The sequence below is a fragment of the Streptomyces sp. WAC00040 genome, from assembly GCF_056835925.1.
In genome coordinates this window covers 2,606,702-3,053,429 of the sequence record NZ_JAKQZE010000001.1, presented here as the reverse complement: position 1 = coordinate 3,053,429, position 446,728 = coordinate 2,606,702, and the positions used below count along the sequence as shown (strand labels likewise).

Below are 446,728 nucleotides of genomic sequence, written 5' to 3'. Positions count from 1 at the left end.
CACCAAGGCCGTCGCCAGGGGCAGATCCGGCACCAGCAGATAGGCGAGGCAGCCGACCGCCACCGTCGCGAACAGGACATAGCCCACGGACAGCAGCGCGATGGGACGGATGTTGGCCCGCAGGTCGAGGTACGAACTGTCCAGCGCGGCGAGATGCAGCAGCGGCGGCAGTACAAGCGGCAGCACGATGTGCGGGTCGAGGTGGTACTCGGGAACTCCCGGCACGTACGAGGCGGCCAGCCCGGCCGCCACCAGCAGCAGCGGCGCCGGGACCGGTGTCCTGCGCGCCGCCCCGGCCACCGCCGCGCTCACCGCGATCAGTCCGACCAGCGGCAATGCTTCCATCACACCGACCTCACGTCCGTCGTCCCCGTCGTAATCTGGCAATCATGAGCGAGTGCCCCCACGTAGCAGAACTGCCGCGCCCCGAACCGGCGCCGCTGACCGACACGTGTCCGGAATGCCTGGCCGTCGGTAGCCACCCGGTCCAGCTCAGACTCTGCCTGTCTTGTGGGCACGTCGGCTGCTGCGACTCCTCACCGATGCGGCACGCGAGCGCGCACTTCCGCGAGACGGGGCACGCGGTCATGCGCAGTTTCGAGCCGGGACAGGTGTGGCGGTGGTGCTTCGTCGACGGTTCGATCGTCTGACGCCTGGGTACGTCAACCATCCGCCGCCCCCTCTCAATTGGGCGGCGCAGACCTCTAGCCACTGTGCGTGCTCATGGGCTTACATTGAGTGACACTGTCGGCAGGGGGTCCTGGCGACACGGCACCATGGATCGCGATAGCGTCGCCAGGCCAGACCTGGCTGCGTGACCGACCGCGTAACGCACGGCCGCGGGGCCTCTGCCCCCGGCCCGGAAAGAGCTTGTGCCACCTTGGAGGTGAGGGTGTCCCATATTGCAGGCGAGCCCGGGACCCAGGACTTCGTCGAAGTCCGGCTGCCCGCTGCGGGTGCCTACCTGTCCGTACTGCGAACGGCCACCGCCGGCCTCGCAGCGCGCTTGGACTTCACCCTCGACGAGATCGAGGACTTGCGGATCGCGGTGGACGAGGCGTGCGCGATCCTGTTGCAGCAAGCCGTCCCGGGGTCCGTCCTGAGCTGTGTGTTCCGGCTCGTGGACGACTCGCTGGAGGTGACGGTCTCCGCGCCGACCACCGACGGCCGGGCGCCGGAGCGTGACACGTTCGCCTGGACGGTGCTCTCCGCACTGGCCGGCAAGGTCGACTCGTCGGTCGCCGACGACCGCACGGTCGCCATCAGTCTGTACAAGCAGCGCGGCGCGGGACCCGGGCCGGCGTGAGCAGCGGAAACGGGGACGGTTCGATGCGGGAGGACGAGGAGCGAGGCCCGAGGGTGCTGAGCGCGTCAGCCGGCATCCCTGAGCAGCAGGCGCGGCCGCACCCGGTGGTGGACGAACCTGATGGCCGTACGGCCTCGGCAGAGCGGGCGGACCGTATGAGCGAGCACCAGCAGGATCATCACCCCCATGACCGCAGCGGCGCTCGGGCGATGTTCATCGAACTGCGCAGGCTGCCCGACGGGTCGCCCGAGCGGGCCGAGCTGCGCAACCAGCTGGTCCGGATGCATCTGCCGCTGGTCGAGCACCTGGCGCGACGGTTCCGTAACCGCGGCGAGCCGTTGGACGACCTCACCCAGGTCGCGACGATCGGCCTGATCAAGTCGGTGGACCGGTTCGATCCGGATCGCGGTGTCGAGTTCTCGACCTACGCGACCCCGACGGTTGTCGGCGAGATCAAGCGCCATTTCCGCGACAAGGGCTGGGCGGTGCGGGTGCCGCGCCGTCTGCAGGAGTTGCGGCTCTCGCTCACGACCGCGACGGCCGAACTCTCCCAGCAGCACGGCCGGTCCCCGACCGTGCACGAGCTGGCGGAGCGCCTCGGCATCTCGGAGGAGGAGGTCCTGGAGGGCCTGGAGTCCGCGAACGCGTACTCCACGCTGTCCCTTGACGTCCCCGACACGGACGACGAGTCCCCGGCGGTGGCGGACACCCTCGGCGCCGAGGACGAGGCCCTGGAGGGCGTCGAGTACCGCGAGTCCCTCAAGCCGCTCCTGGAGGGCCTGCCGCCGCGGGAGAAGCGGATCTTGCTGCTGCGCTTCTTCGGGAACATGACCCAGTCGCAGATCGCGCAGGAGGTCGGCATCTCCCAGATGCACGTCTCCCGCCTCCTCGCCCGCACCTTGGCGCAACTCCGCGAACGGCTCCTGGTCGAGGAGTGACCCTCGCGGCCTCCGTCCAATGCCGGACCGCCCTCCCGCAGGGAGCAGCCACCGGCCTGACGGCCCCGCACACCGAGACGCGCCCCTGCGGGACCACCAGCCGGCGGGGCGGCACCGGGCGGGAGGGGGTGGGGTCGTAGGAGGGTGCCCGGAAGTGAAGCGTCGCAACTCGCGCGAAGCACGGTGAGGACAGCAATTCCGGAGGCCCCTCGCCCCGCCCATGCCGCAGGCCACGCCCCGCACGGGGCACGCGCCACGGGCGGGCCGGGCGGGTGCAGCCACGCCCCGCAGGGCGAAACACCCGGCCGGGGCGACGCCCGAACGCGCCGCCCGCCCAAGGGCTATGCGCGGCTACGGATCCCCAGCGCCTGCGCCGTCGTCGGGTTCACCAGCAGCACCAGGCCCGTCACGACGACCGCCGCCAGCACCACGCCCAGCGGAATCAGCGCGCCGGACGCCCGCAGCAGCGTCCATGCGGGGATCATCCCGATCAGCTGGGTGATGATCGCCGGTCCGCGGCTCCAGCTGCGCTGCCGCAGCAGCCCTCGCGCCGCCGCCAGCGGGATCGCCCCGAGGGCCATCAGCGTCAGGCCGCCCATCTCCGCCTGGGACGGGCTGTCGGGCCGGCCGAGCAGACCCATCACGAGCATGTACACGCCGCCCGCGACCAGCGCCAGCCCTTCGGCGGCGCACACCGCTGCCGCGGCGGTCAGTCGGGTGGGGCGGCCGGGGGCGGAGGTCTGGTCGTCGCTGCTCACCCATGCAGGGTAGCCGCGACCCGAGCGAGGGCGACCGCCCACGGGCAGGCCACCTGACCCGCGGCTCGTCCGCCGTCGTCCCACGCCCCCGGCACCCGGCCCCCGAAACCCGGACTGGGCCAGGTACCCCCCAGTAGGTACCCTGCATCGCATGCGCGCACTTCTCGTGGTCAATCCGGCAGCAACCACCACCAGTGCCCGCACGCGCGACGTACTGATCCACGCACTCGCGAGCGAGATGAAGATCGAGGCGGTCACCACCGAGTACCGCGGCCACGCCCGCGACCTGGGACGCCGGGCCGCGGAGTCCAGCGACATAGACCTGGTCGTCGCCCTCGGCGGCGACGGCACGGTCAACGAGGTGGTCAACGGCCTGCTGCACAACGGCCCCGACCCGGAGGGGCTCCCCCGCCTCGCGGTCGTCCCCGGCGGCTCCACGAACGTCTTCGCCCGCGCTCTGGGACTGCCGAACGACGCCGTCGAGGCGACCGGCGCGATCCTGGACGCGCTCCGCGACCGGACGGAGCAGACGGTCGGCCTGGGCCTCGCGGCCGGCACGCCGGGCACGGACGACGAGAGCGTCCCGCAGCGCTGGTTCACCTTCTGTGCCGGACTGGGGTTCGACGCCGGCGTGGTCGGCCGGGTCGAACAGCACCGTGAACGCGGCAAGCGGTCGACGCACGCCCTTTACGTCCGCCAGGTGCTGCGCCAGTTCCTGGACGACCCGCACCGCAGACGCGGCACCATCACGCTGGAGCGGCCCGGCGCGGCCCCGGTGGAGGACCTGGTGCTGTCCATAGTCTGTAACACCTCACCGTGGACCTACCTGGGCAATCGTCCGGTGTACGCGTCCCCGAAGGCCTCCTTCGACACCGCCCTCGACGTGCTGGGACTGTCGAAGCTGTCGACCCCCGCGGTGGCGCGTTACGGCACTCAGCTGCTGACCTCGAGCCCGGAGCGCGGACCGCACGGAAAGCACGCACTCACACTTCACGACCAGACCGACTTCACCTTGCATTCAAAGGTCCCGCTGCCCTTCCAGATGGACGGTGACCACCTGGGGCTGCGCACGAGCGTGACGTTCACAGGCGTTCGCCGTGCACTGCGTGTGATTGTGTGACCGGAAGGACCGAAAGTCCTTTATCTCGAACGTACGGGCTGGGATCCACCCCATAGAAGTACGGCTGTGACCTAGTCGACACCGAGGAATCAAAAAAAACTTTCCGGAAGGGGTTGTATCCGCCGCCGAGGTTTGCGAATCTCTACATGGCGATCGGGACGGCCCGCAACATCGGCCCCACAGACCGCCGGAACCCCTCCACGAATCCAGGACCCAACGCCGGGCAAGCTGGCGATCGGCCCTTCCCTTGCGGGGGGATTCGTGAAAGCGTTCACATTCACAAGCAACCCGCACGTAATACCAAGGAGAGGTAGCAGCCATGGACTGGCGTCACAACGCCGTTTGCCGCGAGGAAGACCCCGAGCTGTTCTTCCCCATCGGCAACACCGGTCCTGCGCTGCTGCAGATCGAAGAAGCCAAGGCCGTCTGCCGTCGCTGCCCCGTCATGGAGCAGTGCCTGCAGTGGGCGCTCGAGTCCGGCCAGGACTCCGGCGTCTGGGGTGGCCTCAGCGAGGACGAGCGCCGCGCGATGAAGCGCCGTGCCGCTCGCAACCGGGCGCGTAACGCCAGCGCCTGACGCCCCCTGCTACCGGCCTCCCGGCGGCGCGTACAGCGAGTACGCACTCACCGCCTTCGAGCCGCAGCGCGCAGTACCCCCGATGCGCATCGCACATGCAGCACATGAGCTTCGAGCCCCGGACCGTGTCACACGGCCCGGGGCTCTTCGCTGTGCACTCTCGGGCCGCACGCCGTCGGCGCGGCCGGAGCGAGGGCCGGCCCGGCAACCAGTCCCTGAGCGGCGCCCTAACGCCGGTCCGGCACCGGGATGTCGAGAACGACCCTGGTGCCGCGCCCCGGCGCGGGGACCGGGACCATGTCGAACGTCCCGCCCAACTCTCCCTCGACCAGGGTCCGTACGATCTGCAATCCCAGGTTCCCGGTCCGCTGCGGGTCGAAGCCCTCCGGCAGACCGCGGCCGTCGTCCTGAACGGTGATCAGCAGCCGGGCGTTCTCCGTGCGCGCGTCACCCCGGACGGCCGCCACCTCCACCGAACCCTGCTCCCCTTGCGAGAAGGCGTGTTCCAGGGCGTTCTGGAGCACCTCGGTGAGCACCATGGACAGCGGTGTGGCGATCTCGGCGTCGAGGATGCCGAAGCGACCGGTGCGCCGGCAGTCGACCTTGCCGGGTGAGATTTCCGCGACCATCGCGATCACGCGGTCGGCGATGTCGTCGAACTCCACACGCTCGTCCAGATTCTGGGACAGCGTCTCATGCACGATCGCGATCGAACCCACACGCCGTACAGCCTCGTTGAGCGCCTCGCGGCCGCGCACGGAGTCCATCCGGCGCGCCTGGAGGCGCAGCAGCGCGGCCACCGTCTGGAGATTGTTCTTCACCCGGTGGTGGATCTCCCGGATGGTCGCGTCCTTGGTGATCAACTCCCGCTCGCGGCGGCGCAGTTCGGTCACGTCCCGCAGGAGCACCAGGGAGCCGATGCGCACCCCCTTGGGCTTGAGGGGGATGGCCCTCAGCTGGATGACTCCGCCGTTGCCCTCCACTTCGGTCTCGCGGGGCGCATATCCGCTGGCGATCTTGACGAGGGCCTCGTCGACCGGCCCGCGGGAGGGGGCGAGTTCGGCGGTGACCTGGCCCAGATGCTGGCCGACGAGGTCGGAGGCCAGGCCGAGACGGTGGTACGCCGAGAGCCCGTTGGGGCTGGCGTACTGGACGATGCCGTCCGCGTCGAGCCTGATCAGCCCGTCACCGGCACGCGGCGAGGAATCCATCTCTACCTGCTCCCCGGGGAAGGGGAACGTGCCGGCGGCGATCATCTGCGCCAGGTCGGAGGCGGACTGGAGGTAGGTGAGCTCCAGCCGCGACGGGGTGCGCACGGTGAGCAGGTTGGTGTTGCGCGCGATGACGCCGAGCACACGGCCCTCGCGGCGTACGGGGATGGACTCGACCCGGACCGGCACCTCCTCGCGCCACTCCGGGTCGCCCTCGCGCACGATCCGCCCCTCGTCCAGAGCGGCGTCCAGCAGCGGGCGCCGCCCTCGCGGCACCAGGTGGCCGACCATGTCGTCCTGGTACGAGGTGGGGCCGGTGTTCGGCCGCATCTGGGCGACGGAGACGTACCGCGTGCCGTCACGGGTGGGCACCCACAGCACGAGGTCGGCGAAGGAGAGGTCGGAGAGCAGCTGCCACTCCGAGACCAGCAGATGGAGCCACTCGAGGTCCGACTCACTCAGAGCGGTGTGCTGGCGGACGAGTTCGTTCATGGAGGGCACGTCAGCGAGGGTACCCGCGGGCCGCGGCGCCGCGACGGGACCCTCGACCCGTCCGGCACCGCAGCCCGGAGTTGCGCGGCCGAAGGGTGTGCGGTCCCGGTCGGCCGTGGGAGGTCTCGGCGCAGTCAGGGCAGAGAGCGCCGGGGACCTCGTTCCACCCTCCTGTGCGGGGAGGGCGGAGGCTTGTGCAGTATCGATTGCGGACTAGACCATTCGGCGCTGTCCATGCCTGGGGCGCTTTAAGTTCCGCCACCATACTTATACACCGTCGTGGACGACGGGCGGGCCCCTCATCCACACCCGCCCGTCGCGATCACGGCCCCGCCGCACGATCCGGCTCAGCGTGTCTCCGTCACCTTCGCCAGCGCCCGCGGCGCGTCGGGGTCCTGCCCTCGGGCAATGGTCACCTCGTACGCGAGCAGTTGCAGCGGAAGGATCTCCAGAATCGGCTGGAGCTCTTCCGGCACGCCCTCCGTGGGCAGTACGAAGCCGGCGGACGCGGCCTCGACCTGGGTTGCCGGGCCCACCACGAAGAGGTCCGCACCCCGGCCGCGGAGCCGGTCGAGCACCGGCTGGAGCGCCTCGCCGCCCTTGCCGTCCGGCACCACCGCGATCACCGGGGAGACGTTGTCGACCATGGCGAGCGGCCCGTGCAGCAGGTCCGCGCCGGAGTACGCCAGCGCGGGGATGTAGCTCGTCTCCATGAGCTTGAGCGCCGCTTCCCTCGCCGTCGGGTAGCCGTAGCCCCGCGACGTGATCACCATGCGCTCGGCGAAGCGGTAGCGCGATGCCAGCGCCCGCACCTCGTCCTGCCGGCCGAGGATCTGTCCGGCCAGCTCCGGCAGCCGTCCGGCCGCCGGGGCCTCACCACCGCGCAGGCCCTCCACCAGCAGGTGGAGGGCCAGCAGGGAGGCGGTATAGGTCTTGGTGGCCGGAAGGGCCCTCTCCGGGCCGGCCATGATGTCGATCGAGAACTCGGAGACCGCGGCCAGCGGCGAGTCCGGGTTGTTGGTCACCGCCAGGGTCACCGCGCCGGCCTCCCGCGCCGCCTTCGTCGACGCCACCAGGTCGGGCGAACCGCCGGACTGGCTGACCGTGATCACCAGGACGTCGGCGAGCGAGGGACGGGCGCCGTAGGCGGTGGTGGTGGACATGGAGGTCAGTCCGCACGGCAGGCCGAGCCGGATCTCGATCAGGTACTTCGCGTACAGCGCGGCGTTGTCGGAAGAGCCGCGCGCCGTCAGCAGGACGAAGCGCGGCTTCTTCGCCGCGATCGCCGACGCCACCTCCCTGATCCGCTGCGCGCCCTCGTCCAGGACGCGCCGCAGGACCGCCGGCTGCTGCGCCATCTCGCCGGACATGATCCGGCCCGGGTGCTCCTCGTGCTCGGCCGACGTCGTGGCGGACATGCCCGTTGCCTCCAGATGGCGCTCAGGGTGCCGGGCGCGACGCAGACGGCGCCCGCCCGGCACTGCACGGTCCACGCAGGTCCACTCCCGGCTCAGCGGCCGGTGATGACCTCCGCGGCGGCGCGCCCGCAGACGCGGGCGGCACCATGGGTAGCGATGTGCAGGGCCCCCGCGGGCGCCGCCCGGTTCAGTCCCATCTCGACCACGACCGCGTCGGGACGGGCCGCGAGGAGCGCCTCAAGGGCATTCGCCATCCACGGGTGGCGGTGGACGTCGCGAACCACAGCGACGATCCTACGGTCCGCCGCCGCCTCCAGCACATTTGCCACCAACCCGGGCGTATCACCCTCCTCGGCATAGGTGCCGGTCTCCGTACCGGGCAGCAGAGCCGTCAGCTCGGCGGCGACGCCCCACGGAGTCTCGTCCCCGACAGCGATGTTGGCGACGGGGGTGAAGGCCGCCACGTACGGGGCCTCCGTGACCGGCTCGTACGGCCGTCCGCCCGGAGTGACCCGGACCGCGCGGCGCGCCGCGACAAGACCGATATCGGAGTCGGAGCCGGGCGCGGTCCCCTCCTGTGAAGCCGCGCCCGGCTCTGCTGCTGCCCCCCTGGCCCGCCGCGTCCAGTCCGCGAGGGCACGTACACGTGCCGCCGCGTCGGCCAGCCGCTCCTCGGGCAGGTCGCCCTTCCGCACCGCATCGACCAGCGCGTCGCGCAGTCGCAGTACGGTCTCCTCGTCGGCCAGGCCGCCACCGACGCAGATGGCGTCGGCACCGGCGGCGATCGCGAGGACCGAGCCGCGCTCGATGCCGTACGTGGACGAGATGGCCTGCATCTCCATGCCGTCCGTGACGATCAGGCCCTGGTAGCCCAGCTCCTCGCGCAGCAGACCGGTGAGGATCTGCGGGCTCAGCGTCGCGGGACGGTCGGGGTCGAGCGCGGGAAGTAGGATATGCGCGCTCATCACCGCTTTGGAACCCGCTGCTATGGCCGCCCTGAAAGGCACCAGCTCACGGGCGTGCAACGTGTCGAGGTCCACATCGATGCGCGGCGCCGCGTGGTGCGAGTCCACGTTGGTGTCGCCGTGCCCCGGGAAGTGCTTGGTGCATGCGGCCACGCCGGCGGCCTGCAGGCCCTCGACATAGGCGACGGTGTGGCGGGCGGCCAGTGCGGTGTCGGCGCCGAACGAACGCACCCCGATGACGGGATTGTCCGGGTTGGAGTTGACGTCCGCGGACGGCGCCCAGTTGAGGTCCACCCCGCACGCGGCCAGCCGGCGCCCCAACTCGTGCGCCACGGCGCGGGTGAGGTCCACGTCGTCGACCGAGCCCAGCGCGTAGTTGCCGGGGAACGAGGAGCCGCCTCGCACCTCGAGCCGGGTGACGTCACCGCCCTCCTCGTCGATGGCGACAAGGACGTCGTCGCGTTCCGCCCGCAACCGGGCGGTGAGCGCGGTGAGCTGGCCGGGTGAGGTGATGTTGCGGCCGAACAGGCCGACGGCGCAGAGCCCTTCGCCGATCCGCCGCAGCAGCCAGTCGGGCGCGGTGGTGCCGACGAAGCCGGGCTGGAGGATTGTGAGCGCGTCGCGGGTCAGGGTGCCTGACGAGCCACGTACCAGAGTCGTCATGAGGTGGCGTTATCCCTTCACTGCGCCCGAGGTGAGCCCTGCGGCCATCTTGTTCTGGATGATCATGAAGAAGACGACGACGGGCAGTGCGATGAGTGTGGAGGCCGCCATCAGTGCGCCGTAGTCCGTTCCACGCTCGGTGGTGAACGTCATCAGCCAGACGTTGAGCGTGTACTTGGAGTTGTCGTTGATCAGGATGTACGCGAAGAGGTACTCGTTCCACGCGTTGACCAGGGCGAAGATGGAGGCCGCGGCGAGGCCGGGGGCGAGCAGCGGGAAGATCACGCGGCGGAAGGCCCCCATGCGGGTACAGCCGTCGACCATCGCGGACTCCTCGAGCTCCACGGGGATGTTCACCACGAACCCGCGGATCATGACGATCGCGAACGGCAGCGTGGAGACGAGGTAGACGACGATCAGGCCCCAGTACTCGTCGAGCCCGCCGATGGCGTTGAGCTGCGCGTAGATGGGGATGAGCATCGCGGTCGGCGGCAGCATCTGGACCAGGATCAGCACCATGAGCAGCGCCTTGCGGCCGAAGAAGCGGAACCGGCCGATGGCCAGGGCGGCCAGGGTGGCGATGATCATTCCGCCGACGACCGCGGTGACGGAGACGATGAGGCTCGACTGGACGGCGGTGGCGAAGTTCTCCTGCTTCACCGCGCGCGCGAAGTTGTCGAAGGTCAGCGACGAGGGCCAGAGCGTCTGGTTGTAGGACCGGATCTCATGGTTGGGCCGCAGGGCGCTGATGACGAGCCAGTACACCGGAAAGGCCATCAGGACGGCGGTGATCAGGCCGATGAGGTCGTAGTGCCGGCGGGACTTCTTGCGGTCGGGCCGCAGGTCCTGTCCGGCGCCGGCCGGGGAGGGAGCGGTGGAGGTGCTCATTCGACCTCTCCTGTCTTCATCAGCTGACGCAGGTAGTAGACGGCCACACCGGACAGCAGCAGAACAGTGATCAGGGCGATCGCGGTGCCCTGGCTGAACGACGTGGACTCGAAGGCCTTGGAGAACGAATAGAGGCCGAGGGTCTCGTACTCGGGCTCCGGCTTGTTGCCGCGCAGCAGCCAGATCTGCCCGAAGACGTTGAAGTCCCAGATCACCGAGAGGGTGGCGACCATGGTGAAGACGGGCCGGATCACCGGCCAGGTGACGAAGCGGAACACGGCGGGCGCGTTCGCGCCGTCGAGGGACGCGGCCTCCTCGAGCTCCTTGGGCACCTGGGTGAGGGCCGCGTACAAGGTGATGACAACGAAGGGGATGGCGCCCCAGACGACCAGCAGGGCGATGATGGCGAAGCCCTGCTTCGGGTCGAGGAACCAGTTGTGGCCGAGGAAGTCCTCGCCCGCGACCTTCGCTATCAGGGTGTTGATGAGGCCGTAGTCGGAGTCGGAGAGCCACCGGAAGATGGAGGCGGCGACCATCAGGGGCATCGACCAGGCAGCGACGAGCGCCGCCGTCAGCACCAGTCGCACCCATGTCGTCAGCCGGGTCATCAGCAGGGCGAGCAGCAGGCCGATGCCCATGGTCAGGCCCACGCAGACGGCCATGAAGACGACGGTGCGACCGGTGACCGACCAGAACTCGCCGTCGGCCAGGATGTTGGTGAACTGCTCGAAGCCGACCCAGGGCGGCGATTCGCCCGTCCACAGCTCCTTGCGCCCCATGTCCTGGAAGGACATGATCACGGTCTTCGCCAGCGGGAAGGCGTAGACCGCGGCGACCGCTACGAGCGCCGGGAGGATCAGCAGGTACGGGAGAAGCTCTCCCTTCTTCCGCTTCTTCCGGCCGGAGCCGCTGATCCCTTTGTCGGGCGCCGGCCTGGGGCCGGTGCCTTTCGGGGCACGTGGTAGGGGTACCGGCGGGCCGGCGGCCTTGGTGTCGGCGGCAGTCACGTGGCTGACCTTCCGTTTGTTCTTCTGCACCGAAAAGGGCGGGGGCGGGAGCCGCGTGGTGCGGTTCCCGCCCACCGCCTGGAGAGCCCGTCGGGCGTCCTCGGCGGGGCGCCGGGACGCCCGAGGCCCGTCAGGACTCCTGGTTGATCAGCTCGTTGATCTTGGCGTCGGCCGCCTTGGTGGCCGCTTCCACGGAGTCACCCTTGAGGATGGCCAGGAGCATGTTCTCCAGGACCTCCTCCTTCTCGATCGAGGTCCAGCCCGGGGCGATCGGGGTGAACCACGCGTCCGGGACCGCGTTGGCGATCGGAGCTGTCTCCGGCTTCGCCTTCAGCGGCTCCAGCTGCTTGGTGTTGTTCGGAAGGATGTTCTTGGCCGCCAGGACCTCCATGGACTTCTCGTTGGTGAAGAGCGAGATCCACTCCTCACCCAGGTCCGCGACCTTCGACTTGCTGGTCACCGCGAGGTCGGAACCGCCGATGAAGGAGGGCAGCGCCTTGCCGTTCGGGCCGGGCATGCCGGCCGTGAGGATCTTGCCCTCGAGCTTCGGGTTGCCGTTGTTCTTGCCGTCGATGACGGAGCCGGACTCCCAGCCGTTGCCGTAGAGAAGTGCGGCCTTCTCGTTGGCCATCACGTTGGCGTGGTCCTGCTCGTCCTTGGTCTGGTCGGCCTTGTTGTACTTCTTGACCAGGTCGATGAAGTGCTGGATGCCCTTCTGCGACTCCGGCGAGGACAGAGAGGCCTTCCACTCCTTCGCGCCCTCGTCGTACTCGGCGATCTTGCCGTCGTAGGCGGCCACGTAGGACATGGCGGCGTACCAGTAGCGGCCCGGCAGGTAGAGGGACGAGAAGCGCTTGTCCTTCTTGCCGTACTCGGCCGAGACCTTGTCCATCGCCGCCAGGAGCTCGTCCTCGGTCTCGGGCAGCTTGTCGACGCCCGCGCCCTTCTTGAGCATCTCGGTGTTGTAGATGGCGACACGGGCGCCGGCGTAGTAAGGCACGCAGAACTGCTTGCCCTCGAAGGAGCAGGTGTCCTTCAGGCCCTGGATCCAGGTGTCGGAGTTCTCGTACTTCTTCGGGTCGATCTCCGCGAGGGCGCCGTTGAGGATGTACTGCATCGTCTCGGTGTTGCCGAGCTCGACGACGTCGGGGAACTTGTCGCCACCGAGGGCCGTGTCGAGCTTCTTGGCCTTGTCCGCCCACTGCTGGTACTGGACGTCGACCTTCACACCGGGGTACTTCTTGTTGAACTGCGCGTTGACGTCCTTGACCAGCTCGGGCCAGGTCGACTGGGCGTCGACCATCAGCCAGACGGTCAACGTCTCCTTGCGGTCCTTCGGGCTCTTCGCCGATTCACTGCCGCCGTCGGAACCACAGGCCGCGACCGAGGCCATCATGGCCACCGCACCCACCGCTGCTACGAGCTTGCGCTTCACGCCACCCTCCTCAAAGGGATGCAAGAGTTACCCCCCACCACCCGGGAGTCGCGCAGCACTTGACGGGACGCGCGCCAGATTCTGCCGTGGGGCTGGGACCTGATCCTTAATGGTTTAGACCAGTACCGGGAGCTTGGCCTAGACCTTTAGGGGTGTCAAGGGTGTATAAGAAGGGCTGTCGTGTCCGTTATCGGACCGACACCTGAGGGAGGGCGACGACCCGTTACCGGTCCGTGCCACCATGTGAGCCGCAGCAGACGGAGGAGCCGGTGACGGCAGGAGCACAGCAGTCGGGAAGGCGGGCCATGACCATGGACGGGGGCGGCACCGAAGCCGAGGGCGGGGCACAGACCCGCACCGCGCGCGTGCCCAAGTACTACCGGCTCAAGCGCCACTTGCTCGACATGACGGAGACCCTGCCGCCGGGCACCCCCGTGCCCCCGGAAAGGACGCTGGCCGCGGAGTTCGACACCTCCCGCACCACCGTCCGCCAGGCGCTCCAGGAACTGGTCGTCGAAGGCCGGCTCGAACGCATTCAGGGCAAGGGCACGTTCGTCGCCAAGCCCAAGGTCTCCCAGGCGCTCCAGCTCACCTCGTACACCGAGGACATGCGCGCACAGGGACTGGAGCCCACGTCTCAGTTGCTGGACATCGGATACGTCACAGCCGACGACACCCTGGCCGGACTGCTGGACATCGCGGCCGGCGGCCGGGTGCTGCGTATCGAGCGGCTGCGTCTGGCGAGCGGCGAGCCCATGGCCATCGAGACCACGCACCTGTCCGCCAAGCGCTTCCCGGCGCTTCGCCGCAGCCTGGTCAAGTACACCTCGCTCTACACCGCTCTGGCCGAGGTCTACGACGTCCATCTCGCGGAGGCCGAGGAGACCATCGAGACCTCGCTGGCCACCCCGCGCGAAGCCGGCCTGCTCGGCACGGACGTCGGCCTGCCGATGCTGATGCTCTCCCGCCACTCGCTGGACGCTCAGGGAGAGCCGGTGGAGTGGGTCCGCTCCGTGTACCGCGGCGACCGCTACAAGTTCGTCGCGAGGCTCCAGCGCCCCAACGACTGACTTCGCTCCCCCTTTCGGCCGCATGGCACCGCAACTTGTTGCGGTGCCATGTCATGTTTTGCCCCCGCCGGCCGTAAGTCGTTGCCGTACCGATATGCGGACCGGGGGTGACTCCGCGCGAACGGCTCGCCTAGATTTCCTGCCCATTACACAGGTGACGCAAGGGGACGGAGCCGCATGTCAGCAGTGCCCGAGGTACCAGAGGCGCCTGAAGCGCCCGAAGCGAAAGCACCGGTCGTCACGCCGGTGCGCGTGATCATCGCCCTCTGCCTCGTCGCCCCGTTCGTGGCGATGCTCTGGGTCGGTTCGTACGCGAAGCTCGAACCCACGGTCATAGGCATGCCGTTCTTCTACTGGTACCAGATGCTCTGGGTCCTGATCTCGACGGCCCTGACGATGATCGCCTACAAGCTGTGGCAGCGTGACCAGCGCGCCCGCAAGGGGGGTGCGTCCCGATGAAGGACGGCGTGAACGGCGTCGCACTCGCCGTCTTCATCTTCTTCTTCCTGGCCGTGACGGTCATGGGCTTCCTGGCCTCGCGCTGGCGCAAGGCCGAGAACGAGCACAGCCTCGATGAATGGGGCCTCGGCGGACGGTCGTTCGGCACCTGGGTGACCTGGTTCCTGCTCGGAGGCGACCTCTACACCGCGTACACCTTCGTCGCCGTCCCGGCGGCGATCTACGCGGCGGGGGCGGCGGGCTTCTTCGCCGTGCCGTACACGATCCTCGTCTACCCGCTGATCTTCACCTTCCTGCCACGGCTGTGGTCGGTGTCGCACAAGCACGGATACGTCACCACCTCGGACTTCGTCCGCGGACGCTTCGGCTCCAGGGGCCTGTCGCTGGCGGTCGCCGTCACCGGCATCCTCGCCACCATGCCGTACATCGCGCTCCAACTGGTCGGCATCCAGGCCGTGCTGGACGTCATGGGCGTGGGCGGCGGTGAAACCACGCACTGGTTCGTCAAGGACCTGCCGCTCCTGATCGCCTTCGGTGTCCTCGCGGCCTACACGTACTCCTCCGGACTGCGTGCCCCGGCACTGATCGCCTTCGTCAAGGACACCCTGATCTACATCGTCATCGCGGTGGCGATCATCTACATCCCGATCAAGCTCGGCGGCTTCGACGAGATCTTCGCCAGCGCCGGCGAGAAGTTCGCCCAGATCAACCCGGCCACCGACAAGCCCAACGGCGCTCTGGTGCCCGGCGAGCTGGGCCAGTGGGGCTACGCCACGCTGGCGCTCGGTTCGGCGCTCGCGCTCTTCATGTATCCGCACTCGATCACGGCCACGCTCTCCTCGCGCAGCCGTGAGGTGATCCGCCGCAACACCACCATCCTGCCGCTGTACTCGCTGATGCTGGGCCTGCTGGCGCTGCTCGGCTTCATGGCGATCGCGGCCGGGGTGAACGTCAAGAACGGCCAGCTGGCGATCCCTCAGCTGTTCGAGAACATGTTCCCCGACTGGTTCGCGGGCGTCGCCTTCGCCGCCATCGGCATCGGCGCACTCGTCCCGGCGGCCATCATGTCGATCGCCGCGGCGAACCTGTTCACCCGCAACATCTACAAGGACTTCCTCAAGCCCGACGCGACGCCGGCGCAGGAGACCAAGGTCTCCAAGCTGGTCTCGCTGCTGGTGAAGGTCGGCGCGCTCGCCTTCGTCCTCACCATGGACAAGACGGTCGCAATCAACTTCCAGCTGCTGGGCGGCATCTGGATCCTCCAGACCTTCCCGGCGCTGGTGGGCGGTCTGTTCACCCGCTGGTTCCACCGGTGGGCGCTCATCGGCGGTTGGGCGGTCGGCATGATCTACGGCACCGCCGCCGCGTACGGCGTGGCCAGCCCGACCCAGAAGCACTTCGGCGGCTCGTCCGCGGAGATCCCGGGCATCGGCGAGATCGGCTACATCGGTCTCACCGCGTTCGTGCTGAACGTCGTCGTCACCGTCGTTCTCACCTTCGTCCTGCGGGCGGCCAAGGCCCCCGACGGCATCGACGAGACCAGCCCGTCCGACTACACGGCGGACGCGGGCGACCCGGGCGTGAAGGTGGAGCTGCCGCCGGCCACGGCGGGCGCTCCCGGCGGTCACTGACCGGTCGCGCGCACAAGGGCCGTCGCGCCTCCCGTCCGGGCACTTCCCCGGCCGGGAAATGCGGCGGCCCTTCGTCGTGCCCTGATACACACTGCCGGGCATGGACATCACGATCAGAAGAGTCGAACCCGAGGAGCACACGGCCCTCGGCGAGTTGACCGCCCGCGCCTACCTCGACGGCGGGCTGCTGGCCCTCGGCGAACAGGACCCGTACCTCGAGGTGCTCCGCGACGTCGCGGGCCGCGACGCGCAGGCGGAGGTGTACGTCGCCGTCGACGACCAGGGCACGCTGCTCGGCCAGGTGGCGTTCGTCCCGGCCGGCGGACCGTTCGCCGACATCGCGGGACCCGGCGAGGCCGAGTTCCGGATGCTCGCCGTGGGCGCCGAGGCACGCGGCCGCGGTGCGGGCGAGGCGCTGGTGCGCACTTGCGTGGAACGGGCGAGAGCCACCCCGGGGTGCGTACGGCTGGTGCTCTCCACACAGCCCACGATGTACGCGGCGCACCGCATCTACGGCCGGATGGGCTTCGTGCGCACCCCGGAGCGGGACTGGGAACCCGTCCCGGGCCTCGTTTCGCTGCTGACGTACGCACTGGAGCTCTCCGGACCTGCCGTCACGATATGACCTCCCGACACAACATGTAGGGGCAGGCGCAGCACCCCGCCCCCACATGTATGCTCATCTCGCTGTCGCCACAGGGGAATCCGGTGCGAGTCCGGAACTGTCCCGCAACGGTGTGATCCGGTGCGCTCTGCCGTACCCGTTCAAGTCCGAGGACCTGTCGACGGCGCATCCGGTTCGACCGATCCGGATGCCCAGACGTCCGGGCCTCGCGGTTGGGCCGGTGGACGCCGTGCGCCGTGCTGCCCCGTCACACGTGCCACGGCCCGCCCCCTCCGCCGGCCCAGAGCCGAGCGAGGGAGAGCATCACATGACCATCGCGCCAGCCGATCCGGTCTCAGCGACGGAGAACGACGGCCCCGGGACCGCGCTGCTGCGGACCTTGACGGACCTGACGGCGGACCTGCCCGACACCGACCCGGGCAAGGTCGCCGCGGCCGCGCTGCGCGGCCGCAACGCCGGGTCCGACGCTGCGGAGCTGCACTCCCTCGCCGCCGAAGCGGCCGCCGGCCTCATCTCGGACGACCCCGCCTACTCCCGGCTCGCCGCGCGTCTGCTGACCCGCACCATCGCCGAAGAGGCGGCCGGGCAGGGCGCTTCCTCGTTCACCGCCTCGGTCGCCACCGGTCACCGCGAGGGGCTGATCGCCGACCGCACGGCCGCCTTCGTGGCACTGCACGCCGCGCGGCTCGACGCGCTGATCGACCTCGAGGCGGACGACCGCTTCGGCTACTTCGGCCTGCGCACCCTCTACAGCCGCTACCTGCTGCGTCACCCGATCACCCGCCAGGTCGTCGAGACGCCCCAGCACTTCATGCTCCGCGTCGCCTGCGGGCTCGCCGAGGACGACTCGCCGCGCGCCCTTGAGGAGGTCGCGGCGCTGTACCGGCTGATGAGCCGGCTGGACTACCTCCCCTCCTCCCCCACCCTCTTCAACTCCGGCACCCGCCACCCCCAGATGTCGTCCTGCTACCTGCTGGACTCGCCGCTCGACGAGCTCGACTCGATCTACGACCGCTACCACCAGGTCGCGCGCCTCTCCAAGCACGCGGGCGGCATCGGGCTCTCCTACTCCCGTGTCCGCGCCCGCGGTTCACTGATCCGCGGCACCAACGGGCACTCCAACGGCATCGTCCCGTTCCTGAAGACCCTTGACGCCTCGGTCGCCGCGGTGAACCAGGGCGGCCGCCGCAAGGGCGCAGCCGCCGTCTACCTGGAGACCTGGCACGCGGACATCGAGGAGTTCCTCGAGCTGCGCGACAACACCGGTGAGGACGCCCGCCGTACGCACAACCTGAACCTGGCCCACTGGATCCCGGACGAGTTCATGCGCCGCGTCGAGGCGGACGCCGAGTGGTCGCTGTTCTCCCCGGTCGACGTCCCGGAGCTGGTCGACCTGTGGGGCGAGGCCTTCGACACGGCCTACCGCCGGGCGGAAGCCGCGGGACTGGCCCGCCGGTCCGTCCCCGCGCGCGACCTCTACGGCCGGATGATGCGCACCCTCGCCCAGACCGGCAACGGCTGGATGACCTTCAAGGACGCGTCCAACCGCACCGCCAACCAGACCGCGGAGCCGGGACGGGTCGTGCACTCCTCCAACCTGTGCACGGAGATCCTCGAGGTCACGGACGACGGCGAGACGGCCGTGTGCAATCTCGGCTCGGTGAACCTCGGCGCGTTCGTCAGCGGCGACGACATCGACTGGGAGCGGCTGGACGCCACCGTCCGCACCGCCGTCACCTTCCTGGACCGCGTCGTCGACATCAACTTCTATCCGACGGAGCAGGCAGGGCGGTCCAACGCCAGGTGGCGCCCGGTGGGCCTGGGCGCGATGGGCCTGCAGGACGTCTTCTTCAAGCTGCGGCTGCCCTTCGACTCGGCGGAGGCCCGGGCCCTTTCGACGAGGATCGCCGAGCGGATCATGCTGGCGGCCTACGAGGCCTCGTGCGACCTCGCGGAGCGCAACGGGCCCCTGCCGGCCTGGGCCGAGACGCGCGCGGCACGCGGCGTGCTGCATCCCGACCACTACGACACGACGCTGACCTGGCCGGAGCGCTGGGAGGCGCTGCGTGCCCGGATCGCCGACGTCGGCATGCGCAACTCGCTGCTGCTCGCCATCGCGCCGACCGCGACCATCGCCTCGATCGCCGGTGTCTACGAGTGCATCGAGCCGCAGGTCTCCAACCTGTTCAAGCGCGAGACACTCAGCGGCGAGTTCCTCCAGGTCAACTCCTATCTGGTGGAGGACCTCAAGCGGCTCGGCGTCTGGGACGCGCAGACGCGGGAGGCGCTGCGCGAGGCGAGCGGCTCGGTGCAGGGCTTCACCTGGGTGCCCGAGGAGATCCGCGCGCTGTACCGCACCGCCTGGGAGATCCCGCAGCGCGGTCTGATCGACATGGCGGCCGCCCGTACGCCGTTCCTGGACCAGAGCCAGTCGCTGAACCTGTTCCTCGAGACGCCGACGATCGGCAAGCTCAGCTCGATGTACGCGTACGCGTGGAAGCAGGGCCTCAAGACCACGTACTACCTGCGCTCGCGCCCCGCGACCCGGATCGCGCGCGCCGCGTCGGCGGCCGTCCCGGTCCCCGCACAGGTGACGCCCGAGGATGCCGTCGCCTGTTCCCTGGAAAACCCCGAGTCCTGCGAGGCCTGCCAGTAATGAGCTCCACCACCAAGAACCTTCTCGACCCCGGCTTCGAGCTCACTCTGCGGCCCATGCGCTACCCGGACTTCTACGAGCGCTACCGGGACGCGATCAAGAACACCTGGACGGTGGAGGAGGTCGACCTGCACTCGGACGTGGCCGACCTGGCCAAGCTCTCCCCGGGTGAGCAGCACATGATCGGCCGGCTGGTCGCGTTCTTCGCGACGGGCGACTCGATCGTGGCGAACAACCTGGTGCTGACCCTCTACAAGCACATCAACTCCCCCGAGGCGCGGCTGTATCTGTCGCGGCAGCTGTTCGAGGAGGCCGTGCACGTCCAGTTCTATCTGACGCTGCTCGACACCTACCTTCCCGACCCCGAGGACCGGGCGGCCGCCTTCTCTGCGGTCGAGAACATCCCCTCCATCAGGGAGAAGGCCGCGTTCTGCTTCAAGTGGATGGACTCGGTCGAGAGCATCGACCGTCTCGAGTCACGGGCGGACCGCCGCCGCTTCCTGCTCAACCTGATCTGCTTCGCGGCGTGCATCGAGGGCCTGTTCTTCTACGGCGCCTTCGCGTACGTCTACTGGTTCCGCTCCCGTGGTCTGCTGCACGGTCTGGCCACCGGCACCAACTGGGTGTTCAGGGACGAGACGATGCACATGAACTTCGCCTTCGAGGTCGTGGACACGGTCCGTAAGGAGGAGCCGGAGCTCTTCGACGACGAACTGCGGCAGCAGGTCACCGACATGCTGAAGGAAGCGGTCGAGGCGGAGCTCCAGTTCGGCCGTGACCTGTGCGGCGACGGACTGCCGGGCATGAACACCGAGTCGATGCGCGAGTACCTCCAGTGCGTCGCCGACCAGCGGCTCACCCGCCTCGGTTTCGCTCCGGTGTACGGCTCGCAGAACCCGTTCTCCTTCATGGAGTTGCAGGGGGTCCAGGAGCTGACGAACTTCTTCGAGCGCCGCCCGTCCGCCTACCAGGTGGCGGTCGAGGGGTCGGTCGCCTTCGACGACGACTTCTGACCGTACTCAGCGGCGCTCGAGAAAGCAGCGGCCCGCGCCTCTCACGGGGGGAGGCACGGGCCGCTTCGGCTTCGGGTGCCTCAGATGCCGCAGCTTGGGGCGGACCAGTAACGGCTGCCCCGATGGTCGACGTGCGTGTGGTCGTTGTGGCCGGGGTAGCCCGGGCCGAGGATCCCGTTGAAGCCGTGGTGGCGGGCCTGCTGGGCCAGCTTGCACAGCGAGTGCGGTCCGGCGCCCAGATCGGCCGCGTCGCCGTAGAGGTGCCGGCTGCTGGACGCGCCGCCGACTGCGCTGTTGCACGAGTACGACCGGAAGCCGCTGGTCACGGTGATGGGCTGGTCGCCCAGGGCGTGCCGCAGGGCCTCCAGCTTCCACATGGTCCGCAGCGCGTTGGCCTTGGCGGTCGCCGCGCTCACCGCGCCGCCGGACCAGGTGGAGTTGCAGCGGTTGAGTTCGGCGTAGCTGAAGTGGGCCGGTGTGCAGTCGCTGTCCTGGAGGGCGTAGATCTTGCTGAAGGTGGCGGAACCCGCGACGCCGTCGGCGGTGAGGCCGTAGGCGGACTGGAAGCGCTTGACGGCGGCCGTGGTGGCCGGCCCGTAGGAGCCGTCGACGGCGAGCACGGCTCCGTAGCCCGGGTAGCCGGACATGCGGATCTGGAGCTGGCTGACGTCCGAGCCGGAAGCCCCCTGGGAAAGGGTGCGTGACCAGGTGTAGCAGTCGTCGGCCTGGGCGCTCCCGGCGGTCGCGACGACCCCGCCGAGACCTGCGATCATGAGCATGACAATAGAGAGCAGGAGTCGTGCGGTGCGTCTGAACATCGAGCCTCCATACCGGGTGGGGACGGTGCAACCACTGAGACTGGCGGGCCGTTCCACGCGCGTCAACCATGCCTGAGCAGGCGTCATTTGTCCGCCCAATGACGCCTGCGTGAACAGCGACGGCCCCGCTCGGTGAGCAGGGCCGTCGGACGGTGCGTGCGATCAGTCGTTCGGGACGACCTCGTAACGCGGGGTGCCCTCCGCCATCTGCCGCAGCGCGTCCTTGCGCTCACGCTTGGAGAGACGGTCGATGTACAGGTACCCGTACAGGTGATCGGTCTCGTGCTGGAGGCAGCGGGCGAAGTAGCCCGTGCCCCGCACCTTGACCGGATTGCCCTGCGCGTCCTGGCCGCGGACCACCGCGTAGTCGGGGCGGGCCAGCGAGGCGTACGCCGTCGGCACGGACAGGCAGCCCTCGTTGGAGTCGTCGAGGACGCGCTCCTCCGGCGGCAGCTCCTCCAGGACCGGGTTGCAGACCACGCCCGTGTGCCGCACGCCGTCGTCGTCGGGGCAGTCGTAGACGAACACCTTCAAATCGACACCGATCTGGTTGGCGGCCAACCCCACGCCCTCAGCCGTCTTCTGGCTGGCAAACATGTCGTCGATGAGGGCGGCGAGCTTGTCGTCGAACTCCGTGACGTCCTTGCACTCCTTGTGGAGCACGGGGTTCCCCACGACCGTGATCGGACGCGACGTGCCGCGCTCGCGGTACGCCAGTTCCCGCTCCTCGCAGTTCTCCGTGTCCACGAGGAAACCCTCCTCGTCGACCCGCTGGTCCGTCCCCTGCTCCGACTGCTGCGACGCCATGTCAGCCTCTGCGCCCTTCTCAGTACCCGACCATGGCCCGATGCCCGGTCACTCACGTGTCCGTACAGCCTACGGGCAGGCGTCAGCAGACTTCCTCGAGATCCCGCCACTCCCGGGAGTCCGGGCTGTCGGCGACCCAGCCGTCGAGCAGGCCCCGCACCAGCCCGGCGGGCGCCGCTATGCCGCACTCGCGTTCCGGCGACCAGAGATCGCCGCCCGTACGGTGTCCGAGCGGCCCGGGATGGCCCGGCTCGCTGTGGTCGTGCGGATCGAGGTGCTCCCCCTCGCCCTCCGCGCTCGGCATGCTCCCCTCGGAACAGGCCCGGCACAGCAGCCGCACCGAGGAGGACCAGTCCTCCGCGGCGAATCCGGCGTCCGCCGCCAGCCGCTCAAGAGCGTCCCGGTCGGCCTCCGTCGCCGCCTCCAGCAGGACCACCCAGGTCGGGACGGGAGAGGGGGCCCAGAGCTCGATCTCGTCGAAGACCGGGAAGGACGGACCGGCGGTCGTGGTGCGCTCGCCGTTCGGGACGCCGTCGTGCAGCACGACCTCGCCCCAGCGCCGCCCGGACGACGGCAGTGGGATGGAGAGCACCTCTATCCGGGCCGGGTCGAGCCTGCGGCCCCACACCACCTCGGCCTCGCCCTCAGGGGAGAGCCGCACCGCGGCGCTGCCCAGGTCCATGCCGACGGGCTCGCCGTTCGCCGCGGCCGCTCCCGGGACCTTCAGGCCGTACGCCTGCCAGGCCCGGCGGGCCAGCGGCCAGTCCTGGAGGGCGGTGGCGGCGATGCCGACGTTCCACCAGTCCGGGGCGCCCGTCTCCTTGTCCAGCAGCGCGACCGCCCGCAGCCCCGCGGCGCGGGCCTGCTCCCAGTCGTGCCGGAACTTGTGCAGCAGCGCCAGGTTGAACCAGGACTCCGAGAGCCAGGGCTCAAGATCCGCCGCCCGCGTCAGCAACGCGCCCGCGTCCTCGTACCGGCCGTCGCCGATCAGCGTGAACGCGCGGTCCGTGGCCTGCCGCCAAGAGGCGGAGGGCCGATGCCGTACCTTCCCGAAGATCCTCACGATTCCCGCCTGCCGGTCGCTCGGGGCACTGCCCGGACGCATGACTGCCTGCCTGCTTCTGTGCCTTCTTTCGCATCCAACCATGCCCGGTCGCAGGCTCGCTCATTACCCATGGGTTACCCCGTGGGAACAGGGGCCTGGCCGCTTCACACAAGGACTCTGCCCAGGACCCTGGCCAGGGATTCGACCACCTCGGGCTGGTAGTCGCGCCCTGTGCCCAGCCTCAGCTGCTCCAGTGCGGCCAGCGCCCCGCCCGCTCTGCCTCCGCTTCCCCCGGCGAGGTCGTCGTATGCGTTGACGGCCCGCACGATCCTGGCGGCCAGGGGCTGGTCCCGGTACGGGTCGGCCTGCTGTTCCACGACGGCGGCCACGGCCGCCGGGACGCCGGTGCGCCGGACCACGGCACCGCCGAGCAGCGCGATACGGCGCTGCTCGGCCGGCGGCAGCGACGCGGTGGCACCGTCCGGTACGGGGTCGACGAGGGACAGCTGCCCGATGTCGTGCATCAGCGCCGCGTACTCCAGCAAGGTCAGGTCGGGCCCGGACAGACCCATCTCCCGTCCGACGGCCGTGCTGAGCTCCGCGACCCGGCGGGCGTGGCCCTGCCGTGTGTAGCCGGCGATCTCGGTGGCGCGGGCGAGGGAGGCGATCGTCTGGCCGTAGGTGGCGCGCACGGCCGCGTACCGGCGGAAGGACAGCTGGGTGAGCAGCAGCGGCACACAGAACACCGGCAGGGCCCACAGTCCCGCGACGGCCACTGCCAGGGCCATGACCGCGCCGCTCGCGCCGACGGCGGAGCCGATGCCCGGCAGTGTCCGCAGCTCGTCCCGCAGCAGCGGCCCGAAGGGGTGGCCGGTGTGGGCGCGCAGCATGACGGCGGCCAGCACGGCGTCGCACAGCGCGGTCAGCACCAGCAGGAGAAGCAGGAAGAGGGCGTAATAGGGACCCTCGCCGAGCCACAGGCCCAACTCGCCGGAGGTGTACAGCGGCTGGAAGCACACCGCTGTGAATCCGACGGTCAGCACCCGCCGCGCCACATGGTCGAGCGCGGGCCCCTGACCGCGTGCGACGTGCGGCACGGCGCCGACTAGTGCGCCCGCGACGACGACGGCGACGACCTGGAAGGCCCCGTGCCCCGTCGGCTGCCCGGCGCACTCGCCGAGCAGGGCGTACGCCAGTGCGCCCGCGGCCCCCAGCGGGGCGGGCTCCCTCTCCCCGGGGACCGCTCCCCACCGGGCGAGCTCCCCGACGGCGATGAACGCGCCGAAGGCGAGGGCGTTCGCGGGCTGTGCCACCCCGTGGGTCACGACCCAGGCGAGGGCGGCCGCGGTCACGGCGACCGCGGCCGTGTGGATGACATGGAGAACGTGTGCGGGCCGGCGTGCGCGGGGGCCTTTCTCGCCCGCCTCCGCCGGGGTGGGCCGCTCACCCTGTCCGTATCTGATGCGAAGCCCCCGTTCCCGGCGTCCGCGGCGGCACCGTCGGCAGCGCCGCCTCGTCCGAGGTCACCGATGTCTGCCACCCGTGCCGCTCCAGCGCGCGCACCAGGGCGCGCACCATGCGCGGGTCGAACTGCGTACCGGCGCACCGCTCCAGCTCGCGCAGGGCTACCGCCACCGGCCGGGCGCGCCGGTAGGAGCGGGTGGACGTCATCGCGTCGAACGCGTCGGCCACGGCCACCACCCGGGCGAACTCGGGGATCTGGTGACCGACGAGTCCGTACGGGTATCCGCTGCCGTCCATGCGTTCGTGGTGGTGCAGAATCGCCGCCCGGGCCTCCCCCAGGAAGCCGATGCCGCGCACCATCTCGTGCCCGTACTCCGGGTGGAGCTCGATCACCCGCCGTTCCTCCGGCGTCAGCGGCCCCTCCTTGCGGAGGACCCTCGTCGGCACCCCCAGCTTGCCCACGTCGTGCAGGATGCCGGCGATCCGGACGACCTCGAGGCGCTCCTCCTCCATGCTCAGTTCCCTGGCGATCAGCACCGAGGCCCGGCCGACGCGTTCGCTGTGCCCGCGTGTGTACCGGTCCTTGATGTCGACGGCCTGCACCAGGGCCCGGATCGTCGCCTGATGGGCGGCGCGCTCCCGGTGGTACTGGGCGAAGATCCAGCAGGAGATGTACATGGGCAGCAGCACGAACAGGGCGGAGAGCGGCCCGTACGAGCTGCCCCACAGGACCGCCATCATGAGCCCGGCGAGCCCGTGCACACAGTGCGGTGCCGCCGAACCGGAGAGATCCCGCCGGACGGCGGGCGGGGGAACCCTTCCCCACCGCGCACCGCGCGAAGGAGGCACCCCGACCGCCGTGGTGCGGATGCCGCCGTCGAGGACCGTCAGCAGCAGACAGCAGGCGAGCGATCCGGCGAGGGCCGGCACGAGAGCGTACGGGAAGTCCGGTGCCCGCGGCGCCTGTTCGCCGCCGAACAGCAGATACGCGTGGGCGGCGCCCCAGGTGGCGAGGGCCAGCCGGGCCGCGCGCCACGTCCGCCGGACCCCGGCCGGCGGGCCGTCCACCCGCCCGAGCAGCGCGCCCGGCACGGGGACCAGAGCGGCCGCGGCGGGCGGCAGCAGGAAGGCGGCCGCCAGCAGCACGGGGAAGAAGGTGCCGGCGCCGACGGGGGCGGAGTCGTCGCCGCGACGGCGGGCGGGCAGCTCGCCCACGGCGTACAGGGCGGCGAGCAGCAATACGGTCGGCCAGGGCACAACGACTGCGGGGAGGACCACCGGAGCGGCGGCGACCGCGGCACAGAGGATCACGGCGAGGATGTACGCGCGCGCCGCCGCCGGTATGGCCGTCACTGCTCACGCCCTCCTCACCGACCTCCTCGAGCAGCGCCACGCTAACGACTTGCAGAGTGACAGGAGGACGTACGGCGAGCATTCGCACGTACGGGTGACATGGCCGACAACGCACAGGGTGCGCCGCGATGTTCGCGGCGCACCCTGTGCGCACGGCCGGTGTGTGCGGCGGCCCTCAGTCCTGGGCGGTCGCCACGTCCTTGTCGGGGACGGCCTGCCCCGAGCGGATCAGGTCGATGCGCCCCATGACCTTGGCCCGCAGGTCGCTGGGCACGTCGTCCTGCCCGCAACACCGCTTGACCAGCTTCTTCACCGCTTGCTCCAGGCCGTACTTCTCCAGGCACGGGGAGCACTCCTCGAAGTGGACCTCGAACTTGGTGCAGTCACTGTCCGGCATCTCGTGGTCGAGGAACTCATAGAGATGGTCCAGGACCTCCGAGCAGTCCGTCTCGTGCGGCTCTCCGCAGCTCATGAGCCCGAGCCTTTCGCGTCGTTCGACTCCCCCGCACCGGCCGGGACGAGCCCGCGCTCGCGGGCGTAGTCCTCGAGCATGCCGCGCAGTTGGCGGCGGCCGCGGTGCAGGCGGGACATCACCGTACCGATGGGTGTTCCCATGATGTCCGCGATCTCCTTGTACGCAAAGCCCTCGACGTCCGCGAGATAGACCGCGATCCGGAACTCCTCGGGGATCGCCTGCAGGGCTTCCTTGACGTCCGAGTCCGGCAGGTGGTCGAGCGCCTGCGACTCCGCGGAGCGCAGCCCGGTCGACATGTGCGACTCGGCGCGCGCGAGCTGCCAGTCCTCGATCTCCTCCGCCGCGCTGCGCTGGGGCTCGCGCTGCTTCTTGCGGTAGGAGTTGATGAAGGTGTTCGTGAGGATCCGGTACATCCACGCCTTGAGGTTCGTGCCCTCACGGAACTGGTGGAAGGACCCGTACGCCTTCGCGTACGTCTCCTGCACAAGATCCTCGGCATCGGCGGGATTGCGCGTCATGCGCAGCGCAGCCGAATACATCTGGTCCAGGTAGCCGAGAGCATCCCGCTCGAAGCGGGCATTGCGCTCGAGCGTCGTCTCCTCGGACGTCTGCGCCTGACCGTCGTCGGTCCCTGCGTCGGTCCCAGTGACCGGACCCACCTCCTCCAACGCTGTGGCGGGGCCGAATGCCGACCCGCTCGAATCGGAGAATAGTCGACCTTGGTCCGCCGGGCCCTGCCGATTCACGTCACCCGCCGCAGGAACCGGCCCGCTCTTGCCCTGCGACAGCACCGTCCACTCCAACCCGTTGGCGCGCTCGGCTGTCGGGCAGAAGGTCGTACCCATGCGGCGGACTCCCTACTCCATGCTCTGTGTTCTGACGTTCGCCTCAACAGCCACGGCCGGTGTCTCATTCCCGCAAGGACCCGGTCCACCCGATCACGGCGTCCGTGATGGTGAGAAGGGTCTCTTCCTCGGTGATCCCGGCACGCTTGGGCACGGCGAACCCGTGGTCCCCGTGTGCCACTTCCACCAGCTCGTAGGGCCCCTCGGGGAACTCGCCGGGCCTGCCGAAGGGGTCACTGCCGCCCTGAACCACGAGCGTCGGCACGCCCGCGCCGAGCAGCTCGTCCGCGCGGGACTTCTCCGGCCGCCCCGGCGGGTGCAGCGGGAAACTCAGCGCGAGGACGGCTGCCGCACCCAGCTCCGCGGCGGTCCTGCACGCCACGCGCGCGCCGGCACTGCGTCCGCCGGCGACGACCGGCAGCCCCTTCTTCGCGAGCGTCGGCCAGAGGTCCCGCCAGGCGGCGTCCAGGGTCCGCGGCGCGGGAGCGACCTTCTTGCCCGCCACCCGCCAGGGCTGCTCCACGAGTGCGACGGTGACGCCGTGCGCGGGCAGGACGCGCGAGATCGCCTGCAGATCGCGGGCTTCGATCCCGCCGCCGGCACCGTGCCCCAGCGCCAGCACCAGCTGCGCGCGCTTCCCGCCGAACCAGGTGATCCGGGCGTCCCCGCCGGCGACCTCGACGATCTCTTTCCGCTCCATCCGGCCATTCTGGCGCGGGGCCGCCGGACGCGCCGTTCCCGTGCCTGGCCCTGTCGGCGTGCGAGGCGTCGGAGGCCGTCTCCTTGACGGCGGGCGCCGCGGGTCCTCCGTGGAGGCCAGGAGGACGTCCGGGTCAGAACAACGTCGCTTCTTCCGGCGCGGGGAGCTCCTCCAGCAGCTCCGGCCCGTTGTTCCGCACGTTGCTCACGGCCGTCGTCACGGGATAGGCCCGCATGAGCCCGCCGGGCGGCGGCTCCAGCAGCGACCGCAGCTCCTCCGGGTCGGTCCGGGCCGGGTCGAGCCACGCGTCCCAGCGTTCCGGCGTCAGCATCAGCGGCATCCGGGGGTGGATGTCCGCCAGCGAATGCGGTCCCTCCGCCGGCGCGACCCCCAGCGGACCGGTCTCCGCCTCCGTCGTGATCACGGAGCAGGTCACCCACCACGCCTGCGGATGGTCGTCCGGCAGTGTGCGGTCGCGCCAGAACTCGTAGAGCCCCGCCATCGCGAACACCGACCCGTCGGCGGGCGTGACGAAGTACGGCTGCTTCCGCGGCCGCTTCTTCTTCCCCTCCACCTCCAGCCGGCGTTCACCGGATCCGGTCACCCACTCGTAATAGCCGTCGGCGGGCACGATGCAGCGTCGGGTGAGGAAGGGCCTGCGGAACGACGGCTTGTCGTGCACCGTCTCCGCCCGCGCGTTGATCATCCGCGCCGCGCCTTCCGGGGTCTTGGCCCACGAGGGCACCAGACCCCACTTCAGCGTGCGCAGCTGGCGAACCGGAGCCCGGTCGCCTGCGTCCTTGAGAGGGCGTTCGAGAATCGCGTAGACCTCTTTGGTGGGCGCCACGTTCCAGTCGGGTTCCAGAGTCTCCTTCGGCTCCCACTTCTCGACCTCGAAGATTCCTACGAGGTCCTCCGGCCTACGACTCGCTGCATACCGTCCGCACATAAGTGCCACACTGCCACTTCCGTACGCCGTCCGAGGGAGCCGCCCGCGAAATGGTCACCACATACGCCGGCGCCGCGAGCGCGTCACTCACCGACCTGTGGGACCGCCTCTTCGGCACCCAGACCGCTCCGGAGCCGTGGCTCGTCGCCGTCACCGGGCTGGTGTCGCTCGCCGCGGTCATGCCGAACTTCCTGTGGCGTCTGACACGCAACGCCGTCACGATCGCCCACGAAGGCGGCCACGGTCTCGTGGCCCTGGCCACGGGACGCCGGCTGCAGAGCATCCGGCTGCACTCCGACACCAGCGGTCTGACCGTCAGTCGCGGCAGACCGACCGGCATCGGAATGATCCTCACGGCCGCCGCGGGCTACACGGCGGCCCCGCTGCTCGGCCTGGGCGGCGCCTGGCTGCTCGCCGCGCACCACATCACACTGCTGCTGTGGCTGGCGACCGCGCTGCTGCTGGCGCTGCTCGTCATGGTGCGCAACGCGTACGGGGTGCTGACGGTCACGGTCACCGGGGCGGCGTTCCTGCTGGTCTCGTGGCTGACGGGGCCGGCCGTACAGTCCGTCTTCGCGTACACGGCCGTCTGGTTCATGCTGCTCGGCGGAGTGCGGCCGGTCTTCGAGCTCCAGTCCAAGCGGCGCTACGGAGGTGCGCCGGACTCGGACGCCGATCAGCTCGCGAGACTCACCCATGTGCCACCGGCGATCTGGTTGTTCTTCTTCCACGCGGTGTCGGTCTGCTCGCTGATCGGCGGGGGCCGCTGGCTGCTCGGTCTGTGAGACAGCGGCCGTCACACCGCCTACCACCTCTCCGTTACGCCCCGGTTTCCACATTTTTGATCAAGATCTGGGCTCGCTCGGAACCACTAAAGTGAGGTCCATGACCGAAAGCGCCGTGCAGCCCGCCCTCTGGCCCGCCCCCCTTGCGACCGGAGCCGTCGAAGCGACGGTCACCGTGCCCGGTTCGAAATCCGTCACCAATCGTGCCCTCGTCCTGGCGGCGCTGGCCGCCGAGCCCGGCTGGCTGCGCCGGCCGCTGCGCTCGCGCGACACCCTGCTGATGTCCGCGGCCCTTCAGGCGATGGGCGTGGGCATCGAGGAGACGGTCTCTTCGAGCACCGCGGGCGGCTCGGCCGACGAGGCCGCAGGCGGTGCCGGCGAGGCATGGCGCGTGATCCCCTCCGGCCTGAACGGACCCGCCACCGTCGACGTCGGCAACGCGGGCACCGTGATGCGTTTCCTGCCGCCGGTGGCCGCGCTGGCCGACGGTCCGATCCGCTTCGACGGCGACCCTCGTTCCTACGAGCGCCCGCTGAACGGCGTCATCGACGCGCTGCGGACGCTCGGCGCCCGGATCGACGACGACGGCCGAGGCTCGCTGCCCATGACCGTGCACGGCGGCGGCGCCCTGGAAGGCGGGCCGGTCCGGATCGACGCCTCCTCGTCGTCCCAGTTCGTCTCCGCGCTGCTGCTGTCCGCCCCGCGCTTCAACCAGGGCGTGGAAGTGCGGCACGTCGGCGGCCGGCTCCCGTCCATGCCCCACATCCGGATGACCGTGGACATGCTGCGTGCCGTGGGCGCCCAGGTCGACGAGCCGGAGACCGGCGGCGAGCCGGATGTGTGGCGGGTGTCGCACAGCGCACTGCTCGGTCGCGACCTGACGATCGAACCGGATCTGTCCAACGCCCAGCCGTTCCTGGCGGCGGCACTGGTGACCGGCGGCCGGGTGACGATCCCCGACTGGCCCGAGCGCACCACCCAGCCCGGTGACGCGCTGCGCGAGATCTTCACCGAGATGGGCGGTTCCTGCGAGCTGACGACGACGCCGAACGGCACGGCCCTTGTCTTCACCGGCAGCGGCCGTATCCACGGCATCGACGTGGACCTCGGCGAGGTCGGTGAGCTGACCCCCGGCATCGCGGCGGTCGCGGCGCTCGCCGACTCGCCTTCGACACTTCGCGGTGTGGCCCATCTGCGTCTGCACGAGACGGACCGGCTGGCGGCACTCACCAAGGAGATCAACGAGCTCGGCGGTGACGTGACCGAGACGGAGGACGGCCTCCACATCCGCCCGCGTCCTCTCCACGGCGGGGTCTTCCGCACCTACGACGACCACCGGATGGCGACGGCGGGCTCGGTGATCGGTCTCGCCGTCGACGGCGTGCAGATCGAGAACGTGGCGACGACCGCCAAGACCTTGCCCGACTTCCCGCGGATGTGGGCCGAAATGCTCGAGGCCTGACAGCATGCGGCGCTACGGCAAGCACACCGACGAGGACGACATCCGGTCCCGGCCCAACCGCAAGGGCAACCGGCCGCGCACCAACATCCGTCCCAAGCACGAGGACGCCATGGAGGGCATGGTCCTCACCGTCGACCGCGGCAGGCTGACCTGCTTGGTCGGTGACCGGATCATCACCGCGATGAAGGCCCGGGAACTGGGCCGCAAGGCGGCCGTCGTCGGTGACCGGGTGGGGATCGTCGGCGACCTCTCGGGCGACAAGGACACCCTCGCGAGGATCGTCCGCATCGAGAAGCGCGCGTCCGTACTGCGCCGTACCGCCGACGACGACGATCCGTTCGAGCGGGTCGTCGTCGCGAACGCCGACCAGCTCGCCATCGTCACCGCCCTCGCCGACCCCGAGCCGCGCCCCCGCCTGATCGACCGCTGTCTGGTCGCGGCGTACGACGGCGGGCTGGAACCGCTGCTGGTGCTGACGAAGTCGGACCTGGCGTCGCCCGACGAACTGCTGGAGATGTACGGCGCGCTGGGCGTCCCGCACGTGGTGACCACACGGGACGAGTTCGTCGACGGGCGTGCCGCGGAGCGGGTGCGCGAGCACTTGGTCGGACGTACGACCGCGTTCGTCGGGCACTCCGGCGTCGGCAAGACGACCCTCGTCAACGCCCTCGTCCCGGACGAGATGCGGCGCAGCACCGGTCTGGTCAACGCGGTGACGGGCCGTGGCCGGCACACCACGACCTCCGCACTCGCCCTCCCGCTCGCGGACGAGAAGGGCGGCTGGGTGGTCGACACCCCCGGGGTGCGCTCCTTCGGACTGCACCATGTCGACCCGTCCCGGGTCATCAACGCCTTCCCCGAGCTGGTGCCGGGCACCGAGGGCTGCCCGCGCGCCTGCTCGCACGACGAGCCGGACTGCGCTCTGGACGACTGGGTGGCGGAGGGCCACGCTGATCCCGCGCGGCTCTATTCGCTGCGGCGGCTGCTGGCCACCCGTGAGCGACGCGAAGGCGACTGAGTCATCCGTGTTTGCCGTCCCCGACACCTGGTAAGTGCATAATCGCACCAGGTCGGACCGGCCGGTCATGACCGATCGGTCCGCAGCCCGGTCGGTCCCGGACCAGGCAGTCGTCGACTACGCGGGAGGCCCAGTACTCATGGCGTGGCTGCTGGTGGTGGTTGCGGGGTTCCTCGAAACGGGCTTCGCCGTGTGTCTCAAGCTGTCGCACGGCTTCACGAGGTTGTGGCCGACGGTCGCCTTCGCCGCGTTCGCGCTGGGCAGCTTCGGTCTGCTGACGCTGTCGCTGAAGAAGCTCGACGTGGGCCCGGCCTACGCGGTGTGGACGGGGATCGGCGCTGCCGGCACCGCCATCTACGGCATGGTCTTCCTCGACGACCTGGTCTCCACCCTCAAGATCGTCTCCATCACCCTGGTGATCGTCGGGATCGTCGGTCTCCAGCTCTCGGGCTCGTCGAACTGAGTCCGTCGCCCAACGCCGCCCGCACCAGCGGGGCGACACTCGCGCCGGCGGGCGCGACGACGAAGGAGAGCGCGAGCCGCACCGCGAGTTCGCAGCACCGGGACAGGTCGCCCGGTTCGCCGTCGCCGTCCCAGGACCGGCGACCGTGCCCCGGCGCGGCGAGCGAACGGTCCCGCACGGCCGCGACCAGCTCCGCCGGACCGGGCAGCCGCGCGTCCGCGCGACGCTGGGCGGGGACCCGCGAGAGCACGGTCCCGCGGACCGGGCGCGGCACCGGCAGCCGTTCGCCCCAGCAGCCGGTGAGCAGCGCGCGCAGCACAGGTCTCGCACGCGCCTCCCCGACGGTCCACTCGGCGAGGGACACGAGCCGGTCGGCAACCGGGGCATCGTGCGCCATCAGCCGCTCCACCCCGCGCAGGTAGGCGTCGGCCTCGCGCCGCGCGAGGGCTCGGGCGAGGCCGTCCTTGCTGCCGAACTCGTTGTAGAGGGTCTGGCGGGAGACGCCCGCGGCGGAGGCGACGTCGACCATCCGTATCGCCGACCAGGGCAGGTCGCGCAGCGCCGCAAGAGCGGCGTTCAGCAGTGACTCCCGCGCTGCAGGCATGGTCGCCTCCCCGGCCGAGCAACTCCGGTCTCAGAGTTGACGGGCCGCGTTCCCCTGTCAATACAGACGGCAGGAGGCCGCCGCCCCGGCCGGCCCGGGAACCATCGGGCCTGCACGGATAGAGTGGCGACCATGCCCGACTACCACGATGATCTGCGGCTTGCCCACGTCCTCGCGGACGCCGCCGATGCCACCACCATGGACCGGTTCAAGGCTCTCGATCTCAAGGTCGAGACGAAACCGGACATGACGCCGGTGAGCGAGGCCGACAAGGCGGCGGAGGAACTCATCCGCGGGCATCTGCAACGGGCACGGCCACGCGACGCGATCCTCGGTGAGGAGTTCGGCATCGAGGGCACCGGGCCACGGCGCTGGGTCGTCGACCCGATCGACGGCACGAAGAACTATGTGCGCGGCGTGCCGGTCTGGGCGACGCTGATCTCGCTGATGGAGGCGGGAGAGGGCGGCTACCAGCCGGTCGTCGGTGTGGTGTCGGCGCCGGCGCTCGGCAGGCGCTGGTGGGCGGCGAAGGGCGGGGGCGCGTACACGGGCCGCAGCCTGACGTCCGCGACGCGCCTGCACGTCTCGAAGGTCGAGCGCATGGAGGATGCCTCCTTCGCGTACTCGTCACTGACCGGCTGGGAGGCCCAGGGCCGTCTCGACGGGTTCATGGACCTGACGCGCGCGGTCTGGCGCACCCGGGGCTACGGCGACTTCTGGCCTTACATGATGGTCGCCGAGGGCTCGGTCGACATCTGCGCGGAGCCGGAGCTGTCCCTGTGGGACATGGCCGCGCCGGCGATCGTCGTCCAGGAGGCGGGCGGCGTCTTCACGGGCCTCGACGGACGACAGGGACCGCACAGCGGAAACGCCGCGGCGTCCAACGGGCTGCTCCACGAGGAACTGCTGGGTTACCTCAACCAGCAGTACTGAGGTCCACGACGGCGGCGACATCAGCGCCGGCGGACCGGCGTACGCCCTTGCACGACCGGCGTACGCCGGTCCGCCGGCGGCTCAGGCGCGGGCCGGAGAGGCCGCGCACGCCCTCTTGCTGCCGTCCCGGAGGGCTGCAACTCTGAGAGTCCCCACACTTGTGAACTTGTGAATCGGTTCTCTAACGGCCGATCACCAAGGAGGTGGCTCTCTTCATGCTCGTCCGTGACGCCATGAGCACGGTGGTTCTCACCATCGGACCCGCACACACACTCCGCCAGGCGGCCAGACTGATGGCCACACGCCGCGTAGGCGCGGCAGTGGTCCTCGACTCCGACTCGAGCTTCGGCATCCTCACAGAACGGGACATCCTGAACTCGGTCGGTCTGGGGCAGGACCCCGACCTGGAGACCGCCGGAACCCACACCACCACCGACGTCGTCTTCGCCGCGCCTTCCTGGACCCTGGAGGAGGCGGCCGCGGCCATGAGTCACGGCGGGTTCCGCCATCTGATCGTGACGGACGGGGACGGGCCGATCGGCGTGGTCTCCGTCCGCGACATCATCCGCTGCTGGGCTCCGGCCAGGAGCCAGGTGGTCGCCTAGGAGCCTTCGCCGGCACCCGGCCCGGCCGTAGGAACGGCGCACCGAACCATGCTCCTCCGTGCACGCGGAAGGGGCCGGATCCTTCCCGGGATCCGGCCCCTTCCTCTCGACAAGCCGTGCCGTCAGCCGCGCAGGGCCTGGACCGCGGCCTCGAGCCGCTTGCCGAAGTCGCCGTCCGCCCGGCGGAAGTTGTTGATCGCGCGCTCGGCGATGTCGTCACGCGACACCTTGGCGATGAAGCCCGCCAGGTTGTCGATCAGACGGCCCTTCTCCTCCTCGGACATCAGGCGGTAGAGGTTGCCCGCCTGGACGAAGTCGTTGTCCTCGGAGTGGACCGGGGCCGCGTGGTCACCGGTCACGCCGGTCACCGGGATCGGCTGCCACAGCGGGCGGTCCGTCTGATGCGGGCCGCCGAAGCTGTTCGGCTCGTAGTTCTTCGCGCCCTTGTGACGGCCGTCGTACAGGAAGCCGTCACGGGAGTTGGTGCGCGCCTCGGTGGCGTGCGGGCGGTTCACCGGCAGGTGGTCGGCGTTGATGCCGACGCGGTAGCGGTGGGCGTCGCCGTACGCGAAGAGACGGCCCTGGAGCATCTTGTCCGGGGAGGGACCGATGCCCGGCACGAAGTGGGCGGGGCTGAAGATGGACTGCTCGACCTCGGCGAAGATGTTCTCCGGGTTGCGGTTGAGCTCCAGCTTGCCGATCTCGATCGGCGGGTAGTCCGCGTGCGGCCACACCTTCGTGAGGTCGAACGGGTTGAAGCGGTAGGTCGCCGCCTCGGCCGCAGGCATGATCTGGACCTGCACGGTCCACGTCGGGAAGTCGCCGCGCTCGATGGCCTCACGCAGGTCGCGCTGGTGCGAGTCGGGGTCCTCGCCGGCGAGCTTGTTGGCCTCCGCCTGGGTGAGGTTCTTGATGCCTTGGTCGGTCTTGAAGTGGTACTTGACCCAGAAGACCTCGCCGGCCTCGTTGTTCCACTGGTAGGTGTGGGAGCCGAAGCCGTCCATGTGGCGGTACGAGGCGGGGATGCCACGGTCGCCGAACAGCCAGGTCACCTGGTGGGTGGACTCGGGCGAGAGCCCCCAGAAGTCCCAGACGTTGTCCGCTTCCTGGGATCCGGTGTAAGGGTCGCGCTTCTGGGTGTGGATGAAGTCGGGGAACTTGATGGCGTCCTTGATGAAGAACACCGGGGTGTTGTTGCCGACGAGGTCGTAGTTGCCCTCTTCGGTGTAGAACTTCAGCGCCCAGCCGCGCGGGTCGCGCACCGCGTCCGCCGCGCCCAGGTTGCCTGCGACGGTCGAGAACCGCAGGAAGGTCTCGGTCTGCTTGCCGACCTCGGAGAGGAACTTGGCACGGGTCCACTGCGAGACGTCGCGGGTCAGCGTGAAGGTGCCGTAGGCGCCCGCGCCGCGCGCGTGGACGACACGCTCCGGGATGCGCTCGCGGTTGAAGTGCGCGAGCTTCTCCAGCAGCAACTGGTCCTGGACAAGCACCGGCCCGCCGACGCCCGCGGTCTCGCTGTTCTGGTTGTCGGCGACCGGAGCTCCGGTCGCCGTGGTGAGCGGTCCCTGCGTCACGTGCGCCTCCTGCGTCATGTACTGCCCAGTCGTTCGTGCACACGACCTGTCCTTGGCGTGTGCTGGCCCCGATCCTACAATAGACATTGTCTAAGTCAAGCAACCATCCAGAGTCACACTTGTTCGGGACACGGCTCCCACCACTGTTAGGCTGGTGCTCATGAGTGACCTGTTGGAACGACTTCGCGGACGCGGCTGGCGTATGACCGCCCAGCGGCGTGTCGTGGCCGAGGTCCTCGACGGCGAACACGTGCATCTGACCGCCGACGAGGTGCACGCCCGAGCGGTGAGGCTGCTGCCCGAGATCTCCCGGGCGACCGTCTACAACACCCTGGGCGAACTGGTGAGCCTCGGAGAGGTGCTCGAGGTGTCGACCGACCGCCGCGCCAAGCGGTACGACCCGAACGCCCACCGCCCCCATCAGCACCTGGTCTGCGCCCGCTGCGGCGCGATCCGCGACGTGCATCCGGTGGGCAACCCGCTGGCCGACCTTCCGGACACGGAGCGCTTCGGCTTCACCATCTCCGACGTCGAGGTGACGTACCGCGGCACATGTCCGAACTGCGCCGCCGGGTGACGTAGGCGACAAAGGCACAGGCGCCAAAGACACACAGGCAACGAAGAGGCCCCCGATGTGCTTATCGGGGGCCTCTTCCGCGCCCGGGCCGGCAGAACACAAAACACCGAAGGCACACAAAACACCGAAGGCCCGGATCCAAGGATCCGGGCCTTCGGTTTCAGTAGCGGGGACAGGATTTGAACCTGCGACCTCTGGGTTATGAGCCCAGCGAGCTACCGAGCTGCTCCACCCCGCGGCGATGAACACAACATTACGTCACCCCGCCGACCAGCGCAAATCCCTTAACGTCCTGTCCGGGCGATCAAGAAGACCGCCCGGACAGGCCTTAAGCGGTGAGTTCCTGGAGCAGTGCCTCGCGCAGGCGTGCGGCCCGCTCCGTGACCTCCGCGGGGCCCAGCTCCACTGCCCTGGCGCACCACCGCTGGCCGTCGGCCAGTTCTCCCCGGCGGGCGGCGAGCAGCGCAAGCCGCAGTGCGGCCCTGCCGTGCCCGGCCCGCGCGGCCCGCGTCCACCACAGCGATGCCTCGCGTTCGCTGCCCTCGCGGGCGAGGAGGAGCCCCAGGTTGAACGCGCCGCTGCGGCTGCCCGCCTCCGCCGCCTCGCGGTACCAGCGGGCGGCGTCGGTCATGTCACCGCGGGCGGCGGCCAGCATGCCCACTCGTACCTGGGCGCGACGGTGGCCCTGCTCGGCGGCCCTCTCGTACCACTCCTCGCACTCGCTCTTCTCAGCCACCGGCTCGCCGAGGGCCGGCGGACCGGGCGGCGGGCGGCGGGCGTCCAGCACAGTGGCGAGCCGGAACGCCGCCTCCGCGCTGCCGCCGCCCGCGGCGCAGCGCAAATGACGCTCCGCGCCGTGCTCGTCACCGTCCCTGAGCAGGGCGATGCCGACCTGGAGCGCCGCCTCGGTGTGCCCGGCCGCCGCGGCGCGCTCGTACCAGGCGAGAGCGGTACGGTCGTCGTCGCGGCCGGCGTGGAGAATGCCCAGGTTGAAGGCGGCGTCGACGCTGCCTGCCTCCGCCGCCTTGGAGAACCACGGCTCGGCGCCGACCGGGTCGCCCGCCTGGAGCAGCAGGACGGCGAGGGCGTTGGCGGCCTCACGGTGTCCGGCGTAGGCGGCGCGGCGGTACCACTGCTCGGCCTGGGCCGTACGTTCCTGGGCAGCGCAGAGCAGACCCAGGTTGTACGCGCCGTTGACGTCGCCCGCGTCCATGGCGGCGCGGTACCAGCGCTCCGCCGTCTGCGGCTCACCCCTGGCAGCATGCAGCGCACCGAGGGCGTTGGCCGCGTTGCCGTCGCCCTCCTGGGCCGCTCGCAGCCACCACACGGCGGCGCTCTCCTCGTCGCCCGCGTCGCGCAGCAGGAAGGCGAGCGCGCAGGCGGCGCGGGCCTCGCCGTCCTTGGCGGCCGTGAGGTACCAGCGCCCGGCCTCCTTCAGCCGGCCGCGCCTCTCGAGGATCGCCCCCAGGTGCAGGGCGGCCCGCCGGTGACCTCGCGCGGCGGCCTGCCGGTACCACTGGGCGGCCTCGTCGAGCAGGGCCCCGCCCTGATCCGCGGACTGCTCCTGCGCGCCGGGGGCGCTCGCACGGAGACGGCCGTCGCGTGTACGGCGTCCGGCGGGGTGCTCGCCGGCTGCCACTTCCGCGTCGACGAGCACGCGCAGCGCCGGGTCGGTCGTGCCGACGGCACCCGGGCCCGTCGGCACGGACGCCGGCTCGTCGCGACGCGCCCCGGGCCGTCCCGCACCGCCCTTGGACACACCGGCGGACCGTGCTCCGTCCTCGCCGCGACGGGCCCGCCTCACCACGTCCCTCGCGGGACCCGGCTCCGCGGGGCCGGCGCCGACCAGCCTGCCGACGCCGTCGGTCTTGCGGCACTCCTCCACCGCCCGGCGTTCCAGGGCGCGGGCGAGCCGGTAGGCCGCCTCGCGGTGGCCCTGCTCCGCGGCCGTGCGCAGCCAGCGCTCGGCGCCCACGTCGCTGCGGTGCTCCAGCAGGTCGGCGAGTGCGTAAGCGCCGAGGGCGTGGCCCTGCTCCGCGGACTGGCGCAGCCAGTACTCGGCGGCCGGCTCGTCGCCCCGCTCACGGAAGTGACGTCCCAGCGCGTGCGCGGCGGCGGCGGATCCGGCCACGGCAGCGATCCGCCACCAGCCGGCCGCCTCGTCCGCGTAGCCCCGCTGATGAAGGAGCACGCCCAGGTTGTTGGCCGCGGCGCGGTCGCCGTCGGCGGTGGCGCCCCGAAGGTAGGGCTCCGCCCCGTCGAGGTCCCCGCGGCGCAGCAGCAGCGCGCCGAGGACGCTCATCGCCGCGGTGTCACCGGCGTCGGCGGCGCTCCGATGGCGCGCCTCCGCGCCGGCGGTCTCCACGGTGTCGGCGCTGCTGTCGTCCGTGTCGTCGTGGCCGGTGCCGCTCCGGCCCTTGCCCGTGTGGTCGGCACGGACCGCGACGTCGATCGCGTCCGCCGCGTTTCCAGCATGCGGCTGCACAAACCGCCCTGTCTCCAACAGAGTTGCCCTGTCCCCCATAAATTCCATCGTCGCACCACCTGCAACCCGCGTACACCTGGTATACCGCAGCCAGTGAGGTCACTTCAGCGTTTTGTCGACATGCCCACAGATGGATAAGTCAAACACGTTCGGGACCAACTCACCGCCCACGGCGCGCACTTCGGCGTCACAAGATGCGTGCGAACATGAAGAGGGCCCGGATCCTGAAGGATCCGGGCCCTCTTCTTCAGTAGCGGGGACAGGATTTGAACCTGCGACCTCTGGGTTATGAGCCCAGCGAGCTACCGAGCTGCTCCACCCCGCGTCGTTGTGTTGCAACCGTACCACGACGCGGGATGGTGCCTGCTCAGCCCGGTGGTCCTCAGTCCCCCGGCGCCCCTTCGTCCGGTTTCGCGTCCGGTTCGGCGCCTGGGGTCGCCTCCGCACCCGGCGCGGACTCCGGTTGCGCCTTCTGCGCGTCGGCCGCCCGCTGCAGGGCGGCCTCCAGGGCTGCCTGCGCCTTGCCGTACGCGGCCCAGTCCGTCGGGTTCTTCTCGAGGGCCGCCCTGGCGTCGTCGTATGCCTTCTGGGCGTCCGCGATGGCGTCCTGGAGCGCAGCGTCACCGGTGGCCGGCGGTTCGGTGGGCTCGGTGGGCGGCTCGTCCGGATCGGCCGGCGGGGTCTCCTCGTCCGGCGCCCCCTCCGCGCCGAAGACCTGACCGAGCGCGCCGGAGAGGTCGTCGGCGAAACCGATCTTCTGGCCGTAGACGACCGCGACCTTGCTCAGGAGCGGGAACTCGGATCCGCGTCCCTGGGCGTAGATGGGTTCGACGTACAGGAAGCCTCTGTCGAGCGGAACCGTCAGCAGATTGCCGTACTTGATCGTCGAATCCGCACCCTTGAGGTCACGGACATATGTGGCGATGGGCCCGTGCCGGTTGAGCCGGCTCTGCACCTGCTCGGGTCCGTCGACATTGTCGTCCGTCACCCGCAGCAGTTGGATGCGGCCGTAGTCGCTGCTCTTGGCGTCGGCGTCGACCGCCATGAACGCCCGCAGGTTGGGCCGTCCACTGGGGGTGAAGGTCGTCGTCAGCGAGAACTGCTGCGCCTTGTCACCCGGCAGCTTCATCGACAGGTAGTACGGCGGAACCGCGTTGCTGTCCGACTTGGTCGGGTCGTTGGGCACCTGCCAGGCGTCACTCGCGTTGTAGAACTGGCCCGCGTCCGTGACGTGGTAGAGGGCCAGCAGCTCGCGCTGCACCTTGAACATGTCCTGCGGGTAGCGCAGGTGCTCCCTCAGCTCGGCCGGGATGTCGCCCTTGGCCTTCACCGTGCCGGGGAAGGCCTTCTTCCAGGTCTTCAGCACCGGGTCGTTCTCGTCCCACTCGTACAGCGTGACGGTGCCGTCGTAGGCGTCGACGGTGGCCTTCACCGAGTTGCGGATGTAGTTGACCTGGTTCTGCTGCGCGACCACCGCGCGCTGCCGGTCGGTCAGCGAGTCTGCCGTGGTGTCACCCAGCGTCGTACGCGAGGCGTAGGGGTAGCCGTTGGTGGTGGTGTAGGCGTCGATGACCCACTGGATCCGCTTGCCGATCACGGCGGGGTACGCGTCGCCGTCGATCGTCAGCCACGGGGCCACCGCCTCGACGCGCTCCTTGGGCGTGCGGTTGTAGAGGATCTTGGAACCGTCGCCGATGGCGCCCGAGTACATGATCTGCGGCTCGCTGAAGGCGACGGCGTACGCGGCGCGGTTGAGCGGGCCCGAGACGTCGATGCCGCCCTTGCCCTTGTAGCTCGTGGTGACCTGGCCGCCGCCGTCCCGCTCGTAGTCCAGCTCCTTCTGGGGGCCGCCCACGATCGAGTACTGCGTGGTCTTCTCGCCGTAGTAGATCCGCTGCTCGTAGTCGCCGAGCATGCCCTTGGTCGGCAGACCGGAATCCGTGAAGTCCGGGGCGCCGCTCGTGCCCGCGGCGGTGTCGGTGCCCTTGGCCGTGACAGCGCCGAAGCCGTGGGTGTAGGTGAAGTGGTCGTTGATCCAGTTGCGCTTGTCGACGCCTGCGAGGTTGAGCTCGCGCAGACCGATGACCGTGTCCTGACCCTTGTAGCGGTCGACGTCCAGGGTCGCCGGGAACTGGTAGTACTTCCGCTCCTGCTCCAGCTGCTGGAACGTCGGCGACACGATGTTCGGGTCGTTTATGCGGTAGCTGGCGGCGTCGTCGGCGTTCTTCCGCTGCTGCTCGGGGTCCCTCAGCTGGCCCTTGCCCAGGTAGTCCGTGGGCTTGACGCCGTCGATCCCGTAGGCCTTGCGGGTCGCGTCGATGTTCTTCTCGATGTACGGCGCTTCCTTGGCCTGCTCGTTCGGCTGGACCTGGAACTTCTGAACTATGGCCGGGTACAGGCCGCCGATCAGGATCGCCGAGAGCACCATCAGGCCGAAGCCGATCACCGGCAGCTGCCATGTGCGGCGCCACAGCGTCGCGAAGAACAGCAGCGCGCAGATGACGGCGATGCAGAAGAGGATCGTCTTCGCCGGAAGGTAGGCGTTGGCGTCGACGTAGCGCAGTCCCGTCCAGTTGTCGGTCGCCTTGAAGTCACTGGACTTCACGGCGAGCCCGTAGCGGTCCAGCCAGTACGCAACGGCCTTCAGGGCGACGAACAGGCCGAGCAGCACCGACAGATGGCCGGTGGCCGCGGCAGTCGCACGGGCGCCGGGGCTGGTGATGCGCAGCCCGCCGTACAGATAGTGGGTCAGCGCGGCGGCGATCACCGACAGCACGACGGCCGCGAAGCCGAAGCCGAGCAGGAACCGGTACCAGGGGAGGTCGAACGCGTAGAACGCGACATCCATCCGGAACTGCGGGTCCTTCTGTCCGAAGGGGACTCCGTTGACCCACATCAGCCACGTACGCCACTGGCTCGTGGCGGAGGCACCGGCGATGAGCCCGACCAGAGCGGTGATCGCGAGCAGCACCCACTTCTTGTACGGGGCGATGCCCATGCGGTACCGGTCGAGGCTCTGCTGCTCCAGCGACATCGCGCTGAGCGGCGGCCGCAGCCGGTGGGCCAGCCAGATGTTCACCCCGACGGCGGTCGCCATCAGCAGACCGAAGACGGCGAACAGGCCGATCTTGGTCCACAGGGTGGTGGTGAACACGGACGAGTAGTCGACCGAGCGGTACCAGAGCCAGTCGGTCCAGAACCCGGAGAACATGACGAAGACCATGGCCAGGACGGCCAGGACACCCAGTGTCATGAGCAGGGTGCGGACGCGCCGGGAGGGCCGGCCCATTCTGATCCGTGGCCCTGTCGGGCCTCCGCCGCGGTCCGGCATCTGGAAAGCCAACGTGCGCCCCTCGAAGTTCGCGGTTGTGTGAATCGGGCCCCGCGATCGTAGAGCCCACTCATGCAACTTACTGAGGCTTTACCTAGTTCCCGTCGCGGGGCAGGAAGGAGGCAGGATATTGACCATGCCCAACGATTCCTCTTCCGGCCCCCCGATGGCCGCGAGCCCGCTCACCCGCGCCGTGCTCGAGATCGACGAGTACGCCTCCGGTCTCGGCTGGGACCAGCCGGCCCGGCTCTTCGCCCTCGTCGACACCCATCAGCTGCGTTCCCAGGAGCCGGGCCTCGCCCGCCAGCTCGGTCTGGACGGCGCCGACGACACTGCCGCGCCCCTCACCCCCGTCGAGCAGGACGAGATCCCTGCCGGCACCCCGCTCGACGAGTTCCTCGGCACCCTCGCCTGGCCCGATGCGGTGGCCGGCTGCGCCCTGACCGTGGAGCGCCTGATGCTGCCGCCCTCCGCGGAGGCCTCCGTACCGGTCGGCCTCGACGACGCGGCGCTCACCAAGTGGGTCGCCGAGCATCCGGACCGCCAGGAGGTCCGGATGACGGTCGCCGTGCTGCGCGACGGCACACGGGAGTCGGCACTGCGACTGCGGGAGAAGGACTCCCCGACCGAGGTGCTGACCGGGGCCGGGCTGGTGCCGGGACTGGCCGAGGCGCTGGCCGCCACCTTCGAGGCGTAGGACCTCCCCCTCTTTCGGGGTGGGGTGGTCCACCCGGCCCTCCGGGGGGCGCCCGGCCCCGGAGGGCCGCCCGTCCTTGCACCGTCCGACGCGTGCGGCAGAGCGCATGACAGCGGACTGCACCGGGTCATCCCGCGGCGGTACCTGGCCGAGCGGCGCTTCGACCGCGCACCGGTGGGCGGGTGTCAGCTCGCCGAGCAGCTCGGCAGGTCCGCCGTGGCGCCCGAAGTGATCTTGGCCAGTGACTGCCGCGCGTCCTGGATGGTGTCCACCTTCACCAGCGTCAGTCCGTCCGGGATGTCGGAGACCGCGGAGGCGCAGTTGTCGCTGGGGGTGAGGAAGTACTCGGCGCCCGCGTTGCGCGCGCCGACGAGCTTCATCTCGATGCCGCCGATCGGCCCGACCTTGCCGGACTCGTCGATGGTGCCCGTGCCGGCGACGAACTTGCCACCGGTCAGATCGTCGGAGGTGAGCTTGTCGACGATGCCGAGCGCGAACATCAGCCCGGCGCTCGGTCCGCCGACGTCGGCCAGATTGATGTCGATCTCGAACGGGAACGTGTGGTCGGTGCCTGCCTGGATCCCGACGATCGCCCGGCCGTCGTCCTCCGCCTTCACCGTCGGGACGGTGACCTTCTTGGTCCGTGTCGGCTCCTTGCCCGCCTTCTCGGCGGCGGCCGCCTCGTCCGCGGGCACCACGGTGAAGACGACGTCCTCACCGGGCTTGTGCTTCACGACGAGCTCGGCGACGTCCTCCGGCTGCTTGATCGCGGTGCCGTCGACGGCACGGATCACGTCGCCGGCGTGGAGCCGGTTCTGCGACGGCGATCCCTTGACCACGGAGGAGACGACGACGCGGGCCTTGACCGGCATCTTCAGCTCACGCAGGGCGGCGACCTTGGCGCTCTCCTGGGACTGGCTGAACTCCTCGGCGTTCTCCTGCGTCGACTCCTCCTCCGTCTTCCCGTTGGGGTAGAGGGTGTCGTGCGGCACGACGACATTGTCGTGTGCCACCCAGCCGTAGACCGCCTCGAGGAGGTTCATCTGGTAGTCGGCGCCGGTGACCCTGACCGTCGTCATGTTGAGGTGGCCGGTCGTCGGATACGTCTTGTGGCCCGAGATGTCGAGTACCGGCTCGCCGTCCGCGGACCCGAGAGTGTTCACCGTCGGTCCGGGTGACATCTCCGCGTAGGGAACCTTGAGAAACACGCCTGCGCAGAGCAGCGCAATGAAGATGAGGGTGGAGGCGAGCATCGTCGCGGTGCGGCGTGGCATGGAACGACAGTACGGGACATGCCTGTGGACGCACCGTCGGGGCCGGGCCGTCCGGGGCCGCTGGGCGGCAGCGGATGGGGGCGGTCAGGAGCGTACGGCGTCGGTGCCGGAGGCGGTCTTGTCCATCGCGTCACGGAAGCGGGCATAGCCTGCGAGTTCCGCCACGTCACCGCTCGTACGGTCTCGCGAAGCCCAGCTCGCCCATATCGCCGCACCGACAGCAGCGAACAGCGGGATCAGCAACCAAGCCAGAACTGCCATCGCGACCTCCCTACCCCATGAGCACACACAACCGAGTGATCAGCAGATTAGTCATCTGCCGGTTCAACGCTCACGGCAGGGGTGGGGTTACGCAAATCGGGCGGATGGCTACTGACCGCGTTTCAGCGGACAGACACCGAAAAACCATTCCCGCCGACCGCCCTCAGCACGCGCCCACCCACTCCTCCGTGCCGTCGGAGAACCGCTGGTGCTTCCAGATCGGCACCTCGTGCTTGAGGTCGTCGATCAGCTTCCGGCAGGCCTCGAACGCCTCACCCCGGTGCGGGCAGGAAACGGCGACGACCACCGCGAGATCCCCGACCGCGAGGTCACCCACACGGTGGACAGCGGCGAGCGCCCGGACGGGATAGCCGGCGGCGACCTTCTCCGCGATGCGGCGCATCTCCGCCTCCGCCGTGGGATGGCAGGAGTAGCCGAGGGTGTCGACATCGGCGCCACCGTCGTGGTTGCGCACGGTGCCGACGAACAGCGCTGTGCCACCCGTCGCGTCGTCGCCGACCGCCGCGAAGACCTCGTCGAGGGAGAGCGGCGTGTCGCGGATCGCCAGCAGACGGATCGGGTCCTGCGCCGCCTGCTCACCTGGGTGGTCGTTCGTGCTTGCCATGCCGTCCATCGTGCCGTACGGCACCCACAACGAGGAACAGCCGGTTCGACCGTTAGGGGACGATCCTGTTTGGAGCCTCCTACAGCCTCCCTCGCCCGCCGCCTCAGATCCTCCGCCGTGCCTTGCGCGCCCGGCGGACCAGAGCCGCCGTGCCGAGCAGCGCGACCGTCGCGCCCGCCGCGCCCGCAGCCGTGGCGTCCTTGCGGCCGAGGCGGCGGCCGGCCACCGTGTGCCGGCCCTCCACCTCCTCCAGGAGCGCGGCCAGCACCTCCTCGTTGGTCCACTGAGGACGCCAGCCGGCATCGTGCAGGCCGCTGACGCTCACCACCCAGGGATGCATCGTGTAGGCGAGGTCCCCGGCGGGCGAGGGCGTGAGCCCGATCCGGTGGAGCCGGGCCGCGGCGCCCAGGGCGACCGCCGAGGGCAGCTCCATGCGCCGGATGCCGCTGAGCTCCTCGATCTCCTCCTGCTCCAGCCACCCGTCGCAGCCGACGGCGAGCTCGCCCTCGACCTTCTCGAGGGCGGCGTACTCGAGCGCGCTCACCAGGTCCTCCACGTGGCAGAACTGCCAGGTGGGCCGTGATCCGGCGACCACGAGCAGCCGCGGCGACTCGAAGTAGCGGGTGAGTGCGGTGTCGGTGCCTCCCACCAGGACGGCGGGCCTGACCACGGTGACGTTGAGACCGGGGTGGGCGCGCGGAGCCCGGCGGGCCAGCCGCTCGATCTCAAGGAGGTCGCCGACACCCGTCGCCTCCGCTGTCGCGCGCAGCTCCGCGTCCTCCGCGAGAGGTACGTCATTGTCGGGATGCGCCCCGTAGACCATGGCGGAGGTGCACAGGACGACACGGCGGACCCCGGCGGCAGCGGCGGCCGTCAGTACCGTCTGGGTGCCGCGCACGTTGTAGGCCGTCCGTGCGGCGGGATCGGACTCCAGGTCGAGGTCGAGCGCCAGATGCACCACGACGTCGACGCCGCGCAGCTTCTCGGCGATGGCCGGGTCCCGCACATCGAGAATGTGCCACTGGGCCTCGGACACCTCGCCCCGGCGTTCGTCCAGGGCAACGACCTGCTTGACCTCCTCCGACGAGGCCAGACGCCTCGTAAGGAGGTCGCCCACGCCGGTGGCGGCACCGGTGACGGCGACGACGGGACCACGGCCCGACGGCCCGCGGCCCCCGGCCGGGGTTGAGTGGTTTCGCGCTGCGCGAACCTGCGGATCTGGGGAACTCACCAGGCGTCTCCAGCGGTTGTCTTCAGTACGTGAGCGAATGACGCATACGCACCAGGTGGCGTCCATCCTGCCGCAGGCCCAGTGTCGGCGGAGCATCGAGCCCATAAGCGGTTCGGATGTCTACGCTGGATGGTGTTGTCGGGCAGTCGCCGCCGGCAGGAAGCCGGCGGCCCTACGAGCCGAGGAAACCCGTGAGTGACACCCCATTCGGATTCGGCCTTCCGCCGGAGGAGCCGGAGAACGGCGACGAGGGCAAGAAGAAGGATCCCGCAGGAGGTGGCCAGGGCTCCGGCGGGTCCTCCCCCGCAGACCCCTTCGGGTTCGGCTTCGGGGAGAGCGGCGGGGACAACCCCTTCGCGGCCATGTTCGGCTCCCTGAACCCGAACGACCTGGGCGCTGCCTTCCAGCAGCTCGGCCAGATGCTCAGCTACGAGGGCGGGCCGGTCAACTGGGACATGGCGAAGCAGATCGCGCGCCAGACCGTCGCCCAGGGCACACCGGACGGCACCAAGGACGCGAGTGTCGGCCCCGTCGAGCGGACCGCTGTCGAGGAAGCCGTGCGACTGGCCGACCTGTGGCTGGACGGCGTGACGTCGCTGCCCTCCGGCGCGAGCACGGCCGTCGCCTGGAGCCGCGCGGAGTGGGTCGAGGCGACGCTGCCCGCGTGGCAGCAGCTCGTGGACCCGGTCGCCGAGCGCGTAGGCCTCGCCATGGGCGATGTGCTGCCCGAGGAGATGCAGGCCATGGCCGGGCCGCTGATCGGGATGATGCGCTCCATGGGCGGCGCGATGTTCGGGCAGCAGATCGGCCAGGCCGTCGGTGTGCTGGCGGGCGAGGTGGTCGGCTCGACCGACATCGGTCTGCCGCTCGGCCCGGCCGGCAAGGCCGCGCTGCTCCCGCTGAACGTGGAGGCGCTCGGCAAGGACCTCGGCGTGCCGCGCGAGGAGGTCCGGCTGTACCTTGCCCTGCGGGAAGCCGCCCACCAGCGGCTCTTCGCCCACGTGCCGTGGCTGCGGTCGCACCTGTTCGGCGCGGTCGAGGGCTACGCCCGCGGTATCAAGGTGGACACCTCCAAGCTGGAGGACGTGGTCGGCCAGTTCGACCCCACGCACCCCGAGCAGCTTCAGGAAGCACTCCAGCAGGGCATGTTCCAGCCGGAGGACACCGCCGAGCAGAAGGCCGCCCTGGCCCGCCTGGAGACCGCTCTCGCGCTCGTCGAGGGCTGGGTGGACGCGGTGGTCCACGAGGCGGCCTCGTCGCGTCTGACGTCCGCGGGCGCGCTCCGTGAGACGCTGCGCCGGCGCCGCGCCTCCGGCGGACCCGCCGAGCAGACGTTCGCCACCCTGATCGGCCTTCAGCTGCGCCCGCGCAGGCTGCGGGACGCGGCCCGGCTGTGGGCGTCGCTGACCGACGCCCGTGGCATGGACGGGCGGGACGCCCTGTGGGAGCACCCCGACATGCTGCCGACGGCAACCGACCTCGACGACCCGGACGGCTTCGTCCACCGTGAGCAGCTGGACTTCTCCGAGCTGGACAAGATGCTCGGCGAAGCGGCCGGCGGCCAAGGGCAGAAGCCCGGCACGGAGAAGGCCGACGACTCCGGGACGGACGAGGACGAGACCGACAAGTGAGCCTCCACGAAGACGCGCTCCTCGTCCTGAAGGGCTACGCCGGACAAGGGGGCCAGGCCGAGCTGCGCCAGACGTACCTGGACCACCTGCAGGCCCATCCGGACGGCATGTGGAAGTCCTGCGGGGCGGGACACCTGACGGCGAGCGCCCTGGTGATCGATGCCGAGCGCGGGCGGGTGCTACTGACACTGCACAGGAAGCTCGGCATGTGGCTGCAGATGGGCGGCCACTGCGAGCCGGGCGACACGTCCCTGGCCGCGGCGGCGCTGCGCGAGGCGACGGAGGAGTCCGGGATTGCGGGGCTGTCGCTGCTGCCCGGCGGTCCGGTCACCCTGGACCGGCACGCCATTCCGGCACCGTGCCACTGGCATCTGGACGTGCAGTACGCGGCCCTCGCCCCGGCGGAAGCGGTCGAGGCCATCAGCGACGAGTCACTGGACCTGCGCTGGTTCCACTACGACGAGGTGGCCGGCGTGGCCGACACCTCCGTCGTCCGGCTCATGGAGCACACGCGGGAAGCTCTCCGGCGCCGGTGAGGGCACGGGTAAGGGGCGGTCGCCTCGGTGACCGCCCCTTACCCGTGCTGCGCTACCGCGCTAGTTCCAGGCGTTGTTCTGGTTCTGGGCATGGGAGCCCTGCTGGCCGACTCCGAACTGGGCGCGTACGCCCTGCCCGAGATCGGCGTTCTGCGGCGGCATGACCTCGCTGGGCTGGACCAGGGCGAAGCCCTGGCCGAGGAAGCTGAGCTCCCAGCCCTCTCCGGTGTTGCCGCGGCGCCGGCGGACACCGGAGGAGTGCGTCTGCGCCTGCATCTGTACCCGTAGGGCCGAGGACCAGGCGACGATGGCGTCCGCGTCGACGTTGACGTACTTGTCCGGGGTTACCTGCATCATCAGCGGCTGGCCGGAGGTCATCAGCGCGACCTTGCCCCGGCCCGAGATGTTGAGCTGGTACTTCCCCGACCCGGAGATGCCGTACTGGCTGTCCACCGCGATCACCTCGGTGTGCAGCGTGGAGTCGAGCGCCAGGACGTAGGAGCTGTCGACCGTCATGCCCTCCTGGTCGACGTCCACCACGTGGACGTACTGCGCGAGGTTGGCGAAGTAGACCGTGCCCTGCCCGGAGCAGCGCATCAGGTCGAGACCCTCACCGGTGTTGGCGCGGGCCCTGCGCTGGCTGCTCGTCTGGTATTCGCCGTCGAAGTCGACGAGCCCCTGGTAGGCAACCATGGCGCCCTTGCGGGCCAGGATGTCGTCGTGGCCGGTCAGCGAGACCCGCAGGAGCTGCGGGTTCTGGACGACGTACCGGTCCTGGCTCTGCTGTTCTGTGTTGCTGAAAAGAGGACTCTGCATGATGTGTTCCCGCTCCCCCTCAGCCCCGGATCCGCAGGCGGTCGGTGCTGTCCTCGCTCGGCTGTACGACGACGATGCCCTGGCCGGAGAAGGCCATCTGGTAGGCCTCTCCGCTGCCCCGCCCGATCAGCGAGGACGCCTTGAAGCTGCGCTTGCCCTTCACCTTCAGGTTCGGGGACCAGGCGACGAGCGCGTCGGGGTCGACGTACGTCTCGTCCTCGCCGCGGCCGCAGTCGACGACGATGGGCGTGCCGCGTGAGGTCAGGGCGACCCAGCCGGTGCCCGCGATCTCCACGTTCCACAGGCCCTGGCCGGCGAACTTGGCCAGGCCCTTGACCTTCTCGACGCCCCACTGGAGGTGCGCGTCGAAGGCGAGGACGTTCGTGCCGTTGACCGACAGGGAGTCGTTGTTGAGGTTGATGACGACGACGTCGGCGCCGTAGTCGGCGAGGTAGAGCAGGCCGTCACCGGAGCACTTCATGATGGGCGCGCCCTCGCCGGTGACCCACTGCGCCGCGACCTGGCGGACGGCGGGCGGGTTGGGCTCGTACTGGACGAAGCCCTCGTAGGCGACCATCGAGCCGGTGCGCGCGTACAGGTCCTGGCCGGTGGCCATGGCGACCTTGAGCATGGTGCGGCCGTGGTTCTCCATCCGGGCCACCATGGGGGTCGGGGCGAAGCCCGCGAGTTGCTGGTTCATTGACAGGGCTCCCTCAGACCTCGTACGGCTGGACGACGATGAAGTTGCCGGGGGCGCCCCGGAACTGGAGGTTCACGGTCTCTCCGCTGTGTCCCGGGTAGGCGTTGCGGCGCAGGCGGACCTGGCTGGAGAGGATCACCTGCGAGGCGGCCGACCAGGCGACGACCGCGTTGCAGTCGGCGAACGTGGTCGGCGTGACCGGCAGGACCACGGGGATGCCGTGCGTCTTGACGACGACCGTGCCCGTGCCCTGGAACATCATCGTGAACAGCGCGCCGCCCGGAATGCCGTGGCCCTCGATGCGGCGGACCTCGTGCTGAAGGGACTCGTCGAAGGCGAGGACGTTCTCTGCGGAGACGCAGATCCCGTCGCCCTGGAGCTCGATGGGGTGCAGGTGCGAGCCGTCCTCGGCGAGGAACACCTGGCCGCGTCCGGTGCAGCGCATCAACTGCATCTCCTGGCCGGTGGCGTTACCGACGACCCGGCCGGCGAAGCCGGCGCCCTTGTAGCTGAAGTCGACCTTGCCCTGGTACATGACCATGCTGCCCTGGCGTGCCAGCACGGGCATGCCGCCCATGGTCAGGTCGACCCGCATGAGCTGCTGGTTCTGCGGGGTCCACCGCTGGCCGGTGGCCGTCTCACGGTACGGCTGAAGGGCCGCCTGCAGGCCGGCGCCGGCCTGGGGCACGCCCTGCGGAACGCCTTGCGGCATCCCGCCCTGTGGCATGCCGGAGGGCTGCTGACCGTACGGGGCGGGAGCCTGCTGGCCGTATGGCGACGGCATGCCGGGCTGCTGCATCTGCCCTGGGACCTGTCCGGGCATCTGCCCGGGAACCTGCCCGTACTGAGGCTGCTGCGGCGGTTGCCCGTACGGGGACGGAGCGGGCGGGGGGACGGTCCCGGCCGGCGGCGTCATCGGCGCCGCCATGGTCGGGGCGCTGTGCATCTGGGGCTGCGGGGCCGCGGGGGCCTGACCCGCCGGCGCGCCGAAGGCCGGCGCGGGCTGCGGCGTCTGGGGAGCCTGCGGCGCCTGAGGTGCGGGCGCGCCGAAGGCCGGGGCCGGGGCCGCCGCCTGCGGGGGCGGGGCGAACGACGGCGCGGCGCCCTGCGGTTGCTGAGCCGCGGGCGGCTCCTCCTCCGCGACCTCGCCGCCGAAGTTCTTCAGCAGAGCCTCGAGACCACCGTCGAACCCCTGGCCGACGGCGGCGAAACGCCAGACGTCCTTGAGGTAGAAGTCACCCAGCATCACGGCGCGCTCGGTGGTGAACTCGGAGCCGGTGAAGGCGTACCGGACGACCTCCTCGCCGCCGGCGACGATGCGGATGTACCCAGGGCCGATCTGCGACATCTGACCGGCACCGTCGATCGTTGCGGTGAAGGACAGCCTGTGGATGTTCGCCGGGATGCGGTCGAGCGTGACGCGGAACGACTCGGTGTCGCCGGACTGCGCGCCGAGCAGCTGGATGGACTCCTCGGGCGACTTCGGCTGATTGAAGAAGATGAAGTACCGGTCGTCGGAGAGCTGCTCGTTGGCATCAAGTCCGAAGCAGCTGATGTCGAAGGTCAGACCAGGAGCCGCGATCTGCACGCCTACGTACAGATCCGTTCCCGGAGTGAGATCACTGATCTTGGCCTTGTGGCCGCGTTGGAATTCCCTGGCCATGCGTTACGACCGTCCCCCATCCCGAATTGAATGCGTCGCGTCAGGCTAACCGCTGGGCGTGAGATTGAGCCAAGCCGGTACACATTCGGTACAGGACCGTCGACAGTCACTCTCCGCGATCCGCGGGCAGGTGCGGCAGCCGGCCGGCGGCGACGACGCCCTCCAGGTAGCCACGGGCCCGCTCGGTGCGGGGATAGGCCTCAAGCAGCCGCCAGAACCGGGGTCCGTGACCGGGAACGAGCAGGTGGGCCAGCTCGTGGAGGAGCACGTAGTCCACCACGTACTCCGGCATGCCCTGCAGGCGGTGGGAGAGCCGGATGCTGCCCTCGGCCGGAGTGCAGGAGCCCCAGCGGGTGTTCTGGTTCGTCACCCAGCGCACGGACGCGGGCCGGGCACGCCCGTCGAAATACTGGGCGGACAACCGTTCCGCACGCTCCGTCAGTTCGGCGTCACCGAGTACCCGCTTGCTCTCCTGCGCCGCCAGCTTGTCGAGCATCACGCCCACCCAGCGCCGCTCCTCCGCCTCCGACATCCTCGCGGGGATCAGGACGATGGTGCGGTCCCCCTCGCGGTAGGCGGAGACCGTTCTGCTGCGCCGGGCGCTGCGGCGGACCTCGACCGCGCTCGTCCCCGTTCCGCGGGGCGCGGGACGCTGCGCGCTGCGCTGCTGACCTCCCGCGCCGTGCGGTGAGGTCTCCCCAGCGAGGCGAGCGGGTGGGTCGACGGGCACGGCCCCGACGTTACCCGCTGTCCCCGGGAGAAGTCGTGTCCCCGGACGCCGCACTCCTGATCCGCCCGATGGCTGCACCATTTGAACGACTAATACCCCGGACCTGTGGACAACTTTTCACACGTCCCGCCGCGGCCCCGCATTCTGACAACGGCTCGGAGCCGGTCCGAGCACAAATCCGACGGGGGAAGCGGAATGCATCCGATGATGAAGCCTGCCTTGCGGCGGGCATGGCGGGACCGCCAGTCCGTGCAGTTCGGGGTGACGCCCGCGCATGCGGTGACCCTCGGGCCGGTCGACACAGCGACCGGTGCTCTGATGGAACTGCTGGACGGAACCCGGGGCCTGCCTCTGCTGCTCGAGGAGGCTCGGGCGATGGGTCTGCCGGACGGCCGGGCGGAGGCCCTGGTGCACCGACTGAGCGCCGCGGGACTGCTGGACGACCCGACGGCCGGAGGTCCCGCGGCCGCCGCGCTGCGCAAGCGGGCGGCGGCCCATGACCGGCTGCGGCCGGACATCGCCGCTTTGTCCGTGATCCATCCCGAACCGGGCGGCGCGGCGGGTCTCGTGGCGGCCAGGCGGGCCATACGGGTCCAGGTCCGCGGAGCCGGGAGGGTCGGTGCGTCGATCGCCGCCACGCTGTCGGCCGCGGGCGTGGGGCGGGTCGAGGTACTGGACGGTGGAGTCGCGGAGCCGGGTGATGTGGCTCCGGGTGGCCTGCCCGCGGAGGCGGTCGGCGAGCGCAGGGACGCGGCGGCCAGGCGGCTCGTCCGGCGGGCGGCCCCCGACCGGCCTCCGCGTGCCGCGGAGACCCAGGACCCGGACGGCGGGCCCGGCCTCAGTCTGATCGTCGTGGCGCCGCGCGACGGGCTGGCAGCCTACGCCCCTGCCGCGAGCGACGCCGAGGGGTGGATCGCGACCGGCACACCCCATCTCTATACGGGCGTTGTGGAGGCAACCGGCGTCGTCGGTCCTCTCGTGCTGCCGGGATGTACGGCGTGCGCGGGCTGCATGGAGCGGGGACAGGCAGAGCTCGACCCGGGAAGGGGGAGGCTGCTGGCACAGTGGCGCTCGGGGCGGCGCCGGACCGTGCCCGCCTGCGATGTCGCGCTGGCCACGGCCGTGGCGGGGACGGCCGCGTGCCACGCTCTGTCCTTCCTCGACGGCGGGGCACCCGTGAGCACCGGGGCCCGATGGGAGATTTCTCTGCCGCAGCTGTCCTGGCGGTCGGAACGGATCGCACCCGACCTCGACTGTGCCTGCAGTGCGGCGGGGAAAACTGAGAGGAGGCACACCTCAGAAACAGCTCCGACACAAGACACAATGAACGGGTACACGCGGTCGGCGGAATGATGCCGTCGGCAAACGCGGCACGCTGTCTGGGATTTGGAGGGGCGCATGTCTGATCTTCCCCGGAAGGCGGTCACCCGGACCGCCAAGCTGGCAGCGCTGCCACTGGGATTCGCCGGCCGCGCCACGTGGGGGCTGGGAAAGCGGATCGGCGGCAAGTCCGCCGAGATCGTGGCCCGGGAGCTGCAACAGCGCACGGCCGAGCAGTTGTTCAAGGTGCTGGGGGAACTCAAGGGTGGTGCGATGAAGTTCGGGCAGGCGTTGTCCGTCTTCGAATCGGCCCTGCCGGAGGAGATCGCCGGTCCTTACCGAGCCGCTCTGACCAAACTTCAGGAGGCTGCGCCTCCGATGCCGACACGGACCGTCCACTCGGTGCTCGAGGAGCGTCTCGGGGAGGACTGGCGTGAACTGTTCCTGAGCTTCGAGGACAAGCCGTCCGCCGCCGCGTCCATCGGGCAGGTGCACCGTGCGGTGTGGCACGACGGGCGCGAGGTCGCCGTCAAGGTGCAGTACCCGGGGGCAGGAGACGCACTTCTGTCCGACCTGGCGCAACTGAGCCGTTTCGCGAAGCTGTTGGGGCCGCTCATTCCGGGCATGGACATCAAGCCCCTCATCTCCGAACTGCGTGACCGCGTCTCGGAGGAGCTCGATTACGCGCTGGAGGCCCAGGCCCAGCGGGAACACGCCGCCGAGTTCGCGGACGATCCCGGCGTGCTGGTGCCGGACGTGGTCCACCAGAGCGACCAGGTCCTGGTGACCGAGTGGATCGACGGCATACCGCTGGCCGAGGTGATCTCCGGCGGCACCCCCGAGGAACGGGACCGGGCGGGCCAGTTGCTGGCGCGGTTCCTCTTCTCCGGCCCGGCACGCACGGGACTTCTCCACGCCGACCCGCATCCCGGGAACTTCCGCCTGCTTCCCGACGACGACGGCGAGGACTGGCGTCTGGGTGTCCTCGACTTCGGCACGGTGGACCGGCTGCCGGACGGGCTACCGGAAACCATCGGCGCCTGTCTGCGCATGACCCTCGAAGGCGAGGCGGAGGCCGTCTACGGACTTCTGTGCGAAGAGGGGTTCGTCAAGGAGTCGATCGACCTCGACCCCGAAGCGGTGCTCGACTATCTGCTGCCGATCATCGAGCCTGCGCAGGTGGAGGAATTCACCTTCACCCGCGGCTGGATGCGCACACAGGCCGCCCGGATCGCCGATGTCCGCTCCCCCGCGCACCAGCTCGGCAAGAAGCTCAACCTGCCGCCCGCGTATCTGCTGATACACCGTGTGACATTGAGCACTATCGGCGTGCTGTGCCAGCTGAACGCGACGGTGCGGCTCCGGGGGGAGCTCGAGGAGTGGCTGCCCGGCTTCGTTTTGGAGGACGCCGCGGAGGCGGAGAAGGAGAGCGCGGACGGCGCCGCCGTACTGGAGGCAGGAGCCTGACGCCACCCGGAGCGGCTCCGGCGGGGGGACACCAAACGGACGGCGGTCACCACCACTGCGGGTCGAGCCGGCTCTCGATCGCCCGGAGGTTGTCACGGGCGCAGTCCTCGCAGAGGTAATGGCGGACGCCGTCCTCCACGGAGCAGGTCCAAGTCACCGGCGGCCCCTCGGCGACCTTGCCGCAGCCGGCGCACACGATGCCCTTGTCCCCCGGCTGCTCGGGGTGGGGAGCCCTGTCCTGGTCCACCTAGTGACGATATCGCCGCCCGGCGGCGAGTGCGCGTCACCACGCACCGCGGGGGCCGGTCCGTATGGACCGGCCCCCGCGTGGACGGCTTCGCCGTCAGTGCATGACGGCCATGGCCAGTGCGCGGCGCGCGCGCATCGACACGCGCTCGGCGCGGCGCTGCATGCGTCGGGCGGCGACCAGGCGCACGGCCTGGCGTTCCGCGTCGACTTCACGCAGGCGCTCATGCATATGCGCACGAGCCAGGGCTTCTGGGATGAGTTGCATTTCGCGGGTCCTGTTCTGACGCGAGGCGTTCGCGCCGATGGTGGTGACAGCTCGGGTGGCGGAGCCCTGGGGCTCGCTCGTGGAAGAGGTCATAGGGGCCTGCTTCTGGGGGTCGTGCGTGACGGGTCGATCGATGGTTCCGATGGCGTTCATGCCGCAACCGGGTTCTTGCGCGGGCGACCACGCGGCCGCTTGCGGGCAACGACGACACCCTGGACGAAGAGCTCTCCGCCCCAGACGCCCCACGGCTCACGCCGCTCCTTGGCGCCCGCGAGGCAGGCCTCCATCAGCGGGCAGGTGCGGCAGAGGGACTTGGCGTACTCGACGTCGGCCGGCGACTCGGCGAAGAAGACCTCCGGGTCGTAGGAACGGCACGGGACGGGCACGCCCAGGTTCTCGATGGCGTCGTCGAGCGCGGAGAGCGCGGTGAGGGGAGTCAAGGTGGAGTCCTCGGTACGGACGGGCGGGGAGGTGGTCTCGGAAGGCGGTACGGACGGGGCGTGCGCTTCGAGTTGCACGGTGTGTGATTCCTCGTCTGGTCGTTCCGGCCGGTCGGCCGGGTGGCAGTTGGTACCGGGTGCTTCTGGTCCCGAGGCCCCTTCGCGCTGTTCTCCCGTTGGGGAAAACAGAAGGGCCGCGGATCCCGGGTGGGGTTCCGCGGCCCTGAAGGCGCCGGCCTGATGCCGTATCAGGCTGGATCACTCCAGGGTTCGAGCCCGCGGAAGGCCCACTTCGTGTGGTGCTGCGTCGTCTTCTGCTCGGTCTCGGCACTGGCCGCCGCAAAGGCATAGGCCTGAGCCTCTGCCGCTGCCACTCCTGCTTCCAGTGCCTTGGTCGGTCGCTCATTGCGCTCCAGGACGGGCAGGCCGCCCAGACCGGACACGGGAAGCACGGCGGAGATGCCGGGCATACCGGTGCCGAGGAACGCGGAGGAGAAGCCGAGCGAGCAGGCGGAGACGACCGAGCGATCGGTCATTTTGGCGGTGCTGATGAAGCTGGTCTTGATGCTGATCACTGGAATCGCCTCCTCTCGGCGTCTCGAGGACCGGACAGGCCGGTCACGCTATTCGGATAAGTACAGCACGAGGACAGGGCTTCAGAGAAGCCGCTGTTCTTCGTGGTTAAGAACCTATGGGTCTTGGCCGGGCGCGCGCAAACCATTTTTTCGACGAGTTTGTATCAGTCCTCCTCGTCGGCCTCGCCCGGCTCCTCACCTGCGCAGATGGCCAGGACATCGGCCCCGAACCGATCGAGCTTGCGGCCGCCGACACCTGAGATCCCGGCCAACTCCGCCTCGTCGACCGGCACGGCCTCCGCGATCGCCATCAGCGTCTTGTCCGTGAAGACGCAGTACGCGGGCTGGCCCAGCTCCTTGGCCTGCACCGAGCGCCAATCGCGCAGCCGCTCGTACAGCGCCTCGTCCATGTCCGAAGGGCAGTCCTCGCAGCGCATCAGCTTCATCTCGCCCGCGTCGGTCAGGGTCTTGCCGCAGACCCGGCACAGCACCGGGCCTCGCCGCTTGCGGCGTCCGCCGCCCCGCTCGACACCGCCCGCGCCGCCGGCGGTCCGCGGTCCGGTCGCGGCGGAGCCCGGGCGGATGCCGTTCAGGAAACGGGTCGGACGCCGGGAGGCACGGCCGCCCGGCGCACGCGACAGGGCCCACGACAGGGACAGGTGCAGCCGCGCACGGGTCACGCCCACATAGAGGAGCCGGCGCTCCTCCTCCACCTGCTCGTCCGTCTTGGCGTAGGTGATCGGCATCATGCCCTCGGTGAGCCCGACCAGGAAGACGGCGTCCCACTCCAGGCCCTTCGCCGAATGCAGGGAGGCGAGTGTGACGCCCTGGACGGTGGGCGCGTGCTGGGCGGCCGCCCGCTCGTCCAGCTCGGCCACCAGATCGGCGAGCGTGGCCTGCGGCCTGACCCGCACGAAGTCCTCCGCGAGGCGGACCAGCGCCGCCAGCGACTCCCAGCGGTCGCGCACGGCACCGGATCCGGCGGGCGGCTCCGTGGTCCACCCCTTGGTGGACAGCACGGCCCGCACCTGGGAGGGCAGGTCCTCCACGTCGTCGAGCAGTGCGTCGTTGCCGCCGGCGCGGGCCGCGCCGCGCAGGGCGATGCCCGCCTCGCGTACCTCCTGCCGCTCGAAGAACCGCTCGGCCCCGCGCAGCTGGTAGGGGACGCCCGCGTCGGCCAGAGCCTGCTCGTAGACCTCCGACTGGGCGTTGATCCGGTACAGCACGGCGATCTCACCGGCCGGGACACCCGCGTCGATCAGCTCGCGGATTCGGCGGGCGGTGCCCTCCGCCTCCGCGGGCTCGTCCGCGTACTCCACGTACGAGGGCTCGGGGCCCGGCTCACGCTGGGAGATCAGTTCGAGGCGGTGCTCGGCGGCCCGTCCGCGGGCCTGGCCGAGCAGGCCGTTGGCGAGGTGGACGACCTGGGGGGTGGAGCGGTAGTCGCGGACCAGCTTGACCACCGTCGCGCCGGGGTGCCGGGTGCGGAAGTTCAGCAGGTGATCGGGGGTGGCGCCGGTGAAGGAGTAGATCGTCTGGCTGGCGTCACCGACGACGCACAGGCTTTCCCGGTCGCCGAGCCACAGATCCAGCAGGCGCTGCTGGAGGGGGCTGACGTCCTGGTACTCGTCGACGACGAAGTGCTGGTACTGACGGCGGACATGGTCGGCGATGTCGTGCCGGTCCTGCAGGATGCCGACCGTGAGGAGCAGCACATCCTCGAAATCGATCACCGAGCGGTCGCGCTTGAGCTGCTCGTACATGGCGTAGACCTGGCTGATCTCGGCCGGGTCACGGGGCGCGTCGCGAAGCGACTTGGCGACGGCTGCCGGGTAGTCGGCGGGCACGGTCTGGGTGACCTTGGCCCACTCGATCTCTCCCGTCACGTCCCGCAGCTCGTTGCGGTCGAGGCGGATCCGGCAGCGGGCGGCGGCCTCGGCCACCAGCTGGATCTTGCGCTCGAGCAGTCGCGGCATCTCACCGCCGACCGCCTTCGGCCAGAAGTACTGCAGCTGGCGGAGGGCGGCGGAGTGGAACGTACGCGCCTGGACGCCGCCCGCGCCGAGCTGGCGCAGCCGTCCGCGCATCTCACCGGCGGCGCGGTTGGTGAACGTGACGGCCAGCACACTGGCGGGCTGGAGTATGCCCGCCCGCACCCCGTACGCGATGCGGTGGGTGATCGCGCGGGTCTTGCCCGTGCCGGCTCCTGCCAGCACGCACACCGGACCGTGCAGGGAGGTCGCCACCTCGCGCTGCTCGGGATCGAGCCCTTCGAGCACGGCGTCCGCCGACTCGGGGACCTGCGGGAAAAGAGAGGAGTGCGTTGCTGCTGTCACCCCGCCATGCTGCCAGGTCGCCGGGGGCGGATGCGGCGGTTGTCCACAGGGCTGCCCTATCAGTCGTACGAACTGGCCGCCGGCCGTACGGATCCGCGTCCGACGGGGCGCGGGAATCGATACCGCGTCACGTACGTTCTAGCGCGAGGTGATGACACCCGCCCCCGAGACCCAGGAGCAAGAGACGATGCAGGGCACTGTGACGATGTACAGCACCACGTGGTGCGGATACTGCCGTCGGCTGAAGAGCCAGATGGACCGCGAGGGCATCGCGTACACCGAGATCAACATCGAGCAGGACCCCGAGTCGGCGGCCTTCGTCGAGAAGGCCAACGGGGGCAACCAGACGGTGCCCACCGTGCTCTTCTCCGACGGTTCGACGCTGACGAACCCGTCTCTCGCCCAGGTCAAGCAGAAGGTGGGCGTCTGACCCTCGAGGCTGTACCGGGCGTCGGCCCCGGCATTCCGGTTCGACCGAGCGACAGGCGGGTCGACCGGACCGGCCGGGGCCGTCGTGCGTCTGGCCGGGGCCGTCATACGTCTACCGGTGGCCGCGCGGCCGTGACAGGCCCGGAGCAGGTCCGGACCTCGGAGCAGGTCCGGACCTCGGAGCAGGTCCGGACCTCGGAGCAGGTCCGGACCTCGGAGCAGGTCCGGACCTCAAGAAAGCGTTCAGGGCCTCAGACCACGTCGCCGGGCTTCGGCAGCGGCTTGCCGTACCAGAGCTCGATCAGTCGGGCCGCGATGGAGATCCCATAGGGAGGCAGCACCTCTCCGGACTCGAACGCGGCCCGCAGGTCCTCCCGGGAGAACCAGCGCGCCTCGTGGATCTCCTCGCCGTCGACCTCGATCCGCGACGTCGTGGCGCGGGCCATGAACCCGAGCATCAGGCTCGAGGGGAACGGCCACGGCTGGCTGGCGACGTACTCCACCTCGCCCACGCCGACGCCCACCTCTTCACGGACCTCGCGGCGCACCGACTCCTCGATGGACTCCCCCGGCTCCACGAAGCCCGCGAGCGTCGAGAAGCGGCCCTCCGGCCAGTGCACCTGACGGCCGAGGAGAGCGCGGTCCTTGTCGTCGGTGACGAGCATGATCACGGCAGGGTCGGTGCGGGGATAGTGCTCGGCGCCACAGGCCTGGCAGCGGCGGATGTGTCCCGCGGCGGCGATGACGGTGCGCTCGCCGCAGCGGGAGCAGAAGCGGTGCAGCCGCTGCCAGTTCTCCAGGGCGACCGCGTGCACCAGCAGCCCCGCGTCGCGCGGCGACAGCAGGAGCCCGGCCTCGCGAAGCCCGGCGGGCCTCGCCGACTGGTCCATGCGGCCCGGCAGGGCGTCCTTCTGGAGGGCGAAGTACCGGACACCTTCCTCGTCGGAGCCGAGGAAGTAGCGGTGGGTCTCGGTGACCGGGGCCTCGAAGGCCGGGGTCATGACCAGCTCGGTGCGGCCGTCGGGGGTGTCGTCGATCAGGGCCTGGCCACCGGAGACGACGAACACACGGGTCGTGGGATGGCTCCACGCGGCCGCGAGCCATGCCTCGTCGAGACGGTTGTGCGCCTCGCGGTCGATGCCGCTGGGCGCGGTGAGACCGATGGGACGGCCTGCGGCATCGGCGTAGCTCTGGGTACTCACGGTTCTTCCAACTCCCCCGGGGCGGATCGGGACATCGGTTCAGCGAAGGGTGCGGGCCATGTCGTCCCACAGATGGGCGGTCGTCTCCACTCCCTTGAGGAGCAGTTCGAGCTCGACCTTCTCGTTCGGTGCGTGCCAGCCGTCGGACGGTACGGAGATGCCCAGGAACAGCACGGGCGCCGCGAGGACGTCCTGGAGGTCGGCCGCCGGTCCCGAACCGCCCTCGCGGGTGAAGCGGATCTTGTGACCGTCGAAGGCACGGCCCATGGCGCGTACGACCGACCGAAGGGCCGGATGGTCGAGCGGCGTCAGGCAGGGCCGGGTGGCGGCCCCGAAGACGATCTCGTGCCGGATGCCGGCCGGGATCCGGGAGTCGACCCAGTCCGTGACGGCGCGTTCGATCTTGTCGGGTTCCTGACCGGCGACCAGCCGGAAGGACAGTTTCAGCTCCGCGGACGACGGGACGATCGTCTTGCCGCCGGGGCCCTGGTAGCCGCCCCCGATGCCGTTCAGCTCGGCCGTCGGGCGGGCCCAGACACGCTCGAGCGTGGAGTATCCGGCTTCGCCGAGCGTCCCGTGCGACTTGGCGGTGCGCAGCCAGGTCTCCTCGTCGAACGGCAGCTCGGCGAACAGCTCGCGCTCCTCGTCGGTGAGCGGTGCGACGCCTTCGTAGAAGCCGGGGATCGTGACCTGCTCGTTCTCGTCGTGCAGCGCGGCGACCAGGCGGGCGGCGACGGTCGCGGGGTTGGGGACGGCGCCGCCGAACGAGCCGGAGTGGATGTCCTGGTCGGGGCCGTACAGCGTGATCTCGCAGTCGGCCAGGCCGCGCATGCCGGTGCAGACGGTCGGGGTGGTCTCCGACCACATGCCCGTGTCGGAGACGATCACGGCGTCGGCGGCGAGACGGTGCGCCTGCTGTTCCACGAGTGCGCGGAAGTGCGGAGAGCCGGACTCCTCCTCGCCCTCGATCAGCAGCTTGAGGTTGACGGCGGGGGCGGTGCGGCCGGTGACCGCGAGGTGGGCGCGCACGCCGAGTGTGTGGAAGAACACCTGCCCCTTGTCGTCGGCGGCGCCGCGGCCGTACATCCGTCCGTCGGCGATCAGGGGCTCGAACGGGTCGGTGTGCCAGCCGTCCTCACGCGCGGCGGGCTGCACGTCGTGGTGGCCGTAGACCAGCACGGTGGGGGCGTCCGGGTCGCCGGACGGCCACTCGGCGAAGACCGCCGGGGCACCGGGTGTGGGCCAGATCTCGGCGACCGGGAAGCCGGTCTCCGACAGCTTGCCCGCGAGCCACTCGGCGCTGCGCCGTACGTCCCCTTCGTGCTCCGGCTGCGCCGACACCGACGGGATGCGCAGCCACTCGGCGAGGTCGTCGAGGAAGGCGGCGCGGTGCTGCTGTATGTACGTACGGACGGCGTTGTCCGGGGTCTCGCTCATGCTCTTGAGCCTAACGGGCACCGGCACCGGATTCGTCGGCCGTCCCGCCCAGCAGGATGCGCTCCAGTCCGGCGCGGTCGGGGAGGCCGTCGGGATGCACGATCTCGCCGGTGCGTACGAACACGAAGGTGGCGGTCACCGCCTCGAGCGGTATGCCGTGCTGTTCGGCCCACGCGAGGCGGTAGACGGCGAGCTGGAGGGGGTCCGCGACGCCGCTGCGCGCGGTCTTCCAGTCGACGATCTCGTACGTGCCCTCACCGGTCCGGTACACGGCATCGATCCGGCCCCGCACGACCCGGCCGGCCAGCGTGAACTGGAACGGCGCCTCGACGCGGTACGGGGTGCGGCGGGCGTACGGCGTGCGCTCGAAGGCCTCCTTGAGCGCGGCGAGGTCCTGCTCGTCCGCGATGTCGTGCTCGTCGGCGCCGCCCGGCAGCTCGTCCGGGCCGAGCATGGGAAGGGCGAGCTCCTCGAAGCGCGACTCCACCCAGGCATGGAACCGGGTGCCCCTGCGGGCCGCGGGCTGCGGCGGACGGGGCATGGGGCGGGCGAGCTCTTGGGCGAAGCCGTCGGGGTCGGCGGCGAGGCGCAGCAGCTGGGAGGCGGAGAGGGAGGCCGGCAAGAGCACCTCGCGGACGGTCGCGCGGGTACGGCGCAGTTCGCCGGTGAGCGCGTCGAGGTCGCGGTCCCATGACGCGACGGTGCGGGCCTCCTCGGGAGTGAGTGCCTCCGGCCTCCCGTTCCCTCCCGAGGTCCGGTGCGGGCCTTCGGCGCTCCGGTCGGCAGCGGGGTACGCGGCGGCTTCAGCGTCTCCCGGGGCGGCGACTGCGCGCTCGGAGTGCGGGGACGGCTGATGCGGAACGGTCGGCACCGGCGGCGGGGGCGCGAACGGGTCGTCCTGCGGGGGCTCGGTCGGCCAGTCCCATTCCTCCGGGTCGGCAAAGGGAGCCGGCACGGGACCGCGCTCGGCGGACGGCACCGTCACGGGTGCCGGCCCGGACCCTGAACCGGGCCCGAATTCGAGGTCGGCCTCGAACTCGGGCGCAGAGCCGAACTCGGCCTCGAACCCCCGCTCAGGCTCGGGCCCTGAGGCGAACTCGGCCTCGAACCCCGGCTCAGGCTCGGGCCCTGAGCCGAACTCGGAGTCGTACGCGGGCCCGGAGCCGGAGTCGAACTCCGGCTCCCGCCAGGACTCGGGCCCGATGTCCGGATCCGGCTCGGATCCGCGCACGTGGTCGGCTCCGGCCGACGCACCCGACGCGGCCCCGCCCGGTACTGCCGTCAGCGCCTCGAGGTGTGCCATGACCGTGTCCGCCGCTGCCCGGCGGCGAGACAGGGAGACGGGGTCCAGAGGCAGCGGCCAGGCGTGGTCCGCGGTGGCCGTGCCGAGCACCGGATTCTCCGCGTCCTCCTCGGGCTCGTCGGCCCAGACCTCGATCTCGCCGTGGCCCTGCTCGCAGTGGTCGTACAGGGCCATCAGGAACGCGGACGGGCCGCGCCGCCGCTTCTGGCTGGGCCCCCACCAGTGCGCGGAGCCGAGGAGGAGCGAGCGGGGGCGGGTGAAGGTCACGTAGCCCAGGCGCAGTTCCTCCGTGTGCTGGTGGTCCTTCATCGCCTCCTTGAAGGCCTTCAGCCCCCCGGCGTCCCACGACTCGACGGCCGGCAGTGTGTCCGCGTCGCCGCGCAGGGCGTGCGGAAGGACCTTGGACTGGGACGTCCATGCCTCTCTGGCCTGGTCGTTCGGGAAGTGCTTGGCGACGAGCCCCGGTACGGCGACGACGTCCCACTCGAGGCCCTTGGACTTGTGCGCGGTGAGCACCTTGACCGTGTTCTCACCGCCCGGAAGGGCGTTGTCGAGCCCCTTCTCGTATTGCGCCGCGGTACGCAGGAAGCCGAGGAACGCCAGCAGTGTCGCCTCCCCGTCCAGCGCGGCGAAGCCGGCGGCGACGTCGAGGAAGTTGGCGAGGGTCTCCCGTCGGCGGGCGGCCAGCGCGTGCGGCGAGGCGGACAGCTCGACCTCGAGGCCGGTGGTGGAGAGCACCCGGTGCAGGACGTCCATCAGCGGGTCGGCCAGCGAGCGGCGCAGATCACGCAGTTCGGCGGCGAGGCGGGCGAAGCGGACTCGTGCCTCCGCGGAGAAGGGAAGTCCGTCGTCCTCGCCCACGGCCGACTCCAGGAACGTGTCGAGCGCGTCGGCGAGCGAGATGATCTCCGCCGGGTCGGTGCCCTCCACCGCCGCGGCGAGCCGCCGCTCCGGATCGTCGTCCGCGGAGGCATGGTGGACGAGCAGCCGCGCCCGGCGGCCGAGCAGCGCCAGGTCGCGCGGCCCGATCCGCCACCGGGGGCCGGTGAGGATGCGAACGAGTGAGGCGTTGGCGCCGGGGTCCTGGAGCACCTCGCACGTCGCCACCAGGTCGGCGACCTCCGGCAGGTGCAGCAGCCCGGAGAGGCCGACGACCTCCACCGGGACGTCGCGGGCGACCAGGGCGCCCTGGATCTCGGGGAAGTCGCCCGCGGTACGGCACAGCACCGCGATCTCGCCCGGCTCCTTGCCGGTGCGGACGAGGTGGGCGATGGAGTCGGCGAGCCACTCGATCTCCTCCGCGTGCGTCGGCAGCAGCGCGCAGCGCACGATGCCGTCCCGCTCCGCACCGGGTGCGGGCCGCAGTGCCTCGACCCCCTCGTGCATGGCGCGCAGCGGCGTCGCGAGGCCGTTGGCGAGGTGCAGCAGACGCCCGCCGCTGCGGCGGTTCTCGCTGAGCGAATAGCGGTCGGCGGGACGGCCGTCGGAGTGGGGGAAGTGGACGGGGAAGTCGTCGAGGTTGGCGACGGACGCCCCGCGCCAGCCGTAGATCGCCTGACATGGGTCGCCGACCGCGGTGACGGCGTGGCCCGTGCCCTGCCCGAACAGTCCGGACAGCAGCAGCCGCTGGGCCACAGACGTGTCCTGGTACTCGTCGAGCAGGACGACCCTGAACTCGTCGCGAAGGAGGGTGCCCACCTCGGGGCGGGTGAGTGCGAGCTCGGCGGAGAGCGCGATCTGGTCGCCGAAGTCGAGCAGGTCCCGCTGCCGCTTCGCAGCGCGGTAACGCAGGGTCAGGTCGAGCAGCTCGCGGCGCGCCTCTGCTGCCTCCGGGACCTTGCGGAGGTCCGCGTTGGTCAGCCGGGCGCCTTCGAGGGTGCGGAGCAGCTCCGTGTCGTACTCCTTCAGGCGCTCAGCGGGCACGAGGTGCTCGGCGAGCTCCGCGTCGAGCGCGAGCAGGTCGCTCACGAGGGAGGGGAAGGAGCGGGTGAGCGCGGGGTACGGTCCCGGGGCCTCGCGCAGCACACGAGCGGCGAGTTGGTAGCGGGTGGCGTCGGCGAGCAGCCGGGCGGTCGGCTCGAGTCCGATGCGCAGGCCGTGGTCCTTGAGGAGCTGGCCGGCGAAGGCGTGGTACGTGGAGATGCGCGGCTCGCCGACCGGCGTGTCGCCGCGGAAGACCGAGGAAGGGTCGCCCGGGTCGATGGCGTCGGGGTCGGTGACGCCGGCACGGACGAGGGCGGTGCGGACGCGCTCGGCGAGCTCGCCGGCGGCCTTGTTGGTGAAGGTGAGTCCGAGGACCTGGTCGGGTGCCACCTGGCCGGTGCCGACGAGCCAGACCACCCGGGCCGCCATGACCGTCGTCTTCCCCGAGCCGGCCCCGGCCACGATGACCTGCGGGGCGGGCGGCGCGGTGATGCAGGCCGTCTGCTCCGGGGTGAAGGGGATACCGAGGAGCTCTTTGAGCTCTTCGGGGTCGGTGATGCGTGCGGTCACCCCGTAGAGGCTAACGGGGACCACTGACAGCAGTGGTCCCCGTTCGTCCGCGGGACCTGACCCGAACCCGGCCCGGTCCCGGCCCCTTCCCGGTCCGTCTCCGGTCTGGGCCCGGCCCGGTCCGGCATGCCGGACCGGGGCGCCACGGCGGCCCGGCCCGCGAGGGCGCGCAGCAGTGGCTCAGAGGGAGCGGGGCGCCGTGCCACAGCCGGCAGCGCGCGAGCGCGGGGCCGTACCCCCGGGGCCGCCGCCTGTTCCGGTCTCTAGGACGCGCTTTCACCGTCCGCGGCCGTCCCCGCGCCGGAGCCGGCGTCCCCGCCGGACTCCGTGCCGGTCCCCTCGTCGCCGGCAAAGCCTTCGCCGGAACCCGGTCCGTCACCGATGTCCGTGCCGGCATCGGTGTCCTGGTCCGAACCGGAGCCCTCGGCGGAGCCGGTGCCCCCGTCCGCCTCCGGGTCCTCACCAGGTTCAGTGCCGACTCCGGCGCCGAAGTCCTCTTCCGTGTCCGACTCCCCGTCCGTGCCGCTCCCGTCGCCGGACTGCGTGGGGCCCGCCTCGAAGCCGAGGCCCGCGCCCCCGGTCAGGTTGTCCAGGTCGACCACTTCCCCGGCCGGCGGCACCTCGACCTCGACCGGCTCGTCGTAGCGGGAGAGAACGATGGTGCCGGTCTCGTTGCCACCGGCCTTGACGATCTTGAGGACATAGGGCTTGCCCTCCTTCGCGACATGGACCGTCGTCGTCCTGTCCTGCTCCTTCTTCACGAGGGTCACCGTCGGTACGCCCTCGACCTCGGAGTCCGGTCCCTTGGTCATCTGCTTCCGGGCCGCCTCGTCCACGTCCATCTGCGCGAACATCGCCTTGAGATCGCAGACGCGGTCCAGGTCCTTGACGGTCCCGGTGGGCATCTTGACCCACCGGCCCTGCATGAGTTCCCCGACGGCGTCGTTGCCCACTCCGGGCGACTCGGTGGAACGCTCGCGCAGTGCGGCGCTCCAGAACTGCTCGTCGCCCTTGAGGTACATCACCTCGGACACCTGGCGGATTTCCGCCCTGCCTCCCTTGACTCCGAGCAGGCCGCTGCATTTGTCGCCGGAGTCGAGGGCCAGGTCGATGGAGACCGGCTCGCCGTCCTTCTCGATCCGGCCCGCCATGGTCAGGGACTTGGCGGCACTGGTGGCCGCGACCGCCTTGTCGGCGATCTGCCCGGCGTCCAGGCCCTCCAGCGATTCGCCGTCACCGCTGGTCACGGCCGCAGGCCCTCTTCGCTCGCCGGAGGCCCCCTTGGCCTTGATGTCACCGTCCTGGGAACAGCCCGCCAGCACGATGACGGCACTCGCACAGACCGCCGCCGTCACCAGGGACTTCCGCTTGGCCGTCATGTTGTCTCTCCTCGCAGATCCGGATGGGCCCGCCACGACGGGTCGCGGTGGCCGGGAACTCCATTGGATCTGCGCAAATGTGACATTGCATGACAAAACACCGGTCATTCCACTATTTGGCGGCCCTCCGGCTGCGCGCTGCACGACGCGCGGAACGCGCAATGGGCGCAGTGCTGCCCGGTGGAGGGCGTGAAGCGCTCGTCGAGGACCCGGCCGGCCGCGGTGGCGAGCAGGTCCCCGACCCATTCGCCGGTGAGCGCCTCCTGCGCCTGGACCTTCGGCAGGGGGTCGCCGCCCTCCTTCTTCGCGGCCGGCTGCCGCAGCTGTACGAGCTCGGCGCCGCCCGGCTCGGGGCGGTTCCCGCCGAAGACCTCGTCGACCGCGCCCTCACGGACGGCCAGCTGGTACACGGCGAGCTGGGGATGGCGGGCGACCTCGTCCTTCGTGGGCGTCTGCTTGCCCGTCTTGAAGTCGACGACATAGGCGCGGCCCTGCTCGTCCTGCTCGACGCGGTCCATGGAGCCCCGGATGCGCACCTCGAACCCGCCCGCCTCCAGCGTGACGTCGAAGTCGTGCTCGGTGGCGGCGGGGCGGCGTCCGCCCCGGTCCATGACGTGCCAGCGCAGGAAACGCTCGAGCGCGGCGCGCGCGTGCCCCTTCTCCTGCTGCGACTTCCAGGGGGCGTCGAAGACGAGCGCGTCCCACACCGAGTCGAGACGTTCCATGAGGACGGTCAGGTCGGCGGGGGTGCGGCCGGAGGCGACCTCGTCGGCGAGCACGTGTACCACGTTGCCGAAGCCCTGGGCGGCGGTCGCGGGCGCGTCGGCCTTCACCTCCCGGCCCAAGAACCACTGGAGCGCGCAGCTGTTGGCCAGCTGGTCGAGTGCGCTGCCGGAGAGCGTGACAGGCTGGTCCCGGTCGCGCAGCGGCTTCGCGCTGTGGGTGGCGTCGTACAGCCCCCACCAGCGGTACGGGTGCGCGGAAGGCACCAGCGGCTGTCCCTCCTCGTCGGTCAGCGCCGCGAGCCGGGCCAGCCGGCGGGCGGCGGCCTCCCGCAAGCGGGGGGAGGCCGCCGGGTCGACGGTGGTGGCGCGCAGTTCGGCCACGAGGGGCGCGACGGCCAGTGGGCGGCGCGGACGGCCGGTCACATCACGCGGCTCCACGCCCAGTTCGGCCAGGAAGCGGGAGGGCTGGTCGCCGTCGTCGGCCGGGGCCTTGACCGCGGTGACGACGAGACGGCTCCGCGCGCGGGTGGCCGCCACGTAGAACAGCCTGCGCTCCTCCGCCAGCAGGGCGCCGGGGGTGAGCGGCTCGGCGAGGCCGTCCCGTCCGATGCGGTCGGCCTCCAGGAGGGAGCCACGGCGCCGGAGGTCGGGCCACAGGCCCTCCTGCACACCGGCGACCACGACGAGGCTCCACTCCAGGCCCTTGGAGCGGTGCGCCGTCATCAGCCGCACGGCCTCCGGGCGGGCCTCGCGCCTGGAGAGGGTGTCGGCGGCGATGTCCTGCGCTTCGAGCTCCTCGATGAAGTTGAGCGCGCCGCGGCCGCCTGTGCGTTCCTCCGCGCGCGCCGCCGTCTCGAAGAGCGCGCAGACGGCGTCGAGATCACGGTCTGCGTTCCGGCCGGCCGTGCCGCCGCGGAACGCCGCACGCTCCAGGCGCTGCGGCCACGGGGTGCCGTCCCACAGCAGCCACAGGGCCTCTTCCGCGGTGCCACCGCCCTCCAGGAGTTCGCGCGCCTTGCGCAGCAGGGCGCCCAGCCGCTGGGCGCCGCGGGCGTACGACGGATCGTGGGCGACAAGGCGCTCGGGCTCGGCGAGCGCGCGGGCGAGAAGCTGGTCGGACGGCGGCGGCAGGGCGTTGCCCCCGGCCCGCTCCTCGTCCCGCAGCGCCCGGCCGAGACGGCGCAGGTCCGCGGTGTCCATGCCGCCGAGCGGCGAGGTCAGGAGAGTGAGCGCGGTCTCGGTGTCGATCCAGACGGCGGGCCCGGGCCCGGACTCCCGCTCCACGCCCGCCTCCTCCGGAACCCCGGAGCCCTCGGCCGCGCCGCCACCGGCATCCCCCCGCTCGACCGCTTCCTCCGGCGCCCCGGAGCCCTCAGCCGCCCCGCCACCGGCATCCCCCCGCTCGACCGCTTCCTCCGGCGCCCCGGAGCCCTCAGCCGCCCCGCCACCGGCGCCGGGCTCCTCGCCCGCTCCCCCGGCAACAGGCACGGGCGCGGGTGCGGGCGGCGTGTCCGCCGGGCGGCCGGCGGCCGCCGTCGCGACCGTGCGCAGGGCGGTCAGCAGCGGCGCCACCGCCGGTTCATGGCGCAGGGCCACGTCGTCGCCGTCGATCTCGAGGGGTACGCCCGCCGATGTCAGGGCGCGCCGCATGGAGGGGATGGTGCGGCCGCCGGCCCGGACGAGCACCGCCATCTCGTGCCAGGGGACGCCGTCCTCGAGATGGGCGCGGCGCAGGATGTCCGCGATGTTGTCCAGCTCCGTGGAGGCCGTCGGATAGGTGTACGCCTCGACGCGGCCGCCCTCGTGGACCGCCGCCAGTTCGCGGTGGGCTCGGACCTTGCCGGCCGGCAGCCGTGTCAGCGGCATCCGGCGGGTCAGCAGCCGGGTCGCCGCCAGGAGGGTGGCTCCGCTGCGCCGGGACGTGGTCAGCACGGCGACGCCGGCGGGAGTGCCGTCGGCACGGGGGAAGGCGTCGGGGAAGTCGAGGATGCCGTTCACGTCCGCGCCGCGGAACGCGTAGATCGACTGGTCGGGGTCGCCGAAGGCGACGAGTGTCCGCCCGCCGCCCGCCAGGGCGCGCAGCAGCCGCACCTGGGCCGGGTCGGTGTCCTGGTACTCGTCCACGAAGACCGCGTCGTAGGCGGGCAGCGCCACCTCCTCGGCCAGCAGGACGGCCCGGTGCACCAGTTCCGCGTAGTCGAGCACGCCCTGGAGGTCGAGGACGTCCAGGTATTCGGCGAGGAACGAGGCGGCCGCTCCCCAGTCGGGCCGGCCGATGCGGGCGGCGAAGCGGGCGAGGGAGTCCGGGCCGAGGCCCAGCTCGCGGCTCCGGGCCAGCACGGCACGGACCTCGTCGGCGAAGCCGCGGGTGGTCAGGCACGCCCGCAGCTCGTCGGGCCAGCGGACGCCGGGCAGGCCGATCTGGCCGGCGAGGAGTTCCCGCACGGTGACGTCCTGCTCCGGACCCGACAGCAGGCGCAGCGGTTCGGCGAACAGGTCGGCGTCCTGATGTGAGCGGACGAGCGCGTAGCAGTAGGAGTGGAACGTCGTGGCCTGCGGTCCGCGGGCGCCGCCGAGCCGCAGCGCCATCCGGTCGCGCAGTTCCACCGCCGCTTTGCGGCTGAAGGTGAGGACAAGGATGCGAGAAGGGTCCGTGCCCGCCGCGATTCGGCCCGCGACGGCCTCGACGAGCGTGGTCGTCTTGCCGGTGCCCGGTCCGGCGAGTACGAGAAGCGGTCCGCTTCCATGGTCAACCACCGCGCGCTGGGCTGCGTCCAGGAGAGGGGGAGTCACGGGGCCCGGCGGGGTTCGCACCAGCCGGTACGCGCCCGGGGACCTTCCGCCCCGCCCGTGCGGGCGCGGGAGAACCCCCTGCCGTACCTGCTGCGGGTACGGCACATGCCCGGTGGTGGAGGAGGAGCTCACGTGGATCGCCGGTCCTGGTGGGTGTGCTGGTGGTGAGAGTGCGGTTCGAGCTGCGCGCTGAAGACGCTACGCCAGGCGCCCGGGTCCGGACGGCGGAGCCGTCCCCTACCCCGTACGGTCCTCGGAGTCCCCGCCCTGTCGCCGCTTGGCGGAAGCTGTCATATGTGAGCTTCGTCGCTGTGCGCCCCGGCGCCGTCCCATCGCGCGCGTTTCATGTCGAGGCGCGGCACATGCCCTTCCGCGGCGCGGGACGCTTCACGCAACGGGGTCCCCTCCTCGCGGTACCGCTCAAGGGCGCGCAGTTCGTGGCCCGCGAGCAGGACGCCGTCGGAGCGCACCACCCGCCACCACGGCACGGCGCCGCCGTACAGCGCCATGACGCGGCCGACCTGGCGGGGTCCGCCGTCGCCGAGCCACTCCGCGACGTCCCCGTAGGTCATGACCCGACCGGGCGGGATGCGCTCGGCGACCTCCAGAACCCGCTCGGCGTACTCAGGCAGCTCGTCCATCCGACCCATCCTGCCGCACGGCACCGACAACGCCGCGGCCATGACGCCCCCGGCGGGGACCGCTCCGGCCGAAAGCGGCGTGAAGGACGGCGGCGCGGCATGAAGACGCACGGCGTGAAGACGCACGGCCGGACCGGCCCTGGGCGAGAAGGCCGCGATGCGGAGAGGGAGAATCGGCACATGGGAGGCAAAGAGGGGTACCGTTCGCGCCTCGCGACCCCGCATTGCACCCTGATGCCCCCCTCTGTCGTCCGGTCGTGCCACCATCGTGCGGGCGGTGACTGGTGATACGAGATCAAGAAGAGACAGAGACGGCGAAGGAGCAGGGCGTGCGGCCGAAGGCAGCAGGCACCCCTGATTCCGAGCCGCACCCGGAGAAGGCTGTTCCCGGCAAGAAGACGCCGGCGGCCGGGGTACCGGAGGCCGAGGTGGCCCACGCGGACCAGGTCTCCGGGGACGAACCGCTGCTCGCCGCCCGTGTGCACCGCCCGTCGGACCTGATGCGGCTGCTGATCGGCATTCTGGTCATCGCGGTCGTACTTGCCGTCGCCGCCTTCGCGCAGGGCACCACGAGCGGCCTCGAACAGGACATCAACAAGGGCACCGGGCAGGCACCCGACCTGCTGGTCAAGATCGCCGGCCTGGTGTCGAGCATCGCCGTGCTGCTCGTGCCGGTGGCGTTCGCCATCGAGCGGCTGATCAAGCGGGACGGTCTGCGGATCGCGGACGGCGTGCTCGCCGCGGTCCTCGCCCACGGAGTCACCCTCGCCACCGACCTCTGGGTCGCCAAGAGCGCCCCCGGCTCGCTCCAGGACGCGCTGACCCAGCAGCAGACCGGCGGCGAGCTGACGGATCCGGTGCACGGATACCTGGCGCCGGTCATCGCCTACATGACGGCGGTGGGCATGGCCCGCAGGCCCCGCTGGCGCGTGGTCCTGTGGATGGTGCTGATGCTCGACGCCTTCGCGATGCTCGTCGCCGGCTACACCACCCCGTTCTCGGTGCTGCTGACCGTACTGCTGGGCTGGACCGTCGCGTACGGCACCCTCTACGCCGTCGGCTCACCGAACGTCCGCCCCACCGGCCAGAACCTGCTCGCCGGCCTGCGCCACGTCGGTTTCCGCCCGGTGACCGCCATGCGTGCGGAGGACGACGCCCCGGAGAGTGCGGACCAGGACCGCGGCCGTCGGTATCTGGTGTCGCTGGAGGACGGCCCGCCACTGGACGTCACCGTCGTCGACCGCGAACAGCAGGCGCAGGGCTTCTTCTACCGCGTGTGGCGCCGGCTGACACTGCGCTCGATCACGACCCGCCGTTCCATCCAGTCGCTGCGTCAGGCGCTGGAGCAGGAGGCCCTGCTCGCGTACGCGGCGATCGCCGCCGGCGCCAACGCCCCCAAGCTGATCGCCACGTCGGAACTCGGCCCCGACGCGGTGATGCTCGTGTACGAGCACTCCGGGGGGCGTTCCCTGGACTCCCTGGCGGACGTGGAGATCACGGACGACGTGGTGCGCGGCGCCTGGCGCCAGGTGAAGGCGCTCCAGTCGCGCCGCATCGCGCACCGCCGGCTCGCCGGCGACGCCATCCTGGTCGCCCCGGACGGCCAGGTGATCATCACGGATCTGCGCGGTGGAGAGATCGCCGCCGGCGACATGGTGCTCCGGATGGACATCGCCCAGCTGCTGACGACCCTGGGCCTGCGGGTGGGCGCCGAACGGGCCGTGGCCGCGGCGGTCGAGGTGCTCGGCCCCGACAAGGTCGCCGACTGCCTGCCGCTCCTCCAGCCGATCGCCCTGAGCCGCTCGACCAGGGCCACCCTGCGCCATCAGGCACGCGAGCGTGCCCAGCGCGAGCGGGATGCGGTGCTGGAGGCGTCGGAGGCGGCGAAGCGGGCCCGTACGGAGGAGCCCTCCGCCGACGACCGCAAGGCGGCCCGCAAGGTGGAGCGCGCGGAGAAGCAGGCGGACAAGCGCGCCATGGACGAGGCCATGGACGAGGTGCGCGAGGAGGACCTGCTCTCCCAGATCCGGCGGCAGGTCCTGCTGATCAGACCGCAGGCCCCCGTGGAGCCCGTCCGTCTGGAGCGGATCAGGCCCCGCACGCTCGTCAGCTTCATCGCCGGCGCGGTCGCCGCGTACTTCCTGCTGTCGCAGATCGCCGGCATCGACTTCGGCACCGTCTTCGCCAACGCCCACTGGGGCTGGGTGGCGGCGGCCCTGCTGTTCTCCGCACTCAGTTACTTCGCGGCGGCGATGAGCCTGCTGGGATTCGTCCCGGAGCGGGTCGGCTTCCTGCGGACGGTGCTGGCGCAGGTCGCCGGGTCGTTCGTCAAGATCGTCGCCCCCGCGGCGGTCGGCGGCGTGGCGCTGAACACCCGGTTCCTCCAGCGCTCCGGTGTCCGGCCGGGGCTCGCCGTGGCCAGTGTCGGCGCCTCACAGCTGTTCGGACTCGGCGCGCACATCATGCTGCTGCTGTCCTTCGGCTATCTGACCGGCACTGAGAAGACGGCGTCGCTCACCCCGTCCAGGACGGTGATCGCCGGGCTGCTGACGGTCGCCGTGCTGGTGCTGGTGGTGACGGCGATCCCGTTCCTGCGGAAGTTCGTAGTGACCCGGCTGCGGTCGCTGTTCGCGGGCGTGGTGCCGCGCATGCTGGACGTGCTGCAGAGGCCGGGGAAGCTGATCACCGGCATCGGCGGGATGCTGCTGCTGACGGGTGTGTTCGTGCTCTGTCTGGACGCGTCGGTCCGGGCGTTCGACGGCGGGCACCAGCCGGTGAGCTACGCCAGCATCGCCGTGGTGTTCCTCGCCGGGAACGCACTGGGATCGGCGGCGCCGACTCCCGGCGGTGTGGGTGCCGTCGAAGGCGCGCTGCTCGGCGGTCTGGTGCTGGTGGGCGTACCGGGAGACATCGCCGCGCCGGCGGTGCTGCTCTACCGGACGATGACGCTGTGGCTGCCGGTCCTGCCGGGCTGGTTCGCCTTCACGCACCTCACCCGACAGGGCTCCCTCTGACGGGCCGGGGGCTCGCCCGACAGGACGCCCCCGGCCCGCCGGAAGTCACCCGTCCGGCGCAGCGCGGCGGCCTCCACCCACATGGGCCTTCGCCCGTGCGGGGTACGCGGTGGCGGCGCACGATGGCGGCATGCCGATAACTTCCTCCGCCGCGCGCGCCGCGGCCGCCGCCACCGTGACAGCCGCACTGCTGGCCGCCGCCGGGTGCTCCGACGAGGGGAACGGCGGCGAGGACCGGCCGAAGGACCTCGCCTCCCAGCGGCTGGAATGGCGGCCCTGCCCCGCACCCTCGGAGGCGGAGGGCGGCGGTCCGGCGCCGTCGCCGCTGCCGGGCGGGACGAAGTGGGAGTGCTCCTTCATGGACGTCCCACTGGACTACGCGAAACCGGACGGAGAGACGATCGAGCTGGCCCTGATCCGGGCCCCGGCCCGTGACACCGCGAACCGCATCGGCTCGCTCGTCTTCAACTTCGGCGGACCGGGCGCCTCCGGGGTCCACACCCTGCCGTCGCTCGCCTCCGATTACGAGGGTCTCCGGGCCCGCTACGACCTGGTGAGCTTCGATCCGCGGGGAGTCGGCCGCAGCGTTCCCGTGGAGTGCCTCGACGACAGGGAGATGGACGAGTACGCGGCCGAAGACCCGACGCCCGACGACGCGGCCGAGGAGAAGACCTTCCTGGAAGGCATCGAGGACTTCACCAAGGCCTGCGAGGAGAACTCCGGTGACGAACTCCCGTACGTCGGCACCGTCAACGCCGCACGGGACCTGGACCTGATGCGCCAGGTCCTCGGCGACGACAAGCTCCACTACTTCGGCATCTCGTACGGCACCGAGCTGGGCGGCGTCTACGCCCACCTGTACCCGAAGAACATCGGCCGGGCCGTCTTCGACGCCGTCGTCGACCCGACGCTGGACACCGTCCAGAGCGCGCTCGGGCAAGTCAGAGGCTTCCAGCAGGCCCTCACCAACTTCGCGGAGGACTGCCTGGAGCGCGGTGACGCGTGCCGGCTCCCCGGCTCGTCCGTGCGGGAGATCGAAGACTGGATCATCAGTCTGCTGGACCGACTCGACAAGAAGCCGATCCGGGGGATCGGGGAGCGGATGCTCACCGAGGGGCAGGCGGCGAACGGCATCATCCAGACGCTCTACTCCAAGGAGTACTGGAAGCTCCTGGAGGAGGGCCTCGACGAGGCGGACGGCGGCAACGGGGCTCTGCTGATGGCGTTCTCCGACGCGCTGAACGGACGCTCCGAGAACGGCACCTACAGCAACATCCAGGCGGCGGGCACGGCCATCGGCTGTGTCGACACCAAGGCCCGCTACACCGTCGGCCAGGCCAAGGCCGTGGTGCCCGAGTTCCGCGAGGCCTCCCCGGTCTTCGGCGAGTACCTCGCCTGGGGACAGGCGAGCTGCAGCAAGTGGCCCGTACCGGGCACGTGGGACCACCCGGACGTCTCGGCGCCCGGCGCGCCGCCCATCGTGGTGGTCGGCAACACAGGCGACCCGGCGACCCCCTACGAGGGCACGAGGGCGATGGCTCAGGCGCTGGGCAAGGGCGTCGCGGTCCAGGTCACCTACGAGGGAGAGGGGCACGGTTCGTACAGCAGCAGCCCCTGCGTCAAGAAGGCCGTGAACGGCTACCTGCTGAACGGCCGGGTCCCCTCCGACGGCACGGTGTGCAGGTAGTGCCGGCGCGCGCCTTGCCTAGGATGCCGAATCTGTCTTCGACGACCGTTGGGATGTGTGGGATGAGACATCGGGTGCGAGCAGTGGCCCTGGCAACGGCGACGATCCTCGTGGCGGTCGGCGCGGCCGGATGCAGCGGGGACGGGACCGGCGACGCGCGCAACGGCGAATCCCCGTCCTCCGCCGGCTCCTCACCCGCGGCGAGCCCTGCCGGTGATCCTGCCCTGCCGGCCGGGCTGACCGGGCAGAAGCCCGACTGGAAGCGCTGCGAGGCCCCGACCAAGGCGCACGGCAGCTCCGCGCAGGCGCCCGGCGGCCAGTGGCAGTGCGCCACGGTCGAGGCCCCGCTGGACTACGGCGACCCGGCCGGGGAGACCATCGGCATCGCGCTGATCCGTTCCAAGGCCAAGGACCCCGAGAAGCGCATCGGCTCGCTGCTCTTCAACTTCGGCGGCCCCGGCGGCTCCGGCGTGGCGGCGCTGCCGCAGGCGGCCGAGGGCTACGGCAGCCTGCACAGCCGCTACGACCTGGTCGGCTTCGACCCGCGTGGTGTGGCGGAGAGCTCCGCGGTCGTGTGCCGTGGCGACAAGGAGACGGCGAGGTCGCTGGGCCTGGACGCCACTCCGGACACCGCGACGGAGGAGAAGACCTACATGACCGACGCGGCGGCCTTCGGCAAGGGCTGCGCCGAACGGTCCGGCCGGGTCGTCCCCCACGTCGGCACGGCGAACGCCGCACGCGACATGGACCTGATACGCCACGTCCTCGGCGACGACAAGCTCCACTATCTGGGCTTCTCCTACGGCACCGAGCTGGGTGGCGTCTACGCCCACCTGTACCCGAAGAACGTCGGGCGGCTGGTCCTCGACGCCGTGGTCGACCCGTCCGCCGACTACGCCGGGCACTCACGCAACCAGGCCCGCGGATTCCAGCGCGCGCTGGAGAACTACTTCAAGAGCCGGGGCATCAGCGCGGAAGAAGGCACCGGGCGCGTCGTGAAACTGCTGCGGCAGCTCGACCGCAAGCCGATACCCGCGGCCGACGGCCGACGGCTCACCGAGAGCCTCGCGCTGACCGGGATCATCCAGCCGCTGTACTCGCAGAGCAGCTGGAAGTACCTGACCCAGGCGCTGGACGCGGCGGAGAAGGGCGACGGCACGGGGCTGCTGCTGATGGCCGACTCGTACAACGACCGTGACGCGAGCGGTCGTTACGGCACCCAGAGCCATGCGCAGCGCGCCATTTCGTGCGCCGACGCCAAGGGCCGGGTGCTGCCCGCAGAGGTGCGTTCGCGTCACCTCGCCGAGTTCACCGACGTGTCCCCGGTCTTCGGCCCGTATCTGGCGTGGGACCTGGCCGGCTGGTGCGCCCAGTGGCCGGTGCCCGGCGAGTGGGAGACGCCGGAGGTCTCCGCCGAGGGTGCGGCGCCCATCCTGGTGATCGGTACGACGGGCGACCCGGCGACCCCGTACGAGGGTGCGCAGAAGATGGCCGACGAGCTCGGCAAGGGCGTCGGCGTACTGCTCACCAACAAGGGTGAAGGCCACGGCGCCTACGGAAGCGGGACGTGCGTGACGAAGACCGTGGACGCCTATCTGCTCGCTGGCAAGGTCCCGCAGACCGGCAGTACCTGCACCTCCTGAGGTGCCCCGGTGCCCGCAGCCGGCACGAGGAAGGCCCCGGACCGCTCGCCGCGGTCCGGGGCCTGTCTGTCGTCCGCGCAAGGCGCGGGCGCGCGCCGTACCTGCGGTGCGGCCGCCGGCGCGTCGCCGTCGGAGTACAGCAGTCCCGTCTTGGCTCCCAAAGCCCCTCCCCAGCGTTGCCGTCCATGGCGAGCGCACTATAGCCGCATGCGCCGACAAGGGGTTGGCTCAGTCAGCTGCCCGGCTGGGCCGTCCCTGGGCCGTGCGAGGCCGTCCAGTGCCGACCGACAACGACAGAAGCCCACGGCATCCGAGCTGTTCAGAGCCGTGGGCTTCCTCAGCCTCGCCGGTGAGCGAGACCCTTGATCAGTAGACCGGCTTCTCCGGCTCGATCTGGTTGACCCAGCCGATGACGCCGCCGCCGACGTGCACCGCGTCGGCGAAGCCCGCCGACTTCAGCACGGCGAGGACTTCCGCACTGCGGACACCCGTCTTGCAATGCAGGACGATCTTCTTGTCCTGGGGAAGGTCCTGGAGAGCGGTGCCCATCAGGAACTCGTTCTTCGGGATCAGCCGGGCACCCGGGATCGAGACGATCTCGTACTCGTTGACCTCGCGGACATCGATGATGTCGATGTTCTCGCCGTCCTCGATCCACTCCTTGAGCTGCTTGGGAGTGATCGTCGCGCCGGCCGCCGCCTCTTGGGCCTCCTCGGACACGACGCCGCAGAAGGCCTCGTAGTCGATGAGCTCGGTGACTGTGGGGTTCTCGCCGCAGACCGCGCAGTTCGGGTCCTTGCGGACCTTCACCTGGCGGTACTGCATCTCGAGGGCGTCATAGATCATGAGCCGGCCGACCAGCGGCTCACCGATGCCGGCGAGCAGCTTGATGGCCTCGTTCACCTGGATCGAGCCGATGGACGCGCAGAGCACGCCGAGCACGCCGCCCTCGGCGCAGCTCGGGACCATGCCCGGCGGCGGGGGCTCCGGGTAGAGGCAGCGGTAGCAGGGCCCGTGCTCGGACCAGAAGACGGAGGCCTGGCCGTCGAAGCGGTAGATCGAACCCCACACGTACGGCTTGTTCAGCAGCACACAGGCGTCGTTGACCAGGTAGCGCGTGGCGAAGTTGTCCGTGCCGTCGACGATCAGGTCGTACTGGCTGAAGATCTCCATCACGTTCTCGGCCTCGAGCCGCTCTTCGTGGAGGACGACGTTCACGTACGGGTTGATGCCCTTGACGCTGTCACGGGCGGATTCGGCCTTGGAACGGCCGATGTCGGCCTGGCTGTGGATGATCTGGCGTTGCAGGTTCGACTCGTCGACCTCGTCGAACTCCACGATGCCGAGCGTGCCGACACCGGCGGCCGCCAGGTACATCAGGGCCGGCGAGCCGAGTCCGCCCGCACCCACGGCGAGCACCTTGGCGTTCTTCAGCCGCTTCTGCCCGTCCATCCCGACATCCGGGATGATCAGGTGGCGGGAGTACCTGCGGACCTCGTCTACGGTGAGCTCGGCTGCGGGCTCGACCAGGGGTGGCAGCGACACGGGGGCTCCGTCGGTCGTTATGTCAGTACGGTTGTTCTCCTCGTAACACTGCCACGGCCCTCCTCATTCCGAGACACCACGTCCGATCTGCGAGACGATTTCGTCCCAGTAACCGGGCAGTGTCTCGAATGGCCCGATATGACCCTTTCCCTCCCATCGGCCGCCCCGGTCGGTGAAGAAGATCGTGCCCGCACCCTGCCACCGGGCGATGCGGGTGGCCTCCTCCAGGTGAGTACGGGGCACGCCGTGGACGAAGTGGACGAACCGTTCCGGCGGATACTCGGCCGTCCACTCCGCCACCTGTGACCAGCGGTACTCCGCCCAGGGCCCGGAGAAGGTGACCAGCTGGTCCGCGGCCTCCGCGTAGCCGGGGTACGGATGCGAACCGTGCCCCAGTACCAGGTGCCCGCCGTCCACCACGGCGTCCAGAGTGGCTGTGGTCCGGCGCACGTTCGCCAGATCGGCCCGCTCCGTGGGACAGCGGTCCAGCAGGAAGCCGTCGACCTTGTACCAGTCGAAGAAGTGCCGGGCGTCACGCACCACGTCGCCGAAGGCCCGCGACCCGTGGGACATGTCCAGGTGCCCCAGGACCCGCACGCCGGCATTGCGCAGCCGGCCGACGGCGTCCAGACAGTGAGGGTCGGGCCGGTCGCCCGGCCCTGCCGCGACGTTGAGGACGACCCAGTGCAGCGGTGTCCCCGGCCGGATCAGCTCGGCCCACTCGGTGGGAGCGAGCAAGGGGTGCGCGTAGCCGGGGACACCGAACCCCAGCCTTTCCGCTCCCGTGGCGGACAGCGGTGTGTCCGTAGTGGTCAGATGCGGCATGCCGCCTCCATCCAGATGTCGGCGAGGGACTCCTCGAGATTGATACGGGGACGCCAGCCGAGCCGGTCGCGGGCGGTGCGCACGTCCGCCTGCTGCCACGTTCCGCAACCGTCCGGATAAGGGGAGGGGGTCGCGGCGAGGTGCTCCACGATCGACTCGGAGCGCGGGCTGCCGATGACCGGGCGGCCGGGCGGCGCGTCCAGCTCGTGCAGGGCGCCCGCGTAACCGGCGACCCTGGCGAGGATCGAGGCGGCGTCCCTGAGCTTCACGGCACGGCCCGTGCCGATGTTGACGACGCCCTGCGCGGCCGAGAGCGAGGCGGCGTGCACCGCGCGCGCCACGTCACGCACGTCGACGAAGTCGCGCTGCACACCGAGTCCGCTGAGCTTGAGCTCCCCGTCGCCGGACTGCATGGCGCGCCGCATGGCTTCGGCGAGCCGACCGAGCGGGGAGCCGGCCGGTGTGCCGGGGCCGACGGGAGAGAAGACGCGCAGGACGACGGCATCCAGACCCGAGCCGAGCACCAGCTCGGTGGCGGCGAGCTTGCTCACCCCGTAGGGGCCGCCGGGGCGGGGGACGGCGTCCTCCGCGGTCGAAGAGCCCTGCTGCGAGGGGCCGTACTCGGACGCACAGCCGACCTGGACCAGCCGGGCGCCGCAGCCGCTGCGGCGCAGCGCCTCGCAGACGGTCGCGACAGCGACAGTGTTGTGCCTGGTCAGTTCGCGGGCGCCGCCGCGGGTGGCGCCCGCGCAGTTGATGACGACACCGGGGTGCACAGCGCCCAGGAAACGGGTCAGCGCTCCCGGGCTGCCGCCGGAGAGGTCGAAACGGACATCGGCGTCGTCGCCGCGGCCAAGGGCTGTGAGGTGCACGGCCGGGTCGGCGAGCAGCCGGTCGGCGACGAATCGGCCGAGGAATCCATTGGCACCGAGCAGGAGCACCCTCATCGCGCGGCTCCCCGGGGCCGACGGACCGGAGCTGGGTGTTTCGGTGTCATGTGGCTTTCTCCTTAGGGATGTTGCTGTCGGTGCCATGGCGGCCGGCTGCTCAGAGGCGTCGGCTCCGCGGAGTGCGGCGGATGCGACGGCGGCGTTCGGAGCAGGTCAGTGGGTGTGTGCCGAGGCCCGGGACAGTGCCGGTACGGCGTGGGCGAGCAGTCCGAGAGCGGCGACGCCACAGGCGAGAGCCGGTACGGCCGCGACGCCCCAGGCGGCGACGATCGCCTCCACGGGACGGGCCAGGGCTTCGAGACCGGGCAGGCGTCCCGCCAGCAGCAGGGCCGAGGCGGCCGCTTCGGCGGCGCACGCGGCGGCCAGGGCGTTCGCCGCGGGTCCCGCGAAGCCATGGACGATGAGCAGACGAGCGAGGAACAGCAGCGTGCCGAGCGCGGCCGTCGGGGCGAGTGCGGCGCCGGGGAGCACCAGCCCGGTCGCCGCGAGCAGCGCCATGAGCGTGCCCGCGTACAGGACGAGCGCCGCGAGGAGCAGCGGCCGCGCCCCGGCGGCGAACTCGTCGAGGCCCCGGCTCCGTTCGAGCCTGCGCCGGGCGAGCACGGAGAAGACGTGGGCGCACCAGGCGGCCGGGGCGACGGCCAGCGCGAGGCCCACGAGTGGCGCGGGGTCCATGGGCCAGGCGCCTTCGGGGCCGCCGGTGGTCACCTCGCGCAGGAGCCCCTGACCGTAGGCGGCGTGGGCGAGCAGGCACAGCGTCCACATCCGTACGGAGGCGATGCGACGGCCCTTCGCGCGCAGGGGCCCTCGGCGCAGGCACAGCGCGACCGTGACGACCACCGCGGCGGCGCCGGCCACGCCGACCACGGGCCGCAGCGCCCCTCCGGTGGCCGCGGCGCCGGCGACCGTGAGGGCGCACACGGCGCCCGGCAGCAGTGCCAGGAGGAGCCCGGGGGCGAGGAAGGCCCGGCCGGCGCGCGGATCGGCGGCGCGCGCCGGCTGGACCGGGGCGTCGGTGTGCTCCTTGCCTCGAGGCACACGCGCGTACATCTCCTCGGCGAGAGCGAAGACATCGCGGTGGCGGAAGCGTGCCGCGGTGCGGTCCGTGACTCCGTGCGCCTCGAGGCCCGCCGCGATCTCCAGCGGGTCGACGGCCTGCTCGCACAGTTCGCGGTGGCGGTGCATGAGCGCCTTGACCGGATCGGCAGGTCCCCGGCGTCCTTGCCGCGCACCGCTGTGGTCGCCGTCCGCGGCGACCGGGGCGGCGGCGGATGACCGCGACTGCCCCGGGCATACGGCGCCCGTCTCCTCATCGTCCGTCCGCGGCGCGCTGCCGGCCTCCGCTGACGGCTCTGCCGCCGCGGACGGCCGGTGGCCCGCGTCGGCGGCGGTCGCGGCGGCCAGTTCCTCGTGGAGCCGGGTGAGGTCCGCGAGGGCCAGGGCCGGGTCCGTGGCCCGCCCGGCGCCGGCCGGGTCCGCGTGCGCCGTGCTCCCGGTGACTCTGGGGGCCGTCATGGCTGTGTCTCCTTCGCCGTCTCCGGTGGGGCTCCGGCCGCGACGAGACGCGGCTCCTCGGCCCAACCGGGGGTGCGGGGGCGGGACGTCGCGCCGGTCCAGGGGGCCGAGACGTGACACTCGGCCGGGTGCGCGAAGGGCAGCGGCCCGCCGTCTGCGTCGACGACGTCCCGCTGGACCGGCGAATGCGACATCAGCTCCAGATAGATGCCGCGAAATGCCGTCAGATTCTGTTCAACAGTGAAGAGTTCGAGTGCGCGGGCGCGCGCCGCGGCGCCGAGTCGCTCCCGCCGTGCGCCGTCACGCAGTAGGGAGACGCAGGCGTCGGCGAGCGCCCGCGGATTGCGCGGGGGCACGACGAGCCCGGTGCCGCCGATGACCTCCACAACCGCGCCCACGTCCGTGGACACGGTGGCGCGACCACAGAACATCGCCTCCACGAGGCTGATCGGGAAGCCTTCGACGACGCTGGACAGGACGACCACTCCCCCTGCCGCGTAGGCGTCGACGAGCTCCGGCGCCTCGGGGCCCCCGATCTCCTCGAAGGAGACCGGGTTGTCGCCGACGGCATGGGCGCCGGCGGCCTCGTCGGGGAAGAGCTGGGCGGCGAGCGCCTTGCAGTGGGCGAGATAGGTGACCGCCTCCGGGCTCTGCGCGGGCGCGCCGAACAGCCGGAGCCTGGCGAGCGGTTCCGCCTTGCGGATCTCGGCGAAGGCGTGGAGCAGGGAGATGAGGTCCTTTGACGGCTCGATCCGTCCGACCCAGACGAGGGTGTGCGGATCGCCGGTGTCGGCGCTCTCGCCGACGGCCGCGAAACGATCCTCCTCCATGCCGGGATAGACCGTGCGCAGCTTCTCGCGGGCCGCGCCGCACCTCTCCTGCCAGCGCCGTGCGTGGGTGTTGCCGGGCGTGATGACGGACGCCTGCCGGTAGACCTCCGCGGCCAGCCGGCCGTGGAAGGAGGCGAGAAGGGCCCGGACCGGTGCGCTCAGCCCGGCGTCGGTGGCAGCAAGGTAGTGGGCGCGCAGCTGGACTCCGTACTCCGTGACCAGCAGCGGGACTCCGCAGAAGCGTTTGGCCAACAGGCCGGGCAGGGCTGCCGGTCCACCGGCAGCCGCGTGGCAGAGGTCCACCGCGCCGAGGCCGTCTTCGTCGTACCAACCGAGGATGAGGGGGCGCAGGGCTCGTTCGAGCCGGTCGGCGAAGGCCAGATGGTCCACCACCGTCGCCCCGTGGACGGTGCGGCGTGTGCCGGGCGCCCGGCAGGCCGACTCGAGGGCACGCACGGCCATCTCCGAGCGGAGGGCGGCGTACAGCCCGCCGTGCTCACGGGCGAGTTCCGCCAGTCCGTACAGCCCCTCGGCGAAACCGTCGCCGTCGGCGCACACAGCGGCGGCGAGGTCCTTGAAATGGCCGACGAAGCGCCGGCGTTCACGCCGCCCGTAGGTCCGACCGTCGTCCGCCGGCGCCCACAGGGCCGCCGTACGGACCCTGCGAACCTGCGGGGGGAGCTGGACGCAGCCCTGCTTCTCCTGCTGAGCGCTCCGGCTGAGGGCGTACAGGTCGAACTCGTGCTGCTCGAGCCCGCGCACCAGCCGGTCGCACCAGAGCCTGGACTCACCGGTCGCGTACGGGTAACCACCCTCCGTGATCAATCCGATCCGCACAGTCGCACCCCCGATCTCCCGTTGTGGGCGGCCGCCGTCGATTTCCGGCGACTCACAGCGGAACGACGTTAAGCGGACATGCCGGTGGCGCGACGGACGGTTGTCCGTCGCGCCACCGGAAGGGGTGAATGCACGTAACTTTCGCTGCCGGGGGGCGTTCCGTCGCGCTACGGCGCGACTCGCCTACAGAGGGTCAGGCTGCGGCCATTGCGCGGAAGGCGACTCAATCGCCGGGGTGCACCCATGGGTTGGCCCGGCACTTGATGCCGCCGACCTCCAGCGTCTTGGTCTGCTGCTGCATCACGGGCGCGAGAGCACCCTGGGTGGAGCAGTTCACGTGGTTGTAGCCGAGGCGGTGCCCGACCTCGTGATTGATGAGCATCTGGCGATACGCCAGCATCGCGTCGTCGCCGTAGGTCTCCGCGCCCTGCGCCCACCGGAACGCGTTGATCATCACGCGCTCGGTCGAGGCGGAGTCGCAGGAGACGTTGTCCACGGTCGTGTCGAGCCCCGACTTGGCGCACCAGACGGCGGTGGTCCCCGGGCTCGCCAGCGTGATGACGAACTCGGCCTCGCCCGACGAGATCCGCTCGAAGGTCATGGCCCCGCCGTGCGCCCAGCTGCGGTCGTCGTTCAGCGTCTCCTGGACGGCCCTGGCGAAGAGGCCGGCGTCCAGGCCGAGGCCCTTCTCGACATCGATGCGGTAGCTGACCTTGCGGCCCTTGCCGGGCGCCTTGTCGAAGCCGGGAACGGCCTCGAAGTCACCGGAGGCCTTGAGTTCCGGGTCGATCGGGAACTGCCGCGTCATCAGCTGCTGGTACGTGGGGGGCGCGGCCGGGGGTTTCGCGGCCTGGGGCGGGGTGGGCCTGCCCTCAGAGCGGTCGGGCCGCTGCTGCGCCTCCCGCTCCTCACCGGACGCCTGCGAGCCGATCTCGCCCGACCGGTCCATCGCGACCTGTCCGGCCACCACCACGGCGAGCACGGTGGTCACCGCGGCGGCCGCGATGCCCGTGAACGTACGGCCCTTGCCGCCCTTGGCGGGCGGTTCCCCGGCCGGCGCGGCGTCCGGGTCCGGAACGTCCTCGGCCTCGGTGTCCGCGGCGATCTCGGGCGGCCGCCCGTGCCCCGCTTCCCGGTCGGTGAACGAGTCGTAGGGGTAGTCGGGCGAGTACCGGTCAGGGCGCGGCGGGCGCGGGTCGGGGGCCCGGTCGAAGGCCTCGACGTACTCCCGGCGCGGGCCCGGTATCCGCGGCCCGGTGGTCATGGTGCGCGACTGGGGGGGCTGGACGCGCTGCGCGCCCTGCTCCGGCGGCGTTCCCTGCCAGTCCCCCCACGCGCCGCCGGGCTCCCGGTGCTCCGGGTGCTCTCCACGGGCGTGCGGCACCCCGTGGTCGGTGCCGTGACCGGGAGTGCTCCACCCGGGAGCGGGAGCGGGACCGGGCCCTGGCGCGAGCCTGCGGCGGCCGATGCCGGGTACGGCGGTCACGGCCTCCCGTTCACCGGAGTCCGGTCCACCGTCCGCGCCGGTGCGGGCTCCCTTCGGAAGAGGGCCCTTGCGGCTGTGTCGTCCCACGCCCCGGATCAGCTCCTACCGCAGTCGTCGAGCAGCTCCCGGAAGGCCTGGGCGACCGCTTCCGGGTACTCCATCATCGCAACGTGCCCGGCGTCCGGGAGCGTCAGCAGCCGGGAACCCCGGAACGCCGCTGCCGCCTTGCGCGCCATACGGTACGAGATCAGCAGGTCCTTGCGCCCGTAGACGAGGAGGGTCGGGGCGAGCACACGCTCCGCCTGACGCCACAGTCCCTGCTGTCCGCCGAGGGTGTAGGCGTCCACGATGCCACGCGCCGACCTGGTCATCGCGTCCCAGAAGTAAGGAAGGCTCATCCGCCGTTCCATCTCCTCGACGGCGTGGCGGAGGGCTTCGTCCGTCACCCGCGAGGGGTCTCCGTAACAGAGCGCCAGCACCCCGCGCGTGCGGCGCTCAGCGGTCCAGTCCTTGGTCATCCGCGCGAAGAGGCCGGTGATTCCCGGCACCGCGAGCAACGCGGTCGGCACGGCGGAGCGCTGCACACGGAGCTCGGGAAGGGCGGGCGAGACGAGGGTCAGCGTGCGCACCAGGTCGGGCCTGGCGGCCGCGACGCGGGTGCAGACGGCGCCGCCGAGGGAGTTGGCCAGCAGATGCACGGGGCCGCGGGCGCTCGCGTCGAGGAAACGGATCACCGCCCTGGCGTGACCGGTGACCGAGTAGTTGCCGTCGTCCGGCGGCGGGGAGTCCCCGAAGCCGGGCAGGTCGATCGCCTCACCGTCCACGACGTCCTCGAGCTGCGCCATCAGCGCCGACCAGTTCTGCGAGGACCCGCCCAGTCCGTGCACGTACAGCGCGGGCGGCAGTCCGGTGCGCGCCGGAGGGCGGGAGCGGACCGTCAGGGTGAGCCCAGGCAGGGACACGGAACGGAGCTTCTCGCCGTCGGCGACGCGCACCGTCGCGACCTTCGGGGCCATCGCGGCACTGAGGGCACGGGCTCCCGGCAGCTCGGTCGAAGACATGCGGCAATGTTACGAGACGATCACGCAGTGCTTGATGTGTTCGGTGTCACACATCACTTGCGTCCCGCCGGGCACCCGGACCTCGTCAACGAATCACCACGTAGCGACATGAATCAGTACCTCATAGGCTCGTATCAAAAGCGCGCTCTCCATTGAAAGCGGTGCCGCATGTCAGTCGATCCGACCGATCCCGAGACCTTCGAGGAAGACGACAACGAGAACAGTGCGACGCACGCCGCGGAGGTCCCCGAGGCCGATGCCGCCGAGCAGCACACCGACGTGCGCGCCGAGCGCGACGACCCGATGAATCACGTCGACCCGGCCGCCGCGAACGAGGCGGACGCCGTAGAACAGACCCGCGTGGTCAAACTCGATGAGGACGACTACCGGTGACCTGCCGCCCGTTGCCCCGGTATGTCCGGGGAAGGGGCGCGAACCGGCAGCTACCGAGACTGTCCGGTCCGTGAAATCCTGCGTCCGCACGACGCACAGCCGGGTTACCCAAAAGTACGATGGCGGGCGCGGCGCACAGCGCGCGCGGAGCCCCGCGCCTGGCCGGACAACTCTTGGTCGAAGAAGAGTCTGCCCGAACTGTGCTTGTCAGAACTGTGCTTGTTCTTACATTGGGAGGCGGCGTGACAGCCATCGAGCAGACAGAGGCGGCGCGCCCGCGGGGCACACGCCTGCCACGCCGAGCCCGCAGAAACCAGCTCCTGGGCGCCGCCCAGGAAGTTTTCGTGGCTCAGGGATACCACTCGGCGGCGATGGACGACATCGCCGAGCGTGCGGGGGTCAGCAAGCCCGTGCTCTACCAGCACTTCCCGGGCAAGCTCGAGCTCTACCTCGCGCTCCTGGACCAGCACTGCGAATCGCTGCTCCAGGCCGTCCGCGGCGCGCTCGCCTCGACGACGGACAACAAGCTCCGCGTCGCCGCCACCATGGACGCCTACTTCGCCTACGTAGAGGACGAGGGCGGTGCGTTCCGGCTGGTCTTCGAGTCGGACCTGACCAACGAGCCCGCGGTCCGCGAGCGGGTGGACCGGGTGTCGTTGCAGTGCGCCGAGGCCATCTCCGACGTGATCGCGGAGGACACGGGCCTGTCCAAGGACGAGTCGATGCTGCTGGCGGTGGGTCTGGGCGGCGTCTCCCAGGTCGTCGCCAGGTACTGGCTCTCCAGCGGCTCGGCCATCCCGCGCGACACCGCGGTCCAGCTGCTCACGTCGCTGGCCTGGCGCGGTATCGCCGGCTTCCCGCTGCACGGCACCGAGCAGCAGCACTGAGACCCGGGCCCCCGGCCGGGGTCCGGCGTCAGGGCTGTTCGCTCCTGGCGTTTCCGGGCGGCGCCTGACGGCTGCCGCCTTGGGGCTAATGTGTGCTGCGTACGGCGCGGTGACCGCGCAACGCACTGACCGTTCGGAGGGACATAGCCGTGGAGGTCAAGATCGGCGTGCAGCACGCGCCCCGGGAGCTCGTTCTGGAGAGCGGGGAGTCCGCCGAGGAGGTCGAGCGCGTCGTGGCAGAGGCGCTGGCCGGCAAGTCGCAGCTGCTCAGCCTCACGGACGAGAAGGGCCGCAGGGTCCTGGTGCCGGTCGACAGGCTCGCCTACGTCGACATCGGCGAGTCGACGACGCGGCGCGTGGGGTTCGGCGCGCTGTAGCGCGACGGCGGCGCACGCCACGGGCTGTGTCCGGGCGAGCGTGGTGAAGCATGTTCGCAAGAGGGCCCGGCGGGACGACCGCCGGGCCCTCTTCGCTGCTCAGGGCTGCCCGAACCGCCGAAGGAGGGTTGCGTTCCGTGCCCGCCGGGTAGTACGGGCTACGACCGTCCAGCCCAGCCCGGCGTCCGTGAGGAGATCAGCAGTGCTCTTGGAATCGCTCGGTTCAGTCCTGCTCGGGCTCGCACTCTCCTGGGCGGCGGTCCATCACCTCGGCGACCGGCTTCCCTCCCGCAGGGCGGTCTTCGCCACCGGTGCGGTGGGGGCACTCTTCGGCGCGTACGTGACACACGTGGCGCTCGGGCCCGGCCACAGTCTCGCGACCTTGCTGGGGGCCGTGGCGATCGGGGCGGTGCTGCTCTCACTGCTGATCCGCCCGTCGACCCGCAGACTGCGCCGCGCGTTCCCTTTCTGAGCCCGCACGATGTCCGGCCGCCCCAAGGACGGCCGGAGGACGAGACCGGCGACGCACCGGACGGCGGACCGGGCGAGGCACCGGGCAGGCGCCCCGGCGACGGACCGGACCCCGGCGACGACGCCGGGACTCAGGGCCCCGGGGAGCGCATTTTATGCCCCTTCCCGAAGCCGTTCCCCGCCCGGTGAAGCCGTTTCCTATGCCGCCAGGCCCAGTGCGGCCATCCGCTTGGTGTGAGCCTTGGTGATCCGGGAGAACATCTCACCGACCGCTGCCAGGTCGAAGCCGTCCGCCACACCGCCCACGAGCATCGTGGACAGCGCGTCCCGCTCCGCCACGACACGCTGCGCCTGGGACAGGGCCTCTCCCATCAGCCGCCGCGCCCACAGGGCAAGCCGGCCACCGACCCGCGGGTCCGCCTCGATCGCGGCACGCACCTTCTCCACGGCGAAGTTCCCGTGGCCGGTGTCGTCGAGCACGGCGAGCACCAGGGCGCGGGTGTCGCTGTCCAGGCGGGCGGCCACCTCGCGGTAGAAGTCACTGGCGATCGAGTCGCCCACGTAGGCCTTGACCAGGCCCTCCAGCCAGTCGGACGGCGCGGTCAGCCGGTGGAAGTCGTCCAGGGCCTGGGCAAACGGCTCCATCGCGGCCGTCGGCTCCGCGTCGATGGCCGTGAGCCGGTCACGCAGCCGCTCGAAGTGGTGGAATTCGGCGGAGGCCATCTTCGCCAGCTCGGCCTTGTCGCCGAGCGACGGCGCCAGCTTGGCGTCCTCCGCGAGCCGCTCGAATGCCGCCAGCTCGCCGTACGCGAGTGCCCCGAGCAGGTCCACGACGGCGGCACGATACTGCGGTTCCGCGGACGCCGCAGCCCAGTCCAGGGCGGCGATCCCGGTGTGACCGGTGGATTCAGTGGCGTTGTCAGGCGTCTCCATGAACGGCACAATAGCCCGCCCGCCGCACGGGGGAAGGGCCTGGTCAGCAACGCCGCAAACACAGTCCTCGTGAATTCACCCAACACACATGCGCGAATCCGGGGTACAGTGGTAATGCGCCTGCTGAGCGTTCAGAGTATTTCTGTGCCCTCGGTAGGCCGTCTGATGAATGAGGATGCCCGGTCGGTGGCCCGATCGGCTCCGACCCCGACCGCCCTCCACGCGGATCATGCGCACAGTTGCGCAAGACCGCAGATGAGGGGCCCCCTCAGCGGTACGAGCGCTCGAGCGACGGCAGTGGTCCCGCGCCATCCGGCCGATGCACGGCCGGTCCAGTACCCAGGTGCGGTACGACCCCCAGCGTTCGCCTCGCGCCGCGTCTCACAGAAGAGGCAACACCCTGACTACGCAGACTTTCCGGGACCTCGGGATCCTCCCCGAGACCGCCGAAGCCCTCGAGGCCGTCGGCATCGTTTCCCCCTTCCCCATCCAGGAGATGACGCTCCCCGTCGCGCTCTCCGGTTCCGACGTCATCGGCCAGGCCAAGACCGGCACCGGCAAGACCCTCGGATTCGGCCTGCCGCTGCTGGAGCGCGTCACCGTCCCCGCGGACGTCGAGGCCGGCCGGGCGAAGCCCGAGCAGCTGACCGACGCCCCCCAGGCCCTGGTCGTCGTCCCCACCCGCGAGCTGTGCACCCAGGTCACCAACGACCTGCTGACCGCCGGCAAGGTCCGTAACGTCCGTGTGCTCGCCATCTACGGCGGCCGGGCGTACGAGCCCCAGGTCGAGGCGCTCAAGAAGGGCGTCGACGTGATCGTCGGCACGCCCGGGCGCCTGCTGGACCTGGCGGGCCAGAGGAAGCTCGACCTCTCGCACGTGCGCGCCCTGGTCCTCGACGAGGCCGACGAGATGCTCGACCTGGGCTTCCTGCCGGACGTCGAGAAGATCATCCAGCAGCTGCCCGCCAAGCGGCAGACCATGCTTTTCTCCGCGACCATGCCGGGCGCCGTCATCGGTCTCGCCCGCCGCTACATGTCGCAGCCCACGCACATCAGCGCCACCTCGCCCGACGACGAGGGCGCGACCGTGCGCAACACCACGCAGCGCGTCTACCGCGCGCACTCCATGGACAAGCCCGAGATGGTCTCGCGCATCCTGCAGGCCGAAGGCCGCGGACTCGCGATGATCTTCTGCCGTACGAAGCGCACCGCGGCGGACATCGCCGACCAGCTCGCACGCCGCGGTTTCGCCTCCGGAGCCGTGCACGGCGACCTGGGCCAGGGCGCCCGTGAGCAGGCGCTGCGGGCGTTCCGCAACGGCAAGGTGGACGTGCTCGTGTGCACCGACGTCGCCGCGCGAGGCATCGACGTCGAGGGTGTCACGCACGTCATCAACTACCAGTCGCCCGAGGACGAGAAGACCTACCTCCACCGCATCGGCCGCACGGGCCGCGCGGGAGCGTCCGGCACCGCCGTGACACTGGTCGACTGGGACGACATCCCGCGCTGGCAGCTCATCAACAAGACACTGGACCTGGGCTTCCCGGACCCGCCGGAGACGTACTCCACGTCGCCGCACCTGTTCGAGGAGCTGAACATCCCGGCCGGCACCAAGGGCGTCCTGCCGCGTGCCGAGCGCACGCGCGCCGGTCTGTCCGCGGAGGAGGTCGAGGACCTCGGCGAGACCGGTGGCCGCGGCCGCCGGACCGCGTCGGCCCCGGCGGCCCGCGAGGAGCGCCCGGCCCGTACGCGTGCGCCGCGCCAGCGTCGCCGCACCCGCGGCGGGGAGACGACGGCCGGGACGGCCGTGGCCGAGGCAGCCGTTCCCGAGCAGGCCGCCGGCGAAGCGTCCGTCGAGCCGCGCACGCCCCGCCGACGGCGTCGCACCCGGGTGGGCGCGCAGGCGTCCGCCGAGGCGACGGCCGTCGTCGAGACGGTCGAGCAGACCGCTGCCGTCGTCGAGGCGGAGACTGAGGCGGAGACGGAGACGGCCAAGCCGCGCCGCCGCCGTACGCGCGGCGCCGCGCAGGCCGTCGTCGCCGAGGCCGAGGCGGTCGTGGAGACCGCGGCCGAGTCCGAGCCCGAGGTCAAGCCCCGTCGCCGCACCCGTGCCACGAAGGCCGTCGACGCTGTCGACACCGTCGAGGCCGTCGAGGCCGTCGAGGCCGGCATCGCAACGGTGGAGCCGGAGGCGGTCGTCGAGACCAAGCCGCGCCGGACCCGGACGCGTGCGGCCAAGGCGGTCGACACCGCCGAAGCCACCGCCGCCGAGGCGAAGCCCCGACGGACGCGTGCGGCCAAGGCCGTCGACACCGCCGAGGCGGCAGTGACCACCGAGGCCGACACCGAGACGAAGCCGCGCCGGTCCCGCGCCCGCAAGGCCGTCGACACGGCAGAGGCCGTCAAGACCGACGCAGAGGCGAAGCCCCGGCGGACGCGTGCGGCCAAGGCCGTCGACACCGCCGAGGCGGCAGTGACCGCCGAGGCCGACACCGAGGCCAAGCCCCGCCGGACCCGCGCCCGCAAGGCCGCGGAGCCCAAGGCTGCGGTGGCGGCCGAGACCACAGTGAGCGCCGAGACCGGCGTGGAGCCGGAGGCGAAGCCGCGTCGGACGCGTGCGCGCAAGGCTGTGGCGCAGCCGGAGAGCTGACGCCCACGCACCTCATCACGGCCCGGCCCCGGGAAGGGGCCGGGCCGTTGTGTTCCCCCGCCTTCCCGGTGCCGGCTCCGCCCGGAGCCGGTACCGTCTTGCGCCACGGGAGGCGCCCGAGCCGGACCGGAGTCGCCTCGCGACTCCGGTCCCGCGGCGTTCGAGGCGGGGGTGAAGGGGCGGGATGGGAGAACACGCCCGGCGCATCGGCGCCGCCCGCCCCCGTTCGGCCTCCCCCGGGTTAGCCTCGTCCGCATGAGCCGGCCGCCCACCTTCGTTCCGCCCGCCTGCGCACGTTCCTGCGCGCTCCCCACCTCGCGCGGCGCGTTCGCCGTGCTCGACGCGCGGCCGTCCGGGGACGTGCGCGGCACCGCGCTGCTGCTGCCCGGGTACACCGGCAGCAAGGAGGACTTCATCGCGCTGCTCGAGCCGCTGACCGCGGCCGGCTATCGCGCCGTCGCGGTCGACGGCCGCGGCCAGTACGAGACGGCCGGCCCTGCCGATCAAGCCGCCTACGGCCAGGACGAGTTGGCGCGGGACGTACTGGCCCAGGCGGCGGCGCTGGGCGGTCGGCTGCACCTCGTGGGGCACTCGCTCGGCGGCCAGATCGCCCGCGCCGCCGTCCTCATGGACGCTTCGCCGTTCGTGACGCTGACACTGATGTCGTCCGGGCCGGCGCAGATCAGTCCGGCCCAGCAGCAGCGGGTGAAGCTGCTGAGCGACGCGCTCGCGGTGATGCCGATGGACCAGGTGTGGGAGGCGATCCTCGCCTTCGACGCGCCGGAGGACGCGGCGGAGGAAGCCACGGAGGACCGTGAGGACCTGCGGCGCCGATGGCTGCTGCACAATCCGGCCCAACTTCTCGCCACGGGAAGGCAGTTGCGAAACGAACCGGACAGGGTCGCCGAACTCGCCGCCGTACGGCCGCCGCACACGCATGTGCTGTCGGGCGAGCGCGACGACACCTGGCCGGTGCCGCTGCTGGACGCGATGGCAAAAGCGCTGGGGGCGCACCGGACGGTGATCGCCGGTGCGGAGCACTCCCCGAACACCGACCGCCCCGCGGAGACCGCCGCCGCGCTCGTCCGGTTCTGGGCTCAGCACTGAGTCGATCCGGGGGCCGGATCGTACGGCTCCCGGAGGAGCAGTCAGTACTGGGACTGGAGGTGCTGCCAGAAGCCGTCACGCAGCGCGCGCCGGAGCAGCGCGTGCCCGCGCAGCGAGCGCTGGAGCCGCCGTTCCGCCTCGATGAGCAGGTCCTGGTCGACGGACCCGGGCAGGTAGGGGTGGCCGGGAAGCAGTTCGGCCAGCTCGGCGCGACCGCGCTCGCCCAGCCAGGTCGCGGCGATCTGCGCGCCCACGAAACGCACTTCGTCACGGGAGGGCGGCGGTGAGCCCTCGTTCTCGTAGGTCGTCACCGGCCTGCGGGTGATGTAGGGACGGCAGAAGTCGAGGTCGAAGGTGCGCTGGCTGTCCACCTCCCACAGCAGCGGCTCGGCCTGGTTGCGGCCCTCTCCCGCCTCGATGCCCCAGAGGTGGACCCGTGCGCCGTACCCCTGGGCCGCCTCGACCGCGGAGACCAGGTCCTCGTCGCCGCCGACGAGCGCCGCGTCACTGATGGCGCGGTGCCGGGCGAGGGACTCCAGGTCGGTGCGGATGAGGGAGTCGACGCCCTTCTGCTGGTTGTTGGCGTTGAGGTTGCCGAGGCGCACCTTGACGTCGGGCAGCTCCGCGATCGCCTGCTGCTCGGAGGTGTGGATGCGGCGCCTGGCGCCGTCGTACCAGTAGACCCGCAGCAGCCGGCTGTCGGCGAAGATCGTGCGCGCCTTGTCGATAAAGGCTTCGATCAGACCTTCCGCGTCGAGGTCGAAGGAGCGCCGGTCCTCCGTGCCCGCCACAAGCAACCCGGCCGCAGCATAGACGTAACCGGCGTCGACGAAGATGGCATGGGTGGAGGGGGTCTTCGCGACCTCGGCGAGCATCCGCTGCAGGAGCTCATTGGTGCGCTCCAGGCGGCCGGCGATCTGGTTGATCTCTGCGTCGTTCATACGGGGCTCATTGTCCGTGTCCGGAGCGCTACCCGCCAGTAGTTAGGCATCCGAAAAATTTCCTTAGCGTAGGGAATGTTTGCAGGATGCATCCCGTTGACACCCGTATACACGGACGGGGACTTCCGTCTGTGAGCCACTCAGTTCTCCTGCAGGAGGATCAGACGAAGGGAGAAGCGCTTGCGCTTCGAGATCATGCGACTGGACGACATCGACGGCACGGCTGTCGACAGTACGGTCGTGGACGCCGCCTCCGTCAATCGGATCGTGCAGCAGGCCGCCTACACCGGCCAGCGCATCTACATCCGGCCCGCCGACACCGACGTTGCTTCATAACGCCTGACCAGCTCGACGACGCGCGACGCCCCCGTACGGACGAACCGTACGGGGGCGTGCTGCGTCCCGGCGCCGGTCAGGCGCCCTGGACGACCTGGGTCACGCCGTTGATGATCTGCTGCACCGCTATCGCGGAGAGCATCATGCCGGCGAGCCGGGTCACCAGGACGACGCCGCCGTCCTTGATCAGGCGGATGATCACCAGTGAGTAGCGCATGGTCAGCCAGAGCACGACATGCATGGCGACGATCGCCGCCCACACGGAGACCTGCTCGCCCGCCCCGTCCGCGTGCTGCACGGCGAGGATCACGGAGACGATGGCGCCGGGCCCCGCCAGCAGCGGCATGCCCAGCGGCACCAGCGCCACGTTGACGTCCTTGGTCTGCTTGGGCTCGTCGGTCTTGCCGGTGAGCAGGTCCAGGGCTATCAGCAGCAGCAGCAGTCCGCCGGCGATCATCAGCGCGGGGACGGAGACATGCAGATAGTCGAGGATCTGCTGGCCGAGTATGCCGAAGACGGTGATGACACCGAAGGCGACGGCCACGGCCTGCCACGCCATGCGGCGCTGCACCTTGGTGGCGCGGCCTGAGGTGAGGGCGAGAAATATGGGCGTGATCCCGGGGGGATCCATGATGACGAAGAGGGTCAGGAACAGGGAGCCGAAAACGGCAGCGTCGAACACAGTGAGGGCCTTGCGGAAGAGGGTTGTACGAGGTGGGCAAGCGTGGGTGAGGGCGCGTCCCGTGTGATCGAGGACGTCAGGACGCCAGGTACGGGGACGCCCTAGGAAACGGCTCCGCCCGTGCCCGGCACCGGGAACGCCCCGGTGGCGCGGCGAGTGATCTCGCCGTAGATCTCGGGATCGGTGGTGTATTCGCCGAGCCGGCAGGTCTTGCGGCTGCCGTGGTAGTCGCTGGAGCCGGTCGTCAGCAGACCGAGGTCCCGGGCGAGGCCGCGCAGCCGGTCGCGGGTCTTCTGGTCGTGGTCCATGTGGTCGACCTCGATGCCGTCGAGGCCGCACGCGGCGAGCTCCGCGATCGCGGCGTCGGGGACCACCCGGCCTCGCTTCACGGCGAGCGGGTGGGCGAGGACCGTGACCCCGCCGGCGGCCTTGACCAGTCGGATCGCCGTGAAGGGATCGAGCTCGTGCTTCTCCACGTACGCACGGCCGCCGTCGGCCAGCCACTGGGGCGTGAAGGCGTCGGAGACGCAGGACACGACGCCCAGCTCGACGAGGGCCTCCGCCACGTGGGGCCTGCCGACGGAGCCGTCCCCGGCGATACGGGCGACCTGCTCCCACTCGACGGGCACACCGAGGTCCCGGAGCTTGCCGACCATCGCCCGGGCGCGCGGCACCCGGTCGTCGCGCACGAGCTCCCGCTCGCGCAGCAGGTCGGGCTCCTCGGCGTCGAAGAGGTACGCCAGCATGTGGACACTGATGCCGTCGAGGCGGCAGGAGAGTTCGGCGCCGGTGACGAGAGTCACTCCCGCGGGGACGGCCGCTGTGGCCTCCGCGTGGCCGCGAGTGGTGTCGTGGTCCGTGAGCGCGACGACGTCCAGACCGGCGGCCGCCGCGTTACGCACCAGCTCGGCCGGGGTGTCCGTGCCGTCCGAGGCCGTGGAGTGGGTGTGCAGGTCGATGCGCACGACGCGTGACTCCGGGGCTCGGGGCGGACAGGGGACACCTCAGGATAACTGCCGCACCAGCACGCCCCGGCCGCCCTCGGAGCGCACCCCGACCGCCCTCCGGCGGCCGACGGGAACGGTCCGCTACGACAGGAGTCGCGGCGACAGGGCACCGCACGGCAGCAGTTCGACCTCCGCGCCCGCGTCCCGCAGGTCCGTGAGCACCAGCTCGTCGTACATCAGCAGCCCGGACTGCTCCGGCCAGACCACGGCCCACAGCCACAGGCCCCGCGCTTCGCCGGCGAACACCGCCCGGTCGTCGGGGGCACCCTTGACATGCCACAGCGGGGTGGGCCGGCCGGCCGCGAGCACCTTGGCCTGCGACGGCTTGTCCACTTCGATGTGCGGCCCGGGGTCGGGACCGTCGATACCGGCGTAACGGGATCCGAGGCCGACGCCCAGCTCCTCGGCGATCAGCAGCAGCTCCCCGATGCCGCCGAGCGGCCCCGGGCCGGAACACGCGACGGCCGTCGCCCGGCCGCCGCTGCGGTCGTCGCCCGCATAGGCGACGCCGGTGTAGAGCCAGCCGACCGGAAGGGGCCAGGGCATCCACACGGGGACCTGCGCGCGGTGCACGACGACACCGAGGGCCTCGACACTGGGCGGGATCACCGGCTGCAGCGGGTGCACGGCGCCGTGCACATCGCACTGCCAGGAGTCGGCAAAGAGACCGGGCGCCCTCACCCGGCCACCGCACTTCGGGCAACTGGGTTCGCCCCTCATAAGGGTCAACGGTCCTCTCCGGTGGACGCCGCGTCAAGGACGATCACCCGTCCGGAGCGCGCCTCCGTCCCGGTGAAAGTAGATGCATCGATCACTTATCAGGTCATGTGACGTCCGGCCCGGCATCGAACGGTCCGAACCGCACGAAGCCACCCGATCGGATCAACGGCCTGCTCCGGGAGACGCGGCCGCCCAGGTGCGGACGACAGGCCTCGGCCCGCACCCTGGAGGCCCGGGCTGAAACCGCGTCACATTCCGCGTCCCGGCCAACATCCTTGAACCGGGCCGTGGTTCAGTCCAGCGTCACGGACCGGCGCAGCGGATCGCGCAGGTCCGTCCCGTGCGTCAGCCAGCGTTCCTGGAGTTCCGCCGCGCCGTGCACCCTCTTCCAGGCCGCCTCGTTCGACGTCATGGGCAGCAGGGGCAGGAAGCGCACAGGGTCCATCGGGTCGCCCAGCTCCAGGTCCTCCACCAGCCCGCCGGGCTCCGCGACGAGCACGGAGCTGAACGGCGCGGAGGGCCACAGCGCGTCCCCCACGTCGAGCGACGCACCCGGCGCCACGACCACCCCCTCCACCTGCGGGGAAGCGGCCAGGACCGCGAGCGGCCGCAGCACCTTGTCGGTGTCCGCGAGGCCGGCCCGTACGGTCAGCACAAGCTCCGCGCGCGGGCCCTTCACCGGATCGGCGAGGGCCGCGGTGGGGTCGGTCATCGGGTGGGCGGACATGCCGAGAGTGGCGTAGCGCACGATGTCCTTGTCGCCGTCACGGTCCCGGAAGCGCAGCACCTCGATGCGGTCGGTGCCCAGGAAGGTCACCGCGGCACGGGCGTCCGGTTCCCCAAGGGCGCTGCGCAGCCGGGCTTCGACAAGAGCAAGAACGTCTTCCATGTCGCGAGCATAAAACGCGTAAGGAGCGGGCAAACACAGGGATTGACCCGTAGTCGGCTGATAGGCTTGGCCGCTGGTCGGGACGGACACAGAAGTGTTGCCTTCAAGTCCTGACGACACGTCGTCCCTCACGGGGGACCGGCCGGAGGAGGTGAGGCTGCGGTGGATCGAAGTCGATCGTGCAGTACCAGCAGCTCTTCCGCACGGCACCGTTCCCTTCGCCGGTCCTGACCCGACGAACCGGAATCCGGTGTACTGAGGCCTTTCCCGCACGGGGCCCCACGGCTTTTCGCACGACGGAAGAGCGCGAGCACTTCGTTTTTGCCTGTCTGTAGCGAACGCCGTCACCGCGCTCCCGCGGTGCCGCCCGCTTTGCGGACGTACGACTCACGTCCCCATTCCGGGCTGTGCCACGCCACCGCCGACGGCCTCTCCGTGAAGGAGCCAGCCATGTCGATGATCCGTGACCTGCGCGCAGCGGTCCGCCCCTCGCTGCGCAAGAGCAGCACCCCGTACAACGGCTACGACACCACCCGTGACCCCTCCGCCTCCAGCGCGGTCGTCGACTGCGCCGTCTACCGTGACGGCCGGCGCCTCGAGAGCACCGCGTGCCTGACGCCCCACGAGGCGATGCTGCGGGTGCGGGAGGGCGGCGGCTTCGCCTGGATCGGACTGCACGAGCCGACTGAGGCCGAATTCGCCGGTATCGCCGCCGAGTTCGGACTCCACCCGCTCGCCGTCGAGGACGCCGTCCACGCCCACCAGCGGCCCAAGCTGGAGCGGTACGACGACACTCTGTTCACCGTCTTCAAGACGATCCACTACGTCGAGCACGCGGAGCTCACCGCCACCAGCGAGGTCGTTGAGACCGGCGAGGTGATGTGCTTCACCGGCCGGGACTTCGTCATCACGGTGAGGCACGGCGGCAAGGGCTCGTTGCGCGCACTGCGGCACGGCCTCCAGAAGGACGCCGAGCTCCTCTCCAAGGGTCCCTCCGCGGTGCTTCACGCCATCGCCGACCATGTGGTCGACGGCTACATCGCGGTCGCGGAGGCCGTGCAGGACGACATCGACGAGGTGGAGATCGACGTCTTCTCCGCGCCGGCCAAGGGCAGCCCGCGCGGTGGCGACGCGGGGCGGATCTACCAGCTCAAGCGCGAGGTGCTGGAGTTCAAGCGGGCCGTCTCCCCGCTGCTGCGTCCGATGCAGCTGCTGAGCGAGCGGCCCATGCGGCTCGTGGACCCCGACATCCAGAAGTACTTCCGCGACGTCGCCGACCACCTCGCACGGGTGCAGGAAGAGGTCATCGGCTTCGACGAGCTGCTGAACTCCATCCTCCAGGCCAACCTGGCCCAGGCGACCGTCGCCCAGAACGAGGACATGCGCAAGATCACCTCCTGGGCGGCGATCATCGCCGTCCCGACGGCGGTCTGCGGCATCTACGGCATGAACTTCGACCACATGCCGGAGCTGAAGTGGAAGTACGGCTACCCCTTGGTGCTCACGGGCATCGCGGTGGTCTGTTTCGCCATCCACCGCACGCTCAAGCGCAACGGCTGGCTGTAGTACGAGAGCCGGTCGATAGGCTGCGCGCATGACATCGCATCTGCTCGGCCGGGCGCTCGTCGAGGAGGCCACCAAGAAGTCGGGCCTCATCTGGGTGCGTGGCGACGGCCCCGCGCGTGCCCTGTGGCACGTCTGGCACGAGGGCGCCGCGTGCATCGTCGGCGACGGGCCCGGCGAGCAGCCGCTGCCGGGCCTCGTGGACGGCGCGGACGCGGAGGTCACCGTACGCAGCAAGGACAAGGGCGGCCGGCTCGTCGCCTGGTCGGCCCGGGTGAGCGAGCTCGCCCCGCACTCCGAGGCGTGGGAGGCGGCCGTCGGCGAGCTCAAGGGCAAGCGGCTGAACGCCCCGGACGCGGAGCGGATGACCGAGCGCTGGGCGCGTGAATGCCGGGTGCTGCGCCTCGAGCCGCGGGACGCGGTCACCGACCTGCCCGACGGCTCGCTGGCGGCCGCGCCTCTTCCGACCGCCGCGACGACCCGTCGGCCTGTTCCGGCGGCACTGCCGAGGCTCCTGCTGAAGCGGCGCAAGCGTCGCGGCTGATCCGGCTGCGGCGGCTCAGGGCGCCCGGAGGGAAGCAGCAGGGCGGTAAGGGGGCCTGCCCGTTTTCGGGAAGTGGGGACCCCACGGCCGCCGGGGGCCGCCCCCGGCGGAGGCAGGGGAAACGCCCCGGGCGGCGGCCCCGCGCCCCAGCGCGAGTCAGGAGCCCTGCGCGCAGCTCACGGGCTCAGCGCGCAGGTCAAGAGCTCTGCTCGGATGTCAGGAGCTCTGCTCGGAGGACTTCGGGAGCTGCTTGCCGTAGTCGACCGTCTCGTCCTTCGACGGCTCGGCCAGCGGGAAGTCCTTGTCCCAGTCGCCCAGCGTGAGCACCCCCGCGCCGCCGGCCCGGGTGAACTGCAGCGGATACGGCTTGCCCTCCAGGGACACGTCGAGGACACCACCCCTGCCGCCGTCGCCCGCCGTGACCTTGATGGTGCGCACCCCGCCGACGCGGGTCCGGTCTCCCTTGCTGAGCTTGCCCTCCATCCCGAGCAGCCCGTCGAGCAGCACGTCCATGTCGGTGAAGCCGCGGAACTGCTTGTACGAGGGGTCGCCCTTGGGGACCTTCACGTACTTGTCGGCGAGCTTCTTCGCCGCCTCGAGGTCCGATTCGCTCGGCTGCTTCTCCTCGTCGCCGTCCGCGTGGCTCCAGAAACCGGCGTCGGCCTTCAGGAAGAGGGTGTCGCCGATCCTCAGCAGCTCGAAGGCGTTCTCCTTGGACGTGAGCGAGCCGGTGCCGCCGTCGTGCTTGAGCCGCATGTTCAGCTTGTAGGTGCCGCCCTTGCTGACGAGGGTGCCGGAGAGGCGCACCGAGGCCGCGGCGTCGGCCGCCGTCCGCGCCTTGGTCTCGATCTCCTCCGCCGACAGCTTCCCGATCCCGTTCGTCCCCGCGTCGGGGTCCTCACCGCACGCACCGAGGGCGATGGTCAGCCCGGCACACAGCACCGCGGAGAGCCCGGCCCGGCGTGTTCGGCCGGCCGGAGGGAGGGGAGTCACCAGCGCACTGCCTCTCATCTGTGGGGAATGGCAGACCGCAGCGTACCTGTGCGGGGTGCACGGTCGAGCAGGCAGCCGTACGGCCGTCGGCCGGGAGCGGCCCGGATCGGTACCGGCTAGCCTGAAACGGTCCGGAACCAGCATTCCGGGGCAGAAGTGACCGGTAGGAGGAGGGGCGAACATGGCGGCAGGCGCCCCGCGGGTCTTCGTCTCGCACCTCGCCGGCGTGCCCGTCTTCGACCCCAACGGTGACCAGGTGGGTCGCGTACGCGACCTGGTCGCGATGCTGCGCGTCGGCCGCCGCCCGCCACGGCTGCTGGGCCTGGTGGTCGAAGTGATCAGCCGCCGTCGGATCTTCCTCCCCATGACGCGGGTGACGGGCATCGAGTCGGGCCAGGTCATCACCACCGGTGTCCTCAACGTGCGCCGCTTCGAGCAGCGTCCCACCGAGCGGCTGGTGCTGGGCGAGCTGCTGGACCGGCGGGTACGACTCGTGGAGAGCGGCGAGGAGGTCACGGTGCTCGACGTGGCGATCCAGCAGCTGCCGGCCCGCCGCGACTGGGAGATCGACAAGGTCTTCGTGCGCCGGGGCAAGGGCGGGGCACTGCGCCGCAGGGGAGAGACGCTGACCCTCGAGTGGTCCGCCGTCACCGGCTTCTCGCTCGAGGAGCACGGTCAGGGCGCGGAGAACCTGCTGGCCACTTTCGAGCAGCTTCGTCCGGCCGACCTGGCCAACGTGCTGCACCATCTGTCTCCCAAGCGTCGTGCCGAGGTGGCCGCGGCGCTCGACGACGACCGGCTCGCAGACGTGCTGGAGGAGCTGCCCGACGACGACCAGGTGGAGATCCTCGGCAAGCTCAAGGAGGAGCGGGCGGCCGACGTCCTGGAGGCCATGGACCCGGACGACGCCGCCGACCTGCTGTCCGAGCTGCCGGAGGCGGACAAGGAACGGCTGCTGGCCCTGATGCGGCCCGACGACGCGGCGGACGTACGGCGGCTGATGGCGTACGAGGAGCGCACCGCGGGCGGTCTGATGACGACCGAGCCGATCGTGCTGCGTCCCGACGCCACCGTGGCCGACGCGCTGGCCCGGGTGCGCCAGCAGGACCTCTCCCCCGCGCTCGCCGCGCAGGTGTACGTGTGCCGGCCTCCCGACGAGACGCCGACGGGGAAGTACCTGGGCACGGTGCACTTCCAGCGGCTGCTGCGGGACCCGCCGTTCGCGCTGGTCAGCTCGATCGTGGACAGCGACCTGCCGCCGCTGTCGCCGGACACCCCGCTGCGGACCGTCACCCAGCACCTCGCCGCCTACAACATGGTGGCGGCACCGGTCGTCGACGAGGGCGGGTCGCTGCTGGGCGCCGTGACCGTCGACGATGTGCTGGACCACCTGCTGCCCGACGACTGGCGCGAGACCGAGTTCGAGGAATCCGCCCATGGGTAGCGGCGAGACGGGTCCGCCCGACCGGTTCGAGCAGCCGGGGCGCATGCCGGCGGGCGCGAGCGCCGCCTCGCGGCCGCGGGTGCGGTTGGACCTGCCGCGGGCCCCGCGCCGCAGCCTGCTGCCCGACTACGACCCGGAGGCCTTCGGCCGTCTCTCCGAGAAGATCGCACGGTTCCTCGGGACGGGCCGGTTCCTCGTCTGGATGACCCTGACGATCATCGCCTGGGTGGTGTGGAACGTCAGCGCCCCTGCCCCGCTGCGCTTCGACGAGTACCCGTTCATCTTCCTGACCCTCGCGCTGTCGCTCCAGGCGTCGTACGCGGCGCCGCTGATCCTGCTGGCGCAGAACCGGCAGGACGACCGCGACCGGGTCAACCTGGAGCAGGACCGCAAGCAGAACGAGCGCTCGATCGCCGACACGGAGTATCTGACCCGGGAGGTCGCGGCGCTGCGGATGGGCCTCGGCGAGGTGCCGACGCGGGACTGGATCCGCTCGGAGCTGGTGGATCTGGTGCGGGCGATGGACGAGCAGCGGGTCCTGTCCCCGCACGAGCGCACGCGCGGTAGTGACGAAGACGACCGCTGACGGCCTTTCCGCAGGCGGTGGCCGGAGCCGTACCATCTCCGTATGGCTACGGAAGACGCGGTGCTTGAGGCACTGGCGACGGTGAACGACCCCGAGATCAACCGACCGATCACCGACCTGGGCATGGTGAAGTCGATCCACATCGGGGACGACGGCACGGTCGCCGTCACGGTGTACCTCACCGTCTCGGGCTGCCCGATGCGCGAGACGATCACCAAGAACGTGACCGATGCGGTCGCACGCGTCGACGGCGTCTCGCGGGTCGAGGTCACGCTGGACGTGATGAGCGACGAGCAGCGCAAGGACCTCGCGGCGTCGCTGCGGGGCACCACCGCCGAGCGCGAGGTGCCGTTCGCCAAGCCCGGTTCGCTGACACGCGTGTACGCGGTGGCGTCCGGAAAGGGCGGCGTCGGCAAGTCCTCCGTGACCGTGAACCTGGCGGCGGCCATGGCGGCGGACGGTCTGAAGGTCGGCGTCGTCGACGCGGACATCTACGGCCACAGCGTGCCGCGCATGCTGGGTGCGGACGGGCGTCCGACCCAGGTCGAGAACATGATCATGCCGCCCTCCGCGAACGGCGTGAAGGTCATCTCCATCGGCATGTTCACGCCCGGCAACGCGCCGGTGGTGTGGCGCGGCCCCATGCTCCACCGGGCGCTGCAGCAGTTCCTCGCCGACGTGTACTGGGGCGACCTGGACGTCCTGCTGCTCGACCTCCCGCCGGGCACGGGCGACATCGCGATCTCCGTCGCGCAGCTCGTCCCGAACGCGGAGATCCTCGTCGTGACCACCCCGCAGCAGGCCGCCGCGGAGGTGGCCGAGCGGGCCGGCTCCATCGCGGTGCAGACGCACCAGAAGATCGTGGGTGTCGTCGAGAACATGTCGGGCCTGCCCTGCCCGCACTGCGACGAGATGGTCGACGTCTTCGGCAGCGGCGGCGGCCAGCGGGTCGCGGAGGGCCTGACGAAGACGACCGGCGCGACCGTGCCGGTGCTGGGCTCGATCCCGATCGACGTGCGGCTCCGCGAGGGCGGCGACGAGGGCAAGCCGGTCGTCATCACGGACCCGGACTCCCCCGCGGGCTCGGCGCTGCGGGCGATCGCGGGCAAGCTCGGGGGCCGTCAGCGCGGTCTGTCGGGCATGTCGCTGGGCATCACCCCGCGCAACAAGTTCTGACCGGAGGGGCACCCGCCCTCACCGGCACCGAAGGGCGCCGCTCGGCTCGAGCGGCGCCCTTCGGTCCGTCTTCGGGTCCGTACCCGCCCCGCGGAGCAGGTACGGCGGTCGTCCCGCCTGCGGATCAGCGCACGTACGCGGCCGGGTTGGCGACCACCGCGAACCCCAGACCGTACGCGCTCATCCCGCGCCCGTACGCGCCGATGTGGACTCCCGCCCCGGTCGTGCCGGCCAGTACCCAGCCGAACTCCGACTCGCGGTAGTGGAAGGACGTCGGGACCCCGTCCACCGGCAGCGAGAGGGTCGACCACTCGGGGCCGGTCAGATCGTCCGCCAGCTCGAACGCGGTCTCCGTCTGCTGGTCGAGCCAGTCGTCACGCAGCGAGTGGTCGAGCTTCTCCGGCCAGGTGTGGGCCAGCAGGCCGGAGCCGGCCAGCCAGGCGGCCGACGAGACGGTGGTGGCCTCCAGCACGCCCGTGCCGTCGCCGGTGCGCCTGACCGGGTTCGCCGCGACGGTCACCACGACGGCGAAACGCTCCTTCTCGGCACCTGCCGTCTCGGACCGTATCGTCGGCTCGTCGCCGTGACCGATCGCGCCGTGCTGGACCGTCCCGTCCGCGGCGGTGCCCACCTGCATCAGGCGCCGGGGACCGGTGAAGGCCTCGTCCAGCGCGTACCAGGGGAAGGCGGCGTTCTTGAATCCCTCCGCCGCACGCCGGGCAGCCGTGTCCCCCTGCGCCGTGCGGGATCTGTAGCCGCTCTGGTCCGGCGTTTCGCCCGCCGTCCCCTGCTGCTCCGTCACCCGGCTCGTCGTCGACATGTACCCGGCCGCCTCTCCGTCTTTCACACCTGCAGCGGACCCGCCCCCCTCGGGCGTCCTCACTGCCGGACAGATGGAGAATAGCCACCCTCTCCCCGCTCGCAGGGATTGACAGTCCTCAGGTGGCGTCTGCGTCGAACGGCGGACGTGTGCCGCCGGCAGGCGTGTCGCCCTTCTTGAGCAGGTCGGGGCCGCCTGAGGAGGAACCGTTCACCGCGGCGGGCACGGAAGTGTCCGACACACCGGAATGCTCCGTTCCGTTGACGGCGTCGGCGACCTCGTTGATCTCCTTCTTGAGATCGAAGCTGCTTCGGAGCTCCTTGAGGTCCTTCAGATCCTCGTTCTCCGCGAGCTGCTTGCGGATGAACGCCTTCGGGTTCAGGTCCTCGAACTCGAAGTCCTTGAACTCGGGCCCGAGCTCGCTTCGGATGTCCTCCTTCGCGCTCTCGGAGAACGCGCGGACCTTCCGGATGAAGCGGCTGGCGTCCTGGATGACCTTCGGTAGCTTGTCGGGGCCGAAGATGAGCACGGCGAGAACCACGAGCGCCACCAGCTCCAGTGCGCCTATGTCATTGAACACCTTGCTGCTCCTCGTGTTCTCCGTGCTCGCTGCGTGCCCCGTGCCCGCCGCGGTCCGCGGACCGGCCGGTATCCGGGTCCGGTCCACGGTACCCGGCGAAACTGTCGGCCCGGTACCTTCCGGGCAGCGCCGAGATGGTCATGAGCTGTCCGCGGAACCGAGCACGAGCGTCACCGTCCGCTCGTCCCCACCGCGACGCAGCGTCAGCTCCAGCTTGTCACCGGGGCGGTGTGCGCGGATCTTCACGATCAGCTCCTCGCCGCTGTGCACCCGCCGGCCGTCCACCTCGGTGATGACATCGCCGGACCTGACACCCGCCTCGGCGGCGGGACCCCCCGGGGTGACGGCGGGGGAGTCGTCCTGGCCCTTGTCGCCGACTCGCGCCCCGTCACCGGCGAACTTCATGTCGAGGCTGACCCCGATCACCGGGTGCGTTGCCTTGCCGGTGTTGATCAGCTCCTCCGCGACGCGCTTGCCCTGGTTGATGGGAATCGCGAAGCCGAGCCCGATGGAGCCCGCCTGGGCCCCGTCGGTCCCCGCACCGGTGTCCGCGGCACGGATGGCGCTGTTGATGCCGATGACCCGGGCCTTGCCGTCCACGAGCGGGCCGCCCGAATTGCCGGGGTTTATCGGTGCGTCGGTCTGCAGGGCGTCGACGTAGCTGATGTCGCTGCCGTCGCCCTTGTTGCCGCCGGCGGTGATCGGCCGCTCCTTGGCGCTGATGATTCCCGAGGTGACCGTGTTCTGGAGGTCGAACGGTGCGCCGATGGCGACGACGGGATCGCCGACCCGGACGTTGTCGGAGTTGCCCAACGGCAGCGGCTTCAGGCCGCTGACCCCGGTCACCTTGACCACGGCGAGGTCGTAGCCGCTGTCCTTGCCGACGAGGGTGGCCTTGGCCGTCTCGCCGCCGCTGAAGGTGATCGAGATGTCACCGGAGGCGCCGGCCGGGTCGACGACATGGTGGTTGGTGAGGATGTGGCCCTGCTCGTCGAGCACGAAGCCGGTTCCGGTGCCCTGTTCCGCGTCGCCGCTGACATGCAGGGTGACAACGCTGGGCAGGGCGCTCGCGGCGATGCCGGCGACGCTGTCCGGCGCCCGGTCGGCGCTCTCGCGACCGGCCTGGGGAAGCTCGATGCGGGTCACACCGCCGTTGCGCTCCACATAAGCGCCTATGACACCGCCCGTACCGCCCGCGACGAGCGCGACGACGAGCGCCCCGATCAGCAGCGGGCCGCGCCGCCGCCTGCGGGGGGCGGCCGGCTCCCCCGACTGGGTGAGCGGCGCTCCCGGCGCACTCCAGGGGTCGTACTGGAGCCAGACGGAGGACAGCGGCTGCGGTCGCTCCGGGGCGGGCGGCGGACCGGTCAGGGCGGGCGCCGGCGGAACTGCGGGGCCGGAGTGCGGATGCTGCGGCGCGTGCGGATGCGGGAGCAAGGGCTGGGGCTGTGGCTGCGGGTGCTGTTCCGGGTGCGGCTGCGCGTAGCCTCCGCTCCCTGCGCCCGCCGCCGTGTACTGGGCGGGAAGCGGCGTGCCGTGGGCCGGCGTCGCCACCGGGCGCTGCACGGGAGGGGCGGGCGCCCACGGGCCGGGTCCGCCGTACGGCGGGGTGCTGTAGGGATCGGGGTCGTGCAGCGGCTGGGGCCTCTGCGGCACGGTGCCCGCCGGGGCCGCCGCCGCGGGCACAGTGGCGTCCACCGGCGCGGGTGCCTCCGAGTGGGCGGGCGCGGGCACCTCCGAGTGGGCCGGCGCCGGCGCCTGCGAGGGCACCTCGGCGGCAGCCGGCGCAGGCGCCTCCGCAGGGGCGGGGACCGCTGCCCGGTCCGGCTGTGCGTGCGTCCGGGCGTCCACCCGGTTCGTTTCCGGTGCCGCTGACGCGTCCACCGATGAAGCGTCCTGGGCCCCGGGAGCCTCCTCCGGCGCGGGTGCCTCCTGCCCGGAGGGGACCTCGCGCCCCTTGTCGGGGCGGCTCCACCACTTCGCCTTGGGTCCGGTGGGCTTCCCGTCGTTCATGCTCTCCCCGCAAACTGCCGGCCGCTGCGGCGCCCCCGCGGGCACCCGCTGAGATTCAACCAGGTTTGCGAATCCGCGCGCAGGGTCCTGGTCGGGTCCTGCTCAGGTGCCCGGTGCCGGTCAGCGCGAAGGCGGCGGGGCGGACTGCGACGGGGCAGCCAGATACCTGGGCACGGGAGTGGACACAGGACCGATCGTCGCGGCGGCGGCCAGGTGCAGCGCCGCTGCCGTGGGGCGTATCAGCGGCGTCGTCGACGAGGCGTGGGCCAGCGGCGAGACACCGAGGTGGCGGTTGAGCGCCTGACCACCCGGCTCGCCCGGCACCGCGGCGATCACCGGCCCGGAGCCCGGCCTGGTCTGGCCACTCCCGCCGCGGCGCCGGTCGCCGTCCGTGCCGCGGTACACGGTGGCACCGCCACCGGATCCCGGGGTCGTGGTGTTCGCGGCGGTCGTCGGCGTCGCGGTGCGCAGCGGCGTCACCTTGTTGCCGCCGCCCTGCCCGCGCGCACCGGAGTCGCCGGAGGCGTCGAGCGGGACGGCACCGCCCAGGGCGATGGCCGCGAAGGACACGGCGCTGGCCGCCGCGAAGGCGAACCGCCTGCCGCGCCACGGCGAGCGCTCAGCTTCCGCGCGGCCGACCTCGTGGATCCGGAAGCCGCTGCCGCCACCGGGCAGAACGGCCGCGTGGGCCCCGCCGGGGACGTAGCCGAACGTCTCCGCGCGAGGATCGCGCGGTCTTCCCGCGGACGGGTTCAGCGCTCCGAACACCCCGCCGGCGGCACGTCCGCCACCGAAGGGGCCGGGCTCGTCGTCGTCGCCGGTGCCGGGACCCGCGGGCAGGCCCTGGAGCCGCGCCAGCAGCCCCTCGGAGAGCGGCGGCGGTGCGGCCTGGGCGAAGACGTTCTTGAGGCGGCGCTGGGCATCGGCCTCGGCCTTGCACCTCGGACAGGTCGCCAGATGCGCGAGAACCCGGTCCCGGGCGTCGTGCTCCAGCTCACCGTCGACGAGTGCGGCCAGCCGGTCCCCCAGATGCTGTTCCGCAGGAGTCGGACCTGTGCCGCTCACGCCGGTCCACCCTCCCCCGCGAGACTCACAGCACCCGCCAGCGAGCGCTGCTGCTCGGCACGCGCCTCCGGGGAACGGTGCTGCAGTGCCTTGCGCAGGTGGGAGCGGCCGCGGTGGATGCGGCTGCGGACGGTGCCGAGCTTCACGCCCAGGGTCGCGGCGATCTCCTCGTACGACAGGCCCTCGATGTCACAGAGCACCACGGCGGCGCGGAACTCGGGCGCGAGGGTGTCCAGCGCCTGCTGCACATCCGCGTCGAAGTGGCTGTCGTTGAAGACCTGCTGCGGCGACGGCTCCCGGCTGGGAAGACGCTCTGCCGCGTCGTCGCCGAGGGCGTCGAAGCGGATCCGCTGCTTGCGGCGGACCATGTCCAGGAAGAGATTCGTGGTGATCCTGTGGAGCCAGCCCTCGAAGGTGCCGGGCGTGTACGTCGACAAGGAGCGGAACACGCGGACGAAGACCTCTTGGGTGAGGTCCTCCGCGTCGTGCTGGTTACCCGTCAGGCGGTACGCGAGGCGGTAGACCCGTGCGCTGTGCGTGCTGACGATCTCCTCCCACGTGGGAGGAGTCCAGGCCTGCGATTCCGCATCCGATGCGAAGGTCGCCGTGGTGACGGAGTCGGAGGGCGTAGAACGGTCAGCAGTGTTGGTCACGGATTTCGGCTCACCCACCGACCTGAGAAGGCGCCTCAGCACCCCTCCCCGATCCGCAGGTGCAGCCGCACCTCCCCTGTCGGCTCTGGTGGTGTCCAGCGGAGCCCCTACCATAGCCACCTCGCCCGTTAGCTCCGGATAAGAATCTTTACGTGGATTTGGAACCCGGCATCCGGGCCCCTCTCCACGCTCTTCCCTCTGCCTCGACAACGACCGGTCCCATCTGCGGGTTCCCGGGTGCAGCCGATACAGTCAGCGTCGCGCCAACTATGGGGACAGGAGAGGGTCATAACCGCCAACCAGCAGACGAGCTGGGCGTTCGCCGACGCCTTTGTCGCCGAGGACGACGCTCTGCGCTGGGCCCGGGACCGGGCCCGGGAGTCAGGGCTGCCCTCGGTGTCCCCCGGCACCGGCGCCGCCCTGCGACTGCTGGCCGCCACCGCCGACGCGAAAGCGGTGGCCGAGATCGGGACCGGGACGGGAGTCTCGGGCATCTACCTGCTGCACGGCATGCGCCCGGACGGCGTCCTGACGACGGTGGACCTCGAGCCGGAACGCCAGCAGTTCGCCCGGGAGGCCTTCCGCGCGGCGGGCTTCGCCGGGAACCGCGCCCGCTTCATCCCCGGCCGCGCGCTCGACGTCCTGCCTCGGCTCGCTGACGGCGGATACGACCTCGTCTTCTGCGACGGCGACCGCACCGAGTCCCTCGACTACCTCGCTGAATCGTTGCGCCTGCTGAGGCCGGGCGGACTCGTCTGCTTCGAGGGCGTGTTCGCCGACGGCCGTACGGTCGACTCCGCCGCGCAGCCGGCGGAGGTTCTCCGGGTGCGTGAGCTGCTGCGGGCGGTCCGCGAGAGCCATGAACTCCTGCCGACGCTGCTGCCGGTGGGCGACGGGCTCCTCTGCGCGGTCCGCCGCGCCTGAGCCGGCTCCGGGGCGAGGCTCTGCGGGGCCCCGCACGTCCCCACACCGACGGGGCCGGGACCGGCGGCACCCCTGAAACACACGGGCCCGGTCTGCCGACCGGGCCCGGAACACACACTGCCCCGGCACGAACCGTGCCGGGGCAGTGGAAAATCAGGGCGCGTCAGCCGACGACCTTCTTCAGGGCGTCACCGAGTGCATCGGCTTCGTCCGGAGTCAGTTCGACGACAAGCCGACCGCCGCCTTCGAGCGGAACGCGCATGACGATGCCCCGCCCCTCCTTTGTCACCTCGAGCGGGCCGTCGCCCGTCCGCGGCTTCATGGCCGCCATGCTCGTTCCCCTTCCTGAAACCAGCTCATCGCAGCCGGCGGCCCCGTGAGAGGTGCTGTGTCACCGGCATCGAACACATTGCTTCCAGGTCATTATCCCGCATGGCGGGACCCAAAGACCAACATCAGTCGGCATCGCTTGCGCAACGCGCTCTCTCAAAACCACTCAATTCGGCGATGTGCCTGCGATACTTCGCCGCCGCTCCCCAGGCGCCCCACGGAGTTTGTTTGATGCAGGTCACATGTGCACACCCGATGATCTCCGTCATGCTGGGCTCGACACTGCCGTCAGAACCACTAAGGGGACCCGCCATGGCCGACTCCGTGCTGTACGACGTGAACGACGGACTCGCGACGATCACGATCAACCGGCCCGAGGCCATGAACGCGATGAACGTCGACGCGAAGGTAGCCCTGCGGGACGCCGTACAGGCCGCGGCCGCCGACCCGGCGGTGCGTGCGGTGCTGCTGACCGCCACCGGGAAGGCGTTCTGCGTCGGCCAGGACCTCAAGGAGCATGTGTCCCTGCTCGCCGCCGACCGGGAATCCGGCAGCGGCGGGACCATGACCACCGTGCGCGAGCACTACAACCCGATCGTCCGTGCGCTGACCGGGATGCAGAAGCCCGTCGTCGCCGGGGTCAACGGTGTGGCCGCCGGTGCCGGTCTCGGGTTCGCGCTGGCCGCCGACTACCGGGTCGTCGCCGACACGGCCAAGTTCACGACGTCGTTCGCGGGTGTGGCGCTCACCGCCGACTCCGGTGTGTCCTGGACGCTGCCCCGCCTGATCGGGCAGAGCCGCGCCGCCGACCTGCTGCTGTTCCCCCGCTCGTTCTCCGCGCAGGAGGCGTACGACTGGGGCATCGCGAACAAGCTCGTCCCGGCGGACGAGCTGGCCGCGGAGGCCGCGGCCGTGGCCCGCGCGCTGGCCGACGGGCCCACGCTCGCCTACGCGGCGCTGAAGGAGTCGATGGCCTACGGCGCGGACCGTTCGCTGAGCGAGGCGCTGGACAAGGAGGAGGAGCTGCAGGCGAAGGCGGGCGCCTCGGAGGACCACGCGATCGCGGTGCAGGCGTTCCTGGCCAAGGAGACGCCCAAGTACCTCGGCCGCTGAGCCGTCCGGTACGGCGTGGCGTCAGCGGCCGCCGCCGCGCGCCACGCAGTCGGCGAGGTGGTCGTCGACGAGCCCGCAGGCCTGCATCAGGGCGTAAGCCGTCGTCGGGCCCACGAAGCGCAGTCCGCGCTTCTTGAGCGCCTTGGCCAGAGCGGTGGAGGCGTCGGTGACGGCCGGTACGTCGGCGATCGTGCGGGGTGCCGACCGCGCCGGGCCGGGCGCGTACGACCAGATCAGGTCGTCGAGCTCGCCGCCGGGCCAGTCGGCGAGCACCTGCGCGTTGGCGAGGGTCGCCCTGATCTTGGCGCGGTTGCGGATGATGCCGGGGTCGGCGAGCAGGCGCTCCTCGTCGGCTTCGGTGAATGCGGCCACTGAGGCGATCTTGAAGCCGTCGAACGCGCTGCGGAAGCCTTCCCTGCGGCGCAGGATCGTGATCCAGGACAGCCCGGACTGAAAGGCCTCCAGGCAGAGCCGTTCGAACAGGGCGTCGTCGCCGTGGACCGGGCGGCCCCACTCCTCGTCGTGGTACGCAACGTAATCGGCGGTGGACAGTCCCCAGGGGCAGCGGAGCCTGCCGTCCGGGCCCGGCACAGCGGCGCCGGTCACGACGGTCACCGGTCCGACTCCTCGCCGGGCTTGGTGAACATGTCCTGCCGGCCCACCGCGGTGGCCTGGGCCCCGGCGAGCGCGGACTCCAGTTCGGCGATGCGCGCATCCCGCTCGGAGAGCTCCGCGCCGAGGCGGTCGAGCACCTCGTCCACGTCCATCATCCGGTAGCCGCGCAGGCCGACGGGGAGGCGGAGGGCCTCGATGTCGGCGCGGCCGACGGGGCGGCCGGGCGGCAGCGGGTCCACCAGCTGCTCCGGCGGGGCCTCCGGCAGTGCCGCACTGTCACTGCCGCCGACCACCACGAGCGTGACCGCCGCGATGACCACGACCATCGCGATCAGCAAGAACCAGAACACGAGCGACCCTCTCCCCGAACTTCCCGTACGTCCCCGGGGAACTTACCCGAGCGGAAAACCGTCCACCGCTGATCGTGCCACGGGGCACCGACAGCTAGGGTCGCAGGCGAACGACCTGAGGAGGAAACAGCGGATGCTGCGGCTGGGACGGCGCGAGTTCTACGCGCACGAGCCGGTGATCATGGCGATCGTGAACCGGACGCCCGACTCCTTCTACGACCAGGGCGCGACGTTCCGGGACGAGCCGGCCCTGTCCCGCGTCGAGCAGGCGGTGGCCGAGGGCGCCGCCATCATCGACATCGGCGGGGTGAAGGCCGGTCCCGGCGAGGAGGTGTCCGCCGAGGAGGAGGCACGGCGCACGGTCGGCTTCGTGGCAGAGGTGCGACGACGCCACCCGGACGTGGTGATCAGTGTCGACACCTGGCGCCACGACGTGGGCGCGGCGGTCTGCGAGGCGGGCGCCGACGTACTGAACGACGCGTGGGGCGGCGTGGACCCGAAGCTGGCGGAGGTCGCCGCACGGTACGGGGCCGGTCTGGTGTGCACGCACGCGGGCGGAGCCGAACCGCGCACGCGTCCGCACCGGGTCGCTTACGACGACGTCATGGCGGACATTCTCCGCGTGACGCTCGCGCTGGCGGAGCGGGCGGTCGGACTCGGCGTCCGCAGGGACGGGATCATGATCGATCCCGGGCACGACTTCGGCAAGAACACCCGGCACAGCCTGGAGGCGACCCGTCGGCTCGGGGAGATGACGGAGACCGGCTGGCCGGTGCTGGTGTCGTTGTCCAACAAGGACTTCGTCGGCGAGACCCTCGACAAGCCGGTCAAGGAACGGGTGCTCGGGACCCTCGCGACCACGGCGGTGTCCGCCTGGCTGGGCGCTCAGGTCTACCGCGTGCACGAGGTGGCGGAGACCAAGCAGGTCCTGGACATGGTGGCCTCGATCGCGGGCCGTCGTCCGCCGGCGGTCGCCCGCCGCGGTCTCGCCTGAGAAGCGGAGCCGCACGCGCGGGCGCCGCCGGCCGGGAATCTTGGGACGGCGCCGCCAGGGCGGCCCGGAGGGCGCGGCCAGGCCCCGCGTTGCCAGGACGGGCCCCGGACGCCCGTCCGGGGCCCCTGCGCGGCCGCCTGCGGCTACCTGCCCGTCTCCTTGGAGACCAGGGCCACCGCCTCCTCCACGTCGTCCGTGACGTGGAAGAGCAGCAGATCCCTCTCCGACGCCTTGCCCTGGGCGATGACGGTGTTGCGCAGCCATTCGACCAGGCCGCTCCAATAGTCCGTACCGAAGAGCACGATCGGAAAACGCGTCACCTTACGTGTCTGCACGAGCGTCAGCGCCTCGAACAGTTCGTCCAGCGTGCCGAGTCCGCCCGGCAGCACGACGAAGCCCTGCGCGTACTTCACGAACATCGTCTTGCGGACGAAGAAGTAGCGGAAGTTCACCCCGATGTCGACGTGCGCGTTGATGCCCTGCTCGAAGGGCAGCTCGATGCCGAGGCCGACCGAGATGCCCTTGGCCTCGCTCGCACCCTTGTTCGCGGCCTCCATCACTCCGGGACCGCCGCCGGTGATCACCGCGAAGCCCGCCTTGGCCAGCGCTCTGCCGAGTGCGACGCCCACCTCGTACTCGGGTGTGCCGGCCGGGGTGCGGGCGGAACCGAAGACGCTGATGGCACTGGGCAGTTCGGCGAGGGCGCCGAAGCCCTCGACGAACTCGGACTGGATGCGCATGACCCGCCACGGGTCGGTGTGCACCCACTGGGAGTCGCCCTCGGTGTCGAGCAGCCGCTGATCGGTGGTGCCCGGCCTGATCTGTTCCCTGCGGCGCAGTACCGGTCCCAGCCGCTGCTCCTCCAGCGCCCGCAATCCCTCGGGGTTGCTCATGACCTGCTCCCTCCGCCGAACATCATTCGCTTTGGCTCAGGGTAGGGCGGCCGACGTTACGAATGGCGAAATCGGGGCGATCCACCAGGATGCGATGTCAGGAAGTGAGCCACTCGCGCAGCCGGTCCTCGCAGTGCGTGATCTTGTCCACGGCGACGTGTTCGTCCCGCTTGTGGGCAAAGAGCGCGTCGCCGGGGCCGTAGTTGACCGCGGGCACCCCCAGGGCGCTGAAGCGTGAGACGTCCGTCCAGCCGAACTTGGGCTGCGCCGTGCCGCCCACCGCCTCCATGAACGCGGCAGCGGCAGGGTGCGACAGGCCGGGCAGGGCCCCGCCCGTGTGGTCGTCCACCACGATCTCGCTCACACCGCAGTCGGCGAACACCTCGCGGACGTGCGCCTCGGCCTCGGCCATGCTGCGGTCGGGGGCGTACCGGTAGTTGACCACCACGGTGCACTCGTCGGGGATGACGTTGGTGGCCACGCCTCCTTCGATGCCGACGGCGTTGAGGCCCTCCCGGTACTCCAGTCCGTCGATGACCGGCCGCCGCGGCTCGTACGACGCGAGGCGGGCCAGGATCGGTCCGGCGGCGTGAATGGCGTTGGACCCCATCCAGCTGCGCGCGGAGTGTGCCCGCTCCCCCTTCGTGCGCAGGTGGACCCGGAGCGTCCCCTGGCAGCCGCCCTCGACCTGGGCGTCGGAGGGCTCCAGCAGGACCGCGAAGTCGCCCACGAGCCAGTCCGGGTGGGCCTCGGCCACATGCCCCAGTCCGTTGAGATGTGCGGCCACCTCTTCGTTGTCGTAGAAGACGAAGGTCAGGTCGCGGTTGGGCTCCGGAACGGTGGCGGCGATCCGCAGCTGGACGGCGACGCCCGACTTCATGTCGCTGGTGCCGCAGCCCCACAGGATGCCGTCGGCGTCGAGCCGCGAGGGCACGTTGCCGGCGATCGGGACCGTGTCGATGTGCCCCGCCAGCACGACCCGCTCCGGGCGGCCGAGGCGGGTCCTCGCCACCACGTTGTTTCCGTGCCGGTCGACGGTGAGGTGCGGCAGCTCGCGCAGCGCTTCCTCGATGGCGTCGGCGAGGGGCTTCTCCGTGCCACTGACCGACGGGAAGTCGACCAGGGCTGCGGTGAGCGCGGGGGCGTCGAGGGTGAGGTCAAGCGCGGTCTCAGGCATGGCTCCGACGATATGCGGTCACCGGCGGGTCATGACCGGCACACCCCCCGGGTCGCTCCGGGCGCTCCAGTACGGTGGGCGGGTGTCCGAGACCGCCTCTCCCGTCCGGCGCGGCCGCCTCTTGCGCTTCGCGGCCGCGTCCCTCGTGCTGCTGGCCCTCATCGGTTACGTCGCGGTGCAGTACGTCACCAGCGGCGGGCCGTCGCGCTGTGTCGTCCGTACCGCCGAGGGCGACGGCCCGTCGTACGAGCTCACACCCGAGATGGCGGGGAACGCGGCGACGATCTCCGCGGTGGGCACGACCCGCGGGATGCCGGAGCGGGCCGTGACGATCGCGCTGGCGACCGCGCTCCAGGAGTCGGCGCTGCGCAACATCGAGCACGGCGACCGGGACTCCCTCGGCCTGTTCCAGCAGCGCCCTTCGCAGGGTTGGGGGACGCCCGAGCAGATCATGGACCCGGTCTACTCCTCGGGGAAGTTCTACGACGGCCTTGCCGAGGTCCCCGGCTACTCACGGCTGCCGCTCACGGTGGCCGCGCAGCGCGTCCAGCGCAGCGGTTTCCCGCAGGCGTACGCCAAGCACGAGCCGGACGCCGCGCTGCTGGCCGCGGCCCTCACGGGCAGGGCCTCCGCGACCCTGACCTGCCCCGTCAAGAGCGGCGGCGGGCCGGGCGACCCGACGCGGATCCGGACGGAGCTGACGCGGGCGTTCGGGCCCGAGGTGCTGCCGAAGGGAGGCAGCGGCCGGGGCCGCGCGGGCGACGCCGGTGCGCGGGAGGTGTCCGTTCCGGTGCAGTCGACGGCCGGTTCGGCGGAGACGGGTACCGGCGCGCACGGCGGCGGCAGCGGCCGGGGCGGCGAGCGCGGCTGGGAACTCGCGCACTGGGCGGTGGCCCGGGCCGACGAGCTGCGCATCGAAGAGGTCTCGTACGCGGGCCGGGTGTGGAGCGCCGAGGAGTCGGAAGAGGGCTGGCGTCCGGCGGGCGGCGGGGACAGCGCCACGGACGACGTACGCATCCGCATCGCACGCTAGTTCAGAACCCCCCTCGAAGGAGGCAGCCCGTTCCCCTCCGGGACACGCTCTTCCGGGCAGCGGGCCGTCCCCGGGCGGGTGCCGCCATTTCCCTTGAGAGCAATAGGAAGTGACGGTTCGCCAGGTGACTCCACCGTGTAGCGTTTGACCGCTTTCACCCGAGAACGATAATGCGACGCGTTACCAATTCTTTACCTTGAATCACCGCAACTTCCCCCCCGCTCCACCCGGTTGTCAGGACGTCCGAACGCCGGACACGCAGCATTCCGAACGTCCTCTCGTCTCAAGGAGCATCATGTCCCTCCCCCTGACCCGTCGGATCGCCCGTGCCGCGCTGCTCATCGCGGCGGGAGCAGCTCCCGTGGTCGGTGCGGCCGGCTCCGCAGGCGCCGTTGAACTCCCGCACGCCCCGGTCCGCGGCCTCTCGGCCCTCGACGCGGACAACGTCGACTCCACGGTCGAAGGCGTCTCGAAGGAGACCACCAAGGTGGCCGGCCAGGTCGGCGGCAAGACCGCGGAGAAGGCCGCCCCTGTGGCGGCCAAGACCGTCGGCAAGGCGGCCAAGACGGCCACCCCGGTCGCCGCGAAGGCCGCCCCTGTGGCGGCCAAGACCGTCGGCAAGGCGGCCAAGACGGCCGCCCCGGTCGCCGCGAAGACCGCCGGTGACACCGCCGGGCAGGCGGGCGACCTGGTCGGCGTCGGCAAGGGCGGGCTTCCGACCGACTCGCTGGCCGGCGGCATGCCCACCGGTGCGCTCGGCGGCGGCGGCCTGCCGATCGGCTGACAGCACGGCGCGCCCGCGCGAGAAGGGCCCGGGAGCCGCTGCTCCCGGGCCCTTCCCGTGCGGTGACCGGATCGTGCAGCGACCGGATCACGCATCGACCGCATTGCGGTCCTGTGCTCAGGGCATGACCGGATCACACCGTGACCGCATGAGGTCCTGAGCTCATCCGAGGCGCTTGACCGCCGCCTCGACGCGCTCGTCGGTCGCGGTGAAGGCCACGCGCACGAAACGCTCGCCCGCCTCGCCGTAGAAGTCGCCGGGCGCGACCAGGATGCCCAGGCCGGCCAGGTACGCGACCGTGTCCCAGCACGGCTCGTCGCGGGTGACCCACAGGTAGAGGCTGGCCTCGCTGTGCTCGATCCGGAAACCGTGCGACTCCAGCGCCGTCCGCAGAGCCGTGCGCCGGGCCGCGTACCTGGCGCGCTGTTCGGTGACGTGCGTGTCGTCGCCGAGCGCGGCGACGGTGGCGGCCTGGACGGGTCCGGGGGTCATCATGCCGCCGTGCTTGCGGATCTTCAGCAGCTCCCCGAGCACGTCCGCGTCGCCCGCGACGAAGGCAGCGCGGTAGCCGGCCAGGTTGGAGCGCTTGGAGAGCGAGTGGACGGCCACCACGCCCGTGTACGAGCCGCCGCAGACATCCGGATGGAGCACGGAGACCGGCTCGGCCTCCCAGCCCAGCTCGAGGTAGCACTCGTCGCTGAAGACCAGCACGCCGTGCTCGCGCGCCCAGGCGACGATCCGCGTCAACTCGTCCTTGTCCAGCACCCGGCCGGTGGGGTTGGACGGCGAGTTGAGCCAGAGCAGCCGCAGGCCCGCCGGGTCGAGCTCGGTGGGGTCGTCGTAGACGACGGGGGTCGCGCCGCAGAGCCTCGCGCCGACCTCGTACGTGGGGTAGGCGAGACGCGGGTAGGCGATCCGGTCACCGGCGCCCAGGCCCAGCTGCGTCGGCAGCCAGGCCACCAGCTCCTTCGAGCCGACGACGGGCAGGACGTTGGTGTGCGCCACGTTCGCCGCGCCGAGCCGGCGCTCGACCCAGGACACGAGCGCGTCGCGCAGCGCCGGCGTGCCCCAGACCGTCGGGTAGCCCGGCGAGTCGGCGGCGGCGACGAGAGCCTTCCTGATCAGCTCGGGCACCGGATCGACCGGGGTGCCGACGGAGAGGTCCACGATGCCGTCGGGGTGGGCAGCGGCCGTGGCCTTGTAGGGCTCGAGCTTGTCCCAGGGGAAGACGGGGAGTCGCGAGGAGACTGCGGGCACGGCGGCGCTCACTTTCGGGTACGGGCGTCGTTTCGGGCTGTGTCGGTCACGGCGTCGGACGGCGGAGCGCCCACGGGCCTCGGCGACGGCCGGGCGTGCCGGACGCGTCAAACGCCCCGGTCCCGTACGGACGACGAACCGTACGGGACCGGGGACATGCGGACGGGATCAGCCGTTCTGCGGCGGCAGGGCGGCGATGAAGGGGTGGTCCCGCTCGATCAGGCCGAGCTTGGAGGCACCACCGGGCGAGCCGAGCTCGTCGAAGAACTCGACGTTCGCCTTGTAGTAGTCCTTCCACTCCTCGGGAGTGTCGTCCTCGTAGAAGATCGCCTCGACCGGGCAGACCGGCTCACAAGCACCACAGTCGACGCATTCGTCCGGGTGGATGTACAAGGACCGGGAGCCCTCGTAGATGCAGTCGACGGGGCACTCCTCGATGCACGCCTTGTCCTTGACGTCGACACAAGGCTGCGCGATGACGTAGGTCACGCTGTCGTTCCTCCTCGATAAGGGCTGGCTTGCGCGGGAGCGCGGCGTCGTCGATGCCCGCCCCTAGTATCTCCGTTCTTGGTAACGATCCGAACAGGAGGGGCTCACAGAGCTGTGGAATTCACTGCGGGCGGACGGCTCGAGATCAGGATCAGCCCTGCTGACGTGGGCAAACGCGTCTCGGTGCGACGCTTGAGCAACACTGAAGCACCAGTCGCGAAGTTCACCGACACGGTCGGTGTTCTCACATCATGGACCGGGGGTGTGCTGGTGATCACACGCCGGACGGGTGAGAGCGTCCGCATCCAGGAGTCCTCGCTGGTCGCGGGAAAGGTCGTCCCCGCGGAGCCTGCCCGGCGCCGGGGCCCCGCGGCCGATTTCCAGGAGCTGGCCAGGGTCACGGCATGTGCCTGGCAGCCGGTGGAGAGCGAGCGGCTCGGTGAATGGGAACTGCGGGCGTCGGCGGGTTTCACCAGACGGGCGAACTCGGTCCTCCCTCTGGGTGACCCGGGCATGCCGCTGGACGACGCGCTGACGCGGGTGCGGGACTGGTACGCGGCTCGCGGCCTTCCGGCGTACGTGCAGACCGCGACAGGCGCCGCCGGCACACAGGAGGAACTCTGCGCCGGGTTGGAGGCGCGGGGCTGGCGCGCCGAGGTCTCGGCGGAGGTGCAGGTCGGGGGCCTGGCGGCGGTGGGCGACCTGGACGCGGACGTTTCCCGTGTCATGTTGTCCCGCTCCTTCGACGAGGCGTGGCTACGGCGCTACCAACGGTCCGGTGTGCCAGGACCACATGTGCTCAAGGTCCTCGGCAGCGGCCCTTCCGTATGGTTCGCCTCCATACCCGGCGAAGGCCGGATCCCTGCGGCGATCGGCCGCTGTGTGGTCGACGCACGCTGGGCGGGCTTCATGGCCGTGGAAGTGGACCCGGCGTACCGGCGCCAGGGGCTCGCGAAGGCGATCATGGCCGCTCTGGCGCGCCGGGCCCTCGAGGAGGGCGCCTCGGCTGCCTGGCTCCAGGTCGAGTCGGACAATGACGGGGGGCGTGCCCTGTACGCCGGTATGGGCTTCCGGGTCCATCACCACTACCACCACTACCGGGCGACGTAGGCCGGGGGTACGAGCCGATGCACCAGAACGACCGGAGGTCCCGCTTCGCGCAGGAGGCCCGCTCGCAGCGACCGGACGTGGCCCTGCTCTGCCTGCTCATCGGCGCGGAGGCCGACCCGTCACTGGACGAGGCCGGCATGGACGCGGCCCAGATCGAACTCGACCGCCTGGCCGGGATGCTCCCGTACGGGCTGCGGGACCCGCATGCGTGGGCGGTGGCCGTCGCCGGCCTGCTGGGCGGCCGGGAGGGCTTCCACGGCACGGCCGACGACTACCAGCACCTGGAGTCCTCGCTGCTCCATGAGGTCCTGCGCCGCCGCCGTGGCCTGCCGATCCTGCTCTCCGTCGTCTGGACGGAGGTCGCCCGCCGCGCGGGCGCCCATGTCTACGGAGTGGCCCTGCCGGGCCACTTCGTCGTCGGCTTCGGCGACCCGGAGGATCCGGCCGGGCAGGTGCTGGCCGACCCGTTCGCGGCCGGGCGGGTGCTCTCCGGCGCGGAGGCCGACCTCCTCGTCACCGGCGCCGTCGGCACGCCGGTGACCCCGTCCATGCTGACGCCCGCGGATCCGCTCGCGGTGGTCTCCCGCATCCTCAACAACATCCGCGCCTGGGCGGCCCAGCGCCCGGAACACTCGGCGGTCGCCCTCTGGGCGCTCGACCTCCTTCTCCTCCTCCCTTCCCACCCGGCCCGCCTCCGCTTCGAGCGCGCCCAACTGCTCGTCCAGCGGGGCGACTTCCTGACAGGCGCGGCTGAGATGGACGCGTACGCGGAGGTCGTGGACGCGGTCGAGCCGACGGCGGCGGAGGAGATCCGGGGGCGGGCCAGGGCAGCCCGGGCCATGCTCAACTGAGCCTGCGCCCGGCGTGCCGGGGCCACGCCGGACCGGGCCTGCTCACGGACCGGCCGAGGCCGCGGCGAACGGAGCCTGCCTCCGGGGCCACGCCTGAGCTGCTTGAGCGCCGGGTCGAGCGACCCGGCGGCATCACCTAGTCGACCGACCCCGCCTTGGTCGCGATCGATGTGAAGGCGCACCCCCCGGAACCGATGACCGACAGCACGTGCCTCGGTTGCAGGATGACGGGGAACCCGGCGGCCAGTATCCGTTCGCCCGACACCAACAGCCCGGAGGTCGGATCGGTCAGGCTGGCTCCAGGAACGACTTGCGGTCCTCGCCTTCAGTGGCGAATCCCCCTGCCAGACCCGACAAGGGGATTCGTGAGGCCGTCGTGAGGCGCGCTCAGCTCGGGTCGAGCTCGATGACCGCCGTGCGTTCCGCCGGGGTCTTGCCGCGCAGCGCCGGGCCCATCGCCTGGGCCACGTCGTCCGCCGAGACCTCGTGCTTCTTGCCGTCACCCTTGGTGATCATGATGCCGTCGAAGACGCCCTCGAGCAGCTGCTCGATCGCCTTCTTGTCGTAGACCTCGACCAGCCTGCCGTCGATCGGCTTCATGGAGAGGATCTTCGGCAGCGACTTCGCGGGGCCGAACTGGATCGACTTGCCGCCCGCCTTGATCGTGATCAGGTCGGACATCGCGGGCTCCGCGAACTCCTTCATCGCCCGGTCCAGCTCGGCCTGGGTGATGGTCGGCTGCCGGGTGGCGACCGGGAGTTCGACCAGGTCCGGCTTGCCGGTCTGCACCTGGGCGCGGTACGCGTCCTTGACCGAGATCATGGAGCGGCCGACGTCCAGAGTCTTCCCGGGCTTCCCGGGCACGGCGACGGCCTTGTTGGGCTCGAAACGGATCGTGCCGTCGCTGGAGGACCCCGCGGTGCCCGCGAGGTCGGCGAGGGCGACGCTCAGCTTCTCCTCGTCGACGACGATCACCGGCTCCGCGACCCGCTCGCCTCCGAAGAGCGAGCCGATGACCGAGACCGGGTTGTAGTCGCTGCCCGCGGCGGCGCGGACGGTGGCCTGGCTGTCCAGGGACAGGCCGGCCTTGTCGGGGTGGAGTTCGGCCTTCTTGCCGCCCACGGAGAGCTGCAACGGCGCCTTGGCCCGCTCGCCCAGGGTGGCGTCGAGCTTGTTGACGGCCTCGTCCCTGGTGCCTCCGCCGATGTCGACGCCGAGGACCGTGGTGCTCTTCGGCACGTCGGAGTGGTTCAGCAGCAGCCCGGCGCCGTAGGCGATGCCCAGCAGGCCGACCACGGCGGCGCCGACGAGCACCAGCTTGGAGCGGCCCTTCTTGGCCGGCGCCGGCGCGGGCCGGGGAGCGGGCCGGGGAGCGGGCCGGGCAGCCGGATCGGCCGAGAGGCCGGGCACGACAGGGCCGCCGGAGCCGCCCGGACCGGCCGGGAACTCCGGGACGGAGAAGTCACCGTCACCGGCCTGCGGGCCGGGCCGGGACAGGATCGGATTGGGACCCGTTCCCGGACCCGTCTGCAGTCCGCCCGGCGGCGGGAAGGGCGAGCGGTGCCCGCCGCCCGGGACCACCGGGATGCCGCTGGTGAGCGTGTCACCGGAGACATGGCCGTGACCGCCGTCGCCTTCGGGCGAGGGCCTCTGCGGGGTGAGCACCGCCGTGTCGTCGGACATCCGGGGCGGGTTGATGCCGGGCACCGGTGCGCCGGGGCGCGCGCCGAGCGGCATGCTGCCCGTGGCCGGGCCGGACGTCGGGCCCGTGGGTCCACCGTCCCGGTCCGGCGCGCCGGGGGGACGCACGCCCGAGGGCGGAGTGTTGCGGCCAGGGGCGAACCCGTTGCCCTGGCCGGGCGCGCCGGGGCCGCCGGACGTGCCGGGACGAGGGACCGGGGGTCCGGAGGGGGCGCCGGGGGAATCCGCCTGCTCCGCGAGGGCGGCGAGGCCCGAACGCGGACCGGAACCGGCGCCGCCCGGACCGGAAGCGCCCGCACCGCCGCTGCCGGCGGGGCCGCTGCCCGGCGCCGACGACTGTCCCGGTACGCCGCCCGCACCCGGCGTACCTTGCGCGGCCGCGCCCGGCGTCGGCGTACCGGCCGCCGGTGTCGCACCCGCGGCCGACTTGCGTGGGGCGAACCAGTCGCTGGTGGCGGGCTTCTCATCGGCCGCCGGTCCCGACGGCCCTGACGTCTCGCGAGCAGACCCGGGGCGCGGTGTGCTGCCCGTGCGCTCGCTCTCCCGCTCCGCGGTACCCGCGCCGCCCGAACCGCGCGACGTATTGGGCGAACCGGACGAACCGGTCCCGCCGGACGTACGGGAGCCGGCCGACGTGCCGGTCCCGCCGGAGGCGGGCCGGGCGTCGACGTCGCTCATCGGCGTACGCATCACGACCGGAGGGATCGGCCGGGAACCCGGGATGTTGATCCGGATGCGCGTGGTCAGCGTCGTCTCGGTCCTGGGCTCTTCCGGCTGCTGCTCGGGGGCTTCCGCGGCCTCTTCCGGAGCGTCCTGCGGGTGCAGCGACGGATACTGGCGCGATCCGTACGGCGGTGTCCCGGAGGGGTACGCGGCTCCACCGCGCCCCTGGGGGCCGGAGGACGAACTGTCAGTTTCACGACTCAAAGCAGGTTCTCCCGGTTGGCTTCGCCGCCCGTTTCTTACTGGATAGCTACTGCTGCGGGCGGCTCGGCGGCGCGCACCACCATACTGGCCGCCGCCGACGAACACCCCGGGACTGTGGGAAGCGGCCTTCCGCCGACCGTACGGGCATGGTCAGTTCGACAGCTCCCACTCCGTGGGTCGACCCACCCTAGGGGGCGGGTCGTACCGGGTGCTTGCTGGGGTCCTGTGTTGTCCTACCCGCCAAGTCGGCCGGAGCCGCCGCCCGGTTGCGGCGCCCGCGACATGGTGGCACACATCACAGCGACCGCCATGCCGCCGAGCATGAAGACGAGCGGGCCCATCCCGGCCCCGAACATGGCGTCTCCTTCGGGGCGTCCGGTGCTGAGCACGACGATCGCCGCGAGCCAGCCCACGGCGGCGCAGGCCGCGCCGAGCTGGGAGCCGGTCACCCGCCGCGAGCCGATGAACAGGCCGGCGGAGGCGAGCAGAGCCAGCACCAATCCGCCTGGGAGCCATGCCGCTTGGACGAGTGAGCCGGCCGTGCCGACGACCGCTCCGAGGATCACCAGGCCGAGGTACGCCACGAGGCGGCCGGGCCTCGGGGGCTTCGCGGAACGGGTGAGCCAGGACCCGGGCGCGCTCCCGCCACCGGCGCCACCGCTGCTCCCGCCGGCCCCGCCGACGACACCGCCGTGGGCACGGCTCCCACCGGCCCGGCTGCTACCGCTCATGACGAAACCCCCGCGAAAAGGTCGTGTTCGCGCTCCCCGGGCTCCGCTCCCGGCTCCCCGGCCACCAACTGGTAGTACTCGGTGGAGAAGAGAGGTTGCCCCAGTTCGTTGGAGAGTGCGAAGAATGGTCCGTCCACCACGATCTGGGTGGCATGCGCCCGCATCGCGGCCGCCTTGCGGTCCGCGTACGCGGTGCCGTCGATCTCGGTCGTGATCTCCGCGTCGTCCACGACACCGGGGACGTCACCGATCTCGGCGACACCGGGGAAGTCCACCCCGGCGGCACGCAGCCGGGAGAAGCCCTCCTCGGCGACCGAGCGAGGGACGCGGTTCCAGTAGATCTTGGCGATCGAGTGGGGCGCTCCGAGGTCCGGCCGGAAGCCGGGATCGGCGGCGAGGGCGGCGCCGCGCATGGCCACCCGATGGGCCTGGATGTGGTCGGGGTGCCCGTATCCCCCGTCGGGGTCGTACGTCACCAGCACCTGCGGACGCACCGAACGGACGACCTCGACGAGATGCGCGGCTGCCTCGTCCACGTCCGCGCTCCAGAACGCACCTTCTCGGTGGTTCTGCTCGAGCCCCATCATCCCGGAGTCGCGGAAGCGCCCCTGTCCGCCGAGGAAGCGGTGGTCGCTGACGCCGAGCTCCTTCATCGCCGCGGCCAGCTCCCCGGCCCGGTAGGGGCCGAGCCGGTCCTCCCGGTCGGGGGCGAGATGGGCGAGATCGGCCGGAATGACCTCGCCCTCCTCTCCCAGGGTGCAGGTCACCAGCGTGACCCGGGCACCGGCCGCCGCGTACAGGGCCATGGTGGCGCCGTTGTTGATCGACTCGTCGTCCGGATGCGCGTGCACGAGGAGCAGACGGCGGTCGGGGAGATCCTTCATACAGGACACCCTAGAACGGGCGGTCAGAACTTGATGCCCCCCAGCATCCCCGCGACGTTGGTCGTCAGCTCGGTGATGGTCGGCGCGACCGACGAGCTGGCGAGGTAGAACCCGAGCAACACACAGACCGCCGCATGTCCCCCCTTCAGCCCGGCTTTCCGGATCAGCAGGAAGACGACGATCGCCAGCAGCACCACCGCCGAAATCGAGAGTGCCACGGCGGTTCACCTCCACAGATATTCGGCCGGGACGGGCCGGTTGCATGTGCCAGGACATGTGCCAGGAGGTTCATACCCACCTTGCGCTACGGATCATAACTATCCGTGCCTGCGCATCGATCGGTGCACGGCAGCACATGGGGGCGCACACCCCCTAAGGTTCGGTCGCATGACGTCGACGCAACCGCTCTCCTTCCCGCGTCAGTCCGCGCGGACGCAGCGCTTCACGCTGGGCGCCCCCCGCGCCTTCACGGTGTCGCCGGACGGTTCACGCGTGGTGTTTCTGCGCTCGGCCTCCGGAACGGACCGTTCGGGACTGCTGTGGGTGCTCGATCTCGAGGGCCACGGCCCACCGCAGGAGCGGCCGGCCGCCGATCCGCGGGAGTTGCTGGGTGGCTCGGCCGAGGAGCTCTCCGCCGAGGAGCGGGCACGGCGCGAACGCAGCAGGGAAGGATCGGCCGGGATCGTCGCCTACGCCGTCGACCGGGCGGTCGAGTTGGCGGCGTTCACCCTGTCGGGGCGGCTGTTCACCGCGGAGCTGCGGGCCGGGACCGCGTGTGAACTCCCCACGCCGGGGCCGGTGCTCGACCCGCGGCCGTCGCCGGACGGCCGGCTCGTCGCCTACGTGACCGGCGGCGCGCTGCGCGTGACGGGCGCGGAGGGCGACGGCGACCGTGCCCTCGCGGAGCCGGAGGACGCGCACACCGCCTACGGGCTGGCGGAGTTCATCGCGGCCGAGGAGATGGGCCGTTCACGCGGATTCTGGTGGTCACCGGATTCGGACAGGCTGCTGGTCGCCCGCACCGACGAGCGGGACGTGCGGCGCTGGTGGATCCCGGATCCGGCGCATCCGGACCGGGAGCCCTCGAAGGTCGCCTACCCGGCCGCGGGGACGCCCAACGCCGACGTCCGGCTGTTCTTCGTCGCGCTGGACGGGAACCGCACGGAGGTGACCTGGGACCGTGGGCGCTACCCCTATCTGGCACGGGTGCACTGGTCCTCCGCCGGTCCTCCGCTGCTGCTCGTGCAGTCCCGGGACCAGCGCACCCAGCTGTATCTGGCCGTGGACCCGGAGTCCGGCACGACCCGCACGGTGCACGTGGACGAGGACGACGCCTGGCTGGAACTCTTCTCCGGCGTCCCCGCCTGGGCCCCGGAGTCGTCCTACGAGCAGCGCTTCGGCGGCGGACGGCTGGTGCGCATCGCGGACGAGGGCGGAGCGCGGGTGCTCGCCGTCGGCGACCGGGTGCTGACCGGCCCGCAACTGCACCTGCGCGCGGTGGTCGACATCAGCGAGAGCGATGTACTGGTCTCGGCGTCGGCGGGTGCGGACTCCGCGGAGCCGGAGACCGGCGAGGTCCATGTGTACCGGGTGAACGAGCTGGGCATCGAGCGTGTCTCCGACGGCCCCGGGGTGCACGCGGCGGTCCGCGGCGGCGGGGTGACGGTACTGGCCTCGTCGCGTACGGACGTCAGCGGCGCCCTCGTCCAGGTGCTCAGGGACGGCAAGCAGATCGCGGTGGTGGCCTCGCACGCCGAGCAGCCGGTGCTGCGTGCCCGGCCGACGCTTACCGAGGCGGGTGCCCGCCGGATCCCGTGCGCGGTGCTGCTGCCGTCGGGCCACCGGGAGTCGGACGGTCCGCTGCCGGTGCTGATGGACCCGTACGGGGGCCCTCATGGCCAGCGTGTGCTCGCGGCGCACAATCCGTATCTGACCTCACAGTGGTTCGCCGATCAGGGTTTCGCCGTGGTCGTGGCCGACGGCCGGGGCACTCCGGGGCGCTCCCCCGGCTGGGAGAAGGCCGTCGTGGGCGACTTCACGCCGACGCTGGACGACCAGGTCGAAGCGTTGCGGTCATTGGCCGGATCCTTCCCGCTCGACCTCGGCCGCGTGGCGATCCGCGGCTGGTCGTACGGCGGTTATCTGGCCGCGATGGCGGTGCTGCGCCGTCCCGACGTCTTCCATGCGGCGGTGGCCGGCGCCCCGGTGACCGACTGGCGGCTCTACGACACCCATTACACGGAGCGGTATCTGGGTGACCCGGGCGCGCAGTCCACGGCGTACGCGGCGAACTCGCTGGTCACCGACGCCGGGTTGACGTCCGCGACGGGCCCGGCGCGGCCGTTGATGATCGTCCACGGGCTGGCGGACGACAATGTGGTGATGGCCCACACACTGCGGCTGTCGTCGGCGCTGCTGGCCGCCGGCCGGGCGCACGAGGTGCTGCCACTGACCGGTGTGACGCACATGACACCGCAGGAGCAGATCGCGGAGAACCTGCTGCTGCTCCAGGTCGACTTCCTCAAGCGCTCGCTCGGCCTTGGGTGAAGCAGGGCTACCAGTTCGGAGGCGGTGACGACGGCGGCGGCGGGCCGAACCCGCCGCCGGGCGGTGAACCGGGTGGTGCGGCCGGCCCGGGGTAGCCGTACCCCGGCGGCGCGGAGGGCGGGTAGCCGTAACCGGTAGCGGTCTGCGGGTACCCGTAACCCGACGGGGGCCCGTACGCGCCGTCCGGCCCGCCCGCCGGGCCGCCCACGCCGCGGCGTGTCAGCAGGACGATCAGCAGGAGTCCGGCCACCAGCTCGAACAGCGAGGTCGCGGCGAGAAGTTGGTGCTCCAGCGGCGCCTGCCCGAAGTGCTCCAGGATCCGCAGCCGGACGGCGGCGTCCACGCCGACCGCTCCGGAGGCGGTCACGGCCACGGCGAGGACGGCTCCCAACGGGCGGGAGAACACGGCCCTGGCGAGCAGGCCCACGCCCGCCGTGAGGCCGAGGACGACGGTCGTGGCGGCCAGCCAGCCCGAGGGCGGCGCCAGCAGCCGCTGCCCGACCCGTTCGCCGCCGACCAGGCTGTCGAGGTACACCTCTGCCCCGACCTGGTAGCCGAAGCGGAACTGCCAGGCCGTGACCAGGGCGGCGTCCAGGAGCAGGAACGCGGCGGAGAGCCAGGCCACCACGACGGTCGGCCTGGTGGGCGTCCGGCGGTGCCGTGCGGCGCGCGGGCCGCCGTCTTGGCCCGCCTCGGCCGGACGCCGTCCCGCCACGGCCGTGATGACGAGCCCGACGGCCAGCCCCAGCGCGGCGAAGGTGCCGAACAGCGCCCGGGTGCGTATCAAGTCGGTGGGCTGGAGGTACGCCCAGGAGGCGGTCAGGACCCACAGGCTGGGCAACCGGACGGCGAGGGTGAACACCGCGGCGGCGACCAGCGCGGAGGCGGCCACCGACGAGCGCAGCACGGCGACACCGACACCCGCGTACACCGCGAAGAGCGTGCCGTCGAGGGGCGAGGTGGCCTGCGGGGCGATCCTCCACTCCCGCCGCGGGTCTGCGGCCCAGTGGCGCCACAGGCCCTCGAGCCCGCCGGACACCGAGATGTCCCTGACGATCCACGCTCCAGTGATCAGGGCGAGCACGCCGCAGAGCGCCGCTCCCGTGATCCTGGCCCCCCGCGTAAGAGTCACATCGACGATCCTGCATCGGGGCCAGGGGCCGGACAAGGCGGGGACCGGACAGTTCCGGACAACCGGCGCCACGGCGCGGGAGGACCGGCCGGGTCCGCATGGCGCGGTCCCGGCCGGTCTACGGCACCCGCACGGCCGTACGTTCCTCAGTGTGAGGCGTCCGTATATCGGACCTGCGACGCCCGAGTTGCGCCGGTGTTAAATGAACTGGCTGCCTCTCACAGGGACTTCGCACTCCCGGCGCCGCCGTCACCGGGTGCAGGGCCGCTCGGCACCACATGCTTCTCCTCCGCGAAATGGCATGCCGACGGGTGCCGCGCCGGCCCTTCGGCCTGCTCCAGGTGCGGTGGCACGGCCAGCAGCGGAACCTCCCGCGCGCACCGTTCCTGAGCCTTCCAGCAGCGGGTGCGGAAGCGGCAGCCCGAAGGGATGTTGGTGGGCGACGGCACGTCCCCGGTGAGGATGATCCTCTCCCGGTGCTCGCGCGCCTCCGGGTCGGGCACCGGCACCGCGGAGAGCAGGGCCTGGGTGTAGGGGTGCGTGGGGTGGTCGTAGATCTCGGCGTCCCGGCCGATCTCCACGATCCGTCCCAGATACATGACGCCGACCCGGTCCGAGATGTGCCGGACGATCGACAGGTCATGGGCGATGAACACATAGCTGAGCGAGAACTCGCTCTGAAGTGTGTCGAGCAGGTTGATGACCTGTGCCTGGACGGACACGTCGAGAGCGGAGACCGGCTCGTCGGCCACGATGACCTCGGGCCGCAGGGCGAGCCCGCGAGCGATGCCGATGCGCTGGCGCTGGCCACCGGAGAACTGGTGCGGATAGCGGTTGATGTACTCGGGATTGAGCCCGACGACGTCCAGCAGCTCCTGGACCTTCTGCCTGCGGGAGCCCTTGGGAGCCACCTCGGGGTGGATCTCGTACGGCTCACCGATGATGTCGCCGACGGTCATCCGTGGGTTGAGCGAGGTGTACGGGTCCTGGAACACCATCTGGATGTTGCGGCGCACGGCCTTGAGCGCACGCCCCGACAGCTTGGTGATGTCCTCGCCCTTGTACCGGATGGCGCCCGCCGTGGGCCGCTCCAGGTGGACCAGCATCTTGGCGAGCGTGGACTTGCCGCAGCCCGACTCCCCCACGATGCCGAGGGTCTCCCCCGCGAACAGGTCGACGTCGACGCCGTCGACCGCTTTGACCGCGCCGACGTGCTTCTTGAAGAGGATGCCGCGGGTGAGCGGGTAGTGCTTGACCAGGTCGCGCACCTCGAGGATCGCCTCAGCCATGGATCGCCGCCTCCCAGAAGTGGCACGCGCTGCCGCGCTGCTCGTTCACCTCGTACAGCGGCGGTACGTCGGTCCGGCACACGTCCTGGGCCATCGGGCAGCGCGGATTGAAGGCGCAGCCGGGCGGGATGTGCATGAGGTTGGGCGGCAGGCCCTTGATGGCGTAGAGCTCCTGCCCCTTCTGGTCCAGGCGCGGGATCGATTCGAGCAGGCCCTTGGTGTAGGGGTGTGCGGGCGCCCGGTAGATGTCGTGGACGGGCGCGGTCTCCACGATCCGCCCGGCGTACATCACCGCGATCTTGTCCGCGACGTCGGCGACGACGCCGAGGTCGTGGGTGATCAGGATCAGGCCCATGTCCAGTTCGCGCTGGAGCTCGGCCAGCAGGTCCATGACCTGTGCCTGGACGGTCACGTCGAGGGCGGTGGTCGGCTCGTCGGCGATGATCAGGTCCGGCTCCAGCGAGAGGGCCATCGCGATCATGATGCGCTGGCGCATCCCGCCCGAGAACTGGTGCGGGTACTGGCCGACGCGCTCCTTGGCCGCGGGGATGCGGACCCGGTCCATCAGCTCGACAGCCCTGGCCTTCGCGTCCTTGCGGGACAGGCCCTGGTGGACGATGAACATCTCCCCGAGCTGGTCCCCCACGCTCAGCACGGGGTTGAGCGAGGACAGGGCGTCCTGGAAGATCATGGCCATTCCCGCGCCCCTGATCTTCCTCCGTTCGTCCTCCCGCATCTTCAGCAGGTCCTGGCCCTTGAACAGGATCTCGCCACCGGTGATCCTGCCGGGCGGCATGTCGAGGATGCCCATGACGGCCTGGGCGGTGACGGACTTGCCCGACCCCGACTCGCCCAGCACCGCGAGCGTCTCGCCCGCGTCGACGGTGTAGTTCACGCCGTTGACGGCTCTGGCCACGCCGTCGCGGGTGCGGAACTCCACGTGCAGGTCGCGTACATCGAGCAGACGGCCTGGCGTGTCCGGTTCCGCGGACATCACGGCTTCGTAGGACGTGGCGGGCATGGCGCCTCCTCGGGCGGTCAGCGCAGCTTGGGGTCGAGGGCGTCGCGTACCGCGTCGCCGAGCATGATGAACGCCAGCACCGTGATCGCCAGCGCTCCGGCGGGCCACAGCAGCATGTGCGGGGCGTTGCGGATGTACGGGGAGGCCGACGAGATGTCGATCCCCCAGGAGACGGTCGGCGGCTTGAGCCCGACGCCCAGGAAGGACAGCGTCGCCTCCAGCGAGATGTAGGTGCCCAGGGCGATGGTGGCCACGACGATGACCGGTGCGACGGCGTTGGGGGCGATGTGCCGCAGCAGCATCCGTGAACTGGAGGCGCCGAGGGCGCGGGCGGCCTGCACGTAGTCGTTCTGTTTGGCGGTGATGACGGAACCGCGTGCGATGCGGGAGATCTGAGGCCAGCCGAGCAGCACCATGAAGCCGACCACGGGCCAGACCGTGCTGCTGGTGATGACGGACAGCAGCACCAGGCCGCCGAGCACCACGGGGATGCCGAAGAACACGTCGGTGACCCGGGACAGGACGGCGTCCCAGGCCCCGCCGAAGAAGCCGGCGAGTCCACCGAGTACGGAGCCGAGCAGCGCCACACCGAGGGTGGCGCACACGCCGACGGTGACCGAGGCCCGGGCGCCGTAGACCGTACGGGTGTAGACGTCGCAGCCCTGCCCGTTGAAGCCGAAGGGATGGCCGGGCTGGGAGCCCTGCTGTGCCTTGGCGAGATCGCAGCTCTGTGGGTTGCCGGAGGCGATCAGCGAGGGCCACAGGGAGATGACGACCAGGAAGAGGATGACGAGCGCGGAGACGATGAAGACGGGGTTGCGTCGCAGGTCCCGCCAGGCGTCCGACCAGAGGCTGCGCGGTTTGGCGGCGGGGCCGGTGCCGTCGGGCCCCGGGGCCTTCTCCAGCGTCTCTCCCTCCGCCATCGCGAGATTGGCCGCCCCGCCCGCTCCGGTGGCCGCGACGGCGGAGTGCGCCGGGTCGTCGAAGTGCGGATTCTGCCGCGGCTCAGGCATACCGGATCCTCGGGTCCAGGACGGCGTACAGGAGGTCCACCAGCAGGTTCGCCACCAGGAAGACGATGACGAGAACGCTGACGAAGCCGACGACGGTCTGCGTGTTCTGGCGCAGGATGCCCTGGTAGAGCTGGTAGCCGACGCCGTGGATGTTGAAGATCCGCTCGGTGACGATCGCACCGCCCATGAGGGCGCCGACGTCGGTCCCGATGAAGGTGACCACCGGGATGAGGGAGTTGCGCAGGAGGTGCTTGCGGATGACCCGGCTCCTGGGCAGGCCCTTGGCCTTGGCGGTGCGGACGTAGTCGGCGCGGCTGTTCTCCGCGATGGAGGTGCGGGTCAGCCGGGTGACGTAGGCCAGCGAGACGGAGGCGAGCACCAGGCCGGGGACGATCAGCTCGTCGAGCCGTGCGTCGGTGGAGACCGACGGGTCGATGATGTCCCACTTGTAGCCGAGCAGCAGTTGGAGCAGCAGGCCGGTGACGAACGTCGGCACCGAGATGACCACGAGGGTGAGCACCAGCACGCCGCTGTCCACCGGCCGGCCGCGGCGCAGGCCGGTGACGACGCCGAGGGCGATGCCGATGACGATCTCGAAGAAGACGGCCACCAGGGTGAGCCTGATGGTGACGGGGAAGGCCTCGCCCATCAGCTCGGTGACCTCCTGCCCGTTGAAGGCGGTGCCGAAGTCCCCGGTGAAGACATTGCCCATGTAGGTCGCGTATTGCTGCCACACGGGCTTGTCGAGCCCGAATTCCTTGCGCAGCTGCGCGGCCGTCGAGGGGTCGCACCGCCGCTCGCCGCACAGGCCGGCGATGGGGTCGCCCATCACGTTGACCATGAGGAAGATCAGCAGTGTGGCGCCGAAGAAGACGGGGACCATCTGCAGCAGACGCCGGATCACATAACGTCCCATGAAGGGCTCCGGGGGTCGTGGAAGGAGTGTGGCCCGGCGCTGCGGGCGCGCCGGGCCGGGTGCCTTCGGCCGTCAGTCGACCTTGATCTCTTCGTAGACGGGGACGCTGAACGGGTTCAGCGCGACGTTCGAGATGCGCTCCGAGTAGCCGGCGCTGCCGTTCTGGTACCAGAGCGGGATGGCGGCCATCTCGTCCCGGACGACCTTCTCCGCGTCCTTGAACGCCGCGACGGCCGCGGCCGGGTCGCTCTCCGCGTTGGCCTTGTCGACGAGGTCGTCGAACTTCTTGTTGCTCCACTTGCCGTCGTTGGAGGAGGCGTTGGTGTAGTAGAGCGGTTGGAGGAAGTTCTGGATCAGTGGGTAGTCCATCTGCCAGCCGGCCCGGAAGGGGCCCGACATCTTGGACTGGGTGATCTGGTTGCGGAAGTCGGCGAAGGTGCCGACCGGGTTGCCGACGCAGGCCCTGTCGTCGCCCAGAGCGTTGTTGATGGAGTTGCAGACGGCGTCGATCCAGTCCTTGTGCGACCCGGTGTCCGCGTTGTACGTGAGGGTGATCCGGCCGCCCGGCAGGCCGCCGCCCTCGGCGATCAGCCGCTTCGCCTCCGCGGGGTCGTATTCGCAGGCCTTGCCGCACAGCGTCGGGTCGAAGCCGCCCTCCTCGCCGAGCACGGGTGAGGTCCAGTCCTTCGCCGGGGTGCGGGTCTGCTGGAAGATGGTGTCGGTGATCTGCTTGCGGTTGATCGCCATCGACAGACCGGTGCGGAGCTTCGCCCCGTCCGGCGTGTTCCACGCCTTGTCGTAGTAGGGGAAGGCGAGGGTCTGGATGATGCCGGCGGGGGTGTTGATGTACCGGTCGCCGAGGTCCGCCTTCACGTTCCGCAGCTGGGAGGCGGGCACGTCGTCGACCAGGTCGAGGTTGCCGGCGATCAGGTCGGTGTAGGCCGTGTTGTTGTCGGTGTAGACCTTGAGGTCGATGCCGCCGTTCTGTGCCTTGTCGGGCCCGTTGTACTCGTCCCAGCGGCGCAGGGACATCTGGGAGCCCCTCGCGTAGGAGTCGACGAGGTAGGGGCCGTTGCCGACGGGCTTGGCGAGCCAGGCGTCGTGGTCGTCGAAGAAGGCCCTGGGCAGCGGGGCGAAGGCCGCGTAGCCGAGGGTGTCGGGCCAGGTGGAGAACTTCTGCGACAGCTTGACGGTGAAGGTGCGGTCGCCGGTGACCTTGAGTCCGGACATCGTCTGTGCGCTCGCCCGGCCCTCCTCGGGGTGGACCTGCTCGTACCCCTCGATGTAACCGAAGAAGTAGGCGTTGCGCTGGTTGTTCCTCAGGTGGGCGCCGTAGTTCCAGGCGTCCACGAAGGACCTGGCCGTGACGTCCTCGCCGTTGCTGAACTTCCAGCCCGGTTTGACGGTGATGGTGAAGTTGATGGAGTCCTTGGTCTCGATGCGCTCGGCGAGCATGTCCTGGGCCTCGCCGGTCCTGGGGTCGTACCGCTTGAGCCCGCGGAAGATCATGTCGAGGACCTTGCCGCCCTGCACCTCGTTGGTGTTGGCGGGCTCCAGGGGGTTCTGCGGGTCGCCCCAGGAGGAGCTCACGATCCCGTCGGCACCACTGCCGCCGCTGTCGCTTCCGCCGCCGCAGGCCGCCGTCGTGAGGGCGACGGCGATCGCGCATGCGGCCCACTTCGCGTGGGTGGCTCCGCGCATGGAGTGCCTCCTAGATCCCAAGTCAGACTTGGGCCCAATATCACCCCATGAAGGACCTAACGCATTTTCAGCACACCCGGGCGGAGGCCCGAGGCACCGTCAGGACCAACTCCCAGGTGTCGATCGCATAGGACAAGGACATCCCGTGCGCCTCGTAGAGACGAAGGGCGCGGCTCTCGTTCTGCGTGTCCACGGCCAGGCCGATGGTGTCCCGGCCGCGGGCGGCGTACGTGCCGAACGCGTGGCGCAGCAGATGGCTGCCGAGGCCACGGCCGCGCGCCTGCTTCCGTACGCCGAGGTTCCCGATCCACCCCATGGCGTCCTTGTCGTTCCTCGTCAGCAGGACGGCCACGTCGCCTTCGCCCTCGATGCTCGCGATCCACATGAGGGACCGGTCCCGTGGCCCGGTGTCGGCCAGCCACTGCTCGTAGGTCCGCGGGTGGTGGTCGAAGTGCTCCGCGAAGGTCTCCTCCACCAGGGCGTGGGCGATCCGGTGGTCGGCGTCGGCGGCGCAGTCGCGCAGTCTCACACCGGCGGGCGGCTCCGGCATCCGGTCCGCCTCGCTCAGCGGCCGGGTCATGACCTGGTGGCGGCGCACGGTGCGCCAGCCGCGGGCGTCGAGGAGCGCGGTGTCCAGCGTGGTCCGGACAGTGAGGTTCAGATGGAGCACGGCCCGTGCCGCGCCGGCCGCGGCCGCCTTGGCGGCCGCGCGCTCCTCGATGCGCTCCAGCACGAGCACGGCCGCGTCCGGCCGGCCGGGGAGCACATAGTGGTCGACGCCGATGTCACCGTCGCCGGAATCGCTCCAGAGGATCCCGTACGCCACGAGGTCACCGTCCTCGTGCACCAGCCAGGAGTCCTGGGCAAGGTCCACCTCGGGGTGGGCGAGGTCGGTCTCGACCGTGTGCAGTTCGGTGTCCGCCCGGCCGATCTCCTCGATGTCGACGGCGTTCAGCAGGGCGCATATGAAGGGTGCGTCCGCGAGGGTCGCGGGCCGGACGGCGAGTGGCATGCCGCCACTGTTCGCGCCCCGGCCCCGCCTCGCAACGGATTTTCGCCGCCGCGGCGCCCGATCGGTGGGGCGGCTCAGTGGGCGGGGCTCTGTCGGACCGCGAGGCCGACAACGGTCTCGTCGTCCTCGAACGCCCCTGTCGGAGTGAAGCCGAGGGCGCTGTAGAGCTTCGCCGCGCCGGTGTTGCGGGGGTGGTAGGACAGCCGTATCTCCCGGCAGTCCGGACGCTCGGACAGCATCCTGATCAGCGCGGTCATCGCCTGCCGGCCCACGCCCCTGCCCTGCTCGTCCGCGTCGACGATCAGGCCCCCGACCCAGTGGGTCCCGTCCTCGTCGTCGTACGCCCACATGACATGGCCGACCACCGTGTCGTCGGCGAGGACACCGAGCGAGGTCCAGACGCCGCCGCGCATCGACAGCAGGAGGTACCGGGCGGCGAGGGCCGCCACGAAGGTCCGCTGCTCGTCACGCGGCGCGACGTCCGCGACGGCCCGCCAGTTGGCGTCGTCGACCGGGCACAGCGTGATGCGGCGTCCGGTCCGGTCGGTCAAGTGGTCCATCGGGACACCTTCCGGTGCCGGCCCCCGCGGGCGCAAAGTCTTTTCCACCGCGTTCCCCCGGGCACGGCGAAGGCGCCCGCTCCCCGGAGGGAACGGGCGCCTCGCGCCGACCGGATGGGGACTACGCCGCGTGGACGACGTCCTTCTCCTCGGCGAAGTGGCACGCCGACTCGTGCGCGGCCGGGGTGTCCTGGCCCTTGAAGCGCTCCGGGACCGCGAGCAGCGGCACCTCGGTGGCGCACTTGTCCTCCGCCTTCCAGCAGCGGGTGCGGAAGCGGCAGCCTGAGGGCGGGTTCGCAGGCGACGGGACGTCACCGGTGAGGATGATCCGCTCACGGCCCTCGCGCATCGCCGGGTCGGGGACCGGGACGGCCGACAGCAGCGCCTGGGTGTAGGGGTGCGTCGGGTGGTCGTAGATCTGCACGTCGGTGCCGATCTCCGCCATCTTGCCGAGGTACATGACGCCGACGCGGTCCGAGATGTGACGGACGATCGACAGGTCGTGGGCGATGAAGACGTAGGAGAGGTTGAACTCGTCCTGGAGCTTCTCCATCAGGTTGACGACCTGCGCCTGGACGGACACGTCCAGCGCCGAGACCGGCTCGTCGCAGATGATGATCTCCGGGTTGAGCGCGAGGCCGCGGGCGATGCCGATGCGCTGGCGCTGACCGCCGGAGAACTGGTGCGGGTAGCGGTGGATGTACTCCGGGTTGAGACCGACGACGTCCAGCAGCTCCTGCACCTTGCGGCGCCGGTCACCCTTCGGGGCCACCTCGGGGTGGATGTCGAAGGGCTCGCCGATGATGTCGCCGACCGTCATACGCGGGTTGAGCGAGGTGTACGGGTCCTGGAACACCATCTGGATGTTGCGACGCACGGCCTTCAGCGCGCGCCCCGACAGCTTGGTGATGTCCTGGCCCTTGTAGAAGACCTCGCCGGCGGTCGCCTTCTCCAGCGTCATCAGCAGCTTGGCGACGGTGGACTTGCCACAGCCGGACTCGCCGACGATACCGAGCGTCTCGCCCTGGTAGAGGTCGAAGGAGATCCCGTCCACGGCCTTGACCGCGCCGACGTGACGCTTGAACAGGATGCCCTGGGTCAGCGGGAAGTGCTTGACCAGGTTGCGCACCTGAAGGATCGGCTCACCGCGCTCGACGGTCGCGTCGAGCGCCGCGACGGCAGCCTCCTCCGAGGTGACCTCGACGGTCTCCACCTCGGTCACGTTCGGGGTCGCGTCCACGGCCTCGTTCGTCTTCTTGAGCTCAGCCATGGATCGTCTCCTTCCAGAAGTGGCACGCGCTGCCGCGGCCGGGCAGATCGGTGCCGTCCTGCTCGGTCACCGGAGCCAGCGCCGGGATCTCCGTACGGCAGATGTCGTCCGCCTTGGGGCAGCGCGGGTTGAAGGCGCAACCGGTGGGGATCTTCAGCAGGTTGGGCGGCAGACCCTTGATCGCGTACAGCTCCTGGCCCTTCTGGTCCAGGCGCGGGATCGAGTCGAGCAGACCCCGGGTGTACGGATGCGCCGGCCGCTTGTACAGCTCGTGCACGGGGGCGGTCTCGACGATCCGGCCCGCGTACATCACGGCGATCTTGTCCGCGACGTCGGCGACGACGCCGAGGTCGTGGGTGATCAGGATCAGGCCCATGTTGTACTCGCGCTGGAGCTCCGCGAGCAGGTCCATGACCTGTGCCTGGACGGTCACGTCGAGCGCGGTGGTCGGCTCGTCCGCGATGATCAGGTCCGGCTCGAGAGCCAGGGCCATGGCGATCATGATGCGCTGGCGCATACCGCCGGAGAACTGGTGCGGGTAGTCGCCGACCCGGGCCTTGGCGGCCGGGATCTTCACCTTGTCCATCAGCTCGATGGACTTGAGCTTGGCGTCCTTCTTGGACAGGCCCTGGTGGACCCGGAACATCTCGCCGAGCTGGTAGCCCACGGAGAGGACCGGGTTGAGGGAGGACAGCGCGTCCTGGAAGATCATCGCGATCTTCCGCCCGCGGATGTTCCGCCGCTCCTCGTTGCTCATGGTGAGCATGTCCTGGCCGCGGAAGAGGATCTGACCGTGCGGGATCTTGCCGGGCGGCATGTCGAGGATGCCCATGATGGCCTGGGCCGTGACCGACTTGCCGGAGCCCGACTCGCCGAGGACGGCCAGCGTCTCACCGGAGTCGACGCTGTAGTTGACCCCGTTGACTGCCTTGGCGACACCGTCACGGGTGTGGAACTCGACATGCAGGTCGCGCACTTCGAGCAGCGGACCGGAGGCCTCGCCGCCCGCGCGGGGCGCCGGGACGCCTGCTGTTTCTTCGATGATGGTCACGTCGTACGCCCTCCTCAGCGCAGCTTGGGGTCGAGGGCGTTGCGAACCGCATCGCCGAACATCAGGAACGAGAGCACCGTGATCGAGACCATCACCGACGGGATGATCAGCACGTGGGGTGCGTTGCGCAGCTGCTCACGTCCACTGGACACGTCGACGCCCCAGGAGACCGTCGGCTCGGCGAGACCGACGCCGAGGAACGACAGCGTCGCCTCCGCGGCGATGTAGCCGCCGAGGGCGATGGTCGCGACGACGATGATCGGCGCGAGCGCGTTGGGCAGGACGTGCCGGGTCAGGATGCGGGTGGTCGAGGCGCCGAGCGCCTTGGCCGCCACCACGTAGTCCGCCTGCTTGATGGTGATGACCGAACCGCGGGCGACACGGGCGATCTGGGTCCAGCCCAGGAACACCAGGGCGAGGATGACGACCCAGATGGCGCGCTTCTCGAAGCTGGTGAGGACGACGAGGGCGCCCAGCAGGAACGGGATGCCCATGAAGATGTCGGTGAGGCGGGACAGCAGGGTGTCGATCCAGCCGCCGAAGTAACCGGCGATCATGCCGACCAGGGTGCCGAGGATCGTCACCAGGGCGGTGACGCCGACGCCGACGATGATCGAGGCGCGGGCGCCGTAGACGACACGGGCGTAGATCGAGCGGCCCTGGCCGTCGTAGCCGAACCAGTCCGGCTGGAAGAAGTGGGTCCAGTTCGGCTGGCCGAGGTAGTGGTTCGCCAGGTCGGCGTCGCGCGGCGAGGCGCTGGTGAACAGGCCCGGGAACGCGGAGATGACGATCAGAAGGACGATCAGCCCCGCCGAGATCAGGAACAGCGGGTTGCGGCGAAGGTCGTGCCAGGCGTCGGACCACAGGCTGCGTGCCTTGTCCGGCTTGGGCGCCTTGGTGACCAGTGCGGTGTCGGGAGCGGCAGCGGTGCTGGTGACCTTCTCGGCCGCGGTGGACGCCGCGGTGGCTGCGGTCTTCTCAGGCATACCGGATCCTCGGGTCCAGGACCGCGTAAAGCAGGTCGACGAGCAGGCTGGCGAGCAGGTAGACGAGGACGATCAGGGAGGCGATGCCGACGACGGTCGCGCCCTCGCGGCGGAAGAGTGCCTCGTAGATCGCGTCACCGACGCCCTGGACGTTGAAGATGCCCTCGGTGACGATGGCGCCGGTCATCAAGTTGCCGATGTCGGTGCCGAGGAAGGTGACCACCGGGACGAGCGAGTTGCGCATCAGGTGGACACCGATGATCCGGCGGCGCGGCAGGCCCTTGGCGACCGCCGTGCGCATGTAGTCGGCGCGCAGGTTCTCCGCCATCGAGGTACGGGTCAGTCGTGCCACGTAGGCGAGCGACAGCGAACCGAGGACGATAGCCGGCAGGAGGAGGTCTCCGAAGCTCTCGGAGTCCTGCACGGTCGGGGTGGTCACCCCCCACTTGAAGGCGAACAGGTACTGCATCAGGTAGCCCAGCACGAAGGAGGGCATCGAGATCAGCACGAGGGTGAGGGCGAGGAGCCCCCGGTCCCTCACGGACTCGGGACGCAGACCCGCGATGATGCCGAGGCCGATGCCGACGATCACCGTGAAGGTGAACGCGAAGAGCGTGAGCCGGATGGTGACCGGGAACGCCTGCGCGATGATGTCGGCGATGGGACGCTGGCTCGCGATCTCCGTGCCGAAGTTCCCCTGAACCAGCTCGAAGAGGTACTTCAGGTACTGCTGCCACAGCGGCAGGTCGAGACCGCGGTCATGGCGAATGGCCTCGACCACGGCGGGGTCGAAAGCCTGGTCCCCCATGAGCGCTCTGACGGGGTCGCCGGGCAGCGCGAACATCATGGCGAAGATCAAAAAGGTTGACCCGATGAACACCGGGATCATCTGGAGCAGTCGTCGTGCGACGTAGCGCCCCATGGGTGCCTCCGTGAGGGGTTAACTGGGTCCGGGGGCCGTCCGCACGGGACGGCCCCCGGACCACCGCCGCCGCCGGATGTCCGACGGCGGCGGGTGACGGCCGAGTGGGGATGAGGCCCGCAGGCGCTTACTTGACGGTGACTCCGGTGAGCTCGAGGTCACCGTGGAAGTCGACCGCGACGTTCTCGACGCCCTTACCGTGGCCACCGTTGATGCGGTAGTACCACAGCGGGATGGCCGGCATCTTCTCGAGAAGCTTCTTCTCGACCGCCTGGTAGCCCTTCACGGCGTCTTCCAGCGAGCTGGCCTTGTCCGCGTCCTCCATCATCTTGTCGATCTCCTTGTCGGAGAAACGACCGTTGTTGGACTCGGCGTTGGTGTGGTACAGCTCCTTGAGGAAGTTCACGTTGACGGGGTAGTCGGCCACCCAGCCACCGCGGTACATCGACTTCACCTGGTCGTTGTCACGGGCCTCGAGGTCCGTGGGGAAGTCCGGCTTGGCGTCGCCGACACAGTCGACACCGGTCGACTTGCGGATGGACTCGCAGACCGCGGTCACCCACTCCTTGTGGCCGCCGTCGCTGTTGTACTGGATGAACAGCTTGTTCTCCGGGACGCCGCCGCCCTCGGTGATGAGCTGCTTGGCCTTCGCCGGGTTGAACGTGAAGACGTCCGTGCCCAGGTCCTGGTTGCCCTTGACCTGCGGCGGCGTGAAGCTCGTCGCGGGGGTACGGGTGTTGTTCAGGACGGTCTTGGTGATCGTCTCACGGTCGATCGCCATGGACAGACCCTGGATGACCTTGGGGTCGATGCCCTTGAACGTCTTGCTGTAGAACGCCGGGACCAGCGACTGGATGGCCGCGTACGGCTGCTCGATGGCGCCGTCACCCAGGTCCTGCTTGTACTTCGGCAGGTCCGTCGGGCCGACCTGGCGGATGATGTCCAGGTTGCCGGAGACGACGTCCTGGTACGCGGCCTCGAGGGTCGCGTAGTTCTTGAACTGGATGCCCTTGTTCTGCGCCTTGTTGGGGCCCTGGTAGTCAGGGTTGGCCGCAACCTGGATCAGCTTCTTGTGGGTCCACTTCTCGAACTTGTACGGACCGTTGCCGACCGGCTTCTGGCCGAACGCCTTCGGGTCGTCGAAGAAGACCTTCGGCAGCGGCGCGAACGTCGCGTAGCCGAGCTTGTAGTTGAAGTACGGGACCTTGTCCTTCAGCTCGATCGTGAAGGTGGTGTCGTCCACGACCTTCAGACCGGACATCTTGTCGGCCTTCGGGTCACCCTTCTCGGGGTGCACGTCGTCGTAGCCGGCGATGTCCGCAAACCAGAAGCTGTTCTGCTGGTTGTTCTTGATGTTCGCGTACCAGTTCCACGCGTCGACGTACGACTGCGCGGTGACGGCCTCGCCGTTGTGGAACTTCCAACCGGACTTCAGCTTGACGGTCCAGGTCTTGGAGTCCGTCGTCTCCACCGACTCGGCGTTGGTGTAGACGATCTCGCCCTTGGCGTCGAAGTCCAGCAGCTGCGTGAAGAGCGACTGGATCACGTACGAGCCGTTGGTCTCGTTCGTGTCGGCCGGGATCAGCGGCTTCTGCGGCTCGCCGACGTCGATCGAGACATAACCGGCAGGCTTGCCGGCCGGGTTCTTCTTGCCCTCTTCGCCGCTGCCGCCACCACAGGCAGTGGCCGCCAGGGCGACAACGATCGCTCCCGCGACCCACTTGGCGCTCTTGGCACCACGCATGGGTTCCTCCTCATGAGTCCACTTGTCACTACAAGAGGGGCACCGTTCTACGCGCGCTGACACCCCTGACAGCGCTCGTCAAGTACCCCGAGTGTGCTCGTGAGTCGGCGCTCCCCACAGCGCATGACCCATTGACCCGAGCTCAATGGAGCCAACTATTAAGTAGGACAGGCTTGTAAACCACACCTAAAGGGTCTCGTTTTGACAACATCAGAGAGGGGCTCCAGCCCGAAATCCGGACAAAGCGATCCCAGACAGACACCCGCGAAACGGACCGTTAACACATGTTCCGGAGTGCGACGGCCGATATCCGGACACTCGGACCATGAAAAGGAGTTGACGAACGGCCCGGCCCTCCACAGTCTCTGCGGAGGGCCGGGCCGTGCGTTCAGCGGTTTTCCAGAGCTTTACGGTCAGCCGTGCTTGGCACGCGAAGCCGCGCGGCCGCGCTCCTTCTGGTCCAGGACGACCTTGCGGATGCGCACCGCCTCCGGGGTCACCTCGACGCACTCGTCGTCACGGCAGAACTCGAGCGACTGCTCCAGCGAGAGCTTGCGCGGCGGGACGATCGCCTCGAACGAATCGGCCGAGGAGGAGCGCATGTTGGTGAGCTTCTTCTCCTTGGTGATGTTCACGTCCATGTCGTCGGAGCGGGAGTTCTCGCCGACGATCATGCCCTCGTACACCTCGGTGCCGGGCTCGGTGAACAGCACGCCGCGCTCCTGAAGGTTCGTCATCGCGAACGCGGTGACGGCGCCGGAGCGGTCCGCGACGAGCGAGCCGTTGTTCCGGGTCTGCAGGGGACCGAACCAGGGCTCGTGGCCCTCGTGGATGGAGTGCGCGATACCGGTGCCGCGGGTGTTCGTCAGGAACTCCGTGCGGAAGCCGATCAGGCCGCGGGACGGGACCACGAACTCCATGCGGACCCAGCCGGAGCCGTGGTTCGACATGTTGTCCATGCGGCCCTTGCGGACGCCCATGAGCTGAGTGACGGCGCCCATGTGCTCCTCGGGCACGTCGATCGTCATGCGCTCGACCGGCTCGTGGACCTTGCCGTCGACCAGCTTGGTGACGACCTGCGGCTTGCCGATCGTCAGCTCGAAGCCCTCACGGCGCATCTGCTCGACCAGGATCGCCAGCGCCAGCTCACCGCGGCCCTGCACCTCCCAGGCGTCGGGACGCTCGGTGTCCAGCACGCGCAGGGAGACGTTACCGATCAGCTCGCGGTCCAGCCGGTCCTTTACCTGACGGGCCGTCACCTTACGGTCCTTGACCGCGGACTTCGCGTCCGCGCCCTTGCCGGTGCCGCCCCGGCCGACGAGCGGCGAGGTGTTGGTGCCCACCGTCATCGAGATCGCCGGCTCGTCGACCGTGATCAGCGGCAGCGCGATCGGGTTCTCCGGGTCGGCCAGCGTCTCGCCGATCATGATGTCCGGGATACCGGCGACGGCGCAGATGTCACCGGGACCGGCCACCTCGGCCGGCTTGCGGGTGAGCGCCTCAGTCATCATCAGCTCGCTGATGCGGACGTTGGAGATCGTGCCGTCGCGCTTGATCCAGGCCACGGTCTGGCCCTTGCGCAGCTCGCCCTGCTCGACGCGGAGCAGCGCGATACGGCCGAGGAAGTTGTCGGCGTCCAGGTTCGTGACGTGAGCCTGCAGCGGCGCGGACTCGTCGTACTCCGGGGCCGGGACGGTCTCGAGCAGCGTGCTGAAGAACGGCTCCAGGCTGGTGCTGTCGGCCGGGACGGTGCCGTCCTCCGGCTTGGTCAGCGAGGCGACGCCGTCACGGGCGCAGGCGTAGACGATCGGGAACTCGATCTGCTCCTCGGTCGCGTCCAGGTCCAGGAACAGGTCGTACGTCTCGTCGACGACCTCGGCGATCCGGGAGTCCGGGCGGTCCGTCTTGTTGATGCAGAGAATGACCGGCATCTTCGCGGCGAGCGCCTTGCGCAGCACGAAGCGGGTCTGCGGCAGCGGGCCCTCGGAGGCGTCGACGAGGAGGACGACCGCGTCCACCATCGAAAGACCGCGCTCCACCTCGCCACCGAAGTCGGCGTGGCCGGGAGTGTCGATGATGTTGATGGTGACCGGGGCCCCGCCGTCCTTGGGGTGGTACTTCACGGCGGTGTTCTTGGCCAGGATCGTGATGCCCTTCTCACGCTCCAGGTCGTTCGAGTCCATCATGCGGTCGTCGAGCTGTTCCGCGGCGTGCGCGGCGAAGGCACCGGCCTGCTTCAGCATGGCGTCGACCAAGGTGGTCTTGCCGTGGTCGACGTGGGCGACGATGGCAACGTTACGGATGTCGTGGCGCGTGGGCATGCTGGCTGGCGCTTCTCTCGATCGTGGGATCGGGCGTTGGATGTGATCCTCGTCCGCCCGCCGGGCGGACACGCCACGGCTTGTCCCATGGTACGGGGCCGCCGGGACCCGGGCCTCCCGGAACGATCGGGTCCGGGACGAACGAGGCGGGGATCACGCCGCGGCAGGGGCTCCGGGCGGTGCCGGCGGGCCCGGCAGAGGCGGCGCACACGGGCAGGTGGGGAGGCTGCCGGTACGAGGGTGGTGCAGGGGAATGCGTGGGGCGAGCCTGGGTCGAAGAATCGGCACGAGCTTGCCCGCCGGCGCTGCCGGCGGGCAAGGCAATTGAGCCAGTTCTGAGGTTGTGACCTGCGATTTCTCGTGACCGACGGCCTCTGCGGCTGTTACCTGGGGGCGACTGCGGCCGTCTTGAAACCAATGTCCTGGTATCGGGGCTCGGCGAATCCGAAGGCGCCCGCGTTGACCACCTGCTTGCGTGCCGCGACCAGCTGCGGGCGCTGGTAGAGCGGAACGGAGCCCGCCGCCGCCCAGATCCTGGCGTCGGCCCTGCGCATCAGGTCACGCGCGGCCTCCGCGTCGAGCTCGCCGGCGGCCTGGTCGAAGAGCTGGTCGATGTAGTCCGTACCCACCCTTGTGTAGTTCTGCTCGACGAGGAGCGAGCCGTCGGAGGCCGGCCTCGGCTTGGCGTAGATCGGCCGGGCGTCGGTCGCCGGGAAGGGGCTGGAGGGCCAGGAGTAGAGGGCCAGGTCGTAGTCGCCCGACGCGATGTGGTCCTTGAAGAAGTTCGCGTCCTCCACCTTGATGATCTCCGTGGCCACCCCGACCCGGTCCAGCATCTGCGCGATCTTGTCGCCGACCGTGCGCAGCACCTCCGAGCCCGCGCCCGAGGGGAGGACGAAGCGGAGGCTGAGCGGCTTCCCGTCCTTGCCGAGGGCGCCGCCGACGGGCGCGGCACCGGGTGCCGCCGTACCGCGCGGTGCGTAGGCGCCGGGCACGTCGCCCTTGTCACCGGCCTTCGTGGCCGCCTCGTCCGTGGCGCCGGCACCGTCGGCGGCGAGCGACGCGGCCTGCCGGCGGACGGCGGCACTCCGGAGCGCGGCGCCGGGGGCCGGGGCAAGGATGTGCGTGACGCGGGAACCGGACCTCGGGTCATGGGCCGCGGGCTTGTCGTCGCCGACGATGTAGAGCCCGTCGTCGGAGGCGGCGTCGTTCTTCTTCTCCGACGCCCCGCCCGACGGGCTCGAGGACGGCTCGGCGGAAGCCTTGCCCGTCGTCCTCTTACCGTCCTCCTCCTTGCCGCCCTGACCGCCCTTGCCCTTCCCGTCCGGTTTCCCGGCCTCGCCGCCCGCCTTGGCCGGCTCCTCGCGGAGCCCACCGGGCGTCCAGCCGGCGTCGGCGAGCAGCGCCTGCGCCTCCTGGGTGTCCTGCTCCCCGAGTGCGGCGCTGTTGTCGGTGTACGCGGCCTGCCCGGCCAGCGCGAGGTGGTTGCCGGGCGGCTCCGCGGGCAGGCCGAGCGGCGTGAGCACGGCATCGGCGATCTCCTTGCGGTTCAGCGCCCGGGCGATCGCGCGACGCACCCGGTCGTCGGCCAGCGGTCCGGACTCGCCGTTCAGCGCGAGCTGGGTGTACGCGGGCTCCAGCGACTTGCGGACCTCGTACTTACTGAGGGCGGACTGCTCCTGCGCGTACTTCTTCTCCGCCTCCGCCGCCCGCTTGCGGGCCTGCTGTGCGACCTCGGCCAGCTCCTCGTCGGAGCCGTGGGCCATCGCCCACGACTTCAGGGCGGCGGACGGAGTCCTGGCGGCGCCGGGACCGTAGGCCAGCGGGCGTCCGCCGCGTCCGGCGTCCTTTACGGCGTAGGCGATACGTTCCGCCGCCGACGGGTCGACGTCGGCCAGGTCGAGGCTTCCGGCGGCGAGCGCGGCGATCCGCTTCTCGCGCGGTACGGCCGACAGCACCAGCTTGTCGAGCTTGGGGCGGTCACCCCACCAGCGCGGGTTCGGCACGAGCGTGGTGGTGTCGGCCGCCTGGTCGATCTTGGAGATCCGGAACGGTCCCGCCGTCACCTTGAGCTTCGTGCGGGCCCCGTCGTTGAAGGCCGCCGGAGTCCCGGTCACGTCCTTGGGGTAGAGCGGCGTGAAGAGCGACTTCCAGTCCGCGTAGGGCTTGGTGAAGGTGACCTTGACCTCCAGGTCGTTCTCGCCGCGCTCGACCTTCTGGATCCGCTCGTACCCGGCGTTGCGCGCCGTCCAGTACGAGGAATCCTTTCCGCTCAGCGCCCGCCACTGGGCGAGGAAGTCCGGGGCGCCGATCTCGCGGCCGTCGCTCCACACGGCCTGCTGGTTGAGCTTGTAGAGCACGACCTGCTTGGGCTCCCGCTCGACGATCTCCGCCGATTCGAGATAGTCGGGATTCCGCTGCGGCCGCCCGTCGGCGTCCAGGGTGAACAGGGCCGGCAGCACGGCGCCGGCGATCCGGCCGGTCGTGGCGTCCGCGTCGGCCTGGAAGGAGTTGAGCGTGGCGGGCATCGCGTCGACGGCCCAGCGCAGCGTCCCTCCGTCGGCGACGAGCTCACGGTCGGCGGGCGAGATGTCCTGAGCAGGGGGCTTCCCCCTGCTCTGCTCGTCGCCCGAGCTGCATCCTGCGAGAACGGGGAGTACCAGCACTCCGCTCGCGAGCAGTGCGACGGGCCGGAGCCTTCGGGAGCATGTCCGCCCGCGGGGGGCTTCGACCTGGGACATGGCTTGTACCTCTTCGTCCTGTTTCGTCGAATTTAGAGATGATCACACCGATTCCACTCACTGAAGTGGATGGATTGCCGCGCCGGAGGGAGACACGGCGGCGCTTCCGTGAAGGCCACCCGTGCGGAGGAACCACGAACGCCGCCAACGGGAACAAAAAGGGTGAATATGGGGGGAGTGAGGCTCCGACCATGAGGGGCGCGCTGGCAGCGCATCCGCCGGGAATCCCCGTACGTCCCCTTCACAAGCGGGGATGTGACGCGCGACACTCGCAGGCGCATGAACGACGCCACCGCACCCCGCGGAAGTGAGGGCAAGTCATGTCACAGGAAGATCTCGCGGCCGTCCAGCGCCGCCTCGATGAGTTGGTCCGGCGTGTCGGCGAGCTTGAACAGACCGTCGACCGACTGAGCGGCTCCCGCCCGCTCGCGGGCTCCGCGGCACCGGCCGCCAAGGTCCGGACCGAGCTGGTCACCATCCCCGACGCCCCGTACGACAACGCGCTGTGGACCGATTCGGACGACGAGGGACTGGGCGTCCGCGACCGGCACGCACCCTGACCGGCCCGGACAGCAGGAGTCGGCCCGCAGAAAGGGCCGGCGAACCGGAGCCCATCCCTGATCCCACTCCACCCGGAGCCTTCGTTGGCCACTGGTACCGAACCACCACAAGTCCATAAGGGCGTGCACGAGGCCACGCGTGCCGCCATCGGCCCCCGCCACCTGCGAACCGACCGCTGGTGGCTGGCCCCGGCCATGACGGCCGCCGGCCTGCTCGCCTTCATCGTGTACTCGACCTGGCGCGCGTTCGCCGGCGCCGACTACTACGCGGCGCCGTACGTCTCGCCCTTCTACTCACCCTGCCTGGCCGAGAACTGCGAACCGATGCGGTCCGGCCCCAACTGGGAGATCTTCGGCAGCTGGTGGGGCCTGTCGCCCGCGCTGCTCATCCTGATCTTCCCGCTCGGCTTCCGGCTGACCTGCTACTACTACCGCAAGGCCTACTACCGGGGCTTCTGGGCCTCTCCCCCGGCCTGCGCCGTCGCCGAGCCGCACAAGAAGTACTCCGGCGAGACCCGCTTCCCGCTGATCATGCAGAACATCCACCGGTACTTCTTCTACGCCGCCGTGCCGGTCGCCGGGATCCTCACGTACGACACGGTGCTCGCCTTCCGTGACGAGCACTACGAGTGGGGCCACATGGGCCTCGGCACGCTCGTGTTCCTGGTCAACATCGTGCTGATCTGGGCGTACACCATCTCGTGCCACTCGTGCCGGCACATCGTCGGCGGCCGGCTGCGGCACTTCTCCAAGCATCCCGTGCGCTACCGCCTCTGGGGCTGGGTCGGCAAGCTGAACGCCCGTCATATGCAGCTCGCGTGGGCTTCGCTGTTCAGCGTCGCGCTCGCCGACTTCTACGTGTACCTCGTCGCGTCCGGCGCCTTCGACGATCCGAGGCTGTTCTGATGGAAGGTGCTTGATGACCGAGCTCGAACGGCAGCAGTGGGACGTCGTGGTGGTGGGTGCGGGCGGCGCGGGCCTGCGCGCCGCCATCGAGGCGCGTGAGCGGGGCGCGCGTACGGCGGTGATCTGCAAGTCCCTGTTCGGCAAGGCCCACACGGTCATGGCGGAGGGCGGCATCGCCGCCTCCATGGGCAACGCGAACCCCGGCGACAACTGGCAGGTGCACTTCCGCGACACCATGCGCGGCGGGAAGTTCCTGAACCAGTGGCGGATGGCCGAGCTGCACGCCCGCGAGGCGCCCGACCGGGTCTGGGAGCTGGAGACCTGGGGCGCGCTCTTCGACCGCACCGCCGACGGCAGGATCTCGCAGCGCAACTTCGGCGGCCACGAGTACCCGCGCCTCGCCCACGTCGGCGACCGCACCGGGCTCGAACTGATCCGCACCCTCCAGCAGAAGATCGTCTCCCTCCAGCAGGAGGACAAACGGGAGCTCGGTGACTACGAGGCCGGGCTGAAGGTCTTCCAGGAGTGCACGGTGACCCGCGTCCTGAAGAAGGACGGCAGGGTCTCAGGAGTCTTCTGCTACGAGCGGGAGTCCGGCCGCTTCTTCGTCCTCGAGGCCCCCTCCGTCATCCTGGCCACGGGCGGCATCGGCAAGTCCTTCAAGGTGACCTCCAACTCCTGGGAGTACACCGGGGACGGGCACGCCCTCGCGCTGCTTGCCGGCGCCCCGCTGGTGAACATGGAGTTCGTCCAGTTCCATCCCACGGGGATGGTCTGGCCACCGTCGGTGAAGGGCATCCTCGTCACCGAGTCGGTGCGCGGCGACGGCGGGGTGCTGCGCAACTCCGAGGGCAAGCGGTTCATGTTCGACTACGTGCCCGATGTCTTCAAGGAGAAGTACGCGCAGTCCGAGGACGAGGGCGACCGCTGGTACGAGGACCCGGACAACAACCGGCGTCCCCCCGAGCTGCTGCCGCGCGACGAGGTCGCGCGGGCGATCAACTCCGAGGTCAAGGCGGGCCGCGGCTCCCCGCACGGCGGTGTGTTCCTCGACGTGTCCACCCGGATGCCGGCGGACGTGATCCGGCGCAGGCTGCCGTCGATGTACCACCAGTTCAAGGAACTCGCGGACGTGGACATCACGGCGGAGGCCATGGAGGTCGGGCCCACCTGCCACTACGTGATGGGCGGAATCGCCGTCGAGTCCGACACCGCGGGAGCGCTCGGCGTCCCCGGGCTGTTCGCCGCCGGAGAGGTGGCGGGCGGTATGCACGGCTCCAACCGCCTCGGCGGCAACTCCCTCTCCGACCTCCTCGTCTTCGGACGCCGGGCCGGGCTCCACGCGGCCGAGTACGTCCAGCGGCTCCCCGCACGGCCGGCCGTCGACGAGGTACAGATCGACGCCGCGGCGGCGGAGGCGCTGCGCCCCTTCAGCGCCGAGGGTCCGGAGGCCGGGACGACGCCCGAGAACCCGTACACGCTCCACCAGGAGCTTCAGCAGACGATGAACGACCTGGTCGGCATCATCCGCCGGGCGGGCGAGATGGAACAGGCCCTGGCGAAGCTCGCCGAACTGCGCGAACGGGCGAGCCGCGCCGGGGTCGAAGGGCACCGGCAGTTCAACCCCGGCTGGCACCTCTCCCTGGACCTGCGGAACATGCTGCTGGTCAGCGAGTGCATCGCGCGGGCCGCCCTGGAGCGGACCGAGAGCCGCGGCGGCCACACCCGGGAGGACTGCCCCGGCATGGACCGCGAATGGCGCCGGGTGAACCTGGTGTGCCGGCTCCGGAAGGAGGACGACGCCACCGCGGCCGCCGGAGCCACCGGCAGGATCCGGCTCGAGCGGAGAACGACCGAGCCCATCCGTGCCGACCTGCTCGCGCTGTTCGAGAAGGAAGAACTGATCAAGTACCTCGCCGAGGAGGAGCTGACCGAGTGAGCGCCTACCAAGCCCGCTTCAAGGTCTGGCGGGGCGACCGGAGCGGCGGCGGTCTCGAGGACTTCACCGTCGAGGTCAACGACGGAGAAGTCGTCCTCGACATCATCCACCGCCTCCAGGCCACCCAGGCGTCCGACCTCGCGGTCCGCTGGAACTGCAAGGCCGGCAAGTGCGGTTCCTGCAGCGCCGAGATCAACGGCCGGCCCCGGCTGATGTGCATGACCCGGATGTCCGTCTTCACGAGGGACGAGACGATCACGGTCACACCGCTGCGGGCGTTCCCCGTGGTGCGGGACCTGGTCACCGACGTCTCGTTCAACTACGAGAAGGCCAGGGAGATCCCGTCGTTCGTGCCGCCCCCGGGTGTCGCGGCCGGCGACTACCGGATGCAGCAGATGGACGTGGAGCGGTCGCAGGAGTTCCGCAAGTGCATCGAGTGCTTCCTGTGCCAGGACACCTGCCATGTGGTGCGCGACCACGAGGAGAACAAGGAGGCGTTCGCCGGCCCGCGGTTCCTGATGCGCATCGCCGAACTGGACATGCATCCGCTGGACTCGGCCGCAGGAGCCGGACTGGACCGCAGGACGACGGCACAGGACGAACACGGACTGGGCTACTGCAACATCACCAAGTGCTGCACGGAGGTCTGCCCCGAAGGCATCAAGATCACGGACAACGCGCTGATCCCGATGAAGGAACGGGCCGCGGACCGCAAGTACGACCCGCTGGTGTGGCTGGGCAACAAGATCAGGCGCCGGGAGGGCTGACGGCCGCGCGGCCCGGGAGCGGGCGCGGGTCCCGCGCCCGCTCCCGGGCTGTCAGCACCACCCTTCGCGGTAGGCCTTCCAGTCGCCCTCCTCCGCCGCGAAGTCCACGTACAGCGCGACACCGAAGGCCTTTCTGTCGCGGTCCGTGCGCCCGAGGCCCAGCCGGGTGCCGCGGACCGCCGCCGCGACCGTCTCCGCGTTCTCGTGGTGGCCGAGATCGTCCTCGTGGAAGAACGGCAGCCCCATCAGCAGGTCGGTGCCCGGTGGCGTCACTTCGAGCGCGAGGGCGGTCTGCTGCGCGACGTAACCGCCGTACATGCCCTCCAGCGGCATCCACGTGTCGTACGACATGACGGCTATCTGGTCGACCCGCCGCGCGACCTCGCCGAAGAACTTCTGCGACCACCACTTCTCCCGGCCCGTGACCGCCGCGTTCACACGGTGCGCGGCGGGCAGGGGGTCGATCTGGTGGGCCGCAACCGACAACTGCGCCTTGCGGTCGCGCGTCAGTTCGCGCAGCGCGTCGAGCAGGGACAGGTAGTCGCGGTCCCCGGAGAGCAGCGGTTCCAGGTCGAAGTGGACCCCCTCGAACCCGGCGCCGAGAATCTGCCGGGCGGAGCCCACCACCGCGTCGCGGGACCGTTCGTCCAGGCGCAGACCGTTTGGTCCGTCGTTGGCGAGCACGTCGCCCAGCCACGCCTGGACCCGGATGCCCGGCATCTCCCGGTGCACGGCGTCCATGAGCCACCGGGCACGGGGGTAGCGGTCGGCGGGCAGGGTGCCGTCGTGCTCGAGGGGACCGGCGTGCACGTACAGGTCCCTGATGCCGGTGCCGCGGATCCGCTCGGCGAAGGCCCTGACGTCGGCGTCCTTCTTACGGCCGTCCACCCAGGCGTGGCCGAGCCAGATCGCGTCCTTGCCGCGGGTGCGGGTGCCGTCCTGGAGGTCCCCCGCGTAGTTGATGCGCAGAGCCACCGCACCGGTGAGCAGCGGGACGAGCAGGGCCAGCGCCAGGGCCAGCGCGATCCTCCTCGGCCACTTCAGCCGCGGACTGCGCCATGCCCGTACGAACGCGCCCGTCCTGCCCTTCGGCCGTGGGGCCGTTCCCGTTCCCTCGTTGGTTCCCATGGGATGCAGGACTGATCACCGGGTACCCGCGGTTCCTGAGGCGTCCGGTCGCGGCGGAACAGAGGCGGACTTAGCCTCCGAAATGTGATGCGAACAGCCGCCCGGATCCTCGTCGCCCTGCTCACGGCGGCATGGTGGGTGGTCGCGCCCGCCGCGCAAGGGGCCACGGCCGACGACCCCGTCGACCTCTCCCGGCAGGGACAGATCACCGACCGCACAGAGGCCCTGGGTGACCGCGAGGGGCGGGTGTCCCGGGCGCTCGACCGCTTGTACGACGAACAGCGGCTCCAGCTGTTCGTCGTCTACGTCACCGACTTCTCCGGCCGCTCCGCGCAGGACTGGACGGCGGAGACCGCCGCGAAGAACGGGCTCGGCACCAGCGACGTCCTGCTGGCCGTCGCCACCCGCGACCGGCAGTACGCCTACTGGGTCGACGCCGCCTCCCGCCTCACCGACGCACAGCTCGCCGAGGTCGCCCGGACGGCGGTGGAGCCCGCGCTGCGGGAGAACGACTGGGCGGGCGCCGCGATCGGCGCCGCCGACGGCTACGGCGCGGTGCTGTCCGGCGAACCGGTCCCCACGGTGAACATCACACCCGGCGAGGCCGAGCCCGGTGGCGGCGGCGCGGGTACCGGCGCGGGCGACCTCGTGCTCCCCATCGCGGTCGTCGGCGGCGCCGCCGCCCTCGCCGCGTACACCTACGCGAAGCGCAAGCGGCGCACGGCCACCCGCACCACTCCGCGCGGCGCCCAGGAGGGCTGGGGCACGGCGGAGCAGCCACCGCTGCCTGAGCTGGACGCCAGGGCCAGGGCGACGCTGGTGGAGACCGATGACGCGGTGCGCACCAGTCAGGAGGAACTCGGGTTCGCCACCGCCCAGTTCGGTGAGGAGGCGGCGAAGCCGTTCCAGGAGGCCGTGGCGCACGCGCGGCAGGAGCTGGCCGCCGCGTTCAGGCTGCGCCAGCAGTTGGACGACGCCTACCCGGAGGACGACGCCACCCGCCGCAGGATGCTCGAAGAGATCCTCGCCCGCTGCTCAGAGGCCGACCGCCGGCTCGACGCCGAGGCCGAGGACTTCGACCGGCTGCGCGCGCTGGAACGCAACGCGCCGCAGGCGCTGGACACGGCGGAGGCCGCCTACCAGGACGTGAACGGCCGTGTCGTCAGCGCGGAAGCCACGCTGGGCGTCATGCGCGAGCGGTACGCGCCGTCGGCGGCGGCCCCCGTCGCGAGCGACGTGGAACAGGCGAAGGACCGGCTCGAGTTCGCGACGACCGCCCTGGACCGGGCCCGGCAGGCCGTCGGGGCCGATGACAACGGGTCCGCCGCGGTCCAGGTGCGGGCCGCGGAAGGGGCCGTCGCCCAGGCCGCCCGCCTGATCGAGGCCGTCGACCGCCGGGCGCGGGATCTGGCGGAAGCGGCCGGAAAGCTGCCGAGCGCGCTGACCGAGACGGAAACCGATCTGGCGGAGGCACGCGGACTGCTCAAGGGGACGGAGGAAGGCACGTCGACCGCCGGGCTCCAGGGGCGGATCGCCCGCGCGGAGAGGGTCGCCGCGGAGGTGCGCACGGCGACGGAGTCCGGGCGGTACGACCCCATCGACGCACTGCGCCGTGTCGAGGAGGCCGACGCCGCCCTGGACGAGGCGCTGGCCGGTATCCGGGAACAGGAGCAGGGGACGAGGCGCGCGCGGGCGCTGCTGGACAGGGCCCTGCTCGGCGCGCGCTCGGGTATCGGGGCCGCCGCCGACTACATCACCACGCACCGCGGCGCCGTCGGCAGCGAGGCCAGGACCAGGCTGGCGGAGGCCCAGCGCCGGCTGGAGCGGGCGGAGACCCTGGCCGGCGCGGACGGTACGGGCGGGAACGGCACCGGTGGTGATCCCCAGGCGGCTCTGGCCGAGGCACAGCGGGCGGACTGGCTGGCGCAGCAGGCGCAGAGCCTCGCGGAGAACGACGTGCGCGACTTCCGGAACCCGTTCGGGCCGGGCGGTGCGCCAGGGACCCGGGGCTTCGGAGGGGGGCCCGGCAGCTTCGGCGGTGGTGGCACGCGGGGCCGGATGGGCGGTGGCCGTTTCTGACGTCGGCCGGCTGGTGGCGTGTACGCCGGCCCGTATTCCGTTTGGCGTTCAAGGAGCCGTTCAAGGAGCAGTGGCATGACCAAGCAGACCGTTCTCGGGCGGGTCACCCAGCTGGCCAGGGCGAACATCAACGCACTGCTGGACCAGGCGGAGGACCCGCAGAAGATGCTCGACCAGCTGATCCGCGACTACACGAACAACATCGTGGAGGCCGAGCAGGCGGTGGCGAGCACCATCGGCAACCTGCGCCTCATGGAACAGGACCACCAGGAGGACGTCGAGGCCGCCCAGGAATGGGGCGCCAAGGCGCTGGCTGCCAGCAGGAAGGCGGACGAGCTCCGCGGGGCGGGGCGGACGGCGGACGCCGACAAGTTCGACAACCTCGCGAAGGTCGCCCTCGGCAGACAACTCCGGGCCGAGCAGGAGGCGAAGACGGCGGAGCCGACGATCGCCTCCCAGACCGCGGTCGTCGACAGGCTCAAGTCGGGCCTGGAACAGATGAAGACGAGGCTGGAGCAGCTCCGGGCGAAGCGGGACGAGCTGGTGGCCAGGGCGAAGTCCGCGGAAGCGCAGAACCGGATGATGGACGCCGTGAAGAGCGTCGACGTGCTCGACCCGACGAGCGAACTCCACCGCTTCGAGGACAAGGTCCGACGGGAGGAGGCGAGGGCGCTCGGGGAGCAGGAACTGGCGGCGTCGTCGCTGGACGCGCAGTTCGAGCAACTGGAGAGCGTGGGGGAGGAAGCGGAGATCGAGGCGAGGTTGGCGGCGCTGAAGTCCGCTTAGGGGGTGGGCGGGGGTTGGCCCCTGCCCGGGGCCGTTCCCCTACCCGCCTCTTCCCGCCGTACCGATGCGCGGCTCCGCCGCGTGACGGGGCAGGTCCCGGACCCCGCACCGTGCTTTACGCGGTGCCCTCAAGTGCCGGGCAGGCTGGATTTCGCCGCGCGGAATCAGCCTCGCCCGGGGCACCTCACACGGCCGCCGGGCCGCAGGGGGAGTTCGAGGCGCGGGGTCCGGTGGGGGTTCCCCACGCCGCCAGGGGCAGGGGGAAGAGCCCCGATTCGGGAAGGCGCGGGGTGGGGACAAGCCCGCCGCGGGCGACCCACGCACGCCCTCAGAACATGCTCAGCAACTGCTCCACCGTCGGCTCCGCCGACCCCTCGCCGTCCGGGAGGGCCAGTTCGAACCACACCGTCTTGCCGCGCGGCGTCCGCCGGGAGCCCCACGCCGCGCTCAGGAGTCCGACGAGTTGGAGGCCGCGGCCGCCCTCGTCGGTGTCGCGGGCACGACGGCGGCGGGGCTGGACGAGGCCGGCGTCCCAGACCTCGCAGACCAGGGTCCGGTCCCTGAGCAGCCGCAGCCGGATCTCGCCCTCGCCGTAGCGCAGGGCGTTGGTGACCAGTTCGCTGACGAGGAGTTCGACCGTGTCGACGAGGGACTCGAGGTCCCACGCCGTCAGCTGCGCGCGGGCCAGTTCGCGGGCCCGGCCCACGGAGCGGGGCTCGCGGGGCAGCTGCCAGTCACCCACGGCTTCGGTCGGCAGACCCTGTATACGGGCCATCAGCAGCGCGATGTCGTCCTCGCCGTGCCGGGTGTCGAGGGCGCCGAGCACGTGGTCGCAGACGTCCTCGAGGGGGCGCACGGGATCGGCGAGGGCGGCGCGGAAGGCGCGCAGGCCTTCTTCGAGCGGGTGGTCGCGGGACTCGACCAGCCCGTCGGTGTAGAGGGCGAGGAGGGAACCTTCCGGTACTTCGATCTCGACCTCCTCGAAGGGTTCGCCCCCCACGCCGAGCGGCATGCCCGGCGGCACGTCGAGCAGCAGGGCCTCTTCGCCCGGTTCGACCAGAACGGGCGGCAGATGGCCCGCGTTGGCGAAGGTGCAGCGTCGGGTGACCGGGTCGTACACGGCGTACACGCAGGTGGCGAGATAGACCTCGGAGAGGTCCGCGTCGCGGGAGGTGTGGGCCACGCGGGAGGGGACCTGGGCGCCGCCCGAGGTGCGGCCGCCCTTGGCGGGACTGCCGAGCCCGCGGGCGATCTCGTCGAGCGCGGAGAGCACTTCGGCGGGCTCCAGATCGAGCAGTGCCAAGGTCCTTACGGCGGTGCGCAGTTCACCCATGGCGACGGCGGCCCGCAGTCCGCGGCCCATCACGTCCCCGACGACCAGGGCGGTGCGGTGGCCGGGGAGTTCTATGACGTCGAACCAGTCGCCGCCGACTTCGGTGGCGGTGGTGCCGGGCAGATAGCGGCAGGCGATGTCGAGACCGGCCGCCTCCGGGTCGCCGGGGGGCAGCAGACTGCGCTGGAGGATGAGGGCTCGTTCGTGTTCCCTGCGGTACAGGCGGGCGTTGTCGATGCAGACGGCGGCCCGCGCCGCGAGTTCGACCGCGAGGGCCCGGTCCCGCTCCCCGAAGGGCTCGCTTCCCTTGGTCCGGGAGAACTGCACCAGTCCGACGACGGTGTCGTGCGCCACCATCGGTACGGCCAGCGTCGACTGGACGAGGCTGCCTTCCTCGCCGGGGATCGACCGGACGGCGGCCGTGCGCAGGGCCCCGGCGCACGGCGAGTTGAACGGGTAGCGGTGGACCTCGCCGACCGCGGTGGGGCCGCTGCCTTCGGGCGCGCAGCCCGGGGTGGTCATCAGCGGGGCGTCGGACACGGCGCTGGCGAAGGCGACCCTGCGCAGTTCTGCGCTGCCTCCTCCGAAGCCTTCGGACCGGGCGGAGCCCCACTGGCCGGGCGGGGCCTCGTCGCCGGTGAGCAGTCCTTGGTACAGGTCGACGGAGGCAAGGTCGCAGAAGCCGGGGACAGCGACGTCGAGCAGTTCGCGGGCGGTGGTCTCCAGGTCGAGGGAGTTGCCGATCCGGGCGCTCGCCTCGTTGAGGAGGGCGAGGTTCCGGCGGGCGTTCGCGGCTTCGCGGGCGGCGATATGACGGCGCGTCACATCCGTGCCGACCCCGGCGACGCCGACGGGCCGGCCCGATCCGCCGTGCACCCGGTAGAGGTTGATCGACCAGTGCCTGCGGTCGGTGCTGCCGGGCGCCGTGCCGACGATCTGGAGGTCGGTGACCGGCTCGCCGGTCTCCAGGACCCTGCGCAGGGAGGCGTTCATCCGCTCCGCCTCGGGGCGGGAGAGGTAGTCGTGGACGGTGCGCCCGCGGTGGTCCTCCGCGGCGCCGCCGAAGACCGTGGCGAAACGCTGGTTGGCACGCTGCACGGTGAGGTCGGTACCGAAGAGCAGGAACCCGAACGGAGATTGGCCGAAAATGGCCTGCGATGCGGCGAGGTCCGTCTCTATCCGGCGTAGTGCGCGGACGTCGAGGACGATGCAGAGCGCGCCCTGTTCTCCCTGCGCCGTCTCACTGGGCATCACATACACCTCGGCGAGACCGTGCGCCCGGCTGCCGCCCGGCACCCGGAAGGGGACGAGTCCCGTCCACTCCTTGCCGTCGAGGATCTCGGCCAGTCTGCGGCGTCCTCGGGGCCGGAGCTCCGCCGGCATGAAGACCTCGACCGGGTCCTTGCCCCTGGCCTCGTCGGCAGCGATGCCGAACAGGTCCACGGCCCGGTCGCTCCACTGCTCGACCAGACCGTCGTGGCCGATCGAGAAGGAGGCCACCTTGATGTAGTCATAGATCGAGCCAGGCGGGCTGCTCTGCCATACGACATCGCTCGCCGTCTCAGGTATTTCGCTCACGCGACCGTCCCCTCCAGCTCACCGCACCGGACCGGCCATGACCGCAGTATTCAGCACTACGGCTCCCACCGACACGGCGTTCACGATCACAGAGCGGTCTCGTTCGTTTTGAGCCGACTCCGGCGTGATCGTCTTCCCTGAAGACTTCTAACCAGCGAGAGCCAGCTCGAACCACACGGTCTTGCCGGTCCTGCCCCGGCGCGTACCCCAGCGAACGGCGGAACAGGCCACGAGTTGCAGCCCCCGACCGCTCTCGTCCTCACTGCGCGCCGGCCTTTTCACCGGCGGATCCGGAAGGGGATCGGAGACCTCCACCAGCAGGACCGGGGCCGCGCCGGACGGGTTCCGGCGGCTCATGCGAAGGTTGATCGGGCCAGGGGTGTAACGCTGGGAATTGGTCACCAGTTCACTGACCAGGAGCACCGTCAGATCGCCGACAGCGGCGTCGATTCCCCACAGCCGGAGGGTGTCGCGGACCGCGTGCCGGGCCGCGCGCACCACGTTCGGTTCGGCCGGAAAAGTCCACTCGGCGCATTCGCCTCGGGTGCCGACCACGCCGATCACTTCCCCGGATCACCAGCGGAACTGTCCTGTTTCAGGGGGTTAATCAGCACATACCCTCTTTGCCGCCCTCATTACCGCCCAGGGACCGCAATGGCCGCACCCGTTGCACCGGGGCGGCGGGTGATTCAGCGGTGCGCATCCTCCCCGGCCCCTCCGGTGCGTGCGCGCCGGTGTCGGGCGCAGGCGGCGACCGCGGGCACGTCCTGGTCGAGCCAGTCGACGGCGTCGAGCTCGTCGGGCGCGAGCCAGCGCAGGGCGTCGTGGTCCTGGAGCGGCCTGGGGTCACCGGACAGCAGCCGGACCGTCCACACCTGGAGCACATGGCCCGCTCGCAGCGGCCATTCGCCGGGGACCCGGTCCACCGGCTCCGTCTCGATGCCCAGCTCCTCGCGCAGTTCTCGCACGAGTGCCTGCTCGGGACTCTCCCCCGACTCCAACTTTCCGCCGGGCAGCTCCCAGCGGCCGGCCAGTTCGGCGGGAGCGCTGCGCCGCGCGGCGAGGAGCCGCCCCTCGACGTACACGGCCCCGGCCACGACCACCACGCGATCAGTCATGCGGCGGAGCGTACTGGGCCCGAGCATCAAGGTGTGCGCTCCGGCGGCGCCGTCAGCGGGCCGGCCGGCCGACCCGTTCGACCCAGTAGAGCCGCTGGTGGCCGCGCCCGTCGAGCGCGTCCGCGATCTTCTGCGCCTCCGCCTCGGTCGCGTACCGGCCGACGCGGTAGCAGTTGCCGTTGCCGTCCTGCCGTATGACGAGCCAGGGCAGGACAGCCCCGCTGTCGGTCATCGCGCCCCTCCCTCGGTCGGCCCGCTTGTCCGTAACGATCGCCAGGAAACCGCAGTACGCATATGCCCAACCCTACGCCTGACGTTCACTGAGCGGATACGGGTTTTCACAAAGAGACAGGAAGAGGGGCGCATCCGACTGGATACGCCCCCTGCCTCCGCGCCGGAGGCCGATGCGGCGCCCGCCCGGGCGCCGCGGAAAGGTCACCTCACAGGCAGGTGGTAGGCGATGCGGTAACGGTCCGCGGGCACGACGACGTCGGCGGTCTCCACCGCACGACCCGAGGCGTAATACGTGCGTTCGACGACCATCACCACATGGCCGGGCACGCCACCGAGGGCCAGCAGCTCCTCCGCGAGGCCGGGCCGGGCGCCGACCTCCTCCACGACGTTGTCCACCACGATGTCGATGGCGGCCATCCGCTCGACGACTCCGCAGCCGCCGAGCGGGCCCTCCTCGGGCAGCATGACCGGCGTGCGGCCGGTGACCTCGAGCGGCTCCCAGGATGTGGAGAGCATCATCGCCTCACCGGCGTCCCGGAAGAGGTAGCGCGTGCGCATCACTCGCGCACCGAGCTCGATCCCGAGCCGCCCGGCCACCTCCGGGGTCGCCGCCTCCTGTTCACTGCTGGACTCCCACGTCCCCCGGGCACCCTCCTCCGCCTGCTCCTGCCTGAAGGGGCTGGCACCCGACGGCGGCCGGAAGCCGGACCGGGCGACCCGGCGCGGCACGGGCCGCTCACGCACATACGTACCGGAGCCCGAGCGGCCCTCGACCAGCCCTTCCGCCATCAGCACCTTGCGTGCCTCGAGGGCGACGGTGTCCGAAACGCCGTACTCCTCGCGGATGCGGGCCTGCGAGGGGAGACGGGTGTGCGGCGGCAGCGAGCCGTTCACGATCTTCTCGCGGAGATCGCTCGCAACGCGCAGGTAGGCGGGCTGCTCACCGAATGTCACTGGCCACTCCCCAACAGGTTGACAGACTGCAACAGAGTGGCAACGTTCGGTTGCCGACCGCAAGTATGGGCCAACGTTTCACCCGAAGTGATGATTTGCCGCTGAGCAGAGGTTTACCGCGAGTACACGCCATCCGATGGCGGCACCCCTTGACCGCAATGGTCCATACCAATACGTTCCTGCGCACACGACACCGTTCTCGGAACCCGTTTCCGGCACGCGCACAGGAATGAGCCCGATGCGTCGAAGAACCTTTGTCCGGGCGGCCGTTGCCGTCTGCTCGCTCTCGCTCGTCGCCACCCTCGCCCCCACCGCCGTCGCCACCTCGGCCCAGGACGGCGACCGGGGCAGCGGCCACCGCCACCACAAGCAGTCGTACAAACGTGTCGGCTACTTCACCCAATGGGGCGTCTACGGCCGGGACTTCCAGGTCAAGGACATGGACACCAGCGGCCAGGCCGCCAGACTCACCCACATCAACTACGCCTTCGGCAACGTGAACGCCGACGGCAAGTGCTTCACCGGGAACATCCCCGGCGAGGCCGACGCCTGGGCGGACTACGTCCGGCCGCTGGAGGCCGCGGACTCGGTGGACGGCGTCGCCGACACCGCGGAGCAGCCGCTCGCCGGCAACTTCAACCAGCTGCGCGAGCTCAAGGCCGAGCACCCGGGCCTCAAAGTCATGATCTCGCTGGGCGGCTGGAGCTGGTCCACCCACTTCTCGGACGCGGCCCGGACGCCCGAGTCCCGCAAGGCGCTCGTCTCCTCGTGCATCGACCTCTACATCAAGGGCAACCTGCCGGCCGACGGGGCGCGCGGCGGCGAAGGCGCGGCGGCCGGCCTGTTCGACGGCATCGACATCGACTGGGAGTGGCCGGGCTCCGAGGGCGACGCCGACACCGTGTACCGGCCGGAGGACAAGCAGAACTTCACGGCGCTGGTCCGCGAGTTCCGCACCCAGCTGGACGCGTACGCCAAGTCCCGGCACAAGGCCGAGGGCGGCAAGCGCAAGCACTACGAGCTGTCCGCCTTCGTGCCGACCGCGCCGGCCAAGATCGATGCCGGCTTCGAGGTCCGCAAGATCATGCGGGACTTCGACTTCGTCAATCTCCAGGGCTACGACTTCCACGTCTCGGGTGAGAAGACCACCGCCCAGCAGTCGGCGCTGTACGCCCGCGGGGACTTCAGCGTCGACCAGACCGTCCGAGACTGGCTGCGGCGCGGCGCGCCGGCACGCAAGCTGGTGGTCGGGATGCCCTTCTACGGGCAGGGGTGGACCGGAGTGACCGGCGGGGGCGACGGCATGGGGCAGCCGGCGACGGCACCCGCTCCGGCGACCTGGGCGGCCGGCTACGAGGACTACAAGGCCCTCAAGAAGCTCGCGGACTCCGGTGCCTACAAGGTCCACCGCGACCGGCGCAACGGGCACGCGTGGCTCTTCGACGGCACGACCCTGTGGACGTACGACGATCCCGCCGTGCTGCGCGCCAAGACCTCGTACATCCGCGACCGTGGCCTCGGCGGCGCGATGTTCTGGTCGCTCGACGGTGACACCGCCGACGGCGAACTGACGGCCGCGGTCGACGGCGGGCTGAGCCGCCGCTGATCCGGGCGGCCCCGTACGGATCCGGGTCCGTACGGGGCCACCCGGCCCGGGACAGGCGCCCGCGGGGCGGTCGGGGGGTCACGCGCCGGTTGCGTACTCCTCGTCCGGCGGCGGGGTGGTGCTCAGTCCCAGGGCGTCCCGGGCGGCGATCCGCGTCTCGGTGGTCAGCGCCCACTCCGCGGCCGTCACATGCGCCCAGAAGGCGTCCTCGTCCGCCGCCTTCGCGGCCGCGGCCCATTCCCTGCCGGAGGCCTCGAACTGCCTGGCTCTCGCCGACAGCGAAGGTGACGCCTCCTCGGGCCAGGAACGGCCGCGCAGCGCCGTCGCCTGCTCGGCCAGGACGGTGGACATCTCCTGCGCCCAACTCCGGTACGGCGTCGGGTCGTCGGAGAACTCCGCGTCCGGCTCCCCGTAGGCCGCGCTCTCCACGGCGTGCTCGGCGTTGATGTAGGAGAGCTGGTCGGGGTCGTGGGTCTCGGGGCCCACGCGGAGCGACCGGGTCAGCCCGTCACCCGTGAGCGCGCAGGTGACCTCGCGGTCGCCGCGCGCCCAGCTCTCCCTGGTCGGGATGTAGTAGTACATCTCCACGTCGTCCGGGAACGCCCAGGAGTCCGGGACGTACGCGTCGTTGAGATCGAGGCAGCGGTCCTCCGCGAACGCCTCCCCCGCCGGGCTGCCGGGTGCCGGGTCGGACCGCTGGAACCGGTAGGTCCCGGTCACCTCGGCGTCGTGCCGCTCGCCGCAGGGGACGACGTCGACGTTCACGACCTCCCGTTCCAGGTCGCCTCCCGGCACGTTGAAGCACTCGCCCTCGCGCAGGTTCTGGGTGCTCTTGGAGCGGGAGGCGCCCTCGACGCCCTCGCGGAACCCGTTCCAGGCATCGCCTGCCGCGCCCGTCACCACCATGAGCAGGACGAGCAGCGTGCTGATCGACGACAGGACGATGCCGGCGATCGCCATCCCCTTGCCGCGGCCGCCCTTTCGGCTGATCTGCCCCAGCGCGACGGCGCCGAGGACCAGTCCGAGCGGCGGCAGGCAGCAGACGACGCCGACGACCAGCGAGGTGATGGCGAGGCCGTTCACGGGCTCGGGCCGCGGGAGCGGCGGGTACGGCAACGGCTGCTGGTACGTCGGGTGTTGCGGGTAGGGCGGCCCGCCCTGTGCGGATGGGTCCACGGTGCGGGTGCTCCTCGTCGGTCCGGTGTTCGCGCTCACCGATGTGAACAGGCGCGCGAATGATACGACGCGGCACCGACACCGTCGCGAGTGGCCGTGACACGGCGAAGGGGCGGCCGCTCACGCGACCGCCCCTCGACTGCTCAGCCTGTTACCGGCTCATGGCCTCGCGGCGCATGGGCTGTGCGGGCTCGATTCACTCAGAACTGGAGCGCCCAGGAGTCGATCTTCCCGGTGTCGTACGACGCGTTGTCGCTGACCCGCAGCTTCCAGGTGCCGTTGGCCACCTCGGACGACGCGTTCACCGTGTAGGTGGTGATCACGTTGTCCAGGCTGCCGCCGGACCCGTAGGCCTTGAGGTTGTACACGGAACCGTCGGGAGCGACCAGGTCGATCCGCAGGTCACCGATGTAGGTGTGCTTGATGTCGACCGGCACGCGGAGGCCGGTCGGCGCGTTGCCGGCGACACCGCTGACGGTGATCGGCGACTCGACGGTGGATCGGTCGCTGATCGTGTAGTCCGTGAGGTTCTCGAACCGGTCACCGGTGGGCGGCTCGGTGCCGCCGCCGTCGCCGACGAAGAGCAGACGGTTCGGCGAGCCGGTGCCCGGGCTGGTCACGACACCGCTGGTGGCGGCGGTGGTCAGGGCCGTGGACACCTGGGCAGGGGTCGCCGTCTTGTTCTGCGCCAGGTACAGCGCCGCGGCGCCGGCGACGTGCGGGGTGGCCATCGAGGTGCCGGAGATGGTGTTCGTCGCCGTGTCACCGGTGTTCCACGCCGACTTGATCGACGAACCGGGGGCGAAGATGTCCAGCACGCTGCCGTAGTTGGAGAAGCTGGAGCGGGCGTCGGAGCTGGTGGTGGAGCCGACGGTGATGGCCTCCGCGACGCGCGCGGGCGAGTAGTTGGAGGCGTTGGAACCGTCGTTGCCCGCCGCCACCGCGTAGGTGACGCCGGAGGCGATGGAGTTGCGCACGGCGGTGTCGAGGGCCGTGTCGATGCCGCCGCCGAGGCTCATGTTGGCGACGGCCGGCTTGACGGCGTTCCGCGTCACCCAGTCGATACCGGCGACGACCTGAGCGGTGGTGCCGGAGCCGGCGTTGTTGAGCACGCGGACGCCGACGATCTTGGCCTTCTTGGCCACACCGTAGGAGGATCCCGCGACGGTACCGGCGACGTGGGTGCCGTGGCCGTTGCCGTCCTGCGCCGTGTTGTCGTTGTCGATGGCGTCGTAGCCGTTGAAGGCACGGCCACCGAAGTCGCTGTGGGTGATGCGCACACCGGTGTCGATGATGTACGCGGTGACCCCCTCACCGGCGGTGTCGGGGTAGGTGTAGCTCTGGTTCAGCGGCAGCGCCTTCTGGTCGATCCGGTCGAGGCCCCACGACGGCGGGCTCGGCTGGGTGCCAGAGATCGTGAAGACACGGTTCTGCACGACGGACTCGACGGCCGGGTCCGCGGCGAACTTCTTCGCCTGCGCCTCGGAGACCTTGACGGCGTAACCGTTCAGTGCGGCGTTGTACGTCTTCTCGATCTTCGCGCCGTACTTCGCCGCAAGGCGCTTGCCCGCCCTGGAACCGGCGTCACCCGCGGACTCCTCGAGGGTGACGATGTAGCTGCCCTCGATGGCTCCCGGCGCACCCGCGTTCTCGATGACGCCCGTGGGTGCGGGCAGGGCGGCAGAGGCCGGAAGGGCGGAGACCGTGCCGAGTGCGAGCGCGGCGACGGATATGGCGCTGGCCGCGGCGAGTCTTCGCCGCGAGTCACGCATCACAGACATGTGAGGGGTCCTCCTCATTGGTGGTGCGTTGCTGTGGGGGATTGCGACAGGAGCATGCCAATGACGTGGCCCCAAATCCGCGTCATGTGCGTACGCCTGCCGAGCGAAAGATTGACCGATCCATAGGAATCCCACAAGAGGCCCGACCGCCAGGTAACAAGCGCGCCACACAACTGACATGCTGGCGAACCATGACGATGTACCGCTGCCCCGACTGCGGAATCAGTTCGCCGGTCGATTCTGCCACCTGGTGCTGCCCGGACTGCCGCGGGCCCTGGGACCTGGACTTCCTTGCGGCGCCGGTCCCCCTCACCGAACTCTCCGGTCGGGTGAACTCACTGTGGCGTTACGCGGAGGCGCTGCCGCTGACCGCACCCGTCACCTCCCTCGGGGAGGGCCGCACCCCGCTCGTCCCACTGACCGCCACCGTCTCGGTGAAGCTCGACTTCCTCACGCCGACCCTGTCCTTCAAGGACCGCGGCGCGGTGATGCTGGCCGAGCTGGCCCGGCGCCTGCCCGGAGCGCCGCGCCGCGTGATCGCCGACAGCAGCGGCAACGCGGGGACAGCAGTCGCCGCGTACTGCGCGCGGGCCGGACTGGACTGCACGGTCTTCGTCCCCGAGGCGACCTCCGCCAAGAAGGTCGAGCAGATCCGGGCGCACGGCGCACGGCTGGAACTCGTCCCCGGCGACCGGGAGGCCACGGCCGGGGCGGCCCGCGCGGCGGCGGGCGGTGAAGGGGTCTTCTACGCGAGCCATGTGTACAACCCCTACTTCCTGCACGGCACCAAGACGTACGTGTACGAGCTGTGGGAGGACCTCGGCGGCCGTCTGCCGGAGGCGATCGTCGTCCCCGTCGGCAACGGCACGCTGCTGCTGGGCGCGGCCCAGGCGCTGACCGAGCTCCACTCGCACGGCCTGATCGACTCCCGTCCGGCGCTGATCGCCGTTCAGGCGGAGGCCGTCTCGCCGCTGGCCGCGGCGTTCCACGCGGGCGCCGACGGCCTGTTGGAGCGCTCCCCCGCCCGCCCGACGCTCGCCGAGGGCATCGCCATCCCGAACCCGCCGCGGGCACGGCAGATCCTGCGGGCGGTACGGGAGTGGGGAGGGACGTTCCTGACCGTCACGGAGGACCAGATCCGGCATGCCCAACGCGACCTCGCGGGGCGGGGTCTGTTCGTCGAGTCGACGGGTGTGGCCTGCTGGGCGGCGGCCGGCGGCTGGACCGACCGCACGGCGGTCGTGCCGCTGTGCGGAGCGGGGCTGAAGACGGGGACGGCCGCGGCCTGACGCGGTCCCCCACGGAATCCGGCCCGCTCGGTGACGGGACCCCGCCCGTGCGGCCCGGCGGAAGGGGGCGGTGTTCCCGGAGCGCCCGGAGGGGGCCCGTTCTCCTGGAGCGCCCGGCCGGACCGCTGCGGCGCTACGATCGGCCGGTCGGCAAGGGGGCGTGGATGCGGAACGTGTCACGGCGGGCCTTACTGGTCCTGGCGGCCGGGGCGGTCGCGTCCGCCTGCTCCGGAACGGAACCGCAGGACGGTGTGGACGAGGGACCGGTCCGCACGGAGACGGAGCCGCTGGAGAAGAGGTTCGCGCTCCTCGGGCCGTTGAGCGACGCGCACTGGCTCGGCTACGACCGGGTGAAGAACAACGACGGCAGGTCGGTGCCCGGTCCGTCCGACATCCGGCTCGTCGGCTTCGCCCGGCTCCTGGACGGCAAGGCGGCCGAGCTGGCGTCGGTCGCGGAGCGCGGGTTCGGGCCGGAGCCGCTGGGGGAACTGCCGGATCGGCTTGCCGCGTTCGCGCCGAAGAACGCCCGGTGGCAGCACAGCGATGCCTTCGACGACGAGATGACCGGCGGCGCGTACTCCGGCCGTTTCCTCCTGTCGCCGGCCACTGGAACGGTCTGTTTCGACGTGCAGAACGTGCCGTAGGGCGGCGGCCGCGGCACGAGGAGTGGCGTGGCCGGGCCGTGGGCCTGGCGCCGGTCAGTCCGAGGGCTTCCCCAGCGGCACGCCCGCCGGCTCGGCGTCACCAGCATCCACTCGGCACCGTCCACGGCACCGCCTCGGTGGTAGAAGCGGTCTCCTTCCTCCACGCCTTGCTGCCACAGCTCGGTGATCCGGTCCGGCGGCAGCCTCTCGAGGAGAAACCCGGCATCACGGCGGACCAGCAGGACCGCCTCCGGCTCGAGCTCCTCCACGAACTGATCGGCCACGGCCGCCGCTGCCGTGGAGGCGCTCAATGTCCAGTCCTGGTGGAAGAAACTCATGATCCAGGGGACGCCGAACGTGAACTCCGTGGACCGATCCATCGAAGCAGCCAGCCTCCTTGCACCGGGGGCCGGCATGCACGTGCTGAGCCGAACCTGTGCCCGGTGCGTGCTCCAGGGGGTCACCTCCGGAAGTCCCCTCACGACGGTTCCATGGGCACCCGGTCGTCGATGTGGTCGTCGCTGTAGCCGAGCCGCTCGGCGATCACCTTGCCGCGAAGCAGCGTCGCACGCCGGCCAACCACAGGGCTTGGATGTCCACGGCAAGCAGTGGGGAGTTCATCAGCACCTGCACATCCCTGCCGAACTGGTCGTCCTCTTCTTCGGCGGTCGCGTGCCGGGCAAGGGCGAACACAGTGGCTTCGTCGAGGCGAAGCATCGAACGGGAGCACACCGTCCCGGTCGGTCCACTGAGACCGAAGTCGTCCACGTGGTCCACGTAGTACACCTCGCGTTGCCTTGCCATCAGGGAACCTCCGGTGCGGCACGGGCACCCCTCGCCGTGAGGGGTGCCCGTGTCCGTCGGCATGGTGGTCCAACGGCTGTCAGCCGTGGCTGATCAGATCTTCCACCTGGAAGACGTGATATTCGCCGTAGCCGAGTCGTGCACCGATGTTCACATACCGCGTGTACTGCTCCTCGGTCAGCGGTACGGACAGCACCGTCAGCACTCGCAGGAACAGCCTGAATCCGAGGTCGGGGTCGACCCGTGCAACAACCTGCTCCAGTGATGCAAGGCATGTCGTTGCGGGAATGGGACGCCAGTCGGGACTGACCGCCTTGCCCGCGCACGACGGCATCACCTCCCGGAGCTCACGCAGCACCTCCTGTGCCAGTTCCGTCCGGGCCGGTGGGACGACGGGGATGTACGACGGGGCGACGTGGCGCAGACGCTCCTTGCACACCTCCGCGATCTGCCGCAGCCATTCCCGTCCGCCAATGGCGAAGTGGTCGATGCTGTAGCCCCGGCATGTTGCCGCCAGCCACAAGGTGGTGATCGTGTCCGTGGACAACTCGGACTCCAACAGCCTCAGCGTGTCCTCGAGCATGATGGCCGCCTCGGAGCCCGGAGTCCGTTCGGGACCGTCACCAGCGGCGGCGTCCCGTACGTGTTTCCGCGCACCCGTGGTGTGCCATCCCGCCACGAACAGACCAGTGAGCCGGGAGAGTCCGAAGTCCCACGTGGCGTCGCGCCGGGTCGTGTCGATCGGCGGCCAGAGCACGTTCAAGCCGTCGTGCACCACTGCGGCGGGAAGGCCGCAGCGTTCCCCCAGCCCGAGGAACCGGTCGTAGCTCTCCTTCTCGATCCGGATGGAGCACACCTTCAGCACTCGGAGGAAGAGACGGAAGCCGAGATCGGCGTCGACCCGTGCAACGGCCTGCTCCAAGCAGGCGGCGAGGTCCGAAGGTGCGTCGGTACGGTCCAGGGCCGGGGCAAGGGCCCGGATCTCCGCCGCAACGGACCGGCGCAGTTCCTCGTCCCGTACCGGCTGGACCGGCGGCGGCGCATAGGACCTCTTGTCCTGCCGAAGCCGCTCGGTGGACAGTTCCGAGATCTCCTCCAGCCAGGCACGGCTGGTCATGCCGTGATCGGCCGGATCGAACCACTGGCCGACGGCAGCGAGCCACACCGTGTGGAGAATCCTGTCGGGGAGGGAGGACGCCAGCAGACGGCGGGCATCCTCTCCCAACTCGACCGCTTCCTCACCGTCGGACTGATCCGCCAGCCAGGCCACTACCTCAAGAGCATTCGCCCGATCGGAACGGCGGCCCAGGGAGCACAGAACTTCCGCCAGGCCGGTGAGCCCGAAGTCCTCGGAGCGGCCGAGCTCGGCGTACGTGGAGTGCATCTCAGGCATGTATCACGTCCTACACCGGGTAGGCGGTCTTGACGACGTATCCGCCACCGCCACGCTTGTGCCCCTTGACCTTCATCAGGATCACTACGACCTCATTCCCGGCGTTCGTCACCGTCACGCCGTCGGGGTGATATGCCTTGCCGAGGGAGGGATACTTGTCCCACCTTCCCGTGATGGTCACCGGGTACTGCTCTCCGTCCCTGGCCTTGCTCAGCCACTTCTCGAACGCATCCCACTTCCTCTGGTCCAGTATCTTCTGGCCGTGCTTGTTGGTGGTGTGGAAGAAGTCGGACACGACCCGGTCCACGGCCTGCTGCGCGATCTCCTGACTGGTCCAGACCGTGTTGGGCTTCCCCTTCTTCTTGGCGAACTCGAATGCCCTGGCCGCATCCGGGTTGACGTGCTCCTTGAGGGTGTGGATGACGTCTTCGTAGGCCCGAAGGCTCGGTAGCAGTTCGTCGCCCAGGTTCATGCAGTTGTGCACCAGCACGTCCGTGGCCCGCGGCCCTTCGGTGCTCACGTAGAACGTGTGCGGCCCGTCGACGGTGAGGTCGTACACCGTGCGTGGTGCCAGAGCGCGCCTGTCACGCAGCGCTGTGACGGTCTGCTCGGTGCCGTCCGGGGTAAGCAGCCGGTCTCCCACCCGCAGGTCGACGACCTTGGTCCAGCCGCGGTCGACGACGAAGAAGCGGTGGCCGGGCGTGCTGCTCAACCGACCCTTGCCGACGCTGATGTCCACCAGGTGCTCGGTGTCGTGGCGGAAGGTGTCCGTCACACGCTCCGCCCGGTGCCGGCCGGTGCCGGCGTCGGCTGCCTGCACCAGGTCGCCCTCGCGCATGTCGCGGATCGGCTTCCGGGAGCCGTCCGCCATAAGGACCTGTGTGCCCCCCGGGAAGCTGTTGATCCTGCAGGCAACGGCGACATCCTCGTAGGCGTTCACCGTGCGTTCGAGCTTGGCCAGCGTCGCCGGGTCCACGTCCAGGGCCTTCAGGGCCTTGAACGCGTCCGCGACGCCGACGCCGGTCTTCATGGCGGCGTCCAGAGCTCGGATGCCCTCAGCAATCTTGGCGAAGGCCTTGCCGGGGATGAAGTTGGACGCGGCCCAGGCGCAGCCGCTGACGCTGCCGTGCCAGCAGTCGACGAAGTCCTGGACCAGGACCGCCTTGAGGAGCTGGTAGACGACGGTCTGCTGGATGAGTTCCAGCTTGGTGAAGTGCCGGGTGACCTCCTTCTTCAAACCCGTGAGGCGCTGGGTGTCCAGGAGCAGCGTGGCTTCCGACGAGCAGCCGGACGCCGTGGCCGGCATGTCCGGGTCGGTGCACAGGAAGAACTCGACCGTGGCGCTGAACGTCACGTCGAAGTTGACGGTGCAGCCTTCGAAGCCGACCTCGATGACGCAGTCGTTCAGTTGCTTGGCGTCGGTGACCTTGATGGTGTCCTCGTCGACGACGTACCAGGTGCCGCCGATGCCGGTGCCGGCGCCCGTCGAGATCTGCTGGTTGGCCTGCTTCCGCTCGGCGGACTCGGCGGCCTGCTGTGCGGACTCGGCGTACTTCTGGGCGTCCTTCGCCGCCTGTTCGGCCGCGGTGGCGGCCTCGGCCGCGCGGGTGGCGGCGGCGCGGGCGTCCTTGGCCGCCTGCTCCGCGGTGGCCGCGGCGGTGCGGGCTGCGTCGGCGTCCAGCGCGGCCGCGTCGGCTGATGCGCGGGCGTCCTTGGCGTGCCCCTCGGCGCGGCCTGCCGCCGTGTCCGCGGCTGCGGCGTCCGCGGTGGCCTGGCGGTCGTACTCGATCGTGCGGGCCAGCGACGCCGCCGCCTTGGAAGCGGCTGCAGCGGCGCCGGCCGCGTAGCCGAGAGCCTCCTTGGAGTAGGTACGGGCACGGACCGCGTGGGCCGCGGCGTTCGCGGCATGCTGGTAGGCGATCTTTACGTCGCCCTTCGCCTGGGCGGCGAGATTCTCGGCCGCGGCAGCCTCGGCCTGCGCGTTCTTGGCGTGCGCCTCGGCGACGGCCTGCTGCTGCTCGGCGATCGACTTCGACGCCTGTCCGGTCAGCACGACCAGGCTCGCCGCCGAGTCGGTCGTGACATAGGGGGAGCCGAGCTGGATGGCGTCGTTGGCGGGCTTGGCGACCTGCGCGGCGGCGTTCCCGGCGTCGACGGCGGCCTGGGCGGTGACGTGGGCGAAGCCCGCCGCCTTCGCCGACGCGGCCAGTGCCTTGCCGGCCTCCTTGCTCGCCTCGTCCGCGTGGGACTTGGCGGCCTTGGCCTCCTTCTCGGCCTCGTCGGCCAGCTTGACCGCCGTCGCAGCCTCCGTGGAGGCGTGCTCGGAGGCGTCGATCGCGTCCGCTGCGGCGCTGGTCGCTGTCCGCACCGCGGCGTCGGCCTTCAGCTTCGCCGCCTGCGCGGCATCCGCGTCGGAACGCGCCCGCTTCGCCGCCGCTTCGGCGCGGGTGGCCGCGGCGTCCGCGTCGGCCGCCGCCTGGGTCGCGGCGTCGGCCGCCGTACGGGCCCGGCCCGCCGCCGCCTCGGCGTCGTCCGCGTGTGCCGCGGCCGCGTCGGCCGCCGCCCTTGACTCCTTGGCGTTGGCATCGGACTCATGGGCCTGCGCGAACGCTTCCTTCGCCGCGGCCTTCGCACGCGCCGCGTTCGCCTTCTGCTCCGCGTCCCATGCGTCGTCCCGCAGATCACGCGCCTTGTCGCGGGCCTTCTCCGCCGCGTTCTTCCTCTCGACCGCAGTGCCCTCGGCCGACTCCGCCGCCTCCTTGGCCGACTGCGCCTTCGACGCCTCGGCCTCGGCGGTCTTACGGTGCTGCGCCGCCTCGCCCTGCTTGGCCGCCGCGGTCGCCTTCTCCGCCTTGGCCGTCTTCTCCTCGGCCTCGGCCGCGAGCCGCTTGGCGTGCGCGTCGGCGGCGGCCGCCTTCGCGTCGGCCTCCGCCTTCAGCGTGACCGCGAGCTTGGCCTCGGCCGTCTCCTTGTCCTTCTTGGCGTTGTCCCGGTGCACCTTGGCAGCGTCCGCTGCCGCCTTCGCCTGCAACTCCGCCTTGTGCGCGGCCTCCTTGCGGAACTCCGCGTTGACCTGTGCGGCCTGCGCCAGCGCACGCTGCGCGATGGTCTTGCTGTCACCTGCGGCGGCACGGGTGGCGGCCTCGGCGGTCTCGCCGGCCTTCACCATCGCCGTCAGCGCGGCCACGGCCCCCTTGGTGACCTGCGCCTTCTGCTGACCGACGAGAAGACCACGACCCCGCGGCGCACCAGCGGCATCCGCGATCCCGTAGGCGGCCTGCTCGGCGGCGTCCGACGTGGTGGCCGACTTCTTGGCGCTCTCCAGCCGGGTCTTGAGCACGGCCAGCTGCTTCTTCGCCTCCACCTGGGTGTCGGCGATGCTCTTCTTCGCCCGGTCGAACTCCGCCTTCTTCGGGTACGACAGGCTGTCGGTGCCCTTGTGGCCGGACGGCTTGATCAGGAACTTCTGCGCACCGGCGTCCTTGCAGTCCCACAGCCGCGCGTCCGTACTCTTCGTGAACGCGGACAGATCCAGACACTTGCCCGTGGACACGCTCTTCAGCGGCGAAGTGGCGCGGACGTCGCCCTCCCACGACTGGCCCTTGGACTCGTAGCAGTCCGAGATCTGGATCTTCGTGCCGTTCGCCGACGCGTTCCCCGCCACGTCCAGGCACTTCTGCGAGCCGACGTTGCGCAGATGGAGGTCGTCCTCACTGCCCTCGAGCGTCCACTGCTGCGCCGCGCCGCCGTTGCAGGTGTAGATCTGCACCGGCGTGCCGTTGGTCTTGCCACCACCCTGAACATCCAGGCAACTGCCCCTCGCGCCCGGCACCTCGATCGTCACAGGGCTGTCGCCGATCCAGCCCACACCACCGGCGGCCCAGTAGTCCTGCCAGCGGGTGTAGTAGTCCGCGAGCCACGACTGGCCCACGATCTGCCCCAGGGTGAACGTGCCGTCCTGCAACGCCTTCGTGGCCGTCGCGCCGGCCGCGAGGATCTGCTGCCGCTGCGTGGCCTGCGAGGCGATCTCCTGCTGCCACTCGGCGGACGCCTGCGCCACCTCCTTGCCGAGAACCCGGTTCGGGTCGATCGGATCGTGCCACGCGCACGACGCGAAGCGGGCCTTCAGATCCTCCACCGCGATACGGAACTCCGGCGTACCCGGAGCCGTTGCCGTGCGGGGGAAGCCACCGGAGGCAAGGAAGATCCGGGCGTCATCGGCGAACACCCGGGGAACGAAGAACTGATTGGGCTCGACCTTCCCGGAGTTCTTCTTCCACAGCGCCCACGCCTCCCGCTCCTGCGGCGTCCCTCCGGTGGTGTACAGCGGATCGCCGATCGCCAGCGCGGCGGCCTTCGTCTTGTCGTCAGCGGTGGGCGAGGGGTCCCAGAACGGGTTGAGAACCCCCAACTCCGGACTGGAGTACGACTGCCACAGCCACGGCAACAGCCCGATCCGGTCGTAGATCTTGTTCGCGTCGCGCGGCTCGCCCGGGTAGGACTCCAACCCGCTCGTGGCACTCGACCACGCGTACCCCTGCTTCTGGACCTTGTCGACCCACTGGTCCTTGCCGGCGCTGTCCGCCCTGTAGGCCACATGCAGCGGCGTCTTGTCGCTGAAGATGTCCCGCTCGAGCTTCTTGTGAAGCTGATCGGGCGGCAGCGCGAGGGCCTCCTGCGCGAGGGCGAACATGCTCGGTCCGCCCGTGCGCAGGGCTTCGCCGGCCAGGCACTGGTCCTCACGCAGCCGTTCGGCCGCCTTGGTGTCATAACCGTCGTACGAGTCGGCCACCAGGTCCACGGGCACTTCGGCGCCTTGGCCGAGCGGACCCGGCTGGACGGCCAGGCCACCGAGGACGGCCAAGGCGGTGACGGACGTGACGGCAGAGGCGAGGGTCGCGGATATTCGGGATCTGGGGTTGAACAACCCCGGTCTGAGACGCAAAGGAGCATCCTTCGTAGCGAGCGAAGGCAGGCGGGGGGCGACCGACCAAGGAGGCGGTGGTGATGAGCCGGGTCAGCCCGCTGTCCCGGCGCGGGGACGGCGGATGCAGTCAGCGGCGACCAAGGCGGCGTTCACAGCGAGCCGGTATCGCGGCATGACGATTCATCCCTCCCCCATGGCGGCACTGTTCCCCCGGCCGCCTACTGATGTGTGCGCGCTGGTGGAGTGGTCAAGATCCACCGCGTGCGGGAGCACCATAGACATAGGCCAACTGGTCAGTACAAGAGGAGATTTCGGCGAAGAGGCCCATTGGCGCGAACATGAATGCGGTAGATGTGCTGATATTGCGCTCCGGCCCCTGTGTTCAGGGTTGGGACAGTCTGTGTGCTCGCTGTGAAGGTGGCGGGCGGGGTGGTGAACGTTGGCCGGAAATCGCCCAGATGACCCCCAACTCTCCCGGAGGAGTGGCATCGCCCTGCCGGCACCGCTCTCGACTCGCCCTCGTCGTCACGCCGGGTGACGCGTGCCGTCCACCGTCCGTCCGCGTACGCCGACTGGACGTACGCGCGTTTCCCCTGGTGAACGCACGGCTCGGCCATCAGATTTGGGCGTATGACACCGCCACACACGCCTGCGTTCCGTCAAGATCCCATCACCGTACGTGTGTTCACCCAGCGCTTCAGCTCCACCCCGCGCGGCGCCCGCCTCGCCCGACGGCTCGCTCAGCACCAGCTCGACTCCTGGGGCGTGCCCCTCGATAGCGAGGCGTCCGGCACCGCCGCCCTGCTCGTCGCCGAGCTCGCCGCCAATGCCGTCACGCACGGCCGCGTCCCCGGCCGGGACTTCGAGGTCACCGTCGAGCTCCTCGGCCGGACCCTGCGCATCGAGGTGTCCGACACCCGGGGCGAGCTCCGGCCCCTGGCCCCCGGCGCGCCCCGCCCCGCGCCCCGGCCACTCGCCGAGACCGGCCGGGGCATGCTCCTCGTGGAGGCGCTCGCCGACCGGTGGGACGTGCTCGACCGCGGCCCTGGCGGCAAGACGGTCGTCGCCGAGCTGGACCTGCCGGACGCTGCCGACGGCCCCGGGGGTAGCGCTGACAGGCCGTAAGACCCGTCTATAGGCGGCTGGACCCGGACGGGTCACCCTCATCTCCGTGGATCTTGGAATAGGGGCAGCGGTTCGACCATCGGGGACCCGTGATGGCTCACTCGGTCCGCACCACCGACGCGAATGATGTACACATGCGTCGGAAGCTCCCATGCCCCGTCCGGCCGGTGTGGCTCATGCACTCGACGTCCACGGCCACGCCCTCCAACGACGGCTGCGCCGACCACCCGCACTCGTAGGCCAAGCCTTCCGCCTCGAACGTCACGTCCATGCCCCGGTGCTGAGTAATCCGGTGCTCTACGTAGCGCAGGACAGAGCGGCTCACGGCCTCCTCCGACCATGTGTCCGGTGCGGGTGTCCGTACGGAGGGGCGCCGTCGCCGTCCATGCGGTCGCGCGAATATTCGCGTTGTCGCAAAAAGAGGGCTTCCCCAACCGCCGACCGATGGCCGCGAGGAACCCGCAGAACAAGTCCAGTCGCTCCTGCCCCTGGAGTTCCCGCAGGTCGACATCAAAGTCGATCTCGTCCGACGAACAGAAGCGGAAGATCACCAGCACATCGGCAGCCCGCCAGACCCTCAACTGCGGGCACTCAGCGCCGGCCGGGCGGGACAGCAGCGTCTCCGCCCGGGGCACCGGAATTACCGACTCTCCTTCGGAGTACTGGTACTTCCATCCGCTCACGTCAACAAGGTCGAGGACAGCCTGCCAGTCCTCGACCGAGGTGCCAGGAACGAGCACGTCCGGCAGCGCACCCATCAGATCAGGGTCGAAGATGGTCGAAGACCCCAGCTCGAAGCACGTACAGACCCGCCCCGACAGTCAGCACACGGCCAGGAAACAGGCTGATCCAGCCGGCGAGAACAGGAAGGGGCCAGACCCGAAGATCTGGCCCCTGAGCTGGTGTTTTACCGTCTGACCAGCGCCTCGGCCGATCATGGCGTCAGCCCGTCACACGTTGAAGCGGAACTCCACCACGTCCCCGTCCTGCATCACGTAGTCCTTGCCCTCCATGCGCGCCTTGCCCTTCGCACGGGCCTCGGCGACCGAGCCGGTCTCCACCAGGTCGGCGAAGGAGATGACCTCGGCCTTGATGAAGCCCTTCTGGAAGTCGGTGTGGATCACACCGGCCGCCTCGGGGGCCGTGGCGCCCTTCTTGATGGTCCAGGCGCGGGTCTCCTTGGGGCCTGCCGTGAGGTAGGTCTGCAGGCCCAGGGTGTCGAAGCCGACGCGACCGAGGGTCGCGAGGCCCGGCTCGTCCTGGCCCATGGACTGGAGGAGCTCGAGCGCCTCGTCGTCGTCCAGCTCGATCAGCTCGGACTCGATCTTCGCGTTGAGGAAGATCGCCTCCGCCGGGGCGACCAGGGCGCGCTGCTCGTTCTTGAAGTCCTCGTCCACGAGCTCGTCCTCGTCGACGTTGAAGACGTAGAGGAAGGGCTTCGTGGTCAGCAGGTGCAGCTCGTGGAGCAGGTCGCCCTGCTCGCTGCCCTTGGTGATGCCCGCGGAGAACAGCGTCTGGCCGGACTCGAGGATCTTCTGCGCGGACTCGACCGCGGCGAGGACGGCGACCTTGTCCTTCTGGAGGCGGGACTCCTTCGTCAGGCGCGGGACCGCCTTCTCCACCGACTGGAGGTCAGCGAGGATCAGCTCGGTGTTGATCGTCTCGATGTCGTCCTTCGGCGAGACCTTGCCGTCGACGTGCACGACGTTCTCGTCCTTGAAGGCACGGATGACCTGGCAGATCGCGTCCGACTCGCGGATGTTCGCCAGGAACTTGTTGCCAAGGCCCTCGCCCTCGCTGGCGCCGCGCACGATGCCCGCGATGTCGACGAAGTCGACCGTCGCGGGGAGGATGCGCTGCGAACCGAAGATCTCCGCGAGCACGGCGAGGCGGGAGTCGGGGACGCCGACGACGCCCACGTTCGGCTCGATGGTGGCGAACGGGTAGTTGGCCGCCAGCACGTCGTTCTTGGTCAGGGCGTTGAACAGGGTCGACTTGCCGACATTCGGCAGACCGACGATTCCGATCGTGAGCGACACGTTGGCGACTTCCTGACGTGGAGGGTGATGACTGGCGGGGCCTTGCGGCCCGCGGTGAGTGGGGCCGATCCACCAGTTTACGGGCGCGGCGGACGGACCAGCGACGGCCTGCCACGGCCCTCGGGGGCCCACCCGGAGTCGAACGCAGCCCCAAGGTCGTCCAAAGGGCGTGTCTAGTGACGGTTTCGTACCTCTTGGCGACCTAGTTTGTGCGGGTGGAGCAGCACAGGACAGGTCGCCCCCAGCCGCGGCAGCAGCCGCCGGCTCCCCTCCCGGCACCGGGCACGCTCGCCGACGCCACCGTGTATCCGGTGCCGGCCCGCCCGCCGCGCCCGGTTCCTCCCCTGGTGCTCGCGCTGCGCCGGCTGCCGAACCCCCGGCTGACCGGTCTCGGCGCGGGCCTGTTCGCCGCCGCCACGATGCTGGCACTGGGCGCTCTTGACGAGTTGCTGTTCGACGGTTCAGCGATCCTCTACGGGTTGCTGTTCCTGCCCGTGAGCGCGCTCACCGCGCTGTGGGTGCGGGAGGCAGACCTGGTCAGCGCGCCGATCATCGTGCCGATCGCGTTCACCGTCGGGATCGTGCCCCTCTCCGGCGGCAGCGGCGGGTTCGGCGGGCAGACGATGGCGGTGGTGACGGCGCTCGCCGTGCACGCGGGGTGGCTGTACGGCGGAACGCTGGTCGCCGGCGTGATCACCTGCGTACGGAAGGTGCGGACCATGACGCGGCGGCACCGCCGCGGGCGCGGGCCCAACGGCCCGACCGGCCCCGCCCGCCGCGGCTGAGGCCCGCTCGCACGTTCCTCGCCACGGCCGGGGGCCCGCCTCCTGGTACGGCTCACCTGCCGGCGGCCGCCATCGCCGCGCCCACGATTCCCGCGTTGTTCTGCAGTTCCGCCGGGACCATCTCGGCGCGCACGCCCTCGATCAGCGGCAGGAACTTGTCGGCCTTGCGGCTCACCCCGCCGCCGATGATGAACAGCTCCGGCGAGAACAGCATCTCCACGTGCGCCAGATACTTCTGCACCCGGCGAGCCCAGTGCTGCCAGGTGAGGTCGGCGTCTTCCTTGGCCTTCGTCGAAGCGCGCTTCTCCGCGTCGTGGCCACCCAGCTCGAGGTGGCCGAGCTCGGTGTTCGGGACAAGCCGGCCGTCGACGAAGAGCGCGCTGCCGATGCCGGTGCCGAACGTGAGCATGATGACGGTGCCCTTACGGCCGCGCCCGGCCCCGAAGGTCATCTCCGCCACACCGGCCGCATCCGCGTCGTTCAGGATCGTGACGGGCAGACCGCCGAGGCGGCCGCTGAGGAGCGAGGCCGCGTCCTTGTCGACCCAGCCCTTGTCCACGTTGGCCGCGGTGCGTGTGACGCCGCTGGTGACCACGCCGGGGAAGGTGATGCCGACCGGGCCGGTCCAGCCGAAGTGGCCGACGACCTCCGCGACGCCGTCGGCGACGGCGTCCGGCGTCGACGGGCGCGGTGTCAGGACCTTGTGGCGCTCCTGCGCCAGATCGCCGCGGTCCAGATCCACGGGAGCGCCCTTGATCCCGGACCCGCCGATGTCAACTCCGAAGACGTTCATGGACACAACGTTAAGGGGCGGAGCTGACGGTCACTGCCCGGACGGGTCGGCCGACATCGCGGCGGCCTCGGCGCGCAGGTCCCTGCGGAGCTCCTTCGGCAGCGAGAAGGTGATCGACTCCTCGGCCGCCTTCACGATCTCGACGTCCTCGAAGCCGCGCTGCGACAGCCACTCCAGTACGCCCTCGACCAGCACCTCCGGCACGGACGCGCCCGAGGTGACACCGACGGTGGAGACACCGTCCAGCCAGGCCTCGTCGATCTCGTCGGCGAAGTCGACGAGGTGGGCGTCGCGGGCGCCGGCGCCGAGGGCGACCTCGACGAGGCGGACCGAGTTCGACGAGTTCTTCGAGCCGACGACGATGACCAGGTCGGCCTCCGCGCCCATCTGCTTGACGGCGATCTGGCGGTTCTGCGTGGCGTAGCAGATGTCGTCGCTGGGCGGCGAGATCAGGCCGGGGAACTTGGTCTTCAGGGCGTCGACCGTCTCCATCGTCTCATCGACGGAGAGCGTGGTCTGGGACAGCCAGACGACCTTGTCGGGGTTGCGGACCTCGACGTTCGCCACGTCTTCCGGGCCGTCGACCAGGGTGATGTGGTCGGGCGCCTCGCCGGACGTGCCGATGACCTCCTCGTGGCCCTCGTGGCCGATCAGGAGGATGTCGTAGTCCTCCTGGGCGAACCGCACGGCCTCCTTGTGGACCTTGGTGACCAGCGGGCACGTGGCGTCGATCGTCGCGAGCTTGCGCTCCGCCGCCTCCTCATGGACGGTCGGGGCCACTCCGTGCGCCGAGAACATCACGATGGATCCCTCGGGAACCTCCGCCGTCTCGTCGACGAAGATCGCGCCCTTCTTCTCGAGTGTCTGTACGACGTACTTGTTGTGGACGATCTCGTGGCGGACGTAGATGGGTGACCCGTACTGCTCCAGGGCCTTCTCCACGGCGATCACGGCACGGTCCACACCTGCGCAGTAGCCGCGGGGAGCGGCGAGGAGGACGCGTCGGGCAGGAGGCGTAGCAGTCATGTGCCCCATCGTAAGGGCCACGCGATGAAGGCTCTGATCGGACACCGGCAGCCGACCGCCGGTACCCGAGTGGCTGTTTTTCCACTCCGGCGGTGAGCGGGGAGTTCGGTCGGTGGCATCGAGAACGCCCTGGCGGTCCCGGCGTGTCACGGGCGGCGTGGGAGCGGGGCGGGTGCGGTGGTGGTCATGGTCGTCAGGCCATCCTGGTTCGGATGAGCGCAAGCGGGCAAGGAGAGCCGTGGTTCACCCCCGGCCGGAACTGCGGGAGTGGTCCGGCTTCAGTGATGGCGTTGCTGTCGCGCGGACGCGACCGCGCAGCAGGTGGATGCCGGTTCCGGCGGCGGCGAGCAGAGCGATGAGGGCCGCGGCGACGAGGGCGCGGCGGTATCCGTGCGCCAGGGCGGCGGGTCCAGGGGCGGCCCGGCCGACAGCGGGGTTCGCGAGGGTGGTGAGGATCGCGAGCCCGAGGGCGCCTCCGACCTGCCGCGAGGTGTTGATCAGTCCGCCCGCGATGCCGGCGTGCCGGGGCTCCACCTCGGCGATGCCCAGCGCTGTCAGGGGCACGAAGGCAAGGCCCAGGCCCGCGCCGATCAGTACGGACGGGCCGAGCAGGTCGGTGAGGAAAGCGCCGTCGACCGGCAGCCGGGCCAGCCAGAGCAGCCCGGTGGCGAGCGCGATCAGGCCGGGCAGGAGCGTGCCCCGCAGCCGCCCCGCACCCCAGGATGCCGCCATGAGAGCCGCGGCGAGCGGGACTTGAGTGAGACCCGCTTCGAGGGGCGAGTAGCCGAGGACCTTCTGCTGGTAGAGCGGGAGGAAGAAGAACGTGGCGACCCACACCGCTCCGAGCAGCAGCATCAAAAGGTTGCCCGTCACCGCCGAACGGTTGCGCAGCAGCGCCGGGGGCAGCAGCGGGTCCCTCGCGCGTCGCTCGATCGGCATCAGCGCGAGAAGCAGCAGCACTCCTGCTGCCGGAACGACGAAGTCCGGCAACGGCGTCTCACCCTTGGTGCCCAGGCCGTGGACGAGGAGAGTCAGGCCGGCCGTCACGACGAGCGCGCCGGGCACATCGAGGCGTGCGGTGCGCCGCCGTTCGCTCCGGCCCAGGAGAAGAGGGGTGGCCACGAGGCCGGGAAGGGCGACGACGGCACTGACGGCGAAGACCGCCCACCAGCCCAGGGCACTGGTGAGTACTCCCCCGAGCAGGACACCTGCGGCTCCGCCCGCTGCGGAGGCCGCTCCCCAGATGCCCAGGGCCCTTCCACGGCCGGCCCCCGCAGGCCGGTGGGCCAACAGGATCGCCAGGCCGGCCGGAGACAGCAGGGCTGCTCCGATGCCCTGGACCGCTCGGGCCGCGACGAGCAGCCCGGCACCAGAGGGAACGCTCGCGGCTGCGGAGCCGGCCGCGAAGACGAGGAGACCCGCCAGGAAGGCGGTGCGGTGGCCGAGCACATCGGTCAGGCGGCCGCCGACGGGCAGCAGGGCCCCGAAGGCGATGAGGTAGGCGTTGACGATCCAGGCCATGCCTGACGGCGTGAGACGGAGGTCCTGTCCGACGGCGGGCAGTGCGACGTTCACGATGGAGGTGTTGAGCACGACGAGGAACTGCGCACCGGCCAGCAGGATGAGGACGGCGCCCGGGCGGTGCGGGGGCGGTGCGGGCGTCTGGATGGACATGATGCCTTTCGGGGCTGGTCGGGGGCGGATCACCGCCCTGGGGGCACGGCGCTATGGGTCGGCCGAGCCGCCGGCCGCCGCCAGGCGGCAGGCGGCAGGCGGCAGGCGGCAGGCGGCAGGCGGCAGGCGGCAGGCGGCAGGCGGCAGGCGGCAGGCGGCAGGCAAGGGAAGACGGCCTTGAGGCCGCCGGCGAGGGCCTGCGGCACGGCGCCGACGATGGACTCCGGTGGCGGTGGCCGGTGGCAGAGCCCCCGTGGCGGGCGCCGGTTGCGGGACCGATGGCCCCCGTGGCGCCGGGGCAGGGCCGCCGGAGCATCCCCGCGCGGGGTCCGGGGCCGAGGGCGCGGCCGGGCGTGTGCGGCGTTCCGTCCGGCGGTACTTCTGGGCGACCGGCGCTCGGACGCTCGGACCACATGTCGTCTGCCGCCCGGCGCTGTTCGCCAGGTGCTCACTCGCGCTGCCGGGCCGCTCACCTCGGGCAGGGCACGTCCCGCCTGGGGTCGAGGGCCGGACCGGCAGACAGGGGGCCGGTCGCGCCCGCGGTCAGGGGCGCGTGCCGCTCTTGGCGGGTTCGGGGTGGCGTCGCTCCTCGGCCCGCTGCTTGAGGTTGTCCAGCCAGTGGTCCAGAGAGGCGTCCAGCGCTTCCTGGAGGTAGGCGGTATGGGCCGTGACGGGGTCGCCGGTCCAGGATTCCTCGGTGTGGACGTGGACTCCGTCCTCGGTCCGGGTGAAGGTCCACACGTGGACGGCGGTGATGCCCTGGGCGGGCCCGCCCCAGACGATCCGGCGCCCGGGCTGCACCTGCTTGACCGTGGAGGTGATGTCGTCGAGGCCCTCGGTGGACCACACCCATGAGGAGCCCGGCCGCAGCGGTCCCGGGGTCTGCGTGACCGAGGAGCTGACACCCGGCTGCCAGTCGGGCCACCCCTCGACGTCCGTCTGGATGCGCCACACGCGCTCCAGCGGCGCGTGGATGACGATGTCGTCCCGGGTGATCACCGGTGCCTTCTCGTCGATCCCGACCGGCGCGGGACCGCCGCTCCCGAAGGCCAGAGGCAACGCGGCAAGGAGCGCGGTGGCGAGGGCAAGCATGATGGTTCCTCCAACAGATGAGGGGATGAGGCCGGACGCGAGGCGCCGCATAGTGTGGTCACTCACTCACTCGACACGTCCCCGAGCGCTTCGATCGACCAGAGCACCGAAGGAGAATGCGGGAACGCCCAAGAAAGTCGAGAGGGCGAAGATGACCAGCCGCCCTCTCGGAGTATGAGTAGTCAACCACTCTCTTCCTTGTGGCGTCAACACTTCCCGCCAAGACGGCGGCGCACCGCCGCCAGGGTCGGCGATTGACACGGAAAAGCATGAGTGATTGAGTACTCACATGAAGACGGAGCGGCGCCAACTGTCCACAGCCGAAGAACGCCGGGAGACGGTGCTGCGCACCGCCATCGGGGCCTTCGCGGCCCGGGGGTACTTCGGGACCACCACCACGGAGGTGGGCAAGGCCGCCGGCATCTCGCAGGCCTACGTCTACCGCCTCTTCCCGAACAAGGAAGCCCTGTTCACCGCGGTCGTTGAGCACTGCTTCGTCAAGGTCCGCGCAGCGCTCGAAGGTGGCGCGGCGAACGCGGGGAGCAGCTCACCCGAAGCGGTACTCAGCTCGATGGGCGACGCCTACGCCCGACTGATCAGCGACAACGACCTCATGCTCGTCCAGCTGCACGCCCAGGCCGCCGCGGTCTCCGAGCCGGCGATCAGGGAGGCGGTCCGGGCCGGGTACGCCCGCACGGTCGAGTACGTCCGCAGCGCGTCGGGGGGCAGCGAGCAGCAGGTACAGCAGTTCTTCGCCACCGGCATGCTCTGCCACCTCCTGGTCTCCATCGACGCCGAGGCGATCTCCGCACCCTGGACCCGCACCCTGACCGCCGGGATCACGCACTACTGACACGCCCCTCGGCCGGCGGCCGCACGCCCGCGGACCCCAGCGGCCGCCTATTTTTCCGCCCCATTAGTGAGTGTTCAACCACACACATCTCTACAGGCCCTACTTCGAGATCGAGGTTCAATCATGGCTGCCAAGCCCTATCTGACCGGTCACTACGCCCCCGTCGCCGACGAGATCACCGCGACCGAACTGACCGTGGAAGGCACACTGCCGCCCGAACTGACCGGCCGCCTGATCCGCAACAGCCACAACCCCAAGCCGGGTATCACACCCACCCACTGGTTCAAGGGCAGCGGCATGGTGCACGGCGTCCGGCTGAACCGGGGCCGCGCCGAGTGGTACCGCAACCGGTGGGTTCACACACCCGCCCTGGACGGCGCCCCCTATATGACCGACCGGGGACCCGCCCTGACGGCCAGTACGGCCGGAACGCACGTCATCGAACACGGCGGACGGCTGCTCGCCCTCTCGGAGGCGGCGCTGCCCTTCGAGTTGACGGCCGACCTGGAGACGGTGGGCGCCTACGACTTCGGCGGCAGGCTCACCTCCGCCATGACCGCCCATCCCAAGGAGGACCCGGCCACCGGCGAGCTGCACTTCTTCGCCTCCTCCCCGTTCCCGCCGTTCCTGATCCACCATGTAGCCTCCGCCGACGGTCAGGTGCTGGACAGCCAGGAAGTGCCCGGCGCGAGCGCCGCGCTGAAGCACGACTTCGCGATCACCGAGCACCACGTGGTCTTCCTGGAGGGCTCGGTCGTCTTCGATCCCGCCGAACACTCCGGAATTCCGTACAGCTGGAGCGACGCGCACGCCTCGCGGATCGGGGTCATGCCGCGCGGGACGGGCGGCGCACGGCAGATCCGCTGGTTCGAGATCGGCCAGGGGTACGGCATGCACTTCGCCAACGCCTACGAGGACGCCCGCGGGCACATCGTCGTCGAAGGCCCCACCGTGGGTCGCGAGGGCTGGCAGCGCTCCTGGAACTGGTGGGTCGGCGCCGCCGACCGCGGCGCCGAGCCGAACTCCGGCTCCCGCAGCCGCCGGTGGACCGTCGATCTGGGCGCCGGCACCGTTACGGAGCAGCAGACCGACGACCTGACGGTGGAGTTCCCCACCATCAACGACAACTTCACCGGAAGCGAGCACCGCTTCCAGTACGCGCTGTCGTTCCCCGACGACCTGGGGATCGGCAACCACACCCTGGTGAAGTACGACCGCACCACCGGCGCCCGTCAGCTGCTGCCGTTCGGCACCGGCCAACTGCCCAGCGAGGCGGTGTTCGTGCAGGCGGAAGGCACCGACGGTGAGGACGAGGGGTACCTGCTGAGCATCGTGAGCGACCTGAACGCCGACGCGTCCAAGATGATCGTCCTCGACGCCTCCGACCTCACTGTGCCCCCGGTCGCCACGATCCATCTCCCCCGGCGGGTGCCGGCGATGATCCACGGCTCGTGGATCCCCGACACCGCCCTCTGACGGGCGCCCGGACGTCCGGTACCACCACCTCCACTTCCTGGCCTTCCCCGTCTCACCGCACCACGACAAGCCATCAGCCACCGCTCATTCGTGATGAGGAGCATTTCCATGACCGACTCCCAAGGCCGCACCACCGCCGCCGTTTCCCGGCCCCGGGCAACAGCTGTCTCCCCGCTCGCGCCGTCCACCGTCACCGAAGCGGTGCTGCCCGGCGTCGTCGACCCGGACGGCATCCAGGTGCGTACCCGGCCCGCCCGGCCGGCCGGCCCCGGACAGGTGGTGCTGGCGATGGAGGCCGCCGGGGTCTCCTTCGCAGAACAGCAGATGCGCCGCGGCAAGTACTACGACCAGCCGCCCTTCCCCTTCGTGCCCGGCTACGACCTCGTCGGGCGGGCCGTCGATGCGGGAGAGGGTGTACCGGGCGACGTGCTGGGGCGGCGCTTCGCGGTCCTGACCAAGACCGGCGCCTGGGCCAGCCATGTAACCGTCGACGCCGGTGACCTGACCGAGGTACCCGAGGCGGTCGCCTCCGCCGATGCGGAGACCTTCGTGGTCAACGGCATCACCGCCTGGCAGATGCTCCACCGCCTCGCGGGGATCCGCCCCGGACAGACCGTCCTCGTGCACGGCGCGAACGGCGGCGTCGGCTCCACCCTCGTACAACTGGCGCGCATCGCCGGCGTCCGGGTCGTCGGCACGGCCTCGGCCAAGCACCACGACGCCGTGCGGGCCCTGGGCGCCACTCCGATCGACTACCGGGCCCCCGACCTGTACGAACAGCTGCGCGCACACGCGCCGCGGGGGTACGACGCGGTGTTCGATCACGTGGGCGGCGAGGGCATCGTCGCCTCCTATCGCCTTCTCGCCGCCAAGGGCACCCTCGTCTCCTACGGCACCGCCTCGACCCGCGACGTCCAAGGTTCCTCGAAGGCCCCGGTCCTCAAGCTGTTCGCCCGCCTGATGCTCTGGAACGCGCTGCCCAACGGCAAGAACGCCCACTTCTTCAACATCTGGGCCGGCCGGCGCAGGCTCGGTACCTTCCGCGCCGCGCTGCGCGGCGACCTGACCCAGGTCCTCACGCTGCTCGCCGACGGCGCTCTCACCCCGCAGGTCGCCGCCCGCGTCCCGCTCGCCGAGGTCGGCGAAGCGGTGCGGCTGGCCGAATCCGGCACCGTGGTCGGCAAGGTCGTCCTGGTGCCGTAGGCGACCACGGGCGAAGAACGGCGCGGCACCGGCATCCAGCGTGCTTCGGACCGGTCCCGGCTCGCGGAGTGTGACGTACGTCTCGGGAACCCGGCTCCATGGATCGACAGCTGACTGAGGTGACAACAACCATGCGCGCGCGCATTCGAGCGGGGGATCAACAGGCCTTCGCGGAGCTCTTCGACCAATACGCGAAGACCGTCTACAACCACGCCTACCGGCTGACCGCCGACTGGTCGGCCGCCGAGGACATCGTCTCGGCGACGTTCATGGAAGCCTGGCGCGGTCGCGGGCGCCTCGAGGCGGAAGGCGGGAGCGTACGCCCGTGGCTGCTGGGCATCGCCACGAACCTCGTGCGCGCACAGTCGCGCGGCAACCGGCGCTACAAGGCCGCCGCCGCCGCGGCCGCCCACGCCACGGGCGCCGGAGAGGCGGCGGTGGCCGATCACGCCGAGGAAGTCGCCGGCCGTCTGGACGACCGTCACCGCCTGGCCGCCACCGCGAGCGCACTCGCGGAACTGCGGCGCGCCGAACGGGAAGTACTGAGCCTGTGCCTGTGGCAGGGCCTGGACTACGCCACCGCGGCACAGGTCCTCGGCGTGCCGGTGGGCACGGTGCGTTCCCGGCTCTCCCGGGCCCGCAAGAAGCTGCGGAAACTCGCCGACGCCCAACTCCCCGACGCCTTTCGGGAACCCCGGCCGGTGAATCGACAGACAAGAGGGGACCGCACGATCGCGGCCCGGCCCGCACAGGAAGGAACCCGGTGAACATGCGTCAGTCCCGTCCGAGTCACTCCCGCCTCACGCCTGATGAATGGCTCGAGAGCGAGCACCTGCTGTCCCCCGAGGAAGCCGACCTCCCCGCAGGCCGCCATGCCTTTCACAAGGAAGCACTCATGACCTTCATCCAGCAGGACGCCCGATCCACGACCGCCGCCTCCGCCGCTCCGCCGGCCGCGGCGCCGGTGCGCCGCAGGCTTCTGCGCCCTCTGATCGTCCTGCCCGTCGCCGCGTGCTCGCTGGCACTCGTGGCCGCGGGCGTCCTCACCGTCACCGCCGGCGGCGAGGCCGGCAACGGATCGGTCGCCGGGCCGGCCCTCACCGCCACGGTCGGTGCGGGCACCAGCGCGGGCGTCCCGCAGCTCCTGGACCGGATCTCCCTCGCATCCGCCGAGAGCCCGCAGGTCGAGGTCCGGGCGGGCCAGTACGTGTACGTCGAGAGCAAGGTCGCCACGACCTACGAGAAGACGGTCGGCGAAAAGACGACTCTCGCCAGCGACGGGATCCACCGCCGCCAGGTGTGGAACTCCACCGACGGCACCAAGGGCTGGCTGATCGACCCGGCCGTCTCCCCGCCCGGCGGCGAGAAGCTCGACCGGACCAACGAGAAGGGTGGGAGCGAACCGGCCCGCCTCAACGCGCCCACCTACGACTACCTCGCCACCCTGCCCACCGACCCCGACATTCTCCTCGCGAAGATCTACAAGGAGACCAAGGGCATGGGCAACAGCCCCGACCAGCAGGCCTTCACCACCATCGGCGACCTGCTGCACGAGTCCCTGCCGCCCGCCGAGCTGAACGCCGCCCTGTACAAGGCGGCCGCCAAGATCCCCGGCGTCGTCCACGTCGAGGACGCGGCCGACGCGATCGGCCGCCGCGGGGTAGCCGTGGCGCGCCTGGACGAGACGTCCGGCGCCCGCACCGAATGGATCTTCGACGCCAAGACCTTCACCTACCTCGGCGAGCGCACGATCCAGGTCCGCCCCGACGGCGGCGACTCCGGGCTCATCAAGCCCGGCACCGTCCTCTACACCGAGGCCGTCACTCTCCGCCAGGTCGTCGACGAGCTCAAGGAGACCCCCTCCTCCGGCGCGTGAGCAGGTGTTCTTGATCCCCGGCCGTGACGCGGGTACGGCCGGGGATCCGGAGGTGCTCGAAGGGTGTGGCCGGCTGACGCCGCTGACCGGTGACAGCGGGTTCTCCGTGGCGGCGGTGCTCGGGGCGGTGTCCGTGGCGGTCCGGCTCGTTCCTCGGCTTCGACGCGATCGCGTCGTAGCGGAGGAGGGGACCGGAGGCTCCTGGAAGGTGCGTGGGCGGTCTCCTTCCGCTCGGCGCTCGCGGGTGTGCTGTTCGTCGCCCAGACGTATCTGGTGGCGCTGCTCGAACCGGTGCCCTCCACGCAGACCGCCGCGGAGCCCGCCCGGCAGGGGTCGGCCTTCTACGCCGCGGTGGACGCGTAGGTGGGCACCTGGCTCGACCTGGTGGCGGTGAGCAAGGAGTCCGGTCCGGGGCGCCGGCGTTGTCCGACGCGGCCGTTACGCTCGGCGCATGGCTATCGACACGTCCGCGGAATCCCCTCTGCCGGTCGGCGAGGTGTCACGGCTCATCGGCGGCTGGATCGACCGGCTCGGGGCGGTCTGGGTGGAGGGACAGATCACCCAGCTGTCGCGGCGTCCGGGCGCCGGTGTCGTCTTCCTGACGCTGCGCGACCCGTCGTACGACATCTCGGTGGGCGTCACCTGCTTCCGGCAGGTCTTCGACGCCGTCGCCGACGTGGTGGCCGAGGGCGCCCGGGTCGTCGTGCACGCCAAGCCGGAGTGGTACGCGCCGAGGGGGCAGCTGTCGCTGCGGGCGGTCGAGATAAGGCCGGTCGGCATCGGTGAACTGCTGGCCAGGCTGGAGCAGTTGAAGCGGTCACTCGGCGCGGAGGGGCTGTTCGCGCCGGACCGTAAGAAGGCCCTGCCGTTCCTGCCGCACCGGGTGGGACTGGTCTGCGGCCGGGCGTCCGCCGCCGAGCGGGACGTGCTGGAGAACGCGCGCAGGCGTTGGCCGCACGTCCGCTTCGAGGTGCGCAACGTGGCCGTGCAGGGGGTGCACGCCGTGGCGCAGGTGGTCCAGGCAGTGAAGGAGTTGGACGCGCTGGACGACGTGGACGTGATCATCGTGGCGCGCGGCGGGGGCAGCGTGGAGGACCTGCTGCCGTTCTCGGACGAGCAGTTGGTACGCGCGGTGGCGGCGTGCTCGACGCCGGTCGTGTCGGCGATCGGTCACGAGCCCGACTCACCGCTGCTGGACCTGGTCGCCGACCTGCGCGCCTCCACACCGACCGACGCGGCGAAGAAGGTCGTCCCGGACGTGGGCGAGGAGCTGGTCCGGGTGCGGCAGCTGCGGGACCGGGCGCTGCGCACCGTGCAGGGGCTGCTGGACAGGGAGGAGCGCGGTCTCGCGCACGCGCTGGCCAGGCCGTGCATGGAGCATCCGCAGCGGATGGTGGACGAGCGCGCGGCCGAGGTCGACGCTCTGGTCGCCCGGAGCCGGCGGGTCCTCGGCCATCTGCTGGACCGCGCGGACTCGGAGCTGTCCCACACCCGGGCGCGGGTCGTCTCGCTGTCGCCCGCCGCGACGCTGGAGCGGGGATACGCGGTGCTCCAGCGCGCCGACGGGGCGGTGGTGCGCTCGCCGGACGAGGTGACCGCGGGGGAGCCGCTGCGGGCACGCGTCGCTGAGGGCGAGTTCCCTGTGCGGGTCGGCGAGTGACGCGCGCGGTGTGCGCCGGTTCTGTTGTCGTAACTCATACATAGGGTGGATCGCATGGCTGCCAAGACGGAAGAGGCCGCGCTCGGATACGAGCAGGCCCGTGACGAGCTGATCGAGGTCGTGCGCCGGCTGGAGGCCGGCGGCACCACGCTCGAGGAGTCGCTGGCGCTGTGGGAGCGCGGCGAGGAGCTGGCGAAGGTGTGCCGTCACTGGCTCGAAGGCGCGCGGGCACGCCTGGACGCGGCGCTGGCGAAGCCGGAGGAGGACGGGACGGCCGACGGCGGGTGAGCGTGCCGTCGTCGGTGCGTGGGCGTACCGGGGAGACGGACACAGGGCCCCCTGGGCGTGTGGGCGCCGCCGGGAGGCGGACGCGGGGCCGCAGGGACCGTGGGCGGTGAGCCCCCGCTGTGGCGGGGCAGAGCCGTCCGTGCCGAGGCGGAGGGACCGCCCAGGGAGTCAGTGTGAGGACGGTCACATTCCGCATGTAGTTGAAATTTAATTCAACCCGGCGCGGTTGGCAGCCCCCGTAAGGCTTTTTCACGCACGCGGAAGGTACGCCCCATGTCCCTCGTTCTTGACCCCGTCGCCCAGGACCTCCTCTTCCGTGAGGCCCGTACGGCCAACACGTTCACCGACGAGCCGGTGACCGAGGAGCAGGTCCAGGCGATCTACGACCTGGTCAAGTTCGGCCCGACCGCCTTCAACCAGAGCCCGCTGCGCGTGGTGCTGGTCCGCTCCGCCGAGGCCCGCGAGCGCCTCGTCGGCCACATGGCGGAGGGCAACCAGGCGAAGACCGCTTCCGCCCCGCTGGTCGCGATCCTGGCGGCCGACAACGAGTTCCACGAGGAGCTGCCGTCGCTGCTGCCGCACTTCCCGCAGGCCAAGGACATGTTCTTCAGCGAGCGCCCGGTCCGTGAGCAGGCCGCCGGTCTGAACGCCGCCCTCCAGGCCGCGTACTTCATCGTCGGCGTCCGCGCCGCCGGCCTCGCCGCCGGTCCGATGACGGGCTACGACGCCGCCGGCATCCAGAAGGAGTTCCTGGACGACGACCACACCCCCCTGATGGTCGTGAACATCGGCAAGCCGGGTGACGACGCCTGGTTCCCGCGCTCCCCGCGCCTGTCGTACGAGGACGTCGTCACCACCGTCTGAGCGACGCGTCCCACGGCGCCGCAGCGTCCGGGCCCCGCACGCATACGAAGGCCGCCGCACCCACACGGGTGCGGCGGCCTTCGCCGTAAGGGGGCGGGCCCGCGCGGCGCGGGTTCCCGGGGGTCAGGAGCCGGCGGAGGGCTTCGCCGACGGGGTGGGCGACGCCGTGCCGGCGGGCTCCCCGGCCTTGAGGGCCGCGGCCATCTCGGCGAGCCGCTCCGGCCCCGCCGTGCCGGTGACAACGGTCGTCGCGCGGTCGTCGGTCAGCACAAGGGCGTCGTACTTCGGACCGTCCCAGAACTGCCAGGTCCGTCCGGCCACCTGCTGGGTCCGCTCCGTCTTGACGGCGTCGTGCGTGACCTCACGGACGTACTTGTCGGCGGGCCGGGCCGTGGACTGCTCCACTGCCACGTACTGGTCCCGGGGGTCGAGGAAGCCGAGGTGCCAGGCGTGGGCCTTGTCCCGCTCGAACGTCACCGAGGTGGCCCGCCATCCCTTGTCCAGCCCGTCGGGCGCCGCCACCGGGTACGGGGCGGCGCGCTGCGCCGTCACCAGTTCGACGCGGTAGTCGACCGTCCTGATCGGGTCGGCGTTCTCGTCGTGGGGAACGAGCATGTAGATGCCCGCCACGACGACCCCGATCACCGCCATGGACTGGAACATGCCCCGGATAGTCTGCTTGCCTCGCATACCTGCCACGTCCACCATGTTCGCATCCGGCAGGTCTGCTCATCCGTGGGCCCCTCTGCTCAATATGTCGACGTACCGATAGAGTCGCACCACCCTCTTTATATACGGCCGTCGTCGTACAGAAAGGTGCGCTCCGATGACCGAGAATCATCTGCCGTCCCAGCTCGAGGTCTCCCCCGAGGCCCCCGACCGCAACCTCGCCCTGGAGCTCGTCCGGGTCACCGAGGCCGCCGCCATGGCCGCCGGCCGCTGGGTCGGGCGTGGTGAGAAGAACGGCGCCGACGGCGCCGCGGTCAAGGCCATGCGGACCCTCGTCTCCACCGTCTCGATGAACGGCGTCGTCGTCATCGGAGAAGGCGAGAAGGACGAGGCCCCGATGCTGTTCAACGGCGAGCGGATCGGCGACGGGACCGGTGCCGAGTGCGACATCGCCGTCGACCCGATCGACGGCACCACGCTGACGGCCAAGGGCATGCCCAACGCCATCGCCGTCCTCGCCGCCGCCGACCGCGGCACCATGTTCGACCCGTCCGCCGTCTTCTACATGGACAAGCTGGTCACCGGCCCCGAGGCCGCCGACTACGTCGACATCAACGCCCCCGTGTCCGTGAACATCCGGCGGGTCGCCAAGGCGAAGCACTCCTCGCCCGAGGACGTCACGGTCGTCATCCTCGACCGTCCCCGGCACGAGGGGATCGTCAGGGAGATCCGCGAGACCGGGGCGCGGATCAAGTTCATCTCGGACGGCGACGTCGCCGGTTCGATCATGGCTGTCAAGGAGGGCACCGGCGTCGACCTGCTGCTGGGCATCGGCGGTACGCCCGAGGGCATCATCTCGGCGTGTGCCATCAAGTGCCTGGGCGGCGTGATCCAGGGCAAGCTGTGGCCGAAGGACGACGACGAGCGCCGGCGCGCGATCGACGCGGGCCACGACCTGGACCGCGTCCTGAGCACCGACGACCTGGTCTCCGGCGAGAACGTCTTCTTCGTCGCCACCGGCATCACGGACGGCGAGCTCCTGCGCGGCGTCCGCTACCGCGCGGAGACCGCGATCACCCAGTCCCTGGTGATGCGCTCCAAGTCGGGCACCATCCGGCAGATCGACTCCACCCACCGGCTGTCGAAGCTCCGGGCGTACAGCCAGATCGACTTCGACCGCGCGCAGTAGCATGCGGGCCGGCAGCGCCGGCCCGCATGCGGAGCAGACAAGCGGAAGGGGCGCCCTATGTGCGGGGGCGCCCCGTTTCCCGTGCCGTCTTCCAGGGTCAGGCCGCTGAGGCCGACTTCTTCACCTCGACGTCGCGGCGCCTGCGCCGGGCCAGCACGACGCGGCGCTCCGCGGCGGTGAGGCCGCCCCACACGCCGTACGGCTCGGGCTGGAGCAGTGCGTGCTCCCGGCACTCCACCATCACCGGGCAGCGGGCGCAGACCCTCTTCGCCGCCTCCTCCCGCGACAGCCGCTCGGCCGTCGGCTCCTTGGAGGGCGCGAAGAACAGTCCCGCCTCGTCCCGGCGGCACACCGCCTCCGCGTGCCAGGGACCTGCCTGGTCCTCCCGGGCAGGAATGCGCTGGTGCGGCACGGCGGCCACCTGCAGGGACTGATGCGGCAGTTGCAGCACGGTCTACTCCTGACGACGGGATTCGCGAGCGAGAGACGATGCAGCAGTCCCTACCCGCTGTGCGCGCGCCTATGCACTGAGTGGCACTGAGTTCCGACGTACGAAATTGCGGATCGGCGCGTGCGGCGCGAAAGCGCCCCCGGCGCCGGGCCGCGCCCGGCCGTGTCCGGCCGTCGGCCGCGGATCCGTCAGTGCAGGTGTTTGCGGAGCCGGTCGTGGAGGTCGGAGATCCGCCGGCCGCGCTTCGGCTTCGCCTCGACATTGCCGAAAATCGTGTAGCCGTTGACGACGACCACCGGCGCCTCGGGGTCGGCGGCCTCCAGCGTCACGACCTCGAAGTTCCCGAAGATGCCGGTTCCGCTGCCGCGCAGGGAGATGTTCTCGGGGACGCGCACCTCGACGTTGCCGAAGATCGAGGTCGCGTTGATCACCGACAGGCGCTGCCCGTAGAGCGCCTCGGTGAGGTCGATCTCGATGCTCCCGAAGAGCGAGAAGGCGTTCGTCCTGCGGCCCACGCGCCAACGGCCCTTTCGGGTCGAGCTGGAGAAGACCGCGACGAGGCTCTCGGCCGGGCCGCCCGGGTCCACCGAGTCGTCGTAGGCGTGAGCGGCGGCCGCGGCGGACCGCCGGCCGGCGGCGGGCAGGTCCCGCACGATCGGTTCCAGCTCGCCCACGGTCTTGGCCCGGTAGACCGCGTCGATGCGCTCCGAATGCTCCTCGGCGTCCAGCCGGCCCTCGGCCAGGGCGTCGCGGAGGATGTCCGCGATCCGGTCGCGGTCGGCGTCGGAGGCACGGATGGCGCCGCCGGGGTCCAGCGGGACGGCCGGCTTCTGGGGCTCCCCGCGCCCGGAGGCCGCTGAATCATGCTTGTCGAGGTCCACGGCACCAGCCTAGCGAAACGCGATAGATCGCGACTAGTGGCCCACGCCGTTCCGGCCGAGGCGGCCACCCGCCCGGACGCGGGCCGACGCCCAAGATCTGGCGGAAACCGGCCTGGCGGGAACCCGCCGCGCGTTCCGGAGTCACCGCCGGATCCGCCTCTGGCATGGTCCCGGACGGGCCCGCCGTACACAGGACCGCCGGATGCCGGCGTGCGAGGGGCGAGCCGTCGGGCCCCTCGGTGCGAGCACCGGGCAGGACGGGTCACGAGGAGGCGGGGCGATGCTCGAAAGTCTGGGACTCGACGCCGTGCAGGAGCAGGTCTACGTCTGCCTGCTCAGAGCTCCGGCAGCCGACGCGACGGCCGTGGCGGCCCGCACCGGGATCGCCGCCGAGGAGGTGGTCCCGGCACTCGCCCGGCTGGAGGCGAAGGGGCTGGTGACCCGGCGCCCGGGCCGGCCTGCCGGCTACCACGCGGCGCCGCCCGAGGTCACGTTGAACCTGATGGTGCTTCAACGTATGGACGAGGTGCGCCGGGTGCAGCTCGCCGTCGAACGCCTCGCCGCCGAGCACCGCGCACACGGACAGGGCGGATCGGGCGCCGAGCCGGTGGAGGCTTTGGAAGGGGCCGCCGCCATCGCGGACCGCTACCGCCAGATCCAGCGCGGCGCCAAGGAGGTGTCCAGCCTGGTCGCCGGCCCGGCCGTGGTGGTGACCGCCTCGGACAACACCGGGCAACGGGACGCCCTGCGTGCCGGGGTGCGCTACCGGGCGGCGTACGAGCGGGCCACGCTCGAACTCGACAGCGCGGACAACCCGTTGCTGCTGGAGGAGTGGGCCGCCCTGGGCGAGGAGATGCGCGTCACGCCGGAGGTCCCCCTGAAGCTGGTCATCGCCGACCGGCGGATCGCCCTGGCGCTCCCCCGCCGGCAGGCGCCGGGGGCGCCGGTCGGGCTGGTGGTGCGCACCGGCATCCTCCTGGAGGCCCTCAACTGGCTCTTCGACCGGATCTGGGCAACGGCCCTGCCCGTGCCCGCGGCCCTGGCGGGCGTGCCTGAAGGGCCGCTGTCGGCCTCCGACCGGCGACTGCTGTCGCTGCTCCTGACGGGCTGCACCGACCAGGCCATTGCCTCGCAGTGGGGCGTGAGCATGCGCACGGTGCAGCGGCGCGTACAGCGCCTCATCGCTCTGGCAGGGGTGCAGACACGCCTCCAACTCGGCTGGCAGGCCGCCCGTCTGGGCTGGATCGAACCGTAGTCCCGGGACGGGGAGAGAGGGCGCGCGACGGCGTGCGGCCCGGCCGCACGAGGCGACGGGGACGGCGCCGGACGGGCTGTCGCATTTGTGACAGGACGCCAACGCGACAGCCGCGAGGGCTGATGAAAGGCAGTCACCACCTGCCAGTGTGACGGCCGTTCACAGCCCTCCAGTGCTGAAGGATGACCATGTCCCGTCCCCGCTCCACCGCCACGAACCCAAGAGCCGGGCGCAGCGCCGTCGCGATCGCGACGGCGCTGCTCGCCGCCGGGAGCCTTGCCCTCACCGCTCTGCCCGCGCAGGCGACCCCTGCCACCGCCGAGCCCGACGTGTCCGTCGCCGCGACGCAGTCCGCCGACAAGCTCGGCAGCCACGACCGCGCGCTCCTCGCGAACTACCGCAAGCAGCACCTTGCCCGCACCACCATGAAGAACGCCGACCGGGCGGTCCCGGACTTCGCGACATTGCTGATCGCCGTCCGGGAGGGCCGGACCGCCGAGGCGGAGCGAGCGCTCGCGGCCCTCGGGATCGAGAGCGCCCGTACCGAGTCGGCCGTCGGCTACATCAAGGCCAACGTGCCGTTCGGCATGGTGGACCGGGTCGCCGCCATCGAGGACGTCGCCGCCGTCGACGTGGACGAGCTGCTGAGGATCGACGAGGTCCGCCCGGGCGGGTCGGACGCCGTGGCCGCCGGCGGGCAGGGGCCGGAGGCACCCTCCGCGAAGACCCCCGACAGCAACGCCTACATGCCGACCCGGGAGACCGGCTCTGTTCGGTTCAAGGAGGGCAACCCCTCCTACGACGGCCGCGGCGTCACCATCGGCATCATGGACACCGGAGTCGATCCGACCCATCCGGCGCTCGCGACCACCACCACCGGGGAGCGCAAGCTCGTCGACACGGTCGCCGGGACCGACCCGCGGAACTTGATCGACCTGCTCTTCGATGCGACCTGGCAGAACCTGTCGGCGACGGCCAAGGTGTCCGGGCCGGTCTTCACCGACCAGGTCCGCGGCGAGACGTGGAAGGCGCCGGACTCGGCCGACCTGCGCATCGGCCTGCGTCCGATCCAGCTGCCCCAGGGAGCGACCGTCGTACCGACGCTGTTCCGCGAGTCGGACTCCGCGGTGTGGGTCGACACCGACCTCGACCACGACTTCACCGACGAGGAACTGCTGCGCCCGTACAAGGACAAGCAGCAGATCGCCCACTTCGGGACCGATGACCCGTCGACGCCGGTCAACGAGCGGATACCGTTCACCGTCCAGGTCAGGAACGACTTCTTCCCCGACACCATCAGCGTCAACGTGAACGTCATCACCGAGGCGCACGGCACCCATGTCGCGGGCATCACGGCGGCCAACGGCATGTTCGGCGGCCGGGCGGACGGCCAGGCGCCCGGTGCGAAGCTGGTCTCGATGCGTGCCTGCCACTCCTTCGGGTGCTCCAGCGCCGCCCTGACCGACGGCATGATCGATCTCGCCACCAAGCACGGTGTCGACGTGATCAACATGTCCATCGGCTCCTCGCCCGAGTTCAACGACGGGCAGAGCGCCCGTGCCCTCGTCTACAACCGGCTGATCGACGAGTCCGGGGTCCAGCTCTTCATCTCCGCCGGCAACTCGGGTGCCGGTGCGAACACCGTCGGCGATCCGACGGCCGCCGACAAGGTCGTCAGCGTCGGCGCGTCCGTCTCCCGGGCGACGTGGTGGGCGAACTACGGGTCGCAGGTGCGTGACGAGCTGGGCGTCTTCCCGTTCTCGTCGCGCGGACCGCGTGAGGACGGCGGCTTCAAGCCGGACCTGACCGCTCCCGGCGCGGCCGTGTCCACCGTCCCCGACTGGCTGCCCAACTCCTCCGTCCCCGAGACCGGCTACACCCTGCCCGTCGGCTACTCGATGATGAACGGGACCTCGATGGCGTCCCCGCAGGCCGCCGGCGCGGCGGCCCTGCTGCTGTCGGCCGCGAAGCAGCGTGACGTCAGCGCCACCCCGGCCGAGCTCCGCAGCGCTCTCTACTCGTCGGCCCGTTACAACGACGAGGTTCCCGCCGTCGCCCAGGGCCGCGGCGGCCTCGACGTCCCGGGCGCATGGAGGTACCTCTCCGGTGAGGACACCGCGGTCGAGGCGGTGAGCGTCGTCGCACCCGTGTGCACTCCGCTCTCCGGCAGGCTGCTCACCCCGCACACCGGCAGCGGCGTGTTCAACAGCTGCGCCCCGGGCAACGGCGGCCAGGGCATCGGCGAGTCGCGTACGTACGACGTGACCGTGACGCGCACGTCGGGCCCGGCCCGGGCGGTGCCCTATCTCCTGGCGCTGACGGGTGACGACGGGACCTTCTCGGTGCCGCCCACGGTCATGCTCGGCCTGAACGAACCGACCGTCGTGAAGGTCGTCGCCGAGCCGGCCACGCAGGGCGTCCACAGCGCGGTCCTGACCATCGACAACCCGGCGACCGAGGCGGTCGAGCAGTCCGCGATGCTGGCCGTCGAGGCGGCGACGCCGCTGGCGGAGGGCACCACGTACGAGGTGACCGGCGTCGCCGAGCGCAACGGCACGGTCCACTACACCGTCGCCGTACCGGCGGGCACCACGGCGCTGAACGTGAAGCTCGACGGCCTTGCCGACGGCAGCCACACCCGCTGGTGGGCGTTCCGGCCGACCGGTGTCAGCGGCGAGTCCGCCACGCCCGGCTCGCTGTCCTGCTACTCCGGCTACCTCGGCGGGAACGGCTGTGACCCGTCCGCCCGCACCTACAAGGCGCCGGCGGCGGGCGTCTGGGAGCTGGTCGTGGAGTCCCGGCGCACGTCCCCGCTCCTCGACAACCCGTACCGGCTGACGGCGACCGTCACCCGGTAGCGCCACCCCCTGCCCCGCCCGCGCGGCCCCGGTCCGGCCATGATCCCGGCCAGTGAGCCTTACCTCACAGGATCGGGTCCGCGCGGGCGTCTTACATTGGATGGTGCTGCCAACGAAGGCACGCTGCTGTCTGCGAAATGAGGAATGGGCGAAATGCCGGAGTTCGCGTATACGGATCTGCTGCCGCTCGGCGAGGACGCCACGCCGTACCGTCTGGTGACGGCCGAGGGCGTCTCCACCTTCGAGGCCGACGGCCGCACTTTCCTCAAGGTCGAGCCGGAGGCACTGCGCAAGCTGGCCTCCGAGGCGATCCACGACATCCAGCACTTCCTGCGTCCGGCCCACCTCGCGCAGCTGCGGCGGATCATCGACGACCCGGAGGCGTCGTCGAACGACAAGTTCGTCGCGCTCGACCTGCTGAAGAACGCGAACATCGCCGCCGCCGGCGTGCTCCCGATGTGCCAGGACACCGGCACCGCGATCGTCATGGGCAAGCGCGGCCAGAACGTGCTCACCGAGGGCGGCGACGAGGAGGCCCTGTCGCGCGGCATCTACGACGCGTACACCGAGCTGAACCTCCGGTACTCGCAGATGGCCCCGATCACCATGTGGGAGGAGAAGAACACCGGCTCCAACCTTCCGGCGCAGATCGAGCTGTACGCGACCGACGGCGGCGCCTACAAGTTCCTCTTCATGGCCAAGGGCGGCGGCAGCGCCAACAAGTCCTTCCTCTACCAGGAGACCAAGGCGGTCCTCAACGAGGCCTCCATGATGAAGTTCCTGGAGGAGAAGATCCGCTCGCTGGGCACGGCCGCGTGCCCGCCGTACCACCTGGCGATCGTCGTCGGCGGCACCAGTGCCGAGTTCGCGCTGAAGACCGCGAAGTACGCGTCCGCGCACTACCTGGACGAGCTGCCGTCCGAGGGGTCGGAGCTCGGCCACGGCTTCCGTGACGAGGAGCTGGAGAAGAAGGTCTTCGAGCTCACCCAGAAGATCGGCATCGGCGCGCAGTTCGGTGGCAAGTACTTCTGCCACGACGTGCGTGTGGTGCGCCTGCCGCGGCACGGCGCCTCGCTGCCCGTCGCCATCGCCGTCTCCTGCTCCGCCGACCGCCAGGCCGTCGCCAAGATCACGGCGGAGGGCGTCTTCCTGGAGCAGCTGGAGACCGACCCGGCGCGCTTCCTGCCGGACACGACGGACGAGCACCTGGACGAGGCCGGTGACGTCGTGAGGATCGACCTCAACCGGCCGATGGACGAGATGCTGGCCGAGCTCTCCAAGTACCCGGTCAAGACCCGCCTTTCGCTGACCGGCCCGCTCGTCGTCGCCCGCGACATCGCGCACGCGAAGATCAAGGAGCGCCTCGATGCGGGTGAGGAGATGCCGCAGTACCTGAAGGACCACCCGGTCTACTACGCGGGTCCGGCGAAGACCCCCGAGGGTTACGCCTCCGGCTCCTTCGGACCGACGACGGCCGGCCGGATGGACTCCTACGTCGAGCAGTTCCAGGCCGCCGGCGGCTCCAAGATCATGCTGGCCAAGGGCAACCGCTCCAAGCAGGTCACCGACGCGTGCGGCACGCACGGCGGCTTCTACCTCGGCTCCATCGGCGGCCCGGCGGCCCGGCTCGCGCAGGACTGCATCAAGAAGGTCGAGGTCGTCGAGTACGAGGAGCTCGGCATGGAGGCCGTCTGGAAGATCGAGGTCGAGGACTTCCCGGCGTTCATCGTCGTGGACGACAAGGGCAACGACTTCTTCCAGGACCCGGCGCCCGCCCCGACGTTCACGTCGATCCCGGTGCGCGGGCCGGGCCTGGCGTAGCTCCGCACACGACGGCTCGGCCCCTCCCGCAGGCTGCGGGAGGGGCCGAGCCGTCGGGGGCAGCCGCATTCCTCGCACGGGGTGACGGCCGGGGGCGCCCGAACGAGAATGCGGCAGGGCCCGCCAGTCACATCGCTCTTGTCAGGCGCTCGGGCGCGCCTCGTGGCCCCGGTCCGCGACGGTCAGTCTGCACCCGCCGTCCTCGCAGGTGCGCCGGAGACGGCCCCGCGAGACGGTCTGCATCAGGCCCAGGGTCCAGCACATCGGGCAACCGCGCAGTGCCAGTACCCCGATCGGCAGGAGCAGCAGGCTGACCGGGCCGGCGGTCGAAAGGAACGCCACCGAGCCGATCAGGCCGCCGAAGCCGATCAGGCCCCGGACGAGGTGGCGGGGCAGGGACGAACTGGAGAAGTCAGGGCCGTCGGCGTCGGTCGTCGTCATAAGTGTCTCCAGGCGGAGGTTCGGGTCTGGCACGGAGGGACTGCTGCACCGCACCGCGTGCGCGGTGCAGACGCGATTTCATCGCTGCGGTACTGAGGCCGAGCGCCTCGGCGGCCGTTCGCCCGCTGTAGCCCTGGAGGTCCCGCATGATCAGCACGCGTCGCTGGTCGGCCGGCAGGGCGGCGACGGCCGCCGCCACCCTGCCCGCCTCAATGCGCTGGAGAGCCACTTCCTCTGCCGAGCGCACGGTGGCCTCGGGCAGGGGCGCATGGGCCCGCATCGTCCGCGCGCGCCGCAGGCACTCGTTGCGGACGATGCGAAACATCCATGACGCCAACGCGCCGGACGCCCTGAGCATCCCGATCTTGCGATAGAGGATGATCAGGGCCTCCTGCGCCGCGTCCTCGGCATCCTCGGGTGTGGCGCAGAGCGAGCGGGCGAATCGCTGCACGTTCGGGTGCGAACCCGACACCAGGGCGGTGATCGCGTCGACGTCGCCGCGCTGGGCCGCGACGATCAACTGTTCACCGGGCCAGGACGAGTCAGCCACGGGCTTGCTTTCGCTTGCGCAGGGCGAAGTAGCCGCACGTGCAGAGGAGCACGGCTCCGGCGGCGACGGCGATTCCTATGATCATGAAGACCTCCCGATCCTGTCCGACGTTCGTCGGCATCTGTAGGAGGCACGGGCCCGCCGAAAGGATTCCGCCTTCGCACGGAAAAGTTGATCGCGCCGGTGGGGCATCACCTCAGTACAGGGGCGCCGTCGGGTCAAGTGCGCTTCTCGGGCAGGGTCTTGGCCGGGATGTGGCAGTCGCAGGCGCACACCAGGTGCCGCACCCCGGGTACGCCGCTGCCGCATGGCACATGATCGCGGCAGCGGTCGTGACGGCCGACGATGCAGCGCGGCGACCGGAACGCGGGCTCGGGCGCCGCCTCGCCGGTCACCGCTCCCCCTGCCGCCGCGCCGGCGCGTTCGCCGGAGCACGGGCGAGCAGGGAGACACTGACGGCGTCGGCGATCTCCGGGGTCACCCACCAGGCGTCCCCCGCCCGGTCGTGATGCGGACCGTCGTGCCCCACGGCCAGGACGCAGACCGAGCCGCCGCACACCGGCCGCACCACGGCCGCGACGGCGAACACCGACCGCCGCGCCCGGCAGCGGCCGGCCACGCCCCGGCTCACCAGGCACCGCCGGCGGCATGGATGTTCCGCTGGTCGATGTCCACCCCTACGGTGGCCGGCGACAACGTCCGCCGCCGCCTGCGCTGCGCGGCCGGGCAGGAGTACACCTCGAGGTACGGGCGGGCGATTGGCGAGCGGGCGCCGTCGAGGAACGTGGACTGCTCGCGGGCGTACGGCGAACGCCGCCGGACGGGAACACGGGGCGGCCGGGATGTCGGGCCGTTCAGTCGGCGGCGCTGCGCCGCCGGCGCCTCGCGGTGCCTGCCGGTGGGCGGCAGTCATCGCGGCCTGATCTTCACCGTCCCGGGAAAGGGCTCCTTCGTCAGCCCCGACGCCGGAAAGAACGGCGCCGCGTCCGACGCGTAGCGTCGTCCGCGGCGCCGTGCTCCCCGGTCAGGCGAAGCGCTGGTTCATCGAGCCGTCGCAGGCCCGGAGCCGGACCGGCTCGTTCGCCGCGCCGTGGGTCAGGCAGACCCCGGTCGCGGACGCCGGCCGGATCGTGGCTCCGTCGCGGACGAACTTCTGGTTGGAGCCGCCGTGGCAGTCCCAGACGGTCAGGGCCGTACCCGGCCGGTAGTCGCCGGCGGGCACGTCCAGGCAGCGGTCCTGGGACAGCTCCGTGTGGACGGCACCCCGGGCAAAGTCGTGCCACCAGCCCTGGTTACGGCCGCCGTGACAGTCCCAACCGAGCACACCGGTGCCGTTCGCGCTCGTGGCTCCACCGACGTCCAGGCAGTCGCCGGTCGCCTCGTTCCGCAGCGGCTTGAAGGCGTCGTCCCAGGCGTACGGGACCAGGGCCGGCTTCCCCGTCGAGTCGACGTCCGCACAACTTGCCTCCCGCAGACCGGAGTTGTAGAGCTGGGTCAGGCAGGACGCGAAGGCGGCGTGCCCGCGGATGTTGGGGTGGAAGGACTGCCGCACGGAGTTGGCGTCCGGGGGGAAGTGCCCGAGGTCGATGTACAGGCCGCGGGCCCAGGCGTCCTGGTAGCAGACCTCATGGCCGTGGAAGAGGCGGGAGTTGTCCAGGTACACGGCCCCGGTCGCGCGTGCCGCCTCACGCATGCCCCGTTCGAAGGCGGGGACGGCGGCGTTGCGGCCCCACACGGTGTCGGAGTCGTAACCCATCCCACCGCAGGCCAGTTTGCCCGGGAAATCGGGGTTGTCACGGAAGTCGGGTCCGATCGGGCTCGGGTAGCCCATGACGACCAGCTTGTAGTCGCCGTCCCGGTAACCGGCGTCGCGCATCACGGTGCGCAGGTCGCGCACGGTCTGCTCGACCTTGGGGACGAGACCGTCGACGCGGGCCTGCCAGCCCGGTGCGTACTTGGGCTCGCACGGTCCTTGGATCAGGATGTAGCGGGTGACGCAGTCGGTCATGACGGGACCGAACTGGAGGTCGTCGTTGGCACCGGCGACCAGTAACACCATCTTGACGCGGGTGTTGCGGGCCTTGACGGCGAGGTTGTCACTCTGGACCAGCTCGTCGGCGTACTGCTTGCTACCGCCGATGCGGATGTTGGGGGTGGACGCACCGGAGCAGGACACGTTGTACGTGACGTCCGCGGGGATTTTGGTGCGGTGGATGGCGGCGTCCGGCGATCGGTGGCACCAGTTGTCGGGCCCGTTCGTACCGGGCTCGTAGGTGCCGGTGCCCTCGCCCGAGATCTCACTGTCGCCGAGCGAGACGAGGGAGGTGCTGCGTTCGGCGGGCGGCCGCTCCTCGGGGCTGCCGTAGAGCGCGGTCGCCTCGGCGGCCCGGACGGCCTCGAGTTCGGGCGGCAGGGGTACGGTCGCGGAGCCGGCGGGCTTCGCTGCCGCGGGAGCGGCCACCGCCAGGCCGCTCAGAACGGTGACGAGCGCGGCGGCGGCCGCCACGGTGCGACGGAGTCGAAGTCTGGGAACGGTGCCTTTCATTGCGCCTCCCCGGGTTGTGGTTACCCGGGGTATTTACTGGCGGGTAGCGCAGTTGGGAACAGGTAGAACAAGACAAGTGCTCAACTTTTTCAGGAGGTACGACACGATGAGCGACGCCGACGAGTACCGGACCGAGCACGATTCGATGGGTGAGGTGCGGGTTCCCGTGCACGCCAAGTGGCGGGCGCAGACCCAGCGGGCCGTGGAGAACTTCCCCGTCTCCGGTCAGCGTCTGGAGCGTTCGCACATCGAGGCGCTGGCCCGTATCAAGGCCGCCGCCGCCCAGGTCAACGCCCAACTCGGCGTCTTGGAAGCGGATGTCGCGGAGGCGATCGCCGCCGCCGCGACCGAGGTGGCGCAGGGGCGCTGGGACGAGCACTTCCCGGTCGACGTCTTCCAGACCGGCTCCGGCACCTCCTCCAACATGAACACCAACGAGGTCGTGGCAACCCTCGCCACCGAGCGCCTCGGCCGCGATGTGCACCCCAACGACCATGTGAACGCGTCCCAGTCGTCCAACGACGTCTTCCCCTCCTCCATCCACATCGCGGCGACCGCGGCCGTCACCCGTGACCTGATCCCCGCCCTGGACCACCTCGCCTCCTCCCTGGAGCGGAAGGCCACCGAGTTCGCGGCGGTCGTCAAGGCGGGCCGTACGCATCTGATGGACGCGACGCCCGTCACCCTCGGCCAGGAGTTCGGCGGCTACGCGGCCCAGGTCCGGTACGGGATCGAACGGCTGAAGGCCTCGCTGCCCCGCCTCGCGGAACTGCCCCTGGGCGGCACGGCCGTGGGCACCGGGATCAACACCCCGCCCGGCTTCTCCGCCGCCGTCATCGCCGAGGTGGCCCGCGCGACCGGGCTGCCCCTGACGGAGGCGCGCGACCACTTCGAGGCGCAGGGGGCCCGCGACGGCCTCGTGGAGACCTCGGGACAGCTCCGCACGGTCGCGGTCTCGCTCACCAAGATCTGCAACGACCTGCGCTGGATGGCTTCGGGTCCGCGCACCGGTCTCGCCGAGATCGCCCTCCCCGACCTCCAGCCCGGCTCGTCGATCATGCCGGGCAAGGTGAACCCGGTGATCCCCGAGGCGGTCCTGATGGTGGCCGCTCAGGTCACCGGCAACGACGCGACCGTCGCGGCGGCCGGCGCGGCCGGCAACTTCGAGCTCAACGTCATGCTGCCGGTGATCGCCAAGAACCTGCTGGAATCGGTCAGACTTCTGGCCAACGCCTCGCGCCTGCTGGCGGACCGCACCGTGGACGGCATCACGGCCGACGCGGAACGGGCCCGCGAGTACGCCGAGTCCTCCCCCTCGGTCGTCACCCCGCTCAACAAGTACATCGGCTACGAGGAGGCGGCGAAGGTGGCCAAGAAGTCGCTCGCGGAACGCCGGACGATCCGTGAAGTGGTTCTCGAGTCCGGCTATGTGGAGCGGGGAGACCTGACCGTGGAGCAGCTGGACGAGGCGCTTGACGTGCTGCGCATGACCCACCCGTGACGCCATGGCCTGACACGGCCCGTGACACGGCTCGCAGCGTTGCCCGTTCCGTACTCCTAAGATCTGCTCATGACAGGCACGGGAGGCCCGGCACACGGAACGGGCAGGACGGAACCGCACAGGACCGACGCGGAGAGCCCCGCGCGCTGGGAGCCGGGGGACCACATCCTGTGGCGCTACCGCGGGCATACCCCGGATCGCGCCGGCCGCTCGTTCCACATCTGCCGGCCCGTGACCGTCGTCCAGGACACCGACGAGCTGCTCGCCGTCTGGATGGCCCCCGGCACCGAGTGCGTGAAGCCGGTGATCGCGGACGGCACCCCGGTGCACGAGGAGCCGCTCGCCACCCGCTACACCGCGCCCCGCACCACCGCCCGCGCCCGCTGGAGCGGAAACGGCGTGCTGAAGCTGGCACAGCCCGGCCTGCCCTGGTCGGTATGGCTGTTCTGGGAGCACGACTGGCAGTTCCGCAGCTGGTACGTCAACCTCGAGGAGCCGCGTACCCGCTGGTCGGGCGGCGTCGACTCGGAGGACCACTACCTCGACATCTCCGTCTACCCGGACCGCAGTTGGCTGTGGCGGGACGAGGACGAGTTCGAACAGGCGCAGCGCGTCGGCCTGATGGACGCCCGGACGGCCAGGGGCGTACGGGAGGCGGGCCGGGCGGCGGTCGAGGTGATCCGTGCCTGGGGTGCGCCGTTCTCCGAGGGCTGGGAGGGCTGGCGGCCCGACCCTGCCTGGCGTGTACCGGCCCTTCCGGCCGACTGGGACCGGCTGCCGACGCGGCAGGCGGCCTGATCCGGGCGCTCCGGCCGGTTCCCGACGGGAACGCGCTCCGGCGTATACGACCTCGTGAGACTCTTGATGCGCCCCCTGGGGTCAACCGTAGGATCGTCGTCCGCAAGGCTGCGCCGTACGAGGGAGCAGGAGCACAGGGCCCGACCGTTCAGTCATCAGCAGTCACAGAGCGTCCAGTCACCGAGCGTCTCGCAAGAGGCAGCACGAGTCACTCACCACAGGGGGTTGAGCTGTGCCGGAAGCCCGCCACCCTGTCGACGTCACCCCCAGAGCGGGTATACCGCCCCACGAGGCGATTGCAGCGCACCACCGGCCCGGATGGACGGAATCCCACGCGTGACGGAGCATCCCACCTCCCACGAAGGCCGGCAGCCCCTGGCTGCCCGGTCCCAGGAACGCACCCGGCCGCGGGCGCAGGCGGCCGGGGCATCACCCGCGCCCGCCGGGCCGCCGCCCAAGCCCCAGCCCCAGCCGCAGCCGCAGGTGCACACGGCGCCGCTGCAGGCCCAGGACATCGCGGGGACCGCGAGACGGGAGGGTGACCGGCTGCGGTTCGTAGGAGCCGCCACCCGGCGGATCGCGCGCGGCATCGACCTGGACGAGATCGTCCTCGGTCTGTGCCGGGCGACCGTTCCGACCTTCTCCGACGCGATCCTCGTCTACCTCCGCGACCCGCTGCCTGTCGGCGACGAACGGCCGGTGTCCCCGTTCGTGCTGCGGCTCCGGCGCACCGACAGGCTGCGCTCCAGCGCCGACGACACCGATCAGAGCGGCGTCGGCGCCATGCCGCTGCTGGACGCAGGGAGCGATCCCACACCCGCCGCCGAGCTGTGTGAAGTCCGGTCCGGTGGGGCCCTTTCCGAGGTGCTGCGCGGCGTGCGACCCGTCTTCGGCGACTCGGCGGCGGCCCGCGCCGCGCTGCCCGAGCTGCTCGGCGACGGACGTTCCGTACCGACCGGCCACCGCGCGATACTCGCGCCGCTGCGCGGCCGCCGCCGGGTGATCGGCGCCGCCGTCTTCCTGCGCCGCCCCGACCGGCCCGCCTTCGAGCCGAACGACCTGCTGGTCGCCGCGCAGCTGGCGACCCACACGGCGCTCGGCATCGACAAGGCGGTGCTCTACGGCCGCGAGGCGTACATCGCCGACGAGCTCCAGCGCACGATGCTGCCCGACTCGCTGCCCCAGCCCACCGGCGTACGGCTCGCCTCGCGCTATCTCCCGGCGGCGGAGACCGCACGCGTGGGCGGCGACTGGTACGACGCCATCCCGCTTCCCGGCAGCCGCGTGGCGCTGGTCGTCGGTGACGTCATGGGCCACTCGATGACCTCCGCCGCGATCATGGGCCAGCTGCGGACGACCGCGCAGACCCTGGCCGGCCTCGACCTGCCGCCCCAGGAGGTCCTGCACCACCTGGACGAGCAGGCCCAGCGCCTCGGCACCGACCGTATGGCCACCTGCCTCTACGCGGTGTACGACCCCGTCTCGCACCGGATCACCATCGCCAACGCCGGTCATCCGCCGCCCATCCTGCTGCACCTGGGCGGGCGCGCCGAGGTGCTGCGCGTGCCGCCCGGCGCCCCTATCGGCGTCGGCGGTGTCGACTTCGAGGCCGTGGAGCTGGACGCCCCGGCCGGCGCGACGCTGCTGCTCTACACCGACGGGCTGGTCGAATCGCGGCTGCGTGACGTGTGGACGGGCATCGAGCAGCTCCGGGAGCGGCTCGCGGACACCGCGCAGCTCACCGGACCCGACCACTCGCCGCCGCTCGAGGCCCTCTGCGACGACGTGCTCGACATGCTGGGTCCCGGTGACCGCGACGACGACATCGCCCTGCTCGCGGCCCGCTTCGACGGGATCGCGCCGAGCGACGTTGCGTACTGGTTCCTCGAGCCGGAGGACGCGGCCCCGGGCAGGGCCCGCCGCCTCGCCCGGCGCGCACTGGCCCGCTGGGGCCTCGAGGAGCTGTCCGACTCGGTGGAGTTGCTGGTCAGCGAGGTCGTCACCAATGCCGTGCGGTACGCGGAGCGGCCGGTGACCTTGCGGCTGCTGCGCACCGATGTGCTGCGCTGCGAGGTCGGCGACGACTCGCCGCAGCTGCCCCGGCAGCGGCGGGCACGGGACACGGACGAGGGCGGACGCGGTCTGTTCCTGGTGAACCGGCTCGCGAGGCGCTGGGGGGCGACCCGGCTGTCGACCGGCAAGGTCGTCTGGTTCGAGCTGCCCACTCGGGCCTGACAGACATACGCAGGCGCCCGCACCCCGAGGACCGGGGTGCGGGCGCCTGCGTCGTGTCCGGGCCCGTCAGGGCTGGGGCGGGCGGCGGTCGGTGTCGCCGTCCGGGTCGCCGTCACCCGGTTCGACGGGAGGCGTGAACGTCCCTGTCGGCGGTGTGATCGTCGTCGTCGGCGTCGGGAACTCGTCCGTCGGCGTCGGGTCCGCGGTACCGGTGTCCGTGGGCGTGGGAGTGGGGTCCTCGGTCGCCGTCTCCGTCTCCGTGGGGGTCGGGGTCGGGTCCTCGGTCTCCGTCTCCGTCTCCGTGGGGGTCGGGTCCGGGCTCGCGATCTCCGCGACGTCGAGGTCGAACTCGGCGTCGGAGCCGCCGTTCAGCGCGCCGAGCGTGTAGTCGGCCCAGATCCTGGCGGGGAAGCCACCGCCGTTGGCGCGACCGGCCTGTGCGGTGCCCGTGAGGGACACCTGGCCGCCGCCCTCCTTGGGCGACTCGCCGAACAGGGCCACCACGGTGGTGAGTTCGGGGGTGTAGCCCGCGAACCAGGCGGACCGGTTCTTCTCCGAGGTGCCCGTCTTGCCCGCCGCTTCGTAGAAGCTCGACTTCGCGGCGATGCCGGAGCCGTTCTTCACCACGCCCGTGAGGCCCGCGGTGACCGTGTCGGCCGTCTCACGGCTGATCACCTGACTGCCGATCGGGTCCTGGACCTCGAACTCGCGGTCCTTGTGCTCGGCCTTGGCGACGATCGTCGGGGTGACCTTCTTGCCATGGTTGTCCAGGGTGGCGTAGACGCCGGCCATGTCCCAGGTGGAGGCGCCCATCACGCCCAGCGAGATCGCGGGACGCTCTGGGAAGTTGACGTCCGGCATGCCCAGGTCGAGCGCCGTCTCCTTCACCTTGTCCAGGCCGACGTCGACGGCCATCTGCGCGAAGGTTGAGTTGATGGACCTGTTCAGCGACGTCTGGACGCTGACGGGGCCGTAGCTCTTGTTGAGGTCGTTCTGCGGGTTGAACGGGGTGTCGCTGCCCTCGACCGGGCGCTTGCTGGTGCCGTCGTAGACCGTGTTGAGGCCGATCGGGTCGCCGTCCTGGGTCTCGGAGCCGTTCTCCAGAGCGGAGGCGAACACGACGGGCTTGAAGGTGGAGGCGGGCTGGTAGTCGCGGCGGGTGGCGTTCGACAGCCAGTGCTCGGTGGCGTCCACGCCGCCGTAGAGGGCGACGACCTTGCCGGTCTTCGGGTCGACGGAGGTGGCGCCGGCCTGCACGGTGGCGTCCACGGTGTTCCCCTTCCGGTCGAGCTCGTCCTCGAGCTGCTTCTTGACCGCGCTCTCCAGCTCCTTCTGGCGCTTGGAGTCGATGTTCAGGGTGATCGTCCAGCCGCCGGCGTCGAGGTCGGCCTTGTCGATGCCCTGGCGGGACAGCTCCTGCTTGGCGGCATCGACGATGTACCCGGCCTGGCCGCTCAGGCCCGCCGCCGCCTTCGGGGCCTGCGGGACGGGGAACTTCAGGCTGTCGCGGGTGCTCTTGTCGAGCCAGCTCTCCTCGACCATGTTGTTGAGCACGTAGTTCCAGCGGTTGGTGACCGTCTCCTTGGTCTCGTCGGAGGCGACGGCCCAGTCGTAACTGCTGGGGGCCTGGACGAGAGCCGCCAGGTAGGCGCCCTGGGCGACGGTCAGCTTCTCGGCGTCGACGCCGTAGTACGCCTGGGCGGCGGCCTGGATTCCGTACGCGCCGCGGCCGAAGTAGCTGGTGTTGAGGTAACCGGCGAGGATCTCGCTCTTCTCCTTCTTCCGGTCCACCTTGAGCGAGATCACCAGCTCCTTGAGCTTGCGGCTGACCGTCCGGTCCTGGTTCAGGTAGTAGTTCTTGACGTACTGCTGGGTGATGGTCGAGCCACCCTGCTTGCCCTGCCCGGTGAGGGTGTTCTTCAGACCGCGGAGCGTGCCCTTGATGTCGACGCCCGAGTCCTGGAAGAAGGTCTTGTTCTCGGCGGCGACGAAGGCGTACTGGACGTCCTGGGGGATCTTGTCCAGGCCGACGATCTCCCGGTTGACCTCGCCGGTACGGGCCAGGAGCTTGCCGTCGCTGTACTTGTAGACGTTGCTCTGCAGCTTGGCCTCTGCGTTGGCCTCGGGGACCGGGACGAGCAGGTAGGCCACGAAGAACGCGCCCATCGCCAGCAGGCAGAGGCCCAGGAACGTGCCGAGCATCTTCTTGAACGTGAAGAAGCGGCGTATGCCCGAGGGCCTGGTTTTTCTCGCCCGGCGCGCACCGCGCTGCCGGGCCTGTCGCGCTTCCGCTCGGCCCATCGCTCCGTCGCTCCCGCTCTGTCGGCCAGCCGGCTCACTCGTCCGGCGTTCTGGTCACCGGTGTCTGCCCGGAATCAGCTCAGAAAGCTAACACCGGTCACCCAGACAAAGAGGAGCTGATCCCCCCTTTTCCGGACGTGAGAATGAGCACCCCGTCTCAAGGAACCGACTCACGAAAGGGCCGCAGGGTTGCCACATACGATAAAGTGATATCAGTTTGCTAGATCGACGAACCGGCGCACGGCACTGCCGTGCGCGGAAACGGGGACGACCATGCCCGCCACCTCCAGCCACGACGCAGCCTCCGGCGTCAGGAACGGCGCAGCCGACACACCGGAAGTACCGGAGATGCCCCAGCCGCGGGTGCGTGAGTTCGCGGCCCACAGCATCGGGGGCGGCCTGGCGCTGCTGCTCGGCCTCCTCGGGCTGGCGGCGGGGGCGGCGTTCGTCGTCGCCGCCACGGCGACCGACTCGGCCGGCGCCAAGGCCGTACTGATCATCGGTGGCATCGTGATCGGCATCGCCGCCTTCCTCGCCATGTGCGGCCTGAACATGGTCGCCCCGGGCGAGGCACGCGTCGTCCAGCTCTTCGGCCGCTACCGGGGCACGATCCGAACGGACGGACTGCGCTGGGTCAACCCGCTCACGTCCCGGACCAAGATCTCCACCCGGGTGCGCAACCACGAGACGGCCGTCCTGAAGGTCAACGACGCGTACGGCAACCCCATCGAGCTCGCCGCGGTGGTCGTGTGGAAGGTCGAGGACACCGCCCAGGCGATGTTCGAGGTCGACGACTTCCTCGAGTTCGTCTCCACCCAGACCGAGGCCGCGGTCCGCCACATCGCCATCGAGTACCCCTACGACGCCCACGACGAGGAGGGCCTCTCGCTGCGCGGCAACGCGGAGGAGATCACGGAGAAGCTCGCCGTGGAACTGCACGCACGCGTCGAGGCGGCCGGCGTCCACATCATCGAGTCCCGCTTCACCCACCTCGCCTACGCACCCGAGATCGCCTCCGCGATGCTCCAGCGCCAGCAGGCCGGCGCGGTCGTGGCAGCGCGGCGCCAGATCGTCGACGGCGCGGTCGGTATGGTCGAGGCGGCCCTGGCCCGCATCGCCGAACAGGGCATCGTCGAGCTGGACTCCGAGCGCAAGGCGGCCATGGTCTCCAACCTGATGGTGGTGCTGTGCGGCGACCGCGCCGCCCAGCCGGTCCTCAACACGGGCACCCTCTACCAGTGACGCCTCCCTCCGAACGCAAGCAGGTGCTCCTGCGGCTCGACCCGGCGGTGTACGAGGCACTCGCCAGGTGGGCCGGGGACGAGCTGCGCAGCGCGAACGCGCAGATCGAGTTCCTGCTGAGACGTGCGCTGGCGGACGCCGGCCGGCTGCCCTCCTCCACGGGCCCGATCGCCCGGCGCGGCCGGCCGCCCAAGGCGCAGCCGGGGACGTCGGGGGACGCCGGGAGCGGGGCTCCGTAGCGGCCCGGTCGGGAGCGGGAGCATCCGCTCCCGACCGGGCCTTCCCCGGCGCCGGCAGGCCGGGGAACCCGAGGAACCCCGCTATACACACTGCGTATACACCCTGAGTACAGTGATCCTCATGTCCATCGGTCACACTCTCCTCGGCCTCCTCGAGGCCGGCCCCCGCCACGGCTACGACCTGAAGCGTGCCTTCGACGAGCGGTTCGGGCAGGACCGCCCGCTGCATTACGGACAGGTCTACTCGACCATGTCCCGGCTCCTGAAGAACGGTCTCGTCGAGGTCGACGGCGTCGAGTCCGGCGGCGGGCCGGAGCGGAAGCGGTACGCCATCACGGACGCCGGGATCACCGATGTCGAGCAGTGGCTCGCCCGGCCCGAGAAGCCCGAGCCGTACCTTCAGTCGACGCTCTACACCAAGGTCGTCCTCGCCCTGCTCACCGGCCGCAGCGCCGCCGAACTGGTCGACGGCCAGCGCGCGGAGCATCTGCGGCTGATGCGGGTCCTCACCGACCGCAAGCGCCGCGGCGACCTCGCCGACCAACTGATCTGCGACCACGCCCTGTTCCACCTGGAAGCCGACCTCCGGTGGCTTGAACTGACCGCCGCGCACCTCGACCGGCTCGCCTCGGATCTCCGTGCGTGATTCCCGCCGGTTCCCTGCTCGTCGCCGACGGCCTGCGCGAGACCTTCGGGTCCACCACCGCCCTGGACGATGCCTCGTTCTCCGTCCATTCCGGCGAGGTCGTCGCCGGCCGACAAAATGATCAGTGAACCCACGGTGACGGCACGCCCCGACCAGGTGGGCGAGGAGCACACCGGACCGGGGCGTCGATCCGCGCCGCGGCACGGCGCACGAACGGCATGGGCGCGGGCCTGATCCTCGTCGTGACGCTGCCGAGCCCGCCGGTGCCGGTCCGGCTGATGCGCCCGGGTGGCCTCGGGACGGAGTGATGCCCGCCCGGTGCGGGTCGTCCCTCAGGGCGCGGCCCGCACCAGGTCCGTCCCCGAAGACGCGGCGCGGGCCCGGGTCCGTCCCTCATGGCGCGACCCGCACCGGCAGGACGCCCATCGCCTCCCGCAGCGCCTCTGCGAACTCCTCGAACTCGCCGCCCCGGGCTGCGCCCGACCGCATCGCCAGCGCGATCCGGCGCGACGGCGCGGGATCGGCGAACCAGCCGGTCTGGAGGCGGCCCGCGCGGCCGGTCTCCACATCGACGGCCGTCCGCGGCAGCAGGGTGACGCCGAGGCCGCCCGCGACCAGCTGGACGAGCGTGGCGAGGCCCGCGGCGGTCGTGGTCACGGGCGCGCCCTCGGTGCGGCCGGCCTCGCGGCAGATGTCGAGGGCCTGGTCCCGCAGGCAGTGCCCCTCGTCGAGGAGGAGCAGATGCAGCTCGCGCAGCGCCTCGCGCGGGATGTCCTGGCGCCCGCCGAGCCAGTGGTCCTCGGGGGTGACCAGGACGAAGTCCTCGTCGAACAAAGGAAGTTCGGTGACTCCGGGCACTCCGAGCGGCACGGCAAGCAGCAGCAGGTCCAGCCGCCCCGCACCGAGCCCCTCCAGCAGTGACGAGGTCTGCTCCTCGTGCACCTGGAGATCCAGCTCCGGGTACCGCTCATGGACCAGCTTCAGCACCGTCGGCAGCAGATAGGGTGCGACCGTCGGGATCACGCCCAGCCGGAGCACGCCCGTGAACGGCGCCCTCACCGCCTCCGCCTCGTCCATGAGGGCGCCGACGGCCTCCAGCACGGTCCTGGCCCGGACCGCGAGCCTCTCCCCGGCCGGGGAGAGGAGCACCTTGCGCGTCGTACGCTCGAGGAGCTGGACACCGAGTGCCTCCTCGAGCGCCGAGACGGCGCCGGACAGTGCGGGCTGACTCGTCCCGATCGCCGCCGCCGCGTCCCGGAAGTGCAGATGTTCGGCCACGGCCGCGAAGGCGCGCAGCTGTGCGAGGCTCGGCTGTTTGCCCCTGTTTGTTGCGGCCACTGATAAGTTCCTCCGATCGCGATGACCGAGTCTAGCTATTTCCGCGATCAATGCACTCTGTGCCACTATCAAGATCCGTCCAACCCCACCGGATGCCCCCAAAAGGGAAATCCTGTTTGCAAGGAGAGCGCGTGCTCACTGTCGGTGACCAGTTCCCCACGTTCGAGCTGACCGCCTGCGTCTCGCTGGAGAGCGGCAAGGAGTTCGAGCAGATCAACCACAAGTCCTACGAGGGCAAGTGGAAGGTCGTGTTCGCGTGGCCCAAGGACTTCACCTTCGTCTGCCCGACCGAGATCGCCGCGTTCGGCAAGCTGAACGACGAGTTCGCCGACCGTGACGCCCAGATCCTCGGCTTCTCCGGCGACTCCGAGTTCGTCCACCACGCCTGGCGCAAGGACCACGCCGACCTGCGTGACCTGCCCTTCCCGATGATGGCCGACTCGAAGCACGAGCTCATGCGCGACCTCGGCATCGAGGGCGAGGACGGCTTCGCGCAGCGCGCCGTCTTCATCGTCGACCCGAACAACGAGATCCAGTTCACCATGGTGACCGCCGGGTCCGTCGGCCGTAACCCCAAGGAGGTCCTGCGGGTGCTGGACGCCCTGCAGACCGACGAGCTGTGCCCGTGCAACTGGACCAAGGGCGAGAACACCCTCGACCCCGCCGCACTGCTGTCGGGCGAGTGATCCGCTATGGCTCTCGATGAACTGAAGGCCGCCGTACCGGACTACGCCAAGGACCTGAGGCTGAACCTCGGCTCGGTCATCGGCAACAGCGAGCTTCCCCAGCAGCAGCTGTGGGGCACCGTGCTGGCCTGCGCGATCGCCTCGCGGTCGCCGCGGGTGCTGCGTGAGCTGGCGCCGGAGGCGAAGGCCAACCTCAAGCCCGAGGCGTACGCCGCCGCCAAGTCGGCCGCCGCGGTCATGGCGATGAACAACGTCTTCTACCGGACCCGGCACCTGCTGTCGGACCCGGAGTACGGGACGCTCCGTGCCGGTCTGCGGATGAACGTCATCGGCAACCCTGGTGTGGAGAAGGTCGACTTCGAGCTGTGGTCGCTCGCCGTCTCCGCCATCAACGGCTGCGGCCAGTGCCTCGACTCGCACGAGCAGGTGCTGCGCAAGGCCGGAGTGGACCGCGAGACGATCCAGGAGGCCTTCAAGATCGCCGCGGTGATCCAGGCCGTGGGTACGACGCTCGACGCAGAGGCCGTCATGGCCGAGTAGTCCTCGCACACGCGGAAGGGCCCCGCCGAACCGTTTCCGTTCGGCGGGGCCCTTCCGCGTGCCGTCAGTTCTTCAGCCGGGCCATCAACGCCCTCATGTCCTCGATCATCAGCGGCTCGAAGTCGCTCACGTCGGTGAGCGGCTCGCCGGATTCCGCGTCCCAGTCGCTGCTGGTCGACATGGAGAGCACCGCCTGGCCGTCCAGCACCTCCAGAGTGATGCCACCGCTGTCCTGGACGAAGAAGGCCAGTTCACCGAGACCGTCGACGCGCCGCAGTCCCGTCGTGTCGTCCACCGCCGCGTCGTCCACCGCCGCGTCGTCGACGGCCGTGTCCTCGACGGCTGAGTGCCGGGCCGCCATCATGCCCTCGAACTCCGGGCCGGGGTCGGTCTTCTTGTGCAGGGTGTAACCCACGGAGACGCTCGGCAGCGTGCCCAGCTCGTTCCCGTCCTCGTCGGTCGGGATTTCGTACCCCTGCGGCCTCATCTCGATGTAGCACGAAACGTCATCGAGGCTCTCGTGCGTACTGCGCCATGCCGAGCCCTTGTCCACCCGCTCGCCCAGCGCGGCCGCCAGCGCGCCCAACTCCGCGTCCAGGCAGAGGTTTCGGCTCGCGCGGTATCCCCCCAGGTCCGGTTCCGCGGTGGTGTACGCGTACAGGCCGCCCGCCCACACCGCCGACGCGACGACCGCACCGCCGAGTGCCCACAGCCAGCCGGGACGGGCGCGGCGCGGACCGCCGGGGCCCTGGTCCTCCGCCACCACGTCATCGGCGTTGACGCGTTGTCCGGGGAGCTCGGCCGCGCCGAAGTACCCCTCCGGTACGAGCTCCGGTTCCGAGATCATTCCTGCTCCTCAGGTGTGCGGCCCTGGGCCGGCGGGGACTCCTCCGCGGCGGCCGTCGCCGCCGCCGCGTCGAGGGACGTCGAGCCGTGCGGCGGCGGGGAGTGGCGCAGCGCCTGTTCCCTGCCGTACACCCGCAGATAGCCGACGACCGTGTTGGTCACTGCGACGAGCGGGACCGCCACGACCGCGCCGCCGATGCCGGCGGTCAGACCGCCGCAGGCAACGGCGAGCACCACGGCGAGCGGGTGCACACGCACCGCGCGGCCCAGGATGAACGGCTGCAGCACGTGGCCCTCGATCTGCTGGACGGCGAGGACGACGAGCAGCACCATGAGCGCCGTGAACACGCCCTGGGTGACCAGCGCGACGACCACGGCGAGAGCACCGGAGACCACCGCGCCGACCAGAGGGATGAAGGCGAAGAGGAAGATGAACACGGCGAGCGGCACGGCCAGCGGCACGTCGAGGAAGTAGATGCCGAGGCCGATGAAGATGGCGTCGATCAGTGCCACTATCACCGTGCCGCGGACGTACGCGGTCAGGGTGCGCCAGGCACGCGGTCCGGCACCGGCGACCCCCTGCCGCGCCTGCGCGGGGACGAGTCTGAGCACCCACTCCCAGATGCGCCTGCCGTCGTACAGCAGGAACAGCGTGGAGAACATCGCCAGCAGTATCCCGGTGAGCACCTCGACCATCACGCTCACACCCTCGAGACCCGCCGAGGTGATCTCCTCGGTGTTGGTGCCGATGGTGTCGCTGAGGTTCTCCGCGATGTCGTTGATCTGGCTCTCCGTCACATGGAACGGACTGTCGAGGAGCCAGCGCTTCAGCTCGTCGATGCCGTCCCTGACACGGTCGGAGAGGTTGTCCAGGTTGTCCATCACCTGCCACACCACGAACCAGCCGACCAGGCCCATGATGACGAAGCCGAGGATCGCCGTCACTGCGGTGGCGAAGCCCCGCGGGAGGCCCAGTCTGCACAGCCGGGCGACGGTCGGCTGAAGCATCGCGGTGACGAGCAGGGCAGCCACGAACGCCAGCACCACCAGCTGCACGGCGCTGATCGCCCGCATCAACACCCAGAGGGTGCCCGCCAGTACCAGCAGCCGCCAGCCCGCCTCCGCCGCGACGCGCATCCCCCAGGGGATGGCGGCGACCGGGTCGGGCTTCGCGGCCACGGCCGGCGCGTAGGCCGGCGGCGGGGGAACGCTCTCGGGGAGCTGCGGGACCCCGGGCAGCTCGTCGTCGGCGTCCGGGGCGCCCGCGTTACGGCGCTCCTCCAGACGCTCCCCCATCCGGGTCAGCCCGGCGCCCACCCGGCCGAGCCATCCTGGAACCTTCGACATGACGCTTCCTCTTTCCCCCGCCCACTCTCCCCCTGAGCCCTCAAGGCACGGGTGTCCCCCGCCCGGGAGTACCGGATTGAGACCGTACACGCACGGAGCCCCTCACCGTAGGACGGTGAGGGGCTCCGGAAAGTTGAGCGACCGGCGGGCCGGAAGCCGACTAGTACCAGTGGTTCGCCTGCCAGAACGACCAGGCGCCGCACGGGCTGCCGTAGCGGCTGTCCATGTAGTTCAGGCCCCACTTGATCTGGGTGGCCGGGTTGGTCTGCCAGTCCGCGCCCGCGGTCGACATCTTGGAGCCCGGCAGTGCCTGGACGAGGCCGTACGCACCGGAAGACGGGTTCTGCGCGCGGTAGTTCCAGCTGGACTCGTGGTCCACGATGTTGCTGAAGCACTGGAACTGGTCGGCGGGCACCATCTGGCGCGCCATCGCCTGGACCTCGGCGATGGTGTAGGACGCCTGGGCGGAGAAGCTCGACGCGTCGCGGACGGCATCGCGGTTGGCGCGGGCCTCCGCGGCCGCGGCCTCCTCGCGCTCCTTCCTCGCCTGCTCCTCGGCGGCTTCCTTCTTCGCCTTGGCGGTTTCGGCCGCCTGGATGCGTGCCGATTCCTCGGCGGACTTCTTCGCAGCCGCGTCCGCGGCAGCGGCCTGTGCATCGGCCTGCTGCGTCAGGGACGACACCTGGATCTGGGCCTGCTCGCCCATGGGAATGTCCGCGAGGAGCGTCGTGTCGGCGGCAGCCGCCTCGAGGTTGTCGCCCGAGGTCTGGGTGTTGCCCGACGCGACGCCGACGACGGCGCCGACGGTGGTGACCGCAGTAGCCGAAGCCACTGCGAATCCCCGGACCGAGATCCGGCTCACACGGTTTCCTTCCAGCATCGCCCGCACAGGTGACCCCGCGAGCGAAATCTTGCCCCTGACGCTGGCCTCCCCACTGATCGGGTCACGGGAGGCGCGGGCCCGGTGGGCAACTCCCGGGGGAGCTGCCGCATTGTGCTCGCGGGCGGCATGCGACTGACATGTCTTGAATTGTGTGCTGCTGTGCACCAACCGTGGTGCGGATGTGTCGCATGCGGGGCCTGACGGAAGCAAGACTCTGCCGCAGGGCGATGCCGCAAGGCAATTATTCGTTGCGTGTGAAAGCTCACACCCCGTTTGAGCCAGGGCTTTTGAAGGAATCGGCGGACAGCGCGACGCCGCCCGGCTACGCTCTTGCGCTTCGCCGGGCGGCGTCAAGTGACTTGCCCCATATGCCGGACAGGCCCCTGGGACCTATCGGATCAGATGTGCCCGTCCTCCAGCATTTCGGTCACCAGGGCGGCGATCTGTGAACGCTCCGAGCGGGTGAGGGTGACATGCGCGAACAGCGGATGCCCCTTCAGTTTCTCCACCACCGCGACCACTCCGTCGTAGCGGCCGACCCGGAGGTTGTCCCGCTGGGCCACGTCATGCGTGAGGACGACCCGGGAATTCGCCCCGATACGGGACAGAACCGTCAACAGGACGTTCCGTTCCAGCGACTGGGCCTCGTCGACGATGACGAACGCGTCATGAAGGGAACGGCCCCGGATGTGCGTCAGCGGCAGGACCTCCAGCATGCCGCGGTTCAGGACCTCCTCGATGACCTCACGGCCCGCGACGGCGGACAGCGTGTCGAAGACCGCCTGCGCCCACGGGCTCATCTTCTCGGCCTCGGTGCCCGGCAGATAGCCGAGCTCCTGCCCGCCCACCGCGTAGAGCGGTCTGAAGACCATCACCTTCTGGTGCTGCCTGCGCTCGAGGACCGCTTCGAGACCCGCGCACAGCGCCAGCGCCGACTTGCCGGTGCCGGCCCGGCCGCCGAGCGAGACGATGCCGACCTCCTGGTCGAGGAGCAGATCCAGGGCGATGCGCTGCTCGGCGCTGCGCCCGTGGATGCCGAACACCTCGCGGTCGCCCCGCACCAGGCGGACGTTGCCCTCGGCGGTCACCCGCCCCAGCGCCTTGCCGCGCTCGGACTGCAGCACCAGACCGGTGTGCACGGGCAGATCCGCCGCCTCCGGTACGTACAGCGTCTCCTCCCCGTACAGGAGGTCGACCTGCTCCGCCGTCAGGGCCAGGTCGGTCATGCCCGTCCAGCCCGTGTCGGTGATGGCGAGCTCCGCGCGGTACTCCTCCGCGAGCAGGCCGACCGACGACGCCTTGATGCGCAGCGGCAGGTCCTTGGAGACGACCGTGACGTCGTACCCCTCTGCCTGGAGGTTTCGCGCGACGGCCAGAATCCGTGAGTCGTTGTCCCCCAGCCTGAAACCGGCCGGCAGTACGCCGGGATCCGAGTGGTTGAGCTCGACACGCAGCGTGCCACCGAGGTCCCCGATGGGCAGCGGAGAGTCGAGGCGGCCGTACCGGACCCGGAAGTCGTCCAGCAGGCGCAGCGCCTGGCGGGCGAAGTAACCGAGCTCCGGATGGTGCCTCTTGGCCTCCAGCTCCGTCACCACGACGACGGGGAGCACGACCTCGTGCTCGTCGAAGCGGCTCATGGCTTTCGGGTCCGCCAGCAGGACGCTGGTGTCGAGAACGTAGGTGCGCCGGTCGTTCATACGGCGCTTTGTGCTGTTCACCACGGAAGGACGTACCCCCTCGGACGAGGTCGGGGTGCGACGGCGTCGCGGGCCATGGGTCCTCCCGCCGGAGCGGGGGACGGGCCGGGCTCAGGCCACGATGCGCGGGCCGAGCGCCGGCCCTCCGCGTGGTCCGCACCGCTGGTGCAGTCCTTCGTGCGCAAAGGGCCTCCCGGGTGGGCGGCGTGAGCCGCTCACTGAGATCCGACGTTCGTGGATCGGACGTCGACCTGCAAGAGGTATGCCCTCGAACAACTCCGGCCATGCCAGGAGGCCGGGCGTCCGCCGGATGAACGTGCGGTGACGAGGCGCGTCGAGGGGGCGTGTGGCTGACGCGCCGCGCCGGGCCGGCGACGTGACGGCTCCGGGCGGAAGGTGAAAGGGGCCGGGGCGGGGCCCGGTTCAGGCAGAGGCAGCCGGTCGGGCAGAGGCGCCCGGTTCAGGCAGACGCTGCCGGTTCAGGCAGAGGCGGCGGTCAGGCGCCGTAGCGGCGGTGACGGGCCGCGTAGTCGCGCAGTGCGCGCAGGAAGTCGACCTTACGGAACGCCGGCCAGAAGACTTCGCAGAAGTAGTACTCGGAGTGCGCGCTCTGCCAGAGCATGAACCCGGAGAGCCGCTGCTCCCCGCTGGTGCGGATCACCAGGTCGGGATCCGGCTGCCCGCGGGTGTACAGGTGTTCGGAGATGTGCTCGACGTCGACGATCTCGGCGAGCTCCTCGAAGCTCGTGCCCTTCTCCGCGTGCTCCAGCAGCAGCGAACGGACCGCGTCCGCGATCTCCTGGCGGCCGCCGTAGCCGACGGCGACGTTGACCAGTATTCCCTTCACGTCCGCCGTGGCCTGCTCGGCCTCCTTCAGCACCCGCTGCGTGTGGTCGGGCAGCAGGTCCAGGGTGCCCACGTGGTGCACCCGCCAGCGCCCGTCGGCGGCGAGGTTGCGCACCGTGTTCTCGATGATGCCGAGAAGCGGCTTGAGCTCCTCTTCGGGGCGGTCGAAGTTGTCCGTGGACAGGAGCCACAGGGTGACGACCTCGACATCGGTCTCCGCGCACCAGCCGAGCAGCTCGGAGATCTTGTCGGCGCCTGCCTGGTGCCCCTGTGCGGCCGTGCCGCCGGATGCCTTCGCCCAGCGGCGGTTGCCGTCGAGGATGACACCGATGTGCTTGGGCACCTGGGCATGGTCGAGGCGGCCTTCCACCCGGCGTGCGTAGAGCCTGTACACCAGGTCGCGCAGGTTCACAGTTCTTACACCCCTCCATGCGGCAGTCCCCGAAGGCGCAACCCTACTGCGGGCCGGGCACGGCGGCCCAACCCGGTGTGTCACAAGTCCGTGATAAGGAGGGAAGCGTGACTGATTCCCCTTATTACCTCGCCGACGCCGACCGCTACGGGGCCATGGAGTACCGCCGCAGTGGCCGCTCCGGCCTCAAGCTGCCCGCGATCTCCCTCGGCCTCTGGCACAACTTCGGCGACGACCGCACGCTGAGCTCACAGCGCACGATCCTGCGCCGCGCGTTCGACCTGGGCGTCACCCACTTCGACCTCGCGAACAACTACGGACCGCCGCCCGGGTCCGCCGAGCTGAACTTCGGGAAGGTCTTCGCGCAGGACTTCGCCCGCTACCGGGACGAGATCGTCGTCTCCACCAAGGCCGGCTATCTCATGCACCCCGGCCCGTACGGCGAGTGGGGTTCGCGCAAGTATCTGCTGTCGTCGCTGGACGCCTCCCTGAAGCGGATGGGCCTCGACCACGTCGACATCTTCTATTCCCACCGCTTCGACCCGGAGACTCCGCTCGAGGAGACGATGGGAGCGCTCGCATCCGCCGTGCAGCAGGGCAAGGCGCTGTACGTGGGCGTGTCCTCCTACAACGCGGAGCAGACCGCGGAGGCGGCCGGGCTGCTGAAGGAGATGGGTGTCCCCGCGCTCATCCACCAGCCCTCGTACTCGATGATCAACCGCTGGATCGAGGACGACGACCTGCTGGACACCCTGGAGGACGCCGGTATGGGCTGCATCTCCTTCGTGCCGCTCGCACAGGGCCTGCTCACCGGCAAGTACCTGAAGGGCATCCCGGAGGGGTCGCGCGCCACGCAGGGCAAGTCGCTCGACCCGAACCTGCTGTCCGACGAGGTGGTGCGACGGCTGCACGGCCTCAACGACATCGCCGCGCGCCGTGGCCAGTCGCTGGCCCAGCTGGCGATCTCGTGGGTGCTGCGCGACCCGCGGATGACGTCCGCGCTCATCGGCGCGTCCAGCGTGAAGCAGCTCGAAGAGAACGTCGCGGCGCTGGCCGGGGCGCCTCTGACGCAGGCGGAGCTGGAGGAGATCGACACCTTCGCGGTGGACACGAAGGGCACGAACATCTGGGCCGACCGGGGCTGACCCGCCGGGAGGAAACATAAAACGGGCCGGTCCGTGGGGGGGGATACGGACCGGCCCGAGGGGGGGTTTCCACCATAACCCTTCGTAAGCGGTGCGCGGTGCCACGCCATGCCGGAAGTGGCGCCGGAATTCGCGGGGGAAGGCGCGGGGCCGTGCGGCAGCGCTCCGGGAGCGGCCGGGGCCGTACCTCCCACGGGGGACCCCGGCCGTGAGGCGCCGCATTGACGAACGGACCCGCGTACGGTCGAGCGATCGAACGGGACGGGCCCCATCGGGCACAGAGGACGGCATCTGACCTGTATGGGTCCTAGCGTCGCCGGTATGACGAAGAAGACCGCCGAGGTGACCTGGCCGCCGGCGAACGCCCGGCGGCTGGCCCGTCAGGGGCTGGCCGTTCCCGGGTCCCCGCGCCTCACCTCCCCGACGGCCGTCGCCGGCGCGATGCTCGGGGCCCACGCGCAGGTGCTGTCCGCCGGGGAGCTGTCCATCGCCCTGCGGCTGCCGCCCGGCGCCACCCGGGCGGACGTGCGCCACGCGCTGTGGACGGACCGGACGCTGGTGAAGACATACGGCCCGCGCGGCACCGTCCATCTGCTGCCCACGGCGGACCTGCCGATGTGGACGGGCGCCCTGTCGGCGGTGCCCGCCGGAAAGAACCCGTGGCCGGACGGCGTACGGATGACACCGGAGCAGACCGACGAGGTCGTCGCGGCAGTCCGTGACGCGCTGGCCGGCGAGCCGCTCACCGTCGATGAACCGACGGAGGCGATCGTCGACCGCACCGGGTCGTGGGCGGGCGAGCGGGTGATGGACGCCTTCCAGGACAAGTGGCCGCGCTGGCGGCAGATCACGCACATGGCCGCGCATCGCGGCGCGCTCGCCTTCGGTCCGAACCGCGGCCGCAACGTCACCTACACCGGCCCCGGAGTCACGCCGATGGACGGGCGGGACGCTCTGCCCGAACTCGTGCGCCGTTATCTGCGCGCGTACGGCCCCGCCACACCCGCGGACTTCGCCCGGTGGTTCGGAGCGCCGCCCGCCTGGGCGGGCGGACTCTTCACGGACCTGGCGGCCGGGCGGCGGATCGCGGAGGTCAGCTTCGAGGGCGCCCCAGCGTGGGTCGCCCGGGGCGACGCCGCGTTTCCGGACCGGGAGCCGGCACGGGGCGTCCGCCTCCTGCCCTACTTCGACGCGTACGCCATCGCCTGCCGGCCACGGGACCGGCTGTTCCCGGGGGCGGCTCGCACCCGGGCTCTGGCCGGGGGCCAGGCCGGCAACTACCCGGTGGTGCTGGTGGACGGGGTCGTGGCCGGAGTCTGGCACCAGCGTCGCTCGGGCCGACGTGTCGCGGTGACGGTGGAACCGGTCGGCGAGGCGCTGGAGCGGGCGGCGGCCCGCGATGAACTGGCCCGGGAGGTCGAGCGGGTGGGCGCGGCTCTGGAGGGCCGCGCCGAGCTGACCGTCGGCACCGTGTCGGTCGGGCCGCACGCGTGACGCGTCGCCCGCCTCGTCAGGTCAGCTCGTGGCCGGTCGTGCTGTCGACGTTGCCGGGAAGCTCGCCCTCGTGCCGGTCACCGGTCGAGTTCGTACCGGACGGCTCGAACATCAGGACGGAGCCGCCGGTGGAGGTGGGCCGGTGCTCGGTGCCCTTGGGGACGACGAAGGTGTCGCCCTTGCGCAGCTCCACGGTGGACTCGGTGCCGTCGGCGGCGCGCAGGGCGATGTCGAACCGTCCGTCGAGGACGAGGAAGAACTCGTCCGTGTCCTCGTGCACGTGCCACACATGGTCGCCCAGGGTGTGCGCGATGCGGACGTCGTAGTCGTTCATACGGGCGACGATGCGGGGGCTGTAGACGTCGTCGAAGGAGGCGAGAGCTTCGGTGATGTTGACGGGCTTCTTCGCGATGGCATCCATGGACCGATTCTGCGCGCCGACGGGCCGCCGTGTCGCGCGTATTCGCATTGGCTCAGACCGCCGCGAGCGCCCCCAGGACGACACCGGCCAGCGCCCCCGCGATCATGAACGGCCCGAAGGGGATCGTGCTCCTGCGGCTCGCGCGGCGCAGGGCGACCAGCCCGAGCCCGTACAGAGAGCCGAACAGGAAGCCGGCGAACGCGCCCGCGAAGAGCACGCCCCAGCCGTACCAGCCGAGCACGACCCCCAGCGCGAGCGCGAGTTTCACGTCCCCGAACCCCATGCCCCCGGGGTGGATCAGGAACAGCACGAAGTACGCGCCGCCCAGCACGAGTCCGCCCAGCAGGGCCGTGGCCCACGCCCCGCCTGCCCGCGGCGACAGCGCGGCCACCCCGAGCAGGGCGGCGGCCGCGCCGGCCAGCGGCAGCGTCAGCCGGTCCGGCAGCCGGCGCACCCTCAGATCGACCAGGGCCAGCAACACGGCGAACGGCGCCAGCGCCAGCCAGGCCGCCAACTCCGGCCGCGCGCCCGTCGCCGCGGCGAGAACGGCGCAGGCCGCCGCGGTGACGAGCGGCGCCGCGAGCCGCGCCGGGACGGGAGCCGTGCAGCAGGCGCCACCGAGCCACCCGCGCCCCGGCCCCGCGTACCTGTGCCCCGCCGGGCAGGCGTGCCGCCATGGCTCACCCGCCCCCACGGACAGTCGGTACGCCGCCCGCGGGCACAGCAGGCCGGTGCCCGCACCCCAGAGGGCGGCGACGACGATCAGCGCTGCGTCCACGCCCCGAGCGTAAGCCGGACCGCGCACTACGGTGGAGGCCATGCGACGAGGACCCCGATGGCGTGACGCAACAGGGACGTTGACGGTCGACGGCCGCCCTGTCGCCGAGGTCGAGATAGCCGCCACGTACCGGACCCGGCGCCGCGGCCTCCTCGGTCGCGACGGCATCGAGGGCGCGATGCTCCTGACCCCCTGTGGCAGCGTCCACTCGGTGGGGATGCGCTTCACCATCGATGTGGCCTACCTCGACCGTGACCTGCGCGTCCTCAGCGTGCGCACCATGCCCCCAGGCCGCGTGGGCCTGCCGCGACCGCGGGCCCGCCACGTGCTCGAGGCGGCGGCGGGGGCGCTGGCGGAGTGGGGGGTACGGCGGGGCGTCACGCTCACGATCGGGCCCTGACACCTCGGCTCCTGCGCGAAACGCACGGGCCCGTACCGTGGTCCTTCACCCGTGCGACCAGCGAGGAGAGCGATGCACTCCGCCGTCACCCCGTTCCTGCTCCATCACTGGAAGGAAGGCGCCCGCCGCGAGAAGCTGACCGGCTGGCGTGGGACGTCACCGGAGTTCGGGGACATCACAGTCACCAGCCCCTTGAACCGGACGCGTTCAGAGGTCGTCGTCGCCGAGGTGCGCGGCGGGTCCATACCGACGGCGACCTTCGAATCCCGCGGGATCCACACGGAAGTCCTCAGCCGGCCGACACTGAACCGCATCACGCTCCGCCTCGGGGACGCCATGGTCCACACGTCGAGGAACCACTTGGCCCTGACCCACCGCGGGCGCGCACTGCACATGAGGTACGGCGGGGATCGATACCGGCTGTGGGCTGTCAACCACCGCCGCTACGTGCTCGCCCGGCAGCCGGACAGCGAGGACCCGGGCGTCCGGATCACGGTGACGCAGTCCGGCGGCGGCCGGCGCCGGCAGATCACGGTGACCGCCGCGGGCCGCGCTGTCGCCGCGGACATCGCGCTCGCCACGCTCTTCACGGGCGTCGACCGCTCCGTCCTGACGCGCCGGGGCACCGTACGGGCGTTCATCTCACGGGTGTTCGGACTGTACGCGGAGTCCCAGTACTGAGCGTGATGGTCACTCGCCCGTGATCGTCACTCCCTGGGGAACGACACCTCGACACGGCGGTTCTTCCGGCGGCCCTCCTCCGACGTGTTGCTCGCGATCGGATAGTCCTCGCCGTAGCCGCGGATCTCGTACGTGATCCCCTCGACGCTCAACTGCTGCGACAGCACGCTGTGCACGGCGTCGGCGCGCTCCTTCGACAGCTTGTCGCCGTGCGCCTCGGTGCCGAGGTCGTCCGTGAAGCCGAACACCCGGATCTTCTTGGCGTTCTGCTTCTTGATCTCGCCTGCGATCGCCGAGATGCGGGAGGTCGCCTCGCCGGAGAGCTCGGCGCTGTCCTTGCCGAAGAGGACCTCGGCCTGGAGGGCGAACTTGATGTCCGAGTTCGTCTCCTCGCGGCGCTCCTCACCACTGATGTCCTCGACGACGGACTTGATGTCGATGACCTTCGGGTCGGCGAGCGTCGCGCCCTCGGGGAGCTTCAGGTCCGAGTCGTTGGCGTCGACCTTGACGGGCGCCTCGGCAGGCGGCGCCGCGTAGGGGCCGTCGTCGGCGAAGGCGCTGCCGCCGGCGAGCAGGCCGGCGGAAAGCGCACCCGCGAGGACGGCGGCGGTCACGGTGATCCTGGTCGCGGGGCGCATCACGACAGCTCGATCGTGGTGCTGGGGAAGCCGGGGAACTGGAGCGCGAGCTGGGTGGTCGTCGCCGGCGGGGCAGGGAACTGGGCGAAGAAGGTCAGAGTCTCGCCAGCTTTGATGAAGGGGGCATAGGCATAAGTCGTCAGCGGCCGATTGTCTGTGTCACGCAGCACGTAGTAGCGCTTCTTGCCCTTGGAGTCGACCAGCGTCATTCCGGCGAAAGAACGGCCCGTGGCTGCGACAGACTGCTCCATTCCATTCCAGCGCACGGGCGTGGTGAACCCTCCGGATCCGGTGTTCTTGATCTCCCCGTCAACGGTGAGGAACCCGCCTTCATCTCGCCTTGCTGAGAAGATGGACATCACCACCCCCTCCTCGCCCTTGACCATCGCGATGGGTTCGGTGGGCGTACTGGGTGCGGCTTCGGGCTCAGCGCCGTCCTTGCCGCCGTCGCTGGACTGGGCAGGGGCTGAGGACGAGGGCCGGCTCCGATCCGGCTTCTCCCCGTCACCACCACACGCCGACAGAGTGAGGATCAAGGCGGACGACAGCGTGGTTGCCACACCTGCCCGGCGCATGGTCCTCATGTGCCGCATGCTCATCAATCCTGTTCCTTTGCGCTCATCGGCTAGTCCTCGGTCAATCGGACGGTGAAAAGGTCTGCCATGTCGGGCAGCAGATCAGGTTCTTCGGGGTCGACGACCCATTCGTCGGAGTCACAGAGCAGCTTGCCCGGCGAAGGCTTCTGCTCGTCCTCCTCATCCCCGTCACCCGGCTCGGGCTCCGCCGTCTCCCCGGGCGTGAAGGTGCAGCGTGGTTCGACCACGGCAGTGGCACTCGCTGTGGCGTGCTTGCTGCCGGTTCCCTCGATGATGCTGTCGCCCATCGAGTTCTGGGACTCGACGTTCACGGTGAAGCCCCATCGCCCATCGTTCAACGGCGTGCAGCCGTCGGCTACGGCTTCGTTCCGGGCGGCGAAGTCAGAAGCCCGCGCGCAGCCGTCCGGGGTAGGCGTCGGCAACCGGCCGTCAAGGATGAGCTCCAGGTCGTCGATGACGTCCGCCAAATCAAGCTGATCCCGGGAGTCCTGGGCCGCTGCCAAGGCGGCGGCGTCGGCTGCGGTCTGCGTACCGTTGCGGGCCACGTCTGCCTGCCCGAAGGCCAGGTAAACGAGTACCAGAAAAAGCAGCCCGACCACTGCCGCCATGTACAACGGTGTTGCCTGACCACGGTCGTCCGCCGCCGGGGTGATCAGCCGCCTCCCCCACCGTTGAGAACGGAATTGATCTTCTCGGTGAAGGTGTCGGCAATCGAGCTGCCCATGTTCGTGTTCAGCAGCAGCACCACGATCGCCACCACCAGAATCGTGATCCCGACGTACTCGATCGACCCCTGCCCCCGATCGTCGCGGAGTCCGTCCCAACGGAGTCTCATCGCAGCCGCGACCTTGTGCAGGCCGAAGTCCCTCATGGCGTACCCCTCGTTCCCCTTCGACGGACCGCTGGTTCATGTCGGTCCGGCCTCCCTCGCCGCTGATCACTCCATGGAGTCTCCCGGCTACGCCGGGCCTCCGAGGAGAATCTCCCACATTCGCTTGCGTGAGCGAAGACCGTTGGTCGAATCGCTCGTGAACCCTTCATCGTGGCAACCTCACCCGTCAGCCTCCGAAGATCGCGCCGAAGTCCACGTCGGCCGCGTAGTAGAAGCCCGCCACGATGAGGATCATCGTGCCGGGCAGCATGAAGCTCGTGACGATCAGCGTCGCCTTCGGGACCGCCTTCGCCGCCTTCCGCCTCGCGTTCTGGGCGTCCGTCCTGCGCATGTCGTTGGCGATCTGGATCAGGGTCTCGACGATCGGGGCGCCCAGTTCCTCGCCCTGCTGGAGCGCAGAGACGAACATGGAGACCTGCTCCGACTCGTTGCGGCGGCGCAGCTGTTCGAAGGCCTCGCGCCGGCCCATGCCCATGTCCATCTGCCGAAGCGTGATGCGCAGTTCGTCCGACCAGGGGCCCTCGTACTTCTCCGCGACGCGCTCCAGGGCCTGGCGGAAGCCGAGGCCGGCGGAGACGACGACGGCCAGTACGTCGAGGAAGTCCGGCAGGGTGCGTTCGATGTCGTCCCGGCGGCGGGCGATGGCCGCCCGGAGCAGGACATCCGTCCAGAACAGGCCGTAGAGCAGGAACAGGACGGCGAGGACGACCTGCCCGTTCATGAGCATCCCGAAGGCGACGAGCCCGCCGAGGACCCCGTAGACGGCGCGGCGGGCCGCGTACCGGTCGACCGTCAGGCCACCGGGGTTGCCGGCCATGTCGAGCCTGCGGCGGACGCGGTCGACGTGGCGCGGGCCCATGAGGCGCTGGACCGAGGGGGCCCAGCGCATGCCGAGGCGGTCGATGGCCATGCCCGGATAGCTGGTGCGGGTGGAACCGACCTCCAGGGCGATGGCGAGGTCGCCGGGGAGCTTGGCCTCCGCCCGGTACATGCGTATGCCGAAGAAGACACCGACGACGGCGACGCCGGTCACGGCGGCCAGGGCCAGTCCGAGCATATGGCTCTCCTCCCTTCTGGTCAGGTCTCAGATGCGGACGCGGGTGAGCCGGTTGATGAGGATGAAGCCGAGTGCGTACAGCCCGGCCGCGATCAGTACGGCGATGCGGCCGCCGAGTGCGCCGGTCATGTCCTCCAGTGCCCCGTCCCGCATGCCGTTGATGACGAGCAGGAAGCCGAGGCCCAGCACCGGGACGGCCACCGCCGTGACCTTGACCTGCGAGAGGAGGGTGGTGACTTCCCGCCGGGTCTCCTTGCGCTCCTCCAGGGTCTCTGTGAGGTTGCGCAGCGAGGTGACGATGGTGCCGCCCGCCCGGTTGGACAGGATCAGGGTGGACACGAGCACGGTGAGTTCGCGTGACGGGAGGCGTTCGACGAGGTCGCCGAGCGCGTCGTCGAGGGAGCGGCCGAGAGCCAGTTGATCGGCGACGCGGCGCAGCTCCTCTCGAGCCGGGTCGTCCAGCTCCTCCACGGCCATGCCGATCGCGGTGCGCAGGGCGAGCCCGGCCTGAGTGGCGTTGGCGAGCACCCGGGTGAGTTCGGGGAGCTGGCTGATGAACGCCTCGGTGCGTTTGGCCCGCTGCCAGTTGAGGAAGCCGTTCGCGCCCCAGACACCGATCAGGACGGCGAGCAGGCCGAAGAAGGGCGCGAAGACCGAGCCGACGACGAAGTAGAGCGCCAGCAGGGCGGCCACGACGTAGACGGCGTACTCCCCGGCGGTCAGTTCCAGGCCGGTCGCGGAGATGTTCCGCTCGATGCGCCGGCCGAGCCGGGTGCCGCGCAGCCTGCGGTCCACTCCCGCGAAGCGGCGCCGGCGGCCGCTCTCGAGGGCGAGCGGTCCGGACTGCGACATGCGGTCGACGAGGGCCTGGTGTTGTGCCTGGCCCACCGACCAGGAGCGCACGCCGAGGACGGCGAGTACGCAGCCGAGCACCGTGACGCCGAGGGTCACCAGGGGCAGGTTCATATCGGGCGGTGCCCTTCCGGTGAGTGGCCGGCACGTGGGTCGGGGACCGGGCTCAGGCCCGGTGGCACCCGGGTGGCGAGTTCCAGTTGCGACTCGCCGACGCCGAAGGCGGGCGGGATCGCCTCGCCCGCCATGTAGAGGCGTTCCGCGACCCGCCGCGGCAGCGGGAAGTACCGGAACCTGCCGTGCACGCGCCCGTCCCCGGCCGGCGGTTCCGCCTCGAAGCGGCACACGGTGACGAAGCGGTAGTCCTCGCGGCCGTACGAGTCGACGACGGCGATCTCGGTGATCCGGCGTGCCCCGTCCGCGTGCCGGGTGAGCTGGACGATGACGTCGACGGCGCTGTTGATCTGGTCGTGGATGGCCACGAACGGGAGCTCGACCTCGGACATGGAACTCAGCGTCTGGAGCCGCATCAGCGCGTCCTCCGCGCTGTTGGCGTGGACCGTGGCGAGCGAGCCGTCGTGGCCGGTCGACATGGCCTGGAGCATGTCGAGGGTCTCCCCGCCGCGGACCTCGCCGACGATGATGCGGTCGGGTCGCATGCGCAGGGAGTTGCGTACGAGGTCTCGGATGGTGATCCGGCCCTTGCCCTCGACGTTGGCGGGGCGGGACTCCAGGGTGATCACATGGGTCTGCTGGAGCCGGAGTTCGGCGGAGTCCTCGATGGTGACGATGCGTTCGCCGTCCGGGATGAGGCCGGACAGCGCGTTGAGGAGGGTGGTCTTGCCGGTGCCGGTCGCGCCGGAGACGATCACGTTGAACTTGGCGCGCACCAGGCCCGCGAGCAGCATCAGGATGTGCTCGTCGAGGGACCCGAGGCCGATCATCTCCTGGAGGGTGAAGGCGCGCGGGAAGCGGCGGATGGTCAGCACCGGGCCGGTCAGGGAGAGCGGCGGGATGATGACGTTGACGCGCTCCCCGCTGGGGAGCCGGGCGTCGACCATGGGGTTAGCCTCGTCGACGCGGCGGTTGACGGTGGAGACGATGCGCTCGATGGTCTGCATCAGCTGCTCGGTGGAGGAGAACCGCAGCGGGAGCTGCTCGAGCCGGCCGTCGCGTTCGACGAAGACCTGTTCGGGGCCGTTCACCATGATCTCGCTGATGGACGCGTCCTCGAGGAGCGGTTCGAGGATGCCGAGGCCGAGCGCCTCGTCGACGACCCGCCTGATGAGGTGGGAGCGCTCGCCGGTCGACAGGACGGGGCCCTCGCGGCTGATGATGTGGCCGAGTACGCGCTCCAGGCGGACGCGGCGTTCGGCGGCGGCGAGGGTGGACATCTCTGCGAGGTCGATCTCCTCGAGGAGCTTGGCCCGGTAGACGCCGACGAGTCGGCTCTCCTCGCTCTGGCCGTTCGCCGGCGCGGGGCCGTCGATGCGCTGGATGCGGGCGCGCAGGCTCATCGTGTCGACTCCCTGTCGAGGGGCATGGTGGCGGACTTGGTGACGGTGCCGAAACTGATGCCGGGGACCACGCCGGGAATGGTGACCGTCACGTCGGCGGTGACCGCGTCGCCGTCCTGGCCGGTGGCGACGGAGGCGTCGAGCCAGGAGCTGAGCGCTCGCTGCCCCGCGGCCTGGGGACTGGTCGTCGCCTCGTCCTGCGCGGCCACCCGCGCCGCCGCGCGGGCCGCGGTGCCCGCCTGCTGGGCCGCGTACACGGCGAGGCCCACCTGCACCGCGATCGTCATCACGAAGAGCAGCAGAAACAGCCAGCCGCCGTATTCGACGGCGCTCTGGCCGCGGTCGTCACGAAGGTCCCGTCGTCTCATGGCTCGGCCCTCCACTCGGCCGCCGCACCCGCCCGGCCCTTGACCGTGATCGGGAGGTTGACGCCGGGGAACAGCAGCGGCACCTCCAAGGAGACCTCCGCCTTGTACAGGTCGCCGTCCGGCCCGCAGGTGACGGCCGCCGACCAACCGCCGGTCAGGTCCTCCTCCGCGGCCGCCGCGCAGGCCCCCGCTCCGCCTCCCTCCGCCCGCGTCCCCGCGGCAACCGCCTTGTCCGCCGCGTTGCCCGCGAGCACGAACGTGTAGCCGACGAGAGCCGACTGCCACAGGACGGCCAGTGTCACCAGGATGATCGGCACCATGCCGGTGAACTCGATCACCGACTGGCCCCGGTCGTCGCGTATGCGCGGGGCTGACGTCCTCATTTCGTGCGCCCGTGCCGGCGTCCGGCCCCGAAGCGGCTCTGCTTCGCGTCCCCCTGCACGTCCTTCACCAGCCCGAGCTCGCCCGCGAGGGCCCACATGGCTTGTTTGACGGAGGACTTGGCCTCGAGGTCCTGCATACGGCCCGCGTCGACGGCGCCTTGGAGCTCCTTGAAATTGGCGGGGATCGCCGTGCGCGCCACCCTCGTGGAGGTGATCCTCGAGACGAGCGGCGGCTGGATCTCCGTGGTCCGCGTGTGGCGGTTGACGACGGTGATCGTCTCCTCCGCCTTGCGGATCTGGAGCCGTTCCCAGAGCCGCACCATCCGCTTGGTGGCCCGTACGGTCACCACGTCCGGCAGCGTCACCAGCAGGGTGGTGTCGGCCGACTCGATGGCGGCGGCGTTGGCGGTGTTGACCTGCGTGCCGCAGTCGACGACCACCGTCTCGTAACGCTGCCGCAGGGCGCCGAGGGTCTGCCGGACGAGGCGGTCGCTGACGTCCTCCGCGCGTTCGCCCTCCGCGGGGGCGAGGAGGAGGGCCACGCCCGTCTCGTGGTTGAAGACGGCGTCCTGGAGGACGCGGGCGCCGATGTCCCGGATGGCGGCGAGATCCACGATGGAGCGGCGGAACTGGACGTCCAGGTACGAGGCGACGTCACCGCCCTGGAGGTCGAGGTCGACGAGGGCGACGGAGTGACCGGAGGCAGCCGACGCCAGGGCGAGCTGGATCGCCGTGACGGTCGTGCCGACGCCGCCCTTGGCGCCGCTCACCGTGACGACGGTGCCGCCCGGACCGCCGAACGCAGCCTCGGGACCGTGGCCGAGGTGCCGGCGTACGCCCGCGGCCCAGCCGGCCGCCGCCTGCACGCGCTGCGCCAGTTCCTCGTGGACGAGAGGAAGGGCGACGAGGCCGCGGGCGCCGGAGTCCATGGCCGCCGAGTACAGGCCCGGGCTGGTGTCGGCGGTGACGAGCACGACGCCGACGGCCGGGAAGCGCAGGGCGACGTCCCGGATCAGCTCGAGGGCGGGCAGCGGCCCGATGCGTTCGTGGACCAGGACGACTTCCGGGAGTTCGTCGAGCGACTCGGCGGCGAGCCGGGCCAGCATGTCGACGAGCGAGGTGGAGTCGCCGACCGGCGGTGCCGGTTCCGCGTCAGGGAGCCGGCCCAGCAGGCTCACGACGGACCGGGCGGCGTCGGGGTCGCCGACGGCGGGGAGGATACGCGTCGTCATCCGGCCCTCACTTGTTCTTGTCTTCTGAGAGGTCGTAACTGCCGTCGCCGGGCCGCAGGGTGGTGGGGCTCCCGTCGGGCAGCAGGGCCAGGCGCACATGTTCGGCGAAGGACTCGGCGTAGGCGACGCGCTGGGCATCGGCGGTGTTCAGCGCGAAGGTGATGGGCACCGCCTCGCGGGGGGTGTTGGTACGGTCGCCGCTCCTGCGTTCGAGGGCGGTGAGCTCCCCGACGTCGATGACCTTGGCGTTCGCGACGATGAGCCGGGACTGGTCGGTGCCGGAGTCGTTCTTTGCGGCGAAGGTGGCGAAGATGTTGACCAGGTTCCCCGGCCGGATCTTTCCGGCCACGCCGGTCGCCGCGTCGATCATGATGGCGATCTCCTGCTGGCCGCTCTCCAGCTCCGGCTTCTGCACGATCATGTCGCTCTGGAGCAGGGATCCGCTGCGCAGTTCCGTCACGGCGATCTTGCCCCGCAGTACGCCGAGGTCGGTCACCGCGCTCCGGGACAGCCAGCGTTCGGGTATCGAGACCTTCTCGAACTGCCCGGCGTCGAGCGGTGTGTAGGGGGCTATGTCGCTCTTGACGCGGTAGGCGGTGGCCTCGGGTCCGACCTTCGAGTTCACGTCGGCGATCACGGTGAGCACGCCGGCGAACGCGGCGATGCCGCAGACGACCGAGAGCAGAATCAGGAGAACGCCGCGGCGCTGCCGTGAATTCATGGGTGGGACGACCTCGTTCGATGACGTGTGACGAATGGGGCGGACGTTGCGGATGCAACAGGCACGGCGAGGACGACGAAGGCGGTCGGCGCGGTGGGCGACACGGCGGGAGCGACTGAGGCGGCCGCCGCGGTGGTCACGGCAGGCAGCCGGTCGTGGCCGTTCATGACCCCGTGGTCAGCGCCCTGGTCGCCCCGGTGCGGCTCGAGGCGGCCGTGAGCGGGGCGGAGCAGAAGCCGCAGCGGTCACCGATGAGTTGGATGCCGCACCATGTGCACACCTCTCGCCGTACGGATGAGACCAGTTGGTAGAGGACCGAGATGTCCGGGAGGAACGCGGCGAACTCGATCAGCCGCCCCGTCCCCCACCAGCGTGCCGAATCCTGCGGCAGCGGGACCTCGTGGAGCTGCTGCACGCGCCAGGCCGGGGCGAGGGTGCCGGTCACCCACTCCGACTGGAGCTGCCCTCTGGCGAGGATCAGCTGCGTGGCGAAGTCGGGACCTGCCAGGTGGCCGCCCCCGCCGACCTTGACCATCTGGGGCCGGGGACCGGCCAGCACACCGAACTGGGTGCCCGGCATCCACGACCTGGCGTGGGAGGTGAGGCTCACCGGGATGCGGTCGAGCCTGGCGACGGAGCCGAGCAGGGCGCCGGCGTAGATGTAGTGGGAGAGCAGCCGGGCGGCGGAGGCGATGACCCCGGCGCCGAAGTCGCAGATCGACAGCTGCCGTAGCTGCCGGGCGAGTACGGCGACGCCGAGGGGCGGCAGGTCGAGCCCCAGCAGGGCGATGCGGTCGCTCTCCAGCACGGCGCGGACCGTGTGCAGGCGGCGCTGGTGGGCGGCGGGGAGCGAGGCGGGGTAGAGGCCGACGACGTAGCCGTGCTGCTCGAGCAGGACGCTCATGTCGCTGACTGCGGCGTCGAGGGGCACCTCGTCCGGGGGGTGGAGCAGGGCGGCGGTCGGCGTCTGTTGATCGGTGGGCGGTAGCACCAGGTCGGCGCTGGTGACTGCTATTGCGGTCGGCACGCTCGTTCCCCGTTCAGCTCCGGACACCGGGGTGTCCGGCGGCCGCAGATCCCTACTGCTCCGTGTTCCTGCTGCTGGTGCTCGCTACTCCGTGTTCCTGCATGAGCACTCTAGCCACCACCACCCGGGCAGTGAACACCGTTCCGGGGACCAATCATCGCCAGAGGTCTTGACAACCCGATTGGTCTGGACCAGTTTGTACGCCCAACGGTGGCCACCGTCCGCAAGCCCCATCCCCACCCCCCAACTCCCCCACCGGAGGCCGCAAGTGGACCGCACCACACGCTCACGGAGATGGCCATGGCCAGGACCGTCCTGGAACCGCCCGGCGCGATCCGGCAGGAGGGCCCTGGGCGCCGGCCTGGCGCTCGCGGTCGGCACCGGGCTGACGCTCATGGGCACCGCCGGGACCGCGCAGGCCGCCGACGTCAATGTCGCGAAGAACGCGGGCTTCGAGTCGGGCCTCACCAACTGGTCCTGCTCCGGCGGCAGCGGCGCCGCCGTCTCCTCCCCGGTGCACAGCGGCGCCTCCGCGCTGAAGGCGACGCCTGCCGGCCAGGACAACGCCAAGTGCTCGCAGAGCGTCGCGGTCCGGCCGAACTCGACGTACTCGCTGAGCGCGTGGGTGCAGGGCAGCTACGTGTACCTGGGGGCGAGCGGCACCGGGACGACGGACGTGTCCACCTGGACCCCGGGCGGCAGCAGCTGGACCAAGCTCACCACGTCCTTCACCACGGGCGCCAACACCACGTCGGTCACCGTCTACACCCACGGCTGGTACGGCCAGGCCGCCTACTACGCCGACGATGTGAACGTCTTCGGCCCCGACGGCGGTGGCGGCACCGACCCCGACCCGGTGGTCCCGTCGGCGCCCGCGGCCCCCACGGTCGGCGCGGTGACGTCGTCCTCCGTGGCCCTCAGCTGGGGCGGCGTCTCCGGCGCGACCGGCTACAACGTCTACCGTGACGGCGCCAGGGTCCAGTCCGTCTCCGGTACGTCTGCGACGGTGACCGGCCTCTCCGCGGACACCTCGTACCAGTTCCAGGTCACGGCCACGAACTCGGCGGGCGAATCGGCCAAGTCGGCCGCGGTCACCGGCAGGACAGGTCCGACGGGCGGCAACCCGGGCAACCCCGCGGTGCCGAAGCACGCGCTGACGGGCTACTGGCAGAACTTCAACAACGGCGCCACCGTGCAGAAACTGCGCGACGTACAGGCGCAGTACGACATCATCGCGGTGTCGTTCGCCGACTCCACCACCACACCGGGCCAGATCGTCTTCAACCTCGACCCGGCCGTGGGATACGCCTCCGTCGCCGACTTCAAGGCGGACATCGCCGCGAAGAAGGCCGCGGGCAAGTCCGTGATCATCTCGGTCGGCGGCGAGAAGGGCAACGTCACCATCAACAGTGACGCGTCCGCCACGGCCTTCGCGAACAGCGCCTACACGCTGATGCAGGAGTACGGCTTCAGCGGGGTCGACATCGACCTGGAGCACGGCATCAACTCGACGTACCTGACCAAGGCGCTGCGCCAGCTGTCGCAGAAGGCGGGTTCGTCGCTGGTGCTGACGATGGCGCCGCAGACCATCGACATGCAGAACACCGGCACGGAGTACTTCAGGACCGCGCTGGCCGTGAAGGACATCCTCACCGTCGTCAACATGCAGTACTACAACAGCGGCTCGATGCTCGGCTGCGACGGCAAGGTGTACTCGCAGGGCTCGGTCGACTTCCTGACCGCGCTGGCCTGCATCCAGCTCGAGGGCGGCCTCGACGCCTCCCAGGTCGGCCTCGGCGTCCCGGCCTCCACCCGCGGCGCGGGAAGCGGCTACGTCGACCCGTCGATCGTGAAGAACGCGCTCGACTGCCTCACCCGCGGCACGAACTGCGGTTCGTTCAAGCCCTCGAAGACCTACCCCGGTCTGCGGGGCGCGATGACCTGGTCCACCAACTGGGACGCGACGGCGGGCAACGCCTGGTCCAACGCGGTCGGACCGCACGTCCACAACCTGCCGTAACCCATGGTCCCCGTACCGGTCCGTTCCGCCGCTCCCCCGGCGGAACGGCCCGGTCGGTGCTTCACCGCCTCCCTGGGGACGGGTACGTCACCAGGGCAGGTCCCGCACCTGCTGGACGCACAGCACGACGAACAGCAGGCCCGCCGCGGCCAGCATCACGTTGCTGAGGATGCCGTTCCGCCACTCGGCGGGAGTGCGTGAGGAGTTGAGCAGCCAGATCAGGGTGAGCGCCAGGAACGGCATGAAGAACGCGCCCAGCACGCCGTAGGCGACGACGAGGCCGAACGGCTGGTCCAGGAAGAGCAGCGCGATCGGCGGGAACGTCAACCAGAGCAGATACGCCCTGAACGGCAGCGAGCGCTCCTTCCGGCCGGCCGCCACCTCCTCGACCGTGCCCTTGTCGACGGGAACGCCCTTGCGGTCGAGCTGGAGCCGCTCGACGAAGTCGGCGAACATCAGGCTGACGCCGTGCCACACGCCGATCAGGGACGAGAACGAGGTGGCGAAGAAGCCGACCAGGAACAGCTTGGCCGTCACCGCGCCGTACTTGTCCTCCAGAATCGTCCCGAGGTCGATCAGCCCCCTGTCGCCCTTGGTGAGGGCGAGGTGCGAGGCGTGCAGCAGCTCGGCGCCGACGATGAGCATCGCGACGACGAAGATGCCGGTGGTGATGTAGGCGACCCGGTTGTCCAGGCGCATGACCTTCATCCAGCCGGTGTTGGTCCAGCCCTTGGCGTTGACCCAATAGCCGTACGCGGCCATGGTGATCGTGCCGCCGACGCCGCCGATCAGACCGAGGGTGTAGAGCAGCGACCCGTCGGGCAGCACCGGGGCCAGGCCCGCGAACGCGGCGCCGATGTCCGGCGCGACGCGGATCGCGACGTACACCACGACCACGAACATGATGCCGATGAGCACCGTCATGACCTTCTCGAAGACGGCGTACCGGTTGAACCAGACGAAGACCAGGCCGATCAGGCCCGTGAGGACCGCCCACACCTTGAGGCCCGGGCCGTCCGGGAACAGGGCGACGATGGGCAGGGCGCTGGAGGACATCGCGGTGGCCCCGTAGACGAACCCCCAGACGACCACATAGATGGCGAAGTAGACGGTGGTCCACTTCCCGAGGGACCGCCAGCCCTCGAAGAGGGTGCGCCCGGTCGCCAGGTGCCAGCGTCCGCACGCCTCTGCCAGCGAGATCTTGACGAGGCAGCCGATGACGGCGGCCCACATCAGTGTGTATCCGAACTTGCTGCCCGCGATGAGCGTCGCGACCAGGTCTCCGGCCCCGACGCCGGTCGCCGCGACGACGATCCCGGGCCCGATGTACTTCCAGCTCGACTTGCGCGGTACGGACAGGGTCCCGTCCGCGTCCTGCTCGGTGGTGCCTGCCATGGCACAGCCGCCTTCCACTCGTCCCAGGTGATCGCTGTCACAAAAGCGCCGCGCGGGTGATCACGCAAGGGGCAGTGCCGATCCGGCGGTTGCGAGGAACGGCCGAAGCTCTCCTTGACCCGAGCATGTCACACCGACACGATGTGCTCGAACACCGGCACAGACCCGCACGTCGCACCGGAGCACCCCCCACAACTCCCCACCCAGGAGACAGCATGCGACTTCGCATACGTGCGAACCGGAGGAAGGCCGCCACCCTCGCGGCCGCCCTCGCTCTCGCGGTGGCCGCGCCCATCAGCGCCGGCGCCGCACCGTCACCGGACCGGCCTGCACCCGCCGCCGCCGAGGACGAGCGGATCAGGCAGTACCAGATCCACGGACCGGACACCGTCGCCGACCGCACCGCCATCGCCCGCACCGGTGTGTCGATCGACGAGGCCGACGACCACACGGTCGTGGTCAGCGCCACCGCCGCGGAGGCACGGCGGCTGCGCGCCCTCGGACACACCCTCGAGGCACTGCCCGCGCCGCCGCGGCACCGCACGGCGGCGGACGTGAAGCCGTTCGACTTCCCGTCGGCCGACTCCCGCTACCACAACTACGCGGAGATGACGGCCGAGATCAACCAGCGCGTGGCGCAGCACCCGAACATCATGAGCAAGCGGGTCATCGGCAAGAGCTACCAGGGCCGGGACATCGTCGCCATCAAGATCAGCGACAACGTGGCCACGGACGAGAACGAGCCGGAGGTCCTCTTCACCCACCACCAGCATGCCCGCGAGCACCTCACCGTCGAAATGGCGCTCTACCTGCTGCGCGAGTTCGGGGAGGACTACGGCAGCGACCCCCGGATCACGGGCGCCGTGAACAGCCGCGAGATCTGGATCGTCCCGGACCTCAACCCGGACGGCGGCGAGTACGACATCGCCACCGGTTCCTACCGCAGCTGGCGCAAGAACCGGCAGCCCAACTCCGGCTCCTCGTACGTCGGCACGGACATGAACCGCAACTGGAACTACAAGTGGGGCTGCTGCGGCGGCTCCTCGGGCTCGACCAGCTCGGAGACCTACCGCGGCAGGGCCGCCGAGTCCGCTCCCGAGGTGAAGGTCGTCGCCGACTTCGTCCGCAGCCGCGTGGTCGGCGGCAAGCAGCAGATCGCCACGGGCATCGACTTCCACACGTACAGCGAGCTGGTGCTCTGGCCGTTCGGCTGGACCAACGCCGACACCGCCCCCGGCATGACCCAGGACGACCGTGACGCCTTCGCCGCGGTCGGACGGAAGATGGCCGCGAGCAACGGCTACACCGCGGAGCAGTCGAGCGACCTCTACATCACCGACGGGTCGATCGACGACTGGCTGTGGGGCAGTCAGAAGATCTTCGGGTACACCTTCGAGATGTACCCGGCCGGCTTCGGCGGCGGCGGCTTCTACCCGCCCGACGAGGTGATCGAGCGCGAGACGGGACGCAACCGCGACGCGGTGCTCCAACTGCTCGAGAACTCGGACTGCATGTACCGCTCCATCGGCAAGGAGCAGCAGTACTGCGCCTGACCGTTCGACGACCGGTGCCGCGCGGGACGCCTCCCGCGCGGCACCGGTACGTGCGGGCGCGAGTCCGTCCGGGGAGCGCACTCCCCCGGACCGGCGAAAGGCAACCTTTCCAAAAGCGTCACAGCTGCTGCGCACCGCCTCCCGGAGCCGCCGTTAGCGTTGCTCGCCGACCGGCCCAAGCACGCTCACGTGAACAGGTCGCCGATGTCCTTGGCGGCGTAGTCAGCACAGGAAGAAGCACATGGACTACTGCTCCTCATGCCGTCGGCACCTCAACGGAGCCCTGGTGTGCCCTGGCTGCGGCGCGTACGCCCCCGACATAGCCCCGCCCGCGCACCCCGCGGGGACCACGGCGGCAGCCGCCGCCACGACCTGGGAGCCGTACGGGGCGGAGGAGTTCCCCGCCCGGCCGGAGGCCGCCCCGGTCACGGGCGGAGACAGCGCGACGGCCGCCGGCACGTCCACCGGACAGGGCCGTGCCGCCCGGCGGCGGCAACTGGCCCGCTGGAAGAAGAACAAGCGGCGCGTTGCCGCGGGCACGGCGCTCGCGATCGTCGGCGGCGCGCTGACGATCGCCGCGCTGCCCACCGACTCCGGGAAGGGCGGCGCGAGCGCGGCCGCCGCGCCGGACCCGGTGGCCCCCGACGAGGCCAGGGAGAGCCGGCCCGCCGCGGCCCCTGCACAACCGGGAGAAAGCGCCACGAGGTCTCCCGAGCCACGGCCGTCCGGGACCGCCGCCTTTGCCCCGCGGACCGCGCCGACTTCGTCGGCTCCCACCGCGGCGCCCGACCGGGCCGTGCCGGCGCACACCGTGTCCGCCGCCCCCGCGGCACCGCAGGCCCGTCCCACCAAGGCCCCCGCCTCGCCGGACACCGAGCCGGCGACCACGGCCCCCACCGTCCGGCCGACCCCCACCGCGCCCGCCACATCGGGCTCCGCGGCCGACGAGCCGCAGACCCGGCCGGCCGATACGGCGACGGCCTCCCCGAGCCAGGTGTGCCTGCTCGTCCTCTGCCTCGGCTGATCCGGAGCCCTCCGCCGGGCGTCACATGCCGGGGCTGCCGCCTCGGTAGTGACCAAGGGTCAGGGCGAGCTGCTGCGACCATTCCCGGAGCCTCTTCTGACGGCCGGCGCCGACCCGGCACTCAAAGAACCCACCGTTCCGGTGCGTCACTCCGACCAGCAGGCACAGACCGCGGACGGTGTGGTGGACGGCGTGCACGTCCTGCCAGGCGAAGTCGGTGACGACGTCCCGCTGGTCGAATGAGACACCCACCGCGTCGACGAGAACAGCGTTGTCCGCGTCGGCGGCGACGAACTCGGGCCCCTGGGGCGCCGCCGGGTAGGCGGGCGGGGCGGGCGCCGGGTGGGCGGGCGGCCCCATGGGGTACGCAGTCGGAGCGGCCGGGTGCGCGGGCGGGGCCGGCGGGCCCCCGGGGTAGGCGGGCGGAGCAGCCGGGTACGCAGGCGGGCCCGCGGGATACGCGGGCGCCACCGGCGGGAACCCCGGCTGTGCCTGCGTCAGCGGCACCGTCGCGTGCGGCTGGTCCGGGTCCCATCCGGGAAGCAGGGCCGCCATCGCCCGGCGCAGCTCGTCCTCGGAACGGACGTCGTACAGCGGCATCAGCGCGGGGCCGGACCCGAACTGCCAGACGGCCCCGGTCCGCTTCACGACGAGGTCGGGCCCGTTGCCGTACGTCATCGCGGACGTGTCCCCGTCCAGGTACGCGTCCGGCTGGGTGCTGACCGAATAGGCGTACCCGATGTCAGTGATCCGCCGCTCCGCATGCCGTGGACCGTACCTGCCGCGGACCCAGTCACGCACCTGTTCGTATGTCAGCACGCGCCGACTCTAGTCCCGGCGGCGCGGCGACGGCGAAGCCCGTCCTCGAGGCACCGGCCCGAGGGTCTCCGCACGGCAGGGCAACGAGGGCGGCCCGCCGAACCGGCCGTCGGCCGGGGCCGATCGGTGGAACAGTCGGATGCGGTGACGCACACTTCCGCCGTCGCGACGGAAAGCACCCCGCTGCCCGTCAGGGTCGACTGCGACGCCGGTGACGCGTACGTGCGCGTCGACCCGGTCACCGACTCGGTGAGCGACTGACCCGGAGGCCGGGCCGGCACCTGTGGGCCCGCTTCCCGCAGGTACAACGAGGTGCTCCGGATCACCGGCTACTACAAGAAGACGTCCAACTGCCGCGAGGGCGCCTACGACCGGAACATCCACTGGTCGAGGGACGTCGACGAGGGCAGGAGCACGATCTGCGTGACCAGCGCCCGACCCGCGCACGCAGGCGGGGCCGGACGGCCGGACGCGATTCTCCCCGCACGTCCGCCACTCCGGCCCCGCCGCACCGTTCCGGTGCCGGCTAGACGACCAGACTCAGCGCCGCGGCGACCGCGAAGCCCGCCACCGACAGCACCGACTCGAGGACCGTCCACGACTTGAGCGTGTCCCGTTCCGAGATGCCGAAGTACTTGGCGACGATCCAGAATCCGCCGTCGTTGACGTGCGAGGCGAAGATCGAGCCCGCGGAGATCGCCATGATGACGAGCGCGAGGAACGCCTGCGAGTGGCCGCCGTTCTCGACGAGGGGCAGCACGATGCCGGCCGTGGTGACGATCGCGACCGTCGCGGAGCCTTGCGCCACACGCAGCACCAGGGAGATCAGGTAGGCCAGCACGATGATCGGCAGGCCGACGTCGTTGAAGGTGTCGGAAAGGGCCTGGGCGACACCGCTCGCCTTCAGGACCGCGCCGAACACACCGCCCGCGCCGACGACGAGCAGGATGTTGCCGACCGGCTTGAGGGACTGGGTGGACACCGACTCGAGCGACTTTCGCGACCAGCCGCGCCGGATGCCGAGCAGCCAGTACGCCAGGACCAGCGCGATCGTCAGGGCGACGAACGGGTTGCCGAAGAACTCGACGACCGAGCGGAGCGTGGACTCCTCGAGCGCGATGGAGGAGAACGTCGCGGCGAGGATCAGCACCAGCGGCGTACCGATGATGGCGAGGACTGTCCCGAGCGCGACCGGTGCCTCCTGCGGCTGCCGGCCCCTCGCCGCCTGCTCGGCGGCGACGGCGGCCTTGGCGTCCTCCGCGGCCTCCAACATGTCCTGTGGGACCTCGACGAACAGCCGCTTGCCGATCCAGGCGGCGTAGCCCCAGGCGGCGATGACGGCGGGGATGCCGACGACGATGCCCATCAGGATGACCCAGCCGAGGGAGACGTCGAACAGGCCGGCGGCGGCGACCGGACCGGGGTGCGGCGGGAGGAAGGCGTGGGTCATCGACAGACCGGCCAGCAGCGGCATGGCGTAGAGGATGATCGACTTGCCGGAGCGCTTGGCGGCCGCGTAGACGATCGGTGCGAGGACGAAGATGCCGACGTCGAAGAAGACCGGGATGCCGAAGATCAGGCCGGTGAGGCCCATGGCGAGCGGTGCCCGCTTCTCGCCGAAGAGATTCAGCAGGCGGGACGACAGCACCTCGGCCCCGCCGCTGACTTCGAGGATCGCGCCGAGCATCGTGCCCAGACCGATGATGATGGCGACGTGGCCGAGGATGCCGCCCATGCCGGACTCGATGACCGAGACGGCCGCGGACTTCTGCACCGTGCCGAAGAGTTCGGTGACCGATAGGCCCGCCGCGAGGCCGACGGATATGGAGACCGCGAGCAGCGCGACGAACGGCTGCAGCCGGACCTTGATGATCAGGACGAGGAGCAGCGCGATACCGAGCGCGGCGACGGTCAGCAGACCGGCGGTGCCGTCGATGAGGGTGAGCAGTCCCCCTGTGTGCGGTGTGGGTGGCGGGGGTGCGTCAGCGGCGAGGAACATGGGAGCGTCCATTCAGGGGATTTCGGGCGGATCCAGGCGCTTTCTGCCTGTTTTCGGCAAGGGGGGAGCGCGGCACGGCGCTTCGGGGAGCTGCGCCGTGCCGTGGTGGAGCGGGGGGTTCAGGAAGATCAGCCCAGGACGGCCAGGGCGTCGATCTCGATGAGCAGGCCGGCGGGGAGGCCGACGTAGACGGTCGTACGGGCGGCGGGGGCGACCGTCAGATCCTTGAAGTACTCGTTGTAGATCTCGTTCATCTCGGCGAAGTGCGCCGTGTCCGTGAGGTAGACGCGGATCATCATCACGTCGTCCCAGCTCGCGCCGCCCTCCTCGAGGATCGCCTTGACGTTGGCGAAGGTCTGGAGGGTCTGCTCACGCAGGGTGGGGCCGGCGGGGGTGGGGGCCTTGCCCTCCTCGGCCGGCAGGAAGCCGACCTGACCGGCGACCTGGAGGAAGTTGCCCTTGCGCACGCCGTGGGAGAACCTGGCGGGCGGCGCGGTGTGGGTGCTCGGGGTGAGGGCGGTCTTCTCGGTCATGGGCGTTCTTCCTGTCGGGGTGCTTGTCCTGAGTACTCCCGGCTGATGGCGTCGGCGGTGCGGCGCACCAGCGGGAGGAGGGTGAGGAGTTCGTCGGCCGTCACGACGACGTTCGGTGCGGACACCGACATGGCGGCGACGACCCGGCCGTCCGCACCTCGGATGGGGGCCCCGATGCAGTTGATGGACTCCTCGTGGCCACCCAGGTCGGTGGCCCAGCCCTGTTCGCGCACGGTCGCCAGTTCCTTGAGGAAGGCGCCGGCGTTCGGGATCGAACGGGACGTGTACATGGGGAAGTCGAGCTTCTCGGCGAGTGCGCGCCGCTCGGCCTCCGGCAGATCGGCCAGCAGCAGCTTCGCCACGGCCGCGACGGTGATCGCGACAGGCTTGCCGATACGGGAGTACATCCGCACCGGGTAGCGGCTCTCGACCTTGTCGATGTAGAGGACCTCGCTCTCCTCGTACACGGCGAGATGGACGGTGTGTCCGATCTGCTCGTTGAGGGCGACGAGATGCGGATGGGCGATCTCGCGTACGTCGAGGTTCTCCACGGCCTCCTGCGCCAGCGCGAACAAGCGGGCGCCGAGACGGTAGCGCTGGTCCTGCTGGCGGTGGACGAGGCCGTGCTCGTGGAGTGTGCGCAGCAGCCGCAGCGCGGTGGACTTGTGCACGCCGAGGCGGTCGGCGACCTGCCCGAGGTCGGCCGGCCCCTCCGCGAGCAGCGGAAGGATGCTCAGCGCGCGGTCGACGGTCTGGCTCATGGTGTACGTACCTCCTGGTTCTCCCCCGTCCACCCGGGGCCGAGGTGCAGTCTCCCCCAGGCCTCGTCGTCCAGGGCGGCGAGCTTGTCGGCCTGGCCGGCGGCGGGCGGCGGCGCCAGGTCCCCGGGGACGGTGAGTGCGGCCGCGGCCCACAGGTGCCCGTGCCGCAGGCGCTGCCGCGCCGTGAGCCCGCGGAGCGTGGCGGACAGGAACCCGGCGGCGAAGGCGTCACCGGCGCCGACGGGGGCGGCGACGGTGACGCGGGGGGCGGGGACGGTGGTGACGACGTCGGCGCCGGGGTCTGTGGCGGTGGCAGGCTCCGCGCTGGTAGGAGGCTCCGTGCCGGCGCCGAGGGCGGGGAGCCGCTCCGGGGGACGCGTGAAGGACACCGCTCCCGCCGCGCCCCGCTTCACGACCACCACCGACGGCTGCGGCAGCGCCGCGCGGATCGCGTCCGCGCCCCGCACACCCCACGCCTCCTCGGCCTCGTCCTCACCGACGAACACGATGTCCGCCCCGCGGGCCAGCTCCAGCAGGACGTCCGCGGCGGACGGATCGCGCCACAGGCCGGGCCGGTGGTTCACGTCGAAGGAGACGAGCGGGCCGCCGTCCCGCCGGGCCGCGAGGTCGCGCATCAGGGCGAGGCAGTCGGGCGAGAGGGCCGCCGTGATGCCGGAGAGGTGCAGCACTCGGCCGGATCGCACGGCACCGAACGGCACGGTGTGCGGGGACATCGCCGACGCGGCGGAGCCGGCCCGGTAGTAGACGACCTCGTGCGCGTCCGTGGCCCGGTCGGTCGCCGTGCGGAAGTAGACGCCGGTCGGGCGTTCCCGATCGCGGGCCACCGCCGAGGTGTCCACTCCGTAGGCGGCGATCGCCGACACGAGGTGGTCGCCGAAGCCGTCGGCGCCGACCCGGCCGACCCAGCGCGTGCGGTGTCCCGCCGCGGCGAGCGCGCATGCCACATTGGACTCGGCGCCCCCGATGCCCCGGACGAAGGACGGCACATCGGCGAGACGTCCTGCCCGAGTGGGCAGGAACGTGACCATGGACTCGCCGAGGCAGACGACGTCCACGGGTCCGTGCACGCTCGCGGTCATGATCGCGTGGGCTCCTCGCTGATCGGTCGCCGGGCCCATTGACCCCGCGTCGGCTCGGATGTTAGACAGCCTCAAGCGAAATACGCAATGGTCGTTGCATATGTTGCAACGCAATGAGGAGGCTCCCATGACTGCCGACAACGCCGTCGCACGGCTCGCCGACGAACCGGCCGATCACCGGTTCAAGGCGCTCCCGCCCGACGCCGAAGGGCTCACCGTCGGGGAGTTGGCGGCGTCCCGCCGCAATCTCTTCACCGGCGGCTTCACCACCCCCGTCCTCGCGCTCTCCGCCGAGTCCGTCGAGCACAACCTCACCCTGCTCGAGACGTACTCGGAGCGCCACGGCCTCGCCTTCGCCCCGCACGGCAAGACCTCGATGTCACCGCAGCTCTTCGCACGCCAGTTGGAGCGCGGCGCCTGGGGCATCACCGCGGCCGTCCCCCACCAGGCCCGGGTCTACCGCGCCTACGGGATCCGGCGGATCTTCCTCGCCAACGAGGTCGTCGACGCGGCCGCCCTGCGCTGGATCGCCGGCGAACTCGACACCGACCCGGACTTCCGCCTCATCTGCTACGTCGACTCCGTCCGCGGCGTCGAGCTCATGGACGAAGCCCTGCGGGGCGTCTCGCGCCCCCTCGACGTCGTGGTCGAACTCGGTGCCGGCGACGGCGCCCGCACCGGTGCCCGTACGGAGGCGGACTGCGCCGCGGTCGCCGACGCGGTGGCTGCCACGGGGACGCTGCGCCTCGTCGGCGTGGCCGGTTACGAAGGTGAGGTCCCCAAGGCCGACGGCGACCGGGTACGCGCCTGGCTGCGACGGCTGGTGGCGATCGCCGCGGACTTCGACGGCTTCGGCCGTTTCGCCGGCACCGACGAGATCGTGATCAGCGCGGGCGGAAGCGCGTGGTTCGACGCGGTCGCCGATGTCTTCGCCGAGATCCCCGAACTGTCCCGCCCCGTGCTGAAGCTGCTGCGTTCCGGCGCGTACGTCTCGCACGACGACGGCCACTACCGGCACCTCACGCCCTTCAACCGGGTCCCCGAGGAAGGCGCGCTGCAGCCCGCGTTCCGCCTGTGGGCCCAGGTCGTCTCCCGGCCCGCCCCCGACCAGGCCTTCGTCAACGCGGGCAAGCGGGACGCGGCGTACGACCTGGACCTCCCGAACGCCCAGGTCGTCCGCGACGCCCGCACCGGCGGCATCCGCCCCGCCGACGGCATCACCGTCACCGGCCTCTCCGACCAGCACGGCTGGCTCGCCACCACCCCGGAGGCGGACCTGGAGGTCGGCGACTGGGTGGGGATGGGGCTGTCCCATCCGTGCACGTCGTTCGACAAGTGGCAGCTGATTCCGGTGGTGGAGCGGGACGGCACGGTGACGGACTTCATCCGCACGTTCTTCTGACCCTGCGGGGCCGTTTCCCCTCCCCGCCCCTTCCCGCTGTACCCATGTGCGGCTCCGCCGCGTGGCGGGCAAGCCCCGGACCCCGAAAGGCACCCCCATGCACCTCGTAATCCGCGACGCCCGCGTCATCGACGGCACCGGCGGTGCCTCCTTCCGCGCCGACGTCGGCATCCGCGACGGCCGCATCGCCGAGATACGCGAAGAGGGCACCGGCCCCCGCCCCACCGCCCCCCGCGTCCTCGACGCGGAGGGTCTGGCCCTGTCCCCCGGCTTCATCGACATGCACGCGCACTCCGATCTGGCGGTGCTGCGCGACCCCGACCATTCCGCGAAGGCCGCCCAGGGCGTGACCCTGGAGGTGCTGGGACAGGACGGGCTCTCGTACGCGCCCGTCGACGACGACACCCTCGCCGCGGTGCGCAAGGCCATCACGGGCTGGAACGGCGACGGCTCCGACATCGACTTCGACTGGCGGTCGGTCGGCGAGTACCTGGACCGCCTCGATCGGAACTTCGGCGGCCAGGGCATCGCGGTGAACGCCGCGTACCTGATCCCCCAGGGCACCGTGCGGATGCACGTGATGGGCTGGGAGGACCGCCCGGCGACCGAGGCCGAACTCACCCGCATGAAGCAGCTGGTGGCCGAGGGCATGGCGCAGGGCGCGGTCGGCATGTCGTCCGGTCTGACGTACACGCCGGGGATGTACGCGAACGACTCGGAGCTGGCGGAGCTGTGCCGGGTCGTGGCCTCGTACGACGGCTACTACTGCCCTCATCACCGCTCCTACGGCGCGGGTGCGCTCAAGGCGTACGAGGAGATGGTGAACCTGACCCGCGAGGCGGGATGTGCCCTGCATCTCGCGCACGCCACCATGAACTTCGGAGTGAACAAGGGCAAGGCGCCCGATCTGCTCGCGCTGCTGGACGGCGCGCTGGACGCCGGCGCGGACATCTCCCTGGACACCTATCCGTACACCCCCGGCTGCACCACGCTCGTGGCGATGCTGCCGAGCTGGGCGGGCGAGGGCGGTCCCGACGCGGTGCTGGCGCGGCTGCGGGACGACGCAACGGCCGAAAGGATCCGGCACCACCTGGAGGTCGTCGGCTCCGACGGCTGCCACGGCGTCCCGATCGAGTGGGACACCATCGAGATCTCCGGAGTGAGCGACCCGGCTGCCGCGGGCCACGTCGGCCGGACGATCCAGCAGTCGGCCGAGGAGCGCGGCGAGGCTCCTTGGACGACCGCCCGGCGGCTGCTGATCGAGGACCGGCTCGGCTCGACGATCCTCCAGCACGTCGGCCACGAGGAGAACGTGCGTCAGATCATGCGCCACCGGGTCCACACCGGCGGGAGCGACGGCATCCTCCAGGGTGACAAGCCGCATCCGCGGGCCTACGGCACGTTCCCGCAGTACCTCGGCCGGTACGCGCTCGAGTTGGGCATCCTGTCGCTGGAGGAGACCGTCGCCCATCTGACGTCCCGCCCGGCCGCCCGGCTGCGGCTGCCCGACCGGGGTCTGGTGCGTGAGGGGTACCGCGCCGACCTGGTGCTGTTCGACCCGGACACGGTGGCGGCGGGTTCGACCTTCGAGGAACCGCGCACGCTGCCCATCGGCATCCCGCACGTACTGATCGGCGGCCGGTTCGTCATCGAGGACGGCGCCCGCACGGACGTACTCGCCGGCCGGTCCGTACGCCGCACGACCTCCGCATAGCCGCGCACACTGGTCCGGGCCCGAGCCGCTCCGGGCCCGAGCCGCGCCGCCGTCGACCGTTCCCGGCCCGACGGAAGCAGGGGCTCGTAATTACTTTTTCGCCGTGCTCAACGGCTGCACACATCACTGCGCGTCGCGCCAGATCCACCCCATTCACCACAGTTCAACTATGGTGACGCCATGCGAGGAATTCTGCTGGCCGGCGGCACCGGCTCGCGACTCTGGCCATTGACGCGGGCTGTATCGAAACAATTGCTGCCGGTTTTCGATAAACCCATGGTCTACTACCCGCTTTCCACATTGGTGATGGCGGGTATCAGGGAAATTCTGATCATCACCACCCCCGATGACCGTTCTCAGTTCCGCCAGTTGCTCGGCACCGGTGGTGAACTCGGACTGCGACTGGAATACGTCACGCAGGAGCGACCGGCGGGCATCGCTCAAGCCTTCCTCCTGGGCGCCGACTTCATCGGGAACGAGCCGGTCGCCCTGATCCTGGGCGACAACATCTTCCACGGCACCGGCCTCGGCACACAGTTGGCCAACCACGACGACGTCAAGGGCGGCAGGGTATTCGCCTACCAAGTGGCCAACCCCGAGGCCTACGGCGTGGTCGAGTTCGACGAGTTCGGTCGAGCGCTGTCCATCGAGGAGAAACCGGCCCGGCCCAGGTCCCGGTACGCCGTACCCGGACTGTACTTCTATGACAACCACGTCGTGGCCATCGCTCGAGACCTGCGCCCCAGCGCCCGGGGCGAATTGGAGATCACGGACATCAACCGCGCCTACCTCGACTCCGGTGCGCTGCACGTGACCCGGCTCGATCGAGGCACAGCCTGGCTGGACACCGGAACCTTCAGCTCCATGATTCAGGCCTCCGAGTTCGTCCGGGTGATCGAAGAGCGCCAGGGCTTCAAGATCGGCTGCATCGAGGAGGCGGTCTGGCGGGCCGGCCTGATCGACGACGACGGACTCCGGGCACTGGCCCGGCCACTGCTCAAGAGCGGGTACGGCCACTATCTGCTGGGACTCCTGGAAGACTCCCGACCTGCCGTCATGCGCCAGAGAAACAGCGCACTGCAGGACGTGCGGACAGGACCGGCCGCGCCGGTGTGATCCTCGAACCGGCACGAGACCCGCCGGCTTCCGCACGTCTGCCCGCGGACCCGATGCCGTGCCCGCTGACAATCCGCGGAAGGGCTGAAAGTAAATCGCACGGCAATCAGTGCGGTCAGAAATTACCGACGGGCCTACGCCGATCAGAACAAGCAAATGGGTCGAAGTCCGCCGCATTGATCCGGAAGTCTTCGGCAGGACCGTTTTTCCTCCTCCGGTATTCCCATTGGTCGGCGTGTGGAGAGTTCGCGGCCGCTCGGGTGATGTTCAGGCACGACACGGGCCAACTCGTGAACATTCGGTGACCGGATGGGAAGGATGGTGCTGTCCGTAGCCAACGTGACACGCAGGCGAGGCAAGCACACTGCGAAGTGGGCGCGCTTGCGGTGTGATCAACCCAGTTCAGCGAGAAAGGTTCCCTTGTGAGCCGTAAAACGATCCGCAGTTCCCGCATGAAGTCTGCCACCCTGGTTTCGGCGGGCACCCTTGCCGTTGTGCTCAATGTCGTCCCGAGCACAACCGCCGTCGCCGACGCGATCCAGCGCTCCGGCACCGAGCACAGCATGGGGCTCCCGGGCCCCAACGGCGCCACCAGTGCCGACCGCGACCGCGGCCCGAAGGGCGACCGTGGTCAGAAGGGCGACCGTGGCCCGAAGGGCGACCGTGGCCCGCAGGGCCCGCAGGGCTTCCAGGGCGCGCCGGGCCCGCAGGGCCCGCGGGGTGTCCCGGGCGTGCAGGGCCCGCAGGGCTTCCAGGGTGCGCCGGGAGTGGACGGCGCGGATGGCGCGCAGGGCCCGCAGGGCTTCCAGGGCGCCACGGGCGCGCAGGGCCCGCAGGGCTTCCAGGGCGCGACCGGCGCGCAGGGCCCGCAGGGCTTCCAGGGCGCGCAGGGCGCCGCGGAGCTCGAGACCTTCGTCGTGACCGGAGTCCAGGGGCCGCAGTCGACCGCCCTCTGCCCCGCTGACGACGTCGCCACCGGCGGTGGATACCAGGGCTTCACGGACCTCCTCGGGGCCATCAACGTCTCGCAGAGTGCGCCGGTCGGCGACCCGGCCACCGGATGGCAGGCCACCGCCACCCTCGGCGAGGTCGTCGCCTTCGCCATCTGCCACGACGCGTAGGACGCACCGGGACCAACTCTGCGGTGCCCCGGAGGCCTCGGCCTCCGGGGCACCGTCCGCATTCCGCGGGCGCCACGGATCGAGAGCATGTGCCCCGGCCATCCGGGGCTTCGCCCCCCCGCACGTCGCAGTGGCCCCGCCGATGGCGGGGCCACTGCCTTGTGGCGGTGACGGTGCGTCGGCATCGCCGGTGAGCCGTCCCGTGGTTCCCCGCCCACATTACGTTCGCTCGGACAGGGAGTTTCGCCGGTCCACGCGAATCGCAGGCTCCCCCACAGTCCCGAGTCCACGGCCGACTGCTTGAACAGTGAAGCAAGTGACCCGATCGCCGCCGCGCCTCTCGCCGTCCAGGAAGGAAGGCGCCCGGCGGGAGCTGACAGCCGCCGGGCGCCTTGCCGAGATGTCCGGGGAGACCTCAGACCCGCAGCGGTCCGCCGCACCGGGCGGCGCCTTCCTTCACGGCGATGAGGTTGGCCACGACGTAGGAGATGTTGTTCTTGGAGTGCCAGTCGGTCGGGTAGTAGGTGACCAGCCGTGAATTCTGGAACCGGGCCTGGATCTCGGGCACGAAGGTCCGGTACTGGTTGTCCGTGTAGTACCAGAAGGAGTTCTCGTTGTAGTAGGCGACGTGCGTCGGATCCTGGTACGCGCCGCGGCCGTCGGCGCTGGGTGTCATGGTGAGGAGCATTCCCCCGGGTGCCAGCAGCCGGTACAGCTCGTTGATCAGCGGCACCTTCGCGGGGACGTGCTCGAGGAAGTCCACCGCCCGCAGAAGACCGACGGAGCCGTCCGGCAGGTCCAGCTTCCCGGGCAGGGTAGCGACGATGTCGACGCCCTCTCCCGGATACTGGTCGACCCCCAGATAGCCGGGCGGCTTCCGGTGGGCTGCGCCCAGATCCAGTGCGTACAGGCCGCGACGGTGGGTCCAGGCCAGGGCGTTGGCCTCGATGTACTTGTCGTACAGGGCAACCGTCTCACGCTGGATGTGTGCGTTGATCTCCGGGTCGCGCTGCGTGTTCGCGGTGTGGATCCGCTGGAGGTACAGGCAGCGGGGAATGTGGTGGAAGTCGCCGGCCTGGAAGAGGCGGCACATCAGGTCCTGGTCGTCCAGGACCGTACGGGTGGCGTCGTATCCGCCGACCTTTTCGTAGACATCCTTGCGGAACGCCCGCACGTGGTTGGGCGCGTACCAGATGTACGAGACGTTGTGCGGCGTCGGAGCCATGGAGATGGCTTGCATCAGCCGGCGGCCGTCGACGTCCACATCTTCGTACTGCCAGCCGTGAGCCTCGTTGAAGCGAGTCTCGTCGCGCTTTCCGTCCTCGGTGATCTGCGCGGTGTTGCTGTAGGCCAGAACGGCGTCGGGATGGGTGTCGAATGCCTCGGCGAGCTCCGCCAGGCATTCCTTCGCCAGAAGATCGTCGTGGTCGAGTTCTACAAGAATCTCTCCACGCGCCAGTTCACAGGCCCTGCGTTTGGCCGCCCCGACACCGTGGATTTCGTCCGCGATCTCCACGCGGACACGCTCGTCGGCGCGCTCCGGTCGCCACCGGGCGCCGTTGTTCAGCAGGACGATCCACTCCCAGTCCGCGCAGGTCTGCGCCTGCAGGGACGCCAGGCACTCATCAAGGAAACGCGGCCTGTGGCTGGGAGTGAAGACGGAGAACCTCGGTGTCGCAGTCGACGTCATCTGGTGGCACCTGCCTGGCTCGTTGACGGTGATGGGCGTACGGAATCGTGGAAGGATTCCGGAACGAGAGAATGCAGCTCGGGATCGATCGCAACAGCACGACGGAATGCGTCCTCGGCCTCGTCGTCGCGGCCCTTCTTCGCCAGGACCCGCCCGAGGTGCAGGTAGGCCGTGGAGGCCTTCGGGTCGGCGGCAACAGCACGCTTCAGGAGCGCGACAGCCTGGTCGGGATCGCTCGACTCGAGCAGCACTGCCTCATTGAAAAGGGCAGACGCATAAGTCGGATCGATCTTCAAGGCCTCGTCATAGGCCTTACGGGCATCAGCCGTCCTGCCGTCACGCTGTGCGATGACACCCAGGTTGTACCAGGCCAGCTTGTTGTCCGGATCCAGCTCCAGAACGCGCCTGAAGGTGCGGGCCGCCCCGGAAAAGTCCTGGGACTGCGCCTGCATAAGACCGGCCTGCACCAGTGCTTGCGCCTCCGAAACGGTCCGGCTCGCTGCTTTGCCCTCGGATTCCGGGTTCGCGGCCGGCCGGGAAAGAATCGCCCATGCCGTTACCCCAACGGCGACCATCGCCATCACGGCGAAACCTGTCCACAATCGCCTACGTTTCACTGGTCACATCTCATGGAGTTGGTGGGGGAAGGGATGGATCCGGCCGATGTCAGCCGGCTGACAAGCAGTCCCAATGTCGGCGCCGACGAGACCGGGAGCCCGAACCCCCGCCATTGTCACCAAAGTTACGAGGCGACCGTTATGACATCACCCGTTGTCGGGCACTTGAGCCCCACATACCACCCGAACGTACGCATCAGAGAAGCCCTCGTCCGACCCCGATGTCACGAATCCTGGCGAATCGCAGGGCGTTTGGGCCGACCTGTGCCCTATTAGTCCGCTGATAATCCAGCACCGTGATTCGGATCGATGCGGCCGTGATCGTCCGCTGCCACATGAGCCGACGGTGAAATCCGCTGAGGCCCCGGCCAGTTCGACGGCCCGGGTGTCCGGCCGGATGGGCGCGTCCTTGCGACATGGTGTCGGCGACTTCGAAGGAGTGCGTTCCCCAACCATGCTGCGGAAAACCGGGGGTTACAGAGGAAGCGGCACACGCACACCTACTCCGACTGCTCTCCGCAGCCCTGGGGTTCCCTGTCGCTGTGCCGCACGGGCCCTCGGCCCTCACGACCGAGATCATGCCCCCTGAAGCTTCATGGACCACGCTCGCCATGGACTGCGGGAGCGCCTCAGTGCCTGCGCCGCCGGGCCGATGCGGCCCTCGACGCTGTTCCTGTTCGGTCTCCTGTGACCCCGGCGCGCGAGAGGGCAGAGAATCCGTTGGTGTCTGACTTTGCGGTGATCCGTTACCAGTGTCGGCCTTCCGCGTTGAACGGGACGTCAAGGCCGCAACACCTGCGGCCGTCTCTTCATCTTGCAAGGAGAAGTTGATGTCGCGTATCGCGAAGGCCGCCGCCGTTGTGGCCGGCACGGGTGCCATCCTCGTCGGCGGTGCCGGCATGGCCGCCGCCGACGCCGGAGCGCTCGGTACGGCCGCCGGTTCCCCGGGTGTCGCCTCGGGCAGTGTCGCCCAGGTCCCGGTCCACGTGCCGGTCAACCTCTGCGGCAACACGGCGGACGTCATCGGGCTGCTCAACCCGGCCTTCGGCAACGGGTGCGCCATCTCCGACGGCGCCTGAGCACCGAACCGCGGATGACCGCTGCGGCCTCCCCTGCACCACGCAGGGGAGGCCGCAGCCCGTAGGAGCGCAGGCCGCGCAGAAGGGGCCGGCCGGTGTTTCCGGCCCTTGCGACCTTGCCCGGGCGCAGCCGTAGTGGTCTGTCATCCGACGGCGCCGACGGCTGCGTACAGGGCCGTCGGCGGTGTCAGCGTCGCAACTGGGACACCGGGAGCAGCACGTGGGCGGTGGCCTCGAGCGCGTCTTCGTCGCCGAGGTGGGCCCGCAGGGTCTCTTCGGTGACGGGCACGCCGGGCTTGGCCTCCGGCCACGGACGTCCGGAGATCATGAAGTGCACATGCCCTCTCCGTTCGGCGGCTGCCAGCCACTCGGCCGGGACGCGGCACTGGGCGTTCAAGTAGCTCATGTTGACGACGGCCTGGCCACCCTGGACGAGCAGCTGGATCGGGGAGACAACTTCGCCGGTGTGGTCGTACATGACGCCCGGGGTGAGACCGAGCTCCTCGATCATCGCCAGTGAGGCGGCGGCCGCCGCCTTGGCCCCGCCAGTGCCGTCCCCGAGGGAGTACGCGATCAGATACGGCGTGTCGTGGCCCTGGGCCGGGTCACCGGTCCAGGCGAGCAGGGCGAGGGTACCCAACTCGCCCCGGTCTACGGTCGTTCGGGTCGGTTTGACAGTGGTCATGGTTCGGCACCCTAGTACCCTGCGGCCTCCCGGCCGCTGGCTGTTCACCTGCCCGGGTGAACGGGGCTCCGCGCCGGAACCTCAGGGGGCCGGCCGCGTTCGACGGTGCAGTACTGGCGGTACGGGACCGCGCCGTGCGGGCTCTCGAACGTCCCTCGGATGTCGCTGTGTTCGCCAACGCCCGTGCGGCGAACGGCGAACCGGCAACGCTCGCCGAAGCCGGTGCCACCGACGTCGCCGTGTTCTTGACGCCTTCGCCGGGCCCCGCTTCGCCGAGCGACGGGCTCGAAAGGCAGTTCCTCCCGTACCCCGGCGTCTCCGCGCGGCAGTGACCTCCGGTGCCCCGTGCGCGTTGGCCGCGGCATGGCAAGGACTACCGCTCCGGCTCGTTGGCAGCGTGTGCAGACGAGAACGGATCCCGCACCGTCGGCACCGCCGCCCGGGAACAGCCCGATCTACGACCAGCTGACACGCGAGTGGGCGGCAGCGGGCCGGACCATGCCGGGTCGGCCGGACGGGGAGTGGAGACGGCTCGTGCTGTTCCCGCCCCCGTCGATGGAGGAACAGCAGGTCCGTCCCCCGTCGCCGCGTCGGGGCTGGCTCCAGGACCGGCACACCGGGTGGGTTTCGCCCGACGCCGGGCGCCGGCCACGGCCGGCCACGGCCAACATCCCTGGCCCGGGCGGACCATGGTCGGGCAGCACCTGACACCACCCGTCAACGAGAAGGTGAGTGCCGCGTCACGCCCCGCAATGCGGCGAGGAGTACGGCACGTGGACGGTGGCAGACCTGCGGCGACGCCGTCCGGCCCCCGGCGGGTCGGGCCGCTGCGTCGTTCGCATGGGCGTGACGGAACGAGCGACGGGGTATCCCGCACGAGCACGGCTCGTTACGCCTGTCGACGGCGGAGAACACCGCCGGGATCAGGGAGACGAAACATGAAGTACTCGAGGGCTGCTGTCATCCTTGCCGGTTCCGTGGCGGCGCTGGGGGTGGCCGCTCCCGCGTTCGCCGCCGACTCGGCGGGCATGCCTCCCATGAGCCTGAACGGCGGTCTCGGCGAGGTCGTCTCCTCCGTCCCGCAGATGGAGGACGGCACCCATGCCGTGACCGGGCTCGACCAGGTGGGCGACGTCGCCACCGACCTGAAGAACGTCAAGGGCAAAGCGCCCGAGCAGGTGCTCGAGACTGCCGCCGCGACCACCCCGATGTTGGGCGGTGTCTCGCTCGGCGGCTGATCCGCCCCTGCGCAACGCCTCGGATCCGCCGAGCAATTCGCTCCCGTACGGCCGCCGGAGTGGGTCGAGATGTGCGTCGAGAACTCCACAGGCCAAGGGTGACAAGCCCTGTCGCACATCGTCAGCGGCATCCCGTCCTCTCGGAGAACGGCACCGCCACCCACTGATCGAAGCAGGAGCCCCGGCGCAGTGACGTTGCCGGGGCTCCTTTGCGTCGCGTGCCGTCGGCGCCCATGCACGAGGATCAACTGGTCCAGAAATCCCACCAGCGGGTCAGGATCAGCACGCCGATGATCCCGATGTGCAGCACGGGGAGCACCCAGGTGAACTCGCCGAAGAAGCCGCGCAGCGCGGCGGGGGCGGGCAGGATGCCGTTGCGGACGTTGTGCGAGGTCACGTACCAGAACATGGTGATCGTGGCGACCCACGCCAGCGAGCACCACAGACACAGCGCGTTGATCTCGTACAGCGACTGGTACTGCAGCCACGTGGAGAAGATGACGCCGAACCCCGTGCCGGCGTTCACGCCGAGCCAGAACCACCTTCGGTAGCGCGCTCCCGCAAGCACCGCCACCCCGATCGCGATCACCATGCCGTAGGCGACGAGCCCCAGCATCGGGTTGGGGAAGCCGAAGGCCGCCGCCTGTTCGCTCTGCATGATGTTGCCGCACGACACCACCGGGTTGAGGCTGCAGCCCGGTGTGAAGCTCGGGTCCTCCAACAGCTTGAACTTGTCGATCGTGATGACCCACGCCGCCAGCAGCCCTGCTGCACCGTTGGACACCAGCATCCAGGCGAAGGCCCGACTCGCGCCGACCGCCCCCCGGCCGGGTTCCCTGACGGCCCGCCGCCTCCCTTTCCGGTCGGCGGACAGATACCCGGTAGACGTAATTGTCATATTGAATTCACCGCTCGTTCGGCCCGATGGACTCGCCTATTGTGCCGCAACCGAAAGCGGCCCCGGGGGTGGGTAATTCATTCGACAAGACGGGTGAACGCGACACGCCAATGGCGCACATCGGCCACACGCGGCATTCGAGTGAACAGCCGAAACCAAACCTCCCGGGTTCCGTTGACCAGACTGCACCGCGTTCGCCGTTCAGACGAAAAGGAACAAGTAAGTGATCAAGAAGATTCTGACGACAGCCATGGTCACCGCTTCCATGGTGGGCGCCGGCGCGGCGATGGCCCCGCAGGCACTGGCTGTCGGCGACGACCAGAGCACCACCACCGCGAGCGGTGTCGGCGCCATGCAGCACTACGGCAACGCCGCCACCTACGGCACCATGAGCCCGCAGATGAGCCTGATCCAGGGCTCGCTCAACAAGCCCTGCCTCGGCATGCCCGCCAAGGCCAACCTCGGCTCGCTCGCCGGCGTCGTTCCGGTCGGCGTCGAGGACGTCCCGGTCCTGTCGGCCCCGCAGAACCAGCAGTGCGTCGAGAACTCGACCCAGGCCAAGGGTGACGAGCCCCTGTCGCACATCCTCAGCGACATCCCGGTCCTCTCGGAGAACGGCACCTCCACCCGCTGATCACCGGGCCGAAGGGCTGCCCCGTCCGTGTCGCACGGAGCAGCTACGCGCCGGAGGTAACTCCCGGAAGGGGAAATTCCTCCGCGAATCCCGTGCATGGGTTCGACAGTTGCATGAGACATACGAGTGACTTTCCGACCCCGTGGTCGCGCGTCGGCCACCCGGCGGGGAATCGATTCGTTACTAGTACTGCGGAGGCGCATGTCTGCATGGCTGAAATGCAGCTTCGCGACACGAAAGCCGTACCGCGTACAGCGCCCTGCTGAAAGGATCAAAATGAAGTACACAAAGGTTGCAGCCGTTGCCGCCGGTCTTGTCGTGGCGCTCGGCAGCGCCGCGCCCGCCATGGCCGACGCGGGTGCCGAGGGCATTGCCGCCGGTTCCCCCGGCGTCCTGTCCGGCAATGTCATCCAGCTGCCGGTCAGCGTTCCGCTGAACCTCACCGGTAACTCGGTGAACGTGCTGGGCCTGCTGAATCCGGCGAGCGGCAATACCTCCGTCATCGGCTGACACTCCGTCCGGCGCCCCTCGGGCGCGGTGACGGAACGGCCCCGGGGAGCGATCGCTCCCCGGGGCCGTTCCGCTGTTTCGACTTCTCGGCTATCGGGGCCTGGTACCGATCACCACGGTGGCGTCCGACTCCTCGTGAACGGCGATATGTGGGCAGAGACCGTGATCGGCGAACGCGGCAGCGGTTCGCGGGGCCTGCCGCTCGCTCGTTTCGACGAGCAGCGCCCCGCCGGGCGCCAGCCACCGGCCGGCCCCCGCGGTCACCCGCCGCTGGATGTCGAGCCCGTCGGCGCCGCCGTCGAGAGCCACCAGCGGCTCGAAGTCACGGGCCTCCGGAGGCAGCAGCCCGATCTCGCCGGTGGGTACGTACGGGGCGTTGGCGATGAGCACGTCGACCCGGCCGGCCAGCGCGGGCGGCAACGGATCGTAGAGGTCCCCCTGGTGGACCCGGCCGCCGACGGGTTCGACGTTGCGCCGGGCGCACCGCACGGCGGCGGGCTCGATGTCGGCGGCGTGCAGCTCACCGGCGCCGACGGCGCGCAGCACCGCCGCCCCCAGCGCTCCGGAACCGCAGCACAGGTCGACGACGACGGGGCGGGGCGGGGCCAGGGCGATCGCCCGGCCGACGAGGAACTCACTGCGGCGACGCGGCACGAAGACCCCGGGGTCGACGGCCACGCGCTCGCCGCGGAACTCGGCCCAGCCGAGCACGTGCTCCAGAGGGAGACCGAGGACGCGCCGCTCGACCATGGCGGCGAGTTCGCGGTGGTCGCGGGCGGCGGAGATCAACAGATCCGCCTCGTCCTCGGCGAACACGCAGCCCGCGGAGCGGAGCGCGGAGACCACGGAGGAGACGGAGGAAGGGGACGGGTACAGCTCGAAGACCGACATGAAAGCCTTTCGGGGGCACCGATGGGGGCGCCCTCGCGGTCACCTGTGCCCGGTGGACCGTACGGCTGTGGGAGAGAGCGCCCAGCCTGCTGCTGCGGGAATGGGACTCACCTCCTCGGTCGTGGCACCGCTCCCGGATCGCCGGAAGCACTGCTCGGGCGAGCCACCTTACCGGAAGGTGACGAGGGCAACACCCACGCCGCCGACCGCCGGTTTCACAGGCGTCCGGCCTTCTTCGCCCCGGTTTCGAAGGGTCCGCGACCGTGCCACCCGGTGAGCAACAAAGCAGACATTCATGCCGCGCTCCCGGTGGCCCAAAACATGGAGCGATCAGCGTTATGCGCCCGTAAGCTCACAGACATGCAGGTGATCCAGTCCACGAAGCTCGCGAACGTCTGTTACGAAATCCGGGGCCCGGTCCTCGAGGAGGCGATGCGGCTCGAGGCAGCAGGTCATCGCATCCTCAAGCTGAACACGGGCAACCCGGCCGCCTTCGGGTTCGAGTGCCCGCCGGAGATCCTCGAGGACATCCTCCGCAACCTCAGCACCGCCCATGGTTACGGCGACGCGAAGGGACTGCTGTCCGCCCGGCGGGCGGTGATGCAGCACTACCAGACCAAGGGCATCGAGCTCGGCGTCGAGGACATCTATCTGGGCAACGGCGTCTCCGAGCTGATCCAGATGTCGATGCAGGCGCTGCTCGACGACGGCGACGAGGTACTCGTACCGGCGCCCGACTATCCGCTGTGGACGGCGTCGGTGTCGCTGTCCGGCGGCACGGCCGTGCACTACCGGTGCGACGAGCAGTCCGACTGGATGCCCGACCTCGCGGACATCGAGCGCAAGATCACCGACCGCACCAAGGCGATCGTGATCATCAATCCGAACAACCCGACGGGCGCCGTCTACGACGACGAGATGCTGCGCAGCCTCACCGAGATCGCCCGGCGCCACAACCTGGTCGTGTGCTCCGACGAGATCTACGACCGGATCCTGTACGACGGCGCGACCCACACCCCCACCGCCGCACTCGCCCCGGACCTGATGGTTCTCACCTTCAACGGGCTGTCCAAGAACTACCGGGTGGCCGGCTACCGGGCCGGCTGGATGGCGGTCTGCGGTCCCAAGGCGCACGCATCCTCGTACATCGAGGGGCTGACGATCCTCGCCAACATGCGGCTGTGCGCCAACATGCCCTCGCAGCACGCGGTGGCCACGGCGCTCGGCGGGAGGCAGTCGATCGAGGAGCTTGTGCTGCCGGGCGGCCGGATCCTCGAGCAGCGGGACGTCGCGTACGACCTGCTGACACAGATCCCCGGGGTGACCTGCGTGAAGCCCAAGGGGGCGCTCTACCTGTTCCCTCGGCTCGACCCGAAGGTCTACAAGATCAAGGACGACCGGCAGATGGTGCTGGACCTGCTGCGGGCCGAGAAGATCATGGTCGTCCACGGCACGGGATTCAACTGGCCGGAGCCGGACCACTTCCGGATCGTGACCCTGCCGACGGCGAAGGACCTGGCGGACGCCGTGACCCGGATCGGCACGTTCCTGGACGGATACGGACAGCCGTAGGGCGCCGCCCACGGGACTCCCAAAGGCACTCAACTTTAGACTCGATCCAATGTAGGATGGTCTCCTGACTGTGAGCAGGAGGCCATCCCCATGTACGAGCCGATCCGCACCAAGTCGGTCCACTCGATGGCCGACGAGGCGCAGTACCCCCACCGCAGCCGTGAGGAAGAGCTGGACATCCAGTTGGCCGGGCATCTCGCCGCACTGCTGGCGGTGACCGACGAACTGGGCCTCGACCGGGCGGCGGACGCCATCGCCGAGCAGGTCTCGAGGCTCCGTGGCGCACCGCCGGCCCGCCACGCGGGGCGCAGCGGCGCCGACCGGGCCGACCTGCACCGGCGCGCTCACTCCCTCGCCGGCCGCGCCCTCGTCGTCGCCGCCTCGCGCGCCGACACCGCCGCCGCGATCCTCGCCGCGGAGCGGATGGACGCGCACAGTGCGGCGCTCGCCGACCAGCATCTGGTCGGCGCCCCCTGACGGCCCCGGTCCGCGGCCGGGGAGGCTGCGGACCGGGTGCCACGACCTCCGGCCGCACGGTCGGCAGGCCGGTCCGCCGGCCCTTCGAGGGACCGGCGGACCGTGGCTCAGCGGGTGACGAACACCGTCGCAGACGCCTCGCTGCCGGTGTGCAGGTCGTCGCCCCCGTACGACACCGTGTACGTCACGTCGCGCCGTGCGCGCGGCAGGTCCTTGATCGTGAACGTGCCGTCGGCCGCGACCGGCACCGAGGACAGGGTGCCCGTGCCCAGTCGGTCGGTGCGCTCGACCGCGAGCGTCACGCCGGCGGGGAGCGCCCGGCCCTGGGCGGTCAGCCTGCCGGTGATCTCGACGCCGGCGGCCATCGACGCCTCCGCCGGCGCCGTGAGCGAGATCGACGTCGGCGCCTTCGCGACGTCGACGGTGAGGGAGATGTCCTCGGCCGGGCGGTGGGTGAGGTCGCCGAGGAACGAGACCGTGTAGGTCGCGCTGCCGACGGCGTCCGGCACGTCAAGCACCGTGAAGGTCCCGTCCGCCGCGACCTCCGCCTCGGCGAGCTTGCGCGTGCCGTCGGCCGTGGTGCGTACGGCGCTGACCCTGACGGGCTCGGCGGGCGCGGTGCCGTCGAGTTCGAGGCGGCCGCGGATGCCGACCGGTTCGCCGACGACGGCCTGTCCCGGGGTGTGGGTCAGCGCGCCGGAGAAGCGGGAGTCGTACTGGGCTGCCGGGGGCTGCACGATGTGCAGCCAGAAGGCGTTGCCGTACGCGTTGGTGGTGACGGCGAACAGTCGGGAGCCGTCCTTGGACCACTCAAGGCCGCGCGGGACGACACGGCTTCCGTCGAGGTCGCCCTCGAAGGCGAACTCCATCGCCGTCGTGCCGTTCGCCGGGTCGGCCGGCTGGATCAGCAGGTCGGGGGTGCTGCCCATGGCCGAGGCTCCGCGCGCCACGTACTTCCCGTCGCCGCTGAAGGCGACGGCGGACGCCGTTGCGCCCGTGGGCAGCGGCTGGTAGCCGGGGCCGGCGTCGCTCAGGTCGCCGGAGTTCAACAGGCGCGTGCCGTACGCGGCGTCGGCGACCGCGAGCCGGCTGCCGTCCGCGCTGACGGCGATGTCCTTCAGGTCCAGCGCGCCCTTGCCCTCGGCGTCCGCGAAACGGCGGGAGTCACCGCGTACCGGGGAGTCGCCGGCGGTGTCGAACGAGGTGAGGAACGGGTCGGGGGCCACCGGCCCCTTGGTCTGGCCCATGAACAGCCGGTCCGCCGCCCCGTCACCGGTCGACAGCAGCAGCTTGCCCGCGGCGTTCCAGTTGGTGCGTGTGTGCACCCCGCCCACCACCGAGTCCAGGTCGGTCCGGTTCTGGTCGCAGTAGGAGTCGTTGGACGCGGGGGTGGTGGTGTGCCAGCGCTTGGTTCCGGTGACCGCGAGTTCCCGGCCGCAGGAGTCCTGGTAGGCGGCGGTGCGGCCGGTCTCCCGAAGGGTCAGGGTGTCGTAGGCGAAGACGCCTTCGCGCTGGCCCACGTACAGGGTTGCCGCGTCCTCGCTCAGCGCGAGACCGGAGGCGCGGCTCTCGGTGGTGAACGAACCGACCCGGTGGCCCTCGAAGTCGTAGGCGACGACCACGCCCCCGTACAGGGCGGCCGTCGACTTGTCGGAGATGAAGACGCGCTGGTTCCGCGAGTCGACCACCATGTCCGAGAACGAGGAAGCGGGCAGCTTCGCCACCACGTCGGACGCTTCCGCCGCGTGTGCGGCGGGAGCCGCGAGGACGAGCCCCGTACCGCCGACCGCGAATGCGGCCACCATCGCGGCAAGACGTCTCGCGTTGTACTGAAAAGCGCTCAACTGTGCCCCCCACAGGCTCAATTCACGTTCGTCGTCGAACATGAAGATCCCATGGAACATGTGAGCGAGGTGTGTACGCAAGACGCCGCGCCTGAGCACCGAGAGACTTCGGCCCCCGGAGCCTGAGGGGGCTCCGGGGGCCGTTCACGCGTGACGGGTCGTTCGTGACCCCCACTGGTCAGGGCGGATGTCGGGGCGCCCCGCCACGCGGCCTACGGGGTGGCTCAGCCGAGGCGGGCCACCAGCGCGCGGTACTCGTCCCACAGTTCCTTGGGCGTGTGGTCACCGAAGGTGTTGAGGTGCTCGGGAACCAGAGCGGCCTCCTCGCGCCAGACCTCGGCGTCGACCTTGAGCAGGAAGTCGAGGTCCTCCTCCGGCATGTCCAGGCCCGCGGTGTCGAGCGCGTCGCGCGTCGGCAGGATGCCGATCGGCGTCTCGACACCCTCGGCCTTGCCCTCGAGACGCTCCACGATCCACTTCAGCACGCGGCTGTTCTCGCCGAAGCCGGGCCAGACGAACTTGCCGGCGTCGTTCTTGCGGAACCAGTTCACGTAGTAGATCTTCGGCAGCTTGGAGGCGTCCGCATCGGCTCCGACCTTGAGCCAATGGGCCATGTAGTCGCCCATGTTGTAGCCGCAGAACGGCAGCATGGCGAACGGGTCGCGGCGCAGCTCACCGACCTTGCCCTCGGCGGCGGCGGTCTTCTCGGAGGCGACGTTCGCGCCCAGGAAGACGCCGTGCTGCCAGTTGAAGGACTCGGTCACCAGCGGGACCGCGGAGGCGCGGCGGCCGCCGAAGAGGATCGCCGAGATCGGCACGCCCTTGGGGTCCTCCCACTCCGGCGCGGCGATCGGGCACTGCGAGGCCGGGACGGTGAAGCGGGCGTTGGGGTGGGCGGCCGGAGTCGGGGACTCGGGCGTCCAGTCGTTGCCCTTCCAGTCCGTGAGGTGGGCCGGGGGCTCCTCGGTCATGCCCTCCCACCACACGTCGCCGTCGTCGGTGAGCGCGACGTTGGTGAAGACGGCGTTGCCCCAGAGCGTCTTCATGGCGTTGGCGTTGGTGTGCTCACCGGTGCCGGGCGCGACGCCGAAGAAGCCCGCCTCGGGGTTGATCGCGTAGAGGCGGCCGTCCTCGCCGAAGCGCATCCAGGCGATGTCGTCGCCGATGGTCTCGACCGTCCAGCCGGAGATCGTGGGCTCCAGCATGGCGAGGTTGGTCTTGCCGCAGGCGGACGGGAACGCGGCGGCCACGTACTTGGACTCGCCCTGCGGCGGGGTGAGCTTGAGGATCAGCATGTGCTCGGCGAGCCAGCCCTCGTCGCGTGCCATGACGGACGCGATGCGCAGCGCGTAGCACTTCTTCCCGAGCAGGGCGTTGCCGCCGTAGCCGGAGCCGTAGGACCAGATCTCACGGGTCTCGGGGAAGTGCGAGATGTACTTGGTGGAGTTGCACGGCCACGGGACGTCGGCCTCGCCCTCCGCCAGGGGCGCGCCCAGCGTGTGGACGGCCTTGACGAAGAAGCCGTCCTCGCCCAGTTCGTCGAGGACGGCCTGCCCCATGCGCGTCATGGTGCGCATGGACACGGCGACGTAAGCCGAGTCGGTGATCTCGACGCCGATCGCGGACAGCGGCGAGCCGAGCGGGCCCATGCAGAAGGGCACGACGTACATCGTGCGGCCCTTCATCGAGCCGCGGAAGATCCCCTTGTCACCGGCGAAGATGTCCTTCATCTCCGCGGGCGCCTTCCAGTGGTTCGTCGGGCCGGCGTCCTCCTCCTTCTCGGAGCAGATGAAGGTGCGGTCCTCGACGCGGGCGACGTCGGAGGGGTCGGACGCGGCGTAGTAGGAGTTCGGGCGCTTGATCGGGTCCAGTTTCTTGAACGTGCCCTTGGCCACCAGCTCCTCGGCCAGCCGCTCGTACTCGGCCTCCGAGCCGTCGCACCAGACGATGTTGTCCGGCTGCGTGAGAGCTGCGATCTCGTCGACCCAGGAGATGAGCTCCTGGTGATTGGTGGGGACGCTGGGAGCCGCGATGTCGCGCGCCACGATCGCTCCTAAGTGAGGGTTTGTTTGGTTTGTGCCCCGTGGGGGCCGCGACCCGGATGCTTCGTACCTAACTTTTGGCTGGCGCTCATCCGGTGCCGACCGCACTCATCTGATCATCGATGCCGAATGCCCATATGTCCAGAGGCCCTCTCACGTGAGCATCGCCACTCGTCATTGTTACCTACGGTTGCGTAGGTAGCATTCGGGCATGACTGCAGCCATGCCCGACGTGACCGAGATCGACCCGCCCCCGGTGAAACCGCGGCTGCGCGGGTGGCTGCACGCAGGAATGTTCCCCGCCGTGGTGATCGCGGGAATCACCCTCACCGCACTCGCGGACTCGACCAAGGCCAAGATCGCCTGCGGCGTCTACGTGGCGACCGCCTGCCTCCTCTTCGGCGTCAGCGCGCTCTACCACCGCGGCGACTGGGGCCCGCGCGCCACGGCCGTGCTGCGCCGACTGGACCACGCCAACATCTTCCTGATCATCGCGGGCACCTACACGCCGCTCACGCTGCTCCTGCTCCCCTCGTCCACCGGACGGGTACTGCTGTGGGCGGTCTGGGTGGCCGCGGTGGCCGGGATCGCCTTCCGGGTGTTCTGGGTGGGCGCACCGCGCTGGCTGTACACGCCCTGCTACATAGCGATGGGCTGGGCCGCGGTGTTCTTCCTGCCCGACTTCCTGCGCGAGGGCGGCATCGCCGTACTCGTGCTGGTGGTCGTCGGCGGACTGCTCTACAGCGCGGGCGGCGTGATCTACGGGCTCAAGCGGCCGAACCCGTCACCGCGCTGGTTCGGCTTCCACGAGGTCTTCCACTCCCTCACGCTCGCGGCGTTCATCGTCCACTACGTGGGGATCTCCCTGGTGGCGTACCAGCACTCCTGAGCCGGCGCGCCCGGCTCAGGACCACAATCAAATATTGACGCTCCCCTCTTTTTGAGAGTTACTGTCACTCGACACTCACTCTCCGAAGGAGGTGCGTCATGTCCGTACCCGACCCCCGGCGCTGGTGGGCCCTGGCGGCGATGGTCGCGAGCCTGCTCGTCCTGGGCTTCGACATGACCATCCTGAACGTGGCCCTGCCCGCCATGGCGGAACAGCTCGGCGCCACCACAGGGGAGCAGCAGTGGATGGCGGACGGCTACGTCGTGGTCTTCGCCGCCCTGATGCTCCCGGCCGGGCTGATCGGCGACCGGTTCGGCCGCCGGCGGATGCTGGTGACGGGCCTGGGCGTCTTCCTGGCCGGCTCCGTCGTCGGCGCACTCGCCGGCGACGTCACCACCGTCATCGCCGCACGCGCCGCCATGGGCGTCGGCGCCGCCTTCGTGATGCCGCTCGGCATGGCTGTCGTGCCGTCGCTTTTCGCCGGCCGGGAGCGTGCCAAGGCTGTCGGCGTCGTCACCGCCGCCTCCGCGCTAGGACTGCCGCTCGGGCCGGTCGTCGGCGGGTGGCTGCTCGACCACTTCTGGTGGGGCTCCGTCTTCGTCGTCAACATCCCGATGGTCGCGATCGGGATCACCGCCTGCATGTTCCTGCTGCCGGAGACCCGCGACCCCGCGGCGCCCCGGGTCGGCGTCCTGTCCACGGCGCTGACGGCAACCGGTCTCGGCGCACTGATCTACGGGATCATCGAGGCGCCCGTCCGCGGCTGGACGGACCCGGCGGTCCTCGGCGCCCTCGCCACCGCCGCGGTGCTGATCGCGGCCCTCGTCGTCCGGGAGAGTCGCGCCGCGCGGCCCATGCTCGACATGGCTCTCCTCGCCGACCGCTCGTTCCTGCTCAACACCCTGACCGTGACCCTGGCGATGTTCGTGCTCTCCGGGCTGATGTTCGTGCTCCCGCCGTACCTCCAGGCCGTCCTCGGGAACGACGCCTTCGGCACCGGGGTGCGGATGCTGCCGCTGATGGGCGGGCTGATCGTCGCCGCCAAGGGCAGCGCCCCGCTGGCCGAGCGCTTCGGCGCCCGTGCGGTGATCACCGCCGGGCTCGTCGTCCTCGCCTTCGCGGGCTTCCTCGGCAGCCGCGTCACCCCCGAGAGCGGCTACGGCTTCACCGCGCTGTGGCTGTCGGTCGCCGGGCTCGGCTTCGGCTTCTCGATGGTGCCCGCGATGACGGCCGCCATCGACACCCTGCCGCCGGACCGCGCGGGCTCCGGCTCCGGGTTGCTGACGACCGTACGCCAGGTCGGCAGCGCGATCGGGATCGCGCTCATCGGGTCGCTGCTGGCGGCCGTCTACGAAAGCCGGCTGCCGGCCGGCGCTCCCGACGCGGCCGGGGACTCCGTGGTCGCCGCGCATCTGCTGGGCGACCCGGTGCTCACCGCGGCGGCGGACGCCGCGTACGCGAGGGGCGTGGGTGTGGTGCTGCTGGTCTCCGGGATCGCCGCGCTGATCACGGCGCTCCTCGCGGCGGCGCTGCTGCCGAGGACGGGGAGCACCGTGGCCGCCGTGACCCCGGGCGTGGCCGGGGCGGCGGCGGATGCCCGACAATGACGACCATGGCCGCCACCGCACCTCTCCCGTTCGAACAGCACCAGCCCCCGATGGGGCTGCGGGAGCGCAAGAAGCTCAAGACCCGTATCGCGATCCGCAAGGCCACCTACCGGCTGATCGCCGAGCAGGGGTACGACGCGACCACGGTCGAGCAGATCGCGGCGGCGGCGGAGGTCTCTCCCTCCACGGTCTTCCGCTACTTCCCCACCAAGGAAGACATCGTCCTCACCGACGAGTTCGACCCGGTCATGGAAGCGGTACTGCGGACGCGGCCTGCGGATGAACCACCGCTCGAGTCCCTGCGGGTCATCCTGACCGGCGCCGTCGCCGCGATCCTCGAGAACGAACCCGAGGAGATGCGGCTGCGCACCCGGCTCATGCTCGAGGTCCCCGCCGTGCGGGCCCGGATGACGGAGACGATGGCCGAGACCTCTCAGCTGCTTGCCCGCCCGATCGCCGACCGGGCGGGCCGGGAACCGGACGACCTGGAGGTACGGGTCTTCACCGCCGCCGTCATGGCCGCGCTGCGCGAGGCGCTGATCCACTGGGGCGAGCGCGGCCAGCAGGACGACCTGGTCGCTCTCGTGGACCGCACGCTGGACGTGCTGGAGGGCGGCCTGCGGCTGTGACTGCCCGGTGACACCGGGAGGTTCGCCCTGCGGGGGTGCCGTACGGGGCGGCGATCCGCTGCCCTACCATGACGCGCCGACTTCCACGAGTCCATGAACCTCGGCCGGCACCGCATCTGACGCCGCGCCGACACCCTCGCCGACCAGGGGAGGGCGTCGGTCCGGCCCCGGTCGAACCGGGCCGAGCCCTGTCCGCCGGCCGGCGGACAGGGCTCGCACACACGCGGCTCACCGGCCGTCACCTTCTGCGCACGTCCCCCTTCCCGCACGCCACGCCGTCCCGGTTCGGGTCGAGCCGCAGGGGGTCGTCCCCGCCGTTGACCTTCAGGCGGCCGTAGTCGTGCGCGGCGAGCCAGGCGCAGCGGCCCGCGGTGGTCGGCTTCACGGTTTTCGGGAAGGTGGTGGGGACGCAGACGCCCGCGTTGCCGTAATGCCGGTCGCAGCCCGCGATCCGCGGGTCGACGGGCACCGAACTCCGCTTCTTGAGCGCCTTCTTCGGTGCCCGGGTCAGATCGTCCGCGAAGTCGTGGACATGGGCGGAGGGATGGTCCGCCGCTGCCCGAGCCATGGTCGGCGGACCGCCGAGGTGCACCCACCGGGCCACCGACGGCACGCCGTTGGCGTCGACCGCGAAGAGCATGTACCAGCCCGGTGGCGCGAGGTTCGGGTTGCTCGTGACGTTCAGGTCGACGTTGTTGCCGTCGACCGTCATCGGCAGGTCCACGAACCGCTGGTTGGGGTCGGACGAGTGCGTGACCGCCGCCGGGCGGATCAACTCCGCCTTCGCGATCGGCCGGTCGACGGTGATCCGCTGGGTGTCGCCGTACGTCCACTGCCCGTCGATCACCGAAGTGATCTGCGGCCGGGCACCCTTGAGCAGGTACGGCGGCGTGTAGATGGACACGTTGTGGTTGTAGGTGCCGTTGCCGGGGTTGTCGCCGACGGACATGACGCGGCCGTCGGGCAGCAGGAAGGACGAGGAGTGGTAGCCGCGCGGGATCGGGTCGGTCGCGAGCCCCGCCTCGTAGGTGTTGGTCACCGGGTCGAAGAACGACGCCTCGTACACCGGGTCGGCCCGGTCGTGCAGGGCGCCGCCGGTCTCGAAGACCTTTCCGTCCGGGAGCAGGACGGCCGAGACGTACATCTTGCCCTCGGCGCCGGTCTGGGGCCGGCGGCCCTGACCCTGGTCGACCTCGCCCTGCGGCAGCAGCGGGCCGTGCACGTAAGCCGGGTTCGGCTGCTTGAGGTCGATGATGTCGGTGAAGCGGTTGGCGACCGGATTGGTCTCGTTGTTGCCGCCGCCGATCGTCAGCACCCGCTGGTCCTGCGCCGGCGGCAGCAGCACGCTCGCCGACTCGTCGCGTTCGTCCTTGGCCCGCAGGCCGGGGACGTCGGTGATGGTGTTGGCCTCGTAGTCGTAGATCGAGGCGCCGGTGCCGGGGGTGCCGTTGCCGAAGGTGTGGCTGCCGGAGTAGAAGAGGCGGCCGTCCTGCATGAGGATCATCGACGGGTACAGGCCCCAGTACGACCAGGTCTGGTTGACCTCGTTCATCGGGAGCCACTTGTTCTGTGCGGCGGAGAACTTCTCCGCGGTCACATTGCCGGTCGAGTCCTCCTTCAGGCCGCCGAAGGAGATGACGTCACCGTTGCCGAGGATGGTGGCCGACGGGTACCAGTGGCCGCCGTTCATGTCGTTGGTGCGCGTGTAGGTCTCGGTCTCCGGGTCGAAGACGAACGAGTCCTTCAGGCCCTGATAGCCGATCGAGCCGTCCGCCGACGGGTAGCCCTTGTTGCCCGACATGATCAGGATCTTGCCGTCCTGGAGCTGCACATGGCCCGCGCAGAACATGTCGACCGGCGTGGGAATCGTCTTGAAGGTGCCGGTCGCCGGATCGTAGACGGCCGAGGTGAAGGTGCCCGCCTCGAAGAGTGCCTCGTCGTTGCCCGAACCGGCGATGACGAGGACCTTGCCGTTGTGCATGACCACCGAGTGCATGGAGCGCACCGGGTTCTGCACCGGAAGGACGTCCCAGCGGCCCTTGAGGCACTCCTGCGGCGTTCCGGTGCAGGTGGGCTCCGGAGGCGGGACCGAGACCTCCTCCATCACGTAGTCGTCGGTGGTGACCGAGCCCGTGCCGTACACGGACACGCCCCACGCGATCCGGTCGGTGCCCGGCGGGACGGCCGGGGTGCGGACCTCGGCCCGCTGGTAACCGGCGCTCATCTCCAGGGTCTTCAGGTCCGTCCAGTACTGCCAGCCGGCCGTGGTGTCGTGCCGGAAGAGCGTGACGGAGGTGTCCGGGGTGGTCGACTTGTACCAGAGCGAGAGGTCGTACTGCCGGTCCGGCGTCACCTGCGGCGCGCAGGCCGTGGTCTCGGTGATCAGTGCCTTGCGGTCGCCGTCGACACGGCGGGTCAGCGAGACCTTCATCGCCTTGGTGCCGGAGTGGGCGTCGGCGACCGTCTCGAACGTGAAGTCGTTGTCACCCCAGCCGGACTTGGACCAGCAGGCCGGCATGTCACCCGTGCCCGCCGTCTCGAAGCCCGGGTTGGAGACCAGGTTGGGCGGACCGGCCTGGGCCGTCTGCGGGACGGACATCAGCAGCGCCGTGGTCATGGCGCCGACGGCGAGCAGGGCGGTTCTGCGTCTGCGTCGGCGGGAGATCCGGAGCGGTGGCGGCATGAGCGGGTTCCCTTCGTGCGGCTCTCTTCCGGGGTGATGACGGTGGGGGGTGGATCAGGAGCCGGCGACCCGCGCGTCCGGCCGGACGGCGTGCGGGGCGCCTTTCCTGCGCGGCAGATAGACCAGGGCCTCCGTCGCGGCGAAGCGCACGACGAACGTGGTCAGCAGCGCGAGCGCCGTCGCCGGAAGCACCGCCATGTCCAGCCAGGACACGAACAGCGCGATCAGCGGGATCCGCAGCAGCAGGTCGGCGTTGGCCAGCAGTGCGAAGCGGCCGGCCCGGTCCGCCCAGTGCCGGTGGCGTCTGCGGTCGCGGAACAGCAGCACCTCGATGAGCAGGAAGTTCCAGGCCACACCGAACTGGTTGGCCACGACCTCGGCCGGCAGGTAGTGCATGCCGGCGCCGGTCAGCACATGCAGCGCCAAGAGGTTCGGTACGAACCCGGTCAGCCCGATCAGACCGAACGCGACCATCCTGGCCATCGCGGACGCGGTGCGCAGCCCGCTGAGATGACCGAGGAACCGCATGCCCTCCTTCGCCGTCGACTTCGACTCGCCGGCGAACCGGTCCTGGAAGACGAACGGCACCTCGGCGACCGTCTCCGGGCGGCAGCGCACCGCCAGTTCCAGCAGGATCTTGTAGCCGAGCGGCTTCAGCGCGTCGGCCGTCACCACACTGCGCCGGATCGCGAAGAAACCGCTCATCGGATCGCTGATGCCGCGCAGCCGCCGCGGGAACAGTGCCTTGGTCAGCCACGTCGCGCCGCGCGAGACGGCGATACGGTAACCGCCGGCGAGGCCCTCGCGGCTGCCGCCGCGGATGTAGCGGCTGGCGACGACCAGGTCCGCGCCCGCGCGTTCGCCCGCCGCGACCAGGTCCGGTACCAGGGCGGGGGGATGCTGGAGGTCGGCGTCCATGACGACGATCCAGTCGGAGCCCGCCCTCCGCATTCCTTCGACGACGGCCCCGCCGAGGCCGCCGTCCGGAGTGTCCCGGTGCAGCACGTCGACCGGGAACGGGCAGTCCTGGGCGGCGCTGCGGATCACGTCCGGGGTGTCGTCGGTCGAGTCGTCGACGAACAGCACCTCGCAGGGCAGCCGGGACGGCACCGAGTCGGTGAGTCTGCGCAGCAGTTCACGGATGTTGCCGGACTCGTTGTAGGTGGGGACGACGATGGTGACGGCGCCGGGTTCGGCGACCTGGGTAGCACTCAGCTCCGGATCGCCGAGTTCCTCGGCGCCCGTACGGGGGGTGGTCACAGTTCGCCTCCAGCGATCCTGCGGATCTCGATACGGTCCTCGCCCGTGCCGAAGACGGCGACCGGCGTCGAGTGTTCGAGCGCGGACTTGACGTTGGGCAGGTCGACGGCGTCACGCCGTACGGTCGGTGACGACACGACGTAGTCGAGGTCGCGCCAGCCGCGCGGCATCGTCTTCGCCACCGCCGGGTCGAGGTCCGCCTTGTAGAACCAGATCGCCCCGGTGCCGGGCTCGAAACCGTCGTGCACGAGATCCAGCCAGAGGGCGTCGTCGACGAGCACGCGGGTGCCGGCCGGGTCGTCGACCTCGTTCTGCATCCACGCGGCCGCGGCGCGATAGGGGGCGTTGGCGTCGACGGTGAGCGCGGTCCGGTTGCCGTCGTACCAGCGGGGAGCGACGTACCCGGCCGCCGCCACGGCCAGCAGGGCCGCCGCGGTGAGGCGTGCGGCGCGCGCCCGGGCGAGCGGGGTGGACAGGCCGGGCCGGGCGGGCGCCGCGCCCGGGTTGCCGCGGCCGAGCACGGCGTGGGCCACGCCGGCCGCCGCTGCCGCAAGCACCAGCGCGAGGAACGGCAGCGCCTGGATCACGTACATCGCCGGGAGGTAGCCCGAGGGCCGCATCGCGACGACCGCGAGGATCGCCACCACCAGCGCCGGGCCGGCGAGTGCCCGTGCCGTGACCGACCAGCGGACCGTGACGAGTAGGAACACCGCGCCGGCCAGTCCGCCCAGCGGCAGAACGGTGTCGTAGTAGAGCCAGGAGGTGAGGACCCCGTGGGAGCCGGTGCCCTCGTCGAGGATGAACCCGGAACCGGGCCGGCTCATCTGGTAAGTGATGCCGTCGATCAGAGACACATGGCCGGCGCCGGGGAACAGTTCGCTGTTCAGCAGCGCGTACAGCGGATACGACAGGCCGATCAGCGCGCAGGCCGTGATCGCTCCGGTCACCGCGAACTTACGGGTGTCGCGGTGGCTGTGCCGCCACATAGTCACCAGCAGCGCGGGCAGCACCACCAGCATGGTCTCCTTGGTCAGCACGGAGACGGCGGCGGTGAGCCCCGCGGCGAAGTGGTGCCACAGGTGCCGGCTGGGCGACGCGGCCAGGCAGAACGCCAGCAGCATCCACATCACGGCGATGTTGTCGAGGAAGATCTCGCGCTGCAGCACGACGGACAGCGGCGAGAGACCGAAGAGGGCCATCGCCAGCCCGGCCGCCCATCGCGGCAGGAACAGCCGGCGCGCCAGCACGTACAGCAGCACCGCGCACGCCGCGCTGACCGCCAGCATCGCGAACCGCATGGAGGCGACGCTCATCGTCTCCGGGGCGATCAGCGAGGGTATCCAGGTCAGGAACGCTATCTGTATCCAGCCGAGCGGCGGATGGTCGTACCAGTACGTGTAGTGGGCGAGCCCTTCGCCCTGCTGGACCGCCCACGCCTGGGCGAGGTAGGTGCCCTCGTCGTCGCTGAGCGTAGGGAACTGGGTGATGTTCCAGCCCTGCACGAGCAGGATCACGCACAGGAGCGCGCCGCACAGCAACAGGTCGGGCCGCGATGTGCGGAACCGTACGACCGGGCGGACGTACGCGGGCGCGGTGGTGGCCTTCGCCTTCGCGGGTGCGGCGGATACCGGCTCGGTGGCTTCAGGGGCCGGAGGCAGTGTGGTCGTCACCGCAGGGCGTCCTCTCTGGTCCCGGACACCTCGGTGAGGTGCGCGCCTACATGGCTGGTGAGTTCCCACTCGTTACGGCCGCGCTGCTCCCGCCAGACCGCGCGCACGGCGGCGCCGGCGAGGAGGATCTGGTAGAAGGGGCCGCCGACGACGAGCTTGACGTAGTGGATCGCACGGACCCGCAGGCCGTACTGCTTGCCGAAGTCGTGCAGTCCGACGATCTCGAAGACGAAGGTGACCATCGCCGTGATCAGCGGCAGGAAGGTCACGATGGCGACCCCCACCGGCACGTCGAGGAAGAGCGCGATCGCGACGTTGACCGGGATGACCACACCCGAGTACGCCTGGAGGAACGGCGTCATCAGGGTGTAGCGGGCCAGCATGCGCTGCCCGCGCCCGGGCAGTTGCTTCCAGTCCTTCTTCCGGTAGACCTGAAGGAACCCCTGGTTCCAGCGGGTGCGCTGCTTGAGCAGGCTCATCAAAGTGCCCGGGGTCTCCTCCCGGGTGACCATGTCGCTGTCGTACGCGACGACGACCTTCTTGCCGACGGACGACAGCCGCACGCCCAGGTCGCAGTCCTCCGCGAGGCAGTTCGGGTCCCAGCCGCCGGCCTCGCGCAGCACCGGGGTGCGTACGAAGACGGTGTTGCCGCCGAGCGGGATGAAGCCCTTCTGCGCGTGCAGGTGGAGCCTGCTGCGGAACCAGAAGAAGTACTCCAGGCAGTTGCGCAGGCTGTACCAGCTGGAGTGGAAGTTGATCAGCTGGACCCCGCCCTGCACCACGTCGGCGCCGGTGGAGGTGAAGGCGTGGTCGACGTGGGCCAGCAGCTCCGGGTGAACCTGGTCCTCGGCGTCGAACACCCCGACGATGTCGCCGCGGCAGTGCGGCAGTGCCGTGTTGAGCGCTTTCGGTTTGTTCTTGGTCTCGTGCGTGTCGGTGATGACCCGCACCCGCACGGGATCGCGGGCGGCGGCGCGTTCGGCGACCGCCGCGGTCTCCGGGTCGTCGTGTCCGACGATCACGATGATCTCGAAGTTGGAGTGGCTGGACTCCAGCAGCCGCTCGATGGTGTGCTCCAGCACCGCCTGCTCGTGGCGGGCCGGCAGCAGCAGCGAGAAGGAGAGACCGACCCCTCCGTCGGGCCGGTCGAACCGTGTCGCCGCGAGAGTCTCCGGCGTACGCCAGGCGTGCATCTGCCACCACAGCGTGAACGCCGCCATCCAGAAGAGCGCCACGGAAATGGCAGCAATGAACAGCGATATGAGCATTAATGGCCCCCCTGCCACTGTGCCGCGGCAGGACCCCCCTGGCCGTCGGCACGTACTTCCCCCACGCGCGTCACTCCCCAGTACGCGCGCCAACTCATCTGCGTTCAGGACAATAGAGGCGGAGGATTTCGTTCCGGGGCCCGACGGATAAATTCAGCTGTTCTCGTCTCAGTCGGTGAGTTTCCGGGCAAGTTCTGTTGCGTTTGTGGTCGGTGAATCGCACACGAAACCACGGCAGACGTAAGCGGCCGAACTGCCGTTCACCAAAGGACGGTCCCGCAGCAACGGAAACTCGTCGCTGCCCGGCTCCCCCACCGCGACCGCCGCCCCCGGCGCCGTGCCCATCAGTGCCGTCAGATGCAGCTCCCGCGTCGCCGGGTCGCCCTGGGGGCCGACGACCGCCACCTCGCGCGGTCCGTCCAGCAGCGCCTCCGCGACGGCGAGACCCCAGCCGACGAACCGCGGGGCACGCGGACCGAGCCCCTTCACCACGCCCAGCGCCCCTTCCGCCGCGGTGCGATGGCCCTCCGAGCCGGTGTGCGCGGCGTACGTCAGCAGCGCGCCGGCCGCCGCCGACCAGCCCGAGGGAGCAGCGTTGTCCGTGGGGTCCTGCGGGCGGCGGATCAGGGGCTCCGCGTCGTGGGCGGTGTCGTACAGCTGGCCGCCCTCTCCCGTGAACCGGTCCATGACCATGTCCAGCAGGAAGCCCGCGAACTCCAGCCAGCTGCCCTCGCCGCCGACCGCCGCGAGCGCCAAGAAGCCCTCCGCGACGTCCGCGTAGTCCTCCAGCACACCGGCGTTCGCCCCGGCCGTGCCGTCCTTGGACGTGCGGTGCAGGCGGATTCCACCCGCCTCGAAGTCCATGTGCACCCGCACCAGCAGGTCCGCGGCCTCCGTGGCGCGCTCGACGAGGTCCGGCCGGCCGAAGAACGCGCCGGTCTCGGCGAGCGCGGCGATCGCGAGCCCGTTCCAGGCGGCCACCACCTTGTCGTCGCGTCCCGGGCGCGGCCGCTCCTCACGGGCCGCGAGGAGCCGGGCGCGCAGGTCCGCGTCCGGTTCGCCGACGGGCAGTCGCAGCACCGACGAACCCTCCTCGAAGGTGCCCTCCTCGGTCACCGCGAAGAGCTCCGCCGCCCGTGCACCGTCCTCGTCGCCGAGCACCTCGCGCAGCTCCGCGGGTGTCCACACGTAGAAGGCGCCCTCGGCGTGGCCGCCGTCCGCCGTGTCGCTGTCCGCGTCCAGCGCGGAGGCGAAGCCGCCCTCCGACGTCCGCATCTCGCGCACCAGGAAGTCGGCGGTCTCCAGCGCGACCCGCTTGGCCAGATCGCTGCCCGTGGCACGCCACAGGTGGGCGTAGACCCGGCACAGCAGGGCGTTGTCGTACAGCATCTTCTCGAAGTGCGGGACGACCCACTCGCGGTCCACCGAGTAGCGGGCGAACCCGCCGCCGAGCTGGTCGTAGATGCCGCCGCGGGCCATCGCCTCGCAGGTGTCGGCGGCCATCTGCAGCGCACCCTCGGCGCCCGTGCGCGCGTGGTGCCGCAGCAGGAACTCCAGGACCATCGACGGCGGGAACTTCGGCGCACCGCCGAAGCCGCCGTGCCGCTCGTCGTAGTCACGGGTCAGTCCGAGCAGGCCCTGTGCCAGTTCCTCCTCGCCGGGCACCCCGTCGCCGCCGACCACCAGCGACCGCGCGGCCAGATCGGAGGCGATCCGCTGCGCGACCTCCCCGACCTCGTCCCGTCGGCCGGTCCAGGCGTCGCTGACGCCCTCCAGCACCTGCCGGAAGGACGGCATGCCGTGGCGGGGCTCGGGCGGGAAGTAGGTCCCGAAGTAGAAGGGCTTCCCGTCGGCCGTCATCCACACGGACATCGGCCAGCCGCCCTGCCCGGTAGCGGCCTGCACGGCCTCCATGTAGACGGCGTCGACGTCCGGCCGCTCCTCGCGGTCGACCTTGATGTTGACGAAGTGCTCGTTCATGTACGCGGCGGTCCCCGCGTCCTCGAAGCTCTCGTGCGCGAGGACATGGCACCAGTGGCAGCTGCTGTACCCGACGCTCAGGAAGACCGGCACGCCGCGCCGCCTCGCCTCCTCGAAGGCAGCGGGCTCCCACTGCCACCAGTGGACGGGGTTGTCGGCGTGCTGGAGGAGGTAGGGGGACGTGGCCTGCGCAAGTCGGTTCGCCATACCTCCATCCTTGCGCACGGCGACCGGGGACGCGGCGCGGCACCTCGGGGCGTGGCGCCGGCCGTCACCGCCGGCGGTCCGGTCAGGGGCGCCGGTGTCGTCCCAGCCCCCCGGCCCGGAAGGTCAGCGCCGGCCGGTACGCGCGACGAAGGCGGTCCACGCGTCCCGGCCGAGGGTGAGGGCGGGCAGTGACGTGTCCTTGGAGTCGCGGACGTGGACGGCGAGGGGGGTGGTGGCGACCTCGACGCAACTGGAGTCCGGTTCGCTGCTGCTGTAGCTGCTCTTCGACCACCGCAACGAGGGTGCGGGTGTGTCGGTCATGTCTCCCCCAGCACTTTTTCGATGAAGGCCAGAGACTCATGAGGAGTCAGCGCCTGTGCCCGGATGATTCCATACTGGATTTCGAGCGGCTGCACCTCCTGCGGGTGCGAGACCAGGCGCGAGAACCGCTGTACGTCGACATGACCGACCGTCGATCCGTCCTTGATCTTGAGCAGCTGGAAGGGCCCTGCCATTCCTGCGTGATCGCGCCTCTCGGTCGGCATGACCTGGATCTCGACATGCCGAAGGCTGCCGATCTCCAGCAGTCGCTCCAACTGTCGACGCCATACCGCCTGGCCTCCGAGAGGGCGGCGGAGCGTCACTTCCTCCTGCACGAAGCTGATGATCGGCGCAGGGTGGTTGGTATAGACGGACTGCCGAGCGATGCGCGCCGCCACGCCTTGCTCCACCACTTCATCGCTGAGGACCGGGCGACGCATGTGGAACAGTGCGCGGGCGTACTCCTCGGTCTGCAACAAGCCGTGCACGTTATGGCTTTCGTACGCCCCCAACTCGACCGCTTCGTTCTCCAGCCTGGCCAGATCACGGACCCTTTTCGGATAGCGGGCCTCGGCGACGTCCTGCTTCATCGCCGCGATGATGCCGCCCGCGTCCAGCACCTCGTCCGCCTTGTCGAGGAACTCGGGCTTCGGCACGCGTCGTCCGCGCTCTACGGACGACACCTGTTCCTCGCCGTAGCCGATCGCCGCGCCGAGTTCGCTCTGGCGGAGTCCGGCTCGCTCACGCCACGCCTTGATCTGGCGGCCCACGGCCTTCAGGACGGCAACGGACTCGTCATCGGCGGCGTGGCTGGTCACATCCTCCATGGGCATGGCCTTTCGCAGTGGGCACTTGACCGGCGTACAGCCCGGACAGCACCCGCCCGCCCCCGGACAGAAGCGGCACGTCCTGCCGCCGAGACTGTTCAGCCTATGCACGGGCGACCACGCTGAGTGACGTGAACCAGGAAATCACCCGAACCGGCACCTCCGCTCCCGAGGCCGTCCCCGTTCCCGTCCGACACGTCACCATGATGCTGTCCGCCACCCACCGAGGCGCACACCTCGCCCGGCGGCTGGCCGTCGCGCATCTCGCGGACTGGGGGCGGCCGTGCGATTCGGCCGCCCAGATCGTCGCCGAGCTGGCCGCCAACGCGATCACCCTCGGGCGCGCCCCGGGGCGGGACTTCCGCATGAGCCTGACGCTGGCCGCCGACGGCACCGTACGGATCGAGGTGACGGATGCGCGCGGTGAACGGCTGCCCGTCACCACCGCGCCCGCCCCGCACGCGGAGTCGGGGCGCGGACTGCTGCTCGTAGCGGCGCTGGCGGACCGGTGGGGCGTCACGGAGGGTCCTGCGCCGTGCAAGACGGTCTGGGCCGAATTGAACCAACTCGCCCCGGTCGAACCGGAACAGGGGTGCCGCGTCGCGGTGGAGCGCGACCCGGTCTCCCGCGCGGTCAAGGAGTAAAGAATCTGGGAGAGAACCCTCCCTACCCACCCCCGCCCCCTGCGTCACCCGCTCGGGTGATTGAGGCCAACCCGGCTGGCGCATATGCCCGTTCGCGGTGCACGCTCGGCACACAACCTCACAAACGCAACGGCCCCCGGCCGGGACGGGCATCCCGATCGAGGGCCTCACCACCCAGGAAGTCGAGCCTTCCCGATGGCTGATCCGCAGCTTAACGCGCTCCCGCGCGCCCTGTCCCTCGTTCCCACCTCCGGTGTCCGGCACGTCAACGTCCGCCACCCGGAGCGCTTCACCGTGGTCGGGAACCACCTCGCGCAGCACGAGAACCTGTCCCTCACGGCCATCGGACTGGCCACCCACGTCCAGTCCCTCAAGGCCGGGACGGTCATCTCCATCCGGGCCCTCGCCCAGCGTTTCCCCGAGAGCGAGAAGCGCATCGGCGACGCCTTCAACGAACTGGAGGCGGAGGGGTACATCGCCCGGATCCGTGTCCGGCTCCCGTCCGGCGCTCTGGTGACCGTCACCGTCTCGTACAACAACCCGCCCGCGATGCGGGACCGGGTGCCGGCCGACGACGCGCCCGCCCGGCCGGAACCGGTCACGGAGCCGCCCCCGGCAGCGGCCCCCGCTCCGGCCCCGGTTCCCGCCCGGGCATCTGCCCCACCTGCGCCCGTGCCGACGCCGCCGGTACCCGAACCGGTGAGCCCGGCGGCCCACCGCCTGCTCGCCGGGCTGCGCGCCACCGACCCCCGCCTGCTGCTCTCCGTCCCGGACATCCGCCGTCTCGCGCCGGGCGTGGACCGCTGGCTGGATCGCGGCATCGACCCCAAGGCCGTCCACCGCACGCTCACCGCCGCCCTTCCGGACGGGCCGATCTTCCGCCCGGCGGGGCTGCTCGCCCACCGCCTCACGACCCTCCTCCCACCCCCGCTCCCGGCGGCGGCACCGGCCGCGCCGCGCCCCGACCCCCTCCAGAACTGCGACGACTGCGACCGGGCCTTCCGCGCGCCCGGACCCGGCCGTTGCCGCGCCTGCGAGCCCACGCCGCACGCCATCGGCGCGGCGGCGTGAAGAGACGCCCAACCGGGACGGGGACGTGTTCACCGGCGTGGTGAGGGCCGTCGCGCCCTTCACCGTCGAGGTCGACCTCGACGCGCTCTGAGTGCGCGCCGGCGAACCCGCCCGCCCGGCCCGCGCCCGGTCAGCGCACCGGGCGGTAGGTCGCGATGATCACACCGCTGCTCGTCGGCTCGGCGCTCACCAGCTCGAGCTTCTTCATCGCGGCGTCGTCGGCGAACAGCTTCTTGCGCCCCTCTCCGGCCACCACCGGGTGGATCAGCAGGACCAGCTCGTCCAGCAGGTCCTGCTCCAGCAGCGAGCGCACCAGCGTCGGGCTGCCGGCGACGGTGATGTCCTTGCCCTCGCCCGACTTGAGTTCCTCGACCGCAGCCGCGAGATCCCCCTTGACCAGCGTGCTGTTCGACCAGTCGTCGACGCCGTCAAGCGTCGAGGAGAACACGTACTTCGGCGATTCGTTGATCCACTTGGCGAAGCCGGCGTCCTCGCCGCTGGTCACGGTGGGCCAGTACCCGGCCCATTCGGTGAACGTCACCCGGCCCAGCAGGATCGTGTCGGCCGTCTCCAGCGTGTTGGCCATCGCCGCGCCCATCTGCTCGTCGAACGCGAACTGCCACTCGTTGGGGGCCTGTGCGACACCGTCGAGCGAGATGAACAGACCCGAGACAACCTTGCGCATGATTCCTCCATGATGAGTGCGGAGTCCGCCTCCGTGCCGGCCCTGACGGCGCTCCGGCCGGGACGGGCCGGCCCCTTCGGCCACGTCGTGAACACTAGGCCGGGGCCGCGGCTCAGGTCTTGTACAGAAGCGACAGCGGCTCCGCGTGGTCCGGGACACTCAGCCGAGTGGCGCTCCGGCCGATGTACCGACTCAAGGACCGTGCCAGGTGCGGCTGGTCGAAGAACCCCAGCCGGTGGACGACGTCCTGGGCCGGCACCCCCTCCTGGACCAGTACCGCGGCCTGCCGTGCGCGCTGGATCTGCCGGACGGCGCCCTGTGTCAGGCCCGTCGCCGCGACGAAACGCCGCTGCAGGGTGCGGTCGGAGACGTCCGGACGGGCGCCGCCGAGCACAGCGGGCACGATCGGGTCCTGGTCCACGATCCCCTCCCGCACCATCCGCAGGACGAACGCCTCCGCGTTGTCGTAGTCCGGCACGTGCCAGGCCGAACCCTTCAGCCAGAGCGAACGTCGCGTCACGTCGGGGATCTCCGCGTTGCCGCCCACGAGACTGCTCACAGGGAGGTGCGGCATCGAGGTACCCAGCGCGAAACTGATCCCGAAGAAGACCGCGTCATCCGGCACCGGCGCCTGGGACGCCCTCGGCTCCGGGCCCAGCACGGCGGCCTGTGCCCGGCCCTGGTGCTCCCAGAACACCAGCTCCCAGTGGGCCGTCGCGACCGACATCATCCGGGCGACGTCGTCGCTCCGGCTGCGCCACACCCGCTCGATGTACGGCAGCTCCGACGTCCGGCTCTCGATCACCAGACTCATCCCGGTCCCTTTCGCACGGCCCGGACCCCGAAATCCCGGAATCCCGGAAGAGCTGCCAGTCTGACACCCCCGCTCACCCCCTCCCCCGCCGGAACCCCTCGCACTTCCTCCCCACGCCGACGACACTTGACGGGCCGATGGATGGGTAGCGACACGAAATCCGGGTCTTCTAGGGGGACGCACATGCGGGACAGCCACCGGGCTGAAGCGGAACGGCTGCTGGCACGAGCGGTGGAGGAGGAGGTGCGGCGCTCGGGCGGCAGCTCGGACGCCGGGACGCTGCTCGCGCGAGGGCGTGCCGCTCTCGACTCGATGGCGGCCGGCGCGAGCGAGGAGTACGCGGCCTACGAACAGGCGCTCACCGAGGCCGAAGCCGGGCAGCAGCCGCTGTCGCAGCGCTTCAGCCGCGAAGCGCTCGGCGCTCCGGTGCTGGTCACCGCCGTCGCCGCCGTCGCGGCGATCGGCGCCGACGTGGCCCTCGGCACGGCGACGGGCACCGCGCTCGGGGCGGGTGCCGTCGTGGCCGTCGCCGGTGCGGCGACCACCGTCGCCAAAGTGACCGCCGCGCACTGGCCCGCGGCGCACCGCAGGGCGGGAGCACTCGCGCAGCCCGGCGGCGTGGAGCAGCTGCGGCTCCAGTGGCTGACGGCGCTGGAGGTACGGGGCATCCGCCCGTTCCTGGACCAGCAGCGGATGCTGGCCGCGTCGGCCCGGCCCGCGAAGAAGGCTTCCGTCGTGCCGCAGTTGCGCGGCGCCGACCGGTCGGCGGCGGCACGGCGCAGGTCCGTGCTGGAGCAGTCGTTCGGTCATCTGCCCGATCCAGGGGGCCCGTTCGCCGGGCGCCGCTCGCAGATGGCGCAGATCACCCAGTGGGTGCACGCGGCCCGCGCGGCGACGCGGACCCTTCCGGTGGTGGTGGTGCTCCACGGCGATCCGGGCTCGGGACGCACGACGCTCGCGGTGCGCGCCGCCCACCACCTCAAGGACCTGTTCCGCGGCGCGTGCGTGGTCGACCTCCGGGGCGACGGCGAGCAGCCGCTGCCGACCCGTGACGCGCTGCTGCACCTGCTGAACCGGCTCGGTGCGCCGCGCGAGCAACTGCTCTTCCGTGAAAGCGCCTCCGCGGAGCAGCAGGTGCGGAGGCTGAGCGAGCTGTACCACCAGTATCTGACCGGGCTGCCGGTGACGGTGGTACTCGACGACGCGAGCGACCCGGACCAGGTGCGCACGCTGCTGCCGGAGCGGTCGGACAGCCTGGTGCTGGTGACGACCCGCGCGCCGCTCGACCTGCCCGACGACATCCCGGCCCGGGTGCACCAGTTGCCGGTCGAGGCGCTGGACGCAGCGGGCGCGGAGGAACTGCTGCGGTCCGCGGCGGCCGGGTCCGCACCGGGGCCGTACGACGTCCGGTCCGCGGACGAGGTCCGCGAGCTGTGCGGCGGACTGCCGCTGGCGCTGCGGACGGCCGGCTCCTCGCTGGGCGAGCGTTCCGCGGACGCTCTGGCCGCCGACCTCCGTGCCCTGGGGCCGCTTGACCCGGTCGAGCGGGCGCTGCGGCTGCGCTACACCGACCAGCCGGAGCAGGCGCGGCGACTGCTGCGCCGGCTGGCGCTGGCGGGCCGGGCCTCGCTCGGCCCGGCGGCGGCCGCGGCGCTGCTGGCCACCGACGAGAAGGAGGCGAAGCGGCTGCTGGCGGCGCTCGCCGAGGCGGGGCTGATCGACCATGTGCGCTCGGGGCGCTACCGGCTGCACGACGCGGTGCGCAGCTTCGCCAGGAACCGGCTCATGGACGAGGAGGACGCCGCCGACCGCGGCGCGGCGCAGGAGCGGCTGATCCGGAACTACGCGGAGCTGGCGGGCGCGGTGATCCGGATGGTCGACGGCAAGATGTCGACGCGGGCCGGGCAGTTCGGGGCGTACGGCTTCCCCTCGCTGGACGCGGCGCTCCGCTGGCTCGACGACGAGTCGAGCTTCATCACCTCGGCGCTGCGGCACGCGGAGGGTGTGGACCAGCAGGCCGTGCTCGGGCTGCTGGGCGCGCTGTGCGACTACTGCCTGCTTCGCGGGGACCTGTACCGGCTGGGCGAGATCAGCGAGCTCACCCAGGCCGTCGACCAGGGTCTGCTGGAGCGCTCCGTGCGCTGGCGTACCGGCATCGCGGCCCGGCAGCTCGGCGAGCTGGACAAGGCGCGTACGACGCTGTCGTCGGTGGTGGGCCTGTACCGGGAGGCGCACCACGACGCCGGTGCGGCGCTCGCGCTGTGCTCGCTCGGGATCACCCTGCACCACCAGGGCAACCTCACGGAGGCGGCGGCGAAGCTGCACGAGGCGATCGCGCTGCAGGACTCGCAGGAGCAGGCGGAGGACCGTGCCTGGTCGCTGCACGCGCTGGCCGCCGTGGAGCGCGACCGGGCGAATCTCGCCGAGGCGCTGCGGCTGCTGGAGACGGCGCTGGCGCTGCACCGGGAGGGGGAGTCCCTGCACGGCGAGGCGTGGTCGCAGTTCCAGCTGGGCCAGGTGTTCCTGCGCACGGGCGACGTGCCCGCCGCCCGGACGGCGCTGGAGGTGGCCCTCGACCTGTACGGCCGTACCCGGGACGGCCGCGGTGAGGCATGGGCGCTGACCCAGCTGGCACGTGCCCTGCTCGTCGACGGCGACCCGGCACCCGCGGTGGACGACCTGCGCCGGGCGCTGGCCAGGCACCGCGAGAACGAGGACGCCCGCGGTGAGGCGTGGACGCTGTACTACCTGGGCCAGGCCCTGGAGGAGTCCGGCGACCGCGACCAGGCGGTACGGGAGCTGGAGCGGGCGCGGACGATGTTCTCCCGGATGCGGGACGTGTACGGGCTGGCCTGCGCCCGGCACCATTCGGGCCGGGTCACCCGCGACCAGCTCGCGGCCAGGACGGGCAGCCTGCGCAACTCGGGCTTCGCCCGCCAGCTCCTCGTCGACGCCCGCGCGGACTTCGCCCGGATCGGCGTCGCGCACGGCGAGGCGTGGACGTGCCTGGAGCTGGCGATGATCGACGCCGGGAACAGCCGCGCGCCGCAGGCGCTGGAGCTGTGCGACGAGGCGGCGGCCCTGTTCGCCTCGTACGGCGACGAGCGCGGCGGCGACTGGGCCCGTTTCCTGCGCTGCACGCTGTTGCCGTACGCCTCGCCCGGCGGCATCGAGGTCGGCACGGTCGTGGCCCAGGAGGAGCTGTCGCTTCTGATGGCGGCCGGGCACGCGTCGCGTGACGCGAAGCTGGAGGACTGCGCGGAGGCGCTGGCGGTGCTGCTGGAACGCGGGGTGCGCCTGGAGGACGGCTGGCAGGCGTGGCAGCTGGGCCTGGTCCCGAACCGGCACGCGCGGGAGGTCATGGGGGTGCCGGTGGAGGCGGGCCGCTAGCTGTTATTGATCACGAGCGGCGGAACGGGGCGGCCTGCGGCCCGTTCAGGGCGACGCCAGGCGCAGGGCCAGAGATGCCGCTGCCAACAGGAGGAACGGCAGCGGGGCGGGCAGATGGGCCCAGCGGCCCGAGCGTGCGATCACGATCACTGCACCCACGTAGTAGAGGATCAGCCCGACCGACGCCGCGACGGCGATCGGGACCCACCCGATGCCGATCAGCAGCCCCAGAACACCCGCCCCTTTCAGCATGCCCAGTACGGGCACCCAGGTGAGCGGCACTCCGTAACTCGCCAGGTTGTCGAGCATCCACCGGGGTCGGATCAGGTGATTGGCGGCGGAGTAGCCGCTGGTCGCGGCGGCGAGAAGGGTGACGACGAGGTAGGCCGTGAACATGACCGGGCTCCAGGCAGACGGAACGATGACGACCGGGCCGCGCTGACGCCCCGTGACTTCAACCCTGGCGAGTGGGCCACCGGCGCGTCCAATAGCCGTTTCCATAACCTGGCGGCATGGACATCGACACCCGGTTGCTGCGTTCCTTCGACGCCGTGGCAGAGGAGGGGAACCTGACGCGCGCCGCACAGCGGCTCTTCGTGGCGCAGCCGACCCTGACCAAGCAGATCAAGCAGCTGGAGAACCAGCTCGGTGTGCCGCTGTTCATCCGCTCCCGGGCAGGAATGGAGCTCACGGCGGCGGGCCGTGCCCTGGCCGGCGCGGCGGCCGGGGTGCTGTCCCACTGGGACCGGGCGGTACGGGAGGCACGGGGTGCGGCCGGGCGGGAGGCCCGTGTCCTGCGGGTCGGGTTCGTCGCCAGCGCGGCCAACGAGGCGACGCAGCGCATCCTTACGGAGTTCGCACGCCTACGCCCGGACTGGCAGGTCTCCCTGCGGCACACCGACTGGACCGACCCGTCCGCGGGCCTCGCCGACGGAGAGGTGGACACCGCACTGGTCCGCCTGCCGTTCCCCGGCGAGGACGCCTTCCGCGTCGAAGTCCTCTTCACCGAACCCCGCTGGGTCGCCCTGTGGGACGCCCATCCGCTGGCCGCGCTGGACGAGGTCCCGTTCGACCGGCTGCGCGACGAGCCCTTTGTGGCGGCGCCCCTCGAAACCGGGCCCTGGCGGGACTTCTGGGTCGGCGACGACGCTGACGACGGCCGCACCGCACCGATCGGGGCCGTCGCCCGCAACACGGACGAATGGCTGGCGGCGATCGCGGGCGGCCAGGGCATCAGCCTCACGCCTGCGGCCTCCGCCCGCTTCTACCCCCGCCCCGGCGTCACCTATCGCCCGGTCAGCGGCCTCACCCCCACCCGCGTCGGCGTCGCCTGGAACCCGGCCGCGACCACCGACCCGGCAGTCCAGGACTTCGTCCGCTCCTGCCTCACGGAAGCCGGTGGCGGCCCGCCCGCCTCCCGGGCCGGTGCGGGGCGCGGGGATGTGGCCGAGGAGGGGCCGGTGGTGCTCCCGGTGCACCTGCCGTCCGCGCCCGGCCACGCCGAGGTCACGAGACAGCACAAAGCGTGATTCCACGGCACCATTCGGTGCGTGGAATCACGCCGGCAACGATGTACGGCCGGTCAGGCCGCCGAGCCGCGGGCCTGCTTCTCCGTGGCCCCGGCCGTCTCCGGGTCGGGGGCCTCCTCGAAGTTCACCCGGCCCATGTGGCGGTTCATGGACTTCATCAGGGCCCACACGCCCACGGCCAGTGCCGCGAAGACGAGAAAGCCGAGGACACCTGGGGTGACCTTGTTCTCGTCGAGCTCCTTGGCGAGGGTGGCCATGTGCGTCATTGCGAGGTGTGCGCTTGCGCTCATGTCAGGCATTGTCCCGGATGCCCGCGAAGAGGTCGTCCTCGGGGAGGGAGGTTTCGACGAGCGACTTCGCGAGCTCGTACTCCTCCGTCGGCCAGACCTCCTTCTGGATCTCCATGGGGACGCGGAACCAGCCGCCCTCCGGGTCGATCTGCGTGGCGTGCGCGATCAGCGCCCGGTCACGGGTCTCGAAGAAGTCGGCGCAGGGAACGTACGTGGTCAGCGTCCGCTCCGCGCGCTGGAACTCCTTCCAGCGCTCGAGCCACTCGCCGTACGGCGACTCGAGACCGCGCTCGAGCAGTGCCTCGTGGAGGGCGACGGTGCGGGGACGGTTGAAGCCCTGGTTGTAGTAGAGCTTCTGGGGCTGGAAGGCCGGCCCGTACTCGGACTCGGGGAACTTCTCCGCGTCGGCAGCGCCCTCGAAGGCCACCATCGTGATCTTGTGGGTCATGATGTGGTCGGGGTGCGGGTAGCCGCCGTTCTCGTCGTAGGTCGTGATGACCTGGGGACGGAAGTCGCGGATCCTGCGGACCAGCTCACCGGCCGCCTTGTCGACGTCCTCGAGGGCGAAGCACCCCTGCGGGAGCGGCGGCAGCGGGTCGCCCTCCGGCAGCCCGGAGTCGACGAAGCCGAGCCAGTCCTGCTTCACCCCGAGGATCTCGCGGGCCTCGTCCATCTCCTTCCTGCGTACCTCGTGGATGTTCTCCTCGATATAGGCGTCGCCCTGGAGCTTGGGATTGAGGATGGAGCCGCGCTCGCCTCCCGTGCAGGTCACGACCAGCACGTCCACCCCCTCGGACACATACTTGGCCATCGTCGCCGCGCCCTTGCTCGACTCGTCGTCGGGGTGGGCGTGCACGGCCATCAGTCGCAGCTGCTCAGTCAAGACTCGATCCTCAATGAATAGTCGCGTCGTGCAACTTCTATAGTGACCGAATCGGCGGACGGAAAATTCCTGCCTCCGGCTCTCGAGAGGAACGATCATGGCGGCTGTCGGCGAAAAGCTTCCGCAGGGGCGCTACGGGCGCACGGCGGACGAGCGCGCGGACCGCAAGCTGAGGATCGTGGGGGCCGTCCTCGGCGCCTGCATGCTCGCTGTCGTCGGCTGGTTCGGCTACGACTACGTCTCCGGTACGCGCATCAGCGCCGAGGTGATCAAGTTCGACGTCATGGAGGGCGCCGACGAGGTCCAGGTCCATCTCGAGGTCCGCAAGGACGCGGGGACCGCCGGCAGCTGCACGGTGCGGGCCCTCGCGGAGGACGGCGCCGAGGTCGGCCGGCTGGACGTGGCGATCGGCCGGGAGGGTGAGAACCGCATCGACGAGGTCGTGAAGATCCGTACGACGCGGCAGGCGACGAGCGCCGAGCTGATGGGCTGCAACGCCGCGTGACACCCCGGCCCCCGCACCGAGCAGGGGGCTGAGCAGGGGTTCTGCATTTCACGAGGCCTTTGTCCTCCCCCTTTCCCGCCGGAATTGTTAGGCTCGTGGTTTCGCCCGCCCATGGGGGTACATCTTTGTGGGTAGGGCGATGCTTTGTATTCCCAGTACCTACGAGGAGCACCTGTGACCCAGACCAGCGACAACGTCACCTGGCTTACCCAGGAGGCGTACAACCAGCTCAAGGCCGAGCTGGAGTACCTGTCTGGTCCCGCGCGCACCGAGATCGCCAAGAAGATCGAGGCGGCGCGCGAGGAGGGCGACCTGCGGGAGAACGGCGGGTACCACGCGGCCAAGGAGGAGCAGGGCAAGCAGGAGCTCCGTGTGCGCCAGCTGACCCAGCTCCTGGACAACGCCAAGGTCGGCGAGGCCCCGGCGGACGACGGCGTCGTCGAGCCCGGCATGGTCGTCACGATCGCCTTCGACGGCGACGAGGACGACACCCTGACGTTCCTGATGGCCTCGCGCGAGTACGCGAGCGCGGCCATCGAGACGTATTCGCCGCAGTCGCCGCTGGGCGTCGGCGTGAACGGCAAGAAGGTCGGCGACGACGCCGAGTACGAACTGCCGAACGGCAAGAAGGCCGCGGTGAAGATCCTCGCGGCGAAGCCCTACTCGGGCTGAGCAGGACGCAGACGACGAAGGGGCCGGACCGCGGAAGCGGTCCGGCCCCTTCGTGTGCCGGTCAGGCGGCGGAGCGGTATTTGCGGACCGCCAGGGTGCGGAAGACGACCAGGATCAGCAGCGACCACAGCGCCGAGGCCAGTACCGGGTGCTGCATGGGCCAGGCGTCGGGCGCCTTGAAGCCGGGCGGCAGATTGCCGAACAGCTCGCGGCATGCCTGCACGGTCGCGCTGAACGGGTTCCACTCGGCGATGGTCTGCAGGAAGCCCGGCATGTTGTTGGCGTCCACGAAGGCATTCGAGATGAACGTCAGCGGGAACAGCCAGATCAGTCCGCCGGAGGTGGCGGCCTCCGGCGTGCGGACCGAGAGGCCGATCAGCGCGCCGATCCAGGAGAACGCGTATCCGAGGAAGAGCAGCAGCAGGAAGCCGAGCAGCACCTTGCCGATGTTCTCGTGGACCCGCCAGCCGAGGATCAGAGCGACGACCGCGAGCACGACGAGCGTGAACGCCGTCTGCACGAGGTCGGCGAGGGTGCGGCCGGTGAGAACCGCGCCGCGCGCCATGGGCAGCGAACGGAAGCGGTCGATGAGGCCCTTGTGCATGTCGTCGGCGATGCCGGCGCCGGCGCCCGCCGTGGCGAAGGTGACGGTCTGGGCGAAGATGCCCGCCATCAGGAACTCGCGGTAGTCCTGCGGCGAGATGGAGCCGCCGACCTGGATGGAGCCGCCGAAGACGTACGTGAAGAGCACCACGAACATGATCGGCTGGAAAAGTCCGAAGATGATCATCTCGGGGATGCGCATCATCCGGATCAGGTTGCGCTTGGCCACCACCAGGGAGTCCCTGACGGACTGGCCGACGCCGCCACGGGGGCGGGGAGCCGCGAGCGGCGGCGCGGTCTGCGTGGTGGCGCTCACTTGGCGCCCTCCTTCCTGGCGCTGCGGCCGGCGGCGTCTTCCGAGTCCGCGCCGCCGTTGGCCTCTTCCGCCTCCGCCGCGTGGCCGGTGAGCGAGATGAAGACGTCGTCGAGGGTGGGGCGGCGCAGGCCGATGTCATCGATCTCCACGCCTCGGGCGTCGAGGTCGCGGATGACCTCGGCGAGCAGCTTGGCGCCGCCGGTGACGGGGACGGTGAGCTTGCGGGTGTGCTCGGCCACGGTGACCTCGCCCTTGCCGTAGCCGAGGAGGACCTCGCGGGCGGGCACGATCTGTTCGGGCTCGTGGACGACGACCTCGACACGCTCGCCGCCCGTGCGTGCCTTGAGCTGGTCGGACGTACCGCGGGCGATGACCTTGCCGTGGTCGACGACGCAGATGTCGTCGGCGAGGTGGTCGGCCTCCTCCAGGTACTGCGTGGTCAGCAGCAGCGTCGTACCGCCGCCGACGAGTTCCTGTATGACCTCCCACAACTGCTGCCGGTTGCGCGGGTCGAGGCCGGTCGTCGGCTCGTCCATGAACATCACGGGCGGCGACACGACCAGCGCCGCGGCCAGGTCGAGCCGGCGGCGCATACCGCCGGAGTAGGTCTTGGCGGGGCGGTCGGCGGCGTCGGCCAGATTGAACCGCTCGAGCAGCTGACCTGCCCTCTTCTTCGCGTCCCTGGAGCTCATCTGGTACAGCTGCCCGACCATCTGGAGGTTCTCCCGGCCGGTCAGGTACTCGTCGACGGCGGCGAACTGGCCGGAGAGGCCGATGGACCTGCGAACCTCGTTGGGGTGCTTGAGCACATCGATGCCGGCGACGACCGCGGAGCCGCTGTCCGGCTGAAGGAGAGTGGTCAGTACGCGCACGGTGGTGGTCTTGCCGGCGCCGTTCGGGCCGAGAAGTCCGAGGACCGTGCCTTCGGGGACGTCGAGATCGACGCCGTCCAGTGCCTTTACGTCGCCGAAGGTCTTGACCAGACCTTCGGCGTAGATGGCGCCTGGCATAAGAGGTCTCCCAGGGTGACTGGTGGAGTGGATGAATGCTTGCGCGCGACGGGCCGACTCGGCCGCTCCCTTGGCGGGAGCATGGCAGGGCCCAAACCATAACGCGATACATCGCGTCTCTCAAGAGGGTGTCGCGTCATGGCCCGCGCCGGGTATCGCGATACAGGCGCCTCGCCCCTCCCGCCGGCGCGGAAGCGCTCAGACCATCACCGTGTAACCCGCGGCGCGCAGGGTCGCCGCGACCTCCTCGCAGTGCTCGGGCCCCTTCGTCTCCAGGTGCAGCTCCACCTCCACCTCCGTGAGCCCGAGCCGCGGGTCGGTCCGTACATGGCTCACATCGAGAACATTGGCATCCGCCACTGACAACAGGCCGAGAAGACCGGCGAGCGCACCCGGCCGGTCCGTCAGCCGCAGCCGCAGCGACAGGTACCTGCCCGCCGCGGCCATGCCGTGCCGGAGGATGCGCTGCATCAGCAGCGGGTCCACGTTGCCGCCCGACAGCAGGGCCACGACCGGGCCCTCGAACGACCTCGGATCGCTCAGCAGTGCCGCCACCGTGCTCGCCCCGGCCGGTTCGACCACCATCTTCATCCGCTCGAGGCAGAGCAGCAGCGCACTGGAAAGCGCGTCCTCGGAGACCGTACGAACCTCCTCGACAAGATCGCCAATGATTTTGAAGGGCACATCGCCCGGCCGCCCCACCCTGATCCCGTCCGCCATCGTCGTCGGCTCGTCGACGGACACCGGATGCCCGGCCGCCAGCGAGGGCGGATAGGCGGCGGCGCCCTCGGCCTGCACGCCGATCAGCTTCACGTCCGGCCGCAGCGCCTGCACCGCGACCGCGATCCCGGCCAGCAGCCCGCCCCCGCCGACACCGACGAGGATCGTCCGCACCTCCGGGCACTGCTCGAGGATCTCCAGCCCCACCGTGCCCTGCCCGGCGATGATGTCCGGGTGGTCGAAGGGGTGGATGAAGACGGCGCCCGTCTCCCGCGCGTACTCCTGCGCCGCGGCCAGCGTCTCGTCGACGACCTGCCCCTGCAGACGCACATCGGCCCCGTACTCCCTGGTCGCAGCGACCTTCGGCAGCGGGGCCCCGACCGGCATGAAGACCGTCGAGCGCACCCCCAGCAGCGACGACGCCAGCGCCACGCCCTGGGCGTGGTTGCCCGCGGAGGCGGCGACGACGCCCGCCGCCCGCTCCTCCTGCCTGAGGCCGGCGATCCGCACGTACGCGCCGCGCAGCTTGAAGGACCCGGTGCGCTGAAGGTTCTCGCACTTGAGATGGACCGGCGCTCCCACCAGCTGCGACAGATGCCTGCTGCCCTCCATCGCCGTGACCCTGGCGACACCGGACAGCATCTTCTGCGCTCCCCGGATGTCGTCGAGGATCACGGAGGGAATCTCGGGCGTACGGAAGCTCATGCGGCCAAGTCTGGCAGTTCGGGCTTCGACGGGCGGCGCCGTCCGCATCCCGGTCCGGCGCCCGCCGGAGCCACCCGGCAGCGGCCCGCGGCAGGGCGGGCGCACCGGCCCGGACTCCGGCCGCGTAAGGCGCCCGTACCGGATTGTGCAGCGCAGGTACGCCGGGACCCGGGGCCGCGTACTCTGTCCCCCACCAACCGACCACCGCACAAGAGAGCCCCCGCAGCCATGCCCACTTCTCAGGACATGACGACCACTGCGTCTGCCTCTCGGGGGACCTCCCCCGAACCTCCCGGCGGCCCCGGTCTCCTCGATGCCCTCCAGCACCAGGTGGCCGTGTTCGCACGCCGCGCGGAACAGACACGGCTCGGCGGAGTCGGCCAGGTCCGCAACTCGATGGACCGTGCCGCGTACCTGCTGCTCAACCGCCTGGACCTGGAAGGTCCGATGGGCGTCAAGGCACTGGCCGCCGGGATGGGCATCGACTCCTCGACCGTCACCCGGCAGGTGGCGCCGCTCGTCGACACCGGCCTGGTCAAACGCACCTCGCACCCGGAGGACGGCCGTGCGGTCGTGCTCCAGCTGTCCCCGCGCGGCCTGGCCAAACTCGAAGAGGTCCGCGCCTCACGCCGTGAACTGATGGCCCAGGTGACGGACGGCTGGACGGAGAGCGAGCGGGAATCGTTCTGCACTCTGCTCACCCGTTTCAACACGGCCCTCTCCGCCCGCCAGGCCGGTCTTCCCGCCGGTGAGACGGAGACGCCGCCGACCTCTTGACCCAGGGCCGTCACCGGGCTCTATATGAGGACGTGACCGAGCGGAATTCAGCCATGGACCGCCGTCGCGCCCGTGAGTTCGAGGCCTTCGTGGCGGGCGCGTCGAGCCGGCTGCTGCACGCCGCGACCCTGCTCACCGCCGAGCCCCCCACGGCCAACCCGCTCGCACAGCGGCTGCTGACCGGCGCCCTGGCCCGCACCTACGCGCACTGGGACCGGCTGCGCGGCGAGGACCCGTACAACCGCACCCGCCAGGAACTCGCCCTCCGCTTCGCCCGCAGCGCCTGGCGCTACCACCGGGTGCGGGGCGGGGTACTGGACCGCCTCACCCCGCAGGAACGCCTGATCCTGGTGCTGCGCCTGTACGAGGGGGTCGAGGAGGAGCAGACGGCCGCGATCATCGGGCTTCCCGCGGACCGGGTGCGGGCCGTCTGCAGCCGGGCGGTCTCCACCATGCGCAGCGCCCGCCGGGCTCCGGGCCGTCCACTGCTGAGGACCGCCTCGTGAACGGCCCGGAACGCAAGGAGGACGAGGTCAGGCGGATGATGGACGCCCCCCATCCCGTGGTCCCCGCCGACCTCGGCCCACGCGCCGCGGAGCAGGGCGCACGACTGCTGCGCCGCCACCGGGCCGTACGCCTGGCGTGGATCGGGCTGCTGGTCGTGCTGGTGATCGCATGCGCGGTGTGGGCGACGGTCACCGAACCGTGGGCGGTTCCTCCGTCGGTCACGACGCCGCCGCTCGAAGGCTGGTAGCGGCGGCTGGTGGCGGCCGCTCATCGCGGATCTACCCTGAAAAGAGGGGCGCGACGAACGAGCCCAGGAGGCCGTGATGACCAGGAAAGTCGCCGACTGCCGCAACACGCCCAGCGTCTCCGGATGCACCCTCACCATCAGCGGTGAGGAGGAGGAAGTCGTGCGGGCGGCCGTGGAGCACGCCATCTCCGTGCACGAGCACACCGACAGCCCCGAGCTGAGGCAGATGGTGCGCGAATCCCTGCAGGACGAGAAGGCCCCCGTCTGACCGGATCGCGGTCCTGCTCCGTCGGCCCCGGCGCGTTCGCCGGGGCCCACGGAGCACCGGGGCACGTCAGCCCAGCGCCTGCTGGAGATCGGCGAGCAGGTCGTCCGCCGCCTCGATGCCCACGGAGAGACGGACCAGATCCGCCGGCACCTCCAGGGCGGAGCCCACGACGGACGCGTGCGTCATCCGGCCCGGGTGCTCGATCAGCGACTCCACACCGCCCAGCGACTCACCCAGCGTGAACAGCTTCGCCCGGTTGCAGACCTCGACCGCCGCCTGCTCGCCGCCCTGCACACGGAACGAGACCATGCCGCCGAACGCCCGCATCTGCTTCGCCGCGATCTCATGGCCGGGGTGCTCCGGCAGCCCCGGGTAGAGGACCTGCGTGACCTTCGGGTGGCTGGTGAGCATCTCCGCGACCCGCGTCGCGTTCTCGCTGTGCCGGTCCATGCGCACCGGCAGCGTCTTGATGCCGCGCAGCACCAGCCACGCGTCGAACGGTCCGGCGACCGCGCCCATAGCGTTCTGGTGGTACGCCAGCTCCTCGCCCAGCTCGGCGTCCGCGGCGATCAGCCCACCGCCCACGACGTCCGAGTGGCCGCCCATGTACTTGGTCAGCGAGTGCACGACGACATCAGCGCCGAGCGCGATCGGCTGCTGGAGGTAGGGGCTGGCGAAAGTGTTGTCGACGACGAGCTTCGCGCCCGCCGTGCGGGCGATGTCCGCGACGGCCGCGATGTCGGTGATGCCGAGCAGCGGGTTCGAGGGCGTCTCGACCCAGATCACCTTCGTGCGATCGGTGACCGAGGAACGCACGGCCGCCGGGTCGGAGGTGTCGGCCACGGAGAAGTCGACACCCCACCGCTCGACCACCTTCGCGAAGAGCCGGAAGGTGCCGCCGTACGCGTCGTTCGGGATCACGACGTGGTCGCCGGGGCGCAGCAGCGTACGCAGCAGGCAGTCCTCGGCGGCGAGCCCGGAGGCGAAGGCCAGACCCCGGCGTCCGCCCTCGATCGCGGCGAGGTTCTCCTCCAGCGCGGTGCGCGTCGGGTTGGCGCTGCGGCTGTACTCGTAACCCCCGCGCAGGCCGCCCACGCCGTCCTGCTTGTACGTGGACACCTGATAGATGGGCGGTACGACCGCGCCGGTCAGCGGGTCCGCGGTGTTGCCCGCATGGATGGCGCGGGTCTCGAAGCTGTGGAAGCTGTGCTGGTCGCTCATGAGGCCCGAGCGTAGTCCGGTGCGGGACCGGCCGTGGCCGCAAGGCGCAGCCGTCCGGGACAATGGGCTCATGGAGATTCTCTGGTTCCTGATCGCACTGTGCATGCTGACCGCGATCATCGGCCCCGTCGTGCTGCGCCGCCGGAACGGCATCCGCCTCGCCCGGCCCGGCTCGCCCGACGCCGCCGACCCGGACACGTACGGATTCGTACGCCAGGAGCAGCTGGACGTCCGGATGCCCGGACCGGACCAGGACCTCCTCGACGTACTGGACGTCGTCCAGCGGACCCAGGACTGGCAGGCCGCCTCCCAGCTGCTCGCCGGTACGCCGAAGGAGGGCGAGCGGCGCTGGCAGCGCGTCCAGGCCTTCGCCGGGGCCGCGTCCCTGGAACTGGCGCAGCAGCCCGGCGTCGGCGGCGCGTGGCTGCGCAAGTGGCGCTCGGAGGCGCCGAAGGACGCCGGCGCGGCGCAGGTGCACGCCGAGTTCCTGGTGCAGCAGGCGTGGCGCTCTTCGGCCGTCGGCGCGGACGACTTCCGGATCATCCTGGAGGAGGCCCGGACCGTCTGCGGCGAGGCCGCGCTGCTCGCGCCCGGCGACCCCGTCCCGTACATCATCGAGCTGGCCGTCGCCCGCGGACTCGGCTACAGCCACGAGCAGTTCGACCAGCTCTGGGCGAAGGTCATCGACCGCGCGCCCGACCACATGGGCGCCCACCTGGCCGCGCTGCACCACCTGTGCGAGAAGTGGCACGGCTCCCGCGAGGAGGCCGACCACTTCGCCACGACGGCCGCGGCCCGTGCCCCGCACGGGTCGCTGCTGGCGGCGCTCCCCCTCTTCGCGGTCTACGAGCACCTGCCCGAGGTGAACCTCGTGCGCTCCTTCTACCAGAGCGCGGTGGTCACCAAGGCCATGGAGGGCGCGCTGTTCGCCGTGCACTCCGCCCGCCCGGACGACCCGATGCTCGCTCACGTACGCCACCTGCTCGTCGTCTTCCTGGTGAACTCCGAGCGGTGGGCCGAGGCGATGCACCAGCTCGTGCAGATCGACGGCCACGTGGGCGCGCTGCCCTGGACGACGGAGCCCGACCCGGCGGCGGCCTACACGGTGTACCGCAACCTGGCGGTCGCCGGATACGAGGCGAACGGCGGCAGCCCGGCGACACTGCTGCGCTGAACCGCACCCGCGCGGCGGCCGCCATGGCGCCGGTGGAATTCCGGACGGCACCGGGACGTTGTTCCGGTGCCGTCACCGTGAAGGAGAACCAGCCATGCTCTTCGGCCGTACCCCCGTGCTGCCCACCCCCGAGCAGGCCCTCAAGGGCCGCCCGGAACCGACCTTCACGGTCCCCGACCGCCACACCGTCCTCGGCAACCCCCTCCTCGGCCCCTATCCGGAGCACCTGGAGACCGCCGACTTCGCGCTCGGCTGCTTCTGGGGCGCGGAGCGCAAGTTCTGGCAGACGCCGGGCGTGTGGACGACTCTCGTGGGCTACCAGGGCGGCCACACGCCGAACCCCACGTACGAAGAGGCCTGCTCGGGCCTGACCGGCCACACGGAAGCGGTCCGCGTCGTCTTCGACCCGTCGCAGGTCACGTACGAGTCGCTGCTGAAGCTCTTCTGGGAGTCCCACAACCCGACCCAGGGCTTCCGCCAGGGCAACGACGTGGGCACCCAGTACCGCTCGGCGATCTACACCCACTCCCCCGCCCAGGCCGCCGCGGCAGCGTCGTCCCGCGACGCCTACCAGAAGGTCCTGACGGGCTCCGGGTACGGCACGATCACCACGGAGATCCTCCCGGCGGAGGGCCGGCCCTTCTACCCGGCCGAGGCCTACCACCAGCAGTACCTGGACAAGAACCCGGCGGGCTACTGCGGCATCGGTGGCACGGGAGTCAAGCTGAGTACCCCGTTCGAGACGAACTGGGGATCGTCCTGCCCGACGGGCATCGCACCGGCCCCCCACGATGACTGACCGGACACCGCTGTCCGCCTTTGGGGATCGTCGTCGATCTCCTTCGTGGGCGCGACGCGGACCGCATCGATCAGCGGCGACGAACACTGACGGCACGGTACTGCCTGACGGGGATCCCGGTGCCACTGCCACGGCGGTGCCCTGACGCGCATGCGACGGCCAAGGGGCCTACGGAGTGAACAAGTCCGTCAGATACGTCGGATTGATCTCTATCTCGGCATAGCGCCCGGTCTCCTTCGACCAGGCGACGTTCCCGGCGGTGAGCGCCTGGAAGTCCCGGACGCAGCGGAGCGCGCCGACGATGACGTCGTCGGCGAGGCCGGAACGGGCAAGCCGCCCGGGCAGGACCCGTTCGAGATCGAGGATGCGCTGGACGTATCCCGTCTGCATCACGGCCACTCGCTCCACCGCCTCCTGGAGGCTGCACCGGTGATGGTGGCAGATCACCGTGACGGCGTTGAACGCATAGTCATGGGCGAGTTCCTTGCGCAGCGAGTAGAGATCGTTGATGCAGGCATTCGCGTAGATCACTGCCTCTCGCATGTCGGCGAAGGCCGGATTCGCATGCAGTTGATCGGGCAAGTCCACACCGGAACCGATTTCCATCAGGTCCAGGACCGCGTCGAATGCGAATGAGGCGCGGCGGTGGGCGAGATATTGCTGCAGGCCGGGTACGCGTCCGGCCTCCCGATAATGCATATCGGCCCGGTAGCTGTCGAAATACCACAACAGGTGCGGGACAAACCTGCGTTGCCACACGGAAGAACGGACGGCCGTCGTACGGCGCCACAGATCGGCCAGGGAACGCGCCAGTCGCCCATCCGTGACCTTTCCGTCAAATACCGCGAACAACGGCCCGAACGCCTCCTGCCACTGCTCGGGCCGGTAACCGCGCACCGGATCGTCGTCGAACTGGTCGTCCAACTGGAACAGCCACGCGTTCCATTGCGTGATCAGGATCAGCGCTTCCTGTGACGCCTTCGGGCACAGCCACGCGGTGAGCCGGTCCACACGAGTGCGCTGCACATGCCGACGAGCCTCCTCGGTGGGCACCAGACCGAACTCGTCCAACCACGCCTCAACGGCCGTCGTCGCCTCCTGAAGTTCAGGATTGAGCGCTGCTGGTACGGGTACGTAAAGGTCCGGCATACGGAAATTTTCCATGCGTCAGCTCGCATCTCGGTAATCCTCTGCCATTGGCGACATCCGGCGACATCGCCGCTGCGGCATGCCAAGGCCGCATGGAGCATGACCAGGCAACCAACCACCGATGTAAAGTACCCCGCCCGCCGCTGGCGTTGGGCAGGGGTCTCGTCATTGTGGAGTTCTTCACCCTGCGCCGGACAGCACTGCAGACCGGCAAATTCGGTTGATCGCGAATGCAAGTGCCTTGCGATCCGGACTAGTTGAGGACAGACCGCGTGAGGCCCGGGTGAGCCGCAGCGGCCCGGCGGCCGGGCTTGTTCAGACGAGCCAGGAGCAGTGCAACGTCGTCGCCCAGGCCGTGAGCCTTCTGCGTACCGGCGAGGAGGTCGTCGACAACGGTCTCCAGGTTCGCCTTGGGAGCCCCTCGCAGACCCTGGAGAAACCTCTCGATGCCCTGGTCGATGTCCTTGTTCACGGCCTCGAGCAGTCCGTCGGTGGTCAGGGCGAGCACACTGCCCGGAGCGATGCGCAGGCGGGTGGTCGGGTACCGCTGCTCCCGGTCGATCCCGAGGGGGAGGCCGCCGGGGACGTCCAGGAGGCGCGGCGGCTTACGGGGCGTGATCAGCGCCGGGGCCGGATGGCCCGCCCGGCACACCTGGAGCGTTCCGTCGGAGGGGGTGAGTGCGATGTAGCAGCACGTGGCGAAAAGGGCCCTGTCCGGGTCGGTGTTCAGCTCGGTCAGCAGACGGTTGGTGCGTTCCAGGACGGCCGCGGGCGGGTGTCCTTCGTTCGCGTAGGCGTGCACGGCGGTGCGCAGCCGCCCCATGAGAGACGCGGCGTGAACACTGTGTCCCTGCACATCTCCGATGACCAGAGCCACGCCGCCATCGGGCAGGCTGATGGCGTCGTACCAGTCGCCACCGATCCACATGCCCGAGGTGGCGGCCTGGTAGCGAGCGGCGATGGTCACACCTGGCACCGTGAGCGGCCCGCGCGGCAGCATTCCGCGCTGGAGCTCGGTCGCGAGCGCGTGTTCCGACTCGTACATACCGGCCCGCTCCAGTGACTGGGCGAGCAGTCCGGTGGCGGCAACCAGGAGGGCCCGCTCCTCGAGCAGGAATTCCTGCGGCTCGGGGAAACTGACGAGGCAGGAACTGACGCGGCCGCGCGAGTCCGTGAGCGGCAGTGCCGCCCACGCCTGTTGCGTGGACTGCGCGAGCGGTGCCAGGTGCGGATAACCGGTGATCAGCGCGTCCCTGGAGCCGATGAGGACGGGCGCCCTACGATCGAGTGACTCCTCCACGAGTGTGCGCGCCGTGGTGTCGAGGGCCCGTATGGAGTCGTCGCCCTGCTCGTCGTCGGCGCACGAAGCGATGACGGTCAACCGGCCCCCCTCCGGGGCGATCACCGCGAGCGCGTCCGCTCCGAAGGTACGCAATCCCGCCTGTGCGGCGGCCATGATGTCCTTGACCGTCACCGCGGCGGCCAGAGCCGCGGTCAGCTCCTGCATCCAGCGGTCACGGGTGGCGCGCTCGTACAGCCGCTGTCTCTCCGCTTCGTGGCGTTCATGGACGGCCGTGGTGTCCATGACGACTCCGACCATCCGGGCCGGCAGCCCGTCGGCGTCGGGCAGGACGCGGCCGCGGGCTTCCAGGGACCGGTGCCGGCCCTCGTCGGAGGTGACGCGGTACTCGATCTGGTAGTTTCCGCAGGATTCCGCAATCAGTGCCAAGGCATCGCGCACATCGGCCAGATCGGACTCGTGAACTGCGGCCAGGAAGCTCGAGATGTCCGACGGGCCGTTCTCGGGCATGCCGTGCAGCCCCAGGGTGACCGGGTCGCAGCTCACCTCGCCGGTGGCGATCTCCCAGCAGAAGAAACCCGCCTGCACGATGCTGGCGCTGGCCTGAAATGTTCCCGGATTGGACTCGTTCTCCCGGGTTACGGCAGTAGGCATCGACCCGACGTCTTTCACTGGATCTCCCTGCCGCGGTGTGAACCACTTCTCTCCGAGGAGCCGAGCGTGCTCAACCGGATGGGCCACGCAAAGCCCTGGGTGGCCGATGAAAACAAGCCACTGAGGCGACTCGAGAACCTGCGGGACTGCGACACCGTTCCTCCTAGATGCGAACGGGGCTCTTGCAGCGGAGTGTGCTCCCGCCCTTCCGGGGAGATCGCCCGACCGACCCGGCAGTGGCCGGATCGTGCGCATGCTAGCGATTTCCTGGATCTTGCGCCAGACGTCCCGCCGGGCAGACCGGCAGCCGGGCGAGCGAAGGCGTTCTCAGGTCCTCACCACGTCCCGGGCCTACTCGAATCCGTGCGCGAACCTGCGCGCCGACGTGCCCGACACGCATCGCGGCTGACGAGTCGCTCACTGCTGTCCCGGGCCAACTGTTCAAGTTCTTCCTCATCTGCCCGGATCTCGTCGTACGGATCGCGACCGGTGCGCTCCTCGCGGCGCGGCCGCTCCACGAACGCCGGCGACGCAAAGCACCATGTCCTGAACATGCTCGTCCGTCCGCTCAGCATCGGTCACGCACCGCGCACGTGTGCGTGCCCGGGTGCGGGGCACACATAGTGCGGAACCCCGCTCATGGCCGGCCGTTCATCCGCCACCCGCGAGCCTTGCGGTCCGCCTCGGCTTCCCTCATCGCGCGCCGTCCCGCGACGCGTACCAGAAAGCCCTGTCCGACTCGGGTACGGGCGGACCACCACGGAGATCCTCCCGGCCGGGAGCCTCCGTTCTTCCCGGCACGGGCAACCCACCAGCAGTATCCGGCCCGGAAGCCGGCGGGCTACTGCGGCACCGGGGGACGGGAGTCGAGCCGTCCGCCCCTGTGTTCCCCTGACGGCACGACACCTCCGTGCGGCACGGGCCGGGACGGACCGCCTGAGGCATCGGCGCCGCCCGCCCGTTCAGCCCTGGACCGTGACCGGACGGTCCGCGCGCAGTTCGGCGAAGAGCCTGGCCGACTTCTCCTTGTCCCAGACGACGACGCTGCCCTTGGAGGTGGCCAGGCCGGTGGTTCCGACGGGGACGTTGAGCTGTTTCCCGTTGCCCGCGGACACCGAGCGCATCGCCTTGAACAGACGGGACAGCTCGGGCAGTCCGGTGGACTTGTCCACGATGAGTGTCTCCAGGCCCGCGCCGGCCGTCCCGAACACGGCGGACGGGCTGAACAGGACGTCCCGGGAAGCGGCCTTCGTGGCCAGGGCGGCGAGGAACTTCTGCTGGTTGCGGGAGCGGCCGAGGTCGCCCTCCTTCTCCTGGTGGCGCTGTCGTACGAAGGCCAGCGCATCACGGCCGTCAAGGATGTGACAGCCCTTGGTGAGGTCGAGCCCGGACTTCGCGTCGACGATGCGCCGGTCCACGCACATGCGCACGCCGCCGACCGCGTCCACGATGCCGACGAAGCCGGCGAAACCGATCTCGGTGTAGTGGTCGATGCGCAGGCCGGTGTTGGACTCCACGGTGCGGACGAGGAGCTCGGGGCCGCCGAGGGAGAATGCCGCGTTGAGCTTGTTCTTCTCCCGCTTGTGGTGGACGCCGGTGTTCGGGTCGACGTAGGAGGGGATCGTGACCCAGGAGTCGCGCGGCAGGCTGGTCAACGTCGTACCGTGGGCGCCGGTGTGCAGCACCATCATCGAGTCGGTGCGACGGCCCTCGGAACCGATCGAGGAGCCGGTGTGCAGGTCTCTTGACTGCTGCTCGCTCAGGCCCTCGCGGCTGTCGGAGCCCACGATCAGGTAGTTGGTGCCCCTGCCGGTGGCGGGCCTGTCCGGCAGCGCGGACAGGTCGACCTCGCTGTCGAGGCGGGAGTCCGCCCACACGTAGGTGCTCGCGCCGCCGAGCAGGCCCAGCAGGACCAGCAGACAGAACGCGCGCAGAACGCGGCGGAAGCGCGAGCGCGGCTGCCTCGGCCGACGATCACTGCGCTTGTATCCGCCGCCGTCGGCCGGCGGCGCCGGCTCGTACGGGTCGGACGGCATCGGCACGTACGGCTCGTAAGGCGTCGGCGTGTACACGTGGTGCAATTCCTCGTGACCGTGGGGTGTGGGCGTCAGTGGGCCGGGATTCAGGGTCGTCACCTCGTAACCGGCAGGCCGCGGTCGCCGGCCGTCCTGCCGATGTGCTGGGCCGCCGCGGCGGCCGTACCGGAACGGTGCATGCGCTGCCACTTCAACCGGCTGCCGCCCAGGAAGGCGACCACCGACTGGATGACCACGAGATACATCAACTGCCGGTAGACCAGCAGCTGGAAGGGCAGCGCCCACAGCGTGCGGCGGCGTTCTCCGTCGAGTCGCAGAGCATACGCCGCCACGGCCATCTGCACGGCCAGAAAACCGATCCACGTCGCCATCGACTTCACCGGCGAGCTGGTGAACAGGGCGCTGTAGAGCATGAAGACGTCGATGACCGGTGCGAGGAGCGGCAGCACCACCTGGAAGAGGAAGAGGTACGACAGGCCGCGCCGCCCGAAGCGCCCGGCGGGCCCGACCTCCAGTACGGCCCTGCGGTGCTTCCACATCGCCTGCAGGGTTCCGTAGCACCAGCGGTAGCGCTGGCGCCACAACTGCCTTAGGGAAGTTGGCACTTCGGTCCAGGCGATGGCCGTCTCCTCGTACACGACCCGCCAGCCGGCCCGCCACAGCGCCATCGTGAGGTCTGTGTCCTCGGCGAGGGTGTCCTCACTGAGGCCGCCCACGCCTAGGAGCGCGTCGAGCCGGAACGCGCCGATGGCGCCCGGAACCGTCGTCATGCACTCCAGGACCTCGAACATCCGGCGGTCCAGGTTGAAGCCGAAGACGTACTCCAGGTGCTGCCAACGCCCGAGGAGGCGCTTGCGATTGCCCACCTTGGTGTTGCCGCTGACCGCGCCGACCGCCGGATGGGCGAGCGGCTGGACGAGGCGCTGAATGGCGTCAGCCTCGAAGACGGTGTCCGAGTCGACCATCACGATGTACGGGCAACGGGCATATCGCAGGCCGTGGTTGAGGGCAGCAGCCTTGCCCGCGTTGGACTGGCACACCACCTGCACCCGCGGGTCCCGGTGTGCGTACTCGTTCGCGATCTCCACGGTGCGGTCCGACGATCCGTCGTCGATCACGATGATCTGCAGCCGCTGGTGAGTGGAGGCGAGCAGCGAGCGCAGGGTGCCGCCGATCCCGGCCTCCTCGTTGTACGCGGGGACGAGCACGGTCACCGGGTCGCGGATCTCACGCAGCCAGGGCGCGCCAGGGCGGTACCGCTCCAGGCGTTTGACGTGCGCGCGGGCGAAAAGGACCAGGACGAACAGACGCAGGAGGCCGAGCCCGGCCGCGACGGTCAGCACCCAGGTGAGGGCGGCGACGAAGCTGCGGCCCAGCTTCTGGAACCAGATGAGACCGGTGCCCGACCACCGTTCGATCGTGCCGACTTCCGTCATGGCGGGCGCCTCGGCGCGGACGCCCTCGGAGATCGTGGTGAACCGCCGGGCGTTCGGATCGGTGAGCAGTTTCCCCGTCTCGCGGTGGGCGACGGAGGTCTGGCTGAACTGGCGGACGACCCCGTCGGCGGGCTTGCGCCCGGACCGGTCCGCGGCGACCAGGAGGTAGCCGTCGGCCGAGACGCTCCGCGCGACAGGCCACTCGGCACCGCACAGGGTGGGAACGGTGGTGGTCGACGGCATCCGCAGCAGCGAGGTCCGGAAACCGTCGGCGCCTGCGAACGCACTCTGCGTGAGGCCAAGTTCAAGAGTCCTGCGCGCTGCGGAGGCGGCGCCGAGGTCGGCACCGGTGTAGGTGTTGGAGCCGATCTCGTGCCCTTCCACCCTGATCTGCCGGACGAGCTCGGGGTACTGGGCTGCCTCGGCGCCACTGAGGAAGAACGTGGCGTGCGCGTCGTGCTTCTTGAGCAGGGCCAGCAGTCGCGGGGTCCAGTACGGGTCGGGGCCGCCGTCGTAGGTGAGGGCGACGGTGCCCGCGGGCATCGAGGCCGACTTCACACGGTCTCCGTGCACCGCGAGGACGGGGCCGGCGTCGGTGGCGGCCTGGGGCACCGGCTCGGTGCAGGCCTGTTTGGTCGGGGAGCCGTCGACCTCGTTCTGCGTCCAGCCCTGGAAGAGCAGGGCCCCGAAGAGGACGGGCAGGGTGAGGATGAGGAGCAGCCAATGCGCCCTCGGATCCCTCGCTTGCTTGTGCCGTGCCGCCATCAGGCGGCGCGCTCGGCATGGTTGTCCGGTTGGTTCAGACCTCGACGCGGAGGCCGCGTCGACCACCCGCTCTTCACGTACCACTCACACATGGGAGGCGAGTGTATTGACGTCGCGCCCTGCGATTTGGGGCATTGCGAAACAACTGGGACCGATGCGGGACGTGATAAACGGCACACCTTCGGCGTTGAGTACAACCATTTGCCGTCCTGGCGACCTGCCGGCGGTCGTCCGTATCACCGCCGTCCGGAGCGCGATGGGGTGGGCACGCATGGCCGTCCCTCCCGCCCCCACTCACGGACCGTGCTTCCCGTAGTAGGCGAGCCGAACGTCCGGCTCCCATCGATCCGGGTGGGGGTGGCCGCCACCTTCGCCCTGCGTCTGGCCGAGGTGTCAGCCGGTACGTGGCGTCGCCGACCGGCCTTGAGCGCCTTGCCCCGAGCAGCGGGGCGGTCATCCTGCCGGGCGGCCGGTGAGGGGCCCGCCGGGACGAGGCACCGGGTCAGGACCGAGAGCCAGAGGCCGATCGTCACGCGGCGAGGCGCACGTCGCCCTGCCGTGCCGCCCCCACGCTCCGGCCGAACCGGACCGTGGTGGAGCGGACCGGGCGGACGAGTTCGCGGTGGGACAGGGCGAGCAGGTCCGCGAGGCCGAGGCCCAGGGCGTGCGCGGCGGCGGCGAGGATCTCCGAGGAGGCCTCCTTGCGGCCGCGTTCGAGCTCGGAGAGGTAGGGCACGGAAATCCTGGCGGCGTCCGCCACGTCCTTCAGTGTGCGCTCCTGCGCCAGCCTCTCGCGCCGCAGGACCCCGCCGACGACCTCCCGCCAGAGCGGCTCTCCGGGCGCCCGCCCCGGTGCCGGCGCCGGCCCGTCGGGGGTCGGCGCCACGGCCGGGCGCAGGGGAACGACACGGGCTCGGTTCGTCTCGTGGCTGCTCACCCGCCCAGCGTAGAAGCGCCGCAACGGGCTGTGGAGCGGAAGCGGTTGCGCCGGGGGCGAACGTCTTCCCGTGGCCGCGGCTCGACGCGCCCCGGTCCTGGGACGGGAGCAGGCCTGCCTGGCGGTCACCTGCCGGGCACGGGGCCGAGCGGGGGACGGCTCACAACTTGATCTGGAAGTACCCGATCTCGCGTTCGCGCCGGTAGCCGAGTTGTTCGTTGACGGCCAGCATCGGGCCGTTCTCGTCGGCGACGGTCGTGGCCGTCTCGCGTACGCCCGGGCACTCGGTGGCCACGACGCCCATCATGTGGCGCTTGACGGCGAGGCCGAGGCGGAGGCCGCGGTGGGCGGGTACGACGGCCGTGTCGTACTGCATGGCCCGGACGTCGGACGGGTCGCGCAGGACGAGTTCGGTGTAGGCGGCGACGGTGTCGGCGCCGTCGGCCGTGTGCACGACGGCCGAGGAGAGTATGACGCCGCCGCGGTCCTCGATCACGCGGGCGGCCGCCCGTACCCGTGCCGCGTCCCACTTCGGCACGGAGCTGTCCACGTCCCCCATGGGAGCGTCCTCCATGGCGTTGTGGGCCTCGGCGAAGGCGTCGGCGAGCCCGTCGGGCACGACACCGGTCCAGTGGGCGTAGGCGTACCCGTCGGGGAGCGCGAGGGGCACCGGGTGGGCGGCGAGCGCTTCCTGGAGGTTCTGCACGTACCAGGCCAGCGGGAGGGCGTTGTCGAAGCCACGGCGAGAGGCGAACTCCGCACCCGGGCCGCCGAGTTCGAGCACCGTCGAGACGGACGTGCGGCCGTCCGCGGCGAGCTCGTCCCGTACGGCCGCCCAGAGCCGGCTCCCGACGCCGCGGCGCCTGGCCCTCGGGTGGACGGTCAACTGGTCGAGGAACGCGGTGTGCAGGTTGTTCTCGTCGGTGAAGAGCACCACCGATGCCACGCCGTCGTACGAGCCGTCGGCCGCCACGGCCGCGTGATGGACGGTCCGGCCGTTCACCGACGACGTCCGCAGCTTCCCCTCGGTCTCCACCCGGCCCGGCGCGGGCACGTGTCCGGGCAGGTCGTGGAGGTGCGCGGCACGGACGACTGTGTGCCAGGCATCCACGGCGGAGTCGGAGGGCGGCGCGGGGAGGGTGGTGATCGTCATGCCGGGGACAGTACGTCCCCCTCCCCGGCGGCCGCTCGGAATTACGGCCGCCGCTGCCCGCGCCGGGGCCCGGAACGACGACGGTGGCGGCACCCGCGAAGGGTGCCGCCACCGTCAGGTGTCACGGGCGGGTCAGACGGCCGAGCCGGCCTTCCACTGCGCCCAGTCCATGTTCCAGCCGTTCAGGCCGTTCTCCGGCTTGATGGTGGTGTCCTTGGAGTTCTTGACGATGACGACGTCACCGACGATCGAGCTGTTGTAGAACCAGGCGGCGGGCTGCTTCGGGTCGCCGGCGCCCTTGACGTCGTTCAGGCCCACGCAGCCGTGGCTGGTGTTGGCGCTGCCGAAGACGGAGTCCGGTCCCCAGTAGTTGCCGTGGATGAACGTGCCCGACGTGGACAGCCGCATGGCGTGCGGCACGTCCTTGATGTCGTACTCGCCCTTGCCGTCGTCGTCGGTGAAGCCGACCGTCGCACCGTTCATCCGGGTCTCCTTGAACTTCTCGGAGATCACCATCTGACCGTTGTACGTCGGGTTCTCGGAGGAGCCGGCGGAGATCGGGATGGTCTTGATCGTCTTGCCGTCCTGGGTGACCGTCATGATCTTGCTGGAGGCGTCGACGGTGGAGACCTGGTTGCGGCCGATCTTGAAGGTGACCGTCTTCTGCTGGACGCCGTAGACACCGTCGGCGCCCTCGACGCCGTCGAGCTCGAGCTTCATGGTGACGGTCGAGCCCTCCGCCCAGTACTGCTCGGGGCGGAAGTCGAGGCGCTGGCTGTTGAACCAGTGGCCGACGACCTCCTGGCCGCTGCTGGACGTCACGGTGATCCCGGACTGGACGGCCTTGCGGTCCGTGATCGCCTTGTTGAAGTTGATCGACACGGGCATACCGACGCCGACGGTGGAACCGTCCTCCGGCGTGAAGTTGCCGATGAAGCTGTTGGCCGGCGAGACGGTCGTGAACGACGCGTTCTCGTGGGCCTCCAGACCGTCCGCGTCCTTGGCCGTGGCAGCGATCTTGTACGTGGTCGAGCGCTCGAGTTGGGCGTCGGGCTTCCAGCTCTTGCCGTCGGCGGCGAGGGTGCCGGGCACGGCGGTGCCGTCCGCGGTCGTCATCGTGACCTCGGACAGGGTGCCGTCGGTGACGGTGACCTTGGCCGCGTTGTTGATGCTCGCGTTGGTCGAGCCGTTCTTCGGCGAAATCGCTATTCGCGCCTTCGAGACCGCCTTCGCCGCAGCCTCGTCGATCTGCGCCTGTGACGTCTTCGAGGCCTCGGCAGCCGCGTCCTGACCGTCCCCGCCGCTGCAGGCCGACAGGGCCAGCACACCCCCGAGCAGCACGGATGCGACCTTCCATCCGCTGCGCCGCTTGCTGTCCGTCATCACACGCGTCTCCATCGTTGCCGAGTCCCCTGATCAACCACTGTGGACAACCCCATTTCAGGTCATCCGGTTCCACATCGGTACACGATGTGGGGAACAACACCTCACCGGGTGCGCCCGTCGGGCTCCTCGCCCGCCTGGTACACCTCCCACCGAACTGATCGACGCTGCATCCGCCTCATCGGTTGCACCATCCGGCTTCGTCATTCGATTGTCGCCCCCGCGCTCCTGACCGGGAAAGCCCGTTCGGAAGTGCGGGGGACGCCTGCCCCGGCGATCCGGGCCCGAAGCGTGTAACAGGTCACCTCCCGGTCCCGTTACGGCCAACGGCCGGTATCACCGTCGCCGTCATCCTCGACGCCGTGGTCGTTCTCCAGCAGCGGGTAACCGTCCGGGCCCGGTTCGTAACCATCGACTTCGTCCTCGTCGATGTCGAACTCCCAGTCTGCGGAGTCCGGGTCGTACTCGATCTGCTCGCAGCTCCACGATGCCTGCGCGAGCTCGATCCCCGGCACCTCGCTGACCAGGTCGAAGGGATCGACCAGATACGCCAGGGCTTCCGCCTCCTCCTCGCGCACCGCGGACTGGGCATGCGTCCGCTCGTCGTCAGGCATGAACTCGTCGTCCGCGATCCGTTCGAGCGCCGCTCCGGTCAGGGCGCCGGAGTCCTCGACCTCGATCACCAATTCCACTCGCAGCCGCACATAGCGTGATGTCTCAGGGGTGGTCATACGACGGAGGGTATGGCCCTTCGGGCCGGGACTTTCCCACGACCCGCTGCTTTCACTAGCATCGCCCCACCGGCCAATTCGAGGATGCCTCAAGGGGGATCGACTTCGTGTCCGTCGCACGTCGACCGCTGCTCACCGCCACAGCCGCAGGGACCCTTCTGTGTGCGCTGTGGTTCGTCCCCTCGGCGAATGCCACCGCCGAGAGACAGGCCGCGCAGGAGTCCGGAGACTCGCGTTCCGGGGCGGCGGCGCAGGCGGCCGGCGAGGAGCTCCTGCTGGCGCAGACAGGCAGCGTGGACACCACCCCGTACGTGATCGGCGGCACGGTGTCCCTCGGTATCGGGGCGGGTTTCGTCGCGTACTCGATGCGGCGGCACCCCGGCACCGCCTGACCGGCCACCGACACCGAGGCCGCCCCCGCCGTGACGGTGGGGGCGGCCTCGGTGTCGCGGGGGGTCAGGCGAGCGGCCCGGTCACCTTCTCCACGGCGGCGACGAGCTGTCCCTCCCGTACGAACGTGTCCGCCGCGGCCAGGTCCGGGGCGAGGAACCGGTCCGGGCCGGGGCCCTCGACGCCCGCCGCACGCAGCGCCTCGATGGCGGCGCGCGAGGCCGGGGCCGGGGTGAGGTGGCGGCGCAGCTCTATGGCGCGGGTCGCCGCGTACAGCTCGACCGCGATGACGCGCGTCAGGTTGTCGACGGCGGTGCGCAGTTTGCGGGCGGCCGACCAGCCCATGGAGACGTGGTCCTCCTGCATGGCGGAGGACGGGATGGAGTCGGCGGAGGCGGGGACGGCGAGCCGCTTCAGCTCGCTGACCAGCGCGGCCTGCGTGTACTGGGCGATCATCAGGCCCGAGTCGACCCCGGCGTCATCGGCGAGGAACGGCGGCAGCCCGTGACTGCGGTTCTTGTCGAGGAGCCGATCGGTGCGGCGCTCCGCGATGGAGCCCAGGTCGGCGGCGGCGATGGCGAGGAAGTCCAGGACGTAGGCGACGGGCGCGCCGTGGAAGTTGCCGTTGGACTCGACGCGGCCGTCGGGGAGCACGACCGGGTTGTCGACGGCGGAGGCGAGCTCGCGGTCGGCGACCAGGCGGGCGTGGGCCATGGTGTCGCGGCCGGCGCCGGCGACCTGCGGGGCGCAGCGCACCGAGTACGCGTCCTGGACGCGGGGCGCTTCTTCCTCCTGGAAGTGGCCGGTGAGGCCCGAGCCCTCGAGGACGGCGAGCATGTTGGCGGCGGCGGCGCCCTGGCCCGGGTGGGGGCGAATGGCGTGCAGCTCGGGGGCGAGGACCTTCTCGGTGCCGAGCAGCGCCTCGAGCGTCAGGGCGGCGGTGATGTCGGCCGACTTGTAGAGGCGGTCGAGGTCGGCGAGCGCCATGACGAGCATGCCGAGCATGCCGTCGGTGCCGTTGAGGAGGGCGAGGCCCTCCTTCTCGCGGAGCTCGACGGGCGCGATGCCGTGTGCCGCGAGCAGCTCGCCCGCGGGGCGCACGGAGCCGTCGGGGCCCTCCGCGTCGCCTTCGCCCATGAGGGCAAGGGCGCAGTGGGACAGTGGTGCGAGGTCGCCGGAGCAGCCGAGGGAGCCGTACTCGTGGACGACGGGCGTGATGCCGGCGTTCAGTACGTCGGCCATCGTCTGCGCCACTTCGGGGCGGACGCCGGTGCGGCCGGAGCACACGGTCTTCAGGCGCAGGAACATCAGCGCGCGCACGACCTCACGCTCGACGCGCGGGCCCATGCCCGCGGCGTGGGAGCGCACGATGTTGCGCTGCAACTGGGCACGGAGTTCGGGGCTGATGTGGCGGGTGGCGAGGGCGCCGAATCCGGTGGAGACGCCGTAGACGGGCTCGGGCTTGGCGGCCAGCGCGTCCACGATCCCGCGGGCCGCGGCGAGGGCGGCGACGGCCTCGGCGGAGAGCTCGATCCGGGCGCCGTGGCGGGCCACGGCGATGACGTCATCGGCGGTGGTACCGGACGTCCCCACCACGACTGTTTGCATATCCATATTCAGCAGCGTACGGATTGAATCCAAACCTGTCACCACCGGTACGCGGTCCGGCCCCTTACAAGCTGGTCACGGCGCGCGGCCGTCAGGGCTCGCTCCACGGCTCGTCATCCTCCACTTCCGGGCGGGCGTCCCGGAAGCGACGGCGGTCCTGCGCCGACCGGGGCGGGGAGTCCGCAAGCCGCATCACCGTGCCGTCCCGTCCGGCCACCACCGGCTTCGGGGAGCGCGCGGCCTTGGCCCGGTACTGCGCCGCGTCCGCCAGCCGGAAGAGCCGCCGGGCCGACGGCACCTCCCCGATCGGGTCACCGGTCGACGCGACGCCGCACGCGACGCCCTCGCCGAGCTCCAGCTCCTTCGCCCGTACGCACAGATCCTCGGAGACGCCGACCACCTCGTCGGCACTCGGCCCCAGCGTGACCAGACAGAACTCGTCCCCGCCGAGCCGGGCCGCCAAAGTTCCCGGCAGCATCGCCCCGCACAGGGACAGGACGGAGCCGAATCGTTCCAGCAGCCGGTCGCCGACCGCGTGCCCCCGGGTGTCGTTCACCTGCTTGAGCCCGTTGACGTCGCACACCACCAGGCTGACCACGGAACCGTCCGCCCGGTGCCGCTCGAGCGCCTCGTCGAGCCGGGTGTCGACGGCGCGACGGTTGGCGAGGCCCGTGAGCGGATCGGTGAACGCGAGCCTGCGAACCTCCTCCAGCCGCTCGGTCTGCGCGATGCCCGCGGCCACGACCGAGGCCAGGACGGTCGCGAAATCGGCGTCCTCCCTGTCGAACACGGGCGCCGCTTCCGGCCTGGCCACGTACAGCTCGCCCCATGCCCTGCCGTGCAGCACGATCGGCGCGACGACGCAGCAGCCCCGGCGGCGCCGGCGCAGCGCCGCCACCCTCTGGTGGCAGTAGCCGTGGCCGGGCGTCGCGGGCCCCTGGGCGGTCTCCACCCACGCGTCCGGCTCGCCCCCGCCCGCCCAGCGCTCGTGCAGGAACTCGGTGATCTCCGGGAAACGGTTCACCGGATAGGTCTCGGACTCCGGGAACTCATCCTCGTCCGGCGCGCGTTCACCCGCGTTCACGAGCACCCTGAGCCGCCCCCGCTCGCGCTCCCACACGGACAGGGCGGCGAACGACCCGGAGAGCGCGCCGCACGCACCGAGGGCCGCCGCCCGCCAGGACTCACGCGGGGTCGTCGCCGCGGCCATCGCCTGCGCCAGCGCCACCACGGCTCGCAACCGCCCATCCACAGCCATCCCCCCAGCTTAGGGAGGTTTCTGCCGATTTGATCAGATCTGCTGACCCGGGACGTGGACCGGCCAGGAAACCGGTCCCCCGCTCACTCCCCCGGCCACTGCGGCTTCCGCTTCTCGTTGAAGGCCGCGACGCCCTCCGCACGGTCCCCGGAGAACGCGGTGGCCCGCCACGCCGCGTCCTCGACCTCGAGCCCGGCGCGCAGATCGAGCCCCTGCCCGAGCCGCATGGCCTTCTTCGCGTTGCGCAGCCCGACCGGGGAGTTCATCGCGATACGGGCGGCGAGCGCCAGCGCCTCGGAGCGTGCGTCCTCGGCGAGGACGTCGACGAGCCCCAACTCCCTCGCCTCCGCCGCCTCCACGCGCCGGGCCGTGAAGACGAGCTCGGCGGCGCGGGCGGCCCCGACCCTGCGGGGCAGCAGCTGCGTACCGCCACCGCCGGGGATGACACCGACGGACACCTCGGGCAGCCCCACGACCGCGGTCGCGTCGGCGACGATCACATCGCAGGACAGCGCCAGCTCGAAGCCACCGCCGAGCGCGAAGCCGTGCACGGCTGCGACGGTCGGCATCGGGAGCTCCAGCACACCGGTGTACGCGCGCCGGGCGGTGGGCCGCTGCCGCACCAACTCGGCGTCGGAGAAGGAGTTGCGCTCCTTCAGGTCGGCGCCCACACAGAAGGCGCGCTCACTGCTCGACGCGACCACGGTCACCCGCACGTCCCGGTCCGCCGCGAGCGCGTCACAGGCTTCACCGATGGAACGGGCCATCTCGGTGGAGACCGCGTTCATGGCCTTGGGGCGGTCGAGGACGAGCTCGGCGACGTGGCCCTGCTCATGCCTGCGCACGACGACGAACTCGCCGAACCGCTGCTCGGACTCGGACATGGGGCACCCTCCCGGTTAACGATGGTTCACCGGGATCATAGGCGCGCCTTGGCTCCCCGGGGCCGTTTCCCCCACCCCGCCCCTTCCCGAACAGGGCTCCACCCGGACCCCGCACCCCACTCGCCCCGGCGCCCTGGTGGCCGCGGACCCCCGTCGTGCCGTACGGATCCTCGGCTCCACCGCTGGGGGGCTCCCCGCGGACCCGGCCCCGCGCTCCGCGAGCTGTCACGGGGCTCATCCCGCTGCGCCCGGCGGCCCGCGGGAGGTGCCCCCGGCCGGGCTGGACATCGCTTCGCGAGTCATCTCTCGGCGGAAGCCTTTGAAGCCTCGCCGGCGCTTGAGGCGCTGGGCCCCGGGCGGGCCGGATCTCGCTCCGCGGAACCCGTCGGCGGGGCTTGCAAGGCCCCGCCGACGATTGAGGCCGCCGGGGTTCGGAGGCAGAGCCCCCGAAACGCCGCGCGGAGCGCGGTGCGGGGTCCTGGGCCTGACCCGTTCGGGGGAAGGGGCGGGGCAGGGAAAGGCCGCCGGAGGTGACGGGACCGCGGCGTCAGGACGGGCGGCGCGAGAGGAGCCACGGCTCCACCACGCCGAGACCTCGCACCGGCCGCTGCCACATCGGCTGGAGCGCGAAGCGGTACGTGGGGACCTCGCGCCCCTCCTTCTCCGCCTTGACCGCTTCCTCCGCCGCCTCCGCCTCCGAGGCCGGCGCGTCCCCTGTCCTGATCACTTCCTCGGCGAACGCCCCGTCGACCAGTACGGCGTCCTTCGGAGCTATCGACGTCAGCCGGCTCGCCAGGTTCACCGTCGTGCCGAAGACGTCGCCCATGCGTGTGGTGACCGTGCCGAAGGCGATGCCGACCCGCAGCGCCGGCATCGACTCGTCGTCCGTCATCGTCTCGATGAGCCGCAGGGCGATCTCGGCGGCCGTGCCGGCGTCGTCCGCGGCGTACAGCACCTCGTCGCCGAGGGTCTTGATGAGCCGGCCGCTGTGGGCGGCGACCAGGTCCGCGCACGTGGTCTCGAAGGATTCGACGAGCTCGCCGAGCTCCTCTTCCTCCAGGCGGCGGGTCAGCCGCGTGAAGCCGACCAGGTCGGCGAAGCCGACGGCGAGACGGCGGTCGACCATCTCCTCGTCGTCCGCGGCCTGGACGACACGGCCGGTCGCCGCCGCCAGCTGCCGTCGCCACACGTAGACGAGGAACTCCTCGAGTTCCGGCAGCAGCAGCTCGACCAGCGGATAGGTCACTTCGGTGCGGGTCATGCCGGGCTCGGGCGGCTCGGTGAGCCCTTCGAGGAAGGAGTCGATCTGCCAGTCGGCCAGCCGCGCGGTGGTCTGCCCGGTGGATCGGGCGACCTGGACCGCCATGGGTTCGCTGAGCAGGCCGGCCTCGACCAGGCCGGCGAGCCGGCGCAGGGCCAGCACGTCCGCCTCGGTGAGGGCCTTGGCCTGTCCGATGTCGGCGAAGCCCATGGCCCGCCAGAAGCGGGCGGCGAGCTCCATGGAAACGCCGGCGGTGCGGGCCGCCTGGAAGGCGGTGTAGCGGCGCTCGGCGCCGAGGATCAGGTGTTCCAGCCGTATGGCCAGCGGGTCGTCCGACGGCTCCGCCGTGTGGTCGACCTCGTGGTGGGGCTTCGGGTGCACCGACCCGGAGGACCCGGACCCGGCTCCCGAGGACCCCGATGACGAGGCGGACGCGCCGGAAGAGCCGTCCGACGGCGGCTGCGCGCCCGCGCCGGAAGTGGTGTCGTCGACGGTCACCAGCCGCCTCCTGCCCGTTCCCTGCGCAATGCCCTGCCGATCTGTCGCGCGATCGCCTCAACGATACGGCAGGTGTGCCCCAGCTCACGTCCCGGCGGCCGAGGAGGTTCTTCCACGGCCGCCGGGGACGGCGCGGTGGCCGTCAGCGCGCCGGCCGCAGGTGCACGATGTCGCCCGCGCTCACCGAGTGCCGTTCGCCGTCCGCGGTGGCAAGGACCAGCCTGCCGTCGCCGTCCAGGGCGACCGCCTCGCCGGTGAGGGCCATGCCGCCCGGCAGCTCGGCCCGCACGTCGCGGCCGAGGGTGGCGCAGCCGGCCGCGTATGCCTCCTGGAGCCCGCAGGCGGCCGGGTCGCCGCCGGCGGTGCGCCAGGCGGTGTACCACTTCTCCAGGGAGCGCAGGACGGCCCGCAGCAGGGGGTCACGGTCGGTGGACACGGCGTCGGCGAGGGCCAGGGAACCCGAGGTGGGGACGGGCAGCTCGTCGGCGTGGAGGGAGACGTTGATGCCGAGTCCGAGCACCACGCCGTCGTCCCCGGCGCGCTCCGCGAGGATGCCGCCGGCCTTGCGTTCCTCGCCGTCGACGACGACCAGCAGGTCATTGGGCCATTTGAGGGACATGTCCGTGCCCGCGGCCCGCGCGAGCGCGAGCGCGGCCGCGACACCGGCGAGCAGCGGCAGCCAGCCCCAGCGCGTCACGGGCACGTCGGGGCCGGGCCGCAGGAGTACGGAGAAGAAGAGGCCGGAACGGGCAGGAGCACTCCAGGTGCGGTCCAGCCGGCCCCGTCCCGCGGTCTGCTCCTCCGCCACGAGCACCGCCCCCTCCGGCAGGGAGACGGCCCGTGCGGCCAGGTCGGTGTTGGTGGAGCCGGTGGACGCCACCACGTCCAGCGAGGTCCACAGGCCGCCGGGCACGATGACGGCGCGGCGCAGGACGGAGGCGTTCAGAGGAGGCCGCTCGAGGTCGGACCAGCGGCTCTCGGGCGCATTCGGAGGCGTCATGCAAGCCAGGTTAGGTGTGGCCAACGCCGCACTGCTGAACGGTATCCGCGCCGATACGCTACGAGTCAGTAGCAACCGATCGTTAACACGTCCCGGTTACCCAGTCCCCGTAAGCCGTCCCCGTGACCAGCCAGGGAGCCGCATCCCGATGTCCGAGCCGGAAAACGCCCTCTCCCAGAATCCGAGCAGCCACACCACCGCGGGAAAGATCGCGGATCTTCAGCGCCGTATCGAAGAGGCGACACATGCCGGCTCCGCGCGTGCGGTGGAAAAGCAGCACGCGAAGGGCAAGTTGACGGCCCGCGAGCGGATCGATCTGCTGCTGGACGAGAACTCCTTCGTGGAGCTCGACGAGTTCGCCCGCCACCGCTCGACCAATTTCGGGCTGGAGAAGACACGGCCGTACGGGGACGGTGTCGTCACCGGCTACGGCACGGTCGACGGCCGCCCGGTCGCGGTCTTCTCGCAGGACTTCACCGTCTTCGGCGGCGCTCTCGGCGAGGTGTTCGGACAGAAGATCATCAAGGTGATGGACTTCGCGCTGAAGACCGGCTGCCCGGTCATCGGCATCAACGACTCGGGCGGCGCCCGCATCCAGGAAGGCGTCAGCGCGCTGGGCATGTACGGCGAGATCTTCCGCCGCAACACCCACGCCTCCGGCGTCATCCCGCAGATCTCGCTGGTCGTCGGCCCCTGCGCGGGCGGCGCGGTCTACTCGCCGGCCATCACCGACTTCACGGTGATGGTCGACCAGACCTCGCACATGTTCATCACCGGCCCCGACGTCATCAAGACCGTCACCGGCGAGGACGTCGGCTTCGAGGAACTGGGCGGCGCCCGCACCCACAACACCACCTCCGGTGTCGCGCACCACATGTCGGGCGACGAGAAGGACGCGATCGAGTACGTCAAGTCCCTCCTGTCGTACCTGCCGTCCAACAACCTCTCAGAGCCGCCGTCCTTCCCCGAGGAGGCGGACACCGCGGTCAGCGAAGAGGACCGCGAGCTGGACACACTGATCCCGGACTCGGCGAACCAGCCGTACGACATCCGCACCGTCATCGAGCACGTCCTCGACGAGGCCGAGTTCCTCGAGACCCAGTCGATGTTCGCCCCGAACATCGTCACCGGTTTCGGCCGGGTCGAGGGCTTCCCGGTCGGCATCGTCGCCAACCAGCCGATGCAGTTCGCCGGCTGCCTGGACATCAACGCCTCCGAGAAGGCCGCACGCTTCGTGCGCACCTGCGACGCGTTCAACGTCCCCGTGCTGACCTTCGTCGACGTCCCCGGCTTCCTGCCGGGCGTGGACCAGGAGTACGGCGGCATCATCCGCCGCGGCGCCAAGCTGATCTACGCCTACGCCGAGGCCACCGTCCCGCTGATCACGGTCATCACCCGCAAGGCGTTCGGCGGCGCCTACGACGTCATGGGTTCCAAGCACCTGGGCGCCGACCTCAACCTCGCCTGGCCCACCGCCCAGATCGCCGTCATGGGGGCCCAGGGCGCGGTGAACATCCTGCACCGCCGCACCATCGCCGCCGTCGAGGGCGCCGAGGAGCAGGAAGCGACGAGGGCACGGCTCATCGAGGAGTACGAGGACGCGCTGCTCAACCCGTACACGGCGGCCGAACGCGGCTACATCGACGCCGTGATCATGCCCTCGGAGACCCGGGCACAGATCGTCAAGGGCCTGCGCCAGCTCCGCACCAAGCGGGAAAGTCTGCCTCCCAAGAAGCACGGGAACATCCCCCTGTAGGGGCTCCGGGGACACGAGGAAGGGACGCGACGATGATCAGGGTCGTACGAGGAAACCCGACTCCCGAGGAGCTGGCCGCCGCACTGGCGGTGGTCCAGGCCCGCGCCGCGGCGAGCGCCGGTGCCGCGGCCGGGGAACCGCGGATGCCGGAGGGATGGTCGGATCCGGCGCGCATCGCCCGCAGCAGCCGGCCACTGCCCGGCCCGCGGGCGTGGGCACGCAGCTACTGGCCGGTGTGACAGCGCGGTGAGCGGAGGCCGGGCCCTGCACGGGGCCCGGCCTGCGCGCTGTTCAGAGCACCTCGGCCAGCAGTTCGGCCATGACCTGGTAGCCCTTGTCGCCGGGGTGCAGGCGGTCGCCGAAGTCGTAGGCGGGGTGCAGACGCCCCGGGTCGGCGGGGTCGGCGAGAGCGCGGTCGAAGTCGACGACGGCGTCGTACTCGCCGCCCGTGCGGATCCACCGGTTGATCTCCGGGCCGACGCGCGCGGAGTGCGCGCCCCAGTGGTCGGACCCGGCCAGCGGCAGGAGTGTCGCGCCGACTATCCGGACACCCGCGGCGCGGGCCTGCCGGATCAGCTCCCGGTGGCCCGCGACGACTTCCGCCGAGCTGACGACGGGGGCGGGTTTGTACGTCGGCTCACCAGGGGCCTCGCTGAAGCCGATGTCGTTGAGCCCCTCGAGGACGACGACGGTGGAGACGCCGGCTGGCGCGAGGGCGTCGCGACGGAAACGCGCGGTTCCCCTCTCGCCGTACCAGGCCGAGTCGTTGAGCAGGAGATTGCCGCCGATGCCGGCGTTGAGGACGGGCCGGCCGGTGAGTTCGGCGAGCGCGTCGGACCAGCGGCGGTTCGCTCCGGGCGTCGAGCCGAAGCCGTCCGTGACGGAGTCGCCGAAGAGGACGATCCCGTCCGCGCGTCCGGCGGCGACCTCCACACCGGCGAGGTGGTACCAGGACGCGGTGACGTCGGTGAACGCCGTTCCCGACAGCTCACCGCGCCGGTCGCCGCCGGCCCGGTAGGAGTCCGCCCAGGCCTGGGAGTGGAACGTCACGGGGCCGGTGGTGCCGGTGAAGTACAGCGTGACCGTCACGGACCCGAGCCGCTCGACGGGCAGGCCGGCCGGATCGCTGCGCAGTTCGGCCCGCGGGGGGACCACGGCGGACCGCGCTCCGCCGAAGGTGAGCTCCCGGACGGACCCCTCCTCGATCGCGGCGCCGCCGGCGGAGCGGGCGACGGTGGCCCCGGTGAGGTGCAGCGGGGACGTGCCGTAGGCGTTGGAGAGACGGACGCGCAGGCGCTCGCCGGCGGCGGTGACGCGCACGACCTGGCGGACGGTCTGGTGCGAGAAGCCTTCCTGGGACCAGTTCGGGGTGAAGCCGGTGCTGGGCATCTGGGGAGAGGCGGCCCAGGCCGCGGTCCATTCGCTCATGACGTACCCCTCTTCCCGCCACTAATGGGCGGAGAGTTCCATTAGGATGAAGGCACGCTAACAGAGTTCGCGCCACTAATGGAACGGGAGACCCGTTTGGAAGCCACCCCAGGTACGGTCCGCCCCGGCGGCCGCACCGCGAAGGTCCGCGCGGCCGTTCTCGCCGCCACCCAGGAAGCACTGGTCGACGGCGGGTTCCACGCCTTGAGCCCGGACCGGGTCGCGGCAGCCGCGGGCGTCGGAAAGACCACCGTCTACCGGCGCTGGCGGTCACCGGCCGGCCTGCTCGCGGACCTGCTGCGCGACATGGCCGAGCAGTCCCTGCCCGCCGCGGACACGGGATCTCTGGAAGGTGACCTGCGCGCCAACGCCGCGCTCGTGCGCGACACGCTCGCCGATCCCCGCATGGGCCCCGTATTCGCCGCCGTCATCGCGGCGGCCGCGTGCCACGAGGAGTGCGCGGACGCCCTCCACGGCTTCTACGCGACCCGGCTCACGGAATGGGTGCCGGCGGTCGAACGGGGCCTCGGCCGCGGCGAGATCCCGGCCGGCACCGACCCGCTGGAGGTCCTGCGGGCGGTTTCAGCGCCCCTGTACTACCGCTTCGCCGTCAGCCACGAGCCCCTGACGGCCGACACCGCGGAGCGAGCGGCGTCGGCGGCGCTGGCGGCAGCGCGGGCGGGTGCCTTCGTGGTTTGAGTACGCATACTCAGGCGCCGGGCCGCCTGCATCAGCACCATCGAAGGCATGCTGTGGTCCGACCCTGAGAACGAACCGCCCAAGGAACTGCGCGACATGCAGACGATGCTGCGTCGCGCGGGGCTGGTGCTGGCGCTGGCGATGGTGGTGGCGATGTTCGCGGCGGGCCTGCGTTGAGCGGGGGCACGCGAGCCGCCTGCGGCGGGCTGGTTCCCCGACCCGCCCCTTCCCGAAACCGGGGGCTCCGCCACCTACGCCTGCGGCGTGGGGGGACCCTCACCGGACCCCCGCACCTCGAACGCCGGCGAGGCTCGAGTGGCCGGGCAACTTCAGCCCGCCCGGGGGCACCTCCCACGGCCCCCAGGCCGTAGGGCGAGCTCGAGGGCACCGTACGAAGCGCGGCTCGGGGTCTCGGGCCTGCCCCGCCACACGGCGGAGCCGCACATCGGCACAGCGGGAAAGGGCGGGTGGTGGAACGGCCCCGCGTAGCGGTCACGCCCCGGCGGCCGCGGCCTCCCCGAGCAACCCGCCCGGCGGCCACGCCCCGCCACCTACCATGTCCCCCATGACCACCCCGTCACCCCACCGCCCCCGTCTCGTCCTCGCCTCCGCCTCCCCCGCGCGGCTGAATCTGCTGCGGCAGGCCGGGCTCGCGCCGGAAGTGATAGTCAGCGGCGTCGACGAGGACGCGCTCACCGCGACGACCCCCGCCGAGCTCGCGCTCGTGCTGGCGGAGGCGAAGGCCGCGGCCGTCGCAGCGCGACCGCAGGCGGCCGGGGCGTTGCTGATCGGGTGCGACTCGGTCCTGGAGCTCGACGGCGAGGCGCTCGGCAAGCCCGCCGACGCCGAGGAGGCGACCGCCCGCTGGAAGGCGATGCGCGGCAGGGCGGGCGTCCTGCAGACGGGGCACTGCGTGATCGACACGGTGACCGGACGCCGTGCTTCCGCGACCGCGTCGACGACCGTGCGGTTCGGCGAGCCGACGGACGCCGAGATCGCCGCGTATGTCGCGAGCGGCGAACCGCTGCACGTCGCGGGGGCGTTCACGCTGGACGGCCGCTCGGCCCCGTTCATCGACGGCATCGACGGCGACCCGGGCAACGTCATCGGGCTGTCGCTGCCACTGCTCCGCCGGCTCCTGGCGGAGTTGGGCGTCTCGATCACGGACCTCTGGACCGCCTGAGCGGACGGCGGGTCAGGCGGGTGCCGGACCGCCGACGGGTGCCACCGGGTCGTCACCGTCGGCCGGGCCGGCCGACGCGGGAGGCGCGGGAGACGCCGTCGGGGGCTGCTCCTTGCCGTACACGATCAAGGACGCGACGAGCAGGCCCAGCACCGTCATCAGGAACGCGAAAGCGCTCCATCCGACGAGGCCGACCGCCACCGCTCCCAGCACCCCGTGCACGACGGCGAGCGTGATGAGGGCGATGCGGGCGAAACGGCCCGGCGCCCGGTCGCGTATGCCCGCAATGAGGAGCAGCACGCCGCACAGGGCGAGGAAGAGACCGGACCCTATGCCCAGTCCCCACGTCGCGGTCACCATCACGTCCGGGTCCATGCCGTCCAGGGACATCCGCTGAGCGCCGACGAACGTGGCCATGACTCCGTTGAGCACCACGATGCCGACGGCCTCGATCAGCAGGACAAGCGCAGCCACCACGGCCACCGGTCTGCGCACCACGGCGCCCCCAACCCTTTGTGTACCGGAAGTACGTACGACAGCCGCGAGGCTACTGACCGGTAAACGCGGGGACAAGGGTTCCGGCACGCTCGGTCCCGGGGCAAAGAATCGTTGGGCCATTCGTAGGGACTCCACAAAGAAACGTGTCGCGCCGCTGCCCCCGCAGACAGAGACCTTGACCACACCAGAGGGCTACTGTGCTCGGGAGGAACCCGTCGTACCGTGGTGCGACAAGGGATTTCGCGATCGAGCGAGCCTCGAATCACGCTCCGTGTGGGCAAGCTCACCATTGGGGACGGGTCGAAAGGCCGTGTCGGCAGTCCCTAAACTCAGCTTGTTTCAAGGAGGGAGCCATCGTGCGCAAGGTGCTCATCGCCAACCGTGGCGAAATCGCTGTCCGCGTTGCCCGTGCCTGCCGGGACGCCGGGATCGCAAGCGTAGCCGTCTACGCCGATCCGGACCGGGACGCATTGCATGTCCGCGCGGCCGACGAAGCGTTCGCCCTGGGCGGTGACACCCCGGCCGCCAGTTACCTGGACATGGCCAAGGTGCTCCAGGCCGCGGCCGATTCGGGGGCGGACGCCATCCACCCCGGATACGGATTCCTGTCCGAGAACGCGGACTTCGCCCAAGCGGTCATCGACGCCGGCCTGACCTGGATCGGCCCGCCCCCGCAGGCCATCCGTGACCTCGGTGACAAGGTCGCCGCCCGTCACATCGCCCAGCGCGCCGGCGCGCCGCTGGTCGCCGGCACCCCCGACCCGGTCTCCGGCGCCGACGAGGTCGTCGCCTTCGCCCGGGAACACGGGCTGCCGATCGCCATCAAGGCCGCCTTCGGCGGCGGCGGACGCGGCCTGAAGGTCGCCCGCACCCTCGAAGAGGTCCCGGAGCTGTACGACTCCGCCGTCCGCGAGGCGGTCGCCGCCTTCGGGCGGGGCGAGTGCTTCGTCGAGCGCTACCTCGACAAGCCCCGTCACGTGGAGACCCAGTGCCTGGCCGACTCCCACGGCAACGTGGTCGTCGTCTCCACCCGCGACTGCTCGCTCCAGCGCCGCCACCAGAAGCTGGTGGAGGAGGCCCCGGCGCCGTTCCTGTCACAGGCTCAGAACGCGGAGCTGTACCGCGCCTCGAAGGCCATCCTCAAGGAAGCCGGCTACGTCGGCGCCGGCACCGTCGAGTTCCTCGTCGGCACCGACGGCACCATCTCCTTCCTCGAGGTCAACACCCGCCTCCAGGTCGAGCACCCGGTCACCGAAGAGGTCACCGGCATCGACCTGGTCCGCGAGATGTTCCGTATCGCCGACGGCGAGGAACTCGGCTACGACGACCCCGCGGTGCGCGGCCACTCCTTCGAGTTCCGCATCAACGGCGAGGACCCCGGCCGGGGCTTCCTGCCCGCGCCCGGCACCGTCACCTCGTTCAACCCGCCCACCGGCCCCGGTGTCCGCCTCGACGCCGGTGTCGAGTCCGGTTCCGTCATCGGCCCGGCGTGGGACTCGCTCCTCGCCAAGCTGATCGTCAGCGGCGCCACCCGCGAGCAGGCCCTTCAGCGCGCCGCGCGTGCGCTGGCCGAGTTCGAGGTCGAAGGCATGGCCACCGCCATTCCCTTCCACCGCGCGGTCGTCGCCGACCCGGCGTTCACGGCGGACCCCTTCCGGGTCCACACCCGCTGGATCGAGACCGAGTTCGTCAACGACATCAAGCCGTTCGCCCCGGCCGGCACCGACGCGGACGAGGACGAGGCGGGCCGCGAGACCATCGTGGTCGAGGTCGGCGGCAAGCGCCTCGAGGTGTCGCTGCCGTCCTCGCTCGGCATGACCCTCGCACGCACCGGCCTCGCCGCCGGCGCCAAGCCCAAGCGCAGGGCCGCGAAGAAGTCGTCCTCGGCCGCCTCCGGTGACACCCTCACCTCCCCGATGCAGGGCACCATCGTCAAGGTCGCCGTCGAGGAGGGCCAGGAGGTCAAGGAGGGCGACCTCGTCGTCGTCCTGGAGGCCATGAAGATGGAGCAGCCGCTCAACGCGCACCGCTCCGGCACCATCAAGGGCCTGGCCGCCGAGGTCGGCGCCTCCCTCACCTCCGGTGCCACCATCTGCGAGATCAAGGACTGACACGTCCGACCGACTGCTGAAGGGCCCCCGGCACCCGTGCCGGGGGCCCTTCGTGCCGGGCGCGTCCTATGCTGCTCGGGCCACGCGATGTCGATCGACCGGGGGACGCGTATGGAGATCCGGCTGAAGGTTGTGGACGCCAACCTCGCCATCGAGCACGCCCGTTCACTGCACCACTGGCTTCGTGGACAGACCGGCGGCGGGTGGGAGACCGCGCTGGAGTACGGCACGGACACAGTGGCCGTACTGCTCCCGGACGAAGGGGCGGCGGCGCACCTGGCCCGGTCGGTCGTGGAGTGGCGCGGCCGGCGCACCGGCACGCCGGTGGTCGTGGCCGGGACCGCCGGCGGCGCGCCCGTACCGGAGGAACTCGTCCGGATCCTGGCCGAGGACCTGCTGCCGCACGAGGGCGGCACCGTCACGGTGCTCGAACCCGAGGACGACCGTATGCCCGGAGCCGTCCACCAAGACGTGCAGCTCGCCGGCCGCGACGTCGGCTTCGGCGGCCCGCCCGGTCCGGTCCTCGACCCGGACGACGACTGGGACCGGGAGTGACACCTTGGGGGACATCGCCAAGGGCGTACTCGGGGGTGGCTGGTCGCTCGTCGTCGGCTGGGTGCTGCCCGCCGCGCTCAATCTCGCCGTGTTCCTCTTCACCGTGGCGCCGAGCCTGCGCGGCACGGCCCTGATCGAACGGATCCGGCCGGAGTCGTCGGCCAACACCGCCGTGCTGCTACTCGTGGCCTCGGTCATGTTCGGGCTGCTCCTCAACTCCCTCCAGGCGCCGCTGTACCGGCTGCTGGAGGGCTACCTGCTGTGGCCCCGCCGGGCGTACGACAGGGGCTGCCGGATCCAGCGTGCGCGCAGGCAGCGGATCGCCGACCGAATCGCCGGGGCGGACACCCGGGCCCCGATCCAGGCCGCCCTGCTCCAGGAACGCCTCGCCCGCTATCCCGCAGCCGACGAACAGATCGCCCCGACCCGGCTCGGCAACGCCATCCGCCGTTTCGAGGAGTACGGGTACGACCGCTACCGGCTCGACACGCAGGTGCTCTGGAACGAGCTGACCGGCACCGCCCCGAAAGAGCTCGGCCGCCAGGTCGACACGGCCCGCAGCAGCGCCGACTTCTTCGTGGCACTGCTGTACGGGCACGCCGTCATCGCCGCCGCGTCGCTCGCCTCGCTCCCCTTCGAAGGGGCCGATGTGCCCCTGCTGGCCTCACGGCCACGGCGCTGGCCGTGCTGATCCCGGCCTGGTACCGCGCGGCGGTGACCGCCACGGACGAGTGGGCCGCCGCGGTACGCGCCCTCGTCAACGCGGGCCGCAAGCCGCTGGCGGACGCACTTGGGCTCGTACTGCCGCAGGAGCTCGGCAAGGAACGCGAGATGTGGCTGCTCGTGACGCGGATGTCCCGGCGGCCCTACCGTCCCGCCGCGGACGCCGCCCTCGCCCCCTACCGGGCCGCGCCCGCCCAGCCGGGCTGCTGCTGTACTCCCCCGCCGCCCGCACCCTGACGTCCGGCATCCTTGAGGTGTGACGGACACCAGGCCCAAGCGCGCCGACGCGCGCCGCAACTACGACCGGCTGCTGACCGAGGCTCGGGCCGCGTTCGCCGAGCGCGGCACCGACGCCTCGCTCGAGGAGATCGCCCGCAGCGCCGGCGTCGGCATCGGCACGCTGTACCGCCACTTCCCGAACCGTCACGCCATGATGAACGCGGTCTTCCAGGAGGCCGTCGCCGCCCTGCTGGAACGCTCACGCGAACTGGCGGGCGCGGAGCAGCCGTGCACGGCGCTGGTGGAGTGGCTGCGCGCCCTCATCACCCACGCGGGTGAGTACCGCGGCCTCGCCCGTGCGCTTCTGGCCGCGTCCCACGACAGGAACTCGGCCCTGTCTGCGTGCAGCGTCCCCCTGCGCGACGCGGGCGAGCGCCTGCTCTCCCGGGCACAGGAGGCGGGGTCGGTCCGTACGGACGTCTCGATCGGCGACCTGATGCAGCTGACCAACGCCATCGCGCTGGCGGCGGAACAGGACCCGGCCGACCCGGAGTTGGCGGACCGCCTCCTGACGCTGACCCTGCGGGGCCTGCGGCCGGACCAGGGACCGGGTCGGTGAAATGACTTTGGGGTCAAGGGTGTTGATCGCTACATGACTCAACGACCGGCACCTCGCCCGCTGTCCGACGAAGCCCTCTCGCAGCTGCTCGGCCGACAGCAGTTCGGCACGCTCGCCACGGTGAAGCGCAGCGGCCGTCCCCACCTGACCACCATGCTCTACCGCTGGGACCCCGAGGCCCGCGTCGCGCGGTTCTCCACGACGGCCGACCGGGTCAAGGTCGGCCACCTGCGGCGCAGCCCGCACGCCGCGCTGCATGTGCAGGGCGGTGACGTGTGGTCGTTCGCCGTCGCCGAAGGCGAGGCCGAGGTCTCCGAGATCACGACGGTCCCCGGCGATGCGGTCGGACGGGAACTGCTCGGGATGATCCCGGAGGCGGCGCAGCCCGAGGACGAAGACGCGTTCCTGGAGCAGCTGGTCGCAGAGCAGCGGGTGGTCGTCCGTTTGAAGGTCGACCGGCTCTACGGAACGGCACTCGACATCGAGGGCTAGGGGTTCCGGGGAGCGACGCCCAGGAGGGCGAGTGTGGCGGTACGCAGCCATGTTGCCGCCTCCTCGACCGACATGCGTCCTGCCCCGACCTCGTCGCCTGCCGCGTGACCGAGAGCGGTCACCGCGGCCACCAGCCAGGTGGCCGGTGGCGCGGGGTCGAACTCGCCCGACGCCTGGCCCTTCTCGATCAGCCGGGTGAGGCGGGCGGCGACCGGCTCGTGCCGGGCCTGGTCGGCGGCGCCGCGGCTGCTCCCCAGCTGGAGCAGCACCGGGTTGCGTTCGAACAGCCGCCAGCCGATGCCCTGAAGCCGCAGCAGCGCGTCCAGGGCCGGAGCGCCGCTCTCTTCCGCCTCGTCCATCGCGGCCATGGCCTGGCCGGTGATCCGGTCGCCGACAGCGTCCAGCAGCGCGTCACGGGTGCCGAAGTGCGCGTACACGGTCTGGCGGGTCACGCCTGCCGCGGCGGCGATGGCGGCCATTCCGGCGTCGGGCCGCTCGGCCAGCAGTCGCACCGCGGCGTCCAACACTGCGGTGCGACTGCGCTCGGCGTCGGCGCGACGGCCACGCCGAGCGCGGGACCCGTCGCCCGGGGACTCGGAAACATTCAACTCTTACACCCTTGTCAGACTTAGCATCCTCGCGATATCTTACAAGTATGTAAGAGATCGCTGCGGCGTGCAGCCGCGCCACGCCTGGCAGGAGCAATGATGAACCCTCTCCGCGCGAAGCCTCCCGAGCAGTTCGTCGCCGACTTCTTCACGAGCTTCACCGACGCCGTGGTCCATGGCTCGGAAGATACCGCCGACCTCATGGCCAGGTACTACACCCGTGACGTGGTTCAAGTCGCTGACGGCGTACCACTCGACTGGGACCGCCTCCGCGCTCACCTCCGCCCGGTGCGCAAGAATCTGCGGCAGTTCCGGTTCGAGGTCCACGAAGCGTTCCTGGACGGATACCGGATGGCGACCCGCTTCACGATCCACGCCCGGATGCGTAAAGGCGGACCCGTTGCCACGCGGGTCCACATGTTCGCCGAGTTCACACCCGACGGGCGCCTGCGACGAGCCGAGCAGCTGACGCGGCCCGTCACCGCCGCCGATCAGCAGACGGGAGAGTGATCCGCATGCGCATTCGGCTCGTCCAGGGCCTCGCGCTGCTCTCCACCGGCGCTCTCGCCGGCGCCTTCGGCTACGGAGCGGCCAACCTGGTCCCCACGTTCAACGCGGTACCGCTCGACATGAGGCTGTCCTTCCATGCCCAGTTGATGCAGATGAACGGGATCACCATGCAAGGTGCCATGGGCATGTCGGCGCTCAGCGCGCTGACACTGGCCGCCATGACGCGTGGCACCGCACGGTGGCTCGCCGGCGGGGCCGGGCTCCTCGCCGTCGCGTCCTTCCTGATCACCCGTCTCGGAAACGTCCCCATCAACGGCCGTATCAAGCAGTGGGCGGCCACCTCGGCCCCCGCCGATCACGCCGAGATACTGGCTCGCTGGGAGGCGTTCAACTATGCACGCACAGCTGCCGCGTTCGCCGCTTTCGGGCTGCTGATCCTTCTCTCCATGCGACCCTCCGCGTATGAACGACGAGCACTGGCGGACGTGGACACGCCTCTTCCTGTCCCTTCTCGCGGCTGACCGACGGGATCAGCTCACGTGGCTGGGCGAGCGCGAGCTGACGACGGACCTGGTCGTCGACGACGTCGAGTTCGCCTGCCTCACAGGGAAAGGACTCACGGACCGCGGAGCCTTCGAACCCGAGAACCTGCGCGATCTTCAGGCCGTCGGCCGCCGCGTCGCCGAGATCGACGCCGACGGTCGGACCGCCAAGTGGGCCGACGCCCTGGCGACGGATCCCGCCTGGGACGAGGTCCGGACTCTCGCCCGCCGCTTCCTCGTCACACTGCTGGGCGACTGGCGCCGGCCACTCCCCCGCCCGGTACGTCCGCACGCTGCGCCGCCCTGTGAGAGCACGGGCCCACCGGCCGGTACGGGCGGCACCGGGCGGATCGGGGTCGGAAGAGGGTCCGGAAGCAGGGCGTCGCAACTCGCGCGAAGCGCGGTGAGGTCAGCCGTTCCGGACCCCCCTCCGGAGGCCCCGACACCTCGCACCCACTCCTGAGGCCACGCCCCGCGAGGGGCGCAGCGCGACCGGACCGGACCACTCCCACCGGCGGAACACGCCACCGAACCGGGCGCACCCGAGGAACGCGACGCCCCGCAGGGGCGCAACGCACCCGCACCCGGCCGGGGACGGCGCGCCCCCAGCCAACCGCACGGGGGCCGAGAGAGACCTGCCCATCCGAGGAGTCCGCGTCAGCGACGACGGAGGTCCGCCACGCGGGCCGACCGTTCCGGAAGGGCCTCCGGCCCCAGCGCGCCCGCCGCGCTGCGCAGGCCCGCCCTGGTGCGGCGCTGGCCGGGCAGCGGCACCTCAGGGCGCGGCGCGGGCGCCGCCCCCGCTCCGGCGACCGCGATCTGCACACCCTGGTCCGCGAGCGCCTGAAGCTCCGTCGCCGCCCGGTCGTCGTGCGCCGGCGGCTCGTCCGTCACCAGGCGGGTGATCACATCCGTCGGCACGGTCTGGAACATCGTGTCCGTACCGAGCTTGGTGTGGTCGGCCAGCACCACGACCTCCGCCGCGGCCTGGACGAGCGCGCGGTCGACGCTCGCGGAGAGCATGTTGGAGGTGGACAGACCCCGCTCGGCGGTCAGCCCGCTCCCGGACAGGAACGCGCGGGAGACCCGCAGCCCTTGGAGGGACTGCTCCGCGCCGCTCCCGACCAGCGCATAGTTGGAGCCGCGCAGCGTGCCGCCGGTCATGACGACTTCGACCCGGTTGGCATGGGCGAGCGCCTGGGCGACCAGGAGCGAGTTGGTGACGACGGTCAGTCCGGGGACGCGTGCGAGCCGGCGGGCCAGCTCCTGCGTCGTGGTACCGGCGCCGACGACGATGGCCTCACCCTCTTCGACGAGGGCGGCCGCGAGGTCGGCGATGGCCGTCTTCTCCGCGGTGGCGGACAGGGATTTCTGCGGGAAGCCGGACTCGCGGGTGAATCCGCCCGGCAGTACCGCACCGCCGTGCCGGCGGTCGAGGAGTCCTTCTGCCTCCAGTGCCCGCACGTCACGCCGTACGGTCACTTCGGAGGTCTGGACGACGCGGGCGAGCTCACGGAGCGACACGGCACCGTTGGCACGCACCATTTCGAGGATCAACTGACGACGTTCTGCAGCGAACACGAAACTGACAGTAACCCCACCGCCCGTCGGTTTTCAGCTCTATGCGCCGGATACCGGAAAATGTGCACTTAAGAGGCCGCCAAGTGGTATAGACGGCCCCCAAGTTGATCGCGCGACGAGTGAAGTGCCCAGGGTTTGCCGGGTTTCTTCCGCGTCCGGCCGCGGTCAGCCCTCGCCCGACGTCTTCCGGGTGTGCAACTGGCGTGCCACCTCCGCGATCGACCCGGACAGAGACGGGTACACGGTGAAAGCGTTTGCGATCTGTTCGACCGTCAGGTTGTTGTCGACAGCGATCGAGATGGGGTGGATCAGTTCCGAGGCACGCGGCGAGACGACCACGCCGCCGACCACGATCCCGGTCCCCGGACGGCAGAAGATCTTGACGAAGCCGTCCCTGATGCCCTGCATCTTGGCGCGGGGGTTGCGCAGCAGCGGCAGCTTGACCACGCGGGCGTCGATCTTGCCTGCGTCGACGTCGGCCTGGCTGTAGCCGACGGTCGCGATCTCCGGGTCGGTGAAGACGTTGGAGGAGACGGTCTTCAGGTTCAGCGGGGCGACCGCGTCGCCGAGGAAGTGGTACATCGCGATCCGGCCCTGCATGGCGGCGACGGAAGCGAGGGCGAAGATGCCGGTGACGTCACCGGCCGCGTACACGCCGGGTGCCGATGTACGGGACACCCTGTCGGTCCAGATGTGACCGGAGTCCTTGAGCCGGACACCGGCCTCCTCGAGGCCCATGCCCGCCGTGTTGGGGATCGCGCCGACGGCCATCAGGCAGTGCGTGCCGCTGATGACGCGGCCGTCGGAGAGCGTGACCTCGACCCGGTCTCCGACGCGCTTGGCGGACTCGGCGCGGGAGCGGGCCATGACGTTCATGCCACGGCGGCGGAAGACGTCCTCGAGGACCGCGGCGGCGTCCGGGTCCTCGCCGGGCAGCACGCGGTCACGGGAGGAGACGAGGGTGACGCGCGAGCCGAGCGCCTGGTACGCGCCGGCGAACTCGGCGCCGGTGACACCGGAACCGACGACGATGAGCTCCTCGGGAAGCTCGTCCAGGTCGTACACCTGCGTCCAGTTGAGGATGCGCTCGCCGTCGGGCCTGGCGTCGGGGATCTCGCGCGGGTGACCGCCGGTGGCGATCAGCACGGCGTCCGCGGTGAGCGTCTCCTCGGTACCGTCGGCCGCGCGCACGACGACCTTGCGGGAGCCGTCCATCGCCTGCTGCCCGTCGAGCCGGCCGCGGCCGCGCATGACGCGCGCGCCGGCCCGCGTGACGGAGGCCGTGATGTCGTGGGACTGGGCGAGCGCGAGGCGCTTGACACGCCGGTTGACCTTGCCGAGGTCCACACCGACGACGCGGGCGGCCTGCTCGATGTGCGGGGTGTCGTCGGCCACGATGATGCCGAGCTCCTCGTAGGAGGAGTCGAAGGTCGTCATGACTTCGGCGGTGGCGATCAGGGTCTTCGAGGGTACGCAGTCGGTCAGCACCGACGCCCCGCCCAGACCGTCGCAGTCGACGACGGTCACCTCCGCGCCGAGCTGAGCGCCGACAAGGGCCGCCTCATATCCGCCGGGTCCGCCACCGATGATCACGATCCGGGTCACGAAAAAGTCCGCCTCGCATTGTCGTTCCCGGCCCGCCTGCCCGCTCTGCCGGGGTCCGGGGGTGCCCCCGGTGGAATGCAGTACGTACTTCATTGTCCCGCATCGTTCAGGCGTTCTCCCCCCGGGGCCTCCATAGCGCCGCGACCACCACGGCCCTCCTGCTCGACCGCCGGACGGGCCCCGCCGTACCCCGTGGCGGCGGCGGCCGCTCGTTCGCCTCCCGTACCCTCGACCCCATGTCGCTCTACGCCGCGTACGCCGGCAACCTCGACGCGCGGCTGATGACCCGCCGCGCACCGCACTCACCGCTGCGTGGCACGGGCTGGCTCAACGGCTGGCGGTTGACCTTCGGCGGCGAGCAGATGGGCTGGGAGGGGGCGCTGGCCACGATCGTGGAGGCCCCGCGCTCGCAGGTCTTCGTCGCGCTGTACGACATCGCGCCCATGGACGAGGACTCCATGGACCGCTGGGAGGGTGTCGGCCTCGACATATACCGGCGCATGCGGGTCCGTGTGGACACCCTGGACGGCGAGGAGCCGGCCTGGGTGTACGTCCTGAACGGCTACGAGGGCGGCCTGCCGTCCGCCCGTTACCTGGGCGAACTCGCCGACGCGGCGGAGTCGGCGGGCGCGCCGCACGACTACGTGATGGAGCTGCGCAAGCGCCCCTGCTGACGGCCGCCCGCCCCGCCCCGTCCGCCGGGTCCGGGCCTGTCGCCGGCGCGCGTCCGGCGTGGTTCGTCGGAAACGACAAGACAACGATCCGAAGACCGTCGGCTGCGTCATCTACGCGCGTAGGAATTTGCGGGTTACCCTCATCCGCGTGAACGCATCTGTGAATCCGGACCTCGTCGGCGCTCTCGCCGACCCCCACGCCGCGGCCGACGCCGCCGCCGCCCGCCTGCGCGAGCTGACCGGCACCGAGACCCACGACGTCGCACTGGTGATGGGTTCCGGCTGGGCTCCGGCCGTCGACGCGCTCGGCACCCCCGAGGCCGAGTTCCCCGTCACGGAACTGCCCGGCTTCCCGCCCCCGGCGGTCGAGGGCCACGGCGGCAAGATCCGCTCGTACCGCATCGGCCAGAAGCGCGCGCTGGTCTTCCTCGGCCGTACGCACTTCTACGAGGGTCGCGGCGTCTCCGCCGTCGCCCACGGCGTGCGCACCGCCGTCGCGGCCGGCTGCAAGACCGTGGTGCTGACCAACGGCTGCGGCGGCCTGCGCGACGGCATGCGTCCGGGGCAGCCGGTGCTGATCAGCGACCACATCAACCTCACGGCGGCGTCGCCGATCATCGGCGCGAACTTCGTCGACCTGACCGACCTCTACTCCCCGCGGCTGCGGGCGCTGTGCAAGGAGGTGGACGCGACGCTCGAGGAGGGCGTGTACGTCCAGTTCCCCGGCCCCCACTACGAGACCCCGGCCGAGATCAACATGGTCCGCGTGCTCGGCGGCGACCTGGTGGGCATGTCCACCGTCCTCGAGGCCATCGCGGCCCGCGAGGCCGGCGCGGAGGTGCTGGGCATCTCGCTGGTCACGAACCTGGCGGCGGGGCTCTCCGGCGAGCCGCTGAACCACGAGGAAGTGCTGCAGGCGGGACGGGATTCCGCGGCGCGGATGGGCGAGCTGCTGACGCGGGTGCTGGCACGCATCTGAGGTGGAGTGGGGCGTGGCGGCCGCGCGGGCGTGTTCCCCTGCCCGCCCCTTCCCGAAACCGGGGCACGCCCCTGACCCCGCACGGCCCTCGGTCGCGGAAGGCGCCGTCCTCGGCGGGCCCGAACTGCCGCAGCGCCTGCACTCCGCCCCGCCGACAGACACGCCTCGCGTGCACGCACCCTCGGGAGCGGCGCATCCGCCGGCAATCGATGCGCGGGCACCCGGTGACAGCGCCCCGGACCGACAACGCCCGAAGGACGGTCCGGGGCCCGTCGGAGCATTCGTACCGGGTCCGGGGCCCGGTCAGGGGCAGGGCAGAGCCTGATCCGGGAAGCGGACCCAGGCAGCACCGGCCCCGGGAAATGGGGCTCACGGCCCCGTCACCACTTGAAGGACGGTCCGGAGCCCGGGCGGAGCCGACTGCCCGGCCGGGCGGAGCCCGATCCGGGAAGTCGGCCCCCGCGGCCGCCGGGCCGTAGGGGAGGGGAACAACGCCCGCCGCGGGCGTTGCGACTCGCGGGCCCCGGCCCGCCCCGCGCAGACTCGACACAGCGAAGACGAGAGGCGGACAACCGTGCAGCAGGAGCAGGACCTGATCGCCCGGGCCGAGGCGTGGCTCGCGGAGGACCCGGACGCGGAGACGCGGGACGAGCTCGCGCGGCTCATCGAGGCGCGTGATCTCGGCGAACTGGCGGACCGGTTCGGCGGGACGCTCCAGTTCGGCACCGCCGGGCTCCGTGGTGAGCTCGGGGCCGGACCGATGCGGATGAACCGGGCCGTCGTGATCCGGGCGGCGGCCGGACTCGCGGCCTATCTGAAGGCCAAGGGGCAGACGGACGGGCCGGTCGTCGTCGGCTACGACGCCCGCTACAAGTCCGCGGACTTCGCGCGGGACACCGCCGCGGTGATGGTCGCCGCGGGCCTGCGAGCAGCGGTGCTGCCGCGCCCGCTTCCCACGCCCGTGCTGGCCTTCGCCATAAGGCACCTGGGCGCTGTCGCCGGCGTCGAGGTGACCGCGAGCCACAATCCTCCCCGTGACAACGGCTACAAGGTCTACCTGGGCGATGGTTCGCAGATCGTGCCACCGGCCGACGCGGACATCGCCGCCGAGATCGACGCGATCCGCGGCCTCGCCGACGTCCCGCGCGCGGAAGAGGGCTGGGAGACGCTCGGTGACGAGGTGCTCGAGGCGTACCTGGCGCGTACGGACGCCGTCCTGACCGCCGGCTCCCCCCGAACCGCCCGGGTCGTCTACACGGCCATGCACGGCGTCGGCAAGGACGTGGTGACGGCCGCCTTCGCGCGTGCCGGTTTCCCGGCACCGGTCCTGGTGGCGGAGCAGGCGGAGCCGGATCCCGCGTTCCCGACGGTCGCGTTCCCGAACCCGGAGGAGCCGGGGGCGATGGACCTCGCCTTCGAGACGGCTCGCCGTACCGGGCCCGACGTGGTCATCGCCAACGACCCGGACGCGGACCGCTGCGCCGTCGCCGTACCCGACGAGGCGGCGGACGGCGGCTGGCGGATGCTGCGCGGCGACGAGGTCGGCGCCCTGCTCGCGGAGCACCTCGTCCACAAGGGCGCCACCGGCGTCTTCGCCGAGTCGATCGTGTCGTCGTCGCTGCTGGGCCGGATCGCGGCCGCCGCCGGGCTCGGGTACGAGGAGACGCTGACCGGGTTCAAGTGGATCGCCCGCGTCGAGGGTCTTCGGTACGGCTACGAGGAGGCGCTCGGCTACTGCGTCGACCCGGAGGGCGTACGTGACAAGGACGGCATCACGGCGGCGCTGCTCGTGGCCGAGCTGATCTCGGAGCTGAAGGAGCAGGGCCGTACGCTCGGCGACCTGCTGGACGACCTCGCCGTCGAGCACGGTCTGCACGCCACCGACCAGCTGTCGGTGCGGGTGAAGGACCTGGGCATCATCGCGAACGCCATGAGGGCGCTGCGCGAGCAGCCGCCGACAGCCCTGGCGGGCCTGAGGGTCACGACGGCGGAGGATCTGGCCGTCGGGACGGACAGGCTCCCGCCGACGGACGGTCTGCGCTACTACCTCGACGGGGAGTTCAAGGCCCGGGTCATCGTCCGCCCGAGCGGTACGGAGCCCAAGCTGAAGTGCTATCTCGAGGTGGTCGTCCCGGTCGCCGACGCGAGCGCGCTGGCCGGGTCCAGGGCGCGCGCCTCGCAGGTGCTCGACGGCATCAAGCGGGACCTGTCCGCCGCCGCCGGTATCTGACATCCGCCCACGAAACGGCGCCCGCCGCGGTCCGGTCCGACCGCGGCGGGCGCCGTTCTGTGAGGTCCACGCGACCGCTCGTTGCCGATGCCGCGGGTCGCACCGCGGCGGCGTGGACGGAGAGTCCTCGCGCGCCGCTCACACGGCCGGCCTCGTGACCGGCGGGGTGTCAGCCGGTCGCGAGGAGGACCGCGAGGAGGACCGCGCCCGCGGCCGCCGGCGCCAGCAGTTCGTACGCCCAGCGGATCTGGGGCTCGCCCTGGGCCTCCGCCGCGGAGGACCGCCGTTCCGCCAGTTCCCGCAGGTCGGCGATGGTCTGGTCGGCGGGGGCGACCCGGGACTTGGCGTCGCGCACGTCGGCGTGCACGGACGTCGTACCGTGCGGGTCGTCGTAGGCGGCCTGCGCCTGCCGCCGGGCCGCGGCCTTGCGCTTGCGCAGCGAGACCGGAATGGCCCAGAGCTGGTACTTCGCGCCGCCCTGCGTGAAGATCTCGCTGGAGTACGAGGCCCGCAGGTCGGCCACGCTGCCCCACGGCAGCACGATCGTCCGGAACGGGTTCCTGATCCGGATCCGGTCCTCGCCGGCGAAGACGGCCGGGCGGAAGGTGAAGGCGACGACGACCGGCACCGCGAGCAGACCGCCGGCGAGAGCGAGCCACGGCGTGCGGCCCTGACCGCGGACGACGGCGTCGACCACGATCCAGGCGATGAGCCCGAGCAGTACGGCACCACCCGCCATTCCGGCGGCCGATCGGAAGACCCGGTCGCTGTCGGTGGAGGGCTCGGGCTGCTGGGGGCTCGTCATGGTTCCGATTCTGCCGCACGCCGGTTCCGGGTCCCCGGGCACGGGGTGGCCCTGCGGAGGCCACGGCTTCTGTCCTGTTTCGGGCAGCGTTTCTGCGCACCCTCTGTACAGGTCGCTACGCGCGTAGATATGCTCATCTGGTGACCATGCCCACCACCGCACCCGCATTCGCCGACGTGACCGCGTCCGACAGCACTCTGCGCCGCTTCCTGCACGGGCTGCCCGGCGTCGACGCCGTCGGCCTCGAAGGTCGCGCGGCGTCCCTCGGCACGCGTTCCATCAAGACCACGGCCAAGGCGTACGCCATCGATCTGGCCATCTCCATGATCGACCTGACGACGCTCGAAGGCGCGGACACCCCGGGCAAGGTCCGGGCGCTCGCCGCCAAGGCCGTCAACCCCGATCCGACCGACCGCACCACGCCGACGACCGCCGCGGTCTGCGTCTACCCCGACATGGTGGCGACCGCCAAGGAGGCCCTGAAGGGCTCCGAGGTCAAGGTCGCCTCCGTGGCGACCGCCTTCCCGGCCGGCCGTGCCGCCCTGCCCGTGAAGATCGCGGACGTCCGTGACGCGGTCGCCGCCGGGGCGGACGAGATCGACATGGTGATCGACCGCGGCGCCTTCCTCGCCGGCGACTACATGAAGGTGTACGAGGAGATCCGCGCCGTGAAGGAGGCCTCCGGCAGCGCCCGGCTCAAGGTCATCTTCGAGACCGGCGAGCTCTCCACGTACGACAACATCCGCCGTGCCTCCTGGCTCGGCATGATCGCCGGCGCGGACTTCATCAAGACGTCGACAGGCAAGGTCGCGGTGAACGCCACCCCGGCGAACACCCTGCTGATGCTTCAGGCCGTCCGCGACTTCAGGGAGCAGACTGGGGTACAGGTGGGCGTGAAGCCCGCCGGCGGTATCCGCACGGCCAAGGACGCGATCAAGTTCCTCGTCCTGGTCAACGAGACCGCGGGCGAGGACTGGCTGGACAGTCACTGGTTCCGCTTCGGCGCGTCGAGCCTGCTCAACGACCTGCTGATGCAGCGGCAGAAGCTGGCGACCGGCCGCTACTCCGGCCCCGACTACGTGACGGTGGACTGATCAACATGGCTTCCGTATTCGAATACGCACCCGCACCCGAGTCGCGGTCGATCGTCGACATCGCCCCGTCCTACGGGCTGTTCATCGACGGCGAGTTCTCCGACGCCGCCGACGGCAAGGTCTTCAAGACCGTGTCCCCGTCGAGCGAGGAGGTCCTGGCCGAGGTCGCCCGGGCGGGCGCCGAGGACGTGGACCGTGCGGTGAAGGCCGCCCGTAAGGCCTTCGGGAAGTGGTCGGCGCTGCCCGGCAAGGAGCGCGCCAAGTACCTGTTCCGTATCGCGCGGATCATCCAGGAGCGCAGCCGCGAGCTGGCCGTCCTGGAGACCCTGGACAACGGCAAGCCGATCAAGGAGACCCGCGACGCGGACCTCCCGCTGGTCGCCGCGCACTTCTTCTACTACGCGGGCTGGGCCGACAAGCTCGACCACGCGGGCTACGGCGCGAACCCGCGCCCGCTCGGCGTCGCCGGCCAGGTCATCCCCTGGAACTTCCCCCTCCTGATGCTCGCGTGGAAGATCGCCCCGGCGCTCGCCACCGGCAACACGGTCGTCCTCAAGCCCGCGGAGACGACGCCGCTGTCCGCCCTGTTCTTCGCGGACATCTGCCGCCAGGCCGGCCTGCCGAACGGCGTGGTCAACATCCTGCCCGGCTACGGGGACACCGGCGCCGCCCTGGTCGAGCACCCGGACGTGAACAAGGTCGCCTTCACCGGCTCGACCGCTGTCGGCAAGGCCATCGCCCGCCAGATCGCCGGCACGAAGAAGAAGGTCACCCTCGAGCTCGGCGGCAAGGGCGCCAACATCGTCTTCGACGACGCCCCCATCGACCAGGCCGTCGAGGGCATCGTCAACGGCATCTTCTTCAACCAGGGACAGGTCTGCTGCGCGGGCTCGCGCCTGCTGGTCCAGGAGTCGATCCAGGACGAGCTGCTGGACTCCCTCAAGCGCCGCCTGTCCACGCTGCGCCTCGGCGACCCGCTGGACAAGAACACCGACATCGGGGCGATCAACTCCGAGGAGCAGCTGTCCCGGATCACGACCCTGGTCGAGGCGGGCGAGGCGGAGGGCGCCGAGCGCTGGTCGCCCGCGTGCGAGCTGCCCGCCTCCGGCTACTGGTTCGCGCCGACGCTGTTCACGAACGTCACGCAGGCGCACACCATCGCCCGCGACGAGATCTTCGGCCCGGTGCTGTCCGTGCTGACGTTCCGCACGCCGGACGAGGCCGTCGCCAAGGCGAACAACAGCCAGTACGGCCTGTCCGCCGGCATCTGGACGGAGAAGGGCTCCCGCATCCTCGCGGTGGCCAACAAGCTCCGCGCGGGTGTGGTGTGGGCCAACACATTCAACAAGTTCGACCCGACCTCGCCGTTCGGCGGCTACAAGGAGTCGGGCTTCGGCCGCGAGGGCGGCCGTCACGGTCTGGAGGCCTACCTCGATGTCTGACGGGCGACTCAGCGTCTTCAAGACCTACAAGCTGTACGTCGGGGGCAAGTTCCCCCGCTCCGAGAGCGGCCGGGTGTACGAGGTGACGACAAGGACATCGGCCACTGCCGCGGCGGGCAAGGGCAAGTGGCTGGCCAACGTGCCGCTCTCCTCCCGCAAGGACGCGCGGGACGCGGTGGTCGCCGCCCGCAAGGCGTTCGGCGGCTGGTCGGGCGCGACCGCGTACAACCGCGGCCAGATCCTCTACCGCGTCGCCGAGATGCTGGAGGGCCGCAAGGACCAGTTCGTCCGCGAGGTCGCGCGGTCGGAGGGCCTGTCCAAGTCGAAGGCGGCCGACGTCGTCGACGCGGCGATCGACCGCTGGGTCTGGTACGCGGGCTGGACGGACAAGATCGCCCAGGTCGTGGGCGGGGCGAACCCGGTCGCGGGTCCGTTCTTCAACCTCTCCACCCCCGAGCCGACGGGCGTGGTGACGGTCCTCGCGCCGCAGGAATCGTCGTTCCTCGGCCTGGTCTCGGTGATCGCCCCGGTGATCGCGACCGGCAACACGGTCGTCGTCGTGGCCTCCGAGCAGGCCCCGCTCCCGGCGCTCTCCCTCGGCGAGGTGCTCGCCACGTCCGACCTGCCCGGCGGCGTGGTCAACGTCCTCTCCGGGCGTACGGCGGAGATCGCGGCCCCGCTCGCCGCGCACCAGGACGTCAACGGGATCGACCTGACCGGCGCGGACGAGGTCCTGGCGAAGGAGCTCGAGGTCGCGGCGGCGGACAACCTGAAGCGCGTCTTCCGTCCACAGGCTGTGGATTTCTCGGTGGACCCCGGCACGCACCGGCTGACCGCGTTCCTCGAGACGAAAACGGTCTGGCACCCGACCGGTTCGCTGGGCGCCTCCGGCTCGGCGTACTGACGCCGCCGGCACGGGCCGAAGCCCCCCGCCTCTCCGTCCGGAGGCGGGGGGCTTCCCCGTGCGTCCGCCCGTTGCGGACGAAATGCCCTACGGCAGCAGCGAGGCGGCGACCGGCCCCGCCCCCGGGAGGTCCTCGATCGCCTGGCCCTTGGTGATGTTGTCCGTCGCCACCGCCGTGCTGACCGGCTTGAAGTCGGCGACCTGGGTGCGGATCTCGTTGTCGAGCGGGTCCGCACCGGTGTTGGCCAGCGGGTGCAGCTGAAGGCTCTTGACCTCGCTCACACCGCTCACCGAGTTCGTGACGAGCCCGGTGGCCGTCTCCACCGGCACGGCCGCGTTGGCCGCCGCCGTGCCCGCGCCGAGCGCGGCTCCCGCCGCGGCGACGGTCAGTCCGGCGCGCAGCACTGCGCGGTGCTTGTTCCTGGAAGCTGCGTGACGAGCCATGGATTCCATCCCATCAAGTGATCGTGCGTGTACGGTGAGTGGTCGGTGGTGTGATGCTCGTACCAACCGGACCTCGAGGGGGTTCGGGAGCCGCTGGATGCGTCACACTTGTCTCCCGTGAGTTCCCAACCCATCCCGACCCGCGTCGTGCTGCTCGCGGGCCCCTCAGGCTCCGGAAAGTCCTCTCTCGCCGCCCGTACCGGCCTGCCGGTCCTGCGCTTGGACGACTTCTACAAAGAGGGCAACGACCCGACGCTTCCCCTGGTGACGGGCAGCACCGACATCGACTGGGACTCGCCCTCGTCCTGGGACGCGGACGCCGCGGTGGCGGCGATAGCGGAGCTGTGCCGCAGCGGCCGGACCGCTGTACCGGTTTACGACATCGCCACCAGCTCCCGCACCGGGACCGAGACGCTGGACATCGACCGCACACCGCTGTTCGTCGCCGAAGGCATCTTCGCGGCCGACATCGTGCGGCGCTGTGAGGAGTTGGGCGTCCTCGCAGACGCGCTGTGCCTGCGCGGCCGGCCCTCCACGACGTTCCGCCGCCGGCTCGCGCGCGATCTGCGCGAGGGGCGCAAGTCCGTGCCGTTCCTGCTGCGGCGCGGGTGGCGTCTGATGCGCGCGGAGCGCGGCATCGTGGCGCGCCAGGCGGGCCTGGGCGCGCACCCCTGCGGCAAGGCCGAGGCCCTCGGCCGGCTCGCGGCCGCAGCGGCCGGCCACTGCCGGCTGCCCTCGGCGCGGCAGCCCGTCTAGCTGCCAGGACATGGGAGTGGGGCCGGACAGAACCCCCCGGCCTGCCCGGCCCCACTCCGTTTTCCCCCGTGGATCCCCGTGTCCCCCGTGGATCCTTCCTTCCTGTGGATCCCCGTGTCCCCCGCGGATCCTGCCCGCCGTCTCCCCCGAAACAGCGGTCTCTGCCGTCTCCCCCGAAACGGCAGCCCCCGTACTTCCCCCGTGTTTCCCCCGTTGCCTTCAGGCCACCAGCTCGCCGAAGGACTCCTCTTCGTCACGGCCGAAGCTGAGGACCTCGTCCTCGCGCAGCCGGCGGAGCGACCGCCAGATGCTCGACTTCACCGTGCCGACGCTGATGTCCAGGATCTCCGCGATCTCCGGGTCGGTGCGGCCCTCGTAGTAGCGAAGGACCAGCATCGTCCGCTGGAGTTCGGGAAGCCTGGCGAGCGCCTGCCACAGGACGGCGCGCAGCTCGGTGCCCCGCATAGCGTCGGTGTCGCCCGCCGTCTCCGGCAGCTCCTCCGTGGGGTACTCGTTGAGCTTGCGCCGGCGCCAGGCGCTGATGTGCAGGTTGGTCATCGTGCGGCGCAGATAACCGCCGACCGCGGCCTTGTCGCTGATCCGCTCCCAGGCCCGGTACGTGGAGAACAGTGCGCTCTGGAGCAGATCCTCCGCCTCGTACCGGTCACCGGTCAGGTGGTACGCGGTCGCGTACAGGGACGCTCGGCGCTCCTGTACGTAGGCCGTGAACTCGGCCTCGGAGCAGGATGCCCGCTCCCCCGCCGGCTTCGGCTCACCGTAGGCGGCGCCGCTTCCTCCCTTGGGTGCGTCAACCACAGCCATGAACGGCGGCTTGTGCTGACGCCCGGCGCCGCGAACGCACCCCCGCCCGTTCACGGCGCCGGACTTCTCGGTGCTCCGCGCGACGTCGTGGAGACGCGTCACAACTGCGCTTGAGGTGGTGCTGTGCAGTGCGTTCATCTCGCGCCCCCCGTCGAGTGGAGTCTGTTTCCGTTCGTGTGAGAAGAAGCTTGCCAAGGCTCCTTCATCGCGGTGTCCGCCGACTGTCACAGGCGCGTCACAAGGAAAGAAGTGGTGTGAGTACGGGCCTGCGGGGTACGGGGAGTCGAACTGGGGCTCCCCATGGGCCAGAATGACCCCCGTGCCTTTCCTGTTGCTGATCGAGGACGACGACGCCATCCGCACGGCCCTCGAACTCTCGCTGTCACGCCAGGGCCACCGAGTGGCCACCGCGGCGACGGGCGAGGACGGCCTGAAACTGCTGCGTGAGCAGCGGCCCGACCTGATCGTGCTGGACGTGATGCTGCCCGGGATCGACGGTTTCGAGGTCTGCCGCCGTATCCGGCGCACCGACCAGTTGCCGATCATCCTGCTGACCGCCCGCAGTGACGACATCGACGTCGTCGTCGGGCTCGAGTCCGGCGCCGACGACTACGTCGTCAAGCCGGTGCAGGGCCGGGTCCTCGACGCCCGTATCCGCGCCGTACTGCGCCGCGGCGAGCGGGAGTCCACCGACTCGGCGACGTTCGGCTCGCTGGTGATCGACCGTTCCGCGATGACGGTCACCAAGAACGGGGAGGACCTCCAGCTCACGCCCACCGAGTTGCGTCTCCTCCTGGAGTTGAGCCGGCGCCCCGGTCAGGCCCTGTCCCGCCAGCAGCTGCTGCGGCTGGTGTGGGAGCACGACTACCTCGGCGACTCGCGTCTGGTCGACGCGTGTGTGCAGCGGCTGAGGGCGAAGGTGGAGGACGTGCCGTCCTCACCGACACTGATCCGTACGGTGCGTGGCGTCGGCTACCGGCTGGACGTCCCGCAGTGACCGGAACGCACAGGGCGGGCGGGACCGTTCGGTGAGCGACGGGACGAACGGCGACGGCGCTCCACGACGCGGCATACTCACCGGAATCCGCCTGACGAGCCTGCGGCTGCGTCTGGTGGTGGTGTTCGCGCTCGTCGCGCTCACGGCCGCCGTGTCCGCGTCCGGCATCGCGTACTGGCTCAACCGCGAAGCGGTGCTGACGCGTACGCAGGACGCGGCCCTCGACGACTTCCGGCAGGACATGCAGAACCGTGCCGCGACGCTGCCGCTGCGGCCCACACAGGACGAGTTGCAGCGCGTCGCCGAGCAGATGGGGAACAGCAGCAACGGTTACAGCGTGCTCCTCATCGGTGAGCGCGCGGAGGGCAAGCCGATCGTCGGCGCGTCCGACCCCGACATGTTCACCAAGGAGGACGTGCCGCAGTCGCTCCAGGACGCGGTGGACGAACGGCAGGAGATCGGCGCCGGCAACACGGTGCCCTACCACCTCTACTGGCAGCGGACCGAGCGCGGCGGCAAGCCGTATCTGGTCGGCGGCACCCGGATCGTCGGCGGCGGGCCGACCGGTTACATGTTCAAGTCCCTCGACCAGGAGCGGCAGGACCTCAATTCGCTCGCCTGGTCGCTCGGCATCGCGACCCTGCTGGCCCTTGTCGGCTCCGCCCTGCTCGCGCAGGCGGCCGCGACGACCGTGCTGCGGCCGGTGCACCGGCTGGGCGAGGCCGCCAGGCAGCTCGGGGAGGGCAAGCTCGACACCCGGCTGCGTGTCTCCGGCACGGACGAACTGGCCGAACTGGCAAGGACGTTCAACAAGACCGCCGCGTCGCTGGAGAAGAAGGTCGCCGACATGAGCGCCCGCGACGAGTCCAGCCGCCGCTTCGTCGCCGACATGTCGCACGAGCTGCGCACGCCACTGACCGCGCTCACCGCGGTCACCGAGGTGCTCGAGGACGAGGCGGACAGCCTCGACCCCATGATCGCGCCCGCCGTGAACCTCGTGGTCAGCGAGACCCGTCGGCTTTACGACCTGGTGGAGAACCTGATGGAGGTCACCCGCTTCGACGCCGGCACCGCGAGACTCGTGCTGGACACGGTGGACGTCGCCGACCAGGTCACCGCCTGCATCGACGCCCGTGCCTGGCTGGACGCCGTGGAGCTGGACGCGGAGCGGGGCATCATGGCGCGGCTGGACCCGCGCCGGCTCGACGTGATCCTCGCCAACCTGATCGGCAACGCGCTCAAGCACGGCGGCTCGCCGGTGCGGGTCTGTGTCCGGCCCCTCGACGGCGAGCTGGTCATCGAGGTGCGCGACCACGGACCCGGCATCCCCGAGGAGGTCCTGCCGCACGTGTTCGACCGCTTCTACAAGGCGAGCGCCTCACGGCCGCGTTCGGAGGGCAGTGGACTCGGCCTGTCCATCGCCATGGAGAACGCCCATATCCACGGCGGTGACATCACCGCGGCCAACCTGCCCGAGGGCGGCGCGGTCTTCGTGCTGACGCTGCCGCGCGACGCGTCCTCGATCGCGGACTGCGAGGCGGTCGGCACGGGCGACGCGGACGCTCCCGGGGCAACGGGCGCCGACGGCCGCGCGGCGGACGACAACCGCCCGCGGGGAGAGGAAGACACCCTGTGACAGCGGTCGGCGGTGAAGCGGTAGGCGTCAGGGCACGAACGGGAATCCGGGAACGCGTCATGGCACGTACGGGAAACCAGGAGCACGGCGGGAACCGCGCGCGTCCGGTGAGGGGTACGGGCACCCGCGCCCGCAGGGCCGTCTCGGCGCTGGTCGTGCTCGTCGGCTCCCTGGCGCTCGCGGGCTGCGGCATCAGGACCACCCAGGTGCCTGTCGACGCCGGGGCCGCGCCTTCGCGGGTGCCGTGCGAGGTGTCCGGCGGCAGCATCGCCCCGCAGGCACAGGAGCAGGGCGTACCCGTCCGCGTCTACCTGGTCTGCGCCTCGCAGCTGGATGCCGTGGACCGCACGGCGAGGATCTCCGAGAGCAAGGCTGCCGACAGCGCGCCCGAGTTCGCCCAGGCGCTCATCGACGAACTGCTGAGGGACCCGTCCGCGCCGGAGCAGGAAGCGGGCTTCACCACGTACGTGCGGGGGCCGCTGCTGGTGAACGGCGCCAGGGAGGGTGATCCGGAAGGCACCCTGCGGCTGAGCCGCCAGCCGGAGGACCTGCCGACACCGGCCCTCGCCCAGATCGTGTGCACCCTGGCGGAGAGCAGAGCCGCGGAGGCCGGCGGGGCCGTGGTGCTCGGCGGTCCCGGGGACTACGCGCCGCACGCCTATGTGTGCACGACGCGGACGAAGGAACGGCCGGAGGGTGCGGTGCCGACGCTCGACGCCCTGCCCTCACCGGGCTCGCCCGCACGGTAGGAAGTCCGGCCCGGGAACCCCTCCCGCGACGCGGGCCCGACCCGGACCCGGCAGGAGGCTCCGCTCACCCTCTCGGAACAACGGCGGAACCGATTCCCGCCGGGCGTGCGTCTTGGGGTGCGTGCAGCGTCAAGGTTCGGGCGGCAGTGCCGCCATTCGCTTCCGCGTGGCGGGCGTCGTCCTCAGCCTCGCCCATCTGCTGCTCGTCTCGTGGCTGACGCTGCGACCACTCGACGTGATGTGGGTGACGGCGGCGAACCTGGAACCCCTGGCCGGGATCAAGGCCGCTCTGGAGCAAGGACCCGTCGAAGCCGCACGGCACATCGGCGGCGGACTGCTCCTGCTGGCGCCGCTCGGGGTCCTGCTGCCGATGGCGAGCGGCCGTCTCGCCGTGTCCCCGTGGGCTTCCCTCGCCCGTACGGTCGCGACCGGCGCCCTGCTGTCGCTCGGCATCGAGCTGTTGCAGACCGGGGTGCCCGGTCAGGTCGTCGACATCGACTCGCTCCTGCTGAACACCACCGGTGTGGCACTCGCCCACCTCGTGGTCGTGCCCGCGGGCCGTGCCCGGCTGCGCCGCAGGCTGCTGCGTGCGAACGGCGGTACCGCGCTGCGCGGCCAGGGACGCGAGGTACGACGCGGGGCCGTGCTCAGGGACGAGGGCTCTCAGGGGGCGACCCCGACGATTCCCAGGGTCGGGATCGCCCCGTAGAGCGACGCTTCGTCCCCCTTCGCGAAGCCACCATGGAGTCATCGGGAGCACACAGAGAGGCTCCCGGCGACAGCTCTCGTGAAGGAGCCCACCATGGCCGCAATCGCCCGCCCCCGTGACGGACGCATGATCGGCGGAGTGTGCGCAGCGCTGGCCCGGCGCTTCGGTACGTCCGCCACCACGATGCGCGTGATCTTCGTGGCCTCCTGCCTGCTGCCGGGCCCGCAGTTCCTGCTCTACCTGGCGCTGTGGATGCTGCTGCCCGCCGAGAAGCCGGCCGCCGGCGCCTGGTGACCCGCTTCCCGGAAGTCGTGGGCCGTCAGCCTGCGAGCACCTGCGCGACCTTCGCCAGCTGCTTGTCCGCGACGGCCCCGGGGACCCGTGGCGGCTTCCGGCCCGCGAGGTCGAACGCCATGAAGCGGGCCACCGTCGCGCCCTTGCGGACGACGACGAGATGGACGAGCGACGCGCCGTGCTCTCCGGTGGCGACCGTGGTCCAGCCGACCGTCTCGTCACCGCCCCGGACGGCGAGCGGCGCGGCCTTCACCTCACGGTAGGAGGCGCCGCGGCCGTCGAGCGTCGCCTCGAAGCCGGCACCGCAGGCGGCGAGTGCCGCTTCGAGGCCGTTCATCAGCTTCTTCGCGTCGGTCTCGCTGTACGAACTGAGCGACGCGGAGATCGCGAGGCCGAGGTCGTCGAGCGACCCGAGGCCACGGTTGACGGTACGCAGGGCGCGCCCGTCCGGCTCGTCGCCCATGGCGTCGGCCAGCGGCTGACACGGTGCCTTGTCGGCCGTCGGCTGCCCCGAGGCGGCCAGGGCGCTCTTACCGGTGGAGACCTGGAAGCCGGTCAGGTCTTGGTGGTCAGTGCCGCACGCTCCAGCTGGGGCGCGGTGAGCGGTACGGAGGCGTCACCGTCGATGCCGCCGCCCTTGCCGGTGTCGGTCGCGGCGCCGGGCGCGGTGCTCGCTGCCGAGGGTGGTGCCCCCCGGGACCCGCCGGGCCCCTCGTCGTCGCCGCTCGTGCAGGCGGCCGTGGTCAGGAGCAGCGCGCAGACGGCGCCGAACGCGGTGATCTGGCCGGTCTTGGCTCGCATGGCGGCGATCCTGGCACAAACGCCATGGGACGCACACCCGGTTCCGGAGTGCGCCCCACGGACGTCAGCCGGTCCCTGGGCCGGCTGTGTGCACGTCAGATGCCGAGCGGCAGGCCACCGGTCGGCAGACCACCGGTGAGATCACCGAGGGCGCCACCGGTCACCGGGAGGCCGCCGAGCAGACCGGCGACCGGGTCGGTCGCACCCGGGAACGGCCTCCCCGACAGCGCCCTGCGCGGTGGCGGGCACCGCGGCCGCGCCCGCCGGCAGCGTTTGGGTGACCGCGTTGAGCGGCAGCGTCGTGGAGAGGTTGCCGAGCGCACCCGTGGGGCCGGGTACGGCGGGGGCCGCGGCAGTACCTGCGGCGGCAGCGGCAAAGGCGGCACCGAGAGCGGCGAACCGAGGGTCTTCGCAGCAGACCCCTTCATCAGGAACGAATCCTTGGGGAAGGGGGACATGAGCGGCTCCGCAAGCCGGTCAGGCTTGCACATTCCCCGCAAACACCCCGAAGCAGCCGGATATTGACGGCTCCGGCCGCTTCGGTGCAGATGCCGTCCGGTGACGGCGAGGGGTCAGTTGCCCCCTGTGGCGGTCTGCCGGAACAGCCATTCGGACTTGAGTTCGGCGTAGCCCGGCTTGATGACGTCGTTGATCATCGCCAGTCGTTCATCGAAGGGGATGAAGGCGGACTTCATCGCGTTGACGGTGAACCACTGCATGTCGTCGAGCGTGTATCCGAACGCCTCGGTCAGCAGCTCGAACTCACGGCTCATGCTGGTGCCGCTCATCAGCCGGTTGTCGGTGTTGACAGACTACCCGCCAGGAAGTGCACATCGCCATCCTGTCGCTGACCTGCGGAGATCGACCGCGCGTCAGGCAGGGGGATGTCGAAGGCGACGCGGATCATGTCGGCTTCAAGATCGTCAGCGTCGCCGAGGGCCGCCGCGAGACGAGCGACGAGTGCGGGAGTCAGACGCCCGACGACAACCCCGGCCGACTCCACCGAAGGCGCCCCGTCTCCCGGCTGCTCCCTGCCGTCCGCGATCCGCACCTGGCGCATGCGGTCCGCGAACCGCTCCGCCGCACTCTTGCTGCGGTCCTTCTCCATGAGCAGCTCAAGCGGTGACAGCTCCGCCGACATGACCCCTCCCCCCACCCCGCGATTGCGGGCGTTTGTGCCGTCTTCAGGGTTGAGAGCATATCCCAAGAAAAACTACAACCGTCACTCGAACGGGTGAGCGCAGAGCACAACCAACGGCCGGTCACCTAGCCTGCTGCGCATGGAACTTGACGACGCGATGGCCACTGTCAGGGCGCTGGCCGGCGGGCCTGTACGGAAGCCTGATCCGAGGAAACTCGACGAGCTTTACCGCTCGCTACCGCACATGAAGTGCGTGGGTGAATGCGCCTCGGCGTGCGGCCCTGTACGGCTAAGCCCGCTGGAGCGGGATCGAATTAACCGGCGGGGTTTCCCCTGGGTGGATGGGCAGATTATTCCGATGCCGGGCGGGCGGACTGCCGGCACGGTGTGCTCGGCACTGGATCAATCGCGGCTGGTCTGCCGGGTATACGAGGACCGCCCGATGGTGTGTCGAATTTGGGGGCTCATCGAAGCCCTCGCGTGCCCGTGGGGCTGTCGGCCGGAGGGGGGCTTCCTCGACGATATCGAGGGGCTGCGGCTGATGAACGCGGCGCTGTGGTGGGGCGGTGCCGCGACGGCTGTCGAGCCGGATCTATACGACGAGCTGGTTCAAGACCCGGCCAAGCGAGAGGCTCTTCTCGCGTTTTTGGCGCGGAGCCGGCCTGTGCGGGAGGAGACGGTGATCCTCCAGGCGACAATCGAGCGCCGGCCGGGTCTGTAGAAAAAATTGCAGGGCCCCCGCCTGACGATCTGTGGTGGGGGCCCTGCGGATTTTCGGTGCTACGCGGCCGACGCGTCAGCGTACGGGAGGGTTTCTGCTGTGTCCTTGGGAGGGCGCTTCGCTTCTTCCCAGCCGGCTTCTTCGGCCTTGCGCCGGTGGAGTTTGAGTCCGGCCTCGTTCTTGAACCCGTACCCTCCGCTTTCGGCGCACACCTTGTGGTCGAAGCACTTCACGGGAAGGGTGAGACTCTTCCCAGACGCATCGGCGTCAGGCAGTTCGTACGGGACCTGGGGGCCGAACAGGTGGTGGCTCCCCTTGGCGTGGCTGCCTCGGTCGCGCATTCTGACCCAGTAGGGGTCTGCGCTGCCGGCGCGGTGCTGGAGGGGGCAGCGAACCTGATCCTCACCGTCAATCCACACTCCGCGCTTATTCGTTGTAGCCGGCTTAGCTTCATCCTGCGGCTCCTTGGGCGCCGGCTTCGCCTTTTTCGCGGTGCGTTCCGGCGGGCGGGGGGTGTCCTGGAGGGCGAGCTGTGCGGGGCTGCGCGACTCGGGGATGGCGGTGCTGCGGGCGGAGCGGATGAGGTCCTGGATGACCTCGGGCCGAATCATCTGGGTCACTTCGTCCATGCGGGGTGCGACGAGGTCCCAGACGAGGGCGCAGAATCCACAGAGGTCGATCTCCTTGCCCGGCGCAACTGTGCGCTCGGCGGTGGCTGCTACTTCCTCGGGCCTGGGGAAGGCTGCATGCCAGTCGCAGTAGGTCTCGGAGGTTTGCCGCAGGTGGCGTGCCACTACGCGACCTTGCCCTTGAGGGCGCGCCTGGTGGTGCCGGTGGGCGCGAGCTGGATGTGGGTTCCGATGATGCGGCGGTAGAGGTTCTGGCCGGCGGCCAGCTTGCGGACGCTCAGGCCCGTGGCGGAGACCCCGTAGGGGCTGGTGATCTCCTCGTTGCGCTCGCTGTAGGTGTACGGGCTCTGGTCGACAACGCGGTCGCCGTGGACGGCGAAGGAGAAGTGCCGCTTGAGGTAGCAGCGCTTGCACTGTTCGGTTACGTCGAAGTTGGTGGCCAGGTGGAGCTGGGCCTGACTTTTGACCGCCGCGCCGTTGGGCTTGTAGCCGGTCCAGTCGTGGGCTGCCCAGTCGTGCTTGGCCTCCAGGCACTTGCGGAGCTTAGCGGGGACGGAGTCGAGGTAGGCGAACACGTCTTCTTCGGTGGGGGGTGTGAAGTCTTCGTGCTCTACAGCCATCGTTACTCCCGGTGGTGATCGGTTAGTGACGGATGACAAGCTAGCTGGAAAGTCCGTGTGGCCGGAACGTGGTTGAGTGAATTGTTTGACCGTCACTCGAATGGGTGAATACTCACCAGTCGAGGTGTGGGGCCCGGCGTAGGTGGTCTGCGCCGGGATGCCCGCTTCTGTCGGTCTGTCAGGCGAGGCTGGCGATGGTGATGGCGTGGCGGCCGAAGCGGGTGATGGACCAGCCGTACGGGGAGTCGGCGTCCTCGACGATCACTTCAAGGTTCTCCAGGCGTTCGACGGAGGACTTCAGGTAGCTGATCTTGCCGGGACCGTCGGGCGCGAGGATGCCGGCGAGCTTGTTGAGGAGGGTGAGATTGCGGTCGGTGAGGATGCTCATGCGCTCTGCGAGGGTCATCTTCTCGACCTTGTCGGTGCGGTCCAGGCCGCCGGCGGTGCGACGCTCCCAGTACCCCTCGGTCGAGGCGCGCTCGCTGAGCTTGCCGGCCGCTTTCAGGTCGACGTAGTACTTGCGGGCCTCGGCTTCGGAGTGGTCGTCGGTGTTGCCGGCCGGGGTGGCGGCGGCTTCGCTGGCGGCGTTGGCGAACTCGGTCACGGGGTCCTTGAGCGCGGGGGTCTCCCGGGGCTTCGGCTCCTCGCCGTGCTGCGCGGCCTCCGTCTCGTTGCTGCTGCCGTTGTGGGCGGCTTGGTATGCCTCCGTGATCTTGGCGGGGACCTTCCCGCGCCCTCCGGCCGGCATGAGGCCTTGTTCGACGGCCCACGCCCGGACGGTGGCGGGGCTGTTGGGGTCCTGGGTCTGCTTGGCGGAGTTGCGGCGGGTGGCGGCCTCGCTGACGTAGCGGTTGCCGTACTTGGTGCGGCGGATGACGCGGCCGGCCTGCGTGTACGGCCGGAGCCAGGTGCGCAGGGCCTCGGCGTTGGCCGCGTTGAGGTCGATCTCGTACTCCACGCCGTCGAGTGCGAACTTGACGGTTTCGGCGGCTTTGGTCTTTCCATCGTTGATGAGGTCATCGAGCAGAATGACGATGCGCTTCTGGGCCATGGTTTCCTCCGGCAGGGACGAGTGGGCTGGGTGCGGTGTTTACGTACAGGCATGCGAAAGCCCGCCAGCGGTCGGCGTGCTGGCGGGCTTCGGTTTGTTGGTGGTTGTTTTTGTGGGGCTGCTGGGGCTCAGGCGGTGGGGCTGATGCCATGCACCTCGAACCACAGGCGCCCAGCGACGGTGATCTCGTAGAGATCTTCTTCGTCTTCGAGGTTCCGCATCAACCCCCGGTTGCGGAGCGCTTCGTAGGAGGTTGCATCGGAGTGGCCGTTCGAGACAGCGATCCCGCGTGCGTCGGCATATGCCAATCGGAGCCTGTTGAGTTGGGCTTTACTCAGCTTGCCTGCCTGCCTCGCAGTGAGGCGTGCGCGGTCCTTCGCAGTGGGAGCCGCAGGAATCTCCGGTGCCGGAGAGATTACTTCCTCGGCGGGAGCCTTGTGGGGGTCGAGTCCGTTGGTGGTGAGCAGCTCCTGGAGGGGCTTCTCATCTCCCCGCCTGGCTGCTTCGTAGGCTTCGCGGACCTTGCCGGAAACACGGCCTCGCTCGTTGACCGGGAGGTCGTAGCGGGCGGCCCAGGCGCGGATCTCAGCGCTGTCATCGGCCCTGATGGTCAGCCTCTGGCTTCCACGGGTACTACGGAGGCCACGAGGGACGGTCACTCCCCTGGCGCGTAGGTTGTTGGTGCCGGCTGGCCGCGCTTTGGCTCGGAACTCTTCGAGCATGCCCCGGAGGCGCTGAGCGTTGCGGTCGCAGAGGTCGATCTCGTAGAACTTCCCGTCCAGGGCGAACGTGACGGTCTCTTCCGCTTCACATCCTTCCAGATCGTCAACCAGCAGGACCTGGACCTTTTGCGCCATGGCTGTTCCTCCATGCGTTTACTGCGGTGTGACGTGGTCGGCGAAACTCTATACGCCGCCATGCGTGTGAGGCAGCAGTCATGGGGTAGGTGGAACAATTTTCGTCAGCCAAATGACCAACTCATTGATCTTCGGCCTCTTTGCGACTTTAACCGCGCAGGGGGCGCATACGCCGAGCGCATACGCACACCTCCGGCGCAAACTCAGGCCAGACCGTGACGTGTTGCTCCCAACGAGCGCCCCTTGCGTTGGTGGATTCGCCAAGGGCGGGGTCCTGCACCCTTGGGCCGTTCGGCTGGCGGGAGCCGGTACTACAAGCTGGCGTTGTTGCCAGGCGGCAAGTAAAGGTGTCGCCCGTCGAGCGCCAGTGTGTCGTGGAATTCCAGCCGTACGATCTCGTCCTCGGGGTTCACCTGATCGGGGAAAAGGGCCCGGTCGAGGCAGTCCTTGCTGACCTCGTCCTCGGCGTCCTCGGCCACCGCGTAGCTCGTGAAGACGCGACCGCCGGCATCGACGACCTCGCCGAGCTGCTGGTGCGTGCCGATGGCAGCGACCTCGACGGCATCCCGGAAGGTGGCGTCCTTCTCCCAAGCGGAGTGCCGCACCAAGGTGTACCAGGGGTTCTTCAGCTTGCTCATCAGACGTCTTCCGTTCAGTCAGTGTTCGTCGGGTGACGGCGGTTCCACTCGGCGAGGAGGTTGCGGCCTTTGGTGGTGAGGCCTGTGATGACCCACCCGCCCTCTCGGCTGTCGTCCCCGGGCTCCACCCAGATGACCCTCCACAGGTCCTGATCCTGGAAGTCGCGGATTCCGCTGACGTGCCAGGTCTCGGGGGTCTGCAAACGGCCGACGGGCTCCCTGACGGCGGCGATGTGGGCGAGTTTGGCGGCGCCGGATTCGTAGAGAGTGCGGCGGGTTCCGTCGGCGTCGACGTAGTTCATCTTGATGCGCGCCCCACTCAAAATTCGTACTTCCTTTCCATTTGCGCCGATGACCAAGCCGCCCGGCGGGCGGGGTACTTTCGGCTGACAACCACTCCAACCCGCCCTCATGCGGTCACCCGTTCGAGTGACGGGCTGGCGAAGTCATCAGCAGTCCGTGAGCAGCCCCGGCATCGACACCGTCCGCTTCTGTGCACGCACCCCGTGTGGAGGCGGCCAGCTCATGGTGACATCCGTGTGCCGGCTGTCTTCCCCGGGTTGCTGCGGTGTCCCTGCTCGGCGGCTAGTTGTTCTCGAACAGGTGCGGGAACATGATGCTGGCGAGGTCGTGATGGCCCGTGCAGAACGCCGCCCCCTCGACCACTTCCTTCCCGCACGGCACCGCGTACTCGCCCGCCGGGTCGCCGCCCTCCAGGTACTTGCAGGTGTTGTCCCTTGCCGCGTCCCACTCCGACTCGAACGTGTCCTCGTCGATCTTCTTCGCCGTCTGGCCGGGGCGGGCGTTGAGGATGGTGAGGCCGGGGAAGTGGGTGTCGTCCTTGTCGGTCTCGCCCGTGCCGACCGTGTTGTCCTCGACCCACAGGTGCCGGCCGTCCAGGAGTACCTCGACGCGGCGCAGCTCCGAGTGCGTCTTGTCGTCGATCTCCAGGTAGAGGTCGGTGGGCTGGCCGGGCATCGGGGTGTGCTTGCGGATGTGGACGTACGAGACGCGGCGCTTGCCGGTCTGGGAGGCGATGATGTCGAGCAGGTGGTCGTCGAACGAGGCCGGGGAGTGCATCCCGGGGTGGGGCTCCTGCCCCTCGTGCTGGGCGATCAGCTCGGGGGTGACGTCGTCCTCGGTAAAGGCGCTGCCATCCCCCTTGGTGAGCAGGGTGACGCCCAGTTCGCGGTAGGTCTTGAACAGCGCCTTGGCCCGGCGCAGGTTCTCCTCAGCGTCCTGGGCGTACCAGACGGGGATGCCCAGGTGGAGGGCGATGGGCAGGTAGCTCAGCGGGTAGCGCGGGTCCATGTCCGGCCACAGCTTGACGGACAGCGTCTCGCCTTCGGGCTGCTCGGGCTGGGCGGAATCGGGGGTCTCGTTGTTCATGGGGTCATCCTTCCAAAGAGGTACGACACGCTTGGGGGAATGCGGAAGGGCCCGGCATCGCGTCAGGAGCACGCGGGCGCCGGGCCCTTTCCGGGAGGTCGAGCGGATCAGTGGGGAAGCGCCGTCCTGCGGGACGCAGGGGGCTGGAGGTGGGCCGGGTCGTCGGTGGAGACCAGGCGGACGTTCGTGAGGTCGAGGGCGAGGGACACCTTGCCCGGGAGGTTCGGGAAGAGGACCCGCACCGGCTGTCCGGTCTGCACTCCGGCGCTCCGGAGGGAGTCGCAGACGGCCTCCCAGGAGACGGCGTTGACGGTGAGCTGGGCACCGGCGGGGACGGTCAGGGTGTACTCGTGGGTGGGGATCTTGGGCTGGGTCGCCTGGTACGCCGCCAGCTCCTTCTCGTGCGTCCCCAGGGCGTTCACGAACTCGTCCAGCTCGGCGGCGGTGTCGGGGGCCATGGTGCGGTACTCCCGCATCGTGAACCACTCGTTCGGCCGCATGGGGTCCGTCGCGGGGATCTGGTAGAGCGCGTCGATGGGGGCCTTGGCGCTCGCGGCCTCGGCGCAGGAGCGCAGGACGTAGGCGCGGCTGACTCCGGCGATGTCCATGGTCCAGGCCACCATGTGCCGGAAGCCGTGGTGCTCGACGTCACCGACGGCGGCCGTGGGGAACGTCTTCCCCTGGAAGTGGAAGACGGGGGGATGGGTGCTCACTTCTGGTTCTCCTTCACGTAGAGGGCGGGGGGTTGAAATGCGGCGACGGCAGCCTCGGTGAGCAGGTGCGAGAAGACGTCCGGCAGGCTCGCCTCGTAGGTGCTGAGCGCCTCGTCGTACTCGTACTGAGTGACGCCGTCCCGCCGCTCGCCATCCGCGCCGAGGAGCGCCTCCCGCTCCTTCTCCCAGGCGCGCTCCAGGGTGAGGGCGTTCGCGAGGGCCGGCCGCGCCGGCGTGCCCGGAGCGATCTCGTAGCGGGTGCCGGGCAGCACCGGGTAGGTGACGTGCTCGACCTGGTCGGGGCGGAAGAGGTACACGACGCCGTCGAGGACGTGGAGCAGCAGGCCCGTGGTGGCCGCGCGTCCGTGGAAGACGGTGATCATGGTGCCGGTCAGGGCGCTGTGCTGCTGGGGGGTGAGGTCGGCCAGCCGCCCGAAGGCGGGCGCGGCGGGGGCGGTCGCGGTGCTCATGCGGTGATTTCCTTCGGGTCGATGGTGGTGCCGTCCTCGAAGCCGTAGCTGTCGAGCAGCGGCAGGTGGGCGCCGAGCCGCTTGTGCAGCTTGATCATCAGGACGGTGACCGCCTTGTCGATCTCGATGGAGTCCTCGACCTCGGCGCCGCACTTCTTGCAGGCCAGGCGAAGGTTCTCGTGGCTGAAGGCGTCCAGGTCGACCGCGTGGTCCTCAGGGCTGCCGGACAGGTCGACGGTGAGCATCGCGGATGCGACGAGATCGAAATCCTCGTTGCCGCACTCGCCCAGTTCGTCGCCGGAGTGGTCGAAGTTGGTGCAGTGCACGGTGGTCCTCCAGGTGGTGTGAGGTGGCGCCGGAAGAAGGCTCGGCAGGGACCGCAACGCCCCCGAGGGGGCGCCACGGAAACGGCCGGGTCAGCGGGCGCGGCCCAGCTCGATGTCGACGGTCCACTGCTTGGTGACCACGCCGTAGTCGGCCGGGTCGAGGCGGCACCCGCCGAGGTAGTGGGTGAGGTCTTCGTCGTCCTCGTAGCGGACCTGGAAGTGGCCGACGGAGGACATGACCAGGACGGTGGCGGGCCGGTTGTCGCGCTTGCGGTCGTAGACGACGTCACGGCCGGGCATGAGTTCGCGGCCGGTCTTCGCGTCGTAGGGGGTCCAGTAGGACTCAGTGAAGTCGTAGATGTGGCCGTTGGAGTAGCGCAGGGCGAGGCCGACGCGGGAGGGGTAGCAGCGCGCGGTGGTTCCGTCCGCTCGGCGGATCTCGACGAGCTGCGTGATTTCTGCCGTGTCCGGGTTCCACGGCAGGGCGACGACGGTGACTTCGTCGCGGGTGCGGCGACCGATGAGCGTGCGGGTGAAGGGCTCGAATCCGGGGCCGGTGGCCAGGGTCTGGTGGGTGAACCGGTCGATCAGCTCGACGGTGCCGCCGCCGTGCCAGAACACCGAGCCGGCCTTCCGCTCCTCGGTCAGCAGGCGCAGGCGCTCGGTTCCGAACTCCTCCTCGCAGGTGCACTCGTCCTCGCAGTCGCAGGCGTCCTCCTCCGCGATGCACTCGGAGCACTTCGTCGCGGAGTCGTCGGCGCCGGGGGTGTGGTGGTCGACGCCGTCGGGGTACTGCTCGGGGTCGGCCTCGATGACGTACTCGGCGCAGCCGGGGCACCGGAGGTGACCTTCTCGGACGATGGCCATGCGTTTCACTCCTCGTAATCGTGGTCGGTGCGGCGGCACTCTTGTTTCAACGAGCGCCGCCACAATCGGTCCGGTCACCCATTCGAGTGACGGGATTGTTTATGCGCCGGGCGCATTTTCTTGTTCAGCGGACTCCGACGGCTTCCAGCAGCTCGACCATCCGCATGGCCACGCCGGGGTCGTCCCACCCGCCAACCTGGCCGGTGTCCTCCTGGAGGCCCACGACCTGCGCGAGGCGCAGCAACTCGTGGATCGGGTGCTTCTTCACGATCTCGTCGGCCGTGGCCCACAGCTTCGCGGCCACCTTGCGCAGCCGGTCGTCCTTGATGTCCTGGGGGTTGCGGTAGACGCCCTCGATGTACAGCGGCGCTCGGAGGCGGGTCCGCTTGATCGGCTTCCAGCCGCCCGGCACGCACATCTGGTGCGTCACCTCGTAGATCGTCTCGCCCTCGATCGGGCGGGCGTCGGGGATCTGCTCGATGACCATGCGGCGCTCCCCCAGGACGGGGCGGCGGGCCGGGGTGGGCTCGACGTCCCGGATGATCGGCCGGGAGAACTCGCCGGTGGCGTCGCACATGACCAGCCGATCGCCCTCGACTCGGACGAACGTCACCAGGTACTCCGCCAAGGGCTCGAACGTCTCGCCCTGCTGGACCAGACGGCCCTCGTAGTTGATGTTCTCCACTGTGCTGCCCCTTTCAGGCATGAAAAAGGCGGCCCCCCCCATGTGGGTGAGCCGCCGGAATTGCTGATGCGTCCTTAGTTCTGGTTCCAGGGGTAGTGCGCTGTGTCCGAGGTGAGGATTCCCCACGGCTCGGGCTTGAGTTCCGAGGCGTACTGCTGGAAGTACACGTCGTCGATGACGCCGGTGATGCGCTCGATGGACATCAGGCTGTACTCCGTGAGCGCCGGCAGCTCGCGTGCCCACCGAGAGAGCCTCTCGATCGCGGGCAGGAGGTAGACCGCGTCCTTCGGCATCCGGCGGGCTTCCTGAGCGCAGACGCTGAGGCGGGTCTCGAAGGCGTGTACCTTGTGCATCGTCCAGCCTTCCGGCGGAACGAACGGGGTGACGGACAGCGGGCGCGGGATCGTTTCTCCGCTCACTGGTGGCTGTACCGGTTCCGCACGAGCGTCAGAAAGTCGACGCTGAGGGTGTTGCGCACCGTGCCGAGGATCTCGCCGTCCTGTCGGTCGATGATCGACTCGTAGCCGCTGCGGCTCGTGGACATCATGAGGTAGAAGCGCTTGCCACTATGCGTGGCGTACGTGCAGCTCGTCGGGTCGAGGTCGAGCGTGCAGTTGCACAGCGGGACAACGTCCTCCAGGACGACGTTCTCCGGCGCCGTCTCACCAGGCGGCAGGAAGCGGAGCCCGATCATCCTGCGCAGCAGCTCGTCGCGCTCCGCCGGGTCGCTGGGGCGGGCCATGTCGGCGTCGCTGACACGGCACTCGGCGGTGCGGGACTTGTCCGTGCCCTTCCGCGTCCAGGTGACGCGGTAGCGGGTGCGCACCGTGTCGGTCTCGTCGTCCTCGGCCGGCGGAGACGGCTCGGTCGTTGCCGGCTGGTCGGCGGGCAGCGGCTTCGTGGCCGGCTCGGTCTGCTTGTTCGAGCCGTCGACCGGGGCGGCCCAGACCGTGGTGCCAGTCTTGTTCACGTGGAAGATGCCGCCCTGCTCGTCGTACCACTCGACGCGGCCGTGGCCGGTGTGGACCGGCTTGGCCTTGATCCCGGGCTTCGGCTTCTTCAGACGGTTCAGGCCGCCGTACATGACCCATCCGTTGGGGTCGGCAAGGGCCATGGCGTCGTTCGTCTTGATCAGTTCCATGTTGGTTCCCACTTTCCGGAGAAGAGGCGGAGTGCGGTCTCGGGGTGCTCGCGGTTCCAGTTCTTCAGGAGCCAGTGCGCGTTGCCGTTGGCGTTTACCGGCCGGACCGGACGCTCCTTCTGCACGAACTCGTCCCACTGCCAGTGCTTCCCGGCGAGGCCGTAGGCGCGGGCGAAGTCGGCGAACCACGTCTCGCACGCGCCGTTGTGGACCGCGTAGAACAGCTCGCGGTGACGCTCCTCGGTCCACCCCTCGACATCGACGACGTCGTGCACGATGGGGCCCGGCCACCCGCCGTGGACCTCGCCGCGATCCCTGCTGACGGTGGACCCCCAGATGGTGCGCACGTGCCGGTCGGCCGGAATGACGACCAGGTTGCGTCCCAGGTCGAGGACGGTGCGCTGGTAGGGGTCCTGGTCGACGATGTCTCCGTGGGCCACGGCCGGCCCCGGTGCGAGGTGGCCAGCCCGGACGCGGCGCTCGGTCATGTAGATCACGGTGGCCGGCCGGCGCGTGCGCTCCAGCTCGGCGATGGCGGCCTCCAGCGTGGCCTGCCGCGTGTCGGGCTCGAAGTTGCGTTCGTACGTGCCTCGGTTGTCGTCGCGGATGGCGAGTGCGCGCGGGACGTGGTTCTCGTGGAAGAAGGTGTGGATGGAGTAGCGCGGGTGAATTACGCGCGGGGGCGGCGGAAGAAGCATTCGATTCCTCGGTCAGCGGCTGTGTTTCTGCGGCGTCCTTGCGTACCCCGTCCCGGAATCGAACCGGGCAAAGATCTCGTTCACGGGGCCCGGCCGTATTCCGGCCTATTCAGTTTTGGGTGGGGCGGTTACTCGGTGTCGGTCGGCGCGCCCTGGTACGGCTCGAAGTGCTCCAGGAGCCGCGTGTAGCTCTTGGTGGCGGTGTGGGCGCGGAAGCACGCCCACATGCCGACCTCCGGGGTGGCCGCGATGCCGAGCGACTTGTGGCCCACGCGAACGTCGTACCGCCCGTCGTCGCGGCGCTGGAGGTAGCCGATGCCGGTGCCGAGACCACGGGTGTTGAGGTCCACGAGGAAGTCGTGGCTGTCCTTCAGCGGCATCAGGGACACGAGCACGCCGGTCTCGGGGATGATCGACGGGCTGACCTCGTAGGACTGGGTCGTGCCGAACCGCTCGGAGATGCGGTCGAGTCCCTCGCACTCGCAGCCGTTGCTGACGCAGCAGCCACACTGCGACATATCGATCTTGCGCTCGTCGACTCCCCCGAGCTGCTTGCCGGCCGGCCGGCTGCGGAAGGACTGGGCCGGCGGGGCGAACCAGTACAGAGCCTCAGCCGCGCTCTGCTTGGACCCGAAGCCGGGCATTGCGATGGCGGGGGCATCGTTGCGCTTGCTCCAGTCGGCCACCCACTCGCCACCGGCGGTCAGGTAGACCTTGCCGAGGTAGGCGTCGTCGAAGTCCGCCACCCCCTTGTTGAAGACGTCGAAACGCGTCGGCTCCTCACCGGGCGGATTGGTCGAGAGGTAGGTGAACTTGGGCGTGGGCATGGTCACTCTCCGTAGATGGTGGTCTTGAAGGTGATGTCGCTGAGGGCGCCGAACGCGTCGCACACCGCGTCGGTGACCTGGGCCAGATGCGTGGAGGCGGGGTCGTTCAGGCCGGTGATGCGCAGCACGGCGGCGATGGCGCCCTCGGGGGCGTGGAGGACGACGTCTTCGTGGCCGGGGGTGTACGTGCAGAAGTACGTGGACCCGTACTGGTTGGTCATGTTGTCGAAGTGGAAGACGACCTGCTTGTAGTCGTCGCGGTGCTCGGGGTTGATCTCGTCCGGGCGCAGCCGGCCCCGGTTCGGCGCTTTCTCGGCCCAGATGTGCGCGGTCGAGGTGTACCGCAGCAGGTACTCGCGGTCACGGAAGGTGAAGGTGGCCACGCAGCCGGCGTGGGGGCTCTTCACGAGGCGCCAGTCCTCGATGTGCAGCCCGATGTCGTTGACGGCGTAGTCGTACCACTTCAGGGCGACCGCCTTGTACGTCTCCCGGTCGCCGTCGCCGATCTCTTCGCGGGTCAGGTAGAGGTGGTCGATGGACTCGGGCCGCGCCGGGCAGCCGCACAGCATCGAGAACCGGAAGACCGAGACGTGGCCCGTGGCGCCGCAGTCGTAGCACCGCGCGCCGTGCTCCGCGTCCTCGACCAGGCGGTGGCCCTCGACGATGTCGATGAAGGCCGGGGTCGGGGTGTGGACGTGAAGCGGAACGATGCGGGCCCGAAGCGCCGGCCGCCGTACGAAGGACTCACCGCAGGGCTCGCACACAGGGTCGCTGAACGGCTCCCGGGTCTCCTCCTCACGGATGGAACCGAGCAGCATGTGCGTCGCGGTGCCCTGGCACGGATCGTCGCCGGGGACGAGGGTGGATCGAACAGTGGAACAGCGCATGACACTCCTAGGAGGAAGGGCCGTTGTGTGTGGCGGGAGTTGCGGCGGAGTCCTCGGCCGATGCCTCGGCGTCGTGGGATTCGGCGCACAGCTCGCAGATGAAGCCCCCGGGCACCCGGTACTTGCGGGTGCACGGGTGGTCGTCGTAGTGACTGGGGCAGTCCGCGTTGGCGCACCGGAAGTGGCAGCACGCTTCGGGCTCGTGTCCGCCGTCGGGCCAGTCGGGGCCGACGTAGACGGTGCGGGTCACTCGTCGGCCGCGAGCCAGTAGGTGTTGTAGCCCATCTCGAACCGGACCGGGCCGGTCGCGTCGCGGGCCGTGGTGACGGCCTCGTGACGGCTGAGCGTGATGCCCTTGGTGAGGTGCGCCATGGCGTTGCGTCGCGTGGACCAGAGGAGGAACCACAGCAGCTTGTACTTCGCGTCGTGGAACGGCAGCTCGATCGTGCTGCTGGTCACCGGGATGCCGGACAGCACCTCGGTCTGCTTCCAGCCGGCCACGAGCTTGGGCCGGCCGGGCTCCTCGGGGCCGGCGAGGAACCGGCACAGCGTCTCGGCCGCCTGCTGTTCGAACAGCCGGTGCCAGACGTCGGCCTTCTCGGCGCGCTTCGGGTACGCCTCCAGGGCGGCGATCATGTTCTCCGTCGGGTCGTCCAGGTCGAAGTAGCTGCCCTGCCACCACTCGCCGGTCTCGGAGAAACCGGTCGATCCCTTCGGTCCGTCGAACTGGCGGCCCGCGACCCAGTGGGGTCCGTTCGTGGCGAGGAACACGCCCTGCATGTGGCCGGGCGACACCTCCTGGCGTCGCTGGGTGACGATGGTCCACGGGTGCGCGATCGAGTGATTCATGGGGTGTCCTCCTGCTGGGTGGGCGAGTTGCTGCTGTGTCCGCTGGTGAGCGCGAGAAGCGGGCGGGCGGATTCGACACGGACGCCGACCAGGCCGGGGGTGCCGTTCAGGTGGCGGCAGATCAGCCACCCGGAGTGGTAGCCGCTCTCGTCGTCCCAGCCGTCGACCAGGAGCAGGGCGACGACGCCCATGCCCTGGCCGTCGTGCTGGACGACGTCGCCGATCCGGTGCCCGACCGCGTACGCCCACATGTCCTGTGCGTAGTAGGTCAGGTACGGGTCGGGGATCATCTGCGGGTTCGGGTAGAGGCCCTTGCACCCGGGCGCCCCGAGGTAGTTCACGCCGGAGTCGAGCGTCGTCCAGTGCAGCGGGTTCGACGCGTCACGGTCGGTGCGCTCGGCGATGACCGCGACGTCGTAGAGGCGCCGCGCGCCGGAGTCCAGCAGCGCGAGCACCTCGTCCTCGAACTCCGTCCGGTTCACGTGGGCGACCGGGGTGATCCAGATTTCAGGCAGCGATGTCGGCACGGGGCTGCTCCTTGATCAGGCTGACGGCCGCCACGTAGTCGCGCCTGTCGTAGGGGTTGGGGTACTGGCGCCGGTTCTTCTCGACGGTGGCGATGCGGCCGGCCCATGCGCCGACGTGCCGGAGGCACTTCAGGTACGCGGTCAGCGAGTGCCAGCCCTGCGGGTCGAAGCTGGTGCCCCCGTCCCACGTGCGCTGGTACGCGGCCCACAGGGCGCGGAGCTCCAGGCACTTGGTCGAGACCCACCCGGAGTCGAAGTGGATCGCGGCGTAGCTTCCGGCGGGGGCGTAGACGTAGATCTCGCAGCCGCAGGGCAACAGGTGCGTGCCGGTAGTCGGGGTGAGGGTGTTCTCGGTGATCGTGCGGATGTTGGGGGAGGGCATCGGGCTCCTTCCGAAGGGGATGGGGTGGGACTGAGTGCCCGGGGCGGGGCTCGAACCCGCCGCGTGTGGGGGATGTCCGGTGGCACCGTTCACCGGCCGGGCAGGTCTTCAGCCGGCGAGCTTCTGGACGTCTCGCCGGTAGAGGTAGAGGGCTTCAGCGGCCTCGATGTCGGTCGCGTAATGGCCGATGAACGTGTCGCACCACCAGGCGGCCCACCGCTGCTCGGGCTCACCGACCCAGGTGCGGGAGATCTTGTATCGGCCGTCCAGGAGCAGGGCCACCCCGCGCGGGACGCGCAGGACGCTACGCAGGCTGCTGTGGGTGCTCTGGACGGCAACCCGCACGTGGTCGCGGTACGTCTGCCAGTCGACCACCCAGTCCGAGCTGGAGCGCCAGGCGTCGTACGTCGACAGGAGGTTGAGGCCGTTCATCACGCCCATGCGCGTGGGCGTCGACCTGGTGGGGTTCGCGAGGCCCAGCAGTACACAGGCGTTCGTGGGGGACGTTACGGCGGCGTCCGTGCCGGCCGGCGTCGAGTCCAAGGTCACCATCCGCGTCCCTCCTCGATGGCCTCGATCTGGTCGAAGGCGGCTTCGATGCTGAAGCGGGCCGGGCCGAACCACTTCCGGCCCTGGTCCCAGCGGCAGATCCGCATGTCGCCGTGCTGGCCTCGCAGGAGCCGGTAGACCCGGCCGTCGTCCGCCGTGTGCTGCTGGACCAGGCGGCTGTGCGAGTACCACTCCCGGTCGGTCGTCACGCCGGGCGTGCGGTCGTGGAAGCCGAACGGCTCGTGCGTGATCCACGTGCCCTCGTGCGGCGGCCGGTTCTCCGCGATGATCTCCGGGTCCGCGTACAGCCGGTCGTTGGACTGCGCGGTGCGCAGCTCGCCGGTCATGAGGCGGAAGAAGTAACGGAGGCCGCCGCCACCGCCACTCGTGGAGTTGACGCCGATGTCCCACACAGGGGTGAGTTCCACGCAGCTCTTCATCGTGCCGCCGGGTCCGATCGGCTTGTCCACCCAGCGCCCCAGGCGCATTCCGGCCTTGATCTCGGCCGGGTGCAGGAGCAGAAGGCCCGCTGCGACGTCGGTCATTTCCATGTCAGTTCTCCTTCGGGAGCGCGTCGGTGACCCTCTTCTTCGCGGCCGTCAAGGACGTCGCGCAGCCCAGGAACCGCTCGTCGTTGCCCGTGCCGACGAAGCAGGAGAAGAGGACACCGGCGAAGTCGGAGCGGAGCACCCGGCCGACCTGTACGCCGCCCTGCTTGAGCAGGGCTCCGGGGGTATGCGGGTTGCGGTTCGTGAACCAGCGGGGACGCGGCTTGGTGGGGGCGGTCTCCATGCTCATGCGACATCACCCGACCAGCCGCTCATCCGCCGGCCCAGGCTCTCGACCAGGGCGTCCGGGAGACCGGGGCGCACCTGGTAGCAGCGCACCTCGGCTTCCAGGATGCGCAGCCGTGCGTTGCCGGGCAGGTCGGTGAAGGTGGCGTTCTCCCACGCGCTCGGCAGCGCGAACTCGGCTCCGGTCAGGCGGAGGCCGGAGCCCTCGCGCCGGAACTCGCGCAGCGCCGCCAGGTGCGCCCATCCGTAGCGGGCCACGAGGGTCTGCCTGTCCGTGCCAACGGAGATGATGGTGGGCGGGAACGGGATACGGAGCAGCGTGGACTCCACCACGCGAGCCGCGTACGTGGGGGTCATGTCCACGGCCGGGAGTTCGGGCAGCAGGCGATCCGTCTTTTCCACGGTGAGCTGCCGGTCGTGCAGGTTGAAGTCGGTGGGGAAGCCCGGGGTGTACGCGGTCATGTTCAGCTCTCCTGGGTGTCGGTCGAGAAGGCGAACCAGCGGCCCTGGAGGCGGCCGTAGCCGTCGGGGCGGACGCGGATGGTGCCCTCGACCCCGGCGACGAGCCACCCCACGTGCCGGGTGCCGTGCTCCTCGGTGGTCTCGATCAGCCGGTGGTAGCCGATCAGCTTCCCGATCCGGAAGAACTTGGCCTCCTTGATCAGCAGGGCCTCGTCGACCGCCGGGAAGACGTCGCGCTCCAGGTGCTGCATGATCGCCTTGGTCAGCGGGCCCATCGAGTCGTACGAGTCCTCCGGCGTCTCGAACCCGCAGGCGCACATCCCGGCGTAGCCCTCGTACGAGGGCAGCCGCTGGAACAGGTGGTAGCCCGGCTCGACTCCGGCCGTGTTGAGCTGCTTCTGCATCTCCCGGGCGTACTGCGCTCCGGGGAGACTGTCGTCCAGGCCCAGCTCGGTGATTCGCGCCATGTCAGGCACCGATCCTTTCGGCGTTGTAGGTGTACGGCTTGCTCGTGGTCGAGTCGGTGTAGATCCCGGCCTCGCCCCACGTGATCGGCGAGGAGTACGGGTCGCCGTCCTTGTAGAGCTGGGCACCGCGCTCCCTGACCTCGACCTCGAAGACCAGGCCCGCGATCCGCATGTGCACGCACACCTCGGAGTAGGGCATTTCCAGGTGCACCCGGTCGCCGATCTCCAGGTCAATTCGCTGCTGCTGCAATTTCCCTCCCTAATAGCTGCTGACATTCGAGGGCCCAGGACGCGACCGCGAGTTGCTGCCGCGTCCTTGGCCCTCGGTAGCTCAGTCGCCGATTGGTGTGCGGGTGCCGTCGATGTGCACCACGAATCGGCCCACGTACGTGCGACCGTTGAATTCCTTGACCACGACGCGGTGTGGGCCGTCGCGGCAGCCTTTCAGGTGGCGCACTGCCCACGCGGCAACCGGATCGGGTTCGCCTGATTTCCGGCGGGGCTTGAGTTCGACGTACCGCGTCGCGGTGTCAGCCCATTTCGGCGGCGAATTCGCGGCAGGCGGTACGTATCGCTGGAGCATGAAGAACCAGAGAGAGCCGGTCGGCTCAGGTCGGTTCACCGGGCTCGATCTCCCGGCCGACCCGCATGCGGTACGACGAGTGGCGGATCACCGTGTCCTGGTCGCCGACCACGTTGTACAGGCTGATCCGGTCCTTCTTCTCGGCCCACTCCACGGCCTTTTCGACCGTCGGGAAGACCAGGAGACCGGGCGGGCCGTGGGTGTGGCCACGTACCAGCGTTCCGCCGACGCGCATGATGCGGAAGCGTTCGCCTTCCGGCGGCATGGTGCCCTCGAAGAGGTAGCCGGTCAGGCTGTCCCAGCCGAGCGTCTGCGCGTACTCGGGCTCGGCCGCCTCCCGGGTCTCGTGCTCGGTCACGGTGAGCACCAGCTTGTGCTTGTGCTGGCACTTCTCCCCCGACCAGGCGCCGGGCGTGCGGACGTAGAAGGGCTTGGGCGGCGGCACGTAGCCGGGGGCCGTCTTCGCGCAGCACGGGTGAAGGATGACGACGGTGTAGGTCATGCGCGGCGCTCCAGCGTCAGCAGCTTGCGGAGCGCGGCCGGCCCCTCGTCGTCCGGCTTCTGGGCGGGCTGGTCGGCCGGCGGCTTGAGGCGGGGCTTGTGCCCGACTCCGGATTCCAGCTCCCACCCCGCGTGACGTCGCAGGCGCAGCACGTCCCGACCGAACTTGGTCAGGCGGCACGCGACCCCGGAGGTGAGTTCCAGGAGCCCGTCACGCACCAGCTTCTGGCCCGTCGCGCTGCTCACGTTGATCCGAAGGCCGTTTCCCCTGCCCGGACTGACGCGCCAGCTCGTCACCCCGTCCAGGTGCATCACCCATCCCCGGTCGGCGCATTCCAGCACCAGGTGCGCGCGGCTCGAAAGCTGGTACTCCTCGGGTTGCTTCGAAGCGTTGTTGTCCATTTCGAAATCCCCTCCCATTCTCAATGCGTGTGGACGCGGGCGAGATACCGCCGGTGGGGGCGGCATCCGCGTTTCGATTTCCTGGCCGCGCATGTCGCGGCGGGTCAGCCCGTCCCGGATTCCGGCTCGCAGTTCTCGCACGGGATGTGGTGGCGGTCGTGGCACTCCTCGTCGTACGGGATGTGCTCGTCGCGGAGGAGGTCGGCCGGCTCGTGGTAGCCGAACGTCCGCAGCAGCTTCTCGGCGGCCTCGGCCTCCGTGCAGTCGAGGCCGCATCCGTACTCCTTGGGGAGAACTGGGAACGTCGCGGCCCAGACCTTTACGAACTCCTCGGTGGCCTGACGCTGTTTCCTCACCGCCTCCGCCAACTGCTTTCGGCGGGCACCACGAACCTTGGCCATTCCACTACCTCCCTTAGCCCATTCGATGGATGGGCTTTTAAATTCAGCATGCGCAGCAGAAAGGGAGCCGACCGGCACCACACGCGTGGACCGAGGCTCCCTTTCACCTGCTTGGTTCAGTTGTCGTACCGGTCGCTTACGCCCGGGAGATCCAGTCGGAATGCCAGCGGCCCTCGCGCGTCCAGCCGTCAGGGAACTTGACCTCGACTCGCCACTCCCACGTCCACAGGGGCGGGAGCTGGTGGTGCGCCTGCATCGGGCGGCGCTTCCACTCGATCGACAGCACCTCGGCCGTGCCGAGGCTGTAGCCGTCCGGCATCGCCGAGACCTGGTCGCCGACCTTGACCGGCTGATGGGTGGGCTTCGGCGTCTGGTACTCACCGCGCTCCAGCCAGTCCAGCTCGTGTACCGGCTTGCCGGTCACGGCCTGTTCGTAGATCTCCCACACCACGCGCGGCCCGTGCAACTGGTGCTTGCCGCTGAGCTGGGTTCGGGCCACGATCCGCAGGGGGTTGCCCTTCCGGTCGGGCACCTCGTACGTCCACAGCTCGTCGGCCATGCTGTTGACGACCAGGCCCCGGATGCGGATGTTCGCCTCCTCACCGGTGAGGGGCTCCGTCGGGGCGCTGCCCGGTCGGGGGTAGAGGTGGTGCAGGAGTACGCCGAAATCCATGGGCTGCCTTCCTGATTCGTATCGTCGGCGGCTAGTTCTTGCGGTCGTCCTGCCGGAGCTTGTGGCGCATGTCGGCCTCGTACACGTCGGCCTGACGGCCGTGGACCTTCTCGTACGACGCCAGGTCGAGCGGCAGCGCGGCCGTGGCGAGCTGGGGCACCGATCGGGCCATGAGCCGCAGGTAGAGGCACGCGGCGGCGGACGTCATCGGCGCGACCAAGCTCGCCTTGTAGAGGACGGTGAGCATCTCCGCGTCCGTGCCGGGCCGGGTGTCGGCCCCATTGACCACGCGCTTCAAGATCTCCCGGCAGTGGGCCCGGTAGAGCGGTTCGAGGAGCAGCCTCTCGTTGCCGTAGTTCTTGAGCAGGCGGAAGCTGTTCCAGATCGGGCCCGTACCCTTCTTGCCGGTCTCCGGCATGGGCTCGTCGTGGCGGCGCATCGCCTGCTCGATCTCCTCATCGGCCCACACCATCGCCTCGAAGAGGTCCGCAATGGCGGGCATTTCCGGGAGTATCGATTCGATGGTCACGGTGTCGGGCATATCCGTGCCCCCTTTCACTGCTGAATTTCGGGCATACGAAAGGGCCCCGACGCGGGTGCGTGAGGCCCCGTTGCTGCTGTGTCCCTCCCCGCCAGCGGCTTGATCAGGCGGCCGACTCCTCGCCGGCCGTCTCCGGCATGTCGCCGGTGAGCATGGCCTGGACGTCATGGATCGACTTGATCGCCGAGTCCAGGGAGACGGCCGTCAGGTGGCCCCTCTCGTGGTTGTCGAGCGCCTCCTGGAGCGTCTCGATGACGAACCGCAGCTCGCTCGGCACGGTCATCGCCTCACGCACCAACGCGCCCCGCGTCCACTGCCTCGGGTCGACCCCCGGTCGGAACCACAACGGACTCATCAGGTTCGGCATCGCCACGATGTCGCCGTTGCGCTGCGTGATCTGGTCGGTGAAGCGAGACGGCTTGACCCGGGCCCGGTCCTCCAGGGTCATGACCGCCGCCCGATGCTCCGGCCGGAAGTCGGCCGCCGTCGGCTGGTCGGTCTCACGCTCGCGCACCTCCAGGCCGTCGACCTCCAGGCCGCTGACACCCTGGAAAAGGCTCCGATTGAAAAGGCGCATGCTCAGTTCTCCTCTTTCGGTTCGATCATCCGAATGGCCGACTTCGCGGCGCGGGTGAAATCCGCGCGCTTACGTCCTCGGCGCGTCTTGCCGTACAACGGGAAGAGCAGGTTCAGCCGGTCCGGCTGGTCCGGAACCTGCACTGCAAGAGTCAGGGTGGTGCACGCGACCATGGCGAAATAAGCCCCTCTCACACGAATGGGTTAACGGCCGGACGCGGGACTCCGTCAGCGATGCGCATTGACAGGAACTTCCGCCGTGCACCCGCGAGTCGAGCGCACAGGTACGGGAGAGTCCGATTGCAGGCGAGGGCCAGACTGCCCACGCCGGCCGTTGCGGTGGCGTCCCCGAGTTGGGAGCCACCAGCGCCCCGAGCTGGATTCGAACCAGCCACGAACCACGACCCGGACAGGCCGGGCGGGGCGAGTTGATCAGTGGCAGCCGCAGGTGCGCCACATGCCGCGTCCGTAGATGACGATGGGCACGACACGATGCCCCCACCGCGCGGCCATCGCCGCCCAGTTCGGGCAGTCCCCGAGCCACTCCGTGCCGTCGGACCAGACCACCTTGTAGCCGCGCCGCCGCTTCACGACGTCACCCGAATTCCGCCGAGGCACTGCGCGGTGTCCTGGACCGACTGCCGCAGGGCCCGGCGCTCGCCGTGCATCCGGGCGAGCGCGGCCCGGCAACCGGCCTTCGGGTACAGGTGGGTGCCGTTGACGAGCGAGTCCCGGACCGCCCGCACGTCCCCCGGCACGCGCCGCACCTGCCGGACCCATGCGCGGTCATCCCGTCGCCACACGCGCCGTGCCGCACCGCGACGAAGTTGCGCCATGGTCATCTATGCCTCCCAGGGCATGGAAAAGGGCCCCGGCCGAATCGCCAGGGCCCTATGAATTTCGTGGTGGATTACGCGGCGGTGGAGTAGCGGACCGACGTGCCGTGCTTGCGGGCGTAGACGTCGACCGTGGTGCCGTCGGGCCGGTCGATGATGCCGACCGGGAACCACTCGGCGGACAGGTCGCCGTCGGCCAGGTGCTTGCGTGTGACGGCCGTGATGTCCGCCGCGAGTTCGGCCGCCTTGATCGGCGTGTGCTTCAGGGCGGTGGGCTTGGGCTTGACCGGTGCGGTGGTGGTCGCCGCGCGCACCACGCGCCGCCGCTGCGGCCGGTCGGCCTTGAAGGTCAGCGGCACGTCCGGGGCGGTCACGGGCTCGGCGTAGGCCGGGGTGGCACGCCGGGCGTCCGCCGCCGCGCGGGCCCGGTGCTCTGCGGCCAGGCGCTCACGCTTCGTCTTGACGTTGCTCGCGCCGAGTTCGCGGAGCGTCAAACGTCCGGCCTGTCGCTGGTTCGCGCGAGCGGTCATGATCGCGAGGCGGTCACGGTTGGTCATCTGCATGGCTAGTTCCCCTTGTAGGTCGAGAGCTTGCGGTACTTGCGGACGTCCGCGCGGGCAGACTGTGCGGCGACGGAGTCGCCCCGTGTGAGCGCGTCACGTTCGCGCCCGATCGCGTCGGCGAGGAGCTTTTTGGCGTCCGCGCGTTCGGCCGCCGCCGATTCCTCCCGCGCGATTACGCGCGCTTTGACGCTTTCGACATTTCGCGCCATCGACGCGGCATCCAATTCGGCGCGCTGTTCATCGGTCATGCGCCGCTGCGCCGTCATCCCGGTACGTCCGCTGTAAATCACGGTGTCAACGGATCGCGGACGTGCCTTACCGGCCGCGCGACGCTTGCGGGTTCCGGTCTTGTTGACGCGCTCAATCTTGGCCGTGCCGGACGTGCGTCCGTCGCGGAGAGGCGTACCGGCATCCGTGCGCACGCGCGGCATTCCGTCCGCCGCCTTACGCGGGGCAGGCTTGCGCTCCTGTACGTGCTCCGGGGCAATTCCCAGATTGCGCGCACCCTCAGCGCGCGTGAGCGGCCGGAACTCGCGCGGCTCGGGCCCGTCGGAAAACGGGGCCATGAGGTGAAAGGCGCTTTTCGTGCGCTTCGCCGTTTCGTCCGCGTCATCCTCACCATGGGCGAGACGACGCGACTCGATACGGAAACTGGGCTTTGTGGTCGGGGCGGTGAGAGCGGCACGCTTGGGCACAGGGGTGCCCTTTTCGGCCGCGAGCTTCAATTCAGCGGCGAGCCCCGTGGTGAACTCAAAATCGGGCGCCTCAATCTCGGGGAACTCCCCCGTTTCAGGGTCGCGCAAAGACAGTCCTGCAAAAAGCGGTTTCTTGGGCATGGTTCCCCCTTGTTGTACGGAGAGCGTGGACAGTTGGTACCTACGTCTGATCTGACGGGAAGCTACGACGGGGGGAGTTTCAACGGCATGTTTCAGCCGCTTTCCCAAACTCCCCCCGCCCGTAGGCTTGTGCGCCCGTTCGCTAAGCGTCCGGACGGTTGGGAGCGCTGCGCTTGCTAGGCGCACCACACCCCTTGAACTGGTCTTACTTTGATTCAGCCCGCAGCAAAACATTCCCTTTGTGTTACAGAAAAGGCTTATTCGGCGCTTACGCACAAGTGGGGGACATGAGCGCCGGAAAACTCACGGCTGAAACTCTGTCCGTCACCTAGCGGCCATTTTTCGCGCGGGATTCTCAGAGATCCCGGGATCATGGCGTTCGGTGCCCTTTTGGCGTAACTGCGCGCGTCACTTGCGCTTTTCGCTACGTCTGACATATTCGCGCACCCCACCGTACGGATCGCTTCACAGCGACCGGACGCGAAATGACACGCTCGGCCCTTTGCGCTCTCACGCAAAGGCACTTGTCGCCAAAGGGTCCGGGTAAACCCCTTGGGGGACTCGCGCGGCCCAATTCGGGCGCACTCCTCCCTAGGTCCATGCGCTCACCCACCGTGTGCAGGGGCGCTATCGCGAGTCGTCGTTGCTCGCGTCCCGTCCTCTCCGCCCCCGCGCTCCGGGCCCTTTCGGGTCCGTCCCTCGGTGGCGACATGGAAGACATTAGGGGTTCAACGTGCCCTGTTGAACCCCTAATGAGTGACTGCACATTGGCGTTGAGTGATGTATGCAGGTCAGGCCCCCTGAAGTGCCCGGAAAAAAGAATCTGAATTGGGGGTAAATCTCAGCATGTGGACAATCTCGGTGTCCGTATTGCCCCGCCAAAAGGGCACATGACATGCGTTGCCGTCTAGTTCCTTACTAGGCATGCGGTGTCGGCATTAGGTGACCCAAAATGGCCCCCTAGATCACAAGCGCGCATGATTATCACGGAACCCTAAAAAAGGGCCCCTGACCTGCGGCGATGCCAATTTACTGACGTGCCGTCAGAATTCTGGGTGGACGGCCGCCGCGAGGGGCGAAGTCACGCAGCGTGGCGAAATTGGCGGAAATTCGGGGGAAGAATGACGCTACGTGTTCGCGCCCCTGTACGGCCCTCTCCGGCCCTCCCCCCGCCCCCGGGCGCCCGTCGGCCCGCCCCTCCCCCGGGACCCCGCGCGCGGCCGGTGACGTGCGCGCACGCCCCGCCGGGGGGTGGCCGGACGGCCGGAACGGGGTCACCCGCGCGGCTGTGTGCCCGCGTGAGCGTCTATCTCGCGCCCGGGGTCGCTCGGTACCCTCACGTGGTCCGGCGCGTCAGAATGGATCTCAGTGCTTCGCCTCTACATACCAGGGCATGACGGACACGCCCCGGAAAATGCTGGGACGCGAAAATTCGGGGGTTCTAAAGCATCTGCCCTCTTGCTCTATGTATGAGAGGTACAGGAGGGATGCAAGGACTGCCCCGCTGCGTGGCGTATGCCGTGGATGTCCGGCTTGCCCCTGCCGACGGCCGTCGGCGCGGCCCCGGCTCCGGCGCGGCACTCGCGGGCCGCGTATGCGAACTATGAGGTGGTAACTACCCCTCGCCCCGTGCTGGTGCGTATGCCAGGGGTGCGAAGTATATGCCGGTACGCGCTATTTAGGCAGTACCTCACCACATGCTGCGCCATTTATAGACAAGAAACGCCTTGTCGTATGGTGTCGGACATGCCCCATTTGCTGAGCAAAGCGGAGAGAATCCCTCCACTAGCATCACGGGGCGCGCATGGCTGGTGACGGCGCGTCTATGATTACTTGACGTAAGGGATCTTACGCCAAGTGACTGTCCGGGAATGTCCGCCATGGGGCCAAAAGGTAGGCACGTCGCCTTTTGTCGCCTACGGCATGACAGGAGCAACATAGGGGGCATGGGGGCCGTATCCTCGTAAAGGATGACATACAGGCACCCCCCACCATTAAACGGGCGAAACGGACGGCCGGGCCCCCTGATCCGTCAGACGCGAATCGCCTCCTGAGCCAGGGGCAGTGTCACGGCCGGCGGCAGTGGCCTCGGGCCCGGGGTCGACCGCTCCAAGCTGGTAACAAGGAGCGACCGACGACACGCGAGCCTAGCAAAATGCCCGAGGAAATCGCGGCGGACTCAGGTCCCCGGATCGGGTGATGCGATTGCACCTGCGCGCGCACTTGCGTACGCACAGGCTAGGGTGCCGCGCATGAACGAGACTCCACAACAGCGCATCTCCACAGAGCAGTTGGGCGGCGCGCTCGACCTGCTTGGCTTCCGGCCGGCGCCCTCTAATAAGCGGGCTCTCACCAGGGCGGAGATGCTCGGAATCCTGAGTTTCATCGTGGACGCGGAGCTGCAAGCGGCCGAGGAAGATGTCCCCTTCGGTGACGAGGTCCAGCACGGCTACGGAATCGGCGCCTACGCGCGCACAGCGCCTGGGTCTCGGACACCGCAGCAGCACGCGGAGCGCCAGCTAGAACTCATGGTGAACCTGGTCGCCTACAACGCGGCTCACGCCGGCTCCCAGGTGCGCACGCTGGTGGAACTGGCGGACCCTACCTACGGGCTCGCAAGGGCCTGTGCTCCCCTCACGAACGCACTCTCGCTGATGCTGATCTCCGCAGAACGGACCCCTCGCGCGGGGGAACCTGCCGATCCCGGCGCGGTACGCCGAGCAGTCGCGGGGGTCCGTCCACACCTCCGGGAAGCGCGGGAGGCAGTGGAAGCCGTGCGGAAGCAGGTGCGGGCGTAGCGGCGACCTGCGGCTGAGCTACGCCCCGGTACGTGCTCGGGCCGGCCACTTCGCCTGGGCCGCTTGCTTACAGGAAAAACAGAGGGGATTTCCTCCGACTCCGTACCTGTGGCACGGCTCGTGGCAGCGCGCGCAGGTGCCGGCCTGGTCGGACGAGCAGGTCAGAGGGGGGTTCTTCGTCGGCGTAGGGGTGCTCACGCGCCGAGGATAGCCCTGGGTTAGGACGGCTCGGCCGGCGGCTCATCGCCCGTGTCTTCGCTCATGGCCTTCCCGAGCTTCTGGAGCTGCCGGCGGCGGAATTCGGTGAGGGTACGCGGGGGCCCGCCTGCCGTCGGCTCCTGCTCCAGGTGGACCGCGTCCGCCGTCACGCCGGTGGCCCCCTCGGGGAATTCCAGCGACAGGGAGAGGCCGGCCGCAGCGAGCGCCTCGGGCAGAAGGTGGTGCTGCGCGTATTCGCTCAGGCCACTGAACCGGGTGTCGAGGTACCAGTCGGCCGGCAGCTCGGCGTCGTGGGCGTACTCCCGTGAGCCGGGGAAGGACAGCAGCAGGCGGATGGGCGTGGGCTGTTCGTCGCTCATGGCGGGAGCGTAGCGGCACGGGAGGCGCATTTTTCGACGTCCGGACCTCGCCCGCTGGTCGAGGCCGGCAGAGGTCGCGTCAGGAGCGAAGTTGCGCGACGACCTTCTCGTGGGCGGTCAGGGCTTCGTCCTGGGTGCAGGGCCAATAGCCCTTCCAGACGGTCTTCAGCGCTTCGGCGGTACCGATGCCGGTAGCCCACATACATGCCACTTGAACGCCGTCGTCGATGCCCTCCCAGATGGTGCGTACAAGCGTGTCGCCCACCCGGGTCTCCGCGACGCGCTTGTAGTCGAGGTTCTGGAACAGGTCGGACCACTCCAGCGGCGTCAGGGGCCGGCCGTCCTTATCGCGGTGGGTGACGTGGTCGGCGGACGAATCGTGCGGCATTGTTCCCTCTTTCGTCGATGCAATCGCAGGTGCGATTGCATCCGGCTATCTTCGTGGGGTCGGCTCGCGCCGGCCTGGCTCAACGGTATGCGTGGGAGGGGTAGTTAGGGTGCCGCAGCTTCAGATGACGTGCGAATGGCGGGGCGGGACGGCGGTCATCGGCCTGGCCGGGGAGATCGACGTGTACGAGTTCCCCTTGGTCCGGAAGTGGGCGCGGGAGGTGGTCGAGGACCCGCTGTTCGAGTATCTGGTGTTCGACATGTCGGAGCTGGCGTGGATCGACTCGTGCGGGGTGGGGGCCTTCGTCGACGCCTTGAAGCGGGCGCGACAGAAGGAGGGGGGTGTCATCTTGGCCGGCGGCGACGAGCGCGTCACCAAGATTTTCAAGGTCACGGGGCTGGTCAAAGTCTTCCCGCTGGTGGCCACGGTCGAGGCGGCCCTGGAGTTCGTCGAGAAGGACCGGGAGGCGCGGCGGCTCGCCAAGTTGGGTGACATGGCGGGCACACAGGGTGCGGACTGAGGGTGGGTTGTGCCATAGTAGTGCCGCGCCCGGCCCCGCCAACGCGGGGATGGCCCAGTTGCTGGGGACTTGGCGCAGCGCTCCCCGCCCACGCGGGGTTGGTCCTCTTCTCTGTTTTGCAGAGTTAGGTGACTGCAAGTAGTCCCCGCAAACGCGGGGGTGACCCCAGAGTGCATAGTTTCTGGAATTTGGCCCCGCCCACGCGGGGGTGCTCCGCCCTCGCGGCGGATGAGGATCGCAACGACGACTCGTTGCGACGTCAGTGGAACATCGCTCGCGAATGCGTGAGCGCGGCGAAAGGCCCGTCTCTGTGGAGATGGGCCTTTCGAGTTTTCTCCCGCAGGGCGGGGGCGTTCTTCTCTTGAAAATGCTCGCGGCGTATCGCGGCGGCGGTGCCGTCGGCCTCTCGGTGGTTGGGTGCGTCGTGGCGCAGGCGGGGCGCGATCTACGCGCGTAGGGGCTAGAGTGCCGAAATGACGAGCCAGACTCCCAGCGTTCCCAGCGCGGACCAGATCCGGCGCGCCCCGAAGGTGCTGCTCCACGACCACCTCGACGGCGGACTGCGCCCCGGCACGATCATCGAACTCGCCCGGAAGCAGGGCTACGGGCAGCTCCCCGAGACGGATCCCGACAAGCTAGGCATCTGGTTCCGCGAAGCCGCCGACTCCGGTTCCCTGGAGCGGTATCTGGAGACCTTCGCGCACACCTGTGCCGTCATGCAGACCCGTGAGGCCCTCTTCCGCGTCGCCGCCGAGTGCGCCGTCGACCTCGCCGAGGACGGCGTCGTGTACGCGGAGGTGCGCTACGCGCCCGAGCAGCACCTGGAGGGCGGCCTCACCCTGGAGGAGGTCGTGGAGGCCGTCAACGAGGGCTTCCGGGAGGGCGAGCGGCAGGCCAGGGCGAACGGGCACCGCATCAGGGTCGGTGCCCTGCTCACCGCGATGCGGCACGCCGCCCGCGCCCTGGAGATCGCCGAGCTCGCCAACCGCTACCGCGACACGGGCGTCGTCGGCTTCGACATCGCGGGCGCCGAGGCGGGATACCCGCCCACCCGCCACCTCGACGCCTTCGAGTACCTCAAGCGGGAGAACAACCACTTCACGATCCACGCGGGCGAGGCCTTCGGACTGCCCTCGATCTGGCAGGCGCTCCAGTGGTGCGGCGCCGACCGGCTCGGTCACGGCGTCCGGATCATCGACGACATCGAGGTCGCCGACGACGGCTCCGTGACCCTGGGCCGGCTGGCCTCCTATGTCCGCGACAAGCGCATCCCGCTGGAGATGTGTCCCTCCTCGAACCTCCAGACGGGCGCCGCCGCCTCCATCGCCGAGCACCCCATCGGTCTGCTGCGGGAGTTGAAGTTTCGCTGCACTGTCAACACAGACAACCGTCTCATGAGTGGTACCAGCATGAGCCGTGAGTTCGAGCTGCTGGTTGAGGCGTTTGGGTATTCGCTCGCGGAGCTGGAGTGGTTCACGGTCAACGCCATGAAGTCGGCGTTCATCCCGTTCGATGAGCGGCTGGCCATGATCAACGAGGTCATCAAGCCCGGGTATTCGGAGCTGCGCTCTGCCTGGCTGTTCTCGCAGCCTCCGTCGACGGGCTGAAGGGCCTGGCGGTTGGGCCATCATGGGTTCATGATGCAATCGCAGGTGCAATTGCGCCTTCCGGTGGTGCGAGGTCTTCCCCTGGTAGATCGAGGGGTAGCCGCGTCTGAGGTCATGCGGGCCTCTGTGGAGCAGGTGGAGGGGCTCCTGGTCAAAGAGGGCTGGGTCTGTGCGAGTTCCGCTTCGGGGACGACGCGGTCGATCGAGTCGGAGTGGGTGAGCGTGCATCCGGTGCGCGAGCGGGACTGGCCGGTGGGGGCTGGCCTGTGCGTGGAGGTCTGGTACTTCTTGCCGGCGGAGTTCCGTGAGGGCGGGAAGGCGTTGGTCGGCGAACCTCTGGAGGCTGCGGAGTGCCGGGTGGAGCGGCTGGCGGCGCTCGTGGAGTCTTTGCGGCGCGGTGGTTTTGCGGTGGCCTTGGTTGACCGAGGGTGGTTGGGGCTGAATCTGCTCGCGTCGTGGTGATGTCTCGGTCGTGGGGTAGTCGGTTGGCATATTTCTGGCGATGTTGGCACCCATTTGCGGACATCTTGGACATGCCCACCGGCGGGCGCTTACGCGGAGAGTTATCCCGTCACCCATTCGAGTGATGCAATAAGAAATTCAACAGTCGGGCGTGACTCCCGGGGCGGGCTGTGAGTTGATGCTGCTGCGTGCCCATGCGACGGGGTTCCGGGGGACGGACTTCGCCTTCCGGAACCCCTGTCGGGCCGCACCCAGAACGGTCCGGTGCAGCCGCCAGCACGACGCCTCTCCCCCCCCCTGGTGTCGTCCTCTTCAACGGCTGCGCCGGGCCTTCCGTTTTCGCAGGGAAAGGGACGCCCGTGTACACCGAGGAAAACCCTGACGTAATCAGGCTGGGGCCGGCTGGCCTTCCGTACACATACGGCCTGAACGCCCAGCCCATCACCACCCGGGAGGCGGAGGAGCTGTTCGATGACGTGGAGCGCCGGACGCTGCACGGCACGGACATCACCCTCCCCGACGGGCGGCCGGCCCGCGTCGTCACCGTGTGCCGGGTCTACGAGGAGCGGCTGGCGACGTCGTCGGGCGTGCCGAAGAACTACGTCCCGCAGGTTTTCGCGTCGGCGCTCATCTTGACGGAGCCGCTCCCCCGGTTCGTGCGGACGCTGTGGACGTACGGGCTGCCGGCCGAAGCGAAGGCGGGGCACAGCGAGGCAGTGGATGAGTTCCGTTCCGGGCGGGCGGCTGCCGTACAGGAGCGGTGGCTGGAAGAGGACGCGGCTTGATAGGCGGGGGTGGTGGACCGTGGCGCATCTGGCCCTTCAGGGGACGATCCGCACCAGGATGCTGAACGATATTCGGGGGCTCTCCGAGTTCCGGATTTCGCGCAGCGGGCAGCGTTTTTGGCTGCTTGCCGTGTACAGCGACCCGGAGACCCGTATTGCCTGGGTCGAGGGCGAGCGGGGCACCTGGAGGCTGCCGTCCAGGATGTTCGAGTGGGCGGCGACCGTCGAGGAATACGCCGCGCAGACCCTGGGTGTTGAGCAGCTCTTTCCCTGCTGGACGGAGTGGGACATGCTCCCCACGGGGGAGATCACCGTGGACTTCTTCCCCGAGGAGCGAAAGTCTGTGGTCCGGGACTGAAAGGGCCTCACCCCCTTCGTGGCGGGTGAGGCCCATCGGCTACCTGGACGTACGGGCGCTGGCCGGCCTCATACCGTGCCGGCCGGCTGGGGGAGCTGGGCGAGGTCTTCGGGCTGGTTGGACCAGCGCCACTGGCGGCCGTCCCACACGATCATCTGGCCGTGGTTGCGGCAGACGAAGTACCGGCCCGGTTCGTTCCGGGGGTCCGGCGCCATCGCCACCAGGGCCCTGACGACACAGCAGCAGGTGTCCGTGTCACTCACCGGCCGGGTCCTTCGGCTGCTCGTCGCACAGAGCTTTGCACCAGTGCCAGTAGCCGCAGGAGCAGTACCTCATCGCGTGCAGGAACTTGTCGGCGCTGAACACGCACCGCACCACCATGCCGGCCTCCCACGGAGCCGGGTGGTAGACCGCCCACGCCCGCAGAGAGTCTCCGCAGCAGCGCATCCACCCGCCACCCAGGGTTCGCGGGGAGGTGTACCGCTCGGAGTCGTAGTCGGCCTGCGCGGCGTGAAAATCACGGCACACCTCGCAGTATCCATAACCCATTCGAGTGACGTCCATTTGATTCTGACACTGCGGACACAAGGCCCGCGTTTCAGGAGCGTGAGTCATGGCGGGAGCGTAATGGCTAACATGCCGAGCATGAAGCACGAGATGACCGACGACGAGTTGCGCCTCCTCTCGATTTCCTACCTCGAATTCCTGCTGAAGGGAGACGGGGAGAGCCGGTGGCTGATCGAGCGGGACAGCCGCAGAGTCTCGCGGGCTATCGGAGGGCTCGCGTTCTTCCTGATGGACACGACGGTCATCCCCGTGGTGCACGGCGTCTCCTGGAATGAGAGCTGGGTGGCGGTCGACCTGCAACGACGCCGTGACCCGGAGTTCGCCACCACCCTGATCAGGCGGTCGCGGTACCGCCGGCAGGCCCAGGGCGTCACGCTGTTTCCCCGGTACCGCTTGAGGAAAACCGCTGCTGACATTGTGGGGATGCTGTCCATGGTCCCGACGTTCGACGAGGAGACCGGTGAGCGCCTGGAGCCTCTGGAAGGCGTCCTGCGCACCCTCAGGGAAATGAGCAAGATGTGGGGCCATTCGAGTGACGCGCAAAGAAATGCGTAACCCTTCGCCTCCCTGACCGTTCTCCTGTGTGAGAGCCGGGGCGAAGCGCCCAGACGTGGGTGTCCCTGAATCGGTGAGGTGACACGGACGCAGCCCCGGCTCCCTCAGGACAAGAACCCCCCAACTGCTGTTCCCAGGTGGGGGGTTCTTGCTGTGTCGGGCCCACACGGGGCGTGCTGAAGTGGAAAACTCAGGTGTCATGACCGAGAACATGCGGGTGCTGAAATACCTCGATGAGCATGGAGAGTGCACGTTGCTCCAAGTGGTGGACGGCACGGATATTCCGTCGGGCCGCGCCATCGCCGCGCTGCACGCCCTTGTCCGCTCCGAGGACGCCGTCAAAACGCACCGCGACCGTTTCCATCGCTTCACCATCACCGAGGCCGGCAGCGAGAAGGTCACGCGCTGGGACCTCCCCCCGGCTGCTACCTCCAGGGAGATCCGCCATGCCGGTTGAGCCGACCACCGTCCGCCAGGCCGCCGAGCTGCTGCACGATCTGGCGCGGAGCCTGTACCTGTCCTCCGCGTGCGCGTCCGACAACCACCTCGCGTGCCCCCAGGTCGACGCTCACCGAGGCCTGCCGTGCTGCTGCACGGTGTGTGAGCACACCACCCTCACCGGCTCCCCTCCCCCGGCCTGCGTGCCGCTGCTGCACTACGCCGAGGACCGCCAGTTCGCCTGGTACACCTACGCCGACGCCACCGGGAAGCTGGGAGTGCGGACCGATCTCGTCGAGGCCATGAGCCGGGTACTGGAGAATCACGTCCACGAACCGCGCCGGCCGCCCATCGCGCACGAACTCGCAGTGGCGGCGGCGCTCTTCTTCGCCCCGAGGAGTGGCGCCTGATGTTCATGCTCACGATGCCCGGGGACTTCGTCCCGGAGAACCATGGCTGGGTCTCAAGGAACCCGGTAGTGCCGCACCAGCAGCTCCAGACCGCGATGATGGAGCTGCACCGGTTCGGGTTCGTCTCCACCCACTACGTGCGGGACGCGGCCGGCTCGGACTTCCCGGCCGGCCTGTGCGTGATCGGGTACACGCGCGAGACCGACCGGTACCGATGCATGTACCTTCCCCCATCCGAGTGGCGGGACAAAGAATTCACGGCCCCGGAGCTGCGGGCCGAAATCTACGACGGTGTGGGCCAGTCGGGGTTTTCTGGCTGACACCCATTCGTGTTGCGGCCGACAAAGTCCTTCCGCGTTGCAGGGTGATGTCACCCCCTCCCCTGCACCGGAAGGACTTCCCGTGTCCGAGAAGCCAGAGCTGGACATCTACACCGAGCGCGCCTACCTCCTGGCCGTGATGGTCGCCCTGTTCGGCGGCGCGCTCTCCTACACCGACCCGCTCACCCCCGGATGGCCCGTGCTCTACGTGGAGGCCCCTACCGGCCAGCTCTCGTGGCACATCCACCCGGACGACGTCTGGCTGTTCCCCGGCGTGCCCGTTGTCGAGGACTACCCCTGGGACGGGCACAGCACCGAGCGGAAGTACATCCGCGTCCTGGCGCTCGCGCAACGCCTGCCGAAGATGACGTACGCGAACCCCGAGTACGGGACCCCCTGAATTACCCCGGCCGAATTCTCGGCCGGCACCTTGGAGGGATACCCGCCCCGGACCGAGGTGATCGACATGCCCCTCGTACGACGCCCTAACCCCGCGTGGGACCCCGTACTGCCCGGCACCCCCACGGGCGGCCCCAGGAGCCAGCTCGCCGCCGACTGGCCCTCGGAACTCCCCGACCCCCGCCCCGGTGCCACTCCCGCGTTCTCAGCGGCCACCCTGCCTCGCCTGAGCGCGCAGCCCGGCACCTCCCCCGTACGCGGCCGGCCCACCCGTCAGCAGCTCGGCCTCGGCTCCCCCGGGGCCGCGCCGACAGGAGCACCGTCCATGGGTCAGGGCCGCAGCTCGATCTTCATGGCGCCGTCGTACTGACCCCATGACGAAGGCCCGCTCCCGGACTCGAAGCCGGGGGCGGGCCTTCACTGTGCTCAGGTCAGGCGTTGAATCCGGTGCCCTTGACCTCGCCGAGGAAGGCGGCCATGGCGGAGGCCTGGAACCGCAGCACGCCGGCGGACGGGTCCTTGGAGTCGCGGACCGCCTGGCCGCCGACGAGCGCGGCCAGCTCGACGCAGTCGCTGCCGGTGCCGCCTCCGGAGTAGGAGGACTTGGCCCACGCACCCTCGGGGATGTCCTGGGTGCTCAGCTCGGGGGAGGTGTAGTTACGCATGGGCGAGTTCCTTCTTAATCGTCTTGATCAGTTCCACGGTCTCCGTGTCGGAGAGCGCCAGGTTCCGCATGGCTTCGATGTAGTGGTGGGCTTCGCGGACTTCCTTCTGGTGTGACTGGAAAGTCATTCCGCTCTGGGAGTCGAGCACCGCGATGGGCTTCTCCTCTCTGGCCGGGAACTCCAGGAGGTGCTGCATGTGCATCACCGTGGCCGGTGCGGTGAACGGAATCACTCGCAGGGTCACGGGAAGCTCCGCAGCGTCAGCGAGAAGCCCGTCAAGCTGCTCAGCCAGCACCTCTCGATCGCCGATCTGCTGGCGCAAGGCGCCTTCGCTGAAGACGAACTCCACCGGAGTCGGCTTCTCGAAGATGACGCGCCGTCGCCGACGGAATTCTACGGACCGCTCGACGCTGCTCGGTGACAGTAGCGCGCCCGCTACTCCGGACGTCACCGCTTGCGCGTAAGCCTCGGTCTGGAGCAGTGCGGGCAGGACGTTGATGGCGCAGGTGGTGATGCGTTCGGCCGCCGACTCGTAGGCGACGAATTGCAGCAACGTCTCGGGGAACTCGTCGGCGTACTCCGACCACCAGTCCACGCCGACGGCCTGGCCCTCGGTGAGCATGGTGCGCAGGCGCGTGCTGGCTTCCAGGTCGGCCGCGTAGAGCGCGAGTAGCGCTTCCAGCTCGTCCGGCTCCGGCCAGGCCGCACCGCGTTCTATGCGTGAGACACGGTCGATGGTCGGCCGGCCGATCGCCTTGGCCGCGTCGGTCTGTTTGATCGGCTTGCCGTCGGGCGTGCGGGCCTGTTCTCGCTGGCTTTTGAGTGCCTGTCCGAATCGCCGTCGCGCGACCATGCCTGCGGTGCTGACCGCCACTACGGCCCTCCGTTCTGCGGTTTTTGGGTCTCGGCGAGGGTAGCGCGCGGGGGCGCACAACGGCACGTCTGAGGGTTTTTCAGCTGAAGGACTTGCGACCGCAGGTGCAATCGCACCACACTCGGACTCACGCACCGAATGGGGCTTGTGACGGTGTGTGCTCACTCTACGCGGCTGCCCGCAGCCACGTTGCTGGAGGCTGCCATGCGCACAGAACAGCAAGACGAGAGAACAGCAGCGACGACACTCTTCCCCCGCCGGCCGGAGTCCGTCGCGTGCGCCCGTCACTGGGCCACGAGCATCTACACGGCCGGCGGGGGTGCGTTACCGGAACTGGTCGAGCTGCTGGTCAGTGAATTGGCTACCAACGCCGTGATTCACGGCGGTGGGGCGGACTACCGGGTGACGGTGAACCCGGACCTCTCGATCGAGGTGTGGGACGCCTCCCCTGTCTTGCCCGTGCGGCGGGTGGCAGGCGGGGACGCCGTGGACGGCCGGGGGATGGAGTTGCTGGACGCGTGCGCGTCGTACTCCATCACGCCCGATCTGGACATGGGTGGCAAGACTGTTCGGTTCGAGCCGAAGGGCTGGTGAAAGCGGTGCATGAGGCGAGGTCAGGGCTCTTACTCTCGGCGGTGGACGAGAGCGTGTCACCTGACGACCCCTTGGCGGGTCTCCCCGTACGGCTGGACGTCCGTGGCGTGTTCGCGGAGCCGGTCGAAGGTGTCGAGCAGGCCGATGTCCAGGTCTGGATCAGCGGAGAGACCCTGGCTGACCTCCTGGACCAGGGGCGGGCGCTTCAACTGACGCTGATGCAGCGCGCTCGCCGCGCCGCCGAGGCTGAATCCGAGGTAGTACGCGACGCGACCCTCGTGGCCTGGAGCACTCCGTCGGAGCCGGACCCGCGCCTGTCCCGCGCGCTGCTGGAACGCGTCGCGCTGAGTCTGCGCCAGCTCCCTGATGTCGCGCCGCCGATAGGCGCACACGTCTCCCCGGGCAACGGCGGTACGTAGTCCCGGGGTCGCGCGCGCTTCCAGCCTCCCTGGCGCGCGCGTACAGGTCCAGCCGGTGCACTGCGCCGTGCCGGCTGGACCTTGTAGGTTTCTGCCCCTTCTCCTTATGCGGGGACGGTCGGGGCAGAAAAGGCGCTCGCGTCGCGGCGACGACCGGCGCGGGCGCCGCCTTAACTTTGAGCGCAATATTCCCGGAAATGCGATTCGGCATTTCCGGGTTTAGGCATGCTCGAATTCTTTTCGGGCGAAAACGCATATGCCACTTTTCATTCTCGACGCTTTTCGCTTCCTTTCGCGGTGCGGAGACCCTAGTTTTCTCGTCGAGAGAAATCCTCTCTCCGCTCGCAGACCGCGAGCTGTTTTTCTACGGAGGTACACCCTTGTCTCCTCAGACCGCTCCCGCCCTGACCGACGTCACGATGCCCGGCATCGACGAGGACTGGCAGCTCGACATCAGCATCACCAGCTCGCCCACGCCCATGCCCGTCGACTGCGGCAGCGGTGACGGCTGTGGCAGCACCTGCGCCTCGGCCTGCGCGAGCTGACACCTGAGCTGAGCCGAGGTCTGTGCGGGGCGGCGACCCCGCCCCGCACGGGCCCGGCGAAAGGGGAACCCATGACAACGCGGGCCAAAATCCTGCGCAGCGGTGACGTGCTTCTCGTAAGAGCTGCCGTGCTTCCGCTGGCCTCTCAGAACGTCCGCTGGCCCCTGGAGGACGAGCCGGACGACTGCCGACGCTGGCTGACGGAAGTGTGGGCCATCCCCGACTTCTCCGACGCCGCCCGATCGGCAACCCCCCGACTGGCAGACGCTGCCGACCGCGTCCTGCGGGGCGAGGACAGCTCGCCGAAGCAGCTCCGGAAAGTCGTTAGCGCTACCGCCCGGTACTTCCTGCGGGCGGGTGGCCGGCCGACACCGTTCGGCCTTTTCGCTGGCGTTGCTACCGCCGAGTACGGTCCTTGTGTCGGAGCGATCGGCTCGGCCCATACGCCCCTCGCACGTCCGGACACCCTGTGGCTGGACCACGTGCGCCGAGACCTTTCGGTCCGCCCGGATGTGCTGCCCCATCTGTCATTTCACGTGGACCCGCTGGCCGTCAGGCACGGCGATGTACTGGACAGGCCTCTTTCCGGAGGCCGTGTTGCAAGCGTGCAGATCAGCCGGCCGCTCGCCGTCGTACTCCAGCTCGCCGCCACGCCGGTCCTCGGCCGCGACATCCTGCACCGCCTCTCGGCGCTCGGAGCCACCCCCGGCCAGGCCGCACAACTCCTCGGCCAAGCACTGGAGGCCGGCGCCCTCGCAAGCTCACTGGCTGCGCCCATGACCGACCCCGACCCTCTCGGGCACATTCTTCGTCTGCTGCTCCCCCTGTCACCGCTTCTGGAGCCCCAAACCGCCTCCGTGGTCAGTGAGCTGGCCGCAGTGCACCGTCTGCTCGACGAGCACAACTCCGCCAGGTCCCCCGGCACGGCCCGAGGCCTCCGCCACGCCGCCGCGTCCAGGATGACCGGCATCTGCGACCAGGGCAGGACGCGGCTCAGCATCGACCTGCGGCTGGACGCCTCGGTGCGCATCCCCCCCGCCGTCGTACAGGAGGCCGAACGCGCCGGGGAGGCGCTGCTGCGGCTGACCAGGAACCTGAAGGAACAGCCGGCGTGGTCCGCGTACCACGAAGTGTTCTGGGAGCGGTACGGCGCCCACAGTCTCGTTCCTGTGCGTGAGGCTGCTGACCTGGCTGCCGGAGCCGGCCTGCCGGCGGACTTCCCCATGTCCCTCTGTGCTGACCCGCCGGTGCGGGTGCTTCCGCGTGACGAGCTGCTGATGCGCATGGCGTGGAAAGCCGCCGTGCAGGGGGACGACGAGATCCGGCTCACGGACTCCGACATCGACGAGCTGTGCACCGTGGACCTCGACGATGTGCCGGTGGTTCCGCATATGGAGATGGCGGTGCGGCTGCACGCCGCGACACCCCAAGCCGTAGACCACGGTGACTTCACTCTGTCCGTACGCCCGGCGTGGAGCACCGGAACGCTGTCCGGCCGTTTCGCCGCGACGCTCGACGAAAGCGCCATCGGAACGGCTTACCGGAACCTGCCGACCCTGGTGGACGGCGCTCTGCCGGCGCAGCTCTCCTTCGCCACGCCCCACCCGCACGCGGAGAACATCGCGCGCATTCCCCAGCTCCTGCCGTACGTCATTCCCGTCGGCGAGCACCGGCTACCGGCCGACGACGTGATCCCGCTCGATGATCTCGCGGTGCTGTCCACCAGCAGGCGAATGCACCTGGTGAGCCTTTCCCTCCGCCGTGTGGTCGAGCCCGTCGTGCTGCACCCCCTGGCTCTGGAGAAGCAGGCTCCTCCGATCGCCCGGTTCGTAGCCATGCTCTCGCGCAGCTTCGCCGCTGCGTGGACTCGCTTCGACTGGGGGCCGCTCGCGCCCGGGTTGCCGTACCTGCCGAGGGTTCGCTATGGCCGCTCCGTCCTCTCGCCTGCCCGCTGGCGGCTGACCTCCGGCGACCTTCCGGCCGGCACGTTCACGAGCGCCTGGCACAAGGCGCTGTCCGAGTGGGTCCGGGAGTGGAAGTGCCCCCGCCACCTGGAGCTGTTCTCTGACGACCGGTACCTGCGCCTGGACCTCACCGAACCGGTGCACGCACGGCTGCTGCACGCCCACCTGCAACGCCACGGGAGTGCCGAGCTGGCGGAGACTCCGGGTGACGACGACACGGGCTGGATCGGGCATGCCCACGAACTCACGCTGTCCATGACATCCGCGCGCACGCCACTGCCGCACCCGGATCTCGCGGCGGCTCCTGTGGTCCGTAACCGGGCGTTGCTTCCGCCCGGCGGTGCCTGCCAGCGGTGGGTGCAGGCCAAGATCTTCACGCATCCGATGGTGATGGATCAGCTCCTGACCCGGCGGGTCCCGGAGCTGCTCGCTTCTCTGGACATCCCGGATCTGTGGTTCATCCGGTACCGCACCTCGCAGGAGGATGATCACTTGCGTCTGCGGATCAGGTGCCACGAGCGGTGGGACGAGATGATGCGGGGTCTGGCCGACTGGTTCGAGCAGCTCCAGGACGACTCACTGGCGTCCAGGCTCGTGATCGACGGCTACCGGCCCGAGTTCGGCCGCTACGGCACGGGGGCGGCTCTGGAAGCTGCTGAAGAGGTGTTCGTCGCCGACAGCGACGTGGTCCGCTCCCTGCTCACCGACACCCCCAAGGCGGATCGGCTCGTCATGTGCGCTCTCGGCATGATCGACATGTCGCGCGGACTGCTGGGCGACGAAGAGGGGGTCCGCTGGCTGGCCAGCACCGCTGCCCCGGCTGCCGGCCAACAGGCGGTCACCCGGGCGACTCTGGACGAGGTGCGGGTGAGTGCTGCCGGCCGCCGCGCAGGGTGGACCGAGTTCACGGGTGCAGCAAGGGGCCGGCGCTTCGAGGCTCTTCGCGCGTACCGCACGCAGCTCGGCGACCGCCCGCTCGGCCCGATCCTGGAGTCGCTGCTCCACATGCACCACAACCGGGTGATGGGCCCGGACCGCGAGGCGGAGGCGGCAAGCCGTCATGCGGCCCGCCAGGCGTGCCGGTCGCTGGCGGCGAGGGGGGTTTTCGGTGGATGACCTCATGCACGACTTGGGACGAGGGCTTCCCGGTCTCGTGATCCGCGAAGGGCTCCTCGCCCAGCGCAGCGGCGAGTGGGCGAACGCGCACCGCGCGGCCTGGGCGATGGCCAAGCAGCCGGCCATCGTTCATCCGGACAGCGCGGGGCTGTTCTTCGGTGCTCCTGCCGTGGCATTCGCCCTTCACACGGTGGGGCACCGGGCGTACCGGCCCGCGCTCGCCGGCCTGGAGCGGGCTTTGGCCACCATGGTCGCGGGACGCCTGGCGGCGGCGTACAGCCGGATGGACTCCGGTCGGCCCGCGCGGATGCGCGAGTTCGACCTGATCTCCGGCCTGACCGGTCTGGGTGCCTACCTCCTGCACCGGGAGGCGAGCCCCGAGCTGTTTCGCGGTGTGCTGAGCTACCTGGTCCGGCTGCTCCAGGAGCCCGTCGTCGTCGAGGGCCACAAGGTGCCGGGCTGGTGGACCTCCGACAGCCCTACGGGGCAGCCCAGCCCCGGCATGCCGACCGGGCACGCGAACTTCGGGATGGCGCACGGCGTCGCCGGCCCCGTTGCCCTTCTCGCGTCGGCACGCCTCGCCGGCTATCGCGTGCCGGGGCATGACGCGGCTCTGTCCACTGCGTGTCAGCTCCTGGACGAGTGGGCGCAGCCCTTCGGGGACGGGGGTGCCGCCTGGCCTGAAACCCTGCCTCTCGACGCGTGGCTGGCCGGCCCTCTCCCACTGAACCGCGCGGGCAGGCCCTCGTGGTGCTACGGCACTCCAGGGATCGCCCGCGCCTTCCAACTGGCTGCCTCTGCGGTCAGGTTGGAGCACAGCCGCGTCCGGGCGGAGGACCTCCTGGCGGCCTGCCTGAGCGACCCCGCTCAACTCCTACGTGTCACCGACCCCACGGTCTGCCACGGCTGGGCGGGGCTGCTCTTGACGGCGCACCGAGCCGCCGCCGATGCCTCCGCCACCAGCTCGCTGCGCCGTATGCTGCCGAGCCTCCGCAACACGCTCACCGAGCGGCTGATGCGTGACCCCGTGCCTGTGCATGCCGGCCTGCTCACAGGTTCCGACGGAGTGATCCTGACGCGCCATACCTTCGCGACCTCCCACCCCGTTAATCCGGGTTGGGCAGCCTGTCTCCTCCTGAACTGAAAGGGCACCCTGTGACCGACACACCCACGCTCGACGAACGGCGTAACCAGCTTGTCGAGCAGATCAAGGCCGACCGGGCTCTTCCGGCGGCGGTGGAGCGCGCCATGCGCACCGTCCCGCGCGACCAGTTCCTGCCCGGCCTCGACCCCACCCGGGCGTACAACGACGAGGCGGTGAGCATCAAGGACAACCCCGACGGCCCGCTGCCGCTGTCGCTCGCGTCCGTCCCCTCCATCGTGGCGATGATGCTGACCCAGCTCGACGCCAAGCCCGGAGACCGGATTCTGGAGGTCGGCGCCGGCACCGGCTACAACGCCGCACTACTGGCGGAGATCGTCGGCCCGGACGGCGCCGTCACGACCGTGGACATCGACAGCGACGCGGCCCTGCATGCCCGGACCATGCTCGACAAGACGGGATACAGGCGCGTCACGGTGATCGAGCGCACCGGCCTGAAGGGGGCGCCGGAGAACGCTCCGTACAACCGGATGACCGCGACCGTCGGGCTCTGGGACATCCCCCAGGCCTGGTGGGAGCAGCTCGCTGACGGCGGCCGGCTGGTGTTGCCCTTCCGGTGGCGCGGACAGACCCAGTCCGTGGCTCTGACTCGCCAGGGCGACACCCTCGTCTCCGACTCCATGGAGCTGTGCGGCTTCGTGCCCATCATCGGCCAGGACGGTGAGCTGACCGTCACGCTCTCCGACGGGACGGTCCGCCTGCATCACGACCAGGACCAGGTGGTCGACGGCGGTCTCCTCGACGGGGTGTTCTCCACACCGTTGAGGGAGGTACGGACGCAGACCCGTGTCGGCAGTGAGGAGCCGTTCTACGGGATCTGGCTGCGGGCCACCGTCGATGACGACGCCGTGTGTCGGCTGGAGGTCACCGACGAGGCGATGCAGGCGGGAGTGCGGAAGCCCGCGATCCCGATCCGGACGCCTGCGCTCGTGGTGGCCGGCTCTCTCGCCTACATGACCTTGATCCGGGAGGACGTGGACCCGGACTATCCCTGGCGGGTCGGCGTTGCCGGTTACGGTCCTGACGCGCTGAGTCTGGCCAACAGGCTGGCAGAGCACATCGACGCCTGGGGCGCGGACCGCACGGCCGTGCCGAGCATGACGATCTACCCGGCCGGGAAGAGCCGGGACGGTCTCGTCGAGGGGCGCGTCATCACGAAGGCGGAGAGCCTGGTCGTGCTGTCCTTCTAGCCCCTGCACTGTGTGAGAGGCCCCCCCTTGAGGGGGGCCTCTGTCATGCCCGGGGGGCGAGGCGCTCGCGGACGGCCTGGAGGACAGCGAGAGCCATGTCCCACTCGCCGAGGTCGTCGGCGAGTTGCTCGCCGGGGTTTTCAGCGACGCGCATGCCGTAGGCCCAGACGGTGACGCTGTACTCGCGGGCCTGCTCGCGGGTCATCTTGGCGATCCGCCGGCGGGCGGTGGTCAGGTGCTGGTCTTCGGCAGCTCGTCGGCTGAACACGGGGTCTCCGGGCGGTGGCGGCGGTAGTTGGGCAGCAGGTGGCCCTGAGAGCTGAGAAGGGCCGCTGGGCGGGCGCGCAGGGCCTCGGTGAGGGCCTGGTGCTCGTCGTCGGCCTGGGAGGTCCAGCGGCCGATGACGATGCCGAGGGTGCCGATGCGGTAGACGGTGGCGGGGTCGGCCCGGCGGTAGGGCGGGGCGGTTTCCTGGTGGTAGGTGCGGTAGCGCCGGGGCCAGGTGCGCTGGCAGCGGGTGGTGGTGATCAGGGGCATGAGTGTCACCAGGTGGCTCGGGTGTAGGGCTTGCCGTTGAATACGCGGTTGATCTCGCGGCCGGGGGACTCGGAGTTGCGGAATCGGTCCCATTCGCGGCGGCTGACGTTGTAGTACTCGTAGCTGGCGCCGTCGCGGTAGATCCCGGGGGCGATCTTGTCGCCCCGGAAGCGGACGAACATCGTGCGGGACTTGTAGTCGTAGCCGGCGGCCATGGTGCGCGGCCTCGGTGGGTTGCTGGTGTTGGTGGGGCGTTCGGTGAGCAGGGCCTGGTCGTCGCCCAGGTGGAAAGCGCGCAGGAGCGCCGCCGTCTTGCGGGGGCCCAGATCCTCGCGGGACTGGAGGATGTACTCGCGCAGTTCTTCGGGGGTGTACCCGCCGCCTGGCCGCATTCCTCGGGGCATGGGAAAACCCTCCCTTCCAGTCGATGTCTCGACGGTAGGAGGGGAGGGTTTTTCGTTGATATTCGTCAGGTGGCCAGGCGCCAGAAGTCGCGGCCCTGGCAGGGGTTGTAGATGGGGTTCTTGAAGGCCGCCTGGGCGAACGCGTCGTACTTTTGGTGGTCCTTGAGTGTCGCGTGTCCGTAGAACGTCATCGTCTTCTCCAGGAGGAGGCCGGGGAGGGTGCGTGCCATGGTGATGGACGTCTTGCGGCCGAGGTGGCTGTAGAAGTCGTGGGGTCTCACGTTGGTGCGGGTGACCAGGCGCTTGAGAATGTCGTCGATCCCCGCGTCCGTGAGGTGGGCCTTCTCCCGAATGCCGGCGTCGGTGACGGTCCAGCGCGGGGAGGGCAGCAACGGGCCGGACTCGCGGTCTCCGGTCTGGAGGCGGATAGCTGCCGCTGACGGGGCGGGCAGGTTGATCGTCTGCCATTTGCGGCGCTTCACGCGCCAGAACCGCAAGGTGGGACCGAACTCGTTCTCGTCGAGATTCTCGACTCTCACCAGTCGGGCTTCTTCCTTGCGCATGCCGCAGCCGAAGAGGAGCGCAATCAGGGCGCCCTCGCGGTGGGAGCTGTTCCGGGCGCCGTCCCACAGGTCGTGGAGCTCCCACTCGGTGAGGTGGTCGATGGTCTCTGCGGCGGGGACGGGTACGGAGAGGCCTGCGCAGGGGTTCGCGGCGATGCCGAGGCCGTTGGCGATGGCGTACTCGTAGAAGGCGCGCAGGACATCGAGGCGGTGCTGGCGGGAGCTGGGGGCGTAGGGCAGGTGCCGGCATTCGTCCCAGCACGGTCCGGGGTGGTCGGGGTGCTTGGGTGTGGCGAGGTAGTCGAGGTAGCGCAGGACGTGAGGCTGAGTGCAGGCGGCGGGGTCCGCGCCGAAGCGGCGCATGAAGTCGAAGAAGAAGCCGGCCTCGGCGCGGTAACGGGCAGCGGTTTCCGGGTGCTTGAGGGCTTTGAGGTCGCGAAAGCTGTCGGCTAGCTGGTCGATGGTGCGTCGTTCGAGGCGGTCCGCGTTGAGGGCCGAAAGATCGAAGAAGTCCGTGCCGGTCATGGGCTGAACCTACCGCGTACTTGGCGTTAGGTCCGACGAACTGCCAAGTAGCTTCGAAGCGACTGGCAGTGATGTCATTATCTGTCCATATTTATGCCGCTCTAGCTTCGCCGGCATGGGGACACCGGTCGATGCCACGGAACGGGAACTGACCCTCGGCATGCCCGAGGAGCAGGAACCTGCCGCGCCCGCCGGCGCCGACCAGGCCATGGTCGAGGACATCATCGACAAGATCATCCTGGTAATCGACGAGCTGTCCGGCCACCCGCTGCGCCCCTACCAGCTCCCCTTCGCCAGGCGCGTCCTGGAGTCCCTCATCACCGAGGACTCCGCGAAGATCACCGCGCTCTGGTCCCGGCAGTCCGGGAAGAGCGAGACGGTCGCGGACACGGTCGCTGGCGCGTGCATCATGCTCCCCCGGCTCGCCAAAATCTTTCCCGACCTCCTGGGGAAGTTCAAAGAGGGTTTGTGGGTCGGCGTATTCGCCCCGACCGACGAAATGAGCGAGACGCTTTTCACGCGCATCGTAGGCCGGCTCACCTCTGAGCGGGCCCAGGAGATTCTCGCAGACCCCGAGATCGACGAGAAGCTGGTCGCCCGGGGAAAAGTGCTGCACCTCAAGCGCTGCGGAAGTCTCATCCGGAAGCAGACAGCGCACCCGAAAGCGATGATCGAAGGCCAGACCTACCACCTTGTCGTCATCGACGAGGCCCAGGCGGCTGACGACAAGGTGCTGAACAAGTCGATCACGCCGATGCTGGCGAGCACGGCCGGAACGACCGTTATGACGGGCACCCCCACCTACACCAAGTCCGGATTTTACGAGCAAATCCAAAAGAATCGTCGCGAGGCCAACCGCAAGGGGCAGAAGCCGCAGCACTTCCAGGTCGACTGGAAAGAGGTCGCCAAGCACGTCCCCCGCTACAAGAAATTCGTCCAGTCCGAGATGGACCGTCTCGGTGAGGACTCCGACGAATTCAAATTGAGCTATCGCCTCATCTGGCTGCTCGACAAGGGCATGCTCGTCACGTCCGACCGGTTCGACGCGCTCGGCGACGTCTCCATGCGCGTCGTTCAGGAATGGCACCGGTCCCCCGTCGTCGTCGGAATCGACCCCGCCCGGAAAACAGACTCCACCGTCGTCACCGTCTGCTGGGTCAACTGGGACTACCCCGACGAGTACGGAAACTACGAGCACCGCGTGCTGAACTGGCTCGACCTCCAAGGGCTGGACTGGGAAACCCAGTACTACCGAATCGTCGAATTCCTGAGCCACTACAACGTATTCGCCATCGGCATCGACGTCGGCGGCCTCGGCGATGTCGTGGCATCCCGCCTGAAAGTCCTCATGCCCTACGCCCAGATCGTCGACCTCAAGTCCGACCGGACCAATCAGACCCGGCGCTGGGCGCACATGATGGACCTCATGTCCAAGTCGCTCGTCATCTGGCCGGCGCACGCCAAGACGCGTTCCACGAAGAACTGGCGGAAGTTCCGTCAGCAGATGGAAGACGCCGAGCTGACCTACACGGGCCCCCACATCATCGTCGCCGCTCCCGAGGTCGACGCGGCCCATGACGACTACGTGGACTCCCTCGCGAATGCGCTCTTCCTGACCGCCGACATAGCCATGCCGGAAGTCGAAATGCACCACGCCCCCTGGTAGCCATTACCGCCCGCAAAAATGCCGCACCTAGCGTCCTGGTGAGACGTCTCAAACTGGAGGCCCACCATGGCGCAGAGCCCTATCGCCCCGGACCCGAATTTCCGCGAATCGTCCGACCGCTTCTACGAGCGCAAGGCGGCGAACAACCCCACCCGGCGCGGCCCCCTCCGTTTCCAGGAAGGCGTCGCCAGCGACGCCGATGTCCCCCGCGAATTCAGCGAGGGCGTCATGCAGGGCTACCGCACCCCGCCCGGCCGCTCGAACCACAACGCCAATGTGTTCACGAAGCCGCCGGAGGAGACGATGCGCGAGCGCGCGCACGTCGGCTCCGCGTCCTGGCCGGAGGCCCCCACCTTCATCTCGGCGATGGCCGAGGGCGCGAGCGAGCGCGAGCTGAGCTACTCCAGCGTCGACCGGGGAGAGGGCCGGCACCAGCGGCGTAACTACGCGCGGGTGGACTGACACGTGACGAACCCCGGACAGAGCACCCCGTGGGCTCATCTGCCCATCCCGAGTGAAGGCAAGACCCCCGACATCCCCGTGGACCTTGCCTCCGTCGTCGACCCCATCGACACGCTGCTCAAAAACGTGATCGGCGGGGTCGCGGCGCCCCCGGGGCCTCTCTCCCCCACCCTGATCGAGGCCTCCGCCTCCATCGGCTCCCTCAACGCCACCCAGAGCACCCAGCAGGGCCAGATCACGACCATGCAGGGCCAGATCAGCGCCCTGAACGCGACGCCCTGGGCGGCCACCACCACGCGTGAGTCCATGTGGAGCATCGCCGGCAACAAGACGACACCCACGGCGCTGCTGTCGTACCAGATCCCGGCGCAGACCTCGACGTGCCTGCTGCTGCTGTGGAGCGCCCTGTCGCTCGGCTGGACGGACAACGTCACCACCGTCCCGTGCCGCGCTCGCCTCCAGATCCGGCCTGACGGTTCGAGCACCTACACCGACCGTATCCAGGACATCAGCAGCGGCGTCGCGCAGACGCTCCAGTGCTTCCACATGGAGACGGTGCCGGCCGGCGCGTCCCACCGCGTCCAGCTCACCATCGAGGTCTACGGCGCCGCCGCGTCGACCAAGTTCGTCGAGGCGCAGGAGTTCAGCCCCCGGATCTTCATGGTCATGCTCCCCTGGCGCGGCCCCGCCGTCACCAACCCGGGTCTGTAGGGGGCATCGCCGTGTCCATCGCCTTCGTCAGCCCCTCGATGCGGGCCTCCGCGTCCGACCTCACCATCTCCATCAGCCCCCTCGGCCTGGTCGAACTGGCCGACGAAGAGTTTGAGGTGCACGGGCCTCGCCTCACGAGGTACAGCAACCACTGGGCGTGGTACCTCGGGCATCACTGGAGCCACAAGCGCGAGGCCGGCGAGCCCGCGCTCACCATCAACTACGTCGGGGCCCTCAGCCGGTACATCACGAACTTCTGCTTCGGCAGGGGGGTCCATTTCCAGAGCGAGAAACGGTATGAGCACATCGTGCCCGCCCTTCTCGAACGTGCGTGGACAGTCGACAACGACAAGAAAACCGTCCTCTGGCAGATGGGCGAGAACGGCTCTGTCAGCGGCGACTGCTTCGTCAAGGTCGCCTACGAGCCGGCCTGGACTGACGCGGCTGGCAACTTGCACCCCGGACGGGTCCGCATTCTCCCGCTCAACGGCGCGCAGTGCTTTCCCGAGTACCACCCGCACGACCGCGACCGCCTGCTCAGGATGAAGATCAAATACAAGTTCTGGGGCACCTCCCTGGAGGGGACCAGGGCCGTCTACAGCTACACCGAACTCATCACGGCCGATCTTATTGAGGAGTACGTCAATGACGAACTTCTCGACGCCCGGGAGAACCCGCTCGGTCAGATCCCGATCGTGCACATCCGGAACATCGAAGTCTCCGGCTCCCCGTGGGGTCTCGCCGACATCGTGGATCTCATCCCGCTGAACCGGGAGTACAACGAGAAGGCGACCGAAGTCTCCGACATCATTAACTACCACTCGGCGCCGGTCACTATCATCACCGGTGCGAAGGCAAGCAATCTGGAGAAAGGCCCCAGGAAAATCTGGGGCGGCTTGCCGAAGGACGCCTCGGTCTTCAATCTGGAAAACGGCGTCGACCTCAGCGGCCCGCTGGCCTACATGGACCTGATCAAGCGGTCCATGCACGAACTGACCGGCGTTCCGGAGTCCGCTCTGGGGCAGTCTCAGGCGATCTCGAATACGTCGGGCGTGGCCCTTTCGATTCAGTTCTTCCCGCTGATGCAGCGGTACTCCCTGAAGCAGACCAACTACACATTGGGGCTCAAGCGGATCAACGAGCTGGTGCTCAGGACCCTCTTTCTGTACGAGCCGCAGACCCGTATCTACAACGAGGCCACGCAGGGAATCCGTACGTCGGAGGAACAGCCCCTGTTCATCGACCTGCGCGACCCCGAGGTCTACAACACCACCTGCGAGTGGCCACCCCCGCTCCCAGTCGATGTCCTCGTGAAGCTCAACGAAGTCCAGGCGAAGTTGGCGCTGGGCCTGGAATCCAAGCGCGGAGCCCTGCGGGATCTCGGCGAGACCTTCGTCGACGAGAAGATGCGGGAAATCTTCGAGGAGCAGCTCCAGGAGTCCCGCGAAGAAGGCGCACTGGAACTTATTAAGGCCCAAATCGCCAGCGCTATCTTGCAGGCAACGGGATTGCCGCCCACAGGCGTGGAAAGCCCGCCGCCGGCCCCGGCAAGCGGAACCTCTTCGGAGGGACCGAAGTCCGGGGCGACAAGCGCCGGACCTCTGCCAGGACTTCCTGGCACGGGCAGTGGCAAGGACATCGAATCGGTTCTCAGCGAACTCGTGACGCTCTCCAAGGGGACGAAACTCGCCCAGCGGAGAAACCCGGAAAACGACTGAACCGCCCGCCTCTCATTACTACTCATTCCGGCGGCTACCCCAGCCTGGAGTGTAGAAAGTGCCCGAAAACCCGAACCCCGCCGACAACCCCGCGCCGACGCCGAACCCCGGCAGCGGCGTTCCGACCAACCCTGACGGCACCGTGACCGTCCGCCCTGCTTCCCCTCCGGCACCGTCGGCCGGCGAAGGCCGCACCTTCACGGCGGCCGACCTGGAGAAGGCCCGCCAGGAGGAGAAGGAGAAGCTGTACGGCCGCCTGAGCAAGGGCGACGAACGGCTTCAGAGCATGGAGGCCGAGCTGGCAGCCCTGCGCGCCGAGCGCGAGCAGCGCGAGCAGGCCGAGGCGGAGCGCCAGGCCGCCGAGGAGAAGGCCGCGAAGGAGAAGTCGGAGGCGGAGATGTCCGCCAAGCGGCTGGTCGAGGAACGCACCACGGAGTGGGAGCGGCGGTTCGAGGAGATCCAGCGGGAGCGCGAGCAGGAGCGCGCGGCCCTCGCGAAGGAGGCCGAGTTCAACGCTCTTCGCGCGTACGTTCAGGAGCGCCTCAACGCCGAGAGCGGTGCCATCGCTCCGGAGCTGCGTGACCTCGTCTCCGGCAACACTCAGGAAGAGGTCGATCAGTCGATCGAGATGCTGAAGGCGAAGACGGATCAGATCTTCACTTCGATGCAGGCCGCACAGCAGGCCGCCCGGTCGCAGATGCGCGGTGTCGCATCGACTGGATACACCGGAAACGGCCCCATGGATGGAGACGCCGGCACCCGCCAGCTTTCTGTCGATGACATCAAGAACATGCCGATGAGCGAGTTCGCGAAGTACCGCGCGCAGCTCCTCGGTGCGGCGGCCAACAACAACAGTCAGCGCGGACTGTTCGACTAGTCCACCACCAAGCCCGTCCGCCTCTCATTCCTACTCATTCCGGCGGCCCCTTCACGGAATGAGAGGTTCCCGTGGCAAGCGGAATCACCGGGACTCCGGTCCTTTCCCCCACGCCGACCGCATACGCGGCGGCGAACTCCAGCATGCTCACGCCGGCCATTCAGACGCTCTGGAGCAAGGAAATTCTGTTCCAGGCGATGCCGGTGCTGCGTTTCGAGCAGTTCATGGTCAAGAAGACTGAGCTTGGGACCGCCCCCGGCCTCACCGTGAATTTCCTCCGATACCGCTCGCTCGACGGGGCTCAGCAGCTCGTCGAGGGCGTGCGGATGGAAACTCACTCGCTGTCCGCCGAGCAGATCACCATCACGGTCGCGGAGCACGGCTTCGCAATCGCCGTGACGGAGCTTCTGCTCAACGCGAGCTTCGACGACGTAATGGCGTCGGGCGCTCGACTCCTGGGCCGGAACATGGCTCAGTACCTGGATGCGCTCTGCCGAGACACCCTCCTCGGCGCCCCGTCGGTCCTTTACGGATACGACAAGCTCGCCTCCTGGTCGGCCGGCGCCGCGCGCACCCCGCTTTCCCCGTACGACCGGGGAATGTTCGCCGATTCCGAGGCAACCATGGCGACCAACGGCGGGTTCTTCTTCACATCCGCCCTGGTCAAGGACGCCGTGGAGACCCTCGCGACCAAGAACGTCCCACGCCTCGGCGAGACCTACGTCGCGTTCGTCCACCCCCACCAGAGCCGCCGACTTCGCGACGACCCGGAATTCATCGAGGTCACAAAATATGCCGCTCCGGGCAACTTCATGCTCGGAGAAATCGGCCGACTGAACGACGTCGTGTTCATCGAAACGACTCAGGTATTCCAGGGGAATACGTCGCAGCCGCCGACCCAGCAGCTCGGGACCAACATCCCCACTAACACCGCCCAGACGTGGGGCGGGCAGCCGTCGCGAAGCGCCTCGGGATCGACGCCGGCAATTCCCGCCGTCACTTCGGTTCCGTCGAACCCGAACGCCCCGACCAACCCCATCTATAGGGCGCTGGTAATCGGGGACAATGCGGCGGGTCACGCCATCTCCCTTCCCGTGGAGCTGCGCGACGGCGGCGTGCTCGACTTCGGTTTCTCTGCGAAGCCCTCCAGCTTCGCTCTGGCCGCCTGACAGGGCAACCTGTCAGTGACAAACCCGAGAATTGCTGGGACGTCCTGATAGACCTCGGCACCACAACGTGGGGCGAAAGCCCGAGCGTGACGGTTCGAAAAGCCGAGGGTAGGGAAAATCAGCAGCCGAGCCCACCTGGATTCGCCCCGATGGGAAGGTTCACAGACTATGCACGGGTCACCCCACTGGGGTGAAGATATAGTCGGATCTCACGTGAGAGCGTGAGAGGTTGGCAGAAATGACCAACCCGCCCCGGAGGCACTTCTCCGAGGAGGTAACAGAATGCGTGAACACGCCCTTGCTTGGTACTCGATCTTCGGTCTTGGACTCATCACGGACTACGCGGTGGTGCAGTGCGCGACCAACTGATCGACCTCGCTCAGTGCCCTTAGGGGCCCCCTTCTCCGGGGCGGTGGTAATCGACTCTCGCCGCCCCGGAATTCCTCATCCGATTCGATAGGAGAACGCCCATGCCCGCGAACCCGCGTACCAAGCCGAATCCCAAGGATTTCACCGGCAACAAGAAGCGTCAGCTCGCCGAGGAGCATGCCGAAGAACTCACCCGCCGCAAGGGCGAGCTGGCGATGCACCACGCCGAAAAGGCCGCCGGCCTCGACCAGCCGATCCAGCTCGACGAGAAGGGTCGCACGCTCCAGTCCGTGGACGAGGAAAGCGTCCCGGAGGGTCCGGTCGAGCTGCCGCCGGAGAACGTGAACATCCGGATCGCGTGCGACCTGGAGAAAGTGACGATCGGCCAGGGCACGGAATTCGATTTCAAGGAGGGGCAGGTTTACACCGTCCCTCTGCACGTCGCGCTGCACCTGGACCGCCTCGGCTACGTCTGGCAGTGGCTCTGACCGGAGGAGAGGCCGAGCAATGGCGGACATCAAGCCGCTGAAGGAAACCGGGGACACCCCGGAACGGTGGAGTTGGTACACGCTCCTTGCCGACTTCGGGGAGGGCGTCGGCATGCTTACCCAGAAACGCCGGCCGCAGATCGGGGAGGCGTCCGAGGAGGTACCTGACCGGCAGCTCCGGGTCCTGGAGATCCTGGAGCCGGCCACCTACGGCGTCGGGTACAGCTCGGAGGAGACCGTGCTGTGCATGTGGCTGGAGTCGAGCGCGCCCGGCCGGCTCTCCCAGCACCACATCAGCTTCCCCCTGTCCCAGTTTGTCGAACTCGTCGGGCCGGGCGAGGAGCCGCCGGAGTGGCAGACGTTCCTGGCGCAGGCCTCCTTCGGTGGTGAGTGATGGCCGCCAACGGGTTCATCGCGGTGCAGGGGGCAGTGTCGGCGCTGGACTACCTCACCGGCCGGTCGACGGCGCTGGAGGCCGAGTGGGCGGCCAAGACGGCGGGTGGTGATCCGCAGCCGAAAACGACGTACCTGATGTTGCTGACGCAGGTCGTGACGGACGCCCAGACCGACATGACGACGCTCCTCGGTATCGAGGCCGCCGGCACCGGTTACGCCCGTCAGCCCATCCCCTGGGGCGCGGCCTCGACGAGCACCAGGACGTGCTCGACAACCGACCTGGTCCAGTTCGGGCCGTTCTCCGATGCCACTGGCCTCGCGGCCCCGGTGACAGGGGCGGCCCTGGTGACCCGGATGACGTCCTCGGTGGGCCAGCCCGCCGGCCTGTGCCTGATGTCCTGGAACTTGGCGACGGCCATCACGACCCAGCAGAACCAGGCCCTCCAGCTCGCGGTCGGAGCGCTGTCGATGACGCTGGCGGTGACCTGAGATGGCGACGCTCGCGGAGATCATCAAGCGGATTCGGTCCGAGATCGGCGATTTCGCGGCGCCCTTCGTGGACGCCTTCGTCGGCGGGGACGAGCTGTCGTCGTATGACCTCAGCGAGGTCAACGTGGTCTCGGTGCAGGCCAAGGTCGTCACGGCTACTCCCGCGAGCACCGTCGAGCTGGTGGCGGACACCGACTATGTCCTCAACCCGGCCGAGGGCTCCATTCTCCTGATCAACGCGGCGTACTCACCGCTCAAGCACGGCCAGACTCTGATCGTGCGCGGTGTCTCGCACGGGATGTTCTCCGACGCGGATCTGGAGATGTACGTCCAGGACGCGCTCAACCAGCACGCGCACGGGCGGAGTCTGCGCACTCGGTACCGCGATGCCCATGGGCACATCCGGTACGACCTGGAGCCGATCAGCCTGGAGAATCTACCGGCGGTCGAGGAGCCGCTGGTGGCGTACCTGGCGGTGATCAACGTCCTGTGGACGCTGGCGACCGACGCGTCCACGGACATCGACGTCAACACGAGCGAGGGCACCTACGTACCCCGGTCGCAGCGGTACCGGCAGCTCATGGATCACCTGATGCGGGTGCAGGACCGGTACAGCACGCTCGCGCAACAGCTCAACGTCGGTCTCGCCCGGATCGAGCAGTTCCAGCTCCGTAGGGTGTCGCGGACCACGAACAGGCTCGTGCCGCTGTTCCAGCCCCGCGAGTACGACGACACCGGCAAGCCCGAGCGTCTGCTGCCGCCGATCGACGGCGACACCTACGACGACGAGTCCGGTATCCCGAGCCCGCTCTACCCGGGCACGTGGGGGTGACCGTGCAGGGGCGAGCGGATTGGAAGCGCGGGCGGTTCGGGGTCAATACCGAAACGACGCTGATTCACCGGGCGCTGCGCGGCTGGCAGGCCCGCACCGGTGACTCGGTGACCTATTTCCGTTTCCAGCACGGCGAGTCCGAGATGCACGACGTGTACGACGAGGCGACGGGTGCCGGCCGTGTCTTCTACGGCCGGTGGCAGCTTCCGGCCCTGCACGTGACGCACGAGGAGTCGGCGAACACCGATCCGCATGACAGTGGCCTGTACGTGACGGACACCCTGCGCGTGGTCCTGGAGTACGACCAGCTCACCAAATTCGGCCTCACCGAGATGGACATCAAGCACGGCAGCTTCCAGCGCGACCGCATCGCCTACGACAACGCCCTGTATGCCGTGCAGCGGGTCAACATCCTCGGCCAGATCCGCCGGCGGGATGTGGTGGTCGTGATCGAGGCGGAGCAGCTCCAGAACGACGAGCTGGTCAACGACCCGCAGTTCCAGCAGTACCTCGTCGATCCGACCGAGCTGCCGGCGGTGAGTCCGCAGCAGATGGCGCAGACCGTGATCCACCCGGAGGAAGGCGGGGATGATGACCTCTACGCCTGATGTGCCCATTCCCCTGACGCGGCTGACGGGCCGGTATGTCGCCCCGGACGGCACCCCGCTGGCCGGGACAGTGGCCTTCGCGGCGCCGTCGGTGGTGTCCTTGCCGGCATCAGACGTCATCACCACGACGGCCGCCACGGTCACCCTGGATCAGACCGGCCGGTTCCAGATCGATCTGATCCCCACGGACACCCCGGGCATGACGCCGTACGGGTGGCCGTACGAGGTGACGGAGAAGGTGGCGGGCAAGCCTCGCCGTGTCTTCCACATCCTGCTGCCGGCCTCCCCTGACCCGGTCGACCTGGCGGACATCACACCTGTCTCCCCGTACGCGGGGAACTTCAGGGCAGTGGCGGGTCCGCCTGGTCCGCAGGGCGTTCAGGGCGTTCCCGGGCCGCAGGGCGAGAAGGGGGAGCCGGGGGACAGTGCCAGCTCGGCCGAGCTGGAGGCACACGAGGCCTCGACGACCGGTGTGCACGGCATTGCCGACACGGCGGTCCTGGAGACTCAGGCGGGGGCGCAGGGCAGGGCGGATGCGGCTCAGGCGGCGGCGGAGGCGGACGCGGCGTCGCGGTACACGCCCTTGGATGACGCCCGGCTGACCGATGCGCGTCCTCCGACGGGCCCGGCCGGCGGGGCACTGACCGGTACGTACCCCAACCCCACGTTGGGTGCCTCGGCAGTGGCCCTTTTCGATGCGGCTGGCAGTGCGAGTGCGGCGCAGACGGCTGCGGCCACCGACGCGAGCGGCAAGGTCGCCGCGCATGTCGCGGCCTCCGATCCGCATGGGGACCGGTCCTGGGCGGACGGTCGGTTCGTTCCGCTCGGGGATACCCGGCTGACGGATGGACGTACCCCGCTCGGCCCGGCCGGCGGGGCGCTCACCGGCAGCTACCCCAACCCCACTCTTGCCGCTGCGACAGTGGCCTCGTTCGACGCGGCCGGGTCGGCGAGCACAGCGCAGGGCGCCGCCGTCTCTGCGGCTGCGACCGATGCGACGAGCAAGGTCGCCGCACACGCGGGTGCGGCCGACCCGCATGGTGATCGGGCGTGGGCGGACGGGAAGTTCGCCACCATCACGGTCGTCGACACCCTCACGGGGCAGGTCACCACGCTCCAGGGGTCGGTCACCAGCCTCGACGGGTTCGTGAGCGACTGTCTGACGCGGGTCGCCGCGATCGAGCAGGGCACCGCGTGGCTCGCCGGTCTGAACTCCACCGGACTGCTCCAGGTCGTCGGCAGCAGCATGGTTGTGCGCCGCATGGACGGCACCGGTGTGCAGGAGATCGACCCCGCGACCGGCGTTGCGGCTCTCGGTGTCAAGAACGGTCTTCAGCCGCTGCGTTTCTGTGGTCGGCGAAGTTCTGCGGGGGCTCCAGATTCCGGTACGTGGGCGGAGGGGGACCTGGTTATGGATTCCGCCGGTGTCTGGCATTTGTGCACGGCTGCGGGCACTCCGGGGACATGGGCTACGGCTCCGTAAGAACGCACTAGTAAGGGCTGTAGGGCGTTCTGGAATTACCTCTGCCTAATCCTGCCATGCGACCCTCGGCGCAGAATGCCCACCCCTCTCGAAGGAGAATTTCATGGCCCGCTATGTCCTCGTCGCCGCCGACGGTTACAGCAAGGAGATCATGGGTGGCCCGCTGGAGCTGGACGACCCGGAGCAGTACGCGGCCCCCGAGGGCCAGCGACTGATGCTGGAGGAGACGGCCCTGTCGGAGGGCTACTACTACTCGGGGGGCGGCGCCGGCTTCTCGGAGGACGGACACGACCACGGCCGTGACGAGGAAGCCCGCGCGGAGCACGGTCGTGACGAGGAAGCCCGCGCGGAGCACGGTCGTGACGAGGAAGCCCGCGCGGAGCACGGTCGTCACGCCCGCGTGGTCTTCGAGCCGCTTGGCGAGGGGGACGGCGTCCAGGGCGAGGAGGGCGGCCAGGGGGCGGCCCGCCAGCCGAACACGGACGAGCAGTAACCGGCCTGGGGCCCGTCGTTCTCGGGCGGCGGGCCCGACTTCCCTTAGGAGCCATCATGACTGTCGGTCAGATCGTCGCCCTGGTCCTCATCGTCCTTCTCGTCATCGTCATTCTGCATGTGGCGGGCCTTCTCTGACCTGCGACGCCATCGCATTAACCTGCGTCAAATCGACGCCAGCATTCTGGTGGGGCGAATAACAACCGCCCATACCGGAGTGTCACGTGCCGTTTCTCCTTAACGAGGACAAGGCGCTGAAGCTAAAACTTCAGGGCCTGATGGTGCATGACGCGACTTCCGGTACGGGCCGTAAGGTCACCGTCCGCTACAGGAATCCCGAGTACGAGCTGGCGGACGCGGTCTATCCGCTCGCGCTCATCTCGCACTCCCGTATCTCGCGTGACGAGGACCGGGAGCACCGGGGCATGGTGCACCTCCACTACGCGCCCGAGGGCTACGAGCCGTGGGCCGACATGACGGACCCCACGCAGTCTCCGTACGCGGCGGAGATGCCGGTCCCGCTGAACGTCGACTACCAGGTGGATGTCTACGCACGTAAAGAGACGCACATCATCGAGATGACCGGTGCGCTCATGGGTTTCCACTTCCTACCGCCCCGCTTCGGGTACCTCGCGGTCCCGGAGGACGGGACGGTCCGGCGGCTCGACCTCCTGGGCGGCCCCGACTACTCGGAGACGAAGGACGACCGGGGAAAGCGGCTCTTTATCGCGTCCTGGGTTATCCGCGTCTCCAGCGAGATTTTCCTGAGCGAGATCCGTACCCTGACGCCCGCTCAGCGGGTCCTTATCGACTGGCTCGACAAGGATGCCTGGGACGAGGGCCACACGATCCCGGTCAGTCCCCAGCAGACGGTCACCAAGACCCGGCTCACCGTCTCTTCGACCACGCTGGCCGACGCCCTGGTCGGCCGCGCCTACCGGCAGATCCTGGAGGCCCTCGGGGGGTCAGGCCAGGTCACCTGGGCGCTGGCCGAGGGCTCACGCCTTCCTCAGGGGCTCTCCCTGACCACCACCGGCGTCCTGCACGGGACCCCGGCCGCCGCGACGACCGCACCGGCCTCATTCCAGGTCATCCTCCGGGACTCGGACGTCACCCCGCAGGTAGCGCAGGCATCCCTGGCGCTGACCGTACTGCCCACACCCCCCGGAGGCTGATGCCCGATGACCACGCCCACAGCTTTCCCGTACCGCCGGCCCGGGGTGTACATCTCCGAGTCGCTCAAGGCACTCCCGCAGCAGGTCAGCGCGCCCGGAGTGGCGGTCGCCACGTTCGTCGGCACTCACGACGCCGGGCCGACGACTCCCACGAAGGTCAATTCCTGGGAGCAGTTCGTCAACCTCTACGGTGGTTTCGGCAACGGCCTGTCGTACCTCCCGTTCCAGGTGTACGCGTACTTTGCCAACGGTGGCCGGAGCGCCTGGATTCTGCGGGCGACGCCGTCGGATTCCGTGGCGGCCCGGCTGGTGGTGAAGAACAGGCCGCTCCCGCCGACCGAGATGATCGTGGAGACGCCGGACGGCACCGCGCCCACGGGCAGTGGCACGAAGCCGGCCACGAAGGCCTCGGGTGTCTCTCTGGTCAGCCCGTCGGGTCCGGTGACCGCGAATCCCGAGCAGACGGCCTTCTGGATCGAGTGGACGGCGATCACACCGCTGGCGAGCGTGGACGCCTACCTCGTCGAGGTCACGCAGCCGGACGAGGGCAGCTTCTCGAAGAGCGTGTGGGTCGCCCAGCCGTCCTCGGGCAAGCCCCAGGCTGCTTTCACCGGGCTGGCGCCGGGCACGGAGTACGCCGTGCAGATCACGCCCTACAAGGGCGCGACCGCCGGCGACCCGATGGACACCGCCGCCACCTTCACCACCGCAGCGGGCTACACGCCGGTGGATGCTCTCCAGGTCACCGCGCGAGGCCGGGGCGCGTACGGCAACCAGCTCTACGTCACCACGACCCCGTCGTGGACCACTGGCCACTTCCACATGCACATCAAGTTCGGCGGCACCAACCAGGGCCAGCTCGTGGAGACCTGGCAGGATCTCTCCCTCCACCCGGGCGACCCTCGCTACGCGGTCAGCGTGGTCAATTCCGCCGCGTCGGGCTCGAACTACGTCCAGCTCACCAACATGCTCCCGCCGTCCTCGGCCACTCCGGGGACCGGCGCCACCCCTGACGGGTCCTGGCAGCCGGAGTTCGTCACCGACGCGCCTCTGGCCACGGGCGCCGACGGGGTCCAGGCCGTCAACCTCGCCCAGCAGCTCAGCGACCAGTTCACGGCGGTTGAGGATGTCCTGCTGGTCAACCTGTGCGGTAACACCTCGATGCCCGACCACGTGCCGCCGGCTACTCAGGTCAACGCAGCACTCACGTGGGCGGAGGACCGGCGCTCCGCGTTCGTCGTCCTCGACGCACCCCGGCAGCCGGCGCCTATCGCGTCGGATGTCGCCACCAACAAGTACGTGGAGACAGCGGGTAGTTACGCGCCCACGACGTCGTACGCGGCGCTGTACGGACCGTGGCTCCAGGTGGCCGACCCTGCGGGGGTATCGGTGTCCGCGACGCGGATGCTGCCGCCGGCCGGTGCGGTGATGGGGCAGTACTCGCAGGCGGACGCGGCGGTGGGACCCAACCGGTCGCCGGCCGGTGTTGCCTACCGGCTGGTCGGAACCGTCGGGGTCGAGCAGTCCTTCACGCTCAGCCAGCTCGACACGCTCAACGAGGCCGGGGTCAACGTGATCAGGCCGGTGCCGCAGTCCGGGCACTGCATCATGGGCGCCCGCACGCTCAAGGCCGGCATGCCGGACCGGTACATCAGTGTGCGGCGCATGCTGATGTACATCGAGCACCTGCTGGAGAACGTGACTCGCTTCGCGATCTTCGAGCCCAACTCGCCGGAACTCTGGCAGACGATTTCGGCGCTGGTCAATCAGCAGCTTCTGACCCTCACGCAGGCCGGGCAGCTCCAGTCGAGCATCCCGGAAGAGGCTTTCTTCGTCGTCTGTGACGAGACCAACAACACGCCGCAGACCGTCGCTCTGGGCGAGATCCGTATCGCGGTCGGTGTGGCTCTGTCCTCGCCGGCGGAGTTCATCCTGATCGAGATCAGCCAGTATCAGGGCGGGATCTCCACAGTGAGGGATTCCACGGATCAGACGAGTGCAGTCTGATCACCAGCGTTTCACCGCCTCTCATTTCTGTTCACTCCGGCGGCCCAGACATCGGGAAATGAGAGGTGACCTGTGGCAACCGTAAGCACCACGCAGAAGCCGAGTCTCGCGCAGCTCCAGACAGACCCCCTGAGGAATTTCAAGTTCCAGGTCCAGATTCACCTCGCGGGGTCCACTCTGGACAGCTCGAAGCGCTCGAACCAACTCGGTTTCATGTCCGTCTCCGGCCTGTCGATCACCACGGACGTGGTGGTCTACCGGCAGGGCGGGCACAACACCACGACCCAGAAAATGCCTGGTCAGAGTGACTTCGCACCCATCACGCTCTCGCGCGGACTCATCTGCGGAGACAGCGACATCTACGCGTGGCTGAAGCAGCTATTCATGGTCATGCAGGGCAGTGGCGGAAATGACGGAAGCTACAACTTCCGCGCCATCATGGACATCTACCTGCTCGACCACCCGGTCACCACCAAGAACGTGTACTACAAGGCCGGCTGGCGGGTCTACAACTGCTGGCCCACGTCCATCGCATTCGGCGACCTCGACGCCGGCGCGAACGGCATCGAACTCCAGCAGATCACCCTCGCCCACGAGGGCTGGGACTTCAAGATCGCCAGCAAGTACGGGCCCGGCAGCGGCGTCTCGATGTCGTAACTCGAAAACAACTCGAAGGAACCCTCATGACCGAACCCATCACGCTCCCCGATTTCGACAGCTTCGGCGACCAGACCATCAACGGACTGGAAAAGCCCGAGGAAGCATCGGCCGCCAGCCAGGCGGTCCTGCGGGAATCCCGCACCTCCGGCCGCCCGCGCATCGACAACCCGGGCAGCAATCAGGCCACCCTCGCACGCGGGATCTGCCGTGACGGCGTCTGGTACCGCGACGCGGAGGTACGTGAACTCACCGGGGCCGACGAGGAGGCCATCGCCGCCGCCGGGACCGCCAGCGCCTACAAGGTGTTCGAGACCCTCCTGCTGCGCGGCACGGTGGCGGTCGGCGGCGAGCCGATGACCTCGAAGCTGGGCGCCGAGCTGCTGATCGGCGACCGCGAGATCCTCATCCTCGCCATCCGCCGCGCCTCCTTCGGGGACACCATCGAATTCGAGCGGCTGCCCTGCCCGCACTGCGGGGAACTGGTCGACCTCACCGTCCCGCTCGACGCCCTGCCCGCCGTCGAACTCGACGACCCCGAGCAGCTCGACTACGAAGTGCCCCTGCGGCGCGGCGCCACGGCCACGGTCCGGCTGCCCACCGGCGCCGACCAGGCCGCCGTCCTCGCCATCAAGAACAACTCCGCCCGCCAGGACAGCGAGATCCTCGGCCGCTGCGTGCAGGCCGTCACCCAGCCCGACGGCACCGTGGTCCGCCGACCCCCGCCCCAGACCCTCGGCATGGCCGACCGCCAGGCCGTCCTGCGCTTCCTCGGGGAGACCCAGCCCGGCCCCCGTCTCGCCGACTTCAGCTTCACCCACGACACGTGCGGACAGGAGGTCCCGCTGCCAATCAATCTGGCCGTGCTCTTTCGCGGACTGTGACTACCAGCGGGCCTTCGCCGAGATCGAGATCCTCGCCCAGGTCCACCCAGGCTGGTCCCTGCGGGAGATCAAGAACCTGTCCATCCGTGAGCGGCACCACTGGGTCCGCCACGCCGCCTGGGACGTAGAGAGGAGGCAGTAGATGGGTACTCCCCCGCCGCCGCCCGGCCCGCCGCAGCCGAATCCCGGCGCGGGCCGGTTGCTGGGCACCAACCAGCTCGGGTCGCAACTCGACGCACTGACGCGGGCCTTCACGACCTTCACGACCCGTTTCGCGTCGAGCGCGGGAATGTCCACCATGGGCATGCAGGCTTCGAACTTCGGCCAGAGCCAGCGTACGGGGGAAAACGCCGCCCGCCTCCAGCAGCGCTACGGGCAAACGCACGACGCCCATAACGCGGCCCGGCTGCGGATGCAGGAGGAACTGGAACGCCAGCAGCTCCAGTGGGACCGCCAGCTCCGCGTGGGCACGCGTACGGTCAACAACGGCCGGCTGCCGGCGTGGCAGCGGCAGGAGGCCCGAGACCGTCTCGACGAGCAGGTCGTCCTCTTCTCCAACGCGCAGGCCCGCACACGGCGGGAGTGGAGCCTCCAGGAGAACCAGCACTCGGCCGGCATGGCGCAGATGGCCAACGACATGCAGCGCATGGCCGCCCAGCAGCGCATGCAGACGACCATGAACCGGATGGCCGTGGCCGGCCAGGTCGGGGGAGCCATCGTCGGGGCCGCCCGCAGCTACTACAGCGGCGGCGAAGAGGAGATGGCCGGCCAGTACGAGCGGCGCATGTCGATGCTCAACCCCGATTTCTCGGGGACTCACGGCAGCCGGGCGATGGGCTACTTCCGCACCATGAAGCGGGCGGGCACCGTCATGTGGGGCACGTCCAACGAGGACGCCTTCGGGGGCCAGACGGCGATCTCCCTGCAAAACCCCCGGGATCAGTGGGATATCCAGTCACGGCGTGCCGCCTCGGCCGCGTTCTTGACGCCGGGGCTCGGCATTCAAGGCGCCGCGCAGCAGCAGCAGGAGCTGGGCACCGCGCAGGCCTTCTACGCGTCGCAGGTTTTCGGCATGGCGCCTACGCGGTTTGCCGGCGGCGTACAGAACTCGCCGGCGGCCATGGCCCTGAGCCTCGCGCAGCGGGTGAACAACGGTGGTTTCTCGAAGGTCAGCGGCACGCAGCTCACGGCGCAGCTCGCGCAGGGCGGGTCCCTGTCGATGTCTATGGCCAACTACGGCCGTATGGCCGGGCTTTCGGGGCAGTCCATGGAGGCGATGCGTAACCAGACGGAGATCCTCCGGGATCTGATCAATCCGTCGAAGAAGGGACTGAAAGGGCTGAGTGAGGGGGAAGCGCTCAAGCTCCTGGAGGACGTCGGCGGCAGGGACACGGACGCGGCCGAGAAGGCGTTCAACAAGGTCAAGGAATACGCACCTTCGGTCGGCGACTCGTACCAGGACTCCCAGCGCTACCTCCAGGGCCTGTCCCGGGAGGGCCACCTGCCAGGGTCCGCGAGTTTCCTGGACGCCGCCAAGGCGAGCGCTAACAGCCTGGCGGACATCCACACCCTGCTCCAGAAGACGCTGGAGCCGATGGCCGACGCGATCGGCACCGTGGCCGGCTCCGCGAAGGGCGGCGGTGTCTGGGGCTCTGCTTCCGCAGGCTTCAAGTCCGGGTGGAACTCCGGGGACAACGTGTTCTTCGGCGACTGGGGTGAGGGGACCGACCAGTCGTCCTGGGCTAAGTCGACCTGGAATTGGGCCAAGGGTCTCTTCGGCGGTGACCGGGGTACTCCGGAGTCCAAGCAGGACGGGAAGAAAAAGAAGAAGGCGGAAACGCCGAGTGCACCCGGCGGGGGTATCGGCGCCGCGATCAGCTTCGCCCGTGCCCAGCTCGGCGACAAGTACGCCATGGGGGCCGAAGGGCCGGACGTCTGGGACTGCTCCAGCCTGATGCAGCAGGCGTTCCAGAAGGCCGGCGTCAACCTTCCGCGCGTGACGTACGAGCAGATCGGCCGGGGCAAGGAAGTGCCCATCGATGAGGTCCAGCCCGGTGACCTGGTCTTCTACAAGGACGTGAGCCACGTCGGTATGTACACCGGCGGCGGGCGCGTCATCGAGGCCGCGAACCCGGGGCGCGGGGTTGTGGAAGGCCCCATGTACGACAAGTTCGTCCGGGCTCGGCGCATCATGACCGGCGGCATGGCTGCCGTCGAGAACCTGTCGGAGAAGGGGAAGGAGGAGGGCACCGAGGGAGCAAGTTCCCCGGCCGGCTCCTCTGCTGGCGGGGCGCCCGGTGGCGCGTACGGGTCGATCGACGAGGTCGACGCCCTGGCCGCCGCGCTCAGCGGTGGCGGTGGCGGGCCGAGCAGTGTGCAGAGCGTCTCGCGGACCCCGTCGGCCACCCAGAACGAGGAGGCCGAGGGCGAGGGCGAGAGCGCCGACGACACTGGCTCCGCCCCCAAGAACGCCCAGGCGAACATCGCGCTCGGCAAGAAAATGGCGGCCGAGTACGGATGGACGGGCCGCCAGTGGGACGCGCTCTACAAGCTGTGGGAAGGAGAGTCCGGCTGGCGGCACTGGGCGGACAATCCGAATTCCGACGCCTACGGCATTCCGCAGGCCATGTCGAACCTGCACAGGGAGACAGCGACCGACGAATGGCGGAACTCGCCGAGTAAGCAGATCGCTTGGGGCCTGAAGTACATCAAGGGGAAGTACCAGACACCTCAGCGGGCCCTGAACTTCTGGAACTCGAAAAATCCGCACTGGTACAAGGACGGCGCCTGGGAGGTGCCCGGCCAGCGAGGCGAGGGCGTCGACGCCCGGCTCCACGGCGGCGAGATGGTCCTGGAGGCCAACTCGGCTCACACCGTCCGCCAGGCCCTGCTCAACCAGGGCCTCAACACCGCCCAGGGCCAGGGGTCGAGTTCCGTCACCAGCGGCGGGTCCGTGACGCTCCAGTTCGGCCCCGGCTCCGTGGTGGTGCAAATGCCTACGGCATCCACCGAAGGGGCCAAGACGGCGGCGCAGGCTTTCGTCTCGCACGTGGCTGCCGACGACCGGATCAAGTCGCTGATGGGAGGCTGGTAATGCCCGATCCCGATGCCCGCAACAAGCCCGTGAGCAAGCCCAAGGACAGCGGCGCGGTCAACCAGCCGGGGCAGGGGATCTTCGAGAATTCCTTCGATCCCCGTATCCAGTCGATTCCGTCATACCTGCCGGGCACGACCGCCGGGTCCTCGTACGGGCTGAAGCACGGCTACATGGTGACCGCCTTCCCGAAGGGGCAGTCCGGCCGTTTCTACATGCTGAACTTCCTCTACAACCCTTCTGTCGTACAGCTCAGCCACTCGATCGACGCTTCGAACCAGGTGATGCCGGCGTACACCCGGAGCGACGAGGACAAGGGGACCCCCCTCGTGGCGGCTGGCGGCACGCTGCACTTCAACCTTCTCTTCGACCGCAGCTACGAGATGAGCGACAGGACGAAGTCCCACACCATCGAGGGCACATACGGCGTGATGGCCGACATTCACGTGCTCTACAACATGGTCGGCGTCAACTCACCTCAAGTCGTGTGGAATCAAGGCGAGGGCGCTGATGCCGAATCTTCGGTAGACGCGAACAATGTCATCGGGATCATGCAGATGCGGCCCGTCTGGGTCCGCTTCGGCCAGGCGCGCCACGCCTTTCGTGACCAGCTTCCGAACCTGAGCCGCATGGAATATTTCGGCTACGTCAACAGCCTGGAGATCACGTACACGCATTTCTCGCAGCGGATGACGCCTGTCCGGTGCGGGGTCGGCGTCACCATGCAGCTCATGTCGACGGCCGGATGGGTCTAGGAGGCGTCATGGCTATCTCTCTCACCTCGCGGTACCAGCGCAATTCCACCGCGCTGGTCCAGGACCGCCGGGGGAATCTCCAGCTCGCCATCGTGCACCGGGCGCCGGAGAACCAGACCTTGCGTGTCTCCGACTACCGGTGGCGCGCCGAGGACCGGGTGGACGATGTCGCCGCCCGCTATTACGGCTCGGAGTCCTCGTGGTGGATGTACGCCCAGGCGAACCCGGCGGTGATGGACTGGACGCAGGTACTGCCCGGCCAGCAGATCATGGTGCCCCGTGGCCTGGCGTAACGTCTACCGCCCGCACCTGTACGCCCAGAGCCCGGCGCTGGAGCGAGGCGCCTGGCTCGCGGGCGCGGAGATCTACCAGGCCGAGAGCGCGCACCAGGTCGTCGAGCTGACCGTCATGCACACGTACAACCCGGCCTTCCCGGCGCAGCAGTGGCGGGCGCCGGCAGGGTCGGTGTGGGCGGAGAACACGCCGGTCCACCTGCGGTACGGCTGGTACGCGGACGACTCCGCCGACTGGCACGGCTACGTGGTGTCCTCTCGGGTGATGGCCAGCGAGTCCGATCCTCGGTACGGGCACGCCGTGCAGATTCCGGTGGTCTACACGCTGACCGGCGCGTCGCTGCCGATGCAGTCGCGGCGTAGCCGGACGTGGCGCGAGACCACGGTGTCTGCCGTCGCCCGGCAGATCGCGAAGGAGCACAATCTGCTGCCTCGGGTGGATGTGTCGGCCGTGGTACTCGATCAGGTCGCGCAGGCCAGCAGTGACTGGACGTTCCTCGGCGACTTGGCCGACCGGAGCGGGTACCGGTTGTACTGCGACGGCACGACGTTGTGGTGCGTCGACCGGCGTACTGCCATGCCGTCTGCGGACGGGAGCGTGCCTGTCTTCCGCCAGCGCAAGGCGCCGGGGGTCGTCGACTCGCTGAGGGAGTTCTCAGCCGTCCTGGGTGACACGGACCCCGCCGGTGGTCTCAGGGCCCGTTACGAGGCGACGGCGTTCAACCGTCACTCGGGCGTGCTGTCCTCGGCCACGTACACGCAGAGCCGGACGACGGTGCAGGGACAGCCGGTCGCCCCGCTGCTCGACAGCCGGTACGACGCCCGCCCGGCGGGTAGCTACGCGCAGGCGGCGAGGCTCATGAACGCGGCGGCGGACTGGCTGTGGGTGGAGGCCCGTGCCGTCACCAACGGTGATCCCCGGCTGCGGCCGGGCTCGCTCGTGGAGCTGCGCGGCGCTGGGATCGGGGAGACCCATGAGGGTACGTGGATGGTCCGCAGCGCTGTCCACAAGCTGTGGGTACATCAGCTCTATCCGCAGAAGAGCACGTATACCACCACGCTTGCCGTGGGGCGGAGCAACAGCCATCAGCTCGACCTGGGCCCACAGCCCCCGCCAGGACCGACCGCGCCCACCGTACTGGTCTCCGGCCGGTGGCGGGCCGCACACTCGGGAGGCACCGCATGAGCCCTCTGGTCGGCGTCTACACCGGTCTCGTCGTCTCCGCCCAGGACCCGCAGAACCGGGGCCGGGCGAGGCTGCGCATCCCGCAGATCACCGGCACGGCGGTCACCGGATGGGCGGAGCCGGCGAGCATCGGCGCCGTCGCGCCCGGGGACCAGGTCACGGTGGCTTTCGACGGCGGGGACTTGAGCTACCCGGTTTTCTGGCCCCGGTACCGGGCCGGCCTGCCGTACACCAGTCAGTGGATGCCGCTCACGCTGGCCCCGGGCTGGACGGCCGGCACCGGCACGGACGGGGTCCCCTCGGTGCGCCTGACCGGTGACGGGATGCTCGAATTCGCGGGGATGGTCACTGCGCCGGCTTCCGTGACCAAGGGCGTCCCCGTGCAGATCGCCACGCTGCCCGACGGGCTGCGCCCCCTGCACGACGCCTACCGGATGGCCGCGACCGGCTATCACGCCGCGTACAACGCGCGTCAGGGCGTCGGCAGCAGCACGGCCGTGCAGACTACGACGAGCGTCACCTACGTCGACCTGGCCCCGAGTACCACCGCCGCTTTCATCGCCCCCGGCTCGGGCGAGGTGCTGGTGCAGATCGGCGCGTGGCTGCGGACGAGCAATACGACCGACACGGCGTACATGTCCTACGCCGTCCTCCAGGGGGCTACGGAGATCGTGGCTCCCAGTGACGACCGGGCGTGTCTGGTTACCGGCGACAAGTTCGCGGCCGTCTCCACCACCAATTTCGTCAACAACCTTACGCCGGGCACGACTTACACGGTGGCGGCCCGCTACCGGTGCGCGACTCCCTCCGCTGCCACGGCGACTTTCGACACGAAGAAGATCGCGGTCTGGCCGACCTTCCCCTACTCCAGCCCTCACTGCCGCGTCGCCGTGCTGACGACCGGGATGCTGACCGCGCTGCACCCGCAGGGGTCCGTCGCCACCACCGTGAGCCTCGACTCTCTGCGTGTCCGCGCCCTCTAGGAGGCACCGTGACCTACCCCAGCTACCGGTACCTGGCAGCCGATAAGGCCCTCGGCATCGACTACGACACCCGCACTCGGTACGGGAGCGGCGACTACCTCATCCACTTCGCCATCCACGGCGGCGGCATCGAGCCGCCCACCTCCCAGCTCGCCGTCTACTGCGCCGGCACCTCCGGCGCCTACTACGTCTTCGAGGCGCTCAGCGACCTGACGGCTGCCTCCCTGACGTTGCCGGCCGACGCGTTCGACGACCCCTTCGCCGTGGTCAACGTCGGCAACTCGACCCGCAGCGTGTCGTGGCGCGGTGTGGAGGACCAGCGCGAGGCCGAGGAGGTGGTGTACGTCAGCGGTCTCGACACCGTCCTGGTCTCGCTCATCACCCAGGAGCTGCGCGGTGCCGGATTCGTGGTCGACACCCCGCCTCTGCGTTTCGGAGGTGACGACGCGCAGAACCTGGTGAACAAGAACCGGCTGGGCGCGGGTGTCCAGCTCGATCTCACCCGGTCGCTGCGCCGGTCCCTGTATGCCTCGGGGGATCTGTCCTCGGCGGCCGTGGCCAACCCGGACAACCGCCTGCCCGCGTTCTTCGCCCTCGGGGACGCGGTCAAGCGCGCCTGCGCCCTGGTGCCGCTCAGCACGGACACCCCCGAGGTTGCCCCGGTCATTCCGTCCACCGGCCCCCGCGACACCAGCGTCTCCACAGCCATGCGCACCCCGTTCGCCATCGACCACACCGGGGCAGTGGCCTCGACCACCGACCCGCGTGAGCAGCTCGTAGACCGCGTCGCCGCCCTGGTGGGCACGCTGCCCGGCGAGCGCGTCATGCGCAGCACCTACGGGGTGGCGACCAGCGCGGCGCTTTTCGAGGTCAGTGCGGAAGCGGCGGATGACCAGCTCCAGCGGGCGGTGCACAGCGCGGTGCAGACGTGGGAGCCGTCTGCCGTGGTCTCCACCATCGACGCCATGGTCAACCAAGATCTCGGGACGGTGCACATCAACGTCCAGGTCTCCCGCGCCGACGTGCCCGGCGCCGAGCAGGACACCACGCGTACGGTCGGTGTCCTTGTGGGAGGAACGGTGGTGTCCACTCCGGAGTAGGAATTAACCGGGGACCGCCCCGGACCGTAGAATCCCACTATCAGGCCGGCACACATTTCTCACTCGATCCCGCTGGCGGGAACCGAGAGGAAGTGCGTGCAGTGGCAGAATCCGCGCCGGCGGCGCAGGTCGACTACACCTCGCGGGATTTCACCGGCTACCGCGACGCACTCCTGGCCTACGCCCAGGAAATCCTTCCCGAGTGGACTTCACGGAGTCCGGCGGATTTCGGCGTCGTCATGGTCGAGCTTTTCTCCTACCTCGGCGACATCATCTCGTTCTACCAGGACCGCATTCAGGACGAGGCATTTCTCACGACCGCCACACAGCGCTCGTCCGTCGTGGCCATCGCCCAGCAGCTCGGGTACCAGCCCCACGCCGCGACCCCGGCCACCGGGCAGGTCGCTTTCTCTCCAGCTCCGGGCCTGACCTCTCCCGTCGTGCTGCCGGCCGGCACTCAGCTCATCACCTCGCACATCGCCTCCCTCGACCGCGCGCTGACCTACGAGACGGCCACCGACCTCGTCGTACCGGCGTACACCACCCCGGCACCGCAGGTCGTCGCCCTGGTCACCGAGGGCGCCACCCAGGGAAGCCGCTCCCTGGCTCTGTACGCCGCCAGCTCGGACCAGGCGGCCACGACTGTCCGCGTGGAGGACATCGGCGCGTCAGACGGCACCCAGAGCCAGACCTTCGCCCTGGCGCAGTCGCCCGTCCTGCTCGACAGCGTGCGGGTCTTCCTGGACGACGGCGTGGGCGGCACCGAGTGGACCCGCGTCAGCGACTTTCTGCTCACCCGGTCCTCGGACCAAATCTTCACGGCGGTGACCGACGACCAGGGCATCACCCGGATCACGTTCGGCGACGGGACGAACGGAGCGATCCCCGCCTCGGGGATCAAACTCGCCGCCGCGTACCGGACCGGCGGCGGGGCGTACGGCAATCTGCCACAGGGCAGCATTCTCGACCTGGCCGAGGGCGTCCCCGGCGTCGTGATCGCAGGGTCCTCCCCCATGGCCGGCGGAGCCGACGAGGAGACCACCGACCAGATCCGTGTCAACGCCCCGAGGGTGTTCCGCGCGCAGGGCCGTGCGGTCAGCGAGCAGGATTACGCCGATCTCGCGCTCAGCGTCGCCGGCGTGGCCGATGCCCGCGCGGTCGTCCGCTCGGCCAGCGCTGTCACCCTCTTCGTCATCGGCCCGAACAACATCCTTCCCTCGGAGGGACAGCGGGACACGGTCGCGCAGTACGTGCAGGCCCGCGCCCTTTCCGGCGTGATCATCAACGTCGCCAACGGGACCTTGGTGCCGGTCAACATCGGCTCGTCCAGCTCGCCCGTCCTGGTCTCGGTGCTGCCGCGCTACCGGCGCGACACCGTCAAGCTCGCGGTCCAGCAGGCCATCCAGAAAGCCTTCACCCCGCCGGCGACCACCTTCGGCTCCCGGATTTCCATCTCGCATCTGTACCAGGCGATCCAGGACGTGCCCGGCGTGGACTGGGCGGTCGTACAGCTCATGGCCCGCACCGACCTCCCGCAGAGCGGCACGGCCGACGTCTTCTGCCGGGACCACGAGATCCCGATCATCGGCAACCTCGTCATTACCGCCAGCGGCGGAGTATAGGAGCCAGTCTCATGCCCGCCGTGTACCCGGTTTCCGTCCGGAGCTTCACCCCGAAAACAGACAATGTGGACGTCGTCTGGGCCGCGCACGTCAACGACCTGCAAAACGAGGTGGCGGCCGTGGAACGCACGGTGGGCACCAGCCCGCACGTGTGGACCGGCTGGTCGCCTTCCGGGGTCAAGCCGCTGGTGTGGCCGCCCCGTCCCGGTGCCATGACCACCAAGACGCCCGCCCCGATCGCGAATTTCGGTGCCGCGAAGACATACTCGACGGTCGCGGAGCGCCTCTCGGCGATCCAGCAGCAGGAGACATGGCTGACGCTCATGGTGCAGCTCCTGGCGGGACAGTCCGGGGCGGCCAAGCCGTTCAAGCCTGCGGCTGCCGTCATTCGAGCCCCGGGAATGAAGGTCCCCGCAGGGGAAGGAAAGTGGGCCGCATTCCGATGGGGCGCGGCGGACTACGACCCGAACCGGATGTACCAGGGCGGCAGCAACATCGTCGCGCCGATGACGGGATTCTGGGATGTCTCGGTCAACGTGTGGGCGGATTCCACCACACGAATCGCCAACGATCTGCATTTCGTCCATGTCCGTCTCATGCGCGGCAATGACGAAGTCGCCGGCCAGGACAGCCTCATCGAAACCCGGACGTGGATCAGGCACCGCATCAACCTTTCCTGGCAGGGCCGTTGGAATGCGGGGGTCCCGATGCAGGTCCATGTAAGCCAGCACGGCGCGAGCGACAACACGGTGGACGCCAACGCGGTCATCAGCCTGTCTTTCGTCCGCGACCTTACGTGAGGCTGGAATGGGCGTCTACGAACTCGACATCTACGCCAAAACCCTCTACGGCGCGCCGCTTTTCGTCTCCTTCGACTCCGCCATGTCCGCCGAGCAGCACGGATACGGGTCACTGGAGGTCTCCTGGGATACCCCGATCCAGGCCAGCAGCTCCCAGGTGCTCGCCGGCGTCAAGACGTGGACGCGGCTGCGCCTGGTCCGCAACACCTATGGGGTGCCGGAGACGGAGAGCGACGGCTGGGTGATTCTGGAGTCCTCCGCCAGCGACCCCGGCAACCGGTACCTCGACGACACGGTGGTGCCGGGCAGGGTCTACTACTACGCCCTTTTCGTGTCCACGGCCGCCGACGCCTACAGCTCGACCGCCACCTACTATCCCGGTGACCTGGCCTCCTACGGCGGCGCCGTGTACACGGCCACTCAGACGGCGACCGGCCTCCAGCCCGACACCAACCCGCTGTACTGGAGCGCCACCGGCGGCAGCGAGACCTGGTACCGGTCCGGTGGGTGCGTCGGCCTGGCCGTACAGGACTTCCGGCACACCGAGCTGCTGTACGACCGCATCCCGCGCCCGTACAAGGTCGAGGTGGTGGAGAGCACCGCTTCGTCCATTCCCGTCAACGAGCAACTGGCCCGATTCTGCGGCCTGTTCGGGTACTTCTTCGACGTCATGAAATGCGAGCACGACCAGTTGGTGCGCATGAATGACGTCATGCAGTGCACGGACCGGCAGTTGATTCTGCTCGCGCAGGAGATGGGGATCGCGAGTTCGCTGCCGGCCCTGCCGGAACTGCGACGGTCCTATGTCAAAAACGCGGCACTCGTCCGGCGCGACCGTGGCACTGTCGAGTCGACGGCCAAGCTGGTCAAGGCGCTCACCGGCTGGGACGCCGACATTCTCATCGGGTACAACCAGTTGCACGACCTGGACGAGGCCGCTTTCGCCTCGCCCTCGTATCCGGCGTGGCAGCGCGACACGGTCTACCACACGACCGTCGGCAGCCAGCTCTACTCGGACATCGTCAGCTACAACGGCTCCCTCTACTCCGCGATCGGCACCCCGCGCCGAGAGTCGCTCTACCTTTCCTACACCGGCTCGAACCCCGTCCGGACCGGCGCCGGTTCCATCGCGAAGGTGGCCGACCGCGTCGCCGACCCCTATCCCGGCTACGTCCGGCTGGAAGAGCCGACCGTCGGCGACACCCTGACCTGGACGTTCGCAGCAGCCAGCGGTGGAGCCGGCTGGTACAACGTGCTCCTCTACGTCCTGGGCGACCCGGCCGGCGGAATCGTCACCGCCAAGGTCAACGGCGTGGACGCGGACGTGGGTCCCATCGACCTCTACAACTCGTCGCGCCAGCAGATCCCCATGATCCTGCTCGGCAACTTCAACCTGACCGCGACGGGCAACACCCTGGTTCTGACCGTCACCGGGAAGAACGCGCTGTCCGAGGGCTACGACATCACCGTCTCCCACCTGATGATGCAGGGCGGCGGCATCAACCTGAACATCCCGCCGACCGGCCACGCGAGTTCCGCCACCTTCTGGCAGGCCGTCGCCCCCAACACGCTGAAGGACACCTCCACCGAGTGGAACCCGCTGACCACCGGGTACGGCGCGTGGAACTTGACCCTGCCCAACGGGACACTCAACCCGGACGTCACGACCACCGCGACCCCCGACTGGTGGATCTCCCCTCAGGGCGCGGCCGTGGGCACCGCCAGCCCCGGCACCGGCAACAGCCTGAACTACGCGGCCTTGTCGACGGCCGGCACACGCGAGGTCTTCCTCGCCGGCCTGGTGCGGGCGGCGACGTGGAGTGCCTCCACCACGTACTCGCCGGGGCAGGCCGTCATCTGGAATCCCCTCGGGTGGGCGTCGGCTCCCGTGTACGTCGCCCGCACGCAGAGCGTGGACCGCCAGCCCGACCTGTACCCGGACAAGTGGGAGCTGACCTCCTACAAGGCGAACATCTCCCCCGAGTCGAGCCGCATCCTCTCCGACGCCGTCTACACCCCCCGGGTCGTTTCCTGGTCGCCGACCCGGAGCTACCAGAAAGGCGCTCGGGTCTCCTGGAGCGGGCACCTGTACGAGGCGGCACGGCCTTCCCTGGGCATCTACCCGACCGGCTACAACACCGACAACCTCTGGTGGCGCTGGTGCGGGCTGAATATCCAGACCTACACCTTCTCCGTCTACCACAACAGGTCTGCTACCTCAGCGGGCTCGGACGTCCGTCTGTTTGCCAACTGGTATAACGCGAACGGTAGTTACGGCGGGGCCGGGTTCGTCGGCAATGAGGCGCAGATCCTGCTGGACCGGTACGAGACAACCCCCGCCTACCCTGTGTCCACAGGCAGTGCCCCGGCCGGGTACACGGTGCCGACCGCAGGGCAGCAGGGTGTATCTATCCCCTGGAACACGACCTGGGGCTCGTGGGTCAACACGCGTGGCGTCGTGTGCCCGAGCACCTGGAGCAGCAGCAGCACCCTGGAGCGGCAGGCGGGCCGGGTGTTGTGGTTCCAGCGCAACTGGGTCTATTCGGCGCTCCCTTCGGGCCATACCGGCGAGCAGGTCTTCGCGACGTTCATGTCTCCGCCGGACAACTCGCTGGCCACCATGGAGCACGGGATCGTCGTGCGGTACAGCTCGACCGCGTACTGGCTGATCTCACGTGACCGGCTGACGTACACCACCGTCACGGTCTCCGGTGGCACCGTCACCGCCGTCAACGTGTCCGTCGTCGCCACGTGGACCCCCATCACGTACGGCGAGCGGGTCCGAGTCCGTAACCGGGCGGCGGACATCTTCGTCGAGGCACGCGGCTATTCAGGGTGGAGGACGCTGGCCAACGTCTCCGATACGCGAAACAACACGGCGACTGGATACGGCCTGTTGGAAAGGGTCCGCACATGACTGTCATTCCTCTGGTACTGGAGGGGACGACGACTAGTACGGGCGTCTTCAACCCCGCGCTCCAGCTCATCACCCAGATCTCGCTGACCGCCGGCCGCAGCACTGGAAACGGCGCCATCACGATCCTCCAGTCCAGCGTGGCCGGCTCTTTCGCGGATTTCGCGCTCACCCCTTACGGGTCGGTCATCTACTCCGACCCGGCGTTTACCTACCCGACGTCTGCGGTGATGCGCGCGGGCAGTACAGACACGGCGAACACGTGGAAGCGGCTCTCGCTCAGCTTGCAGGGACCTGGCCGCGTCTACAGCCCCGGGCCGATCGGGGCGATCTACGGCGCCTACGACTACGCACGCCTGGGGGTCACCTCCGCGTCGATGGCCCTCAACGAGGTCCAGCAGCTCGCCTACGCACAGTTCGAGCGCACACCGCAGGGGTTCGACACGGACACCGACCAGTTCGGCTCGAACCTCCTCGACCTGGAGCAGTCCTCGTACGAGGGCCGCATGCTGTACACGCCCGTCGGCGGGGGCGGCGAGACGAGCCACCTGACTTTCACGCGCACCGCCGAGTACACCTCCTGCGGCATGTACAGCGGGAAGTACGTGTACCAGTCCCCGCCGGCCACCAACTCGTATACGGCTGTGCAGCAGTTCGGCTCGTACCCCAACCTGGTGGGCAAGCGGCAGACCTACGCGGACGTGCGGTACCGTCCCTTCCTGCCCGGCGAAGGTCCACCGGAGGCCCCGGACGGCACCGGCGTCATCACCGGCACACCTATCGCTGCGCCAGCCGTGCTCACCCTCGCCCCCCTTCAGGCCGCCCTGGTGCGCGTCGAGCCCGGCGTCACCTACCAGGCGCAGATCTCGGTGGCCACCGAGGTCGCCGGTCAGCAGGTGTCCTGCGCGATCCTGCGCTACGACGCCAGCTTCAACTTGATCGGCACCTACCAGGCCGGCACCGCCGCGACGACGCTCGGCGGCTACCGCTGGCAGCAGGTCGGCGCCACCCACACCATGGACAGCACCGCCGCCTACGCGGCTGTCGTCCCCCGGGTCACGAGCGGGAGCGCGGCCCGGGTGCAGTTTTTTGTGGATGAGCACCGCATCTGGGTCCCCACCACCCTGTCCTCCAAGGCCGGCGGCGCCTCCCCGGCGCGCCCGTGGCAGCCGCCGCGTCAGCTCATCATCCGCCCCCGCGCCTCGCGCGTGAACTTCGCGAAGAACCCCGGTTTCCAGAACAGCCTCTGGGGCTGGGGGCAGGAGAAGGACGCCTCACTCACCACGGCCTTCACCTTGGCCGTCGGCGGCGGCATCGTGGGCAATGCCGCGCAGTACAGCATCACGACGGCGCCGGTCGCGACTCTGGTCAGCGGTCTCTCGCCCAGGACCGGGGTGGTCTCCGCGACGGCCCAGCCCGCGCTCGTCGACCGGCTCAAGGCGGGCACCGTCTACACCGCGTCGGTCTACGTCCAGCCTCTGGCCGCCCCCGTCCCGGTGACCCTGTGGGCCCACGACGGCACGAACCTGGTCCGGGGCACGAGCACGCCGATTTTCGATCCCACCGGGAACACTTCCTGGACGCGGCTGTCGGTAACGGTCAGGACGTCCGCCACCTACGGCGGCTCCCTGAGCATGAGCCTCGGCTACGCGGCCGACGACGTCGCCCGGGTCTACTCCGCCGTCGCACCGGGGTCCTTGGACGCGGTGTGGCAGCAGCTCGACGACGACCCGGCCGGCTACAGCGACTGGAGCCAGACCGCCACGTACGCCATCGGCGACCACGTCGTCCGCGACGGCGTGGTGTGGGAGGCCCTCGTGCCCAACGGGCCCTACGCCAACGTCGGCCCGCTCACGTTCCGCTTCGATCACCTCCTGGTCGAACAGGCCGACAAGGTCGGCACGTACTTCGATGGCAACGACCCTTCCGCCGACTACATGTGGGAGGGCACCCCCGGGGATTCCCGCTCGCACTATTACCGGGGAAAAAGGGTGTCCCAATACCGTCTGGACCAGCTCCTTCAGCGGCAGATCGGTGTGGGCGCGTCGTACCGGATCGTGTACGCCAGCGCCCCGTGACCCGGGAATCGCCATGTACCTACTCGTCCTCGCACTCGCCACCTTCTTCGTCTGGGAGGCGCTGCTGCGCCCTCTCGTGACGCTCGTGTGCTCCGCCCTGCGCTTCCCCGACATGCTCGCCGGGTATTTCAAGGCGCTCACGGCCGCCGGCACCGCCTTGGCGCTAGCCCATTGGGTGGACGAGCGTTTTTTGATCCCCCTCGCGGCGGCTTCGGTCACCGGTGTTCTGAGTCTTCTGAGCCATTCGAGTGAGGCACCTCAAATTGCCACAGTGACTCGGAGCAGGGCCAGACGAGGGATGCCTATGCCCGGTCCGTAGAGGTCAGACCTGCTGTCTCACCCCGGCGGGCTACATTGCGCCGCGCGAGTGGTTCCAAAACAAAAGGACCTGTCGCCCCTATTTCCGTGCCACCGGTGAGGGCAATATCGCTGTCACCCAGCCGATCAACCCATGTGAGGAAAATATGGCCAACGGGAAGCGGATCGTCTCCCTGGGAATCCTGGGAGCCGCCGAGATCGCGGGCTCCCTCGTCGTCGATGTCCTCAACGACCATTTCGCCATCGGTGCCGAGGACGCCGAGGGGTACTTCGCGCCGTCGGACAGGTACGAGCTGCACCTGACCATCCCGGCCGGCGAGCACGCCACCTCCCAGGGCGTGCACCGCTTTTGGGAGTGGGGCATCCGGTGCGAGCTGCCGTATCAGGCGCTGTGGGACGAGACCACCAGCGACGCTGCCGACGACGTCCTGAGCAACGTCGTCGACCCCGAGGGGGACATCCTGACCGTCAAGGCCCTGGGCCCGGCGATGGTCGAGTTCCTGGCCGGCGCGGAGAACCCGATGCTCCTGTTGCTTTCCACGGACGGCGTGTTCGACGAGGAGACGGCCGAGGCCGCCGCCCAGGCGCTGCGCGTGGGTATCCCGGTCCATGACCTGTCCCGCGCGCTGCTGGAGGTCACCTGGCAGCACCTGCCCGGATACGACCCCCCGCAGGAGGAGACCGGGGAGGAGGGCGGCGAGCCGGGCGCCCTGTCGGTCGTCCCTGACGGCCCCGACGTCACCTTGACCGCCTTCGAGGCCGCCGCCATCAACACGGCGCTGGAGGAGGCCGAGGCGTTCGTGGCCGACCTGACCGTGGGGCTGCACTCCCGCGCGGAGACATTGCGGGGGGCCCTTGTCCAGGGCAGGTCGCTCCTGGCGCCCGACAAGCCGCAGGAGCCGGAGCCGGAGGCCGAGAAGCCCAAGAAGACGCGGCTGGTCATCTTCAACTCGGAGACCGGCAAGTGGGAGCCGGCCGGCCGGGGCCGGCCGCCGAAGGGTGCGCGTACGAAGCGGGTCCCCGCATAAGAAGAGGCCCCGGCGGAAGTGAAGCGGTTTCCGCTGGGGCCTCTTTCTTGGCTGCCACGCCAATCAACACATTCCTCGGGAGAATAGCATGGAACTCGAAATTTCCGTCGATGACATTCTCGCAAGGGTGCCTGGGAGAGCACGGATCGCGTACACGAACCTGTTGACGCACCGGGACACCCGGTACGACGAGGAAACCGGCTGGTCGTGCGCGTACGTCACCCAGCAGGATCTGGCCGACGAAATGCGGGTGTCCTTGCGAACCGCGACCCGAGCCGTAAGTGACCTGCGCAGCATCGGAGTTCTGCGGGTTCTCACCTGGCCCGGGGCCGCGACCGAGACACAGCTCCGTGTACGCGACATCTGCGTCGCGAGCGTCTTCGGACCGGTCCGGGAGGCGCAGCGAGAGATGCCGCACCACCAGCTCGTGGACTGCGCCATCCGGATTCTCGTGCAGCAGAACCACGAGCTGGAAGTCGAGTTCCCCGACGCCCTTGAGGCCGAGTAACTCCGCTGACGCATCAACTGACGTATCGAGCGCACGTATACGTGCTCAAGCAAAAGCCCTAGCTCAAGCAACTAGCTAGGCAAATAGAAACCTTCGGTTTCTATTAGCTGCCCGCGAACATTCGTTCGCGTGCAGTTCTTGGCCCGCCACACCGCCAGGAGACACGACATGGCCCGACGCCACATCGACCCCGACGCCGAGTTCGACGCCACGGCCTGCGCCCAGAAGCTGGTCCGGGACGCCTCAGAACCCTCCCAGGCCCCTCGGACCGCCTGGACCCCTCCCGAGCCCGCTCCGCGCCGCGTCAGGCGCTCACAGGGCCGCTCTTACGGTCCGGACTCCCTGCCCGGCCTGGCGGACTATTTCGCCCGCGCCTGCCCGCCGCTGAGCTGGGCCGGCGGTCTGGAGGTCGGCAACCGCCAGGCCCTCGTCGCCGTATTCAGCGAGCTGCGCCGCGAAGCCGGCCTGACCCCCGAGGACTGCCGGGCCCTGGTCGACCTCTATATCACCCGCCTCGGCGATCGCCGGCCCCAGCGCCCCTACGTCTGGGACTTCAAATGGCAGCGCTTCCACCTCCTGAAGCACCTGCGCGAGCGGGGCGTCACCACGACCGACGCCGACTACGAGAGCTGGCAGGAGCCTGCTCAGAGCGACCGCGCCGACGACGACACCTTCAGCACCTCCTGGGAGACCGCCCGATGATCACCACCCCCATGGACCCCGAGCGCGCCCGCTGGGTCGGCACCGGCATCCCGCCCCGCCTGCGCGGCATCACCCTCAACGACGTCGAGGGGATGGGCAGCCAGTCTCAGGCCATCCGCAAGGCGCGGCACTACGTGGAGGGCTACCGCCCCCAGCAGTCCAAGGACTGGCGCGGCTTCCCGGTCAGCCCGAACGTGTTCGGCCTCGGGCTGCTCTTCGCCGGCCCGCCCGGAACGGGCAAGACGACCCTGGCCGCCGCGATCCTGTGCGAGCTGCGGCGACGGTACGGGACCACGGTCTACTACTCCCGCTACAGCGACCACATCGACCGCGTTCGAAAGCTCGTTCGTGCGGATCAAAGCGTCGGCCCCGAGGAGCTGTCCCGGATTCAGTACGCCGTCGAGCGCGTGGAGTGGGCTGATGTGGTCCTGCTCGACGACGTCGGACACGAGCACACCACGGACACCAAGTTCGCCGAGGACACCCTGGAAAAGCTGCTGCGGCAGCGGTACGACGAGGGGCGGCCCTCGTTGATCACCACCAACCTGACCGGTGATGACTGGGCGAATCGTTACTCCAAGGCTCTGCGCAGCTTCATGGACCAGTGCACCCGCCGGATGATCCTGACCGGCGAATCGCTGCGGCAGGCCGACCGGTGAGCGCCGTCATGGAGCAGTCCGCCCCGCCGGAGGTCTACGTCGTCTGGGAGCACCTGGTCGGTCTCCCCGGCCCGCGCTTCACTCCCGAGCGGTTTGCCCGCCGCCTGCGGCGCCCCCGTGGGCTTTTCGGCAGCGCGCTGGATCTGTACGAGCAGACCAGCGGTCCGGTCGTGGCGGAGATGTGGCGCCTGTGGCAGCGCGACGTACCGGTGCACCTGGTGACCTACCTGCCCGAGGAACTGGCCGGGGATCTGGCCGTGCGGGTGGACGCGGAGTCCATCCCCCACGCGGACCTTCGGATCTCCACCCCCAACGCCATGGCCCGGCAGCTCGGGCTCCAGGGGCCGTCCTGGATTTTCCACGCTCTGCCCGAGCACACCCTGCGCTACGGCTACAGGGGCATCTATGTCCACCCGGAGAGCCCGGAAATCATGAGGGAGGTGGCCTGATGGACTACCGGCCGCCGGCGGGCGAGACCCGTCGCGAAACCGTCCTGCTGATCCCCGACACCGTCGGCAAAGTCGTACGGCTGGAGTCGGAGCTGGGCCTGGAGGGCTACGAGTCCATGCCGCTGATCGGCTGGGCCGTCGTCGCCACCTTCGAGGCCGGCGAGATGCCCCGTCTCACCGTCGAGCCGGTCGTCGAGGACGACTGCCACGGCTCCATCGCACTCGGCGACCTGATGGAGGAGGAGGCCGGCCCTCTGACCGTGCTGGAGATCCTGTGAGCAGCATCGAGGAGGAGGTGATCAGCTACATCGCCCTCACCGGCGATCTGGAGACGGTCACCAGCGCGCGCATCACCGCCGACCATTTCCTCGACCCCGCGAACCGGCAGATCTTCCAGGAGATCGTCGCCTTCAAGGCGGACTTCGGCGAGCCACCCACCCCCGAGGTCATTCAGCGCGACCACCCGACCTTTGCCTTCCGCGAGGAGGGGTCAGGGCCGGTCGACTACCTCGTCCGCGAGCTGCACGAGTCCAGGCTCAGGACCATCATCGACCTCGGCCTGGACGCCGTGGCCGAGGCTCTGGACAAGGGCGGCACGGACAGCGCCCTGCCGCTGCTGCGGATGATGCTCGCGCACGCCAGCACCGCGACCGCGACCTCCCGTGAGATCGACTACGCCTCGACCGGCGCGCAGCGCCTGGAGGTCTACCGGCAGGCGCGCGATAACCCGAACGAACTCCTCGGAATCCCGACCGGGTTCGCCTTCCTCGACAAGATCACCAGCGGTATCCAGCCGCAGCAGATGATCGTGCTGACGGGCCTCGCCAAGTCGTGCAAGACGACGGTCATGCTCGGGATGACCCGGTCGGCGTACGACTACGGCGCCAAGCCGCTGTTGATCAGCTTCGAGATGCCCTACCAGGAGATCGCTCGCCGGCTCGACGGATTCCTGGCCAAGGTCAACCCTCGGAAGCTCCAGACCGGCGAGCTGTCCGCGCGGGAATGGCGGGCCTTGGAAGAGGCTCTGGCCGACCCCTTGGGGGACCAGCCGTACGTCGTGACGGAGGATCGCGCTGGCGCGATGACCCTGACCGGAATCCAGGCGAAGATCGATCAACTCTCGCCGAGCGTCGTGTTCGTGGACGGCGCGTACTTCCTCTACGACGAGATCAGCCGGGAATCCCAAACCCCGATCGCCCTCACCAACATCAGCCGAGGGCTGAAGAAGATGGCGCTGAACAACGACATTCCGATGGTCGTCACCACCCAGTCGCTGGCGCACAAGGTGGGCGCGAAGGGTCTCACCGCGTCGTCCCTCGGATACACCAGCGCCTGGGTCCAGGACGCGGACCTGGTCGTCGGCATGGAGGCCACCGACGAGGACTTCTTCTACCGGATGAAAGTCCTCGCCAGCAGGAACGCGCCGCCCCAGGAGCACCTGATCTCCATCTCCTGGGACCCGCCCCAGTTCGAGGAGGCCGAGGTTGAAGAAGACCTCCCCTACTGACCTGTGGGACAACATCGCCGCGTTCGCGAACCCGGTGCCGTCCGATGTCGCCGGCGTCATGCAGCGGCTCGGCATCGAGATTCTGCGAGAGGTGAGCGGGGACGACTCAACCGAGTTTCTTGCTCGGTGCCCCGCCCACCTTGCTCTGACCGGGAAGGCGGACCGTCGGCCGTCGTTCTCGGTCAACTCCCGGTCGGGGCTCTTCAACTGTTTCTCGTGCGGGTACTCCGGGCCCTTCGTTCAGCTCGTTGAAGACGGGTTGGGGTACTCGCGGGTCGACGCTTTTCGATGGATCGCGCGTCAGGGCGTATACCGCACCCAAAACGACCAGGACGAGGCACCCCGCAAGGACCCAGAGGAGCGGATCACCGAGGCGGCGCTTGCGCTTTTCGAGCCGCCTCCGGCCGACGCTCTCGCCTCGCGGGGACTCACCGCCGACGCGTGCCGGGACTTCGGCGTGTTGTGGGAGCCGAGAAAGCGGCATTGGATTCTTCCGATCCGCGACCCCCGCAACGGGGAGCTGTGGGGGTGGCAGGAAAAGGGAAACAGGTTCTTCCGAAACTACCCTGCGGGGGTTTTCAAATCCCGCACGCTTTTCGGCGACCTCTCCTGGCAGGGCGAGGCCGCGTTCCTCCAGGAATCCCCGCTGGACGCCGTACGGGCCCACGCCCTTGGAATCGACGGGGCTTTCGCCGCGTACGGCGCGCACGTCTCCGAGGCGCAGATGCGGCTGCTCAAGTCCCGTTGCACGACCCTCATCCTCGGCCTGGACAACGACGCCGCCGGCGCTACCTCCCGTGACCGGCTGTACGCGCGCTGGCGCCCGCGCGGTCTGCCGATGCGGTTCCTCGACTACTCCCATACCCGCGCGAAAGACCTGGGCGACATGAGCGACGAGGCCGCCCTGGTGGCGTACGCCCGCGCCCACCACCCGTGGCGCAGGAGGCGCTGATGTTCACCGGCACCCTTCACCCGTACCAGCATGAGGGCGTCGCCCGGATTCTGTCCGACCGGCGCATCCTGGTCGCCTACAGCATGGGCACCGGTAAAACCGTGCTCACCCTCGCCGCCATGGAGCAGATGCTCGGGGAGGGCGACGTACGCCGCTGCGTCATCCTGGTCCCGTCCTCCCTGAAATGGCAGTGGGCCCAAGCCGTCGCCAAGTTCACCGACGCTCCCCAGCGCACCGTCACGCTGCGCGGCAGGAAGCTGACCGTGCCCACCGAGGACGTGTGCGTGGTCATCAACGGAACGCGGGCCAAACGGCGGGAGCAGTGGGAGAGGGCGCAGCACGCGGAGTACATCATCGCGTCCTACGGTTCGGTGCTGCACGACTGGCGTGAGCTGTGCGCGATCCCGGCCGACGCGTTGATTCTCGACGAGGCGACCGCGATCAAGAATTTCGCGGCGCAGACCACGAAGCGGGTCAAGAAATTGAAGCCGCCGGTGCGGATCGCGCTCACCGGCACTCCGGTCGAGAACCTCCCGGAAGAGGTGTTCTCGATCATGGAGTGGGTCAACGCCTCGATCCTGGGGCGCTGGGACCTGTTCGACAAGTCCTTCGTCCTGCGGAACTGGTTCGGGGCGGCCGTGGGCTACAAGAACCTGGACCTGCTGCACCGCAATCTGCGGCGGGGCATGATCCGTAAATCTCGGCTGGACCCTGAGGTCGCGCGGTACTTGCCGGAGGTCTCGGAGACCACGCGCCTGGTGCAGCTCGACAAGACGACCCGCGCCATCTACCGCGCCATCCTGATGGACATCGAGTCCGTGATGAACGAGCTGGCCGAGCAGGGCCGGGAGATCGACATCGCCGCGTACTACGCCGGCGTCCGGCAAGACGCCGGCGGCGCCCAGGGCAAGCTGATGGCCCGTATCCAGGCCGCTCGGATGCTGCTGGACCATCCCCAGCTCCTGATGGACAGCGCGGTCGCCTACCACGAGGGCAAGGGCGGCTCGGAGTACGCGGCCGAGTTCGCCGCCTCCCGCATCGACCTGCCCGACATGCACGGCTCGCCCAAGCTGACCGCGCTCGACGAGCTGGTGGGCACGATGGTCACCGAGGGAGCGAAGGTCGCGATCTTCACCGACTACAGGAAAATGCTGCCGTATCTCGTCGAGCGTCTGGAGAAGCACGGCGACCTCGTCCAGTTCCATGGCCAGCTCAGCTCCGACCAAAAGGCCGGCGTGCTCGCCCAGTTCAAAACCGATCCGGACTGCCGGATTTTCCTCTCCACAAACGCGGGCGGGTACGGGCTCGACCTTCCCGAGGCCCAGTACCTCATCAATTACGACCTGCCCTACTCCAATGGCGTACTGGCGCAGCGCAACACTCGGCACGTGCGGGCGTCGTCGGAATTCGAGCGGGTGCACGTCACCAACCTGGTCGTCGAGGGCACCGTCGAGGAGCGCGTGCAGGCCACGTTGAGGCTCCGTCAGGCCCTCTCTCAGGCTGTAGTCGACGGAACGGGCGCTGGGTCTCTGGACATGGACGTGGAGTCCCTCGCCGAGCACATCGGAAATACTCTCTGAGGCACTCGTATGGCCGATTGGCGGTCATTTTTTAGGCTCGTAGGGTTTCGAGGCATGGAGCTTTCCCAGTAGCTCCTTCGCAACCCACGGGAGCAATGCGTGCCTGACGAAATCAGTATTCCGGCCGCCCCAGACCCCCAGCGAATTCCGATCGATCCCATCGTGCCCGTCTTTCGCCAGTGGGCGGTACTCAAGGCGGAAGTGACGGACCGCACAACGCGCCTGAACAAGCTGCGCGACCAGGTGGTTGCTGCGGTCGAACGGCGCGGCTACAGCGACGACAAGGGCTCGCAGTACCTCGACCTGCCGTTCCCCATCCCGGCCGGCGACGTCGAGTACACCCGCATCAAGCGCGAGCGGCGCGTCTCCATCGTCGCGGACGACGAGGCCGCCGAGCGCATCACCCGGAGCAAGGGCGAGGACGTCTACCGCAGGGCCTTTCCGCCGGTTCCCTCCCTGGACGCGGACGAACTGTTCGTCATGTACCAGGAGGGCCTGCTCACCGAGGCGGAGATGGACGAGATCCTCGTCCAGAAGGAGACGTTCGCTTTCCGGGGGCTGGCGTCATGATCCGCCCCCGTCAGCCGCTGGACGTCTACCCGGGGACTTCTCGCCCGATCGGTGTCCCGCACCCGGCCCAGGGCCCCGCCAGCTCCGGGGAAGTCAGCCGCTGGGACGACGACCCGGTCTACAAGAAAATCAGCGGGTTCTACCGCGAGTTCTTCGCCATCTCCCACCTCGCGGCGGCTCTCGGCCGGTCGACGAAGACTCTCTACAAGTGGGAGACCAACACCCCGCCGCTTTTCCCGAAGGCGACCTGGATCTACAACGGCGATTCCAAGCAGGGCCGTCGGCGCCTCTACACACGCCAGCAGATCGAGGGCGTCGTCCTCATCGCCTACGAAGAGGGCGTCCTTTCAGGGACGAAACGTTTCGTCTCTCACACCGAGTTCCCGGCCCGCTGCCATGAGCTTTTCCGGCAGACGCGAGCCCTCCTTCCCGACCCGATCCACAACTGGAGCTGACTCATGCCCGAAGCCCGTACGTACGGACGCCGCCGCGCCCTGCCTACTCGTCCGGCCGAGGAAGCCGCCCCGCGCGAGCCCGCCTCGTCCCGCAGCAGCGAGGTCGCCCCGCGCCGCGAGGCCATCTCCGGCCGCGTGGTGTCCACCAGCGCCGGGCCGACCGCGATGGCCGGCTGGGACGACGTCGACAAGATCGCCTCGGCCGCCTCCGGCGACTTCTACCTCAAGGTGACCGAGAACCGCACGGTGATCAAGATCCTCTCCGACGGCCCGTTCGACGTCTATGCCTCGCACTGGATCGACGAGATCGACGAAGGCTCCAAGAGCGTGCGCTGCTGGGCGAATCCCGACTGCCCGCTGTGCGTCATCGGGGACAAGGCCAAGAGGTTCTCCGCCTGTTTCGACGTCGTGACCCTGGAGGACCCGGACAACCCGGCCGTCAAGGTGTGGGAAGCCGGAATCAAAATTGCCCGGCAGCTCAAGGACATCGCGACCGACTCCAAGCGCGGCCCGCTCAACCGGCCCGACCTGTACTTCACGATCCGCAAGGAACAAAAGAAGAAGGCGGTCGAGTACACGTTGGAAAGGGTCAAGGACCGCGACCTGGAAGAGGAGTACGGCATCGCGCCGCTCACCGACGAGGAGCTGAGCCGGTTCGTCGGCGAGGGCCACGCGTACGGGGACACGATCAAGGAACCGCTGGACCAGGAGGCCATGGAGGAGCTGGTCCGCATGCTGATGGAAGACGCCTGACAGGCACCACCGCGAGGTAAGGCCCGCGCCGGCTCAACGAGTTCACAACCGCCGGCGCGGGCCCTGGCAATTCCTACCACGCTCAGGGGTCCTCCGTGCAGCTCATCACCGATGCGCGTCAGCTCGAAGACGCCGTCGCTCGCTTTCGCTCCCACGACTCCTACGCTTTCGACGTCGAGACCCTCGGCGAGTACCGGGGCGTACCGGCCGTCAACCAGGTCGCCTGGATCTCGCTGGCGACGCAGGGGGAATGCGTCGTCATCCCCATGGGCCACCCCCACGGCCACAAGCTGCTGAGGAAAGCGTCCTGGCGGAAGAACAAGACCACCGGTGCGCGGGATCAGATCCCCGCCCAGTGGGAGCCGCCGCCCCCGCAGCTCCGCCCGTCCGTCGTCTTCGACGCGCTGGAGGAGCTGCTCTTCTCCGACCGGATCAAGATCGCGCACAACGCGCCTTTCGACCTCCTGTCCGTCGCGAAGTACTACAAGGGGAAGTACCCGCCGCCGCCCTACGGGGACACGATCGTCGCCGCGTGGATGCTCAACGAGAACCGGCCCATCGGTCTCAAGCCTCTGGACAAGGAACGTTGGGGCCTTGTCTACGACACCGAAGAGGTCGGCAAGTGCATCGAAAAGCATCCCTTCGGGAACGTCGCCGACTACGCCTACATGGACGCCAAAACCACCTGGCTCCAGTGGCGGGCCATGCGCCCGCAGATCACGGCCGAGGGTCTGGAGGACATGTGGGCCCTGGAGATGGACGTCCTGCACTGCCTGCTGCACATGGGCGCCGGCGTCCCCGTGGACATCGAGGCCCTCCAGCGGCTCCGCACTGATCTGCGCGCCCGGATGGTCGACCGCGAGGCCGACGTCTACCGGGCCGCCGGCCGCGTCTTCAACATCGGCTCGACTCCGCAGAAACAGAAGGTGCTCTACGAGGAGCAGGGTCTGCGCCCCCGGAAGCTGACGAAGAAGGGCGCCCCCAGCACCGACGCCGAGGCCCTCGCGCCCTACCAGGGCCGCAACGCGGTGGTCGACGCCATCCTCGCCTACCAGGAGGTCTCCAAGTTGCTCTCCACCTACGTGGAGGGCTACCTCGGGAACCCCGAGGAGGACAAGCCGACCCAAATCTTCAACGGCCGGATCTTCCCGATGCTCAAGCAGTACGGGACGGTCACCGGACGGTTCTCTTGTTCCACGCCGAACGTCCAGAACTGGCCCCGCGCCGAGACCGATTTGGGAAAGGCGATCCGCGATCTCGTCGACCCGCCTCCCGGGTTCGTGCTTCTGGTCGCCGACTACGCCCAGATCGAGCAGCGCATCCTCGCCCACTTCGCCGGGAAGGGCGCCCTGTGGCAGGGCTTCTGGGACGGCGTGGACGCGCACACCGCGACCGCCGCAGCGGTCTTCGGCGTCGCCCCCGAGGACGTCACCAAACAGATGCGACAGGTCGCCAAGGCGATCGCGTTCGCGATCAACTACGGCGCCGGCTACCAGAAGGTCGCCGACATGTCGCACACCACGCTGCGCCGGGCCAAGCAGATTCTCGCCGAGCACGAGAAGCAGTTCCCCGAGGTGTACGCCTACAAGGCCAAGCTCCTTCGGACCGTGCGCTCCCGTCGGCCCGAGCCGTACCTGCGCACCCTCCTTGGCCGTAAGCGCCGGCTGTCCGACCTGCTGTCCCATGACCACGGCCGCCGTGCGAAGGCCGAGCGTCAGGTCGTCAACAGCCACATCCAGGGCTCGAACGCCGACATCACGAAGCTCGCGATGGTCCGGCTCCACAAGGGTCTGCTGCCCGACATGCAGATCCTGCTCAGCGTCCATGACGAGATCGCAGCCATGTGCCCCGAGGACATCGCCGAGGAAGGCGCGAAGGTGCTGCACAACGCGATGGCTGGCCCGGAGATGCAGCTCCTTTCCGTTCCGGTCACTACGGACGTGAAAATCTGCCGTCGCTGGAGTGAGGCGAAATAATGCCTCGTTCTACGATTGCGGCATGCATGACATCGAAATCGGAGAAGTGCCGATCCTCTTTCGCGGAATGCTCCGCGACGTCGTCGCCTGCCGCGACTACGACGAAACGTGCCGGCTCCTTGGCCTGGTGCCCGCAGGACCCGACGTGGACGATATCGAGCACCGCGAGTCGCATATGCGGATCGCGGAATTCGGCCCGGTGGCACGTGAGGCGTTCTTCCACGCCGATGTCCTGGCGCTCGTGCTCTACCGGCTTTCCCGCATTCACGACGACGACGAGGACGAGCAGCAGCGGCAGACCTTCCAGGTCGTCAGCCGTACGGCCGTGGCCACCGTCGTCGGCCACCTACTCGAAAAGGGACTACTGGGAGTGTGTGATGACTGACTTCTGGCTCAACAAGCTCCGCGAGGCCGGCGGCGGCGCACCGCCCGCGCCCCAGGCCGGCCTCACGCCCACCGGCACCCCGTGGTGGGCCCACCCCACCTACCCCTCCGCCCAGCAGCCGGCGCAGCCGCAGCAGCCCCCGCAGGCGCCCCAGGGCGCCTACCGGACGGACAAGGCGCAGTCGGCCCGGCAGACCGAGCTGTGCCCGTCCTGCGGCAGCGAGCAGTACTGGCGCCCGACCCCCAACACCCGGCCGACGTGCAACGACTGCCACTACCCGGTGCAGAACTCGACGCAGGGCGTGATGGTCGCCAACAACTCCAGCGCTCCGACCCGGGCGTCCGTGCACCAGGCCAAGGGGTCCGGCTACCAGCCGACCGTGATCGTGGGGCGACTGTGACTCGACTGCTCGCACTCATTCTCGCGATCACGGCCGGCGCCGTCGCGATCTTCCTGGCCGTGGCGCCCGCAAAGGAGAGTGCCACTCCCCGAATCCCGGACAAGCCGCCGGTCGGCGCACCGGCGTGGACGCACATCTGCCTCGGAATGGTGAGCGACCCCGAGTGGTGCAATTAAAAGTTTAAAATGCACCACCCGTTTGGCGCTGTGCGGTATTTTTTCCTGTCCATACGGTCGGGATATGCCGCTCGATGACGAGGCCCGCGCACTCATGGCGCGGATCAACAAAGCACACGGCCCAGGCGCAGTAGTTGTCGCCTCGACAATGCCCTTCGTCCCCCGCTTCGCGACGGGATCTCTTTCGCTCGACGTGATGCTCGGCGGGGGATGGCCGGGCAATCAGTGGAATGAGATCGTCGGCGCGGAGTCCTCTGGCAAGACGACCGTCGTCCACAAGACCATCGCCGCGAACCAGAAGCTGAACCCGGACTTCCAGACCTTCTGGGTCGCGGCGGAACACTACGACGCCGAATGGGCAACCGCTCTCGGTGTCGATATCGACCGGGTTGCCGTCTACTCCACGAATGCGATGGAGGACGCGTACACCGCGATGCTGAAGGCAGCGGAATCCCGCGCTTTCGACGCCGTGGTCCTCGACTCCTACCCCGCCCTGGTGGCGGCGGACGAGGAGGCCAAGGACATGGACCAGGCGACCATCAGTGCCGGAGCCCGCGTGACGGGCAAGTTTTTCCGCAAGGTGGGCTCCGCGACCCGCCGCTCCCTGATCGAAGTCGAACGCCCCCTCCTGGCGCTCATCATCAACCAATGGAGGGATCAAATCGGCGGCTGGTCCCCAGCCGGCGTGACCCCCAAAACCTCCCCCGGCGGGAGGGCGAAAAACTACGCGTACTACACGCGCGTTGAAGCCAGCCGGACGGAATGGATCGACGAGAAGCGGCCCGGCGGCGGCAAAGTCCGCGTAGGTCAGGTCATCAAGCTCAAGACGATCAAGTCCAAGTCGGCCGCCCCGCAGCAGGTGGCGACGGTGAAGTTCTACTTCGCTGACTCGACCACCGGAATCGTCAAGGGCGAGTACGACACCACCGCCGAGATGGTGACCATGGGCCTGCTCTACGGCGTCATCCGCCTCGACGGCAGTTGGTACAAGTACGGCGATCACCAGTGGCAGGGCGAAGCGAAAATGCGCGCCGCCATCGCCCAGGATCTCGACCTCCAGGACCAGCTCAGCGAGGACGTCATGGCCCGCGTCCGTCTCGGCGTTGCCTGATGGACCGCCGGATCAAAAGCTCCCGCGATCAGGAAAAGCGCCTCGCCCGCAAGATGCGCGGCACCACTACCGCCGGCTCCGGAAATGGGTGGGCTGTGAAGAACGACGTCCGGAACGAGAAGTGGTCCATCGAATGCAAGACGACTGCCAGCACCCGGTTCACCCTCACCCATGCCGACCTGGTCAAGGCGGAGACCAACGCCATTCTCGACCTGCGGGAGATGGCCTTCGCCATTCAGATGTGCGACCGGAACTGGATTGTCGTCTCAGAGGAAACGTTCCTGCGGCTGATAGAGGACCAGGAGGGCACCTGATGGGCATCCGCGCCGTGATCACCGCTCCGGACTGGTCCGACACACACCGCCGGGGAGAGGCGAAGTGTCGCGCCCCCCAGCTCATCCCGACGCGAGGCGCCGACCTGTTCTTCGAGAACGAGAGCCTCTCGATGGCCATCTGCAACGGGGACTTCGACGGCGTCGTCTGCCCCCGGCGCACCGAGTGCCTATACGTCGCCATGGTCAACCGCGAGAACTACGGCGTCTGGGGCGGCATGACCCCCCGGGACCGGCTCGCGCTGCGTATGCGCTACCCGGGCATGCCCGAGCGCTGGACCTGGCACCCCCCGATCGAAGAAGCCCTCCCAGACCCCGAGGAGCAGCAGTGGTCAGCCGCGTCGTGAAGGGCGGACCCCGCCTCACCGAGTACCTCGCCGCCAGTAAGGCGATCGAGCCGCTGTGGGGGGACCTCCAGAAGCACGTCCTGGTCAAGGCCGCCGGCCCCTCGGGGCGCCGGCAGGACGTCATGCACCCCTCCGAAATGGTCAAGCCCACCTGGTGCCACCTCGCGGCCTTCCACCGGCTCCGTCTGGAGGCAGAGGCCCCCGACCGGGGGAAGACGAGCTTTACGCGCGAGAACATCTTCGAGGAGGGGCACCGCACCCACTCGAAGTGGCAAGGCTGGCTCGTCGAGATGGGCCGCCTCGCCGGAGACTGGTTCTGCCTGTACTGCGAGAACCGCTTCTGGTGTGACACCACGCCCGAAGGCTGTGAGGCCTGCGACGCCCCGCCCGCAGCTCTCCAGTACGCCGAGGTGCCGCTAGAGTCCACCGCGCTGCGGATCGGCGGCAAGGCCGACGGCTACAGCCCCGAGGACGGCGCCCTGGTCGAGATCAAGACTCTGGGTCTGGGGAGCCTGCGTTACGAGCGCCCGGACTTCCTCGCCCGGTACGAGGTCGACTCCAAGCACGGCGTGGTCCACGACCTGACCCGGCTGTGGCGGGACTTCCGCCGGCCGCTGCCCAGCGCGGTCCGCCAGACCCAGCTCTACATGTACCTGGCGACCCATTTCGAGGATCTGCCCTGCGACCGCTGCGTCTTCTTCTACGACTTCAAGTCCACGCAGGAAACGAAGTGTTTCACCGTCGCCTACGACGAGAAGTTCTCCGAGCCGCTGATCGAGGCCGCAGCCGCCATCGTCGACTGCCTGGCCGCTGACACCCCTCCCTACTGCAACTTGAACGGGCGTGCGGGCTGCGCGTCCTGCCTCGAATTCAAGGAGAACGAATGAGCGCCGCCGACGAGATGTGGGAGCACCTGGAGAAGGTCGGCTTCGACAAGGAGGAGAAGCCCGACGGTTTCCTGCCTCAGCTCCCCGCCGACATCACCGGCCTGGACGACCGACAGCTCATGGTGCTGTACGGCGAGTACGTCTCCTGGACCGCGTACGCCGCCATGCGGCTGGTGGAGGCCCGCGCCAACGTCAGGGCCGCCAAGCAGAACCTCGACCTCTCCTCCGCCCGAGCCGCGCTCGCCGCGTCCACCGAGAAGACGGTGGCCGGCCGCAAGGCGGCAGCGTCCGCCGATGCCCAGGTCCAGGAGGACGAGACCCGCTACCTCAACGCGCAGTCGTTGGCCGAGGCCCTGGACATGGTGCACAGGAACGCCGAGGCCCGAGCCAATTTCTGCTCGCGCGACCTGTCCCGCCGTCAGAACTCCACCGCCGATACCCGCTACAGCAAGTGGGGGGTCTGAATGCCCCGCATCTCCATCGGCATCGACCAGTCCTACACCGGCTGCGCCATCGTCCACTACAACTCCACCACCGGCACCGCGAACGAGACCGTCTTCGACTTCTCCCCGAAGACCGCCGGCACCGGTATCCAGCGTCTCCAGCACGTCCACCAGACCCTCTACGTCCACCTCGAAGCGAACAGCATCCACGGGCAGACCACGCACATCTGCTACGAGGGCTACGCCTACGGCTCCAAGTACCGGCGCGAGGAGCTGGGCGAGCTGGGCGCCGCGATGAAGCTGGCCCTGGCCGATGTCTACCCCGACCACATCGAGCGCCGTATCCACGCGGTCGCCCCAGCCACCGTGAAGAAGTTCGTCACCGGTAGCGGCAACGCGCAGAAAGACAAGATGCTGCTCGCCGTCTACATGCGCTGGCAGTACCAGGCCGGCAGCCACGACGCGGCCGACGCCTACACCCTGGCGAGGATCGCGGAGGCCCTGGCCACTCCCGAGCCGCCGGAGCTGAAGTTCCAGCAGGAAGTACTCGACACCATCCGCAAGCCGCCGAAGAAGGCCCGAGCCGCCACGCCGGCATAACGGATACTAATTCGACCCCCCTACGCTCCCTGCATCAGCTCAAATGCAGGGAGCGTAATTGTCGTGCAGATTCAGACCACGGGCGTGAAGGAGAAGGAGTTCCGCGTCAAGAGCGTCACTCCTCCACCCGAACTCGGTTCGGCCATCGCCCACGCCATCAAGTCGGGCCACCAGGTCGTCCTCAAGGCTGTCGGCGCCGGCGCCATCAATCAGGCCGTCAAGGCAATCCCGATCGCCCAGTCTTTCGTGAGTAGTTTCGGAACCCGGCTGATCGAGGAGATCACTTTCTTCCGGAGCAAGACGCCCGAAGGGGAGATTCTCGGCATCGCCATCCGTGTCATGCCCGTGTGAAATACCGGGCATAAACCCGGAGCCCTAAACTCCTCCCAGCAGGCCCATGCATATCTGACTCGTACATCGCTCACGTTCTGACTCCCCGGGCCACCAGCATCACGCGGAGGATGATCATGAGCCACTGGACGCCCCCGAACCGGGGAAAGACCTCGACGAGCAGTGTCGTGAGCACGGGCCAGTTCCCGACCATGGGCGACGAGCTGCACGCTGTGCGCTGGATTCGGCCCGAGGGCGGGCAGACCGCCAGCCGTCAGGGCCTGTCCAAGTCCGGCAACGGCCAGCCCGGCACCAACAGCCACCGCAGCAACCGGACGACCTCGGCCGCCGAGACCTACGGCCCCACCGGCATCGTCCAGGTCAAGCGCGCCATGCACGGACCCGGCTGCCCCGACTGCGCCACCACCAGCCGCCGCACCATGAAGAGCGCCTTCGGGCCCCAGGAGTTCAACGCGGGGGCCGCTGCCAGCAGGAAGGGCTGAGCCATGCTGCCCCTCATCGCCGGGATCGCCGCCCGCGTAGGACTGTCGACCGTCGGCCGGAGCGCGGCCACCAGCGCCACCCGCTCCGCCGTCACGTCCGCAGCCGAAAGCGGCGCCATCCGCGCTGGCACGCCCGCCGCCACCAGCACGGGCAGTCGCGTCCTGTCAGCAGCCCAGTTCGGGCAGTCGGTCCACCGAACCACCTCCGGAAACGACACAGCAGCCCCCTCCGCCAGCACCGCTCCCGCCGCTGGCGACGGGCTGGGATGGACCCGCTCATGAGTACCTCCGTCACCTCCCCCAGCACCCCCGCGCCCAGCTCCCTGCGCACCACCGGCTCCGCCGACCGGGGCTCCCTCGCCCCGGCCCCGCCCTCCTCCGGCACCACCATCCCCGCCGTCCCCGGCTCCAGCCGGGCCGACACCCTGCGCGAGTTCAGCTACGGCCTGTCCACCGGGAGGTGAGCACCATGGACTTCAACCCCAACCAGTTCCGGCAGCCCGCTTTCCGGGGCTACGGCGACCAGGCGATGCGACGCCACCGCGTCACCCCCACCGCGCCGCAGCCTTCGCCGTCCCCTGCCCCCTCCGGCGGACACCAGGAGGCGCTCTTCCAGGCGGCTGAGGTTCAGGGCCCGCCTCCTTCGCCGACGTTCAACGCCGACCAGTTCCGCCGGGCTCAGCACGCCCTGCCCGGCATGAGCACCGCGTCCATGCGAGGCCAGCGTGTCATCCCGACGCCCGTGCCCCCAGAGCGCCCTGCGACGGCGCCCTCCGCAACCTCAGGACCGGGTTGGACACAGCCGCAGATCAGCATGATGGCGCCCACCCCCGCGTCACCGGACGTTAGCTACGCGGCCGGGCCGCGTCCTACCCGCTGGCCGTCACCGGCCGCACCGGCCGCACCGGCCGCACCGGACGAACCGCCTCTGCCGTCCTGGAACGGTCGCACCAGCATCATCACGGCCGCATCTCGGCGCGCCATGGCCGGACACCCCAACACCCTGCCCTCTGCCAACACGCCCCGCAGCACACCCACCCCCGCTCCCTCGACTGCACCGGCCGCACGCCCTGCCCGCACCCGCGCGGGCACCACCTCCACAGGCACTCCAGCTCCCGCTGCTCGCGCTGGTTCCGCTCCCTCGACCGCATCAGCCGCACGTCCTGCCAGCGCGAGTTCCAGCAGCACTCCGGCTGCCCCTGCCCGCGCACGCAGTTCTCCTGCTGCCCCTGCCCGCGCACGCAGTTCTCCTGCTGCCGCTGCCACATCCCCTGCCCCCACGCGCTCTCCCATCACCCGAGATCAGAAGGCCACGCTCGCCGCGTTCGGAGCCGGCCTGGCCGTGAAGTCGTTTTCGAGCATCGACCGCATCGCCTCCGACCCCAAGCGCAGCGGAAACCCCGCGTACAAGTCGAGTGACGGATGGAGGCGCTCATGAGCTACCCGAACCGGGCCGGCGCCAACTCGAACCTGATGTACAACCCGCCCTACCAGGCGCCTGTCGCCGGGGCGATGACGTACACCGGCGGCAGCGGCGGGTACCTCATGTCCGGGGCCCGCGACATCCTCGACGCGCGCCGGCTGATGGACACCGGGCACGTGCCCTCGGCCGAGTACCCCGACGGCTACCTCGGCACGATCGGCGCCGGTACCCGCCGCCAGGACCGGCTGCTCAACTCCATCGGCAACAGGGCCACGCAGAAGAGCTATGAGCGAGGCGTGCACAAGGGGGAGAGGATCGATCCGGCCGACTACTACTGGACCGACGACGTCCATCCGGCCGCCGCTCTCCAGGCGCAGGCGCGGGGCGAGCGCTGGACCCAGCGCGGCTCGATGATCGGCTCCCCCCTGGTCAACGACGGCAAGAGCGAGACCCTGGTGGCCACCCAGGCGCGGTTCGCGACCGCCCAGCGGGTCTACACCCAGGAAGTCACCCCGCCGTTCACGGCCGTCAACGAGCAGCGGCGCGCACAGCTCCAGCGCCTGCGCCCGGCGTGGAGGTAACCGGCATGCTCCCCCAGGACTCCATCTACGCCCGCCGGCCGTGGGCCTCGCTCCAGGAGCAGCAGGTCACCAACTACTTGCGCGAGTGGACCGACATCCCTGCCGACGCCGCCCGGCAGATGAAGCCGCCTATCCCGAACATCGGCCGTGTTCCCCCGCGTTTCGGGTACCGGCAGCACATTCCCGGCATCGCCGATATCGCGCGCCTGGACGACGTCTATCCCGGCAGCCGGGTGGACTACAGCCAGCGGCAGTCCGGCTTTTCCTCGACCTCGTACCCCGCTCTGGGAGTGATGTAAATGCCCAAGGCCACCCGCACCACCGACCGCCGCCGCACCGGCCGAGGCGACAACGTCACCGGCGTCTCGCAGGGCAAGTCCAACCTCCAGGACCAGCGGACCGTCGCCCGTTACGCGCCCAAGGCGCCTTCGGCCCGTTCCGAATTCGAGGCCGGTGTTTCCGCCGGGCGGCCCATGGGCGCCGGTGCCACCGTCGGCAGCGCGACGAAGCGTGCGGCGCCGGCTGTGAAGAAGCTCGGAGAGAAGAAGTGACCCACCGCCTTCTGCATTACGTCCTGGCCCTGTTTCGCCGGCTGAGAGAAAAGGCCGCCCGTAACCGTGCCGCCCGCCACTCGAAGGAGCGTCCGCCGACATGAGCTACGCCACCAACCGCCCCCTGGCCGGAGAACTCAACGAGGGCCTGACCGACGGCGCGTACAAGAAGATCAACCGCGACTGGGGAGGGTCCGTCGACCGGGCCACCTACGCCGCGCGCAGCGACCTGTCCGACGTCTGGTACGGCGTCCACGAGGCGGCCACCAAGCAGCGGCCCGACGCCCTGACCGTCCGTACGCCCGGGTACGTGCCCAATCCGCCCGCCCACCTCTACTACGGGATGTGACCGTGAGGTCCGACTGTGACGTGATGATCTACCCGCCGGCCTTCACGAAGAAGTTGCTCGGTGCGGGCCTGAGCATTTTCACGGCCGCCGCTTCCCTGCAAAAAGCGCTCGGCTCAACCCCGTTCTCGGTGGTCGACGCCCCCAGCGACAGCGCCGCGTACTACATCGCGCTCATCTACACCACGTTCGGCATCGTGCTGGGCGTGGTGTCGGCGGTGTACTCGATCAAGACATGCAGTCTCCGGCTGACGGGGTACCTCGCCGCCTACCTGCTGGCGTTCGCCGCGATTTCCCTGTTCAACTCGCCCGCCACCGTGTGGATGCAGCTCGCGAACCTGGCGTCGTTCGCAGGTGCCTCGCTGGCTGCCTTCTCCGCGTGGCTGCGTTTCCGACGGGAGGGCTCATGACGATGTCGGACGTGGCCGCGCAGCTCCTCAGCATTCTCGTCAGCGCGATCGGCCTCGTCATTTTCCGCCTCATCGCCCGCTACCTGCCGGAAGACCCCGACCCGGTCCCCCGCAATCGCAGAAAGCAGACTCATGACGACTCCATCGAAGACGGTGACGCTCCGGGCTGACCGCAGTTTCTGGGAGCCCAACCAGATCCTGGGAATCGGCCTGTCGGTGTACATCATCTCCCTCGCGCTCTACCGGAGCATGGGGCACGAGAACGCCCTCTCCATCGCCAGCACCGACGGCATCGCGCAGATCATCGCGATCTGTTTCGCGGCGGTCGGTGTTGGCCTCGGCCTGGTCACCATGGCCTACGTCGTCCTGCACAACTCGCTGCGGCCCGTGATCTACATCGCCGCGTACCTGCTGTCCTTCTCCACGATGGCCTTGTTCCGCGTCGAGACGAATTTCGCGGCGAACCTCTTCAACGCGCTGCGGTACGCGACCGTCGCGGTCGTGGCCGTCGGTGCCTGGCTCCACCAGATCCGGGAGGAGCGCCGTGCATACCAGTGATCTCGTCGCCCAGGTGGCCTCGATCGTCGTTGCCTTCGTCGCCACCGGTATCGCCTGGATTATCACCCGCCGCTACGTCCGCCCTCCCCGGCCCCCGGCTTCCCCCGTGGTGTGCCCGCCTACTTCCGGCACTGACGAAAGGCCCCTGTGACATGGCAAACGAGCGTTGGAACCTGAACACCACGTCAGCGCTGACCGCCGAGCCCGGCACCCCGGTCGGGCTCATCAACCCCCCGCGCACCGCCGCGCAGCACCTGGCCGACCGGCCGGCCGAATACGGCGAGCAGGTCGTCCCGCCCGCGCCGCTCTGGTACCTCGACAAGGCCGGCAACCCCCACTCCCTCGGGGTCGCCGAGCCGCACCGCTTCCTGCTGTTCTGGCGCTCCAACGTCGGCCAGGAGGACGAGGACCCGGCCGACAGCTACTACATGGGTGTCACCGGCCTCCAGGGCGTCGGCGTCGCCGGCCACCGCGTCACCATCAACGCCACCGGTGAGATCCTCCAGCCCGGCGCCGAGTCCTCGGCCACCATCACCGGCTACTGGGACAAGACCGACCCGCAGAACCCGGTCTGGACCCCCATCGAGCCGGAGACCACCTACACCCTGACCGTCGCCGCCCACAACCAGGCCGGCGAGTACGGCCCGGAGTCGGCCTCCCTGACCGTCACCACCCCGGCCATCGGCTACGACCGCCAGCACCTCACCCTGCCGCCCCGCCCGCCCAACGACGTCGACTTCGCCGCCCCGCTCCCCGTCATCACCTCCTCCGCCGGAGGCGGTATCCAGCTCCGCTGGAAGAAGATCCCGAACGTCACCAAGTACGAGGTGTTCGACAACACCGCCCAGGACACCACCGACGGCATGGACGCCGGCCGCATCGGGCTGAGCGAGTCCGACGTCAAGCTGGGCGAGGTCAACCAGCCCGGCGCCGGCACCGCCACGGTCACCTTCACCACCACCAACTACACGGTCCCGCGCCGCCGGTTCGCGCTGAAGGTCCGCGCGGTGCGCACCGACTCCAACGGCACCGCCGTCTCGGAGTTCTCCACCCCTCTGCGCGGCACCATCCCCGCCGCCACTGCCGCCCCCGGCAAGCCGGGCGCCCCGGGGTTCACTACCGCACCCACCTCCAACGGCCAGCTCAAGATCACCATCGTGCCGCCCACCGTCACCACCACGGCCGGCCCGCCCGAGTACTACGCGCTCTACGACGGCACCCGCAAGGTCGCCGTCGTCAACGCGCCTCTCGGCACCGCCCCGCACGTCCAGCTCCAGTACGCCCCCGGCCAGGCCTACAACTTCACCGCCGTCGCCGGAAACAGCGCGGGCCTCTCCCCCGCCTCCAACGCCCTCGCCGGCACCGTCCCGACCTCCTGAAAGGCCGACCATGCCCGAACCCACTCTCGGCCGGACCGTCCACTACCGGCTGTCCGCCTCCGACGCCGAGGCCATCAACCGCCGCCGCAAGCACTTCGCCACCGGCCCCGGCTACGCCGACCGCACCGGCTACATCGGCCACATCGGCAACGAGGCCGCCGAAGGGCAGCTCTTTCCGGCCGTCATCGTCCGCCTGTGGGACGTCGGCTCGGTCAACCTCCAGGTCTTCCTCGACGGCAACGACGTCTACTGGGCGACCTCCTGCTCCGAGGGCCAGGACCCCGGCCGCTGGGCCTGGCCGGAGGTGAGGTGATGGCCACCCCGCTCACCGCCCCCGCGCTCCTCTCCGCCCTGCGCGCCGAGGGACTCACCGTCGTCGAGGTCGGCTCCTGGCGCACCCACAACCGCAACGCAAAGGGCAAGTGGGGCCCGGTCAACGGCGTGATGATCCACCACACGGTGACCAAGGGCACCCAGCACACAGTCGACCTCTGCCGCACCGGCTACTCCGGA

452 protein-coding genes, 2 tRNA genes, 5 pseudogenes and 1 riboswitch (2 of these 460 cut by a window edge) are annotated in these 446,728 nt (G+C 70.0%); of the genes and pseudogenes, 222 read left to right on the top strand and 237 right to left on the bottom strand.

Features of this window, described 5'->3' with window-relative positions:
- Positions 1–345 carry the beginning of a Na+/H+ antiporter gene (locus MDN94_RS14330; RefSeq protein ID WP_482726196.1) on the bottom strand. The gene continues 1,254 nt to the left of window position 1, outside the view, so the window shows 345 of its 1,599 coding nt (coding positions 1–345); its start codon is at positions 343–345; its stop codon lies off the left edge, out of view.
- Between the two features lie 44 nt (positions 346–389).
- Here MDN94_RS14330 and MDN94_RS14325 point away from each other — a divergent pair, with 44 nt between their 5' ends.
- The 3 genes from MDN94_RS14325 (at position 390) to MDN94_RS14315 (ending at position 2,244) form a co-directional block, all read left to right on the top strand.
- On the top strand, positions 390–650 hold the full coding sequence (locus MDN94_RS14325; RefSeq protein WP_482726195.1) for a UBP-type zinc finger domain-containing protein: 261 nt from the start codon (positions 390–392) through the stop codon (positions 648–650).
- 242 nt (positions 651–892) lie between these two features.
- Positions 893–1,306 (top strand): ATP-binding protein, encoded by a 414-nt coding sequence (locus MDN94_RS14320; protein ID WP_005312080.1) that lies wholly within the window; start codon positions 893–895, stop codon positions 1,304–1,306.
- Complete coding sequence (locus MDN94_RS14315) at positions 1,303–2,244, top strand: RNA polymerase sigma factor SigF (RefSeq protein WP_482726194.1); 942 nt, start codon at positions 1,303–1,305, stop codon at positions 2,242–2,244. The genes MDN94_RS14320 and MDN94_RS14315 overlap by 4 nt, the downstream gene beginning before the upstream one ends.
- Before the next feature lie 341 nt (positions 2,245–2,585).
- Here the strand turns inward: MDN94_RS14315 and MDN94_RS14310 are convergent, their stop codons facing one another.
- Entirely contained in the window at positions 2,586–3,002 is a 417-nt protein-coding gene (locus MDN94_RS14310) for a hypothetical protein (RefSeq protein ID WP_441264122.1), read from the bottom strand.
- A 151-nt stretch (positions 3,003–3,153) separates the two neighbouring features.
- Between MDN94_RS14310 and MDN94_RS14305 the strand changes: the two genes are divergently transcribed.
- Entirely contained in the window at positions 3,154–4,122 is a 969-nt protein-coding gene (locus MDN94_RS14305) for a diacylglycerol/lipid kinase family protein (protein WP_482726193.1), read from the top strand.
- A 319-nt stretch (positions 4,123–4,441) separates the two neighbouring features.
- Complete coding sequence (locus MDN94_RS14300; protein WP_003953983.1) at positions 4,442–4,699, top strand: WhiB family transcriptional regulator; 258 nt, start codon at positions 4,442–4,444, stop codon at positions 4,697–4,699.
- Positions 4,700–4,926: 227 nt separating this feature from the next.
- Here the strand turns inward: MDN94_RS14300 and MDN94_RS14295 are convergent, their stop codons facing one another.
- The 6 genes from MDN94_RS14295 to MDN94_RS14270 form a co-directional block, all read right to left on the bottom strand.
- Positions 4,927–6,402, bottom strand: coding sequence for a PAS domain-containing sensor histidine kinase (locus MDN94_RS14295; RefSeq protein ID WP_307710482.1), 1,476 nt, complete (start codon positions 6,400–6,402; stop codon positions 4,927–4,929).
- Between the two features lie 347 nt (positions 6,403–6,749).
- On the bottom strand, positions 6,750–7,820 hold the full coding sequence (locus tag MDN94_RS14290) for an SIS domain-containing protein (RefSeq protein ID WP_482726192.1): 1,071 nt from the start codon (positions 7,818–7,820) through the stop codon (positions 6,750–6,752).
- A gap of 92 nt (positions 7,821–7,912) precedes the next feature.
- Positions 7,913–9,448 carry a glycoside hydrolase family 3 protein gene (locus MDN94_RS14285; protein WP_482726191.1) on the bottom strand — a complete coding sequence of 512 codons (1,536 nt, stop codon included), beginning with the start codon at positions 9,446–9,448 and terminating at the stop codon, positions 7,913–7,915.
- A 9-nt stretch (positions 9,449–9,457) separates the two neighbouring features.
- Positions 9,458–10,336, bottom strand: a complete 879-nt coding sequence (locus tag MDN94_RS14280) for a carbohydrate ABC transporter permease (protein ID WP_482726190.1) — start codon at positions 10,334–10,336, stop codon at positions 9,458–9,460.
- Entirely contained in the window at positions 10,333–11,343 is a 1,011-nt protein-coding gene (locus MDN94_RS14275) for a carbohydrate ABC transporter permease (protein ID WP_482726189.1), read from the bottom strand. The genes MDN94_RS14280 and MDN94_RS14275 overlap by 4 nt, the downstream gene beginning before the upstream one ends.
- A gap of 130 nt (positions 11,344–11,473) precedes the next feature.
- Positions 11,474–12,778, bottom strand: coding sequence for a sugar ABC transporter substrate-binding protein (locus MDN94_RS14270; RefSeq protein WP_482726188.1), 1,305 nt, complete (start codon positions 12,776–12,778; stop codon positions 11,474–11,476).
- Positions 12,779–13,083: 305 nt separating this feature from the next.
- Between MDN94_RS14270 and MDN94_RS14265 the strand changes: the two genes are divergently transcribed.
- The 6 genes from MDN94_RS14265 (at position 13,084) to MDN94_RS14240 (ending at position 20,232) form a co-directional block, all read left to right on the top strand.
- The gene (locus MDN94_RS14265) at positions 13,084–13,848 is read left to right on the top strand and encodes a GntR family transcriptional regulator (protein WP_441264237.1); all 765 of its coding nucleotides are present in this window, start codon (positions 13,084–13,086) and stop codon (positions 13,846–13,848) included.
- A 177-nt stretch (positions 13,849–14,025) separates the two neighbouring features.
- Positions 14,026–14,307: a DUF3311 domain-containing protein gene (locus tag MDN94_RS14260; RefSeq protein WP_482726187.1), complete on the top strand. Its 282-nt coding sequence runs from the start codon at positions 14,026–14,028 to the stop codon at positions 14,305–14,307.
- Entirely contained in the window at positions 14,304–15,938 is a 1,635-nt protein-coding gene (gene mctP / locus MDN94_RS14255; protein ID WP_482726186.1) for a monocarboxylate uptake permease MctP, read from the top strand. Before MDN94_RS14260 ends, mctP begins: the two co-directional genes overlap by 4 nt.
- A 100-nt stretch (positions 15,939–16,038) precedes the next feature.
- Positions 16,039–16,563 (top strand): GNAT family N-acetyltransferase, encoded by a 525-nt coding sequence (locus MDN94_RS14250; protein ID WP_482726185.1) that lies wholly within the window; start codon positions 16,039–16,041, stop codon positions 16,561–16,563.
- 49 nt (positions 16,564–16,612) lie between these two features.
- Positions 16,613–16,739: riboswitch (cobalamin riboswitch) on the top strand.
- Positions 16,740–16,870: 131 nt separating this feature from the next.
- The gene (locus MDN94_RS14245; RefSeq protein ID WP_482726184.1) at positions 16,871–19,219 is read left to right on the top strand and encodes a ribonucleoside-diphosphate reductase subunit alpha; all 2,349 of its coding nucleotides are present in this window, start codon (positions 16,871–16,873) and stop codon (positions 19,217–19,219) included.
- Positions 19,219–20,232: a ribonucleotide-diphosphate reductase subunit beta gene (locus MDN94_RS14240; RefSeq protein WP_441264113.1), complete on the top strand. Its 1,014-nt coding sequence runs from the start codon at positions 19,219–19,221 to the stop codon at positions 20,230–20,232. Before MDN94_RS14245 ends, MDN94_RS14240 begins: the two co-directional genes overlap by 1 nt.
- A gap of 80 nt (positions 20,233–20,312) precedes the next feature.
- Here MDN94_RS14240 and MDN94_RS14235 read toward each other — a convergent pair whose 3' ends face one another.
- The 9 genes from MDN94_RS14235 to MDN94_RS14195 form a co-directional block, all read right to left on the bottom strand.
- Positions 20,313–21,050 (bottom strand): D-Ala-D-Ala carboxypeptidase family metallohydrolase, encoded by a 738-nt coding sequence (locus MDN94_RS14235; RefSeq protein WP_482726183.1) that lies wholly within the window; start codon positions 21,048–21,050, stop codon positions 20,313–20,315.
- 162 nt (positions 21,051–21,212) lie between these two features.
- Positions 21,213–21,857 (bottom strand): peptide deformylase, encoded by a 645-nt coding sequence (gene def / locus MDN94_RS14230; RefSeq protein ID WP_482726182.1) that lies wholly within the window; start codon positions 21,855–21,857, stop codon positions 21,213–21,215.
- Positions 21,858–21,939: 82 nt separating this feature from the next.
- Positions 21,940–22,920, bottom strand: a complete 981-nt coding sequence (locus MDN94_RS14225) for a tetratricopeptide repeat protein (RefSeq protein ID WP_482726181.1) — start codon at positions 22,918–22,920, stop codon at positions 21,940–21,942.
- A gap of 146 nt (positions 22,921–23,066) precedes the next feature.
- Entirely contained in the window at positions 23,067–24,254 is a 1,188-nt protein-coding gene (locus MDN94_RS14220) for an HD-GYP domain-containing protein (protein WP_482726180.1), read from the bottom strand.
- 91 nt (positions 24,255–24,345) lie between these two features.
- Positions 24,346–25,719, bottom strand: coding sequence for an HD-GYP domain-containing protein (locus MDN94_RS14215; RefSeq protein WP_482726179.1), 1,374 nt, complete (start codon positions 25,717–25,719; stop codon positions 24,346–24,348).
- A gap of 175 nt (positions 25,720–25,894) precedes the next feature.
- Positions 25,895–26,191: a mycothiol system anti-sigma-R factor gene (rsrA, locus tag MDN94_RS14210; protein WP_005312173.1), complete on the bottom strand. Its 297-nt coding sequence runs from the start codon at positions 26,189–26,191 to the stop codon at positions 25,895–25,897.
- Entirely contained in the window at positions 26,188–26,853 is a 666-nt protein-coding gene (locus tag MDN94_RS14205; protein WP_037773788.1) for a sigma-70 family RNA polymerase sigma factor, read from the bottom strand. Before MDN94_RS14205 ends, rsrA begins: the two co-directional genes overlap by 4 nt.
- A gap of 250 nt (positions 26,854–27,103) precedes the next feature.
- Positions 27,104–27,739: an alpha/beta hydrolase family protein gene (locus tag MDN94_RS14200; protein WP_482726178.1), complete on the bottom strand. Its 636-nt coding sequence runs from the start codon at positions 27,737–27,739 to the stop codon at positions 27,104–27,106.
- Between the two features lie 133 nt (positions 27,740–27,872).
- The gene (locus tag MDN94_RS14195) at positions 27,873–28,688 is read right to left on the bottom strand and encodes an SOS response-associated peptidase (RefSeq protein WP_482726177.1); all 816 of its coding nucleotides are present in this window, start codon (positions 28,686–28,688) and stop codon (positions 27,873–27,875) included.
- Positions 28,689–28,738: 50 nt separating this feature from the next.
- Between MDN94_RS14195 and MDN94_RS14190 the strand changes: the two genes are divergently transcribed.
- The 4 genes from MDN94_RS14190 (at position 28,739) to MDN94_RS14175 (ending at position 32,416) form a co-directional block, all read left to right on the top strand.
- Positions 28,739–29,473, top strand: a complete 735-nt coding sequence (locus tag MDN94_RS14190) for a M50 family metallopeptidase (protein WP_441264106.1) — start codon at positions 28,739–28,741, stop codon at positions 29,471–29,473.
- Positions 29,474–29,573: 100 nt separating this feature from the next.
- Positions 29,574–30,935 (top strand): 3-phosphoshikimate 1-carboxyvinyltransferase, encoded by a 1,362-nt coding sequence (gene aroA / locus MDN94_RS14185; RefSeq protein ID WP_482726176.1) that lies wholly within the window; start codon positions 29,574–29,576, stop codon positions 30,933–30,935.
- Between the two features lie 4 nt (positions 30,936–30,939).
- The gene (gene rsgA / locus MDN94_RS14180) at positions 30,940–31,953 is read left to right on the top strand and encodes a ribosome small subunit-dependent GTPase A (RefSeq protein WP_482726175.1); all 1,014 of its coding nucleotides are present in this window, start codon (positions 30,940–30,942) and stop codon (positions 31,951–31,953) included.
- Positions 31,954–32,092: 139 nt separating this feature from the next.
- Complete coding sequence (locus tag MDN94_RS14175) at positions 32,093–32,416, top strand: DMT family transporter (RefSeq protein ID WP_482727074.1); 324 nt, start codon at positions 32,093–32,095, stop codon at positions 32,414–32,416.
- Here MDN94_RS14175 and MDN94_RS14170 read toward each other — a convergent pair.
- Positions 32,361–33,020 carry a TetR/AcrR family transcriptional regulator gene (locus tag MDN94_RS14170; protein ID WP_482726174.1) on the bottom strand — a complete coding sequence of 220 codons (660 nt, stop codon included), beginning with the start codon at positions 33,018–33,020 and terminating at the stop codon, positions 32,361–32,363. The two genes, MDN94_RS14175 and MDN94_RS14170, sit on opposite strands and share 56 nt — an antisense overlap.
- A gap of 132 nt (positions 33,021–33,152) precedes the next feature.
- On the opposite strand from MDN94_RS14170, the gene hisN reads away from it, so the two are divergent.
- Positions 33,153–33,953 (top strand): histidinol-phosphatase, encoded by an 801-nt coding sequence (gene hisN, locus MDN94_RS14165; RefSeq protein ID WP_482726173.1) that lies wholly within the window; start codon positions 33,153–33,155, stop codon positions 33,951–33,953.
- 215 nt (positions 33,954–34,168) lie between these two features.
- On the top strand, positions 34,169–34,558 hold the full coding sequence (locus tag MDN94_RS14160; RefSeq protein ID WP_482726172.1) for a CBS domain-containing protein: 390 nt from the start codon (positions 34,169–34,171) through the stop codon (positions 34,556–34,558).
- A gap of 122 nt (positions 34,559–34,680) precedes the next feature.
- Here MDN94_RS14160 and MDN94_RS14155 read toward each other — a convergent pair whose 3' ends face one another.
- A complete protein-coding gene (locus tag MDN94_RS14155; RefSeq protein WP_482726171.1) occupies positions 34,681–36,132 on the bottom strand; it encodes a catalase in 1,452 nt (483 codons plus the stop codon).
- A gap of 160 nt (positions 36,133–36,292) precedes the next feature.
- Between MDN94_RS14155 and MDN94_RS14150 the strand changes: the two genes are divergently transcribed.
- Positions 36,293–36,709, top strand: coding sequence for a Fur family transcriptional regulator (locus tag MDN94_RS14150; RefSeq protein ID WP_441264100.1), 417 nt, complete (start codon positions 36,293–36,295; stop codon positions 36,707–36,709).
- Positions 36,710–36,873: 164 nt separating this feature from the next.
- Here the strand turns inward: MDN94_RS14150 and MDN94_RS14145 are convergent.
- The 4 genes from MDN94_RS14145 to MDN94_RS14130 all read right to left on the bottom strand — a co-directional run bounded on the left by MDN94_RS14145 (position 36,874) and on the right by MDN94_RS14130 (position 42,525).
- Positions 36,874–36,947: transfer RNA gene (locus tag MDN94_RS14145), tRNA-Met, on the bottom strand.
- 90 nt (positions 36,948–37,037) lie between these two features.
- The gene (locus MDN94_RS14140) at positions 37,038–39,242 is read right to left on the bottom strand and encodes a tetratricopeptide repeat protein (protein WP_482726170.1); all 2,205 of its coding nucleotides are present in this window, start codon (positions 39,240–39,242) and stop codon (positions 37,038–37,040) included.
- A gap of 203 nt (positions 39,243–39,445) precedes the next feature.
- Positions 39,446–39,519: transfer RNA gene (locus tag MDN94_RS14135), tRNA-Met, on the bottom strand.
- A 57-nt stretch (positions 39,520–39,576) separates the two neighbouring features.
- A complete protein-coding gene (locus MDN94_RS14130; RefSeq protein ID WP_482727073.1) occupies positions 39,577–42,525 on the bottom strand; it encodes a UPF0182 family membrane protein in 2,949 nt (982 codons plus the stop codon).
- 136 nt (positions 42,526–42,661) lie between these two features.
- On the opposite strand from MDN94_RS14130, the gene MDN94_RS14125 reads away from it, so the two are divergent.
- Positions 42,662–43,222, top strand: coding sequence for a PPA1309 family protein (locus MDN94_RS14125; protein ID WP_453464484.1), 561 nt, complete (start codon positions 42,662–42,664; stop codon positions 43,220–43,222).
- A gap of 185 nt (positions 43,223–43,407) precedes the next feature.
- Here MDN94_RS14125 and MDN94_RS14120 read toward each other — a convergent pair whose 3' ends face one another.
- The 4 genes from MDN94_RS14120 to MDN94_RS14105 all read right to left on the bottom strand — a co-directional run bounded on the left by MDN94_RS14120 (position 43,408) and on the right by MDN94_RS14105 (position 46,613).
- Positions 43,408–44,496: a YlbL family protein gene (locus MDN94_RS14120; RefSeq protein ID WP_482726169.1), complete on the bottom strand. Its 1,089-nt coding sequence runs from the start codon at positions 44,494–44,496 to the stop codon at positions 43,408–43,410.
- Positions 44,497–44,580: 84 nt separating this feature from the next.
- A complete protein-coding gene (locus MDN94_RS14115) occupies positions 44,581–44,757 on the bottom strand; it encodes a hypothetical protein (protein ID WP_364592502.1) in 177 nt (58 codons plus the stop codon).
- Between the two features lie 163 nt (positions 44,758–44,920).
- A complete protein-coding gene (locus tag MDN94_RS14110) occupies positions 44,921–45,382 on the bottom strand; it encodes a molybdenum cofactor biosynthesis protein MoaE (protein WP_482726168.1) in 462 nt (153 codons plus the stop codon).
- A 103-nt stretch (positions 45,383–45,485) separates the two neighbouring features.
- Positions 45,486–46,613: an SDR family oxidoreductase gene (locus tag MDN94_RS14105; protein ID WP_482726167.1), complete on the bottom strand. Its 1,128-nt coding sequence runs from the start codon at positions 46,611–46,613 to the stop codon at positions 45,486–45,488.
- A gap of 191 nt (positions 46,614–46,804) precedes the next feature.
- On the opposite strand from MDN94_RS14105, the gene MDN94_RS14100 reads away from it, so the two are divergent.
- Both MDN94_RS14100 and MDN94_RS14095 read left to right on the top strand, forming a co-directional pair.
- Positions 46,805–48,244, top strand: a complete 1,440-nt coding sequence (locus tag MDN94_RS14100; RefSeq protein WP_453464494.1) for a zinc-dependent metalloprotease — start codon at positions 46,805–46,807, stop codon at positions 48,242–48,244.
- Positions 48,241–48,780, top strand: coding sequence for an NUDIX hydrolase (locus tag MDN94_RS14095; RefSeq protein ID WP_482726166.1), 540 nt, complete (start codon positions 48,241–48,243; stop codon positions 48,778–48,780). Before MDN94_RS14100 ends, MDN94_RS14095 begins: the two co-directional genes overlap by 4 nt.
- Positions 48,781–48,840: 60 nt before the next feature.
- Here MDN94_RS14095 and MDN94_RS14090 read toward each other — a convergent pair whose 3' ends face one another.
- The 4 genes from MDN94_RS14090 to MDN94_RS14075 all read right to left on the bottom strand — a co-directional run bounded on the left by MDN94_RS14090 (position 48,841) and on the right by MDN94_RS14075 (position 52,689).
- Positions 48,841–49,596 carry an AIM24 family protein gene (locus tag MDN94_RS14090; RefSeq protein ID WP_482726165.1) on the bottom strand — a complete coding sequence of 252 codons (756 nt, stop codon included), beginning with the start codon at positions 49,594–49,596 and terminating at the stop codon, positions 48,841–48,843.
- A 19-nt stretch (positions 49,597–49,615) separates the two neighbouring features.
- Positions 49,616–50,296, bottom strand: coding sequence for an AIM24 family protein (locus MDN94_RS14085; RefSeq protein WP_482726164.1), 681 nt, complete (start codon positions 50,294–50,296; stop codon positions 49,616–49,618).
- 13 nt (positions 50,297–50,309) lie between these two features.
- A complete protein-coding gene (locus MDN94_RS14080; protein ID WP_482726163.1) occupies positions 50,310–51,959 on the bottom strand; it encodes a TerD family protein in 1,650 nt (549 codons plus the stop codon).
- A 106-nt stretch (positions 51,960–52,065) separates the two neighbouring features.
- Positions 52,066–52,689: a M48 metallopeptidase family protein gene (locus tag MDN94_RS14075; protein ID WP_482726162.1), complete on the bottom strand. Its 624-nt coding sequence runs from the start codon at positions 52,687–52,689 to the stop codon at positions 52,066–52,068.
- Between the two features lie 195 nt (positions 52,690–52,884).
- On the opposite strand from MDN94_RS14075, the gene MDN94_RS14070 reads away from it, so the two are divergent.
- Both MDN94_RS14070 and MDN94_RS14065 read left to right on the top strand, forming a co-directional pair.
- Positions 52,885–54,042 (top strand): ThiF family adenylyltransferase, encoded by a 1,158-nt coding sequence (locus MDN94_RS14070; protein ID WP_482726161.1) that lies wholly within the window; start codon positions 52,885–52,887, stop codon positions 54,040–54,042.
- A gap of 45 nt (positions 54,043–54,087) precedes the next feature.
- The gene (locus MDN94_RS14065; protein ID WP_482726160.1) at positions 54,088–55,476 is read left to right on the top strand and encodes an ABC1 kinase family protein; all 1,389 of its coding nucleotides are present in this window, start codon (positions 54,088–54,090) and stop codon (positions 55,474–55,476) included.
- A 46-nt stretch (positions 55,477–55,522) separates the two neighbouring features.
- On the opposite strand, the gene MDN94_RS14060 is transcribed toward MDN94_RS14065, so the two are convergent.
- The 5 genes from MDN94_RS14060 to MDN94_RS14040 form a co-directional block, all read right to left on the bottom strand.
- The gene (locus tag MDN94_RS14060) at positions 55,523–55,723 is read right to left on the bottom strand and encodes a hypothetical protein (protein ID WP_482726159.1); all 201 of its coding nucleotides are present in this window, start codon (positions 55,721–55,723) and stop codon (positions 55,523–55,525) included.
- A gap of 96 nt (positions 55,724–55,819) precedes the next feature.
- Entirely contained in the window at positions 55,820–56,143 is a 324-nt protein-coding gene (locus tag MDN94_RS14055; RefSeq protein WP_441264084.1) for a hypothetical protein, read from the bottom strand.
- Positions 56,140–56,508 (bottom strand): WhiB family transcriptional regulator, encoded by a 369-nt coding sequence (locus MDN94_RS14050; RefSeq protein ID WP_482726158.1) that lies wholly within the window; start codon positions 56,506–56,508, stop codon positions 56,140–56,142. The genes MDN94_RS14055 and MDN94_RS14050 overlap by 4 nt, the downstream gene beginning before the upstream one ends.
- Before the next feature lie 170 nt (positions 56,509–56,678).
- Positions 56,679–57,005, bottom strand: coding sequence for a hypothetical protein (locus MDN94_RS14045; protein ID WP_482726157.1), 327 nt, complete (start codon positions 57,003–57,005; stop codon positions 56,679–56,681).
- A 164-nt stretch (positions 57,006–57,169) separates the two neighbouring features.
- Complete coding sequence (locus MDN94_RS14040) at positions 57,170–59,341, bottom strand: ATP-dependent DNA helicase UvrD2 (RefSeq protein ID WP_482726156.1); 2,172 nt, start codon at positions 59,339–59,341, stop codon at positions 57,170–57,172.
- 187 nt (positions 59,342–59,528) lie between these two features.
- On the opposite strand from MDN94_RS14040, the gene MDN94_RS14035 reads away from it, so the two are divergent.
- Positions 59,529–59,771, top strand: coding sequence for a mycoredoxin (locus MDN94_RS14035; RefSeq protein WP_482727072.1), 243 nt, complete (start codon positions 59,529–59,531; stop codon positions 59,769–59,771).
- 250 nt (positions 59,772–60,021) lie between these two features.
- Here MDN94_RS14035 and nudC read toward each other — a convergent pair whose 3' ends face one another.
- The 6 genes from nudC to MDN94_RS14005 all read right to left on the bottom strand — a co-directional run bounded on the left by nudC (position 60,022) and on the right by MDN94_RS14005 (position 71,752).
- Positions 60,022–60,972, bottom strand: coding sequence for an NAD(+) diphosphatase (nudC, locus tag MDN94_RS14030; protein WP_482726155.1), 951 nt, complete (start codon positions 60,970–60,972; stop codon positions 60,022–60,024).
- A gap of 39 nt (positions 60,973–61,011) precedes the next feature.
- On the bottom strand, positions 61,012–62,409 hold the full coding sequence (locus MDN94_RS14025) for a dipeptidase (RefSeq protein ID WP_482726154.1): 1,398 nt from the start codon (positions 62,407–62,409) through the stop codon (positions 61,012–61,014).
- 10 nt (positions 62,410–62,419) lie between these two features.
- Complete coding sequence (locus tag MDN94_RS14020) at positions 62,420–66,205, bottom strand: UvrD-helicase domain-containing protein (RefSeq protein WP_482726153.1); 3,786 nt, start codon at positions 66,203–66,205, stop codon at positions 62,420–62,422.
- 263 nt (positions 66,206–66,468) lie between these two features.
- Positions 66,469–67,584: a hypothetical protein gene (locus tag MDN94_RS14015; protein ID WP_482726152.1), complete on the bottom strand. Its 1,116-nt coding sequence runs from the start codon at positions 67,582–67,584 to the stop codon at positions 66,469–66,471.
- Positions 67,585–67,688: 104 nt separating this feature from the next.
- Positions 67,689–71,234 (bottom strand): ATP-dependent helicase, encoded by a 3,546-nt coding sequence (locus MDN94_RS14010; RefSeq protein ID WP_482726151.1) that lies wholly within the window; start codon positions 71,232–71,234, stop codon positions 67,689–67,691.
- 158 nt (positions 71,235–71,392) lie between these two features.
- Positions 71,393–71,752 (bottom strand): MGMT family protein, encoded by a 360-nt coding sequence (locus MDN94_RS14005; protein WP_482726150.1) that lies wholly within the window; start codon positions 71,750–71,752, stop codon positions 71,393–71,395.
- 320 nt (positions 71,753–72,072) lie between these two features.
- Here MDN94_RS14005 and MDN94_RS14000 point away from each other — a divergent pair, with 320 nt between their 5' ends.
- The 3 genes from MDN94_RS14000 to MDN94_RS13990 all read left to right on the top strand — a co-directional run bounded on the left by MDN94_RS14000 (position 72,073) and on the right by MDN94_RS13990 (position 78,087).
- Positions 72,073–74,757, top strand: coding sequence for a lysylphosphatidylglycerol synthase transmembrane domain-containing protein (locus tag MDN94_RS14000; RefSeq protein WP_482726149.1), 2,685 nt, complete (start codon positions 72,073–72,075; stop codon positions 74,755–74,757).
- A 130-nt stretch (positions 74,758–74,887) separates the two neighbouring features.
- Positions 74,888–76,444: an alpha/beta hydrolase gene (locus tag MDN94_RS13995; RefSeq protein ID WP_482726148.1), complete on the top strand. Its 1,557-nt coding sequence runs from the start codon at positions 74,888–74,890 to the stop codon at positions 76,442–76,444.
- 62 nt (positions 76,445–76,506) lie between these two features.
- Positions 76,507–78,087 (top strand): alpha/beta hydrolase, encoded by a 1,581-nt coding sequence (locus MDN94_RS13990; RefSeq protein WP_482726147.1) that lies wholly within the window; start codon positions 76,507–76,509, stop codon positions 78,085–78,087.
- A gap of 366 nt (positions 78,088–78,453) precedes the next feature.
- On the opposite strand, the gene moeZ is transcribed toward MDN94_RS13990, so the two are convergent.
- The 7 genes from moeZ to MDN94_RS13955 form a co-directional block, all read right to left on the bottom strand.
- Positions 78,454–79,632, bottom strand: coding sequence for an adenylyltransferase/sulfurtransferase MoeZ (moeZ, locus tag MDN94_RS13985; protein ID WP_482726146.1), 1,179 nt, complete (start codon positions 79,630–79,632; stop codon positions 78,454–78,456).
- Positions 79,633–79,695: 63 nt separating this feature from the next.
- On the bottom strand, positions 79,696–80,457 hold the full coding sequence (locus MDN94_RS13980; RefSeq protein ID WP_482726145.1) for a spherulation-specific family 4 protein: 762 nt from the start codon (positions 80,455–80,457) through the stop codon (positions 79,696–79,698).
- Complete coding sequence (locus MDN94_RS13975; protein ID WP_159687600.1) at positions 80,445–81,404, bottom strand: NAD-dependent epimerase/dehydratase family protein; 960 nt, start codon at positions 81,402–81,404, stop codon at positions 80,445–80,447. Before MDN94_RS13975 ends, MDN94_RS13980 begins: the two co-directional genes overlap by 13 nt.
- 156 nt (positions 81,405–81,560) lie before the next feature.
- On the bottom strand, positions 81,561–82,922 hold the full coding sequence (locus MDN94_RS13970; protein WP_482726144.1) for a hypothetical protein: 1,362 nt from the start codon (positions 82,920–82,922) through the stop codon (positions 81,561–81,563).
- The gene (locus MDN94_RS13965) at positions 82,919–84,589 is read right to left on the bottom strand and encodes a DUF3492 domain-containing protein (protein ID WP_482726143.1); all 1,671 of its coding nucleotides are present in this window, start codon (positions 84,587–84,589) and stop codon (positions 82,919–82,921) included. Before MDN94_RS13965 ends, MDN94_RS13970 begins: the two co-directional genes overlap by 4 nt.
- A gap of 223 nt (positions 84,590–84,812) precedes the next feature.
- Complete coding sequence (locus MDN94_RS13960) at positions 84,813–86,162, bottom strand: DUF3152 domain-containing protein (RefSeq protein ID WP_482726142.1); 1,350 nt, start codon at positions 86,160–86,162, stop codon at positions 84,813–84,815.
- Between the two features lie 8 nt (positions 86,163–86,170).
- Positions 86,171–87,136: an alpha/beta fold hydrolase gene (locus MDN94_RS13955; RefSeq protein ID WP_482726141.1), complete on the bottom strand. Its 966-nt coding sequence runs from the start codon at positions 87,134–87,136 to the stop codon at positions 86,171–86,173.
- Positions 87,137–87,304: 168 nt separating this feature from the next.
- Between MDN94_RS13955 and MDN94_RS13950 the strand changes: the two genes are divergently transcribed.
- The 4 genes from MDN94_RS13950 (at position 87,305) to MDN94_RS13935 (ending at position 89,265) form a co-directional block, all read left to right on the top strand.
- The gene (locus tag MDN94_RS13950) at positions 87,305–87,529 is read left to right on the top strand and encodes a hypothetical protein (RefSeq protein WP_453467233.1); all 225 of its coding nucleotides are present in this window, start codon (positions 87,305–87,307) and stop codon (positions 87,527–87,529) included.
- Positions 87,530–87,771: 242 nt separating this feature from the next.
- The gene (locus MDN94_RS13945) at positions 87,772–88,416 is read left to right on the top strand and encodes a TetR/AcrR family transcriptional regulator (RefSeq protein ID WP_307708158.1); all 645 of its coding nucleotides are present in this window, start codon (positions 87,772–87,774) and stop codon (positions 88,414–88,416) included.
- A 149-nt stretch (positions 88,417–88,565) separates the two neighbouring features.
- Entirely contained in the window at positions 88,566–88,793 is a 228-nt protein-coding gene (locus tag MDN94_RS13940; protein WP_053556957.1) for a DUF3107 domain-containing protein, read from the top strand.
- A 202-nt stretch (positions 88,794–88,995) separates the two neighbouring features.
- Positions 88,996–89,265: a hypothetical protein gene (locus MDN94_RS13935; RefSeq protein ID WP_482726140.1), complete on the top strand. Its 270-nt coding sequence runs from the start codon at positions 88,996–88,998 to the stop codon at positions 89,263–89,265.
- Positions 89,266–89,462: 197 nt separating this feature from the next.
- Here MDN94_RS13935 and MDN94_RS13930 read toward each other — a convergent pair whose 3' ends face one another.
- Positions 89,463–90,197 (bottom strand): ferritin-like fold-containing protein, encoded by a 735-nt coding sequence (locus MDN94_RS13930; protein ID WP_441264065.1) that lies wholly within the window; start codon positions 90,195–90,197, stop codon positions 89,463–89,465.
- A gap of 496 nt (positions 90,198–90,693) precedes the next feature.
- On the opposite strand from MDN94_RS13930, the gene MDN94_RS13925 reads away from it, so the two are divergent.
- Together MDN94_RS13925 and MDN94_RS13920 are read left to right on the top strand one after the other, a co-directional pair.
- On the top strand, positions 90,694–92,847 hold the full coding sequence (locus MDN94_RS13925; protein WP_482726139.1) for a DEAD/DEAH box helicase: 2,154 nt from the start codon (positions 90,694–90,696) through the stop codon (positions 92,845–92,847).
- Positions 92,848–93,102: 255 nt separating this feature from the next.
- Positions 93,103–93,954: an alpha/beta fold hydrolase gene (locus MDN94_RS13920; RefSeq protein ID WP_482726138.1), complete on the top strand. Its 852-nt coding sequence runs from the start codon at positions 93,103–93,105 to the stop codon at positions 93,952–93,954.
- A gap of 41 nt (positions 93,955–93,995) precedes the next feature.
- Here the strand turns inward: MDN94_RS13920 and MDN94_RS13915 are convergent, their stop codons facing one another.
- Entirely contained in the window at positions 93,996–94,895 is a 900-nt protein-coding gene (locus MDN94_RS13915; RefSeq protein WP_441264062.1) for an NYN domain-containing protein, read from the bottom strand.
- A 180-nt stretch (positions 94,896–95,075) separates the two neighbouring features.
- On the opposite strand from MDN94_RS13915, the gene MDN94_RS13910 reads away from it, so the two are divergent.
- On the top strand, positions 95,076–95,231 hold the full coding sequence (locus MDN94_RS13910; protein ID WP_441264061.1) for a hypothetical protein: 156 nt from the start codon (positions 95,076–95,078) through the stop codon (positions 95,229–95,231).
- Between the two features lie 76 nt (positions 95,232–95,307).
- Here the strand turns inward: MDN94_RS13910 and MDN94_RS13905 are convergent, their stop codons facing one another.
- The 4 genes from MDN94_RS13905 to MDN94_RS13890 form a co-directional block, all read right to left on the bottom strand.
- Positions 95,308–95,913: a MarC family protein gene (locus tag MDN94_RS13905; RefSeq protein WP_005312320.1), complete on the bottom strand. Its 606-nt coding sequence runs from the start codon at positions 95,911–95,913 to the stop codon at positions 95,308–95,310.
- A 101-nt stretch (positions 95,914–96,014) separates the two neighbouring features.
- Complete coding sequence (locus MDN94_RS13900; protein ID WP_482726137.1) at positions 96,015–96,878, bottom strand: PHP domain-containing protein; 864 nt, start codon at positions 96,876–96,878, stop codon at positions 96,015–96,017.
- Between the two features lie 123 nt (positions 96,879–97,001).
- Positions 97,002–97,640, bottom strand: coding sequence for a DUF6758 family protein (locus MDN94_RS13895; RefSeq protein ID WP_482726136.1), 639 nt, complete (start codon positions 97,638–97,640; stop codon positions 97,002–97,004).
- Positions 97,641–97,932: 292 nt separating this feature from the next.
- Positions 97,933–98,529, bottom strand: a complete 597-nt coding sequence (locus MDN94_RS13890; protein ID WP_453460534.1) for a suppressor of fused domain protein — start codon at positions 98,527–98,529, stop codon at positions 97,933–97,935.
- Between the two features lie 450 nt (positions 98,530–98,979).
- On the opposite strand from MDN94_RS13890, the gene MDN94_RS13885 reads away from it, so the two are divergent.
- Together MDN94_RS13885 and MDN94_RS13880 are read left to right on the top strand one after the other, a co-directional pair.
- Positions 98,980–100,095, top strand: coding sequence for a magnesium and cobalt transport protein CorA (locus tag MDN94_RS13885; protein WP_441264057.1), 1,116 nt, complete (start codon positions 98,980–98,982; stop codon positions 100,093–100,095).
- Positions 100,096–100,123: 28 nt separating this feature from the next.
- Positions 100,124–100,636: a hypothetical protein gene (locus MDN94_RS13880; protein ID WP_482726135.1), complete on the top strand. Its 513-nt coding sequence runs from the start codon at positions 100,124–100,126 to the stop codon at positions 100,634–100,636.
- A 216-nt stretch (positions 100,637–100,852) separates the two neighbouring features.
- On the opposite strand, the gene MDN94_RS13875 is transcribed toward MDN94_RS13880, so the two are convergent.
- On the bottom strand, positions 100,853–101,629 hold the full coding sequence (locus MDN94_RS13875; protein ID WP_482726134.1) for a hypothetical protein: 777 nt from the start codon (positions 101,627–101,629) through the stop codon (positions 100,853–100,855).
- Positions 101,630–101,810: 181 nt separating this feature from the next.
- Here MDN94_RS13875 and MDN94_RS13870 point away from each other — a divergent pair, with 181 nt between their 5' ends.
- From MDN94_RS13870 to MDN94_RS13860, 3 genes are read left to right on the top strand one after another with little or no spacing between them, the layout of a single operon-like run.
- Positions 101,811–103,073, top strand: a complete 1,263-nt coding sequence (locus MDN94_RS13870) for a magnesium transporter MgtE N-terminal domain-containing protein (RefSeq protein WP_482726133.1) — start codon at positions 101,811–101,813, stop codon at positions 103,071–103,073.
- Positions 103,066–103,659, top strand: coding sequence for a DUF1003 domain-containing protein (locus MDN94_RS13865; protein ID WP_482726132.1), 594 nt, complete (start codon positions 103,066–103,068; stop codon positions 103,657–103,659). The genes MDN94_RS13870 and MDN94_RS13865 overlap by 8 nt, the downstream gene beginning before the upstream one ends.
- A gap of 42 nt (positions 103,660–103,701) precedes the next feature.
- Complete coding sequence (locus tag MDN94_RS13860; protein WP_482726131.1) at positions 103,702–104,835, top strand: Mrp/NBP35 family ATP-binding protein; 1,134 nt, start codon at positions 103,702–103,704, stop codon at positions 104,833–104,835.
- A gap of 124 nt (positions 104,836–104,959) precedes the next feature.
- On the opposite strand, the gene MDN94_RS13855 is transcribed toward MDN94_RS13860, so the two are convergent.
- From MDN94_RS13855 to sigE, 5 genes are all read right to left on the bottom strand, one after another.
- Complete coding sequence (locus tag MDN94_RS13855) at positions 104,960–105,655, bottom strand: hypothetical protein (protein ID WP_441264051.1); 696 nt, start codon at positions 105,653–105,655, stop codon at positions 104,960–104,962.
- A gap of 118 nt (positions 105,656–105,773) precedes the next feature.
- Positions 105,774–106,235: a sec-independent translocase gene (locus MDN94_RS13850; RefSeq protein WP_482726130.1), complete on the bottom strand. Its 462-nt coding sequence runs from the start codon at positions 106,233–106,235 to the stop codon at positions 105,774–105,776.
- 138 nt (positions 106,236–106,373) lie between these two features.
- A complete protein-coding gene (locus MDN94_RS13845) occupies positions 106,374–108,248 on the bottom strand; it encodes a S1C family serine protease (protein ID WP_482726129.1) in 1,875 nt (624 codons plus the stop codon).
- 120 nt (positions 108,249–108,368) lie between these two features.
- Positions 108,369–109,313 carry an anti-sigma factor family protein gene (locus MDN94_RS13840; RefSeq protein WP_482726128.1) on the bottom strand — a complete coding sequence of 315 codons (945 nt, stop codon included), beginning with the start codon at positions 109,311–109,313 and terminating at the stop codon, positions 108,369–108,371.
- Positions 109,310–110,080, bottom strand: a complete 771-nt coding sequence (sigE, locus tag MDN94_RS13835; RefSeq protein ID WP_441264047.1) for an RNA polymerase sigma factor SigE — start codon at positions 110,078–110,080, stop codon at positions 109,310–109,312. The genes MDN94_RS13840 and sigE overlap by 4 nt, the downstream gene beginning before the upstream one ends.
- A 132-nt stretch (positions 110,081–110,212) precedes the next feature.
- On the opposite strand from sigE, the gene MDN94_RS13830 reads away from it, so the two are divergent.
- A complete protein-coding gene (locus tag MDN94_RS13830; RefSeq protein WP_482727071.1) occupies positions 110,213–110,890 on the top strand; it encodes an O-methyltransferase in 678 nt (225 codons plus the stop codon).
- Positions 110,891–111,053: 163 nt separating this feature from the next.
- Here the strand turns inward: MDN94_RS13830 and MDN94_RS13825 are convergent, their stop codons facing one another.
- Entirely contained in the window at positions 111,054–111,221 is a 168-nt protein-coding gene (locus MDN94_RS13825) for a DUF3117 domain-containing protein (RefSeq protein ID WP_003966491.1), read from the bottom strand.
- Between the two features lie 311 nt (positions 111,222–111,532).
- Between MDN94_RS13825 and chcB the strand changes: the two genes are divergently transcribed.
- On the top strand, positions 111,533–112,333 hold the full coding sequence (gene chcB / locus MDN94_RS13820) for a 2-cyclohexenylcarbonyl CoA isomerase (RefSeq protein ID WP_482726127.1): 801 nt from the start codon (positions 111,533–111,535) through the stop codon (positions 112,331–112,333).
- A 21-nt stretch (positions 112,334–112,354) separates the two neighbouring features.
- Here chcB and MDN94_RS13815 read toward each other — a convergent pair whose 3' ends face one another.
- Both MDN94_RS13815 and MDN94_RS13810 read right to left on the bottom strand, forming a co-directional pair.
- Positions 112,355–112,939: a DNA-3-methyladenine glycosylase I gene (locus MDN94_RS13815; protein ID WP_482727070.1), complete on the bottom strand. Its 585-nt coding sequence runs from the start codon at positions 112,937–112,939 to the stop codon at positions 112,355–112,357.
- Between the two features lie 5 nt (positions 112,940–112,944).
- The gene (locus tag MDN94_RS13810; RefSeq protein ID WP_482726126.1) at positions 112,945–113,298 is read right to left on the bottom strand and encodes a DivIVA domain-containing protein; all 354 of its coding nucleotides are present in this window, start codon (positions 113,296–113,298) and stop codon (positions 112,945–112,947) included.
- A 133-nt stretch (positions 113,299–113,431) separates the two neighbouring features.
- Here MDN94_RS13810 and folP point away from each other — a divergent pair, with 133 nt between their 5' ends.
- Positions 113,432–114,292 (top strand): dihydropteroate synthase, encoded by an 861-nt coding sequence (folP, locus tag MDN94_RS13805; RefSeq protein WP_482726125.1) that lies wholly within the window; start codon positions 113,432–113,434, stop codon positions 114,290–114,292.
- Between the two features lie 143 nt (positions 114,293–114,435).
- Here folP and MDN94_RS13800 read toward each other — a convergent pair whose 3' ends face one another.
- Positions 114,436–115,185 carry an LOG family protein gene (locus MDN94_RS13800; RefSeq protein WP_482726124.1) on the bottom strand — a complete coding sequence of 250 codons (750 nt, stop codon included), beginning with the start codon at positions 115,183–115,185 and terminating at the stop codon, positions 114,436–114,438.
- A gap of 97 nt (positions 115,186–115,282) precedes the next feature.
- The gene (dapE, locus tag MDN94_RS13795; protein WP_482726123.1) at positions 115,283–116,362 is read right to left on the bottom strand and encodes a succinyl-diaminopimelate desuccinylase; all 1,080 of its coding nucleotides are present in this window, start codon (positions 116,360–116,362) and stop codon (positions 115,283–115,285) included.
- Positions 116,363–116,444: 82 nt separating this feature from the next.
- Between dapE and MDN94_RS13790 the strand changes: the two genes are divergently transcribed.
- Positions 116,445–117,395, top strand: a complete 951-nt coding sequence (locus MDN94_RS13790; RefSeq protein ID WP_482726122.1) for a VldE C-terminal domain-containing protein — start codon at positions 116,445–116,447, stop codon at positions 117,393–117,395.
- Positions 117,396–117,690: 295 nt separating this feature from the next.
- Positions 117,691–118,179: an ATP-binding protein gene (locus MDN94_RS13785; RefSeq protein WP_482726121.1), complete on the top strand. Its 489-nt coding sequence runs from the start codon at positions 117,691–117,693 to the stop codon at positions 118,177–118,179.
- A 162-nt stretch (positions 118,180–118,341) separates the two neighbouring features.
- Here the strand turns inward: MDN94_RS13785 and dapC are convergent, their stop codons facing one another.
- Positions 118,342–119,436, bottom strand: coding sequence for a succinyldiaminopimelate transaminase (gene dapC / locus MDN94_RS13780; RefSeq protein ID WP_482726120.1), 1,095 nt, complete (start codon positions 119,434–119,436; stop codon positions 118,342–118,344).
- A gap of 168 nt (positions 119,437–119,604) precedes the next feature.
- Entirely contained in the window at positions 119,605–119,925 is a 321-nt protein-coding gene (gene fdxA / locus MDN94_RS13775; RefSeq protein ID WP_003985062.1) for a ferredoxin, read from the bottom strand.
- 114 nt (positions 119,926–120,039) lie between these two features.
- On the opposite strand from fdxA, the gene MDN94_RS13770 reads away from it, so the two are divergent.
- On the top strand, positions 120,040–121,035 hold the full coding sequence (locus tag MDN94_RS13770) for a GNAT family N-acetyltransferase (protein WP_482726119.1): 996 nt from the start codon (positions 120,040–120,042) through the stop codon (positions 121,033–121,035).
- Positions 121,036–121,052: 17 nt separating this feature from the next.
- Positions 121,053–121,886, top strand: coding sequence for a transglutaminase-like domain-containing protein (locus tag MDN94_RS13765; protein ID WP_482726118.1), 834 nt, complete (start codon positions 121,053–121,055; stop codon positions 121,884–121,886).
- 387 nt (positions 121,887–122,273) lie between these two features.
- On the opposite strand, the gene MDN94_RS13760 is transcribed toward MDN94_RS13765, so the two are convergent.
- From MDN94_RS13760 to MDN94_RS13745, 4 genes are all read right to left on the bottom strand, one after another.
- Positions 122,274–124,514 carry a hypothetical protein gene (locus MDN94_RS13760; protein ID WP_482726117.1) on the bottom strand — a complete coding sequence of 747 codons (2,241 nt, stop codon included), beginning with the start codon at positions 124,512–124,514 and terminating at the stop codon, positions 122,274–122,276.
- A gap of 233 nt (positions 124,515–124,747) precedes the next feature.
- Positions 124,748–125,245, bottom strand: a complete 498-nt coding sequence (locus tag MDN94_RS13755) for a DUF6113 family protein (RefSeq protein ID WP_482726116.1) — start codon at positions 125,243–125,245, stop codon at positions 124,748–124,750.
- Positions 125,242–126,129, bottom strand: coding sequence for an N-acetyl-1-D-myo-inositol-2-amino-2-deoxy-alpha-D-glucopyranoside deacetylase (gene mshB, locus MDN94_RS13750; RefSeq protein WP_482726115.1), 888 nt, complete (start codon positions 126,127–126,129; stop codon positions 125,242–125,244). Before mshB ends, MDN94_RS13755 begins: the two co-directional genes overlap by 4 nt.
- Before the next feature lie 23 nt (positions 126,130–126,152).
- Positions 126,153–126,347, bottom strand: a complete 195-nt coding sequence (locus MDN94_RS13745; protein WP_005312422.1) for a hypothetical protein — start codon at positions 126,345–126,347, stop codon at positions 126,153–126,155.
- A gap of 169 nt (positions 126,348–126,516) precedes the next feature.
- Between MDN94_RS13745 and MDN94_RS13740 the strand changes: the two genes are divergently transcribed.
- Positions 126,517–128,676 carry a prolyl oligopeptidase family serine peptidase gene (locus MDN94_RS13740; protein WP_482726114.1) on the top strand — a complete coding sequence of 720 codons (2,160 nt, stop codon included), beginning with the start codon at positions 126,517–126,519 and terminating at the stop codon, positions 128,674–128,676.
- A gap of 7 nt (positions 128,677–128,683) precedes the next feature.
- Here the strand turns inward: MDN94_RS13740 and MDN94_RS13735 are convergent, their stop codons facing one another.
- The 15 genes from MDN94_RS13735 to MDN94_RS13665 all read right to left on the bottom strand — a co-directional run bounded on the left by MDN94_RS13735 (position 128,684) and on the right by MDN94_RS13665 (position 148,355).
- Positions 128,684–129,808 (bottom strand): hypothetical protein, encoded by a 1,125-nt coding sequence (locus tag MDN94_RS13735; RefSeq protein WP_482726113.1) that lies wholly within the window; start codon positions 129,806–129,808, stop codon positions 128,684–128,686.
- 218 nt (positions 129,809–130,026) lie between these two features.
- A complete protein-coding gene (locus MDN94_RS13730) occupies positions 130,027–131,097 on the bottom strand; it encodes an ABC transporter ATP-binding protein (RefSeq protein WP_482726112.1) in 1,071 nt (356 codons plus the stop codon).
- Positions 131,090–132,091 (bottom strand): ABC transporter ATP-binding protein, encoded by a 1,002-nt coding sequence (locus MDN94_RS13725; RefSeq protein ID WP_453462879.1) that lies wholly within the window; start codon positions 132,089–132,091, stop codon positions 131,090–131,092. Before MDN94_RS13725 ends, MDN94_RS13730 begins: the two co-directional genes overlap by 8 nt.
- A 44-nt stretch (positions 132,092–132,135) precedes the next feature.
- Positions 132,136–133,131, bottom strand: a complete 996-nt coding sequence (locus MDN94_RS13720; protein WP_482726111.1) for an ABC transporter permease — start codon at positions 133,129–133,131, stop codon at positions 132,136–132,138.
- Positions 133,124–134,047 carry an ABC transporter permease gene (locus tag MDN94_RS13715; RefSeq protein ID WP_482726110.1) on the bottom strand — a complete coding sequence of 308 codons (924 nt, stop codon included), beginning with the start codon at positions 134,045–134,047 and terminating at the stop codon, positions 133,124–133,126. The genes MDN94_RS13720 and MDN94_RS13715 overlap by 8 nt, the downstream gene beginning before the upstream one ends.
- A 72-nt stretch (positions 134,048–134,119) precedes the next feature.
- Positions 134,120–135,748, bottom strand: a complete 1,629-nt coding sequence (locus tag MDN94_RS13710) for a peptide ABC transporter substrate-binding protein (RefSeq protein ID WP_482726109.1) — start codon at positions 135,746–135,748, stop codon at positions 134,120–134,122.
- 67 nt (positions 135,749–135,815) lie between these two features.
- The gene (locus MDN94_RS13705) at positions 135,816–136,760 is read right to left on the bottom strand and encodes a GNAT family N-acetyltransferase (RefSeq protein WP_482726108.1); all 945 of its coding nucleotides are present in this window, start codon (positions 136,758–136,760) and stop codon (positions 135,816–135,818) included.
- Positions 136,761–136,834: 74 nt separating this feature from the next.
- Positions 136,835–137,320 (bottom strand): GNAT family N-acetyltransferase, encoded by a 486-nt coding sequence (locus MDN94_RS13700; RefSeq protein ID WP_482726107.1) that lies wholly within the window; start codon positions 137,318–137,320, stop codon positions 136,835–136,837.
- A gap of 121 nt (positions 137,321–137,441) precedes the next feature.
- The gene (locus MDN94_RS13695) at positions 137,442–138,590 is read right to left on the bottom strand and encodes an ABC transporter ATP-binding protein (RefSeq protein ID WP_482726106.1); all 1,149 of its coding nucleotides are present in this window, start codon (positions 138,588–138,590) and stop codon (positions 137,442–137,444) included.
- Positions 138,583–139,641, bottom strand: coding sequence for an ABC transporter ATP-binding protein (locus MDN94_RS13690; RefSeq protein WP_482726105.1), 1,059 nt, complete (start codon positions 139,639–139,641; stop codon positions 138,583–138,585). The genes MDN94_RS13695 and MDN94_RS13690 overlap by 8 nt, the downstream gene beginning before the upstream one ends.
- 14 nt (positions 139,642–139,655) lie before the next feature.
- Positions 139,656–140,627: an ABC transporter permease gene (locus MDN94_RS13685; RefSeq protein WP_482726104.1), complete on the bottom strand. Its 972-nt coding sequence runs from the start codon at positions 140,625–140,627 to the stop codon at positions 139,656–139,658.
- A complete protein-coding gene (locus MDN94_RS13680) occupies positions 140,620–141,549 on the bottom strand; it encodes an ABC transporter permease (protein WP_441264022.1) in 930 nt (309 codons plus the stop codon). Before MDN94_RS13680 ends, MDN94_RS13685 begins: the two co-directional genes overlap by 8 nt.
- A 127-nt stretch (positions 141,550–141,676) precedes the next feature.
- Positions 141,677–143,293, bottom strand: coding sequence for a peptide ABC transporter substrate-binding protein (locus MDN94_RS13675; protein WP_482726103.1), 1,617 nt, complete (start codon positions 143,291–143,293; stop codon positions 141,677–141,679).
- A 413-nt stretch (positions 143,294–143,706) separates the two neighbouring features.
- Positions 143,707–145,614, bottom strand: coding sequence for a translational GTPase TypA (typA, locus tag MDN94_RS13670; protein ID WP_307708112.1), 1,908 nt, complete (start codon positions 145,612–145,614; stop codon positions 143,707–143,709).
- A gap of 383 nt (positions 145,615–145,997) precedes the next feature.
- Positions 145,998–148,355, bottom strand: a complete 2,358-nt coding sequence (locus tag MDN94_RS13665; protein ID WP_482726102.1) for an ABC transporter family substrate-binding protein — start codon at positions 148,353–148,355, stop codon at positions 145,998–146,000.
- Between the two features lie 320 nt (positions 148,356–148,675).
- On the opposite strand from MDN94_RS13665, the gene MDN94_RS13660 reads away from it, so the two are divergent.
- The 4 genes from MDN94_RS13660 (at position 148,676) to MDN94_RS13645 (ending at position 152,527) form a co-directional block, all read left to right on the top strand.
- A complete protein-coding gene (locus MDN94_RS13660; RefSeq protein ID WP_441264019.1) occupies positions 148,676–148,915 on the top strand; it encodes a hypothetical protein in 240 nt (79 codons plus the stop codon).
- Positions 148,916–148,999: 84 nt separating this feature from the next.
- Positions 149,000–149,821, top strand: coding sequence for a hypothetical protein (locus tag MDN94_RS13655; RefSeq protein ID WP_482726101.1), 822 nt, complete (start codon positions 149,000–149,002; stop codon positions 149,819–149,821).
- Positions 149,822–149,834: 13 nt separating this feature from the next.
- On the top strand, positions 149,835–151,760 hold the full coding sequence (locus tag MDN94_RS13650) for a fumarate reductase/succinate dehydrogenase flavoprotein subunit (protein ID WP_482726100.1): 1,926 nt from the start codon (positions 149,835–149,837) through the stop codon (positions 151,758–151,760).
- On the top strand, positions 151,757–152,527 hold the full coding sequence (locus tag MDN94_RS13645) for a succinate dehydrogenase/fumarate reductase iron-sulfur subunit (RefSeq protein ID WP_482726099.1): 771 nt from the start codon (positions 151,757–151,759) through the stop codon (positions 152,525–152,527). The genes MDN94_RS13650 and MDN94_RS13645 overlap by 4 nt, the downstream gene beginning before the upstream one ends.
- A gap of 51 nt (positions 152,528–152,578) precedes the next feature.
- Here MDN94_RS13645 and MDN94_RS13640 read toward each other — a convergent pair whose 3' ends face one another.
- Positions 152,579–153,655: a glycoside hydrolase family 18 protein gene (locus MDN94_RS13640; RefSeq protein ID WP_482726098.1), complete on the bottom strand. Its 1,077-nt coding sequence runs from the start codon at positions 153,653–153,655 to the stop codon at positions 152,579–152,581.
- An 87-nt stretch (positions 153,656–153,742) separates the two neighbouring features.
- On the opposite strand from MDN94_RS13640, the gene MDN94_RS13635 reads away from it, so the two are divergent.
- Together MDN94_RS13635 and MDN94_RS13630 are read left to right on the top strand one after the other, a co-directional pair.
- The gene (locus tag MDN94_RS13635; RefSeq protein ID WP_482727069.1) at positions 153,743–155,734 is read left to right on the top strand and encodes a TPM domain-containing protein; all 1,992 of its coding nucleotides are present in this window, start codon (positions 153,743–153,745) and stop codon (positions 155,732–155,734) included.
- 75 nt (positions 155,735–155,809) lie between these two features.
- The gene (locus tag MDN94_RS13630; protein WP_482726097.1) at positions 155,810–156,520 is read left to right on the top strand and encodes a PspA/IM30 family protein; all 711 of its coding nucleotides are present in this window, start codon (positions 155,810–155,812) and stop codon (positions 156,518–156,520) included.
- 328 nt (positions 156,521–156,848) lie between these two features.
- Here the strand turns inward: MDN94_RS13630 and MDN94_RS13625 are convergent, their stop codons facing one another.
- The 5 genes from MDN94_RS13625 to MDN94_RS13605 form a co-directional block, all read right to left on the bottom strand.
- On the bottom strand, positions 156,849–159,431 hold the full coding sequence (locus tag MDN94_RS13625) for a SpoIIE family protein phosphatase (protein WP_482726096.1): 2,583 nt from the start codon (positions 159,429–159,431) through the stop codon (positions 156,849–156,851).
- A 147-nt stretch (positions 159,432–159,578) separates the two neighbouring features.
- Positions 159,579–159,995, bottom strand: a complete 417-nt coding sequence (locus MDN94_RS13620) for an ATP-binding protein (RefSeq protein WP_482726095.1) — start codon at positions 159,993–159,995, stop codon at positions 159,579–159,581.
- Between the two features lie 125 nt (positions 159,996–160,120).
- Entirely contained in the window at positions 160,121–160,549 is a 429-nt protein-coding gene (locus MDN94_RS13615; protein WP_482726094.1) for a (deoxy)nucleoside triphosphate pyrophosphohydrolase, read from the bottom strand.
- A 52-nt stretch (positions 160,550–160,601) separates the two neighbouring features.
- Entirely contained in the window at positions 160,602–160,781 is a 180-nt protein-coding gene (locus MDN94_RS13610) for an SPOR domain-containing protein (RefSeq protein ID WP_482726093.1), read from the bottom strand.
- Positions 160,782–160,984: 203 nt separating this feature from the next.
- Positions 160,985–161,737 (bottom strand): GntR family transcriptional regulator, encoded by a 753-nt coding sequence (locus MDN94_RS13605; protein WP_482726092.1) that lies wholly within the window; start codon positions 161,735–161,737, stop codon positions 160,985–160,987.
- Positions 161,738–161,975: 238 nt separating this feature from the next.
- Between MDN94_RS13605 and MDN94_RS13600 the strand changes: the two genes are divergently transcribed.
- Positions 161,976–163,343 carry a glycoside hydrolase family 18 protein gene (locus tag MDN94_RS13600; protein WP_482726091.1) on the top strand — a complete coding sequence of 456 codons (1,368 nt, stop codon included), beginning with the start codon at positions 161,976–161,978 and terminating at the stop codon, positions 163,341–163,343.
- A 78-nt stretch (positions 163,344–163,421) separates the two neighbouring features.
- On the opposite strand, the gene MDN94_RS13595 is transcribed toward MDN94_RS13600, so the two are convergent.
- Together MDN94_RS13595 and MDN94_RS13590 are read right to left on the bottom strand one after the other, a co-directional pair.
- Positions 163,422–164,519 (bottom strand): DUF4190 domain-containing protein, encoded by a 1,098-nt coding sequence (locus MDN94_RS13595; RefSeq protein WP_482726090.1) that lies wholly within the window; start codon positions 164,517–164,519, stop codon positions 163,422–163,424.
- A gap of 200 nt (positions 164,520–164,719) precedes the next feature.
- Positions 164,720–166,300 carry a S8 family peptidase gene (locus MDN94_RS13590; RefSeq protein WP_482726089.1) on the bottom strand — a complete coding sequence of 527 codons (1,581 nt, stop codon included), beginning with the start codon at positions 166,298–166,300 and terminating at the stop codon, positions 164,720–164,722.
- Positions 166,301–166,491: 191 nt separating this feature from the next.
- On the opposite strand from MDN94_RS13590, the gene MDN94_RS13585 reads away from it, so the two are divergent.
- Entirely contained in the window at positions 166,492–167,589 is a 1,098-nt protein-coding gene (locus tag MDN94_RS13585) for a pyridoxal-phosphate dependent enzyme (protein WP_482726088.1), read from the top strand.
- Between the two features lie 164 nt (positions 167,590–167,753).
- Positions 167,754–168,233 carry a hypothetical protein gene (locus MDN94_RS13580; protein ID WP_482726087.1) on the top strand — a complete coding sequence of 160 codons (480 nt, stop codon included), beginning with the start codon at positions 167,754–167,756 and terminating at the stop codon, positions 168,231–168,233.
- Between the two features lie 543 nt (positions 168,234–168,776).
- Here the strand turns inward: MDN94_RS13580 and MDN94_RS13575 are convergent.
- From MDN94_RS13575 to MDN94_RS13565, 3 genes are all read right to left on the bottom strand, one after another.
- Complete coding sequence (locus MDN94_RS13575) at positions 168,777–169,037, bottom strand: hypothetical protein (protein ID WP_482726086.1); 261 nt, start codon at positions 169,035–169,037, stop codon at positions 168,777–168,779.
- Positions 169,038–169,116: 79 nt separating this feature from the next.
- Positions 169,117–170,430 carry a hypothetical protein gene (locus tag MDN94_RS13570; protein WP_482726085.1) on the bottom strand — a complete coding sequence of 438 codons (1,314 nt, stop codon included), beginning with the start codon at positions 170,428–170,430 and terminating at the stop codon, positions 169,117–169,119.
- A 10-nt stretch (positions 170,431–170,440) separates the two neighbouring features.
- Positions 170,441–175,375 carry a ricin-type beta-trefoil lectin domain protein gene (locus tag MDN94_RS13565; protein ID WP_482726084.1) on the bottom strand — a complete coding sequence of 1,645 codons (4,935 nt, stop codon included), beginning with the start codon at positions 175,373–175,375 and terminating at the stop codon, positions 170,441–170,443.
- A 612-nt stretch (positions 175,376–175,987) separates the two neighbouring features.
- Here MDN94_RS13565 and MDN94_RS13560 point away from each other — a divergent pair.
- Complete coding sequence (locus MDN94_RS13560) at positions 175,988–176,482, top strand: ATP-binding protein (protein ID WP_482726083.1); 495 nt, start codon at positions 175,988–175,990, stop codon at positions 176,480–176,482.
- A 97-nt stretch (positions 176,483–176,579) separates the two neighbouring features.
- Here the strand turns inward: MDN94_RS13560 and MDN94_RS13555 are convergent, their stop codons facing one another.
- From MDN94_RS13555 to ychF, 3 genes and pseudogenes are all read right to left on the bottom strand, one after another.
- Positions 176,580–176,753, bottom strand: coding sequence for a DUF7848 domain-containing protein (locus MDN94_RS13555; RefSeq protein ID WP_482727068.1), 174 nt, complete (start codon positions 176,751–176,753; stop codon positions 176,580–176,582).
- Between the two features lie 139 nt (positions 176,754–176,892).
- Positions 176,893–177,240: pseudogene (locus MDN94_RS13550) on the bottom strand (hypothetical protein); the annotation flags it as partial.
- Between the two features lie 192 nt (positions 177,241–177,432).
- Complete coding sequence (ychF, locus tag MDN94_RS13545) at positions 177,433–178,521, bottom strand: redox-regulated ATPase YchF (protein ID WP_482726082.1); 1,089 nt, start codon at positions 178,519–178,521, stop codon at positions 177,433–177,435.
- A 215-nt stretch (positions 178,522–178,736) separates the two neighbouring features.
- Here ychF and MDN94_RS13540 point away from each other — a divergent pair, with 215 nt between their 5' ends.
- A complete protein-coding gene (locus MDN94_RS13540; RefSeq protein WP_482726081.1) occupies positions 178,737–179,306 on the top strand; it encodes a DUF6542 domain-containing protein in 570 nt (189 codons plus the stop codon).
- A 52-nt stretch (positions 179,307–179,358) separates the two neighbouring features.
- Here the strand turns inward: MDN94_RS13540 and ppgK are convergent, their stop codons facing one another.
- The 4 genes from ppgK to MDN94_RS13520 all read right to left on the bottom strand — a co-directional run bounded on the left by ppgK (position 179,359) and on the right by MDN94_RS13520 (position 183,891).
- Positions 179,359–180,099 carry a polyphosphate--glucose phosphotransferase gene (gene ppgK, locus MDN94_RS13535; protein WP_482726080.1) on the bottom strand — a complete coding sequence of 247 codons (741 nt, stop codon included), beginning with the start codon at positions 180,097–180,099 and terminating at the stop codon, positions 179,359–179,361.
- 30 nt (positions 180,100–180,129) lie between these two features.
- Positions 180,130–181,134, bottom strand: coding sequence for a 4-hydroxy-3-methylbut-2-enyl diphosphate reductase (locus MDN94_RS13530; protein WP_441264230.1), 1,005 nt, complete (start codon positions 181,132–181,134; stop codon positions 180,130–180,132).
- A gap of 234 nt (positions 181,135–181,368) precedes the next feature.
- Positions 181,369–182,799 (bottom strand): MFS transporter, encoded by a 1,431-nt coding sequence (locus MDN94_RS13525; RefSeq protein ID WP_482726079.1) that lies wholly within the window; start codon positions 182,797–182,799, stop codon positions 181,369–181,371.
- 543 nt (positions 182,800–183,342) lie between these two features.
- Positions 183,343–183,891 carry an SRPBCC family protein gene (locus MDN94_RS13520; RefSeq protein WP_482726078.1) on the bottom strand — a complete coding sequence of 183 codons (549 nt, stop codon included), beginning with the start codon at positions 183,889–183,891 and terminating at the stop codon, positions 183,343–183,345.
- A gap of 289 nt (positions 183,892–184,180) precedes the next feature.
- On the opposite strand from MDN94_RS13520, the gene MDN94_RS13515 reads away from it, so the two are divergent.
- The 9 genes and pseudogenes from MDN94_RS13515 (at position 184,181) to MDN94_RS13475 (ending at position 192,111) form a co-directional block, all read left to right on the top strand.
- Positions 184,181–184,744 carry a TetR/AcrR family transcriptional regulator gene (locus MDN94_RS13515; protein WP_482726077.1) on the top strand — a complete coding sequence of 188 codons (564 nt, stop codon included), beginning with the start codon at positions 184,181–184,183 and terminating at the stop codon, positions 184,742–184,744.
- Positions 184,745–184,867: 123 nt separating this feature from the next.
- The gene (locus MDN94_RS13510; protein ID WP_482726076.1) at positions 184,868–186,220 is read left to right on the top strand and encodes a carotenoid oxygenase family protein; all 1,353 of its coding nucleotides are present in this window, start codon (positions 184,868–184,870) and stop codon (positions 186,218–186,220) included.
- 108 nt (positions 186,221–186,328) lie between these two features.
- Positions 186,329–187,423, top strand: a complete 1,095-nt coding sequence (locus MDN94_RS13505) for a medium chain dehydrogenase/reductase family protein (RefSeq protein ID WP_482726075.1) — start codon at positions 186,329–186,331, stop codon at positions 187,421–187,423.
- A 131-nt stretch (positions 187,424–187,554) separates the two neighbouring features.
- Entirely contained in the window at positions 187,555–188,190 is a 636-nt protein-coding gene (locus MDN94_RS13500; RefSeq protein WP_482726074.1) for an RNA polymerase sigma factor, read from the top strand.
- 2 nt (positions 188,191–188,192) lie between these two features.
- Complete coding sequence (locus MDN94_RS13495; protein ID WP_482726073.1) at positions 188,193–189,299, top strand: CU044_5270 family protein; 1,107 nt, start codon at positions 188,193–188,195, stop codon at positions 189,297–189,299.
- Positions 189,300–189,366: 67 nt separating this feature from the next.
- A pseudogene (locus tag MDN94_RS13490) lies at positions 189,367–189,659 on the top strand (amino acid permease); the annotation flags it as partial.
- Positions 189,660–189,750: 91 nt separating this feature from the next.
- Positions 189,751–190,959: an exodeoxyribonuclease VII large subunit gene (gene xseA, locus MDN94_RS13485; RefSeq protein WP_482726072.1), complete on the top strand. Its 1,209-nt coding sequence runs from the start codon at positions 189,751–189,753 to the stop codon at positions 190,957–190,959.
- Positions 190,960–191,013: 54 nt separating this feature from the next.
- A complete protein-coding gene (locus MDN94_RS13480; RefSeq protein WP_453463501.1) occupies positions 191,014–191,247 on the top strand; it encodes an exodeoxyribonuclease VII small subunit in 234 nt (77 codons plus the stop codon).
- Positions 191,248–191,520: 273 nt separating this feature from the next.
- Positions 191,521–192,111 carry a malonic semialdehyde reductase gene (locus tag MDN94_RS13475; protein ID WP_005312557.1) on the top strand — a complete coding sequence of 197 codons (591 nt, stop codon included), beginning with the start codon at positions 191,521–191,523 and terminating at the stop codon, positions 192,109–192,111.
- A gap of 123 nt (positions 192,112–192,234) precedes the next feature.
- On the opposite strand, the gene MDN94_RS13470 is transcribed toward MDN94_RS13475, so the two are convergent.
- On the bottom strand, positions 192,235–192,801 hold the full coding sequence (locus MDN94_RS13470) for a DUF4245 domain-containing protein (RefSeq protein ID WP_482727067.1): 567 nt from the start codon (positions 192,799–192,801) through the stop codon (positions 192,235–192,237).
- A gap of 136 nt (positions 192,802–192,937) precedes the next feature.
- Here MDN94_RS13470 and glpX point away from each other — a divergent pair, with 136 nt between their 5' ends.
- Positions 192,938–193,969, top strand: coding sequence for a class II fructose-bisphosphatase (gene glpX / locus MDN94_RS13465; RefSeq protein ID WP_441263989.1), 1,032 nt, complete (start codon positions 192,938–192,940; stop codon positions 193,967–193,969).
- Between the two features lie 97 nt (positions 193,970–194,066).
- Here the strand turns inward: glpX and MDN94_RS13460 are convergent, their stop codons facing one another.
- Positions 194,067–194,420 carry a WhiB family transcriptional regulator gene (locus MDN94_RS13460; protein WP_159687804.1) on the bottom strand — a complete coding sequence of 118 codons (354 nt, stop codon included), beginning with the start codon at positions 194,418–194,420 and terminating at the stop codon, positions 194,067–194,069.
- A gap of 188 nt (positions 194,421–194,608) precedes the next feature.
- Positions 194,609–195,301, bottom strand: coding sequence for a DUF1707 SHOCT-like domain-containing protein (locus tag MDN94_RS13455; protein ID WP_482726071.1), 693 nt, complete (start codon positions 195,299–195,301; stop codon positions 194,609–194,611).
- A gap of 280 nt (positions 195,302–195,581) precedes the next feature.
- Here MDN94_RS13455 and MDN94_RS13450 point away from each other — a divergent pair, with 280 nt between their 5' ends.
- The 3 genes from MDN94_RS13450 (at position 195,582) to MDN94_RS13440 (ending at position 201,235) form a co-directional block, all read left to right on the top strand.
- On the top strand, positions 195,582–196,556 hold the full coding sequence (locus MDN94_RS13450; protein ID WP_482726070.1) for a helix-turn-helix domain-containing protein: 975 nt from the start codon (positions 195,582–195,584) through the stop codon (positions 196,554–196,556).
- Between the two features lie 188 nt (positions 196,557–196,744).
- Positions 196,745–199,414 carry a S8 family serine peptidase gene (locus MDN94_RS13445; RefSeq protein WP_482726069.1) on the top strand — a complete coding sequence of 890 codons (2,670 nt, stop codon included), beginning with the start codon at positions 196,745–196,747 and terminating at the stop codon, positions 199,412–199,414.
- Positions 199,415–199,558: 144 nt separating this feature from the next.
- Positions 199,559–201,235 (top strand): fumarate hydratase, encoded by a 1,677-nt coding sequence (locus MDN94_RS13440; protein ID WP_482726068.1) that lies wholly within the window; start codon positions 199,559–199,561, stop codon positions 201,233–201,235.
- Positions 201,236–201,376: 141 nt separating this feature from the next.
- Here MDN94_RS13440 and MDN94_RS13435 read toward each other — a convergent pair whose 3' ends face one another.
- The 4 genes from MDN94_RS13435 to MDN94_RS13420 form a co-directional block, all read right to left on the bottom strand.
- A complete protein-coding gene (locus MDN94_RS13435) occupies positions 201,377–201,676 on the bottom strand; it encodes a hypothetical protein (protein ID WP_482726067.1) in 300 nt (99 codons plus the stop codon).
- Positions 201,648–202,226, bottom strand: a complete 579-nt coding sequence (locus MDN94_RS13430; protein ID WP_482726066.1) for an RNA polymerase sigma factor — start codon at positions 202,224–202,226, stop codon at positions 201,648–201,650. Before MDN94_RS13430 ends, MDN94_RS13435 begins: the two co-directional genes overlap by 29 nt.
- Positions 202,219–202,311: an LPXTG cell wall anchor domain-containing protein gene (locus MDN94_RS13425; protein ID WP_441263982.1), complete on the bottom strand. Its 93-nt coding sequence runs from the start codon at positions 202,309–202,311 to the stop codon at positions 202,219–202,221. The genes MDN94_RS13430 and MDN94_RS13425 overlap by 8 nt, the downstream gene beginning before the upstream one ends.
- Before the next feature lie 306 nt (positions 202,312–202,617).
- Positions 202,618–202,845 carry a hypothetical protein gene (locus MDN94_RS13420; protein ID WP_482726065.1) on the bottom strand — a complete coding sequence of 76 codons (228 nt, stop codon included), beginning with the start codon at positions 202,843–202,845 and terminating at the stop codon, positions 202,618–202,620.
- Positions 202,846–202,893: 48 nt separating this feature from the next.
- On the opposite strand from MDN94_RS13420, the gene MDN94_RS13415 reads away from it, so the two are divergent.
- Positions 202,894–203,223, top strand: coding sequence for a hypothetical protein (locus MDN94_RS13415; protein WP_482726064.1), 330 nt, complete (start codon positions 202,894–202,896; stop codon positions 203,221–203,223).
- Positions 203,224–203,250: 27 nt separating this feature from the next.
- On the opposite strand, the gene MDN94_RS13410 is transcribed toward MDN94_RS13415, so the two are convergent.
- Positions 203,251–204,771, bottom strand: coding sequence for a ricin-type beta-trefoil lectin domain protein (locus tag MDN94_RS13410; RefSeq protein WP_482726063.1), 1,521 nt, complete (start codon positions 204,769–204,771; stop codon positions 203,251–203,253).
- 106 nt (positions 204,772–204,877) lie between these two features.
- Between MDN94_RS13410 and MDN94_RS13405 the strand changes: the two genes are divergently transcribed.
- From MDN94_RS13405 to MDN94_RS13395, 3 genes are all read left to right on the top strand, one after another.
- Positions 204,878–206,272 (top strand): class II fumarate hydratase, encoded by a 1,395-nt coding sequence (locus tag MDN94_RS13405; protein WP_482726062.1) that lies wholly within the window; start codon positions 204,878–204,880, stop codon positions 206,270–206,272.
- Positions 206,273–206,341: 69 nt separating this feature from the next.
- Positions 206,342–207,070 carry a cytidylyl-2-hydroxypropylphosphonate hydrolase gene (gene fomD / locus MDN94_RS13400; protein WP_482726061.1) on the top strand — a complete coding sequence of 243 codons (729 nt, stop codon included), beginning with the start codon at positions 206,342–206,344 and terminating at the stop codon, positions 207,068–207,070.
- Positions 207,071–207,406: 336 nt separating this feature from the next.
- Complete coding sequence (locus tag MDN94_RS13395) at positions 207,407–209,305, top strand: SpoIIE family protein phosphatase (protein WP_482726060.1); 1,899 nt, start codon at positions 207,407–207,409, stop codon at positions 209,303–209,305.
- Positions 209,306–209,371: 66 nt separating this feature from the next.
- Here the strand turns inward: MDN94_RS13395 and MDN94_RS13390 are convergent, their stop codons facing one another.
- The gene (locus MDN94_RS13390) at positions 209,372–211,606 is read right to left on the bottom strand and encodes a transglycosylase domain-containing protein (protein WP_482726059.1); all 2,235 of its coding nucleotides are present in this window, start codon (positions 211,604–211,606) and stop codon (positions 209,372–209,374) included.
- 273 nt (positions 211,607–211,879) lie between these two features.
- Here MDN94_RS13390 and MDN94_RS13385 point away from each other — a divergent pair, with 273 nt between their 5' ends.
- From MDN94_RS13385 to MDN94_RS13370, 4 genes and pseudogenes are all read left to right on the top strand, one after another.
- Complete coding sequence (locus MDN94_RS13385; RefSeq protein ID WP_482726058.1) at positions 211,880–212,848, top strand: SPFH domain-containing protein; 969 nt, start codon at positions 211,880–211,882, stop codon at positions 212,846–212,848.
- Positions 212,794–213,087 carry a type II toxin-antitoxin system antitoxin gene (locus MDN94_RS13380; RefSeq protein ID WP_482726057.1) on the top strand — a complete coding sequence of 98 codons (294 nt, stop codon included), beginning with the start codon at positions 212,794–212,796 and terminating at the stop codon, positions 213,085–213,087. Before MDN94_RS13385 ends, MDN94_RS13380 begins: the two co-directional genes overlap by 55 nt.
- A 121-nt stretch (positions 213,088–213,208) precedes the next feature.
- Positions 213,209–213,733, top strand: coding sequence for a PadR family transcriptional regulator (locus MDN94_RS13375; protein ID WP_482726056.1), 525 nt, complete (start codon positions 213,209–213,211; stop codon positions 213,731–213,733).
- Positions 213,730–213,840, top strand: a pseudogene (locus MDN94_RS13370) (ABC transporter ATP-binding protein); the annotation flags it as partial. The gene MDN94_RS13375 and the pseudogene MDN94_RS13370, both read left to right, overlap by 4 nt.
- A gap of 286 nt (positions 213,841–214,126) precedes the next feature.
- Here MDN94_RS13370 and MDN94_RS13365 read toward each other — a convergent pair.
- Entirely contained in the window at positions 214,127–215,071 is a 945-nt protein-coding gene (locus tag MDN94_RS13365; RefSeq protein ID WP_482726055.1) for a LysR substrate-binding domain-containing protein, read from the bottom strand.
- Between the two features lie 131 nt (positions 215,072–215,202).
- Here MDN94_RS13365 and MDN94_RS13360 point away from each other — a divergent pair, with 131 nt between their 5' ends.
- Both MDN94_RS13360 and MDN94_RS13355 read left to right on the top strand, forming a co-directional pair.
- Complete coding sequence (locus MDN94_RS13360) at positions 215,203–215,757, top strand: peroxiredoxin (RefSeq protein ID WP_482726054.1); 555 nt, start codon at positions 215,203–215,205, stop codon at positions 215,755–215,757.
- Between the two features lie 6 nt (positions 215,758–215,763).
- A complete protein-coding gene (locus tag MDN94_RS13355; RefSeq protein WP_482726053.1) occupies positions 215,764–216,297 on the top strand; it encodes an alkyl hydroperoxide reductase in 534 nt (177 codons plus the stop codon).
- Positions 216,298–216,361: 64 nt separating this feature from the next.
- Here MDN94_RS13355 and MDN94_RS13350 read toward each other — a convergent pair whose 3' ends face one another.
- From MDN94_RS13350 to MDN94_RS13330, 5 genes are all read right to left on the bottom strand, one after another.
- Positions 216,362–217,144, bottom strand: coding sequence for a hypothetical protein (locus tag MDN94_RS13350; RefSeq protein ID WP_482726052.1), 783 nt, complete (start codon positions 217,142–217,144; stop codon positions 216,362–216,364).
- Entirely contained in the window at positions 217,141–218,490 is a 1,350-nt protein-coding gene (locus tag MDN94_RS13345) for an AI-2E family transporter (protein WP_482726051.1), read from the bottom strand. Before MDN94_RS13345 ends, MDN94_RS13350 begins: the two co-directional genes overlap by 4 nt.
- 160 nt (positions 218,491–218,650) lie before the next feature.
- Positions 218,651–219,352: an aggregation-promoting factor C-terminal-like domain-containing protein gene (locus tag MDN94_RS13340; protein ID WP_482726050.1), complete on the bottom strand. Its 702-nt coding sequence runs from the start codon at positions 219,350–219,352 to the stop codon at positions 218,651–218,653.
- 419 nt (positions 219,353–219,771) lie between these two features.
- Positions 219,772–221,094, bottom strand: coding sequence for an RNA 5'-3' helicase PhoH2 (gene phoH2, locus MDN94_RS13335; protein WP_482726049.1), 1,323 nt, complete (start codon positions 221,092–221,094; stop codon positions 219,772–219,774).
- Positions 221,095–221,566: 472 nt separating this feature from the next.
- Positions 221,567–222,328 (bottom strand): isoprenyl transferase, encoded by a 762-nt coding sequence (locus MDN94_RS13330; RefSeq protein ID WP_005312639.1) that lies wholly within the window; start codon positions 222,326–222,328, stop codon positions 221,567–221,569.
- A gap of 107 nt (positions 222,329–222,435) precedes the next feature.
- On the opposite strand from MDN94_RS13330, the gene mgrA reads away from it, so the two are divergent.
- Complete coding sequence (mgrA, locus tag MDN94_RS13325) at positions 222,436–223,473, top strand: L-glyceraldehyde 3-phosphate reductase (protein ID WP_482726048.1); 1,038 nt, start codon at positions 222,436–222,438, stop codon at positions 223,471–223,473.
- Positions 223,474–223,794: 321 nt separating this feature from the next.
- Entirely contained in the window at positions 223,795–224,967 is a 1,173-nt protein-coding gene (locus tag MDN94_RS13320; protein WP_482726047.1) for a winged helix DNA-binding domain-containing protein, read from the top strand.
- A gap of 16 nt (positions 224,968–224,983) precedes the next feature.
- Here the strand turns inward: MDN94_RS13320 and MDN94_RS13315 are convergent, their stop codons facing one another.
- Positions 224,984–225,388, bottom strand: coding sequence for a cupin domain-containing protein (locus MDN94_RS13315; RefSeq protein ID WP_482726046.1), 405 nt, complete (start codon positions 225,386–225,388; stop codon positions 224,984–224,986).
- Positions 225,389–225,440: 52 nt separating this feature from the next.
- Positions 225,441–226,166, bottom strand: coding sequence for a prepilin peptidase (locus MDN94_RS13310; protein WP_482726045.1), 726 nt, complete (start codon positions 226,164–226,166; stop codon positions 225,441–225,443).
- Positions 226,167–226,206: 40 nt separating this feature from the next.
- On the opposite strand from MDN94_RS13310, the gene MDN94_RS13305 reads away from it, so the two are divergent.
- Positions 226,207–226,566: a DUF192 domain-containing protein gene (locus MDN94_RS13305; RefSeq protein WP_482726044.1), complete on the top strand. Its 360-nt coding sequence runs from the start codon at positions 226,207–226,209 to the stop codon at positions 226,564–226,566.
- Positions 226,567–226,638: 72 nt separating this feature from the next.
- Positions 226,639–227,247, top strand: a complete 609-nt coding sequence (locus MDN94_RS13300; RefSeq protein ID WP_482726043.1) for a hypothetical protein — start codon at positions 226,639–226,641, stop codon at positions 227,245–227,247.
- A 26-nt stretch (positions 227,248–227,273) separates the two neighbouring features.
- On the opposite strand, the gene MDN94_RS13295 is transcribed toward MDN94_RS13300, so the two are convergent.
- The 12 genes from MDN94_RS13295 to MDN94_RS13240 form a co-directional block, all read right to left on the bottom strand.
- Positions 227,274–227,885: an OmpA family protein gene (locus tag MDN94_RS13295; protein ID WP_482726042.1), complete on the bottom strand. Its 612-nt coding sequence runs from the start codon at positions 227,883–227,885 to the stop codon at positions 227,274–227,276.
- Complete coding sequence (locus tag MDN94_RS13290) at positions 227,885–228,484, bottom strand: hypothetical protein (RefSeq protein ID WP_482726041.1); 600 nt, start codon at positions 228,482–228,484, stop codon at positions 227,885–227,887. Before MDN94_RS13290 ends, MDN94_RS13295 begins: the two co-directional genes overlap by 1 nt.
- A 26-nt stretch (positions 228,485–228,510) precedes the next feature.
- Positions 228,511–229,134, bottom strand: coding sequence for a pilus assembly protein TadG-related protein (locus MDN94_RS13285; protein ID WP_482727066.1), 624 nt, complete (start codon positions 229,132–229,134; stop codon positions 228,511–228,513).
- The gene (locus MDN94_RS13280) at positions 229,134–229,352 is read right to left on the bottom strand and encodes a hypothetical protein (RefSeq protein ID WP_482726040.1); all 219 of its coding nucleotides are present in this window, start codon (positions 229,350–229,352) and stop codon (positions 229,134–229,136) included. Before MDN94_RS13280 ends, MDN94_RS13285 begins: the two co-directional genes overlap by 1 nt.
- A gap of 187 nt (positions 229,353–229,539) precedes the next feature.
- Positions 229,540–230,430 carry a DUF5936 domain-containing protein gene (locus tag MDN94_RS13275; RefSeq protein ID WP_482726039.1) on the bottom strand — a complete coding sequence of 297 codons (891 nt, stop codon included), beginning with the start codon at positions 230,428–230,430 and terminating at the stop codon, positions 229,540–229,542.
- Positions 230,431–230,457: 27 nt separating this feature from the next.
- Positions 230,458–231,396: a type II secretion system F family protein gene (locus MDN94_RS13270; RefSeq protein WP_482726038.1), complete on the bottom strand. Its 939-nt coding sequence runs from the start codon at positions 231,394–231,396 to the stop codon at positions 230,458–230,460.
- Positions 231,393–232,799: a TadA family conjugal transfer-associated ATPase gene (locus MDN94_RS13265; protein ID WP_482726037.1), complete on the bottom strand. Its 1,407-nt coding sequence runs from the start codon at positions 232,797–232,799 to the stop codon at positions 231,393–231,395. Before MDN94_RS13265 ends, MDN94_RS13270 begins: the two co-directional genes overlap by 4 nt.
- A complete protein-coding gene (locus tag MDN94_RS13260) occupies positions 232,796–233,167 on the bottom strand; it encodes a TadE/TadG family type IV pilus assembly protein (protein WP_482726036.1) in 372 nt (123 codons plus the stop codon). Before MDN94_RS13260 ends, MDN94_RS13265 begins: the two co-directional genes overlap by 4 nt.
- A complete protein-coding gene (locus MDN94_RS13255; protein ID WP_482726035.1) occupies positions 233,164–233,550 on the bottom strand; it encodes a pilus assembly protein in 387 nt (128 codons plus the stop codon). Before MDN94_RS13255 ends, MDN94_RS13260 begins: the two co-directional genes overlap by 4 nt.
- Positions 233,547–234,782, bottom strand: a complete 1,236-nt coding sequence (locus tag MDN94_RS13250) for a CpaE/TadZ family protein (protein ID WP_482726034.1) — start codon at positions 234,780–234,782, stop codon at positions 233,547–233,549. The genes MDN94_RS13255 and MDN94_RS13250 overlap by 4 nt, the downstream gene beginning before the upstream one ends.
- A 7-nt stretch (positions 234,783–234,789) precedes the next feature.
- Complete coding sequence (gene cpaB / locus MDN94_RS13245) at positions 234,790–235,503, bottom strand: Flp pilus assembly protein CpaB (RefSeq protein WP_482726033.1); 714 nt, start codon at positions 235,501–235,503, stop codon at positions 234,790–234,792.
- A gap of 163 nt (positions 235,504–235,666) precedes the next feature.
- A complete protein-coding gene (locus MDN94_RS13240; protein WP_482726032.1) occupies positions 235,667–236,530 on the bottom strand; it encodes a hypothetical protein in 864 nt (287 codons plus the stop codon).
- Between the two features lie 268 nt (positions 236,531–236,798).
- Here MDN94_RS13240 and MDN94_RS13235 point away from each other — a divergent pair, with 268 nt between their 5' ends.
- Positions 236,799–238,550: a chitinase gene (locus tag MDN94_RS13235; RefSeq protein WP_482726031.1), complete on the top strand. Its 1,752-nt coding sequence runs from the start codon at positions 236,799–236,801 to the stop codon at positions 238,548–238,550.
- A gap of 87 nt (positions 238,551–238,637) precedes the next feature.
- Here the strand turns inward: MDN94_RS13235 and MDN94_RS13230 are convergent, their stop codons facing one another.
- The gene (locus MDN94_RS13230) at positions 238,638–239,945 is read right to left on the bottom strand and encodes an Nramp family divalent metal transporter (RefSeq protein ID WP_482726030.1); all 1,308 of its coding nucleotides are present in this window, start codon (positions 239,943–239,945) and stop codon (positions 238,638–238,640) included.
- Between the two features lie 215 nt (positions 239,946–240,160).
- Here MDN94_RS13230 and MDN94_RS13225 point away from each other — a divergent pair, with 215 nt between their 5' ends.
- Both MDN94_RS13225 and MDN94_RS13220 read left to right on the top strand, forming a co-directional pair.
- The gene (locus MDN94_RS13225; protein ID WP_482726029.1) at positions 240,161–241,498 is read left to right on the top strand and encodes a M14 family metallopeptidase; all 1,338 of its coding nucleotides are present in this window, start codon (positions 240,161–240,163) and stop codon (positions 241,496–241,498) included.
- 241 nt (positions 241,499–241,739) lie between these two features.
- Positions 241,740–242,522 carry an SCO2400 family protein gene (locus tag MDN94_RS13220; protein WP_482726028.1) on the top strand — a complete coding sequence of 261 codons (783 nt, stop codon included), beginning with the start codon at positions 241,740–241,742 and terminating at the stop codon, positions 242,520–242,522.
- A 21-nt stretch (positions 242,523–242,543) separates the two neighbouring features.
- On the opposite strand, the gene MDN94_RS13215 is transcribed toward MDN94_RS13220, so the two are convergent.
- From MDN94_RS13215 to MDN94_RS13195, 5 genes are all read right to left on the bottom strand, one after another.
- Entirely contained in the window at positions 242,544–243,341 is a 798-nt protein-coding gene (locus MDN94_RS13215; RefSeq protein ID WP_482726027.1) for a hypothetical protein, read from the bottom strand.
- 526 nt (positions 243,342–243,867) lie between these two features.
- Complete coding sequence (locus tag MDN94_RS13210; RefSeq protein ID WP_482727065.1) at positions 243,868–245,340, bottom strand: GntP family permease; 1,473 nt, start codon at positions 245,338–245,340, stop codon at positions 243,868–243,870.
- A gap of 128 nt (positions 245,341–245,468) precedes the next feature.
- Complete coding sequence (locus tag MDN94_RS13205; protein ID WP_482726026.1) at positions 245,469–245,873, bottom strand: RidA family protein; 405 nt, start codon at positions 245,871–245,873, stop codon at positions 245,469–245,471.
- Positions 245,870–246,634 carry an IclR family transcriptional regulator gene (locus MDN94_RS13200; RefSeq protein ID WP_005312701.1) on the bottom strand — a complete coding sequence of 255 codons (765 nt, stop codon included), beginning with the start codon at positions 246,632–246,634 and terminating at the stop codon, positions 245,870–245,872. The genes MDN94_RS13205 and MDN94_RS13200 overlap by 4 nt, the downstream gene beginning before the upstream one ends.
- Positions 246,631–247,734 (bottom strand): sugar kinase, encoded by a 1,104-nt coding sequence (locus tag MDN94_RS13195; protein WP_482726025.1) that lies wholly within the window; start codon positions 247,732–247,734, stop codon positions 246,631–246,633. The genes MDN94_RS13200 and MDN94_RS13195 overlap by 4 nt, the downstream gene beginning before the upstream one ends.
- Positions 247,735–247,861: 127 nt before the next feature.
- Here MDN94_RS13195 and MDN94_RS13190 point away from each other — a divergent pair, with 127 nt between their 5' ends.
- The 4 genes from MDN94_RS13190 to MDN94_RS13175 all read left to right on the top strand — a co-directional run bounded on the left by MDN94_RS13190 (position 247,862) and on the right by MDN94_RS13175 (position 253,087).
- A complete protein-coding gene (locus tag MDN94_RS13190) occupies positions 247,862–249,136 on the top strand; it encodes an amino acid deaminase (protein ID WP_482726024.1) in 1,275 nt (424 codons plus the stop codon).
- Positions 249,137–249,233: 97 nt separating this feature from the next.
- Positions 249,234–250,850 (top strand): N-acyl-D-amino-acid deacylase family protein, encoded by a 1,617-nt coding sequence (locus MDN94_RS13185; protein ID WP_482726023.1) that lies wholly within the window; start codon positions 249,234–249,236, stop codon positions 250,848–250,850.
- Between the two features lie 180 nt (positions 250,851–251,030).
- Complete coding sequence (rfbA, locus tag MDN94_RS13180; protein WP_482726022.1) at positions 251,031–251,966, top strand: glucose-1-phosphate thymidylyltransferase RfbA; 936 nt, start codon at positions 251,031–251,033, stop codon at positions 251,964–251,966.
- Positions 251,967–252,418: 452 nt separating this feature from the next.
- Positions 252,419–253,087, top strand: a complete 669-nt coding sequence (locus MDN94_RS13175; RefSeq protein WP_482726021.1) for a hypothetical protein — start codon at positions 252,419–252,421, stop codon at positions 253,085–253,087.
- 415 nt (positions 253,088–253,502) lie between these two features.
- Here MDN94_RS13175 and MDN94_RS13170 read toward each other — a convergent pair whose 3' ends face one another.
- Together MDN94_RS13170 and MDN94_RS13165 are read right to left on the bottom strand one after the other, a co-directional pair.
- Complete coding sequence (locus MDN94_RS13170) at positions 253,503–254,777, bottom strand: glycosyltransferase (RefSeq protein WP_482726020.1); 1,275 nt, start codon at positions 254,775–254,777, stop codon at positions 253,503–253,505.
- A complete protein-coding gene (locus MDN94_RS13165; protein WP_482726019.1) occupies positions 254,774–255,358 on the bottom strand; it encodes a tetratricopeptide repeat protein in 585 nt (194 codons plus the stop codon). Before MDN94_RS13165 ends, MDN94_RS13170 begins: the two co-directional genes overlap by 4 nt.
- An 866-nt stretch (positions 255,359–256,224) precedes the next feature.
- Here MDN94_RS13165 and MDN94_RS13160 point away from each other — a divergent pair.
- Positions 256,225–256,473: a chaplin gene (locus MDN94_RS13160; protein ID WP_482726018.1), complete on the top strand. Its 249-nt coding sequence runs from the start codon at positions 256,225–256,227 to the stop codon at positions 256,471–256,473.
- Positions 256,474–256,660: 187 nt separating this feature from the next.
- On the opposite strand, the gene MDN94_RS13155 is transcribed toward MDN94_RS13160, so the two are convergent.
- Complete coding sequence (locus MDN94_RS13155) at positions 256,661–257,158, bottom strand: DUF5949 family protein (protein WP_482726017.1); 498 nt, start codon at positions 257,156–257,158, stop codon at positions 256,661–256,663.
- A 938-nt stretch (positions 257,159–258,096) separates the two neighbouring features.
- On the opposite strand from MDN94_RS13155, the gene MDN94_RS13150 reads away from it, so the two are divergent.
- Positions 258,097–258,396 carry a hypothetical protein gene (locus tag MDN94_RS13150; protein WP_482726016.1) on the top strand — a complete coding sequence of 100 codons (300 nt, stop codon included), beginning with the start codon at positions 258,097–258,099 and terminating at the stop codon, positions 258,394–258,396.
- 244 nt (positions 258,397–258,640) lie between these two features.
- Here the strand turns inward: MDN94_RS13150 and MDN94_RS13145 are convergent, their stop codons facing one another.
- Positions 258,641–259,294 (bottom strand): vitamin K epoxide reductase family protein, encoded by a 654-nt coding sequence (locus MDN94_RS13145; protein ID WP_482726015.1) that lies wholly within the window; start codon positions 259,292–259,294, stop codon positions 258,641–258,643.
- Positions 259,295–259,517: 223 nt separating this feature from the next.
- Here MDN94_RS13145 and MDN94_RS13140 point away from each other — a divergent pair, with 223 nt between their 5' ends.
- Positions 259,518–259,928 (top strand): rodlin, encoded by a 411-nt coding sequence (locus tag MDN94_RS13140; RefSeq protein ID WP_482726014.1) that lies wholly within the window; start codon positions 259,518–259,520, stop codon positions 259,926–259,928.
- 276 nt (positions 259,929–260,204) lie between these two features.
- Positions 260,205–260,438 carry a chaplin gene (locus tag MDN94_RS13135; protein WP_482727064.1) on the top strand — a complete coding sequence of 78 codons (234 nt, stop codon included), beginning with the start codon at positions 260,205–260,207 and terminating at the stop codon, positions 260,436–260,438.
- Between the two features lie 90 nt (positions 260,439–260,528).
- On the opposite strand, the gene MDN94_RS13130 is transcribed toward MDN94_RS13135, so the two are convergent.
- The gene (locus MDN94_RS13130) at positions 260,529–261,329 is read right to left on the bottom strand and encodes a putative protein N(5)-glutamine methyltransferase (protein WP_482726013.1); all 801 of its coding nucleotides are present in this window, start codon (positions 261,327–261,329) and stop codon (positions 260,529–260,531) included.
- Between the two features lie 360 nt (positions 261,330–261,689).
- Between MDN94_RS13130 and MDN94_RS13125 the strand changes: the two genes are divergently transcribed.
- On the top strand, positions 261,690–262,901 hold the full coding sequence (locus MDN94_RS13125) for a pyridoxal phosphate-dependent aminotransferase (protein ID WP_005312781.1): 1,212 nt from the start codon (positions 261,690–261,692) through the stop codon (positions 262,899–262,901).
- A gap of 90 nt (positions 262,902–262,991) precedes the next feature.
- Entirely contained in the window at positions 262,992–263,378 is a 387-nt protein-coding gene (locus MDN94_RS13120; protein ID WP_482726012.1) for an SCO4983 family protein, read from the top strand.
- Between the two features lie 107 nt (positions 263,379–263,485).
- Here MDN94_RS13120 and MDN94_RS13115 read toward each other — a convergent pair whose 3' ends face one another.
- Together MDN94_RS13115 and MDN94_RS13110 are read right to left on the bottom strand one after the other, a co-directional pair.
- Complete coding sequence (locus MDN94_RS13115) at positions 263,486–265,282, bottom strand: Ig-like domain repeat protein (protein WP_482726011.1); 1,797 nt, start codon at positions 265,280–265,282, stop codon at positions 263,486–263,488.
- 164 nt (positions 265,283–265,446) lie between these two features.
- Positions 265,447–267,267, bottom strand: coding sequence for a phosphoenolpyruvate carboxykinase (GTP) (locus MDN94_RS13110; RefSeq protein WP_482726010.1), 1,821 nt, complete (start codon positions 267,265–267,267; stop codon positions 265,447–265,449).
- Positions 267,268–267,475: 208 nt separating this feature from the next.
- On the opposite strand from MDN94_RS13110, the gene trhA reads away from it, so the two are divergent.
- The 3 genes from trhA to MDN94_RS13095 all read left to right on the top strand — a co-directional run bounded on the left by trhA (position 267,476) and on the right by MDN94_RS13095 (position 270,389).
- Complete coding sequence (gene trhA, locus MDN94_RS13105) at positions 267,476–268,153, top strand: PAQR family membrane homeostasis protein TrhA (RefSeq protein ID WP_482726009.1); 678 nt, start codon at positions 267,476–267,478, stop codon at positions 268,151–268,153.
- A 98-nt stretch (positions 268,154–268,251) separates the two neighbouring features.
- Positions 268,252–269,760 carry a DHA2 family efflux MFS transporter permease subunit gene (locus MDN94_RS13100; RefSeq protein WP_482726008.1) on the top strand — a complete coding sequence of 503 codons (1,509 nt, stop codon included), beginning with the start codon at positions 268,252–268,254 and terminating at the stop codon, positions 269,758–269,760.
- 5 nt (positions 269,761–269,765) lie between these two features.
- Positions 269,766–270,389, top strand: coding sequence for a TetR/AcrR family transcriptional regulator (locus tag MDN94_RS13095; RefSeq protein WP_482726007.1), 624 nt, complete (start codon positions 269,766–269,768; stop codon positions 270,387–270,389).
- A 238-nt stretch (positions 270,390–270,627) separates the two neighbouring features.
- Here the strand turns inward: MDN94_RS13095 and MDN94_RS13090 are convergent, their stop codons facing one another.
- The 7 genes from MDN94_RS13090 to MDN94_RS13060 form a co-directional block, all read right to left on the bottom strand.
- Entirely contained in the window at positions 270,628–273,006 is a 2,379-nt protein-coding gene (locus tag MDN94_RS13090) for a galactose oxidase family protein (protein WP_482727063.1), read from the bottom strand.
- A gap of 120 nt (positions 273,007–273,126) precedes the next feature.
- Complete coding sequence (locus MDN94_RS13085; protein WP_482726006.1) at positions 273,127–274,332, bottom strand: glycosyltransferase; 1,206 nt, start codon at positions 274,330–274,332, stop codon at positions 273,127–273,129.
- On the bottom strand, positions 274,329–276,002 hold the full coding sequence (locus tag MDN94_RS13080; RefSeq protein ID WP_482726005.1) for an ArnT family glycosyltransferase: 1,674 nt from the start codon (positions 276,000–276,002) through the stop codon (positions 274,329–274,331). The genes MDN94_RS13085 and MDN94_RS13080 overlap by 4 nt, the downstream gene beginning before the upstream one ends.
- Positions 275,999–277,270: a glycosyltransferase gene (locus MDN94_RS13075; protein ID WP_482726004.1), complete on the bottom strand. Its 1,272-nt coding sequence runs from the start codon at positions 277,268–277,270 to the stop codon at positions 275,999–276,001. Before MDN94_RS13075 ends, MDN94_RS13080 begins: the two co-directional genes overlap by 4 nt.
- Positions 277,271–277,438: 168 nt before the next feature.
- The gene (locus tag MDN94_RS13070) at positions 277,439–279,457 is read right to left on the bottom strand and encodes a thioredoxin domain-containing protein (RefSeq protein WP_482726003.1); all 2,019 of its coding nucleotides are present in this window, start codon (positions 279,455–279,457) and stop codon (positions 277,439–277,441) included.
- A gap of 123 nt (positions 279,458–279,580) precedes the next feature.
- Positions 279,581–279,778 (bottom strand): DUF397 domain-containing protein, encoded by a 198-nt coding sequence (locus MDN94_RS13065; protein WP_482726002.1) that lies wholly within the window; start codon positions 279,776–279,778, stop codon positions 279,581–279,583.
- Entirely contained in the window at positions 279,775–280,605 is an 831-nt protein-coding gene (locus tag MDN94_RS13060) for a helix-turn-helix domain-containing protein (protein ID WP_482726001.1), read from the bottom strand. Before MDN94_RS13060 ends, MDN94_RS13065 begins: the two co-directional genes overlap by 4 nt.
- Before the next feature lie 131 nt (positions 280,606–280,736).
- Between MDN94_RS13060 and MDN94_RS13055 the strand changes: the two genes are divergently transcribed.
- Both MDN94_RS13055 and MDN94_RS13050 read left to right on the top strand, forming a co-directional pair.
- On the top strand, positions 280,737–281,249 hold the full coding sequence (locus MDN94_RS13055) for an ATP-binding protein (protein WP_482726000.1): 513 nt from the start codon (positions 280,737–280,739) through the stop codon (positions 281,247–281,249).
- A gap of 195 nt (positions 281,250–281,444) precedes the next feature.
- The gene (locus MDN94_RS13050) at positions 281,445–282,320 is read left to right on the top strand and encodes a helix-turn-helix domain-containing protein (RefSeq protein ID WP_482725999.1); all 876 of its coding nucleotides are present in this window, start codon (positions 281,445–281,447) and stop codon (positions 282,318–282,320) included.
- 130 nt (positions 282,321–282,450) lie between these two features.
- On the opposite strand, the gene MDN94_RS13045 is transcribed toward MDN94_RS13050, so the two are convergent.
- Positions 282,451–283,005 (bottom strand): dihydrofolate reductase family protein, encoded by a 555-nt coding sequence (locus MDN94_RS13045; protein WP_482725998.1) that lies wholly within the window; start codon positions 283,003–283,005, stop codon positions 282,451–282,453.
- Between the two features lie 112 nt (positions 283,006–283,117).
- Positions 283,118–283,819 carry a helix-turn-helix domain-containing protein gene (locus MDN94_RS13040; RefSeq protein WP_482725997.1) on the bottom strand — a complete coding sequence of 234 codons (702 nt, stop codon included), beginning with the start codon at positions 283,817–283,819 and terminating at the stop codon, positions 283,118–283,120.
- Between the two features lie 183 nt (positions 283,820–284,002).
- Between MDN94_RS13040 and MDN94_RS13035 the strand changes: the two genes are divergently transcribed.
- Positions 284,003–287,209: a tetratricopeptide repeat protein gene (locus MDN94_RS13035; RefSeq protein ID WP_482725996.1), complete on the top strand. Its 3,207-nt coding sequence runs from the start codon at positions 284,003–284,005 to the stop codon at positions 287,207–287,209.
- Between the two features lie 45 nt (positions 287,210–287,254).
- On the opposite strand, the gene MDN94_RS13030 is transcribed toward MDN94_RS13035, so the two are convergent.
- Entirely contained in the window at positions 287,255–287,605 is a 351-nt protein-coding gene (locus MDN94_RS13030; protein ID WP_482725995.1) for a DoxX family protein, read from the bottom strand.
- Positions 287,606–287,721: 116 nt separating this feature from the next.
- On the opposite strand from MDN94_RS13030, the gene MDN94_RS13025 reads away from it, so the two are divergent.
- Positions 287,722–288,738, top strand: coding sequence for a LysR family transcriptional regulator (locus MDN94_RS13025; protein WP_482725994.1), 1,017 nt, complete (start codon positions 287,722–287,724; stop codon positions 288,736–288,738).
- A 53-nt stretch (positions 288,739–288,791) separates the two neighbouring features.
- Here the strand turns inward: MDN94_RS13025 and MDN94_RS13020 are convergent, their stop codons facing one another.
- Positions 288,792–289,037, bottom strand: coding sequence for a hypothetical protein (locus MDN94_RS13020; protein WP_482725993.1), 246 nt, complete (start codon positions 289,035–289,037; stop codon positions 288,792–288,794).
- Positions 289,030–289,911, bottom strand: a complete 882-nt coding sequence (mca, locus tag MDN94_RS13015) for a mycothiol conjugate amidase Mca (RefSeq protein ID WP_482725992.1) — start codon at positions 289,909–289,911, stop codon at positions 289,030–289,032. Before mca ends, MDN94_RS13020 begins: the two co-directional genes overlap by 8 nt.
- Before the next feature lie 97 nt (positions 289,912–290,008).
- Between mca and MDN94_RS13010 the strand changes: the two genes are divergently transcribed.
- The gene (locus tag MDN94_RS13010; RefSeq protein ID WP_482725991.1) at positions 290,009–290,416 is read left to right on the top strand and encodes a DUF4307 domain-containing protein; all 408 of its coding nucleotides are present in this window, start codon (positions 290,009–290,011) and stop codon (positions 290,414–290,416) included.
- Positions 290,417–290,590: 174 nt separating this feature from the next.
- Positions 290,591–291,088 (top strand): transcription elongation factor GreA, encoded by a 498-nt coding sequence (greA, locus tag MDN94_RS13005; protein ID WP_482725990.1) that lies wholly within the window; start codon positions 290,591–290,593, stop codon positions 291,086–291,088.
- Positions 291,089–291,149: 61 nt separating this feature from the next.
- Here the strand turns inward: greA and MDN94_RS13000 are convergent, their stop codons facing one another.
- From MDN94_RS13000 to ilvA, 3 genes are all read right to left on the bottom strand, one after another.
- Complete coding sequence (locus MDN94_RS13000; protein ID WP_482725989.1) at positions 291,150–292,007, bottom strand: ABC transporter permease; 858 nt, start codon at positions 292,005–292,007, stop codon at positions 291,150–291,152.
- On the bottom strand, positions 292,004–293,017 hold the full coding sequence (locus MDN94_RS12995) for an ATP-binding cassette domain-containing protein (protein WP_482725988.1): 1,014 nt from the start codon (positions 293,015–293,017) through the stop codon (positions 292,004–292,006). The genes MDN94_RS13000 and MDN94_RS12995 overlap by 4 nt, the downstream gene beginning before the upstream one ends.
- A gap of 198 nt (positions 293,018–293,215) precedes the next feature.
- The gene (gene ilvA / locus MDN94_RS12990; RefSeq protein ID WP_482725987.1) at positions 293,216–294,442 is read right to left on the bottom strand and encodes a threonine ammonia-lyase; all 1,227 of its coding nucleotides are present in this window, start codon (positions 294,440–294,442) and stop codon (positions 293,216–293,218) included.
- A 228-nt stretch (positions 294,443–294,670) separates the two neighbouring features.
- On the opposite strand from ilvA, the gene MDN94_RS12985 reads away from it, so the two are divergent.
- The 4 genes from MDN94_RS12985 (at position 294,671) to MDN94_RS12970 (ending at position 296,241) form a co-directional block, all read left to right on the top strand.
- Positions 294,671–295,219 carry a MarR family winged helix-turn-helix transcriptional regulator gene (locus MDN94_RS12985; RefSeq protein WP_482725986.1) on the top strand — a complete coding sequence of 183 codons (549 nt, stop codon included), beginning with the start codon at positions 294,671–294,673 and terminating at the stop codon, positions 295,217–295,219.
- A 53-nt stretch (positions 295,220–295,272) separates the two neighbouring features.
- Entirely contained in the window at positions 295,273–295,725 is a 453-nt protein-coding gene (locus MDN94_RS12980; RefSeq protein WP_482725985.1) for a sigma factor-like helix-turn-helix DNA-binding protein, read from the top strand.
- Positions 295,722–295,973: a hypothetical protein gene (locus tag MDN94_RS12975; RefSeq protein ID WP_482725984.1), complete on the top strand. Its 252-nt coding sequence runs from the start codon at positions 295,722–295,724 to the stop codon at positions 295,971–295,973. The genes MDN94_RS12980 and MDN94_RS12975 overlap by 4 nt, the downstream gene beginning before the upstream one ends.
- 76 nt (positions 295,974–296,049) lie before the next feature.
- Complete coding sequence (locus MDN94_RS12970) at positions 296,050–296,241, top strand: DUF1059 domain-containing protein (protein WP_482725983.1); 192 nt, start codon at positions 296,050–296,052, stop codon at positions 296,239–296,241.
- Positions 296,242–296,307: 66 nt separating this feature from the next.
- Here the strand turns inward: MDN94_RS12970 and MDN94_RS12965 are convergent, their stop codons facing one another.
- Entirely contained in the window at positions 296,308–297,462 is a 1,155-nt protein-coding gene (locus MDN94_RS12965) for a cystathionine gamma-synthase (protein ID WP_189466488.1), read from the bottom strand.
- Positions 297,463–297,532: 70 nt separating this feature from the next.
- On the opposite strand from MDN94_RS12965, the gene MDN94_RS12960 reads away from it, so the two are divergent.
- Together MDN94_RS12960 and msrA are read left to right on the top strand one after the other, a co-directional pair.
- Positions 297,533–298,636, top strand: a complete 1,104-nt coding sequence (locus MDN94_RS12960; protein WP_482725982.1) for a tetratricopeptide repeat protein — start codon at positions 297,533–297,535, stop codon at positions 298,634–298,636.
- A 94-nt stretch (positions 298,637–298,730) separates the two neighbouring features.
- Positions 298,731–299,435 (top strand): peptide-methionine (S)-S-oxide reductase MsrA, encoded by a 705-nt coding sequence (gene msrA / locus MDN94_RS12955; RefSeq protein ID WP_482725981.1) that lies wholly within the window; start codon positions 298,731–298,733, stop codon positions 299,433–299,435.
- Positions 299,436–299,603: 168 nt separating this feature from the next.
- Here the strand turns inward: msrA and MDN94_RS12950 are convergent, their stop codons facing one another.
- The 8 genes from MDN94_RS12950 to MDN94_RS12915 form a co-directional block, all read right to left on the bottom strand.
- Positions 299,604–300,584, bottom strand: coding sequence for a terpene synthase family protein (locus MDN94_RS12950; RefSeq protein ID WP_482725980.1), 981 nt, complete (start codon positions 300,582–300,584; stop codon positions 299,604–299,606).
- 253 nt (positions 300,585–300,837) lie between these two features.
- Entirely contained in the window at positions 300,838–302,538 is a 1,701-nt protein-coding gene (locus MDN94_RS12945; RefSeq protein ID WP_482725979.1) for a PP2C family protein-serine/threonine phosphatase, read from the bottom strand.
- A 962-nt stretch (positions 302,539–303,500) separates the two neighbouring features.
- Positions 303,501–304,610 (bottom strand): LCP family protein, encoded by a 1,110-nt coding sequence (locus MDN94_RS12940; RefSeq protein ID WP_482725978.1) that lies wholly within the window; start codon positions 304,608–304,610, stop codon positions 303,501–303,503.
- Between the two features lie 59 nt (positions 304,611–304,669).
- Entirely contained in the window at positions 304,670–306,775 is a 2,106-nt protein-coding gene (locus tag MDN94_RS12935) for a bifunctional polysaccharide deacetylase/glycosyltransferase family 2 protein (RefSeq protein WP_482725977.1), read from the bottom strand.
- Positions 306,776–307,304: 529 nt separating this feature from the next.
- On the bottom strand, positions 307,305–307,712 hold the full coding sequence (locus MDN94_RS12930; RefSeq protein ID WP_482725976.1) for a helix-turn-helix domain-containing protein: 408 nt from the start codon (positions 307,710–307,712) through the stop codon (positions 307,305–307,307).
- Between the two features lie 160 nt (positions 307,713–307,872).
- Entirely contained in the window at positions 307,873–308,865 is a 993-nt protein-coding gene (locus MDN94_RS12925) for a GNAT family N-acetyltransferase (protein ID WP_482725975.1), read from the bottom strand.
- A 132-nt stretch (positions 308,866–308,997) separates the two neighbouring features.
- Positions 308,998–310,263 carry a L,D-transpeptidase gene (locus MDN94_RS12920; RefSeq protein ID WP_482725974.1) on the bottom strand — a complete coding sequence of 422 codons (1,266 nt, stop codon included), beginning with the start codon at positions 310,261–310,263 and terminating at the stop codon, positions 308,998–309,000.
- Between the two features lie 302 nt (positions 310,264–310,565).
- Positions 310,566–310,979, bottom strand: coding sequence for a hypothetical protein (locus MDN94_RS12915; protein WP_482725973.1), 414 nt, complete (start codon positions 310,977–310,979; stop codon positions 310,566–310,568).
- 107 nt (positions 310,980–311,086) lie between these two features.
- On the opposite strand from MDN94_RS12915, the gene MDN94_RS12910 reads away from it, so the two are divergent.
- On the top strand, positions 311,087–311,371 hold the full coding sequence (locus tag MDN94_RS12910) for a hypothetical protein (RefSeq protein WP_482725972.1): 285 nt from the start codon (positions 311,087–311,089) through the stop codon (positions 311,369–311,371).
- A gap of 64 nt (positions 311,372–311,435) precedes the next feature.
- Here MDN94_RS12910 and hutH read toward each other — a convergent pair whose 3' ends face one another.
- The 5 genes from hutH to MDN94_RS12885 all read right to left on the bottom strand — a co-directional run bounded on the left by hutH (position 311,436) and on the right by MDN94_RS12885 (position 317,878).
- Positions 311,436–312,977: a histidine ammonia-lyase gene (gene hutH, locus MDN94_RS12905; RefSeq protein ID WP_482727062.1), complete on the bottom strand. Its 1,542-nt coding sequence runs from the start codon at positions 312,975–312,977 to the stop codon at positions 311,436–311,438.
- 91 nt (positions 312,978–313,068) lie between these two features.
- Entirely contained in the window at positions 313,069–314,235 is a 1,167-nt protein-coding gene (locus MDN94_RS12900) for a GGDEF domain-containing protein (RefSeq protein WP_482725971.1), read from the bottom strand.
- An 83-nt stretch (positions 314,236–314,318) separates the two neighbouring features.
- Positions 314,319–315,119: an enoyl-CoA hydratase/isomerase family protein gene (locus MDN94_RS12895; RefSeq protein ID WP_482725970.1), complete on the bottom strand. Its 801-nt coding sequence runs from the start codon at positions 315,117–315,119 to the stop codon at positions 314,319–314,321.
- Between the two features lie 547 nt (positions 315,120–315,666).
- On the bottom strand, positions 315,667–316,878 hold the full coding sequence (locus MDN94_RS12890; protein ID WP_482725969.1) for an adenylate/guanylate cyclase domain-containing protein: 1,212 nt from the start codon (positions 316,876–316,878) through the stop codon (positions 315,667–315,669).
- 142 nt (positions 316,879–317,020) lie between these two features.
- Positions 317,021–317,878, bottom strand: coding sequence for a biotin--[acetyl-CoA-carboxylase] ligase (locus tag MDN94_RS12885; RefSeq protein WP_482725968.1), 858 nt, complete (start codon positions 317,876–317,878; stop codon positions 317,021–317,023).
- A gap of 148 nt (positions 317,879–318,026) precedes the next feature.
- On the opposite strand from MDN94_RS12885, the gene MDN94_RS12880 reads away from it, so the two are divergent.
- Positions 318,027–319,634: an acyl-CoA carboxylase subunit beta gene (locus MDN94_RS12880; RefSeq protein WP_482725967.1), complete on the top strand. Its 1,608-nt coding sequence runs from the start codon at positions 318,027–318,029 to the stop codon at positions 319,632–319,634.
- A 32-nt stretch (positions 319,635–319,666) separates the two neighbouring features.
- Positions 319,667–319,873: an acyl-CoA carboxylase epsilon subunit gene (locus MDN94_RS12875; protein WP_189466524.1), complete on the top strand. Its 207-nt coding sequence runs from the start codon at positions 319,667–319,669 to the stop codon at positions 319,871–319,873.
- A 52-nt stretch (positions 319,874–319,925) separates the two neighbouring features.
- Here MDN94_RS12875 and MDN94_RS12870 read toward each other — a convergent pair whose 3' ends face one another.
- Entirely contained in the window at positions 319,926–321,062 is a 1,137-nt protein-coding gene (locus MDN94_RS12870; RefSeq protein ID WP_482725966.1) for an SGNH/GDSL hydrolase family protein, read from the bottom strand.
- A gap of 78 nt (positions 321,063–321,140) precedes the next feature.
- On the opposite strand from MDN94_RS12870, the gene MDN94_RS12865 reads away from it, so the two are divergent.
- The 3 genes from MDN94_RS12865 to MDN94_RS12855 all read left to right on the top strand — a co-directional run bounded on the left by MDN94_RS12865 (position 321,141) and on the right by MDN94_RS12855 (position 322,944).
- On the top strand, positions 321,141–321,761 hold the full coding sequence (locus tag MDN94_RS12865; protein ID WP_482725965.1) for a TetR/AcrR family transcriptional regulator: 621 nt from the start codon (positions 321,141–321,143) through the stop codon (positions 321,759–321,761).
- Positions 321,762–321,809: 48 nt separating this feature from the next.
- Positions 321,810–321,938, top strand: a complete 129-nt coding sequence (gene mmpB / locus MDN94_RS12860) for a morphogenic membrane protein MmpB (RefSeq protein WP_259372230.1) — start codon at positions 321,810–321,812, stop codon at positions 321,936–321,938.
- Positions 321,939–322,326: 388 nt separating this feature from the next.
- The gene (locus MDN94_RS12855) at positions 322,327–322,944 is read left to right on the top strand and encodes a nucleoside triphosphate pyrophosphatase (protein ID WP_482725964.1); all 618 of its coding nucleotides are present in this window, start codon (positions 322,327–322,329) and stop codon (positions 322,942–322,944) included.
- 12 nt (positions 322,945–322,956) lie between these two features.
- On the opposite strand, the gene MDN94_RS12850 is transcribed toward MDN94_RS12855, so the two are convergent.
- Positions 322,957–323,418 carry a hypothetical protein gene (locus tag MDN94_RS12850; RefSeq protein ID WP_482725963.1) on the bottom strand — a complete coding sequence of 154 codons (462 nt, stop codon included), beginning with the start codon at positions 323,416–323,418 and terminating at the stop codon, positions 322,957–322,959.
- 380 nt (positions 323,419–323,798) lie between these two features.
- Between MDN94_RS12850 and MDN94_RS12845 the strand changes: the two genes are divergently transcribed.
- From MDN94_RS12845 to MDN94_RS12820, 6 genes are all read left to right on the top strand, one after another.
- Complete coding sequence (locus MDN94_RS12845; RefSeq protein ID WP_482725962.1) at positions 323,799–325,553, top strand: acetyl/propionyl/methylcrotonyl-CoA carboxylase subunit alpha; 1,755 nt, start codon at positions 323,799–323,801, stop codon at positions 325,551–325,553.
- Positions 325,554–325,640: 87 nt separating this feature from the next.
- The gene (locus MDN94_RS12840; protein WP_482725961.1) at positions 325,641–326,108 is read left to right on the top strand and encodes an effector-associated constant component EACC1; all 468 of its coding nucleotides are present in this window, start codon (positions 325,641–325,643) and stop codon (positions 326,106–326,108) included.
- A gap of 4 nt (positions 326,109–326,112) precedes the next feature.
- On the top strand, positions 326,113–326,799 hold the full coding sequence (locus MDN94_RS12835; RefSeq protein WP_482725960.1) for a hypothetical protein: 687 nt from the start codon (positions 326,113–326,115) through the stop codon (positions 326,797–326,799).
- Entirely contained in the window at positions 326,793–327,068 is a 276-nt protein-coding gene (locus MDN94_RS12830; protein ID WP_482725959.1) for a hypothetical protein, read from the top strand. Before MDN94_RS12835 ends, MDN94_RS12830 begins: the two co-directional genes overlap by 7 nt.
- Positions 327,069–327,087: 19 nt before the next feature.
- Positions 327,088–327,669: a TetR/AcrR family transcriptional regulator gene (locus tag MDN94_RS12825; protein ID WP_482725958.1), complete on the top strand. Its 582-nt coding sequence runs from the start codon at positions 327,088–327,090 to the stop codon at positions 327,667–327,669.
- A gap of 33 nt (positions 327,670–327,702) precedes the next feature.
- Positions 327,703–328,161 carry a TIGR03618 family F420-dependent PPOX class oxidoreductase gene (locus MDN94_RS12820; RefSeq protein WP_482725957.1) on the top strand — a complete coding sequence of 153 codons (459 nt, stop codon included), beginning with the start codon at positions 327,703–327,705 and terminating at the stop codon, positions 328,159–328,161.
- Here MDN94_RS12820 and MDN94_RS12815 read toward each other — a convergent pair.
- Positions 328,158–328,769, bottom strand: coding sequence for a TetR/AcrR family transcriptional regulator (locus MDN94_RS12815; RefSeq protein WP_482725956.1), 612 nt, complete (start codon positions 328,767–328,769; stop codon positions 328,158–328,160). The genes MDN94_RS12820 and MDN94_RS12815 overlap by 4 nt on opposite strands.
- 99 nt (positions 328,770–328,868) lie before the next feature.
- Here MDN94_RS12815 and MDN94_RS12810 point away from each other — a divergent pair, with 99 nt between their 5' ends.
- From MDN94_RS12810 to MDN94_RS12800, 3 genes are read left to right on the top strand one after another with little or no spacing between them, the layout of a single operon-like run.
- Positions 328,869–329,279, top strand: coding sequence for a nuclear transport factor 2 family protein (locus MDN94_RS12810; protein ID WP_482725955.1), 411 nt, complete (start codon positions 328,869–328,871; stop codon positions 329,277–329,279).
- Between the two features lie 5 nt (positions 329,280–329,284).
- A complete protein-coding gene (locus tag MDN94_RS12805; RefSeq protein WP_482725954.1) occupies positions 329,285–329,800 on the top strand; it encodes an anthrone oxygenase family protein in 516 nt (171 codons plus the stop codon).
- Entirely contained in the window at positions 329,742–330,284 is a 543-nt protein-coding gene (locus MDN94_RS12800; RefSeq protein ID WP_482725953.1) for a hypothetical protein, read from the top strand. Before MDN94_RS12805 ends, MDN94_RS12800 begins: the two co-directional genes overlap by 59 nt.
- A 194-nt stretch (positions 330,285–330,478) precedes the next feature.
- Here the strand turns inward: MDN94_RS12800 and MDN94_RS12795 are convergent, their stop codons facing one another.
- Both MDN94_RS12795 and MDN94_RS12790 read right to left on the bottom strand, forming a co-directional pair.
- Positions 330,479–331,402 carry a DeoR/GlpR family DNA-binding transcription regulator gene (locus MDN94_RS12795; protein WP_482725952.1) on the bottom strand — a complete coding sequence of 308 codons (924 nt, stop codon included), beginning with the start codon at positions 331,400–331,402 and terminating at the stop codon, positions 330,479–330,481.
- Positions 331,403–331,567: 165 nt separating this feature from the next.
- Positions 331,568–333,007: an NAD(P)H-quinone dehydrogenase gene (locus MDN94_RS12790; RefSeq protein WP_482725951.1), complete on the bottom strand. Its 1,440-nt coding sequence runs from the start codon at positions 333,005–333,007 to the stop codon at positions 331,568–331,570.
- A gap of 236 nt (positions 333,008–333,243) precedes the next feature.
- On the opposite strand from MDN94_RS12790, the gene MDN94_RS12785 reads away from it, so the two are divergent.
- From MDN94_RS12785 to MDN94_RS12775, 3 genes are all read left to right on the top strand, one after another.
- Positions 333,244–333,681, top strand: coding sequence for a gamma-glutamylcyclotransferase family protein (locus tag MDN94_RS12785; RefSeq protein ID WP_005312922.1), 438 nt, complete (start codon positions 333,244–333,246; stop codon positions 333,679–333,681).
- A 148-nt stretch (positions 333,682–333,829) separates the two neighbouring features.
- Positions 333,830–334,660 carry a purine-nucleoside phosphorylase gene (locus MDN94_RS12780; protein WP_482725950.1) on the top strand — a complete coding sequence of 277 codons (831 nt, stop codon included), beginning with the start codon at positions 333,830–333,832 and terminating at the stop codon, positions 334,658–334,660.
- 574 nt (positions 334,661–335,234) lie between these two features.
- On the top strand, positions 335,235–336,890 hold the full coding sequence (locus MDN94_RS12775; RefSeq protein WP_482725949.1) for a phospho-sugar mutase: 1,656 nt from the start codon (positions 335,235–335,237) through the stop codon (positions 336,888–336,890).
- A 169-nt stretch (positions 336,891–337,059) separates the two neighbouring features.
- Here the strand turns inward: MDN94_RS12775 and MDN94_RS12770 are convergent, their stop codons facing one another.
- Positions 337,060–337,695 carry a PH domain-containing protein gene (locus MDN94_RS12770; protein WP_482725948.1) on the bottom strand — a complete coding sequence of 212 codons (636 nt, stop codon included), beginning with the start codon at positions 337,693–337,695 and terminating at the stop codon, positions 337,060–337,062.
- 140 nt (positions 337,696–337,835) lie between these two features.
- On the opposite strand from MDN94_RS12770, the gene deoC reads away from it, so the two are divergent.
- The 3 genes from deoC to MDN94_RS12755 are packed head-to-tail and all read left to right on the top strand — an operon-like array spanning position 337,836 to position 341,135.
- Positions 337,836–338,789: a deoxyribose-phosphate aldolase gene (deoC, locus tag MDN94_RS12765; RefSeq protein ID WP_482725947.1), complete on the top strand. Its 954-nt coding sequence runs from the start codon at positions 337,836–337,838 to the stop codon at positions 338,787–338,789.
- A 5-nt stretch (positions 338,790–338,794) separates the two neighbouring features.
- Positions 338,795–340,231 carry an aldehyde dehydrogenase family protein gene (locus MDN94_RS12760; protein WP_482725946.1) on the top strand — a complete coding sequence of 479 codons (1,437 nt, stop codon included), beginning with the start codon at positions 338,795–338,797 and terminating at the stop codon, positions 340,229–340,231.
- A complete protein-coding gene (locus MDN94_RS12755; RefSeq protein ID WP_482725945.1) occupies positions 340,224–341,135 on the top strand; it encodes an aldehyde dehydrogenase family protein in 912 nt (303 codons plus the stop codon). The genes MDN94_RS12760 and MDN94_RS12755 overlap by 8 nt, the downstream gene beginning before the upstream one ends.
- Before the next feature lie 87 nt (positions 341,136–341,222).
- Here the strand turns inward: MDN94_RS12755 and MDN94_RS12750 are convergent, their stop codons facing one another.
- Positions 341,223–341,579, bottom strand: coding sequence for a hypothetical protein (locus MDN94_RS12750; protein WP_482725944.1), 357 nt, complete (start codon positions 341,577–341,579; stop codon positions 341,223–341,225).
- Positions 341,580–341,696: 117 nt separating this feature from the next.
- Here MDN94_RS12750 and MDN94_RS12745 point away from each other — a divergent pair, with 117 nt between their 5' ends.
- Entirely contained in the window at positions 341,697–342,335 is a 639-nt protein-coding gene (locus MDN94_RS12745; protein ID WP_441263852.1) for a uridine kinase family protein, read from the top strand.
- Between the two features lie 219 nt (positions 342,336–342,554).
- Here the strand turns inward: MDN94_RS12745 and MDN94_RS12740 are convergent, their stop codons facing one another.
- Positions 342,555–343,295, bottom strand: coding sequence for a SigE family RNA polymerase sigma factor (locus tag MDN94_RS12740; RefSeq protein ID WP_482725943.1), 741 nt, complete (start codon positions 343,293–343,295; stop codon positions 342,555–342,557).
- A 181-nt stretch (positions 343,296–343,476) separates the two neighbouring features.
- Between MDN94_RS12740 and afsQ1 the strand changes: the two genes are divergently transcribed.
- The 5 genes from afsQ1 to MDN94_RS12715 all read left to right on the top strand — a co-directional run bounded on the left by afsQ1 (position 343,477) and on the right by MDN94_RS12715 (position 347,542).
- Positions 343,477–344,154: a two-component system response regulator AfsQ1 gene (afsQ1, locus tag MDN94_RS12735; protein WP_175257369.1), complete on the top strand. Its 678-nt coding sequence runs from the start codon at positions 343,477–343,479 to the stop codon at positions 344,152–344,154.
- A gap of 31 nt (positions 344,155–344,185) precedes the next feature.
- Complete coding sequence (locus MDN94_RS12730; protein WP_482725942.1) at positions 344,186–345,790, top strand: ATP-binding protein; 1,605 nt, start codon at positions 344,186–344,188, stop codon at positions 345,788–345,790.
- 59 nt (positions 345,791–345,849) lie between these two features.
- Entirely contained in the window at positions 345,850–346,539 is a 690-nt protein-coding gene (locus tag MDN94_RS12725; RefSeq protein ID WP_482725941.1) for a hypothetical protein, read from the top strand.
- 166 nt (positions 346,540–346,705) lie between these two features.
- On the top strand, positions 346,706–347,248 hold the full coding sequence (locus MDN94_RS12720) for a VanZ family protein (RefSeq protein ID WP_482725940.1): 543 nt from the start codon (positions 346,706–346,708) through the stop codon (positions 347,246–347,248).
- 93 nt (positions 347,249–347,341) lie between these two features.
- Positions 347,342–347,542: a PspC domain-containing protein gene (locus MDN94_RS12715; protein ID WP_005312962.1), complete on the top strand. Its 201-nt coding sequence runs from the start codon at positions 347,342–347,344 to the stop codon at positions 347,540–347,542.
- Between the two features lie 25 nt (positions 347,543–347,567).
- Here MDN94_RS12715 and MDN94_RS12710 read toward each other — a convergent pair whose 3' ends face one another.
- The 4 genes and pseudogenes from MDN94_RS12710 to MDN94_RS12695 form a co-directional block, all read right to left on the bottom strand.
- Positions 347,568–348,005, bottom strand: a complete 438-nt coding sequence (locus MDN94_RS12710; protein WP_482725939.1) for a hypothetical protein — start codon at positions 348,003–348,005, stop codon at positions 347,568–347,570.
- A 92-nt stretch (positions 348,006–348,097) separates the two neighbouring features.
- Entirely contained in the window at positions 348,098–348,343 is a 246-nt protein-coding gene (locus MDN94_RS12705; RefSeq protein WP_482725938.1) for a hypothetical protein, read from the bottom strand.
- Between the two features lie 572 nt (positions 348,344–348,915).
- Positions 348,916–349,155: pseudogene (locus tag MDN94_RS12700) on the bottom strand (adenosine deaminase); the annotation flags it as partial.
- A complete protein-coding gene (locus tag MDN94_RS12695; protein ID WP_482725937.1) occupies positions 349,131–349,484 on the bottom strand; it encodes a hypothetical protein in 354 nt (117 codons plus the stop codon). The gene MDN94_RS12695 and the pseudogene MDN94_RS12700, both read right to left, overlap by 25 nt.
- Positions 349,485–349,623: 139 nt before the next feature.
- On the opposite strand from MDN94_RS12695, the gene MDN94_RS12690 reads away from it, so the two are divergent.
- Positions 349,624–350,205: a YkgJ family cysteine cluster protein gene (locus MDN94_RS12690; protein WP_482725936.1), complete on the top strand. Its 582-nt coding sequence runs from the start codon at positions 349,624–349,626 to the stop codon at positions 350,203–350,205.
- A 59-nt stretch (positions 350,206–350,264) separates the two neighbouring features.
- Here the strand turns inward: MDN94_RS12690 and MDN94_RS12685 are convergent, their stop codons facing one another.
- The 39 genes and pseudogenes from MDN94_RS12685 to MDN94_RS12495 form a co-directional block, all read right to left on the bottom strand.
- Positions 350,265–350,999, bottom strand: a complete 735-nt coding sequence (locus MDN94_RS12685; protein WP_482725935.1) for a hypothetical protein — start codon at positions 350,997–350,999, stop codon at positions 350,265–350,267.
- The gene (locus tag MDN94_RS12680; protein ID WP_482725934.1) at positions 350,999–351,454 is read right to left on the bottom strand and encodes a hypothetical protein; all 456 of its coding nucleotides are present in this window, start codon (positions 351,452–351,454) and stop codon (positions 350,999–351,001) included. Before MDN94_RS12680 ends, MDN94_RS12685 begins: the two co-directional genes overlap by 1 nt.
- A gap of 178 nt (positions 351,455–351,632) precedes the next feature.
- Positions 351,633–352,505, bottom strand: coding sequence for a histone-like nucleoid-structuring protein Lsr2 (locus tag MDN94_RS12675; protein WP_482725933.1), 873 nt, complete (start codon positions 352,503–352,505; stop codon positions 351,633–351,635).
- 497 nt (positions 352,506–353,002) lie between these two features.
- Positions 353,003–353,362 (bottom strand): annotated as a pseudogene (locus MDN94_RS12670) (histone-like nucleoid-structuring protein Lsr2); the annotation flags it as partial.
- A gap of 311 nt (positions 353,363–353,673) precedes the next feature.
- Positions 353,674–354,000: a hypothetical protein gene (locus MDN94_RS12665; RefSeq protein WP_482725932.1), complete on the bottom strand. Its 327-nt coding sequence runs from the start codon at positions 353,998–354,000 to the stop codon at positions 353,674–353,676.
- A gap of 14 nt (positions 354,001–354,014) precedes the next feature.
- On the bottom strand, positions 354,015–354,323 hold the full coding sequence (locus MDN94_RS12660; RefSeq protein WP_482725931.1) for a hypothetical protein: 309 nt from the start codon (positions 354,321–354,323) through the stop codon (positions 354,015–354,017).
- A gap of 262 nt (positions 354,324–354,585) precedes the next feature.
- A complete protein-coding gene (locus tag MDN94_RS12655) occupies positions 354,586–355,389 on the bottom strand; it encodes a DUF6881 domain-containing protein (RefSeq protein ID WP_482725930.1) in 804 nt (267 codons plus the stop codon).
- A gap of 107 nt (positions 355,390–355,496) precedes the next feature.
- On the bottom strand, positions 355,497–356,102 hold the full coding sequence (locus tag MDN94_RS12650; RefSeq protein WP_482725929.1) for a hypothetical protein: 606 nt from the start codon (positions 356,100–356,102) through the stop codon (positions 355,497–355,499).
- A complete protein-coding gene (locus MDN94_RS12645; RefSeq protein WP_482725928.1) occupies positions 356,099–356,572 on the bottom strand; it encodes a hypothetical protein in 474 nt (157 codons plus the stop codon). Before MDN94_RS12645 ends, MDN94_RS12650 begins: the two co-directional genes overlap by 4 nt.
- Positions 356,569–356,898 (bottom strand): hypothetical protein, encoded by a 330-nt coding sequence (locus MDN94_RS12640; protein WP_482725927.1) that lies wholly within the window; start codon positions 356,896–356,898, stop codon positions 356,569–356,571. The genes MDN94_RS12645 and MDN94_RS12640 overlap by 4 nt, the downstream gene beginning before the upstream one ends.
- 90 nt (positions 356,899–356,988) lie before the next feature.
- A complete protein-coding gene (locus tag MDN94_RS12635; protein ID WP_482725926.1) occupies positions 356,989–357,765 on the bottom strand; it encodes a hypothetical protein in 777 nt (258 codons plus the stop codon).
- Positions 357,766–357,889: 124 nt separating this feature from the next.
- Positions 357,890–358,450, bottom strand: coding sequence for a hypothetical protein (locus tag MDN94_RS12630; protein WP_482725925.1), 561 nt, complete (start codon positions 358,448–358,450; stop codon positions 357,890–357,892).
- A gap of 74 nt (positions 358,451–358,524) precedes the next feature.
- On the bottom strand, positions 358,525–358,803 hold the full coding sequence (locus MDN94_RS12625; protein WP_482725924.1) for a hypothetical protein: 279 nt from the start codon (positions 358,801–358,803) through the stop codon (positions 358,525–358,527).
- A gap of 62 nt (positions 358,804–358,865) precedes the next feature.
- Positions 358,866–359,591: a hypothetical protein gene (locus tag MDN94_RS12620; RefSeq protein WP_482725923.1), complete on the bottom strand. Its 726-nt coding sequence runs from the start codon at positions 359,589–359,591 to the stop codon at positions 358,866–358,868.
- Positions 359,582–360,289: a hypothetical protein gene (locus MDN94_RS12615; RefSeq protein ID WP_482725922.1), complete on the bottom strand. Its 708-nt coding sequence runs from the start codon at positions 360,287–360,289 to the stop codon at positions 359,582–359,584. The genes MDN94_RS12620 and MDN94_RS12615 overlap by 10 nt, the downstream gene beginning before the upstream one ends.
- Before the next feature lie 128 nt (positions 360,290–360,417).
- Positions 360,418–361,116, bottom strand: a complete 699-nt coding sequence (locus MDN94_RS12610) for a hypothetical protein (RefSeq protein WP_482725921.1) — start codon at positions 361,114–361,116, stop codon at positions 360,418–360,420.
- A 2-nt stretch (positions 361,117–361,118) separates the two neighbouring features.
- Complete coding sequence (locus MDN94_RS12605) at positions 361,119–362,003, bottom strand: hypothetical protein (RefSeq protein ID WP_482725920.1); 885 nt, start codon at positions 362,001–362,003, stop codon at positions 361,119–361,121.
- A gap of 7 nt (positions 362,004–362,010) precedes the next feature.
- Complete coding sequence (locus MDN94_RS12600) at positions 362,011–362,253, bottom strand: hypothetical protein (protein WP_482725919.1); 243 nt, start codon at positions 362,251–362,253, stop codon at positions 362,011–362,013.
- Positions 362,250–362,852, bottom strand: a complete 603-nt coding sequence (locus MDN94_RS12595; protein ID WP_482725918.1) for a hypothetical protein — start codon at positions 362,850–362,852, stop codon at positions 362,250–362,252. The genes MDN94_RS12600 and MDN94_RS12595 overlap by 4 nt, the downstream gene beginning before the upstream one ends.
- Positions 362,849–363,379, bottom strand: a complete 531-nt coding sequence (locus MDN94_RS12590) for a hypothetical protein (RefSeq protein WP_482725917.1) — start codon at positions 363,377–363,379, stop codon at positions 362,849–362,851. Before MDN94_RS12590 ends, MDN94_RS12595 begins: the two co-directional genes overlap by 4 nt.
- On the bottom strand, positions 363,360–363,761 hold the full coding sequence (locus MDN94_RS12585) for a hypothetical protein (protein ID WP_482725916.1): 402 nt from the start codon (positions 363,759–363,761) through the stop codon (positions 363,360–363,362). The genes MDN94_RS12590 and MDN94_RS12585 overlap by 20 nt, the downstream gene beginning before the upstream one ends.
- 108 nt (positions 363,762–363,869) lie before the next feature.
- Positions 363,870–364,313 (bottom strand): hypothetical protein, encoded by a 444-nt coding sequence (locus MDN94_RS12580; RefSeq protein ID WP_482725915.1) that lies wholly within the window; start codon positions 364,311–364,313, stop codon positions 363,870–363,872.
- On the bottom strand, positions 364,307–364,861 hold the full coding sequence (locus MDN94_RS12575; RefSeq protein WP_482725914.1) for a hypothetical protein: 555 nt from the start codon (positions 364,859–364,861) through the stop codon (positions 364,307–364,309). The genes MDN94_RS12580 and MDN94_RS12575 overlap by 7 nt, the downstream gene beginning before the upstream one ends.
- Position 364,862: 1 nt before the next feature.
- Complete coding sequence (locus MDN94_RS12570; RefSeq protein ID WP_482725913.1) at positions 364,863–365,108, bottom strand: hypothetical protein; 246 nt, start codon at positions 365,106–365,108, stop codon at positions 364,863–364,865.
- Positions 365,105–365,566 (bottom strand): hypothetical protein, encoded by a 462-nt coding sequence (locus MDN94_RS12565; RefSeq protein ID WP_482725912.1) that lies wholly within the window; start codon positions 365,564–365,566, stop codon positions 365,105–365,107. The genes MDN94_RS12570 and MDN94_RS12565 overlap by 4 nt, the downstream gene beginning before the upstream one ends.
- A 2-nt stretch (positions 365,567–365,568) precedes the next feature.
- Positions 365,569–366,033 carry a hypothetical protein gene (locus MDN94_RS12560; protein WP_482725911.1) on the bottom strand — a complete coding sequence of 155 codons (465 nt, stop codon included), beginning with the start codon at positions 366,031–366,033 and terminating at the stop codon, positions 365,569–365,571.
- A 1-nt stretch (position 366,034) separates the two neighbouring features.
- Positions 366,035–366,283, bottom strand: coding sequence for a hypothetical protein (locus MDN94_RS12555; protein ID WP_482725910.1), 249 nt, complete (start codon positions 366,281–366,283; stop codon positions 366,035–366,037).
- A gap of 81 nt (positions 366,284–366,364) precedes the next feature.
- Positions 366,365–366,655: a hypothetical protein gene (locus MDN94_RS12550; protein WP_482725909.1), complete on the bottom strand. Its 291-nt coding sequence runs from the start codon at positions 366,653–366,655 to the stop codon at positions 366,365–366,367.
- A complete protein-coding gene (locus MDN94_RS12545) occupies positions 366,642–367,118 on the bottom strand; it encodes a hypothetical protein (protein ID WP_482725908.1) in 477 nt (158 codons plus the stop codon). Before MDN94_RS12545 ends, MDN94_RS12550 begins: the two co-directional genes overlap by 14 nt.
- Positions 367,115–367,519 carry a hypothetical protein gene (locus tag MDN94_RS12540; RefSeq protein ID WP_482725907.1) on the bottom strand — a complete coding sequence of 135 codons (405 nt, stop codon included), beginning with the start codon at positions 367,517–367,519 and terminating at the stop codon, positions 367,115–367,117. The genes MDN94_RS12545 and MDN94_RS12540 overlap by 4 nt, the downstream gene beginning before the upstream one ends.
- A gap of 104 nt (positions 367,520–367,623) precedes the next feature.
- Entirely contained in the window at positions 367,624–367,920 is a 297-nt protein-coding gene (locus MDN94_RS12535; RefSeq protein ID WP_482725906.1) for a hypothetical protein, read from the bottom strand.
- Between the two features lie 136 nt (positions 367,921–368,056).
- Positions 368,057–368,593 (bottom strand): hypothetical protein, encoded by a 537-nt coding sequence (locus MDN94_RS12530; protein ID WP_482725905.1) that lies wholly within the window; start codon positions 368,591–368,593, stop codon positions 368,057–368,059.
- Between the two features lie 31 nt (positions 368,594–368,624).
- Entirely contained in the window at positions 368,625–369,095 is a 471-nt protein-coding gene (locus tag MDN94_RS12525; protein ID WP_482725904.1) for a hypothetical protein, read from the bottom strand.
- 142 nt (positions 369,096–369,237) lie between these two features.
- Complete coding sequence (locus MDN94_RS12520) at positions 369,238–369,711, bottom strand: hypothetical protein (protein WP_482725903.1); 474 nt, start codon at positions 369,709–369,711, stop codon at positions 369,238–369,240.
- A 2-nt stretch (positions 369,712–369,713) separates the two neighbouring features.
- Entirely contained in the window at positions 369,714–369,884 is a 171-nt protein-coding gene (locus MDN94_RS12515; RefSeq protein WP_482725902.1) for a hypothetical protein, read from the bottom strand.
- A 258-nt stretch (positions 369,885–370,142) separates the two neighbouring features.
- Entirely contained in the window at positions 370,143–370,301 is a 159-nt protein-coding gene (locus tag MDN94_RS12510; protein WP_482725901.1) for a hypothetical protein, read from the bottom strand.
- Positions 370,298–370,468: a hypothetical protein gene (locus MDN94_RS12505; RefSeq protein WP_482725900.1), complete on the bottom strand. Its 171-nt coding sequence runs from the start codon at positions 370,466–370,468 to the stop codon at positions 370,298–370,300. The genes MDN94_RS12510 and MDN94_RS12505 overlap by 4 nt, the downstream gene beginning before the upstream one ends.
- A 152-nt stretch (positions 370,469–370,620) precedes the next feature.
- A complete protein-coding gene (locus tag MDN94_RS12500; RefSeq protein ID WP_482725899.1) occupies positions 370,621–371,109 on the bottom strand; it encodes a hypothetical protein in 489 nt (162 codons plus the stop codon).
- 2 nt (positions 371,110–371,111) lie between these two features.
- Positions 371,112–371,945, bottom strand: a complete 834-nt coding sequence (locus MDN94_RS12495; RefSeq protein ID WP_482725898.1) for a hypothetical protein — start codon at positions 371,943–371,945, stop codon at positions 371,112–371,114.
- Between the two features lie 2,252 nt (positions 371,946–374,197).
- Here MDN94_RS12495 and MDN94_RS12490 point away from each other — a divergent pair.
- Entirely contained in the window at positions 374,198–374,743 is a 546-nt protein-coding gene (locus MDN94_RS12490; RefSeq protein ID WP_482725897.1) for a hypothetical protein, read from the top strand.
- 218 nt (positions 374,744–374,961) lie between these two features.
- Here the strand turns inward: MDN94_RS12490 and MDN94_RS12485 are convergent, their stop codons facing one another.
- Together MDN94_RS12485 and MDN94_RS12480 are read right to left on the bottom strand one after the other, a co-directional pair.
- Positions 374,962–375,321, bottom strand: coding sequence for a hypothetical protein (locus MDN94_RS12485; protein WP_482725896.1), 360 nt, complete (start codon positions 375,319–375,321; stop codon positions 374,962–374,964).
- A 79-nt stretch (positions 375,322–375,400) separates the two neighbouring features.
- Complete coding sequence (locus MDN94_RS12480; RefSeq protein ID WP_482725895.1) at positions 375,401–375,709, bottom strand: hypothetical protein; 309 nt, start codon at positions 375,707–375,709, stop codon at positions 375,401–375,403.
- Between the two features lie 109 nt (positions 375,710–375,818).
- Here MDN94_RS12480 and MDN94_RS12475 point away from each other — a divergent pair, with 109 nt between their 5' ends.
- The 5 genes from MDN94_RS12475 to MDN94_RS12455 all read left to right on the top strand — a co-directional run bounded on the left by MDN94_RS12475 (position 375,819) and on the right by MDN94_RS12455 (position 379,441).
- Positions 375,819–376,229, top strand: a complete 411-nt coding sequence (locus MDN94_RS12475) for an STAS domain-containing protein (protein WP_482725894.1) — start codon at positions 375,819–375,821, stop codon at positions 376,227–376,229.
- 473 nt (positions 376,230–376,702) lie between these two features.
- Positions 376,703–377,836 (top strand): adenosine deaminase, encoded by a 1,134-nt coding sequence (locus MDN94_RS12470; protein ID WP_482725893.1) that lies wholly within the window; start codon positions 376,703–376,705, stop codon positions 377,834–377,836.
- A gap of 126 nt (positions 377,837–377,962) precedes the next feature.
- Complete coding sequence (locus MDN94_RS12465) at positions 377,963–378,298, top strand: hypothetical protein (RefSeq protein ID WP_482725892.1); 336 nt, start codon at positions 377,963–377,965, stop codon at positions 378,296–378,298.
- 359 nt (positions 378,299–378,657) lie between these two features.
- Entirely contained in the window at positions 378,658–379,083 is a 426-nt protein-coding gene (locus MDN94_RS12460) for a hypothetical protein (RefSeq protein ID WP_482725891.1), read from the top strand.
- A 19-nt stretch (positions 379,084–379,102) separates the two neighbouring features.
- On the top strand, positions 379,103–379,441 hold the full coding sequence (locus MDN94_RS12455) for a hypothetical protein (protein ID WP_482725890.1): 339 nt from the start codon (positions 379,103–379,105) through the stop codon (positions 379,439–379,441).
- A 68-nt stretch (positions 379,442–379,509) separates the two neighbouring features.
- On the opposite strand, the gene MDN94_RS12450 is transcribed toward MDN94_RS12455, so the two are convergent.
- Positions 379,510–379,704, bottom strand: coding sequence for a hypothetical protein (locus tag MDN94_RS12450; protein ID WP_482725889.1), 195 nt, complete (start codon positions 379,702–379,704; stop codon positions 379,510–379,512).
- Positions 379,697–379,990 (bottom strand): hypothetical protein, encoded by a 294-nt coding sequence (locus tag MDN94_RS12445; RefSeq protein ID WP_482725888.1) that lies wholly within the window; start codon positions 379,988–379,990, stop codon positions 379,697–379,699. Before MDN94_RS12445 ends, MDN94_RS12450 begins: the two co-directional genes overlap by 8 nt.
- 96 nt (positions 379,991–380,086) lie before the next feature.
- Here MDN94_RS12445 and MDN94_RS12440 point away from each other — a divergent pair, with 96 nt between their 5' ends.
- The 6 genes from MDN94_RS12440 to MDN94_RS12415 all read left to right on the top strand — a co-directional run bounded on the left by MDN94_RS12440 (position 380,087) and on the right by MDN94_RS12415 (position 382,500).
- Complete coding sequence (locus MDN94_RS12440) at positions 380,087–380,563, top strand: hypothetical protein (protein ID WP_482725887.1); 477 nt, start codon at positions 380,087–380,089, stop codon at positions 380,561–380,563.
- Positions 380,564–380,762: 199 nt separating this feature from the next.
- Positions 380,763–381,020 (top strand): hypothetical protein, encoded by a 258-nt coding sequence (locus tag MDN94_RS12435; protein ID WP_482725886.1) that lies wholly within the window; start codon positions 380,763–380,765, stop codon positions 381,018–381,020.
- Entirely contained in the window at positions 381,010–381,411 is a 402-nt protein-coding gene (locus tag MDN94_RS12430; RefSeq protein WP_482725885.1) for a hypothetical protein, read from the top strand. The genes MDN94_RS12435 and MDN94_RS12430 overlap by 11 nt, the downstream gene beginning before the upstream one ends.
- Positions 381,411–381,731, top strand: a complete 321-nt coding sequence (locus MDN94_RS12425) for a hypothetical protein (protein WP_482725884.1) — start codon at positions 381,411–381,413, stop codon at positions 381,729–381,731. Before MDN94_RS12430 ends, MDN94_RS12425 begins: the two co-directional genes overlap by 1 nt.
- An 82-nt stretch (positions 381,732–381,813) precedes the next feature.
- Positions 381,814–382,131 (top strand): hypothetical protein, encoded by a 318-nt coding sequence (locus tag MDN94_RS12420; protein ID WP_482725883.1) that lies wholly within the window; start codon positions 381,814–381,816, stop codon positions 382,129–382,131.
- 66 nt (positions 382,132–382,197) lie between these two features.
- Positions 382,198–382,500, top strand: a complete 303-nt coding sequence (locus MDN94_RS12415) for a hypothetical protein (RefSeq protein ID WP_482725882.1) — start codon at positions 382,198–382,200, stop codon at positions 382,498–382,500.
- Positions 382,501–382,561: 61 nt separating this feature from the next.
- Here MDN94_RS12415 and MDN94_RS12410 read toward each other — a convergent pair whose 3' ends face one another.
- A complete protein-coding gene (locus MDN94_RS12410) occupies positions 382,562–382,795 on the bottom strand; it encodes a DUF397 domain-containing protein (RefSeq protein WP_482725881.1) in 234 nt (77 codons plus the stop codon).
- Positions 382,788–383,669: a DUF5753 domain-containing protein gene (locus MDN94_RS12405; RefSeq protein WP_482725880.1), complete on the bottom strand. Its 882-nt coding sequence runs from the start codon at positions 383,667–383,669 to the stop codon at positions 382,788–382,790. Before MDN94_RS12405 ends, MDN94_RS12410 begins: the two co-directional genes overlap by 8 nt.
- 204 nt (positions 383,670–383,873) lie before the next feature.
- Between MDN94_RS12405 and MDN94_RS12400 the strand changes: the two genes are divergently transcribed.
- The 6 genes from MDN94_RS12400 (at position 383,874) to fxlM (ending at position 390,659) form a co-directional block, all read left to right on the top strand.
- Positions 383,874–384,263, top strand: coding sequence for an ATP-binding protein (locus MDN94_RS12400; protein ID WP_482725879.1), 390 nt, complete (start codon positions 383,874–383,876; stop codon positions 384,261–384,263).
- A gap of 41 nt (positions 384,264–384,304) precedes the next feature.
- Entirely contained in the window at positions 384,305–384,682 is a 378-nt protein-coding gene (locus tag MDN94_RS12395) for a hypothetical protein (RefSeq protein ID WP_482725878.1), read from the top strand.
- A gap of 380 nt (positions 384,683–385,062) precedes the next feature.
- Positions 385,063–385,227 carry an FxLD family lanthipeptide gene (locus MDN94_RS12390; RefSeq protein ID WP_482725877.1) on the top strand — a complete coding sequence of 55 codons (165 nt, stop codon included), beginning with the start codon at positions 385,063–385,065 and terminating at the stop codon, positions 385,225–385,227.
- A gap of 71 nt (positions 385,228–385,298) precedes the next feature.
- Positions 385,299–388,307 carry a lantibiotic dehydratase gene (locus MDN94_RS12385; RefSeq protein WP_482725876.1) on the top strand — a complete coding sequence of 1,003 codons (3,009 nt, stop codon included), beginning with the start codon at positions 385,299–385,301 and terminating at the stop codon, positions 388,305–388,307.
- Between the two features lie 4 nt (positions 388,308–388,311).
- Complete coding sequence (locus tag MDN94_RS12380; protein ID WP_482725875.1) at positions 388,312–389,451, top strand: lanthionine synthetase C family protein; 1,140 nt, start codon at positions 388,312–388,314, stop codon at positions 389,449–389,451.
- A gap of 11 nt (positions 389,452–389,462) precedes the next feature.
- On the top strand, positions 389,463–390,659 hold the full coding sequence (gene fxlM, locus MDN94_RS12375) for a methyltransferase, FxLD system (protein WP_482725874.1): 1,197 nt from the start codon (positions 389,463–389,465) through the stop codon (positions 390,657–390,659).
- Positions 390,660–390,702: 43 nt separating this feature from the next.
- On the opposite strand, the gene MDN94_RS12370 is transcribed toward fxlM, so the two are convergent.
- From MDN94_RS12370 to MDN94_RS12355, 4 genes are all read right to left on the bottom strand, one after another.
- On the bottom strand, positions 390,703–390,927 hold the full coding sequence (locus MDN94_RS12370) for a hypothetical protein (RefSeq protein ID WP_482725873.1): 225 nt from the start codon (positions 390,925–390,927) through the stop codon (positions 390,703–390,705).
- Positions 390,891–391,196, bottom strand: coding sequence for a hypothetical protein (locus MDN94_RS12365; protein ID WP_482725872.1), 306 nt, complete (start codon positions 391,194–391,196; stop codon positions 390,891–390,893). Before MDN94_RS12365 ends, MDN94_RS12370 begins: the two co-directional genes overlap by 37 nt.
- Before the next feature lie 5 nt (positions 391,197–391,201).
- Positions 391,202–391,600: a KTSC domain-containing protein gene (locus MDN94_RS12360; RefSeq protein ID WP_482725871.1), complete on the bottom strand. Its 399-nt coding sequence runs from the start codon at positions 391,598–391,600 to the stop codon at positions 391,202–391,204.
- Between the two features lie 65 nt (positions 391,601–391,665).
- A complete protein-coding gene (locus MDN94_RS12355; RefSeq protein ID WP_482725870.1) occupies positions 391,666–392,688 on the bottom strand; it encodes a tyrosine-type recombinase/integrase in 1,023 nt (340 codons plus the stop codon).
- 115 nt (positions 392,689–392,803) lie between these two features.
- Between MDN94_RS12355 and MDN94_RS12350 the strand changes: the two genes are divergently transcribed.
- The 63 genes from MDN94_RS12350 to MDN94_RS12040 all read left to right on the top strand — a co-directional run.
- Entirely contained in the window at positions 392,804–394,354 is a 1,551-nt protein-coding gene (locus tag MDN94_RS12350; RefSeq protein ID WP_482725869.1) for a phage terminase large subunit family protein, read from the top strand.
- Between the two features lie 66 nt (positions 394,355–394,420).
- Positions 394,421–394,816, top strand: a complete 396-nt coding sequence (locus MDN94_RS12345) for a hypothetical protein (protein WP_482725868.1) — start codon at positions 394,421–394,423, stop codon at positions 394,814–394,816.
- A gap of 3 nt (positions 394,817–394,819) precedes the next feature.
- Entirely contained in the window at positions 394,820–395,527 is a 708-nt protein-coding gene (locus MDN94_RS12340; RefSeq protein ID WP_482725867.1) for a hypothetical protein, read from the top strand.
- A gap of 11 nt (positions 395,528–395,538) precedes the next feature.
- Positions 395,539–397,245, top strand: a complete 1,707-nt coding sequence (locus MDN94_RS12335; RefSeq protein WP_482725866.1) for a phage portal protein — start codon at positions 395,539–395,541, stop codon at positions 397,243–397,245.
- Between the two features lie 58 nt (positions 397,246–397,303).
- A complete protein-coding gene (locus MDN94_RS12330) occupies positions 397,304–398,122 on the top strand; it encodes a hypothetical protein (protein ID WP_482725865.1) in 819 nt (272 codons plus the stop codon).
- Between the two features lie 71 nt (positions 398,123–398,193).
- Positions 398,194–399,291: a N4-gp56 family major capsid protein gene (locus MDN94_RS12325; protein ID WP_482725864.1), complete on the top strand. Its 1,098-nt coding sequence runs from the start codon at positions 398,194–398,196 to the stop codon at positions 399,289–399,291.
- A gap of 470 nt (positions 399,292–399,761) precedes the next feature.
- The gene (locus MDN94_RS12320) at positions 399,762–400,148 is read left to right on the top strand and encodes a hypothetical protein (protein WP_482725863.1); all 387 of its coding nucleotides are present in this window, start codon (positions 399,762–399,764) and stop codon (positions 400,146–400,148) included.
- A 19-nt stretch (positions 400,149–400,167) separates the two neighbouring features.
- On the top strand, positions 400,168–400,542 hold the full coding sequence (locus MDN94_RS12315) for a hypothetical protein (RefSeq protein ID WP_482725862.1): 375 nt from the start codon (positions 400,168–400,170) through the stop codon (positions 400,540–400,542).
- Positions 400,542–401,033 (top strand): phage tail fiber protein, encoded by a 492-nt coding sequence (locus MDN94_RS12310; protein WP_482725861.1) that lies wholly within the window; start codon positions 400,542–400,544, stop codon positions 401,031–401,033. The genes MDN94_RS12315 and MDN94_RS12310 overlap by 1 nt, the downstream gene beginning before the upstream one ends.
- Before the next feature lies 1 nt (position 401,034).
- Positions 401,035–401,865, top strand: a complete 831-nt coding sequence (locus MDN94_RS12305; RefSeq protein ID WP_482725860.1) for a hypothetical protein — start codon at positions 401,035–401,037, stop codon at positions 401,863–401,865.
- 2 nt (positions 401,866–401,867) lie between these two features.
- Positions 401,868–402,473: a hypothetical protein gene (locus MDN94_RS12300; protein ID WP_482725859.1), complete on the top strand. Its 606-nt coding sequence runs from the start codon at positions 401,868–401,870 to the stop codon at positions 402,471–402,473.
- Positions 402,457–403,956, top strand: coding sequence for a hypothetical protein (locus MDN94_RS12295; protein WP_482725858.1), 1,500 nt, complete (start codon positions 402,457–402,459; stop codon positions 403,954–403,956). The genes MDN94_RS12300 and MDN94_RS12295 overlap by 17 nt, the downstream gene beginning before the upstream one ends.
- 103 nt (positions 403,957–404,059) lie before the next feature.
- Positions 404,060–404,449 (top strand): hypothetical protein, encoded by a 390-nt coding sequence (locus tag MDN94_RS12290; RefSeq protein ID WP_482725857.1) that lies wholly within the window; start codon positions 404,060–404,062, stop codon positions 404,447–404,449.
- Between the two features lie 223 nt (positions 404,450–404,672).
- Positions 404,673–405,623 carry a putative Ig domain-containing protein gene (locus MDN94_RS12285; protein ID WP_482725856.1) on the top strand — a complete coding sequence of 317 codons (951 nt, stop codon included), beginning with the start codon at positions 404,673–404,675 and terminating at the stop codon, positions 405,621–405,623.
- A 6-nt stretch (positions 405,624–405,629) separates the two neighbouring features.
- Positions 405,630–407,630 (top strand): fibronectin type III domain-containing protein, encoded by a 2,001-nt coding sequence (locus MDN94_RS12280; RefSeq protein ID WP_482725855.1) that lies wholly within the window; start codon positions 405,630–405,632, stop codon positions 407,628–407,630.
- A 72-nt stretch (positions 407,631–407,702) separates the two neighbouring features.
- A complete protein-coding gene (locus MDN94_RS12275; RefSeq protein ID WP_482725854.1) occupies positions 407,703–408,287 on the top strand; it encodes a phage tail protein in 585 nt (194 codons plus the stop codon).
- Between the two features lie 26 nt (positions 408,288–408,313).
- Positions 408,314–409,171, top strand: coding sequence for a T4 family baseplate hub assembly chaperone (locus MDN94_RS12270; protein WP_482725853.1), 858 nt, complete (start codon positions 408,314–408,316; stop codon positions 409,169–409,171).
- Between the two features lie 142 nt (positions 409,172–409,313).
- Positions 409,314–412,265 (top strand): C40 family peptidase, encoded by a 2,952-nt coding sequence (locus MDN94_RS12265; protein ID WP_482725852.1) that lies wholly within the window; start codon positions 409,314–409,316, stop codon positions 412,263–412,265.
- On the top strand, positions 412,265–413,020 hold the full coding sequence (locus MDN94_RS12260) for a hypothetical protein (RefSeq protein WP_482725851.1): 756 nt from the start codon (positions 412,265–412,267) through the stop codon (positions 413,018–413,020). Before MDN94_RS12265 ends, MDN94_RS12260 begins: the two co-directional genes overlap by 1 nt.
- Positions 413,021–413,028: 8 nt before the next feature.
- Complete coding sequence (locus MDN94_RS12255) at positions 413,029–413,313, top strand: tail protein X (RefSeq protein ID WP_482725850.1); 285 nt, start codon at positions 413,029–413,031, stop codon at positions 413,311–413,313.
- Positions 413,300–414,499 carry a phage late control D family protein gene (locus MDN94_RS12250; RefSeq protein WP_482725849.1) on the top strand — a complete coding sequence of 400 codons (1,200 nt, stop codon included), beginning with the start codon at positions 413,300–413,302 and terminating at the stop codon, positions 414,497–414,499. The genes MDN94_RS12255 and MDN94_RS12250 overlap by 14 nt, the downstream gene beginning before the upstream one ends.
- Positions 414,496–415,482, top strand: a complete 987-nt coding sequence (locus MDN94_RS12245; RefSeq protein WP_482725848.1) for a phage baseplate assembly protein V — start codon at positions 414,496–414,498, stop codon at positions 415,480–415,482. The genes MDN94_RS12250 and MDN94_RS12245 overlap by 4 nt, the downstream gene beginning before the upstream one ends.
- A gap of 8 nt (positions 415,483–415,490) precedes the next feature.
- Positions 415,491–416,582, top strand: a complete 1,092-nt coding sequence (locus MDN94_RS12240) for a poly-gamma-glutamate hydrolase family protein (protein WP_482725847.1) — start codon at positions 415,491–415,493, stop codon at positions 416,580–416,582.
- Between the two features lie 101 nt (positions 416,583–416,683).
- A complete protein-coding gene (locus MDN94_RS12235) occupies positions 416,684–418,204 on the top strand; it encodes a baseplate J/gp47 family protein (RefSeq protein ID WP_482725846.1) in 1,521 nt (506 codons plus the stop codon).
- An 11-nt stretch (positions 418,205–418,215) separates the two neighbouring features.
- Positions 418,216–419,004 carry a hypothetical protein gene (locus MDN94_RS12230; protein ID WP_482725845.1) on the top strand — a complete coding sequence of 263 codons (789 nt, stop codon included), beginning with the start codon at positions 418,216–418,218 and terminating at the stop codon, positions 419,002–419,004.
- A 7-nt stretch (positions 419,005–419,011) separates the two neighbouring features.
- Positions 419,012–421,921 (top strand): hypothetical protein, encoded by a 2,910-nt coding sequence (locus MDN94_RS12225; protein WP_482725844.1) that lies wholly within the window; start codon positions 419,012–419,014, stop codon positions 421,919–421,921.
- Positions 421,918–423,996 carry a hypothetical protein gene (locus MDN94_RS12220; protein ID WP_482725843.1) on the top strand — a complete coding sequence of 693 codons (2,079 nt, stop codon included), beginning with the start codon at positions 421,918–421,920 and terminating at the stop codon, positions 423,994–423,996. Before MDN94_RS12225 ends, MDN94_RS12220 begins: the two co-directional genes overlap by 4 nt.
- 464 nt (positions 423,997–424,460) lie before the next feature.
- Positions 424,461–425,342 carry a hypothetical protein gene (locus MDN94_RS12215; protein ID WP_482725842.1) on the top strand — a complete coding sequence of 294 codons (882 nt, stop codon included), beginning with the start codon at positions 424,461–424,463 and terminating at the stop codon, positions 425,340–425,342.
- Positions 425,343–425,469: 127 nt separating this feature from the next.
- Complete coding sequence (locus MDN94_RS12210; RefSeq protein WP_482725841.1) at positions 425,470–425,850, top strand: hypothetical protein; 381 nt, start codon at positions 425,470–425,472, stop codon at positions 425,848–425,850.
- A gap of 168 nt (positions 425,851–426,018) precedes the next feature.
- On the top strand, positions 426,019–426,552 hold the full coding sequence (locus MDN94_RS12205) for a hypothetical protein (RefSeq protein ID WP_482725840.1): 534 nt from the start codon (positions 426,019–426,021) through the stop codon (positions 426,550–426,552).
- The gene (locus MDN94_RS12200; RefSeq protein ID WP_482725839.1) at positions 426,549–427,211 is read left to right on the top strand and encodes an ATP-binding protein; all 663 of its coding nucleotides are present in this window, start codon (positions 426,549–426,551) and stop codon (positions 427,209–427,211) included. Before MDN94_RS12205 ends, MDN94_RS12200 begins: the two co-directional genes overlap by 4 nt.
- A gap of 8 nt (positions 427,212–427,219) precedes the next feature.
- Complete coding sequence (locus tag MDN94_RS12195) at positions 427,220–427,660, top strand: hypothetical protein (protein ID WP_482725838.1); 441 nt, start codon at positions 427,220–427,222, stop codon at positions 427,658–427,660.
- Complete coding sequence (locus MDN94_RS12190; protein ID WP_482725837.1) at positions 427,660–427,938, top strand: hypothetical protein; 279 nt, start codon at positions 427,660–427,662, stop codon at positions 427,936–427,938. Before MDN94_RS12195 ends, MDN94_RS12190 begins: the two co-directional genes overlap by 1 nt.
- Complete coding sequence (locus MDN94_RS12185) at positions 427,935–429,167, top strand: DnaB-like helicase C-terminal domain-containing protein (protein ID WP_482725836.1); 1,233 nt, start codon at positions 427,935–427,937, stop codon at positions 429,165–429,167. The genes MDN94_RS12190 and MDN94_RS12185 overlap by 4 nt, the downstream gene beginning before the upstream one ends.
- Positions 429,145–430,119 (top strand): toprim domain-containing protein, encoded by a 975-nt coding sequence (locus tag MDN94_RS12180; protein WP_482725835.1) that lies wholly within the window; start codon positions 429,145–429,147, stop codon positions 430,117–430,119. Before MDN94_RS12185 ends, MDN94_RS12180 begins: the two co-directional genes overlap by 23 nt.
- On the top strand, positions 430,119–431,699 hold the full coding sequence (locus tag MDN94_RS12175) for a DEAD/DEAH box helicase (RefSeq protein ID WP_482725834.1): 1,581 nt from the start codon (positions 430,119–430,121) through the stop codon (positions 431,697–431,699). The genes MDN94_RS12180 and MDN94_RS12175 overlap by 1 nt, the downstream gene beginning before the upstream one ends.
- A 162-nt stretch (positions 431,700–431,861) precedes the next feature.
- Positions 431,862–432,269, top strand: a complete 408-nt coding sequence (locus tag MDN94_RS12170) for a hypothetical protein (protein ID WP_482725833.1) — start codon at positions 431,862–431,864, stop codon at positions 432,267–432,269.
- Entirely contained in the window at positions 432,266–432,724 is a 459-nt protein-coding gene (locus MDN94_RS12165) for a MerR family transcriptional regulator (RefSeq protein WP_482725832.1), read from the top strand. The genes MDN94_RS12170 and MDN94_RS12165 overlap by 4 nt, the downstream gene beginning before the upstream one ends.
- A 3-nt stretch (positions 432,725–432,727) precedes the next feature.
- Positions 432,728–433,477: a hypothetical protein gene (locus tag MDN94_RS12160; RefSeq protein WP_482725831.1), complete on the top strand. Its 750-nt coding sequence runs from the start codon at positions 432,728–432,730 to the stop codon at positions 433,475–433,477.
- Between the two features lie 95 nt (positions 433,478–433,572).
- Positions 433,573–435,453 (top strand): DNA polymerase, encoded by a 1,881-nt coding sequence (locus MDN94_RS12155; RefSeq protein WP_482725830.1) that lies wholly within the window; start codon positions 433,573–433,575, stop codon positions 435,451–435,453.
- Positions 435,454–435,475: 22 nt separating this feature from the next.
- Positions 435,476–435,838 (top strand): hypothetical protein, encoded by a 363-nt coding sequence (locus tag MDN94_RS12150; protein WP_482725829.1) that lies wholly within the window; start codon positions 435,476–435,478, stop codon positions 435,836–435,838.
- Positions 435,831–436,238: a hypothetical protein gene (locus MDN94_RS12145; RefSeq protein ID WP_482725828.1), complete on the top strand. Its 408-nt coding sequence runs from the start codon at positions 435,831–435,833 to the stop codon at positions 436,236–436,238. Before MDN94_RS12150 ends, MDN94_RS12145 begins: the two co-directional genes overlap by 8 nt.
- Positions 436,235–436,414: a hypothetical protein gene (locus MDN94_RS12140; protein WP_482725827.1), complete on the top strand. Its 180-nt coding sequence runs from the start codon at positions 436,235–436,237 to the stop codon at positions 436,412–436,414. Before MDN94_RS12145 ends, MDN94_RS12140 begins: the two co-directional genes overlap by 4 nt.
- 64 nt (positions 436,415–436,478) lie before the next feature.
- Positions 436,479–437,525, top strand: a complete 1,047-nt coding sequence (locus tag MDN94_RS12135) for a RecA family protein (RefSeq protein WP_482725826.1) — start codon at positions 436,479–436,481, stop codon at positions 437,523–437,525.
- Positions 437,525–437,839, top strand: a complete 315-nt coding sequence (locus MDN94_RS12130; protein ID WP_482725825.1) for a hypothetical protein — start codon at positions 437,525–437,527, stop codon at positions 437,837–437,839. The genes MDN94_RS12135 and MDN94_RS12130 overlap by 1 nt, the downstream gene beginning before the upstream one ends.
- Positions 437,839–438,204, top strand: coding sequence for a WhiB family transcriptional regulator (locus MDN94_RS12125; protein WP_482725824.1), 366 nt, complete (start codon positions 437,839–437,841; stop codon positions 438,202–438,204). Before MDN94_RS12130 ends, MDN94_RS12125 begins: the two co-directional genes overlap by 1 nt.
- Complete coding sequence (locus tag MDN94_RS12120; protein ID WP_482725823.1) at positions 438,186–439,091, top strand: hypothetical protein; 906 nt, start codon at positions 438,186–438,188, stop codon at positions 439,089–439,091. The genes MDN94_RS12125 and MDN94_RS12120 overlap by 19 nt, the downstream gene beginning before the upstream one ends.
- The gene (locus tag MDN94_RS12115) at positions 439,088–439,555 is read left to right on the top strand and encodes a hypothetical protein (protein WP_482725822.1); all 468 of its coding nucleotides are present in this window, start codon (positions 439,088–439,090) and stop codon (positions 439,553–439,555) included. The genes MDN94_RS12120 and MDN94_RS12115 overlap by 4 nt, the downstream gene beginning before the upstream one ends.
- The gene (locus tag MDN94_RS12110; RefSeq protein ID WP_482725821.1) at positions 439,556–440,134 is read left to right on the top strand and encodes a hypothetical protein; all 579 of its coding nucleotides are present in this window, start codon (positions 439,556–439,558) and stop codon (positions 440,132–440,134) included.
- Positions 440,135–440,197: 63 nt separating this feature from the next.
- A complete protein-coding gene (locus MDN94_RS12105; protein ID WP_482725820.1) occupies positions 440,198–440,485 on the top strand; it encodes a stage V sporulation protein S in 288 nt (95 codons plus the stop codon).
- A gap of 116 nt (positions 440,486–440,601) precedes the next feature.
- Positions 440,602–440,967, top strand: a complete 366-nt coding sequence (locus MDN94_RS12100; RefSeq protein ID WP_482725819.1) for a hypothetical protein — start codon at positions 440,602–440,604, stop codon at positions 440,965–440,967.
- A gap of 3 nt (positions 440,968–440,970) precedes the next feature.
- Positions 440,971–441,249 carry a hypothetical protein gene (locus tag MDN94_RS12095; RefSeq protein WP_482725818.1) on the top strand — a complete coding sequence of 93 codons (279 nt, stop codon included), beginning with the start codon at positions 440,971–440,973 and terminating at the stop codon, positions 441,247–441,249.
- The gene (locus MDN94_RS12090) at positions 441,246–441,431 is read left to right on the top strand and encodes a hypothetical protein (RefSeq protein WP_482725817.1); all 186 of its coding nucleotides are present in this window, start codon (positions 441,246–441,248) and stop codon (positions 441,429–441,431) included. The genes MDN94_RS12095 and MDN94_RS12090 overlap by 4 nt, the downstream gene beginning before the upstream one ends.
- Positions 441,432–442,401: 970 nt before the next feature.
- Positions 442,402–442,971 carry a hypothetical protein gene (locus MDN94_RS12085; protein WP_482725816.1) on the top strand — a complete coding sequence of 190 codons (570 nt, stop codon included), beginning with the start codon at positions 442,402–442,404 and terminating at the stop codon, positions 442,969–442,971.
- A gap of 5 nt (positions 442,972–442,976) precedes the next feature.
- On the top strand, positions 442,977–443,270 hold the full coding sequence (locus MDN94_RS12080) for a hypothetical protein (RefSeq protein WP_482725815.1): 294 nt from the start codon (positions 442,977–442,979) through the stop codon (positions 443,268–443,270).
- Positions 443,271–443,522 carry a hypothetical protein gene (locus MDN94_RS12075; RefSeq protein WP_482725814.1) on the top strand — a complete coding sequence of 84 codons (252 nt, stop codon included), beginning with the start codon at positions 443,271–443,273 and terminating at the stop codon, positions 443,520–443,522. It abuts the gene before it with no gap.
- 100 nt (positions 443,523–443,622) lie between these two features.
- Positions 443,623–443,871, top strand: coding sequence for a hypothetical protein (locus tag MDN94_RS12070; protein WP_482725813.1), 249 nt, complete (start codon positions 443,623–443,625; stop codon positions 443,869–443,871).
- Positions 443,872–443,894: 23 nt separating this feature from the next.
- The gene (locus MDN94_RS12065) at positions 443,895–444,278 is read left to right on the top strand and encodes a hypothetical protein (protein WP_482725812.1); all 384 of its coding nucleotides are present in this window, start codon (positions 443,895–443,897) and stop codon (positions 444,276–444,278) included.
- Entirely contained in the window at positions 444,275–444,448 is a 174-nt protein-coding gene (locus MDN94_RS12060) for a hypothetical protein (protein ID WP_482725811.1), read from the top strand. The genes MDN94_RS12065 and MDN94_RS12060 overlap by 4 nt, the downstream gene beginning before the upstream one ends.
- Positions 444,411–444,836: a hypothetical protein gene (locus MDN94_RS12055; protein ID WP_482725810.1), complete on the top strand. Its 426-nt coding sequence runs from the start codon at positions 444,411–444,413 to the stop codon at positions 444,834–444,836. The genes MDN94_RS12060 and MDN94_RS12055 overlap by 38 nt, the downstream gene beginning before the upstream one ends.
- Positions 444,837–444,988: 152 nt before the next feature.
- Positions 444,989–446,215: a hypothetical protein gene (locus MDN94_RS12050; protein ID WP_482725809.1), complete on the top strand. Its 1,227-nt coding sequence runs from the start codon at positions 444,989–444,991 to the stop codon at positions 446,213–446,215.
- Between the two features lie 10 nt (positions 446,216–446,225).
- Positions 446,226–446,528: a hypothetical protein gene (locus MDN94_RS12045; RefSeq protein ID WP_482725808.1), complete on the top strand. Its 303-nt coding sequence runs from the start codon at positions 446,226–446,228 to the stop codon at positions 446,526–446,528.
- A protein-coding gene (locus MDN94_RS12040; protein ID WP_482725807.1) for a peptidoglycan recognition protein family protein crosses the window boundary here: on the top strand, positions 446,528–446,728 show its beginning. Its footprint extends 546 nt past the window's final position; only the first 201 of its 747 coding nucleotides appear in the window; its start codon is at positions 446,528–446,530; the stop codon falls past the right edge of the window. The genes MDN94_RS12045 and MDN94_RS12040 overlap by 1 nt, the downstream gene beginning before the upstream one ends.

Bases quoted from the DNA above. Each gene is read 5' to 3' on its own strand.
- MDN94_RS13765 (WP_482726118.1), top strand. From the start codon at position 121,053: ATGCACCAGAACGACCGGAGGTCCCGCTTCGCGCAGGAGGCCCGCTCG.
- MDN94_RS13155 (WP_482726017.1), bottom strand. From the start codon at position 257,158: ATGACCACTGTCAAACCGACCCGAACGACCGTAGACCGGGGCGAGTTG.
- rfbA (WP_482726022.1), top strand. From the start codon at position 251,031: ATGCGAGGAATTCTGCTGGCCGGCGGCACCGGCTCGCGACTCTGGCCA.
- MDN94_RS13035 (WP_482725996.1), top strand. From the start codon at position 284,003: ATGCGGGACAGCCACCGGGCTGAAGCGGAACGGCTGCTGGCACGAGCG.
- MDN94_RS13275 (WP_482726039.1), bottom strand. From the start codon at position 230,430: ATGCTCGGACTGGCCCTGGCCGCCGTGACCGGCGTCGCCGTCGTCGGT.
- MDN94_RS12655 (WP_482725930.1), bottom strand. From the start codon at position 355,389: ATGAACAACGAGACCCCCGATTCCGCCCAGCCCGAGCAGCCCGAAGGC.
- chcB (WP_482726127.1), top strand. From the start codon at position 111,533: ATGGCCGACTCCGTGCTGTACGACGTGAACGACGGACTCGCGACGATC.
- MDN94_RS14235 (WP_482726183.1), bottom strand. From the start codon at position 21,050: ATGTTCAGACGCACCGCACGACTCCTGCTCTCTATTGTCATGCTCATG.
- MDN94_RS13385 (WP_482726058.1), top strand. From the start codon at position 211,880: ATGCCCGCCACCTCCAGCCACGACGCAGCCTCCGGCGTCAGGAACGGC.
- MDN94_RS12800 (WP_482725953.1), top strand. From the start codon at position 329,742: ATGAACGACGAGCACTGGCGGACGTGGACACGCCTCTTCCTGTCCCTT.
- MDN94_RS14195 (WP_482726177.1), bottom strand. From the start codon at position 28,688: ATGTGCGGACGGTATGCAGCGAGTCGTAGGCCGGAGGACCTCGTAGGA.
- MDN94_RS13425 (WP_441263982.1), bottom strand. From the start codon at position 202,311: ATGATCATAGGAATCGCCGTCGCCGCCGGAGCCGTGCTCCTCTGCACG.
- MDN94_RS12255 (WP_482725850.1), top strand. From the start codon at position 413,029: ATGGCTATCTCTCTCACCTCGCGGTACCAGCGCAATTCCACCGCGCTG.
- MDN94_RS13405 (WP_482726062.1), top strand. From the start codon at position 204,878: ATGAGCGACGCCGACGAGTACCGGACCGAGCACGATTCGATGGGTGAG.
- MDN94_RS13065 (WP_482726002.1), bottom strand. From the start codon at position 279,778: ATGACCGACACACCCGCACCCTCGTTGCGGTGGTCGAAGAGCAGCTAC.
- MDN94_RS13315 (WP_482726046.1), bottom strand. From the start codon at position 225,388: ATGGATGCCATCGCGAAGAAGCCCGTCAACATCACCGAAGCTCTCGCC.
- MDN94_RS13475 (WP_005312557.1), top strand. From the start codon at position 191,521: ATGTCCCTCGTTCTTGACCCCGTCGCCCAGGACCTCCTCTTCCGTGAG.
- MDN94_RS13225 (WP_482726029.1), top strand. From the start codon at position 240,161: ATGCGACTTCGCATACGTGCGAACCGGAGGAAGGCCGCCACCCTCGCG.
- MDN94_RS13195 (WP_482726025.1), bottom strand. From the start codon at position 247,734: ATGACCGCGAGCGTGCACGGACCCGTGGACGTCGTCTGCCTCGGCGAG.
- MDN94_RS14080 (WP_482726163.1), bottom strand. From the start codon at position 51,959: ATGGCCAGGGAATTCCAACGCGGCCACAAGGCCAAGATCAGTGATCTC.
- MDN94_RS13390 (WP_482726059.1), bottom strand. From the start codon at position 211,606: ATGGGCCGAGCGGAAGCGCGACAGGCCCGGCAGCGCGGTGCGCGCCGG.
- MDN94_RS13640 (WP_482726098.1), bottom strand. From the start codon at position 153,655: ATGGGAACCAACGAGGGAACGGGAACGGCCCCACGGCCGAAGGGCAGG.
- MDN94_RS13100 (WP_482726008.1), top strand. From the start codon at position 268,252: ATGTCCGTACCCGACCCCCGGCGCTGGTGGGCCCTGGCGGCGATGGTC.
- MDN94_RS14285 (WP_482726191.1), bottom strand. From the start codon at position 9,448: ATGACGACTCTGGTACGTGGCTCGTCAGGCACCCTGACCCGCGACGCG.
- MDN94_RS12705 (WP_482725938.1), bottom strand. From the start codon at position 348,343: ATGCGAGCCAAGACCGGCCAGATCACCGCGTTCGGCGCCGTCTGCGCG.
- hutH (WP_482727062.1), bottom strand. From the start codon at position 312,977: ATGCAAACAGTCGTGGTGGGGACGTCCGGTACCACCGCCGATGACGTC.
- rsrA (WP_005312173.1), bottom strand. From the start codon at position 26,191: ATGAGCTGCGGAGAGCCGCACGAGACGGACTGCTCGGAGGTCCTGGAC.
- MDN94_RS12360 (WP_482725871.1), bottom strand. From the start codon at position 391,600: ATGCCCCGAGGAATGCGGCCAGGCGGCGGGTACACCCCCGAAGAACTG.
- MDN94_RS13350 (WP_482726052.1), bottom strand. From the start codon at position 217,144: ATGATCTCGGAACCGGAGCTCGTACCGGAGGGGTACTTCGGCGCGGCC.
- MDN94_RS14190 (WP_441264106.1), top strand. From the start codon at position 28,739: ATGGTCACCACATACGCCGGCGCCGCGAGCGCGTCACTCACCGACCTG.
- MDN94_RS14065 (WP_482726160.1), top strand. From the start codon at position 54,088: ATGTCTGATCTTCCCCGGAAGGCGGTCACCCGGACCGCCAAGCTGGCA.
- MDN94_RS12245 (WP_482725848.1), top strand. From the start codon at position 414,496: ATGAGCCCTCTGGTCGGCGTCTACACCGGTCTCGTCGTCTCCGCCCAG.
- MDN94_RS12675 (WP_482725933.1), bottom strand. From the start codon at position 352,505: ATGGCCCAGAAGCGCATCGTCATTCTGCTCGATGACCTCATCAACGAT.
- MDN94_RS13530 (WP_441264230.1), bottom strand. From the start codon at position 181,134: ATGGGGCACATGACTGCTACGCCTCCTGCCCGACGCGTCCTCCTCGCC.
- MDN94_RS13070 (WP_482726003.1), bottom strand. From the start codon at position 279,457: ATGGCGAACCGACTTGCGCAGGCCACGTCCCCCTACCTCCTCCAGCAC.
- MDN94_RS13355 (WP_482726053.1), top strand. From the start codon at position 215,764: ATGGCTCTCGATGAACTGAAGGCCGCCGTACCGGACTACGCCAAGGAC.
- MDN94_RS12950 (WP_482725980.1), bottom strand. From the start codon at position 300,584: ATGCCGGACCTTTACGTACCCGTACCAGCAGCGCTCAATCCTGAACTT.
- MDN94_RS12620 (WP_482725923.1), bottom strand. From the start codon at position 359,591: ATGGAACTGATCAAGACGAACGACGCCATGGCCCTTGCCGACCCCAAC.
- MDN94_RS13520 (WP_482726078.1), bottom strand. From the start codon at position 183,891: ATGCTTGCCCTCGCCACCGCGCTCCTTGCCGCGTTGCCTCTGGCCTTC.
- MDN94_RS12770 (WP_482725948.1), bottom strand. From the start codon at position 337,695: ATGACGAGCCCCCAGCAGCCCGAGCCCTCCACCGACAGCGACCGGGTC.
- MDN94_RS12725 (WP_482725941.1), top strand. From the start codon at position 345,850: ATGGCACGTACGGGAAACCAGGAGCACGGCGGGAACCGCGCGCGTCCG.
- MDN94_RS13130 (WP_482726013.1), bottom strand. From the start codon at position 261,329: ATGTCGGTCTTCGAGCTGTACCCGTCCCCTTCCTCCGTCTCCTCCGTG.
- MDN94_RS13590 (WP_482726089.1), bottom strand. From the start codon at position 166,300: ATGTCTGTGATGCGTGACTCGCGGCGAAGACTCGCCGCGGCCAGCGCC.
- MDN94_RS13255 (WP_482726035.1), bottom strand. From the start codon at position 233,550: ATGAGGACGTCAGCCCCGCGCATACGCGACGACCGGGGCCAGTCGGTG.
- MDN94_RS14170 (WP_482726174.1), bottom strand. From the start codon at position 33,020: ATGCCTGCAGCGCGGGAGTCACTGCTGAACGCCGCTCTTGCGGCGCTG.
- MDN94_RS12855 (WP_482725964.1), top strand. From the start codon at position 322,327: ATGACCACCCCGTCACCCCACCGCCCCCGTCTCGTCCTCGCCTCCGCC.
- MDN94_RS12385 (WP_482725876.1), top strand. From the start codon at position 385,299: ATGACAACGCGGGCCAAAATCCTGCGCAGCGGTGACGTGCTTCTCGTA.
- MDN94_RS12515 (WP_482725902.1), bottom strand. From the start codon at position 369,884: ATGGTCGCGTGCACCACCCTGACTCTTGCAGTGCAGGTTCCGGACCAG.
- MDN94_RS14055 (WP_441264084.1), bottom strand. From the start codon at position 56,143: ATGAACGCCATCGGAACCATCGATCGACCCGTCACGCACGACCCCCAG.
- MDN94_RS13600 (WP_482726091.1), top strand. From the start codon at position 161,976: ATGCGTCGAAGAACCTTTGTCCGGGCGGCCGTTGCCGTCTGCTCGCTC.
- MDN94_RS12440 (WP_482725887.1), top strand. From the start codon at position 380,087: ATGAAGCACGAGATGACCGACGACGAGTTGCGCCTCCTCTCGATTTCC.
- MDN94_RS13010 (WP_482725991.1), top strand. From the start codon at position 290,009: ATGGCGGCTGTCGGCGAAAAGCTTCCGCAGGGGCGCTACGGGCGCACG.
- MDN94_RS12295 (WP_482725858.1), top strand. From the start codon at position 402,457: ATGACCTCTACGCCTGATGTGCCCATTCCCCTGACGCGGCTGACGGGC.
- MDN94_RS13500 (WP_482726074.1), top strand. From the start codon at position 187,555: ATGCGCGCGCGCATTCGAGCGGGGGATCAACAGGCCTTCGCGGAGCTC.
- MDN94_RS13785 (WP_482726121.1), top strand. From the start codon at position 117,691: ATGTCCCTCCCCCTGACCCGTCGGATCGCCCGTGCCGCGCTGCTCATC.
- MDN94_RS12215 (WP_482725842.1), top strand. From the start codon at position 424,461: ATGGCCAACGGGAAGCGGATCGTCTCCCTGGGAATCCTGGGAGCCGCC.
- MDN94_RS12145 (WP_482725828.1), top strand. From the start codon at position 435,831: ATGACTGACTTCTGGCTCAACAAGCTCCGCGAGGCCGGCGGCGGCGCA.
- MDN94_RS12080 (WP_482725815.1), top strand. From the start codon at position 442,977: ATGCTCCCCCAGGACTCCATCTACGCCCGCCGGCCGTGGGCCTCGCTC.
- MDN94_RS14015 (WP_482726152.1), bottom strand. From the start codon at position 67,584: ATGACGGCCAAGCGGAAGTCCCTGGTGACGGCGGCGGTCTGTGCGAGT.
- MDN94_RS12960 (WP_482725982.1), top strand. From the start codon at position 297,533: ATGGAGATTCTCTGGTTCCTGATCGCACTGTGCATGCTGACCGCGATC.
- MDN94_RS12265 (WP_482725852.1), top strand. From the start codon at position 409,314: ATGGGTACTCCCCCGCCGCCGCCCGGCCCGCCGCAGCCGAATCCCGGC.
- MDN94_RS12755 (WP_482725945.1), top strand. From the start codon at position 340,224: ATGTCTGACGGGCGACTCAGCGTCTTCAAGACCTACAAGCTGTACGTC.
- MDN94_RS14160 (WP_482726172.1), top strand. From the start codon at position 34,169: ATGCTCGTCCGTGACGCCATGAGCACGGTGGTTCTCACCATCGGACCC.
- MDN94_RS13970 (WP_482726144.1), bottom strand. From the start codon at position 82,922: ATGACGGCCCCCAGAGTCACCGGGAGCACGGCGCACGCGGACCCGGCC.
- MDN94_RS12410 (WP_482725881.1), bottom strand. From the start codon at position 382,795: ATGCGTAACTACACCTCCCCCGAGCTGAGCACCCAGGACATCCCCGAG.
- MDN94_RS14150 (WP_441264100.1), top strand. From the start codon at position 36,293: ATGAGTGACCTGTTGGAACGACTTCGCGGACGCGGCTGGCGTATGACC.
- MDN94_RS13345 (WP_482726051.1), bottom strand. From the start codon at position 218,490: ATGTCGAAGGTTCCAGGATGGCTCGGCCGGGTGGGCGCCGGGCTGACC.
- MDN94_RS12160 (WP_482725831.1), top strand. From the start codon at position 432,728: ATGCCCGAAGCCCGTACGTACGGACGCCGCCGCGCCCTGCCTACTCGT.
- MDN94_RS13990 (WP_482726147.1), top strand. From the start codon at position 76,507: ATGAGACATCGGGTGCGAGCAGTGGCCCTGGCAACGGCGACGATCCTC.
- msrA (WP_482725981.1), top strand. From the start codon at position 298,731: ATGCTCTTCGGCCGTACCCCCGTGCTGCCCACCCCCGAGCAGGCCCTC.
- MDN94_RS14125 (WP_453464484.1), top strand. From the start codon at position 42,662: ATGCCCAACGATTCCTCTTCCGGCCCCCCGATGGCCGCGAGCCCGCTC.
- MDN94_RS13170 (WP_482726020.1), bottom strand. From the start codon at position 254,777: ATGACGTCGACTGCGACACCGAGGTTCTCCGTCTTCACTCCCAGCCAC.
- def (WP_482726182.1), bottom strand. From the start codon at position 21,857: ATGGCGTCGCAGCAGTCGGAGCAGGGGACGGACCAGCGGGTCGACGAG.
- MDN94_RS12895 (WP_482725970.1), bottom strand. From the start codon at position 315,119: ATGTCCGAGTCCGAGCAGCGGTTCGGCGAGTTCGTCGTCGTGCGCAGG.
- MDN94_RS12380 (WP_482725875.1), top strand. From the start codon at position 388,312: ATGCACGACTTGGGACGAGGGCTTCCCGGTCTCGTGATCCGCGAAGGG.
- MDN94_RS12290 (WP_482725857.1), top strand. From the start codon at position 404,060: ATGGCCCGCTATGTCCTCGTCGCCGCCGACGGTTACAGCAAGGAGATC.
- MDN94_RS13165 (WP_482726019.1), bottom strand. From the start codon at position 255,358: ATGGCGATGGTCGCCGTTGGGGTAACGGCATGGGCGATTCTTTCCCGG.
- MDN94_RS13890 (WP_453460534.1), bottom strand. From the start codon at position 98,529: ATGGAAGACGTTCTTGCTCTTGTCGAAGCCCGGCTGCGCAGCGCCCTT.
- MDN94_RS13610 (WP_482726093.1), bottom strand. From the start codon at position 160,781: ATGACCGACAGCGGGGCTGTCCTGCCCTGGCTCGTCATACGGCAGGAC.
- MDN94_RS13505 (WP_482726075.1), top strand. From the start codon at position 186,329: ATGACCGACTCCCAAGGCCGCACCACCGCCGCCGTTTCCCGGCCCCGG.
- MDN94_RS13710 (WP_482726109.1), bottom strand. From the start codon at position 135,748: ATGCGCGGAGCCACCCACGCGAAGTGGGCCGCATGCGCGATCGCCGTC.
- MDN94_RS13060 (WP_482726001.1), bottom strand. From the start codon at position 280,605: ATGGAGGATGTGACCAGCCACGCCGCCGATGACGAGTCCGTTGCCGTC.
- MDN94_RS13720 (WP_482726111.1), bottom strand. From the start codon at position 133,131: ATGCCTGAGCCGCGGCAGAATCCGCACTTCGACGACCCGGCGCACTCC.
- MDN94_RS14295 (WP_307710482.1), bottom strand. From the start codon at position 6,402: ATGAACGAACTCGTCCGCCAGCACACCGCTCTGAGTGAGTCGGACCTC.
- MDN94_RS12580 (WP_482725915.1), bottom strand. From the start codon at position 364,313: ATGGTGACCTTGGACTCGACGCCGGCCGGCACGGACGCCGCCGTAACG.
- MDN94_RS14005 (WP_482726150.1), bottom strand. From the start codon at position 71,752: ATGGGTCGGATGGACGAGCTGCCTGAGTACGCCGAGCGGGTTCTGGAG.
- MDN94_RS13265 (WP_482726037.1), bottom strand. From the start codon at position 232,799: ATGAGCCTGCGCGCCCGCATCCAGCGCATCGACGGCCCCGCGCCGGCG.
- folP (WP_482726125.1), top strand. From the start codon at position 113,432: ATGCTGCGGCTGGGACGGCGCGAGTTCTACGCGCACGAGCCGGTGATC.
- MDN94_RS13975 (WP_159687600.1), bottom strand. From the start codon at position 81,404: ATGAGGGTGCTCCTGCTCGGTGCCAATGGATTCCTCGGCCGATTCGTC.
- MDN94_RS13685 (WP_482726104.1), bottom strand. From the start codon at position 140,627: ATGCCTGAGAAGACCGCAGCCACCGCGGCGTCCACCGCGGCCGAGAAG.
- trhA (WP_482726009.1), top strand. From the start codon at position 267,476: ATGACTGCAGCCATGCCCGACGTGACCGAGATCGACCCGCCCCCGGTG.
- MDN94_RS13210 (WP_482727065.1), bottom strand. From the start codon at position 245,340: ATGTTCCTCGCCGCTGACGCACCCCCGCCACCCACACCGCACACAGGG.
- MDN94_RS12205 (WP_482725840.1), top strand. From the start codon at position 426,019: ATGGCCCGACGCCACATCGACCCCGACGCCGAGTTCGACGCCACGGCC.
- MDN94_RS13525 (WP_482726079.1), bottom strand. From the start codon at position 182,799: ATGTCCATCCAGACGCCCGCACCGCCCCCGCACCGCCCGGGCGCCGTC.
- MDN94_RS12740 (WP_482725943.1), bottom strand. From the start codon at position 343,295: ATGAACGCACTGCACAGCACCACCTCAAGCGCAGTTGTGACGCGTCTC.
- MDN94_RS12230 (WP_482725845.1), top strand. From the start codon at position 418,216: ATGCCCGCCGTGTACCCGGTTTCCGTCCGGAGCTTCACCCCGAAAACA.
- MDN94_RS12985 (WP_482725986.1), top strand. From the start codon at position 294,671: ATGCCCACTTCTCAGGACATGACGACCACTGCGTCTGCCTCTCGGGGG.
- MDN94_RS12095 (WP_482725818.1), top strand. From the start codon at position 440,971: ATGCTGCCCCTCATCGCCGGGATCGCCGCCCGCGTAGGACTGTCGACC.
- mmpB (WP_259372230.1), top strand. From the start codon at position 321,810: ATGCTGTGGTCCGACCCTGAGAACGAACCGCCCAAGGAACTGCGCGAC.
- MDN94_RS13185 (WP_482726023.1), top strand. From the start codon at position 249,234: ATGCACCTCGTAATCCGCGACGCCCGCGTCATCGACGGCACCGGCGGT.
- MDN94_RS13930 (WP_441264065.1), bottom strand. From the start codon at position 90,197: ATGGAGACGCCTGACAACGCCACTGAATCCACCGGTCACACCGGGATC.
- MDN94_RS13030 (WP_482725995.1), bottom strand. From the start codon at position 287,605: ATGTTCACGGCCTACCTCGTCGTCACCCTTCTCGCCGCCGCGACCAGC.
- MDN94_RS12750 (WP_482725944.1), bottom strand. From the start codon at position 341,579: ATGGCTCGTCACGCAGCTTCCAGGAACAAGCACCGCGCAGTGCTGCGC.
- MDN94_RS12355 (WP_482725870.1), bottom strand. From the start codon at position 392,688: ATGACCGGCACGGACTTCTTCGATCTTTCGGCCCTCAACGCGGACCGC.
- MDN94_RS13585 (WP_482726088.1), top strand. From the start codon at position 166,492: ATGACGATGTACCGCTGCCCCGACTGCGGAATCAGTTCGCCGGTCGAT.
- MDN94_RS12880 (WP_482725967.1), top strand. From the start codon at position 318,027: ATGTCCGAGCCGGAAAACGCCCTCTCCCAGAATCCGAGCAGCCACACC.
- MDN94_RS12195 (WP_482725838.1), top strand. From the start codon at position 427,220: ATGGAGCAGTCCGCCCCGCCGGAGGTCTACGTCGTCTGGGAGCACCTG.
- MDN94_RS13125 (WP_005312781.1), top strand. From the start codon at position 261,690: ATGCAGGTGATCCAGTCCACGAAGCTCGCGAACGTCTGTTACGAAATC.
- MDN94_RS12605 (WP_482725920.1), bottom strand. From the start codon at position 362,003: ATGCGCTGTTCCACTGTTCGATCCACCCTCGTCCCCGGCGACGATCCG.
- MDN94_RS13230 (WP_482726030.1), bottom strand. From the start codon at position 239,945: ATGGCAGGCACCACCGAGCAGGACGCGGACGGGACCCTGTCCGTACCG.
- MDN94_RS12495 (WP_482725898.1), bottom strand. From the start codon at position 371,945: ATGCCCAAGAAACCGCTTTTTGCAGGACTGTCTTTGCGCGACCCTGAA.
- MDN94_RS13825 (WP_003966491.1), bottom strand. From the start codon at position 111,221: ATGGCGGCCATGAAGCCGCGGACGGGCGACGGCCCGCTCGAGGTGACA.
- MDN94_RS12540 (WP_482725907.1), bottom strand. From the start codon at position 367,519: ATGGACAACAACGCTTCGAAGCAACCCGAGGAGTACCAGCTTTCGAGC.
- MDN94_RS12090 (WP_482725817.1), top strand. From the start codon at position 441,246: ATGAGTACCTCCGTCACCTCCCCCAGCACCCCCGCGCCCAGCTCCCTG.
- MDN94_RS12585 (WP_482725916.1), bottom strand. From the start codon at position 363,761: ATGCCCTCCCCCAACATCCGCACGATCACCGAGAACACCCTCACCCCG.
- MDN94_RS12995 (WP_482725988.1), bottom strand. From the start codon at position 293,017: ATGCCAGGCGCCATCTACGCCGAAGGTCTGGTCAAGACCTTCGGCGAC.
- MDN94_RS13755 (WP_482726116.1), bottom strand. From the start codon at position 125,245: ATGAGCGGTAGCAGCCGGGCCGGTGGGAGCCGTGCCCACGGCGGTGTC.
- MDN94_RS12480 (WP_482725895.1), bottom strand. From the start codon at position 375,709: ATGCCGCACGATTCGTCCGCCGACCACGTCACCCACCGCGATAAGGAC.
- MDN94_RS12785 (WP_005312922.1), top strand. From the start codon at position 333,244: ATGTCGCTCTACGCCGCGTACGCCGGCAACCTCGACGCGCGGCTGATG.
- MDN94_RS13050 (WP_482725999.1), top strand. From the start codon at position 281,445: ATGGCTGATCCGCAGCTTAACGCGCTCCCGCGCGCCCTGTCCCTCGTT.
- MDN94_RS13665 (WP_482726102.1), bottom strand. From the start codon at position 148,355: ATGTCCCAGGTCGAAGCCCCCCGCGGGCGGACATGCTCCCGAAGGCTC.
- MDN94_RS12575 (WP_482725914.1), bottom strand. From the start codon at position 364,861: ATGGAAATGACCGACGTCGCAGCGGGCCTTCTGCTCCTGCACCCGGCC.
- MDN94_RS13150 (WP_482726016.1), top strand. From the start codon at position 258,097: ATGAAGTACTCGAGGGCTGCTGTCATCCTTGCCGGTTCCGTGGCGGCG.
- MDN94_RS12075 (WP_482725814.1), top strand. From the start codon at position 443,271: ATGCCCAAGGCCACCCGCACCACCGACCGCCGCCGCACCGGCCGAGGC.
- MDN94_RS13845 (WP_482726129.1), bottom strand. From the start codon at position 108,248: ATGAACGACGGGAAGCCCACCGGACCCAAGGCGAAGTGGTGGAGCCGC.
- MDN94_RS13295 (WP_482726042.1), bottom strand. From the start codon at position 227,885: ATGCGCCCCGCGACCAGGATCACCGTGACCGCCGCCGTCCTCGCGGGT.
- MDN94_RS13280 (WP_482726040.1), bottom strand. From the start codon at position 229,352: ATGAGGGACTTCGGCCTGCACAAGGTCGCGGCTGCGATGAGACTCCGT.
- MDN94_RS13145 (WP_482726015.1), bottom strand. From the start codon at position 259,294: ATGACAATTACGTCTACCGGGTATCTGTCCGCCGACCGGAAAGGGAGG.
- MDN94_RS12695 (WP_482725937.1), bottom strand. From the start codon at position 349,484: ATGTCGGCGGAGCTGTCACCGCTTGAGCTGCTCATGGAGAAGGACCGC.
- MDN94_RS13575 (WP_482726086.1), bottom strand. From the start codon at position 169,037: ATGGCAAGGCAACGCGAGGTGTACTACGTGGACCACGTGGACGACTTC.
- MDN94_RS13995 (WP_482726148.1), top strand. From the start codon at position 74,888: ATGCCGATAACTTCCTCCGCCGCGCGCGCCGCGGCCGCCGCCACCGTG.
- ppgK (WP_482726080.1), bottom strand. From the start codon at position 180,099: ATGAACGTCTTCGGAGTTGACATCGGCGGGTCCGGGATCAAGGGCGCT.
- sigE (WP_441264047.1), bottom strand. From the start codon at position 110,080: ATGGTAGGGGCTCCGCTGGACACCACCAGAGCCGACAGGGGAGGTGCG.
- MDN94_RS14260 (WP_482726187.1), top strand. From the start codon at position 14,026: ATGTCAGCAGTGCCCGAGGTACCAGAGGCGCCTGAAGCGCCCGAAGCG.
- MDN94_RS12840 (WP_482725961.1), top strand. From the start codon at position 325,641: ATGTCGATCGACCGGGGGACGCGTATGGAGATCCGGCTGAAGGTTGTG.
- glpX (WP_441263989.1), top strand. From the start codon at position 192,938: ATGACCGAGAATCATCTGCCGTCCCAGCTCGAGGTCTCCCCCGAGGCC.
- MDN94_RS12085 (WP_482725816.1), top strand. From the start codon at position 442,402: ATGAGCTACCCGAACCGGGCCGGCGCCAACTCGAACCTGATGTACAAC.
- rsgA (WP_482726175.1), top strand. From the start codon at position 30,940: ATGCGGCGCTACGGCAAGCACACCGACGAGGACGACATCCGGTCCCGG.
- MDN94_RS13800 (WP_482726124.1), bottom strand. From the start codon at position 115,185: ATGAGCAACCCCGAGGGATTGCGGGCGCTGGAGGAGCAGCGGCTGGGA.
- MDN94_RS13515 (WP_482726077.1), top strand. From the start codon at position 184,181: ATGAAGACGGAGCGGCGCCAACTGTCCACAGCCGAAGAACGCCGGGAG.
- MDN94_RS13895 (WP_482726136.1), bottom strand. From the start codon at position 97,640: ATGAGGGGCGAACCCAGTTGCCCGAAGTGCGGTGGCCGGGTGAGGGCG.
- MDN94_RS12865 (WP_482725965.1), top strand. From the start codon at position 321,141: ATGGAACGGGAGACCCGTTTGGAAGCCACCCCAGGTACGGTCCGCCCC.
- MDN94_RS14120 (WP_482726169.1), bottom strand. From the start codon at position 44,496: ATGCCACGCCGCACCGCGACGATGCTCGCCTCCACCCTCATCTTCATT.
- MDN94_RS12925 (WP_482725975.1), bottom strand. From the start codon at position 308,865: ATGACGATCACCACCCTCCCCGCGCCGCCCTCCGACTCCGCCGTGGAT.
- MDN94_RS14140 (WP_482726170.1), bottom strand. From the start codon at position 39,242: ATGGAATTTATGGGGGACAGGGCAACTCTGTTGGAGACAGGGCGGTTT.
- MDN94_RS12945 (WP_482725979.1), bottom strand. From the start codon at position 302,538: ATGCCTACTGCCGTAACCCGGGAGAACGAGTCCAATCCGGGAACATTT.
- MDN94_RS13580 (WP_482726087.1), top strand. From the start codon at position 167,754: ATGCGGAACGTGTCACGGCGGGCCTTACTGGTCCTGGCGGCCGGGGCG.
- fomD (WP_482726061.1), top strand. From the start codon at position 206,342: ATGACAGGCACGGGAGGCCCGGCACACGGAACGGGCAGGACGGAACCG.
- MDN94_RS12350 (WP_482725869.1), top strand. From the start codon at position 392,804: ATGGGGACACCGGTCGATGCCACGGAACGGGAACTGACCCTCGGCATG.
- MDN94_RS13980 (WP_482726145.1), bottom strand. From the start codon at position 80,457: ATGCCGCATCTGACCACTACGGACACACCGCTGTCCGCCACGGGAGCG.
- MDN94_RS12530 (WP_482725905.1), bottom strand. From the start codon at position 368,593: ATGGATTTCGGCGTACTCCTGCACCACCTCTACCCCCGACCGGGCAGC.
- MDN94_RS13925 (WP_482726139.1), top strand. From the start codon at position 90,694: ATGACGCTCCCCGTCGCGCTCTCCGGTTCCGACGTCATCGGCCAGGCC.
- MDN94_RS12875 (WP_189466524.1), top strand. From the start codon at position 319,667: ATGATCAGGGTCGTACGAGGAAACCCGACTCCCGAGGAGCTGGCCGCC.
- MDN94_RS13675 (WP_482726103.1), bottom strand. From the start codon at position 143,293: ATGCGTGGTGCCAAGAGCGCCAAGTGGGTCGCGGGAGCGATCGTTGTC.
- MDN94_RS13555 (WP_482727068.1), bottom strand. From the start codon at position 176,753: ATGGACGTGACGTTCGAGGCGGAAGGCTTGGCCTACGAGTGCGGGTGG.
- dapE (WP_482726123.1), bottom strand. From the start codon at position 116,362: ATGCCTGAGACCGCGCTTGACCTCACCCTCGACGCCCCCGCGCTCACC.
- MDN94_RS12280 (WP_482725855.1), top strand. From the start codon at position 405,630: ATGACCACGCCCACAGCTTTCCCGTACCGCCGGCCCGGGGTGTACATC.
- MDN94_RS13660 (WP_441264019.1), top strand. From the start codon at position 148,676: ATGTCACAGGAAGATCTCGCGGCCGTCCAGCGCCGCCTCGATGAGTTG.
- MDN94_RS13615 (WP_482726094.1), bottom strand. From the start codon at position 160,549: ATGACTGATCGCGTGGTGGTCGTGGCCGGGGCCGTGTACGTCGAGGGG.
- MDN94_RS12470 (WP_482725893.1), top strand. From the start codon at position 376,703: ATGACGAGCCAGACTCCCAGCGTTCCCAGCGCGGACCAGATCCGGCGC.
- MDN94_RS13205 (WP_482726026.1), bottom strand. From the start codon at position 245,873: ATGACCGAGAAGACCGCCCTCACCCCGAGCACCCACACCGCGCCGCCC.
- MDN94_RS13860 (WP_482726131.1), top strand. From the start codon at position 103,702: ATGGCTACGGAAGACGCGGTGCTTGAGGCACTGGCGACGGTGAACGAC.
- MDN94_RS14240 (WP_441264113.1), top strand. From the start codon at position 19,219: ATGAGCTCCACCACCAAGAACCTTCTCGACCCCGGCTTCGAGCTCACT.
- MDN94_RS13075 (WP_482726004.1), bottom strand. From the start codon at position 277,270: ATGCTCATATCGCTGTTCATTGCTGCCATTTCCGTGGCGCTCTTCTGG.
- MDN94_RS13025 (WP_482725994.1), top strand. From the start codon at position 287,722: ATGGACATCGACACCCGGTTGCTGCGTTCCTTCGACGCCGTGGCAGAG.
- MDN94_RS13135 (WP_482727064.1), top strand. From the start codon at position 260,205: ATGAAGTACACAAAGGTTGCAGCCGTTGCCGCCGGTCTTGTCGTGGCG.
- MDN94_RS14300 (WP_003953983.1), top strand. From the start codon at position 4,442: ATGGACTGGCGTCACAACGCCGTTTGCCGCGAGGAAGACCCCGAGCTG.
- MDN94_RS12110 (WP_482725821.1), top strand. From the start codon at position 439,556: ATGCCCCGCATCTCCATCGGCATCGACCAGTCCTACACCGGCTGCGCC.
- MDN94_RS13440 (WP_482726068.1), top strand. From the start codon at position 199,559: ATGGGCGAAATGCCGGAGTTCGCGTATACGGATCTGCTGCCGCTCGGC.
- typA (WP_307708112.1), bottom strand. From the start codon at position 145,614: ATGCCCACGCGCCACGACATCCGTAACGTTGCCATCGTCGCCCACGTC.
- MDN94_RS14090 (WP_482726165.1), bottom strand. From the start codon at position 49,596: ATGCAGAGTCCTCTTTTCAGCAACACAGAACAGCAGAGCCAGGACCGG.
- ilvA (WP_482725987.1), bottom strand. From the start codon at position 294,442: ATGAGCTTCCGTACGCCCGAGATTCCCTCCGTGATCCTCGACGACATC.
- MDN94_RS12970 (WP_482725983.1), top strand. From the start codon at position 296,050: ATGACCAGGAAAGTCGCCGACTGCCGCAACACGCCCAGCGTCTCCGGA.
- MDN94_RS12920 (WP_482725974.1), bottom strand. From the start codon at position 310,263: ATGGAGACGCGTGTGATGACGGACAGCAAGCGGCGCAGCGGATGGAAG.
- MDN94_RS13190 (WP_482726024.1), top strand. From the start codon at position 247,862: ATGACTGCCGACAACGCCGTCGCACGGCTCGCCGACGAACCGGCCGAT.
- MDN94_RS12200 (WP_482725839.1), top strand. From the start codon at position 426,549: ATGATCACCACCCCCATGGACCCCGAGCGCGCCCGCTGGGTCGGCACC.
- MDN94_RS13680 (WP_441264022.1), bottom strand. From the start codon at position 141,549: ATGGGGCGCTACGTCGCACGACGACTGCTCCAGATGATCCCGGTGTTC.
- MDN94_RS12595 (WP_482725918.1), bottom strand. From the start codon at position 362,852: ATGAATCACTCGATCGCGCACCCGTGGACCATCGTCACCCAGCGACGC.
- MDN94_RS14305 (WP_482726193.1), top strand. From the start codon at position 3,154: ATGCGCGCACTTCTCGTGGTCAATCCGGCAGCAACCACCACCAGTGCC.
- MDN94_RS12545 (WP_482725908.1), bottom strand. From the start codon at position 367,118: ATGACCTACACCGTCGTCATCCTTCACCCGTGCTGCGCGAAGACGGCC.
- MDN94_RS13865 (WP_482726132.1), top strand. From the start codon at position 103,066: ATGGGTAGCGGCGAGACGGGTCCGCCCGACCGGTTCGAGCAGCCGGGG.
- aroA (WP_482726176.1), top strand. From the start codon at position 29,574: ATGACCGAAAGCGCCGTGCAGCCCGCCCTCTGGCCCGCCCCCCTTGCG.
- MDN94_RS13175 (WP_482726021.1), top strand. From the start codon at position 252,419: ATGAAGTCTGCCACCCTGGTTTCGGCGGGCACCCTTGCCGTTGTGCTC.
- MDN94_RS14115 (WP_364592502.1), bottom strand. From the start codon at position 44,757: ATGGCAGTTCTGGCTTGGTTGCTGATCCCGCTGTTCGCTGCTGTCGGT.
- MDN94_RS12680 (WP_482725934.1), bottom strand. From the start codon at position 351,454: ATGGCTGTAGAGCACGAAGACTTCACACCCCCCACCGAAGAAGACGTG.
- MDN94_RS12715 (WP_005312962.1), top strand. From the start codon at position 347,342: ATGGCCGCAATCGCCCGCCCCCGTGACGGACGCATGATCGGCGGAGTG.
- MDN94_RS12045 (WP_482725808.1), top strand. From the start codon at position 446,226: ATGCCCGAACCCACTCTCGGCCGGACCGTCCACTACCGGCTGTCCGCC.
- MDN94_RS12710 (WP_482725939.1), bottom strand. From the start codon at position 348,005: ATGGGCGACGAGCCGGACGGGCGCGCCCTGCGTACCGTCAACCGTGGC.
- MDN94_RS13290 (WP_482726041.1), bottom strand. From the start codon at position 228,484: ATGAGCATGCGGCACATGAGGACCATGCGCCGGGCAGGTGTGGCAACC.
- MDN94_RS12565 (WP_482725912.1), bottom strand. From the start codon at position 365,566: ATGACCGCGTACACCCCGGGCTTCCCCACCGACTTCAACCTGCACGAC.
- MDN94_RS12760 (WP_482725946.1), top strand. From the start codon at position 338,795: ATGGCTTCCGTATTCGAATACGCACCCGCACCCGAGTCGCGGTCGATC.
- MDN94_RS14110 (WP_482726168.1), bottom strand. From the start codon at position 45,382: ATGGCAAGCACGAACGACCACCCAGGTGAGCAGGCGGCGCAGGACCCG.
- MDN94_RS12165 (WP_482725832.1), top strand. From the start codon at position 432,266: ATGATCCGCCCCCGTCAGCCGCTGGACGTCTACCCGGGGACTTCTCGC.
- MDN94_RS12435 (WP_482725886.1), top strand. From the start codon at position 380,763: ATGACCGAGAACATGCGGGTGCTGAAATACCTCGATGAGCATGGAGAG.
- MDN94_RS13915 (WP_441264062.1), bottom strand. From the start codon at position 94,895: ATGAACGACGCAGAGATCAACCAGATCGCCGGCCGCCTGGAGCGCACC.
- MDN94_RS14325 (WP_482726195.1), top strand. From the start codon at position 390: ATGAGCGAGTGCCCCCACGTAGCAGAACTGCCGCGCCCCGAACCGGCG.
- MDN94_RS14290 (WP_482726192.1), bottom strand. From the start codon at position 7,820: ATGTCCGCCACGACGTCGGCCGAGCACGAGGAGCACCCGGGCCGGATC.
- MDN94_RS13120 (WP_482726012.1), top strand. From the start codon at position 262,992: ATGTACGAGCCGATCCGCACCAAGTCGGTCCACTCGATGGCCGACGAG.
- MDN94_RS13250 (WP_482726034.1), bottom strand. From the start codon at position 234,782: ATGACGACGCGTATCCTCCCCGCCGTCGGCGACCCCGACGCCGCCCGG.
- MDN94_RS13885 (WP_441264057.1), top strand. From the start codon at position 98,980: ATGTCGATGATCCGTGACCTGCGCGCAGCGGTCCGCCCCTCGCTGCGC.
- MDN94_RS12125 (WP_482725824.1), top strand. From the start codon at position 437,839: ATGGGCATCCGCGCCGTGATCACCGCTCCGGACTGGTCCGACACACAC.
- MDN94_RS12400 (WP_482725879.1), top strand. From the start codon at position 383,874: ATGCGCACAGAACAGCAAGACGAGAGAACAGCAGCGACGACACTCTTC.
- MDN94_RS14200 (WP_482726178.1), bottom strand. From the start codon at position 27,739: ATGGAGCGGAAAGAGATCGTCGAGGTCGCCGGCGGGGACGCCCGGATC.
- MDN94_RS12100 (WP_482725819.1), top strand. From the start codon at position 440,602: ATGAGCCACTGGACGCCCCCGAACCGGGGAAAGACCTCGACGAGCAGT.
- MDN94_RS12150 (WP_482725829.1), top strand. From the start codon at position 435,476: ATGCATGACATCGAAATCGGAGAAGTGCCGATCCTCTTTCGCGGAATG.
- MDN94_RS13095 (WP_482726007.1), top strand. From the start codon at position 269,766: ATGGCCGCCACCGCACCTCTCCCGTTCGAACAGCACCAGCCCCCGATG.
- cpaB (WP_482726033.1), bottom strand. From the start codon at position 235,503: ATGAATTCACGGCAGCGCCGCGGCGTTCTCCTGATTCTGCTCTCGGTC.
- MDN94_RS12915 (WP_482725973.1), bottom strand. From the start codon at position 310,979: ATGACCACCCCTGAGACATCACGCTATGTGCGGCTGCGAGTGGAATTG.
- MDN94_RS13435 (WP_482726067.1), bottom strand. From the start codon at position 201,676: ATGACGACGACCGACGCCGACGGCCCTGACTTCTCCAGTTCGTCCCTG.
- MDN94_RS12445 (WP_482725888.1), bottom strand. From the start codon at position 379,990: ATGGGTTATGGATACTGCGAGGTGTGCCGTGATTTTCACGCCGCGCAG.
- MDN94_RS12525 (WP_482725904.1), bottom strand. From the start codon at position 369,095: ATGCCCGCCATTGCGGACCTCTTCGAGGCGATGGTGTGGGCCGATGAG.
- MDN94_RS13115 (WP_482726011.1), bottom strand. From the start codon at position 265,282: ATGTTCCATGGGATCTTCATGTTCGACGACGAACGTGAATTGAGCCTG.
- MDN94_RS13955 (WP_482726141.1), bottom strand. From the start codon at position 87,136: ATGTCTTCGACCGAGCTGCCGGGAGCCCGTGCCCTCAGTGCCGCGATG.
- MDN94_RS12805 (WP_482725954.1), top strand. From the start codon at position 329,285: ATGCGCATTCGGCTCGTCCAGGGCCTCGCGCTGCTCTCCACCGGCGCT.
- MDN94_RS13260 (WP_482726036.1), bottom strand. From the start codon at position 233,167: ATGAGACGACGGGACCTTCGTGACGACCGCGGCCAGAGCGCCGTCGAA.
- MDN94_RS13705 (WP_482726108.1), bottom strand. From the start codon at position 136,760: ATGCCACTCGCCGTCCGGCCCGCGACCCTCGCGGACGCACCCTTCATA.
- MDN94_RS14025 (WP_482726154.1), bottom strand. From the start codon at position 62,409: ATGAGCGAGACCCCGGACAACGCCGTCCGTACGTACATACAGCAGCAC.
- MDN94_RS12270 (WP_482725853.1), top strand. From the start codon at position 408,314: ATGACCGAACCCATCACGCTCCCCGATTTCGACAGCTTCGGCGACCAG.
- MDN94_RS12345 (WP_482725868.1), top strand. From the start codon at position 394,421: ATGGCGCAGAGCCCTATCGCCCCGGACCCGAATTTCCGCGAATCGTCC.
- MDN94_RS12320 (WP_482725863.1), top strand. From the start codon at position 399,762: ATGCCCGCGAACCCGCGTACCAAGCCGAATCCCAAGGATTTCACCGGC.
- MDN94_RS14085 (WP_482726164.1), bottom strand. From the start codon at position 50,296: ATGAACCAGCAACTCGCGGGCTTCGCCCCGACCCCCATGGTGGCCCGG.
- MDN94_RS12060 (WP_482725811.1), top strand. From the start codon at position 444,275: ATGACGATGTCGGACGTGGCCGCGCAGCTCCTCAGCATTCTCGTCAGC.
- MDN94_RS12635 (WP_482725926.1), bottom strand. From the start codon at position 357,765: ATGGCCATCGTCCGAGAAGGTCACCTCCGGTGCCCCGGCTGCGCCGAG.
- MDN94_RS14245 (WP_482726184.1), top strand. From the start codon at position 16,871: ATGACCATCGCGCCAGCCGATCCGGTCTCAGCGACGGAGAACGACGGC.
- MDN94_RS13920 (WP_482726138.1), top strand. From the start codon at position 93,103: ATGAGCCGGCCGCCCACCTTCGTTCCGCCCGCCTGCGCACGTTCCTGC.
- MDN94_RS12315 (WP_482725862.1), top strand. From the start codon at position 400,168: ATGGCGGACATCAAGCCGCTGAAGGAAACCGGGGACACCCCGGAACGG.
- MDN94_RS14265 (WP_441264237.1), top strand. From the start codon at position 13,084: ATGACCATGGACGGGGGCGGCACCGAAGCCGAGGGCGGGGCACAGACC.
- MDN94_RS13730 (WP_482726112.1), bottom strand. From the start codon at position 131,097: ATGGCTGAGGCGATCCTCGAGGTGCGCGACCTGGTCAAGCACTACCCG.
- MDN94_RS14035 (WP_482727072.1), top strand. From the start codon at position 59,529: ATGCAGGGCACTGTGACGATGTACAGCACCACGTGGTGCGGATACTGC.
- MDN94_RS13700 (WP_482726107.1), bottom strand. From the start codon at position 137,320: ATGGACCACTTGACCGACCGGACCGGACGCCGCATCACGCTGTGCCCG.
- MDN94_RS13470 (WP_482727067.1), bottom strand. From the start codon at position 192,801: ATGCGAGGCAAGCAGACTATCCGGGGCATGTTCCAGTCCATGGCGGTG.
- MDN94_RS12425 (WP_482725884.1), top strand. From the start codon at position 381,411: ATGTTCATGCTCACGATGCCCGGGGACTTCGTCCCGGAGAACCATGGC.
- MDN94_RS12520 (WP_482725903.1), bottom strand. From the start codon at position 369,711: ATGCGCCTTTTCAATCGGAGCCTTTTCCAGGGTGTCAGCGGCCTGGAG.
- MDN94_RS14175 (WP_482727074.1), top strand. From the start codon at position 32,093: ATGGCGTGGCTGCTGGTGGTGGTTGCGGGGTTCCTCGAAACGGGCTTC.
- MDN94_RS13040 (WP_482725997.1), bottom strand. From the start codon at position 283,819: ATGAGTCTGGTGATCGAGAGCCGGACGTCGGAGCTGCCGTACATCGAG.
- MDN94_RS14280 (WP_482726190.1), bottom strand. From the start codon at position 10,336: ATGAGCACCTCCACCGCTCCCTCCCCGGCCGGCGCCGGACAGGACCTG.
- MDN94_RS12690 (WP_482725936.1), top strand. From the start codon at position 349,624: ATGGAACTTGACGACGCGATGGCCACTGTCAGGGCGCTGGCCGGCGGG.
- MDN94_RS13950 (WP_453467233.1), top strand. From the start codon at position 87,305: ATGTCAGTCGATCCGACCGATCCCGAGACCTTCGAGGAAGACGACAAC.
- MDN94_RS12365 (WP_482725872.1), bottom strand. From the start codon at position 391,196: ATGCCCCTGATCACCACCACCCGCTGCCAGCGCACCTGGCCCCGGCGC.
- MDN94_RS12415 (WP_482725882.1), top strand. From the start codon at position 382,198: ATGCCCCTCGTACGACGCCCTAACCCCGCGTGGGACCCCGTACTGCCC.
- hisN (WP_482726173.1), top strand. From the start codon at position 33,153: ATGCCCGACTACCACGATGATCTGCGGCTTGCCCACGTCCTCGCGGAC.
- MDN94_RS12500 (WP_482725899.1), bottom strand. From the start codon at position 371,109: ATGCAGATGACCAACCGTGACCGCCTCGCGATCATGACCGCTCGCGCG.
- MDN94_RS13480 (WP_453463501.1), top strand. From the start codon at position 191,014: ATGGCTGCCAAGACGGAAGAGGCCGCGCTCGGATACGAGCAGGCCCGT.
- MDN94_RS13570 (WP_482726085.1), bottom strand. From the start codon at position 170,430: ATGCCTGAGATGCACTCCACGTACGCCGAGCTCGGCCGCTCCGAGGAC.
- MDN94_RS12050 (WP_482725809.1), top strand. From the start codon at position 444,989: ATGGCAAACGAGCGTTGGAACCTGAACACCACGTCAGCGCTGACCGCC.
- mshB (WP_482726115.1), bottom strand. From the start codon at position 126,129: ATGAAGGATCTCCCCGACCGCCGTCTGCTCCTCGTGCACGCGCATCCG.
- MDN94_RS13870 (WP_482726133.1), top strand. From the start codon at position 101,811: ATGGCGGCAGGCGCCCCGCGGGTCTTCGTCTCGCACCTCGCCGGCGTG.
- MDN94_RS13415 (WP_482726064.1), top strand. From the start codon at position 202,894: ATGTCCACCCCTACGGTGGCCGGCGACAACGTCCGCCGCCGCCTGCGC.
- MDN94_RS12645 (WP_482725928.1), bottom strand. From the start codon at position 356,572: ATGAGCACCGCGACCGCCCCCGCCGCGCCCGCCTTCGGGCGGCTGGCC.
- MDN94_RS12610 (WP_482725921.1), bottom strand. From the start codon at position 361,116: ATGCCCACGCCCAAGTTCACCTACCTCTCGACCAATCCGCCCGGTGAG.
- MDN94_RS12225 (WP_482725844.1), top strand. From the start codon at position 419,012: ATGGGCGTCTACGAACTCGACATCTACGCCAAAACCCTCTACGGCGCG.
- MDN94_RS12900 (WP_482725971.1), bottom strand. From the start codon at position 314,235: ATGGCTGTGGATGGGCGGTTGCGAGCCGTGGTGGCGCTGGCGCAGGCG.
- MDN94_RS13410 (WP_482726063.1), bottom strand. From the start codon at position 204,771: ATGAAAGGCACCGTTCCCAGACTTCGACTCCGTCGCACCGTGGCGGCC.
- MDN94_RS13090 (WP_482727063.1), bottom strand. From the start codon at position 273,006: ATGACCACGGCGCTGCTGATGTCCGTCCCGCAGACGGCCCAGGCCGGT.
- MDN94_RS12115 (WP_482725822.1), top strand. From the start codon at position 439,088: ATGAGCGCCGCCGACGAGATGTGGGAGCACCTGGAGAAGGTCGGCTTC.
- MDN94_RS12130 (WP_482725825.1), top strand. From the start codon at position 437,525: ATGGACCGCCGGATCAAAAGCTCCCGCGATCAGGAAAAGCGCCTCGCC.
- MDN94_RS14130 (WP_482727073.1), bottom strand. From the start codon at position 42,525: ATGCCGGACCGCGGCGGAGGCCCGACAGGGCCACGGATCAGAATGGGC.
- MDN94_RS12220 (WP_482725843.1), top strand. From the start codon at position 421,918: ATGACTGTCATTCCTCTGGTACTGGAGGGGACGACGACTAGTACGGGC.
- MDN94_RS13045 (WP_482725998.1), bottom strand. From the start codon at position 283,005: ATGCGCAAGGTTGTCTCGGGTCTGTTCATCTCGCTCGACGGTGTCGCA.
- MDN94_RS13725 (WP_453462879.1), bottom strand. From the start codon at position 132,091: ATGTCCGCGGAACCGGACACGCCAGGCCGTCTGCTCGATGTACGCGAC.
- MDN94_RS13220 (WP_482726028.1), top strand. From the start codon at position 241,740: ATGGACTACTGCTCCTCATGCCGTCGGCACCTCAACGGAGCCCTGGTG.
- MDN94_RS13320 (WP_482726047.1), top strand. From the start codon at position 223,795: ATGACGAAGAAGACCGCCGAGGTGACCTGGCCGCCGGCGAACGCCCGG.
- MDN94_RS13880 (WP_482726135.1), top strand. From the start codon at position 100,124: ATGACATCGCATCTGCTCGGCCGGGCGCTCGTCGAGGAGGCCACCAAG.
- MDN94_RS13635 (WP_482727069.1), top strand. From the start codon at position 153,743: ATGCGAACAGCCGCCCGGATCCTCGTCGCCCTGCTCACGGCGGCATGG.
- MDN94_RS12175 (WP_482725834.1), top strand. From the start codon at position 430,119: ATGTTCACCGGCACCCTTCACCCGTACCAGCATGAGGGCGTCGCCCGG.
- xseA (WP_482726072.1), top strand. From the start codon at position 189,751: ATGGCTATCGACACGTCCGCGGAATCCCCTCTGCCGGTCGGCGAGGTG.
- MDN94_RS12980 (WP_482725985.1), top strand. From the start codon at position 295,273: ATGGACCGCCGTCGCGCCCGTGAGTTCGAGGCCTTCGTGGCGGGCGCG.
- MDN94_RS13305 (WP_482726044.1), top strand. From the start codon at position 226,207: ATGCGACGAGGACCCCGATGGCGTGACGCAACAGGGACGTTGACGGTC.
- MDN94_RS13740 (WP_482726114.1), top strand. From the start codon at position 126,517: ATGACGTCGACGCAACCGCTCTCCTTCCCGCGTCAGTCCGCGCGGACG.
- MDN94_RS12810 (WP_482725955.1), top strand. From the start codon at position 328,869: ATGAACCCTCTCCGCGCGAAGCCTCCCGAGCAGTTCGTCGCCGACTTC.
- MDN94_RS12135 (WP_482725826.1), top strand. From the start codon at position 436,479: ATGCCGCTCGATGACGAGGCCCGCGCACTCATGGCGCGGATCAACAAA.
- MDN94_RS12430 (WP_482725885.1), top strand. From the start codon at position 381,010: ATGCCGGTTGAGCCGACCACCGTCCGCCAGGCCGCCGAGCTGCTGCAC.
- MDN94_RS14070 (WP_482726161.1), top strand. From the start codon at position 52,885: ATGCATCCGATGATGAAGCCTGCCTTGCGGCGGGCATGGCGGGACCGC.
- MDN94_RS13020 (WP_482725993.1), bottom strand. From the start codon at position 289,037: ATGCCTGACATGAGCGCAAGCGCACACCTCGCAATGACGCACATGGCC.
- MDN94_RS14250 (WP_482726185.1), top strand. From the start codon at position 16,039: ATGGACATCACGATCAGAAGAGTCGAACCCGAGGAGCACACGGCCCTC.
- MDN94_RS12885 (WP_482725968.1), bottom strand. From the start codon at position 317,878: ATGACGCCTCCGAATGCGCCCGAGAGCCGCTGGTCCGACCTCGAGCGG.
- MDN94_RS12485 (WP_482725896.1), bottom strand. From the start codon at position 375,321: ATGAGCGACGAACAGCCCACGCCCATCCGCCTGCTGCTGTCCTTCCCC.
- MDN94_RS13445 (WP_482726069.1), top strand. From the start codon at position 196,745: ATGTCCCGTCCCCGCTCCACCGCCACGAACCCAAGAGCCGGGCGCAGC.
- MDN94_RS12310 (WP_482725861.1), top strand. From the start codon at position 400,542: ATGGCCGCCAACGGGTTCATCGCGGTGCAGGGGGCAGTGTCGGCGCTG.
- MDN94_RS12070 (WP_482725813.1), top strand. From the start codon at position 443,623: ATGAGCTACGCCACCAACCGCCCCCTGGCCGGAGAACTCAACGAGGGC.
- MDN94_RS12625 (WP_482725924.1), bottom strand. From the start codon at position 358,803: ATGCACAAGGTACACGCCTTCGAGACCCGCCTCAGCGTCTGCGCTCAG.
- MDN94_RS12935 (WP_482725977.1), bottom strand. From the start codon at position 306,775: ATGGCGGCACGGCACAAGCAAGCGAGGGATCCGAGGGCGCATTGGCTG.
- MDN94_RS13510 (WP_482726076.1), top strand. From the start codon at position 184,868: ATGGCTGCCAAGCCCTATCTGACCGGTCACTACGCCCCCGTCGCCGAC.
- MDN94_RS13270 (WP_482726038.1), bottom strand. From the start codon at position 231,396: ATGAACCTGCCCCTGGTGACCCTCGGCGTCACGGTGCTCGGCTGCGTA.
- MDN94_RS12055 (WP_482725810.1), top strand. From the start codon at position 444,411: ATGACGACTCCATCGAAGACGGTGACGCTCCGGGCTGACCGCAGTTTC.
- MDN94_RS12190 (WP_482725837.1), top strand. From the start codon at position 427,660: ATGGACTACCGGCCGCCGGCGGGCGAGACCCGTCGCGAAACCGTCCTG.
- MDN94_RS13300 (WP_482726043.1), top strand. From the start codon at position 226,639: ATGCACTCCGCCGTCACCCCGTTCCTGCTCCATCACTGGAAGGAAGGC.
- MDN94_RS13375 (WP_482726056.1), top strand. From the start codon at position 213,209: ATGTCCATCGGTCACACTCTCCTCGGCCTCCTCGAGGCCGGCCCCCGC.
- MDN94_RS12560 (WP_482725911.1), bottom strand. From the start codon at position 366,033: ATGGCGCGAATCACCGAGCTGGGCCTGGACGACAGTCTCCCCGGAGCG.
- MDN94_RS12615 (WP_482725922.1), bottom strand. From the start codon at position 360,289: ATGCTTCTTCCGCCGCCCCCGCGCGTAATTCACCCGCGCTACTCCATC.
- MDN94_RS13450 (WP_482726070.1), top strand. From the start codon at position 195,582: ATGCTCGAAAGTCTGGGACTCGACGCCGTGCAGGAGCAGGTCTACGTC.
- MDN94_RS13715 (WP_482726110.1), bottom strand. From the start codon at position 134,047: ATGGGACGTTATGTGATCCGGCGTCTGCTGCAGATGGTCCCCGTCTTC.
- MDN94_RS12965 (WP_189466488.1), bottom strand. From the start codon at position 297,462: ATGAGCGACCAGCACAGCTTCCACAGCTTCGAGACCCGCGCCATCCAT.
- MDN94_RS13630 (WP_482726097.1), top strand. From the start codon at position 155,810: ATGACCAAGCAGACCGTTCTCGGGCGGGTCACCCAGCTGGCCAGGGCG.
- MDN94_RS12535 (WP_482725906.1), bottom strand. From the start codon at position 367,920: ATGGCCAAGGTTCGTGGTGCCCGCCGAAAGCAGTTGGCGGAGGCGGTG.
- MDN94_RS12570 (WP_482725913.1), bottom strand. From the start codon at position 365,108: ATGAGCATGGAGACCGCCCCCACCAAGCCGCGTCCCCGCTGGTTCACG.
- MDN94_RS12490 (WP_482725897.1), top strand. From the start codon at position 374,198: ATGAACGAGACTCCACAACAGCGCATCTCCACAGAGCAGTTGGGCGGC.
- MDN94_RS12305 (WP_482725860.1), top strand. From the start codon at position 401,035: ATGGCGACGCTCGCGGAGATCATCAAGCGGATTCGGTCCGAGATCGGC.
- MDN94_RS12065 (WP_482725812.1), top strand. From the start codon at position 443,895: ATGATCTACCCGCCGGCCTTCACGAAGAAGTTGCTCGGTGCGGGCCTG.
- MDN94_RS13200 (WP_005312701.1), bottom strand. From the start codon at position 246,634: ATGAGCCAGACCGTCGACCGCGCGCTGAGCATCCTTCCGCTGCTCGCG.
- MDN94_RS13695 (WP_482726106.1), bottom strand. From the start codon at position 138,590: ATGGCTGAGCTCAAGAAGACGAACGAGGCCGTGGACGCGACCCCGAAC.
- MDN94_RS12820 (WP_482725957.1), top strand. From the start codon at position 327,703: ATGACTCAACGACCGGCACCTCGCCCGCTGTCCGACGAAGCCCTCTCG.
- MDN94_RS12260 (WP_482725851.1), top strand. From the start codon at position 412,265: ATGCCCGATCCCGATGCCCGCAACAAGCCCGTGAGCAAGCCCAAGGAC.
- MDN94_RS12665 (WP_482725932.1), bottom strand. From the start codon at position 354,000: ATGAGCAAGCTGAAGAACCCCTGGTACACCTTGGTGCGGCACTCCGCT.
- MDN94_RS13495 (WP_482726073.1), top strand. From the start codon at position 188,193: ATGCGTCAGTCCCGTCCGAGTCACTCCCGCCTCACGCCTGATGAATGG.
- MDN94_RS13650 (WP_482726100.1), top strand. From the start codon at position 149,835: ATGACCGAGCTCGAACGGCAGCAGTGGGACGTCGTGGTGGTGGGTGCG.
- MDN94_RS12870 (WP_482725966.1), bottom strand. From the start codon at position 321,062: ATGAGCGAATGGACCGCGGCCTGGGCCGCCTCTCCCCAGATGCCCAGC.
- MDN94_RS13160 (WP_482726018.1), top strand. From the start codon at position 256,225: ATGTCGCGTATCGCGAAGGCCGCCGCCGTTGTGGCCGGCACGGGTGCC.
- MDN94_RS13560 (WP_482726083.1), top strand. From the start codon at position 175,988: ATGACACCGCCACACACGCCTGCGTTCCGTCAAGATCCCATCACCGTA.
- mctP (WP_482726186.1), top strand. From the start codon at position 14,304: ATGAAGGACGGCGTGAACGGCGTCGCACTCGCCGTCTTCATCTTCTTC.
- MDN94_RS13855 (WP_441264051.1), bottom strand. From the start codon at position 105,655: ATGTCGACGACGAGCCGGGTGACGGAGCAGCAGGGGACGGCGGGCGAA.